This is a genomic window from Acidocella sp. MX-AZ03 (assembly GCF_027626035.1).
Taxonomy (GTDB): Bacteria; Pseudomonadota; Alphaproteobacteria; order Acetobacterales; family Acetobacteraceae; genus Acidocella; species Acidocella facilis.
Genome location: NZ_CP110774.1, coordinates 1,443,541 through 1,898,017 on the forward strand (window position 1 = coordinate 1,443,541; position 454,477 = coordinate 1,898,017).

Sequence of the window (454,477 nt, forward strand, 5' to 3'; positions counted from 1 at the left end):
ATGGCTCTGTGCTCCGCGCGATAAAAAACCGCCTTCGTGGCCTGGTGGCGCCTGCTATTTTTCTGGCGCTCACCTATTATTTTGGATGGAACGCCATCCACGGCAAAAGCGGGCTGGAGGCGCAGGCCGCGCAGCGCGCGCAGCTGGCCGCCGTGCAGAAGCAGGCGGATGCCACCCATCAGCGCCTGGTGCTCTGGCAGACCAAGGTGGCCGACCTCAATGGCCAGGCGATTCAGCCCGACATGCTGAACGAGGAAGCCCGCAACGTGCTGAGCCTCGCCGACCCGAACGACCTCGTCGTCGAGCTGCCGCCGCACAAATCCGCCGAATGATGATTTCGTTTTAGAGCCTCACCCTAAGCAGCGGCGCCTTTCGGCGCCGTTTTTTTTGAAATTTTATGAGCCGCCTTCTACCTACCCCGGGCTTCGGATGCATGAATTAACTACTTTTTGGTTAATTTAATTTGTTGCAACTGCGAAGAAGAGTTTTTACAGAGCTTTCTCTTGCGCGGCGCACCAACATTGGCATAGCTGCGAGCGGACGATCAAAACCCGGGAGCCAAGAGACATGGCCGTTAGCCCTGACAAATCGAGAAAATCCGCAAAGAAGCCCGCCGAGGTGATGAGCAAGGACGAATTGCTCAAGGCCTATGAGAGCATGCTGCTGATCCGCCGCTTCGAGGAGAAGGCGGGCCAGCTTTACGGCATGGGCCTCATCGCCGGCTTCTGCCATCTTTATATCGGCCAGGAGGCCGTGGTGGTCGGCATGCAGCATTGCCTCAAGGAAGGCGATCAGGTCATCACCTCCTACCGCGACCACGGCCATATGCTGGCCTGCGACATGGACCCCAAGGGCGTGATGGCGGAGCTGACCGGGCGCATCGGCGGCTACTCCAAGGGCAAGGGCGGCTCCATGCACATGTTCAGCAAGGAGAAAGGCTTCTTCGGTGGGCATGGCATCGTCGGCGCCCAGGTCTCGCTGGGGGCGGGCCTCGCCTTCGCCAACTGGTATCGCGAGAACGACAATGTCTGCCTCACCTATTATGGCGAAGGTGCCTCCAACCAGGGGCAGGTCTATGAGAGCTACAACCTCGCGGCGCTGATGAAGCTGCCGGTGGTGTTCATCATCGAGAATAACCGTTACGCCATGGGCACCTCGGTCGAGCGCGCCTCCGCCTCGCGCGATCTCTCGCTGAACGCCGCCGCCTGGGGCATGCCCAGCCTGGCCGTGGACGGCATGGATGTGCTGGCGGTGAAGGAAGCCGGTGAGCAGGCGGTGGCGCATTGCCGCGCCGGCAAGGGCCCGTTCCTGCTGGAGATGAAGACCTATCGCTATCGCGGCCACTCAATGTCCGACCCGGCGAAGTACCGCACCCGCGAAGAGGTGCAGAAAATGCGCGCCGAGCATGACTGCCTGGATTCCGCCCGCAAGAAGCTGGAGGAGGCCGGCATCGCCGAGGCCGATCTGAAGAAGCTGGATGAGGCGATCAAGGCCCGGGTGCAGGAGGCGGCTGATTTCTCGCAAAGCTCGCCCGAGCCCGATCCGTCCGAACTTTACACTGACGTGCTGCTGGAGGGCTAAGACACCATGACCGACATTCTGATGCCCGCCCTCTCCCCCACCATGACCGAGGGCAAGCTCGCCAAATGGCTCAAGAAAGTGGGCGATGAGGTGAAGTCCGGCGATGTTCTGGCCGAGATCGAGACCGACAAGGCGACCATGGAGGTGGAAGCCGTCGATGAAGGCACGCTGACCGCCATTCTGGTCGAGGAAGGCACTGAGGGTGTCGCCGTGAACGCGGTGATCGCCCAGCTCAATGGCGGCTCGGACGCCGCCAAGCCCGCCCCGGCCCCAGCACCCAAGGCCGAGGCTGCGGCCCCGAAGGCCGAAGCCCCGAAAAAAGCGCCCACCACGCCGCAGGAGCCGGTCGAGAAGGAATGGGGCCCGACCAAGACCATGACCGTGCGCGAAGCCTTGCGCGAAGCCATGGCCGTCGAAATGCGCGCCGATAAGGACGTGTTCCTGATGGGCGAGGAAGTCGCCCAGTATCAGGGCGCCTATAAGGTCAGCCAAGGCCTGCTGGACGAATTCGGTGCGCGCCGCGTCATCGACACCCCGATCACCGAGCATGGCTTCACCGGCATGGCCGTGGGTGCGGCGATGAACGGGCTGAAGCCGATCCTGGAGTTCATGACCTTCAACTTCGCCATGCAGGCGATCGACCAGATCATCAACTCCGCCGCCAAGACGCTCTATATGTCCGGCGGCCAGATGGGCGCGCAGATCGTCTTCCGCGGCCCCAACGGTGCCGCCGCCCGTGTCGGCGCCCAGCACAGCCAGTGCTACGCCTCCTGGTACGCGCATTGCCCGGGCCTGAAGGTCGTCGCCCCCTGGTCCGCCGCCGATGCCAAGGGCCTGCTGCGCGCCGCCATCCGTGACCCCAACCCGGTCGTGTTCCTGGAAAACGAGATCCTGTACGGCCACTCCTTCGAGGTGCCGGAAGATGAGGATTTCATCCTGCCGATCGGCAAGGCCAAGATCGAGCGCGAAGGCAGCGATGTCACCATCATCGCCTTCTCGATCATGGTGGATACGGCGCTGAAGGCGGCTGAGACGCTGGCCGAGCAGGGCATCTCCGCCGAGGTCATCAATCTGCGCACCATCCGCCCGCTGGATACCGAGACCATCGCCGCCTCGGTGAAAAAGACCTCGCGCGTGGTGAGCCTGGAGGAAGGCTGGCCCTTCGCCGGTATCGGCTCCGAGATCATCGCCACCGTCACCGAGCATTGCTTCGACTGGCTGGATGCCCCGCCGGCGCGCGTGGCCGGCGTTGACGTGCCGATGCCCTATGCGGCCAACCTTGAAAAACTGGCGCTGCCCCAGCCCGACTGGGTGGTGGATGCCGTCAAGAAACTGTTCTGATCCGGGAGGCGTTCAACATGGCCATTAACATCCTGATGCCGGCCCTCTCACCGACCATGACCGAGGGCAAGCTCGCGAAATGGGCGAAGAAGGAAGGCGATGAGATCAAGTCTGGCGACGTGATCGCCGAGATCGAGACCGACAAGGCGACCATGGAAGTGGAAGCCGTCGATGAAGGCTTCCTCGGCAAGATCCTGGTGCCGGAAGGCACTGAGGGGGTTGCGGTGAATGCGGTGATCGGGCTGATCACCGCCTCCAAGGACGAGAAGGTGGACGGCCCTGCCCCCGCCGCCGCGCCCAAGGCGGAAGCGCCGAAGGAAGAGGCCAAGGCTGAGGCGCCAAAGGCCGCCCCAGCAGCAGCTCCCGCCGCCTCGCATGGTGAGCGGATCTTCGTCTCGCCCTTGGCCAAGCGCATCGCCAAGCAGTCCGGCATCGATCTGGCCACCATCAAGGGCTCCGGCCCGAATGGGCGGATCGTGAAGGCGGATCTGGACGGCAAATCCGCCACCGCGCCGAAGGCCGAAGCCGCGCCGGCTGCTGCCCCGGCCGCCGCCGCGCCGAAGCCGGCCGCCCCGGCCCCGGTCATCACCGCGCCGCATAAGAAGATCCCCAACTCCACCATGCGCAAGGTCATCGCCAAGCGCCTGACGGAATCCAAGCAGACCGTCCCGCATTTCTACCTCACGGTGGATATCGAGCTGGACAAATTGCTGGCGCTGCGCGGCGAGCTGAACGGCAAGTCGCCGAAGGACGGCCCGGGCGCCTTCAAGCTCTCGGTGAATGATCTCGTCATCAAGGCCTGCGGCGTCGCCCTGGCCCGGCACCCGGCGGTGAATGCCTCCTGGACCGATGAGGCGATCATTCAGTACGACAATGTCGACATCTCCGTCGCCGTTGCCGTCCCGGATGGTCTGATCACCCCGATCGTCAAGAACGCCGACAAGCTCGGCCTGGCCGGCATTTCCAACGCGATGAAGGATCTCGCGGGCCGTGCCAAGGCCGGCAAGCTGAAGCCCGAGGAATTCCAGGGCGGCGGCTTCTCCATCTCCAATCTGGGCATGTATGGCATCAAGGATTTCTGCGCCATCGTGAACCCGCCGCAGGCCGCCATTCTGGCTGTCGGTGCGGGGGAGAAGCGGGCCGTGGTGAAGGGCGATGAGATCAGGATCGCCACGGTGATGAGCGTCACCCTGTCCACCGACCACCGCGTGGTCGATGGCGCGCTGGGCGCTGAATTCCTGCAGACCCTGAAGGGCCTGATCGAAGAGCCGCTGAGCCTGATGCTCTAACCCCGCTGGGCCGAGGGCTTTGGCTGCGCCACGCCCCCGGCCCAGGTTGCAAAAGTTTTTTGCGCCGCTTTTTTTCAAAAAAGCGGCATAAAAAGGAACTCCAAAATGGCTGACAAATTCGACGTTATCGTGGTCGGCGGTGGCCCGGGCGGCTATGTCGCCGCCATTCGCGCCGCGCAGCTGAAGCTGAAAGTGGCACTGGTCGAGGCCAAGCATCTGGGCGGCATCTGCCTGAACTGGGGCTGCATCCCGACCAAGGCGCTGCTGCGCTCGGCCGAGGTGAAGCATCTGATCGACCATTCCGAAGCGTTCGGCATCACCGTTGGCGATGTGAAGGTGGATCTGGCCAAGGTGGTGGCGCGCTCACGCGCTGTCTCCAAGCAGCTCTCGGGCGGCATCGGCCATCTGATGAAGAAGAACAAGGTCACCGTCTATGACGGCTATGGCAAGCTCGCAGGCTCGGGCAAGCTCTCCGTGACCAAGGACGGCAAGCCGCTCGCCGAGCTGGAAGCCCCGCACATCATCCTGGCCACCGGTGCCCGTCCCCGCCAGATCCCGGCCTTGAGGTCGATGGCAAGCAGATCATCTCCTATTTCGAGGCGATGGTGCCGGAAACCCTGCCGAAATCCCTGCTGATCATGGGCTCTGGTGCCATCGGCATCGAATTCGCCAGCTTCTACAACACGCTGGGCGTGGATGTGACCGTGGTGGAGATGGTCGACCGCATCATGCCGGTGGAAGACGCCGAAATCTCAGCCATCGCCCGCAAGCAGTTCGAGAAGCAGGGGATCAAGATCCTGACCTCCGCCGTGGTCAAAAAGGCCGAGAAGGGGGCGAAATCCGTCAAGGTGACGGTCGAGGCCGGCGGCAAGGAACAGATCTTCGAGGTCGAGAAAGTGATCTCGGCGGTCGGCATTGTCGGCAATGTCGAAAATATCGGTCTGGAAGGCACCAAAGCGAAGGTCGATCGCACCCATGTGGTGGTGGATGGCTATGGCAATACCGGCGAGCCGGGCGTCTATGCCATTGGCGATCTGGCCGGCCCGCCCTGGCTGGCGCACAAGGCGAGCCACGAGGCGATCGTCTGCGTCGAGAAAATCGCCGGGCTCAACCCGCACCCGTTCGAGACCGGCAACATCCCCGGCTGCACCTATGCGCACCCGCAGGTGGCCAGTGTCGGCCTCACCGAGGCCAAGGCCAAGGAAGCCGGGCATGAGGTCAAGGTTGGCCGCTTCCCGCTGATCGGCAATGGCAAGGCGATTGCCCTGGGCGAACCGGACGGGCTGGTGAAAACCATCTTCGACGCCAAGACCGGCGAATTGCTCGGCGCCCATATGGTCGGGCCGGAAGTGACGGAGATGATCCAGGGCTATGTCATCGCCCGCCAGCTGGAAAGCACCGAGGCCGAGCTGATGGAAACGGTGTTCCCGCACCCCACCGTCTCGGAAGCCATGCACGAATCCGTGCTTGACGCTTACGGCCGGGTCATCCACTTCTAGACCAGCGCGGCGCTCCCGCAATGTGATAAAGCGAGCCGGATGGAGACATCCGGCTCTCGGTAGCGCCCCCTTTGCAGGGGGCGTTTCTTTTAGGGATAAGTGGAATCATGGCCACACGTATCGAGATCGACCACCGGGTCCGGCATCCGGAAAAGCAGCACCGGAAAGACAATCCGATCGCCCGCAAGCCGGACTGGATCCGCGTCAAGGCGCCGACCCACCCGGTCTATCACGAGACCCGCGCCTTGATGCGCGACAAGAAGCTGACCACCGTGTGCGAGGAAGCGGCCTGCCCGAATATCGGCGAATGCTGGTCCCAGCGCCACGCCACGATGATGATCATGGGCGAGATCTGCACCCGCGCCTGCTCCTTCTGCAATGTCTCCACCGGCCTGCCGAACGCGCTGGATGCGGATGAGCCGCGCCGCGTCGCCGAGGCCGTGGCCCAGCTCGGGCTGCGCCATGTGGTGATCACCTCGGTCGATCGTGACGATGTGCCCGATGGCGGGGCGGCGCATTTCGCCGCCGTCATCGCCGCCGTGCGCGACGCCGCCCCCGCCACCACCATCGAAATCCTCACCCCGGATTTCCTGCGCAAGCCCGGCGCCATCGCAATGGTCACCGCCGCCAGGCCGGACGTGTTCAACCATAATTTCGAGACCGTGCCCCGCCTCTACCCGACCATCCGGCCCGGCGCGCGCTATTATCAATCCATCCGCCTGCTCGACCAGGTGAAGCAGCTCGATCCGTCGATCTTCACCAAATCCGGCCTCATGGTTGGCCTGGGCGAGAGCAAGTCCGAGATTTCCCAGGTGATGGATGATCTGCGCATCGCCGATGTGGATTTCCTCACCATCGGGCAATATCTGCAGCCCACGGTGAAGCATGCCGCGGTGGAGAAATTCTGGACGCCCGAGGAGTTCGAGGAGCTGGCCGGCATGGCCCGCGCCAAGGGCTTCCTGCAGGTCTCAGCCACCCCCCTCACCCGCTCCTCCTATCATGCCGATGCGGATTTCGAGCAGCTGCGCGCCGCCCGGGCCAAGCAGCTGGCGGGCTGAGCACGCCCCCGCATGACCAAGTTCGCGCAGCAGAAAATCGTCCCCTATACGCCCCAGCAGCTCTACGCGCTGGTGGCGGATGTGGCCAAATATCCGAAATTCCTGCCCTGGTGCGTGGGGGCGCGGATCCGCAGCCATGTGAACAACCTGATGATCGCGGATCTGACCATCGGCTTCGGCCCGTTCCGGGAGAGCTTCACCTCCCGCGTCACGCTGCTGCCCGGCTCGGGCGAGGGCCCCTGTGCCATCCGCGTGGAATATGAGAACGGCCCGTTCAAATATCTGCATAATCGCTGGGATTTCGCCCCGCACCCGGAGGGCTGCGCGGTGGATTTCTTCGTCGATTTCGAATTCCGCAACATCATCCTGCAGAAGGCCATCGGCGCGGTGTTCACCGAGGCGGTGCAGATGATGGTCAACGCCTTCCTCAAACGCGCCGCCAGCGTCTATGGCGAGCCGCCCAGACCAGCCCCCGCCCCCACCGGCCAGCCCGCCCCGCAGGTGAAGTGAGCGGCGTTTGCGTCCCGCACGGGAACTGCGTCAAGCGGCCGGCTGATATCCAAGCGCGGCCCCCAGATCGCGGAAATGGGCCAGCAGGCTGTCATAATGGCCCAACGCCACCGCTTCGGACGCATCCGGGTAGGTTCGCGCATAAAATAGCGGATCGAAATTTTGTATCACATGCTCCCGGCGCGCGCCGATGGCCAGATAATGCGCCAGAGCCGTGCCGCGCCCCTCCCGCACATCCAGCGCCGCATCCGCATTGCGCGCCAGATAGCGCGTGCCGTCGAAATCCTTGAGCTCGATCCGGCTTGGCTTGCGTTTCTCCAGCCGGGCGAGCATGTCGCGCAATTCCTGCGCCGTGGCAAACCGCGCCTGCGCGCCGAGCAGATCCTGCATTTGCCAAAACCGCGCGGGATTGGCCTGCAGCCCAACCGCCGTAACCGGCGGCAGCAAGACATAGCGAAACGCCGGCTCCTCCAGGGGCAGATAAAGCTGCCCCACCTGCAAGACCGGGCTGAACATGCCACCGACCGGCACATAGGTGCGCTGCGCCTCGCTCAACCAGGCCGCCAGCCAGGAGAATGTCGAAATGCTCAGCGCCAGATTGGCGGACCGGCGCAGCACCTCGAAATCATAACCGGGACTGGTACCGGCAACGAACTGCGCCCGCGGAAAGGCGGCGCGCAAGCCGGCACTATAAGAGTCCTCGCCAAGCTGCCCGTAAAACACCAGCTCCAGGCCGCTCTCTTCCTGTAATTTCGCGTAATACGCCGGAGGCAGCGGAAAATAGCCAGGATACTCGCCGTTCAGGATCTCGTTCGCGCGCACGCTGCAGACCAGCTGGCCGGGGCCAAATCCCTGCACGGCCTCCTGCCCCGGAACAGGCGGCAGCAAGGCCCGGCAGGTCGCGCGCGACGGGTAATGTGAGACATGAAAACAATACCCCTCCAGACAGATCGCATCCACCTCATCACGATCCAGGCACGCCGCCAGCCCGGCCACGTCCAGATGATAATCGTCTCCCGTGCCCGCACTTTCACGGGCGGGCGGGCGGGGCGCCGGCGCCTCGCGCTGCCACATCGGCAGCTGGATATTGGTCACAACCGCCCCAGCCACACGCCGCGCGATTCCCTCAGCGGTGAGATATTGCAGCGCCCTGTTGCCAATATTTCCATGCGGGTGGATCCAGACCTGTTTGCGCCCGCGCCAGCCCGGCACCGGCACCGCCCGCAACACCCCATCGCGCGCTTGCAGCTCCAGCGTGGCCAGGTCCTGTTGAAGTGGCAGCGGCAACTGGCCGGGCAACTCCACCACATGTTCGCCGAAAAACAGATTGAAGGCGCAAAACCCCGCCTTGACCGGCGAACCGCCATTCACCGACCAGTATTGCGCCACGATCCGGTGGATCAGCTCAACATCGCGCGCCGGCACCGGCAGAAAATGCTCCCATTCCTTGGCTGCAGCGGAGAGAAAGCTCAGCTCGCCATCCGGCCGGGCCACGAGAAAAAGTTCATCAGCATGAAACAGCAGACTGCCTTGGTAATGCCCCTCCTGAATGGCGAGGGTCGAAGGCAGGTTGGGGAGGGTGGCCCGCTCGGCATGCGCCACGGAAAGAATGGCGCCGGTCGGGGTTGGCTCCAGCCCCAGCACGATATGCTGGGGTTCCAGTGCGTCCGGTGCCCGGTGCACCAGTGAGGATGAGCCTGTGTCCAGACATATCAGCGTGCCGAACCAGGTGAACATCGCAATGCGGGGTAAGGGCGGCAAGGGCGCAAGAGCTTTTTGCATGCGCACCAAAGGTTAAGCCAACGAAACAGATGCGTCCATCGCTTCAATCCACCCAGACCAAATTATGATGGTCAAAAATGCGCGGCATATCCGGCTTGATGATCTGGAAAAACGGCGAGATGTCGAAATCACGCGGCGTGAACAGGCCGGTATCGTGGATATGATAGATCTCCCGCACCTTCGCCGCTGCCGCCCCGGGGGCACTGAGGACGGGATCTCGGGCAGGATCGGATAATGCGCCGCCTGAAACGCCTCAGCCACCAGGGTTGAGCAGATCGCCCGGCTGGGATCGGCGGAGCCGACCGCGATCGCCCGCCGCCGCCAGGCGCGCGGCACCGGCAGCGGCACCATATAGCGCGCCAGATCCGCCACATGCTTCAGGTCATATTGCGCGCCCAGCCTGGCCTGCGCGTGGGCAACGACGATATCCGCATCCGCCTCGGTCAGGCTGATCGGCCGGCAGACGCGCAGATGGTAAGGCGCCAGCTCCGAGAGCGGAAAGCGCCGCACGCCCTGCAGCACATCCGCCTCGATGCACATGCCCCCGCCCGCATACAGCACCGCATGCGACCAGCTGGACTGGGTGAGATATTTGATCACCGCGCTGATGCGCAGATTACCCTCGACCAGGATCACATCGGCCTTGCGCAGCAACGCCTGCAGCGCGACCAGATCCACCGGCAGGGCCGGGGCGGCCTCGACCTCCTGGGTCAGGAAGCTCGCCAGCCAGCCCCGACGATGCGGCGGAGCCGGTTCACCGCGTCAGGCCTTCTTGCGCGTCTTCACAGGCTTGGCCGGCGCCAGCAACGGGGCGAGGAAGCGGCCCGTATAGCTGCCTTCACTCGCGGCGATATCCTCCGGCGTGCCGGTGGCGATGACGCGGCCACCGCCCGCGCCGCCCTCCGGCCCGATATCGATAATATGATCGGCGGTTTTGATCACTTCGAGATTATGCTCGATGACGATGATGGTGTTGCCGGCATCCACCAGCGCGTGCAGCACCTCCAGCAGCTTGCGGATATCCTCGAAATGCAGCCCGGTGGTCGGCTCATCGAGAATATAGAGCGTGCGCCCGGTGGCCCGGCGCGCCAGCTCCTTGGCCAGCTTGATACGCTGCGCCTCGCCGCCTGAAAGTGTGGTCGCCTGCTGGCCGAGCTTGATATAGCCGAGCCCGACGCGCGCCAGGATCGAGAGCCGGTCATGGATCTTCGGCACCGCGGAGAAGAACACCAACGCCTCGTCCACCGACATATCCAGCACATCGGCGATGGATTTGCCGCGGAACTTCACCTCCAGCGTCTCGCGGTTATAGCGCTTGCCCTTGCAGGTATCGCAGGTGACGAACACGTCCGGCAGGAAGTGCATCTCGATCTTCAGCACGCCATCGCCCTGGCAGGCCTCACAGCGCCCACCTTTCACGTTGAAGCTGAAGCGGCCGGGCTTATAGCCGCGCGCGCGCGCCTCCGGCATCTCGGCGAACCAGTCGCGGATCGGCGCGAACAGATCCGTATAGGTGGCGGGGTTGGAGCGCGGGGTGCGGCCGATCGGCGACTGGTCGATATCGATGATCTTATCGAGCTGCTCCATGCCTTCGATCTTCTCGAACGGCGCCGGCACCTCGCCCGAGCCCATCAGCCGGCGCGAGAGCGCCTTGTAGAGCGTGTCGATCACCAGCGTCGATTTGCCGCCGCCGGAAACGCCGGTGACACAGGTAAACAGCCCGAGCGGGAAGGTCGCGGTGACATCCTTCAGATTATTGCCGCGCGCACCGACGAGCTTGATGGTGCGGTTCTTTTGCACCGGGCGGCGCGGCGGCACCGGGATCGAGCGCCGGCCGGAGAGATAATCCCCGGTGACGGATTTCGGGTTGGCCGCGACCTCCGCCGGCGTGCCCTGCGCCACCACATGCCCGCCCTTCACCCCGGCTTCCGGCCCCATATCCACCAGATGATCGGCGGCGCGGATCGCATCCTCGTCATGCTCCACCACCAGCACGGTATTGCCGAGGCGCTTGAGCCGCTCCAGCGTGCCCAGCAGCCGCTCATTATCGCGCTGATGCAGGCCGATGGAGGGCTCATCCAGCACATAGAGCACGCCGGTAAGCCCGGAGCCGATCTGCGAGGCGAGGCGGATGCGCTGGCTCTCCCCGCCCGAGAGCGTCGCGGAAGAGCGCGCCAGGGTGAGATAATTCAGCCCGACATCGAGCAGGAATTGCAGCCGCTCCTCGATCTCCTTGAGGATGCGCCGGGCGATTTCCAGGCGCTGCGGGGTGAGGGTTTCCGCGACGCCGCCAAACCAGTCCCGCGCCTTGTCGATGGACAGCTCCGCCACCTCGGCCAGGTTTTTTTCCGCCACCTTCACCGCCAGCGCCTCCGGGCGCAGCCGCGCGCCGTTACAGGCCGCACAGGGGCGCTCGGCATGGTAGCGGGAAAGCTCCTCACGCACCCAGGCGGAATCGGTTTCCTTGTAGCGCCGGTCGAGATTCTTGATGATCCCCTCGAACGGCTTCACGACATTATAGGCGCGCGCGCTGTCCTTGTAGGTGAATTTGATCTCCTCCTTGCCGGAGCCGAACAGGAACACCTCGCGCACCTCCTCGGGCACATCCTCCCAGGCGGTGCCCAGTCTCACCCCGTAATGCTTGGCGATGGCGGCGATGGTCTGATCGTAATAGGGCGATTGCGCGTTGGCCCAGGGGGCGATGGCATTGTCATCCAGCGCCCGGCGCTCATCGGGCACCACCAGATGCGGGTCGAAATAGATCTCATGCCCCAGCCCATCGCATTCCGGGCAGGCGCCATGCGGCGAGTTGAAGGAGAATAGCCGCGGCTCGATCTCCTCGATGGTGAAGCCGGACACCGGACAGGCGAAGCGCGAGGAAAACACCGTGCGCTCCTGATTGTCGTGATTTTCGGCATAGACGATGCCATCCGCCAGCCCGAGCGCGGTCTCGAAACTATCCGCCAGGCGCTGCTCCAGCCCGGGCTTGACCACCAACCGGTCGACGACGATCTCGATATCGTGTTTCAGCGTCTTTTTCAGCGCCGGCGCCTCGGCGATTTCATAGACGGTGCCGTCGATCTTGGCACGGGTGAAGCCCTTGCGCTGATACTCCGCTAGCTCCTTCCTGTATTCGCCCTTGCGGCCCCGGATCACCGGGGCCAGCAGCAGCAGCCGCGTGCCCTCCGGCATCGCCATCACCCGGTCCACCATCTGGCTCACCGTCTGCGCCTCGATCGGCAGGCCGGTGGCGGGCGAATAGGGCACCCCGGCGCGCGCCCAGAGCAGGCGCATATAATCATGGATTTCGGTGACGGTGCCGACGGTGGAGCGCGGGTTCTTCGAGGTCGTTTTCTGCTCGATGGAGATGGCCGGGGAGAGCCCCTCGATGCTGTCCACATCCGGCTTGCCCATCAGCTCCAGGAACTGCCGGGCATAGGCGGAGAGGCTCTCCACATAGCGCCGCTGCCCCTCGGCATAGATGGTATCGAACGCCAGGGAGGATTTGCCGGAGCCGGACAGGCCGGTGATGACCGTCAGCTGCTCGCGCGGAATCTGGATGTCGATATTTTTCAGGTTATGTTCGCGCGCGCCGCGAACAGTAATGAAGCCGGCACCCTTCTGTTCCGCCATGATCGATCCTGGATGTTCGTGATACGTTCTTGTAAGATAGGGTCTCGCCGCGTATAAAGCAACGCTGGCCACCGCGTGGCGGATGCGCTATCCTGGAAGACAATTTTGAGTTGTAGAGGGCGACATGGCTGGTAGTGTGAACAAGGTGATTCTGGTGGGCAATCTCGGGCGCGACCCGGAGATCCGCAACACCCAGTCCGGCATGAAGGTCGTCAACCTGGCCGTCGCCACCTCCGAGAGCTGGAACGACAAGGCCAGCGGCGAGCGCAAGGAGCTGACCGAGTGGCACCGCGTGGTCATCATGAATGACCGTCTGGCGGATGTGGCCGAGAAATACCTGAAGAAGGGCTCCAAGCTCTATCTGGAAGGCAAGCTGCAGACCCGCAAATGGACCGACCAGTCCGGCCAGGAGCGCTATACCGCCGAGATCATGATCGGCCGCTTCAACGGCGAGCTGGTGCTGCTGGACCGTGCCGGCGGTGGTGGCGGCGGCATGGGTATGGGCGGTGGCATGAGTGGTGGCATGGGCGGTGGCGACGAGTACGCGCCGCGCGCCGCCTCCGCCCCGGCCGCGAAATCCCCCGCCCGCGCTGTCGGCGGCTGGGATACGCGGCCGAGCACTGGCGATCTGGACGACGAAATCCCGTTCTAACCCCCGCCTGACCTCGGCGGCTTGCCGCAAACCGCGCCTTTCCGGCGCGGTTTTTTTATGGTGAACAATCCGGCCGCCCACGTCTTTATCGTTACGAATCCAGCATATATGTGCTAAATCGCACCTAATTTAAAAAACGGTATCATCATAGCTTATTATAACGTCCGCGCGTCGATTCAAAAAAACATCAACCCTAACGTGCCACGGCGTCGCGGCCAGATCCGGTCAAATCTCTTTTAAAGCAATCAAAAAATGCTGTTAAATTCAATAGCCTTTTCTGACAGCCTACTTTTCTGTCGAAAAGATTAAAGCCACTTCATTTTCTGCGCTCAGCCTACCGACGCGATTCATTTTGCTTGAAGTTGATGCGAAATCATTACTATCGATACATGCAAAGATAGCTTCACAAACATCCTTTCACTAAACGTTCGCCTTGGGCACCAGATCAGAATGAAGCCGACCTTCCGCGCCTTTGCCGCATGGCTGGCCGCTTTGGCAGGGCAGAAACGCGCGAGCACTGCACTGCTCACCGCCTCAAGCACGCCCCGCTTCAGTGACCCGAGGTGATCCGCCGCGCCAAAGCCTGCGTAGACAGATTTTAACCCGGAAGGACCGATCCATGCGCGGATGGCTGCTCATTCCCTTGCTGCTGCTGATCTCAGGCTGTGCCGGAACCCCCGCGCCCGTCATCGCGCCGCAACCGCAGAAACCGGTTGAGATGTCGCGCCTGTTTACCGGCACCTGGTACGAAATCGGCCGCATCCCGATGCAGCTGACCGATGGCTGCGTCGCCGGCACCACAAGCTATTTCGCCAACGCCCAGGGCCAATTGATGGAGCGCGATGCCTGCCGCATGCACACGCCGGCGGGCAGGGAAAAATCCTTCCAGGGCACCGTCGCGATTCTGGCGCCCGGGGCCAACAACAAATTTCTCGTGCGCTACCGGCTCTGGCACCTGTTCACCATCCCCTACACCTACTGGGTCCTCGATCACGCCGCCGATTATAGCTGGTTCATCGTCGCCAACCCGCAAATGACGCTGCTTTCCTTCTTCACCCGCACACCCGATCCCTCCCCGGCGCTGGTGGAAAAGCTGACGGCGCGTGTCCGTGCGCTGGGCTATGAAGGCAAGCTGGAATATCCCGCCCGCTTCCCGCCGACCGGCCAACCGGGTAAATGACGCGGATAACGGGAGACATTCCATGCGGCTCTGGGCCATCGCCTTCATTCTCTGCGCCGCCGCCAACGCCGCCTTGGCCGATGAGGCCAGCCAGTGCCAGGCGCGGCAAGGCCAGTACCTAACCGGCACCATCGCCCATGGCCCGTTCTTCGTCCGCGCCCGGGCGTATCGCGACGGGGTGGCGCTTTCCCACAGCAAGATCCTGCTGCGCGGCGATGATGGCCAGATCTATGATATTCGCGCGGATAACGTCTTCGCGGCCGGCTACGATGCGGCCCCCGGGGCGGTGCCGGCGCCACTTTCAGCGCTGCATCCCGGCATGCGGCTGGCGCTGTGCGGCAAACTCTACAGGCTGCGCAACGGACGAATGGGAATGGACTGGGTGCATACCAATTGCGACGACACCCCGCGCCCCAGCGCCCCGGATGGGTTTCTGAAACAGCTCGGCCCGGACGCAACGCCCGGGCCGAACCTTGAAAATGCCCGCGAATATTGCCGGCTTTGGTAAAGCCCGGCGCGCGTCTGAATCTAACCCGCCATTTGTCAGCCTTTAGGTAGCCGGCACGAGGCTGGACGCGCTCTTGCGCGCCATCACATAATAGACCGGGCTGATCACGCAGAGCCCAACGATCCAGGAGAGATCCACCCCATCCAGCGCCTTCGCCACCGGGCCGGTATAGAGATCGTTCGAGACAAACGGCAGCTGAATGAGAATCCCCAATATATAGCAGAAGATCGCGGATTTATTGAAGCGCCCATAGATGCCGCCCTCGGCGGTGAAAAACGCCCCGACATCATAATCCCCATGCCGCACCAGGTAGAAATCCACCAGATTGATCGCCGTCCAGGGCACCAGCACATAGAGCAGCAACAGGATGAAGTTGGTGTAGTTGGTCAGGAAGGCCCCCGCCGCGAACAAGGCGATGGCGAGACCAACTAACGTGATCGCGATGGCGGTGGTGGTGCGCGCCGCCGCCCCCGGCTTCCAGCCCGGCGCGAATGTATGCACCAGCGTGATGGTGGAGAGCACGCCGCAATAAAGGTTCATCGCATTGGTGCCGGCGATGCCGATGGAAAAAATGACCACAACCGGCACCGCGACCGCCCCGGTAAAGCTGGTGAGCCCCGCGACCGGATCACCATTCGCCGCAACCAGACCCAGCATCGCCCCCAGGATCATCGGGAAAATCGAGCCGAGCGTGCAGCCCCAGTAGGAGGCCCAGAACGCATCCTTGGCACCCGTATCATGCGGCATGTAGCGGCTATAATCCGAAACATAGGGCGCGTAGGCGATCTGCCAGAGCGCGCCGACCGAGACCATGCTGCAGAACCCGGCCAGGTTGAAATGGTTCATCGCCATGAAGTTGCCCGGCAGCCCATGCACCAGCACGATCCAGGCGAAGCTGACCAGCAGTGCCAGACCGGATGCCCAGGTGATCACCCGCGCGTAGGCGTGAATGAGGTCGTGCCCGAAAATCGTCGCGATCACGCTGATCACCGCGATCAGCACGATCAGCCAGCGCTGATCGATTCCCGCCGCGATCGTGTGCAAGGATTGTCCCGCGAGCACGATATTGGACGCCAGAAACCCGACATACATGACAATGACGATGGCCACCACCAGCACCGCGCCGATGGTCCCGAACTGCCCGCGCGTCTGCACCATCTGCGGCACGCCAAGCCGCGCGCCCTGCGCCGAGTGCAGCGCCATGAAAATCGCGCCGACCAGATTGCCGATGATGATCGAAAGGCAGGAGCTGGCGAAATCCAGCTTGAACACGGCTGATGCCAGCGAGCCGGTGATGATCGTCAGCATCATGATGTTCGAGCCGAACCAGATGGTGAACAGATCCCGCCAGGTACCGTGGCGCTGATCGAGAGGGATTTGGTAGATCGTATGTTGCTCGACTTTGCCAGGAGCTTCCGTGGCCATGTTGCTGTCCTTAGGGCTGGGGTGGTACGCCGCGGCGGCGCGGAGATCAGGCCGAAATCGCATCGCGCCATGCCGGCAAATATTGCCGGAGGTCGCGGCGCAAGCAGCTTGCGGGCGAGACAGAACGGTCACGCGGTGCACTCCATTATTTAATCTTAGCCACAGCTTACACGAATCGAGCAGGCTTCCGCATTGAATTAACCGAACCAAGAGCCTCCCTTTTTCTGTGCATCAGGATGTTTTTTGGGCATTCCCACGCCGACCGCGCCCGCCACGCAGGCAGATCCCAGACTTCACCTCTCCCTCTCCCCACGCTAGGAGTAGGGCATGACCCGCACCACCGCGCATCTTGCCAGCCTCACCGCCTTCCCCAGCATCAGCGCCGATCCGAACGAGGACCTCATCCGCTGGAGTGCCGGGATCGTCACCGCGGCTGGTGGGCGGGTTCATGTTTTGGCAGGTGCAAAGCCAGGAAAACTTAATATGCTGGCGAGCTTCGGGCCACAGACCGGGGCCGGCATCGTGTTGTCCGGCCATAGCGATGTCGTACCCGTAGCCGGCCAGGACTGGCATACCGACCCGTTCGCGCTGACCGCGAAGGACGGCAAACTGCTAGGCCGTGGCAGCAGCGACATGAAAGGCTTCCTCGCCGCCTGCCTCAGCGCCGCCGAACGCGCCGACAAAACCCGCCTCACCCGGCCGCTGCATCTGGCATTTTCCTATGATGAAGAAGTCGGCTGCCTTGGCGTGCGGGATTTGTTGGAGCGGCTGCAGGCGGAAAATTTCCAGGCCGAAGGCTGCATCATTGGCGAGCCAACAGCGCAGCAGGTCGGCTTTGGGCATAAGGGTAAGATTTTCGGCTGCTTTTGCTGTCATGGCCAGCCCGCCCATTCCGCCAACCCGGCGCTGGGCTGCAACGCCATCGGCCTCGCCGCGGAAATGGTCGGCGCGGCGGAAACACTTCAGGCCGAGCTCCTCGCCACCGGCACGCGCGATGCCGCCTACCCGTTTCCGGTCACCTCCGTGCATGTCGGCACCATCAAGGGCGGCAGCGCGCTGAACATCGTGCCTGAGCGCTGCGACGTGGAATTCGAAATCCGCAATATCGCCGGGGATGATCCGCATGCGCTGGTTGCCCAGCTGCGCGCCCGGGCGGCGGAGATCATCGCCCGGCGCGGGCAGGGCCGGATCGAAATCGAGATCGCCAACGAATATCCAGGGTTGGAGACCGCGCCCGAAGATCCGTTCGCGGCAAAGATCCTGGCCGCAGCCGGCACCAGCCCCTGCAAGATCGGCTTCGGCACGGAAGGCGGGTTGTTCCAGTCGCGGCTTGGCCTACCTGTCGTGGTCTGCGGGCCGGGCAACATCGACCGCGCCCACAAGCCAGACGAATATATCACCCAGGACGAGCTCGATCAGTGCGATGCGTTCCTGGACCGCGTGATCGCCTCCCTGAGCGCCTGAAATCGCCTCAGCGCGTGCCTGGCAGTTTCTGATTCAGCAGCAGCTCCCGGCATAATTCGATGAAGGCGTCGGCCGTCGGGGTGCGACGCAGCCCTTTCAACGTCGCAATCCCATAGATCAGAGGCCGCAACTTATCTTCCAAACTCAGGTAGGCGAGCTTGTGCCCGTCCAGCGTCGAGAGGTTTTTCGGCTGCGCATTGGCCAGCCCATACCCTTCGCCCCGCGCCACCAGGCTGCGAATGATGTCGATATAAGCATAGCGCCCGGCAATGCGCGGCGCGATGCCAACCTCACGGAACAAGGACAAGAAATAATCGCGGCTCATCGGCAGATCGAGCAACAGAAAATCCTCGCCCTCCAGCTCCTTCAAACTAACCGAGCGCCGCCGTGCAAAGCGATGCGACCCGCCGACAAACGCGTAGGGCGGCAGCGGCGCCATCGGCATGAAGTCGAAATCCGGTGGGATGTTCATATCGTAGGTCAGCAATAGGGCGATGCGGCCATGGCGCAGGCTTTCGAACAATTCCGCCTGGTTGCCGTCCAGCGCATTCACCCGCGCCGCCTCGTAGCGCTTGCGAAATACCGAGAGCATCTCCGGCACCGCCAGCGGAAACAGCGTCGAGAGACAGCCAATTTCCAGCGGTCCGCCAATCTTCGCTGAAATCATCGACGCGGCCGCCTGCACCTCTTCCGCCTGCAGCAGCAACGCCTTCGCTTCACGCAGAAAACGCTGCCCCTCGGCGGTCAGTGACAACCCTTGCGCGTGGTGACGGATGAAAAGCTGGATGCCAAACTCTTCCTCCAGCGCCGTGATCGCCGAGGAAATCGAAGGCTGCGAGATATTCACCCGCTCGGAGGCCTGGGTGATGCTGCCGGTCTCCGCCGTCGCGACGAAATAGCCAATCTGTTTCAGCGTGAAGCGCATGTTCCCGCCCTCAAGAAATTTGAATCAACATATCAGAAGATTATATTTTACAAAACCAGCAACAACGTGGAAACCGGATGCGACCGTTCAGGAGTTTCGCATGACCTTCTCCCTCGTCGCGCGCTGCCCACGTTCAGGCCAGTTTGCCGTTGCCGTCACCTCCTCATCGCCCGCCGTCGCGGCACGCTGCGCCTTTGCCCGTGCGGGTGTCGGTGCCGCAACAACCCAGAACGTGACCGACCCGCGGCTGGCACCGCAACTTCTGGATGCGCTGGAATCTGGCCTCACCGCCGCTGCGGCGATCGAAAAAATTGCAGGCAGCGCAAGCTTCCCCGAGTTCCGGCAACTGACCCTCATCGATACCCATGGAAAAACTGCAGTATTTTCCGGCGCCCGGACGCTTGGTGTCACCGGCGAGGCGCGCGGAAGCAACGCGGCCGCCGCCGGCAATCTGCTGGCCGATAACGGCGTTCCGCAGGCTGTGATCGACGCGTTTGTGGCCAGCGATCCGAACCTGGAACTTGGCGCGCGTGTGATCGAAGCGATGCTGGCGGGGCTTGCCGCCGGCGGCGAAGCCGGGCCGATCAAATCCGCCGGCCTCATCGTGGTCGACAAACAAGCCTGGCCGCTGGCGGATCTGCGGGTCGATTGGCACGACGCGCCGCTGCACGAACTCGCCCGGCTCTGGGAGATTTGGCAACCGCAAATGCATGACTACGTCACCCGCGCGCTGAACCCGACCGCCGCCCCCGCCTACGGCGTGCCGGGCGATGAGTGACGCCAGCCTCTAATTCAGATAATCCTGATCCAGCCGGCGGCGCATCTGCGCGAAATGCGCTTCGGCGAATTCCGGCTCGCTGTCCCAGGCTTGCGCGGTCTTCTCCGCCACCTCGTCATTCAGCACGCTGAGCGTCTGCCCGGTCGCGTAGGCCAGCATCAAGGTTCGGGCCCCGCGCTCGAAATGATAGAAGGCATCGAAGGCTTCGGCGGCAGTTTCGCCCGTGGCCAGCAGCCCGTGATTGCCCATCATCAGGATCTTCTTCTCGCCCAGAATCTTCGCCAAGCGCTCACCCTCGGCCTGGTTATCAGCCATCCCCGCATAGGCGCCATCCACCGCGACGCGGTTGAAGAACCGCGCACAGGTCTGATCCACCGGATATAATGTAGGGTCTTTCAGGCAGGCGAGCGCCGTGGCGTAGGCCGGGTGCAGATGCACCACACAGCGCGCCCGGGGCACCAGCCGATGGATCGCGCCATGGATCGCCCAAGCGGTGCTGTCCACATCTTCCGGCAATGCATTGGCCGCCCCATCCAGCAGCGCCAGTTCCGAGGCTTTCAGCGTCGCGAAATCACGCCAGCGGCGATTGATGAGGAATTGCGTGCCGTCATCGGACACTGCCAGCGAGATATGGTTGGCGGTCGCCTCCTGCCAATCCAGCATGGCGGAGAGCCTACATAAAGCCGCGAGCTCGCCGCGCAGCTTCATCTCACGTTGCTTCAAGTCGCTCATCACAATCCTCCAACAGCTCAGGGCAGTTCAGCGATCACGTCGATCTCGACCAGCCATTCCGGCCGCGCCAAAGCCACGATAACCAGCCCGGTGAACACCGGATAGACCCCCTTCAGCCAGCGTCCCGCGGTGCGATACACCGCCTCGCGATGCCGGATATCGGTGATATAGACGGTCACCTTGCAGATATGCTCCAGCGTCGCGCCGCATTCGCGCAGCAGCAGATCGATATTCTGCATCACCTTCTCGGTCTGCGCCGCCGGATCGCCAACGCCGACATTCTCGCGCGTGTCCAGATCCTGCGGCACCTGCCCGCGCAGATAGATCATCTTGCCCGTCACCACCGCCTGGCAGAGATCATTGTCGAGATTCTGCTCCGGATAGGTCTCCTTGGTGTTGAAGGGGCGAATACGCTTGTGAATCATCTCGAAAACTCCGCAGCCTACCCTACCATAGGCCGCCCGCCCCCTTTGTTAAACCTGATACTGCAAAGCCGTTGCATAAATTAAGCCGAACCAGTTGCCGGATTTTTCAGCAACAGACCTATAACGAGGGTAGGTTGAGGCCAAACTCCCGGGCGCAGTCCTTGGCGATGTCATAGCCCGCATCGGCATGGCGCATCACGCCGGTGGCCGGGTCGTTCCACAGCACCCGCTCCAGCCGCCTCGCCGCATCCTCAGTGCCATCCGCGCAAATCACCATGCCGGAATGCTGCGAAAACCCCATCCCGACCCCGCCGCCATGATGCAGCGAAACCCAGGTGGCGCCCGAGGCGCAATTCAGCAGCGCATTCAGCAACGGCCAGTCGGACACCGCATCCGAGCCATCCGCCATCGCCTCCGTTTCGCGATTGGGCGAAGCGACGGAGCCGCTATCCAGATGGTCACGCCCGATCACGATCGGCGCCTTCAGCTCGCCCTTCGCCACCATCTCGTTGAAGGCGAGCCCCAGCCGATGCCGGTCCCCCAGCCCGACCCAGCAGATGCGCGCCGGCAGGCCCTGGAAGGCAATGCGCTCCTTCGCCATGTCCAGCCAGTGATGCAGATGCTTGTCGTCAGGCAGCAGCTCCTTCACCTTCGCGTCGGTCTTGTAGATATCCTCAGGATCGCCCGAAAGCGCCGCCCAGCGGAACGGGCCGATGCCCCGGCAAAACAGGGGACGAATATAGGCCGGCACGAAACCGGGGAAGGTGAAGGCATTCTCAACCCCTTCCTCCTTCGCACGCTGGCGCAGATTATTGCCGTAATCGAAAGTCGGCACGCCCAATTTCACAAATTCCAGCATCGCCTCGACATGTTTGGCCATCGAGGCGCGCGCCGCCGCTTCCACCGCCTGCGGCGCGCTCTCGCGCCTGGCCTCCCACTCAGCAACGCTCCAGCCGGCGGGCAGATAGCCGTTCACCGGATCATGGGCGGAGGTCTGGTCGGTCAGCATGTCCGGCTTGATGCCGCGCTTGAGCATTTCCGGCAGAATTTCAGCGGCATTGCCCAGCAAGCCTACGGACACCGGCTTTTTCTCGGCAATGGATGTTTCGATGATCGCCATCGCCTCATCCAGCGTATCGGCGCGGACATCGACATAGCGTGTCTTCAACCGCATCTCGATCCGGCTCGCCTGGCATTCGATGGCAAGGCAGCTCATCCCCGCCATGGTCGCGGCGAGAGGCTGCGCGCCGCCCATGCCGCCCAGCCCGGCGGTGAGCACCCATTTACCGGCGACATCGCCGTTATAATGGCGCCGCCCCGCTCCCACAAAGGTTTCGTAAGTGCCCTGAACAATGCCCTGGGTGCCGATATAGATCCAGCTGCCCGCCGTCATCTGGCCATACATCATCAAGCCCTTGCGATCGAGCTCGTTGAAATGCGCCCAGTTCGCCCAGTTCGGCACCAGATTCGAGTTGGCGATGAGCACGCGCGGCGCATCCTTATGGGTGCGGAACACGCCCACCGGCTTGCCGGACTGGACCAGCAGGGTTTCATCATCGCCCAGGCTTTTCAGCGCACTGACGATCCGATCGAAGCTCTCCCAATCCCGCGCCGCCCGGCCGATACCGCCATACACCACCAGCTCTTCCGGCCGCTCGGCCACCATCGGGTCGAGATTATTCATCAGCATCCGCAACGGCGCTTCGGTCAGCCAGCTTTTCGCGGATAATATGCTGCCATGGTCGGCACGGATGATGCGGGCATTATCAAGGCGGGTCATGCGCTTAAACCTTTCAGAATGGTCTCAGGCACCGGCGGCACCGGCGCGGCGTGTTGTCCAAATCACAGGCGAGGCAAAATCTCAGGCAACCCCGGCAGATCAAACCCAGCCAAGGCGCCCTCACCCAGCAGCGCGATGGCCATCTCGATATCCGGGGCGAAATGCCGGTCCTCTTCCAGCTTCGGCACCGCCGCGCGCAATCTTGCACGCGCCGCCTCCAACAAAGCCGAGGAGGTCAGCGTATGAAAATCGCAGCCCTGCGCCGCCGCCAGCCATTCGATGGCGATGATCGCGCGCAGATTCTCATTCATCCGCAGCAACCTCCGCGCGCCATGGGCGGCCATCGACACATGATCCTCCTGGTTGGCGGAGGTGGGAATGGAATCCACCGAAGCCGGGTAGGCGTTCTGCTTGTTCTCGGAGACCAAAGCCGCCGCCGTCACCTGCGGAATCATGAAACCGGAATTCAATCCGGGTTTCGGCGTCAGGAAGGCCGGCAGGCCGGAGAGCACCGGGTCGACCAGCAGCGAAATCCGCCGCTCGGTCAGCGAGCCGATTTCGCACACCGCCATCGCGATCATATCCGCCGCGAAGGCCACCGGCTCGGCATGGAAATTCCCGCCGGAGAGGGCGACCGCCGGGCCGGTGAAGATCAGCGGATTATCCGTCACGCCATTGGCTTCCGTCTCCAACGTCGCCGCCGCCTGGCGCAGCAGATCCAACACTGCCCCCATCACCTGTGGCTGGCAGCGTAGGCAATACGGGTCCTGCACCCGCTCATCGCCTTTCAGATGCGAGGCGCGAATGGCCGACCCCGCCATCAGCCCGCGCAGCGCCTCCGCCACCTCCGCCTGGCCGCGATGCCGGCGCACCGCATGGATGCGCGGATCAAACGGCGCATCGGAGCCCTTCGCGGCATCGGTGGAAAGCGCGCCCGTCACCAGCGCCGCGCGGAAATTCGCCTCCGCCTCGAACAGCCCGGCCAGGGCGTTGGCGGTGGAAAATTGCGTGCCGTTGAGCAGCGCCAGCCCTTCCTTGGGCCCCAGCACCAAAGGCGCCAACCCGGCTTCCGCCAAGGCCAGCTCTGCATCCTTCGCCACACCACCGACGAAAATCGCGCCGACTCCCATCATCGCCGCGGTCATATGCGCCAGCGGCGCCAGATCGCCCGAGGCGCCGACGGAACCCTGCGCCGGCACCACCGGGATCAGATCCTTCGCCAGCATCGCCTCCAGCATGCGCACGGTTTCCACCCGCACGCCCGAGGCGCCCTGGCCGAGCGAGCCCATCTTCAAGGCCAGCATCAGCCGCGCCACCGCGACGGGCATCGGCGCGCCCACCCCCGCCGCGTGCGAGAGCACGAGATTGCGTTGCAACGTTGCCAGATCCGCATCCGCGATGCGCACCGAGGCCAGCTTGCCGAAGCCGGTATTGATGCCATAGACCGGCTCGCCCCGGCCCAGAATCTCTGCCACCGCATCCGCCCCGGCCTGAACAGCCGGAAGCGCCGCTTCGTCAAGTTCGACGACAGCGCCTTGATAGATATCGCGCCATTGGGCGAGGCTCATCGCCCCGGGGGTGAGTTTCATGCGGCACTCCAGATACGTTGATGTAGCGGGTTGAACCCGATGCGATAGACCAGCTCCGCCGGGCGCTCGATGTCCCAGATCGCGAGATGGCATTTGGCCCCTGGCTTCAGCACGCCTACATCCGACCGCCCAAGTGCGGCGGCGGCATGGCGGGTGACGCCGAGCAGGCATTCCTCAACCGTGAGGCGAAACTGCGTGGCGGCCATGTTCATTGCCAGCAGCAAGGAGAAAAGCGGCGAGGTGCCGGGGTTGAGATCGGTGGAAACCGCCATGCGCACCCCATGGGTTCGAAACGAAGCAACCGGCGGCAGCCTGGTTTCGCGCAGCGTGTAGAAGGCGCCGGGCAGCAGCACGGCAACACTGCCCGCCCGCGCCATCGCCGCTGCGCCATCCTCGCTGGTATATTCAAGATGATCCGCCGAGAGCGCGCCAAACCTTGCCGCCAGCGCCGCGCCGCCAAGGTCCGAAAGCTGGTCCGCATGCAGTTTCACCGCCAGCCCGCAACGCGTCGCCGCCTCGAACACCTGCGCCATCTCCTCAGGCGAAAAGGCGATGCCCTCGCAAAACCCATCCACCGCGTCGGCCAGTCTGTGTCGCGCGACATGCGGGATCATCTCCTCGCAGAGCAACCGCAGATAATCCTCACGCGCCATCTCCGGCGGAAATCCATGCGCGCCCAGGAAGCTGGTGACAACATCCACGGCGCCGCCAAGCGACTTTGCTACCTCAAGACATTTATATTCCGCCTCCGGCGCCAACCCATAGCCGGATTTGATCTCGATGGTCGTCACCCCTTCGGCGAGCAGCGCTTCCAACCGCAATTCCGCTGCGCGGCGCAACTCATCGAAGCTGGCCGCGCGTGTGGCGCGCATCGTGCCCATGATGCCGCCGCCCGCCCGGGCGATCTCCTCATAGCTTGCCCCAGCCAGCCGCGCCTCGAATTCCCCCGCCCGGCTGCCGGCATAAACCAGGTGCGTATGGCAATCGATCAGCCCGGGCGTGATCCAGCGGCCCTCGCAATCCACCATTTCCTCGGCCTGCATCGCGCGCATCGGCCCGGCATAGAGAATGCGCCCGTGCGCCTCTGCCACCATGCCCGGCTCCACCAGCCCCAGGCCCGGCAGATCCGGGTCCATCGTCGCCAGCCTCGCATTGGTAAAAATCCGCTCTGCCCGCATGTTCTGAACCTTGGCGTTGAGGGAAAAGTTGTATATACAATATGCACGTCCGGGAGAGCTGTCCAGTGTCCGATCGCATCATTTTCCGCCACGCGTTGCTCCCCCAGGGTTGGGCCGCGAATGTCGCCATCTCCTTCGCGGCCGGGCGGATCACGCAAATTGAAACCGGCATCGAAGGCGGTGCCGGCATCGCTTTGCCGGGCATGCCCAATCTGCACAGCCATAGCTTCCAGCGCGCCATGGCCGGCCGGGCCGAGCATCGCGGCGCCGGAACCGACAGTTTTTGGACCTGGCGCGAGCTGATGTACAAGCTCGCCTGGTCGCTGGACCCGGAGGATGTGCAGGCCATCGCCACCCTCGCCTTCACCGAAATGCTGGAAGCCGGCTTCACCGCGGTCGCGGAGTTTCATTATCTCCACCACGCGCCGGACGGCACGCCCTATGCCGACATCGCGGAAATGGCCACGCGCATCGCCGCCGCCGCCGCCGCCGCCGGGATCGATCTGCTGCTGCTGCCGGTGTTCTACGCCCATTCCGGCTTTGGCGGGCAGGCGCCGGCTGAAGGCCAGCGCCGCTTCATCAATTCGCTGGACAGCTACGCGCGGCTGCATGAACGTTGCCAGGCGTTGGCCGCCACCGGCTGCGCCCCGCATTCGCTGCGCGCCGCCACGCGTGAGGAAATCACCGCGCTGAATCATCTGAACGGCGCCGCGCCGTTTCACATCCACATCGCCGAGCAGACCGCCGAGGTGGAGGCCTGCCTGGCCTTCTCCGGCGCCAGGCCGGTTGAATATCTGCTGGCAAATGCCCCGGTTTCGGCAAATTGGTGCCTGGTCCACGCCACCCATATCACCCCCCAGGAAGCCGCCGGTATTGCAAACGCCCAGGCGGTGGCGGGGCTCTGCCCGATCACCGAGGCCAATCTCGGTGACGGTATTTTCCCCGCCCAGCATTTCACCGGCGCCTTCGGCATCGGCTCGGACTCCAACATCCTCATCGATGCCGCGCGCGAGCTGCAGATGCTCGAATATTCCCAGCGCCTGGCGCAGCGCCAGCGCAATGTCATGGCCACGGACACGACCCGCTCGACCGCCACCGCGCTCTACCAAAACGCGCTGGCCGGCGGGGCGCAGGCCATTGGGCTGCCGGCCGGCCTTGTCATCGGCGCCCCGGCCAGCTTCGTCACCATCGCCGGCGAAACGCCGGAGGATGCGCTGGCCGACGCCCTCTTCACCGCCCGCGCGCCCGCGCTGCGCGATGTCTGGGTGCGCGGCAAACGGCTGGTGGAAGCCGGACAACATATCCACGCCCGGCCCGCCCGCGCCGCGTTCGAGGCAATTTTGCGCAAGCGGCTGTGACCGCCATGCCGTCTCCCCGCCCCGCCAAACTCTATGAGCAGGTCAAAGCCTATCTGCGGGAGGGCATCGCCAGCGGCATCTGGAAGGTGGGCGAGAAAATCCCCTCCGAGTTCGAGCTGATGGAGCGCCTCGGCGCCTCGCGGATGACGGTGCATCGTGCCTTGCGCGAGCTTTCCGCCGAGGGGGTGCTGCTGCGCCTGCAGGGCGCGGGCAGCTTCGTGCAGGCTCCAGCCCCGCGCTCGCCCTTGCTGGAAATCCACGACATCGCCGAGGATATTGCCCGGCGTGGCCATGCCCATCGCGCGCAGGTGCTGGCGCTGGAAGCCCGCCCCGCGCCAGCGGACATCGCCGCCGAATTCGCCCTGCGCCCGCGCGCCAGGCTGTTCTATTCCGAGATCCTGCATTTCGAGGATGAAATCCCGGTGCAGCTGGAGCAGCGCTATGTCTCGCCCGGCTTCGCCCCAGATTATCTGGCGCAGGATTTCACCCGCCAGACCCCGAACCGCTATCTGCAGACCATCTCCCCGCCGAGCGAGGTGGAGCATGTCATCCACGCCACCCTGGCCGATGCCAAGCTGCAAGCGCTGCTGCGCCTGGACCCCCAGGACGCCTGCCTCTGCCTGCTGCGCCGCACCTGGACCCCGGCCGGCCCCGCCACGCGCTCACTGCTTACCCATCCTGGCAGCCGCTACAGCCTGGGCAGCCGCTACAAGCTGGCGGATTTCCACGCCCGGCCAGGCTAATTCTTTAAAATCAAAAGTTTTTTGGGCCGCTTTTTTTCAAAAAAGCGGCGAACAACGTTTGGGTGTGGGCGACACAGGCGCCCCCGCCCCGCTTTTCAAACCGCCGCCGGACGCGTAAATTTCCAGGGAGCCGCGTTGGAGGCGGAGCCGTTTGGATCAAGACACGCTGTATCTCAGCGCCGGGCTGGGGGTTCTGGGCCTCGGCATACTGGCGCTCTGTATCGACCTCCTGGCCGGCCGCCGCCGGCAGACGGCCCCGGCCAGCGGCCCGCAGGATGATCTGCACGCCTTCCTGCGCGCCGCGCCGCCGATGAAGGTGGAGGCCACGCCGCGCCTCGTGCCACCGGCTGAGCCCGCCGCACCCGAACCCGAATCCCAGCCCGCCCCGGAAACCGGCTTCGCCTTCCGCCGCCACGCCACCCGCGCGGCCATGGCCCCCCAAGCTGCCACCGCGCCGCGCCTGGCAGGAATGGACCTCACCTCCATCCAGAACGAAATCCGCGCCGCGCTCGATTCGCTGGTCGCCTTGCCGCCACCCTCCCCCGTCACGCAAGGGGCGCAGCTGGTCTGGGCCGAGCCGGGGCGTCTGGCCGTGCTCTCCCTCGGCCAGGCCGAGCCAGAGGACGGGCTGGCGCTGCTGCGCGAGGCCGGCATCGTCGCCCTCATCGCGGCGCAGGGCCATCCTTTCACCGCCCCCGGCGCGCTGGAAATCCTCACCTTGCCCGCCAGCGCGGACGCCGCCGCCCCGCTCGCCGCCACCCTTCGCAGCCGCCTCGCCGCGGGCGAAAAACTGGCTTTCTTTACCGATGAAACCGGGCTGAGCGGGGCCGCCGCCACGCTCGCGGCGCGGCTCTCCAGCCGGCGGGCAAGTTAAGAACATGGGAGAACTTTGACCCCCCAATAAACATTTGCGAACCTAAAGCCCCAGCCGGCGCAGGAATTCAGGCACGCCGGCGCTAGCCGGCGCTTCGATCACATGGTCGAAATAACGCCCCCCGGTCGGCGCCGGGTTGATCTCATACAGCACGCAGCCGCGCCCGTTTCGCCGCGCCTCAGCCGCGAACCCGGCCGCCGGATACACCACCCCGACGTGCCGATCGCGCAGAATACATCCGCCCGCGCCAGCGCCTCCAGAATCTCATCCATGAAATACGGGATCTCCCCGAACCAGACGATATCCGGGCGCATCGCCGCCGCGTCGCAGGCCGGGCAGATCGTCTCCACCCCGGACTCATTCAGCCACGGCCCCGCCGCACCGCATTCCGCGCAAAGCAGCCGGCGCAACTGGCCATGCATATGCAGCACATTCCGGCTGCCGGCCCGCTCATGCAGATCATCCACATTCTGCGTCACCAGCAGAAACTCACCCCGCCCGCGCCAGCCCTGTTCCAGCGCCGCCAGCGCCAGATGCCCCTCATTCGGCGCCACCTGGTTCAGCTGGGCCCGGCGCAGATTATAAAAGCGATGCACCAGCGCCGGATCCCGCAAGAACCCTTCCGGCGAGGCCACATCCTCGATGCTGTGATTTTCCCACAGCCCGTCCGCCGCGCGAAACGTGGCAATGCCTGAGTCCGCCGAGATCCCCGCCCCTGTCAGCACCACGATATTCACCGCCTGCCTCCTCGTCTGCGTCCTTTCACGCTATCAGGGCCGCAGCCTCATGCAAACCGCTTCCGCCCCGGCCGCGCATCCGATAAGAAGCTCTTGAAACCCGCCGAAACCATAAGCCCAATCAGCCAGCCGGGGCGCCGCAGAGCCGCCTTGCAAAGAACATCTACCTTCCTGACGTTTTTTCCTGTTTGCAGGGGATAATGCCCAAGCCGGACGAACTCCTCTTTGCCCTGAAGACCTTCACGGGCGCCATGCTCGCCTTCTTCATCTCCTGCTGGCTGGGGCTGGACAACCCGTACTGGTCGATGGCCACCGCCTTCATCGTCGCCAACCCCTATGCCGGGGCGATGCGCTCCAAGGCCGTCTATCGCTTCTTCGGCACGCTGATCGGCGGCACCGCGGCGGTGGTGCTGGTGCCCAACCTGGTCAACGCGCCGGTGCTGCTCTGCATCGCCATGGCGCTCTGGGTGGCGATGTGCCTCTATATCGCGCTGATGGACCGCAGCCCGCGCGCCTATACCTTCATGCTCTCGGGCTACACCGCCGGCATCATCGGCTTCCCCTCGGTCACCGATCCCAGCCATGTCTTCCAGACGGCGCTGACCCGCTGCGAGGAGATCACCCTCGGCATTGTCTGCACCACCATCATCGGCACCATCATCCTGCCGCGCTCGATCGGCCCGGTGCTGGCGCGGCGCATCAGCTCCTGGGTCAAGCCGGGGGTGGACTGGGCCAGCGCCGCGCTGGCGGGCGACGGTGAATCCCAGGCCGCGCGCGAGGCCCGCCGTCGTCTGGCCTTCGAGGCGACCGACACCGCGATGATGGTCTCCCAGCTCGCCTATGACGTCTCCAACATGCAATCGGCGGTGCGGCAGGTGACGAGGCTGCGCATGTATGTGATCAGCCTGATGCCGATCCTCAGCTCCATCGGCCAGCGCGTCGCCGAGCTGCGCCGGCTGGACGCGCTGACCCCGAAGCTGAAAACCGTGCTCGCCGCCACCGATCAATGGGTGCAGAGCGGCAAGGCGGATGGCGCCGATGCGCTGCTGCACGACATCCAGACGCTGGACCATGACACGCCGGACTGGGGCGGGCTGCTGCGCGCCAGCCTGGCGCTGCGGCTGGAGGAGCTGGTGCGCATCTCCAGCCATTCCCGGCAATTGCGCCGTTTCGTCACCGAAGGCGCACCGCCGCCCCCGGCCAGCCCGGCGCTGGATGCCGAATATATCGCCATCACCAAGCAGAACCGCGACCATAAGCTGGCCTTCCTCTCCGCCACCTCCGCCGCCGGCGCGGTGCTGCTGGTCTGCGCGCTCTGGATCGCCACCGGCTGGGCCTACGGCGCCGGGGCGGCGATCATGGTCGCCGTCGCCTGCTCCTTCTTCGCCGCGCAGGACGATCCCGCCCCGGCGATCGCGCAGATGCTGCGCAACGCCGTCATCGTCATCATCGGCATCTTCGTCTACAGCTTCGCCATCCTGCCCCGCGTGGTGGGGTTCGACGAGCTTTACCTGGTGCTGCTCCCCGCCGGGCTGATGACGGGCGTGCTGGTCTCGCGCCCCGCCACGTTCGGCACCGGCATGGTCATCGGCGCGGTCGGCGCGACCCAGCTTGGCCTTGGCAATGGCTATCACACCAGCTTCGTGCCGTTCGCGGACAGCTCCTTCAGCCTGATCGTCGGGCTGGGGTCGGCGCTGATCCTCACCCGCATCGTGCGCTCGGTCGGTGCCGCCTGGAGTGCGGAGCGGCTGATGCGCGCCAACTGGCGCGATGTCGCCGCCGCCGCGCAGGCCGCCCTCCCGCATGACCGCGCCGCCCTGACCGGCATCATGATGGACCGTCTGGGGCTGATGATGCCGCGCCTCGCCGCCGTGGCCAGCGGCGCCGATAGTGCCGCCTCCGGCGTGCTGGTGGATTTGCGCGTCGGCCTCAACATCATCGCCCTGCACCGCGAGCAATGGCGGCTGCCGCCCGAGGCACGGCGCTGCTGTGAACTGATCTTCGATGGCATCGCGGCGCATTATCAGGGCAATGCCCGCCAGCCCGCGCCGGACGCGCTGATGCACGCGCTGGACAGCGCGATGGCGGCGCTGATGCATGATGCCTTGGCCCACCGGGCCGCGCTGATGGTGCTCTCGGGCCTGCGCAGCGTGCTGTTTCCCGAGGCGGCACCTCCCATTTTCCAGACCCACAGCCAGGCATTGGTGGCAGAATGATCGGTGAAATCAACATTTACGGCGTGCTGTTTCCCCCGCTGCTGATCTGGATCGGCATCGCGCTGCTGCTCTCCGTGGCGCTGCGCCGCGGGCTTTCCGCCATCGGCGCCTACCGTTTCGTCTGGCATCGCCCGCTCTTCGATCTCTGCCTCCTGGTGCTGCTCACCGGGCTGGTCTGGCTGTTGACCTCGCATTTCCTTTCATCCCCCGGAGCCCCATGAAATCCGCAAATTTCGTCAGCCGTTTTCTCGTCACCCTGGTGGTTGTGGTGCTGGCCGGGCTCGTCGGCTGGCAGCTCTGGATCTATTATATGGACGATCCCTGGACGCGCGATGGCCGCGTGCGCGCGGATGTCGTCTCTCTCGCCCCTGACGTGACCGGCCCGGTGGTGCAGGTGTTCGTGCATGATAATGATTTCGTGCATACTGGCGAGCCTTTGTTCCAGATCGACCCGTCGCGTTTCAACCTGGCGATGGCGCAGGCCAAAGCCGCCCTCGCCCAGGCCCAGGCGGCGCAGGACAAAGCCAAGGCGACGATGCAGAACGCCCAGCAGAACGCCGCGCGCTACGCCGCCCTCTCCAACAACGCGGCCTCCGCGATCTCGCGCGACGACGCCAGCACCCAGTCCCGCGCGGCCGAAGCCGCCTACGCGCAAGCGCAGGCCGCCACCGCGGCGGCGCAGGCCAATCTCGATGTCGCCCAGCTCAACCTCACCCGCAGCACGGTGCGCGCGACGGTGAATGGGCGGGTGACGAATTTCTCGATGAGGCCCGGCGATTACGTCGCCGCCGGCAAGCCGGTGATCGCCATCGTCGATACGGACAGCTTCTATGTCGATGGCTATTTCGAGGAAACCAAGCTGCATCACATCCAGGTCGGCGACAAAGCCAGCGTCGAGCTGCTGCAGGGCGGCCCGCCGATCCTGGGCCATGTGCAAGGCTTCGCCTCCGGCATCACCGATAATGAACGTGTCGCCGCGCCCACATTGCTGGCGGATGTGAACCCCACCTTCACCTGGGTGCGGCTGGCGGCGCGTATTCCGGTACGCATCGCCATCGACAAGGTGCCGGCCGGCCTCCATCTCGTCGCCGGGCTGACCGCGACGGTGAGCGTGCAGCCGGAGAAACGCAAAAACTAGTTAAGATATGGGGGCTTTTTGAAAAAAGCCCCCATACCCCAAAAACTTTTGCTCACTTAATTCTGGGCGTAGAGCACGCGCAGCACGACGAACCAGTTGTCCTTGTTGCCTTGCAGCCGGCCTTGCGCGTCAATGTGCAGATGCTCCAGCGTCACCGCGTCATCCACATTCCCCCGATCACATCCACCTCCCCGCCGCCACGCCGGTGACGATGCTGCAATGGGCGGGGAAATGATCCTTCGTGGGCAGATCATTATAAGTAAGGTCACGCGCGGCCCCGCGCGGAAAACACACCAGATCCCCCAGGCGCGGCGCATAATCCGCCGGGTTCTCCGCGATCAGCAACTTCCCCGGCCGATAAGGCCGCGCCGCATAATCTATATAAAAGGAGTGATCCGGCGCGTAGGGAAATTTCGGCCCCGCTCCGGCAATGCGCATCACATAAGAGATAAAGGCGGCCGACCACGCATAATCGCCATTCACCCGCACCGGGAAAACCCGCCCCTGGGCATCATGCTTGCCAGTCCAGCGCGCATCCGGCTCGCCGGCGTTCATCCCTTCCCACCAATATTCGCCGACGCGCTGCCACAGCCCCTGGGCGCGCTCGGGCATGGTGCCGGCCTGCTGCACATAGGGCACGTCGCCATCATCCACATGCTCGCCCCAGAGCCGCCATTCGCGCAGCGCGATGGCCACCGCGGCACTGCGCGAGAAGGCTTCATAAGGCTGGTTGGCAAAAGGCGGCGCATGGTTCTGCGGCGCGCAGGCGCCCAGCAGCGCCAGACTGAAAAAGGCGGCGAAACCGCCGCCTTTTTTTAAACCCATCCTCACGCGAGGTCGCTGAACATTCCGGTCAGCGCGCTCTCCGTCGCTTCGCACAACCCGCGCTCGGTGATCAGCCCGGTCACCAGCCGCGCCGGCGTCACATCGAAGGCCGGGTTGGCGGCGGGCTGGAGGTCGGCACGATGCGCACCGTGGCGATCGAGCCATCCATCGCGCGCCCGGTCATCGTCGTCACTTCGGAAGCGGCCCGCTCCTCAATCGGGATTTCGGAAACCCCGTCGCGGATCGTCCAATCGATCGTGGAGGACGGCAGCGCCACCCAGAACGGCACGTTATTATCATGCGCCGCCAGCGCCTTCAGATAGGTGCCGATCTTGTTGCAGACATCGCCCTGGCGGGTGACGCGGTCGGTGCCGACAATCACCAGATCCACCTCGCCATGCTGCATATAATGCCCGCCGGCATTATCGGCGATGACGGTGTGTTTGACCCCATGTTTGCCAAGCTCCCAGGCGGTCAGCGAGGCGCCCTGGTTGCGCGGGCGGGTCTCCTCCACCCAGACATGCACGTCGATCCCGGCATCATGCGCCATATAGATCGGCGCCAGCGCCGTGCCCCAATCCACCGTGGCGATCCAGCCGGCATTGCAATGCGTCAGGATATTCACCCGTTTTCCGGATTTCGCCTTCTCCTCGATCAGCGCCAGACCGTTGCGGCCGATCGCCTCGTTCACCGCGACATCCTCATCGCAGATCTTCGCCGCTTCCGCGTAGGCGGCGGCTTCGCGCTTCGCCGGCTCCACGCTCTGCAATGCCGCCCCCATGCGCCGCAGCGCCCAGCGCAGATTGATCGCGGTCGGCCGGGTCGCGCCCAGCACCTCCAGCGCCTGCGCCAGCGCCGCATCGGCGGCATCATGGCGCATCGCCAGCGCCACGCCGTAGGCGGCCGAGGCGCCGATCAGCGGCGCGCCGCGCACCAGCATCGCCTTGATCGCATGCGCCATTTCCTCAAGCGTCGTCAGCCGGACCAGATCCACATTCCAGGGCAGCTTGGTCTGATCGATGATGCGGACAGACCAGCCATCGGTCTCGTCGACCCAGATCGAGCGATAGGGTGTGCCGTCAATTTTCATGGCGTTAAAAAATCCTAAAGTTCTAAGTGCTACAATTTTTGGTGCAAAGCGCAGACCAGGGTGAATAAGCGCCGCGCGGTGGGAAAATCAATCACCACCTTGCCGCCCAGCCGTTCGATCATCAGCTCGGCCCCTTCATTATGCAGCCCGCGCCGGCCCATATCGATCGCCTGGATGCGCGCCTCGCGCCCCTCCGCCACCGCCATCGCATAGGAATCCAGCAACATCTGGTAATCGCGGATCAGCATCTTGAACGGCCCCAGCGCCAGCAGTACCGCCTGCACCGGCGCATCCTGCGCATCGCGTACATCGAACACCAGCCGGCCTTCCTGGATGGAGAGATGCAGAATGCTCTGCAAATCCGGATGCCCGGGCAGGTGGAATTCATTTTCCTGCGCCAGGTCACGCACCGCCTGTTCGCGATCCGCCTGCTGCAGGGCCGAGATGCGGTGCAGGGCCTCGCCCTCGAGAACCACCTTGGTCAGCCTGCCGGTTGCATCCGTGCCTTGTGCATCCACCATGTCACCTGCTCGCCCCTTGGAAAGATTACGCGCTTCGTCTCGCTCTCTTGTTCCGTCACGTCTTACGCTTCGTCACGTCTTATGCTTCGTCACGCCTCACCCGTCGCCCGCTCCGCCGGGCGCTGCCCTGATCCAGGCCGGGCCATACGCGCTTATCCGTCGGGACCGAGCATAGCGATTCCGCGCGGCAACGACAAATGCGATCGTCCCCTCAAAGCCGCGCCGACGCGCCACACCCCTCGCCAAGACGCCATTGCCCGCCCGCCAACATGCCACACGCTCCGGAACGGCGCCGGACTGATCCGGTTTTGATTGATATTTTCTAAATCTTTTCGAAGCACGCAGCGCCGACGATCGATGGCGAAACCAGGAACACGGCGTGGCAAAATTGCGGCGCTGGGCCTCCACACTGTGGATGTCTTGCACATTGCTGTAAAAAAATGCGTCAGGACAGAAGTTTAGTGCTGCTTTTTGTTGACAGGCGCAGCGCGGAAGCTGAATAGCGAATCTTGCGTGCATTGCGCGATTCGCATCGCGCACCATGTCTGAATTTCGCGGTCAAGGAAACCGCACGCGGAACCAAAGAAGGACGGCCTACCCAGCCGTAGAACAAGACGTTTCTGTGCCGGACCACGACCACCCGGAACTCAATGATAACCTTGAACGCTAAGGAGCATGACCAGTGACCATCGAAGACAAGACCACCACTGAGCGCGCGCAGCCGATGGCCGTGCGCGCCACCGCGAAGAAGACCGCCGCCGTGAAGAAGCCGGCCGCGAAGAAGACCGCCGCTGCCACGAAGAAACCGGCCGCGAAGAAGACCGCCGCTGCCGCCAAGAAGACGACCGCGAAGAAGACCGCCGCAGCCGCCAAGAAGACGACCGCGAAGAAGACCACCGCCGCCGCCAAGAAGACGACCGCGAAGAAGACCACCGCCGCCGCCAAGAAGCCGGCCGCGAAGAAGACCACCGCCGCCGCCAAGAAGCCGGCCGCGAAGAAGACCACCGCAGCCGCCAAGAAGACGACCGCCAAGAAGACCACCGCAGCCGCCAAGAAGCCGGCCGCGAAGAAGACCACCGCAGCCGCCAAGAAGACGACCGCGAAGAAGACCACCGCCGCCACCAAGAAGCCGGCCGTGAAGAAGACCACCGCCGCCGCCAAGAAGACGACCGCGAAGAAGACCACCGCCGCCGCCAAGAAGACGACCGCGAAGAAGACCACCGCCGCCGCCAAGAAGACGACCGCGAAGAAGACCACCGCCGCCACCAAGAAACCGGCCGCGAAGAAGACCACCGCAGCCGCCAAGAAGCCGGCCGTGAAGAAGACCACCGCAGCCGCCAAGAAGACGGCCGCGAAGAAGACCACCGCAGCCGCCAAGAAGCCGGCCGCGAAGAAGACCACCGCAGCCGCCAAGAAGCCGGCCGCCCCGCGCAAGCCGCGCGCCAAGGTAACGCCGCCGCCCGCGCCGGAAATGAATGATGTGTTCGCTGAAGAGACCATGGACATCGTGCCCTCGATCTCCGAGACCTTCGAGTAAGCCGCATCGGCCGACGCAATGCAAAACAGGCGCGCTCACCCGCGCCTGTTTTTTTATGCGCCCTTCGCCGCTACGCCCCCTGGGCCAGCCAATCCTCGATCAGCCGCCGCGCGATGGAATCATGCCCGGGCAGGCCAAAGCCCAAAGCCGCATGGTCGCGGATCTCCGCCCGGCTGAACCAGCGCGCATCGCGCATCTCATCCTCCTGCAGAACGATCTGTTCACTGATCGCCTCCGCCTGAAATCCCAGCATCAAGGAGGCCGGAAACGGCCAGGGCTGGCTGGAGTGATAAAACACCGCGCCGACGCGCACACCGGTTTCCTCGAACACTTCCCGGCGCACCGCATCTTCCAGGCTCTCGCCCGGCTCCACGAAGCCGGCGAGGGTGGAATACATATTCTTCTCCAGCGGAAACCGGTGCGACTGGCCAAGCAGCGCCTGGTCGCCGCGCGTCGCCAGCATGATCACAGCGGAATCCGTGCGCGGAAAATGCGCCGTGCCACAAGCCGCGCAAGCGAGCACCCAGCCGGCGCGCGCCGCCTGCATCGCGCCGCCACAGAGCGGACAGAATTTATGCGCACGGCGCCAGTTGAACATGCCACGCGCCGTCGCCAGCAAGGTGGCATCCAACTCTGGCAGCAACGCATTCACCCCGCGCAGCGGCACGAAATCCTCTTGCACCACCCCGTCCGGCAGTGCTTCGCCGGTCACGTCGCAGGCGAAATAGGCGATCCCCTCGGCCAGACCTAGGAACAGATCCGGCGTGCGGAACGGTGCGAGCAGCCGCGCACGCGGGGCCTCGTTGTCCTCCACCAGCACCTGGCCATCATGCAGCAGCACCACCCGGCTCGCCGCATCGGCCCCGGCGCGTTCCTGCCAGGCCGCGTCCTCGCGCAGCTGCGCGGCCCGGTCCAGCGCCCCGCCGCTATAATGATTCGGCTGATCTTTCATGGTAAAATCCATGCCTGCTCATGTGGCATGCCCCCTTTGCCCTGCCAAGCTTGCATCCAGACGCCGCACAGGCGATAATCGGCACGGGAGATCGGCGGCGGACATCGCGGCCCGCCAACCTGGTCAGGGCCGGAAGGCAGCAGCCACAACGGATTTCGCATGGGTCGTTGTCCGGTCTCCCACCTTCCTTTTGGCTACAAGGTCCGCGCCACACATGGGTATGTTCGACGACGATGCGCCAGACGCCCCGCCGCCGGGCCCCAACCTGTTCGGCGAGGAACCGGCGCAGGAAGCCCCCAGGCCGCCGCCTACCGGGTGCTGGCCCGCAAATACCGCCCCACGACCTTCGCGGATCTGATCGGCCAGGACGCGCTGGTGCGCACCTTGCGCAACGCCTTCGCGATGAACCGCATCGCCCATGCCTTCATGCTCACCGGCGTGCGCGGTGTCGGCAAAACCACCACCGCGCGCATCCTCGCCCGCGCCCTCAACTGCACCGGCGCGGACGGCACCGGCGGGCCCACCCCGGACCCGTGCGGCGTCTGCGAGAATTGCAAAGCCATCTTGGCGGACCGCCACCCGGACGTGGTGGAGATGGACGCCGCCTCCAATACCGGCGTGGACGATGTCCGCGAGATCATCGAGGCGACGCGCTTCAAGCCGCTTTCGGCGCGCGTGAAAGTCTTCATCATCGATGAGGTGCACATGCTCTCCAAGGCGGCGTTCAACGCGCTGCTGAAAACCCTGGAGGAGCCGCCGCCGCATATCAAATTCGTGCTGGCCACCACGGAAATCCGCAAGGTGCCGATCACCGTGCTCTCACGCTGCCAGCGTTACGACCTCAAGCGCGTGCCGGTGGAGGTGCTCGCCGCGCATTTCACCCGCATCGCCGGCATCGAAAACGTCTCGATCTCCGAGGCCGCGATCACCCTCGTCGCCCGCGCCGCCGATGGCTCGGTGCGCGATGGTCTCTCCCTGCTCGACCAGGCCATCGCCCGCGGTGCGGAGGATGCCAGCGAAATCTCCGGCCCGATGGTGGCCGACATGCTGGGCCTCGCCGATCGCGGCTTTGTGTTCGATCTGATGGATGCGGTGGTGCAAGGCGACATCCAGGCCGCCCTGCGCATCTCCGATGAAAGCTATGAGCGCGGCGCCGATCCCGGCGTGCTGCTCTCGGACCTGCTCGGCCTCGCCCATCTGCTCACCAGGATGAAATCCGTGCCGTCCCTGGCCAAGAGCGGCGCCCTGCCGGAGATGGAGCGCACCCGCGGCGCCGCTTTGGCGGAGATGCTCTCCATCCCGTTCCTCGGCCGGCTCTGGCAGATGCTGCTCAAGGGGCTGCAGGAGGTCGAGGCCGCGCCGGACCGGCGCGCCGGTGCGGAAATGATCCTGATCCGCCTCTGCCACGTGGCCGATCTGCCGCCGCCGGGCGAGCTGGTGAAGAAACTCACCGAAAATCCCGGCGCCGCGCTGGGCGGCGCACCGGCCGGTGGCGGTGGTGGCGGTGCCCGGGCCGTGGCCAACGGCAACGTGGTGATGCAGGCTTCTGCCGCGCCCCGCGCGCTGACCTTCCTGGATGTCGTCGGCCTCGCCCAGGCCAAGCGCGATGTGATGCTCTACGCGCATCTGCGCCAATCCGTGCATCTGGTCCGCTTCGCCCCGCCGGTGATCGAGATGCGCCTGGCCGATGATCCGCGTATCCCGCGCGACCTCGTCGCCAAAATCTCGCGCATGCTGGAGGAGGAAACCGGCCGCCGCTGGACCATCGCCCTCTCCAATGAACGCGGCGATCCGACCATCGACGAGCAGGAAGGGGTGGCCACCGCCCAGGCCCGGGACGAGGCGCTGGCGCATCCGCTGGTGCAGGCGATTCTGGCGCATTTCCCGGAACCAAGCTAGACACGCAAGACGCGCCGGAGCAGGAGCCGGAGCTGCCCGCCGACTGGGCCGCCCTGGTGCCGCCCGACGAACTCTATGAAGGAGACGAGTAAATGAAGAACCTTGCCGGCCTGATGAAGCAGGCCTCCCAGATGCAGCAGAAAATGGCCGACATGCAGGCCAAGCTGGAAGCCACCGAGATGGAAGGTGTCGCCGGCGCCGGCCTGGTGAAGGTCACCCTCTCCGGCAAGGGCGCGCTGAAGCGGGTGAAGATCGACCCGAAGCTGATCGACCCGGCCGAGGCCGAGATGCTGGAAGATCTGATCTCCGCCGCCCATGCCGATGCGAAATCCAAGATCGACGCGATCATGGAAGCCGAGACCAAGAGCGCCATGGGCGGTCTGCCGCTGCCGCCGGGCATGAAGCTGCCGTTCTAAACCGGTTACAGAATAGATGGGCGGCCCCGAACTCGAACAGCTGATCGGCCTGTTTTCACGCCTGCCGGGGCTGGGTCCGCGCAGCGCGCGGCGCATCGTGCTGAAATTGCTGCGCGACAAGGAAGGCGGCCTGGCCAGGCTGGCGGATGCCATGCAGGCCGCCGCCGCTGCGGTGCGCAGCTGCACGGTCTGCGGCAATCTTGATTCGTCCGACCCCTGCGCCATCTGCGCCGAGCCTTTGCGCGAGGCGCGGATCTGCGTGGTTGAGGGGGTGGCGGATCTCTGGGCGCTGGAGCGCGCCCATGTCTATCGCGGCCGCTACCATATTCTCGGCGGCACCCTCTCGGCGCTGGCCGGGCGCGGGCCGGAAGACCTCGCCATCGCCCCGCTGCTTGCCCGGCTGGAGGCGGCGCCGGTCGAGGAGATCATCCTGGCTTTGCCCGCGACCGTGGAGGGGGCGGCCACCGCGCATTACCTTACCGAGCGGCTGAAACGGTTTGGCATCCCGCTTTCCCGGCTGGCCCAGGGTGTTCCCATTGGCGGCGCGCTGGAGGTGCTGGATGAAGGTACGCTGGCGACGGCGCTGCGGGCACGCGGCGCAGCCAACTAACTGAAAAATTGCAAAAGTTTTTTAGTGCCGCTTTTTTACAAAAAAGCGGCGAAAACGTTTGGGGCGCTGGCAACGCCGCAGCCACCCCAAACCTTCGTGGGGACTTTTTGAAAAAACTCCCCACACCCCAAAAACTTTTGCAAATAAGAGCTCTGGAAAAATCTCCGCGCCCCGTTTAACAGGCCCCATGAGCACGCTCGACCCCACCGACTGGTCCTCCCTCCGCGCCCTCGGGCACCAGATGCTCGACGACATGCTGGACCATCTCTCCAGCATCCGCACCCAGCCGGTCTGGCAGAAGATGCCGGAGGAGGTGCGCCAGGGTTTCACCGCCCCTTGCCCACCACCGGCACCGCCCCGAAGCCCTCTATGAGCGTTTCCAGGCCGATATCCAGCCTTACGTCACCGGCAATCTGCATCCGCGCTTCATGGGCTGGGTGCATGGCGGCGGCAATCCGGTCTCGATGCTGGCGGAGCTGTTGGCCGGGGCGATGAACGCCAATTGCGGCGGGCGCGACCATGTCGGCATCGCGGTGGAGCGCCAGGTCATCGCCTGGGCGGCGGACATGCTGGGCATGCCCGCCGGCACCTCCGGCGTGCTGCTCACCGGCTCCTCGATGGCGAATTTCTGCGCCCTGCTCTGCGCCCGCCAGAAGGCGCTGGGCGAGGCCGGGCATGAGGCCGGCATCAGTGGGACCAACCTCGTCGCCTATGCCTCGGCAGGTGTGCATCGCTGCATCACCGGGGCGATGGACATGGCCGGGCTGGGCCGCTCTGCCCTGCGCAAAATCCCGCTGGACGCGCAGATGCGCATGGACATGGAAGCCCTGCGCGCCGCCATCGCGGCGGACAAGGCCGCCGGCCTCACCCCCTTTCTCATCGCTGGCACTGCCGGCAGCGTCGATACCGGCGCCTTTGACGATCTGATCGAGGCCCGGCGCATCGCCGACGAGCATGGGCTCTGGTTCCATGTCGACGGCGCCTTCGGCGCCCTGGCCGCGCTCTCCCCGGCCAAGCGGCATCTGGTGGCGGGGCTGGGGTCAGCGGATTCCATCGCCTTCGATTTCCATAAATGGGCGCAGGTGACCTATTCCTGCGGCTGCCTGCTGGTGCGCGACGCCACCATCCACAACGCCAGCTTCGCCCAGGCCACCAGCTACCTCGCCGCTGCCCCGCGCGGCCTCGCCGGCGGCTTTCCCTGGCCGTGCGATCTCGGGCCGGATCTCTCGCGCGGCTTCTCGGCGCTGAAAGTCTGGATGAGCCTCAGCGCCTACGGCACCGAGGGGCTGGCCGGCGTGGTGGAAACCAGCTGCGCCCTGGCCCAGCGCCTGGCTGCCCACGTGCTGGCAGCACCGCGCCTCACCCTGCTCAGCCCCCCGGCGCTCAACATCGTCTGCTTCGCCATCGAGGGCTATAGCGACCAGCAGCTCACGGATCTGGTCGCGGATCTACAGGAGGACGGCCTGTTCGCCCCCTCCACCACCAGCATCGCCGGCCGCACAGCCATACGCTGCGCCATCGTCAATCACCGTACCAACGAGGCGGATATCGACGCGCTGGTGGAGGAAATCCTGCGCCGCCTCAGCCTCGCAGCCGGTCGACCCACTGCCGCAGCGCCTCAGGTGCCAACCTTGCCTTGCGCAAAAACATGAACCCGCCCGGCTCCACCGCCTCCAGCGCGCTGATCTCGGTGAACACACGCGGCGGCTCCGGCGTGCTCCAATCCACATAGACCAGCCCGCGATCAATCCTGCCCAGCTGCTCGCCGAGGATGGTCTGGAAATAGGATTCATCGGGCGCATCGGCGAAGGCGAAGGATTCACGCAGCCACTCATCACTGTGCCAGCGCGCCAGGATGCGCTCGATGCTGGGCGCGGTCAGCGCCATCCATTGCGAACCGTACCAGAACACCGGCAAAGGCGCCTTGCCCCGCGCCATCAGCGCTTCGGCCCGTTTCACCCGGGCGATCAAACCTGGCGTCACCACGCGCTGCACGCCGGGGATCCAGCGCAGCTGCGTCGCCGGGCTGTCGAACAGAAAATACCCCTCATAACGCCCGCGATGCGCCTCGACCGGGCCGAAGGCGGCGAATTCCTCATCGCCCAGAAGGGCATTACGAATGAGGCTGAGGGATTGCAGCGGCACCGTATCGTCGGAGAGCAGCATATAGCGGGCATAAGGCCGCCGCGCGCGGGCCGCCTCGATCAGCGCGACCGTCGCCTCCACCATGGAAAAGCCGCGCCAGAATACCTCCAGCCGCGGTGAGATGAACTGCACCCAAGGCGCCTGGGCGCGAAACGGCGCCTCATCCACCTTCGCATCCACATGCGCGAACAGGTCGAACCCGCTATCTGCGAAAAACCGCGCCATGCCGCCCAGCCCCTCGGGGCGGCATGGCAGAGCAACAGAACGGCAATCTCATTGCCGTTCGCGCTCATTCCTGCTTCAGCCTCACCGCGATGCTCTGCGCATGTGCCGTCAGCCCTTCGGCCTTCGCCAGTGTTACCGCATGCGGCCCCAACGCCTTCAGTCCGGCCTCCGGCACCGCCGCGTAGGTGGTGCGCTTGAGGAAATCATAAACCGACAGCCCGGAGGCAAAACGCGCTGTGCCGGAGGTCGGCAGCACATGGTTCGGCCCGATGATGTAATCGCCCATCGCCTCCGGCGTATTGCGGCCCAGGAACACCGCCCCGGCATGGCGCACCTTGGCGAAAACCGGCCGCGGGTCCGCCAGCATCAGTTGCAGATGCTCCGGCGCGATGCGGTTGGAAATCTCCACCGCCTCGTCCCAGTCGCGCACCAGAATGATCGCGCCATGCCGCGCCCAGCTGGCGCTGGCGATGTCCCGGCGCGGCAGGCTCTCCAGCGCGGCCGCGACCTCGCGCTCCACCGCTGCCGCCAGCCCCGCATCGTCAGTGACCAGGATGGATTGCGCATCCTCATCATGCTCGGCCTGGGCCAGCAGGTCATAGGCCAGCTGCACCGGGTCGGCGCTGGCATCGGCCAGGATCAGCACCTCGGACGGGCCGGCGATGGAATCGATCCCCACCGCCCCGAACACCTGCCGCTTCGCTTCCGCCACATAAGCATTGCCGGGCCGACAATCCGGTCCACCCGGGCGATGCTGGCGGTGCCATAAGCCAGAGCCGCCACCGCCTGCGCCCCGCCGACGCGATAAATCTCGGTGATCCCCGCCGCATTCGCCGCCGCCAGCACATGCGGGTTCAACACCCCGCCAGGCGCCGGCACCACCATGGCGATGCGCTTCACCCCCGCCACCTTGGCCGGCATAGCATTCATCAGCACGGAGGAGGGATAGGCCGCCTTGCCGCCGGGCACATATAGCCCCACCGCATCCAGCGCCCCCCAGCGCATCCCGGCGGTAATGCCGAGATCGTCCGTGAACTCGATATCGCGCGGCATCTGCGCCTGATGGAAGGCCTCGATCCGCCGCGCCGCGATCTTCAACGCTTCGCGCAGTTCCTTCGGCGTCTGCGCCTCGGCCGCATCCAGCTCGGCCTGGCTCACCCGCAGGCCGGCCGCCTCCAGCACCTGCTTGTCGAAACGCGCAGTATAATCCAGCAGCGCCGCATCGCCCTCTTCGCGCACCCGCTCGATGATCGCCCGCACCACGCCGGAGAGATTCTCCTCCCCTTGCGGCCGCTCCAGCAGCGCGGTGAATCGGCGCTCGAAATCATCCTGCCCGGTTGAGAATATCTTCATGCCGCCAACGCCTTCCGAAACGCCTCGATCCAGGTGCCGATCTCATCCGGCCGCGTCTTCAGCGCCACCCGGTTGACGATCAGCTTCGAGGACACCTGCGCGATCACATCCGTCTCCACCAACCCGTTGGCCTTCAGCGTGCTGCCGGTCTGCACCAGATCGACGATCAGCCGCGACAGCCCCAGCCCCGGCGCCAGCTCCATCGAGCCGGACAGCTCGACGATCTCCGCCTGAATCCCCCGCCGGGCGAAATGCCGCTTGGCGGTGTTGGGATATTTGCTGGCCACGCGCAGGGCCGAGACGCGGGAGAGATCGGTCTGCCCGGCATCGTCCTTCGGCTCGGCCACCGAGATGCGGCATTTGCCGATGCCCAGATCCAAAGGCGCGTAAACCTCCGGGTAATCGAATTCCATCAGCACATCGCCGCCGCAAATGCCGATCTCCGCCGCCCCGAAGGCGACGAAGGTGGCGACATCGAAGGAGCGCACCCGGATCACATCCACATCCGGATGGCTGGTGGAAAACCGCAGCTTGCGGGAATTCTCATCCGTATATTCCGGCTCCGGCACCAGGCCGGCATGGGCCAGCATGGGGCCGGCCTCTTTCAGGATACGCCCCTTGGGCAATGCGAGCACGATGGACATGGCCGCGCCCATACCATCGCCCCCGCTTCGAGGCTAGCGCGCCCCTCAAAGCAAGGGGAAGAAACGCAAAAGGGCGGATCGGCGCCCCGCGCCCGATCCGCCCTCTCGATATTCAACCGCGCGGCGCCGCGCCTGGATCAATGTCCCTGGATCAATGCCCCTGGATCAATGCCCGCGGATCAATGCACCAGAGTCGGCAGCATGTCGTTCTGGATGATCGCCGCCGCCGCCAGCTGCGGATTATCGGCAATGGCAATCGGCGTGCCATCGGCAGCGTGAATGGCAAAGGCGGGCCCCTGTTCCGTCACCACCGGCTTCACGAAGGCAATCTCCTCCATCCCCAGCTGGGCCAGCTGGGCGGGCGAGATGTGATGAATGTCCAGGACCGTGCCTGGGACGAAATTGGTCGTGCCGTCATGGTTTTTGATGTTCATCTGTCATCCTTTCGGGCTCCCCGGCGGATTCTTTCGGCCCAGGGTTCCTGTATACGTCATAGTCTCGCGTCGGGATCAGCCCGGCGCCGTCAAATTTCCGTCACATCAACCGTGCTGACCTAAATACCGCGCTGACCTATCTCAGGCGCGCATTCGTCCTGCCGGCTCAGTCCCCATCCACCATGCGGGTCGGGCGGTCACCTTGCCCTGACCGCGCGCGATCGGGATGGTCTTCACCACCGGCTGCGGCACTGGGCGGATCAGATCCACATGCAGCAGGCCATTATCCAGCCAAGCGCCCTTCACCTCGATCCCTTCCGCGATCACGAAGGCCCGCTGGAACTGCCGCGCCGCGATGCCTCGATGCAGGAACACCCGCCCCTGGCCATCGTCAGTCTGGCGCCCGCGTATTACCAACTGGTTATCTTCCAGGGTAATTTGCAGGTCATCCATGGTAAATCCGGCCACCGCGAGGGTGATTCGCAGCGAAACCGGGCTGAGCTGCTCGATATTGTAAGGCGGATACCCGTCCGAGGAATTTTTCGCCGCCCGCTCAATCATCTGTTCCAGATGGTCGAAGCCGAGAAATAAAGGCGAGGTGAAAACGCGTGTCGTCATGGTCAAGGCTCCCCCAAATGAGCGAAGCGGTTAAGGACCCTCGTTCGAGGCATCCGGGGCTTCATGTTGGCACGGTTTCACAGCGATGCAAGAGGGCGCGTTGCAGCCCGCCGCGCGGGGGATTACATGCGTGGCATGTCAGAGACACAAACCGACGCGCCGCTGCTGCCGATCATGATCTATCCCGAATCCGTGCTGCGCAAGGTCGCCCGCGCGGTGCAGCCTGGCGATGCGGACGCGGTGCGCGCGTTGGTGCCCTCGATGTTCGCGACCATGTACAAGGCGCCCGGCATCGGCCTCGCCGCCAACCAGATCAATTCCTTGCTGCGGGTGATCGTGATCGACGTGGCGCCGAAGGACGAGCCCGCCCCGCTCGCTCTGATCAACCCGGAAATCATCGCCAAATCCGATGAGCTCGCCACGCAAGAGGAAGGCTGCCTCTCCATCCCGGACCTCTACGCCGAAATTACCCGCCCGGCGCGGGTGAAGGTGCGCTACCAGGATCTGCAAGGGGTAAAGCAGGAGATCGAGGCCGAGGGGCTGCTCTCCGCCTGCCTGCAGCATGAGATCGACCATCTCAACGGCGTGTTGTTCGTGGATTATCTCTCGGCGCTGAAGCGCAACATGCTGCTGCGCAAGCTGGCCAAACAGCAGAAAGCCAAAGGCTGAACGCGATGAAGCTGGCTTTCATGGGCTCGCCGGATTTCGCCGTGCCGGCGCTGCGCGCTCTGGTCGCCGCCGGGCATGAGGTGGCGGCGGTCTATGCCCAGCCGCCCAAACCCGCCGGGCGCGGCCAGCGCGAAACCCCCTGCCCCGTCCATGCCGCAGCACTTGAGCTCGGCCTGCCGGTGCGCACCCCGCCGAAACTGCGCCGCAACGAGGAAGAGCTGGCCGCTTTCCGCGCCCTTGATCTCGATGCCGCCATCGTCGCCGCCTATGGGCTGATCCTGCCGCAGGACTTCCTGGACGCGCCGAAGCGCGGCTGCCTCAACATCCACGGCTCGCTGCTGCCGCGCTGGCGCGGCGCCGCCCCCATCCAGGCCGCCATCGAAGCCGGGGATGACGAGACCGGCATCACCATCATGCAGATGGAAGCAGGCTTGGATACCGGCCCGATGCTGCGCAAGGGCGCGACGCCCATCGGCCCGCAGGACACCGCCGCCGATTTGCATGACCGCCTGGCCGAAATCGGCGCACGCCTGATTCTGGAAGAACTCGCCAGCCCCAGCACGCCCGAGATCCAGGACGAGGCTTTGGCCAACTACGCCCCCAAACTCTCCCGCGAGGATGCCAGGCTGGATTTCCGCCTGCCCGCCGCGCAGCTGGAACGGCGCATCCGCGCCTTCTTCCCCTGGCCCGGCGCGCTGGCGCTGATGGGCGACATGGTGCTGAAAATCCTCGCCGCCGAAGTGGTGGCGGGCGAAGGCATTCCCGGCACGATGCTGGATGACCACCTCACCATCGCCTGCGGCGAGGGCGCGCTGCGCATCACCCGCCTGCAACGCGCCGGCAAAAACGCCATGTCCACCGCCGATTTCCTGCGCGGCACCAAGCTCCCCGAAGGGGCGCGCTTCTATTGACCCTGTGGGCGCTGGAGATCGAGTATGACGGCACCCCCTTCATGGGCTGGCAGCGGCAGAAACACGGCCTCGCCATCCAGCAGGTGATCGAGGAAGCCGCGTCGCGCATCCGCGGCGGGGCGGAAATCACCGAAGCCATCTCCGCCGGCCGCACCGATGCCGGGGTGCATGCGCTGGCGATGATGGTGCAGATCGAGCTGCCGGATTTCACCCCCTACCGCATCCGCGAGGCGATGAATTTTCACTTGAAGCCGCACCCCATCGCGGTGCTGCGCTGCGGGGTGGCGCCGGCGGGCTGGAATGCCCGCTTCTCCGCCAAATCCCGCTCCTATCGCTATGTCATCCTCAACCGCCCGCAACCGCCGACGCTGGAGGTGAACCGCGTCTGGCATGTGAAAACCCGGCTGGACGAGCAGGCCATGCACCGCGCCGCGCAGCATCTGCTTGGCCATCATGATTTCTCCTCCTTCCGCGCCTCCGCCTGCCAGGCGAAAAGCCCAATGCGCACGCTGGATTACGTCTCGGTGCATCGCGAGGGCGAGAAGGTGATCATGGAAACCAGCGCACGGAGCTTCCTGCATCATCAGGTGCGCAACATGATCGGCTCTTTGAAAATGGTCGGCGAGGGCCATTGGCCCGAATCGCGCATGGCGGAAATCCTGGCCGCCCAATCCCGCCCCAAAGCCGGCCAGACCGCCCCGGCGGAAGGGCTGTATTTCACCGGGGTAGAATATGATCCGCCGCTTGAACTGGCCTGATCGCGCTGCTCAATTGATAATCGCCCGGTCCCTCCAATATTTCATCGACTTCATCTCGTCCGAGGACGCCATGAATACCTCAAACCCCTCACTTATAATGGCCTTATAAACCGGCTGGCGAAGCAGCCGTTGATATCGATTTGAGACTAAAATAAAATCAAATGAGAGACAAATCGCATGAGTTACGTTGCAAATTTGATGAAAGCCAAGTCTCTTATGGGCAAATCTGTCGGAGACGGACAATGCATCGCATTCGTTCACGCCGTGACGACGATTCCACCGACTCCTTTTTGGCGGAAAGGCGAACGCGTAAAGGGGCTAACCTCCCCATCGGCACCATTATCGCGACATTCGATGTGAATGGACGCTATGGAAATCATCTCGATGGTAGCAGCCATGGGGCTATCTATTTGGGACAGAACGCTCATGGCATCCTCGTCCTGGATCAATGGAAAGGTCATAGTACGACGCAACCGGTCCATGAGCGCTTGATCCGTTTCAAAAAAGGCACCGGCATCAAGGTGGATGATGGAGATCAATATTATGTCGTGGACTAGAGTGGCCGCCATTTCAGCACTCAGCCTCATGCTCGGCCAAGCCGCGTTTGCTGCCCCCTGGCGGTGCCCGGCATCATTAACGCCGCATGGCGACTCGCATCGCCTTAACAACGCCTCGCTGTTCGATGGCCCGCCCGGTGAAATGGCCGATCTCATCCCCATTCCATCCGGCGCCTATGACCGCTGGGATGTCCGCAACGCGGACCCCTATCTGGTCTGCAAATATGCCGGCACGGACAAGATCATCACCCTCCACGCCCAAGGCGCCGCACGCTGCCAGGCCGGCGGCCAGCCCTTCCAGGCGGTCTGCGAAAAATAACACAGTAGCCGCCCCCGGCCGGGGCGTGTAAATTCGCGCCATGCCCCACGCTGATTTCGTGCATCTTCGCGTCCATTCCGCCTACTCGCTCTCGGAAGGCGCGATCAAGCCCGACAAGCTGGCCAGCCTTGCCGCCGCCGACAACATGCCGGCGGTGGCGATCACCGACAGCTCCAACATGTTCGGTACGCTGGAATTCACCCAGTACTGCACCAAATCCGGCGTGCAGCCGATCATCGGCTGCCAGCTCGCCCTCACCCGCCTTGGCTTCAACCTGCCGCCGGACCCGGTGGTGGCGCTGGCGCAGACCGAGGCCGGCTACGCCAATCTGCAGAAACTCTCCTCCCTCTCCTTCCTCACCGGCGATGCGATCAAGCCGCAAATCACCCGTGAGCAGCTTTGCGACTTCAGCGAGGGCTGTTCCTGCTCACCGGCGGCGCGCTGGGGCCGATCGGCCGGCTGCTGGCGGAAGGCCAGATCGACGAGGCCCGCGCCTATCTCGCCGCGCTGCACGCGGCCTTCCCGGAGCGCCTCGCCATCGAGATCCAGCGCCATGGCGAGCCGGTGGAGCAAGCCACCGAACCCGGCTTCCTGCTCCTGGCGGAGGAATTCGCGCTGCCTCTCGTCGCCACCAATGAATGTTTCTTCGCCAAGCGCGAAATGTATGAGGCGCATGACGCGCTGCTCTGCATCGCCGAAGGCCGCGTATTGGCGGAGAAGGACCGCCGCCGTGTGACCCCCGAGCACTGGTTCAAACCCGCCGCGATGATGCGCGAACTCTTCGCGGATCTGCCAGATGCCTGCGACAACACGCTCGCCATCGCCCAGAGCTGCACGGTGATGACGAGCACGCGCAAACCGCTGCTGCCGCGCTGCCCGAAAGTCCGCGAAGGCGCCACCGAGGAAGAAACGCTGCGCGCCATGTCCGAGGAAGGGCTGCGCGCGCGCCTGGATTTCGAGAATATCGAAGGCGAGGCCCAGAAGGAATATTGGGACCGGCTGGAATTCGAGCTGACCATCATCGTGCAGATGGGCTTTCCCGGCTACTTCCTCATCGTCGCGGACTTCATCCAATGGGCGAAGGATCACCAGATCCCGGTCGGCCCCGGCCGCGGCTCGGGGCGGGCTCTCTGGTCGCCTGGGCGCTGCGCATTACCGACCTCAACCCGCTGCGTTACGCGCTGCTGTTCGAGCGCTTCCTCAACCCAGAGCGCGTCTCGATGCCGGATTTCGATATCGATTTCTGCCAGGAACGCCGCGACGAGGTGATCAAATACGTCGTCCGCGAATATGGCGCGGACCAGGTGGCGCAGATCATCACCTTCGGTAAGCTGCAGGCCCGCGCGGCGGTGCGCGATGTCGGCCGCGTGCTCGGCCTACCTTACGGCCAGGTCAACAAGGTGGCGGAGCTGATCCCCAACAACCCGGCCAAGCCCGTCACGCTGAAGGAAGCCATCGAAGGCGAGCCGAAACTTCAGGACATGCGTGATTCCGACGAGGCGCTGGCAAGGCTGATGGAAATCGCCCAGCAGATCGAAGGGCTCTATCGCCACGCCTCCACCCACGCCGCCGGCGTGGTCATCGGCGACCGCGAGCTGGTCAAGCTGGTGCCGCTTTATAAAGATCCGCGCTCGGATCTTCTCGTCACCCAATATTCGATGAAATATGTCGAGCAGGTCGGGCTGGTGAAGTTCGACTTCCTGGGCCTCACCACCCTCACCATCATCGATCGCTGCCTGAAATTCATGCGCCAGCAGGGTGTGGAGCTGGACATCTCCAAAATCCCGCTGGATGACAAGAAAACCTACGACATGATCAGCCGCGCCGACACCGCGGGCGTGTTCACGTTCGAGACCGCGGCCTTCCGCGGCGCGCTGGCGCAGATGCGCCCGGACCGGTTCGAGGATCTCGTCGCCATCCAGGCCCTCAACCGTCCCGGCCCGATGGCCAACATCCCTGATTATTGCGACCGCAAACGCGGCGCGCCCTGGGAAGCGCCCGATCCCTCCATCCATCACATCCTGGCCGAGACCAACGGCATCATCGTCTATCAGGAACAGGTGATGCAGATCGCCCAGGCGATGGCGGGCTACACGCTGGCGGGCGCGGACCTGCTGCGCCGCGCCATGGGCAAGAAGATCCGCGCCGAAATGGACACGCAGCGCGAAATCTTCCTGAAAGGCGCCACGGAGAAAGGCTTCACCCCCGAGAAGGCCAACGAGATTTTCGACCTGATGGCGAAATTCGCGGATTACGGCTTCAACAAATCCCACGCCGCCGCCTACGCTTTGGTCTCCTACCAGACCGCCTATCTGCGCGCCAACCATCCGGTTGCCTTCATCGCCGCCTGTATGTCCCTCTCCATCGCCAACACCGAGAAGGTGGCGCTGCTGCGCGCCGATGCGATGAAAAACGGCATCAAGGTCCTCCCGCCGGATGTGAACAAATCCGGCCCGGATTTCCAGGTGGAATTGCAGGAGGATGGCAGCTACGCCATCCGCTTCGCGCTCGGCGCCATCAAGCGCATCGGCATGGGGGCGATGGAGGAACTCGTCAAAGCCCGTGGCGACACGCCGTTCAAATCCATCGACGATTTCGCCGCCCGCATCGATCCCAAAACCCTCACCCGGGCGCAAATCGAAATCCTCGCCAAGGCCGGCGCCTTCGAGTGTCTGGATCAGAACCGCCAGCGCATCTTCGGCGCCGCGGAAATGATCATGCGCACCGCCCAGACCGGTGCGGCCGAGCGCGAAAGCGGGCAGATCGGCCTGTTCGGTGGCGGCGAGCCGGAGAAAATCCGCCTACCCCAAGGGCCGGACTGGCCGGAGAGCGAGCGCCTGGCTTTCGAGGCCGAAGCCATCGGCTTTCACATCTCCGCCCACCCGCTGGACATGTATGCGCGCGCGCTGAAGGCGCTGGACGTCACCCCCTCCGGCGCCATCCAGCGCAAGGCGGAAAACGGTACCGCGCGGGTGAAACTCGCCGGCACCGTGGGCGCCAAGAAAGAGCGCATCACCCGCACCGGCAGCCGGATGATGTGGCTCACCCTGTCGGACATGCAGGGCAGTTTCGAGGTCACGCTCTTCTCCGAAGTGCTCAACCGCTCCCGCGAAATGCTGCAGGAAGGCACCGCTTTGCTGGTCTCCGCCGAGGCCAAGCTGGACGGCGAATCGCTGCGCCTCACCGCCAACGACATCCAGCTGCTTGACAATGCCGCCCGCGATGCCGGGGCGGGGCTGAAAATCTGGCTGGACCGCGAGGACGCCGTGCCCTCGCTGAAAGCCCTGCTGGAGCGCGAGGGGCGCGGCAAGGGCCAAATCATCCTGCTGCCCAAAACCGGCACGCCGACGCGCCCGGAGCTGCGCCTGCCCGGCGGCTTCAACGTCTCCCCGCGCCTGGCCCAGGCAGTGAAACTTGTTGCGGGGGTGGAGCTGGTGGAGGATGCGTGAGGAGGGTCCTCCTTGCGCATCCCTTTTCACAGCCCCCTGAAACCGCCTTCACACTGAATTAACCCCGCCTCGTCATCTTTCCCCCTCCGCAAACGGCACAGAATCGCCTAAATGGAAGGCAGAAAAGGTGACAAAAAATGCGCAAAACGCCCAAAGACCAGGCGAATAAGTCCAGCACCACTCGCCCAACTGCCTCCAAGCCTTTGAAATCAAAGCTGCTGTTAGCCCCGCGCCCGGACCCGCGCATGGTCCATTCCGGCACACCGCTGATCTCCTATCTCATCGCCGCCGCGCTGTTCGTGGCGTTGATGCTTTGCGCGCGCCTCACCCATCAGCCGCCGGCCCCCGGCCAGCTGCTGGCCATGCCCGCCGGCGGCGCCGCCAGGGCCAGCGGCCACCAGCCGGCTTTGCCCAACCAGCTCACGGCCTATATCCTCACCGGCGCCCTGGCCGCCCCCGGCCAGGCCTGCACGATCTCCGAGGCCGCCTTGCGCCAGGGCGGCGGCAGCTTCTCCAGCCTCGCCATCCGGCCGGACGGTGTGGTGCTGGTCTGGGCCGGCGCCGCCACCGCCGCGAACGCGCCATGCCCCGCCGGCACGAATCTGCTGCTGACGCGCGATGCCTGGCAGACCCTGCAAAACTGGCCGCCCGCACCGGGTTATCGTCACTGAAACGACATGATGAGGTTTAAGGGTGACGCTTGACGCCACCCGCCGGCGCGCGATGATGCGCCAACAGACCATTCTGGAGCCGCCTATGCCTCGCCTTTCGCGCCGCGCGCTGCTCGCCGCCGGCACCGCCCTGGCATTGGCCGGCACCGCCCGGGCCGCCCGCCCTTACGTCACCCCGCGCCCCATCACGGTTGCCAACCAGCCGCTCCCCTTCCCTTCCCGCCCCTTCAGCGAAACGCTCTGGGCCAGCACGTCTCGGACCCGTATCGCTGGATGGAGGCAGAGGATGCGCAATGGCGCGCCTGCACCGCCTCCCAGGCCGCCTATGCCGAAGCGGTGCTCTCCCACATCCCGGCCGCGACAGCCTCGCCGCCGCCATTGCCGAAAATTCCAACGCCCTCACCCTCGTTGCCGGGCTGCAGACCGGCGGCAGGCTGATCTTCACCGAACGCCGCCCGCCAGAGGCGCAAACCACCCGCCTCTATGTCCGCGACGGGCAGAACGGCGCCGACCGGCTGCTGCTGGACCCGATGCGCTTCTCCACCCAATCCAGCCACGCCGCGCTGGATTGGTGGCAGGCCTCGCCGGCCGGCACGCATCTGGTCTTCGGCATCTCGCAAGGCGGCTCGGAACATTCCGTGCTGCGGCTGCTGGAGGTCGAAACCGGCCAGATCGCCCCGCTCGCCCTCACCCGCACGGATGATGCGAATCCCAGCTGGCTGCCCGATGGCGCCGGCTTCTTCTATACCCGCAACCAGGACGTCCCCATCGACGATCCGCGCTATGAGGAAAATTCAAGCGCCTGGCTGCATCTCCTGAATGGTGGCGAGGACCGTAGGCTGCTCGGGCCGGGCCTGTCCGCCAACATCGCGCTTAATCCAATCGACAGCCCCACCCTCATCGCCACGCCGGGCTCGGATCTGATCATCGCGCAGATCAACGAAGGCGTGCGCAATGAGATCGCGCTCTATCTCACCCGCCTGCCGGCTCTGCTGGCCGGCAGGCCGGACTGGCAGCCGATCTGCACACAAGCCGACCAGGTGACGGATTTCGCCGTGCGCGGCGACGAGATTTTCCTGCTCACCCACAAGCATGCCTCGCATTACCGGGTGGTGAAACTCACCGCCGCCGCCCCGCATTTCGCCGACGCGCAGGAAATGGTGCCCACCGGCCGGCCGGTCATCCGCGCCATCATGGCGGCGAAAAACGGGCTTTATCTGATCGACCGCGACGCTGGCCTGGCGGGGCTGCGCCATCTCGGCGATGACGGCAAACTCACAGCCCTGGCCTTGCCCTTTCCCGGCGCGCTCGACCCCGATCTGGCTTTTTCCATCCCCACCCAGGAAGGCCTATGGTTCCCGCTGGAAGGCTGGGTGCGCCCGTGCGTGTTCTGCCATGCCGGCGCCGATGGCCAGATCACTGAAACCGGCCTCGCCCCGCAGCCGGACATCGACGTCTCCGCCTATACCACCGAAACCCTGCTCGCCCCGGCGCGCGATGGCGTGCGCGTGCCGCTCTCGCTGCTCTACCGCAAGGGGCTGACGCGCGACGGCTCGGCGACGCTGCTGATGGAAGCCTACGGCGCTTACGGCATCGCGCTGGATCCGGCCTTCATGGGGCGCTGGCTGCCGTTTCTGGATCAGGGCGCGGTGTTCGCGGTGGCGCATGTGCGCGGCGGCGGCGAGCTGGGCGAGGATTGGCATCTGGCCGGGATGAAGGCGGAGAAATATCACAGCTGGCAGGATGCGGAGGATTGCGCGCTGCATCTCATCGACCAGGGCTATTGCGGCCATCGCACGCTGGGGGTGGTCGGCGGCTCGGCCGGGGGCATCACGGTCGGGCGGCTGCTGACCGAGCGGCCGGAGCTGGCGGCGGTGGCGATTTCCATGGTCGGCGTTTCGGACCCGTTGCGCGCCGAATTCTCCCCCAACGGCCCGCCCAACATCCCTGAATTCGGCAGCGTGAAAACCGAACGCGGCTTTCACGACCTGTTCGCCATGGATGCCTACCAGCATGTGCATGACGGGGTGGATTACCCCGCGGTGCTGCTCACCACCGGGCTGCATGACCCGCGCGTCTCGCCCTGGGAGGCGACGAAGATGGCCGCAAGGCTGCAGGCGGCCACCGCCTCGAAAAACCCGATCCTGCTGCGGGTGGAGGATGATGGCGGCCATGGCTTCGGCGCCACCCGCGCGCAACGCGATGCCGAGACGGCGGACATCATGGCCTTCACCCTCTGGCGGACGGGGCATCCAGGGTTTCAACCAGGGTAGCAAAAGTTTTTGGTGCCGCTTTTTTCAAAAAGCGGCAAAAACGGCCGGGCGTATGCAACGCCGTCGTCAAAACCCCAGGCCTCCTCGCCGCTTTTTTGTAAAAAAGCGGCACCAAAAAACTTTTATAACTCTTTTTCTTCAGCCTTATGCCCCGGCTCGCGCAGCGCCACCGGCATCGCCGTGCGGCGCGGCGGCATGAAGCCATGCGCCAGCTCATGATAAAGCGGGCGCGGACAGACCAGCTTCGACGTCCCCAGCCCCAGCATCGAGGCCAGCATCACCGCGATCACCGAACCGGTATTGCCGGTCATTTCCAGAATGATCACGAAGGCCGTCATCGGCGCCTGCACCACGCCGGAGAAATACCCCGCCATGCCCAGCAGCGCGCCGACACTCGCCGCCCGCCCGCCTTCGCCGGCAATCCACGCCCCAGCCCCGCCCCCACCGAGAGCGAGGGCGCGAAAATCCCGCCCGGAATGCCAGAAACAGCGGTGATCAGCGTCGCCAGGAATTTCGCCGGCCAGAAATACCAATGCGGCGTAACCCCCTCCACCGCCGCCTTGGCGGTGGCATAGCCGGTGCCGAAACTGCTCCCATGCGACAAAATCCCCAGAATCGCCACCAGCAGCCCGCACACCGCCGGATAAGCCAGCCCGCGCACCCGCGCATTCACCGCAATCCAGCTTTTCGCCCACAGCCCGATATCCATCATCAGCCGGCTGAACAGCCCGCCCAGCAGCCCCCTGCGCTGCCGCACAGCACCACCATGCCCCAACCGCCCAGCCCCTGGATGGCCGCGTTGGAGGTGCCGAAATAGGTATAATTCCCGGTCAGCCCGAGCGAGACCAGGCCGCCAATGATCACCGTGGTCAGCACGATGCCGTTGGTCTTCACCTCGAAGGAGCGGCTCATCTCCTCGATCGCGAACACCACCCCGGCCAGCGGCGCATTGAAGGCGGCGGCAATACCGGCGGCCGAGCCGGCCAGGATCAGCCCGCGCTCATTCTGCAAGCCGCGCAGCCGCGCCACTTGCAGCATGATCGCCGCCCCCACCTGCACCGTCGGCCCCTCGCGCCCCACCGAGGCGCCGCACATCAGCGCCACCACCGTCAGCCCGATCTTGGCAAAACACATCCGCACCGAAAGCAGCCTGCGCCTGGCCATGCCGCGCGGAATTTCCCGCGCCGCGATCGCCTGCGGAATGCCGCTGCCCTGCGAGCCCGGGAACACCCGCGCCGCCGCCCAGGCGCAAAACGCATAGCCCAAAGGTGTCACCAGCAACGGCGCCAGCCAGACTCGCGAGTCGTAGTGAAAAAACAAATGTTCGGCACCGTCGGCGGCCCGGGCGAACAGCACGCTCACCGCCCCCACCAACAAGGCGCCGCCCAGAAAGCCGCGCGCCGCCGCCAGAAACGCCCCGCCAGATGGGGCAAACGCCGCATTGGCGTTCCCAGCCTGTAATCCAACCTCTTGCCTCCTGTTCCCAACATCGCTAATAGCCCCTCCACGGATATGGGCACATAGCTCAGCGGTAGAGCACCACCTTGACATGGTGGGGGTCACAGGTTCAATCCCTGTTGTGCCCACCATATCCGGTTTTTTCCTGTAAAATCAGTATATTAACCTTGCGGCGCGGCGCCCTCATGCGGCCCCCACCAAACGGCCTGGCGCCTAAAAACCTTGACGCGGCAAGCGTTGGGGCCCATTTGGGCGCAGGATTTCCTGTTTTTCATCATCGAGGTGTGTTTGTCTAAAGAAGATATGATCGAATTCAGCGGCATGGTCACTGAATTGCTGCCGAATGCCATGTTCCGCGTGAAGCTGGATAATGACCACGAGATTCTGGCCCACACCAGCGGCAAGATGCGCAAGAACCGCATCCGCGTGCTGGCCGGCGATCGCGTGAATGTCGAAATGACGCCGTATGACCTGACCAAGGGCCGGATCACATTCCGCTTCAAGTAATTCTGGCTTCGGCCAGCCCGCGCCGCCTGGCGCTGCTGCGGCAGATCGGCATCGAACCAGCCCGCATCGCCGCCCCGGAGATCGACGAGACGCCCCAACCGGGCGAAACGCCCCGCGCTTTTGCGCGGCGCATGGCGTTAGAGAAGCTGCGTCCCGAGCCGGACGGCTTCGTCATCGCCGCCGACACCGTCGTCGCCGCCGGCCGGCGCATTCTGCATAAAACCGAGTCGCGTGAAGACGCCGCTGCCTATCTGGCCCTGCTCTCCGGGCGCCGGCACAAAGTGCATAGCGCGGTGGCCGTGCGGGCGCCGGATGGGCGAATCGCCTGCCGGGTGGTCGAGTCGGTGGTCGGCTTCGCCCGGCTCGATGCGCCGCAGATGAAGGATTATCTCGCCAGCGAGGAATGGCGCGGCAAGGCCGGCGGCTATGCCATCCAGGGGCTGGCGGCCAGCTTCATCGATTTCCTCTCCGGCTCCTATTCCGGCGTGGTCGGGCTGCCTTTGCACGAAACCGCCAAGCTGCTGCGCGGGCTGGGCTGGCGGTGATCGCGGCCTCGGTGCGCGGCGCGCTGGTGCGCATCGCCCGGCTGCGCGGGGATGAGCTGGTGGAGTTCTACCTCTGGAACCGCGACGCCCCGGATGGTGTCGGCGATGTCTATACAGCCCGGGTCGATGCCAAGGAGAAGGCGCTGGCCGGCTGTTTCCTGGCGCTTGGCGGCGAGCTGAGCGGCTTCATGCCCGACAGCGCCGGGGCCAAACACCTGAATATCGGTGACCATGTCAGCGTCGCCGTCACCCGTGCGGCGCAAGGCGGCAAAGGCCCCAGGCTGAAAGCCCTGTCCCGCCCGCCCGGCGAGATAATCGGCCTCGTCGAACGCGGCCCCGGCCCGCTCCTGGACCTCGCCGCGCGCTGCCCGGATGAGGCGGTCGTGCTCGACGATTACGCCCTGATTGCAACGCTACGACCTTTACTGGAAGGCCGTATGCGCCATGATTCAAAGGCATTTGATGCGGTTTTGGAAGACGAAATCGCAGCGCTCCATGAACCGGTGGCGGCATTGCCCCACGGCGCGAAGCTGCACATCACCCCCGCCCCCGCCGCGACCCTGCTGGATATCGACGCCAGCACCGCCAGCCAGATGCCGCCTTTGGCGCTGAATGAGGCGATCATTCCCGAAATCGCCCGGCAGATCGTGCTGCGCAATCTCTGCGGCGGCATTTTGATCGATTTCGCCGGGCTGAAGCCAGCCCAGCGCGAGCGGCTGATCGAACCGCTACGATTGGCGCTGCGGGCCGACCCGCTGCGGCCCCATCTGCTCGGCCTGTCGCATCTGGGCTTCGCCGAACTGTCGCGCCCGCGCATCCGCCCGCCTTTGCATGAGGTCCTGCCCCGATGAAATGCCCGATCTGCGGCAAACCCGCCACGCCGGAGCACAAGCCCTTCTGCTCCCGCCGCTGCGCCGAGATCGATCTCGGCCGCTGGCTGAATGACAGCTACGCCCTCCCGCCCCGCCGGAGCAAGAGGATGAGGAGCAGGAGTAGAGCATCAAGCCTTTAGCTTGATGCTCTAAGTTTTGTTTTAGCGAGCAATTTCATGTGTTTATCTTGACGCTGGCGCGTCAATCTAAACACATATTGCTCTAGGAAATGACGGGGACACCGGCCCCCGTCATTGTCGCGCCTGCTTACGCCGCCCTGGCACCCTGGTGGGTTTCCAGCAGCTTCAGCAAGGCCTTGTTGAAGGCGGGGAGATCGTCAGGGTTACGCGAGGTGACGAGCATACCGTCCACCACCACCTCCTGATCCACCCACTCCGCCCCGGCATTCTTCAGATCTGTGCGCAAGGAAGGCCAGGAGGTCAGCTTGCGCCCCTTCACCGCCCCGGCCTCGATCAGCGTCCACGGCCCATGGCAGATCGCCGCCACCGGTTTGCCGGCCTGCACGAACTGCCTGATGAAGGCCACAGCCTCCTTGTTAATGCGCAGGGAATCCGGGTTGGCCACGCCGCCCGGCAGCACCAGCGCGTCGAAATCCTTGGCATTGGCATGGTCCAGAACCTGCTCGACCTTCACCTTGTCGCCGGGCTTGTCATGTTTCATGCCCTGGATCTGCCCCTCATGCGGGGCGATCACCACCGGCCTGGCGCCGGCCTCGTGCAAGGCGCGCACCGGCTCGGTCAGCTCGGATTGCTCGAAACCGTCAGTGGCCAGCACCGCGATTTTCAGATGTTTCAGATTGCTCATAAAGTCCTCCTGTCTGGGCGGCGATGCCGCCTGTGGGGTGGACTACGCTAGCTGGGCAGCGCGCCTGGAAATCCAACCCAGGTGACGCCTTCCTCATCTCGCCGCCAGGAACGGCTTCTGGCCGGAGAGATAGATCATCCGCCGTGGCTGCGCGCCGCCGCCGGCTTCGATCACCGGGCGCAGGGCCGCTTCCAGCGTTGCGGCCTCCTCGGCGCTGTAATCGCGCTTGAGGATTTCCGCCAGGCAAGGCGCGAGCGGATGCGGCGAGCTTTGCAGAAAGGCCGCCCAATCCCGCGGCGGGGCTGGCTCGATATCGATATGCAATTCCAGATGCAGCGGCGAGAAGCCAGCCAGCCGGGCAATCCGCAGCAGATCGCGCTCATCGTAATTGGTCAGCGGGTTAGCGGCGATGGCCTCGGCATGATCCGGAAATTGCGCCGCCTTCCAGCGATGTAGCAGCGCCAGGGACGGTTCGGGCGCCGCCTCCAGCCGGGCGCGCATGGCGGCGGCGGCCAGCGCCTCCTCGCGAAACAGCGGCTCGGCGATGGAAAACCAGCCGCCGGGCTTCAGCACCCGGAAGATCGAGGCGAAGGCGGCCGGCTTGTCCGCCTCATAGGCCAGGGCGGAGCGGGCGGTGACGGCATCCTGGCTGGCATCCGCCACGCCCGCCAGGCTAGCCGCCGGCGTCTGCAGAAACTGGCAGCCTGTGGAGCCCTGCGCCGCCGCGCGGGTCTCGCAGAGGCGCAGCAAAGCGGCCGAGACATCCGTGAAACAGACCTCCAGCCCCGGCTCACGGGCCAGAGCGGTGAAGCCGACCAACCCTTCGCCGCTGCCGATATCCAGCAGCTTCATGCCCGGCCGCAGCGTCAGCGCCGCCAGCAGCCTGTCGGCGAAGGCCTGGGTCTGCGCGTCGATCCGGGCGCGAGCCTGCGCATCGCCGCCATCGCGTCCCGTGGCCAGCCAGCGCGACCAGCCATCCTGCATCTAGCGGCGCCTCTGCGCGATATAGACCGAGCTTAAAATCATCACCCCGCCGGCCAGCTCCGCCAGGGTCAGCGGTTCGGCCAGCAGCAGCCGCCCGCCCAGGGCGCTGAACACCGGCAGCAGATAGAGAAACCAGCTCGCCGTCTGCGCCCCCAGCTCGGCCACGCCCTTGTTCCAGGCGATCAGCGCCACCACCGAGCCGCCAATCGCCAGCCCCAGGGCAAAGGTCCAGTCCCAGCCGGTGAGCGCATGGACCATCGCCGGCAGCCCGGCGCCGCCGAGCAGCAGCAGCGGCATGGTGCCGAGAAACATCGTCACCGCCGAGGTTTGCAGCGCGCCATGCTTGCGGATTAGCGGCGGCACCAGCACGCAGTAGATCGCCCAGCCGCTGGCGGAGCCCAGCAGCAGCAGAATACCGCTGAGCGAGCCCTCGGCCGGGCCGGAAGAGGCCGCCAGCAGGGCGATGCCGGCCGCCCCCAGCAGCGCCGCGAAGATCGTCCGCAGGCCAGGGGCGCGCCTGGCGATCAGGCAGCCGAGCAGCAGGATCATCAGCGTTTCGGTGGAGTTCAGCAGCCCGGCCAGACCGGCGGAGACGCTGCGCGCCGCCTGACCGGCCAGCAGATTATAAACCGAGACCCCGGCGAAGCCGCACAGCGCCCCGCGCAGCCAGTCCCGCTTGCTCCAGGATCGCAGCGCTACGATAACACCCGGGGTGAAGCAGAACGCCGCGATGGCATAGCGCAGCGCCATATAGGAGGCGGCGGGGAAACCGAGATGGGTCGGCCCGATGAAATAGCGATTGCCGATGGGCGCGAAGCCCCACAGCGACACGGAGGCCAGCAGCAGCAGAAAGCCCCGCGCGCGCGGGGCCTGAAGCGACGGGGAGAGGGCCGACAGGCTCATGCGAGGCGCCTAGGGTGACAGAGGGTTTGTCCAACACGGCGGACGCAGCATGGGTAGGAAGATCGCGCCGCGCTGTCCATAAGCGCGCCGCGCCGGTCAATCATGCACAAATGCTTGACCGTAAAAAAACGTTTGGGGTGGTGGCAACAGCGTCGCCACCACCCCAAACGTTTGTGGGAACTTTTTGGAAAAAGTTCCCACACCCTCAAAAACTTTTGCAAATTCACAAGGGTTTTTTAAAATCCTCAGCCTAGGTTCGAAAACCCTTTGCTCAACGCTTCCACACCCGGCAGGATCTTCCCCTCCATCCATTCCAGGAAGGCACCGCCCGCCGAGGACAGATAGGTGAGGTCATGATGCACCCCCGCCAGCTTCAGCGCGGAGACGGTATCCCCCCACCGCCGACCGAGATCACCTTGCCCTCCTTGGTCGCCTGCGCGATGGCGGCGGCCAAAGTGTTGGTGCCGTGGTCGAACGGCTTGGTCTCGAAGGCGCCGAGCGGGCCGTTCCAGATGATGGTCCTGATGTGCGGCAGGCGTTCAATGAAAGCCTCCACCGTGGCGGGGCCGACATCCAGCGCCATCATATCGGCCGGAATCGCGTCGATGCTCACCACCTGGGTCGGCGCGTTGGCGGCGAAATTCTGCGCCACCACCACATCCTTCGGCAGGAAGATCTCGCAGCCCTTGGCGGCGGCGGCCTTCATGATTTCCAGCGCGGTGCCGTGCAGATCCTTCTCCTGCAGCGATTTGCCGACATCATGGCCCTGCGCCGCCAGGAAAGTGTTGGCCATGGCGCCGCCAATCACCAGAATATCCACCTTGGCGACCAGATTATTCAAAAGGTCGAGCTTGGTGGAGACCTTGGAGCCGGCAACGATGGCGGCAACCGGGCGCTGCGGGTTGCCCAGTGCGGCTTCCAGCGCGTGCAGCTCCGCCTGCATCAATCGCCCCGCGAAAGCGGGCAGATGCCGGGCCACGCCCTCGGTGGAGGCATGGGCGCGGTGGGCGGCGGAGAAGGCGTCGTTCACATAGATATCGCCCAGCTTCGCCAGGGCTTCGGAGAAGGCCGCGTCGTTCTTCTCCTCGCCTGCATGGAAGCGGGTGTTTTCCAGCACCAGCACATCGCCATTCTTGAGCTTGGCCACCGCCGCCTCGGCCACCGGGCCGATGCAATCCTCGGCGAAGGCGACGGGCTTATCCAGCACCCGGCCCAGCGCCTCGGCGATCGGCTTCAGCGACATTTCCGGCACCACCTTGCCTTTCGGCCGGTCGAAATGGCTGAGCACGATGACCTTCGCGCCCTTCTCGGTGAGTTCCTTGATGGTGGGCACGAGACGCTCAAGCCGCGTCGCGTCGGAGACCTTGCCGTTCTGCATCGGCACGTTCAGGTCGGCGCGGAGCAGCACACGCTGCCCCGCAACTTTGGCGTTATCCAACGTGTTGCTCACAGCGCGCCGAAATAGGCGGCGGTGTCGGACATGCGGTTGGAGAAGCCCCACTCATTATCGTACCAGGAGAGCACGCGGGTCAGGCCGCCATCGACGACGGTGGTCTGCGGCGCATCGAAGGTGGAGGAGGCCGGGACATGGTTGAAGTCGGCACTCACCAGCTTGTCGGTGGAATAGCCGAGAATGCCCTTCAGCTCGCCCTCGGAGGCCTTCTTCATCGCGGCGTTGATCTCTTCCACCGAGCCTTGCTTCTTGAGCACGACATCCAGCGAGATCAGCGACACGTTCGGGGTCGGAACGCGGATGGCGGTGCCGTCCAGCTTGCCCTTCAGCTCCGGCAGCACCAGCCCGACGGCCTTGGCGGCACCGGTGGAGGTCGGGATCATGGAGAGGGCAGCGGCGCGGGCGCGGTGCAGATCCTTGTGCAGCGTGTCCACGGTCTTCTGGTCGCCGGTGTAGGAGTGGATGGTGACCATATAGCCGCGCTCGATGCCGAAAGTCTCGTGCAGCACCTTGGCGACCGGCGCCAGGCAGTTGGTGGTGCAGGAGGCGTTGGAGATCACCTGCATCTCCTTGGTGAGCGACTTGTGGTTCACGCCGAAGACGATGGTGGCATCCACCCCATCCGCCGGGGCGGAGACGACCACCTTGCGGGCCCTGCGGCCAGCAGCTGGGCGGCGGCTTCGCGCTTGGTGAACAGGCCGGTGCACTCCATCGCCACATCGACGCCCTGCAGCGGCACCTTGGACGGGTCGCGCTCGGCGGTCACCTTGATCGGCGCATAGGTGCGGCCGTTATGGGTGATGACCAGGCTGTCGCCCTGCACCTCGACGGTGCCGGGGAAGCGGCCATGCACGGAATCGTAACGGAACATGTGGGCGTTGTCGGCAACGGAGCCGAGATCGTTGATCAGCACCGGCTCCACATCGGTACGCCCGCTCTCGATGAGCGCGCGCAGAACCAGACGGCCAATGCGGCCGAAGCCGTTAATCGCGATTTTTACAGCCACGTTCAGTTTCCTTCTTTCTTAACGGCGGCCACGATTGCCGCTTCCGTTATGCCGAAATGCTCGTACAGGATTTCCGCCGGGCGCTAGCGCCGAAGCCGGTCATGCCGATGAAAATTCCGTCAGCGCCGAGCCAGCGCTCCCAGCCGAAGCCGCTTGCCGCTTCCACGCCGATGCGCGGGGCATCGCCCAGCACCTCTTTCTGGTACTCGGCGCTTTGCTGGGCAAACAGCTCGAAGCAGGGAGCGGAGACCACCGCGACCTCGATGCCCTGCGCCGCCAGCGTCTTCTTCGCCGCGATGGCCAGCGAGACTTCGGTGCCGGTGGCGATGATGGTGGCGGCGCGCTTGCCATTGGCCTCGGCGATCACATAGGCGCCGCGGGCCGTCTTGTTGCCGTTGGCGGCGTCGCGCAAGGCGGGCACGGCCTGGCGGGAGAGCACCAGCAGGCTCGGCCCCTTGGCGTTCTTGATGGCGATTTCCCAGGCCTCGGCGGTTTCCATCGCATCGGCCGGGCGCAGCACCAGCACGTTCGGCATGGCGCGCAAGGAAGCCAGATGCTCGATCGGCTGGTGAGTCGGGCCGTCCTCGCCCAGCCCGATGGAATCATGCGTGAGCACATGGATGGCGCGGGTGTGCATCAATGCCGCGAGGCGGATGGCCGGGCGCATATAGTCGGAGAAGACGAAGAAGGTGCCGCCATAAGGGATCAGCCCGCCATGCAGCGCGATGCCGTTCATCGCCGCCGCCATGCCGAATTCGCGGATGCCATAATAGATATAGCGGCCGCCATATTCGCCGGGCAGCACATCGCCCATACCCTTGATCAGGGTCAGGTTGGAGCCGGTGAGATCGGCGGAGCCGCCGACCAGCTCCGGCAGCGCGTTCACCAGCACTTCCAGCGCCTTCTGGCTGGATTGGCGGGTGGCGAGCTTAGGCTTGCTCTCGGCCAGGCTGGCCTTGTAGGCGGACATGGCTTCGGCCCAGCCCTCGGGCAGCTTGCCGGCCATCACCCGCTCGAACTCGGCGCGCATCGGATGCTTGGCCAGGCGCTTCAGCCAGGCGCGGCGGGCAGCGCCGCCGCGCGCACCGGCCTCGCGCCAGGGTGTGTAGATCTCCTCGGGCACCACGAAGGGCAGATGGTTCCAGCCCAGCGCCTTCTTCGCCCCTTCCGCCTCGGCGCCGCCCAGGGCGGAACCATGCACGCCGGCGGTGCCGGCCTTGGTCGGGGCGCCGAAGCCGATGATGGTCTTGCAGGCGATGATGGTCGGCTTCGAGGATTTCTGCGCGAAGGCCAGGGCCGCCGTCAGCTCCTCGACATTATGGCCGTCGATGCGCTTGGTCGCCCAGCCATAGGCGGCAAAGCGCTTCAGCGTGTCCTCGGAGGTGGACATGCTGGTGGCGCCGTCGATGGAGATGGAATTATCGTCCCACAGCACGGTCAGCTTGTTCAGCTTCAGATGCCCGGCGAGCGCCGCGGCCTCGTGCGAGACGCCTTCCTGCAGGCAGCCATCGCCAGCGATCACCCAGGTGCGGTGATCGACCAGAGATTTGCCGAATTTGGCGGCGAGCATGCGCTCCGCCAGCGCCATGCCGACCGAAGTGGCGAAGCCCTGGCCGAGCGGGCCGGTGGTCATCTCGATGCCGGGATGCTCGCCATATTCCGGATGGCCAGCGGCGGGGAATGCAGCTGGCGGAAGGATTTGAGCTGCTCGATGCCCATGCCCTCATGGCCGGTGAGGTGCAGCAGCGCGTAGAGCAGCATGGAGCCGTGGCCGGCGGAGAGCACGAACCGGTCGCGGTCGAACCAGTCCGGCGCGGCGGCGTCGAATTTCAGGAATTTGCGGTAGAGCGCGGTGGCGGCGTCGGCCATGCCCATCGGCATGCCGGGATGGCCGGATTTGGCGGCTTCCACGGCGTCGATCGCCAGAGCGCGGATGGCGTTGGCCATCGCCCGGTCCTCGCCCGGCTCCTGCGCCAGCAGCGCCGCCTGGCGGGCCAGCGCCGCCTCGTTGCCCGAATTACCCGCAATGCTCGCCATACTCTGCCAATCCTCGATGATGGGCGCGTGCATAATACTTCACGTCCCCGGCAGCAACCCGGCGAGGGACGGGAAGAATAACGCGCCTGTTCCCAAACCGCCTGCTTTCGCCCCCGGCAGAGGGCTGATCAACGCGGCATGGCGGTCACGCGCGCCGGGCCTGCGCCATGCGGAGCATGCCATCGGCCAGACGGGCGAACGCCTCGGCCATTTTCGCGCGCAGGGCGGTGTCGGTCAACCGCGCCGCCAGCGCCTCATCCATCGCCGCCAGCCATTGCCGCGCGGTCTCCGGGGTGATGCCCATCGGCGCATGCCGGCTCATCACGCAGAAGCCGCCGCGCTGGGCCAGCCAGTCGCGCGGGCCGCCGAGCCAGAGGGTGAGAAAGCCGATGAAATCCTCGCAGACCGGCCCCAGATCCGGCGCGTGCATGTCGCGCAGTTTCTTGTAAGCGGGGTTGCTCTCCATCACCGCATAGAAATGTTCGACCAGGGCGCGCACCCCGTCAGCGCCCCCGGCGCGTTCGTAATAATCAAGCTGTGTTGCCTCGCTCATGCCCTGCCCACCCAAAAAGCACTGTGAGAGCAAATAAAATCCGCCTCTCCCTTGATCCAGATCATCGCGGGCAAAGAAAAACCCTCCCGGCTCGCGCCGGGAGGGCTGCTTTTACGCGGTAATCCAAGGCGGTTTAGCCGTGCTGGATGACCTCGCCATGCTGGGTGATATCCAGCCCCTCGATCTCGTCCTCCTTGGAGACGCGCAGACCCATGGTCAGGTCGATCAGCTTCAGGATGATGTAAGAGATGACGGCATCGTAGACGATGGTGACGATGATGCCCTCGGCCTGGATCAGGATCTGCTTCGGGTTGCCGTCGATCAGGCCGGAATGGCCGGTGCCGCCGACAGCCGCCACCGCGAACACGCCGGTGAGCAGCGCGCCGAGGATGCCGCCGAGGCCATGCACGCCCCAGACATCCAGCGCGTCGTCATAGCCGAACATGTTCTTGAAGCCGGTGACGCCCCAGAAGCAGACCACGCCAGCCGCCAGGCCGATGACCAGCGCGCCGCCGACCGGCACGAAGCCGCAGGCCGGGGTGATGGCGACGAGGCCGGCGACCGCGCCGGAGATGGCGCCCAGCAGGCTCGGCTTGCCCTTGACCATCCATTCCACGATGACCCAGGAGAGCACCGCGGCGGCGGTGGCGAGCTGGGTGTTGATCGCGGCCATGCCAGCCTGACCGCCAGCGGTGAGCGCGGAGCCGGCATTGAAGCCGAACCAGCCCACCCACAGCAGCGCGGCGCCGACCATCGCATAGCCCAGATTGGCAGGGGCCATGTTGTCGCGGCCATAGCCGGAGCGCTTGCCGACCATGATGGCGGCGATCAGGCCGGGGACGGCGCTGTCGATATGCACGACGGTACCGCCGGCGAAGTCGAGCACGCCGAGATTGCCGAGGAAGCCGCCGGGGCCCCAGACCATGTGGGCGATCGGGCAGTAGACCAGCAGCAGCCAGACGCCGACGAAGACCATGGAGGAAGAGAATTTCAGACGGTCAGCCGGGCCACCCAGCATCAGCGCCGGGGTGATGATGGCGAAGGTGCACTGGAAGAACGCGAACACGGTCTCAGGAATGGTGCCGGAGAGGCCGTTGAGCCCGGTGCCCTGCAGCATCACGCGGGAGAAGCCGCCAAACACGCCGGCGAGCGGGCCGGAGCCGGCGGTGAAGGCCAGGCTGTAGCCGACGATGCACCACAGAACGGTGACCAGAGCGGTGGTGAAGAACATCTGCATCAGCATCGCGAGCATGTTCTTCTTGCGCAGCAGGCCGGCATAATACAGCGCCAGGCCCGGGATGGTCATCATCAGCACGATGGCCGAAGAGGTCAGCATCCAGGCGGTGTCGCCCGAATTCAGGGTCGGGGTCGGAGCGGCCGTCTGCGCCAGGGCGGGGGCGCAGCCAAACGCTGCCAGGCCAAGGCCCGCGGGCACGCCCAAAAGAGATCTTTTCGTCATCAAGTCCTCGTTCCTCATGGCGCTACCTTGTGGCCTGGAGCCCAACAGGCCGGTAGCGCGTGATCATGACAGCTCAGTGCGATAGGCAAATCACTGCTGAGCAAGGAGCGTGCCAGACCAGGCGGCGCGGATATGGGGCCAGGGGCCGGGCAATTCATGGCGGCGGACGCTGTGCGAGGCGGCGGAGAGGCAATTGAGTGAAATGAGACTGCCTAATTTAGCGGCAATAATTTGTTCAAATTTTCTTCACTGCACGAAATGGATGAACGGCGCGTTATGTTGAGGCCGCAATATTTCCACCGGCGCGGCCGGTTTCCCGGCGCCGGATTTTCTGGCAAGATCGGGTCATGACGCAAACATGCGAGATCGCGGTCATTGGCGCCGGCCCGGTGGGCGGCACGCTGGCCCTGGCCTTGGCGGCACGGGGCCGCAAGGTGTTACTGGTCGATACGGCCGATCTGAAACCGATGGAGCACCCGGATTTCGATGGCCGGGCCTATGCCATCGCCCAGGGCTGCCGGCCCTTGCTGCAGGAGGCCGGGCTGTGGGACCGCCTGCCCTTCGCGCCCTGCCCGATCAAGGATATCGACGTGACGGACGGCAAGCCCGGCCGCGCCCCCTCCCCTTTGAAGCTGCATTTCGACCATCGCGCCGTGGGGGACGAACCGTTCGGCTGGATCGTCGAGGCGCGCTCGGTGCGGGTGGCGCTGAATGCGGCGCTGGCGGAGTCCGAGGTGATCGTCCGCGCCCCGGCGCAGGCGCGGGTGACCCGGCATGAGGAGGGGGTGGAGATCAGCGTCGGCGATGAGCATTTCACCGCGCGGCTGGTGGTGGCGGCGGAGGGGCGGCAATCGCCGCTGCGCCAGCAGGCCGGGATCAGCGTGACCCGGCTGCCTTATCATCAGACCGCCGTGGTGTTCGCGGTGGCGCATGAAAAGCCGCATGACAATGTGGCGCTGGAGCATTTCCTGCCGGCGGGGCCGCTGGCGGTGCTGCCGATGACCGGCACGGATGAGCACCCGAACGTCTCCGCCATCGTCTTCACCGAGAGCGACGCCAACGCCAAGCTGCTCTATGGCATGGAGGATGCGGCGCTGCTGGCGCAGGTGCGTGCGAGGCTGGGCAACCGGCTGGGGGCGCTGCGCCCGGCCGGGCGGCGCTGGCTCTATCCGCTCTATGCGATGTACGCCTCGCGCTATTACGATACAAGGCTGGCTTTGGTGGGGGATGCGGCGCATGGCGTACACCCGATCGCCGGCCAGGGGCTCAATCTCGGCCTGCGGGATGCGGCGGCACTGCTGGCGCTGGCTTCGGCGGCCCAGGATCCGGGGCTTCATCGGTGCTGCGCGCCTATCAGGCGAAGCAGCGGCCGGTGAACATGGCGATGCTGCTGGGCATGGATGCGCTGGACCGGCTGTTCTCGACCAATTTCCCGCCGGTGCGGCTGGCGCGCGACCTCGGCCTGGCGGCGGTGGAACGCCTGCCCCGGCTGAAGCAGCGCTTCATGCTGGCGGCGATGGGGCGATAGCTTAAGTTTCAAAAGTTTTTGGGGGTTCGCCGTTTTTTGGACTTACGAAGAGCGCGCCAAAAAGCGGCTTTTATTTTCCACGGCTTCGGTGCGCGTTCAGGTTCCGGACTGCCATTCGCTGGGTCGGGAGTTGGGGTCGAACCATTTATAATGATGCAGAGACCAGAGAAGGCTGATGGGAAAGTACAGGAAAACCGCCAAAACCCCGGCAACAGCGACGAAAGTCGCATTGTAGGGAACGGTATAGAGGAGGCTGAGCAGGACATCGACGAGAAAGTTGGCGATATAAAACCATGCGAGGCCGCGCGCTGCGATATTGAAGCGCCGCAAATTTTGCAGCGTGGCATTGGCCAACCAGCCACGCGGATATTTGACCAGCGGCCAGAATATGATCACCGTGGCCACTAGACCATAGGGAAACATATAATGATCCCAGTCTTTCTCAGAGACGACACCGAGCAGCGTTGAAGTGAAGGCAATTGAGGATAGAAGAGAAAAACCGAAGCCCGCGCCGATACGCTTGAGCGTCTTCGCGTCCGGATAGGTCCTGCGGTCACGCGGTTGATCTGGTTCTGTCGTACTCATTTGCCGCTCGGCCCTACTGCGATAACGCCAATTGAATATGACGTTATCGTGCCCGCCCGGACGCCACAAGCCAAAGCCTTCCTGAGCGTGAAAGCTAAATGCTTATAATGTTTGATTTTTAACACGCAGGCCGAGCTTTTCCTCTAAAGAACAGACGATGTTCACGACCCTGCTGATCCTGCTCGCCGCCATCGTCCTCGCCGTGCCGCTCTCGCGCTATGCGGGGCTGGGCAGCATTCTCGGCTATCTGGCCGCCGGCGTCATCATCGGCCCCTCGGTGCTTGGGCTGGTCTATAATGTCGATCAGATCAGCAATGTCTCCGAACTCGGCGTGACCATGCTGCTCTTCCTGATCGGGCTGGAGCTGCGCCCGCATCGGCTCTGGGTGCTGCGCAAGGCGGTGTTCGGGCTGGGCGCGGCGCAGATGCTGCCGACCTCCGCCGTGCTGGCCGGGGCGGCGATGGCCTTTGGCGTGCCGGCGCTGGATGCGCTGGTGCTCGGCATCGGCCTCGCCCTCTCCTCCACCGCCATCGCCCTGCCTTTGCTCTCCGAGCGCAATCTGCTGCCCACCATTCCCGGCCGCGACGCCTTCGCCGTGCTGCTGTTCCAGGATATGGCGGCGATTCCGGTGCTGGCCTTGCTGCCGATCCTGGCCGGCGGCGGCTCGGCGCATTTCTCCTGGATCGCGGTGGCGCGCGGGGCGGCGGCGGTGGCGGGGATTCTCGCCGGCGGCTATCTGCTGGTGCCCTATCTGTTCAGGATGGTCGCGTCCGCCAAGGTGCCGGAAGTGTTCACCGCCACCGCCTTGCTGCTGGTGGTGGGCACCGCGGCACTGGCGGAATGGGCCGGGCTTTCGGCCTCGCTCGGCGCGTTTCTGGCCGGGGTCGTGGTCTCTGATTCAGATTACCGGCATGAGTTGCAGGCGGATGTGGAACCGTTCGAGGGGCTGCTGCTGGGGTTCTTCTTCATGTCCGTCGGCATGTCGGCCGATCTCGGGCTGCTGCTGCATAAGCCGCTGGAGATTGCCGGGCTGGTGATCGGCCTGGTCGCGGTGAAAACCGGCATCGGTTACGGGGTGTCCTATCTGCGGCGCGGCATCAAGGGGGCGGCGCTGCGCTTTGCCACCGTGCTGCCGGAGGGCAGTGAGTTCGGCTTCGTGCTGTTCGCCGCCGCGGTGGCGCAGGGGACGCTGGCGAAGGAGCTGGCGGCGGAGGCCAATCTCGTCATCGCGCTCTCGATGCTGGCGGCGCCGATTCTGTTCACCCTCTCCGAGCGCTTCGTGCAGCCGAAGCTGGAAGCCAAGAAGGCGCGGCCTTACGACAAGCTGGAAGACATGCAGGCCTCGCCGGTGATCATTTGCGGGTTCGGGCGCGTCGGGCAGATTATCGGGCGCGTGCTGGCGATGCAGAAGATCCGCTACACCGCTTTGGATCGCAGCTCGACCCAGGTGGATTTCGTGCGGCGCTTCGGGGTGCGGGTGTTCTACGGCGACCCGACGCGTGAGGAGGTGATGCGCGCCGCCGGGGCGGAGAGCGCGAAAGTGCTGGTGATCGCTCTGGACGATATGGAAGCCAGCGTGCGGGTGGCGGAGATGGTGCGGCGGAAATTCCCGCAGCTGCGTGTCGTCGCCAGGGCGCGCAACCGCAACCATGTGCATGCGCTGATGGGCGCCGGGGTGGACCATTTCGTGCGTGAGACGTTCTTTTCCTCGCTGCGGCTGACCGAGATTGTGCTGGAGGCGCTGGATGTGCCGGAGGCGCAGGCGAAACGCGCGATTGAGCTGTTCCGGCGGCATGACGACCAGATTCTGCACGAGACCTACGCTTACGGGAATGACGAGGGCCGGCTGATCCAGACCGCGCAGGAGGCGGCGAAAGAGTTGCAGGATCTGTTCGAGACCGACCAGAGCGACATGGAGGAGGACGACGCCAAGCCGGCTTAAGGTTGCAAAAGTTTTTGAGGGTTTGGGAACTTTTTTCAAAAAGTTCCCAAGAACGTTTGGGGTGTTGGCAACGGTGTCACCAACACCCCAAACGTTTTCGCCGCTTTTTTGAAAAAAAGCGGCACCAAAAAACTTTTATAAAGCTCCCGCAATTTCCTTGAAAATCTCCGCCGGCAGCGTGCCGCCATAGAGCTTTTCCGCCGGGCTGTTATCATCATTGCCAAGCCAGACAGCGATAATGTCCCCCTTGGCGTAGCCAACAAACCAGCCATCGCGATAATCCTGGGTGGTGCCGGTTTTGCCCGCCGTATAAACGCCCAGGATGAACGCGGCGCGGCCGGTGCCGGAGAGCACGACCTGGCGCATCATCCCCGCCACCGCCTGCGCATCGCCCGCTGGCACCACCGGCACCGGCGCCTCGATATGCGCCGGCGCGCCATTGATGGCGGTGACACCATAAGGCGTGACACGCTCGCCGCCATTGAAAAACACCGCATAGGCGCTGGCGAGTTGCAGCACCCCGACCGCCCCGGTGCCCAGCGCCATCGTCGCGTCCTTGGGGAAATGATCATCCAGCCCGAGCAACCGCGCCACCGCGATCACCCGGCGCGGGCCGCCGGCGCGCATCAAGATGCGGATGGCGGCGGTGTTCATCGAATCCGCCAGGGCCTCAGTCAGGCTGACCTCGCCGTGATAGGCTTCATCATCATGCGGGCGGTAGCCATGGATGTTGAGCGGGCCGTCCAGCACCGTCTCGTTCGGCGACATCCCGGCCAGCAGCCCGGCCAGCCAGACCACCGGCTTGATCGCCGAGCCGGTCTGACGGCGGGCGAGCACGGCGCGGTTATAACCCTCCCGGTCCCCCACCCCGCCGACAAGCGCCCGCACCGCGCCGCTGCGCGCATCGAGCACGACGATGGCGCCCTGGGAGACGCGATATTTGGCCCCCTGTTCGGCGATGGTGGAATCCAGGGCCGCCTGCGCGGCGGTCTGCACGCCCGGAAACATGGTGGTGGTGAAGGCGATGTCCTCGCCTTCGGGGATCACATCGGCCTCGTGCTGCATGGTCCAGAGCGCGAACCAGGAGGTGCGCGAGATCGGCGAGGCGGCGTCCGCCAGCTGGGCGGCGGCCGCGTTTTCCTGCTCGGGCGAGAGCGCGCCGGTTGAGACCATCGCATCCAGCACCTGGGTGGCGCGGTTGGCGGCGGCCTGGGAATTGACCAGCGGGTTGAGGCTGGAGGGCGCCTTCGGCAGCCCGGCCAGGATGGCGGCCTGGGCGATGCTGAGCCGGCTGGCGGGCTCGTTGAAATAGAGCCGGGCGGCGGCGTCGATCCCGTAGGCGCCTTCGCCGAGATAGACGCGGTTGAGATAGATGCCGAGGATCTCCTGGCGGCTGTAATGGTGCCAGAGCCACAGCGCCAGCACCGCCTCCTGCACCTTGCGGCGCAGCGTGCGCTGGTTGCCGAGGAACAGGGTTTTCGCCACCTGCTGGGTCAGGGTCGAGCCGCCCTGCACCACGTGGCGGTGGACGATGTCAGAGACCAAAGCGCGGAAAATGCCCATGAAATCGAACGGGCCGTGCCTGGCGAAGCGCCGGTCCTCGATGGCGATGAAGGCGGCGGGGACATAAGGCGGGAGGGCGGCGGGGAGCACGACCTGGCCGGAGACATCGCCGAAGCGGGCCAGAAGATGGCCTTGCGGGTCGAGCAGACGGATGGCGGGGCGGCGGGTCTGGGTGACGGCGATGGCCGGATTCGGCAAATCCCAGGTGAACCAGAGCCCGACCAGGAAGCAGGCCAGCGCCCCCAGATGGCGAGGATGACCAGGATGCGAGTGGCCGCCCAGCCATGCCGGGCGCGCCGGAGCAGCTGCGGCGAGGGCCGCAGCGCGGGCTTCAGCGCCGGCTTCGCGGGCGCTTTGGAGCCCGGCTTGGGGCCCTGCTTGGGCGACGGCTTTGGCGGGGGCTTGGGCGGGCTGGGCATCCCGTCCCTGCTGCCAAGAGGAAGGGGGCGACGTCAACCACCGGGTTTGACCGCGCCGCCAGAACGGGTAAACAGGCGGCGTGCGGGCGTGGCGAAACTGGTAGACGCAACGGACTTAAAATCCGTTGGGAGCAATCCCGTGCCGGTTCGATTCCGGCCGTCCGTACCAGCCTGCGGAAACCTCATCACACTAATTTTTGTGGTTAATGAGTTGGCTTTAATATATTATAAAGTCAGTCAAGAAACCTTTTTTATACGCTGGTATGTTAATTTATAAATGAGCCGGTTTCCGAAACCATATCTGTCCGTGATGAGCGAGACTAAAGCAGCCACGGCTGTTGAATTCGCGTTGATCGGCAGCTTCATGATCCTTTTCACCATGGGGTTCATGATGATGGGAATATGCCAATTCTGGCAAATGAGTCTGGATGATGCCGTTCGAAACGCCGCCCGACAGCTTCTGCTTGGCAAAATCACCAACAGCACGCAATTCGTTTCCACAGTGTGCGGAGAATTCGGCGCGGTTGCTCCATGCGGCACAACATCACTTCAGGTTGAAGTTCAAGCCAACACCTCAACCCAGACTTTTTCAGGAATTACGGCGGCCTCGGTCAGCTCATCCGGACAGCTATCGCCCAGTGGCGATTTCCCCACCATTCCCAGTTCAGGCGGACCTTATCCCGTGCTCGTGCAAGTCGCCTATAAACTCCCCGCCTGGATCGATTTTCTTCCCTATCTGCCTTTCTCTGGGCAAACGATCCCCGCGCTTAACGTCTTGTTGACCGGCAATCCAACATCAGCTCTGATTTCCGCTCAAGCGGTCGCGGTAAATTGATGCCGGGATCCCAGCGCACCGTCCGCCGCCTTTGGCCTTGGCCTGACACACGCGGTACCGCCGCCGTCGAATTCGCCATCATCATGGCGTTTTTCTTGGTTGTGTTCATTGGCTCTTTCGAACTCCTGACATTGTTACGAACTTCGCAGAAACTGAACATTGTCGCCGCCACCGTGGCCCAGGCTGTGGCGTATCAGAGCCCGGATGGGTCGGCCATGTCTTCCAGTACGCCTCAGGATATATGTTATGGCGCGGTGAAGGGTCTGCAGCCCTTTAGCGCCAATGGCCTGACCATCGATATCGCGAGCGTGACGACCACGACACCGGGCAGTGCGGTGAATTATTGGGAACAGGATTTTAGTGGCGCCAGTTGTACACCGGTGACGTCCGCGGTGATCGGCGGCAATTCGGCTTGCGGCTTGGCCACCGCCAATGGCGCTGGCGGCATGCTGCCAAAAACCAACGGCGCCGTAGGCGACAACGCCATTATCGTCAGGGCGACGCTGACCTATCCTGGTATCGTCGGACTCTGGCTCAACACCTCCCCGACGCTGACCCAGCAGGTGCTGACAAGATGGGCGTACGCCTCGACGACCACCAGCCTCACGGTTACTGGCTTAACGCCTCAACCTCTTTCATGCAGCGGTTGACATGAAGCACGCACAGATAAGACTTTTCCACAAAGGCCTAAATATCCTCAGATTGCTGAAGGAGCGCAGAGCCGCCACAGCCTTGATGTGGGCGCTTATGCTGCCGACGATGATCCTCGCTGTTGGCGCGGGGGTAGATTTCGCCCGCATCTCGGCTTCACGCGCGCAGTTGCAAGCGGCGGCCGACCAGGCGGCGCTCGCGGGCGTCGGTGCCTATGCAAACGAGATCAACGCCAGCAACGGCAACGGCGTGGCGACAGCCGCCTTCAACGCTGCTTATGCCGGCATTTCAGGCGCCGTGAGTTTACAGAACGGCCCCAATATCTCAATCGGCTGCACTGGATCCGACGCCACCGTGTGCGGCAGCAGCGGCAGCTTCACCGAAAGTAAAACGGCCTGTTCGACGGGGACCTACTGCGTCACGGTTTCTGCCACCGCCAGGCAGACCAATTCCATCTTTCACATGCATCTGCCCTTTGAGGATATATCGGTATCCGCGACGGCACAGCTCGTCTCCGGAAATGCTGGATCCACGCCTGGACAAAGCAGCAATTTCGCCGATTTCGCTCAATCTTATTATTCCGGTGGATATGGCGGCAGCGAAATGCTTGGGTCGCACACATCCGGCATTGGGGCAGGATCGGCATACTCAGGCGGCAGCTCGTCAGGTAATGCGTATTTTCTAGACAGCCTCAACAATACCGCCCCGACCTCGCTTTCCTATAACGCCCTGCCTGGCCAGAATAATTACGGCTGCTCGTCGAGCGGCAATTTTTCGGCGGATATGAAGGGTGTCTATAATGTGCCCGCGAATAGCTCATATTGCGGCAGCATAACCTTCGGCACCGGCCAAACCGAGCAACTTTACAATATCAACGGAACGGCGAATTCTGGCAGCTGGATTGCGGTCAACAACAACCTCACAATTTCCCCTCGAACCGTCGTTTGCCCGGAAAATCTAGGCTATAGCAACTATACCGGTGCGCATGTGTCGATCTCCACGACCTGCGCGACAGGGAGCTACGCCAATGCAAACTACACGCCGATCTATCTCGGCGGTTCGCTGATTTTGAATTATTCCGTGAATGTGACGCCTTCCACCGCCAATAACGGAATGATCACCTTTGTGAACGACGAATATGACAACGTTCAGATGCTGGATAGCAACGCCAACACCCAGGAATATGCGGTCGTCTGCCCCGGCGGCGCGACAAGCTGCAGCAACCCATACGCCGGCAAAGCACTATATTTCTCTGGGCCTGGCACGCTAATCTCTCATGATACATACGTGACCACAATCACCGTGCAGAACGGTTATAACGTGGCGTGGACGGAACAGGAAACCTTCGCGGTCAAATTCACCCCTACTTGTTCCGGTTATGGTTGGCGGCAGCAATGCGGTTCGTCCAACACGAACTATTCCAATAACGACCAAGCCTATGAAGCGACGGAAATCGCCACTGTCGGCGGTGGCTACACGTCCTCACATAACGCCACCACCACGGTGAAATCGATCCCTTCTCCGACATCGAGCTATTCACCCTCCGTGCTGGCCCGGGATCCGAACTCTGACACCACCGGCATTGGCTCAACCAACGACGCTTACGGCCAACTCGATAAGGCCTGCGCCGCGGCGGCCAAGACCAACAGCATTGGCGGGAATCAATCCGTTGGCGGCACCATTGCGCCGCTGAAAAACATTACCGGACTGACGGACATCTTTGCGATGACAACAGACGCTCCGCCGAGCAACTCTCCCCCATCGCCTATAATTTCACCGCACCGAATTATGGCTACAGCTATGTGAACCCTGACGAGCAAGGCTCGGCCCTGGAGACCGAGACCGCATATTTTTGTGGAAATGGCTCGGACCTGTCGGTGTCCAACGGCTCCGCGTCCGGCCTGAGTGTCACGCCAACCTCCTCAACCGGCGCCGTTCTCACGAACTAAGCTTGGGTCAGGGGCTGGGTCCGCACTCACCGCGATCATTTCGTCCCATAGCGAGACAGTCTGTTCGCGTATTTTCACGCGAATGGACATGGCTCCATCGCCGCGCCATGACCCGCTTCGCATCGGAGCGGGTACATTCCTGAGACCGGGTGCCCACCCCGGCCGACCCTGTACCCCCTCCATGCTGGCTAATTTGCGGAGCGCTCGCGCCGTTAGGGCCTAAAATGTTCAGGAGGAAATAAATTGACGACCCGTATCAGATCCTTGCAACTGCGCCAGAAACTCATGTCCGTCGACGAGGCGGCGGCTCTGATTCCGCCCGGCTGTACGGTGGGGATGAGCGGTTTTACCGGGTCGGGCTATCCCAAGGCGGTCCCGCAGGCGCTGGCTAGGCGGATCGAGGCGGCGCGGGCCGGGGGCAATCCCTTCCGGGTGAAGATCTGGACCGGCGCCTCCACCGGGCCGGAGCTGGATGGCGCCCTGGCCAAGGCCGATGGCATCGAATTCCGGCTGCCGTTCAATTCCGACCCGATCGCGCGCGAGAAGATCAATAAGGGCGAGATGGAATATCTCGACATGCATCTCAGCCAGGTGGCGCCGATGGCCTGGCAGGGGTTTCTGGGCAAGCTGGATGTGGCGCTGATCGAGGTGGTCGGCATCACCGAGGATGGGTCGCTGATCCCCTCCTCCTCCGTCGGCAACTCCAAAACCTGGGTGGACCGGGCGGAGAAAATCATTCTGGAGGTCAATCACTGGCAGAATGAGGCGCTGGAAGGGGTGCATGACATTTATTACGGCACCGCTTTGCCGCCGAACCGGGTGCCGATTCCGCTGATCCGCCCGGATGACCGGATCGGCCAGACGACCTTGAAGTGCGACCCTTCGAAGGTCATCGCGGTGGTTGAGACCAATGCGCCGGACCGCAACCTGCCCTTCGCCAAGCCCGATGCCACCGCCAACGCGATTGCCGGGCATCTGATCGACTTCCTGGAGCATGAGGTGAAGATGGGCCGGCTGCCGGAGCATCTGCTGCCGCTGCAATCGGGGGTGGGCAATATCGCCAATGCGGTGCTGGCCGGGCTGAATGAATCGCGCTTCGAGAACCTCACCGCCTACACGGAAGTGATCCAGGACGGGATGCTGGACATGCTCGATAGCGGCAAGCTGCGCCTGGCCTCGGCCACCGCCTTCTCGCTCTCGCCGACGGCCGCGGAGCGGATGAATGACAATATGGCCGAGTATCGCAAACATATGATCCTGCGCCCGCAAGAGATTTCCAACCATCCGGAGCTGGTGCGCCGGCTTGGCTGCATCGCGATGAACGGGCTGATCGAGGCGGATATTTACGGCAATGTGAATTCCACCCAGATCATGGGCAGCCGGATCCAGACCGGCATCGGCGGCTCCGGAGATTTTGCCCGCAATGCCTACATCTCCATCTTCATGACCCCCTCCACCGCGAAGGACGGGGCGATTTCCTCGATCGTGCCGCTGGCGGCGCACGTGGACCATATCACCCAGGATGTGGCGGTGATCGTCACCGAGCAGGGGCTGGCGGATCTGCGCGGACTGTCGCCGAAGCAGCGGGCGAAGCTGGTGATGGAGAATTGCGCGCATCCGGATTACCGGCCGCTGCTGCAGGATTATTACCAGCGCGCCCGCCGGTTTTCCTATGGCCAGCAATCGCCTTGCCTGCCGGGGGAGGCGCTGTCCTGGCATCAGCGCTTCATCGAGACCGGCACGATGCGCCACTGAGCCACGCGAAGGCGCCCCTGCCTGGCAGAGGCGCCTTCATTGCATCGCTGGCATCATAAAAACCTTATAACTGGCACCATGAGCGCGCGCACCACACCCGATCAGCCGCCATTTCGCCTTGTATCAGCCGAAAATTCAGGCAATGCTGACGGCATGAGCGTGACACTCGGAGGTCTTTGCACAATGTTTAAACAAGCCTCCGTGAAAGCTTCCTATGGCCAAGACTGAGCGGGAATCGGTGTTCGCCCTGGGCGCGCGGTTGCCGCATGCGAGCGGGCTGACCACGATCATCGTACTGGCGGTGGCGCTCGCTTTGTGGGAGGCGGCCTCGCTGCTGCAACTTTTCCCGCCTGTCGCCCTGCCCTCGCCTGGCGCGGTCTGGCAGGCTTTCGTCATTCTCTTCAGCATCGGCTATGGCGGCCATACGATCTGGCTGGATATCGGCGCCAGCGCGCTGCGTGTGGCCATCGGCTTTCTTGGCGCGGTCGCCATCGGCGTGCCGCTGGGGTTGTTGATGGCGCGGGTGAATCTGGTGTTCCGCATCGTCGATCCGTTTCTGCAATTCATCCGCCCGGTGCCGCCTTTGGCCTATAACCCGCTGCTGGTGGTGTGGTTTGGCATTGGCGAGCTGCCGAAGGTGCTGCTGATCCTGGTCGGCACCATCCCGGTGATCATCATCGGCACCATTTCCGGGGTGAAGGCGACACCGCCTTTGCGCCTGGCGGTGGCGCGCACGCTGGGCGCCACACCACGGCAGATTTTCAATCTCGTCGTGCTGCCCTCGGCCTTGCCGGAAATCTTCACCGCGATGCGGGTGGGCATTGGCGTCGCCTGGTCCTGCCTGGTCGCGGCGGAGCTGATCGCGGCGGATCAGGGGCTCGGCTGGCTCGTGCAATATGCCGGCCAGGCCTTGCAGGTTGCGGTTGTCATCGCCGGCATCATCGTCATCGGCAGTCTCGGCTATGCGATGGAGCTGGTGATCCGGCTCGTCGAGGCGCGCATCGTGCCCTGGCGCGGGCGTGAGTGAAATTTCAAACAAGCAAGGGGGCATCATGGTGTTAGGAATCTTACGGGCGGCACTTCTGGGCGCGGCGGGCCTTGGCCTGGGCGCCCGAGCGGCGCTGGCCGCGAAGCCGGATGTGGTCATCGGCTATGAGAATAACGGCGCTGATCCCTATATGGTCAGCCAGGGCCAGGGACTTTTCCAGAAAGACCTCGATGCCAACGTGACGCTGAAATATTTCGATTCCGGACCGGCGGCGATGAGCGCGCTGGCCTCCAATTCGCTGCAATTCATGTGCGGGCTGGGTATGCCGCCTTTCGTCGCGGCACTGACGCAAGGCTTGCCGCTGGCGATCATCTATAACCAGGAGCGCTATACTTCGGCGGCCGGCATCGCCGTGCGGCCGGGAGCGGGGATCAATTCCATCGCCGACCTGAAGGGCAAGAAGATCGCCATCGTGCAAGGCTCGCAGGCGAGTTTTGAGCTGGCGACCTTCCTGGCGCAGGCCGGCATTCCCTTCAATGCCGTGCATCAGATCAACATGTCGCCGCCGGAAATGCGGGTCGCCTACACCACCAAGGCGATCGACGCGGCCATCGTCTGGGATCCGGTGTTCGATGCGTTGCAGGCGCAGGGCGCGAAAGTGCTGAAGACCGATGCGGACCTGCCGCGCGGCGCCTCCTCCTACAATATCTGCATCGCCAACACCAACTGGGTGAAGGCGCATCCGAACCTGACCGTGCAGTTCATCAAGGCGCTGGATGAGGGGGTGACCTACACCAAACAGAACCCGCAACAGGCGCTGGCGATCATGGCCCAGCAGGCCGGCATCGATGAGAAGACCGCCGCCACCGAGCTGAAAGGCTATGAGATCTTCTCGGCCAAGGACCAGGGCAGCGCGGATGTGATGGGCGGTGGCGCGTCCTCCGCCACCGGCAAGACGCTGTCGGCCACCTCCGACGTGCTGATGAAGATCGGCCGCATCATGACGCCGCTGAAAGACCCCGGCGCGGCGGTGGATGCCAGCTTCGCGGCGAAAGCGGCGCAGTAAAACATGCCGATCGAGATCGCGCACGTCACTAAAAGCTTCAAGGATGTACGCGCGCTGGATGAGATCTCGCTCACCGTCGAGGATGGCAGCTTCGTCACCATCCTCGGCGGCTCGGGCTGCGGCAAATCCACCCTGCTGAACATGCTGGCGGGGCTGGAGGCGCCGAGCACCGGGCGGATCACGCTCGATGGCCAGGAGATCACCGGCCCCGGCCCGGAGCGCGTGGTGGTGTTCCAGAAGGCCGGGCTCTATCCGTGGCTGAGCCTGCGCGACAATATCGCCTTCGGCTTAAGGCTGCGCGGGCGCTCCAACATCCCCTGGCGGGAGGTGGACCGGGTGATCGAGCTGATCGGGCTGAAGGGGTTTGAAAATCATCGCCCCTATGAGCTCTCCGGGGGCATGCAGCAGCGCGTCGCCATCGCCCGGGCGCTGGTGATGCATCCGCGGGTGCTGCTGATGGACGAGCCCTTCGGCGCGCTGGATGCGCAGACCCGCGAGACCATGCAGGCATTCCTCACCGAGCTGTGGGAGCGGATTCGCGCCACCGTGATCTTCGTCACCCATGATATCGACGAGGCGATCATGCTCGGCACCCGGCTGGTGGTGATGGGGGCGCGGCCCGGCCGGGTCTGCCTGGATGCGCCGGTGAAGCTGGGGCGCCCGCGCGGCTGGGACATGACGGCCAGCCCGGAATTTCTGGAGCTGAAACGCGCCGCCCGGCGGATTCTGGCCGGGCAGCCGCATTGAGCCCCCGCCCTTGCCTCCCAGCCCCGCTTTGGCTTAACCATGGGGCGCGCAAGCGGGTGTAGCTCAATGGTAGAGTCCCAGCCTTCCAAGCTGGCTGTGCGGGTTCGATTCCCGTCACCCGCTCCAAAGCGCGGATTTTAGCCCTCCGGGAGACCGGAACCGGTTTAAAATGCGCGACGGACAGGCCGGGGACTTGACATCCGGCGCTGCAAAGTGTGGAAGGCGCTTCCATGCTGGTACGGATAGGGGCGTAGCTCAATTGGCTAGAGCGCCGGTCTCCAAAACCGGAGGTTGAGAGTTCGAGACCCTCCGCCCCTGCCATCCCTATCCCAGCATTTTGCAGTTTTTGGAGAGTGGTCCGTCTTGGCGTTCAACGTGTTGAAATTCGCGCGCGAGGTTCGCACCGAGGCGAATCGTGTCACCTGGCCCTCCGGCAAGGAAACGGTGCAGCTCACCGGCCTCGTCCTGGCGATGGTGGTGATCATGGCCCTGCTGCTGCTCGGCGTCGATTCGCTGATCGGCTTTGGCATGCGCTCCCTCTTCGGCGCCTGAGATTAAGGAAGATTCGATGGCCAAGCGCTGGTACGTCCTGCACGTCTATTCCGGGTTCGAGAAAAAGATCGCCCAGCAGGTTAAAGAGCAGGCGGAGCTGAAGGGCTTTGCGGATCATATCGGCGACATCGTGGTGCCGACCGAGGAAGTGACCGAGGTTCGCCGCGCCCAGAAGGTGAATACCGAGCGCAAATTCTTCCCCGGCTATATCCTGATCAACATGGATATGACCGATGACACCTGGCATCTGGTCAAGGATATCCCGCGCGTCACCGGCTTTTTGGGCAGCAAGAACAAGCCGAGCCCGATCACCAATGCCGAAGCCGAGCGCATCATGAAGCAGCAGGAGGAAGGCACCGACCAGCGCCGTCCGGCTGTCATCTTCGAGGTGGGCGAGCAGGTACGCGTGGCCGATGGTCCCTTCACCAGCTTCAACGGCGTCGTCGAGGAAGTGGACGAGGAAAAGGGGCGCGTTAAGGTTTCTGTCTCGATTTTCGGCCGCTCCACCCCTGTCGATCTCGAATATGGGCAGGTTGAGAAGCTCTGATTCGGCAAGTCTGTCAGAATTTCTCACCATCTTGTAATTGCGGTTTAAGGCTCTATCTCTGGCTGCACATTTTGTGAGTCGGATGACGTGCCGGATACATCTTCTTCCTCTTCCCGGCGCCGCCTTCTGGTTGGCGCCGGTATTGTTGTCGTGCTGGTTGCCCTGGGCCTCTGGATCGTCAATTACCTGTTGGTCGGGCAATATATCGTCAGCACCGATGACGCCTATCTCGCCGCGGATTCCAGCCTGATCGCCGCCAAGGTCAGCGGCTATGTCGCGGACGTGGCGGTGAATGAGAACCAGGAGGTGACCAAGGGCCAGCTGCTGGCGCGCATCGACCCGCGCGATTACAGCAATGCGGTGCAGGGGGCGCAAGGCGCGCTGGCCGCCGCCGAGGCGGATGTGGCCAATGACCAGGCCCTGCTGACCCTGCAGCAATCCAAGATCGCCGCTGCCCAGGCCGCCCTGCAGGGCGATCAGGCCCGCCTCGCCTTCGCCACCCAGAATCAGCGCCGCTATAGCCGCCTCTCCAGCTCCGGCGCGGCGCCGGTGCAGACGATCGACCAGGCCGACACCTCGGTGCAGACCGCCCGGGCGGAGCTTGCCGCCGACAATGCCAGCCTGCAGGGCGCGCAGCGCCAGGTGGATGTGCTGAACGCCCAGCTCAAGCGCGCGCAGGCGGCGGTGACGCAGGCCCAGGCGCAGCTGGCCCAGGCCCAGCTCAATCTCGAACATACCGATATCCGCGCCCCCTTCGACGGGGTGATCGGCAACAAGACCGTGGCGGTGGGGATTATCTGCAGCCTGGCACGCAGATCATGGCGGTGGTGCCGCTGGATCAGGTCTATGTGACCGCGAATTACAAGGAAACCCAGATCACCCATGTGCATCCGGGGCAGGATGTGACCATCCATGTCGATGGCTTCCCCGGGCTGAAGGTGCGCGGCCATGTCAACAGCATCAACCCGGCCTCCGGCCAGGAATTCGCGCTGCTGCCGCCTGATAACGCCACCGGCAATTTCACCAAGATCGTCCAGCGCGTGCCGGTGAAGATCCTGATCGATCTGACCCCGCAGGAGATCGGCAAATTGCGGCCGGGCATGTCGGTGGAGACGGATATCGATACGCGCAGCGGCTCATGAACGCCGCCGCCGCCGAGACAGTCCCGCTGCGGGCGAAGATCGCGGTGATGGGGGCGCTGCTGGGCGCCTTCATGGCGGTGCTCAATATTCAGGTCACCAACACCTCGCTGCCGGATATTCAGGGCGGCATCGGCACCGGGCTGGATAATGGCGGCTGGATCTCCACCGCCTATCTGATCGGCGAGATCATCGTGATCCCGCTCTCCGGCTGGCTGGCCGGGGTCTTCTCGCTGAAGCGCTATCTCATCGCCAACGCGGTGCTGTTCCTGTTTTTCTCGGCCGCCTGCGGGCTGACCTCCAATTTCCCCGAGATGGTGGCGCTGCGCGCGCTGCAGGGGTTTTCCGGCGGGGTGCTGATCCCGCTGGCGCTGGTCTGCGTGCTGACATTGCTGCCCCCGCACGCCCGGCCGCTCGGGTTTTCGATGTTCGCGCTGACCGCGACCTTCGCGCCGGCGATCGGCCCGAGCATCGGCGGCTGGATCACCGATGCCTATGGCTGGCGCTATATCTTCTACCTCAATCTGGTGCCGGGCGCGATCATGCTGCCGGCGCTGATGTGGGGGCTCTCACCGGCGCCGATGCATCTGGACCGGCTCTGGAAGGGCGACTGGGTCGGCGTGTTCACCATGGCGATCGGGCTGGGCTGCCTGCAGACCGTGCTGGAGGAAGGCAACAAGGATGACTGGTTCAGTTCCGGCTTCATCACCAAGCTGTCGGTGATCTCCGCCGTGGCGCTGGTCTGGTTCCTGGTCCAGGAGCTGCGGCCGGGCAACGAAACGCCGCTGGTCAATCTGCGCCTGTTCGCGCGCTGGAATTTCGGCTTCTCCTCGATCGCCAATTTCATGCTGGGCTTCGTGCTCTATTCGGCGGTGTATCTGATCCCGCTTTATCTGGCCGTGGCGCATGGCTACAGCGCCGCCCAGTCCGGCGCGGTGATGGCCTGGATCGGCCTGCCGCAGCTGCTGATCATCCCCTGCATGCCCTTTCTGATGAAGCGGGTGGACCCGCGCCGGCTGCTGAGTTTGGGGTTTCTGCTCTTCTTCGTCAGCCTGCTCTGGAACCTCAATCTCGGGCCCAATGATAGCGGCCCGCAGCTTTTGATCCCGAATTTGATCCGCGCCGTCGGCCAGGCGATGGTGTTCCGCCGATCACCATGATCGCCACCGCCGGCATCGCGGCGCAGGATGCGGGCTCGGCCTCGGCTTTGTTCAACATGCTGCGCAATCTGGGCGGGGCCATCGGCGTGGCGGTGGTGGAGACCTTCGTCACCAACCGGGAAAAATTTCATTCTTTCATCATCAACCAGCATGTCAGCCTGCTGCAGCCAGCGACGCGCCAGACCATCGCCGCCATGCAGCATTATTTCGAGGCGCATGGCATGTCCGATCCGGCGGCGGCGCGGCATCAGGCGATCATTCTGCTGGGCGAGACGCTGAAGCAGCAAGCCAATTATTTCGCCTATGGCGATGCGTTCGGGCTGCTGGCCATCGGCATGCTGGTGGCGCTGCTGGCCTCCTTCTTCATCCGCCGGCCAAGCGGACCGGCGGCCCCGGGCGGGCACTGAGCCGAATCCGGTTTTTGCTGCATCGCAGCAAAAGATTTCAAAAGTTATGCGCCGCCTTGGAGCGGCGTTTCATGACAAAGCTCAATGCAGGGTGGTGTCAGGCCGGGCATTTGCGTCTTCTCGATAATCGATTAGGATTCGTAAAAAGAAGAGGAGGTCCATATGGCTCGAGTTGCATTGGTAACGGGTGGAACGCGCGGCATCGGTGCTGCGATCAGCATCGCGCTGCAGAAGGCGGGGCGGCTGGTGGTGGCGAGCTATGCCGGCAACACGGAAGCCGCTGAGGCCTTTCACAAGGAAACCGGGATCGAGGTGATCAAGTTCGATGCCGGGAATTACGATCAGAGCGTCGCCGCGGTGAATGAGATTGCCGCCAAGCATGGCGCCATCGAAATTCTGGTGAATAATGCCGGCATCACCCGCGATGCGGTGCTAAGCAAGCAGAGCCGCGAGATGTGGGATGCGGTGATCGACACCAATCTCGGCTCCTGCTTCAATCTCTGCAAGGCGACCTTCGATGGCATGAAGGCGGCGAAGTTCGGGCGGATCGTCAATATCGGCTCGATCAACGGCCAGGCCGGGCAATATGGCCAGGTGAATTATGCCGCCGCGAAATCCGGCATCCATGGTTTCACCAAGGCGCTGGCCCAGGAAGGGGCGCGCTATGGCGTGACCGTGAACGCGATCGCGCCGGGCTATGTGGATACGGACATGGTGCGCGCGGTGCCGCCGGATGTGCTGGAGAAGATCATCGCCAAGATCCCGCGCGGGCGGCTGGGCAAGGCGGATGATATCGCGCGGGGGTGTGCTTCCTGACCGCCGACGATGCGGATTTCGTCACCGGCTCGACACTCTCCATCAATGGCGGGCAGCATATGTATTGAAAGTTTTTGGGGTGCAGCCCTTTTTTCAAAAAGGGCTGCAAAACGTTTGGGCGTTGGCAATGTCGTTGCCAACGCCCCAAACGTTTCTGGGGTGTTTTTGAAAAAACACCCCAGACCCCGAAAAACTTTTACAACTCAGGTATCGAGATTGGCGACCTTGAGGGCGTTGTTGACGATGAATTCGCGGCGCGGCTCCACCACGTCGCCCATCAGCGTCGAGAAGATCAGGTCCGTGCCCTCGGCGTCCGCAATCTTCACCTGCAGCAGGCGGCGCGCCTGCGGGTCCAAAGTGGTCGCCCACAGCTCTTCCGGGTTCATCTCGCCCAGGCCTTTGAAGCGGCTGATCACCAGCCCCTTGCGGCCATGCGCCAGCAGCGAATCCCACATCGCCGCCGGGCCATACACCGGCTTCGCGGTGCCGCCATCGATGGACAGGGTGGCGTCGACATTGAACAATTCCGCCATGCGCTCGGCCCGCTCGGCCAGATAGCGCGCCTCGGCCGTGCGCAGCACCGCCGCATCCAGCGTGTAATGCTCGGCGACACCGCGCACGGTGCGGCCAATCTTCAGCCCATATTCGTCCGAGGTGGCGACCCAGCCGCGCTCATTGGGCAGGGAAATCGCGTTCAGCCGGGCAGCCAAAGCCGCATCCTTGCCGGCATCGTTCAGCGCCGAGAGCGACATCAGCCCGGAAATCGCGACCTGCTCCAGATAGGTCTGCGGCAGCGTGTTCTCCATGCCGCGCAGCCGGTGCACGAGCTGGCCGATCCACACCGCCGCCTCGCGCAGCTCATCGCCGGAAATATCCCGCCCGCCGCTATGCAGCACCGAATCGCCCAGAGCGCGTTCGAGCAGGAAGGCCTCCAGCGCCGCGTCATCCTTCAGATAACGCTGATCATTGCCGCGCTTGGCCCGATAGAGCGGCGGCTGCGCGATATAGAGATAGCCCTGCTCGATCAGCTGCGGCATCTGCCGGTAGAAGAAGGTGAGCAGCAGCGTGCGGATATGCGAACCGTCCACGTCGGCGTCGGTCATGATGACGATGCGGTGATAGCGCAGCTTGGCGGCGTCGAACCCGCCCTGGTCGCTCTCGCCCCGGCCGATGCCGGCCCCAAAGCGGTGATCAGCGTGCCAACCTCGGCGCTGCTCAGCATCTTGTCGAAGCGGGCGCGCTCGACATTGAGGATCTTGCCCTTCAGCGGCAAAATCGCCTGGTATTTCCGGTCCCGCCCCTGTTTCGCGGAGCCGCCGGCGCTGTCACCCTCGACCAGGAACAGCTCGGATTTCGCCGGGTCGCGCTCCTGGCAATCGGCCAGCTTGCCGGGCAGCGAGGAGATGTCCAGCACGCCCTTGCGGCGGGTCAGCTCGCGGGCCTTGCGCGCGGCCTCGCGGGCGGCGGCGGCGTCCATCACCTTCTGGACGATGTTCTTCGCTTCCTTCGGATGCGTCTCGAACCAATGGCTCAGCGCATCGGCCACCGCCGCCTGCACCACCGGCTGCACCTCTGAAGAGATCAGCTTGTCCTTGGTCTGGGAGGAGAATTTCGGGTCCGGCACCTTCACCGAGAGCACGGCGGTCAGGCCTTCGCGCATATCCTCGCCGGAGATGTCGGCATTATCCTTCTTCCCGGCCATGCTCTTGGCATAGTTGCTGACGACGCGGGTGAGCGCGCCACGGAAGCCGGCGAGATGGGTGCCGCCATCGCGCTGCGGAATGTTGTTGGTGAAGCAGAGCGTGGTCTCGTGGTAGGAATCGTTCCAGATGCAGGCGAATTCCACCTTGATGCCGTTCTCCTTCGCCTCGCTGGCGGCGGTGATCGGGGCGGGCAGCAGCGGGGTCTTGGCGCGGTCCAGCCAGAGGCAGAATTCCTTCACCCCGCCCTCATAATGGAACTGGTTTTCCTGGAAGGGCTGGTGGCGCTCATCGCGCAGCACGATGGCCAGTCCGGAATTCAGGAAGGCCAGCTCGCGCAGCCGGCGCTCGAAAATCGCGTAATCGAACTCGGTATGGGTGAAGGTGGCGGCGGAGGGCTTGAAGCTGACCTCGGTGCCGTTGGGATGGTCGGATGGCCCAACCACTTTCAAAGGCTGCACCGTGTTGCCGTTCTCGAAGCGGATGAAATGCTCCTGGCCGTTGCGCCAGATCCGCACCTCCATCCAGTCCGACAGCGCGTTGACCACCGCCGCGCCGACGCCGTGCAGGCCGCCGGAGACCTTGTAGCTGTTCTGGTTGAACTTGCCGCCGGCATGCAGCTTGGTCAGCACCACTTCGGCGGCGGAGACGCCTTCTTCGTGGTGGATATCGGTGGGGATGCCACGGCCATCGTCGCGAATGGTCATCGAGCCATCGCCGTTGAGCACCGCCTCGACCCGGCTGGCGAAGCCGGCCTGGGCCTCGTCCACCGCGTTATCGATGATCTCGAAGCCCATATGGTGCAGGCCCGAGCCATCATCCGTGTCGCCGATATACATGCCCGGCCGCTTGCGGACGGCATCCAGCCCCTTCAGAACACTGATCGACGCGGCGTCATAGGCATCGTCTTGCGGGGTCGGCTGCGGCGTATCGGACATAATCTGGGTCAGGCTCCGGACTCGGGATGGGAGCCAGTTTTATACAGGATTTCGCCACGAAAGCCTAATGCCGCCGGCGCCTTTCAGCCCGCCCGGCGGCAAGCGCTCTCAGGCCGCCTGTGCCGGAGCGAGGGTGGAGGGCAGAGCGATCTCCAGCGCCTTCGCCAGCGCCGCGATGCCGGCGCGATACGGCCCGCGCGGCCGCGCCGCCAGCGTGCCGGCGGTGGTCCTGCCCCCCACCTCGCGCGGCATATCCGGGATCAGCACGGCCAGGTTCTGACCCAGCCGGTCCTCGATATATGCCACCGGCAACCCGCCTGGCATGCCGGCCTTGTTGAGCAGCAGCAGCGGGCGGGGGGCCTGCGCGGAGCCGCCGGGCAGACTCATCCAGGCCTGGGCGTGGCGCAGCGAAATCTCCGTCGGGTCGAGCACGATGACGCGGCGCTGGGCATTGAACAGCAAGGCCCGCGACAAGGGCGAGAGCCGGGCACCGATATCCGCTACCATATAGTTATAGCGCGGGCGAATCGCCTCCAGCAGCTGCGCCACCGCCTCCGGCGTGGCCGGCGCCGCCCAATCCAGGGCTTCCTGGCCGGCGATCACGTCCAGCCGGTCCCCGGCGCGGAACACGCAGCGTTCGATCAGCAGCTGGTCCAACCGTTCCGGCGCTTCCAGCACCGCCGCCAGGCCGCGACTGGCCGGGATATCCAAATTCAATGCCAGCGTGCCGCAATTGACATCGCCATCCATCAGCACCGTGTGCCGGCGCAGGATCTCGGACATGTACCAGCCGAGATTGGCCGCCACCGTGCTGCACCCCACCCCGCCGCGGGCCGCGCACAGCGCGATCATCTCGCCGCCGCGCGGCTGGCTCACCGCGCCGTTGCGCTTATCGATCAGCGGCAGGAAATAGCGCGTCACCACCTCCTCGTTCAGCGGCTTGGCGAGATATTCGCTCACCCCCATCGTGCGCACGACGGTGCGGTAGAAATTCACATTCTGCACCTCGCCCACCGCCAGCACGATGGTGCCGGGATCGACCACATCCGCGAGATTCATCAAGGCGTTCATCGGCTGGTCCTCGCCGGAGAGATCGACCAGCACGATCTCGGGCGTGACAATGCCGGCGAGGATGGTGAGGGCCTGGTTAAAATCCGCCAGATGCACCTGATTGCTGTTGGGGATATGCCCGGCCAGGGCGGTGTGCAGCAAGGCGGCGCTCGGCTCGTCCCGCACAAAGCCGATGAAGGCCTCGCGCTTCACCGTCCGCCGCGGGGGCGCCGGGATCAGGCTGTTGCTGTAAAGCCCGGACTGGCTTTCCAAAAAGGCCGGCAACTTCACACGGGCGGGCGAAACATCCTGCATGGCACATCTCCTCAAGACTCAGAAGTTTTTTGCAGGACTTCGTTGCCGGGAGATTAATATCGGGAATGGGTTACGGCGGATTCATTTTCCCGCCCCGCAGCCCAGCCATGCGGTTGCGGTGAGTCGCGCGGCGCTCTATCAGCGCCGCTTCATTTTGGATTTTCACAGGACACGATGGCGCGCCAGAAAAAAGGCCGGAAACTCGACGGCTGGATCATTCTCGACAAACCGCAAGGCATCACCAGCACCCAGGCGCTGAACAAGGTGAAGCGGGCGATGGACGCGCAGAAAGCCGGGCATGGCGGCACGCTGGACCCGCTGGCCACCGGCATCCTGCCGCTGGCCTTCGGGGCCGCGACCAAGACTGTCCCTTATGTGATGGATAGTACCAAAATTTATCACTTCACGCTGAAATTCGGCGAGGCGCGGGATACTGACGATGCCGAGGGCCAGGTGATCGAGACCTCCGCCCATCGCCCGAGCGATGACGAGATCCGCGCCGCCCTGCCCGCATTCATCGGCAACATCATGCAGGTGCCGCCGATCTTCTCCGCGATCAAGGTGGAGGGCGAGCGCGCTTATGACCTCTCCCGCGACGGCCGGCCGCCGGAGCTGCCGCCCCGCCCGGCGCAGGTGGACCGTTTCGAGCTGATCGGCCGGCCGGATGCCGACCATGCGCAGTTCGAGGTGCAGTCCGGCAAGGGCGTCTATATGCGCTCATTGGCGCGGGATCTGGCGCGGGCCTGCGGCTCGGTGGGCCATATCGCGGTGCTGCGCCGGCTGCGCGTGGGGCCGTTCCTGGAGCGCATGGCGGTTCCTCTGGACTTTTTCCTCGATCCGGCGCAGAACCCCGCCACTCTTGCTGAAACTTTGCTGCCGCTCGAGACCGCGCTGGACGACATCCCGGCCCTGGCCCTGAACCAAGCAGAGTTTTTCGCCCTCTCCCAGGGCCAGGCGATCAGCCTGGTGGACCTGATGGGGCGCATTCCGGAGGCCGCCAATCCCGATAACGGGCTGGTGCGGGTGACGGCGGCGGGACGCGTGAAGGCGATGGCCCGACTCGGTGACGGGTGGCTGCAGCCGGAGCGCTTGTTCTAACTTCTTTTCAAGAGGATATCACGATGTCGATCTCTCCTGAGCGCCGCACCGCGCTGATCGCCGAATACGCCACCGCCGCCAATGACACCGGCTCCCCGGAAGTGCAGGTGGCCCTGCTCTCCGAGCGCATCACCAACCTGACCGAGCATCTGAAGACCCACGCGAAGGATTACCATTCCCGCCGCGGTCTGCTGGTTCTGGTCGGCCAGCGCCGCTCGCTGCTGGATTATCTGAAGCGCAAGAACGTCAAGCGCTACCAGGATCTGATCGCGCGCCTCAATCTGCGCCGCTGATCGCCTGACCGGCTGGTCACAAAGCCACGGCGCCTTCGGGCGCCGTTTTTGTTTGGGGGAATGATGAAGCAAAACGACCTGCGCAATGCCGCCCTGGTGGCGCTGCTGCTCAATCTCGGCTTCTTCTTTGTTGAATTCGGCGTGGCCCGGGCGATCGGCTCGGTCGCGCTGTTTGCCGACAGCGTTGATTTTCTTGAGGATTGCGGGGTCAATCTGCTGCTGGTGCTGGCGTTGCGCTGGGGGATGGCGGCGCGGGCACGGGCGGGCATGGTGATGGCGGGGCTGATCCTGCTGCCCAGCCTCGCCACGCTGGCGCAGGCCATCGCGAAATTCTGGCATCCCAGCGTTCCCAATCCGGCCTGGCTTTCCCTCACCGGGCTGGCGGCGATGGCGGTGAATGCGACGGCGGCGCTGGTTCTGGCCCGGCACCGCCATAGCGGCGGCAGCATCGCCCGCGCCGCCTTTCTCTCCGCCCGCAATGATGTGCTGGCCAATGCCGCGATCATCCTGGCCGGGGCGGTCAGCGCCTATCTCTGGCATAGTCTCTGGCCGGATCTGATCGCGGGGATCGCGATCGGGGCGATGAATCTGGATGCGGCCGGTGAGGTCTGGGCGGCGGCCCGCGCGGAGCGGACCGGCTGACCGGCACCCGGCTCTTAGCGCCTCAAGCTCTTAGCTTGAGGCGCTAAACACATATTGCTCTAGGAGCGATGTTTCGCCCGCCGCCCCGCGACATAAACCCATAGCTCATGCAGGGCATAGCACAGCCCGGCGAGGCTGGCGGGGGCCAGGAAATACAGCACCCGGAACAGCAGGATGGCGCCGAGCGCATCCGCCGCCGGCAGAAAGGCCGAGAACCCCAGCAGCAGCACCGAATCGAACACCCCCACCCCGCCCGGCAGGCCCGAGGCCGAGCCGGCCACGAAGGCGCCGACATAAAGGCTGAGCACGCGCGCGTAGGATAGGCCAGGGGCGGCCGGCAGCACCATGTCCAGTATGGCGCAGGCGCAGGCGATATCGACACAAGAGAGGATGATCTGCGCCAGCGCGATGCGCCCGCCCGGCAGCGCGATGCGCTTGCCGAAAATCGTCACCGCCTCGCGCCCGCGTGAACCAACCACATAGGCCACCGGCAGCGCCAGCAAGGCCAGCCCGAGCAGGCGCGCCAGCAGCCCGGCCAGATGCCCCGGCAGCGGCACGGCATGCGGGTCCCAGAGCAGCAGCCCGCCCAGCAGGCTGAGCACACCCAGCGAGAAATTGCTGGCCGACACCGCGACGATGCGCGCCAGCGCCGCCGGCGGCATCTCCCAATGGGCATAAAAGCGCAGACGGATGGCGGCGGCGGTGAGCGCGGTGGCGCCCAGCATATGGCTCAGCGCATAGGCGCAGAAGGAGGCCAGCCCGACATGGCGCAGCGCCAGCCTCCCGCACGCCCCGGCACGGCGGGCGAAAGCCACGCCGGGCAGGTCATAGGCGGCCATGATGCAGAACGAGACGCCAAGCAGCCCCAGCGCCCGGGCGATATCCGGCCAGGGCGTGGCGGCAAAGGCGGCCAACACCGCCCCACCCCCACCTTGCGCAGCACGCCATGCAGCCCGAAGCCGATGGCGCCGAGCAGGACGAGCCCTAGAACCGGCGGCAGACATCTCAGCAGCCGGCGCAAGGGCTCAGGCCGCTTCCGCCTCGCGGGCGAGTGCTGTTTCGATCAGCCGGATGGTCCGCTCGACGCTGTAAAGCGCGATGAACCCGCCAAAGCGCGGCCCGTCCTGGGTGCCGAGCAGCACCTGATACAGGCAGTCAAACCAGGCCTTCAGCGGCTTGAATTCCTGCTCCTTGCCGACGGCATAGACCAGGTTCTGCAGCCGCTCCGCCTCGCTCTCGCCGGGATATTCGGCCTGCCGGCCCGCGGTCAGGCGGGTTTTCAGATCCTCCAGCGCCGCGCGCTCGGCTTCGCTGGGCGCCCGGTAACGGCGCTGCGGGGCGACGAAATCGCGGTTATAGGCGATGGCGTAATGCACCAGCTCGGCCAGGAACGGATAGCTCTCGGCATTCACCTCCGGCATGTAGGCGCGGATGAAGCCCCAGAGCATCTCGGCACTGTCGGCATTGCTCACCGAGGCGAGGTTGAGCAGCATGGTGAAGCTGAACGGCGCCCCGGCATGGTTGGGCAGCACCCCGCCATGGATATGCCAGGCCGGGTTGTTATGCTTGTCCTGCGACTCCGGCAGCGCCTGCACGGCGGCGATGTAATCATCGGTCGAGCGCGGGATCACGTCGAAGAACAGCTTCTTGGCGCGCTGCGGGGCGTGATACATGAACTGCGCCAGGCTCTCCTTGGGTGCGTAGGTCAGCCATTGCTCGATGGAGAGGCCATTGCCCTTGGATTTCGAGATTTTCTGCCCCTTCTCGTCCAGGAACAGCTCATAGGTCAGGTTCAGCGGCGGCTCCTTGCCCAAAGCCCGGCAGATGGCGGAGGAGAGCTTGACGCTGTCAATCAGATCCTTGCCGGACATCTCGTAATCCACGTCCAGCGCGTACCAGCGCATCGCCCAGTCGGCCTTCCATTGCAGCTTGGCGTTGCCGCCAAGCACGGAGGTCTCGAATTTGATGCTGCTCTCCGGGTCGGTCCAGAACACGGTGCCGTGCGCGGCGTCCACCTGGTCGATGGGCACCTGCATCACCACGCCGGTACGCGGATGGATCGGCAAAATCGGCGAATAGGTGGCCTGACGCTCCTTGCCCAACGTGGGCAGGATGATGTCGACGATCTGCTGATGATGGCGCAGCACATGCAGCAGCGCGTCGTCGAAGCGGCCGGAGGCGTAATAATCGGAGGCGGAGGCGAACTCGAATTCAAACCCGAAAGCGCGCAGGAAGTCCTGCAGCATGTTGTTGTTATGGGCGCCGAAACTGTCGAACTTGCCGAACGGGTCGGGGATGCGGGTCAGCGGCTTGCCGAGATGCGCGCGCAGCATCTCCTTGTTCGGCACATTCTCCGGCACCTTGCGCAAGCCATCCATATCGTCCGAGAAGGCGAGCAGGCGCGAGGGCAGACCTGTGAGGTCGGTAAACGCCTTGCGCACCCAGCTGGTGCGCGCCACCTCGCCGAACGTGCCGATATGCGGCAGGCCGGACGGGCCGTAGCCGGTCTCGAACAGCGCCTCGCTCTTGCCTTTCTGTTTCAGCCGCTCGGCGATGCGTTCGGCTTCACGGAAGGGCCAGCTCGGCTGGGGAGAGGTGGGAGTATCGTTCATGGTACCGCCTGCTCTAGAACCGCAGCGGCGCATTTTCAATCACCAGCGCCGCGCAAACGTTACGGATCGTCGATCACCCGCGGCAGGCCGGGGCGCCAGGTGGCGTTATCCGGGCTGTTCATCGAATAGACATGGATGCGTTTGGCCGCCGCGGTCTGGATGATCGCGACAGGGTCCGGCGCGTCGATCGCGGCGGCATTTATAGCCGCACCCAGATCCGGCGGCAGATCCCCCACACGCTTCCAGGCCGCCAGCACCAGGCGCTGATAAGGCAGCCCGAGATCCGGCAAAGCCGAGTGATAATCCGCGATGGCGGCGTTCCAGGAGCCGGTGCGCGCCTTCAGCTGGGTGAGGTAGAGCCCGGCATAGGCGGCGTTTTTCGCAGGGTCGAAGGCATCGTCCAACGAAGCGAAGGCGGTGGGGTGGTAGGTCAGGCTGACCTGGAAGCAGCCGACATCGATATCCCGCGCGCCCGAGGCCTGGGCCAGGCGCACGAAGGCCTCGGCATCCTGCTTATTGGCAAAGTAACGCCCGGTGCCGTCGGCATTCACCGTCCAGGGCCAGGGCGCGGAACGGCCGCTCAACGGGTCGGACCGTCCGCTTTCCACCAGACCGATGGAGAGCAGCAGATTGGTCGGCAGCGTATCCGCCAGCTCCACCGCCCGCCCGGCGGCTGCGCAGGAAGCGCCATCCGGCACCTCCGCGAAGGCGGGCGCAGCGGCCAGGAAGGCGGCAGATATCAGCAGCCAGCGTGTCACATCTCGTCCTTGGCCAACGGGTCGCGGTGGCATCGCCCCTTTGCCGTCTCTAGCCGAAACAACGGCTTATGACGAGGCTTTAATAACACCTCCAGCCCTTTCGGCTTGGTATCCGCGGCCATGGCCCCAGCTTGTTTAAGGACGGCCCGAAAGGGTCAAACCCATTTTCCCAACGTGAGGAGAGAGCCATATGCGTTCCCTTTGGATGGCATCCGCCGCTTTGTTGATGACCGCCGGCATCGCCTGCGCCCAGACCACGCCGCAGGGCGCGACCAACGCCCCGAACGAGGTGCCGGATGGCGCCGCGGCCGGCAAGACGGCGCCGAATTCTGGCACCACCACCATGGCGCCGGGCAACGCCGCCCCGGCCCCGCAAGGCGCCATCAACGCGCCGATGGAAACCCCACCCGGCGCCGCCCCGGGCAAGACCGCCTCGGCGCCCATGAAGCAGCACAAGATGAAGCATCACTGGAAACACGATGAAGACGGCAAGATGAAGCCGCCTCATGGTGGCCCCGAGGCCTCGCTGAAATCCGCCAAGATGGCCATGGAACATCACGATTATGCCCGCGCGCAGTCCGATCTGTCCCATGCCGAGACGCTGCTGCTGACCCGCTCGGTCGATCAGGGAAGCGGCATGTCGCCGGATCAGTCCCCGGCGGTGCATTCCATCGAACAGGCCCGCAAGGCGCTGCGCGCGCATGACACGCAGGGTGCGATGAGCGCCACGGATGCCGCCATGCACGCGGCCCATAAGCATCACGGCCAGATGAGCCCGCAGGGCGGGATGGCGGCGGGCGGGGCCTCCAGCAACACGCTGGTGCCCAACCGCGATGAAAGCCAGAATTTCAATTATAATCAGGGCGCGCAGCATGCGGTACAGACCCCGACCAGCTCGCAGCCGAGCGACGCCAACGCGCCCTCCGTGCCGCAGACCGATGGCGCGTCGCATCAGCTGATCAACGGCCAGGCGCCGCAGAACGCGGTGACCGCGCCGACCACGGCCAACCCGCAGATGGCCCCCACCGCGCCGAACCAGAAGCCGATGGTGACCAACTAAAAGGACAAGGCTCTGAAAAACTTATAAAGTTTTTTGGATGCTGCTTTTTTTCAAAAAAGGCGGCGAAAACCTTGGGGTGGTGGCAGCGACGTTGCCACCACCCGAGCGTTCTTGGGAACTTTTTGGAAAAAAGTTCCCAAACCCTCAAAAACTTTTGCTCCTTTTTCCGGGCCTCCGGCCTGCCGCAAGGCCCCCATGTTGCAGACGGGACGTTTTAGCCCTCGCTTTTGCGGCGCAATATCGCTATGCGGGGCACAAATCAGTCCGAGCATCCCGGCCAGACCGAGGCGACATCACGCGCCCCGGCCCGGCCGGTTTGCTCATTTCGAAGGTAGTCTCGATGTCCGCGCCGAAAATTCGCAATATTGCCATCATCGCTCACGTTGACCATGGCAAGACGACTCTCACCGACCAGCTGCTGAAGCAGTCCGGCGCCTTCGCCGCCCACCAGGCCGTGGCCGAGCGCGCGCTCGACCGCAACGACCTCGAAAAAGAGCGCGGCATCACGATTCTGGCCAAGGTTGCCTCCGTGGTCTGGAACGATGTGCGCATCAACATCGTCGACACCCCTGGCCACGCCGATTTCGGCGGCGAGGTGGAGCGCATCCTGTCCATGGTGGATGGCGCCGTGATCCTGGTGGACGCCGCCGAAGGCGTGCTGCCGCAGACCAAGTTCGTGCTCGGCAAGGCGCTCAAGCGCGGCCTGAAGCCGATCGTCGTCGTCAACAAGATCGACCGTGGCGATGCCCGCCCGGACGATGTGCATAACGAGATGTTCGACCTGTTCGCCTCTTTGGACGCGAATGAGGAGCAGCTGGACTTCCCGATGCTGTTCGCCTCCGGCCGTCAGGGCTGGGCGGTGAAGGATCTGAACGATCCGCGCGAGAGCCTGACCCCGCTGTTCGACCTGATCCTGAGCCACGTCCCCGCCCCGGCGCTGGACACCGAGGCGCCGTTCGCGATGGTCGCCACCATTCTGGAGTCCGACACCTTCCTCGGCCGCGTGCTGACCGGGCGCGTCGAGCAGGGCAAGGCCTCCATCAACATGCCGGTGAAGGTGCTGGATCTGGACGGCAAGGTGGTCGAGACCGGCCGTCTGACCAAGCTGCTCTCCTTCCGTGGGCTGGAGCGCGTGCCGGTGGATGAGGTCGGCGCCGGTGACATCGTCGCCGTTGCGGGTCTCTCCGACACCACCATCCCGTACACGATCTGCGCGCCTGAGGTTTCGGCCCCGCTGCCCGCCACCCCGATCGACCCGCCGACCCTCTCCATGACCTTCCGCATCAATGACGGCCCGCTGGGTGGCCGCGAGGGCAAGAAGGTCACCTCCCGCCAGATCCGTGACCGGTTGATGGCCGAGACCGAAGGCAATGTCGCCATTCAGGTCGCCATCTCCACCGAGACCGACGCGTTCGAGGTTTCCGGCCGTGGCGAGCTTCAGCTCGGCGTGCTGATCGAGACCATGCGCCGCGAAGGCTTCGAGCTGACCATCGGCCGCCCGCGCGTGCTGACCCGCATCAACGAGGAGACCGGCGAGCGCGAGGAGCCGTATGAGGAAGTGCTGATCGACGTCGATGAGCCCTATTCCGGCGCGGTTGTCGAGAAGATGTCCCGCCGCAAGGGTGAGATGACCGACCTGCGCCCCTCCGGTGGCGACAAGCAGCGTTTGACCTTCAAGATCCCGTCGCGCGGCCTGATCGGCTATCACGGCGAGTTCCTGACCGACACGCGCGGCACCGGCGTGATGAACCGCCTGTTCGCCGGCTACGGCCCCTGGAAAGGCAAGATCGAAGGCCGCCGCAATGGCGCGCTGATCTCCTCCGAGGATGGCGAGGCCGTGCAGTACTCGCTGTTCTCCTTGCAGGATCGCGGCGTGCTGTTCGTGAACCCGGGCGACAAGGTTTATGTCGGCATGATCCTCGGCGAGCATTCGCGCGAGAATGATCTGGACGTGAACCCGATCAAGGAAAAGAAGCTCACCAACATCCGCGCCGCCGGCAAGGACGAGGCGCTGCTGCTCACCCCGCCGCGCCGCATGTCTCTGGAGCAGGCGATTGCCTACATCCAGGACGATGAGCTGGTGGAAGTGACGCCGTCGGCGGTGCGCATCCGCAAGCGCTACCTCAACCCGCATGACCGCAAGAAGGCCGAGCGCCGCAGCGACGACGCGGCATAAGACCCAAAACGCAAAAAAAGGCGCCTCCGGGCGCCTTTTTTTACGTTCCCGCCAGCGCTGACACGGACATCCTCGGTGTCGAACCAAAAAAATCTGACGCGGAGTCCAGCGACCTGACAGGCGCTAAAGGGCGTAGCGCTCTTCATTGACAGGCCGGCTCATTTTCATTCTAACTAACAAAAATCCTCAAATCGCTTATACTGAAAGATTTTAACTCAGGCTGATGTATAGATCGCCTAACACCCCGCGACCGGTGACGATTCGGTGCTCGATCAATTGATTTTGCGCGACCAGCTGGTGTCCATCCGCCGCAACATCATGATGATTCTGCCGATCAATAGCGGCATTTCCACCATCGTGTTTCTGATGGCGCTCTATTATGCGCATGGCCGCGCTGGTCTGATCTGGTTCATCGCCGCGATGACGATCAACATCATCCGCTTCGTGCAGAGCTGGTTGCCCGACACCGCGCCGCCGCTGCCGGTGCGCCAGAACAGCTTTCGCTGGCTGAGCCTCACCGCGCTGCTGTCTGGCCTGGTCTGGGCCACCCTGCCGGTGCTCAGCGATTACTGCACCAATCCGCAAACAGTGTTTTATCTCACCGTCACCTGCGGCACCACCGCCGGCGCCGTCACCCATGGCGGCCCTTATGCGCGGGTGCCGATCTGCTTTGTCGTGCCGCCGCTGCTCTCGGTCTTCGCCTGCCTGATCTTGCTGGATAATTTCGGCTCGGCCTGCCTGGCGGCGACAGTACTGCTCTATCTGGTGACCCTGCTGCGCCATGCCCAACGGGCGCAGGCCGAATTTCAGGAGACCAGCTTCCTGAAAAACCAGGCGGTCCAGCTGGCCAGCTCGATGGAGGAGACTAACAGCGCCTCGATGGTGGTGGCCGAGCAGATGAGCTACCGCGCCACCCATGACGATCTGACCGGCCTGCTCAACCGGCCGGGCTTCATGCGCCAGGCCGAGGCCGCGCTGGGCGAGACTGACGGCCCGTGCTGCCTGATGTTCATCGATCTGGACGGGTTCAAGCCGATCAATGAGGCCTTCGGCCACCATGCCGGCGACCGGGTGCTGGTGGAAGCCGCGCGCCGGCTGGCGCTGCCGCTGGGGCCGGATTGCATCCTCGGCCGCATGGGTGGCGATGAGTTCGCGCTGTTCTACCCCATCTGCTCGACCACCCGCCCCCGAGCAGCTCGGCCGGGAATTGATCGAGGCGCTGGCGCCGCCCTTTTTCAGCTTCGATGCGGGCCTGCTCGGCGCCTGCGTCGGGTTCCATGCCGGCCGGGAGGAAAGCGTCACCGCCCTGCTCTCCGGCGCTGACGAGGCGCTGCGCGCGGCCAAGGCGAAGGGGCGCAACCAGCTGCAGGCCTTCGATGAGCGGCTGCGCCAACGCCTGGCGATGCGCCGCGACATTGAGCGCGATCTGCGCCGGGCCTTGAGCGAGAAATGGGCCGAGGTCTGGTATCAGCCGGTATTCCGGGCGGATGGCTACACGCTGGTCGGCTTCGAGGGGCTGCTGCGCTGGCAGCATCCCCAGCACGGCTTCATCGCGCCGGACGAGCTGATCGCCGTCGCCGCCAAGACCGGGCTGGCCGAGCAGTTGCTGCGCTTCGTGCTCGATGATGTCTGCCAGATGATCGCGGCGCTGCGCGCGCGTGGCCTCGCCCATGTGCGGGTGGCGATGAATATTTCCCCGCGCGAGATCGCCCGGCTGCCGGTGGACGAGATCCTGCTGGCGGAACTGGCCCGGATGACCTGCCCGGCCGCCATGCTGGAGGTCGAGATCACCGAGGAATCCCTGCTGGACCTCGCTTCGGTGCAGACCAAGCTGCTGCGTCTGGCGGAGGCGGGGGTGCAGATCAGCATCGATGATTTCGGTGTCGGCTATTCCACCCTGGCAACGCTGCGCCAGCCTTATGTGAACAAGATCAAGATCGACCGCTCCTTCGTGAAGGATATCGCCAGCTCGCGCGACAACCAGGTGCTGGTCACCTCCATCCTGCAGCTTGGCCGCACGCTGGGGCTGCGGGTGGTGGCGGAAGGGGTGGAAACGCCGCAGGACCATGCGCTGCTCAAGCAGATCGGCTGCGATCTGGTGCAGGGCTATCTCTTCCGCACCCCCGCCCCACCAGCAGAGGTGTTGCGCTGGCTGGCCGGGGAGAATAGCTGACCCCTGGCCGGCCCGGGCATCGACAGGATTTTGCCCCCGGGCATGATATGCCGCAGACAGAGGGCAGACCGTGGACGCACCATCGCAGGTTGAATTCGACATCATCCGCCAGAGCGGCCTGTTCCTGTCCGACTGGTATCTGGCGGCGCATCCCGAGGCGGCGGCGCAGGGCGGCGATGGGTTGGCGCATTTCTGCACGCAAGGCTGGCGCGCCGGGGCGCGGCCCAACCCGTATTTTCATCCGCACTGGTATCTGGAGCGCTATCCGGATGTCGCCGCGAATGGCGGCAACCCGCTGCTGCATTACATCTCCGCCGGTGAGGCCGAGGGCCGCGACCCCTGCCCCTATTTCTTCACCGCCTGGTATCGCCGCACCTATGAGCTGACGCTGGAGACCTCCTGCCTCAACCATTTCCTGCACCGGCGCACGCTGGGCCAGGTCAACCCGCTGCCGGTCTTCGACGGCGCCTGGTATCTCGACCAGAATCGCGACGTGGCCGAGGGCGGGGCGGACCCGTTCGAGCATTTCCTGGCCTTCGGCGTGGCGGAGGAGCGTGACCCCTCGCCGGAATTCGACATCAAATTCTATCTCGGCCGCTATGGGAAATATCTGCAAGGGCAGAACCCGCTGCTGCATTATCTGGCCAACCAGGAAAGCGGCATTTTCCTGCCCCGGCGCCCGGAGCAGGAAGGGCTGATCCCCGCCGCCATCCGCCGCGCCACCCGCCCTGCCCCGTTTTTCGAGGAATTCAGCGCCGCCCCCGCCCATGCCGCGCGCAAAGCCAGGCTGCTGGCCTTCTATCTGCCGCAATTCCACCGTGTGGCGGAGAATGACAGCTGGTGGGGCAAGGGCTTTACCGACTGGACCAATCTCGGCCGCGCCATGCCGCGCTTCGTCGGCCATGTGCAGCCGCGCGTGCCGCGCGATCTCGGCCATTATTCGCTGGATGACCCGGCGACGCTGAAGCGCCAGGTGGAGATGGCCAAGGCCGCCGGGCTGTCGGGCTTCGTGTTCTATTATTACTGGTTCAACCGCCACCGGCTGCTGGAAAAGCCGCTGGAGCAATTTCTCTCAGACCCGTCGCTGGATTTTTCCTTCTGCGCGATGTGGGCGAACGAGAACTGGACCCGGCGCTGGGACGGGATGGAGCGCGAGGTGCTGATCGCGCAGGAATATCTGGAGGAGGATGACGAGGCGCTGGTGGCGAGCTTCGCGCGGCTCTTCGCCGATCCGCGCCATATCCGCATCGAGGGCCGGCCGCTTTTGATGATCTACCGCGCCAATCTGATCCCGGATGCGGTGGCGCGCATCCGCCGTTGGCGCCGGCTTTTCGAGGCCCATCACGGCGAGCGCCCGCTGCTGATCATGGCCCAGAGCCTGGGCGATGATTACGACCCCACACCGTACGGGCTGGACGGGGCGGTGGAGTTTCCGCCGCACAAGCTCAGCCAGGCCACCGCCCGGATCAATGAAAAACTCGACCTGCTGGACCCGGATTTCATCGCCACCGTGCATGATTACGCGGATCTGGCCCGCACCTCGCTGGCGCTGCCGGTGCCGGATTATCCGCTGATCAAGACCATCGTGCCCGGCTGGGATAATGACCCGCGCCGCGAAGGCAAGGGGCTGGCGCTGCATAACGCCACCCCGGCTCTGTACCAGGACTGGCTGGAGAAGCTGATCTCCTACGCCGCCGATCATTCTTTCTACGGCGAAAAACTGATCTGCGTGAATGCCTGGAATGAGTGGGCAGAGGGCGCGTTTCTGGAGCCGGACATCCATGCCGGTGCGGCCTTTCTGAACGCCACGGCGCGCGCCATCGTCGAGCGCGAGGCGGGCGACCTTGCCGCCGGCATCCTGCTGGTCGGGCATGATGCGCAGGCGCATGGCGCGCAATTGCTGCTGCTGCACATCGCTGGCCAGCTGAAGCGCCAATGGGGGCTGAAGGTGCATCTGCTGCTGCTGGGCGTCGGCCCGCTGCTGGCGCGCTATTACGAGGTGGCGGAGGTGACGGTCGCCTATGACAAGACCATCATCGGCCATCATCTGGACCAGTATCGGCGCATGGGGCTGCGCCATGCCATCGTCAATTCCGCCGCCGCGGCGCGGGTGGTGCCCTGGGCGGCGGCCCGCAATATCGAGAGCGTGCTGCTGATCCACGAACTGCCGCAGCTGCTGAAGGAATATAATCTGGAAATCCAGGCGCGGCTCGGCGGCGCGGCGGCGGCGCATCTGGTGTTCTCCTCCACCTTCGTCGCGGATAAAGTCCGCGCCGCGATCGGGCTGGATGGCACCAACGAGGCGGTGCTGGCGCAAGGCAATTACCAGAGCCTGCGCCCCGACCCGCAGGCCCGCGCCGAGATGCGCGCCGCACTGGGGCTGGGCGCGACGGATTTCCTGATCCTGGGGGCCGGCTTCGCGCATATCCGCAAAGGCTTCGATCTGTTCCTGCAGCTGGCCCGCAGGCTGGCGGCAAAACGCGCGGATCTGCGCTTCATCTGGGTCGGCGATATCGAGTTCAAGCTGAAAACCTATCTCGAACCCGAGATGGCGGCGCTGCAGGCGCAAGGCCGCTTCACCCATATCCCCTTCACCGACAAGGTGGCCCGCTATTTCGCCGCCGCCGACCTGCTGGCGCTGACCTCGCGCGAGGACCCGCTGCCGACGGTGGTGATGGAGGCGCTGGCCTGCGGGGTGCCCTGTGTCGCCTTCGATGAGAGCGGCGGCATTCCGGAGCTGCTGCGCGCGGAGGCGGCTGGTTATGTCGCCGCGGCCGGGGATCTGGAGGATTATCAGGCCGGGCTGGAGGGCCTGCTCGACCATAAGGCGCTGGCCGCGCTGCGCCCGCGCCTGGCGCAAATGGCGGCGCGCCGGTTCGATTTTCCGGCTTATGTGGACAGGCTGCTCGCCCTGGCCGCGCCGGGGCTCAAGCGCATCAGCGCCGTGGTGCTGAACTATAATTACGCCCGGCATCTGCCCGAGCGTCTCACCAGCATCTTCGAACAGACCTACCCGGTGCAGGAGATCCTGCTGCTGGACGATGCCTCGCGCGATGACAGCCTGGCGGTGGCGCGCGACTGCGCCACGGCGGCCGGGCGGGAGATGCGGGTGATCGCCAATGAAGCCAATTCCGGCTCGGTCTTCGCGCAATGGCGCAAGGCGGCGCAGGCGGCGCAAGGCGATTATGTCTGGCTCTGCGAGGCGGATGATGCCGCGCATCCAAGCTTCCTGGCGCAGCTGGCCGAGGCGCTGGCGCGCGATGAGGACACGCTGCTGGCCTTCACCGACAGCCGCGCCGTGGATGAAGCCGGTCAGGAAACCATGTCCAGCTATCAGGGCTATTATTTCCAGTCCGGCGAGCGCGGGCTGGCGGCATCGGGCAGCTGGAAAGCTGGAGAATTCGCGGCGAAATTCTTAAGCTTGCGTAACTTCATTCCCAATGTCAGCGCGGTTTTGTGGCGGCGTGAGGCGCTGTTGCGGGCGCTGGACGCGGTGCCGGATCTGGAAGGCTGGACCCTGGCCGGGGATTGGCGGCTCTATCTGGAGCTGCTGGCCGGCCAGGCCGGGCGCGTCGCCTTCATCGCCACGCCGTTGAATACCCACCGCCGGCACCAAAGCAGCGTCACCGCGAGGCTGGATCATGCCGCGCATCTGGCGGAAATCGAGCGGCTGCATGCGCTGGCGGCAGCCCGGCTGCAGCTGCCGGCGGACGTGCTGGCGGCGCAGGCGGCTTATCGCACCCAGCTCGCCGGGCAGTTCGCACGTGCGAAAAAGAAACCGGCGGCGCCTGTTGCCAGACGCAAGAAGGTCTGATTGTACTGCTTGCGGTTGATCATGAAACGATTGGAGTGCGTATGAAAATCCTGTTGACCGGCGGTTGTGGCTTCATCGGCTCCGCCGTCGTGCGCCGGGCGATCCGCCAGGAAGGGCACGAGATCGTCAATATCGACAAGATGACCTACGCCGCCTCGGAAGATGCGCTGGAGGATGCGGGAAGCAATCCGAATCATCTGCTGCTGAGACAGGATATCTGCGACGCCGCCGGCATCCGCGCCGCCTTCGCCGCGCACCAGCCGGACGCGGTGATGCATCTGGCCGCCGAAAGCCATGTGGACCGCTCCATCGACGGCCCGGCCGCCTTCGTGGAGACCAATGTCACCGGCACCTTCGTGATGCTGGAAGCGGCGCGTGAATATTTCGCCACACTTTCCGGCGAGAAGAAGGAGCGTTTCCGCTTCCATCACATCTCCACCGACGAGGTGTTCGGCGCGCTGGAAGATAACGACCCGCCCTTCAACGAGCACACGCCTTACGACCCGCGCAGCCCCTATTCCTCCTCCAAGGCCGCCTCCGACCATCTGGCCCGCGCCTGGATGCACACTTACGGCCTGCCGGTGATCGTCTCCAACACCACCAACAATTACGGCAAATGGCAGTTCCCGGAAAAGCTGATCCCGCTGGTCACGCTGAACGCCATCGAGGAGAAGCCGCTGCCGGTATACGGTGCGGGCCTGAACACCCGCGACTGGCTGTTCGTGGATGACCATGCCGAGGCGCTGCTGAAGGTCGTCACCACCGGCATTCCGGGCGCGACCTACTGCATCGGGGCACGCCAGCCGCGCAAGAATCTCGACGTGGTGAAGGCGATCTGCGCCGTGCTGGACAAGAAGCTGCCGAGCCCGAACGGGGCGCGCGAACGGCTGATCACCTATGTCACCGACCGCCCCGGCCATGATAACCGCTACGAGATCGACCCGAGCAGCGCCGAGACGGCGCTGAACTGGAAAGCCGCGCATGATTTCGAGCGCGGGCTGGAAGCCACCATCGGCTGGTATCTGGATAACCGCCCCTGGTGGGAAGGCATCCGCGCCAAAAAATATTCCGGCAAGCGCCTCGGCGCCGCCGCCTAACGCCCTTTTCTCTTTCAGCAGGCATTTCCCATGATCAAAAAGGGCATCATCCTCGCCGGCGGCTCCGGCACGCGGCTGCATCCGATCACCCAGGCCAGCTCCAAGCAGCTGCTGCCGGTGTTCGACAAGCCGATGATCTATTACCCGCTCTGCACGCTGATGCTGGCGGGCATCCAGGAGGTGCTGATCATCTCCACCCCGCAGGACCTGCCGCAATTCCAGCGCCTGTTCCATGACGGCGCGCATCTTGGCATCCGCATCGCCTATGCCGAGCAGCCGAGCCCCGATGGTCTGGCCCAGGCCTTCCTGATCGGCGAAAAATGGATCGATGGCGAGGCCTGCGCCCTGGCGCTGGGCGACAACCTCATCCATGGCGACCATCTCTCCACCTTGCTGCGCGCCGCCGGCGCCCGGCCGGAAGGGGCGACGGTGTTCGCCTATCAGGTCCGCGATCCGGAGCGTTACGGCGTCGTCAGCTTCGATTCCGATGGCAAGGCGATCAATATCGTCGAAAAACCGACCGCCCCTGAATCCAACTGGGCCGTCACCGGCCTCTATTTCTACGACAAGCGCGTCACCGAGCTGGCCAAGCAGGTGAAGCCCTCACCGCGCGGCGAGCTGGAGATCACCGATCTCAACAACATGTATCTGCAGGAAGGCACGCTGAAGGTGGACCGGCTCGGCCGTGGCACCGCCTGGCTGGATGCCGGCACGCCCGACAGCCTGCTGCAGGCCGCCACCTTCGTGCAGACCATCCAGGACCGCCAGGGCAATCTGGTCGGCAGCCCGGAGGAGGTCGCTTTCCGCATGGGCTTCATCAATGCCGAGCAGCTGCGCGAACAGGCCAAGAAGATCCATAAGACCGAGCTTGGCCGCATTCTCCTGAACATCGCCGACGGGGTGCATCACTGATGAAGATCGAATCGCTCGCCATTCCCGAGGTCAAGCTGATCACCCCGCCGAAATTCGGCGATAACCGGGGATTTTTCTCCGAAACCTGGAGCGCCGCCAAGCTCAAGGCCCAGGGCTTCGACGAACATTTCGTCCAGGATAATCAGAGCTTCTCCGCCCAGAAGGGCACGCTGCGCGGGCTGCATTGCCAGGCCCAGCCCTTCGTGCAGGGCAAGCTGGTGCGCGTCATTCGCGGCGCCATCTGGGATGTGGCGGTGGATATCCGCCAGGGCTCGCCGACCTACGGCAAATGGGTGGGGGCGGAGATCTCGGCCGAGAACTGGACCCAGATCTGGGTGCCCGGCGGCTTCCTGCACGGCTTCGTCACTTTGGTTGAGAATACCGAGGTGATCTACAAGGTCACCGGCGATTACGACAAAGCCTCCGAGCGCGCGGTGATCTGGAATGACCCGACCCTGGCGATCGACTGGCCGGTGCCGGCCGATGGCGTGGTGCTCTCCGACAAGGACAAGGTCGCGCCCGCCTTCAATCCAACGACACCTGGTTCACCTACGCATGATCCTGGTCACCGGCGCCTCCGGGCAGTTGGGCGATGCGCTGGCCAAGCGCCTCGCCGCGCGTGGCATCCCGTTCATGGCGGTGAAGCGGCCTGAATTCGATTTCGAGCAGCCCGCGACCATCGCGGCGGCGTTCGATGCGGCCAGGCCCAGCCTGGTCATCAACGCCGCCGCCTATACCGCGGTGGACAAGGCCGAGACCGACCAGGAGGCGGCCCGCGCCGGCAACCATACCGGCCCGCTGGCGCTGGCGCAGCTCTGCGCCAAGGCCGATATCCCCTTCATCCATGTCTCCACCGATTACGTCTTCGATGGCGACAAGGGCGCACCCTATGTCGAGACCGACCCGACCGGCCCGACCGGCGTATATGGCGCCACCAAGCGCGACGGCGAGGAGGCGATCCTCGCCACCGACGCCAAGGCGATCATTCTGCGCACCGCCTGGGTCTATTCCGCCCATGGCAAGAATTTCGCCCGCACCATGATCAATGCCGGGCGCAAGATGCCGGTGCTGCGTGTCGTCGCCGACCAGCGCGGCACCCCGACCGCCGCCGGCGATCTGGCGGATGCGATTCTGGCGATCGCCGACAAGATCGCAGCCACCGGCTGGCAGCCAGCCTATCGCGGCCTCTATCATGCCACCGGCGATGGCGAGACGACCTGGCACGGCTTCGCCAGCGCGATTTTCGGGGAAGCCGCCAAGCAGGGCTATCAGCCGCCGCAGGTGCAGCCCATCGCCACCGCCGACTGGCCGACACCCACCCGCCGCCCGCCCGATTCCCGGCTGGATAACACCAAGCTGGAGGCCGTGTTCGGGGTCCGGCTGCCGGACTGGCGCGCCACTTTGCCGGGTGTGGTCACGGACCTGCTGGCGCCGGAGGGTTAGAGCAATATGCGTTTAGGTTGACGCGGCAGCGTCCCCCTAAACGCATGAAATTGCTCGCCAAAACATGAGTACAGCGAGATGGGTTTATCCGGACGCGTCAGCGTCCAGATAAACCCATGAAACGGCTTGCCAAACTCAACATAGGGCCTCACCCCCGGCCGCTTGAGGCGCTGCTGAATACACGCTAGGATCGAAACGATTTTGAAACACACGCTGAGTATGCAAAGAGGCGTTGCGTTGCCGGCGCATAAATACGTATACTAACAATCAGGCGCGGCGTCTGACTCTCGTTGACCGCCGCCGCCACGTTACCCATTCGCGGGAATGGAAGGAAAGCTTGAGACATGACCCCTGCTTCGGTTAATGCTCCGGCGAGCGCGTTCCGCAATGCGGGTGTCGCCATTCTGCTCTCCACCTTCAACGGGGCGGCGTATCTGCCCGCACAGCTGAACAGCTTCCTCTCGCAGACCCATGAGCATTGGGTGCTGCATTGGCGCGACGATGGCTCAACCGACGAGACCGTCGCCATCATGCGGGCCTTCGCGGCGCGGGTCGGGGCCGAGCGCTGTATCGAATCCTCCTCCTCCGGCCCGCATCTCGGGGCGTTTTCCAGCTTCCTCACCTTGCTGCGGGAAAATCTCGGCGCGATGGCGCTGGCCTTTGCCGACCAGGATGATGTCTGGCTGCCCGAGAAGCTGCAGTGCGCGCTGGAAATCCTGTCCCAGGCGGAGGATGTCCCAGCACTTTATTGCGCCCGCCAATACCGGGTGGATGAATCGCTGCGCAACGCCAGCCTCTCCGCCTCACATACCGGCACGCCGGGCTTTCCTGCCTGCCTGACCCAGAATATCGCCAACGGCAACACGCTGGTGCTCAACGCCGCTGCCGCCGCCCTGGTTGCCACCGCCAGCGAACCGAACGGTACGGTGCATGATTGGTGGAGCTATATCGTCGTCTCCGCCTGTGGCGGGCGGATTCTGTTCGATGAGCGCCCGCAGGTGCTCTACCGGCTGCATAAGAGCAATCTGATCGGCCGGGCGCAGCCGCTGCATCAGCGCGCGCTGGCGGCGCTGCGGCGCGGGCCGGTCGTGTTCATGACCATGATGCAGCGCCATGCCGATGCGCTGGCCAAGCAGGAGGCCAAGCTGACGCCGATGGCCCGGCAGGATCTGGCGGTGCTGCGCGCCGGGCTGCATGGCGGGCTGGCACAGCGCCTCACCGCCTTGCGCTGCCCGCGCCTGCGCCGGCGCACAAGGCTGGAAAACCTGCTTTTCGCTGTCTGGTTCCTCACCTGCCGCCGCTTCCTGGCCGCCCCGCAGCCGCTGCTCGATTCCGTGCCGGCGAAACGCGCCGCCCCGGCCTTGCAGGAGAGCTGAACCCGCGCTGAACCCGCCCGGGGCCAAAAAAAACGCCCTTGCGGGCGTTTTCTTTCAGGCCTCGCGGATATCCTGCCACTCCTCGGTGAAGGGCTTCTTGCGGAAGGTCGCCCATAAGAAATTCATCGTATAGCGCAGCCCGATGGTGAACACCCCCTCCCCACCAGCCGCCGGCCGGAGGATTGCGCCGGCAGGCGGAAGGTGAATTTCACCGTGCCGACCTTGGAGAGGCGGTTGGCCATGTCGGTATCCTCGCCATAGAAGGAGAAGCGCAGATCCGGGTTGCCGAGCTTCAGCATCGCCTCGCGCTTGACCACGAAATTGCCACCCTGGAGCATGGCGCCGATATTCAGCACGTAATGATTGAACACATAGGCCAGCCAGGCCAGCCGGTAATAGCAGGCGACGACGACATTCACCTTGCGCGGCACGCCGTAATAGACATACGGGCCGGAGAGCCCGACCAGCGCCGCGGAGCGGCCGAACTGGCGCAGCACTTCCGCGAGCCAGCCTTCCGGGATCACGGTATCGGCGTCGATATTGGCGATCAGTTCGCCGGTGGAATTCTCGAACCCGCTCCAGCGCGCCTGCACCAGCCCCTTGCGCGGCTCGTCCACCACCCGCACCCCCTCCACCGCCAGCGCCACCGCGCGGGTATCGTCGGTGCTGGCATTGTTGACGACGATGATCTCCGCCTCCTCGCCCAGTTTCAGGCCGGCGCGCGCGATTTCCTCGCGGATCGCCAGCAGCGAGCGGCCCAGCAGGGCTTGCTCATTATAGGCCGGAACGACGAAACTGATCTTCATAGCGCATAAGCTCCTGAGACTCGGGGCGGGGCGGACCACCCTTAAACCCCCTATCAACAGGGAGAGCGCCCGGAAGGCGAATGACCTTTTGATGAAACCAGGAATAGCCGGCATTTTCCAGATTTTTCGTCGAGCCTCCGGCGGCGGCCGCGATGCGCGGCGGTCTTGCGGTTGACAGAGCGGCGCTGGCTTGGCATAGGGCGCCCCCAACTTGTTTCAATTTTTTAGCCGAGACCTCTGATGAAGATCCGCAATTCCCTCAAGTCCGCGAAGCTTCGCGATAAGAACTGCCGCGTTGTCCGCCGCCATGGCCGGGTTTACGTGATCAACAAGAAGAACCCGCGCATGAAGGCGCGCCAGGGCTAATCCCCCTCGGTTCTTTTCGAGATGGCAAAAAGCCCGGCAGCTTGCCGGGCTTTTTGCATGGGCGCCGCGCGGCTCAGCCTCGCCATAGCGGCCAGAACATGCCGGCGCGCATGCGATAGGCGGCGTAGGCGTCCGCCAGCGCGGAGTCGCCAAACCGGCGCTCCTCGCGCCGCGCCGCGATGACATAGAGCGCGCTGAGCAGAACCGGCACGACCCACCCCGCCAGCCCCCGCGCCGCCAGCGCCGTGCCCAGCCAGAACAGCATATAGGCCAGGTAGAACGGATGGCGGACGCGGCGATATGGCCCGTGCCGCACCAGGCAATGCGGCGCCTGCGGATCGAATGCCAGATGCAGCCGGGCGCCGCGGCTGGCCCGCACCGCGGCGCGGAACAGCGCCAGCGCGGCGGCGAACAGCCCCAGCGCGACCGACCAGGCGAATAAGGGGCAGGCCCAGAGCCGCCACCAGAAGATCGCCAGCCCCAGCAGGCTCAACAAGCTGACGCCCCGCATGCCGCGCCGCATCCCGCCCGCCGACTCGAAATGCCACCGCACCCCCCAGACGAAAGCCGCGAAACAGCCTGTGCCGGCAAAGAAGGTGAGCAGGGCCGCGATCATCGGCGGGATCCGGCGTCGGTCAGGGGCAAGTCTGGCATCCAGCCTTCTCTTTGACCCGAGGCTGGGCGCAGGGGCGACAAAAAACCGTTAACGCGCGGCGGAGTTGCGTTCACAATCTCGTTGGCAACATCGTGCCGCCCCTCGCCGCCGCATGATCGGGGCGTCGCGCGCGCTCCTGGACGCCGTTTTGGCACGCCATCTTTTGCACGCAGACCATGCGATGTCCCGACGAATGAACAGAGTGCGCTTTCTACCCGATATCTTAAATTCCGGACAGACAACGTTAGTATTTCTGACAGCGAACACCCACGAAAACGTGAGGAATTGCCGGGTAGATTGGCAATTTACAACCTCGCGGCGCAGCCATAAATTACTTTGGCGAAAAAATTCTGCCCTTTGCAAACCATCAATTAAAGATAGCGTTTTCTAAAAAAAGACTGTACGTAAAGTTGTGCGCGTCCGACGTGTCAATTCGTGTTTTTTGCGTCGCATGAAAGGCGAGCGTTTTTCCGAAGATGAGCGACTCGACCGAAGTTTTTCCAAAAACATTCTTGCTACCCGCATTTTTTCGACAGTTCGCGCGCAATGGCATGGCGGCTGTTAACTATATCCTGGGCACGCAACTCCCCGAGGACCTGCGCGAGCGGCTCATGCTCGATCAGGCCAAGGATTTCAGCTATGTGATCAGCGCCATCGCGGTGCTGGGGCTCAACACCATCGCGCTGATTTTCTTCGATTTCCTGCATGCGCCTTGGCTCGTGGGCCGCAGCGCCGCGATCCTCGGCGCGGGCTTTTGCTATATCGCCATTCTGTTCAATGCCCGCGCCTGGCTGCAACGCGAGCAGCCGACCCAGATGAGTGCCGACGCCTATATCGGCCGGATGGCGCGCCTGTTGTTCCTGCTGGGCTGTTTCTGGTCGGCGCTGCTGCTGGTGGTGGTGCGCGAGGCCGGGCCCTGGCAGCTTTGCCTGCTTTACGCGATCATGACCGGCTGCCTCGCCACCCCGGTGGTGGTCTCGCCGGCACTCTGCGCCTTCGCTTACTGGCTGCCGGTCTCCATCGGCGTCACCGCCACCATGATCGCCTCTCACCACGCCAATATATTCGCGGTGGTGGATCTCCTGGCCTTCGTCGCCCTCACCGGCTTCTGCATTTTTTTCCTCAATCGCCGCACGAATGAACGCGCCATCAGCGCCATCCGGCTGGAGGAGAATACCGAGGTCATCCGCCTGCTGTTGCGCGATTTCGAGGAAAGCGCCTCCGACTGGCTCTGGGAGACCAACGCCCAGATGGAGCTGCAGCAGGTGAGCCACCGCCTGGTTCAGGTGGCGCGCCGGCCGGCCGAGGCTCTGACCGGGCCGTTCCCCGAGGCGATCCTCGGCGAGGGCGCCTTGCGCGACGCCCCGCCCGGATCGTCGGTCGAGCGGCTGCGGCGCGCCATCGCCGAGCGCTCGCCCTTCCGCGACCTGGTGATCCCGGTGATGATCGAGAACGAGCTGCGCTACTGGTCGCTCACCGGCAAGCCGATTCTGGATAAGCATGGGCGCTTTGGCGGCTATCATGGCGTCGGCTCGGACATTACCGGCCAGCGCCGCCAGCAGGAGCATATCTCCTTCCTCGCCCGGCATGACAGCCTGACCAAGCTCGCCAACCGCATGCTGTTCTCCGAGGTGTTGCACCAATGCTGCGAGAATGCCGCCAATTCCGGCTTCGCGCTGCTCTGCCTCGATCTCGATAACTTCAAGATGATCAATGATTCGCTGGGCCATGCCACCGGCGATGCGGTGCTGGTGGCGGTGGCCGAGCGGCTGCGCGGCTGCATCCGGGATTTCGACATCGCGGCCCGGCTCGGCGGCGATGAATTCGCCATATTGGTGATGACCAGCGACGAAAACGAGGCGCAGTCGATCGCCAACCGCATCATCGAGCGGATCATGCGCCCGTTCCATTTCGACGGGCAGGCGCTGCAGATCGGCGTCTCCATCGGCATCGCCAATGCCCCGCGCGACGGCGACAACCCGACTGCGCTCATGAAAAGCGCCGATCTGGCACTCTACCGCGCCAAGTCAGACGGGCGGGGCATCGTGCGCATCTTCGACCAGGGCATGGACGACATGATCCGCGCCAAGCGGGCAATGCACATCGCGCTGCGCCAGGCGCTGGCGCGCCAGGAGCTGAGCGTCGCCTATCAGCCGATCGTGGATCTCAATAGCGGCCAGATCATCAGCGCCGAGGCGCTGGTGCGCTGGCAGCATGCCGAGCAAGGCGAAATTCCGCCCGGGCGTTTCATTCCGATTGCCGAAGAGTTCGGGCTGATCGAGGAAATCGGCGACTTCGTGCTGCGCCAGGCCTGCGCCGCCGTCGCCACCTGGCCGGCCCATATCAGCGTCGCGGTCAATCTTTCCCCCTCGCCCAGCGGGGCACAGCGCCTCGTCCAGAGCATTCTCGACGTGCTGGCCGAACATGAGCTGCCCCTGAACGGCTGGAGCTGGAGGTGGTGGAAAGCACGATCCTGGAAGTCGGCAGCCCGACCGAGCAGGCGCTCTGCCAGCTGCATGAGCATGGCGTGCGCATCGCGCTGGACGATTTCGGCACCGGCTATTCCTCACTCTCCTATCTGCGCCGCTTTCCGTTCAGCAAGCTGAAGATCGACGGCTCCTTCGTGCGCGATCTCGGCAACCCGCACCCTGGCCCCGGCCGGCCCGGTGAAACCGCGACCGAGAAGGCCGACAGCTCGATCATCCTGGCGATCATCGGGCTGGCGGAGAATATGAACATGGCGGTGACCGCCGAAGGGGTGGAAACCGCCGAGCAGGCGGAAATCCTGCGCAGCTATGGCTGCACCCAGGCGCAGGGCTACCTGTTCCACAAGCCGATGGATGCGGCACGCATCGCCGCCTTGCTGCGCGACGCGCCGCCGCCCCGGCGCGTCAGCCCGCCGCGCCACGCGATGTACTAGAGCAATATGTGTTTAGATTGACGCAGCAGCGTCAATCTAAACACATGAAATTGCTCGCCAATATCATGGCCGAAGGTCCGCTGCGCGCTCTTGGCTCTTGGCCTCAGCCCGCCAGGATGGCTAAATGCGCGTCCATGAAGGAAGCTACGGGTGCGTCGCCGGCGATGGCGCAATGGTTCGCCATCAAGGCACAGCACGAGGACTCCCTGCTGTTTTTCCGCATGGGGGATTTCTACGAGCTGTTCTTCGCCGACGCCCAGGCGGCGAGCGCGGCGCTGGACATCGCCCTGACCGCGCGCGGCCAGCATCAGGGCGAGCCGATCGCCATGTGCGGTGTGCCGGTGAGCCAGGCCGAGACCTATCTGGCCCGGCTGATCCGGCGCGGCTTTCGCGTCGCCATCGTCGAACAGCTGGAAGACCCGGCCGCGGCCAAGGCGCGCGGCGCCAAGGGGCCGCTCAAGCGCGGGGTGGTGCGCCTCGTCACCCCCGGCACCCTCACCGAAGAGGCGCTGCTGGAGGCCGGGCGGGCGAATTTCTGCGCCGCCATCGTCGCGCATGAGGGCGTTTTTGGCCTGGCCTGGGCGGATATTTCCACCGGCCAGTTCGAGACCGAGCAGAGCGGGCCAGACGGGCTGGCCGCCATCCTCGGGCGGCTGGACCCGGCGGAGATTCTGGCCGCCGAGGAAATTCCGCTCGGCGCCTATGCGGCGCGGCGGGTGGAAACCAGACGCATGGCGCTGCATCTGCCCGCCAATGCCGAGGCCGCGGCGCGCGACCTCGCCCAGCGCTTCGGCGCCGCCAGCCTGGATGCGTTCGGGGATTTCTCCGGCGCCGAGGCGCTCGCCGCCAGTTTCGTGCTGGCCTATATCGAGGCGACCCAGATGGGCGCCACACCGCGCCTCTCCCGCCCGGTCAGCGCCGGGCGCGCCGGGCAGCTGGCCATGGATGCCGCCACCCGCGCCAGCCTGGAGCTGGCCAGTGCGCGCGGCGGCAGCGAGGCCGGCAGCCTGCTCGGCGCCATCAAGCGCACCGTCAGCCCGGCCGGGGCGCGGCTGCTGGCGCATTGGCTCACCGCCCCGCTCTGCCGGCTGGATATCTTGCAGGAGCGCCAGCGCGGCTGGCTGGCCATCGCCGATTCGGGCCAGGCGGAGGCCATCCGCACCGCCTTGCGCGGCACCCCGGACATGGCCCGCGCTCTGGGCCGGATCACGCTGGGCCGGGCCAGCCCGCGCGACCTCGCCGCCATACGCGGCGGCCTCGCCGCCGCCGAAGCGCTGCGCTCGCTCCTGCCCGCCGGCGTGGCGCTGCTGGATGAGGCAGCGCACGCCCTCAACCCCGCGCCGGAATTGCTGGCCACGCTGCGCGCCGCCCTGGCCGAACCCGCCCCGCTGCGGCTGGATGAGGGCGCCGCGATCGCGCCCGGTTTCGATGGCGAGCTGGATGCCGAACGGGCGTTGCGCGACGATACCAGGCGGATCATCGCCGAATTCCAGAGCGAGCTGGCGCAGCGCTACAAGGTGGCGTCGCTGAAAATCAAGCATCACGCCCAGCTCGGCTATGTGCTGGAAGCCCCCGCCGGGGCGGTGGAAGGCCTGCGCGCCTATCCGGAATTGCAGCTGCGCCAGGGCATGGCCAATGGCGCGCGCTTCACCCATCCCGAGCTTTCGGACCTCGACCGGCGCATCACCGAGGCCGCGGCGCGGGCCGGGGCGCGCGAGCGGGTGGTGTTCAACTGGCTGGTGACACAGGTGCTGGCGGCGGCCGAGCCGCTCGCCGCCTGCGCCGCCGCTTTGGCTCTGGCCGATGTGCTGCAGGGCGCCGCCCAGCTTTACGAGGCCGGGCGGTTCTGCCGCCCCGCCCTCTCCGACGATGAAGCCTACAGCATCACCGCCGGGCGGCATCCGGTGGTGGAAGCCGCCTTGCCGCCGGGCACCAGCTTCATCCCCAATGGCTGCACCCTCGCCCCGCAGCGTCTGATGCTGCTCACCGGCCCCAACATGGCGGGTAAATCCACCTTCCTGCGCCAGAACGCGCTGCTGGTGATCCTGGCCCAGGCCGGGCTGCCGGTGCCGGCGGAGGCGATGCAGCTCGGCCTCGTCGACCGGCTATTCTCGCGCGTCGGCGCCTCGGACGATCTCGCCTCCGGGCGCTCCACCTTCATGGTGGAAATGACCGAGACCGCCGCCATCCTGCATCAGGCCGGGCCGAAGAGCTTTGTCATCGTGGATGAGATCGGCCGGGGCACGGGCACCCGCGATGGCCTGGCCATCGCCCAGGCGGTTTTGGAGAGCTTGCATAACCAGAATCGCTGCCGTGCCATATTTGCTTCACATTTCCATGAGTTAGTACAGCTTGCAGAGGCCTTGCCGCGCCTGGCGGCGCATACGATGCGGGTGAAGGAGTTTCGCGGCGAGGTGGTGTTTATGCACGAAGTGGTCGAAGGTGCTGCGCAGAAGAGCTGGGGTGTGCATGTGGCGAAGCTGGCCGGGGTGCCAGACCCCGTGCTACGCCGGGCGGATGCCTTGCTGAAGACCGCCGAACGCCAACAGAACGCAACCGCGCCTTTACCTTTATTCGCCAATCTGCCCGACTCCGCCCCTGCTCCGGCAGAGCCCCCGCGTCCGAGGCGCTGTTGGATAAACTAACCGCAATCGACCCCGATGCCCTCTCCCCGCGAGAAGCGCTCACCCTGCTCTACCGCCTGCGCGAGGATGTGCAGCAAATCCGCAACCGTTCCGCGGAAAATGCCGCCTGACCCGTGTCTCCTGAATTCCAACCAGCCGAGGTTTGTTCTAGCTTGTTCGACATGCCTGAAGCCAGGAAACAGCCTGATGTCGCCGCCGCCCTCGCCGCCCAGCTCGCGGCCGAGGCGCTGCCTCTGCGCGACGACGCCCTGGCCGCGCTGCGCCGCCAGCTCGCGCGCATCCAAACCCATGTGCAGACGCGCTTTGAAAATGAGGGGCTGAACGGGCTGCAGGCCTCGCGGCTGCACGCGCAGCTGATGGATCAGCTGGTCAGCGCCTTGTTCGCCTACACGCTGCGGATGCTCCCCCCGGCCCGAAGGACCGGCTGGCGATGGCGGCCACCGGCGGCTATGGCCGCGCCACCCTGGCGCCGTTCTCGGATATCGATCTGCTCTTCCTCACCGGCGGCACCCCCTCCGCCTCGGTGAACAAGGCGGTGGAATTCATCCTTTATATGCTGTGGGATCTGGGGCTGAAGGTCGGCCACGCCACCCGCACCGTCAGCGAATGCCTGGCCGAGGCGAAGGCCGATGTCACCATCCGCACCTCGATGCTGGATGCGCGCTGCCTGACCGGGGACCGCGCTTTGTTCGCGGATTTCCAGACCGCCTTTCGCGCCGATTGCCTGGCCGAGGGGCCGGGCGACTATATCCACGAGAAACAGGCCGAGCGCGCCGCCCGGCATAAACGCTTCGGCGACACCCCCTTCATGGTCGAGCCGAATGTGAAGGAAGGCAAAGGCGGGCTGCGCGATCTGCAGACGCTCTACTGGCTCTCGCGCTATGTTTTCAACACTTTCGCGATGTCGGAGCTGGTCGGCAAGGAGAGCCCTGGCGGCGGCATTCTCACCACCACCGAGGCGCGGGCCTGCAAGCGGGCCTGGGAATATCTCTGGACGGTGCGCTTTCACCTGCATTACGTCGCCGGCCGCGCCGAGGAGCGCCTGACCTTCGACCTGCAGCCGGTGGTCGGCGCCCGCATGGGCTATACCCGCCATGGCCGCCAGGATGGCGTCGAGCGCTTCATGCGGCATTATTTTCTGGTGGTGCGGGAAGTGGCCCGCGTCACCGGGGTGCTGGAGCCGGCCCTCATCCGCGCCGCGCTGGGCGCGCCGGCCATTGCGCCGACCACCGATGCCTCGCTGATCGCCAAGGGGTTCGTCCTCGCGGATGGGCAGATCCTGTTCGCCCCCGGCCATGACCCCGCCACCGACCCGACCTCGATCTTCCGCATCCTGATCGAGGCGCGCGACCGTGGGCTGGCCCTGCATCCGCTCGCCAAGCGCACCCTCATTCGCTATGCCGGCATCGGCGCGGAGCTGCGCGGCGACAAGAAGGCCGCCGGGCTGTTCCTCAACCTGCTCTGCGGCGGGGATGAGGAGCGCGAAAGCTGCGACTCCGCCGAATGGCTGACCATCCTCAATGAAAGCGGCATCCTCGGCCGCTTCATGCCGGATTGGCGGCGCATTGTCGGGCAGATGCAGTTCGACACCTACCACGTCTATACGGTGGATGTTCATACCGTGCAGGCGGTGCGCAACCTCAATAATCTGGAAAACGGCAAGCTCAAGGAGATCGCGCCGCTCTCCACCGAGCTGGTCAGCCAGATCCAGTCCCGCCGCGCGCTTTATGTCGCGGTGCTGCTGCACGACATCGCCAAGGGCCGCGGCGGCGACCATTCCGTGCTCGGCGCCGAGCTGGCGCTGACCATCTGCCCGGCTCTGGGGCTGGACCAGGAAGAGACCGAGATGGTCTCCTGGCTGGTGCTGCATCATCTGCTGCTGAGCCAGACCGCCTTCTCCCGCGATATCGACGACCCCAAGACCATCCTGGATCTGGCCGACACCATCCAGTCGCCCGAGCGGCTGCGGCTGCTGCAAATCCTCACCGTCTCGGACATCCGCGCGGTCTCGCCGAAGGTCTGGAATGGCTGGAAAGCCACCTTGCTGCGCGAGCTTTACGCCCGCGTCGCCGAGGTGCTGGAAGGCGGGCTCTCCACCACCGAGCGCGATACCCGAATCGCGCGGGTGAAAGAGGTGGTGGGCGCGCTGCTGGCGGATTGGCCGGCGGATGAGCGCGAGGAGTTTCTCTCGCTGGGCTATCCCAGCTACTGGCTGGGCTTCGACCCGGAAAGCATCGAGCGCCATGGCCGGATGATCCGCGACGCCAAGACCCGCAACGCCCCGCTGACGATCCAGACCGAGCCGCTGCCCGCCCGGGCGGTGACCGAGATCGTGGTCTATACCGCCGACCATGCCGGGCTGTTCTCGCGCATCGCCGGCGCGCTGGCGATTGCCGGCGCCTCGATCGTGGATGCGCGCATCCATACCCTGACCGACGGCATGGCGCTGGACACGTTCTGGATCCAGGACGCCAATGGCGGCCCGTTCGAAACGCCGAGCCGGCTGGCCCGCCTCTCCAGCGTCATCGAGCAGGCGCTGACCGGGCGGATCAAGCTGGCGGCGGAAATCCGCAAGGCGACCAAGAGCCTGATCCCCGGGCGGATGCGCGCCATCCATGTGCCGCCGCGCGTGGTGGTGGATAACCGCGCCTCCAACCGCCACACCGTGATCGAGGTGAATGGGCGCGACCGGCCCGGCCTGCTGCACGATGTCACCGCCGCGATTTCCGAGCAGGGGCTGCAGATCGCCTCCGCCCATGTCACCACCTACGGCGTGCGGGCGGTGGACGTGTTCTATGTGAAGGATGTGTTCGGCATGAAGGTGGAGAATGAGCGCAAGCTCTACCAGCTCCGCCAGGCGCTGCTGGAGGCGCTGAAAGCCAATCTGGACGAGCCGCCCCCGGCCGGGAAAACGCCGTCGCCGCAGACGGCAGCGGCCTAGGAGCGCGAAGAGGTGGGAACTTTTTGCAAAAAGTTCCCACACCCTCAAAAACTTTTGCTCCTGGTGCCTCGGCGCTGTCATTTGACATAAAGCGAATTTAATCCGATTCCTGGGGAATGGCGCGCAAGGTCTCCGCTTCCCGCATCGGCTTCATGCTGTGCTGCTTCCTGTTTCCGGGGCTGATCGGCAGTTTCGCGAGTTTCTCCATCCCCGCCCCGCTGGTGGATGTGATCCACCAGCAGGCGGCTTTGGACGCGGTGCTGGCGGCCCCCACACCGGCGGCACAGCAGGCCGCCCTGGCTTCATTGCCGCAGGCGGTGGATGAGGAGACCGCCGCCATCGCCACCCAGGGCAGCGCCCCGCTGCCCGCGCGCATCGCCGCCGCCACCACCCATATGCGCCAGCACGCCCTGGCCCAGTCCCGTGCATCCGCCTACCGCATCCGGCTGATGGTCATCACCATGACCGTGCTCGGCGCGATCTTCGCCCTTATGTTGATGGGACCAGACAGACATGAATGATCACATCGCCTCCTATTACGCCGCCAGCGCCAACCGCCAGGATGCGCGCCCGCCGCTGGAGGGCGCCATCGCGGCCGAGATCTGCATCATCGGCGGCGGCTTCACCGGGGTGAACGCCGCCCTGGAGTTGGCCCAGCGCGGCCGCCAGGTGGTGCTGCTGGAAGCGGTGCGGATCGGCTTTGGCGCCTCCGGGCGCAATGGCGGGCAGATCGTCAATGGCTATTCGCGGGATCTGGACGTGATCGCGCAGCGCTACGGCGTTGCCGCCGGCCGCAAGATCGCCGGCATGGCCCGCGAGGGCGGAGACATTATCCGCGAGCGCGTCGCGCGCTATCAGATCGATTGCGATTTGAAGCCGGGCGGGATTTTCGCCGCCCTCACCCAGTCCCAGCTGCGCGGGCTCGCGCATCATGTGAGAATCTGGGAGAGTTTCGGCTATCAGGACGGGTTCGAGCTGCTCGACCAGACCGGGCTGCAGACCCATCTGAAATCGCAGCGCTATGTTGGCGGGCTGATCGACCATCATGCCGGGCATCTGCACCCGCTGAACCTGGTGCAGGGCGAAGCGGCGGCGGCGGAAGCGCTGGGGCGGTGATCCATGAGGGCTCACCCGTGACCGGGGTGACATTCGGCGATGTGGTGCGGGTGAAGACCGCGCAGGGCGAGGTGACGGCAAAGACCGTGCTGGTCTGCGGCAATGCCTATCTGCAAGGCGTGCTGCCGGCGCTGGAGACGCGGATCATGCCGGTCTCCACCCAGGTTCTGGCCACCGAGCCGTTGGGCGAGACCGCCGCCGAATTGCTGCCCACCGATATGTGCGTGGAGGATTGCAACTACATCCTCGATTATTTCCGCCGCACCGCGGATAACCGCATTCTCTATGGCGGCGGCATCGTCTATGGCGGGCAGGACCCGGCCAGCGTGCGGGCGAAAATCCTGCCGCTGATGCACAAAACCTTCCCGACTCTGAAGGATGCGCGGGTGGATTTCGCCTGGAGCGGCAATTTCGCCCTCACCCTCACCCGCTTCCCGCAAATTGGCCGGCTGGCGCCGAATGTGTATTTCTCCCACGGCGATAGCGGCCATGGGGTGACGACGACGCATCTGCTGGCGCGCTTGCTGGCGGAGGCGGTCAGCGGTGAATCGCAGCGCTTCGATGTCTTCGCCGGACTGCCCTATTTCCCCTTCCCCGGCGGCCGGCATCTGCGGGTGCCGCTGACGGTCGCCGGCTCCTGGTGGTATCGCTTCCGGGACATGCTGGGGCTGTAACGCCCGGTTGCCGCCGCCTGTGAATTCCAGTACAGGCTGGCGCTGCGGGCCGGGTTAGCACAGTGGTAGTGCAGCGGTTTTGTAAACCGAAGGTCGGGGGTTCAAATCCCTCACCCGGCACCAGCCTGTTTGCTATTCCGCCGGCTCGTTCAGATATTCCAGCCCGATCGCCACACCGCGCGCCCAGCAGCGGCGCACCCGGCGCGGGGCACGGCCATCGATGCGCAGGGTCAGGTAATCCGGCACCGGCATCATCACCGCGGTTTCCACCTTGGCCCCGCCTTCGGAGAGGTCACGCACCATGCAATCCACCACCGCCTGGCTGGTCATGCCATAGACCAGCTTGGCCCGGCTCAGGGCCGGCTGACGGGCGCTGCGCCGGCGTTCGGTTGTATCCGTTCGGCTTTGAGACTCGCCCAAAATCGACATGATCTCCCCTCTCAGAGAAGCGGCGCACCCGCCCTGCCCCTCGGCTTTCGTTCAATGAAGCTGAAACTCCTACTCGCCACGCGACGCTTTTAGCTGTTCCACAACCCAGGCGCGAATCGTTGCGAGTCGATAAATAATTAACACATTCTTGTGAAAACGCACCGCAAAAATCTGCACGCCTCTCCGCGAAAAACTCATGAGCATACCAACTAATTTTCGGAATCGCGGAGGGGCCGGGGATGGCCCCGAAAAACTCATGCCTGAGCCCAGCAAGGCACGGGTTTTCTTGGATTTTCCTCTGGCTATGGTGGAAGCGGGCGCGGGGCGTGAGGCGTCTGGGCACAAGCATATCTGGACGGGGTGAATAAAAATGAGCGCGCGCAGCAAGATTTTGAGCATTGGCGGGATGGAGCGCCGGGTGGAAGAGGCACTGGCCCGCGATTTCGAGGTCTTCAGCAGCCATGACGAGTCGCTTGCCAAGCTGGTGGCGGCGCATGGCAAGGAGATCGAGGCCATCGTCACCTGGGGGCGTGAGAAGACCGACGCGGCGCTGATCGACGCCCTGCCGAAGCTGCGGCTCATCTCGAATTACGGGGTGGGCTATGATTCGGTGGATGCCCATGCCGCCGCTGCCCGGGGCGTCATCGTCACCCATACGCCGGATGTGCTGAATGACGAGGTGGCGGATTTCGCCGTGGCCCTGCTGCTGGCCACCATCCGGCAGCTGCCGCAGGCGGATGCCTATGTGCGCGGCGGGCAATGGGCAAGTGCACGGTTTCCGCTCAGCGCCTCGCTGCGCGACCGCTCGATCGGCATTGCAGGGCTGGGGCGGATCGGGCTGACCATCGCCAAGCGGCTGGAGGGGTTCGGCCGGCCGATCGCCTATCACACCCGCACGCCGCGCCCGGGCCTCGCCTATGCGTATCATCCCACGCTGGAAGGGTTGGCGGCGGCCGTGGATACGCTGATCCTGGTGATGCCGGGCGGCGCCTCCACCCATCATGCGGTGAATGCGAAGGTGCTGGAGGCGCTCGGGCCGCGCGGCATTCTGATCAATGTCGCCCGGGGTCGGTGGTGGACCAGGAGGCGCTGATCGCAGCGCTACGAAACCGGACCATTCTCAGCGCTGGGCTGGATGTGTTCGAAGGTGAGCCGAATGTGCCGCAGGCGCTGCGGGAGATGGCGCATATCGTGCTCGCCCCGCATATTGGCAGCGCCACCGAGATGACCCGCCGGCTGATGGCCGAGCTGGTGATCGATAATGTCCGCTCCTGGTTCGCGGGCGAAGGCCCGCTGACCCCGGTGCCGGAAACCCCTTGGCCCGCCAAGGAGTGAAACGCGCACGGGCATGCCGCGCCTCGCGTGCCCCTCATCCAACAGGAGCCAAAAGCATGGCCGAGTTCGTTTTCCCCCCGCCGGCGCCGGTCACCGTACCGGTGAGCGATGGCCGCGTCTTTCCGGTGCGCCGGATTTTCTGCGTGGGCCGCAACTATGCCGCCCATGCCCGCGAGATGGGCAACGACCCGACGCGCGAGCCGCCTTTCTTTTTCACCAAACCCGCCGATGCGCTGGTGACCGAGGGCAAGGACACCCCGTATCCGAGCGAGACGAAAAACCTGCATTACGAGATCGAGCTGGTGGTGGCCATCGGCAAGGGCGGGCGGAATATCGCGCCGGCGGAGGCGCTGGGCCATGTGTTCGGCTATTCCATCGGCGTGGATCTGACCCGGCGGGATTTGCAGGACGAGGCCAAGGGCATGCGCCGGCCGTGGGATCTGAGCAAGGGGTTTGATGCCTCGGCGCCGATTGGCAGCATCGTCCCGGCCAGCGAAATCGGCCACCCAGCGGCGGGGCGGATTTCGCTCAGCGTGAATGGCCAAGTGCGCCAGGACGGGGATCTGGCGGATCAGATCTGGCCGGTGCCGGATATCGTCGCCACCTTGTCCAAGTTTATGGCGCTGGCGCCGGGGGATCTGATCTTTACCGGCACGCCGGAGGGGGTGGGCGCCATCGTGCAGGGCGATGTGGTTGAGGGTGAGATTGCCGGGGTTGGCACGCTGAAAACAAAAATTATTTAAAAGTTTTTTGGTGCCGCTTTTTTACAAAAAAGCGGCGAAGAGGGTTGGGGCGTTGGTACAGCGTTGCCGCCACCCCGAACGTTTGTGGGACTTTTTGAAAAAAGTCCCCACACCCCCAAAAACTTTTGCGCCTTATCCCAGTTTCGTCGGGGTCGTTGCCTCGCCCGGCGGCTGGCTACGGCGCATGAAGATGCGCACATCCTGCTCGCGAATCAGCCAGTAAACCGCCCCCAACGATAAGGCGGCGGCGGAGAGGGCCAGCAATTCGGCCGGCGAGGTCGCCTGCAGATCCAGAATGATGAATTTCCGCGCCACCGCCAGCAGCGCGATCAGCATGATGGTGCGCCCACGCACCACCTCCTTGCGCTCCACGAAGGTCAGCCGCAGCGAGCTTTTGAACTCCAGCGCGATGATCACGGTGAAGATATTGCCGAATACATCCTGGAAGGCCGAAGTGCTGTTGGCGCTGAACTGGTCCTGCCAGACCAGCCCCCAGACATTCTGCACCAGCGAAACCGTCGCCACCGCCGTGATCACCATGATCAGCACGGTCAGCACCAGTATGATCATATGCTCGAAGCTCTCATAAGGCGAGGCCTCGCGGAACACCTGCCGCAGCCGGCTCCACTCGCGCGCGAACGGGTTGGCGCCTTTATGGTGATGGGGCTCAGACATGGCGCGCGCCCCTGGTCGGTCGAAATTCGCGCATCGTCACCTTTCCTGCTCGTGCCCAGGCGCCGTTTTACGCGCCAAGCCAGCGCGCAGGCAACAAGGTGCGCGCGATGTCACGAAATAACAGCGCGCCGGTTACAGCACCTGGGACAGGAAGGTCTTGGTGCGCTCATCCTGCGGGTTGCCGAAGAACTGCGCCGGGGGGCGTGTTCGACGATGACGCCGCGATCGGTGAAATAGACCTCGTTGGCGACTTCGCGGGCGAAATTCATCTCATGGGTCACCAGCACGCAGGTCATGCCCTCCTCGGCGAGCTGGCGGATGGTGATCAGCACCTCACCCACCGTCTCGGGATCAAGCGCCGCCGTCACCTCGTCGAACAGCATCAGATCCGGGCGCATGGCGAGCGAGCGGGCGATGGCGACACGCTGCTGCTGGCCGCCGGAAAGCTCTCCAGGATAGGCATGCGCCTTGTTTTCCAGCCGCACCTTCTTCAGCAGCGCGTGGGCTTCCGCCTCCACCTCGGCGCGCGGGCGCTTGAGAACCTGCATCGGCGCCATCATCACGTTCTGCAAGGCGGTGCGGTGCGGGAAGAGGTTATATTGCTGGAACACCATGCCGACATGCCGGCGCAGCTTCAGCTTATCCAGCTTCGGGTCGTTGACCTCAATGCCCAGCACCTTCACGCTGCCCTGCTCGAAGGGCACCAGCGCGTTGACGCAGCGGATCAGCGTGGATTTACCGGAGCCGGACGGGCCGATGATGCAAGCGACATCGCCCTTGGGCACCTGCAGGGACACGCCCTTGATGACTTCGACATCGCCGAAGCGCTTATGCAGGTTTTCGATGGTGAGAAGAGCGTCGGCCATGGGTCAGATCCGTACCTTGGTGCGGCGCTCCAGGCGCCGTGTCGCGATCGCGACCGGGTAAGTGTAGATGAAGAAGAGCAGCAGCACGTAGGCATAGACCGGCGCCAGCAGCCCAGGATTATTCCCCGCCGCCGCCAGCACCTGGCCGGCGCGGGTGACGACATCATTCACCCCGACGATGGAAGCCAGCGTCGTGTTGGTGGTGAGGATGGCGTAGAGATTCATCCAGGGCGGCAGCATGCGCTTGAAGGCCTGCGGCAGGATGATCGAGAAAAGCTGCTGGTTGCGGGTGAAGCCGAGGGATTCGGAGGCTTCCCACTGGCCGGGATGGATGGAGCGCACACCGCCGCGCACGATCTCAGCGACATTGGCCATCACCGGCAGGCCGAGCCCGATCACCGCCTTCAGCCAGTCCGGCAATGAGATATGCAGCCCGCCGATGCGCATATGGTAGGGCAGCAGATAGATCATGAAAAACAGCAGCGCCAGCCAGGGGGCGTTGCGGAAGAACTGGGTGAGCGCCCAGCTGGTCTGGCGCAACGGCTTGGTCTGCGCCACCAGCCCGAGGCCGAGCGCGATGCCGAGAATGGTGCCCATCGCCATCGACAGGAAGCTGATTTCGATATTCAGCAGGAAGCCGCGCAGCAGCAGCGGCGTCCACTGCACCAAGGTGGCGAGGATGCTCTTTTGCAGCGGCGCCGGATTGGCGGCCTGGGCGACGCTGGCGCAGATCAGCAACAAAGCGGTGAGGCCGAAGCCGTGCCAGATGGTCAGGCGCGGCAGGGTGAAGCTCAGGCCGGCGCGCGCGCGCGGGCGCAGCGCCGCGGGCAGTTTCGGGAAAACCGGAAGATCGCTCATGTGCCCAACCCGGACGGCGCAAGGACCGTTCCCACCAATGCATCAGCGCCACCAGAATGCCGACCAGGATGATGTAGATGATGAAGAGCAGGATCATCATTTCCGGCACATTTTCCGCGTCCGACCAGATCTGGTTGGAGACATAGAGCAGCTCGGGCACCGCGATGGCGTAGGCGAGCGTGGTGGTCTTGATCAGATTGACCAGATTATTGGTCAGCGCCGGCAGGCAGATGCGCAGGCCCAGCGGCAGGATCACGTTCAGATAGGTCTGCCGGCGGGTATAGCCCAGCGCCTCGGCCGCTTCGAGCATGGAATGCGGGATCGCCTCGATGCCGGAGCGGAAGATCTCGACATTGAAGGAGCCGGCATAGAGGGCGAGCGAAATGCTGGCCCAGGCGAACCCGCCGATCAAAGGCTGCGCCATGCCGAACCCGTTATGGGTATGCGGCAGCACCGCCGAGAGACCAAAGAAAAAGAAGTAGATCTGCACCAGAGGCGGGTGTTACGAAAGAGCTCGACATAGCTCCACGTCACCCCCGCACCCAGGCGGATTTCACCCCCTGCCCCCAGGCGCCGATGACCCCCACCAGCACCGAGGCGATGATGGTGACCACCGATAATTCAATCGTCACCCATAGACCGTGCACGAAGCGCGTGGCGTCGAACGGGTCGTAGAAGACGGTAAAATTGATGCCGGTGGTGGCGTTGAGATGCCTGAACCAGTCGGCAATGGGGGCGAGGGCGTTCAAAGTCTAGCGCTTACTTGGCGGCCTTGTGGGCATCCTCGGCGAACTTGGAATGCTGGATATGATACTTGGTTTCCAGCTGCAGCACGTAGCCGGTCTTGTTCCAGTCGCTCACGGTCTGGGAGAGGAATTTCTCGAAGGCCGGTTCACCCTGCTTGATCGCCATGCCCAGGGTTGCGCGTCCTGCGAGGGCAACGGCATGTCGTAGCCGCTCCAGTTCGGGTCCTGCAGCTTGCCTTCGATGGCGGTGTCGTCATACAGGAACGCGTCGCAGCGGCCCTGATGCAGAGCGGTCAGCGCCTCGGCCACGCCGGTGAAGGCGACCAGCTCGGCGCCGTATTTCTCCGCCACTTCCTTGTTGTAGAACGAGCCCTGAATGGCGCAGACCGGCACGCCCTTGACCTGCGACCAGCTATGCAGCGGCACGGTCTTGGCGACCATCAGATTGTAGCCGGAGGCGTAGTAATCCGGGTGGATGATGTCGACGATCTTGGCGCGCTCGGGCGTGTCGTTCATCGTCGCGATCAGCAGATCGATCTTGCCCTGCTGCAGGAACTGGATGCGGTTGGCGGCGACGACGTTGACATAGCGCACCTTCACGCCCAGGCGCTTGGCGATATCGGCCGCCATGTCCGGCTCGATGCCGATATTCTGGCCGGACGGGCTCAGATAGCCGAAGGGCGGGTAATCGGCCTTGACGCCGACAACCAGCACGCCCTTGGACTTGATGTCCTGCAACTCATCCGCGTGCGCCGGCGTGGCGTCATAGGCGGCGCCAAACCCGGCGACCAGACCGCTGAGCAAAAATGCTTTGAATTTCATGAAAACCCCCATTTGTTTATTGAAGCCAGGCCAGCCGGGCGCCAGAACATGTTGGAGGGTAACGAGATTTGCGCGCGACGCAAAGCCCTTATTCGGCGCGCTCCCCTCTCCCCGGGCTGAAGCTGCCCATTATCGCGGCACAGCGCCTGCAATCGCACCGCCAGTCTGGACAGTTGCAGGGCAAAAAGATTTTTGTGCGGCGCTGCAGCGGCAGAGAAGAAACCGCCTGCTGAATGAGCAAAAGTTTTTGGGGTGCAGCCCTTTTTTCAAAAAGGGCTGCGAAATGTTTGGGGTGGTGGCAACGTCGTTGCCGCCACCCAAACCTTTGTGGAGACTTTTTGAACAAAGTCCCCACCCCTCCAGCGCCATTCCATCGCTGCTGCTCAGCGATGGAACCTTGGGCGCCTCCGCCCCCAAAAACTTTTGCTCCTTACGCCGCGTCGCGCTGGCCGATGAACTGCCGCAACTCCGGCGTTTGCGGCGCGGTGAAGACCTGCTCGGGCGGGCCGCTCTCATGGATGCGGCCCTGATGCATGAACACCAGGCGGTGGCAGACCTCACGCGCGAAGCGCATCTCGTGTGTTACCATCACCAGCGTCATGCCCTGCGCGGCCAGGTCGCGCACCACCGCCAGCACCTCGTTCACCAGCTCCGGGTCGAGGGCGGAGGTGATTTCGTCGCAGAGCAGCGCCAGCGGCTGCATCGCCAAGGCGCGGGCGATGGCGACACGCTGCTGCTGGCCGCCGGAGAGCTGGCCGGGATAGGCGTCGAATTTCTGCCCGAGCCCGACGCGGGTGAGCATCTCCTTCGCCAGCGCCTCGGCCTCGGCCTTGCCGGTTTTCTTCACCACCATCGGCGCCAGCATCACATTGCGCCCGACGCTGAGATGCGGAAACAGGTTGAATTGCTGGAAGATCATGCCGACCTTCTGGCGCAGCAGCCGCAACTGCCCCGCACTCTCCAAGACGCTGGTGCCGGCGACGCGGATGCTGCCTTGCTGGTAGGTCTCCAGCCCGTTGATACAGCGCAGCAGCGTGGATTTGCCCGAGCCGCTCTTGCCGATGAGCGCGATCACCTCGCCCGGCTCGATATCCAGCGTGATGCCTTTCAGCACCTCATTCTGGCCGTAGCTTTTATGGATGTCAGTGAGCGAGATGAGCGGCATTGAGCCTCCGTTCGAGCCAGCCTCTGCACAACGCGATGGGATAGCAGAGGCAGAAATAAATGAGCGCCACCAGCCCATAGACCGTGAAGGGGTGGAAGGTGGCGTTGGTGATGGCGGTGCCGGCCTTTTCCAGCTCGACAAAGCCGATGATCGAGGTCAGCGCCGTGCCCTTGATCACCTGCACCATGAAGCCAAGGCTGGGGCGGCGGCGATGCGCAGCGCCTGCGGCAGGATGATATGGCGCAGCTGCTCGAGATAGGACATGCCGAGGCTGCCCCCGGCCTCCCACTGTCCGGCGGGCACGGCCTCGACGCTGCCGCGCCAGATTTCGGCGAGGAAGGCGCCGGTCCAGAGCGAGAGCGCGACCCAGGCCGCGGCCCAGGCCGGCACATCGAGCCCGAGCAAAGCCGGGGCGAAGAAGGCCAGGAAGAGCTGCATCAGCAGCGGCGTGCTCTGGAAGATTTCGATATAGATCCGCGCCACCCAGGCCAGGCGGCGATGGGGCTGCACCCGCAGCACCAGCACGATCAGCCCGGCCAGCACGCCGCCGACAAAAGCCCCGGCGGAGAGGGCCAGCGTCCAGCGCGTCGCCAGCAGCAGGCCGCGCAGAATATCCCAGGTGGTAAAGCCCATCATCGCGCCTGCACGCCCTTGAAGAGATGCCGCCCCGCCGCCAGCAGCGCCTGGCGCAGCGCCAGGGCCAGCACGAGATACAGCGCGGTAACGACGAAATAGGCTTCAAACGCCCGGAAGCTGCGGGACTGGATATAAGACGCGACGTAGGTGAGTTCCTGCACGCTGATCTGCGAGCAGACCGAGGAGCCCAGCATCACGATCACCACCTGGCTGGCCAGGGCCGGCCAGATCCGCGCCAGGGATGGGGCGAGCACGATATACCAGAAAATCTGCGGCTTGGAGAGACCAAGGCTGGCCCCGGCCTCGACCTGCCCGCGTGGCGTCGCGATCAGCCCGGCACGGACGATCTCGGTGCCGTAAGCGCCGAGATTGACGACCATGGCGAGAATCGAGGCATCCACCGCATCCAGGCGCAGGCCCAGCGCCGGCAGCCCGAAGAAGATGAAAAACAGCTGCACGATGAAGGGCGTGTTGCGGATCAGCTCGACATAGACCGTGACCGGCAGATTGAGCCAGAGCTTGCCGCTGGTGCGCGCCCAGCCGCCCAGCACCGCGACCGCGATGCCCAGCAGCGTGCCGAACAATGTCAGCTCCGCGGTGATGGCGATGCCGCGGAGCATCATCGGCCAGTAGCCGATGATGGCGCCGAAATCGAACTGATACGTCATTGCGCGGGGTCAGAAATCGGCGGGCAGCGGTTGCTTCAGCCAGGTCTCGCAATATTTGTTCAAGGTGCCATCGGCCTTGGCGGCGGCGATGATGGCATTCACCTTCGCCAGCAGCGCCGGCTGGTTCTTGTTGACCCCGACATAGCAGGGCGAGCTTTGCAGGATGAATTTCAGCAGCGGCGCGCGCGGCGGGTTCTGCGCCATGATCGTCGCGGTGGTCGAGCTGTCGGTGCAGATCAGCTGGGTCTGGCCGGAGATGAAGGCGGAGATGGTGGATTGGTTATCGCCATAGCGCATGATCTGCGCGCTCGGCGGGGCGAGCTTGCTCAACGCGATATCCTCGATATTGCCACGGGTGACGGCGATGCTCTTGCCGGCGAGATCGGCGGCGGTTTTGACATCGATCGTCGCCGGACCGAAGACGCCGCTGAAGAAGGGGGCGTATTTGTCGGAGAAATCGATCACCTTGGCGCGGGCGGGATTCTTGCCGAGGCTGGAGATGATCAGATCGACCTTGCCGGTCTGCAGATAGGGAATGCGGTTCTCCGAGGTGACCGGGGTCATCTGCAGCTTCACGCCCATTTTCGCGGCGATCAGCTTGGCCATGTCGATATCATAACCCTGCAGATTCATATCCGGCCCGACAAAGCCCCAGGGCGGCAGATCCTGCGGCACCGCGACGCGCAGGACGCCGGATTTGGTGATATCGTCCAGCGTATCAGCCAGGGCGCGGCCGGCGAGGGTGAGAGAGGCGACGCCCGCCGCCATGATCGTGGTGAAATGCCGTCTGGTGGTCATTTAATATCGTTCCTGCGTTCAGTACCGCGCCGGGGCGCAACCGCAGGGACCAATGCAAGAGCGATGCCACGATGGGGGGCGACAGGCTTGGCACCGCAAATGCCGGGGCCGCCTTGGAGACGACGGGGATTGTTGAACAATCAGCGTCGCAGACGCTAGGTTTTTCGCCAAATCCGCCTATAAAAGCGCCAATTGGCGCGGGGGATGGGGGGATGTCCGTTCCCCTTACGGTTTTCGCCGCTTTTTGCGCAAAAGCGGCGTGAAACAGTTTGGGCGTTCAGCCTTCATCCGCCCGCCCGGCGCCAGCTTGGCCGGCGCGGGCGGGAGCGGCGCCAGGCTCAGGCCGCGTGGGCCTTGGTCAGCCCCCAGGCGGCGAGGTTGCGGGCCAGATCCTCCTGCTGGCGCGGGGTCAGCGGCCAGGCGCCCGGCGGGCGCACCGCGCCGCAATCCTGCCCCATCAGCGCCAGCGCCGCCTTCACCACCGAGACATTGGTGCCGTTGCCTTCCTCCGCCCGCAGCGCCTCGAACGGCTCCATGGTGGCGATCATCGCGCGGGCCTTGGCGTAGTCCCCGGCTTCCAGGGCGGCGTGAATCGCGACCGAATGCGCCGGCCAGACATTGATGAGGCCGGAGGTGAAGCCGCGCGCCCCCACCGCGTAGAAGGCCGGCGCCCAGGTTTCGGCCAGCCCGCCGACCCAGACGATGGCGGGGTCGGCACGGCGGATCGCCTCGGCCAGGCGCAGCGGCGCCGGGGTCGCCCATTTCACCCCGACCACGTTGGGGATGGCGCAAAGATCCGCGATGGCGTCCAGGCCGATGCCGTCATTGCGCAGATAGATCACCACCGGCAGCCCCTGCCCGGCCTCGGCGATGCGCTTCACATATTCGACGACGCCGCGCGGGGCGACGAACGGGTCGGGCGGCTGGTGCACCATCAGCGCCGAAGCGCCGGCGGCGCGGGAGGCTTTGGTGAGGGCCAGCGCGTCATGGATCGAGCGGCCGATGCCGGCCAGCAGCGGCACCCGCCCGGCCACCGCCTCCGCCGCCGCATGCACCGCACGCTCCGCCTCGGCGGTGGTCAGGCCGTAGAATTCGCCGGTATTGCCGTTGGCGGTGAGGATATGCACGCCCGCCGCCGCCGCCCGCTCCGCGATCGCGGCAAGCGGTGCCGGGTCAATCTGGTCCTGCCGGTTGAACGGTGTCACGAGAATGCCCGAAATGCCCGTGAGCCGGGCACGAAACTCTTCAGCGGTGAAGCTCATCTTGCGATCCTTATCCCTTACCAAATCATGATCTTCGTTTGAAATCAGCGTGATGTCCGGAAGCGGCCAAAGCAGCGCCGCCACGGTCCGGACCGGTCGATTTACATATATTATAAACTTAATTGACAACTTTTTGTCAAGCGCGGCCTTGCCGCCTCCTGCATGCTGCGCTGTAACCGGCAAAGGAGGATCGCCAATGACCCGTTCGGACGCTGCAGAGCGCGACCAGCCTGACTCTTTACATCTGCGGCAAGGCCCGACCGAGCTGGCACTCTCGCCAGGCCAGGGCGGCGCCATCATCGGCTGGCACCATGGCGGCACCAGCCTGATGCGGACGGTGCAGCCCGGGCAGGATGGCACGGTGAGCGTGCGCCAGCTGGCCTCCTACCCGCTGATCCCGTTTTCCAACCGCATCGCCCATGGGCAATTCAGCTTTGAGGGCCAGAGCTATACCCTGCCCGGGACACGCGCGAGACGCGCCATGCGATGCATGGCAACGCGCTTCTCGCCCCCTGGGAGATTGACCGCGCCAGCCCTGCCGAGGCCTTGCTGCGCCTTGCCTCCTCACCGAACCGGCCGGATTTGCTCGCCTTCCCTTTGCCTATGAGGCCACCCAGCTTTACCGGGCGCTGGATGACGGGTTCGAGATCGAAATCAGCATCCGCAACCAGGACCGCCGGGCCATGCCGGCCGGGATGGGGCATCATCTTTATTTCCCGCGCCTGCCAGGGGTGAGGGTGCGCTTCGCGGCGGCCGCGATGTGGGAGAGCGACCAGGAGGCGCTGCCCGCCTTAAGGACGGATGCCTGGCGCAGCCGGCTGGAAGCCGGGCTGGGCGACCTCGATTCAGTCAATTTCGATAATTGCTTCGAGGGTTGGGCGGGCCAGGCCTGGCTGGATTATCCAGAACAGGGCTACAGGATCCGGATCGAGGCCTCGCCCTTGTTCGGCCATGCGGTGTTCTTCACCCCGCCGGGGAAGGATTTTTTCGCCTTCGAGCCGGTCTCGCATCTCAATAACGCGATCAACCAGCCCGACGGGCCGCAAGCCCATGGGCTGAAAATCCTCGAACCCGACGAGGCGGTCAGCGGGTGGATCAGGCTGATCCACGAGGCGCTGTAAGCGCCCCTCCCCTGGCGCGGCGCGCGCGGCTTGACAGCCGGCCGGGGGGCTTCCAGGCAAGAGACAGGCCAGCGCGCCTTCCCTGTCTCAACCCACCTTGGATGATCGCATGACCATAAGCCCGCCCCCTGCCCCCGCGCCGAACTCACGCTGCGCAGTGTTCTCATCGGCATCCTGATCACCTTCGTGTTCACCGCCGCCAATGTCTATTTCGGGTTGAAAGCCGGGCTGACCTTTTCCTCTTCGATCCCGGCGGCGGTGATCTCGATGGCAATTTTGCGCGCCGTGGGCGGCGCCAGCATCCAGGAAAACAATATCGTGCAGACGGTGGCCTCCGCCGCCGGCACGCTCTCCTCGATCATTTTCGTGCTGCCGGGGCTGGTGATCGTCGGTTATTGGAGCGGGTTTCCGTTCTGGCAGACCAGCCTGATCTGTGCCGCCGGCGGGATTCTGGGGGTGATGTACACGATCCCGCTGCGCCGGGCGCTGGTGACGGACTCTGATCTTCCCTACCCTGAAGGGGTGGCCTGCGCGGAGGTGCTGAAAGTCGGCACGCAAGGCGCGCCGGAGGCCGGCGGGGCCGGGCTGCGCACCGTGGTCTGGGGCGGCATCGTCTCGGCGGTGTTTTATTTCATCGTGCAGACGCAGATTTTCGCCGCCAGCATCGCCGGCTATGGGCGCTTTGGCGGGAAAAACGAGGATGCGACCGGATTCGAGTTCGATCTCTCTTTCGCGCTGTTCGCCATCGGCCATCTGGTCGGGCTGTGGGTGGGGCTGGCGATGGCGCTGGGGCGGCGATCGGCTGGCTCTGGGGGTGCCGCATTTCACCGCGCTGCATGCGATTCCCGGCAGCGCCGCCGCCGCCGCCTCGGCCGGGTGGAGCCATTATGTCCGCTTCGTCGGCGCCGGGGCGATCGCGGTGGCGGCGATCTGGTCGCTGGCCAAGCTGGCCGGGCCGCTGGCCCGGGGCCTGGGCGGGGCGATGCGCGCCGGCCGGGCCAGGCGCGAAGGCAGGCTGCAGGATCTGCCGCGCAGCGAGCATGACATGCCGATCGCCATGGTCGGGCTGATCGCGCTGCTCTGCCTGCTGCCGATCGCCTATCTGCTCTGGCATTTCGCCATCGCCAGCGGGCTGGGGGCGGCTACATTGCCGCTGGTGCTGGGCGGGGTGGTGTTCGTGCTGGTGCTCAGCCTCGTCGTCGCGGCGGTGTGCGGCTATATGGCCGGGCTGATCGGCTCCTCCAACAGCCCGCTCTCGGGGGTTGGGATTCTGGTGGTGCTGATGGCGGCCCTGCTGCTGGTGGTCGGGGTGAAGCCCTTGCTGCCGCCGGGGCGGCGCAGGCGCTGGTCGGGTTCGCCTTGTTCATCACCACCATCGTCTTCGCGGTGGCCACCATCTCCAACGATAATCTGCAGGATCTGAAAACCGGGCAGCTGGTGGACGCCACCCCGGCCTTGCAGCAATGGGCGCTGGTGATCGGCGTGCTGGCCGGGGCGGTGGTGATTCCGCCGGTGCTGAACCTGCTGCAGCATACTTACGGCTTCCTCGGCGCGCCGGGGGCCAATCCGGCGACGGCTCTGGCGGCCCCGCAGGCCGGGCTGATCTCGGCCTTGGCCAAGGGCGTCATCACCGGCTCGCTGCCCTGGGGGCTGATCGCGCTGGGGGCGGGCATCGGCGTCGCCATCATCATTCTGGACGAGCTGCTGGGGGCGGTGGCGAAGGGGCCGCGCCTGCCGCCGCTGGCGGTGGGGCTTGGCATCTATCTGCCGGTCTCGACGACGCTGATGATCATTCTGGGCGCCATCGCCGGGGCAGTGTTCGACCGCAAAGCCGGCAAGAGCCGCAATCCGCAGATGGCGCGCCAGCTCGGCGTGCTGCTGGCCTCGGGGTTGATCGTGGGCGAGAGCCTGCTGGCGGTGCTGTTTGCCGGGCTGGTGGCGTTCAGCGGCAATCAGGCGCCGGTGGCGCTGGTGGGGGCCGGGTTTGCGACGCCGGCACTCTGGCTGGGCGGGATCGTTTTCGCCGGCGCGCTGTTCTGGCTCTATCGCTGGGTGCTGCGCCAGGCGTGACCACAAAAAAGCCCGGGCACTGCCCGGGCTTTTGCGGTTTCAGGCCTGACGCGCTGACTCAGGTCTGCGGCGCTTGCTTAGGCCTGCGGCGCTGGCGCCAGCCTCTCCTGGCGCGCCCGCCTGGCACTCCAAAAGCCCGCCAGCAGCGAGCCGGAGATATTGTGCCAGACCGAGAAGATCGCCCCGGGCAGCGCCGCCAGCGGGGTGAAATAGAGCTTGCCCAATGTCGCCGCGAGGCCGGAATTCTGCATCCCCACCTCGAAGGCCAAGGTGCGGCAGACGCTCTCATCGAAGCCCAGCAGCCGCCCGCCCCAATAGCCGCCGAGATAGCCGGTGCCGTTATGCAGCACCACCGCCAGCAGCACGATCGGCCCGACCGCGGCGATGGCATGCGCGGTGCCCGCCACCACGGCGGCGATGATCAGCAGGATGGCAACCATGGAAAACAGCGGCAGCACCGGCTCCACCCGCCGCACCAGCCGATGCGCCAGCACGTTGACGGCCACACCCAGCGCCACCGGCACCAGCACGATTTTCACGATGCTGATCAGCAGCCCCATCACATTCACCTGGATGCCATGGGTGGCGTAGAGCTGCACCAGCAGCGGCGTGGCGACGACGCCGACCAGGGTGGAGACGGCGCTGATCGTCACCGAAAGCGCGACATCGCCGCCGGCGAGATAGACCATCACGGTGGAGGAGGTACCGCTGGCGACCGAGCCGACCAGGATCATGCCGATGGCGAGTTGCGGCGGCAGCCCGAGCAGCTTGGCGATGATGAAGGCGGCCAGCGGCATGATGAGGTAATGCAGCCCGAGCCCGGCCAGCACCGGCCCGGGCTTCTGCGCCACGCGGCGGAAATCCGCCGGGGTCAGCGTCACGCCCATGGCGAACATAATCAGCCCGAGCAGCAGCGTCACCCAAGGCAGGATCGGGGTGAAGGAGGACGGAGCCAGGAAGGCGGCGGCGGCGATCAGGATCGCCCAAAGCGGAAACAGGCGGGTGACGGCACGCATCGGACTCTCCAACCAAGACCCGCGAAGGCAGGGTTTACAAAATGACACAAGACAGAAAATGTCGCTTAGCTGGATCAGCTTGAACGGAAAACAGGAAAAAGGCGCGTCTGCTGACCATTTCCGTCATAACGGCGCGTTAATGTGGCGGGCGGGACGAGCGCCGGCCGGGGCCCGCCGCCGCCCGGCCCGCGTGACAGGCCACGCCGCAGCGGCTAAATTGGCGGGCGCTCCGCCCTCAAGCCCCCTCAAACCATGGATCTCAGCCTTGCGCCGTCTGATATCGAAGTCCCGTCTTCTGCCCGGCCTCATCCTGTTGCCCCTCGCCGGGTGCCATCAGAGCTACTCCCCCAATACCTATGCCGCCGCCGCCGCCCAGCAGGAGGCGCAGGTGCAGCGCGGGGTGATCATCGGGGTGCGGCAGGTGGTGATTTCGCCCGACGGCACGGTGGGGGCCACCGCCGGTGCCGCCGCCGGTGGGGTCGCGGGAACGCAATTCAGCAACTCGGCCGGGCTGAACGCGCTGGGCGCCATCGGCGGCGCGCTGGTCGGCGGGGTTGGCGGCGCCGCGGCGCAGCAGGCGGTGCAGGCCACCAAAGGCTGGGAATATATCGTCCAGGAGACCAATAACGCGCTGGTGTCGGTCACCCAGACCAGCAAGACGGCGCTGGCCATCGGGCAGCACGTGCTGGTGATCAATGGCAGCAAGCAGGCGCGCATCGTGCCGGATTATACCGTGCCGGTGCCCAGCCCCGCCCCGGCAAAACCCGCCGCCACCCCGCCGAAACCCGCCACCATCACCGCCACGCCGCTCCCCGCGCTCCCGGCAGCGCCCACGCCAGCAGCCACGTCAGCACCCGTGCCAGCAACGGCAGCCAGCCCGGCGCAGGCCACCGGCACGGCCAGCACCGCCACCCCGACACCCGCCGGTACTTCCTCCACCGGCACCAGCCCGGCCAGCGCCACGCCGACCAGCGCCACGCCCGCAAGTGCGACAGCGGCGAACATGGCGGCAGGTGGCGCGGCGGCAACGGGCAGCGCCAGCTCCCCTAAGCCCGTCCCTCAGCCCAGCAATAATGGTGCGGTGACAACCTCAAGCTCGGCGCTGCCCGATGCGACGAGCCCAACCCAGCCCGCCCCGGCCAGCAGCACGGCGACACCAAGCAGAAGCGCCACCGCGCCGGCCGCCAGCACCGGCACGGGCAGTTCCAGCTCCAGCGCTACCACCAGCAGCGCCCCAGCACCGGCGCGGCCAGCAGCAACGCCGCCACGCCCTGAACCGGACGACCAGCCCCGCCACGCCACCTCACGCCGCCTGGGGCCCTGGAGCCTGGGCGTTGGCCGTCGCGCACGCTAATCACGCCCAGGGCGTCAATGGCGCGGGCGCTGTGTTCCGGGTCTATTCCGGGGTGAAACGGGCGGCCTGAGGCGCCAGACTGGCGCCGACATGCGCCGCGCCACGCGCCTGCGCCAAGGCTTCCTGATGGTGCCGCTCACGATAGCGGGCGCGCTGGGCGTCACTGCGTTCGGCATGGCAATGCGGGCAGCTCACCCCTGATTCGAACAGCGGCGAGGCCTGGTCCGCCGCGCTCACCGGGCGGCGGCAGGCATGGCAGAGGCCAAAGCGCCCCGGCGCCAGCCCATGGCCGACCGCCACGCGCTGGTCGAACACGAAACATTCGCCTTCCCACAGACTATCCTGCGCGCGCACCTCTTCCAGATATTTCAGAATCCCGCCCTGCAGATGAAACACCGCCTCCACGCCTTCCTGTTTCAGGAAGGCGGTGGATTTCTCGCAGCGTATACCGCCGGTGCAGAACATCGCGACTTTCGGCGTCCGCCCCTCGCCCAGCAGCCGGTCGCGCTGCGCCCGGAACCAGGCGGGGAAATCGCTGAAGCTGCGGGTGCGCGGATTGATCGCGCCTTTGAAGCTGCCGATCTCGACCTCGTAATCATTGCGGGTGTCGATCAAGATGACATCCGGCTCGGAAATCAGCGCGTTCCAGTCCGCCGGCGCGACATAGCGGCCGACGCTGGCGCGCGGATCGATCCCCTTCTCGCCCATGGTGACGATTTCACGCTTGATCCGCACCTTCATCCGGTGAAAGGGCATGGTGGCGGCGCGCGCGAACTTCACCTCCATCTCCGCGCAGCCCGGCAAGGCCCGCAACGCGGCCACGGCCTGGGCCAGCGCCGCATCCTCACCGGCGATGGTGCCGTTGATCCCCTCCGGCGCGAGGATGAGCGTGCCCTTGATACCCAGCGCCAGGCAGCGCGCCAGCACTTCATCGCGGATGGACGCGCAATCCTCGAACGGCGCGAATTTATACAAGGCCGCGACGCTGACAGGCAGGTCAGTACCGGCGGGCGGGACGGGGTGGGGCTGAACCATATCTGCCATCCGCCGCCCCTAGCACGCCAGGCCGCCCCCGTCATGAGGGCGGCCGGTCATCGTCTCAGGCGGCGGCGCCGAGTTGCGCCGAACCCAGATCCAGCCGCACCAGCGTCTGGTTGAGCAGGATATAGGCGATCTCCCCGAACGTCACCGGGCCGATGAAGCCGCCCGTGGTGCGCCCCTGCAACGCCGCATATTGATAATTCAGGATGCAGTTGAAGGAGAGCGCCTTGCCGGCGCCCTGCGCATGCAGGCCGGTGCAATAGCTGCCATAAGCCTCGGCATAATCCCCGACCGGCGCGGCCAGCCGGTAGGCCCGCCCCGCCACCACCGGCGCGTAGAACTCCACCTGATCGGGCAACAGCGCCTGGAAGGAGACATTGATCATCGCCCCGGCATAGGAGGAGACCAGCGGCAGGCTGGTATCGACCTCCTGCTCGCGCAGCCAGCTGGCGAAATCCACGCGCTTGCCATCCACCTCGCACTGCGAAGCGGAAAAGCCGGTTTCGGGAAACACGATGTCCGGGCCAGAGCCTTGCGTGAACAGATTGACGATATCCGCCTCGGCGAAGGCATCCTGGCTCAGCCCGACATGCATGACCAGCCCGGCATCCTCATGGATTTGACCGGTGGCGCCATCGACGACCGAGGGGCGGACCTTGCCCAGCTCGGTCAGCTCCACCCCTGTCACCCAGCCGACCAGCGGCTGCTCATAGAGCTTCGGCAGCCCCGGCGCCTCCAGCGCGAAGCGTTTATGCACGCCGGTGAAGGCCGGGATCAGCACATAGGAAAAGCTGGATGGCAGCCGGTCCCTGACAATCGCCTGCAGATCATCCTCGCGCACCACGGCGATGCGCATATCCTGCGCGCCCTCCACCACCGTGCAGAAGACATGCTCGTGATCCACCATGCCGCCATCGGGGTCATGAAATACGGGGTCGACCCGCCGATCCAACGGCCCTTGGGCAGGCTGGCCAGCGCCTGGCCGCTGCCGGCCACGAACAGGACGGCGCCGCTTTCGATCAGCCGGCCCGCCTGCGCGGTTGAGATGAATTGATTCAACATCGGCTTGATTCCTTAAAGATTCACGAGATCGCGCGCCGCGAAGGCGTTGTTGGCGAAAAATTCATGGAGTTCCGCGGCCGCGCGGCCGATACCGGAGGGATTGTGCCGCACCTCCTCGCGAAGCCGCGACAGCAGCAATTTGGTGGCGAGCGAATTGACCTTCGGCTCGGCCCCCGTCAGCGCGCTCCGCCATTTCGGATCGGAGATTGCCGGTATGGACATCGATGAATTCCTCCCTCGGTAAAGACTGAGAGGGTTCTAAGCCTGGCCGGTTAAGTGCGGTTTAAGGCTGGCGGCGGCAAGCCGGGTGGCTTCATGGCGGAGCAGATAGGCTTTCGCCTCCAGCCCGCCGGCGAAGCCTGTCAGGCTGCCATTGGCGCCGATGACACGATGACAGGCGGCGATGATCGAAACCGGGTTGCGGCCATTCGCCGCCCCCACCGCCCGCACCGCCGCGGGCGCGCCGATGGCGCGGGCGATGTCTCCATAGCTGCGGGTCTCGCCAAAGGGGATGCGGGTCAGCGCGGTCCAGACCCGCAGCTGAAACGGCGTACCGACGAAATCCAAGGGAATGTCGAATATGGTGCGGCGTCCTTGAAAATATTCGTTCAGCTGCACCGCCGCGCGGCATAGCAGCGGATGCGTTGCGTCCTGCCGCGCGGCGTGCAGATGCGGCACCCGCGCCGGCAGCTCCCGCGCCCACAGCACGCCCGCCAGCCCCGCCGCGCTGCCGACGAGCCGCAACGCCCCGACCGGTGAGTCGATCACGCTGAACAGATAGCCCATCTCTCCTGCCCTTTCCTGCATCACGCCGCCTTCCTACCGCCCCAGGCGCGATCAGGCTGGCCATTTTCGGACATCGTGGCGGGGGCCGGCGCGATGTCCGAAAATGGCTAGCGGCCGGCGCTTGGCGCGCTATGCTTCCCGCTCAAGCCAATCCGGGTGGAGAGGATGATCGAAAACCAGGCGGCCTACCAGGCGCTGACCACGCGCGACCCACGCTTCGACGGCATCTTCTATGTCGGCGTCACCTCCACGCGCATCTATTGCCGGCCGATCTGCCCGGCCAAAACCCCAACCGCGCGCAATTGCCGCTTTTTCCAAACCGCCGGGCAGGCGGAAAAAGCCGGTTTCCGGCCTTGCCTGCGCTGCCGCCCGGAGCTGGCGCCGGGGCGGCGCCGGTGGATGACGCGCAGCGCATCGCGCATCTGATCGCGCAGAGGATCGAAACCGGCGATATCGGGCTTGGTACAAATTTGGCGCAGATTGCCGCGCAATTCGAGCTCAGCCCGCGCCAGATCAGGCGGATCATGCAGGCCCAGCTCGGCCTCTCGCCGATGGAGTTGCTGCAGAGCAAGCGCCTGCTGCTGGCCAAGCAATTGCTGACGGAAACCAGCCTGCCGGTGACCCAGATCGCCTTCGCCAGCGGCTTTTCCTCATTGCGGCGCTTCAACGATGCGTTCAGCCGGCATTATCGCATGCCGCCCTCGCGCCTGCGCCGGGAGGCTGCCACGCCCTCCCCCGGCATCGCGGCGCAGGCCTGCGCGCGGCTGCGCCTCGCCTACCGGCCGCCTTATGATTGGCACGGCGTGCTCGCCTTCCTCGCCGGGCGGATGATCAAGGGGTGGAGCATGTCACCCCGGATTTTTATGCCCGCACCGTGCGGCTTGGCGGCTCTGTCGGCTGGGTCAAGGTGACGCAGCGCGCGCCAAGCGATGAGCTGCTGGTCGAATTCCCGCACAGCCTCACCCCCGTGCTGCCGGCCCTGCTCGGGCGGTTGCGGGATCTGTTCGACCTCGATGCGCGGCCGGACATCATTTCCGGCCAGTTGCTGCGCGATGCGCGGCTGGCGCTGATCGTGGCGCGCAATCCCGGCCTGCGCGTGCCCGGCGCCTTCGATGGCCATGAGATGGCGCTGCGCGCGATCCTCGGCCAGCAGATCACCGTGAAAGCCGCGACCACCCTGGCCGGCCGCCTGGCGGCGCGCTTCGGCACGCCACTCGCCACCCCGTTCGAGGCACTGAATTTGCTGGCGCCGACGCCACAGACCCTGGGCGACGCGACGATCGATGACATCGCAGCACTCGGCATCATCCGCAACCGCGCCGCCGGCCTGATCGCGCTCTCACGCGCGATCGCCGCTGGCGGGCTCGATCTGCGATCCGGCCTGCCGGCTGAAAAAACCATCGCCGCCTTGAGCGCCCTGCCCGGCATCGGCCCCTGGACGGCGCAATATATCGCGATGCGCGCGCTGCATTGGCCGGACGCGTTTCCGCACGAGGATATCGCGATCCGCAATCAATTCGGCCGGCAACCCTGGAAACAGATCGAAGCGGCGGCGGCGGGCTGGCGGCCCTGGCGCAGCTACGCGACGCTGCATATCTGGTCGCATCCCGAGGCGATCGCGCTTTGTCAGCCGTAGCGCGCCACCTCGTAATCGGCGGCGTCCAGATCCGTCTTGCCGTTGCCGACCAGCTGGGCGATGTGGCGGGCGGAGCCGCAGCTCATCGTCCAGCCCAGCGTGCCATGGCCGGTATTCAGATACAGCCCCTCGATCCTGGTCTTGCCGATCACCGGCGTGCCATCCGGCGTCATCGGCCGCAGCCCGGTCCAGAATTGCGCCCGCGACAGATCGCCGCCGGGGAACAGATCGGTGACTGAGAGCTCCAGCGTGCGCCGGCGCGCTTCCGGCAGGTCCGTGGTGTAGCCGGAAATCTCCGCCATGCCGCCGACACGGATCCGCTCGCCCAGCCTCGTGATCGCGATCTTGTAGGTTTCATCGAGCACGGTTGAAACCGGCGCGCGGCTTTCATCGATGATGGGGATGGTCAGCGAATAGCCCTTCACCGGATAGACCGGCAGCTTGATGCCGAAGCGCTTGACCATGAAGGGCGAGAAGCTGCCCATGCACATCACCACGCTGTCGGCCTTCTGGGCGCCGGCGCCGGTGAGCACGCCGGTAATCTTGCCAGCTTCCGTCAGCACATCCTTGATTTCGGTGTTATACTGGAACACCACGCCCAGCGCCTCGGCCTGCTTGGCCAGCGCGTTGGTGAATTTGAAGCAATCGCCGGTTTCGTCATTCGGGGTGAGCAGCCCGCCTTTGATCTTGTGGCGCACGGCCGCCAGCGCCGGCTCCACCCGCGCGCAGCCTTCGGCATCGAGAATCTCGAAGGCGACGCCATCGGCTTTCAGCGCCTTCACATCCTTGGCCGAGGCTTCCATCTGCTCATCGGTGCGAAAAAGCTGCACGGTGCCGCGCATGCGTGCATCGTAATCAATGCCGGTTTCGGCGCGCACCTGCGCCAGCGCCTCGCGGCTGAGATCGGCCAGGCGCAGCATGCGGCCTTTATTCACGGCGTAGCGGCCGGTGGAGCAATTGGCCAGCATCTGCACCAGCCAGGAGAGCATGGCCGGGTCCGCCTTCGGCCGCAGGATCAGCGGGGCATGTTCCTGGAACAGCCATTTCAGCGCCTTCAGCGGAATCCCTGGCGCCGCCCAGGGGCCGCAATAGCCGAAGGAGACCTGGCCGGCATTGGCATGGCTGGTTTCCAGAGCCGGGCCGGGCTGGCGGTCGATGACCGTGACCTCATGGCCGGATTTCGCCAGCTGGTAGGCGGTGGTGACGCCGACAACGCCGGCGCCGAGAACAGTGATCTTCATGCCGTTCTTCCGTTTCGCGATTCAGAGATAGACCCGGCGATAACGCTGGCCGAGGCTGGTGAGGATTTCATAAGAGATGGTGCCGGCATCGGCGGCGAGCTGCTCCAGGCTTTGATGGGGGCCGATCATCTCGACCAGATCGCCAGGGGCGAGCGCGCCCTCGGGCAGGTGGGTGATATCGACGATCAGGCTATCCATCGAGAGCCGTCCGACCATCGGCAGCCGGATCCCGCCATAATAGGCGGCGCCGCGCCCGCTCAAGGCACGCGGCAAGCCATCGGCATAGCCGGCGGCGAGCACGGCCAGGCGCATCGGCGCCGCCGCGCGGTAGGTGGCGCTATAGCCGATCAAGGCGCCCTCTGGCACCTCGCGGATCTGCGCGACAGAAAGCGAGAGCCCGACCACCGGCGCCATCGGCCCCACCCGCCCGGCATGCGGGGCGCCGCCATAGAGCGCGATGCCGGGGCGCACCAGCGCGCCATGGAAATCCGCCCCCATCAGCACCCCGCCGGAATTGCCGAAACAGACCGGCAGCGGCGCGAACTCGGCGGCGATTTTCAGCATCTCGGCGCGCTGGCTGGCATTTTGCGCGGCATCCGGCTCATCCGCCGAGGCGAGATGGCTCATCACATACAGCGCCTCAATCTCCGGCGCCGCCGCCAGCGCGGCACGGAACGAAGCCCGCGCCTGCGGTGCCACGCCGAAGCGCGACATGCCGGTATCGAACTGCAAGATCGCCGGCAGCCGCCGCCCGCAGGCGCGGGCCTGGGCCTGCCAGGCTTCGAGCTGCTCCGGCGCGTTCAGCACCGGGATGAGATTGTGCGCGGCAAAAATGGAGGCGGTGCCCGGCAGCAGCCCGTTCAGCACGTACAGGCGCGCCGCCTCGGGCAAAAGCGGGCGCAGCGCCAGCGCCTCGCCCAGCTGGGCGACGAAGAACTGCCGGCATCCGGCCGCCAGCAGCGTGCGCGCCACCGGCGCCACCCCCAGCCCGTAAGCATTGGCCTTCACCACCGCCGCCACCTCGGCCGGGGCCGCCAGCGCGCAAAGCTGCTCATAATTCCGGCGCAGGGCGCCAAGATCGATCGTCAACAGACCGGGATATCCGGTCGCGTCCGCCGCCTGGGCGCTGGTCCATCCGAGACTGTCCATCGTGCATCCGCCGAAAGGTTGGAATGAGCTGTGGAGCTTAACGCAACAATCATGCCGCTTCCCGCCATATTGCGCCGGAATATTTTGCGATTTGCGAATTTTTGATAGAATCGACGAAGAAATGGAAGGTTCTGCATGTCCACCCAAGACGCCATCGACCGCAATATCCTTCGCCTGCTGCGGGTGAATGCCCGCATCAGCAACGCCCAGCTGGCGCAGGAGGTCGGGCTCTCCGCCTCCGCCTGCCTGCGCCGGGTGAAGCTGCTGGAGGCGGCGGGGGTCATTCGCGGCTATACCGCGCTGGTCGAGCCCGGGGCCGCCCATCAGGGCATCGCGGTGCTGATCAATATCACGCTGGAGCGCCAGACCGAGGATTATCTCAACCGCTTCGAGGCGGCGGTGCGCAAACATCCCGAAATCCAGGAATGCTATCTGATGACCGGCGGCTCGGATTATTTCCTGCGGGTCGAGGTCGCCAATGCCGGCGAGTTCGAGCGGATCCATAAAGAGATTCTCTCCACCCTGCCGGGGTGCTGCGCATCCATTCCAGCTTTTCGATCAAGAACGTCCTGGCTACCCGTCCAAAGGGCCGGCGCTGACATTGCTCCCGTTGCGCCATGTCGCGGCGAAGCGGGCAAATTGCATCGGAATTAACTTATCGAAACGCTATATTTCCAAGCTTCATGAACATCAGTATGACTTACCTTTGTGCGCAGAAACGTCACGCGGCCGCCGGTTCAGCAGCATGAGTCACGCTTAACCCTTCAGGTGGAGACCACGCCGAGCATGCCTTCCTCCGATCACGCCGCCATGCCGGCCGGCCTGGCCAAGACACGGACCGGCATTTCCGGGTTCGACGAGATCACGCTGGGCGGCTTGCCGACGGGACGGCCGAGCCTGGTCTGCGGCGCCGCCGGCTGCGGCAAGACGCTCTTCGCCACCACCTTTCTGGTCAATGGCGCCACGAGGTTCGACGAGCCGGGCGTGTTTGTCAGCTTCGAGGAGCGCGCGGAGGATCTCGCCGCCAATGTCGCCTCGCTCGGCTATGAGCTGGAGACGCTGATCGAGGAGGGCAAGCTCGCCATCGACCATATCCGGGTCGACCCCAGCGAGATCGAGGAAAACGGCGAATACGACCTGGAAGGGCTGTTCCTGCGCATCGGCTTCGCGGTGGAGTCCATCGGCGCCAAGCGGGTGGTGCTGGATACGATCGAGACGCTGTTTTCCGGCTTTACCGACCAGGCCCTGCTGCGCGCCGAGCTACGCCGGCTGTTTGGCTGGCTGAAGGAGCGCGGGCTGACCGCCATCATCACCGGCGAGCGCGGCGATGGCCAGCTCACCCGCCAGGGTCTGGAGGAATATGTCTCCGACTGCGTGGTGCTGCTGGATAACCGGGTGGTCGATCAGATCACCACCCGCCGGCTGCGTGTGGTCAAATATCGCGGCTCCGCGCATGGCACCAATGAATATCCATTCCTGATCGATACTGGCGGGATCAGCGTGCTGCCGGTCACCTCCTCGGGCCTGCACCGCCCGGCCTCGGATGAAATCGCCTCCTCCGGCGTGCCCGGGCTGGATGCGATGCTGGGCAAGAATGGGTTTTACCGTGGCTCCAGCGTGCTGGTCTCGGGCGTCGCCGGCACCGGCAAAACCGCCTTTTCCGCGCATTTCGCCGCCGCCGCCTGCGCGCGCGGCGAGCGCTGCCTGTATTTCGCCTTCGAGGAAAGTGCTGACGAGATCCTGCGCAATGCCCGCTCCTACGGGCTGGAGCTGGGCCAGCATGTGCAATCGGGGCTGCTGCGCTTCGAGGCTTCCCGCCCCAGCCTGTTCGGGCTGGAGATGCATCTGGCGCGGATGAACCGGGATTTGCAGCAATTCGACCCGCATGTCGTCATCATCGACCCGATCAGCGCCTTTCGCGGCCCCCTCGCCGAAGTGCACGCGACGCTGCTGCGGATGATCGATCTGCTCAAGAGCCGCGGCATCACCGGGCTATTCACCACGCTGCGCAGCGATGGCGGGATGATGGATGATACCGAAACCGGCCTCTCCTCGCTGATGGATGCCTGGGTCAAGCTCGAAAATGACGAGGCGAATGGCGAGCTGAACCGCACGCTCTACGTGATCAAGGCGCGCGGCATGGGCCATTCCAACCAGGTGCGCGAATATCAGATCAGCCATGCTGGCATCGCGCTGATCGAACCCTATGTCGGTCCTGAAGGTGTAATGACCGGCACCGCGCGGATCACCCAGGTGGCGCGCGAGGCCGCCGCCAAGCTGCGCCGCGAGCAGGAGACCGAGCAGCGCCGCCGCGAGGTGGTCCGAAGGCGGGCCGCGCTGGAGAGCCAGATCGAGGAATTGCGCGCGGCCCTGGAGAGCGAGGAGCTGGAGGAGACCATCCGGCTCTCCGAAGCCGATGCGCGCGAGGACAAGCTGCGGCTGGACCGCGAAATTCAAGCCCATATGCGTGGATATTCGTAATGGAACATGACGACGAGACCAACCCGATGCTGGACGATCCGGAACATTATCATCTGCGGCTTTACGTCGCCGGGCAGACCAGCAAATCCCTGACCGCGCTCTCCAACCTGAAAAAGGTGTGCGAGGAGCATCTGTCCGGGCGCTATGAGATCGAGGTGATCGATCTGATCCAGAATCCGCGCCTGGCGGCGGGGGACCAGATCCTCGCCATCCCCACGCTGGTCAGGAAGCTGCCGGCGCCGCTGAAGCGCATCATCGGCGATCTGTCGAACACGGATAAGGTTCTGGTTGGGTTGGATGTAAGGCCGAAGAGCGCTGGTTGATGACAGGCGCGCCCCCCGCTCACGAGCCGGCCCATGCCGCTCTCACCGCGCGCATCCGGGCGTTGGAAGCGAGGCTGCAGGAGAGCGAGGAGACGCTCGATGCGATCCGTCGCGGCGAGATCGATGCCTTCGTCATGGCCAATGCAAGCAAGGGGCATGAGGTCTACACCATCGGCGCCGCCGACCGGCCCTATCGGGTATTGATCGAGGAGATCCAGGAAGGCGCGCTCACCCTCGACGAGACCGGCACCATTCTCTATTGCAACCGCCGCCTGGCGGACATGCTGGCGGCGGACCAGCAGGCGCTGATCGGCCGCAATCTGGCGACGCTGGTGCCGCTGGCGGCCGATGCCGCTTTGTTTCCCGCCCTGCTGGGTGAGGCGCTGCGCCAGGGGGCGCGGCGCGAACTGACCATCGCGGTCCGCCCCGAGCAGCCTGTCCCCGTGGCCTTGTCGCTGAGCCCCTTGCCCAGCGATGGCGGCTTCAACCTGCTCTGCGGCGTGGTCACGGACCTGACCCAGCACAAGCAGCATATCGAGGCGCTGGCGGAGGCCAATCGCCGGTTGCGCGCCGAGATCCAGGAACGCGAGCGTGTCGAGGAAGCGCTGCGGCAGAGCCAGAAGATGGAAGCGGTCGGCCAGCTCACCGGCGGGCTCGCACATGATTTCAACAATCTGCTCACCGGCATCACCGCCGGGCTGGAGATGCTGCAGACCAGGCTGCGCCAGGGGCGGCTGCAGGGTGTGGACCGCTATGTCGGCATCGCCCAGGACGCGGCACGGCGCGCCGCCGCCCTCACCCACCGGCTGCTGGCCTTCTCCCGCCGCCAGACCCTGGCGCCGAAACCGACCGACCTCGCCGATCTGGTCGGCGACATGATGGATCTGATCCAGCGCACGGTCGGCCCCGAAATCACCCTGCACACCAACGCCGCCCGGGCGGGCCGCTGGTGCTGATCGACCCCGGGCAGATGGAAAACGCCCTGCTCAATCTCTGCATCAATGCCCGCGATGCGATGCCCAGGGGCGGCGAGATCCTGATCGATATCTCCAGCCTGGTCCTGGAGGAGGACGCGGCGAAGGCGAAATCGCTCTCCCCTGGGGCCTATATCGTGCTGCGTGTCGCGGATACCGGCTCTGGCATTCCCGAGGATCTTCTCTGCCGGGTGTTCGACCCGTTTTTCACCACCAAGCCGCAAGGCTCGGGCACCGGGCTGGGGCTTTCGATGGTCTATGGCTTCGTGCAGCAATCCGGCGGCCAGGTGGACATCGCCTCCGAACTCGGGCGCGGCACCTCGCTGTTCATCTATCTGCCGGTGCATGAAGGGCACGCGCTGCCGTCTGAGAACGCCCCCCCGGCCGAGGACAGCCCGACCGCCGGCGCCGGCCAGACCGTGCTGGTGGTGGATGATGAGCCCTCGGTGCGCATCCTGGTCGCCGAGGTGCTGAACGATCTCGGTTACAAGGCGCTGGAGGCGAGCGATGGGGTGAGCGCCCTGGCGATGCTCAGCTCCGATCTGAAAATCAATCTGCTGATCACCGATGTCGGGCTGCCGGGCGGCATCAATGGCCGCCAGCTGGTGGATGCCGCGCGCGCCTTCCGGCCGACGCTGAAGGCCTTGTTCATCACCGGCTATGCGGAGCAATCCGTGCTGAACAGCAGCCTGGAAAACGCCATCGAAATCCTCAGCAAGCCGTTCAGTCTGGAAGAGCTGTCACGCCGGATCGGCGATATTCTCAGCCAGCCCGCCGCGCGGTAGGGCCTCTCAGGCGGCGATGACCTCGATGCGCAGCGGGGCCGCGCCCTGCGCCAGCGCCAGCAGCCGGTCGATATTCGGATGCGCGCCGGGGCGCTGGCGGGCATCCTCGGTATGTTCGGCAAACACCGCCAGCCCGTGCGCCGCCGCCTTGGCATCCAGCGCCCCGAATAGCTGCCGCAGATAGAGATAGACGGCCAGGGAGCCCTGCTTGCCCGGCTGGTTCTCGATGCTGCCCACCAGCGCCCCGGCGGCATCGAACAGCTCGATGCGCTTCACCCCCTCGATGCCGGGCAATTGCGCCAAATTGCTCTTGAAGGAGGCCGCCGGTTGGATCATCGCCTGCATAAATCTTCATCCCGTTCGAATGCGCGGCGGCCTGTATCACGCTTCGCCAGGGAGAGCCACCTCAAGCGAAGCAGCCGCGAACGCGCATGGGACTACAGATGTCAGCGCGTCACATTTCATGCCCTGGCTTTAATCCGAATGCGGCAGATCGATCAGCGCCAGACCGCTCTCAGGATCATGTGTCTTGCGCAGATGCGCGGGGCTTTCGGTCAGCACGATTTCCAGTGTCGGCCGCACGGTGCCAGAGAGCAGATGCCCGGCCTTGGTGCTGCCATCGCGCCGCGCCAGCACGCAATGCAGATGCAGAACCGGTGCCCCCTCCTCGCCCAACGCCACGTCGCCCAGCAAAGCCGCGACCTCGACCTGCTCATCCACGGGCAATTTCAAATAAGATTTCGAGGCCCAGTCATAATAGCCGAGCATCGCGGCGCTGAACGCGCCGATGGCGGTGATCTGCGCCGCCGCCACCTGTTCCTCGCGCACGAACGCATTCAGCGCCTCCATGATGTCCTCGCCCGTCTTCAGAACGATTGAGAAAACCCGCAAACCATTTGCCTCGTGCAGCAATTTCGCTGGCATGGACATCTCCTTTTAATTGAACTTGATCGCCGCCTGCACAGCGGCGGGCTTTTACGAAGATGGTGTGTTGCGGCAGCCGCCACACCGGGGCATGGGCGAAAGCCGCAAAAATGGCCGGATGTTAACGGCCGCGTCTATTTTCTCACGCCTCCTCGGCGCCATATCCCTGGACCATTTCCAAGCCGGAGGCCGGATGAAACCGCCCGTCCCAAGCAAGCGCCATACACCCGCTGTCCTCGCCGCCAAACGTCTCAACCGTGGCGCGGCGATGCTGGCAACTTCCGTGCTGCTGGACAGCGCGGTCGAGCATTATCGCGGGGCGTTTCACAATCCGGCGATGCTGACGCCGATCGCGACCTCGCTGGCGGCGCTGGCGGGATCGCTGCATGGCCATGGCGATGACAAACAGCAGCGCCATGCCAAGCGGGAAGCGATTTTCGCGCTCACCGCCGCCACCGGCCTCGCCGGCACCGGCTTTCACATTTACAACGCGATGAAAAAGCCTGGCGGGCTGAGCTGGCAAAATCTGTTCTATTCCGGCCCGGTCGGCGCGCCGGCGGCGATCTTGCTCTCCGGCCTGTTCGGTCTGCTGGGTGAGCGTGTGCGCGATGCGGACCCAGGGACCACGCCGAAAATCTGTGGGCTGAATGCCGGGCGGGTGGCGTCTCTGGTCACCTCCATCGGCCTGCTTGGCACCAGCGGCGAGGCCGGGTTGCTGCATTTTCGCGGCGCCTTCCAAAACCCCGCAATGCTGCTGCCGGTGACGATGCCGCCGGCCGCCGCCGCGATGATGGCCAATGCTGCCCTCGGCGATGGCCGCAAGAATCGCTGGTTTTCGCGGCTCTGGCTGCGGATGACCGCTTTGCTCGGCATCGCCGGCGTCGGGTTTCACATTTACGGCGTCTCGCGCGCCATGGGCGGCTGGCGCAACTGGCGGCAGAACGCGGTTGATGGCCCGCCCATCCCCGCCCCGCCCAGCTTCACCGGCCTGGCCCTGGCGGGCCTCGCCGCTTTGGCGCTGCTGCGCGACCATCCCGAGGATTGATCGGAGTTTTGCAATGAGCATGAATGTATCTGAATTCGTCTGGAAGCGCCTCTCCGAATGGGGGCTGAACCGGGTCTATGGCTATCCGGGGGACGGCGTCGGCGGGTTGGATATCGCGCTCGAAAAAGCCCTCCCCTACATGGATTATGTGCAGGTGCGGCATGAGGAAATGGCCGCCTTCATGGCCTCGGCGCATGCGAAATTCACCGGCCAGGTCGGGCTTTGCTACGCCACGTCCGGCCCGGGGGCGGTGCATCTGCTCAACGGGCTCTATGATGCCAGGCTGGACCATACGCCGGTGGTCGCCATCGTCGGCCAACAGGCGCGCACGGCGCTGGGGGCGCATTATCAGCAGGAGATCGACCTGCAAAATCTGTTCAAGGATGTGGCCGGCGAATTCGTGATGACGGCAAGCGTGCCCGAGCAGGTCCGGCATCTGATCGACCGGGCGGTGCGCATCGCGCATGAGAAGCGCACCGTGACCTGCGTGATCCTGCCGAATGATCTGCAGGAGCTGCCTTACAGCGACCCGCCGATGGCGCATGGCGCCACCCATACCGGCATCGGCTTCGCCACCCCGGCGTGCACGCCGGAGGCTGATGGCTTGCAGAAAGCCGCCGCCGTGCTGAATGAGGGCAAGAAAGTCGCGATCCTGGTCGGCGCCGGGGCGCTGCATGCGACCGATGAGGTGATCGAGATCGCCAACCGGCTCGGCGCCGGGGTGGCGAAGGCGCTGCTCGGCAAGGCGGCGCTGCCGGATGAGCTGTCTTTCGTCACCGGCGGCATCGGGCTGCTCGGCACCAAGCCGACCTGGGACATGATGAAAGGCTGCGACACGCTGCTGATGGTCGGCTCCGCCTTTCCCTACTCGGAATTCCTGCCCGAACCCGGCAAAGCGCGCGGCGTGCAGATCGACATCGACGGCGCCAATCTCAGCCTGCGCTATCCGATGGAGGTCAATCTGATCGGCGACAGCGCCGCCACGCTGCGCGCCTTGCTGCCGCTGTTGACGCAGAAGCAGGATCTTGGCTGGCGCAACAGCATTGAGAAAAGCGTCGCGTCCTGGTGGAAGCTGATGGAAGACCGCGCCATGCAGCCGGCCAGCCCGATCAACCCGCAGCGCGTATTCTGGGAGCTTTCCCCGCGTTTGCCTGAAAACGCGATCATGACCGGGGATTCCGGCTCCGTCGCCAATTGGTATGCGCGCGATATCAAGATGCGCCGGGGCATGAAGGGCTCGCTCTCCGGCGGGCTGGCCTCGCTGGGGGCTGGCGTGCCCTACGCGATCGCGGCGAAATTCGCCTTTCCGGAGCGCAGCGTCATCGCCTTCATGGGCGATGGGGCGATGCAGATGAACGGCATCTGCGAGATGATCACCGTGAAGAAATATTGGCGGCAATGGAAAACCCCGCATTTCATCGTGATGGTGCTCAACAACCAGGATCTCAACCAAGTCACCTGGGAGGAGCGCGTGCAGCTGGGCGAGGCGAAGACGCTCTCCACCCAGTCCATCCCGGATTTCCCCTACGCCAAATATGCCGAGCTGCTTGGGCTGAAAGGCATTTATGTCGATCAGCCCGAGCAGATCGGCCCGGCCTGGGACGAGGCGCTGGCGGCGGACCGGCCGGTGATATTGGAAATGCGCACCGACCCGAATGTGCCGCCGCTGCCGCCGCATATCACCGCCAAGGATGCGCGGAATTTCCTCGCCTCGCTCTGGCACGAGCCGGAACGGGCTTCGGTGGTGAAGAACTCCACCCGGCAGATGCTGGCCTCCGTGCTGCCGAACGGGAAATAGGCGCATGAATGAGCGCTTCCCCGGCTATGATGTGCTGAACAAACGCGCCGGCCTGTCCTGGAACAATGCCACCCGCGCCGCCGTGGATGCGCGGCTGGCGGTCTCCCGGGAGCCTGGCTTTTTCGATGCGCCCAGCTTCGCGGTGCTGGAGCGGCTTTGCGCGCGCATCATCCCGCAGCCGAAAGATCGCCCGCCAGTGGCGGTTGCCGCGCTGATCGACGCGAAAATGCGGCGCGCCGGCGAGATCGGCACCCGGGTCGAGCCGATGCCCTGGGATGGCGAGGCCTGGACGCGCGCCCTGGCGGCGTTGGACCAGGAGGCGCACAACCGCCACGGGGCCGGCTTTGCCGCGCTCAACGACATCTCCGCCGATGCGCTGCTGCACGCGATGCAGGACGGCACCTGCGACGGCCCGCATTGGACGCGCGTGCCGCCGAAGCTATTCTTCGCCAAGCGGCTGCTGCCGGACATTGTCGAGGCCTATTACAGCCACCCCACCGCCTGGAGCGAGATCGGCTTTGGCGGCCCGGCCAGCCCGCGCGGCTATGTGCGCATGGAGGCCGACCGGAAAGACCCGTGGGAGGCGGCGGAAGCCAAGCCCGGCGAGGAGGCGCGCGCCTTGCGCCATAACCGCCATGTCGCCTGAGGGGCTGCGCGCCACCGGCGGGCGGGCGCCGGATGTGTTCCGCGAGGGCGGCTGGATTCCGATGCGCCAGTACGGGCTGGATGAGGAGGTGGATTTCCTCATCATCGGCACCGGGGCCGGCGGTGGCACGCTGGCGGGAAAGCTGGCCGAGCACGGTTTTTCCGTGGTGGCCATGGATGCCGGCCCGTATTTCCGCCCGCTGGAGGATTTCGCCTCGGATGAGACCGAGCAGGGCAAGCTCTATTGGCAGGATAAGCGCATCTGCACCGGCGAAAACCCGCTGCAGATGGGCGGCAAGAATAGCGGCAAGGCGGTCGGCGGCTCGATGGTGCATTTCGCCATGGTCTCGCTGCGCTTCCGCCCGGAATGGTTCAAGAGCCGCAGCCTGCTCGGCTATGGCGCGGATTGGCCGCTCGATTGGCGGGAGATGTGGGGCTATTACCGCCAGGCCGAGCAGGCGCTGAGCATCTCCGGCCCCGTAACCTACCCCTGGGGGCCAAAGCGCCCGCGCTACCCCTACCGCGCCCATGAAATCAACGCCGCCGGCAAGCTGTTGGCAAAAGGCGCGGAGGCGCTGGGGATCAAATGGACGGAGACGCCGCTGGCCACCGTTTCCGCCCCGCGCGGCGAGGCGCCGCCTTGCGTCTATCGCGGCTTCTGCCGGTTTGGCTGCTCCACCAACGCCAAGCAAAGCACGCTGAACACCTGGATCCCCCGCGCGATCAAGGCCGGCGCGGAGATCCGCGATCTTGCGATGGCCGGGCGGATCGAGGTCGACGCGGCCGACCGCGTCACCGGCGTGCAATTTTACCGTGACGGCGCCTGGCATTTCCAGACGGCGCGGAATGTGGTGGTGGCCGGCTATGCGGTGGAGACGCCGCGTCTGCTGCTCAACTCCGCCACCCAGCGCCACCCACAGGGGCTGGCCAACAGCTCCGGTCTGGTCGGCAAATATCTGATGAGCCAGAGCAACCAGGCGGTGTTCGGGCGCATGCAGGAAGAGGTGCGCTGGTACAAGGGCCCGCCCTCCCTCACCCTCACCGAACATTGGAATTACGAGGACAAAAAAGATTTCTTCGGCGGCTATTGCTGGATGGCGCAAGGGCCGCTGCCGATCGAATGGGCTTTCATCCAGACCGGCGCGCGCGGGATCTGGGGCGAGGCGCTGCGCCAGGAGATGATGCAGTATAACCATCAGGTCGGGCTGAAAATGGTCGGCGAGACGCTGCCGGATGCGCGCAATACGGTGACCCTGGCGGAAGAGACCGACCAATATGGCCTGAAAATCCCGCGCATCAGCTTCTCCTGGGCGAGAATGACAAGGCGCTGATCCAGCACGCCATCGGCCAGATGACACGCAGCATGGAGGCCATCGGCGCGGAGGACATCTTCGCCCAGACCGAGGATGCCAACCATCTCGCCGGCACCGCCCGCATGGGCTTCACCCCGCAGGACAGCGTGGTGAATGCCGATTGCCGGAGCTGGGACATTCCCAATCTCTGGATCTGCGACGGCTCGGTGTTTCCCACCACCGGCGGGGTCAATCCGTCACTGACCATCCAGGCCATCGCGCTGCGCACCGCGGACCGGATCAAGGCCATGGCGCAAAGGGGGAGCTGTGAAGATCGAGCTTGTCGAAGATGCCCGCGCCACCATCGGCGAATCGCCACTCTGGGTGCCGGAGGAAGAGACGCTGTACTGGGCGGATATCAAGGCGCCTGCCTTGTTCGCCCGCAAGCTGACGGATGACAGCCAGCGCCGCTGGGATCTGCCTGCCGATATCGGCGGCTTCGCGCTGGATGGGCGGGGGCGCGCCTTGGTGGCGCTGCGCACCGGGCTGCATTGGCTGAGCCTGGAGACCGGCCGCCTCACCCTCGCCGCCCCTGCCCCGTTCGACCCGCAACTGATCCGCTTCAATGAAAGCGGCTGTGAGTCCACCGGGCGCTTCTGGGTCGGGGTGATGACGGACCCGCTGGGCGGGCGCCAGAGCGACCGCAAAGGCGCGCTCTATAGCTACATGAAAGAAGAAGGGCTGCGCGCCTACCCGGACTTCGCCGAGATCACCAACAGCATGGCCTGGAGCGCAGACGAGAAGAGCATGTATCTCTCCCATAGCGAGGAGCGGGTGATCTACCGCTACCTCTATGACCGCGAGATCGGCGCGCTGGGCGAACGGCAGATGTTCGCGCGCCAGCCCGGCCCCGGTATACCTGATGGCGCGGCGATGGATGAGGAGGGGTATCTCTGGTGCGCCAATCATGGCGGCGGCTGCCTGCACCGCTACGCGCCGGATGGCGCGCTGGTGGCGACCATCGCGCTGCCGGTGAGCCAGCCGACCAAATGCTGCTTCGCCGGCAAGGCGCTGGACTGGCTCTATATCACCAGCGCCCGGGACGGGCTGGACGATGACGCCCTGGCCCGGGAGCCGCATGCCGGCGGGCTGTTCCGCCTGCGCCCCGGCCCGCGCGGGCTGGAGCGCCATTGGCGGGTGCGTTAAGCCTTCAACAATTTGTCCAGTACCTGGCGGGGTGACTGGCCTTGCGGATGCAACGCCTCCACGCTCCAATCCTGGCGGCGGTCGAGCAGCTCGATGATCGCCGCCATCTCCTGGTCGCGTTGATGGCCAAGGGCGGCAACCACTTTGCCGTCACGGACATAATAGGCGATGAAGCCATCGCCTTGCAGATCCCCGCGCACGCTTAAACGATCATCGCCGCGGCCCAGCCCGGCATAGTCGAAACGCTGGCCATATTGGATGGTCCAGAAAAACGGCGTCTGCGCGAAGCGGGCCGGGCGCTGCAGCATGTTCAAGGCGGCAATCCGCCCCTGCTGTTCGGCGACACGCCAATGTTCCACCCGCACGCGCTCACCCTGGCCCCAGAGCGGGAAGGCGGCGATGTCACCGCCGGCGAACACGCCATCGGCGACGCGCAGGCTGGAGTCCACGGGCACGCCGCCATCCTTCTGGGTGAAGGCCCCATCGAGAAACGCGGTGGATGGGCGCGTGCCGAGGCCGAGTATGACCAGATCCGCCGGCAGATGCCCGCCGCTTTTCAGCCTGACCAGATTGACCGCTTTTTCGCCCGAAAAGCCCGCCACCTCCTCGCCGGATTTGAACACCACGCCCTTGGATTCATGCAGCTTCTGGATCACCGCGCCGATTTCACGGCCCAGATGCGCCTCGAACGGCACCGCTTCCGGGCTGACCAAAGTCACCGCAAGGTCACGCTGGCGCAGCGCCGCGGCCACCTCCATGCCGATGAAGCTGGAGCCGACGATCACCACCTGTTTGGCGCTGCTGGCCGCCTGCTTGATCGCCTCGGCATCGTCGGCGCTGCGCAGCGTATAAATCCCGGCCAGATCGGCGCCTGGCACATCCAGCGTCTTTGCCTGGCCGCCGGTGGCGATGAAGATCGCGTCGAAACGCTGCGCCGTGCCGCCACGCAGGCGGATTGTCCGCTGCTCGACATCCAACGCTTCGACAAGGCCGCTCTGCCGCTCGATGGCCTGTTGGTCATAGAAGGCTTCATCGCGCAGGGTCGGCGGATGCGCGCCCTCCGGCTTTGCCAGAAACGTCTTGCTGAGCGCGGTCCGGTCGTAAGGCAGACGCCCTGGCGCGTCGATCATCACGATCCGGCCGGAAAACCCTTCGGCACGCAAGGTCTGCGCCGCGGAAAACCCGGCGGCGCCGGCGCCGATGATTGCGAAAGATTGGGTGCTGTCCGGCTGGATGCGCTGTGGCGCAGGCACGGGCAGCGCCTGGACATGAATGATGCCATCCCGCACCTCCACCGCGTAGCGCTGCAAATCATCGATCGCCGGCGGTGCCAGGCATTTGCCTGAACCCAGCGAAAACGCTGCCTTATGCCAGGGACAGATGATTTTATCACCGGCCCGCACGCCCTTTTTCAACGGCGCGCCGTTATGCGGGCAATGGCCGGAGAGGGCTTTGATCCCGCCAGCGGTTTTGGCCAGCAGCAGCGTCTCGCCATTCAGCTCGATCTCTTTCAGGCCATTTTCCGGGAACTCATCGATAGGGCCAAACTGGCCGGCGCTGGCGTCCATGCGCATCTCCTTTTGCTTTTGCCCCGAGAGGCAGGCTTTATTCACTGCGCTTGAGATGCGACATGATCCGAAGAATCAAAGGGCGGGCCTGGTATATTCGAGATGAGATCAGGGTCATGAACCGGGCTAGGGCCTCAGCCGCCGCCGCGCTGGTAGGTGCCGCCGCTCAGCCCCAGCGCCGCATTGATGAAGGCCAGATGCGACAAGGCCTGCGGGTAATTGCCATAAAGCCTTTGCCTGGGAACATGATATTCCTCGGCCAGCAGCCCGACGTCATTGGCGATATCGGCCACGCGCTGCATCATCGCGCGGGCTTCCTGATGACGATTCTGCATTTCCATGCAACTCGCCAGCCAGCAGGCGCAGGCGATGAAACAGCCTTCCTCGCCGCCGAACAGCGGTGCGCGCTTGCGCCGCACCAGCCCGCCTTGCACCAGCACACGCTCAATCTCGGCGATGGTGGCGCTGATGCGCGGATCCTCCACCGGCAGAAACCCAACCAACGGCAAAAGCAGCAACTCCGCCTGAACCCGCCTGGTGCCGTAATAGGCAGTGAAATGCCCGGATTTCGGCGCCACGCCACGCGCGCAGATCTCCGCGTGCATCGCCGCACGCAAGCGCTCCAGCCGCGTGCGCAAAGCCGGATCGCTCTGCGCGGCACTGGCTTTCAGCTTCAGGAACCGGTCCACCGCCACCCAGGCCATCACCTTGGAATAGACATAATGGCGCGGCCGCCCGCGCGACTCCCAGAAGCCCTGATCCGGAGTCCGCCAGCTTTTCTCGACATGCTCGACCAGCCGGCGCTCGATCTCCATCTCCCAGCCATTGCGGTCAAGCCCGGCTTGCTCGGCGAGGTGGGAGCTATCAACAATTTCCCCGAAAATATCGAGCTGCCGCTGCCCCGCGGCCTGGTTGCCGATACGCACCGGCAACGCCCCTTCAAATCCCGGTAGCCATTTCGCCCACCTTTCCTGCATATGCCGCCCGCCATCCACCCGGTAGGCAATGCGGATATGCTCCGGCGAATTACCGATGGCGCGCAGCAGCCATTGCAGCCAGGCCTTGGCCTCGCCGTCGAAGCCCGCATTGAGAAAGGCGGTGAGTGTGAAGGTGGAATCACGCAGCCAGCAATAGCGATAATCCCAGTTCATCCGTCCGCCCGGCTTTTCCGGCAGCCCGGCGGTGCCGGCGGCGAGGATGCCGCCGCTTGGCATGTAGGTGAGCGCTTTCAGCGTGATCAGCGAGCGGCGAACCAGATCCGGCCAGGGTGTTTCGCGTGTGAAGGCTGAAATCCAGTCCAGCCACCAGCTCTTGGTCTGGCGCAGCAGCGCGTGCGCATCCAGGGCTGGGGGCAAGGAAGCGGTGGAATCGCCATGCTGCATGCAGAACACGACCTGTTGCCCAGCGGCGAGAGGAAACGCGGCACTGATCGTACCATCCTCTTCCCGCAGCGGGATATCGGCGCGCACCACCAGCAGATCCGGCCCGATCCGCCCGACCAGAACGCCTTCCTCACGGCTATACCAGGGCGCCACCCGGCCATAATCGAAACGGGCGCGCAGCGTCGTGCGCATCTCCACCACTCCCGACAAGCCGGAGACGATGCGGACCAGGCTTGAATGTTTGCCCTCGCGGATCGGCATGAAATCCGTCACCAGGCAGGCCCCGCCCTCCGTGCGGAATTCGGTTTCCAGCACCAACGTATCGCCGGCATAGCGCCGGCGCGTCTCTTCTGCCGGCACCTGCGGGCAAAGCTCCCAGCTGCCATGCTCCGGCCGGCCGAGGAGGGCGGCAAAACAGGCATCGCTATCGAAGCGTGGCAGGCAGAGCCAGTCGATGGCGCCGTTCAAGCCGACCAGCGCCAGGCTCTGGCCGTCGCCGATCATCGCGTAATCCTCGATGCGTTTGGCCATGAACAGCGCCTCCCTACATCATCCTGGCGCGCAGATTGAACAGCACCACCAGCGTGCCGCCCACCATCAACGCGATGATCAAGCTCGAGAACAGCACCAGCATCAGATCGGCCCGGGCCGAGCGCTGAAGGCTGAGATGCAGGAAACAGCGCATATGCACGATGATCTGCGCCAGCCCCAGCACCAGGATGATCGCGAAGATCGTCTGCGGCGCGGCCAGGCGGAAATAGACCAGCGCGAAGGCGGTGAAGGTCAGCGCCAGGGCCAGGGCATAGCCCAGCGCGTAGGTGAGAAGATCGCCGAGGACCGGGCGCAAACGGTTCATGCCAGCAGCCCCCGCAGATAGACGATGGTGAAAATCGCCACCCAGACGACATCGAGGAAATGCCAGAACAGGCCGAGCCGGATCAGATTGATCTTGACCCGTTCATCGATACCGTGAATGGCGAGCTGCACCGCCATGATGACAATCCAGATCAACCCGCAGGTGACATGCAGCCCATGCGTGCCGACCAGCACGAAGAAAGACGAGAGCGCGCCGCTCGCCTGCGCGGTTTCGCCATGCGCGACCATGTCGGTGAAATCGCCGATTTCCAGGCGTAGAAACCAGGCGCCGAGCAGGAAGGTGACGCCAAGCCAGCCCCATATCCAGCGTCGGGAGGCGCCGAGTTTCAGATTCAGCGACACCATGCCGTAGGCAAAGCTGCTGCTGAGCAGCGCCAAGGTTTCCAGAAAACAGGAGCTGAATTTGAAGTCCGTATGCGGTGCCGGCACGCCAGCCGTCGCATCCAGCATGGTGCCGTAGATGGCAAAGAGCAGCGCGAACAAGATCGCATCGCTCATCAGGAACACCCAGAAGCCGAACACGTCGCTTTCCACCTGCGCCTGTTTTTCCGGCGGATGGTTTGCAAGATTCAGCCCGGCATGCAGCAATTCCGGTTCATTCACTCCGGCCATATCGCGCGCCCCTCATTGCTCGGTGTTTCCTCAAGATGGCGCGACACCGGCGTCGCCGCGGCGGCGATGGCCAGCCAATGGCGATCCTGCGCCTCGATCTCAGCGGCGGGAATGATCTTGTGCAGATCACGCTGGAAGCTTCTCACCAGGCCGGCGGCGATACTGAGCAGCCCGAAAAGGATGGCCATCCACCAGATATGCCAGACCAACCCGAAGAAGCACACCGCCATGCCAAGGCCAAAGATCAGCCCCCAGCCGGTATTTTTCGGCATCTCGATGTCGCGGTAATGATCCGCCGGCTTGTAGGCGCCGTGATTGCGCTTGCGCCAATAAAACGCATCGCGATGGCCAACCTGCGGGATGGAGACGAAATTATATTCAGGCGGCGGCGCGCTGATCGACCATTCCAGCCCGCGCGCATCCCAGGGATCGCCGACGGGCACCGCCAGCATATCGCGTTTTTTCACGCTCACCCAAACCTGAATGAACAGGCTGGCGAGACCGGCCAGGATCAGGAACCCGCCGCACATCGCCAACAGCAGCCAGGGCTGAAAGGCCGGATTGCTGAATTCCACCGTGCGCCGGGTGGCGCCATCCGCCCCCAGAACATAAAGCGGCATGAAGGCCATATAGAAGCCGACCACCCAGAAAAACACCGCCCGCTTGCCCCATTTTTCTTCCAGCCGGAAACCGAAGGCTTTCGGGAACCAATATTGGCAGCCGGCGATCATGCCAAACAACGTGCCTGGGATCAGCATGTTATGAAAATGCGCGACCAGGAACAGGGTGTTGTGCATCATGTAGTCGAGCGGCGGCGTGGCGAGGATGATGCCGCTCAACCCGCCAATGACGAAGGTGATCAGAAAGGCCAGCGTGAACAGCATCGGCGCGGTATAGCGCACGCGGCCGCGAAACATCGTCCAGGTCCAGTTATAAAGTTTCACCCCTGTGGGAATGCCGATCAACATCGTGGCGATGCCGAAAAACGCGTTCACATTCGCACTCTGGCCCATGGTGAAGAAATGATGCAGCCAGACGGTAAAGGACAGGACCGCGATCGCCATCGTCGCGATCACCAGGGACACATAGCCGTAAAGCTCTTTCGACGAGTAGGCCGAGACCACTTCGGAATAGACGCCGAACGGAGGCAGAATGAGAATATACACCTCCGGATGGCCGAACAGCCAAAACAGATTGACGTAATTCATCATGTTGCCGCCGAGATCATTGGTGAAGAAATGCATGCCCAGATAGCGGTCGGCGGCGAGCAGCAAGGTGGCGACGGTCAGCGGCGGCATCGCGAAGATCATCAGAATGGCGGTGCACAAGGCGGTCCAGCTGAACAGCGGCAGGCGCATCCAGCTCATGCCCGGCGCGCGTAGCTTGTAGATGGTGACAGCGAAATTCAGCCCTGTCAGCATCGCGCTGAGGGAACTCATCGTCACCGCCCAGATCCAGTAATCCGGCCCGACCCCGCCATTGAAAGCCAGCTCCGTGTAGGGCGGATAGCCGCTCCAGCCGCCGGTGGAAAACTCGCCGATGACCAGCGAGACCATCACCAGCACCGCGCCGCCGACCGACAGCCACAGCCCGACCGAGTTGAGGAACGGAAACGCGACATCCCTTGCGCCGATCTGCAAGGGCATGGCGAAATTCACCAGGCCGGAGATCAACGGCATCACCACGAAGAAAATCATGATGGTGCCATGGGTGCTGAAGAATTGCGCGAAATGATCCGGGGCGAGGATACCCGGCGCGTTCACCGCAAGGTCCTGCTGAACGCGCATCAAAACCCCTTCGATGACGCCGCGCACGATCATCACCACCGCGAGGCAGACATACATGATGCCGATGCGCTTATGATCGAGGCTGGTGAACCATTCGCTCCAGAGATAGCGCCATTTGCGCAGCCAGGTGACCAGCCCGAGCCCCGCCAGCGCGCCGAACACGGCGATCATCGCAGCCGCGCCGGCGATGATGTTGCTGATCGTCGGATCCTGCCAGGCCTTCACCACCGGCAGATCGATCCAGACGAAACGGCCGAAGAGACTATGCCAAACCATGCTATCCATGTGCGCCGGCCTCGTGATGCTGGGCGAGATATCCGGGCTGGATTTTCTGCGCCAAAATATCCTTGAACAGATCCGGGGCGAGCTGCCCAAAGACCAAGGGATGATCGACCAGCGATTGCCGGGAGAGATTTTGGTAGGCGGCCGCATCCATGCTCGTGCCGCTCGTCTGCGCCTGCGCCACCCAGCTGCTGAAATCCGGGGCCGTCATCGCCTGGATGGTGAATTTATCGGCATGAAATCCGTCGCCGTTATATTGGGTGTTTTCGCCGAAATAGCTGCCGGGCTTGTCGATTTCGAAATTCAACCTTGTGCGCATGCCGGCCATCGCGAAAATCTGCCCGGCCAGGCGCGGCATCAACAGCGATTGCATCACGGTGCCGCTGGTCAGCTGAAATTCCACCGGCGTGCCGGCGGGAACGACCAACTGATTGACCGTCGCGATATGCTGAGCCGGATACAGAAACAACCATTTCCAATCCAGCGCCACCACCTGCACCTGCAAAGCCGGCAAGGTGCTGGCCACGGGTTTGTAGGGATCAAGCCGGGTCGTGTAACGCACCAGCAGAACGGAAAGCGCCACCACCACCAAGGTGGGAGGAATCCAGATCAGCCCTTCGAGAATCCAGCTGAACCCCCATTGCGGGCGATAGGCGGCGCGTTCGTTGGAGATGCGATAATGCCAGGCGATCAACGGCACCAGAATGAAAACCGGAAGCCAGACCAGGACGAGAATGGCGCTGACAATCAGAAATTCATGATGCTCGAGATTGGCGATGCGCCCGGCCGCCCGCCGAGAAACCCTCCTGAGAGCGCGCCGCACCCGCTGAGCGGCAGCAGACAAAGCGTGAGGACAATGCCCGCAAGCCCGGGGCGAGCCTGCCGCGCTCCATGCAGCACCATCGCTTTTCCGCGAGAAAAAATGCCCAAATCCGCCATGCCGCATCCGTCCACAACCCTTTCGGAAATAAGCCCGGGGGCATGAAATGAACCTATGTGGCGGTTTCGTAATCCAATGTTGGGTTTTACGGTGCTGCAAACACCCCGCGCCGCTCACATCGGAATGCGCCCGATAGGTCAGATCATCGCCTCTTTTCATTTCAATATATATTGAGATATTGAACCGTTATGGATGAAGCCCACGCCCTCGCTGCCTTTGCCGCCCTCTCCCAGGAAACCCGCCTGCGCATCGTCAGGCTGCTGGTGAGCGCCGGCCCGGAGGGCATGGCCGCCGGGGCGATTGGGGAAGCGCTGGCGGCCAGCTCCTCCCGGCTCTCTTTCCATCTGTCGCAGCTGGAGCATGCGGGGCTGATTCAGTCCCAGCGGGAGGGCCGCTCGATCCGCTACAGCGCCCGCTATGAGTCGCTGTCCGGGCTGATCGCCTTCCTGATGCGCGATTGCTGCCAGGGGCGCCCGGAAGTCTGTGCCCCCGCCGTCAACGCCCTGGCCGCCTGCTGCCAAACCCCATGAGGAGCGCATAATGACCGTCACCATCTACCACAACCCGGCCTGCGGCACCTCCCGCAATGTGCTGGCGATGATCGAGAATAGCGGCGCGCGGCCGCGGATCATCGAATATCTGAAAACCCCGCCCAGCCGGGGGCGCTGGCCGGCCTCATCGCCCGCATGGGCATCCCGGTGCGCGCCCTGTTGCGCGAGAAAGGCACGCCCTATCACGAGCTTGGCCTGGATGACCCGGGGCTCAGCGATGACGCGTTGCTGGATGCGATGATGGCGCACCCGATCCTGATCAACCGCCCCATCGTGGTGACGGAGCTGGGCGTGAAGCTATGCCGCCCCTCGGAGCTGGTGCTCGAGATTCTGCCCGCCCCGCAGCGCGCCGCCTTCGCCAAGGAGGATGGCGAGGTGGTGATCGACGCAACTGGTCAGCGCGTCGGCAAGCCCGGCCATGCGTAAGCCGGCGCGCATGGGCGTGTTTGAACGCTATCTCACCCTCTGGGTGGCGCTGTGCATCCTCGCCGGCATCCTTCTGGGGCAGCTCATCCCAGCGCTGTTCCAGACTCTTGGCGCGGCGACGCTGGCGCAGGTGAATCTGCCGGTCGCCCTGCTGGTCTGGCTGATGATCGTACCGATGCTGTTGAAAATCGACCTCGCGGCGTTGCGCCAGGTCGGCCGGCATTGGCGCGGCATCGCCACCACTGTCGGGGTGAACTGGCTGGTGAAGCCGTTTTCCATGGCGCTGCTGGGCTGGCTGTTCATTGGCCATCTCTTCCGCGCCTGGCTGCCGGCGGCGCAGATCGACGGCTACATGGCCGGGCTGATCCTGCTCGCCGCCGCCCCTGCACGGCGATGGTCTTCGTCTGGTCCAACCTGGTCGAGGGCGAGCCGCATTTCACCCTCTCGCAGGTGGCGCTGAATGACAGCATCATGATCGTGGCCTTCGCCCCCTCGTCGCGCTGCTGCTAGGGCTGTCCTCGATCATCGTGCCCTGGAACACGCTCATCATCTCCGTGCTGCTCTATATCGTGGTGCCGGTGGTGGCGGCCCAGCTCTGGCGCCGGGCGCTGCTGAAAGCGGGCGGGCAAGCCGCGCTGGCGGCGACGCTGCGCGGGCTGGGGCCGCTCTCGCTGCTGGCGCTGCTGCTCACGCTGGTGCTGCTGTTCGGGCTGCAGGGCCATCAGATCGTCAGACAGCCCGCCGTGATCCTGCTGCTGGCGGTGCCGATCCTGATCCAGGTCTATTTCAATGCCGGGCTGGCTTATTGGGTGAACCGGCGGCTCGGCGTTGAATGGTGCGTGGCCGGGCCCTCGGCGCTGATCGGCGCCAGCAATTTCTTCGAGCTGGCGGTGGCCACGGCAATCGCGCTGTTTGGCTTTCAGTCCGGCGCGGCGCTGGCCACGGTGGTCGGCGTGCTGGTCGAGGTGCCGGTGATGCTCTCGGTGGTGCAGATCGTCCGGCGCTCGCGCGGCTGGTATGAGCGGGGGCAGGCATGAGCCTGCGCCGCCGCAATGACCGTGCGTAATGGACACGCGGAAAGGGCAGCATGATCACTCCTCACAGAACCGCTGTCCGCCGCTTCGTTGCGCCGTTGCCCTCAACGCCCATCGGTTGTGACGATAAAAACTACTCCAACCGCTTAGAGCAATATGTGTTTAGGTTGACGCGGTAGCGTCAAGATAAGCACATAAAATTGCTCGAAAAAACAAAAGCTAGAGCATCAAGCTAAAAGCTTGATGCTCTAGCGATCGCCCGCATCCACACCACCACGGCGCTCGCCCCCGCATCTGGAATGCCGATCGCCCGCGCGCCGATATAGCTGGCGCGGCCCAGGCGCGGTGTCATCTGTGCGGTCGCCGCGGTGCCGGCCTCGGCCGCCTCCAGCGCGGCGCGCCAGGCGCTGGCGCCATCCTTGCCGGCCTCGATCGCCTGGGCAAACGCATCCGCCGCCGGGCGCAGCGCGTCGAACATGGTGCGGTCTCCCGGTTTGGCGCCGCCGAGTTCACTCACGCTGGCAACCGCGATCAGGAAGGCCTGCGCCCAGTCTTGCAGCGCGGGCTCAGCGGCGCCGCCCAAATAGCGCGCGGCGCGCAGCAAGGCGGTGGCGTAGAACGGGCCGGAACTCCCCGCGATCGCCCGGCGCAGCGCGCCGCTCATCGCGCTCAGCGCCACGCCCGGCGCGGCAAAGGCCGCCTCTGGCAAGGCCCGCAGCGCCGCCGCGCCGCGTACGAAGCTGATGCCGAGATCGCCGTCGCCCGCGGCGCTATCCAACTCAGTCAGCCGCTCCTCTTCCGCCTCGAACGCGGCGGCGATGGCCAGCACCGCCTCACGCAAGGCCGGTTGGGCGCGGCGATCAGCGTCCAACGCATGGGCATCCGGCTCTGACGGCACGGGCACGATCACGCGCGGCGCCACCACGCCGGAGCCTGGCCAGGCCGGGGCGTCCGTCGCCGCATCCAGCGCCTGCAGCAGCTCATCGTCCAGAGCCAGCACCGAGAGCGAGCAGCCGGGCATTTCCAGCGCCGTCAGCAGATTGCCGCTCCAGGCGCGCGCAACCTGCAGCCCGCGTTCGCGCAGCAGCGCGAAGGCCTTGCGCGCCACCACGGCCAGCTCCATCGGCGTGGTGCCGCCCAGCCCGTTCACCAGCAGCGCCACATGCGCGCCCGGCTGCAGCCCGGCATCGTCCAGGATACTGTCCAGAATGGCGGTGACGAACGCATCGGCAGATGCCATCGGCACGCGGCGCACCCCGCGCTCGCCATGGATGCCCAGCCCCAGCTCGGCCTCGCTCTCCTCCAGCGTGAAGCCGGGGCGCCCGGCCGCCGGAACCGTGCACGCCCCCAGCGCCACCCCCATGCTGCCAACCCCATCGGCGGCGGCGCGGGCCAGGCTGGCCACCTCCGCCAGCTCCTTGCCCGCAGCGGCGGCGGCGCCGGCGACCTTATGCACCAGCACGGTGCCGGCAATGCCGCGCCGGCGGGCCGGCTCCACCGTGTCGCGCAGCGAGACATCATCCGCCACCACCACGATCTCCACCGGCAGCCCCTCGGCGCGGGCAAGCTCCGCCGCCAGGCCGAAATTCAGCCGGTCGCCGGTATAATTCTTCACGATCAGCAAGGCGCCCTTCGGCCCGCAGACGGCGCGAATGGCGGCCAGCACCGCATCAGCGCTGGGCGAGGTGAACACATCCCCGCACACCGCCGCATGCAGCATGCCATGCCCGACATAGCCGGCATGGGCCGGCTCATGGCCGCTGCCGCCACCGGAGATCACCGCCACCTCGTGACGTTGCAAAAAGCCGGGCAGGTCGGCGCGGACGATCACATCCTCGCCCTCGAGCAAGGCCTGGCCGGGATGCAGATCGACCAGCCCTTCCAGCATTTCACGGACCACCGCACGCGGATCATTGATGAGCTTCTTCATGGTGTTTCCTTTTTGATGGCCGCCTTGTTCTGGCGGATTGTCGTTCAGATGTAACCAAGCTGCGCCGAGATCGAGGAGGCCGCTTCTATCACGAAGGGGCGGCGGGCCTCCAGCCTGATCTCATTCATGCCTCTGGCGGGGCAGCTGACACTGGCCGTCTTGAATATATGCCCCCACCGGGACCGTTATGCCGCCCTCAACGCCACCCGCCAGCTGCAGCGGGCTCATCGTCATCCGCTCGCAGGGGAAGGTGGCGTTGATCATCGCCATCCTGCTGCGTGAGCGCATTTGCACGACGCGATGAAGGCGACAGGATCATGGCCTCGATGATTGTCATTAAAACTGCATGCCCCTGTCATTCGCCTGCCATGGATGGCCACTAGATACCCCGGCGACTCAACAGGGATATTGAAATGATCAAGTCGCGTCTGCTGCTCGGCACCGCCTGCAGCTTCATTGCCTTCGCCGCCGCCGCGCAGACCGCCACCACTTCAACCTCAATCGAGGCGATCAGCAAAACCGCCGGCGGCACCAGCGCCGCCGCGAAGGCGCCCGTGAAAGTGCCGCTTAAATCAACCTACTCCGCCAGCGTGATCTCCAAAAAAACCGTCGAAACCGCATCCCCGGCGGCGACGGCGCAGGATATTCTGCGGCGTGAACCGTCGATCTTTGTGACCAATAACGGCCCGGGCGGCGTCAACCAGCAGGTGACGTTTCGCGCCTTCAATTCCTCGCAATTCTCGGAAACCTATGATGGTGTCGGCCTCAATGACGCCTTTAACGGCGCCGTCACCGCGCAAGCGGATAATGACAATAATACGCTGATCACGACGAACGATTTCGAAAGCGTTCAGCTTTTCCGCGGCATCAATAATCCGGCCAATAACAGCTACGATTCGCTGGGCGGCACCATCAACTACGTCCCCCGCAAACCAAGCAACGAGGCTAATGCCGAAATCGGCGGTGGTTATGGCTCGTTCGATACCGCCAATTGGCACGCCACCCTGAACACCGGCCTGTATCACGGTGTAAAGCAGATTTTCTCCTTTGCCCGCCAGACCAGCAATGGCTGGACGCAGATGGACAAGAACAGCGGCTCCAACGTCTATTATGGGGTGGACGCGCCGTTGAATGGCGGCAACACCAATCTCTATGGCTCGTTCATTTTCAACCAGGCCACCGGCCTGGTGAATCAGTATCAGCCGGTGGCGCTGCTGCACCAATATGGCGACAATTTTCAGCTGCCCAGTTCAGATTATTTCAAGCAGAACAACTCAACCAATTTCGCCGGCATTGCCGGGATCACCCAGCAGATCACGCCGTATCTGAGCGCTGACCTGAAGGGATTTTTCTCCACCGATGATTATAACCGCAACTCCTTCTGCAACAAGAGCTTCGCGGCAAGCTATCTGTATCCCGTTAGCGATTGCAGCCATCGCCCCTATCATCTTTACGCTTATACGGCGCAGACCTTCGGCGTGCAGCCCAGCGCGACGCTGGATCTCCCCTTCAATACCGTCAAGTTTGGTGGCAATCTGACCATCTCGCATCTGCATTCGCGGGAATATTTCTCAGCCACCTCGCCGGTCGTGCCCGATCCGCAACCCGATGGCAGCGGCAATGATTTCTGGAACGAGCATGATTACCGCTCGCTCTTCTCGATCTATACCCAGGACGAGATCAGCCTGCTCAATGATAAGCTCAAGATCACGCCCGGCGTGAAATATCTCCTGGCCAACACCAAGGACACCGACCAGGCGGCTTATTACTACTCCACCGGCGGCAGCGTCTCCAACACTGAGCATTATCTGGCGCCAACCCTGGGGCTCAGCTACGAAGTGCTGCCTGGCCTCGACGCCTACGCCGCCTACGGCCAGAACGTAAAATTTCCAGAGATCACCGCTTATTATGGAAATATCGATACCGGTGCGAATTTCAACACTATCGTGCAGCCGCATACCTTGCCCGAGTATGTTCAGGATTATGAGGCGGGTCTGCGCTATGAGCGCGGCAGCCTGACCGTGGAAGGCAATTATTATCGCGAATATTTCACCAATACCTTCCAGACCTACACTGACAGCGCCTCCGGCAATTCCTACACCACCAATGGCGGCAACTCGGTGTTCGAGGGCGAGGAGTTGCAGCTGGGTGACGATTTTGGCGGGCTGCGGGGCGTCCCCGGTGACTTCGCCGGCTATCTCAACTACGCCCATAATACCGCGACCTATACGCAAAACTACTACACGAATGGCGCGCTCGAATTCAGCAAGGGCGAAGGTGTGGGCGGCGTGCCGGCCAATCTGATCAGTGCCGGTGTGAACTGGACGAAGGGTGGATTTTACGCCGCGCTCGACGCCAATTATGTCGGCAGCCAGGAGATTTTCTATGACAGCCACGCCTCCTCCACCGGTGCGGCGAATATCCCTTCGGGTACCCGCGCGGGCGGCTATGTGCTGACCAACCTTACCCTGCGCGACAGCGTGCCGGTTCATGCGGGGCTTATGAAGGCGCTGGTGCTGTCATTGCATATCGATAATCTGTTCGGCGTGCGCTATTATGCGCAGTCGCAGATCAACCAGGATGCCAACGGCAATTATTATAAGGAAGCCATCATGGGCGCGCCCCGCGCGGTCTATGGTGATGTCACGGTCAAGTTCTGAAGTGCGGGCTGCGGCGCGCCTGGCGGTGGTCATCCCGTCCAGGCGCGCTTTGCGATGAAAAGGATAATGGAACGATTTTGAAGGACCAAGCTTTCATCAGCGTGCCCGGGCCGGACCGGTTTGGCCGCGCCCTGCTGATCAGCTTCCTGCTGGAAGCCCTGGCCATTGGCGGTTTCGTGCTGGTGCCGCCGGCGCCGAAGCCGGTGGCTGCGGTGGTTGTGCGGGTGAAGATCGACGCGCCCCCGGCGCCCAAGCCGGTGGTGCAGCCGCCCCCGCCAAAACCGGCTCCGCCCCCGCCGCCAATGCCCCCGCCGCCGGTCCCGGTGCCAGCCCAACTGCCTCCGCCGCCCGCTCCCCATCCCAGCCATCGGGTGATCCGGCACGTTGCGCATATTCCGCCGCCGCCTGCCCGGCCTGTATCCCCATGCCGACGCCGCCGGCTCCGCCCACCCCGGCCCCGCCGCACCACCTCCCGCGCCGATCGCCTCGCCCACGGTGATGGCGCGATATGCCAGCGAGGTCCGCGCTGACGTGCTGGCACAGCTGACGGTGCCGCAAATACTGATCGATGCCGGATTGTCAGGCGATTGTGTGCTGGAATTCACGGTGGCGCCGGATGGCACGCTGCTCTCTGCCAGCCTGTTGACCAAGAGTGGCCTGAGCGCCGTCAATCAGGCGGCGCTGGCGGCGCTGCGCGCCGCGCGCTTGCCGGCTTTCCTGCCGGGCATGCCGGCCGGGCCACACCGCTTCACCTTGCCCGTTCACGTTGCCGGCAACAGCTAGCATCGCAGATATGATTTGTCGCTTTGGTTTGCCTCCCTCGCGAGCGTAATAGGCGTTGAGGTTGACGCGACAACGTGACCCTGAATGCATGAAATTGCTGGCCAAAACATGCGTCGAGCGAGGGGTGTAAACCCATCTCGCTCTACTCATGATTTAGAGGCGGATTCAGACATAAGATGCTATCGCGCAGCGATTCCATCTTATGTCATCCAGCTCTGGAGAATCGACAATCTCGCCTGGCGCCGTCCTATACTCCTTCACGCGCACGGATCATCTCCATCAGCGGCCGCAACCCTGGTTCATTCTGCCGCCTGCTGGCGAAATAGGCGTAGAATCCTGGGCCCGTGGAAGCCCATTCCGGCAGCACAACCTCCAGCGCGCCGCGTTCGATCTCGTCTTTCACCCGCCGTTCCAGCACATAGGCCAAACCAAGCCCATCAATGGCAGCGGCGATGGTCGTCTCGGTATTATTGACCTGCAATGGGCCGGCTACATCCAACCGGAGCTGACGCTCACCATCGCCCAATTCCCATTTATAGGAGGTATTATTCCCCAGCCGAACGCCGATGCATGGCAGGCGCGCCAGCGCCCGCGGCGTTTCTGGCCGCCCATGCCTGGACAGAAAGCCTGGCGCTCCCACCACCACCCAGCGCAGCGGGCGGGTCAGTGGCACGGCCACCATATCCTGCGGCACGGTACCGCCATAACGTATGCCGGCGTCAAATCCCTCGGCGATGATATCAACGGGCCTGTCCTCCACGCTCAGGACGAGTGCCACTTGCGGATAATGCGAGGCGAATTCCGCCAGCACGGGCGAGAGCAGCAAGCGCGCGGCGTCCAGCGGCACATTGACACGCAACAGCCCTGAGGGGTTCTGGCGGTAGCTCTCTATGCCCGAAAGCGCCGCGCCGATGAGGTCGAACCCCTGCTCCAGGCGTTGCGCGAGCTGCTCCCCTGGCGCCGTGGGCATGACCGTGCGGCTGGTGCGGTGCAGAAGCCGCACCCCCATCCTCATCTCCAGTTTGCGCATCGCGTGGCTGAGCGCGGAGGTGGTCACCCCCAGCTCTATGGCCGCGCGCTTGAAGCTGCGATGCCGCACGATGGTGGCGAAGATTTGCAAATCGGGCAGGTCGAAGCGGTTCAACATGGCGTTTCCAACGTTGAATTGAGATCAAACCTGCCTTGAGTCAATCTCAACCCCTTGACATGGCGCAACCGGCCCCGCCCCCTATGAAAAACGCTCTCACGCCAAAATGCAGAGGAACACGACATGCAGAGCACCGGCTATCATTTCTTCGATCTGGCTGAAATCAAATCCCGGTTTCCCGCCACGGCGGAATCGATGATCATGGATGCCTACCTCTCAGACCACGATTCCGCCAGCGCCCGGCTTTTCCGGCTCTATCATCCGCTGCCGCGCCATTATCATCTCACCTGCGATGAGCATCTTCTGCTGCTGGAGGGTGAGGTGGAGTTCGTGATCGCCGATGAAGCACCGAAGCGGTTGCACGCGGGCCAGATGGTAACCTTCCTGCGCGAGACGGTGCATGCGATCATGCCCGTTCCCGGTGCTCCGGCGATTTTCCTTGCCGTCGACACCCCCCGCCGCTTTCCGCAGGATGTATATTTCGTGGATCCGCTGTCCACCCCCGCCCGGGCCTTCGTCACTCACCTCTCGGATTACGGCGCGCAGTCTGGCTGACACCCGGCCATTCAACGCCTCGTTGAACCAGGTTCAACCAAACCCGGTGGAAGATCCTGCATGGGGGTCTATCTTGTGGGCTGGACCCCATCGCAGTGCCGGTGGTGCCAGAGCGCCCGGACTGAATCTGACAGGAGTGAGACATGGAAACCATCACCATCGGCAAGAGTGCCGTCGTCACCTCGCGCATCGGGCTCGGCACCTGGGCCATTGGCGGCTGGATGTGGGGCGGCACGGATGAGGCGGAGTCCATCGCCACCATCCAGAGCGCTGTGGCGCGCGGGATCACCTTGATCGACACGGCGCCCGTCTATGGCTTCGGTCGGTCGGAGGAGATTGTCGGCAAGGCCATTGCGGAGGGCGGGCTGCGGGATAAGGTGCAGATCGCCACCAAGCTCGGCCTGGCCTGGAAGGACGGCAAGGTGTTCCGCGATGGGCGCCGGGCGCGTATCCGCCAGGAAATCGAGGACTCCCTGCGCCGCCTGCGCACCGACCGGATCGACCTCTACCAGGTGCATTGGCCGGACCTGGAAACGCCGCTTGAGGAAACCGCCGAAACGCTGGAGACATTGCGCCGCGAGGGTAAGATCCTGTCCATCGGCGTCAGCAATTTCTCGCCCGCGCAGATGGACGCGTTCCGTACCGCCGCACAGCTCGACGCGATGCAACCACCCTATAATCTGTTCGAGCGTGGGATTGAGGCGGCTGAGTTACCATATGCCGCCAATACCGGCCTGACCGTGCTGAGTTATGGCGCGCTGTGCCGCGGCCTGCTGAGCGGGCGGATGAAAGCGGATACCGTGTTCGAAGGCGACGATCTGCGCCGTAACGACCCGAAATTCAATGGCGAGCGTTTCACCCAATATCTCCAGGCGGTGGAGGAACTCCGCGAGCTGGCGCAAAGGCGTTACGGCAAATCCGTGCTGGCGCTGGCCCTCCGCTGGGTGCTGGACCAGGGGCCGACCATCGCGCTCTGGGGCGCGCGCAATCCCAGCCAACTCGACCCCGCGAAGGATGCCATGGCTGGACTTTGGATGCCGAAGGCAAGACGGAGATCGAAGCCATTCTCGCGCGCTGCATCAAGTCTCCGGTAGGCCCGGAATTCATGGCGCCGCCGCGCAAGCGTCCGGAACAGGTTTAGCGCTTCAAGCTTTTAGCTTGATGCCCCAACTTTTATTTCGGCGAGAAATTTCATGTGTTTTATCTTGAGGCTGCCGCGTCAAGATAAACACATATTGGTCCAAGTGACGCCATTCATTCAGTTCGAGGAGAGGGAAGATGGAATATCGCGTGCTGGGCCATTCCGGCCTGAAAGTTTCAACGCTCATTCTGGGTACGATGACCTTCGGCGGCCAGGGCAATTTCTCCAAGGTCGGAAATGCCGGCCTCGAACAGGCGCGCCGCCAAATTGACATGAGCCTGGAGGCGGGGGTGAACATGCTGGACACGGCCGATATCTACTCCAACGGCGTCTCGGAGGAGATCATCGGTCAAGCCATCGCCGGGCGGCGCAACAAATTGCTGCTCGCCACCAAAGCGCGGTTTCCGATGCGTGAGAAAGGGCCGAATGACCGTGGCCTTTCCCGCCAGCATCTCATCCGCGCCTGCGAGGACAGTCTGAAGCGGCTGAAAACCGACCATATCGACCTCTATTGGTGCCATGAATGGGATGGGCAGACGCCGGTGGAAGAGATATTGCGCGCGCTGGACGATCTGACCCGCGCAGGCAAGATCGGCTATGTAGGCGTTTCCAATTTCTCCGGCTGGCATGTGATGAAGATGCTGGGCGCCGCCAAGACGGAGGGGCTGGTACGGCCGATTGCGCAACAGATTTATTACAGCCTGCAAGCGCGCGATGCGGAATATGAGCTGCTGCCGATCGCGGTGGACCAGGGGGTGGGCGCGATCATCTGGTCACCTCTCGCCGGCGGGCTGCTCTCGGGCAAATATCGTCGCGGCAAGCCGGAGCCCGACGGCACGCGCCGTGCCGCGCAATGGCAGGAGCCGCCTGTGCGCGATGTTGAGGCGCTCTACGATATCATTGAGAAAATCGTGGAGATTGCCGCAAAGCGGGGCGTGACTTCGGCGCAGGTGGCATTGGCCTGGCTGCTGACGCGCCCTGGTGTCTCGAGTGTGATCGTCGGTGCACGCACCGAGGCGCAGCTGGAGGATAATCTTCAAGCCGCCGCGCTGGTTCTGGAACCGGGCGAGATCGCGGCGTTGGAGGCCGTCAGCCGGCCGCCATTGCTCTATCCGTACTGGCACCAGAAGGCCACCGCGTCCGACCGGCTTTCACCGGCCGATCTGGTGCTGATCGGCCCGCATCTGGACGCGTAGATTCGAAATGAAAGCCTAGCATCCGGTGCGCATCTCCGCAGGCTGCACGAGACGATTATTCGTGTTGCCCGCGGCCATTCCCGATGCAGGCTGTCCTTCCTTTGGAGAGCTCGTCACCGGATTTAGAGTCTCTTTCCTCTCACTTGAATCGTTTTTGGGATTCCGGCGCGGGCTGATTTCTGATTCAAGCTGACTGCTGGGTTGGAGGTCAGCTTGGAATGGGTCGGCATTATTCGAACGATCTAAGGGAACGAGTGGCGGCGGCGGTTTTATCTGGCCGTTCGTGCCGTGAGGTTGCGGCGCTGTTTTCTGTAAGTCCGGCAAGTGCGGTGAAGTGGTCGCAGCGGCTGCGGGAGACGGGTAGTGCTGCGGCCAAACCGCAAGGCCGGCGGCCGCCTCGGGCTTTGGCGCCGCATTTGAGCTGGATACTGGCCCGGCTGGACGAGAAGCCGGATTTGACGATGCGCGCCTTGGCGCTGGAACTTGGCGCGCGCGGCGTTGCCACAAGTGAGGTTTCGGTGTGGCGCCTGGTGCGTGACGCCCGGCTCAGTTTCAAAAAAAAACGCTGTTCGCCGCCGAGCAAGATCGTCCCGACGTGGCGCGCAAACGCCGGTTCTGGAAGAAGCATCAGGCAAAACTGGCGCCTGAGCGGCTGGTTTTTCTGGACGAAACCTGGGCCAAGACGAATATGACGCGCCTGCGCGGCTGGTCACCGCGCGGTCAGCCCCTACAGGCAAAGGTGCCACATGGTCACTGGAAAACCTTGACCTTCCTGGCCGCCTTGCGCTCAGATCGCATCGACGCCCCCTTCGTTCTGGACGGGCCAATCAACGGCAAAACATTCACCGCCTATGTCCGCCAGATGCTAGTGCCGACTTTGTCCCCCGGAGACATCGTCATCATGGACAATCTCGGCAGCCATAAAGGCCCCGCCGTGCGCAAGGCCATTCGAGACGCAGGTGCCAAACTCCTCTTCCTGCCGCCCTACAGCCCCGATCTCAACCCCATCGAGCAGGTCTTCGCCAAACTCAAAACCCTGCTCCGAAAAGCCGCAGAAAGAACCGTCGAAGCCACATGGAAGCGCATTGGAATATTGCTCAACGAGTTCAAGCCCAACGAATGCGCAAACTACCTCAGAAACTCAGGGTATGCGTCAAATTAAGTGAAAGAGACTCTAGCAGTTTGCTGAAAAACTCCTGGCGGCCGGGATTATGATGTGATTCACTTTGGCTGGCAGGTTTTGTGAGGCGTGGGGTGCGGGGTTCTTTTCGAGATCAGGGCGGGATGTTTTCGTATGTTTCACCAGAAACACGGGTTCCGGCGACCCATCCGTTGCGAGCGATCCGTGCTTTGGTGCGGGATGTTCTGCATGAGATGAGCCGCAGCTTTGCCTGGCTGTATTCCAGGGAAGGCCGGCCCTCGGTGCCGCCTGAACAATTGCTGAGCGCGCTGCTGATCCAGGTGCTGTACGGGATTCGCTCGGAACGGCAGTTGATGGAGCAACTGGATTATAATCTCCTGTACCGCTGGTTTGTGGGCTTATCCCCGGATGATCCGGTCTGGAACCCGACCACGTTTAGCAAGAACCGCGAGCGCCTGCAGAACGGCGATATATTCCAGAAATTCATGAGCCGGCTGCTGAACCACCCGCGGGTGACGCCGCTACTATCGGATGAGCATTTCTCGGTGGACGGCACGCTGATCGAGGCGTGGGCGTCGCAGAAGAGCTTCCGGCCGAAGGATGGCAGCGACGATGATGGTTCGGATTTCCACGGTCAGAAGCGTAAGAACGATACCCATGCCAGCACCACCGACCCGGAAAGCCGGCTGTACCGCAAGGCCGCTGGGCGGGAGGCAAAGCTTTCGTATATGGGGCACGCGCTGATGGACAACCGGCACGGCTTGGCGGTGGGTGGCCGAGTGACCCAGGCCACAGGCACGGCTGAGCGTGAAGCCTCGGAAGCGATGTTGAAAGCCAAAGCCAAGTCGGCCGCCGGGCGGATCACCGTAGGCGAAGACAAGGCTTACGATACCGCCGATCATGTCGCCAATCTGCGCGACGCCGGCGTGACACCGCATGTCACACAAAACAACGGTGAGACCAAAACCGGCAGGCACCGCCGCAGCGCGATTGACGGACGCACCACGCGCCATCCCGGTTATGCGATGTCGCAGACCCGCCGGGCGATGATCGAGTGCATATTCGGCTGGGGCAAGCAGCACGGCACGATGCGCAAGACCAAGCTGCGCGGCGTTGCGCGGGTCGCCGGCACCTTCATGCTCAACCTGATCGCCTATAATCTGGTACGCATTCCAAAAATGGTGGCAATATAAGGGACGAGTCTGTCCGCTGGACGAAAAAAGTCCAGAAACCGGCAAGAAACTTCAATCACTTGAACCAAAATCCAGGCCCCAAAGCTAAATCAGAAAAAATAAAACCAAGTTTCGGGGTTTTTCAGCAAACTGCTAGAGCAATATGTGTTTAGGTTGATGCGCCAGTGTCAAGATAAACACATGAAATTGCTCGCTAAAACAAAACTTAGAGCATCAAGCTAAAAGCTTGATGCTCTAGCCGGGCCTGTGGGAATCATCCCGCCGGTTGGTAGCAAGACATGTGAGTGATCGAGCTTGCGGCCGCACCGGCCCACACAATTGCCAACCTTCGAAAATCACCAAAATCAATCAATGAGTTGGACAAGGCGACCCTGAGATCTTGAGGTCCCGTTTTGACGGTCATGCTGCGCCTGCTTCGGGTTCAGTCACGTGGTCGAGAATATCAAAGTTACGACACCATCATTCTGCGATTATTGTTCGTCGTAAATGATTGGGTCAATCTAACTCCATTGCCTTGCTTAGTTGAAAAATCCGTGCCGCGGCCTGCCATTTGCTGCCTTCGGGCGCGTCAGGTAATGCCCTCTGGAATGCCCACATCAGCTTTTCCCACTCCTGGACGCGCGGGTTGTCAACCTCCATCGCGGCCATGTGCGCGAAGCTGAAATCCGGCCCTGTTTCCAGCAGCATCACCAGCCGGTCGCCATAACGCCAGATCGTCATGTCCTCCACCCCAGCTTCATGTATGTGGGCCAGCACCTCCGGCCATACCTGCCGGTGGTGCGCGTCGTACCGCGCAATCAACGCGGGATCATCCTTCAGATCCGGGACCAGGCAATGGCGTGTCGTCATGGAAGATCATCCAGCGCGCGGTCGAGATGCAGATAGCCGCCATCCACGCTCAGCCATTGGCCAGTGGTATGCCCGGCGCGCGATGAGAGCAGAAACACCACCGTATCCGCGATCTCTTGCGGCACCGTCATCCGCCGGCCGAGCGGTATATGCCGATTGATCTGCGCCAGCCTAGCCGCTGGATCGGGAAAGCGCGCCAGCCATCGCTCATAGAGAGGGGTCATCACCTCGGCTGGCAGAACGGCATTGACACGGATGCCATCTGCCGCGAGATCCGCGGCCCACTCACGCGTCAACGCCAGTACCCCGCCTTTGGCGGCGGTGTAGCCGCTGGTATGGCCCTGCCCGGTCAACGCTGTCTTGGAGGCGATGTTCACCACCGCGCCTTTCGTGGCGCGCAGATGTGGCAAGGCATGATGCGTCATACCATAGACGTGCAACAGATTCCGGCGCAGTGAGCCTGCAAACGCCTCGACGCCGGCCTCCAATCCAACGCCGTCATTCACCCCGGCATTATTCACCAGCCCGTCCAGCCTCCCATGGCGCGCCACCACACGGCCAATCGCGGCGGCGCAGGCGGCGTCATCATCCAGCTCCAACTGCTCGGCGCCATATTGCGCCAGCGTCGCGACCAATGCGGCGGGCGGTGCGACGCGGTCGAAAATCACTGGTACAGCGCCCTCTGCCGCAAGACATTGGCTGATCGCCGCACCGATGCCGGAACTCCCTCCGGTCACGATGAAAACCTTATTCGCGAGCTGCAAATCCATGGTCAAATTCCCCGGCCATCATAACAACTTTAGATTATAGACCTTGGCGGCATTGCCGCCGAACATTGCCGCGCGCTCCGGCGCGCTGTACGCAGCCATTGCTTCCGCCGCAAGCGAAACGACCTCCTGATATTCAGCCGCCAACGTGCAAACAGGCCAGTCACTGCCGAACAGTACGCGGGCTGGGCCGAATAATTCGATGACCGCACGGGCATAACGCAACAGATTCTGCCCACGCCAATTCTTCCAATCAGCCTCCGTCACCAGGCCAGACAGCTTACAGACGACATGCGGTAAGGCCGCCAGCCGTGCGAGATTGTCATGCCATGTCCACCACTCCCCTTCCGGGATCGCCGGCTTGGCGCAATGATCGACAATAATCCAGTGCGCATCGTGCCTGGCACAGAATTGGGCTGATCCTGAAAGCTGATGGGATTTCAGCAGAAGATCGAAGCTCTTACCCTGCCGCTGCAAGCGCTCCATGCCTTCATTGAAGGTCGCATCCGCCATGACCGCGGCTGGATCGGGCATCGCTTGCAAAACCGGCCGTAAGCCGCAAAAGCCCGGGTCTTCCGCCCAGCCCTCTAAACGCATGGAAAAATCCGGTGCGGTGAAATCCGCCCAGCCAACCACGCCCGCGACAGACGGATTGTCTCTCGCCAAGGCCAGTAGCCAATCGGTTTCTTCCGGCCGCGTGCGCGCCTGCACCGCGACGCTCGCATCAATCTCCGCCCCGCGCCGTAAAGTCTCCAATTCGGATGGCAGGAAATCCCGCTGCAAAACGCTCATACCACGCTCGATCCATGGCAGCTCCTGCGGATTGTAGCGCCAGAAATGCTGATGCGAGTCGATACGCTTCGCTCTTTCCACGGTAACCTCCAGAGACACGGATCCCAACCTATCCGCCCACCGCGGCGCCAGACGGTACAAAGCCTTCCAGCGACACATCGACGATGGCACCCCGTTTTGCCACCACCTGCCTCGCCAATTCATGGCCCCAGGAAAGGCAGGTGCTCGCATCCGCGCCCAAAATTACACCGGCCAGATAAGCGCCGTTGAAACTATCCCCTGCCGCCGTGGAATCCAACACCTGTCCGGCCGGGGCGAAACGCGGCAGCGCAATGGCTACGTCTTCCACGGCAAACGGCCCAGCTGCGGCGCGTTTCAGTGCGCCTTGCCGGCAACCGCAACGCCGCAGCCGAGCCAAAATCGCGTCCTCATCGACATCGCCGAACAATGCCATTTCGTCATCAATAGAAGGCAGCGCGATGTCCGTCAGATGCCATGCCTGGTCGATGGCCGCTTGCGCCGTCTTCAAATCCGCCCATAAAAGCGGCCGGTAATTGGAATCAAAGGCGACCTTGATCCCATGCGTGTGGCGCAGTCTGGCCACATGGCTGAGAAAGCGCCCGCGTACCGGCTCGGACATAATCGCCAGGCTGATGGCTGAGAAATAAAGGATTTTGCACTGGCCTAGCGGTTCAAATTCAGCTTCTGCCTGAAACAGCCTGCGCGCCGCCGAGTCCGCCCGCCAATAATAAAATGATCTCTCCCCGGCAGGATCGGTCTGCACCGCATAGATGCCGATATTGCGCTCAGGGTCGCGGCCAATGGTCTCGCAATTCAACCCTTCTGCTTGGGCGAGCCGAAAAAATCCGTCGGAGAGCGGGTCTTTGCCTATTCGCGTAAGATAACCCACCGCCCTGGGCGCATTAAGCACACGGCTGCAATAGATCGCAGTGTTGAAACTGTCTCCGGCGAAACCAACGGCGAAATCCGCTGCATCCTGACGGAGTTCAGCCATCGCCTCGCCCACGCAAAGAAGCTGCATCGTCCTCCGCGCCGCTTCATCAAACTCACCAAAGCGGCGCGTCATGCCCGCCATCTCTCCCGAATTGCAACCGCTGCAATTATGTATATTATGATTATGTACATTATGAGGCTGTTGCGTCTATGTCAATCACGCCTATTCTGCAATTCGGCACCAGCCGGTTTCTGCAGGCCCACGCGGATTTGTTTATATCGGAGGCGTTGGCCCACGGGCAGGCGCTTGGGCCGGTCAGCGTCGTGCAATCCAGCGGCAACCCCGACCGCGCAGAGCGGTTGTCGGCGCTCGCCAACGGGTATGTTGTGCGGATTCAAGGGGTGCGGAACGGCGCTCAGGTTTCGCACGAAACCCACGTGAACGCGATCACCCGGGCATTGGACACGCGTACGCAGTGGCCGGAAATCTGCGCCATTGCGGCGCAGGAGGCGCAGATCATCCTTTCAAATACAGGCGATTCCGGTTGGGTGCCGAAACCGGAGGACGATGCGCCCGGGTTTCATCAAGCCATGTCTTACCCCGCCAAATTAACGCATTTGCTCAATGCCCGCTTCCAGGCCGGCGGTCAGCGGCTGCAGATAATGCCAACCGAGCTGATCACCCGGAACGGCGAGCGCCTGCGCGAACATGTACTGGCACGAGCCGAACGTCTTTCAGCATCCTTCGCGGCATGGGTGGCGTCGGAGGTTTTGTTCGTGAACTCCCTGGTGGACAGAATCGTCTCCGCGCCGCTGGAGCCAGCCGGTGCGGTTGCTGAGCCCTACGCATTATGGGCAATCGAAGAATGTGACGGGTTGATCCTGCCCTGCACCCACCCAGCGATCCAGCTGGTGGACAGCCTTGCACGGATCGAGAAGCTCAAGCTGCATATCCTTAATCTCGGCCATAGCTACATGGCGGCCGGCTGGCTGGCCCGCGGCGGCGGCACAGAGGAAACCGTGCGTGACGTGATGGAGAATGAGGTTTTGCGCGCGGATATAGCTGACCTTTATGCGCGCGAGGTACTACCGGTGTTCGCCGCCGCTGGCTACCGTGAAGAGGCTGAACCCTACGCAGCCGCGACGCTGGAGCGCTTTGCCAACCCGTTTCTGGCCCACCGGCTCTCGGATATAGCCACTCATCACACCGAAAAACTGCAACGCCGAATCGGCGCGTTTCTAGATTGGGCGGCGTCATTGCAAACCAACATCGCGCAGCCGCGCCTGCGCACGGCGATGGCGGGCATAAAATGCAATTGACATCGGGGCGAAGTGACGACAAAAATGATTTTAATTATATCATACAATATATGACACAGGCGGCTGGTAAAGCCACGCCCTCGCCGGTCCGCATGGGCTGGCGCGACACGGGAAACACGTAATGAACGACAAGACCTTCCTCATGCAGCGCGGCGTCTGCGTCGAGCCGCACCGATTTGAATTATGGCCCTCGCCACTCCCGCTATCGGCGCCCGCGGGCTGGGCGCTCGTGGATATCGCGGCAATGGGCGTGTGCGGCACGGATTATCATATCTTCGAGGGGAAGCATCCTTATCTGGAATATCCGCGCGTGATCGGCCACGAGTTGAGCGGGAGGCTCGTGGAGGGGTGTGGCGGCATGGCCAAGGGCACGCTGGTGGTGGTCAACCCGTATCTCGCCTGCGGCGAGTGCCGCGCCTGCCGCAACAACAAACCAAATTGCTGCACACGGATCGAGGTTCTCGGCGTTCACCGCGATGGCGGGCTGTGCGCGCGAATCGCCGTACCGCAAGGCAATCTCTATCCAGCCGATGGCCTCACCGAGACCCAGGCGGCGATGGTGGAGTTTCTGGCCATTGGCGCGCATGCGGTCGCCCGCGCCGGGGATATTTTCGGCAGCCGGACGTTGATCACCGGCGCAGGACCTATCGGGCTTGGCGCCGCCTTGTTTGCCCGGCTTGCCGGGGCCGACGTGCATCTGCTCGATATCAGCGCCAAGAGGCTGCAAAAGGTAGGCGAGACATTCGGCTTTACGCATCTGCATCATGGGGCCACCCATCTCCTCCAAGGAGAGCGCGCGGATGGGTTCGACGTAATCTTCGATGCTACTGGCAATGCGCAAGCCATCGAGGCAGGCTTCGCGTTCTTGGCGCATGGCGGCACTTATGTGCTGATCAGCGTCGTCAAGGACCGGATCAGTTTTAACGACCCTGAGTTTCACAAGCGCGAAGCGCGGCTTATCGGCAGCCGCAATGCGCTGAAGGAGGATTTCATGCGCGTCATAGCGGCTATCCGTGCCGGACAGATCGATACCTCTGCATTACTCTCGGAGGAATTGCATATCAACGAGCTTGCCGCGCGGCTACCGCTATTAGCCAAGGACCGCGAAGACTTGATCAAGGCGATCGTATACCCATGAGCGCGCGCAAGGAGAAAATTCTACGCCTGCATCCGCGGGATAATATCGGCATCGCCTTGGCAGACTTGCGGCTCGGAGAAGAACTGGCCACTCAACCCGTGCCACGCGGCCACAAGATCGCCCTGGACCCCATCAAGCAGGGCGAAGTCGTGATCAAATATGGGCAGATCATCGGCAGCGCCACGGCAGATATCCCCGTTGGTTCGCATGTCCACACGCATAATCTCGGCATGGCGCAGGACCGCAATCAGGCTGGCCAGCCCCCCTCCCCGCCCGCCATCGCGCACGCCGGCACTGACACCTTCAACGGCTATGTCCGCCCTGATGGCCGCGTGGGAACGCGCAATTATGTTGGCGTCATGACCACGGTCAATTGCTCCGGCTCGGTCGCCCGATTCATCGCAGAAGATGCGCGCGGCTGCGGCCTGCTTGACGAATTCACCCATATCGACGGCATCGTGCCGATCACCCATAATACCGGTTGCGGTATGGCCGGGCGGGGTGAGGGTTACGACATGCTGCTGCGTACCCTGGCCGGATATCTGCGCCATCCCAATTTCGGCGCCATTCTGCTGGTGGGGCTCGGCTGCGAGGTGATGCAACTATCGGCGCTGACGGATATGCCGAACCTGCGTGACCCGACCTCCTTCCGATTCCTAACCATTCAGCAGAGCGGCGGCACCAGAGCAACGATCGAGGCCGCGCGCCCCATTCTGCGTGAACTCGCTGGTCTGGCGAATACGGCGAGGCGGCAACCCGTCTCCGCCGCTCATCTGACGATTGGCCTGCAATGCGGCGGCTCGGACGGGCTTTCGGGTATCACCGCCAACCCCGCGCTGGGCATTGCCTCAGACCTTTTGGTCGCACAGGGGGGCACCTCCATTCTTTCGGAGACACCAGAGATTTACGGTGCTGAACATCTGCTGCTGAACCGCGCCACCTCGCCGGACATTGCCGAGGCACTGAAGAGCCGGCTGGCCTGGTGGTCGGATTATTGCGCGCGCAATGGTGGCGAGATGGATAATAATCCGTCGCCCGGCAATAAGCGCGGCGGGCTGACGACAATTTTGGAAAAGTCCCTCGGCGCAGTGGCCAAGGCGGGCAGTGCCCCCCTGAGCGGCGTGTATCGTTATGCGGAACCTATCACCACGAAGGGCTTCGTGTTCATGGACAGTCCGGGCTATGATCCTTGCTCTGTAACCGGGCAGGTTGCTTCTGGGGCTAACCTGATCTTGTTTACCACCGGGCGCGGCTCGGTATCTGGCTACAAGCCAGTACCAGGCATCAAGCTCAGCACAAACAACGATTTATGGGCGCGCATGTCCGAGGATATCGACATAAATTGCGGCGACATCATCGATGGCGTGCCATTGGAGCAAAAAGGGGCGGAGATCTACCAGATGCTGCTCTCGATAGCTTCCGGTCAAAAAACAAAAAGTGAAAATCTTGGATTTGGTCTGGTGGAGTTCGTACCCTGGCAGATCGGCGCGACCATGTAAGCGCGCCGATCTTCAGATTATTTACTGCATTTTTTGCAGGTGGCGCGGCTCCCAGCTATCCGGCAGGGACCCTTTGATGATCAGGCTCAGCACGTCGTCCTTGTTCACATGCTCGATCTTATAGGTTCCAGCGTTGCAACCGCGATTCATCACCACCACTCTGTCACAGAGATTGAACACGTCATGCATGTCGTGGCTGACCAGGAGAATACCGATCCCCTCCTGGCGCAGTTGCTGGATGAGTGTGGCGACCATCGCTGTTTCCGAGGGGCCGAGCGCTGCTGTGGGCTCATCCATGATCAGAATTTTAACGTCGAAATAGATCGCCCGGGCAATCGCGATCACTTGGCGCTGCCCGCCTGAAAGCCTGACCACCGGGTCGCGCAGATTCTGGAAATTGGGGTTCAGCCGCGCCAGAATTTTTTTCGCCTCATTCAGCATCCGCTTGTCGTCGAGGTTACCCCAGCGCGTCTTTAGTTCCCTCCCAAGAAACAGATTAGCCGGGTATCAAGATGATTTGCCAGCGCCAGCGTTTGATAGATCGTCTCGATTCTGTAATGGCGTGCATCTTGGGGAGAATGAATCTCCACCTCCTTCCCTCCAATGCGTATGCTGCCGCCACTTGGCTTCATCGCACCTGATAGGATTTTCATCAGGCAGGATTTGCCCGCGCCATTATGCCCGAGCACACCAACAACCTCACCGGGATACAAATCGAGCGAGACATTGTTGACGGCGCGCACGCCTCCGAAATGCTTTTCGATGTCGATCATTTCCACTATGGGCGTCATCGCCTTCAACCTTGTTTAGCTAAAGCAAAATATCGGATGGTGGCACATGCCGCCATCCGTCCTAGAAGCCTCAGTATAGAACGCTTTTAGCCTCGGGTGAATCGATGTTCGCCTTGGTAACCTTGACCACGCCGGTATCGACATATGAAGGTACTTTTTTTCCCGCAAGCAGGTCCATGATTGCCTTCATACCCTTTTCTCCCATCTGATAAGAACCTTGCACGAAGATGGCATCAAGCGTGCCATCCTTGATGAAGTTCTGCTCGTCCTCATTGCCATCAAAACCGATCGCCACGATTTGCCCGCTCTTGCCGGCCTGCTTGATCGCCCGCGCCATGCCCACCACCGTCGGCTCGTTGGCGCCGAAAATACCTTTCAGATCCGGGTTGGCGGCGAGTACATCGGTGGTCTGGTTCAGTGCCGTCGCCATCTGCGACTGCGAATAATAAGGACCAACAATACTGAGGCTCGAGTTGGCCTTTATATATTTTTCAAAACACCCTACCCGGCCGATCTCAGAACCAACACCGGGGACATAAGACATCACCGCGATCTTACCCTGCTTGCCGGCCAGGCTGATCATCTCTTGCGCTGCCATTTTTCCGGCGGCACAATTATCCGTGGAGAAAAAAGACTGATAATCGCCAGCCGCGGCTTTGCTCAGCTCGGAATCAATAATCACCACCGGAATACCGGAATCATAGGCCTGCTTGACCGCCGGCACGAGTGCGCTCGGATCAGACGGCGCCAGGATAATGCCCGCCACCTTCCGGTTGATTGCTGCATCAACCATGTTCACCTCGTCGGCCACGGCAGACTCCGAAGCTGGGCCTTCAAAGGTCATTTTGTATTTCGACTGTCCGGCTATGGCAGCTTCCGCTCCCTTGCGTACATTCTGCCAGTAATTTGAATTGGTCGTCTTGACGATGACCGCAATCTCCTGTGCCATCGCGAGCGCGGGTAAGGCACCGAGTGCGCATCCCAGCATGAGCGCCTTTAATGATTTTTTCATATCCCCTCCATTTTTACTGTTTTTAAAGATACTTTCCTAACCTGCGTTGCGACTTCTAAGCTGGTCGATATAGACCGCCATGATCACCACGAAGCCGATGATGATCTGCTGAATAAAGGAGGATATGCCCGCCATGTTCAGCCCGTTGCGTAAGATGCCGATGATGAAGGCGCCGATCATGGTGCCGGAAATGCCGCCCACGCCTCCCATCAGGGAAGCACCGCCAATGACGGCTGCGGCGATCGCGTCTAGCTCCGCCGCAACACCCTCATTCGGCTGCGCGGTAACGAGGCGCGACATCAGCACGATGCCAGCCACCCCCGCCAACGCGCCCGAGATCGCGTAGGTAATGATCTTGGTCCGGTCGACTTCCACCCCTGAGAGCCGCGCCGCTTCTTCGCTGGAGCCCACGGCGAAAATATGCCGGCCAAGCGAACGCCGGCGCAAGATATAAGCCCCGAGGAGTGCAACAGCGAGCAACAGCAGCGCGGGATAGGGTATTCCGGGAAAAATCAGACGCGGCAGGCCGTTTGCGCCACGTCCCAGAATGCGGAACAAAGCCCCGTTACCAAGAACGCCGAACGCGCTGCTCAGCCCGGAAACCGGTGCGGCGCCAGTCAGTTGCAGCGCCAGCCCGCGCGCGATCAACATCATGCCAAGTGTGGCGACAAAAGGCGTGATCCGCATCTTGGTGATGACGATGCCATTGCAGACACCGCACAGAGCACCAACGGCAACACCCACCAGCATGCCCGGCAGTACCGGCACGCCAGCCTTCACCGCCAGTCCCGCGACGGTACCGGACAAAGCCAGCACCGAGCCGACACTCAGGTCGATGCCACCAGTGATGATGACCATTGTCATGCCGATGCTGAGAAGCCCCAGCTGTGAGGTTTCCAGCAACAGCGTCATGCCATTCCCGACCGAGAAGAAGGCGGCATTTCCTAAGGAGAAGATAATAATCAGTGCGGCTAAAGTGCAGATGGCGGACAGCTTGTGGAACGCCTCGCCCGAGAGCCTTGAACGCAAATGCGCCACTGGCTTCCCGGCCATAAGAGCGAACATCAATTCCTCCGTTCTGTGTTCTATTATTAAATACCTTTATTGATGGAGATGGGATGCTGTCAAATGTTTTAATTCTTGGCGCTTTAAAAAACGAAGTCTAATAAAGCGCTTGATAGCAAGACGGGAGTTGATATGGCGCGGTCGGATGAACGGTTCAGAATTACATTTAACGCCGTACTTGACTTTGCCGCGACATTGCCCGCCGGGAGCAAGCTCCCCTCCGAACTCGCTTTGTCGGACCGATACGGCGTCAGCCGGACCGTCATCCGCTCCGTTCTGGCCCGGCTTGACGCGGAAGGACTAATCGATTGGTCCGGACGACAGAAGATACTGCGCCGCGTCCCCTCGGCTGCCGACCGTCTGGCGGTCCAGGCGGACCAGATCGTCGCCAGCGACCTCGAGCGGCAATTCCTCAATTGGATTTTGCGTTTCGACATTCCTCCTGGCGCACCGATCAACAGCGCCGAGTTGGCACGCAAATTTCACGTCACCGCGCATGGGCTGCAGGAATTCCTCGCCTCGCTCAGCCAGTTTGGGCTGGTCAGGCGGCGCGAGAAGGGCGGCTGGGAGATGGTGGGTTTTACTTTGGAATATGCGCTGGAGCTATCGGAATTCCGCACCATGCTGGAGTTGAACGCAATTGCCAAATTGCTCGAACTACCCTCAACTCATTCCATCTGGACGGCGCTGCGCGGGCTGAAGGCTGAGCATCTCTCGCTTAAGCGCGAGATCAGGACGCGTTTCCATGACTTCTCCCTGCTGGATGAGAAATTTCATACCGCCATCGGCGGTGTCGTACGCAACCGTTTTGTCGCATCCTTCCAGAAAGTCATCGCGCTGATTTTCCATTACCATTTTCAGTGGGATAAGCGTGATGAAAAGAGCCGCAATCTCGCCGCGATCAACGAGCATCTGCGCATCATCCGGGCGTTGGAACAGAGGGACGAGGCTGCCGCCCTGGAAGCGATGCGAAGCCATCTGAAGACCTCGGAGCTGACATTGGCCATGTCGATGCGCGATCATTCCTTCGTCTGAAATTATCAGAACCGCGCAACCTCGCCGCCCGATTTGACGCGCGCCACGGCGAGATCAGCCATCGTTGATGGCCGCGGTGAATGTGCATTTCACCGCGGCTCTGCAACATAATCAGGGAATGCAATCTTACTCTGTCATAAACTTCGATATTTGAAACTTTGTCGGCGGCATAGGCAACGTGGCAGGGTGCGGGCGATAGCGCGGCCGATGGCGATACGGACGGAAGTGATTGAGTTTTTGATGTGGCGCTCAGGCCGGATTGGAAGATCCGCGAGATCGATAATTTTGGGGAATGGAATGTTTTTCGACGCGAGGGGTATTATTTGGTCCCGAGGGGAAGTCGCCTCCCTCTCGGAGATCAGGAATCCGTAGGCTGCAATGCAGAGTGTGGCGTGATGATGGAATCCGCGCCAGCCTCGGCCTTCATAATGGCCAAGACCGAGTTCCTGCTTGAGGCCATGGTAATCGCTCTCGATGCGCCAGCGGGTAATCCCCCTGAAATTAAGGGGCTTGATAAGTAGAATTTTCTCGGCAGATTACACGAGGAGATTTTCATGAAGACGTCGAGATATAGCGAGCCCCAGATCCTTGCGATTTTGCGCCAGGCGGAGGGCGGTGTTCCGGTTTCGGAACTGTGCCGCGAACTTGGGATGAGCGATGCCTCCTTTTACAAATGGCGTGCCAAATATGGCGGGATGGCTGCCTCGATGGTGTCGCAGATGAAGGCGATTGAGGACGAGAACCGGCGTTTGAAGAAGATGTTTGCGGAATTGAGCATGCAGAATGAGCTGCTCAAGGAGGCTTTGGGAAAAAAATAGCGCGGCCATCTAAACGCCGCGAGATGGCCGAGGTGGCGGTGGCGAGGCGGGGGGTGAGCATCGCGCTGGCCTGCCGGACGTTTGGCGTGAGCGAGACCTGTTATCGCTATGCGCCAAAACTGGTTGGCGAGAACGAGGAGATCGCTGATCTGCTCGTGGGGTTAACGAATGCCAAGCGCAATTGGGGTTTTGACCTGTGCTTTTTGTATTTACGCAATGTGCAGGGCCGGCCATGGAACCATAAACGCGTCTATCGCATCTACCGGGAGCTGGAGCTGAACCTGCGGATCAAGCCTCGCAAACGGCTGCACCGGGACAAGCCTGATGCATTGGCTGTGCCTGAGGCGCCGAACGTCTCATGGTCGATGGATTTCATGGCGGATCGCTTGGAGGATGGCCGCGCATTCCGGCTGTTGAACGTGCTCGACGACTTCAATCGTGAAGGTTTAGGCATAGAAGTTGATTTCTCGTTGCCGGCTGAGCGTGTAATCCGCAGCCTGAACCGGATCATCGAATGGCGCGGCAAGCCTGGGAGCATTCGTGTTGATAACGGCCCCAGGCCCAACGCAGCGATAGGCCTGTCGGTGTCCCGCGAGTCTCGGAGTAATTCATGGCCGATCGGTTGCAATGCGGTTGCAACGCCCGCGAGGCACTGAGGCTGAACACCTATGGACTCAGAAAGTCCTTGAAATGATAGAGAAAATTGGCGGACCCGGCGCGATTCGAACGCGCGACCTTTGCCTTCTGAGGGCAAGAGTGGAGGTTTTGGGGGGTTTTAGTGTTCTTTTTGTATTTCCTATTTGATTGATTTTACTTATATTATTCTTGTATTTCGTTATATCGACTTTAACGCGGTTTAACGGCGTCTGGAACCTATATGGAACCTGCCTGGAACCTACGATTTGACCCTGAAGAGGTAGCCCAGATGAAAACCAGGAACAGGCTGACCAAGGCAGATATAGAGGCGTTGCCCGTTGGAGGCATGATTTTCTGCACCTCGGCCACTGGGTTCGGGGTACGTCGGCAGGGGGCGGGCGCTCCGGTCTTTTTCCTTCAATACCGCAATGCGGACGGCGTTCGCCGCAAGATGACCATAGGCCGCTTTGGTGATCCGTGGACCCTTGATGAAGCCCGGAAGCGTGCAATGGCTCTTCTGGCTGAGGTGCATGTAAACAAGCGCGACGTGGCGGCGGAAAAACGCGCGCGGCGGGCAGCGCCTACGGTGGCAGACCTCTGCAATGAGTACCTGACGGCGGCAGAGAAGGGCGACGTTCTGAAGCGCGGCGGCAAGGCCAAGAAGGCCTCAACCATCGCCACGGATAGGAGCCGGATTGAGGCGCATATTAAGCCACTGCTGGGCAAGGAAAAGGTGCAGGGCGTCACCAGCAAGGATGTTCAAAAGTTCTTGCGCGAGGTCGCGGCGGGGAAGACGGCCAAGCGCGAGAAGGGGGATAAACCCCGCGTCCTGCATAACATCCGTGGCGGGAAGGGTGCGGCCTCGCGCACTGTCGGCTTGCTTGGGGCCATTTTCGAGTATGCGGTGAAGGAGGGGATGCGAGCGGACAACCCGGTGCGCGGGTAACACGCTATGCAGATAATAAGAAGAAACGCCGCCTCTCGGATGAGGAGTACGCCGCACTTGGGGCGGCCCTGGTGGTGTTGAGCAATGAGATGTGGCCCCCTGCCCTGGCGGCAATAAAATTCCTGGCCTTCACGGGCTGGCGTTCCGGTGAGGCCGTCAATCTGCGCCGTGGTGATATGCACCAGGATGGCCGTCTGGCGATTATCGACACGAAAACGGATGCCAGCGCTCGCCCCTGGCCAGAGTGGCTGCGGACATATTGCGTGCCCAGAGTAAAGGTAAAGCCGATGAGCTTTTCTTCCCGCCCACGCGCGGCGGCGGGGTAATGAGTGGTTTCCGTTCCTTTTTCCAGTGCGCCGTGGACAAGGCCGGGCTGGATAAGAGCGTGACACCGCACGTCCTCCGGCATTCCTTCATCTCTGTTGCGGCGGATATGGGGCGCACGGAATCGACCATCGGCGCGCTCGTGGGGCATAAGCAGCACTCCGTAACTGGTCGGTACACTCACCACGCGGATGATGTGCTGCTTGCGGCTGCGGATGAAGTGGCACTGGAGATCGCCCGGCGTATGGGGTTGGTGCCGATGGCTGAGGAAGGTAACATCATCCCCTTTCCAAGTGCGGAAATTGTCGCGTGAAGGCCGAATAGGAAATCCGAAGCGTTTTTCTTTGAAAAATCGTACTCAATAGGATTTCGAGGTATTTCTTTTAGCTGCCTTTATATGTTTATACTCGCTTCCCTTTTTATTACAGGAGCGAGCCTTATGCCTTCTCCCGCGCCGGATCATCCCCGCCTTCTCAAACGCAAGGTGTTGGCGGAATCGCTGACGGAGAAGGGATATCCTATCAAACCCTCAACCCTGGCCGTATTTGCCTGCCGTGGCGACGGGCCGCCTTTCACGAAATGGGGTGCGACGGTGCTGTATGATTGGGACGACGCGCTCGAATGGGCGCGGGGGCGCCTCTCGAAGAAGGTCCGCTCCACGGCGGAACTGCCCAAGCGCGGTGTGAACGACAATTCCGCGTCCGTCGGCGATACTATGGAGATCGAACCGCAGTCCGGTTCATAAAACGGGGGCGTTCGGGCAGCATTATGTCTTCGCTGCACGGGCGCAAATAATTCTGTTTACACCCGTCCAAGCGGGGAGAGAAAAATATCTCCAAAAAAAAAATTTTACGATCTTTTGGCTTATGCTCTACAATCTTCTGAGACTGTATCCGTGAGTCTCACATGCTCAGTCTCACGGCTGAATCCCATCGGGCGCGTGAGACTCTGACGCATTACCATTCCTTTTATGGAATATGTTGAATGCTTCATGTCCTGAATATGCGGACATGGCGAGGCTTTTTATGTCCTCATTTTGCGGACATCGAGCAATGGCTTTGAATACGAGAAACCCGCCCCCTACCGCAATGTCCAGATGTGATGAAGGCCCCATATTCCTCCAAATAGGAAAGCGAATTGTGCAACCAATCCGGCGGCGTTCACCGCTTTATTGAGGTACGGCAAGACGCGAACCTCCAGCGGTGAAAACGCCCCGTGCGGGAGGGTAACACCATGGCCCATGCCTTCAAGGAGATGGTTCGCGCGGCGGGCAGTTTCTTCTGCCTCGTGCAAGGCTTGCTTCGAACGCAGGGAGAGTGTGACGCCGCTGGCTATAAGGCCGATGAAGAATAAGGCCATCGGCCCGATGGTCGCGGGTAATTCCGCCGCGAGGGGTGCGCCCGTTTTGCCTGCCAGAACATCTGCTATGCCAAGGCACGCTGCAATACCTCCGGCATTCGCAAATGTAACGTATTGGATATAGGTGTCTTCGAGGGTTAAGCTGCGCGCCTGTGCGGCCTTTGCTTGCATCAATTCCTCGGCGATATGTTTCAGCCGAGGATCATCCGCGTGAATCGGTGGCTTCTGTTCCTGGGTTCCTAAGGCTGTCTGGGCGCTGGGTTGTTCATCAGGTTCCATAGGTGCGATCCTTCAAGTCGCCCCAATCGGGGATTGCATTTGGTCACGCCTCCTCCTTCACCCGGCGTTTACGTTTGGCGGGTGCGGCAGCGCGGGTGGCGCGGATGCGGGCGAGGAGGGTTTCCGCCGGTTCGTCTTCTGGGTCTTGCGGCACAAGCTCGCCCTTGAAGGCTTGCGCCAGGATGGCGGATTCCAGCCTGTCCAACAGGGTTTTGGCCCGCGCGGCTTCGGCTTCTAAGCGGTTGGTGCGGGCGAAGGCCAACTCTATTTCCTCAAGTAGCGTTTCTTGAACATTCGCGGGAGGGACGGGAATTACAAAGCTGGCGAGACCAGCCTTGCCGATATGAATGATGTTCACGCCCTGCGTATTCTTAATGAATTTACCTGTTAGCGCTATGTAGAGCAGGCAATACTGAAGCAGCTTCGGATTGTAACTGTGGGGGCGGATACGCAAAATCGTGTTTTGAAAGCATATGTCTTTTATCTCACCATTCCATACGGCGGGCTTCCCAACCTCCTTTGCGCTCCCCGAACCCTCATTGAGTAGGACATCACCCGCTTCAAGTTTGTATGTCTCAAACTCTGAAGGGCTAAAATTCATTTCCTTTACGTCCGTTAAATCCACGCCATTCCAGGTGATATTTGCCGCACGTAGATATGGACGCATATTAGGGCCTTGATGGTCCCTGGGTGATCTCTGGCGGCCAAGCTGAACGGTGCCGATCTGGTCAATGCGCTTTGCATCCCATGGCTTAGCCCCATCGGAACGGAAGTCATCAAGCCGGAAAACTGCTCGAAGTGTCTCTATCCTCAAACGTTCTGCGAGGAGCGGCACCCGCTCCAATTCCGCACGGGCGCGGGTGATGCGGACGGTCAGCGCGTCCAGTTTTTTGACGATGCGCCGCTGCTCTGCGAAAGGAGGAAGGGGAAGTGATAAGGCGCCTAATTTTGAGCCGTTGAAATTCGGCTGTCCAGTGCCCTTCGCGCCCTCCAGTATTTGATCCCAATATACTGGTGAACGAAAAAACCACGCCGCGAACCCAGGCAATAGGATTTCCTTGTTACACCTTACTTTGATGAGGTACGACGCAAAGGCAGCACGATAGGGAAGTTCAGGGAGAAGGAATGATTTGCCAACCGTTGCACCAGTTCGTGCAAATAAGATGTCGTCCTTTGAAACCTCATAGGCTTCAGCCTTGCTCGCATCTTCATTTGCAAAGGGTACGTTATCCCATTGGATTTTATTGTCCTGAATGTCCGTAATTCTGATGTAACGATGTCCAGAGCCATCGGCGTTGGAGGTGCATGTCAGTCCATATTGAATGGCTTCGACGCACTCACTGAGGCGCGTGTCTAGCCACCCCTCGACAGCGTCATTCCACGACCTCCGCCGCCACGTCCTCCACGGCATCGGCAGAAAACTCCTCCATCAGCGCGCGGATTTCCTCCAATGCGGTAGAGAGGTGCCCTTCAATCGCGGCGCAAATATCCGCCGGGTCGGACAATCCCTCTTCGGCATCCGCGCTCGAATCCTTGAGCCAGGAAATATCCAGATTATCGCCGCGCGTAAGAATCTCCTCGCGCGTAAAACGGCGGAAGCGGCCGGTCTCGCCTTCATCCCGGCGCTTGGCCTTGCCGTTCGGGTCTTTGCCATAGGCGGCGCAAAAAGCGTCAAAATCCTCCGCCCGGAGCGGGTTGGTCTTGCCGTAGGAAGGGGCGTTGGCGCGGAGGTCGTAGATCCACACCGCCTTGGTGGCATCCTTCACCGGCGCGTCATCGGTTGAGCGGGTGAAGAACAGCACATTGGTTTTCACCCCCTGGGCGTAGAAAATGCCGGTGGGCAGGCGCAAGATGGTATGCAGGTCGCAGCGGTTCATCAGCATCTGGCGCAGTTGCTTGCCGCGCCCGTCATCGAACAGCACATTATCCGGCACCACAATGGCGGCGCGCCCGCCGGGTGCTAAGGCGCGGATGCAATGCTCCACGAAAGGAAGCTGATAGGAAGAAACGCGGTCGGTGATGGTAAAATCATCCCGCGTCGGCGGCCCGCCCGCAGGGCCAAAGGGCGGGTTGGTGAGGATGAGGTGCGCGGCCTTGAATTTTGGCGCGGCACCGGCGGGGGAGAGCGTATCCGCCAGCTCGAAATTCTCCGGCTCGATGGAATGCAAATGCAAATTCATCAGCAGCAGGCGGAACGTGTCCGGCACATTCTCCACCCCGCGCAGGGCGGATTTGAACTGGAAATCCTGCTCCTTGCGCGAGAGGTCGAAATAATCATCGCTTTGCTCGCGCATAAAACGGTCAGCGGCGATGATAAACCCGCCCGTCCCGGCGGCAGGGTCTTGGATGATCTCGCCCGGCTGCGGCTGGGTCAGCCTCACCATCACGTCAATCAGCACGCGTGGGGTAAAATACTGCCCGGCGCCGCGCTTGGTCTCCTCGGCCATTTTCTGCAACAGGCCCTCATAGGTGTCACCGAAGGCATCACGCTCCTCAGTGAACCAGTGCAGCGCGTCGATGGCGTCAATCAGCTTGCGGAGATTGGCAGGCTCGCGGACGATGGTGGAAGCGTTCTGGAATATGGCGACAACCGCGCCGTTTTTGGTCTCGGCCGGGTTGCCAAGTGCGGTGAGAAGCTGACGGTAGGTTTGCAGCACCTCCGTCTCCGCAGCCGCCTTCAGCGCGCCCCAGCGGTATTTGGCCGGAATGCTCAGCTCGATTTTCTTACCCTGGGCGTCCGTCTTCTCGGCGGCCATTTTCAGGAAGAGCAGATAGGTCAGCTCGGTCACATATTGCTGGTAGGTCACGCCGTCCTTGCGGAGCAGGGCGCACAGGCGCCAGAGACGGTTCACAAGCTCAGGTGACGGATTCATAGGCTCTCCAGGTTACGCGGCGTGGCTATCCCAGATGGCGGTGTTCAGGTCTTTGAGCACGGCGTCAAGCTCATGGCCGAAATCCCGGTCGATCACCGCAAACCCGCCATCGCGCGGGAAGACGCCCTCGTTGAACAATTCCGGGTCGCCTACCGGCTGGGATTTCAAGGCTTTCCCGATACGGTTGAGCCACTGGCGCTGTTTTTGTGTCCAGTCCCGGCTGGCGAGGATGCGCCGCACGCCGTTATCCACACGGGTGGCGTAAGGCACCAGCGGATCGCCAATGGCGGCCTGGCGCACGAAGCCGATAATATGCGCGGCAATATCCGCATTGCGGGCGCGGCCATAGGCCTGGCGCAGAGCGGCTTCGGAAAAACCATTCTCATCCAGCAGCCGGGCGAGGGATTTCAGCGCCTCGCGGGTAAGCTCACGCGGGCGCTGCGTGGCGGCGATGAGCGCGGGGGTGGTGTTCATATTGTCACGAATGAAATGCTCGAAAGCGTCGATATAATCCGCCGGGCTGGCTGTGGCGCCGTAATCATCCTCCACGGAGAGCAACTCATCCTCATGCTCGGAGATGAACACACCATTGCCCCGCCCCTCCGGGCGCACGGCATCCAACGTCGCGGCCAGAGTGGGGTGCTGGCCGAAGAAGGCGAGGGTTTCCGCCGGGGCGGCATCTTTCAACCGGTCGGGCAGCTCATCCAGATTGCCCAGAACAGTTTCCAGCGCCTCCCGCCGCGCGCCCTCCAGGCGGCGGAGTTTCAGGCGCAGCTTCACCACGATCTGATCGCGCACGAAGGCGCGGTCTTCCTCGGAGGGCGCGCGTTCGAGGTCCGCCAGCAGGGTGGTAAAGGTAAGCCCCGGGTCCGCCACCACGGGGCGCATGTCCGTGAAGTCTTGAAGATTGGTGTAGATGTCAACCGCATCAAAAATGCGGAAATATTCCTTGCCGATTTCGTCGCAGCGGCGGGTGGCGCGGCCAATCATCTGGTCATAGAGGATGCGGCTGTTCACCCGGCGCACGAAAACGAGGTTGGTGATGGCGGGAACGTCGATGCCGGTGGTGAGCAGGTCCACGGTGACGACGTATTTGGGGCGCGGGTCGTTCTTGAAGGCTTTGATCCGGTCCAGGGGCTTGTCCACCGTGCCCGTGATTTTTTCCACAAGGTCGTGGGGCTGCGGGCCGTATTCCTGCTCCAGGGCGTATTCAAGTGCTTTCACCAGAGTATCCGCATGGTCATTCCGGGCGGCAAAAATCAGGGTTTTACCGCGCTCGGTAGGCGGGCATTCCAGGGCAATGGCCTCGGCCACGGCACGGTTGAAAGGCTCCGTGTAAACCTTCTTGTTGAACTCCGCGACCTCGAAGCCAACCTCATCGGGGAGGTTGAACAGGTCCACCTGCCCGGTGCGCGGGTCGATGATGCTCACCTCCTCGTCTTTATTAAAGGTGATGCCGGTTTGGCTCAGCGCGGTCGTGATGCGCCGGGGCGGGCGGTGGTCGATCAGGTAGCCGTCGATAACCGCCTGGCGATAGCTGTAGCGATAGACCGGGTTTCCGAAAATCTCGCGTGTGTGGAGTGCCGGGGTGGCGGTGAGGGCAATTCGAGTCGCGTCAAAATATTCCAGCACGCGCTTATAGGCGGAAAGGTAGTCTTCCAGATTACGGAAGCCGAGATCATCCTCCCGCAACTCGGCATCCAGCGTGTAACCGCGATGCGCCTCATCCACGATGATGAGATCATAGGTGCCGGGGTGGGGCGCTGCACGGTGGGGTCATCGAAGGCGCGGCGGGTCATGGCCTGCACCGTTGCCACCTGCACACGGTCGGTCGCCTCGGGGAATTTCCTGTCCAGGTCCGCTATGGGGAATATCTGGTCGAATTTGAGGAAGCCGGATGCCTCGGTGGTGCTCATCGCATCCAGCGTCTGGCGGCCCAGCGCGTTGCGATCCACCAGGAAGAGGATACGGCGGAACTGCTTGCGCCGGAGCAATTCATACATCAGCGCGATGGCGAGGCGCGTCTTGCCGGTGCCGGTAGCCATGGCGAGCAAAATGCTGGTCTGCCCGCGCGCCACGGCGGCCTCAACAGCGGCGATGGCCTCGTTCTGGTAGGGGCGTAGGCCCTGGATGCCAAGCTCGCGGTCAGCCTCCGCCGCCGGGTTGGTTCGGGTCTGCTCTAGGCGCTCGGTAAGGTCTCGGGGGGAGAACCATTCCACCAGGGCGCGCGGCGGGCCACCACCGGGCCGGGCATCCCAGAACCAGATGCCGGATTTGGTCTCCAACTGCTTCACATAAGGGCGGCCATTCGTGGCGAAGGTGAAGGGGACGCGGAACCGCTCCGTGTCATGGGTCCAAGGGCTGGCGGGCAGCGTCTCGTCCGGGGTGAGGGTGATGTCCCGCGCATAGCGTTTGGCCTGGCCGAGACGTCCGGGACATCCGTGATGCCCCGTTTGGCCTCGATGACACCGACACAGCGGCCTTCGATGAACAGGGCATAATCCACCGGGCCGCTGGCGGTGGGCCATTCCGCGATGGCGATGGCCTGGCCGGGTGCGGGGCGCGTGCCGTTGGCGTGGCGGAACAAGGCGGTGTCCACCGTCCAGCCCGCCGCGCGGAGTTGGTCATCAATGAGGATGCGGGTGGTGGCCTCATCCAGCTCAATCTTGTCCGCCTGCTGCTGGCCAAGCTGGGTGAATAGGGCGAGTTGCGGCGCGGGGGTAGCCTGGGCCGCAGCCTGGGCGGCCTTAAGGGCGGCTTCGGCCTGCTTCAGCCCGGCTTCCGTCTCCGTGGCGTATTGCTCCCAGAAGGTGCGGTCCTCCTGCGCGGCGTGGGTTTCCGCCATGGCGTTGAGGTGGGCTTCCCGCGCTTCTTCCGCCGCCAGCCGGGCCTTTGCCTCGCGGTCGGTGCTGGCCTGGACCTCGGCACGCAGCTTCTCCACCTCCTCCCGGAGTGCGGCGGAAGCATCCAGCGGCGGCGCGGGCGGGATGAACGGGCCGGGCTTGAAGTTGGGGGTATTGTTGTAGGTCTGGTGAAACCACACCGCCGCGAGCCGTGCGATTTTCAGGGCTTGCAGTGCCTGGCCCTGGGTTCCGGTATCCTCATGGGCCGCCGCGTTGCCCAGTTGCTTCAGGTGAAAGAACAAATCCGCCACCTGGCGGGGCAGCACTGACCGGGTGCGGAGGGCGCGCAGCGTGTCATCAAAGCTGGCGCCGGTGGCGGGCAGCAGCCCATGGCGCGCGGCAATGTCCTTGGCGATGAACTCACCCATCTGCCGGAGCTTGATTAGCGCCCCGGGCGCGTCATCGAAAAAATACCGCTCGGCCAATGCCCCAAGCCGGGCAAGGCGCTCATCCGCCGTCGCTAGAAAGCTGAAATTGCCCGAAGCCTCCATAGGGAGGAGCCTAGTCGATTTTGGTACGGATTCAATATACTGTGGGAAGGAAGGCCCTTGGGCCGAATGCTAACGAAAATCGGGGAGACGAAAAAATGGATATTGAGTCAGGCTGTTGGGTCCGGCTGATCGATGCGGCGGCATTCGCCTTGAGGCTTCATGCGGAGCAACGCCGCAAGGGCAGCGACACACCTTACATCGCGCATCTGCTCGGCGTAGCGAGCCTCGTGCTGGAGTTTAACGGTGACGAGGATCAGGCGATTGCCGGTCTGCTGCATGACGCTATCGAGGATCAGGGCATCGAGCAGGAGCCTGTCATCAAGGCAAAATACGGTCTGCGTGTGGCCACCATCGTGCGCGGCTGCACCGACGCAGAGACACTTCCAAAGCCGCCCTGGCGTGCGCGCAAGGAAGCCTACATCGCGCACCTTGAAGAAGCCGGGCCGGATGTTTGGCTCGTGTCATGTGCAGACAAGCTCTACAACGCCCGCGCCATCGTTACCGATTTACGCACCCTTGGCGAGGAAATGTTCTCACGGTTCACCGGCGGCAAGGAAGGTACGCTGTGGTATTACCAAAATCTGGCCACGGCTTTCGCACGCATCATGCCGGGGAGTCTGTCTTCGGAACTTGGCGTGGCTGTGGATGAGATGAGGCGGCTGGCCGGGTGATCCGCCGCCGCGCGCCAATCCTATCCGCGCCCGCCAATGGTTAAAGATAAAGATTCAATATTGAAAACAAAAGAAGAATCAGAGTTTTTAAGGAGAATCACTAATTACAAGTTCTTCTCTAATCCGAACTTCCCAAGCGGAGAGGGTTCCGGTTGCTGCCACAGTTCGCCTAGCCAGACCCCGAAGCCGGGACGTCTGGTTAGACTGCGACAGCGGAGGCACTTCCCGAAGGGAGCCGGGCCCCATAGCTGCAAGCATCCGGCAACGCGCGCCGTATCTCAGGTCTACCCGGCCGGATAAGAAGGGCGCTTGGCGTGACAAGTCTGCCCGTCTTCGTGCGTTCCGTGTTGCGCCCCGGTAAACCGGCGGACGACCCGCCCAGTCACTAGGCCCGGCTACGCAACAGTTCCCCCACGGTTGCCGGGTTGTTCCTCCGATGCGGCGCCGCCAGTACTACCAGACCACGGCATCGGCTTTCTCACCCGTCAGCAGTTTCATCGTGTGGCACTGCTGAAGAGCGACCCGGACGAAACACACCATCCCGGCCTGTGAAAGCTGCCGTCACGACTTGTTTAGGAGAAAAACTTACGTGGTTGATGGGGGGAACCCTACCTTGTGCTCAGCGCACCCTCGGGGCAGGCAGAATGAGTGATCCGACACGACATTCTATTGCATCCTCAGAGTAAGACACACGACCGTGTTCACGGCGTGCACGGCCCTACTCTGCCTTGCTACCTCTAATCCGGCGTCGGGAGCGGATTTCCCGGACAATCGCCGCAAAACAAGGGCGAACGGCCGAAGAATCTGGAGCCCTTCGCTCGACCCCTCGGACCATGAAGTGCACACGTGCCATTTCTTGGTAATAATCAATAAAAGCATAGTTGAGCGCCCCTCCAGCAGCGGCGCCCGCTATCGGAACGGCTTGTGTCATAATTTTCTCAGAGACCACCACGCCAAATCTGGCCGCAACGGTTTTGATAACTAGTTCGATGCCTGCGTGGCTCAGGCCGGTTCGCGCGGCCCAATAGCCAAGATCGGCTTCATCATCTTCTGACAGAGGGCTGCCAACCGCGAAAACTTCGATACAAGCCCGCTTTGTTTCATCACTTTTGATGTCCTCCCCTGGGAACGAACGAGCAATGTCCGCGACAGAACGCATGATATTGGCGGTTGTAATCGGCAAATCCCAGAGCAGCCCAGGAAGGCCAAAGAAACCACCAGAAAGACCACTCGCTACAACAACGGCCTTATGGAGCCACTCCCAACGATCACCAATACCGTCTGCATCGAGTCCGGTCATCGCCCCAGACTGGAAGTTCCAAAGAAAATCCTGTGTGATCTCTTGGACCTTCTCAGAGACATCCAGGCCGAATTTATCCTTCAGTACATCTTGTACCCGCTCACCGACCCATGAAGTTGCATCACCCAGCGATTCGACGATTTTCATCACGATATTGCGAGCATCGAGCATCTTTGTGGCTGCTTGCCATAGCTGTTCACAATCGTCCTTACTTATGCCAACGCAGGCATTTGTGCGACCGAAGATAGACTCGTCCATGCGTTCCTCACTCGATAAATATTGCGAACAAGCAAAGCTTTCCCAATATTTATCCAAAACCGATAAGGCAAGAGAAGAAATACGGTATTCGCCGAAGCGGTGATTAACCAAGACGGCCCTGATAAAACACGCCATTCGGCCAGCAAAAGAGGAAACCTTATGCGGTGGCGCGGAGGTGATTGATGGCGACTTCAATATGAAGCAGCGTAAAAACTCGCACCTTACGCTCAGCCGCGCCTTCAGGCCCCGGCCAACGGGCAATGGCATCGGCCATCACATCAATAGCCAGGGGAACGCCTGATTCATGGTTCAGCCAATCAACCGTTGCCAGCAGTTCCAACCCATGGGAGATTGGAAGCCGTCGATGATATTGGCAGCCTCATCAAGCGCGGGCCGATAGGGGCTGGCATCCGGTGAGGTCAGGTAGGCGCTGATTTGATCCTGACGGTCATGCCGGAAGTGGAGCGGATCGAACGGGCGCGCGTCTGCCACCCGCCGTTCGCAGGTGATGTAGCTGCCATCAAGGCTATCGAGCAGATGCCGGACTTTATCCGAGTAGGGCCATAGCGATTGGCCGTAAAATCATCAGCGATCAGAACCGGCAATTTGAGGCGCTGGGTTGCCCGGTGCAGGAACCACGCCAGCTTCTGGGCTTCAAGCATCGAACAGTCGAAGCCCAGCACCTCGTAGCGCCGGATCATCTCCGCCATCGCCGCGCGGGCGGGCGTCAACTTTTCGACGCCATTGCGCTTAACGACGTTTTGGTAGGTTTTGGTCGGTTCAAAAACGATGATCTCGCAGTCGTGACCGGCAAGCGACTCGGCGATCAAGTGTTTCACCCTGGCCCAATCCAGGCCGCCATTGCCCGCACCGAGCGGCGGGATGGCAATCGAGCGGATGCCGCGCGCCTCGATTTCTTGCCCGAGCGCAGCGAGGCCGTGTTCAATCCATTCAAGGCGGGAGGGATTCCGCCAATGCTGCTTGGTGGCAAAATTGATGATGTAACGCGGGCCAAGCATGTCATGGCGTTCGGTAATGAACAGGCCGCCGGGTTCAAGCTGCCCGGCCTTGCAGGCGGCTTCATAGGCCCGGAAATTATCCGGGTAGGCTTCCTTGAACATCAGGGCAATGCCCTTGCCGCTGATTCCTACCGTGTTGACGGTATTCACGAGCGCCTCGGCCCTGGATTCCAGAAGGTTGCCTTGGGTATAGCGGAGCATCAGAAATACCACCCTGGGCGGACGAATACCTTAACCGCGCTTGCCGCAGCCGCGACGGCTGCTTCCACAATGGGCTTGGCGCTCCCCGACGCGCAGGCGACACCGAGCAGCGCGCCCGGAGGGACGTGACGGTGGGCCAGGGCTTCGGCTTGATAGCGTTCCATCTTGTCTAAATAGCTATCATCGCGGGCGAAGTCATGTCGACGCAGAATATCCCAGTCGATTATCTCTCCCAGGCGGCTCTGGTCGGTGGTCCACTCGGCTGTTGCAACATAAGCATGGCGATCCGTGAACAGGAGGGTGACGCCATTCTGGGTCATGCTTTGGCAAGATGAGACTAAAATAACGATCTTATCGTTATCGAGCTGGGCAATCCCGCCGCGCCCCGTCTTGATGTTGAGGAGCATCGGCGATTTTGGGGTGAAGTAGAACGGAACATAATCCGCCAGCGTCCCGCCGGGGTGCAGCGGCACCGTTCGGTGGGTACGCTTGCCGATCAGCTCAGGATTGCCGATGGCCACGAAATCAGGATCAACCACGGCACTGTTGGCACAATGAAGGCCATTCGCCAGCAACCAGGGCAGGTTGGCAATGTGGGTGATGCGGAACAGCAGGCCGCGTTCGGGGTGAGATTAATCGGCATGTAGCCGGTGACTATCCCGTGACGCCGCGTTTACCACAAGTCCGCATTGGCAGGGCGTTCTCCGGACAAGAAGATTTTGTGTCTGGAACCTATGTGGAACCTGCGGCAAAATCCAGGTCGCCAATATTTGGCATAACTTATTGAAAACCCTGGCGGACCCGGCGCGATTCGAACGCGCGACCTTTGCCTTCGGAGGGCAACGCTCTATCCAGCTGAGCTACGGGTCCGGCTTGGAAGCCCTTCTAGCGGTATCAGCCTGCCGGGGCAACTGTCGGGGCGGCCAGGGCGGCGGCCTTGGCGAGGCGCTGCGTCTGGCCGCCGGAGAGTGGGGCCGGCACTCCAAAATCCTTGCACGTTCAGGCCATGGGTTTGGGCGCTGAAGGGGGCATGTAAGGCGCTGTGAAGAGGGAGCCGTGATAGGCGCCGCGGGCGGTGCGCAGGGCGACGATGCTCCAGAGCGCGGTGAAAATGCCGGTCAGCACATGCCCGGCCAAAATAAAGGCCGCCAGCCCCGTCTGCGCCCCCAGCGCGTTGGTCGCCAGGATGAACACGCCGAGCGGAAAGGTGAAGCCCCACCAGCCCATGTTGAAGGGCAGACGATGCGGGCGCTGCACCAGAACCATCGCCACCGCCAGCGCCAGCCACCAGGCGCCATAGGCCCAGATCACCAGCCCGCCAATCACCCCCAGCCCCTGCGCCACCGGGCCGATAAAGGCGAGATGCCCGCCCGCGAACGCCCCCGGCGCCGCCTGGCCCAGCAACAGCAGCCCCAGCGCCCCCGTCCCCAGCGGCCCCAGAGCCAGCCAGGAAGAGACCGCCAGCTCCGGCGCCGGCAGCGAATGCAGCACCAGCCGCAGGAACAGAATGGTGAGAATACCCAGCGCCAGCGGCACCGAAAGCGCCCACAGCCCATACCCGGCCAGCACCAGATTGGCCGCCACGTCCTGCGGCAGATGCGGCGCCAGCAGCGCCCCGCTGGCCGCCGCCACCTCGCAGGCGACGATCGGCAGCAGCCAGACGCCGGTCATCGATTCCAGCATATGTTTCTGCGTCACCACCATGGCGAGCGGCACGCCCAGCCCGGTGAGCACCGAGAGCAGCGCATCCACCTCCCATAGCCGCAAGGCCAGCTGCGGGTCATGCCCGAAGGCCAGGGTGCCGTTGGTGATGGTCGCCAGCCCCATCGGGATCGCGCCCAGGAACATCGGCATCACCGGATGGCTGAAAATCTTCGCCGCCTGGCGCGGATACAGCGCCCAATGCGCCAGATAAGCCAGGGAAAACACCGAAAACAGCACGATATTCGCCCGCCAGATCTCCGCCGCCAGCCCCGGCAGCCAGGCCGGGCCGGGCAGCTGGTTGAGCAGCAGCGCGAACACGCCGGTGCCCATGGTGACGGTGAACCAGTTGGGCGTGAAATGGCGCACCAGCTCGAGCGGATGCGCATGATGGGTAAAGGGTCGAGCGAACATTTGTGACCTGCCTTTCGCCCGCTGATCTAGGCCGCGCGAAACAATCTTAAAAACTGATAGTTTTTGTTCGATTGATAAAATTGGTTTATGTATTTCGCATGACCCTCGAACAGCTCCGCATTTTCGCCGCCGTGGCCGAGCGCCAGCATATCACCCGCGCCGCCGCCGCCCTCAATCTCACCCAGGCGGCGGTCTCGGCCTCCATCGCGGCGCTGGAGACGCAGCATGACGTGAAATTGTTCGATCGGGTGGGGCGCAATATCGCGCTCACCGAAACCGGGCGGCTGTTTCTGGAGGAGGCGCGGGGCGTGCTGGCGCGGGCGGCGGCGGCGGAGACGGCGCTGCGCGACTATGCCGGGCTGCGCCATGGCCAGCTTGCCGTGCATGCCAGCCAGACCATCGCCAGCTATTACCTGCCGCGGCTGATCACCGCCTTCAAAGCCCAACATCCGGGCTTCACCATCAATCTCGCCATCGGCAACACCGCCCAGGTGGCGCGCGCGGTGACGCTGGGCGCGGCGGAGCTGGGCTTCGTGGAAGGGCCGCTGGACGATCCGGGGCTGCTGGTGGAGCCGGTGGCGGCGGAGCGGATGGCCATCGTCACCCCGCCCGGCCATGACTGGGCCAGGGGCGGCGAACTCACCAATGCGGATCTGCGCCGCGCCGCCTGGGTGTTCCGGGAAGAGGGCTCGGGCACGCGCGAGGCGTTTCTGGCGCACCTGGCCGAACGCGGCATCGCGCTGGAGGCGCTGAACATCACCCTCACTTTGCCTTCCAACGAGGCGGTGCGCGAGGCGGTGGCGGAGGGCGCCGGGGTGGCCTGCCTCTCGCCCTTGGTCTGTGCCCGGGCGCTGAGCGCCGGGGCGTTGCGGCGGGCCAATCTGCTGCTGCCGCCGCGGCCCTTCCAGGCGGTGCGGCATAAGCAGCGCTACGTGCCGAAAGCCGCCGGCGCCTTTCTGGCGCTGGCGGCGAAAATGCCGCCTTTTATCCCCTGAGAACGGGCAAGCCCGCCTGCATCCAGGCGGAGATGCCGCCTTCCAGATGCCCCGCCACCGGCATGCCGGCCTGCGCGCATAAATTCGCCGCCATGCGCGAGCGCTTGCCGACACCGCAGAGCAGCACCACCTCGCCGGAGGGCAGCGCCGAGGGGTCGAAGCTGGAAAGCGGCAGGTTCATCGCGCCCTCGATTCGCGCCGCCTCGCATTCCTGCGGCTCACGCACATCGACGAGGATGATGCTGTTGGCCGCCAGCGCGTCTTTCAGCGCGAACGGGTCATACAAAGTGAAGGGGCGGGAGGCGGAGCCGGTGCTGGTCATATTGGACGTGTCCTGTCACGGGATCGAGATTGCGGCGGGTTTAGGCGCGCTGGCGGGGGGCCGCAAGCACGGGCCGGTTACAACGCCTTAAGCCTCAATCAGGGTGACCAGCCGGGGGGCGCCAGCTCGAACCCCGCGAACTCGAAGGCCGGGGCAACGACGCAGGAGACCAGGCTCCAGGGCCCGCGCGCGCGGGCCGCCTGCCAGGCCGCCTTCGGCACCACCGCCTGCAACGCCTCGCCGGCGGCGAGGTTCGGGCCAAGCCGCAATGTCTCTCTGCCGATGCCAAGTTCCAAAGCCGCGCCGCCTTGCCAGAGCCAGAGCTCGGCGGCATCGACCCGGTGCCAGTGCGAACGCTCGCCCGCTTCCAGCAGGAACAGGATGGAGCTGGCGGCCCCTCGCCCGCCTTCGGCCGGGCTGTCGCGCCAAAGCTCGCGGTAATGCCCGCCTTCGGGATGCGGGCGCAGGGCCAGGGCTTCTTTCACCGCTTCGGCGGCAAGGGTGGGGTCGCGCAGATCGATGCTCATGTCACGGACCTACATTGCGCCCGCCCGCGTTGCCAGAGTGCGAGGGGCCCGCCTACTCTGGCAAAAATGCCCCCTGCCCCGCCCGCGCCGCGTCCGCGCCTCACCCATGCCCAGCTGTTCAGCGGATTTTTCATGGCCGGGATCATGGGGTTCGGCGGCGTGCTGCCGATCATCCGGCGGATGATCGTCGATGAGCGCGGCTGGCTGAGCCAGCAGGAATTCAGCGAGCTGTTCTCGCTCTGCCAATCGCTCCCCGGCGCCAATGTGGTAAATCTCAGCTTCGCCTTCGGGGCGCGGGAGGCCGGGGTGAGCGGCGCGGCGGCGGCGATGTGCGGGTTGATGAGCGCGCCGGTTGCCATCGTGCTGGGCTTGGGCGGGCTTTATACGCGCTATGGCGGGCTGGCCCCGGTGCGCCACGCGCTGCTCGGGCTGGCGGCGACCGCGGCGGGGCTGGTGCTGGGAACGTCGCTGCGCATCGCGGTGCCGATCGTGAAAAGCTGGCGCAATGCGGCGCTGGCGCTGGCGGTGTTCGGGCTGGCGGTGGGGCTGCATGTCTCGCTGCCTTATATCGTGCTGATCGTGCTGCCGCTTTCGGTCTATCTCTCCTGGCGGGCGGTGACGTGAACATTCTGGGCGAGATCGCGCTGCTGTTCGGCAAGCTCTCGCTGCTGGCGGTGGGCGGGGCGAATTCCACCGTGCCGGAGCTGGCGCAGGTTGTCGTGAACCAGAAACATTGGCTCACCGCCTCGCAATTCGCGCAGCTCTACGCGATCGCCAACACCGCGCCGGGGCCGAATGTGATCCTGGTCACCGTCATTGGCGCGCATGTGGCCGGGGTGGTGGGCGGGCTGCTGGCGACGCTCTGCATGGTGCTGCCGGCGGGGATCGTCGCGGCGATGGTCGCGGCCTTGTTCAACAAGCACCGGCAGGCGCGCTGGCGGCGGGTGGCGCAGGCCTCGCTGCTGCCGCTCACCGCCGGGCTGGTGCTCGCCACCTCCTATGTGCTGGTCCGCCAGTCCGACACCGGCTGGCTCACCGCTTTGCTCACCGCCGCCACCACGCTGCTGGCCTGGCGGACCAGGCTGCATCCGCTCTGGATGTTCGGGGCGGGGGCGCTGCTCGGGCTGGTATTTCTGAATTAAATTTGGGGCTGTCCCAGATAAATTTCGAGCTCAGGCCTTCAACGCCTTGAAGGATCAGCATTATTTCGATCATTGCAGGGTTTCGCCTTTTGCCCGTGGCGTCAAGGGGTTGACTCGCCTTCGGCGACGCGCGGCGAAGCCGCGCGCCCTTGACGCCACGGGCAAAAGGCGAAGAGACTCGGGATCGACATAATGGCCAGATGAATGAAGATCTGGGACAGCCTCTTAAATTTTGGTCGGACCAATTCCGGCTTGCCGGACCTGCCGCGCGGCGGCAAAGCTGGGGCAGTTTTTAAAGAAAAGGAAACCGGTCCGGCCAATGGCAAATAGCTCGCTCTCCACCCGGCTTGAGGGGCTGATCCGCGAGGCGGGCCTGCGCCCTGGCGACAGGCTGCCGGCGGAGCGGGTGCTGGCGGCGCGGCTTGGCGTCTCGCGCGCCAGCCTGCGCGAGGCGCTGCACGGGCTGGCGCAATCCGGCCGGGTGCAGGCGCGGCCGGGCAGCGGACATTATCTGCAGGCGCCGCAACTGGACGAGATCGTCGCCCCTTTGGCCGGGCTGATGCGCCAGAACCCGTCTTACTGGCGCGATGTGATGGAGATCCGCCGGGTGCTGGAGGCGCAGGCGGCCGAGCTGGCCGCGATGCGCGCCACCGAGGCGGACAAGGCCCGGCTCGCGGCGCAGATCGAGCGGCTGGAGGAGATCCATGAGGCGGGCAGCGCGCATGAGGATGCGCAGGGCGATGCGGCGCTGCATCTGCTGATCGCCGAAGCCTCGCACAACCTCGTGCTGCTGCACATGATGCGCGGGCTGTTCGAGCTGCTGGCCGCCAGCATCTCCCACAGCCTGGAAAAACTCTATACCCGCCCGCAGACCTTCCGCATGCTCGCGCGCCAGCATCGCGCCCTGGTTGGCGCCATCACCGCCGGCCAGCCGGAGCAGGCGCGCCGGGCGGCATTGCTGCATCTCGATTTCGTCGCCGCGACGCTGCGGCGGGTCGAGGATGACGAGGCCAGAATGCTGCGCCTCTCCCCTTCCCTGCAACCAGCGAGCGACCCTGCATGATCATCTCCTCGACCACCGATTTCCGCGAAGCCGCCCGCCGGCGCCTGCCGCCCTTCCTGTTCCATTATGCCGATGGCGGCGCCTATGCGGAACAGACGCTGCGGCGCAATATCTCGGATCTGGCCGATCTGGCGCTGCGCCAGCGTGTGTTGAAGAATGTCGCGGATGTCTCGCTGGCCACCACTGTGCTGGGGCAGGAGATGGCGATGCCGGTGGCCATCGCCCCGGTCGGGCTGGCGGGCATGTATGCAAGGCGTGGCGAGGTGCAGGCGGCGAGGGCGGCGGAGAAGGCGGGGATTCCCTTCACCCTCTCCACCGTCTCGGTCTGCCCGATCGAGGAGGTGCAGAACGCGCTCGCCAAGCCGATCTGGTTCCAGCTTTATGTGCTGAAGGATCGCGGCTTCATGCGCAACGCGCTGGAGCGGGCCTGGGCGGCGGGGATCACCACGCTGATCTTCACCGTGGATATGCCGGTGCCGGGCGCGCGCTACCGGGACCTGCATGCCGGCATGTCCGGCCCCAGCGGCCCCTGGCGGCGGGTGTTGCAGGCGATGCTGCATCCCGGCTGGGCCTTCGATGTCGGGCTGAATGGGCGCCCGCATGATCTCGGCAATATCTCCGCCTATCGCGGCCAGCCGACCAAGCTGGAGGATTACATCGCCTGGCTCGGCAATAATTTCGACCCGGCGATCGCCTGGGATGATCTGCAATGGCTGCGGGAGTTCTGGAAGGGCAAGATCGTCATCAAGGGCATTCTCGACCCCGAGGATGCGCGCGAGGCGGTGAAATTCGGCGCCGATGGCATCATCGTCTCCAACCATGGCGGCCGCCAGCTCGATGGCGTGCTCTCCAGCGCCCGGGCGCTGCCGCGCATCGTCGAGGCGGTTAAGGGCGAGCTGACCATCTTTGCCGATGGCGGGGTGCGCTCTGGGCTGGATGTGGTGCGGATGCTGGCTTTGGGCGCGGATGCGGTGCTGCTGGGCCGGGCTTACGTGTATGCGCTGGCCACCGGCGGCGAGGCCGGGGTGACCAAGCTGCTGGAACTGATCGCCAAGGAGATGCGGGTGGCGATGGCGCTGACCGGGGTGACGCGGATTGCGCAGATCAATGGGGAGATTCTGGACCGGGGGTGAGCCCCCGGACAGGACAGGGTTTCGTCCGTAACTGTTGCACCGCAGCAGAAGCCTGACTATGCTGGGATCATTCGTCAGGACCCGGTGAAAATCCGGGTGGCTCTTCCGGCCGCCGATCCGCCGGACAACGCGGGCAACGGGCTTTGCCCCGCCCCTCGCTGAAATTCATTCAAAGATCCCATGACCAAACAATCCTCCTTTTACCGGGACTGGCTTGCCCAGCCTCGCGTCGATTTCCTGTCCGGCCTCGTTGTGGGGCTGGCGCTGATCCCCGAGGCGATCGGGTTTTCCGTGGTGGCCGGGGTGCCGCCGGAAGTCGGGCTTTACGCCTCTGTCGTCATCGCCACCATCATCGCCTTCACCGGCGGGCGGGTGGCGATGGTCTCCGCCGCCACCGCCGCCACCGCCGTGCTGATGGGGCCGATCGTGCATAGAAACGGGCTCGGCTATCTGCTCGCCGCCACCGTGCTGATGGGCGTGTTTCAGATCATCGCCGGCATCTTCAAGCTGGGACGGCTGATGCGCTTCGTCTCGCAATCGGTGATGACCGGCTTCGTCAATGCGCTGGCGATCTTGATTTTCATGGCGCAGCTGCCGCAGCTGATCGGCGTGCCCTACGCGGTGTACGGGTTGATCGCGCTCGGGCTTTTGGTGATTTACGGCTTTCCCTACATCACCAAGGCGTTCCCCGCGCCGCTTGTGGCGATCATCGTCGTCACCTTTGTGAGCTATGTCCTGCATCTGCCGGTGAAGCATGTGGCGGAGCTGGGCGCGCTGCCCACCGGCCTGCCGCATTTTAGCATTCCGCATGTGCCGCTCACCCTCGGCACCTTCCAGCTGCTGGCGCCGCTGGCCCTGGCGCTGGCCGCGGTCGGGCTGCTGGAGACGATGCTGACCGCGCAGATCCTCGACGACATGACCGACACGCCCAGCAATAAAAGCCGGGAATGTATCGGCCAGGGCATCGCCAATATCGGCTCGGCGCTGTTCGGCGGCATGGGCGGCTGCGCGATGATCGGGCAGTCGGTCATCAATGTCACCTCCGGCGGGCGGGGGCGGCTCTCCACGCTGGTGGCGGGAATTTTCCTGCTGGTGCTGCTGGTGCTGCTGCACGGGCTGCTGGCGATCGTGCCGGTGGCGGCGCTGACGGCGGTGATGATCATGGTCTCGATCAATACCTTCTCCTGGCGCTCGATCCCGCAGCTGCGCACCAATCCCTGGCCCTCCTCCATCGTGATGGTGGCGACGGTGCTAACGGTGGTGTTCACCGGCGATCTCTCAAAGGGGTTGCCGTCGGTGTGCTGCTCTCGGGCATCTTCTTCGCCGGCAAGGTCTCGCGGCTGGTGCGTGTCTCCTCGCGTCTGTCCGAGGATGGCGGGACGCGGCGCTATCTGGTCGAGGGGCAGGTTTTCTTCGCCTCCGCCGGGCTGCTGGGCGAGGCGGTGGATGTGCAGGAGACAGCGGTGAAGCGGCTGGAGATCGACGTCTCCCGGGCGCATTTCTGGGACATCTCGGCCGTCGGCGCGCTGGACCGGATTGTGATGAAGGCCAGGCGGCATGGGCTGGAGGTGGAGATCACCGGCCTCAACCAGGCGAGCGAGACGATGGTGGAGCGCTTCGCCGCGCACCGCAATGGCGAGGCGCTGCCCTCGGCGCATTGACCAAGACAACCCCGGGCTGGCCCCGGGTTTTTTATGGGCCGCAGACCAGGGCGGCGCAGCCCATGCCAGCGCTGACGGCGCGGCTGGCATCATCCGCGCGGATGGCGACGCGCACGGCGCCGGGCGGTGGGAGATCGCCGGGGCGCAGCAGGAGCAGCCGCATCGCATCCGGGGCGGCGGCGATGAAGGGGCCGGGCACGCCGACGCCGTCATTGCCAAAGGGCAGCGCCACCACTGCCCCCGGCCAGGCGGCGGCGAGATGCGCGGCGCGGCCCTGGGGCTGCATGGTCAGCGGCGAGGCCATCAGCCCGAAACTGGCCAGAGCGCCCAGCCCCAGCCACAGCGCCAGCAGCGGACGGGGCAAGGCGGGGGCGATGGCGAGCGCCACCCAGGGCAGGGCAAAGGCCAGATAGCGGATCTCGATCGGGGTATTGTGGAATATGACGCCCAGCGCCAGCAATCCGCATGGCGCGGCGGCGGCGAAGGCCAGGAACAGCCGGCCATCGGGACGGCGGGCGGCGAGTCCCGCCCCGGCCAGGGCCAGCAGCGCCAGCAGCAGCGTGACCGCCAGCCGCAGCCCGCCGGCATAAAGCGGCAAGCCCCCGAACAAGGCGGCACCGCCATCGCGTGCCAGCGCCGCCAGCGCGGGCGACCAGGCGAAGGCCGCGAACTGCCCGCCGCGCGAGCCGTGCTGGGCGAGGAAAAACCAGAAACAGGCGGCGAGGAAGGGCAGCATCGCGCCCACCAGCAAGGCGGCGCGGCGCGGGGCGCGGGCGGCCAGCCAGAGCAGCGCCGGGCCGGCGGTGAACACCGCCAGATAATCGGTGAAGGCGGCGGCGCCGAAACAAAGACCGGCCAGGAGCGCCCCGCGCGCATCGCCGCGCAGCAGCGCATAGACACCCCAGATATCCAGCGCCTGCGCCAGCGCGAAGGGCCGCGCCAGGATGCCGGTAAAGAGAAACCCGTAGGAGAGCAGCGCCAGCATCAGCACCGGCGCCACCGCCACGCCGCGCCAGCTGGCGAGCCGCGCCAGCCCCGCCAGCCCCGCCAGGGTGAAGCCGACGGAGAGCAGCCGGGCGGTGAACCACCCCGCCCCGGCGACGCGGCGCCAGCCTTCCAGCAGCCAGAAATAAAGCGGCGGATGCACATCGCCCTGGCGCAGATCATGCGCGATCTGCCCCAAATTGCCGTGCGGGGCGTAGAGCCAGCGCACGCTCCCGGCGGTGAACACGGCTTGCGGCCAGTCCGGCCTGGCATGGCCGGCGGTTAAAAAGATCGAATAGGCCTCGTCATATTCCGGGCCGCGCAGCCAGGCCGCCAGGACAAGCAGAAGGCCCGCCAGCGCCAGCAGGATCAGCTCAGAGCGGCGGCCGTTGCGCGCCACGCTGGTCCAGATCCAGGTCGATGCAGGCCCAGGCGGGAGCCTGGGCGTGGCCCGTGGAGAATGGCGGCACGTTCGGCCTGGCGGTGCCCCCCACACAAGCCGCGCGCCTCTGGATGCGTGCCATCAGCTTCCGAATTCCTGCTCGATGCGTGGATCATATTGCCGGGCCAAAGCGAGATCCGCCTTGGCGGCGTCCTGATCGCCGGCGTCCTGCTCGGCCAGGCCACGGCCATAGAGGGAGCTGGCCAGATGCGGGTCGAGCTTCAGCGCCTGGTCGTAGGCGGCGATGGCCCTCTTGGCGTCCTTCAGCTTCAGATAGACATAGCCGGTGGAATCCTGCGTCGCCGCGTCGCTGTCATTCAGGCTCAGCGCCTGCTGGCAATAGCTCAGCGCCTCGCTGAACTTGCCGTCCAGCGCCAGGAACCAGCAGCGATTATTCAGATCCGGCGCGGATTTCGGGCGCAGCTTTAACAGCTCCCCCTCATCGGCGGCGGCCTCGGCATATTTATGCGCGTTGCCATAGGCGATGGCGCGGTCCTCATAGGCGGGCTGATAGCGGGGATCGAGGCTGATCGCCTTGCTGTCATCGGCGATCTCGGCCGTGGTCTGGCCGCCCGCCTGCTCCAGCATGGCCCGGGCGGCATAGGCTTGCGGGGCCTTGGCATCGAGGGCGATGGCGCGGGTGACATCCTGCAAGGCCATATCCGGCTGGTGCATCTGGCTATAGGTGCCGGCGCGCAGCAGCAGCACATGGTAGAGCAGCTTCGGATCGCCACCGGCCTTGTCCACCGCCTGGGACAGATCCTTGATCTCGGCCTCCGGCTGCTTGAGCTGGTCCTCCACCCCGGCGCGCTGGAGGTAGAGCCGCGCATCGTCCGGCGCGAAGGCGATGGCGCTGGCAAGATCCGCCAGCGCCGGTTGCGGCTGATGCGCGGCCAGCTCGATCAGCGCGCGTTTTTCATAGAAGCCGGGAGTGGAGGGGGAGAGGCTGATCGCATGGCTTTCATCCGCCAGGGCCGCCGTCAGATCGTTCTTCTGCAACGCGGCGGTGGCGCGGGCATCGAAGCCGATGGCGTTGCCGGGGTCCAGCGTCACCGCCTGGTTGGCGTCCGCCAGGGCTGCGTCCGGCCGTTCGAGCGCGGCTTCGGCCAGGGATTTGTCGGTGAAGGCGGCGGCGTCGCGCGGGTTGAGCTGGGCGGCCTTCTGCGCATCCGCCAGCGCGGCGGGGAAATCGCGCATCTGCAGCTCGGTGAAGGCGCGGTCCACATACGGGCCGGATGCGGACGGGGTGAGGGCGATGGCGCGGCTGGCATCGGCCAGGGCGGCGGGGAACTGGCCGAGCCGCGCCTCCACCTCGGAGCGCGCCGCCAGCCCCAGCGCATCATCGGGGCTCGCCTGCAGCAGGGCATTATCCTCGCGCAGCGCCTCCTCGCTGTGGCCGGCGGCGGCGGCGGCGATGCCGCGAACCAGATGCACGCGCGGATCGGTGCTGCCCAGGGTCGCGGCCTGGTTGGCATCCGCCAGGGCGGTTGCCATGTCGCCAGTCGCCAGCTCGGCCATGGCGCGGTCGATCAAGGCGGTATCGTCATCGGGGCGAGGGCGAGGGCGGCGTTCTGGTCGGCCAGGGCGGCGCGCCAATCATTGCCGGAGAGTTCGATCTCGCCGCGCAGAACCAGCGGCGCCGGGCTGTTGGGGATCAAGGCCTGGGCCTGGTTCACCGCCGCCAGCGCCTCGGGCAGCTGGTGCAAGGCGAGATAGGCGCGCGCCAGCGTGACATGGATGCCGCCATTCTCGGGTTGAGAGCGATGCCGGCCAAGGCGTCCGCCAGCGCCGGCTGGGGCTGGTGCAGTTCCAGCTCGGCCAGAGCCCGGTTGTTACGGGCCTCGAAATCATAGGCCTCCATGTCCTGCCCGGCATCGAGGACGGCGCCGCAGCCTTGCAGGGCGGCGGTGGGGTCATGGCTCTCGCACGCCGCCAGGGCGGGCGGCGCATCGGAGAATGCCGGCGCGGCGGCAAGGAAGGCGAGGCTGGACAGGAGGCAGAGACGCCGCATCATTCATCCTTCAAGGCGCGGCCCATCAGCGCCGCCATGGTCTGCGTCACATTCATTTCACCGGACAGAAGATTTGTCACGGCCTGCGTGATCGGCATCTCAACCTTGGCGCGCGCGGCGCGGGCGAGCAAGGCCGGGGCGGTGAGCACGCCTTCCGTCACCGCCGCGCGCGCGCCCAAAATCTCCGCCAGCGCGCGCCCCTGCCCCAGCCCGAAGCCCAGCGAATAATTGCGGCTGCTGGCGCCGGTGCAGGTGAGCAGCAGATCGCCCAGCCCGGAGAGGCCGGCGATGGTCTCGGGCTTGCCGCCCAACGCCTCGGCCAGCCGGGCGATTTCGGCGAGGCCACGGGTGATCAAGCCAGCGCGGGCATTCTCGCCCAGCCCCGCCCCCATCACCACCCCGGCGGCGATGGCGATGACATTCTTCGCCGCCCCGCCCAGGGCCGCGCCGATGATGTCCGCCGCGCCATAGAGGCGAAAGCTCGGCGTGTGCAGGGCGGCGATGAGATCGGCCCGCAAGGCCGCATCCGGCGTCGCCAGTACCGCGGCGGCGGGCAGGAAGGCGGCGATTTCATGCGCGAAATTCGGACCGGTGAGGATGGCGCAGGGGCGCGGCGCGACAATCTCCGGCGGCAGCGCCAGGCTGCCCGTCTCCAGCCCCTTGCAGCACAGCACCAGAGGCGGTCCGGGCGGCAGGCTGGGCAGGATGGCGCGCAGATGCTGCATCGGCACCGCCAGCAGCAGGATGTCGGCTGTTGGCATTTTGGCGGTGACGCGCAGCGCATCCGGAAAGCGCGCCCCCGGCAGGCGGGGATTTTCCCGTGCTGCCTGCATCTGCTCGGCTTTCTGCGCATCGCGGGCCCAGAGCGTGACATCCTTGCCGGTCTGGGCGAGCAGGATGGCCAGGGCCGTGCCCCAGGCCCCGGCGCCGATCACCGCGATGGATTTACTCATTGATGATGCGCTCCAGCGCGACGCTCGCCCCGGCCTCGCCGAACGCGTCGCGACAGGCTTCGAGAATCGGCAGCGCCTCGGTTTCGAAGCCGAACGGCGGGTTGATGATGGCAAGCCCGGCGCCGTTGAGGCGGGTGGGGTCGGTATCGGGCCGGCGCAGCAGCTCGGCGGCGACGAGATCCTTCACCCCCGCCAATCGCAGCGCTTCGAAAAAGCCGCGCACCGGGGCGCGATGCTTGATCGGGTACCAGACGACATAGACGCCGGAAGGGAATTTCCGCCAGGCGGCGGCGAGGGTCTTGGCGAGATGGGCGAATTCGTCGGTGCGTTCGAAAGGCGGGTCGATCAGCACCAGAGCGCGCTTCTCCGGCGGCGGCAGAAAGGCGCCCAGGGCTTCATAGCCGTCGCGCTCATGCGCGGCGGCGTTGGCATAAGGGCGCAGAGTGCGGCGCAGGATCTGGGCGTCTTCCGGGTGCAGCTCGCAGGCGATCAGCCGGTCCGTGGATCGCAGCGCTGCGATGGTGAAGAGCGGCGAGCCGGGATAGAGGCCAAGGCGGCGGATGGTTTCGACATAATCCGCCAAAGCCGGCGGCGGGGCATCGAGCAGGCGGCCAATGCCGTCGCGCCATTCCCCGGTTTTCTCTGCCTGTTCGCTGGTGACATCATAGGCGCCGAGCCCGGCATGGGTGTCCAGCACCAGGAAGGGCTTGGGCTTGCGCTGCAGGCCGGCGAGCAGGCGCAGCAGCAAGGCGTGTTTCATCACATCGGCGAAATTGCCGGCATGGTAGATATGGCGGTAATTCATAGCGTATCCAGCGGCCAGCGGGGCTTGCAGGGAGTGTCGAGGGGCGAGACTTCGCCCTGGCGCAGCCGCTCGATCGCGGCCCAGGCGACCATCACCGCATTATCCGTGCACAGGCGCAAAGGCGGGGCGATAAGCGGTTTGCCGGCCTGCGCCGCGACCTCGCCGAGGCGCGCGCGAATGGCCTGGTTGGCGGCCACCCCGCCGGCGACGATCACGGCGCTGGCCTGCGGCAGCATGGCCAGGGCATGGCGCAGCCGGTCACCGAGAATATCCGTAATACAGGCCTGGAAGCTGGCGGCGATGTCCGCCGCGCGGGCGCGGGGCAGCGCGCCGGGCGGCTCCACAGCGAGCAGCTGGGCGATGGCGGTTTTCAGGCCGGAGAAAGAGAAATCACAGCCTTCGCGGCCGAGCAACGGGCGGGGCAGCTTCACCGCTTTCGCATCGCCCTCGCGGGCCAGCGCCTCCAGCGCCGGGCCGCCGGGATAAGGCAGGCCGAGCAGCTTGGCGGTTTTGTCGAAGGCCTCGCCCACCGCGTCATCCAGCGTCGAGCCGAGCAGGCGATAGCGTCCCACCCCTTCCACCGCGACGCATTGGCTATGGCCGCCGGAGAGCAGCAGCAGCAGATACGGAAACGCCACCGGCGCGCTGGCCTGGCCGGGCAGCCGCGCGGTGAGGGCGTGGGCCTCCAGATGATTGATGGCGAGATACGGCACGCCGGCCGCCAGCGCCGCGCCCTTGGCGTAGCCGGTGCCCACCAGGAGCCCGCCGATCAGCCCCGGCCCCGCCGTGGCGGCGATGCAGGCGAGGTCGGCGAAGCCCAGTCCGGCCTCGCGCAAAGCCTGGCGCACCATGGCGTCGAGCGCCGCCAGATGGGCCCGCGCGGCGATCTCCGGCACCACCCCGCCAAAGGCCGCGTGATCCTCGATCTGGCTCAGCACCAGCTCGGCGAGAATCCGGCCATCCGGGGCCAGAATCGCGGCCGCGGTCTCGTCGCAGGAGCTTTCAATGCCCAAAATCGGCGCATCGTCTTTTCTTTCCATGCCCTACGATCTAGACCACGCGCGTGAAAACCGAAACGCCCCCCGCCCCCGCCGTGCAGCCGCATAAGCGCAACCTGCCTTTGAAGGTCGGCACCCGGGGCTCACCGCTGGCGCGCCAGCAGACAGAGCATTTCCTACAGCGCATCACCAGCTTCTGCCCGGTGCTGCGCGGGATGAGCGTGTTCGAGGAGCATATCATCGTCACCACCGGCGATGCGGTGCAGCACCGGCCGTTGGCGGAGATTGGCGGCAAGGGGCTGTTCGCCAAGGAAATCCATGAGCAGCTGCTGGCCGGCAGCATCGATTTCGCGGTGCATAGCCTGAAGGATCTGGAGACGACGCTGCCGGATGGCATCGCGCTCGCCTGCACGCTCAAGCGCGAGGATGCCCGGGATGCGCTGATCTTGCCGCCGGGCACGCAGATCGACCCTGCGGACCCGTTCGGGGCGCTGAAGCAAGGGCGCTGGTCGGCTCGGCCAGCGTGCGCCGGCAATCGCAGCTGAAATATGCAAGGCCAGATCTGAATTTCACCCTGCTGCGCGGCAATGTCGGCACGCGCCTGGGCAAGGTGGAGGGCGGCGAGTTGGATGCGACGCTGCTGGCCTATGCCGGGCTGCGCCGGCTGGGGCTGGCGGAGAAGGCGAGCGTGCTGCTGAGCCCGGAGCAGATGGTGCCAGCCGCCTGCCAGGGTATTGTCGGCATCACCGTGCGCAGCGCGGATGAGGAATTGCTCGCACTGCTGGCCGGCATCGAGGATGCCGAGGCGCGGGCGGTGAGCCGGGCGGAGCGGGCCTTGCTGGCGGCGCTGGATGGCTCCTGCCGGACGCCGATCGGCGGGTATGCGCGGCTGCTGGAGGATGGCAGCCTGCATCTGACCGGGCTGGTGGCGCGCGCCGATGGCAGCTTCCTGCTCAAGCGCAGCCTGACCGGCGCGGTGGCGGATGCCGAGGCGCTGGGGCGGAGCTCGGCGACTCGCTGAAGGCCGACAGCCCCGAGGATATTTTCGCGCCGTGAGGCTGCTGGTCACCCGGCCTGAGCCCGGGGCCAGCGCCACCGTCCAGAGGCTGGCGGGGATGGGGCATGAGCCCACCGCCCTGCCCTGCCTTGCCATCACCCAACGCCCCGCCCGGCTGCCGCCGCACCCGGCGGCGCTGATCGTCACCTCCGGCCAGGCGGTGCCGTCATTGCCCGCGCGGCTGCACGGGGTGCCGGTATTCTGTGTGGGCGACGCGACGGCGGCGAAGCTGCGCGAGGCGGGTTTCACCCGGGTGGAGAGCGCGCAAGGCGATGCCGAGGCGCTGGCGACGCTGGTGATCGCGCGGCAGGTGCAGGGGCTGCATGTGCTCACCGTCGGCGAGCGGCACGGGCAGAAGTTGGCGGCGGAGCTGCGCGCGGCGGGGCTCTCGGTGCTGCGCCGGCGGGTTTACACGGTCTCGCCCTTGCGGGTGATGCCGGCGGCGATCCGCGCCGCGCTGAGCACCGGCCATTTCGAGGGAGCATTGTTTTACTCCGCCGAGACGGCGCGGGCTTTCGCGCGTTTGCAGCCGGATGGCACAGCGGGGATGCGGGCCTATGCGCTGAGCCAAAACGTCGCCAAGGGGTTGCAGGGACTGCCCTGGGCCGCCATTCTGATAGCAAGAGCACCGACGGAGGCGGATTTAATGGCGTTGCTGGCATGAGCGAAACGGGACCGACCAGCCCTGAGACCGGCAAGCAGACGCCAGCCCCCCTGGCGCTGCCCGCGCCTGAGCCCACGCCAGAACCCGCGCCTGTGCCCCCTCGCCCGCCATGCCGCCCGCCAAAGCCCGCCGCAGCGCCTGGCCGCTCTGGTTCGGCGCCGGCTTCGTGATTCTGGCGGCGGGCGAGGGCTATCTCTTCGTCCAGCAGCAGGCGCATCAGGCCGACAAGACCAATCTCGCCGTGCTGCAAAGCCAGGTCGCGGATATGCGCGCGGCGGCGGCGAAGACCTCGCCGGTGGCGGATCTGATCAACGCGCAGGCGCAGATCGCGCAGAAGCAGGCGGCTTTGGCGGCACAGGTGAATGCGATGCAGGGCCAGATGTCCGCCGACCATGGCGCACTGGCGGCCTTGCAGGCGAATGCGCAGGATCTCGGCAAGCTGACGGCGCGGATGGCGCAGCTGAATGATGTCGCCGCGGCGCGGATGGCGCTGGAGACCGGCCAGCCGCTCGGCGTGGTGCGCAACGCGCCGCCGGCCTTGGGCGTGTTCGCGGACACCGCCCCGCCGACCATGGCGCAGCTGCGCGAAAGCTTCCCCGCCGCCGCGCGCAATGCCGAGGCGGCGAGCCTGGCGAATAATGGCCAGGCCGGGTTCTGGGCGCAGGTGAAGCTGCGGCTGGAAGGGCTGATTACGATTTCCAACGGGGACCATGTGATCTTCGGGCCACCGGCGGCGGCGGCGCTGAACAAGGCCAAGGCGGCGCTGGCGAATGACGATCTGGCCCAGGCGGTGGCGGCGCTGGACCGGCTGAGCCCGCCCACCCAGGCGGCGATGGCGAGCTGGCTGACCCCGGCGCGGCAATTGCTGGCCGCCCGCCAGGCTCTGGCGCAGATGGCCCAGCAGGGGCAATAGCGCATGTGGAAGGCGCTGAAATTCTGCATCGTCGCGGCGGTTATTCTGGTTTTCGCCTGGTGGGTGGCGAGCCTGCCCGGCGTGTTCAGCGCCGATATCGGCAGCTACCGGATCGACAGCTCCGCCCCGGTGGCGCTGCTGCTGCTGCTGCTGCTGGTGGCGATTTTGGTGATGCTGGTGCGCGTACTGGGCGGGCTGCGCCGCGCACCGGGCCGGGTTGCCGGCTGGCGCGGGGCGCGGCGGCAGCGTGCGGGCGAAGTGGCGTTGCAGCGCGGGCTGGTGGCGGTGGCGGCCGGCGATGGCAGCGGGGCGCGCGCGGCGGCGGTGAAAGCGCGCGCGGCGCTGGGCGATACCGGTTTCGTGCAATGGCTGCAGGCCGAGGCGGCACGGCTCTCCGGCCAGGCGGAGCCGGCGCGGCAGGCTTATGAAAAGCTGACCCGCAGCGCCGAGATGAAATTCCTCGGCCATCAGGGGCTGTTGCGTGAGAGCCTGAAGGCCGGGCGGCTCGAGGAGGCGGCGCAGCAGGCGGCGGCGGCGGAGGCGGCCTATCCCGGTGGCAGCTGGACGCGTGAGCAGCGTCTGGCCTTGGCGGTGCGGGAGCAGAATTACAGCGCCGCCTTGCGCCTGAGCCAGAGCCCGCAGGCCCGCGCGGCGCTGGCGGTGGCGGCCTCCAAACAGGCGCAGACGCCGAAGCTGGCGCTGGACTTCGCCAAGCAGGCGGTGAAGGCCGACCCTGGCTCGCCGGTGGCGCTGGCCAGGCTGGCGGTGACGTTGCGGTCGATGGGCAAAGAGCGGGCGGCGCGCAAGACGCTGCAGAAAGGCTGGCAGGCGGCACCGCACCGGCTGCTGGCGGCGGCCTGGCTGGAGCCGGGCGCCACGGCGCTGGAGCAGGCGCAGGACGCGGCGCGGCTGGCGGCGGCCAATCCCGGGCATGTCGAGTCCGAGCTGTTTCTCGGCCAGACCGCTTTGGCCGCACAGCTGACCGGCGAGGCCAAGCGCCATGCCGAGGCCGCGCTGAAAGCCGGCAATGAGGATGGGCGCGCGGCGGCGATTTTGGCCGCGCTGGAGAACCGCCCTGCCCCGCCCGTGCGGCCGGCCTGGCGCTGCACATCCTGCCGGACGCAAAGCGAGAGCTGGTATTGCGCTTGCCCCTCTTGCGGGCAGATTGGCAGTTTTGTGGATAATGCTTCGGGGAAAGCGGTGATTAAGCTCTGAGGGCGAGGCCGCCAGCATGCTTCGATTTTGGATCGTCCGCGTATTTTCCCTGTTCGGTGAAGGGCGCGTGCCCGCGGCACGCCTCGCCTTCAGCGAATGCCCTCCTGACCGAACAGGAAAATACGAGGGGCTCGGGATCGAAGATAGGGCTGGGTCTATGCTGATCCAGGGACGTTAAGCCAAAGCCCGGCCTGTTGGAGAGCCGGGCTTTTTCTTTATGAGATGATCTTATTGTCGCGCAGAGCGGTGCGCTCTGTTTCGGAAAGCGCCAGCACCGAGGCCAGGACTTCGTCTGTGTCAGCGCCCAGATGCGGCGGTGGGCGGTCATCCGCGACCTCTGACCGCGAGAAGCGCATCGGGCTCGCGACACCGCGCAGGCCCGGCCCAGCGTTTTGAAAATACCGCGCGCCTGCACCTGCGGATCGGCGTCGATATCGGCGAATTCGTTGATCGGGCCGCCGGGAATGCCGAACGCTTCCAAAGCTTCCGTCCAATCCTTGGTGGTGCGCGCGGCGAGCAGCGCCTCCAGCAGCGGCACCAGAATGGCGCGATGTTTCACCCGCGCCGGGTTGGTGGCGAAGCGCTCATCCTGGGAAAGCTCAGGCGCGCCGGCCAAAGTGACGAAGCGGGCGAATTGCTCGTCATTGCCGATGGCGAGGATCAGATGCCCGTCCAATGTCGGGAAGACCTGATAGGGCACGATGGAGGGATGCGCGTTACCCAGGCGCGGCGGCTGCGCGCCGGAGACCAGATAGGAGGAAATCTGGTTGGCCATGGCGGCGATCTGCACATCGAACAGAGCGAGATCGATATGCTGGCCGAGGCCGGAGCGCTCGCGCTCCAGCAAGGCCGCCATCACCGCATTGCTGGCATAGAGCCCGGTGAAGACATCGACGACGGCAACACCAGCCTTCATCGGCTCGCCCTCCGGCGCGCCAGTGACGCTCATCAGCCCGCCCATGCCCTGCATCAGGAAGTCGTAGCCAGCACGGTTGCGGTAGGGGCCGGTCTGGCCGAAGCCGGTGATCGAGCAATAGACCAGACGCGGGTTGAGCGTGAGCAAATCCTCAGGCCCCAGGCCCAATTTCGCCAAGCCGCCGAATTTGAAATTCTCCAGCACCACATCGGCTTTTTCGGCCAGCCTACGGATCAGCGCCTGGCCTTGCGGCTTGGAGATGTCGATCGCCACCGATTTCTTGCCGCGATTGGCGGCGCAGAAATAGGCGGAGATGCCGCTCTCCTCGACGAAAGGCGGCCCCAGGCGCGGGTATCATCGCCCTTGCCGGGGCGCTCGATCTTGATCACCTCGGCGCCGAGATCCGCGAAGATCTGCGACGCCCAGGGGCCGGCCAGAACCCGGCTGAGATCGAGAATCTTGTAGCCCGAAAGCGGGCCCATCAGAAGGCGGCGAGGCCGGTCTGGGCGCGTCCCAGGATCAGCGCGTGCACGTCATGCGCGCCCTCGTAGGTGTTCACCGTTTCCAGATTCACCATGTGGCGGATGACGTGATATTCGTCGGCGATGCCGTTGCCGCCCAGCATGTCACGCGCCTGACGGGCGACATCGAGCGCCTTGCCGCAATTATTGCGCTTGAGCAGGGAGATCATCTCCGGTGCGGCTTCGCCCGCATCCATCAGCCGTCCCAGCCGCAGCACGGCATGCAGGCCGATGGTGATCTCGGTTTGCATGTCGGCGAGTTTTTTCTGAATCAGCTGGGTGGCGGCGAGCGGGCGGCCGAACATTTTGCGGTTGAGCGTGTAATCCCGCGCCTGGTGCCAGCAGAATTCGGCCGCCCCCAGCGCGCCCCAGGCGATGCCGTAGCGGGCATTATTGAGGCAGGAGAACGGGCCGCGCAGGCCTTTCACGTTCAGCATCGCCTCGTCCGGCACGAACACTTCATCCAGCATGATCATGCCGGTGATGGAGGCGCGCAAGCTGACCTTGCCTTCGATCTTCGGCGTGCTCAGCCCCTTGGCACCGCGCTCGACGATGAAGCCGCGAATATCCCCGGCCTCGTCCTTGGCCCAGACCACGCAGACATCCGCGATCGGGGAATTGCTGATCCAGGTTTTCGAGCCGGAGAGCAGATAGCCGCCATCGACTTTCTTGGCGGTGGTGCGCATCGAGGCGGGGTCGGAGCCGGCATCGGGCTCGGTGAGGCCAAAGCAGCCGACCCATTCGCCGGTGCGCAGCTTCGGCAGATATTTATTCTTCTGCGCGTCCGAACCGAAGGCGTAGATCGGGTACATCACCAGCGAGGATTGCACCGAGTAGGCGGAGCGATAGCCGCTATCCACGCGCTCGATCTCGCGCGCGATCAGCCCGTAGGCGACGTAGGAGACATCCGCGCAGTCATGGCTGGAAAGGGTGGCGCCGAGCAGGCCGAGCTCGCCCAGCTCATTCATGATCTCGCGGTCGAAGCGCTCCTCGCGGAAGGCCATCAGCACGCGCGGCTGCAGCTTTTCCTGGGCGTAGGCGTGGGCGGTGTCGCGGATTGCCCGCTCCTCCTCGCTCAGCTCCGCCTCCAGACGCAGCGGGTCGGCCCAATCGAACGAAGCCATCTTGCCTTTGGCCATGGCGCTTTCTCCCTAATCTTGGCGTGGCGGGAGAGTGCCGCGCTGGCGCCGGACGGGCAAGCGCATTAAAGCGATAATTATGATGCGAAAATCGGATTAAACATGGAATTGCGGGAATTGCGCTGTTTCGAGGTCCTGGCGGAGGAGCTGCATTTCGCCCGGGCGGCGGAGAGGCTGGGGCTGGCGCAGTCCGGCGTCTCGCGGCTGCTGGCCGGGCTGGAGACGGATCTGGGCGCGAAATTGTTCAATCGCGGCAAGCGCAGCCAGGTGGCGCTGACCACCACGGGGGCGCTGTTTCTGCCGGAGGCGCAGGCGATCCTGCGCCAGGCGGCGCGGGCCGAGGCGCTGGGGCGGCGCGCGGCGCGCGGTGAGATCGGGCGGCTGGAGATCGGCTTCGTCGCCTCGGCCGCCTGGGACGGCACCGCCTCCGCACTGGTGCGGCGCTATCATGAGGCGGCGCCGGGTGTTGAGATCCATCTGCATGAGATGGAAACGCCGCGCCAGCTGCAGGAGATCGCGGCCGGGCGGCTGGATATCGGGCTGCTGCGGGCCCGGGCGGATTATCCGCCAGAGGTCAGCGTGCGGGCGCTGAAGCATGACACGCTGCTGCTGGCCCTGGCCGCCGGCAGCGCATTGGCAAAGGCTCCGAAGCTGACGCCGGAAATGTTGAAGGGGGAGAAATTCATCCTGCCGCATTTTGGCGAGGAGGCGGGGTTTCTGGCGCGGCTGCGGGCGCTGGGGCAGGCGGGCGGGTTCACGCCGGAATTCCTCACCCCGGTGCGCGATTTCATCACCGTGCTCACCGCCGTGGCCGCCGGGCTGGCGCTGGGGCTGCTGCCGGAGCCGGCGAAGAGCCTGGGCATGCCCGGCATCGCGCTGCGCGAGATTGACGGGTTGCGGTTGGATTCGACCCTGATGCTGGCCAGCCGCAGGGCCGAGCACTCCCCGCCGTGCGGCAGTTTCTGGCCCTGGCCAGGGCAAAGAGCTAGGACAGCCGCCATGCGAGATCTGTATGACGCGATCATCATCGGGGCCGGCGCGGCGGGGCTGTTTTGCGCCGGCAGCGCTGGCCTGGCCGGCCAGCGCGTGCTGGTGCTGGAGCACGGGCCGGAGCCGGGCCGGAAGATTTTAATCTCCGGCGGCGGGCGCTGCAATTTCACCAATCTGGATGTCAGCGCCAGGAATTTCCTCAGCGCCAATCCGCATTTCGCCAAATCCGCGCTGGCCGGTTTCACCGCGAAGGATTTCCTGGCGCTGATGGATGCGGCCGGCATCGCCTGGCATGAGAAGACGCTGGGGCAACTATTTTGCGACGGCTCGGCCCGGCAGATCGTGGCGCTGCTGCTGGCGCGGCTGCAGGGGCTGAGCTGCGCACCGGCTGCGGCGTGGACTCGGTGAGGCATGACGGCGTGTTTCAGGTTGAAACCACGCAAGGCCGGTTCAGCGCCGCCAATCTGGTGATCGCCACCGGCGGGCTATCGATCCCCAAACTCGGGGCGAGCGATTTCGCCTACCGGCTGGCGCGCCAGTTCGGGCATGAGGTGGTCGCGCCCCGCCCGGCTCTGGTGCCGCTGCTTTGCGACGAGCCCTGGATTGGCGCGCTGGCCGGGGTGTCCGCGCCGGTGCTGGCGCGGGCGGGTAAAATGACGTTCCGGGAGAATCTGCTGTTCACCCATCGCGGCCTGTCCGGCCCGGCGGTGCTGCAGGCCTCGTCCTATCTGGCGCCGGAGGGGCGGCTGGAGGTGGATTTCGCGCCGGGGCAAAATCTGGAGGAGGCGCTGCCCGCCGCCAAGCGCAGCCGCGCCAAGGCCGGGCTGAAGGCGGTGCTGGGGGAGATTCTGCCGGCGCGGCTGGCGGCGCATCTGGCAGCACCCTACCCGGGCAATCTCGCCGATCTGCCCGACAAGGCCCTGCGCGCGCTGGGGGCCGGGCTGCATCAATTCGCCTTTCAGCCCAGCGGCACCGAAGGCTTCGCCAAGGCGGAAGTGACCGCCGGCGGAGTGGCGACGAGCGGCTTGAACTCGCGCGATTGCGGCAGCAAGCTGGTGCCGGGCCTGTATTTCATCGGCGAGGCGGTGGATGTCACCGGCTGGCTGGGCGGCTATAATTTCCAATGGGCCTGGGCCAGCGGCCATGCCGCGGCCAGGGGCTTAAGCACCAGACATATCAGCGAGGGCGCGGCGCATGGCGAATGAGACGCAGAAAACCTATTGGAACCAGGTGGGCGGGCCGAAATGGGTGAGTCTGGGCGGCGCGATGGAGGCGCGGCTGGCGCCGGTGAGTGCGGCGGTGATCGCGGCGGCGGCGCTGCGGCCGGGGGAAAATGTGCTGGATATCGGCTGCGGTGCCGGGCTGACCAGCCTGGAGGCGGCACAAGCCGTCGGGCCGGCGGGCGGGTGATCGGCATCGATATATCCGCGCCGATGATCGAGACCGCGCGGGGGCACGCCCGGGCGAGGCATATCGAAAATGTCAGCTTCCGGCTCGGCGATGCGCAGACGGAACATTTCGCCCCGGCGCCGGAGGTGCTGCTGTCGCGCTTCGGGGTGATGTTTTTCGATGATCCTGTCGCCGCCTTTGCGAATTTGCGGGCGGGCGCGGCGCCGGGGGCGCGGCTGGCCTGTGCCGCCTGGGCGCCGCTGGCGCGCAATGAGCATTGGCGCAGGCCACTTGAGCTGGTGGAGGCACTGCTCGGCCCGGGCGCGCCACGGCAACCGCATGCCAGCGGGCCGCTCGCCTTCGATGACGCTGATTATGTGACGGCGATTCTCACCCAGGCCGGGTGGCAGGCGCCACGGGTCGAGGCGATGGAAATCGCGCTGCACGGCGTCTCGCTGGAGGAGGAAGCGGCGATCGCCTGCTTCATGGGGCCGAGCGGGGCGTTGCTGGATGAAAAACAGGCCTCGCCCGCGCAGCGTGAGACGATCCGCGCCGCCATCCGTGCTGCCCTACCGGCCTATACCAGCCCGGCCGCCAATGGCGGCGTGCGGGTGCCGGCGGTGATCCATATGATCACGGCGCGGGCGGCGTGAAGGGGATAGGCTGTTCGGTAAAAAGCGGGTTGATGTGAAGCTGCGCGAACAAAGGCAGCAGGCCATCCACCTGCCCCAGCCCGGGGCCGTCGCGCATCATCTCGTTATAGGCGGCCTCTCCCTCTTTCATATGCACCAAAAGATGCCAGCCCAGGCCTTTGAAGTCAGCCAAAGCCGCGGGGTCGTCCACATCGACGAAATGGCGCAGTTTTTCCTTGCTGGCCTTGATCTGTTCGTCCCAGGGCTTGTGATGGAAATGCACAAAGACCAGAGGCGTTTCCAGCAGCCCGTTGTCACGCCCGGATATGTCCTGGTGTGACCCGTGGCATAAGGTGCCGATGCTGCGTCCCGAAAAGAACACTTTCTGATACGGCAGCACCCAATAGCGACCGGGCTGTCCTAGAATATTCAGCAGGTTCTGCTTGATCTCCAACGTCTCTTGCCGGCCGATGCAGGAGGCCAGGCAGTTCAGGATCTCATCGCGCGCGCAGGTAAAGCTGCCATCCTCCCGGCGTATGGCCAGGAATTCATCGCAATCGATGGGCAGCAGAAAATCATATTCGTCACGGGCGTTCATTTCGCGCATCGCCGCGGTCATGAATTCACCTTGCAGGTGAAAATCCGCATCTTCCGGCAGGCGGATGACCCTCACCCCCTCCGCCTCGTACCAGAGCAGCGTGTTCAACACCTTCGGGTGGGTCGAGCCGTGATCGATGACGCAGAGATTTTCCATGCCGAAGAGATGCGCGTGGTAGAGCAGCCAGGGCTCCAGCGCATTGACCTCATTGCGCTGCATCAGCACGCATCCCACCCGCATTCGCGCCCCCCGGTCCTTGTCATTTCAAATCTATCGCAGGGGGAGAGAGGCGCCAAGCCAGGGGCAGGTTGAAGCCGCCCCGGCTGCAACTATACCCTGGGCAACCGCGTTTAGTAGGATCGCCGATGGCCGCTTATCAATATGTGTATGTGATGAAGGATCTCACCAAGGCCTATCCGGGCGGGCGTGAGGTGTTCAAGGGCATCACCCTCTCCTTCCTCCCTGGCGTGAAGATCGGCGTGCTCGGCGTCAACGGCGCCGGTAAATCGACCCTGCTGAAGATCATGGCCGGCATTGAGACCGAATATGGCGGCGAGGCCTGGGCGGCCGAGGGCGTGAAAGTGGGCTATCTGGCCCAGGAGCCGCAGCTCGATGCGACCAAGACCGTCGGCGAGAACGTCGCCGAGGCGTTCCAGGAGGTCCGCGCGGCGCTGAAGCGCTTCAACGAGATCTCCGAAGCCTTCATGGAGCCGATGGACGACGACAAGATGAACGACCTGCTGGCCGAACAGGCCCGCTTGCAGGAAATCATCGACACCAAGGATGGCTGGGATCTGGACCGGCAGATCGAGATCGCGCTCGACGCGCTGCGCTGCCCGCCCTCCGACTCCCCGGTGGACAAGCTCTCCGGCGGTGAGAAGCGCCGCGTGGCACTGTGCCGCCTGCTGCTGGAAAAGCCGGACATTTTGCTGCTCGATGAGCCAACCAACCATCTGGACGCGGAATCGGTGGCCTGGCTGGAGCGGACGCTGGAGAATTATACCGGCACGGTCATTCTCATCACCCATGATCGCTACTTCCTGGATAACGTCACCAACTGGATCCTGGAAATCGAGCGTGGCCGCGGCTACCCGTATGAAGGCAACTACTCCTCCTGGCTGGAACAGAAGCAGAAGCGCCTGGCCCAGGAAGAGAAGGAAGAATCCTCCCGCCAGCGTGCGCTGGCCGAGGAGCGGGAATGGATCAACGCCTCCGCCAAGGCCCGCCAGACCAAGTCCCGCGCGCGTATCCAGCGCTATGAGGAAATGCTGGCCAAGTCCCAGGAGCTGGCCGGCGGCGTCGCGGAAATCGTCATCCCGCCCGGCCCGCGCCTGGGCGGCACCGTCATCGAGGCGCAGGATCTCTGCAAGGGCTTCGGCGACCGCGAGCTGATCAACGGGCTGAATTTCAAGCTGCCGCCGGGCGGCATCGTCGGCGTCATCGGCCCGAACGGAGCGGGCAAATCCACCCTGTTCAAGATGATCACCGGCGCCGAACAGCCGGATTCCGGGGCGCTGAAGATCGGCGAGACGGTGAAGCTCGGCTATGTCGACCAGTCCCGCGACAGCCTGGATGACAACAAGAATGTCTGGGAGGAAATCTCCGGCGGCACCGATGTCATCTATCTCGGCAAGCGCACCATCGCCTCGCGCGCTTATGTCGGCGCCTTCAACTTCAAGGGCGCGGACCAGCAGAAGAAGGTCGGCATCCTCTCCGGCGGTGAGCGCAACCGCGTGCATCTGGCCAAGATGCTGAAATCCGAAGCCAATGTCATCCTGCTCGATGAGCCGACCAACGATCTCGACGTCGATACGCTGCGCGCCCTCGAAGAGGCGCTGATGGAATTCGCCGGCTGCGCCGTGGTCATCTCCCATGATCGCTGGTTCCTCGATCGCCTCGCCACCCATATCCTGGCCTTCGAGGGCGACAGCCATGTCGAATGGTTCGAAGGCAACTTCCAGGCCTACGAAGAAGACAAGCGCCGCCGCCTTGGCCAGGACGCCGCCGAGCCGCACCGTATCAAATACCGGCCGCTGACGCGGTAATTCCGGCTCCGTGCTGGGACGCAGGCCTGCCAAAGGGGGACGCTGTCCCCTTCGATCCCCTGCAAAGGGCCGAGAGGCCCTTTGCTCCCATTCTATTCGGGTCTTGGGAGGGAGGGCGCGCGCCTTTGCCTCTCACCCCCCTTGCCTGCGCGCGCCCTCCCTCCCAAGACCCGGGTGGGTTCCAAGGACCTTCCGGCCCTTGGCGGGGGGCGTCACGCCGCAGGCGTGCCTTCGGCACGACGGGGGCAGCGCCCCCCTTGGTATGCCCGCGTACGATCAAGGTGCACCGGCATGACCGTGACATCGGCCTGGTGTGTTGAGACGGCGCGGTTGCGGATGGCGCCGGTGGGGTATTGGGATTTGCCGGATTTGATCCGGCTGAAGGGGGATCCGCGGGCTTATGCGCTGATGCTGGGCGGGGTGCGCTCGCGGTTGCAGGTGGCGGCGGAGTTGGCGCAGGATATTCAGGATTGGGGCCGGCATGGGTATGGCATGTGGGCGGTACGGGCGCGGCGCGGCAAGTTCGTGGGCATCACGGCGCTGATGCATCGGCCGGACGGGCGCGGCGTGGCGTTGCGCTTTGCGTTCTATCCGGAGGCGCGCGGGATTGGGCTGGCGCGGGAGGCGGCGGCGGCGGCGTTGGTCTATGCGCATGATCTCGCCAGGCTGCCGGTGGTGATCGCGGTGGCGCGGGAGGATAATCATGGCTCGCGGCAGGTGTTGAATTCCATCGGCATGTCACGAAGCGGCGAATTTCAGCGGGATGGACATTTAATGATTATATACCAATCAGTTAATCAATCTGAGCCGGGGTGAATTCGGCGTAACGCCGCGCATTTCCCCTTGCCCGCGCGGCGGGTTTTGAAGCTAAAACGGGGCGTGACACGGCAAGAGCATAAATCGATCCTGGAGTTTCTGGAGGAGACGCTCAACCGCTCTGTGGAGCCGTTGGATGTCGAAGCCGATGCGATCATCCGGGCCTATTTCAAGCGCCATCCGGACGCCGCCTATCATATCACCAAGCTGGCCATGAACTTGTCGGCGCCGCTGCCGGTGGATGAGCCGAAGCGGCGCGGCTGGTTCTCTGCGCTGCGCGCCCGGCACGGTTGAAACGCCGGCGGCTTGCCCGCCACGCCGCGCCGCCGCATAGATTTCGATTCATGACCGAATATGCCGCACGAATTGGCCGCACCGCGCTGGCCGCCACCTTTGCCATGGCCGCCCGGGCCCGTGCCTTGCGGGCGGAGGGCAAGGATGTGATCTCGCTCTCGCTTGGCGAGCCGGATTTTCCCACCCCCGCCCCTGTGGTCGAGGCCGCCCATGCGGCGGCGCTGCGGGGCGAGACCAAATATCCGCCGCTGGGCGGGATCGAGCCGTTGCGCGCGGCGATCGCGGAAAAATTCACCCGTGAGCATGGGCTGCCGGTGCGCGCGCAGGATGTGCTGGTCACCAATGGCGGCAAGCAGGGGATTTTCAACATTGTGATGGCGTTGATCGGCGCCGGAGATGAGGTGATCATTCCGGCTCCGGCCTGGGCGGGCTATGAGCAGACGGTAAAATTCGCCGGCGGCGTGCCGGTATTCGTGCCCTGTCCGCAGGCGCAGGGCTTTGTGTTGCAGCCCGAGGCGCTGGCCCGGGCGATTACCGGGCGCACCAAGCTGCTGCTGCTGAATTATCCCAGCAACCCGTCCGGGGCGACGATTTCGCGCGAGGGGCTGGCGGCTTTGGCCGAGGTGCTGCGGCATTATCCGCATGTCTGGGTGCTCTCGGACGATATTTATGAGCATCTGCTGTTTGGCGGCGCGCAGCACCACACGTTGCTGGGGGTGGCGCCGGATTTGCAGGACCGGGTGGTGACCTTGTCCGGCGTCTCCAAGACCTATGCGATGACCGGCTGGCGGATCGGCTGGTGCATCGGCCCGGCGGAGATGATCAGGGCGGCGACCGTGGTGCAGGCGACGGCGACCTCGGGCGTATCCTCCGTCGGCCAGGCGGCGGCGCTGGCGGCGCTGACCGGGCCGCAGGAATTTCTGGCCGAGCGCGTGGCCTCTTACGAGGAACGGCGCGATGCGGTGGTCGCGGCGCTCAACCAGATCCCTGGCCTCTCCTGCCATCGGCCGGAGGGGGCGTTTTATGTGTTTCCGAGCATTGCCGGGTGCCTGGGCAAGACCACGCCGGCGGGCCGGGTGATCGGCTCGGACGATGATTTCGCCATGGCTTTGCTGGAAGAGGCGCAGGTCGCGGTGGTGCAGGGCTCGGCCTTCGCGCTCAGCCCGCATATCCGCATTTCCACCGCCACCGCCCTGCCCCGGCTGCTGGAGGCCTGCCAGCGCATTTCGGGCTTCTGCAACGCGCTGCGGTAACGCGCGGCGCCAACACTGGCCTTGCGCCACGGCGCGGCGACGCCACATGCAGGGAACCTAAAAAAGAGGAGACCTGCATGAGCGTTAAGGAAGTTCTCTATAAGGCCCATGGCCACGCCACCGGCGGACGCGCCGGCAAGGGCGCCACCGATGATAACAAGGTGAATGTCACGCTGAGCGTGCCGAAGGGGCTGGGCGGGGATGATGGGCCGGGCACGAATCCGGAACAGCTTTTCTCCGTGGGCTATTCCGCCTGCTTCCTGGGGGCGCTGAAGGTCGTCGCCGGCAAGGAGAAGGTGAAGCTGCCGGAGGATACCAAGGTTTCCGCTGAAATCGGCATCGGCCCGCGTGAGGATGGCGAGGGGTTTGGGATCACCGCGGCGCTGACCATTTCCGCCAATGGGGTGGATAAGGCGCAGCTGGAGGATCTGGTGCAGAAGGCGCATATCGTCTGCCCCTATTCCAACGCCATTCATAAAAGCGTGGATGTGAAGCTCAGCGTCGCCTGAGGCTGAATCGGCGTCGCGGAGCACGGCTTCGCGGCGCCAAAAACCCGTGTAGTTTAAATAGATGCAAAGGGGGAATGGTGGAGCTAAGCGGAATCGAACCGCTGACCTTCTGCATGCCATGCAGACGCTCTACCAATTGAGCTATAGCCCCATACCGTTTCCGGGAGAAGATCGCCCGTACCGTTTGGTGGAGCGGCGTATAAACCGGACCGGCGGAGGCTGGCAAGTGGGCGGGAGAAGAAAATTTTCACGCCTTGAGACCGCGCCGGTTTGCCTTCCCCTGAGGCCGAAAACGGGCTAACCCCGGCTGATGGTCAAAGTTCGCTTCGCCCCCAGCCCCACCGGCTATCTGCATGTCGGCAATGCCCGCGCCGCCTTGGTGAATTTCATGTTTGCCCGGCGCGAGGGCGGGCAATTTCTGTTGCGCCTCGATGATACCGATACCGAGCGCGGCCGGCCGGAATATGAGCAGGGCATTTATGAGGATCTGCGCTGGCTCGGCATTGAATGGGACGCGTTCGCCAAACAGTCCGAGCGGAGCGCGCGCTATGAGGAGGTCGCGGAAGCGTTGAAGGCCTCCGGGCGGCTTTATCCCTGCTTCGAGAATGAGGATGAGCTGGCGGCCAAGCGCGCCGCATTGATCAAGCGCAAGCTGCCGCCGGTTTATGACCGCCACGCGCTGAGCATGACGCCCGCCCAGCGCGCCGCCGCCGAGGCCAATGGCAAGCGGCCTTACTGGCGCTTCAAGCTCTCCGATGAGGCGGTGTCATGGAATGACCTGGTACTGGGGGCGCGCAATATCAAATTGCCGACCGTGTCCGACCCGGTGCTGATCCGCGCCGATGGCTCGCCGCTTTATACCTTCACCTCGGTGGTGGACGATTCGGATATGGGCATCACCCATATTATTCGCGGCGAGGATCACGTCTCCAACACCGCCGTGCAGATCGATCTGTTCCGCGCCATCGCCCGCAAACCGGTGCCGCGCTTCGCGCATCTGCCGCTGATCTCGGGCGGGGATGGGGAGAAGCTCTCCAAGCGCATCGGCTCGATCTCGCTGCGGTCGCTGCGCAAGGATGGCATCGAGCCAGGGGCGATCACCGCCTATCTGGCGCGGCTGGGGACCAGCAAGGATGCGGTGGCGCTGCCGCTGACCGAGCTGACCGCGCAATTCTCGCTGAATGATTTCTCCCGTTCGCCGCCGCGTTTCGATGCCGGGCAGATGCTCGGGCTGAACCGCAAGCTGTTGCATCATCTGCCCTTCGAGGCGGTGCGGGAGCGGCTGCCCGAGGGCGCCGGGCCGGAATTCTGGGAGGCGATCAAGGGCAATCTGGATCTGCTGCGCGAGGCGCGGCGCTGGTGGGCGGTGGTCGCGGGGGAGATCGTCACGCCGGAACTGCCGGATGAGGCGGTGGCGGTGATTGCGAAGGCGGCCGAGACCTTACCGGATGAGCTGAATGCCGCGACGTGGAAAGGCTGGACCGCGGCGATTGCCGCCGCCACCGGTGCCAAGGGCAAGGCGCTGTACCAGCCGCTGCGCCTGGCCTTGACCGGCGAGGAGCACGGGCCGGAGATGGCGCCGCTGCTGGCGCTGATGGGCCGGGAGCGCGCGGCCAGGCGGCTTGGCGCCTGCGTTGCCGCGAACGTCCGCCCCGGCTAAGACAAACCGGCAAAGGGGAAAGAGCCGCGTGGTCGATATTTTTGATGAAGTCTCGGAAGATCTGCGCCAGGAGCGCGCTCTGCGCCTGGCCAAGCGCTATGGCGGGCTGCTGATCCTCGCCGCCCTGCTGGTTCTGGGTGGCATCGCCGGGCAGGAATTCTGGCAAAATCATCAGAAACACCAGGCTGAGCTGGCGGCGAGCAAATATCTCGCGCTGACCGCCCAGGTCGATCAGCCTGACGGGCAGCTGACGCAGGACCAGGCGACGAAAACCGCGCAGGCGCTGGTCGCCTTCGCCGATACCGCGCCGGAGACCTACAAAACCCTGGCCCGGCTGCGCGCCGCCGGGCTCTATGCGAACATGAATGACGACAAGGATGCCGCACCGCTCTGGACGCGGGTGGGCGCGGATGAAGCCGCCCCGACGCTGCTGCGCGATGCCGCCAACCTGCTCTGGGCGCAGCATGAGATCGGCACCGCCAGCGACAGCGACATTCTGGCGCGCATCCAGCCGATGGTGCAGGCGCAGAACCCCTATCACGGGCTGGCGCGCGAGGTGCAGGCGCTGGTTTATCTGCACCAGGGGAACATGGCGATGGCCAAATCCCTGTTTGCCCAGGTTCAGGCCGATCCCGCTGCGCCGGAAGGTGCCCGCAACCGCGCCCAAGCCATGCTTGCCAAGTTGAACGGATGAGACAGCCCATGATTCGTCGCCGCACCGCCTCTGTCGGCCTGCTTGCCATGCTCGCCGCCTGCTCCTCGCCCAAGAAAACCCCGATTCTGGGTGTGCAGATCCCGGTTCTGCCGGATCAGTCCGGCATGGATGTGGCGGCCGACGCCCCCGCCGTGACGCTCCCCGCCCCGAGCGCGCTGAATGCCTGGCCGCAGCCTTTCGCCAATGCCAGCCACGCGCCGGGCAATGTCGCCGGGCCGGTGAATTTCGCCCAGCGCTGGCAGGTTGGAATCGGCGCGCCCGGCGGCTATCGCCAGCCGCTGATGGCCAGCCCCCTGGTTTCCGGTTCCAGCGTTTTCGTGATGGATGCGGATGCGCATGTGCGCGCCCTCTCGCTCACCGACGGGGCGACGATCTGGCACGTGGATACCCGCCCGAAGCACGTGACCACGCTGAATATCGGCGGTGGCATCGCGTATGATTCGGGGCGGATCTATGCCAGCACCGGCTATGGCGAGGCGCTGGCGCTGGATGCGGAATCGGGCAAGATCTTGTGGCGTCAGAAGCTTGAATTCGCGGCGCGTTCGGCGCCGCTGGTGGCGGCCGGGCTGGTGGCCATCGTCACCCAGAACGACCAGCTGCTGACCTTCGAGGCCAAGTCCGGCACGCCGAGCTGGCGCTTCTCCGGTGTCGTCGGCACGCCGCCGCAGGCGGCGGCGGGTGTCACCGGCGCCCCGGCCTTCGCGGATGGCAATATCGTCGCGGGGTTTTCGACCGGGCTGCTGGCGGCGGTGGATGCCAGCTCCGGCACGCCGGTCTGGGAGCAGAGCCTCGCCGCCGGCTTCGGCCAGGCCAGCACGCTGGATATGTCCGACATCGTGGCGACCCCGGTGATCGCGGGCGGCGTGGTTTATGCGCTGAACATGGATGGCAGCTTCATGGCGGTGGATCTGCATTCCGGCGCCAAGGTGTGGACGCATCAGGCCTCCGGCAACCAGACCCCGGCGGCCTCCGGCGGGTTCATCTTCCTGCTCGATGCCAGCGAGACGCTGTTCGCCGTGCATGCCGATGACGGGCTGGTGAGCTGGGCGACCCAGCTGCAGCCCTTCAAGAACATGAAGAAGAAGAAAAACCCGATCAACTGGGCGGGCCCGGCGCTGATCAACGGCATGCTGGTCTGCGTCAATGATCATGGCGAGGCCGCCATCGTGGACGCCGCCAGCGGCAAGCAGATGCAGAGCGTGAAGCTGGCCGGCCCGGCGGACCTTGCCCCCATCGCGGTGGGCGGGATGATGCTGCAGCTGACCCGCGATGGGCGTTTGACCGCCTATGGTTGAGCTGCCGCGAATCGTCATTGCCGGGCGGCCGAATGTCGGCAAATCGACCTTGTTCAACCGTCTCGTCGGCAGCCGTCTGGCGCTGGTGGCCGACACGCCGGGCGTGACCCGCGACCGCAAGGAAGCGGTATGCGAGATGGATGGCCGCAAGGTGGTGATGGTGGATACGGCCGGGCTGGAGGAAGCGCCGCCGGACACGTTGCCGGGGCGCATGCGCGCCTCCACCTCCACGGCGGTGGATCAGGCCGATCTGGTGCTGTTCGTGTTCGACGCCAAGGCCGGGCTGCTCCCGGAGGACCGGCATTTCGGCACCTGGCTGCGCCGCAAGGACCGGCCGGTGCTGGTGATCGCCAACAAGGCCGAGGGCAAGGGCGGTGCCGCCAATGCCATGGAGGCTTATGAGCTGGGCTTTGGCGAGCCGGTGGCGGTTTCGGCCGAGCATAATGAGGGCATTTACGACCTGATGAGCGAGATCGCCGCGCGCCTGCCCGAGCCGCAGGCGCTGGGCGAGGATGGCGAGGAACTGCCGCTGCATCTGGCCATTGTCGGGCGCCCGAATGCCGGCAAATCGACGCTGCTGAATTACCTGCTCGGCGAGGAGCGGATGATCACCGGGCCGGAACCCGGTCTGACCCGCGATGCGGTTTCCGCCGATTTCGAGGGGCCGGATGGCAAGCTCTACCGGGTGGTGGACACTGCCGGTTTGCGCAAGCGCGCCAAGGTGGATGAGGGTTTGGAGAAAATGTCCACCTCCTCCTCGATCGAGGCGCTGAAGCGGGCCGAGATGGCGGTGCTGGCGATCGACGCCGTGCAGGGCGTGCAGGAGCAGGATCTGCAGATCGCCCGGCTGATCGAACGCGAAGGCCGGGCCTGCGTGATCGCGCTGACCAAATGGGATGCGGTGGAGGACCGGCCGGATGCGAAGAAGGCGGCTTTGGACCGGATCTCGATCTCGCTGAGCCAGATGAAGGGCATCACCGTGGTGCCGCTCTCGGCGGAGACCGGCGAGGGGGTGAAGAAGCTCTTCCCCGCCATCCGCGACACCTACGAGAAATGGAATACCCGTTTCCCGACCAGCCAGCTCAATCGCTGGTTCGAATCCGCGCTGGAGCGGTTTCCGCCGCCGCTGGTGGATGGGCGCCGGCTCAAGCTGCGCTATATCACCCAGATCAAGGCGCGGCCGCCGACCTTCGCGCTGTTCGGCACCCGCGCCGAGCAGGTGCCGGAGACCTATCAGCGCTATCTGGTGAACAGCCTGCGCGAGGTGTTCGAGATGCCGGGGGTGCCGATCCGCATCTATCTGCGCGGCACCAAGAACCCGTTCGAAGGCAAGGACTGAGCGCAACATGGCGCAGGGCGGGATGGATGGCGCCTTCACCGCGCTTGCCCGCCGCCTGCGCTCGCCTGAATGGACGGACGATCTGTTCGGCCCGCCCCGGATTGTCGGGCCGGAATTCGACGACCTGGCCCTGCAGACCGGGCCCGCGGATTGGAGCCCGGCGCAGGCCGCCTTGTTCGAGCGGCTGCAGAGGATCAAGCCCCGGCACAAGCTCGCCGCCGTGGTCTCCGCCTGCAATGACGCGCTGATTCTGCCGGAATGGATCACGCATCATCTGGCCATCGGCGTCGAGAAGATCTTCGTCTACACCAACGACAACCAGGACAAGACCGAAGAATTGCTGCGCTGGTTCGCGCAACATGCCCCGGTGACGCTGCTGCCGACGCGGCTGGGCCGGCCGGTGGATGTGCAGATCAAGAATTTCCATCACGCCCTCTTCATGCTGCCGGAATTGCGGCTTTATGAGTGGGTGGCGTTCCTCGACAGCGACGAATTCCTGCTCCCCGCCGCGCGCTTCGAGCATTCGCTGCCAAAGATGCTGGATGCAGCCCCCGCCGATGCGGCCGCCCTGCTCTTTCCCTGGCATTGGCGGCTATGGCGCTTCGAGCTGACGCGGCCAGAGGGGCTGCTGGCGACGCATTACCCGCACGCCACCCCGCATTATCTGGCCAAATCCGTCACCAGGCTGGATCAGGTCGCTTCCTTCCACCAGAAGCATTTCCCGGAATTCGCCACCCCGAAGCGGCTTTATGACACGGCGTTTCGCCCGATCGAGCGGGGCACGAACTGGCATCTCGATATGAAAACCGGCGAGGGCGGCTGGACGGAGCATTTCTGGGGCGCTCTTTCGCCGAATTCGTCGTCAAGAAGCGGCGGGGGGAGGCTCTGGGGCTGACGGAGTCGCATTTTCTGCGCGATTTCGAGACCTATTTCAGCTGGACCTCGCCGCCGACCGCCGAAAATTACCACCCCTGGCCGCCGGCGCTGCTGGAGACGCTCCAGAGCCGGCTGGCGGGGTTTGGCAAGGACCCGTATTTCGCGGCGCTGCGCGCGCAGATCCAGACTTCGTTCGCGGCCCAAGGCGCGGCGCTGCGCCAGGATGCGGCACTTTACGGGCTGTTCGAGGACATGAGCCGGCGCTTTGCGCCGGCCGGCTGAGGGCTCAGCCCTCCTTCAGCATCTCCAGCTCCAGCCAGCGCTCCTCGGCTGCCTGCAACCTGGTGTGCAGCGCCGCCAGGGACGCGCTGGCGGCGGCGAATTTTTTCGGGTCTTTCGTGTAAAGATCCGGCAAGGCGAGGGTTTCATTGAGCTTGCCGAGCTGCAGCTGCATCTTCGCCATCTCGTCATTGAGCTGCTTCAGCTCGTGCTGCTCCTTGAAGGACATTTTCGCCTTCGCGGGCGGGGAAGCGGGGGCGGCTTGTTTGGGCGCGGCTTTCTTGTCGATTTTCCCGGCCTTGGCCGCCGCGGTGACGCCTTCCCCGCGCTGGGCCAGCATATCCGCATAGCCGCCGGCATATTCCAGCCAGCGCCCCTGCCCTTCGGACATCAGCACCGAGGTGCAGACGCGGTCGAGAAAATCACGGTCATGCGAGACGACGATGACGGTGCCGGGATACTCGCCGAGCATCTCCTGCAGCAGATCCAGCGTTTCCAGGTCGAGATCGTTGGTCGGCTCGTCCAGCACCAAGAGATTAGAGGGCTTGGTCAGCGCCAGCGCCAGCAACAGCCGCCCGCGCTCGCCGCCCGAGAGCGTGCCGACCGGCGTGCGCGCCTGTTCGGGCTTGAACAGGAAATCCTTCATATAGCCGATCACATGCCGGGCCTGGCCGCCGACCACCACCTGGTCGCTATTGCCACCGGTCAGCGTATCGGCCAGCGAGGCGTTGGGGTTCAGCGTGGCGCGCTGCTGGTCGAGGGTCACCACCTCCAGCGCCGTGCCCAGCTTCACCGCCCCGTCATCGGGCGCCAGCTGCCCGAGAATGAGCTTCAGCAGGGTCGATTTACCGGCCCCGTTCGGCCCGACAATGCCGAGCCGGTCGCCGCGCAGGACGCGGAAGGTGAGATCGCGCACGATCTGGCGCGCGCCGAAGCTCTTGGAGATGGCGTCGGCATCGACGACGATCTTGCCCGAGGTCGCGGCATCCAGGCTCGCCAGCTTCGCGGTGCCGAGCTTATGGGTGAAATTGCGCCGCTCCGCGCGCAGGCTGTGCAGCCCGGCGAGGCGTTTGACATTGCGTTTGCGCCGCGCGGTGACGCCGTAGCGCAGCCAGTCTTCCTCACGGGCGATCTTGCGGCCGAGCTTGTGGAATTCCTGCTCCTCCTGCTCCAGCACCTCGTCGCGCCATGCCTCGAAATGGGCGAAGCTGCGGTCCAGCCGCCGGGTCTGGCCGCGATCCAGCCAGACCATCGAGCGCGAGAGATTTTCCAGGAAGCGCCGGTCATGCGAGATCAGCACCAGCCCGCTGGAGAGGGATTTCAGCTCGCCTTCCAGCCATTCAATGGCCGGCAGATCGAGATGGTTGGTCGGCTCGTCGAGCAGCAGCAGATCCGGCGCGGGGGCCAGGGTGCGGGCCAGGGCGGCGCGGCGCGCCTCACCGCCGGAGAGGCGTGAGGGGGCCTCATCGCCGCTGAGCCCGAGTTCGCCCAGCAGATAGCGGACGCGATATTCATCGTCATTCGGGCCCAGCCCGGCCAGGACATAATCCATGACGGTCTGATACGCCGAGAGGTCCGGCTCCTGCGGGAGGTAGCGCATGGTCGTCCCCGGCTGGAGAAAGCGCGTGCCGGAATCGAGCGCCACCTCGCCGGAGGCGATTTTCAGCAAGGTGGATTTGCCGGAGCCGTTGCGCCCGACCAGGCAGATGCGCTCCCCGGCGCCAACGGACAGGCCCGCCCCCTGCAGAAGCGGCACGGAGCCGAGGGTGATGGAGATATCGGTGAGCAGAAGCAAGGGAGGCGCCATGCGCGCTGTTTGGCGCATGCGCTGCCCAGGTTCAAGCCGGGCTCAGGGCGAGAGCGGTTTCGCCGGGCCGGCGGAGGTGTAGCCGGCCGAGCGCGGCAGCGGTGGAATCGGCGCCAAGGCGGGCGCGGTTTGGGTCGGAGGGCAGGTTACAGAGCTGGGCTGCGGCGGCTGGGTGTCCGCTTGGGCCGGGGCTGGCGGAAGAGCGCCGCTGGCATCCGCCGGCTGATCCGGCTGGGCGGCCGCGGATGCTGGCTGGGGTTGCGGGTGTTTTCGTTCATAGCGCCGGCCCGCCTCGAACCCTTCATCATAGGCGGCCTGCTTGACATGCGCCAGCTCGGCCGGGGTCATCGTGATGGTGTCCATCGCCGGGGAAGGCTGCGCCTGCCGCTCCGGCTTCGCCGCGCAGCCGGACAACATTCCCACGAGACCAACGCCGAGCACCAGGTACCGTAAGCTGAAAGCGGGCATCATCATTACAAGCTGAATAGCCCAGAGCCATCTTGCCGTCACCTGATGACCCCATTCATTCCGCCTGCGCAGCGCGCGCCAGGATGCGCGCTGGTCTGGCGCCTGTGCTCCACGGTCAAATGCGCGCCGACCGAAGCTGACTAGAGTGAGATGCCTCGCTTGGCCCGCGCCTTGCTTAACAATCTGGAGGAGCTGTTATGACGAGGCTGGGCTTGAAGCGCTTGAATGTGATCCGGGTGGCAGGGCTAATAAACGCCTTCAAGGCGCGGCATTGATTGTAAAAGGCGAGAAATTGTGAAACCATTCAATGCAATAGCCAAAAATCCAGCGAAAGGGTTGCCGGTTTGAAGCGTAATCGACGAGGCCGCTTTATAATTCTGGCCGACAGCCTTGCCGCTGACGGCGGAATTTTCGGCTGGGCACCGCCCGCCGCAATGTCCCGGGATTTAAAAAAGCGCCTGTTTTTTCAGCGCTCCGGCATCTCCCAGCCGCTTAATCCATCAGGCGATGTGTCGCCCATCCCCGCCCCCTCGCCGGAGCCTCCGCATGATCCCCGCGCCATCGACCCGCCATGATGTCAGGCTGGAAAATGTCATCAAGCAATTTGGCGGCTGGACGGCTGTCGACAATATCTCCCTGAGCATCGAAGGGGGGGAGTTTTTCTCGCTTCTGGGGCCGTCGGGATGCGGCAAATCGACGACCTTGTCGATGATCGGCGGCTTTGAGTCGCCGAGCGCCGGGGCGATCTATCTCGATGGCGAGGATGTCAGCCGCCAGCCCTCTTATAAGCGCGACGTGAACACCGTGTTCCAGTCCTATGCGCTGTTTCCGCATCTGACGATTTTCGAGAATGTCGCTTTCGGGCTGCGCCGCAAGGGGTGAAGAGCGACGAGGTGACCCGGCGCACCAATGATATGCTGGAGCTGGTCGATCTCGCCGGCTTCGCCAAGCGCAAGCCCGGCCAGCTCTCCGGCGGCCAGGCGCAACGCGTCGCCCTGGCCCGCGCGCTGGTCAACAAACCCAAATTATTGTTGCTGGACGAGCCGCTCGGCGCGCTGGATCTGAAGCTGCGCAAACAGATGCAGATCGAGCTCAAACGCATCCAGAGCGAGGTGGGCATCACCTTCCTGTTCGTCACCCATGACCAGGAAGAGGCGATGGCGATGTCCGACCGGCTGGCGGTGATGTCCAAGGGGCGGATCGAACAAATCGGCACGCCGGCCGATGTCTATGACCATCCCGCGACGGAATTCGTCGCCTCCTTCCTCGGCGCCTCCAACCTGCTGCCCGGCACCATCACCGCCCAGAACGGGGCGCAGGCGCAGGTGACGCTGGAGGATGGCGCGATCATCACCGTGCCGCGCGCGGTGCTGGCGCAGATCGCCGGGGACAAGGTGAAAATCGGCGTCAGGCCGGAGAAATTCCATGTTCTGCAGCCCGGCGAGCCACGCCCCGACGGGTGGAACGAGATCGAGGCGATTGCCGGCGTTTCGGTCTATCTCGGGGTCAGCCGGCAATATGAAATGGAGAGCAAGACCGGGCGGGCGCTGAGCGTCTATGCCCAGAATTCCGGCCGCCAGGAGGATATTCCCCCGGCAGCGCCGTCCGCCTCACCTGGAATCCGGCCCACACATTCGCGGTCACCGGCACTTAAATCCAATCTGAAGGAGAGTAGCATGAGCCAAGACGATCAAAGCGGCGATAAATCGATGCAGGCCTTCTATCGCGGCATGACGCAGCCGCGGCTGAGCCGGCAGAATTTCATGCGCGGCGCCGGGGCGGCGATGATGGCGGCCCTGGCCCCGCAGTTCGCCCGCGCCGAGACGGTGAAGGACTGGAAGGCCTGGTGGGCCAGCCAGAAGCCGACCAAGGAGTTCGTCTTCGCCAACTGGCCGCTCTATATCGACACCTCGACCGACGGCAAGGACCGCCCCTCGATCGACGCGTTCGAGAAGCAGACCGGGATCAATGTCACCTATAAAGAGGTGATCCAGGAGGATGCGCCGTTCTACGCGCAGATCGCCCCGGTGCTGAAATCCGGCCAGCCGAGCGGCTACGACATGATCGTGATGACCGATGGCTGGTATCTCACCGAGCTGCTGATGCAGAAATTCCTGGTGCCGATCTGGCGTGAGAAAGTGCCGAATTTCGACAAATACGCCGCCCCCAGCGTGAAGAACCCGCCTTACGATCCCGGCAACAAGCATACGATGGTGTGGCAGTCCGGCCTGACCGGCATCGCCTATAACCCGAAAATGACCAAGCGCGAGATCACCAGCTATGAGGATCTCTGGGACCCGGCCTTCGCCGGCCATGTCGGCATGTTCTCCGACGTGCAGGAGCTGGGCTGTGCCGGCCTGCTGAAGCTGGGCATAAACCCGACCACCTCGACCCCGGCGGAATGGGAAAAGGCGGCGGCGACGCTGAAGGAGCAGAAGGCCAAGGGGCTGGTGCGCCAATATTACGACCAGAGCTACATCAACGCGCTGGAGAATGGTGATATCTGGATCACCATGGCCTGGTCCGGCGACATCTATCAGGCCAATTCCAAGGGCTATAAGGATCTGAAATTCGTCGTGCCGAAGCAGGGCGCGGTGATCTGGCACGATAATATGTGCATCCCGGTCGGCGCCAAGAACCCGCTCTCGGCGCTGGAATGGATGAATTATTACTACACGCCGGAAGTGGCCGGCATGGTCGAGGATTATGTGAATTATATCTGCCCGGTGCCGGCGGCGAAGGATTACATCCTCAACGTCATCAAGGACCCGGCGGTGGCGAATTCGCCGCTGGTCTTCCCGCCGCAATCCGAGCTGGCGCGCGTGCATGAATATTACGCGTTCAAGAATTATGCCGACTACATGAAGTGGAACAACATCTTCAACCCGATCGTCCAGAGCTGAACGGAGAGACCCATGCGGCAGGCGCGCGGATTTTTGGCACCTTATCTCCTCAGCCTGCCGAGCTGGGTCTATCTGCTGGCGTTTTTTCTGATCCCGCTCGCCTCGATGTTGGGCATGGCGCTGGCCGTCGGCGATCCGATTTCCGGCTACACCATGTCCGACAATTACCAGGAGGTGATCGGCGCGTTCACTGGCTATGAGAGCTCCTTCGTCAGGTCGTTCTGGTACGGTACGGCCTCGACCGTGATCACGCTGGCGATCTCCTATCCGGTGGCCTACTGGATCGCCTTCTATGCCGGGCGGCATAAGAGCACCTACCTGTTCATCATCATGCTGCCCTTCTTCGTCTCCTTCGTGATCCGCGTGCTGGCCTGGGAATTCATCCTGTCCGACCAGGGCTTCCTGCTCGGGCCGTTGAAGGCGCTCGGCGTTCTGCCGGAGAGCTTTCGCATTCTCTCGACCAAATGGGCGGTGATCGGCGGGCTGGTCTATAACAGCTTCGCCTATTACGTGCTGCCGCTTTATGTCGTGCTGGAAAAGATCGACCGGCGGCTGGTGCGCGCCGCCAATGATCTCTACGCCGCCCCCGCGACCGCCTTCATCAAGATCATCCTGCCGCTCTCGGCGCCGGGCATCTTCGCCGGGTTCCTGCTGGTCTTCGTCACCAATGTCGGCGATTATGTGAATGCGGCACTGCTCGGTGGTCCGGGCACCTACATGGTCGGCAACGTGATCCAGGACGCCTTCTTCCAGAGCCAGGATTATCCGCTGGCCGCCTCGCTCTCCTCGATCCTGATGCTGATGCTGATGATCGCCATTCTGCTCTATTCGAAAGCCTTCGGCACCGACGCGATCCAGGAGTATGCGGCGTGAGCACGATAACAGCCCGGATGCCCTCCGCCCACAAACCCAGCCGCCTCGGCGAGCGCATCCTCGCCTGCTTCACCTGGGCGATGATCATCTACACCATGCTGCCGATCGTGGTGATGGTGGTGTTCAGCTTCAATTTCGCGCCGGGCGGGCGCATCGCGCTCAACTGGCAGCATTTCACCCTGGCCAATTACGGCGATGCCTTCGCCATTCAGGATCTGACCGGGGCGCTGCTGCACTCGCTGGAAGTGGCGATCGGCAGCGCGCTGATCTCGGCGATCCTCGGCACGCCGCTGGCGCTGGCGCTGGCGCGGCATAAATTCTGGGGCAAGACGGCGACGGATATCGTCATTTTCGCCGACATCGCCGCACCGGCGGTGGTGGTCGGCGCCTCGCTGCTGTCGCTGTTCCTGGCGCTCAACCTGCCGCGCGGCTTGTTGACGATTCTCATCGCGCATGTCGCCTTCAACCTGGCCTTCGCGGTGGTGGTGATCCGCGCCCGAGTCTCCGGGCTGGACCGCGCGCTGGACCGCGCCGCCGCGGATCTGGGGGCAACGCCCTGGGTGGCGTTCTGGACGGTGACCTTTCCGCTGATCCTGCCCGGGATCGTCGGCGCCTGCATGCTCTGCTTCATGCTCTCCATCGACGATCTGATCATCACCACCTTCGTCGCCGGGCAGACCCTCACCTTCCCGCTCTGGGTCTATGGCGCGGTGAAGGTCGGCATTCCGCCGCAGGTCTTTGTCCTGTCCACCTTCATCTTCGCGGGCGGGGTGGTGCTGGCGGTCATCAACTCCGCCATCGCGCATCGCAAATCGGCGGCGTAGATCGTCTTCGCCGTAGGGTTTTCCGGATCGTTTGGACACATAAACTGCCGTAAAATGCGCCACCTGGCCGTTCCGGGCTGGCGCATTTTTCACTTGCAAACCTATCTGCCCGCTCTTACCACACATCATGGAGAGAAGGGCTGAAGCTCGAAAGGTGCATAAGTACCTAAATATAATAAGATTAGACGGGATAGGAATGCGACCCCATCATGCAACCTTTTCGCCTCGCGTCGACTGAGAAGCCATCCTCCCCCAACGCCTCCGGATTGGGGGTTGACCCGGGAGATATTAGCCGCTCCTGGCAGCGTTGCCGAACCGCCGGGCTGACCCCGGAGCAGAACCGGACCGATTTTCCGCATCTCTCATCCTCGGAACGGCGGATCGCCTCCGAACGCCATGCCGCGCTGATCACCCAGGCGCGGCCGGTGATGGATTATTTTTTCAGCCAGATCAAAGATTCCGGCTGTATCATGCTGCTCTCCGACGAAACCGGCTATGTGCTCGAATCCGCTGGGATCTCGATTTCTGCACCCGCGCCTCGAAGGTGGCGCTCACCCAGGGGCGTGCTGGGCGGAGGATGCGCGCGGTACCAACGCCATCGGCACCGCGCTGATCGAAGGCAAGCCGATCGTCGTCAACGGCACTGAGCATTATCTGCGCCATAACAGCTTCCTGGCCTGTGCCGCCGCGCCGCTGACCGAGCCGGGTGGCCATCTGCTCGGGGTGATCGATATTTCCTGCGATTCCCGGCGCTATCATCCGCATACGTTCGGGCTGGTCCGGGCGGCGGCGCAGATGATCGAAAACCGGATTTTCGAAATCTCCTTCATCAACCATACCAAGCTGCGCTTCCATTATTCCTCCGAATGCCTCGGCAGCATGATGGAAGGGGCGATCGCCATCGACGAGGAAGGGGTGATTCTCGGCGCCAACCGCTCCGGCTTCGCGCTGCTGGGATTGCGCCCGGAGGATATCGGCACCCAGGAATTCAGCCGCTATCTCGGCCTGACCCTGCGCGACCTCATTCAGCTGGACCGGCGCACCCATGGCGGGCCACTGATGGTGCATCCGCGCCGGGGCGAGACGCTGTTTCTCGCCGTCGATCAGATGCGCGCCCCGCTGATCCGCCGGCCCGCCGCGACGCAGCAGCCGGAAGTGCCGAAGACCGACGCGCTGGATGCGCTGGATACCGGCGATGCGCGGGTGACCAAGGCGATCAGCCAGTTGCGGCGGGTGCTGGGGCGCAAGGTGCCGGTGCTGCTGCAAGGTGAGACCGGGGCCGGCAAGGATTATTTCGCCCGCGCCATCCATGAGGCGGGACCGCGCGCCAGCGGCCCCTTCGTGGCGGTGAACTGCGCGGCATTGCCGGAAACCTTGATCGAGGCCGAGCTGTTTGGCCATGCGCCGGGCGCCTTCACGGGCGCGCGCAAGGATGGCGCGCCGGGGCGCATCCGCGAGGCGCATGGCGGCACGCTGTTCCTGGATGAAATCGGCGACATGCCGCTTTCCATGCAGACGCGGCTGTTGCGGGTGCTGGAAGAGGGCGTCGTCACCCCGATCGGCGGCAAGCCGGTGGCGGTGGATTTCCTGCTGGTCAGCGCCACCCATGCGGATTTCTCGACCCGGATCGCCGAGAAGAGCTTCCGCGAGGATCTCTATTACCGGCTCAACGGGTTGGCGATTTCGCTGCCGCCCTTGCGCGAGCGGACGGATCTGCCGGCCTTGATCGCGCGGATCCTGGAGCGGGAATCGCAGGGTCGGCGCGGCGGTGCCCCCGCCCTGGCGCCGGAACTGGCCGCGGCCTTCGCGCGTTATCGCTGGCCGGGCAATCTGCGCCAGCTTGCCGGCATGCTGCGCACCGCCTGCCTGATGCTCGACGAAGATGAGACCGAGATGACGCTGAATCATCTGAGCGAGGAGGCGATGCTGGAGCTGACCAGCCAGCAGCCCAGCACACCGAGCCTGGGGGCGGAGCCGCAGAACGGCACGCTGCGCGCCCAGTCCGATGCGGTGATTGCCGGTGCCGTGGCTGAGGCGGGCGGCAATATCGCCGCGGCCGCGCGGGCTCTGGGGATCAGCCGCAATACGCTCTACCGCCGCCTGGCGGCGATGCGCCCGCACTGAATTTAGAGCGAGATGGGTTTACACCCACTCGCTCTACTTATGTTTTGGCGAGCAATTTCATGCGTTGAGGGTGACGCTGCCGCGTCAACCGCAACGCATATTGCTCTAACCGCCGGGCGGCGCCAGTGTGCGCCCGGCCTCCGGCTTCCGGCAATGCTGTCTGCGGCTGGGCTGGTTTGACACGAATCAAGGGCTGAAACGCCGCCAGGAGGATATCCTGGCGGCGTTTTACATGAGAGGCCCCAATGATCGTCGCGGATGTCATGACCAGGGATGTTGTCGCCATCGATCCCCAAACCAGCCTTGCCACCGCCGCCGGGTGGATGGTGAGCCATCAAATCAGCGGGCTGCCTGTGCTGGACCAGGCCGGGCGGCTGGTGGGCATACTGAGCGAGGGCGATTTGCTGCACCGGCCCGAGCTTGGCACCTGCGGCAAGCAGGCTGGCTGGATGCGCGGCATCATGCGCGCGGAGATTCTGGCGGCGGATTATGCGCATACTCATGGCCGGCAGGTGGGCGATGTGATGACGCGCAACCCGAGTTTCGTGCGCCCGGACCTGCCGCTGGCCAAGGCCGCCGATCTGATGCGGCAGAAACAGGTGAAACGCCTGCCGGTGCTGCAGGGCGAGACGCTGGTCGGAATGCTGTGCCGGTTCGATATTCTGCGCGCCCTGGCGCCGTTGCTGGATGAAGCGCCGCAAGAGGCGGCGGATGAGCAGATCCGCGCCGCGATCGCGCAGGCAATGGCGGCGGAGCCCTGGGCGCCGCGGCAGGGTATTTCCTTTGAGGTCCGCAACGGCGCGGTGCGCTTCGCCGGCCATGTCGGCTCGCCGCAGGAAGCCCGGGCGCTGTGCATTCTGGCGGCCAATATCGCCGGGGTGGTCAGTGTCGAGGATCAGCTGGTGGTGTCGCGGAGCGTGATGAATTTCGCTGCGGAGCCAGAATAAAATCAGGGCTTGATCTGGATCAAGGACGTTACGCGCGCAACCGCGCATAAGATCTTTATCCCAAAGCGGATACACTCCCCAAACTTGGCCCTGTCATGAAGCTCATGGCAGGGTCTTTTCTTCCCGATCATCGGCAGCGGGCTCATTGGGGATGGTTCAGCTGGGGAAGCCAGGCCTCAGCGCGGCACCACCAGGCTGCGCATGGCGGCGATATGCGCCTCTTCCTCTTCCAAAATCAGCCGCAGCAAGGCGGCGCTGCCTTTGTCGCGCGGGCCAGGAAGCGGATCGCGGCGCGGTAGAGTTTCACCATGTCCCGCTTGGCCAGAAGGCTGCTGACGACGACCGGCAAGGTATCGCCGGCCTCGCGGGCGATCAGCTCGCCGGCGGGCGGCGGGCTGCTGCCGAGTGCCTCCAGCCGCTGGGCCAGCTGCGCGGCGTGCCGGCGCTCCATCGCCTCGCGCCGGGAGAGGGTTTCGCGCAGAATCTCGGAGGGGATCTGTTCCGGGCGGGCCAGCAGCAGCTCATAGCGCCGCGCCGCCAGCAGCTCGACCTGATGCAGCAGTTTCAGCAAGGCGAGGCCGGTATCGGCGGGGATCGGGCGGATGCGGATCAACCGCCCCGCCTCCTCGCGCAAGGCGGCGATCTGTGCGGCGAATGAGAGAGGCGGCGGCTCAGACGGCACGGGCGTGGCGGGCTGCGGCTGGCTGGCATCGCGGGTCAGGTAACGGTCGAACAAGGCGGCGATATTACGCACGAACAGCCGGCCCGGTTCCGTCACCCGCAAGGACCGGCCATTCCATTCGACCAGCCCATCGGCGGCGAAGCCAGATAGAGGCTGCGAATCCGCCAGCAGCGGCGCCGGGTCCGCCCCGAACGAAGCCGCGACGGCCGGCAGATCCACCGCCAGATCGCACATGATGCGTTCGATCACGGCGCGGCGCAGCCGGTCATCGGGCTGCAGAGCGAAGCCGCGTACGATCGGCAGGCGGCCGTTGAAGACGGCTTCCTCGTAAGCGGGAATGCGCGGCTGGGTCTGCACATAGCCCCAGGTAGCGCACCAATGGCGCTGGCGCCAAGCCCGAGCAGGACCGGCGCGGCATCGACCATATATCCCTGGAAGCCGCGTTGCAGCGCGCCGGCCCGCAAGGCCTTGGCCATCTCGTCCTCGGGCCGGGCGTAATGATCGAGGCCGATGGGCAGCAGCCCACCCTCCTGTTCGAGCACGTGCCGGATCGCGGTTTCCTGGTGCAAGCGCGCGACCGCGTCAGGCAAGGCGGCCTCGGGATCAGCGCCTGGTGCTTCTTCATCCAGGGCACATGCGCATAGCCGAACACCGCGACGCGGTCCGGCGAGAGCGCCAGCGCCAGGCGGGCGGTGCGCGCCACCGAGGCTTCGGTTTGCAGCGGCAGGCCGTAGATCAGATCGAGATTGAGCGAGGTGACGCCGAGGGCGCGCAGCCCTTGTGCGGCGTCCTGCGTTTGCGCGAAGCTTTGCGGCCGGCCGATCGCGGCCTGCACCGCCTCGTCGAAATCCTGCACCCCGAGGCTGGCGCGGTTGATCCCCATCCGGCCCAGCGTGGCGAGCTTGTCCGGTGACAGAGCCACAGGGTCGATCTCGATGGCGATTTCCGCGTCCGCGGCGACATCGAAGCGCGTGCGCAGCAGCGCCATCAGGCTGGTCAGGCAGTCATCCGGCAGCGCGGTCGGCGTACCGCCGCCCCAATGGATCTGGCTGACCCGCGCGCGCCGGCCCAGGATGTCGGCCAGCAGGCCGATCTCGCGCGCCAGCGCCTCCGCATAGATGCGTTTCGGGCGTTCATGCCGGGCGACGCTGGTATGGCAGCCGCAATAGAGGCAGAGCCGGTCGCAGAAGGGTACGTGCAGATAGAGCGAGAGCGGTGAGGCTTCCGGCAATGCTGCGAGCCAGCGCTGATAATGCGCCGCGCCGATTTCAGCGGAGAAATGCGGGGCGGTGGGGTAGCTGGTATAGCGCGGCACGCGGCCATCATAGCGGGCGATCAGATCGGCATGGGTCATGGCCGGAGCCATGACATGCTGACCTGCCGCCCGCCTTGAGGAAGGTCAATCCGGCAGGAAATCCGGGACGGAGAGATAGCGCTCGCCGGTATCGTAATTGAAGCCGAGAATGCGCGCGCCTTCCGGCAGCTCGGGAAGCTTTTGGGCGATGGCCGCCAGCGTGGCGCCGGAGGAGATGCCGACCAGCAGCCCCTCCTTGGTCGCGGACTGGCGGGCGAAGTCCTTGGCGTCATCGCCCTGGACGGTGATGACGCCATCGATGGCGCCGGCATGGAAATTCTCCGGCACGAAACCGGCGCCGATGCCCTGGATCGGGTGCGGGGCGGGCGCGCCGCCGGAGAGCACCGGCGAGGCCGCTGGCTCCACGGCGAAGACCTTCAACTGCGGCCAATGCTGTTTCAGCGTCTCGGCGACGCCGGTGATATGCCCGCCCGTGCCGACCCCGGTGATGATCACATCCAGCCCCTCCGGGAAATCAGCCAGGATTTCCTGGGCGGTGGTGCGGGTGTGCGCCTCGATATTCGCCGGATTTTCGAATTGCTGGGGGATGAAGGCCTCGGGATGCTCGGCCTTCAGCTCCAAGGCGCGGGCGATGGCGCCTTTCATGCCCTTTTCCTTGGGCGTGAGATCGAAGCTGGCGCCGTAGGCGCGCATCAGCCGGCGGCGCTCCAGCGACATGCTCTCCGGCATCACCAGGATCAGCCGGTAGCCCTTCACCGCCGCGACCAGGGCGAGCCCGACGCCGGTATTGCCGGAGGTCGGCTCGATGATCAGCCCGCCCGGCTTGAGCAGCCCGTCACGCTCGGCGGCTTCGATCATCGCCAGGGCGATGCGGTCCTTGATCGACCCGCCCGGATTGCCGCGCTCGGATTTCACCCAGACCTGCGCGGCGGGAAACAGGCGCGAGAGGCGGATATGCGGGGTTTTGCCAATGGTCTCCAGGACGGATTGAACAGGCATCTGGCGGTCTCCGGGTTATGGCCAGCAGCGCCCTGCATGGCCTTGGGTTTTGCCGAAATTGGCGATCAAGCCGCCAACATGCAAGGGCGCAGGGGTCAGACCGGCTCCAGCGCGCGGCCCAGGGTCCGGCGCAGCAATTGCCCGGGCTGGTGCGGCGCCGCCAGCGCCGCCGCGAACTGCGCCGGGCCATGGGTTGCCGGCGTCTCGAAGCTGGTGAAGCCGCAGGCGATCAGGAAGCCGAACTGTTCCGGCAGGAAATGCCCGGTGGCGCGGATATCGCCGGCATAGCCGTAATGCTGGCGCAGTGACCGGGCGATGGTGAAGCCGCGCCCGTCCGGAATTTCGGGAAGGTGATGGCGACCACGGCCAAAGCCGGCAGATGCGGCGCCAGCAGCGCCAAATCCGCATCCGGCGACAGGATGACGCCCGACGGGCCGGACAAGGAGGCGGGGAGGTCCGCGGCGGGATAGAGGGTCAGGCCCTGCGGGTCGGCGATTTCAGCCGCCTTGCGGTCAATGAGTGGCATAGATGGCGTCCTTGAAAGGCGCGGCGCCCAGGCGCCGGTAGGTGTCGATAAAGCGTTCGCCAGGCGCGCGGACGGCGAGATAGGCATCCATCAGCGCCGCGATGGCGTCGGGCACATGCGCGGTGGGCACGGCGGGGCCGATGATCTTGCCGATGGCCGCCTTTTCGTCGGCGGCACCGCCGAGGGTGATCTGATAGACCTCCTCGCCATTCTTATCGACGCCGAGCAGCCCGATATGGCCGACATGGTGATGGCCGCAGGCATTGATGCAGCCAGAGATATTCACATGCAGCGTGCCGATTTCATGCTGGCGGGGCGCCAGACGCTCGGCGATGCGCTGGGCGACGGGGATGGAGCGGGCTGTCGCCAGCGCGCAGTAATCCATGCCCGGGCAGGCGATGATATCGGTGACCAGGCCGATATTATCCTCGGCCAGCCCAGCCGCGACAAGATCCTTGAACAGAGCCGGCACATCATCCTTGGCGACATGCGGCAGCACCAGGTTCTGCACATGCGAGACGCGGATTTCGCCCAGCGAATATTTATCCGCGAGATCGGCGACGATATCCATCTCATCCGCGCTGGCATCGCCGGCAATGCCGCCGACCGGCTTCAGCGAGATCACCGCCGAGACATAGCCGGGGCCTTGTGCGGGTGGGTGTTCTGCTTCACCCAGCGTGCCAAGGCGCGGTCATCCAGCATCGCCGCCTTCAGCACGCCGCCATCCTGGCGGGGCAGGTCGGGTGCCGGGAAGCGCGCCGCCACCGCCTGCACCAGCTCGTCGGTGAGCAGGCAGTAATCGGCCGGCAGGGCGGCGTATTCGTCCTCGACCATCTTGATGAAGGCTTCCGGCTTCATCTCGCGGATCAGGATCTTGATGCGCGCCTTGTAAATATTGTCGCGCCGGCCAAGGGCGTTGTAGACGCGCAGGATCGCCTCGCAATAGCGCAGCAATTCCGGCACCGGCAGATCCTCGCGCAGCTTCACCGCGACATAAGGGGTGCGGCCCAGCCCGCCGCCGGCGAAAATGCGGAACACCGGCGCGCCCTGGGCGTTACGGTAAGCCTCGATGCCGATATCATGCACCCGCACCGCCGCGCGGTCATGCCCGGCGCCGACGATGGCGATTTTGAATTTGCGCGGCAGGTAGGTGAATTCCGGATGGTCGGTGGACCATTGGCGGATGATTTCCGCATAGAGGCGCGGATCGACGATTTCATCGGCGGCGGCGCCGGCGAATTCGTCGGTGGTGGTGTTGCGGATGCAGTTGCCGCTGGTCTGGATGCCGTGAATATTGGCCTCGGCCAGCGCCGCCAGGGCGGCGGGCACATCCTCCAGCCGCAGCCAGTTGAACTGGATATTCTGGCGGGTGGTGAAATGGCCGTAGCCGCGATCATAATGCCGGGCCACGTAGGCGAGCTGGCGCAGCTGGGTGGCGCTGAGCACGCCGTAAGGGATGGCGATGCGCAGCATATAAGCGTGCAGCTGCAGATAGACGCCGTTCATCAGCCGCAGCGGCTTGAATTCCTCTTCCGAGAGCTCGCCCTTGCGGCGGCGCTCGACCATGGCGCCGAATTCGCGGGCGCGCTGGCGCAGGAAGTCGCGGTCATATTCGTCATAGCGATAGATCCCCGCGAAGGGCGAGGAGGAGTGCGCGGTGGGCAGCGGCGGCAAAGGCGCGGCCGGGTCACGCCAAACGCCAGCCGGCAGATCGGCGCGCACCGAGGGGCCGCGGGCGCGGATCTGTTCGCGGTGGGCGACGGGCATCAGCGTGCCATTTTCCCGCACCACTTCGACGGCGCGGATTTCCACCACTTGCAACTCGGCATCCGGCGGCATCGCCTGGGCCAGCGCCGCCTCGATCTCCGGCGCGGCATAGGCGCAGGCCTGCTCGACATGTTCCGCCCAGCCCTCAGCCCCCGCAAACCAAACGGAAACGCCATCCGCCAACCGGTTCCCCGTGATCACTTGCAACGCCATATCCGAACCCGCTTCTCATCCACAAATGCGCGCCAGAGCACCCGAACGCGACGGCGGCGCAACCCATCGCAAGAAAAATATTTCTAACACACCCAAGAATGAATGAAAAATCAGAGACGGATTTGCCATAGCAGGCCCATTGGCGGCGAAAGCCTCCTGCGGCAAGCCGGAAGGCTGAAACATCCTCCCGATTCGGCCGGAACCAGAAGCTGGCGGGCGGGCGCGGTTTACAGGCCCCTGCCAGGGTTCTAGCATCCCCCGTCACACGCCAATTGCACCGGGGCCTGCCAATGGGCATCGACGACCAGACACCAAACATCACCAGCGCGGCGCAGACCAACGCTTCAAATCTCGCGGCCATCGTCGCCGGGCTGCGGCATTCGCGGGAGGTGACGCACAAGATCCGTTATCGCGGCCATGTGCGTGAACTGCCCTCCGCGAGGCCTTGATGCGGATCCGCGACGGGCTGTTCGCGGCGCTGTTCCCGAGCCATTATGGCTGCCCGGACCTGACCGATGAGACCATCGATTATTTCGTCGGCCTGACCCTGACCCGGACCCTGGCGGCGCTGACCGAGCAGGTGCGGCGCGGGCTGCTGTTTCTGGCGCCGGAGAACAAGGCGCGGTTTGAAGAGGCGGAGTGCGCGGCCTGTGACATTGTCCGCGATTTCGCCGCGCAATTGCCGGGATCCGCTCGGCCCTGGTCGGGGATCTGCAGGCGGCCTATGCCGGCGATCCGGCGGCGACCTCGCTGGCTGAAATCCTGCTCTGCTATCCGGGCATCCGGGCGGTCATTCATCATCGTCTCGCCCACGCTCTCTACCGGCTGGGGGCGCCGCTGGTGCCGCGCCTGCTGGCCAGCATCGCACAGACCGAAACCGCCATCGACATCCATCCCGAGGCGCAGATCGGCCAGCATTTTTTCATCGATCACGGCATCGGCGTGGTCATCGGCCAGACGGCGGTGATCGGCGAGAATGTCCGCCTGTATCAGCATGTCACGTTGGGCGCGAAGAGTTTCACCGAGGACGAGACCGGCGCGCTGGTGAAAGGCGAGCCGCGCCATCCGGTGATCGAGGATGATGTGGTGATCTATGCCGGGGCGACGATTCTGGGCCGTGTGGTGGTCGGCAAGGGCTCGGTGATCGGCGGCAATGTCTGGCTCACCCGCTCGGTGCCGCCCGGCAGCTTCGTCTCCCAGGCGCAGAACCGCCTCGCCGACGGCGCGTGATGTGAGCGTTTAGAGCAATATGTGTTTAGGTTGACGCGCAAGCGTCAAGATAAACACATGAAATTGCTCGCTAAAACAAAACTTAGAGCATCAAGCGCTGATCCTGGCCGCCGCGCTTGGTGGCGCGCGCAGCATGTCGGCCACCTGCGCGGCGAGGTTGGACATGGCGAAGGGCTTGGCGAACAGCGCCATGCCCTCTTCCAGCGCCGTTGTGCCGAGGGCGGCCTGCTCGGCATAGCCGGTGATGAACAGGATTTTCAGGCCAGGCATGAGCTGGCGCGCCGCATCCGCGACCTGGCGGCCGTTCAACCCGCCGGGCAGGCCGACATCGGTGATCAATAATTGCAGCTGCGGGGTGTTGCGCAACAGGGTCAGGCCGCTCGCCCCATCCTCGGCCTCGACCACCTTATAGCCGGCCTCTTGCAGCATCGCGACGATCGGGGCGCGGACCACGGCCTCATCGTCGATGACCAGGACACCCGCCCCCTTCCCCGCCTCCAGCACCGGATCAGCGGCGCCGGCGGGCTCGGCGATCTCCTCGCCATGATGGCATGGCAGGTAGAGCAGCACCATCGTGCCCAGCCCAGACGTGGAGTGGATTTCCACATGCCCGCCCGACTGGCGGACGAAGCCATGCACCATCGAAAGCCCCAGGCCGGTACCCTGGCCGATGGCTTGGTGGTGAAAAACGGATCGAAGACCCGGCCGAGCAGCTCTTTCGGAATGCCGCTGCCGGTATCCGACACGCAGATCGCCAGATATTCGCCGGACGCGATCTCGGCCCCGCAGGCGTTACGGCCATCGAGCCAACGTGTGGTGACCTCGATGGTCAGGCGCCCGCCGTCCGGCATCGCATCGCGCCCATTGATGGCGAGGTTGAGCAGCGCGCTTTCCAGCTGCGCCTTGTCCACGGTGGCGCGCAGCGGCGTGGCCGGGGCCAGCACCTCAAGCCGGATCGACGGGCCGACGGCGCGCTGGATCAGATCGGCGAGGCCCGCGACCAGCTGGCCGACATCGACCGGGCGCGGATCCAGGGTCTGGCGGCGCGAGAAGGCGAGCAGACGCTGCGTCAAGGCGGCCGCGCGTTGCGCCGCCGCCTGCGCGCCGTGCAGAAACCGTTCCAGCCCGCTCGTCCGCCCTTGCGCCAGACGGCGTTCGAGCATTTCCAGGCTGCCGCTGATGCCCTGCAGCAGATTGTTGAAATCATGCGCGATGCCGCCGGTGAGCTGGCCGACCGCTTCCATCTTCTGAGCCTGGCGCAGCGCCTCATGCGCTTCCATCAATTCCCGCGTCCGTTCGGCGACGCGCTGCTCCAGCGTTTCATTCGCATCGCTGACACGCTGGATCAAGCGGGCATTCTCGATCGCGATCGCGGCCTGGCCGGCGAGGCCGCGCGTCAGCGCTTCGTGCCGGGGGCTGAACCTGGCGCGCTCCGGATGACCGAGCAGGATCGTACCGATCGCCCCGCCTTCGCGCGAGGCGACCGGCACCGCCATATAGCTTGCAACCGGCAGATGCCCGCGCGGCATGCCGCTATGCGGGGCGTTATGGCCGTAGCGCGGATCGGCGGCGATATCATCGATCCGGATGATCTCGGTGCTCTCGAAGGTCGCGGTCAGCAGGGCTGTCCGGCGCGGCATGGGGAAATGCGAAAAGGCTTCGCGCGGGGCGCCGGAGAGGGTGTAGAGCATCATCCGCTCCCCGGCTTCATTTGTGATATGGTAGAAAAACGCGCCAAACGCCGCGCCGGTCAGCTCCACCCCCGCATCGGTCACCAGCTGCACGATGGTCTCGGGATTTTTCTCGACGATGGTCGCCGCGGCAATCCGGCTTAGAATATCCAGAGCGTGGCGCTCATCCTCCAGGGCCTGGGCGCTGAATTCCTGGCCCTGCTCAAAGATGCCCGCCACGCCGCCGCACTCGTCATGGAGTGGAGAGAGACGATATTGCCACAGCGCGCTCTGCCCCTCCCGTCCCGGCACCTCATGCAGCTGCTCGAAATCGACATGGTCCTGTTGGTCCAGCTTCAGGACATGGCTTTGAATCCGCCCCCAGCCCTCGCCCCAGACCATGGCGGCGGGCAAGCCGTGCAGGCTGTCACGATCAACATTATGGAGGGCCGCCCATTTATCGTTGAACAGCATCAGCTGCGCCGGGCCCCAGTAAATCGCCGTCGGCAGGGGGGATGAAAAACATTGCCGCGCGGCAAGGCGCAGCCCGTATGGCCAGGCCGCCTGCGGCCCCAAAGGCGAGCCGGGCTGGCTTTGCGCGGCCCGCAAGGCTTCGCTCTGGTCCAAACGGCTCAAGCGTCCCCCGAAAATTTCCACAATTTTTTCACCCCATCACGTAGGCTGGCACGGCGGTGCCGGCCTCGTTCCCCATGAAATTGTTAAGGCTTTTCCGGAAATGAGCGCAATTTAATTTTTATCTTGACACGATCTGACCCGGACAAAAACAAAAAAAGCGCCGATAACGGCGCTTTTTCATGGCGTTATAACTTAAAATGTTAGCGTTCGACCTGACTGACATCCCTGACGGCGCCCCGGGAGGCGTTCGTCGTCATCGCGGCATAGGCCCGCAGCGCCGGGGAGACATGACGCTTGCGCGCCTCCGCCGGCTTCCAGCCCTTGGCATCCTGGGCGGCGCGGCGGGCGGCGATCACCTCATCCGGCACATCCAGCGTGATGCCGCGATTCGGAATGTCGATCAGGATGCGATCGCCGGTTTCCACCAGCCCGATCAGCCCGCCTTCCGCCGCTTCCGGCGAAACATGGCCGATGGACAGGCCCGAGGTGCCGCCGGAGAAGCGGCCATCAGTGATCAAGGCGCAGGCCTTGCCCAGCCCTTTCGATTTCAGATAGCTGGTCGGGTAGAGCATCTCCTGCATGCCCGGCCCGCCTTTCGGGCCCTCATAGCGGATCACCACCACCTCGCCGGCTTTCACCACGCCCGAGAGAATGGCGGAGACCGAGGCATCCTGGCTCTCGAACACCCGCGCCGTGCCGGTGAAGGTGAGGATGCTCTCATCCACGCCGGCGGTTTTCACGATGCAGCCTTCCGGCGCCAGGTTGCCGAACAGCACCGCCAGCCCGCCATCCTTGGAGAAAGGATGGTCGGCGCTGCGGATCACGCCGGTCTGGCGGTCCGTGTCCAGATCATCCCAACGGGCGGACTGGCTGAAGGCGACCTGGGTGGGCACGCCGCCCGGCGCGGCCTTGAAGAAGTTTTTCACCTCCTCGGAATTGGTGCGGGTGATGTCCCAGCGGTTCAACGCCTCACCCAGGGTCTTCGCATGCACGGTCGGCAGCGAGGCGTCGATCAGCCCGGCTTTTTCCAGCTCGCCCAGGATGGACATGATGCCACCGGCGCGGTGGACATCTTCCATATGCACATCGCTCTTCGCCGGGGCGACCTTGCACAAGCAGGGCACGCGGCGGGAGAGCCGGTCGATATCCGCCATGGTGAAATCCACCTCGCCTTCCTGCGCGGCGGCGAGCAGATGCAGCACCGTGTTGGTGGAGCCGCCCATGGCGATATCCAGGCTCATCGCATTCTCGAACGCCTTGAAGCTGGCGATGCCGCGCGGCAGCGCCGTGGCGTCGTCCTGCTCATACCAGCGCTTGGCGAGATCGACGATGAGATGCCCGGCCTCGCGGAACAGCTTCTCGCGGTCGGCATGGGTGGCGAGCGTTGAGCCGTTGCCGGGCAAAGACAGGCCCAGCGCCTCGGTCAGGCAGTTCATCGAATTGGCGGTGAACATGCCGGAGCAGGAGCCGCAGGTCGGGCAGGCGGAGCGCTCGATCGTCTGCACCTCCTCGTCCGAATAGCTGTCATCAGCGGCGACGACCATGGCATCGACCAGATCCAGCGCGCGGGACTTGCCCTTCACCACCACCTTGCCAGCCTCCATCGGCCCGCCGGAGACGAAGATGGTGGGGATGTTCAGGCGCAAGGACGCCATCAGCATGCCCGGGGTGATCTTGTCGCAATTGGAGATGCAGACCAGCGCATCGGCGCAATGGGCGTTGACCATATATTCGACCGCATCGGCAATCAGCTCGCGCGAGGGCAGCGAATAGAGCATGCCGTCATGGCCCATGGCGATGCCGTCATCCACCGCGATGGTGTTGAATTCCTTGGCGACACCGCCGGCGGTCTCGATCTCGCGGGCGACCAGCTGGCCGAGATCCTTCAGATGCACATGGCCGGGCACGAACTGGGTGAAGCTGTTGGCAATCGCGATGATCGGCTTGCCGAAATCCCCATCCTTCATGCCGGTGGCGCGCCAGAGCCCGCGGGCGCCGGCCATGTTGCGGCCATGGGTGGTGGTGCGGGAACGATAGGCGGGCATGGTTATCTCCGGGTTTCGCGTTTCCTGCCCCATTAGACCCGTTCCCAGCGGAGGTAAAATATATTATTTCAACCAGACTAGGTCGTAGGACATATCAGTAAATGGACGTCCGGCAATTGCGGCAATTTCTGGCGGTGGCGGAGACGCTGCATTTCGGGCGGGCGGCGCGGCGGCTGAACATGACCCAGCCGCCGCTGAGCCAATCCATCCGCGCCCTGGAAGGCGAGCTGGGGGCGCCGCTGTTCATCCGCACCAAGCGCAGCGTGGCGTTGAGCGCCTTCGGCGCCGCCTGGCTCGGGCATGTGCGGCAGGCCATCAGCGGCATCGACGCGCTGGGTGAGATCGCGCAGCAGCTCATTCTCGGCACCAAGGGCCGGCTGTCCCTGAGCTTCGTTTCAACCGCCGATTATTCCGTGCTGCCCTCGCTGGTCCGGCGGTTTTCAGCGCTTTACCCGGATATCGACATCGCCCTGACGGAGGCGACGAGCAATGTTCAGATCGCCCTGCTGCAGGACGGCAAGGCGCAGGCGGGGATCATCATCGCCCCGCAACATGGCGGCCTTCCGGCGTCCCTCACCTATAGGCGGCTGTTGCGCGAGCCCTTGCTGGTGGCGCTGCCGGAGGACTGGATCGCCTCCGGCCGGGTGCGGCTTCAGGGGGACGGCCTGCCGCCGGCGCGGATTCTGGATGCGCCGTTGGTGATTTTCCCGCAGCCGATGGCGCCGTCCTTCTACGAGCTGGTGTTCGGCTTCTACCGCGCCCACGGCGTTGAGCCGCGCGTGGTCCAGTTCGCGACGCAAATGCAGACCATCATCAGCCTGGTTTCGGCCGGGCTGGGCATCGCCTTGGTGCCGGCCTCACTGCGGCATCTTGCCCGTACCGGCGTGCTCTATTGCCCGTTGCAGGGCGATGCGCCGGTGCTGGAGACCGGGCTGGCATGGCGGACGGATGACGATGCGCCGAGTCTCCGGCATTTCCTGCAGCTGGCCGAGGCGATCGCCGACGATCCAAACTGAGCCCGCGCCGGGATGGATTTTATTTGCGCCGGACGGTTATCTGCAAATTCAGTTTTCTACGCTCCGACCTTAAAATATTCGGCCGGATTGCCGCATCACCTGCCCGAATTTCGATTCGACAAGAGGCTGATGCCATGCAAAAGCCTCATTCTTGACCAACAACAAACGCATGGAAATGAACGCCCCCACGCCTCGCGCCCCAACCGGTTTCGCCCGGCTGCGCCTTGCGCCTGTTAGCGCCATGATCCTGGGGGCCGGGCTGCTCTCGGCCTGCGCCACCCCGGCCCCGCCGGCCGCAGCGCCGCAAGTCAGCGTCGCGCAGCCGCCGCCAGTGCTGCCGCCGCGCGCGCCGCAGCTGGTGGATGCCGGCCCGGAACTGACCGGCACGGCCTCCTGGTACAAGCCGGGCCCGGGGCTACGCCGGACCTGCACCGGTGAAGTGTTCCGCAAGGATGGCATGACCGCCGCCTCCCCCAGCATTCCCGTGGGGACGCGGGTGCGCGTCTCGCTGGCGGATGATGGCCAGGATGACCGCTCGATCATCGTGCGGGTGAATGACTGCATGCCGCAAGGCCATCGTATCCTCGACCTTTCCGAAGGGGCCGCGGCGCAGCTTGGTTTGGTCAATCTGGGCGTTGCCCAGGTGAACGTGACCCCGGTGATGCTGGTGGATAACCGCTAAATTTTACGGCTAGAGCATCAAGCTTTTAGCTTGATGCTCTAAGTTTTGTTTTAGCGAACAATTTCATGTGTTTATCTTGACGCTGGCGCGTTAAGATAAACACATATTGCTCTCGCCTCAGGCCTTACGCAGCAGAAACAGCCCCTGCTCGCCGAACAGATTGGCCAGACGCGCCGAGCGGCGCCACGGGGTCCGGCGCCCTTCCTCATCCGCTGCCTGCCAATCCTCGACGACATACCCATCCGCATCGCACAAATCGAAGAAATCCCGGATCGTGCAGGGGTGGATGTTGGGCGTCTCGAACCACATCCGGTTCCAGTTGGCCGTCATCGGCATGCGGCCGCGCAGCAGCAGCTGCAACCGCAGATTCCAATGGCCGAAATTCGGGAAGGAGACGATGGCGTGGGTTGAGATGCGCAGCATCTGCCGCAGCACCTCACGCGGCTGCTCGACGGCCTGCAGTGTGCGGGAGAGAATGACGTAATCGAAGGCGTGATCGGGGTAGGTCACCAGTTCCGTATCGGCATCGCCCTGCATCACCGGCAGCCCGTGCGAGATGGCGCGCTGCACCTCCTGCATGTCGATCTCGATGCCGCGCGCGTCGCATTGCTTGGCGCGGATCAGATGCTCGATGAGCTGGCCTTCCGCGCAGCCGACATCAAGCACGCGCGAGCCGGGCTGCACCATGGCCGCGATCAAGGCCAGATCCACGCGCATTTTCTTGGCCCCACTCATGCCAGCCCCGCATGTTCGGCGCAGCCGACGAGAAAGCCGCGCAGCGTGGCGTGGAAATCCGGCTCATCCAGCAGAAACGCGTCATGCCCCTTGTCGGACTGGACTTCCACGAAGGACACGTTGGCGGCGGCATGGTTCAGCGCCCGCGCGATGGTGCGGCTCTGCGCGGTGGGAAACAGCCAGTCCGAGGAGAAGGAGACCAGCAGGAAGCGCGCGCTGGCGCCGCGAAAGGCCTGCGACAGCCCGCCTTCATGATCGCCGGCGAGGTCGAACAGATCCATGGCGCGGGTGATCGAGAGATAGGAATTGGCGTCGAATCGGGTGACGAAGCTCGACCCCTGATATTGCAGATAGCTTTCCACCGCGAATTGCTCGCCCAAAGCCGACAGACCTTCGGCATTTTGCAGCTTGCGGCCGAATTTCCGGGTCAAGGCCTCTTCCGAGACGTAGGTGATATGCGCCGTCATCCGCGCCACCGCGAGGCCGCGCTCGGGCCGCACGCCCTGGGCCCAGTAATGGCCGTTGCAGAAGGCCGGATCCGCGAAAATCGCCTGCCGGCCGATTTCGTGAAAGGCGATGTTCTGGGCGGAATGGTAATAGGCCGCCGCGATCGGCACGGCAGCGTAGAGCATCTCCGGATATTGCACCGCCCAGGACAAAGCCTGCATGCCGCCCATCGAGCCGCCGATGACCGCGAACAATTTGCGGATGCCGAAATGCTCGACCAGCCGCTTCTGCACCCGCACCATGTCATGGATGGTGATGACCGGAAAATCCCGCCCCCAGAGCTCGCCGGGCGCCTCGCCGCGCGGCGAGCGCGGGCCGGTGGAGCCCATGCAGCCGCCCAGGACGTTAGAGCAGATTACGAAATATTTGTCGGTATCGATCGGCGCGCCGGGGCCGACGACGCGCTCCCACCAGCCGGGCCGGCCCGTCTCTGGGTTCTGCTCGGCGACATATTGATCGCCGGTGAGCGCATGGCAGATCATGATCGCGTTGCTCTTCGCAGCATTGAGCGTGCCATAGGTGCGATAGGCCACGGTCACGCTGGGCAAGGCGCGACCGCAATCGAGCATGACTCCCTCGGGAAGGTCACGCATTGATGCGGGAAATCGGTAGAGGCCGGCGTCTGGTCCATTCTGCCAATCGCATATGCGCTGGCCCTCCCCAAGGCGCAATCCCCATCCTGACATGGAAGAACAACTGCCGGATATGGCTTGGCGGGGTTGGGCTGGTTGGGGTATCTACACGCGTGATGAACGACCTGCCCTCTCCAGCCTCGCGCCTGGCCGAATTGCGCGCTGAACTCGACGCGATCGATGATCAGATCCATGATCTGCTGATGCAGCGGGCCCGCGTGGTCGAGAATGTCGCCAGCCAGGGCGGCAAAAAGGGCACCAAGATCCGCCCCGGGCGGGAAGCCGTCATTCTGCGGCGGCTGCTGGCGCGCCATCAGGGCGCCTGGCCGGCACAGGCCATCGTGCGGATCTGGCGGGAAATGTTCGGTGCCGCATTGATCATCGAGGGCGGCCAGACCATGGCGGTTTGCGACGGCGAAGGCGGCGAGGCCCGCCTGGCCCTGGCGCGGGAGCATTTCGGCCCGCTGACGCCGGTGCGCCGGCATCACAACCCCGCCCAGACCCTATCCGACCTCACCCGCGAGGGCGGCGCGCAGCTGGGCGTGCTGCCGCCGCTGGGCGAAGGCGACGATGCGCAAGGCGGCTGGTGGCAGCTCCTGGCCTCGAACGGAACCCCGATTTATGTCATCGCCAAGCTCCCGTTCTGGACGCATCGCGCCGAAGGCTTGCCGCTGGGCGAGGCGTTGGTGGCGGCGACCGTGCCCCCCGACCCGAGCGGCTCTGATCGCGGCTTGCTGCTGCTGCGCTTCGGCGCCGAGGCCTCGCGGGCCCGACTGATCGAGCTGGTCAAGGCCGCCGGCTTCGACCCGACGGCGCTCTGGGTCAAACGGCTGGCGGGCGATACCGGCGTGCTGGCGCTGCTGGAAGTGACCGGGCTGATCGCTGACAGCGACCCGCGCCTTTCGGCCATTGCCGGGCTGGAGACGCCGCCGCGCGTTGTCGGCGGCTATGCGTTGCCGCTGGAAGAGACCGCCTGATCATGAGCAGCCCTGTCGCGCGGCCGGAGATTTTCTCCGTGGCGTCCTATGTCGGTGGTGAATCCAAGCTCGCGGGCTTCGAGCATCCGGTCAAGCTGTCATCCAACGAGGGCGCGTTCGGGCCGCCGCCAGGGGCGCTGAAAGCAATGGCGGAGGCCGCCTCCGGCATGCATCGCTACCCCGATGGGAGCAGCGGCAAGTTGCGCGCGGCGATTGGCGCCAAATTCGGGCTGGACCCGGACCGCATCGTCTGCGGCAATGGCTCGGACGAGGTGCTGACCCTGCTGATCCAGTCTTATGGCGGACCGGGGACCGAGCTGATCATGAGCGAGCACGGATTCTCGATCTATGAGATTTCCGGCAAGCTGGCGGGCTGCACGGTCATCAAGGCGCCGGAGCGTGAGCTGACCACCGATGTCGATGCCATACTGAGCCTGGTGACCCCAGCGACTCGCATGGTGTTCATCGCCAACCCCAACAACCCGACCGGAACGATGCTGGCGCAAGGCGAGGTGGAGCGGCTGCGCGCCGGGCTGCGGGCGGATATTCTGCTGGTGCTGGATGCCGCCTATGCCGAATATGTCGAGCGCGAGGATTACGATGCCGGGGTGAAGCTGGTGGATGCCGGCGACAACACGGTGATGACCCGGACCTTCTCAAAGATTTTCGGCATGGGCGGGGCGCGGCTGGGCTGGTGCTACGCGCCGGCGGCGGTGATCGACGTGCTCAACCGCACCCGCCCGCCCTTCAACATCAATGTGTTCGCCGCCGCCGCCGGGATGGCGGCGCTGCGTGAGGAGGGCTGGCTGGAGCATAGCCGGGCGCATAACGGCATCGAACGCCGCCGCCTGAGCGAGCGCCTGACCCAGAGCGGCCTCAAGGTCATCCCGTCCGAGGCCAATTTCATCCTGGTCGATTTCGTCACCGTCGAGCGGGCTTCGGCCGCGGATGCCTATCTGCGCCAGCGCGGCTATATCGTCCGGCAGGTGAAATCCTACGGCCTGCCGCATTGCCTGCGGATCACCATCGGCACATCGGCGGAATGCAGCCGGGTGGCGGAAATTCTGACCGAGTTCTGTCATGACTGAGCCTTTATTCAACCGTCTGGCGCTGATCGGCATTGGCCATATCGGCGCCTCCATCGCCGGGGCGCTGAAGCTGCATCCTGGCACGGTCGGGCAGCTGGTGATCGCGGATGCCAATCCGGCGCATCTGCAGCGTGCCGAGGAGCTGGGGCTTGGCGATGTCTATTGCGCCGATGCCGCCATGGCGGTCAGCGGCGCCGATGGGGTCATCCTCTGCACGCCGGTCGGCAGCTTCGCTGGGCTGGCGGCGGCGATCGCGCCGCATCTGCAGCCGGGCTGCATCCTCTCGGATGTCGGCTCGACCAAGCAATCGGCGATCCGCGATGTGCTGCCCTTCGTGCCGGCGGGGGTTGCCTTCGTGCCGGCGCATCCGATGGCGGGCACCGAGTTTTCCGGCCCGGATGCGGGCCTGGCCAATCTGTTCGAGGGGCGCTGGTGCCTGCTGACGCCGATCGAAGGCATGGACGAGGCGGCGGCGCAAAAGATCGAGGCCTTGTGGCGGGTGCTGGGCGCGCGCACGGCGCGGATGGGGGCGGCGCATCATGACCGGGTGCTGGCCATTGTCTCGCATCTGCCGCATCTGCTCGCCTTCACCATCTGCGGCACCGCGGATGATCTGGCGGACGAGACTCGCGAGGAAGTGCTGCAATTCGCGGCCACCGGGTTTCGCGATTTCACCCGCATCGCCGCCTCCGATCCGGTGATGTGGCGCGACATTTTCACCAACAACAAGGACGCGCTGCTGGAGATGTTCTCGCGCTTTTCCGAGGACGCGCAGGCGATGGCCCGCGCCGTGCGCTGGGGCGATACCGACTATATCGAGGATAAGATCAACCGGGGCCGCAAGATCCGGAAAAGCCTGATCGATATCAAACAAGCCTGAGGACCCCAGAGATGATCGTGGATATCCGCACCTATAAGTTCCAGCCCGGCAAGATGGGCGCCTGGCTGAAACTCTATGAGGAGCTGGCCTGGCCGCTGCAGAAAAAGCATCTGGGCGAATGCCTGGGGTTCTACACGACGATCGAGGGCGAGCTGCATCAGGTGGTGCATATCTGGCGCTATCAGAGCCAGGCTGACCGCGAGGCGCGGCGCAACGCCATGGCAAAGGAATCCGGATGGGCGCAGTTCCTGGCGGAAACGGCGAAGCTGGACGGCTTCCTCTCGATGGAGAACAAGCTGGCGCGGGAAACGCCGTTTTTCGCCGCCAAATGAGCATGCAGAGCACCGCCATCATCATCGCCGCCGGACTTGGCACGAGGATGAAATCCAGCCTGCCGAAAGCCGCGCACAAGATCGCCGGGCAGCCGATGCTGGTGCATCTCATCCGCGCCGCGGAGCAGGTGTTCGACCGGATCGTCGTGGTGATCGGGCCGGACATGCCGGCCCTGGCGGCGCTGGCGGCCCCGCATCAGGTGGCCATCCAGGCCGAGCGGCTGGGCACCGCCCATGCCGCACGGCAGGCGGAACCCTATTTCGGCGACGGGCCGGTGGCGATTTTCTATGCCGACAACCCGCTGGTCTCGGCCGAGACCATGCGCGCCCTGCTGGCCCGCCTGCGGGAGGGTGATGCCGGCCTCGCGCTGCTGGGCATGACCCCGCCGGATGCGGCGAAATATGGGCGGCTGGTGATGGAGGGCGGCTATCTCGCCCGCATCGTCGAATATAATGACGCCACCCCGCAAGAGCGCGCGATCACCTTCTGCAATGCCGGCGGCATGGCGGCTTCGGGCCCGGATATGAGACGCTGGCTCGCGCGGGTGGGCAACGACAATACGAAAGGCGAGTTCTATCTCACCGACATCGTCGCACTGGCCCGCCAGGAGGGCGTCAATGTCGCGGCCTTGGACGCGGCGCATGATGAATGTCTCGGGGTGAATTCGCGCGCCGAGCTGGCGCTGGCGGAGGCGGCCTTTCAGAGCCGCGCCAGGAGCCGCTTCATGCGCGACGGCGTGACATTGCAGGCCCCGGATACGGTGTTTTTCGCAGGCGATACGCAAATCGGCGCCGATACGGTGATCGGCCCGCATGTCGTCTTCGGCCCTGGCGTCGCCATCGAGGGGGGCGTGGAGATCAAAGCGTTCTCGCATCTCGAAGGGTGCAGCGTGAAGACCGGCGCCGTGATCGGCCCCTATGCGAGGCTGCGCCCGGGGGCGGAGGTCGGCGAGGACGCGCATGTTGGGAATTTCGTCGAGCTGAAAGCGGCGAAGCTCGGCAAGGGCGCGAAGGCCAATCATCTGACCTATCTCGGCGATGCGGAGATCGGCCCTGGCAGCAATATCGGCGCGGGCACGATCACCTGCAATTACGACGGCAAGGCCAAGCACAAGACCATCATCGGCGCGAAAGCCTTCATCGGCTCGAACAGCGCGCTGGTGGCGCCGGTGCGCATCGGCGATGAAGCGCTGATCGCGGCCGGGTCGGTGATCACGCAAGATGTGCCAGAACAGGCCGTGGCGTTCGGCCGCGCCCGCCAGGTGACGAAGCCGCGCAAGGGCTGAAGCTATGATCGGCGCCGAAACGGCGCCGATGCCTCAGCGCAGATGCAGAGCCTGGAACAGCCTGGCGCTGGCCGGGATGAGGCGGATCAATAGATGCCGCTCGGCCACCGCCAGAGCGATCACCAGCAGCAGGACCAGCAAGACGATCAGCAGCGGGCTGGCTGCCTGTTTGGCCTGGCGTGCGGCCGGGGCTCATCCTGATCGACGTCCTGGCTGCGCGCCGCCCGCACCAAGCTGGCGAAGCGGTCCGCAACCCCCTCCGGGATCTCGGCCTTGCTGGTATCGGGCTCGGTGTGGCGCGCAGGCGGCACAGCGGCTGCGGCAGCATGGGGGGCCGAGGCCTCCTGACGAAGGGCCGCCTGCATCTCGGCGGCGGCTTCAGGATCGGCCGGCTGACCGAAGCGGCGAGTCGCAGCCTCGCTGGCCGGCATGTCGGGGGTCGGCGCGGCGTCCGGTGGGGCCTCAGGCGATGGGGCTGGCGCAAACGCCCAGCCATGCCCGCATTGTTCGCAGCGCAGGCGGCGCACGCTCTCGCCGAGCAGATTGTCGGGAACGTCATAAAGCGTCTGGCAATTGGGGCAGGCGATCCGCATTGCGTTGCAATGGATGGCATTTTTAGCCTAGCGCCGCAATAACACCTTCAGCCCACAAAGCATTTTGTCGAAAATAAACGCCCCGCAGACCTTGCTGGCCCCCGCCTTGTCGCGGCACTAGTAACGCCATGAGAGGACTGACCTGATGATCAGGTTCGACGATGTCTGGCTGCGTTACCATCATGCGGCGCGGGACGGTGAAGCGGAGGCCCTGCGTGCCGTCAGCTTCGAAATCGAGGAAGGCGGGTTTCGCTGGCTCACCGGCCCCTCCGGGCCGGAAAGACGAGCCTGTTGAAGCTCATCTATCTGGCCGAGCATCCCGCGCGGGGCCGCATCGAGATCCTTAACACCAGGGCCAACCGGCTGACCCGGCGCGACGCCGCCCTGCTGCGCCGGCGGATCGGCGTGGTGTACCAGGATTTCCGCCTGCTGCCGCAGCTCGATGCCTATGATAACGTGGCGTTGCCGATGCGCCTGGCGCGCCGTGGCGAGGCCCAGGTGAAGGCGGATGTGACGGAGATTTTGCGCTGGGTGGGGCTGGCGCATCGCATGCATGCCCGGCCTGACGAGCTCTCCGGCGGCGAGCAGCAGCGCATTGCCATCGCCAGGGCCGTGGTGGCCCGGCCGCGGCTGCTGGTTGCCGATGAACCGACGGGAAATCTCGATGACGAACAGGCACAACGCCTGATGCTGCTGATCACCGCGCTCAACAAGCTGGGCACGACCGTGGTTGTGGCCACGCATAATGCCGCCCTGGTGGAGCATTATCCGTTTCCCCGCCTGAGCCTGGAAAATGGCCGCCTGGTGCATGATGGCTAGGCATCGCGGAGATCTGCTGGGGCTGCGCTCGGCCTTGTCGGACCGGCTGCTGCCGGTGCTGGTCGGGGCGATGAGCTTTCTCGCCGCGCTGGCGCTCGGCGGCGCGCTCGCCTGCGCGAATTTGGCGCAAAGCTGGCAAGGCGATACCGCCGCCGCCCTGACCATCCAGATCCCGCAGCCGGCCGATCCGGATGCCGGCAACGATGGCACGCGCCTCGCCGCTGTGCAGCGCGCGCTGGCGGCCAACCATGATGTTCAGGATGCGACGGTCCTGACCACGGCGGAGATGAACCGGCTGATCGCGCCCTGGATCGGCGGCGATGCCGCCTCACTCGGGCTGGCCCTGCCCGCGATCATCACCGCGCAATGGGCCGGCAGCGGCAGCAGCGATGCGCTCGCGGCGCAGTTGCAGCAGCTCAGCCCGGGCACGGTGATCCGCACCGGCGCGATCTGGGCGCAGCGCGTCGCCACCTTGACGACCAGCCTGCAAGGCTGCGCCTTGGCGGTGCTGCTGATCGTCGCCCTGGTGGCCGCCGCCGTGGTCGCGGTGGCGACACGCTCCGGCTTGGCGCAATTGCGCGACACGATCGAGATCGTGCACGGGCTGGGCGCGTTGGAGGCGGATATCGCGACACGTTTCGCCGGCCGGGCGACATGGCTGGCCCTGGCCGGCGCGCTGGGCGGGACCGTGCTCGCCGCCCCCGTGCTGGCCTGGCTGGCCTGGCTGGCCAGCCCGTTCACCGGGCCGGCGCATCCGGCAAGCCTGTTCAACCTGCCGCCGGCCCTGCTGGCCCTGCTCCCGCTCCTGCCCGCCTGCGCGGCGCTGATTGGCTGGAGCACAGCCCAGATCACGGTTCGGGGCTGGCTGCGGCGGCTGCCGTGAGCTTGCGCCAGCGCCCGCGCCGCCGCCGCTGGTCGCTCACCCGGCTGCTTTCCCGGGTGATATTGCTGGTGCTCGGCGCCTGGTCGGCCGGATTTCTGGTCTATCTGGGCCTCGTCTTCACGGCCACGCCGCCCAACCCCTTGCCGCCGGCGGATGGCATCGTCGCGCTGACGGGCGGCGATGACCGGATCAGCGCCGCGCTGGCGCTGCTTGCCGAGCATGAGGCGCCGCTGCTGTTGATCTCCGGCGCCGGCAAGGGCACCTATCTCGGCGATTTCACCCAGGATGATCGCAGCGCCGCGACCCGGTATGCCGATGCGATCACGTTGGGGCATATGGCGGCAACCACCCATGATAATGGCGCCGAGACCGCCGCCTGGGCCAAGGCGCACCATATGCGCTCGCTGATCGTGGTCACCGCGGATTACCATATGCCGCGGGCGTTGCTGGAAATTCAGCGCGCCCTGCCCGGCGTGGCGCTGATCCCCGATCCGGTGCGGCCGCCGGCGATGCGCGACCGCTTGACGCTGCCGACAGTTCGATTACTGGCCATCGAATATAGCAAATATCTGGTGGTGCGTGCCGGGCTGGGCGGCCTGTTCAGCACCAACGACGCTGGAGATTATTGACGAACGATGCACCATGTCCGGTCTTTTGCCTTCAACGCCGTTCTCTGGGGCGCGGGCGCGGTGCTCAGCATCTGGTGCACCCTCTTCGGGCGGCATTTCAGGAATGGCATTCTGCGCACCGCACAGCTCTGGACGCGGATCAGCCTGTGGGCGCTGCGATCTTTCTGCGGCGTCAGCCTCGAGGTTCGCGGCCTGGAAAATCTCCCCGCGGGGGGCTGTGTCATCGCCGCGCAGCATCAATCGGCGCTGGACATCCTGCTGTGGATCAGCCTGCTGCCCGCCCCGGCCTTCGTGTTCAAGAAAGAGCTCAAGCGCATCCCGCTATTCGGCGCGCTGCTTGAGCCGAGCGGCATGATTTCGGTTGACCGGAGCGGTGGTCGCAAGGCGTTGCGCGACATGGTCGAGCGTGCGCATCAGGCGGTCGCGGCGGGGCGGCAGGTGGTGATCTTTCCGGAAGGGACACGGGTGGCGCCAGGCGTGCGCGGCGAGCTGCGCCATGGCATCGCCGCCATGGCGCAGGGGCTCTCCGCCCCGTTGCTGCCGGCGACGACCGATTCCGGCCTCCGGTGGGGCCGCAAATCCTTCCAGAAATCCCCGGGGCCGGTACATATCACCATCCACCCGGCGATTTTGCCGGGCCTGAGCCGGGAGGAGCTGCTCGCGACCCTGACGGCGCTGTTTTACGGATGAGCCACGCTTCTTGAGGCGAACAAAGTGAGGCCGAGCAGGATCGCATCCAGGCCGAACGCGCTCTCCAGCCCGAACCGGTTGGAGACGAAGCCGATCATCACCGGCCCGCTGAGAAACCCGGCATAGCCGATGCCGACCACCACCGGCATGGCGTGCTGCACGGACATGCCGGGCACATGCGACGCCGCACTGAACAGCAGCGGCGCCATGTTGCCGGTGCCAAACCCGACCAGGCCGAAACCGATCACCCCCACCCAGCCGATGGGCACGAAAATCGCCAGGGCAAACCCCAGCAGGCTGACCAGCGCGCCCAGCCGCATGATGGAGGTCTGGCCAAACCGCATCGCCAGATGGTCGCCGGTCAGCCGGGCCAGGGACATCATCACGGCAAAGGCGGCAAAGCCCAGCGTCGCCTCATCGATCGGCATATGCCGGGAAAACCGCAGATAGATGGCACTCCAGTCGGTGCAGGCGCCTTCCGTCATGAAGGCGGCGTAGCAGCACAGCCCCAATATCACCGCCCGCCGGTTCGGCCAGACGAACTGGCGCGCAGCCGGCTGAGCATCGGCTGATTTTGGCAGCAGCCGGAAGGATTGTGTCAGCCCGGCCAGCACCATCGCGGCGCTCACCAGGCAAATCACCAAAACCGGCGTGCCCAATTTCAGAAAGACGCTGTCGGCCAGAGCGATCAGCAGCGTGCCGATGCTGTAGCAGGCATGGAAACCCGACATCAGCAGCCGGCCCGATTGCGCCTCGATGGCGGCCCCTTGCGCGTTCATCGCCACATCCAGGAGGCCGAAATTTACGCCATAGGCGAAGAGCAGAAGGGTGAAGATTGCGGGCGATGGCGCCATGCCGAGCAAAGGCAGCATCAGGCCCATCACCAGCCCGCAGGCGATGATACAGCTGCGGCTGCCCCAGCGTTGGATCGCCAGCCCCGCCAGCGGCATGGCGGCGACGCCGCCGGTGCCGCCGGCCAGAAGAATGCCGCCCAGCGTGGCGTCATCCAGCTGAAATCTGATCTTCGTATAGGGAATGAGAAAGGCCCAGACCGAGATCCCGAAACCCGCCACACCGAAGACGAGTTTTACCGTCCAGACCCGCGCTTTCATGGCCGAAACCTATCCCCTCCCCGGACAGCGGACAAGCGCGGGCCCGCCCACAAAAAAGGGGCCGCGCGGCCCCTTTTAAGTCAAATTGGCGGGTATTTATAACGCTCGGCGTCCGGCGATGGCGTGATAGATGACCAGGACAACCACCGCCCCGACAACGGCCACGAACAGCGACCAGAGATTAAATCCTGTCACCGGGACAGCACCTAAAGCCGCGAAAATCCAGCCGCCGACCAGGGCGCCGACAATGCCGAGCACGATATCCAGGACCGGACCGCGGCCGCCATTATCGACAATCAGGCTGGCGATCCAGCCGGCGATCAACCCCAAAACGATCCAACCGACGATTGACATGGTTATGACTCCGGAAAAGTTACTTCATCACCGAAATGGGCGGCGCCCCGCCCTCACACAACCATTGCGTCCAGAACTTCATCCGGCGTTCATATTGAGTTTCAGCTTCCGCGCCTCCAGCCCTTGCCAGACGATCAACACCGGCACCGCGATCACGAAATCCCGCGCGCGGCGCAGCAGCGACAGCGACAAGGCAATGTCCGGCGGAATGCCGAACAATCCGCCCAGCAAGGTATAGGCCACTTCCTGGATGCCAACGCGGCCCGGAATGAAGAAGGCCAGCGCCATGATCGCGTGCAGCATCGCTTCAATACAGACCGCATCGATCCAGGATAAATCCACCCCCAGCGCGTGAAACCCGATATAGGACGCCGTCCCGGTGCCAATCCAGCACAGGAAATGCACGAAGGCCGCCCAGGCGAGACGGTGATGCTGGGTGTACATGCCGTTCAACGAGCTTTGCAGCTTTTCCGCGTGGTCGGCCGCGCTCTGCCCGGTTGTTCCGGCGATGCGGGTTGCGAGGGCCTTAAATAATTTGGTCCCGGAGCCGCGCTGCGCCACGATCAGCCCGACACCCAAAAACATCGCGACGGCCAAGCCGATGGACACCGGCATCAATAATTCCGAGCCCGGCACCTTGTTCGAGAGAATGACCAGCCCCACCCCGACGAACACCAGCTGCGCCAGGAATTCCGTGGTGATGTCGCCCAGCGTCGAGGCCACGGCGTCGGCCGTCGCCACCCCGCCCAGCGTCATCACGCGCGCGCCCAGAACATATCCGCCAACCTGGGAGAAGGGCAGGAACTCGCCGGTCGCGTCGCGCACGGCGCGGCCCCATACGCAGAGCCAGTAAGAGCCTTTCTGCCGTGAGCGCAGCAGGATCCGCCAGCTTCCCCTAGCCCGAGCAGAATGACCAGCTGGGCCAGCACGAATTCAGCGGTGCCCAGCGCACTGACCGATGCCAGCGCCCGCAACACGTCCGCCGCACCGAAATAGACGATGAGCCCGGTGATGACCGCCAGCCCGGCCAGCGTCAGCACCGCTGGGATAAGTTTGCTTTTTACCGACAAATATTTTCTCAACGTCTCTGAATACGTGATTTCAGTCGCAGGACGGACAGGCCTAGTCGCCCCAGAAACGGCATCGTGCCGGGGCGCTTCAGGCGTGCATCATACCCTGCCATGCGCCTTTTATCCTCTTCCAGGCAGATTTCCAAAAGCTTGGGAAGGTCCATCTCGTCGCTGATCGCCGATGAGCCGTTCATGGTGAAATTGGCATCCGCCCCCTCCAGACCATCCACATCCTTGGCCAAGCCGATCCGCTCATAGAGCAGATAGGCCCACACCGCCCAGATTTTCGCTTCGAACCAGGGCCGGAGATACCATCGCAGATTCGCCCGCCGCCACGCCAACCAGTTGGAGAAAAACAGAATATGTCGGCCTTCCTCCTGCACGACAGGCTCGAATGTCTCAACCAGCTTGGCAGGAAAATAGCCCGAGCGCTTGGCCAGCTCGAACAGCCCGTAAGCGAAAAAACTATCGATACATTCCGAAAACCCGGTGACCAGCCAGCCCCATTCGGCATCGTTGGGCAGCGCATAATCGGGTTCGGGCCGCATCGGGATGCCATAGGCCGCGACCAGCCGGGAGAGCACCTCGCGGTGGCGCGCCTCCTCACCGGACATATGCAGCAACGCCGCGCGCAATGCAGGGTGCGGTACGGTCTGCGCATAAAAGGCGATTCGGGCGGCCGCCTTGATTTCCGTCTGCACGGCGATGTCCCAGATCGGCAGGGCGGTGATCCGGCGTAATGTCTCCGGCTCCAGCATTGGCCAGTCCAGCACCGCCGGTTTGTAGGGATTATAGGTGGCGGCGAGCAGGCTGGTGAACATCCGAAAATGCGCGTCCGACCCGGCCTTGATCGGGCCGGCCTCCGGGAATTGCCAATGCCGTGCCTGGTGATCGGCCGAAACCACCTCATCTTCCGTCGCGGCGGCTTTTGTCGGGATCACACGAATCTCGTTCATCTTCATCCTCGGTGTTGCGCCAAAGGCTGCAATGGGTTCTACAGCCAGTGTCCTGTACGGTATATGGCGCCGGCCGGATGACTGCACAGCACGAGGAAGACGAATTGGCACAGGGTGATCTGGTGCTGGTGACCGGGGCGACCGGCTTTGTCGGGGCCGCCGTCGCCAAGGCGGCGCGCGCGGCGGGGTATCGCGTGCGGGTGACGGCGCGCCAAAGCTCGGACCGGCGCAATCTTGCCGGTCTTGAGGAGCAGGCTGTCTATCTGGATCTCGCCGAGCCCGACAGTTTCCCCGCGGCGCTCAAGGATTGCCGGTATCTCCTGCATGTGGCGGCCGACTACCGGCTCTGGGTGCCCAACGAGGCCGCGATGCGCAAGGTCAATATCGATGGCAGCATCGCCTTGCTGCGGGCCGCGCAGCGCGCCGGGGTGGAGCGCAGCATCTATACCAGCTCGGTCGCGGCCCTTGGGCTCACGGATGACGGCTCACCGGCGGACGAGACCACCCTCATCCTCCCGGCCCACCATGTCGGCGCCTATAAGCGCAGCAAATATGATGCCGAGCAGGAAGTACGCCGCCTGGCGCAGGAGCAGGATATCGTGATCGTGAATCCCTCCACCCCAATCGGCCCGGGCGATGTCAAACCCACACCGACCGGCCAGATGGTGCTGGATGCGGCACGGGGGAAGATGCCCGCCTTTGTCGATACCGGCCTGAATGTCGCGCATGTGGACGATGTCGCGGCCGGACATCTGCTGGCCCTGACCCAGGGCCGCTCCGGCGAGGGCTATATTCTCGGCGGCGAGGATTTGATGCTGCGCGATCTGCTGGCGCTCGTGGCCGAACTCAGCGGCCGCGCCGCGCCAAAACTGCGCCTGCCGCTGGCGCCGCTGATGCCACTCGCCTGGGCGATGGAGCGCATCGCCGAGCGCACTGGCAAGACCCCGCTGATGACACCGGATATTCTTCGCATGGCCAAGAAAAAAATGTTCTTTTCCACGCATAAAGCCCGGACAGAGCTGGGCTACGCCCGCGCCCGGCGCGCCAGGCGGTAGAGGATGCGCTGATCTGGTTCCGCAAGGAAGGGCGCCTGACATGATCCTGCTGCTGGCCTTCGCGATCTGGCTCTATCTGGCCTTCTTGCATGGGCGGTTCTGGGATTCCGCGCCGGAGCTGCCGGCGGCGGTGCCGTTGGAGACGCCGCAGGTCGACATCATCATTCCCGCGCGCGATGAGGTGGAGACGATCGGTCCGGTCATCGCCTCGCTGCTGGCGCAGGATTATGCCGGGCCGTTTCGCGTCATTCTGGTTGACGACAACTCCACGGACGGCACCGCGGCGGCGGCCGGCGCGGATCCGCGCCTGACCATTCTGACCGGCGCGCCCAAGCCCGCCGGGTGGTCGGGCAAGCTGTGGGCGCTCTCCCAGGGTGTGGCGGCCAGCGAGGCGCCGGTGATCCTGTTCGCGGATGCGGACATCACCCATGACCCACGGCATCTGGCCAGTCTGGTGGCCAAGATGACCAGCGACAGGCTGGACATGGTCTCCGAAATGGTGCGGCTGAACTGCGCCTCCCGGGCGGAAAAATTCCTGATCCCGGCCTTCATCTATTTTTTCCAGATGCTCTATCCTTTCGCGAGGGTGAACGATCCGCGCTCGCGCGTGGCCGCCGCGGCGGGGGAACCGTGCTGATCAAGCGCGCCGCGCTTGCGCGCATTGGCGGGCTGGAGGCGATGCGCGAGGCGCTGATTGACGACGTGACGCTGGCGGGCAAGGTGAAACAAGCCGGGCCGATCTATCTCGGCCATTCCGGTCTCGCGACCTCGATCCGCCCCTACCCCGCGGCCCGCGATATCTGGGACATGATCGCGCGGACGGCCTTCACCCAGCTGCGCTATTCGGCCCTGCTGCTCGCCGGCACCATCATCGGGCTGGCTCTGGTCTGGCTGGTCTTCCCCTTCGCCGCGCTCTGCACCGGGTTTGGCTGGCGCGCGGCGCTGGGGCTGGCCATCTGGGCGATCGCCGCCCTCACCTATTTCCCCACCCTGGACCGCTATAGGGTGCACCGGGCCTATGCCATCGCCTTGCCCGCCATTGCCCTGTTCTACATGGCCGCCACCATCGGCTCCGCCTGCAACCATTGGCTCGGGCGCGGCGCCAAATGGAAGAGCCGCGCCTATGCCGGGGATAAAGCATGATCGCCAATGACAACACCGCGCCGCGCCTCGCCAGCAAAGATGACAGCGTCGAATCCTGGTCCGGCAAGGATAAGAGCGATGAGAATTTTCCCGTCGCCTCGCTGCTGATCGCCAAACCGCTCCGCGCGCGGGTGCATGCCTATTACGATTTCGCCCGCAATGCCGATGATATTTCCGACAGCGCGACCCTGCCGGCGGCCGACAAGCTCACCAGGCTGGACGCGATGGAAGCGGTGCTGACCGGCGCCACGGATGAAGGCAGCCCCAGCGCCAGGGCGCTGCGCCAGTCTTTGGCGGAGTCCGGCGTGACGGCTGACCATGCCCGCGAATTGCTGGTGGCATTCCGGCGGGACGTGACCAAGCTGCGCTATGAAAGCTGGGAGGAGTTGCTGGATTATTGCCGCTACTCGGCCGCCCCGGTCGGGCGTTATGTGCTCGATGTGCATGGCGAATCCCGGGATACATGGGCGCCGTCGGATGCGCTCTGCGCCAGTTTGCAGGTGCTCAACCATCTGCAGGATTGCGCCAAGGATCTGCGCGCGCTGGACCGTTGTTATGTGCCGCAGGCCTGGTTGCGCGAACAGGGCCTGACCACGGATGACATCGCCCGGCCAGAGACAAGCCCGGCCTTGCGGGCGGTCTTCGACAGGATGCTGGATGCCACGGAGGCGCTGAACCGCGATGCCGCCGCCCTGCCCGGACGGGTCAGATCCCGCCGGCTGCGGATTGAAACCGCGATCATCTGCGCGCTGGCGCGGCGGCTGACATCGTTGTTGCGCGCTGGCGATCCGCTGGCCACGCGGGTCAAGCTGTCCAAATTCGACATTCTCAACGCCAGCCTGAAAGGGCTCAGATACGCGTTATGATCCGCCCCGACGATATCGCCTTCATCACCGCGCTGGTGAAGGCGTCCGGCACCTCATTCTATCACGGCATGAAAATCCTCGCCCCCGAGCGCCGGGATGGGATGTATGCGATCTATGCGTTCTGCCGCATTGTCGATGACATCGCCGATGAGGAGGGGCGGGATTTTCCGACCAAGCAAGCGGAGTTGCAGGGCTGGCGCGAGCGGATTTCCGCGCTGTACGAGCAGGGGATCGCGGACTGTGCCGTCACCCGCGCCTTGCTGAGCGTGATCCAGGATTATCAGCCCCGCCAGGAGGATTTCATCGCCATCATCGATGGCATGGAGATGGATGCGGGGGCGCCGATCATCGCGCCGGATCTGGCGTTTCTTGATCTCTATTGCGACCGTGTCGCCTCCGCCGTCGGGCGGCTCTCGGTGCGGGTGTTTGGCGACGCCTCCCCGGCGGCGGACGACGTCGCCCATGCGCTCGGCCGTGGGCTGCAGCTGACGAATATTCTGCGCGACGTGGCCGAGGACGCGGAACGCGGACGCATTTACCTGCCCGCGGAACATCTTGCCGCGGCCGGGGTGCCGGCCGATCCGGCGCGGATCCTCGATGCCCCCGGCCTGGCGCGGGCCTGCGGCGCGGTTGCGGCCATGGCCGAGCTGAATTTCCGCCGCGCCCATGACGCGATGGCACGCTGCGATGCCAAGGCGATGCGGCCGGCGCGCATGATGGCGGCCAGCTATCGCCCCTTGCTGGCGGAACTCCGGCGGCGACATTTCGACTATCGCCGGGGCCGGGTGAGCCTGCCGAAATGGCGCAAGCTCTGGCTGGCCGCACAGCTTCTGGTGGGCTGAATGAAAATCCAAATCATCGGCGCCGGGCTGGCCGGGCTTTCAGCCGCCTGCGCCCTCACGGAGGCGGGCCATCAGATTATGCTGTCCGAGGCGGCGCCGCAGGCTGGCGGGCGCGCCCGCTCCTATTTCGACAAGCAGCTCGGCTGCCGTATCGATAACGGCAACCATTTGCTGCTGTCCGGCAATAAGGATGCGTTGCGGTATCTACGCCGGATCGGCGCCGAGCACACACTCACCGGGCCGGACGAGGCAAATTTTCCGTTTCACGACCTAAAAACCAATCGCGGCTGGACGCTGAGGCTGAATCACGGCCGGATTCCCTGGTGGATCGCCGCGCCGAGCCGGCGCGTGCCGGGCACACGCCTCGCGGATTATCTTGCCTTGAAGAGATTGCTGCAGGCGCGCCCTGGTGATCTGGTCGAGCCACTGGTCGGGCACGGGCCGCTTTATGAACGCCTGCTGGAGCCGCTGGCCATCGCCGCCCTCAACACCATGCCGGACATCGCCGCCGCCCAGCCTTTGGGCGCGGTGCTGGCGGAAACCGTGGAGCGCGGCGGTTTTGCCGCCTTGCCACGCTGGGCCAGGCTGGGGCTTTCAGAAAGCTTCGTGGACCCGGCCTTGGCCTGGCTGCAGCAGCGCGGCGCTGAATTGCGGTTTGGCGAGCGCGTCACCCACCTCCCCCGAACCAGCCGACAATCCTGGCGGTTCCGCCCTGGGTTGCGAAAGAGCTGATGCCGGAGCTGGACGTGCCCGATGCGTTCGAATCGATCTGCAACCTGCATTTCAAAACGCCGCGCGGGCCGGCGGAGGCGACGTTCCATGGCGTCATTGGCGGGCTGACGGAATGGATCTTCCTGCGCGAGACTGTGATTTCCGTCACCATCTCGGCCGCCAACCGCCATGCGCATCTGGGGCAGGAGGCCATCGCGGCACAGGTCTGGCAGGAGGTCTGCCAGGTTCTGGGCCAAACCCTGAAGCTGCCGCCGTATCGGGTGCTGTGGGAAAAGCGCGCCACATTCGCCTGCACCCCGCGCAGCTGGCCAAGCGGCCAGGACCGCGCAGCCCCGCCCCTTGGTTGCGCTGGCCGGGGATTGGACCGACACGGGCCTGCCGGCGACGATTGAAGGCGCCATCCGCTCGGGCGAGGCCGCGGCAAAGGCCCTGCTGAGCCAGATCTAATCTCAGCCATGCTCGCATAGGCACTGGAAAACCGCGAAAAAAACTGCCAAAGCCGCTCCGATGAACGCCATTCTGGACGATGCGATTGAACAGGCCCGCGCCTCCCTGCGCACAGAGCAGCGCGCCGATGGGCATTATTGCTACGAGCTGGAAGCCGACGCCACGATTCCCGCCGAATATGTGCTGCTCGAGCATTATCTCGACCGCATCGATGACGGGCTGCAAGCCAAGATCGGCGTCTATCTGCGCCGGATCCAGGGCGACTATCCCGGTTGTGACGGCGGCTGGCCGTTGTTTCACGGCGGCAAAATGGATCTCTCCTGTTCGGTGAAGGCGTATTTCGCGCTGAAGGCGATCGGCGACAGCCCCGAGGCGCCGCATATGCGCCGCGCCAGAGCCGCGATACGGGCGGCCGGCGGCGCCGAGCGCAGCAATGTTTTCACCCGCTTTCAGATGGCGCTGTTTGGTGCCGTGCCCTGGACGGCCTGCCCCGTCATCCCGGTGGAAGCGGTATTGATGCCGGACTGGTTCCCCTTCACGATGCGCAAGGTATCCTACTGGTCGCGCACCGTGATGGTGCCACTGATGGTCTTGGCCGCGGTGAAGCCACGAGCGCGCAATCCCCGCCAGGTCCGCATCGACGAGCTGTTCGTCACCCCGCCCGATCAGGTGAAGGACTGGATCCGCGGCCCCTACAAATCCGCCTGGGGCCCAGCCTTCAAGATATTGGACGATGTGCTGCGGATCGCCGAACCGGCCTTCCCGACCCGCACCCGCGAAAAGGCCGTGCGCAAGGCGATCGATTGGAGCATTGAGCGGCTCAACGGTGAGGATGGGCTCGGCGCCATCTATCCGGCAATGGCCAATGCCACGATGATGTTCGACCATTTCGGCGATGCCGCGCATTTTGACATCGCCTGGAACGCGGTTCGCAAGCTGCTCGTGGTCGGCGAGACCGAAGCCTATTGCCAGCCTTGCCTGTCACCCATTTGGGATACGGCGCTCGCCGGACACGCCTTGGCGGAAGCCGGAGACAAGGACGCGCTTGCCGCCGCCTGCGATTGGCTGATCCCGCGCCAGGAACTGGAGCTTGTCGGTGACTGGGCCGATAACACGCCAGGCACACGCCCCGGCGGATGGGCTTTCCAGTACAACAACCCGCATTACCCCGATGTTGATGACACCGCCGTGGTCGCGATGCTGCTGCACCGCGCCGGCGATCCGAAATATGCCGAAAGCATTGCCCGCGCGCGGGAATGGATCATCGGCATGCAATCGACCAACGGCGCCTGGGGCGCCTTCGATATCAACAACGACCGGCAATATCTCAACCATATCCCGTTTGCGGATCATGGCGCGCTGCTCGACCCGCCGACCGAGGATGTCTCCGCGCGCTGCATCTCTTTTCTCGCGCAGCTTGGCCACGCCGAGGACCAGCCCGCGATCCAGCGCGGGATTGCCTACCTGAGAGAAACGCAGAAGCCTGACGGCTCCTGGTTTGGGCGCTGGGGCACGAATTATATCTACGGCACCTGGTCGGTGCTGTGCGCCTTGAATGCCGCCAGAATTCCGCATGACGATCCGATGATGGAAAAGGCGGCGGCGTGGCTTATTTCCAAACAGCGCCAAGATGGCGGATGGGGTGAGGATTGCGAGACCTACGCAGACGCGCCTTCGGGGAATTCCACGGCGTTGCCGCCCAGAGCCTACCGAGCCAGACGGCCTGGGCGCTGCTCGGCCTGATGGCGGCAGGATTGGTGGAGCATGAAGCCGTGCACCGTGGCATCCAATATCTGCAATCGACACAAGGCAGCGATGGAAGCTGGAGCGAAGCACCTTATAATGCCGTCGGGTTTCCGCGCGTCTTCTATCTGAAATATCACGGCTATCCGCGTTTCTTCCCGGTTCTGGCGCTCAGCCGCTATCAAAGGCTGATTGCGCGAAATGATCGCCATGTCGAATTTGGCTTCTGACAACGGAAAAGAGAGCAACAGGACAAACACACCAAAATCGTCTTGATTTTTAAACAGAATCTCGCCTAACGTAACGTAACTTTCTCTTCACGTTGTTTGTTTTGGCGGTTACGCTCGATTTCATGGATGATATTCGACTCGCTTCGATTTTCCGGCCTGAAAACCAATTCAAAGCTTGGACGAACATCATCTCCATCGACGAAACCGCGATTACGCTCGAAGCTCTTTTTCAGAGAGAGCAGGCTCTTCCCGGGGTCATCATCGAGGAAAACAACCAAAGCCGTATCCTGTTAAGCCGCCGGGTTTTTCTCGCGGTGATCAGCCGGCCATTTGGGCGGGAAGTTTTTTTAAAACGCCCCTTACGGGAGTTGATCGTATCGGCGAAGCCGGAAACGCTCATTTTAAGCGAGGATACACCGCTTTCCGTAGCGTGCCGCGCAGCCCTGGCGAGATGCGATTCAAACCGGTTCGAGCCTTTCATAATGATGAGCGGCGCGTCAGCGTTTATTATCGAGTTGGCGGATCTACTGTTAGCGCAAGCCGACGCGTTGGAAAAAACCGTTTTTGAAAAGAGCCTACTTGCGGAAACGGCAACGCAGACGGCGAGCGACTTAAAGCAAGCGCTGCAGGAACAGCATCAACTGGCCGAAGAACTCGAGCGGGCCAGGACACTCGCCGAGTATGATGCAACGCACGACTCCCTGACAGGGTTGCTGAACCGCAAAGGCTTCTTTGCAGAAATGCGGGCCGCGATGGCGGCGAAGGCGAGCGGCCGCGGTCCGGATTACGGCCTGCTGTTTCTTGACCTTGATCGCTTCAAACTCATCAATGACAGTTTGGGGCATCATAGAGGCAACGAACTTCTGATCCAGGTGGCTGAAAGATTGTCAGCCCTGGCCACACGGTGCAATCCCTCAGCACGCCAGGACGCGTCCTCACAGGATAAATGCATTGTCGGCCGGCATTCCGGTGATGAATTCGTTTTGCTGCAGAGCATAGACGAGGATCCTGATGCGATTTTAAAAACAGCACAGACCTTGCTGGCGTCTCTTACCGCCCCCTACATGCTGGGCGGCAAGCCTTATACAGTCGGCGTCAGCATCGGGCTCGTCAGCGCCCTCAGCCATTACCAGGACCACGAGCCCGCGCTGCGCGACGCCGATATCGCCATGTATGAGGCGAAGCGGCATAAGGAACAGCCGATTGTTCGCTTCGAATCGCCAATGCACAAGACGGTCGAGCGGCGCGTTGAGCTTGAAGCCGAACTCAGGGAGGCTGTTCAACGCAACGAGCTTGTGCTGCATTATCAACCCATCATCGATACGTTCACCGGCGACGTCTTTGCCTATGAGGGGTTATTGCGCTGGCAAAGAGAGCGGGACATCGTTCCGCCGAGCGAATTCATTTCCGTGGCCGAGGAGACCGGGCTGATCAACGAAATTGGCCTGCATGTCATGAGATCCGCATGCCACTGGATGAAAAGCCACACGCAAAAAGGTGGCAATGCAAATAGCCTGGTCAGTTTGAATATCTCTGCGGTGCAGTTGGCGAACACCGAACTCCCCGCTCAACTCGAAGCGATCTGCTTGAACGAAGCCGTGCCGACAAGCCGGTTTATTCTTGAAGTCACGGAACAATCCGCGATGTCCTATCCCGAACGTTCCCTGAACATTCTTGAGGATTTGAAGCAGCGCGGCTTCCGCCTGGCTCTCGACGATTTCGGAACCGGATATTCTTCATTAAGCTGGCTGCATAAATACCCCTTCGATCTTTTAAAAGTCGATCGCTCGCTGATTGCTGGGGTCGGTCAAACCGCCAACTCAGAGAAAATGGCGGCCGGTATTTTGCATCTTTCTAAAATTCTTGGCTTGCACGTGATTGCGGAAGGGGTGGAGCGGCTTTCGCAAAAGCAGACTCTCAACGAGACGGGGTTTCAATTGATGCAGGGCTACCATTTCGGCCGCCCTGCGCCATCTTGGCCGATCGAAGCCAGCCAGTTTTAAAAGCTTCCGTTATTCAACCGGCCGGCACGCGGATAGTTTTTGAAAAACGTGAGGCGCCAATTCTTTCTTACAGATCAGCAGGTCCGGCAGATAAGGATCGGCGTTGTTATAGACCAGATCAGTTCCGTCCACGCGTGAGGCATGCAGTCCAGCCGCCAAAGCAACAGCTGCCGGGGCGCAATTATCCCATTCATACTGCCCTCCCGTGTGGAGATAGATATCGGCATCACCACGCAGAACCGCCATCGCCTTGGCGCCCGCAGAGCCCATCGGCACCAACTCAGCCCCCAGAGCCTCGGCGACATCAAGCGCTTCCTTGGCCGGCCGCGACCGGCTGACCAGCATTCGCAATTTTTCAGGGCTCTGCTTTACGTCCTGAGGTTCGGAGAGCATGACCACACCGCTTGCGGGAAGAGCGACCGCGCCAATTTTGGCCACGCCATTGATCGCGAGGCCGACATGAACCGCCCAATCATCGCGGCCTTCGGCATATTCGCGCGTACCATCCAACGGATCGACGATCCAGACACGCTCCGCCTGCAGCCGGGAGGGATTGTCTCTTTCCTCTTCAGAGAGCACAGCATCATCAGGACGATTTTCCGCAAGCGCCTCCATGATGAAGGCATTCGCGACGCGATCCCCGGCCTTTCCCAACGCCTTGCCGGAGAACAAGTTCGTCCCCCGCAGCTCAAGCAACAATTTCCCCGCCGCCTCCGCGATGGCCTTGGCCAATTCAAGATCTGTCACGGAATCAGCCTTTCCACGATCATATCCGCGGCTTCTTCAGGCGTCATCCTGGACGTATCGATACGAATCTCTGGATCGAGCGGCGCCTCATAGGGGCTGTCGATCCCGGTGAAATTCTTCAATTCGCCGGATCGCGCCTTCTTATACAGCCCTTTTACATCCCGCCGTTCCGCCTCTTCCAAGGCCGTATCAACAAACACTTCGACGAACTCATTCGGCGCCATCATCTGCCGCACCATGTCGCGCTCCGAGCGGAACGGCGAAATGAAGGCGGTGATGACGATCAACCCGGCATCCGTCATCAGCTTCGCGACCTCACCGACGCGGCGAATATTTTCGATACGGTCCGCCTGGGTGAAGCCAAGATTCTTGTTCAAGCCATGACGAACATTGTCACCATCGAGCAGGAATGTATGCCGGTTCATCCGGACCAGCTTTTTCTCGACCAGATTGGCAATCGTGCTCTTCCCTGCCCCGGAAAGCCCCGTGAACCAAAGCACCACTGGCTTTTGATTTTTCAGGCTGGCGCGAACATCCCGCGACACATCCAGCGCTTGCCAATGCACATTTTGAGACCGCCTGAGAGAGAAATGCAGCATCCCGGCAGCAACAGTCGCGTTCGTCATCTTTTCGATGATGATGAAGCCACCCAGCGTTCGGTTGGTCTCGTAGGCTTCGAACGGGATCGCGCGATCGGTGGTGATATTCGCGACGCCGATCGCGTTCAACTCAAGCGTCTTGACCGCCGTCCGCTCCAGCGTATTGACGTTGATCTGATATTTGGGCGCCTGGATTGAAGCCGAAACAATCTGTGTTCCGATCTTCATCCAATAGGACCGGCCAGGCGTCATCATCTCGTCGGCCATCCAGACGATCGTCGCTTCAAATTGGTCGGCAACCTGCACCGGTTCATCGGCCGAGGTGATCACATCGCCGCGCGAGCAATCGATTTCGTCGGTCAGGCACAGCGTCACGGACTGGCCGGCGACAGCCTGCTCGAGATCCCCGTCGAATGTCACGATCCGATCGATCGAAGAGGTCTTTCCGGACGGCAGGACACGGATGGCATCACCGCGCTTGACGAGGCCCGTCGCGACGAGACCGGAGAAGCCGCGGAAATCCAAATTCGGCCGGTTCACCCATTGCACCGGCATGCGAAACGCCTTGCCCTGGTCCGCCGTCACATCCAGTTCAACATTTTCCAGAAGCTCGACCAGAGGCACGCCCGTATACCAGGGCGTGTTCTTGGAGCGCTCGGTGATATTGTCGCCCACATATCCGGAGATCGGCATGGGGGTGAATGACTTGATCCCTATGCTTTGCGAAAAGCTTTTATATTCTTCGACGATGCGATCATATGTCTGCTGATCATATCCGATCAGATCCATCTTGTTCACCGCCAGCACGAGGTGGCGGATGCCGATGAGATGGGCCAGATAAGAGTGGCGGCGGGTCTGGGTCAAAATGCCCTTGCGCGCATCCACGAGAATGATGGCAAGATCAGCCGTGGAGGCGCCCGTCACCATGTTTCGCGTATATTGCTCGTGACCTGGCGTGTCGGCGACGATGAATTTCCGCTTTTCGGTCGCAAAGAACCGATAGGCGACGTCGATGGTGATCCCTTGTTCGCGTTCGGCCGCGAGGCCATCAACCAGCAATGCAAAATCGATATTCTGCCCTTGCGTACCGATTTTTTTGGAATCGGACTCAAGCGCCGCCAGCTGATCCTCGAAGATCATTTTTGAATCATACAGCAGGCGCCCGATCAGAGTCGATTTTCCGTCATCGACGGAACCGCAGGTGATGAAGCGCAGCAGGGATTTATGCTGATGCTGCAGGAGATAAGCGTCAATATCCTCGGCGATCAGCGCATCGACCTTATAGGAGCCGGTCTGAATTTCGGGCATCAGAAATATCCCTCCTGCTTCTTCTTTTCCATGCTGGCACCACCTGCATCCTTGTCGATCACACGCCCCTGCCGTTCGGAGGTGGTGGTGAGCAGGGTTTCCTGGATCACTTCACTGATGGACTGAGCCTTGCTTTCAACCGCACCCGACAGAGGATAGCAGCCGAGCGTGCGAAACCGGACGGATTTCATAACCGGCGTTTCACCATCGCGCAGGCGAAACCGGTCATCATCGACCATGATCAACAACCCGTCACGCTCCACGACAGGGCGTTCAGCCGCGAAATAAAGCGGCACGATCGGGATGCGCTCCAGCTGGATATATTGCCAGATATCCAGCTCGGTCCAGTTGGATATGGGAAAAACGCGAATGCTTTCGCCCTTGTTTTTCTTGGCGTTATAGAGATTCCACAATTCCGGCCGCTGCGCCTTCGGGTCCCAGCGATGGTTGGCTGACCGGAAAGAGAAAATCCGCTCTTTCGCGCGGCTCTTCTCCTCGTCCCGGCGCGCGCCGCCGAAGGCCGCGTCAAACCCGTATTTGTCGAGCGCCTGCTTCAGCCCCTCGGTCTTCCACATATCCGTGTGCAAGGGGCCGTGATCGAAAGGATTGATGCCTTTCTCTTTCGCTTCCGGATTTTGATAGACGAGCAGCTCCATGCCGCTCTCTTTGGCCATGCGGTCCCGCAGCTCATACATGGCCTTGAACTTCCAGGTCGTATCGACATGGAGAAGCGGAAATGGCGGGGGCGAGGGGTAGAATGCCTTGCGGGCGAGATGCAGCATCACCGCGCTGTCTTTGCCCACGGAGTACAGCATGACGGGGTTTTCACTCTCCGCCACCACCTCACGCATGATATGAATCGCCTCGGCTTCCAGGCGCTGCAAATGCGTCAAAATTTGCGGCGCGGCCGTCGCGGGCAGATCAGGTGTCTTCAACAAAGCGCACTCCTGGGAAGCTGGCATTCGATCAATTTAGGCCTTCATACAGGCTGCGCAATGCACCGGCTGAACCGCTCTGGCAAGCCCAAACACGAATTCCCTACAGGATTCAGGAGCTTATTGCCGACCGGCGACATCTCGTGCGATTTTTTTGCCCCACGCGCCGCAACAAGGGGCGTTTTTTCTGGACCAATATCACCCGCCAGCCGGGGCTTGGGTTTACCGGGCGGCTCGTCTATTTCCCTCAGGGCAGTTATCGGTCGAAGAGGGAACATCATGGAAGGCGTCTTGGTTACCGGAGGCGGGCGGCGGCTGGGCGGCATCATCGCGCGGCATCTGGGCACAAGCGAACGCCATGTCTTCGTGCATTACCACAAGGCCGCCGAGGGAGCTGACCAGGTTGTCCGCGACATTATCGCCGCCGGTGGACATGCCAGCGCGGTCGGCGCCGATCTGGGCGATGCGGAACAGGTCGAGGCGGCCTTCCGCCAATGTGACAGCATCTGCCCCATCGGCCTGCTGATCAACAGCGCCTCCGGCTTTGACTATGACAGCGCGGTTTCGGTGACGCCGGCGGGGCTGGACGCGCATATGCGGGTCAATCTCTTCGCCCCGGCGCTGCTCACCCAATTTATGTATAAATCCCTGGTCAGCCGGAATCGGGCCGGCGTTGCGATCAGCATCGTCGATAACAAGGTGTTTGGCCTCAACCCGGATTACTTTTCCTATAGCCTGTCGAAAATCGCGCTGCATGGCATGATCCAGATGCACGCCATGGCCTTGGCGCCAACGCTGCGCGTCGCCGGCATTGCACCCGGCCTGACCCTGATCAGCAAATTGCAGTCGGAAGCGGAGTTCGAGCGCAGCCATCGCAATAACCTGATGGGCCAGGGCTGTACGCCGGATCAGATTTTGAACGCGATCGATTTTATTCTCGCCAGCCCCGCCTTCCATGGCCAGACGCTGGTGATCGATGGCGGGCAGGTGCTGCAGCGCCAGGGGCGGGATGTCGTCTTCCTGGAAAACCCGTCTTTGGCCGTACCGTGAGGCTGGCGTTGCGAGTCATGGCGTTCACGGCTAAGCAAACCGGGTCACGTGTCTCAAGGGTCAATTAACTTGCAGAACCGCCTTCGCGCCTTCGGCGCCCTCGCCGCCCTTTCCCTGCTCACCGGCTGCGGTGTCGGCCACTCTCTCGGACATGAGTTGCTCGGCTTGAATGACGGCAGCCCGACCTCCGGAACGGTGCCCTCCCAGTTCGGTTACGCCGTGGCCGATGCGCCCGAGGCGGCGGTGATTGGGCGTGATATCCTGAACCGTGGCGGCAATGCGGTTGACGCGGCGGCGGCTGAAGGCTTCGCCCAGGCGGTGACCCTGCCCTCCCGCAGCGGGCTCGGCGGCGGCGGTGCCTGCATCATCAAGATGCCCGGCCCGGATGGGAAAATGCAGAAGCCGGTCATGCTGAGCTTCCCTGCTGGGCTTCCAGCACAGACGAGCGGCGACCGCCCGGCCGCCGTGCCGCTGCTGGCGCGCGGACTCCTGGCGATGCAGGTGCGCTATGGCCAATTGCCGCTATCTTCCGTGATTGTCCCGGCCGAACGGCTGGCCGGGGGGCCCCGGTCTCGCAGGCCCTGGAGAGTGATCTCCAGGTGGTGGGCAACGCCCTGCTGGCAGACCCGCAGGCTGCGGCGGTGTTCGCCCCGGCGGCACCTTGCTGGCGGCGGGCGCCAATTTGCAGCAGCCCGACCTCGCCGCGACGCTGGAGAGCCTGCGTGTGAACGGCGTCAACGGGCTCTATGCGGGCATGGGGGCGGCGCAATTCGCAAAGGCCGCCGACCAGGCCGGCGGCGGCCTGACCACAGGCGATCTTGTGAATGCGACACCGCACTATGGCGCGCCGGACATAACGCAGCAGGGGGGATATCAGGTCGCCAGCCTGCCCGTATCGCCTGACGCTGCCGGACGGGCGCTGCCCGCCTCGGCCAGCTTCATGGCTTTGGACAAAAAGGGCGGCGCGGTGATTTGCGTGACCTCGATGAATAATCTCTTTGGCACGGGGCGGATTGCGCCGGGCACCGGCATCTTGCTGGCCGCCTCGCCCAGGACCGCCCCAACGCCGGATCTGGCTGCCGAGATGGCCTATACCGGCGGCAATGATGCCTTCCGGGCGGCGGCCACCGGCACCGGGCAGAACGCCGCGGCGGCGGCCGCGCGCATTGGTCTGGACAATGCGTTGACCGGCCAAAACGCCCCCATCCCCGCCCCTGGCCGCGCCAACATCATCTCCTGCCCGAACAATGTCCCGGGTGGCGAGGCCAGCTGCCGCGCCAGCACGGCGCCGGGCGCCAACGGACTGGCCATCGGCGGGCGCTGAATTGGCCCTGAAAATCGGCGCGGGACGGCTCGTCCCGCCCTTTCAGGTGATGGATGTCATCCTCGCCGCCAACCAGCGCGCGGCAAGCCTGCAAGCCGGTGAGGCGAAGATTTTACGCATGGAGGTCGGTCAACCGGGGACCGGCCTGCCCAGCGGGGCGCGTGAGGCCGTTGAGGCCGCGCTGCGGAGCGGCGCCGCCTTGGGCTATACTGACGGGCTGGGCCTGCCATCGCTGAAAGCCCGGATCGCCCGGCATATCGCCGAATGGTACGGCATAGAGGTGCCGCCCAACCGCATCGCGGTGACCGTCGGCGCCTCGGGCGGATTTCCCCTGGCCTTTCTGTCCAGCTTCGATGTTGGCGACGTGGTCGCGCTCGCGGCCCCCTACTACCCGCCTTATTACAATATTTTACTGGCACTTGGGCTGCGGCCGCTGGTCCTGCCCTGCGGCATCGAGACAGGGTTTCAGCCGACGGTGGAAATGCTCGACGCCCTGCCCCGCAAGCCTGATGGGCTGATCGTCGCCAGCCCGGCGAACCCCACCGGCTCGATGCTCCCGGCGGACAAGCTGGCAGCGCTTTGCCATTATTGCGATGCGGCCGGGATTCGCCTGATCTCGGACGAGATCTATCACGGCCTCACTTACGGCAAGCCGCAGGCCTCAGCCGCCCAGTTTTCTGCGAGTGCTATCGTCATCAACTCGTTTTCCAAGTATTTTTCCATGACCGGCTGGCGGATCGGCTGGATGGTGCTGCCCGAGGACATGGTGCGCATCACCGAGCGCCTCGCCCAGAATATGTTCATCTGCCCGCCCCATATCGCGCAGGTGGCGGCCGAGGCCGCCATGGATTGCCGGGTGGAACTGGAAGCGAATCGCGCCGGCTACGCCCATGCCCGGGAGCTGCTGATGGCGGGGTTGCGGGAGGCCGGCTTCTCCACATTCTCCCCGCCCGATGGGGCCTTCTACCTTTACGCCGACATCGAAGGCCGGGCGCAGGACAGTGCCACCTTCTGCGCGCGCTTGCTGGCGGCGCAGAATATCGCCGCGACGCCGGGGCTGGATTTCGACGCGCAACGCGGCGGCCGGTATTTCCGCCTCAGCTATTGCGGGCCTTTGGAGGATGTCAAAGAGGCCATCACCAGGCTGAAACAGCTCGGCTGAGTTTATTTACTCGCGAGTAAATAAAGGCTATCCAAAGCGTCGGGCATCGCATATCAAGGATGACCCTTCGAGGGACAGTTCAGAGGTATCAAAATGAAATTGCTGGTCGCCGTGAAGCGGGTGGTCGACTATAACGTCAAGGTTCGCGTCAAATCCGATGGGTCTGGCGTGGAAACCGCCGGCGTGAAAATGTCGATGAACCCCTTCGATGAAATCGCCGTGGAAGAAGCCGTTCGCCTGAAGGAAAAGGGCATCGCGTCTGAGATCATCGCGGTCTCGATCGGCGTGACCCAGGCCCAGGAAACCATCCGGACCGCGCTGGCCATGGGCGCTGACCGGGGCATTCTGGTGGAAACCGAAACTGCCGTTGAACCTTTGGCCGTCGCCAAGATCCTGAAGGAAGTGGCGCTGAAGGAAGATGTTGAGGCGGTGATCCTCGGCAAACAGGCGATCGACGATGACATGAACGCAACCGGGCAGATGCTCGCCGCCCTGCTCGACTGGCCGCAGGCGACATTCGCCTCCAAGGTTGAGATCGCCGATGGCGCCGCGACCGTGACCCGCGAAATCGACGGCGGCCTGGAGACGGTGAAACTGACCCTGCCGGCCGTCATCACCGCGGATTTGCGGCTGAATGAGCCGCGCTACGCGTCGCTGCCGAACATCATGAAAGCCCGCAAAAAAACCATCGATACGCTCAAGCCGGCCGATCTTAACGTGGATATCACGCCACGTTTGACCTTGATCAATGTCAGCGAGCCACCGACGCGCAAAGCTGGCATCAAGGTGCCGGACGTGGCCAGCCTGGTCGAGAAACTCCGCAACGAAGCAAAGGTGATCTGATCATGACGTCTTTGGTGATCCTTGATTTTGACGCCGCCGGCATCAAGCAGCCGTCACGCTCGGCCATTGCCGCGGCGGCCCGGCTTGGCGATGTGCATGTCCTCCTCGCGGGCGAAAATGTTAGCAACATCGCGGAACAGGCCGCGAAACTCGCTGGCGTGTCCAAGGTGCTGGTGGCGGATGACGCGGCTTATGCGCATCACCTCGCTGAACCGATGGCCGCGGTGATCATGTCGGTTGCTGGAAATTACAGCCATATTCTGCAGGCTGCCACCGCGTCCGGAAAAAACGTCCTGCCCCGTGTCGCGGCGCTGCTGGACGTGCAGCCTATTTCCGATATCTCGGATGTCGTCGATGCCGATACCTTCGTCCGGCCGATCTATGCCGGCAACGCCATGGCGACCGTCAAATCCGCTGACAAGGTGAAAATCATCACCGTGCGCGCGGCGTCCTTTGATCCGGTCGCTACGGAAGGCGGCGCGGCGCCGGTTGAGGCGGTTTCCGCGGCCCGCCCCGCGGAAAAATCCGCCTATGTCGGCGAGGAGATTTCCAAGTCCGAGCGGCCGGAACTCACCGCCGCCCGCATCATCATCTCGGGCGGCCGCGGCATGCAGGCGGGCGATAATTTCGCCAAGCTGATCGAGCCGATCGCCGACAAGCTTGGCGCCGCTGTTGGCGCGTCACGCGCCGCCGTGGATGCGGGCTTCGTGCCCAATGATTATCAGGTCGGCCAGACCGGTAAAATCGTCGCCCCCGAACTTTACATCGCGGTTGGCATTTCGGGCGCCATTCAGCATCTGGCCGGCATGAAGGACTCCAAGGTCATCGTCGCCATCAACAAGGATGAGGACGCGCCGATCTTTCAGGTGGCCGATTACGGACTTGTCGGCGACCTGTTCACGATTCTGCCCGAACTAGAGAAGGCCCTTTAATCATGAGCATCCGCAAAATCGGTATCATCGGCGCGGGTTTGATGGGAAACGGCATCGCTCACGCGGCGCTGATATCCGGTTTTGACGTGGTGCTCGTGGACGCGTTCGCGGCGGCTTTGGATAAAGGCCTTGCCACGATCCATAAAAACATGGAACGGCAGGTTTCCAAGGCGACGATAACGGAAGCCGACAAAGCCAGCGCGCTTGCGCGCCTGATCAGCTCGACCGATTATCACGCCTTGGCCGGAACCGATATCGTCATCGAAGCCGTTCCGGAATCCCTGCAGATCAAAGAGGCGATCTACGCGGAACTCAAGGATGTTCTGGCGCCAGAGACGATATTGGCCTCCAATACATCCTCGATTTCCATTACCGCTCTGGCCGCGTTGTCCGGCCGGCCGGATAAATTCATCGGGCTGCATTTCTTCAATCCCGTCCCGATGATGAAGCTGGTCGAGATCATCCGTGGGTTGGCCACCTCGGAACAAACCTACGAACTGGCGACAAAACTTGCCGCGCAACTCAACAAGACGGCCGCGGTTGCGCAGGATGCCCCGGGTTTTATCGTCAATCGCCTGCTTTGCCCGATGCTGAATGAAGCCATCTTCATGCTGGCGGAAGGCGTTGCGGACGCGAATTCGATCGACAACGCGATGAAGCTCGGCGCCAATCATCCGATGGGACCACTGGCACTTGCCGACTTTATCGGACTGGACACGCTGCTTTCGATCATGCGCGTGCTTCATGCGGAACTGGGCGAAGACAAATACCGCCCTGCCCGCTGCTTGTGAAATATGTGAATGCCGGATGGATGGGGCGCAAATCCGGGCGCGGATTTTACAATTACGAAAGTGCTGCGAAAGCCTAGCTGCCTGGTTGCGGGACATCATTGGCGTAATAGAGGCTTTTATCGACCTTGGGCGGCAGGTCATCGCTATCTGCGGGCTTGGAGTTTGGGTTTGCCATAAGATAGCGCGGCGGCGATCAACAAGGGCTAATCTTCTGGGGCGCAAAGGCGCGTGATCTGCCCCTCGGTCTGTCCGTTCGAGCATGGCGAGACGATTGCGTTGCCCAGGCATGTTTCCGGCAGATCGAGGGGTGTGGCGCCTATGGATTTCCCGATCGCCATGCGGCGAGTTTCGCCAAGCTGCTCTAAGTCTCCGCCTGGGGCAAATACTGGAGCCACTCCTTTCAGATCAAGGCTTTTGTCGGCTATTGGCGCGGCACCGCGCGGCCTGGCTGCCTGAACAGGCTGGGTCATCAGAGCACCGCCAGGCGGGGCGAAGAATGAAGGTCCACGATCCGGACACTTCATCCCAGCGGTTCTGGAAGAGGCCACGAGCCGACAGCATACTGGGAACACCATCCATTTGCGCCGCCAAATATGCCGCGCGGGACCACCACACGGAGCTTATCTTTGATCATCGACCCCGCTTCACTCAGCGCCGAGCAATCCTACAAGCTTCTCACCGGCATGATCGTGCCGCGCCCGATTGCCTGGGTGACGTCCCTGTCCGAGGCCGGAATTATCAATCTCGCCCCCTTCAGCGCCTTCACCTTTCTGGCGCCCAAGCCGCCGATGCTGGGGATCAGCATCGGTCACAAAGCCGGGGTGTACAAGGATACTTCACGCAATATCCTGACGCGCGAGGAGTTTGTCGTGCATGTCGCGGATGTTTCACAGATCGATGCCGTGCATCAAAGCGCCATCGAATATCCAAGCGACATCAGCGAGGTTGACGAGATCGGGCTGGAAACCACCGCCTCTGAGGAGATCAGCGTCCCTCGGCTGGTGGTGGCCCCCGTGGCGATGGAATGCCGTTTTCGTACCTGCTTGGAATTCGGCGAAACCCGAAGCAGGCTGATCGTCGGCGAGGTGATCAAATTCCATATCCGCCCTGGGCTTCTGCGCGATGGCAAAATCGACACACATATGCTCAATCCGATCGCGCGGGTGGCAGGTCCGGTCTATGCGTCGCTGGGAGAAATGATCGTCAAGCCGGCGATCAAGCAAACACCAAAGCAGTGAGCCGGGCTCCGGGCCACCACCCTTTATAAATCAAGATAAGACTGGAAATCGTTTTTCGATTTTTTCGAAAGAGGCGGCGAGCAAGACACTTGGTTTTTGCAAAATGCCTCGATAAACCAAGACCTTTATAAACTCTTCCCAAGCTCGCCTTGAAACCATCGTGAGAGCAATATGTGTTTAGATTGACGCGCCACCGGCAAAATACCCCCCCAATTGCTCGCTAAACCGAAAGCCTGAGGCGCTAAGAGGCCTCCGGCAAGATCGCGATGAATTCTGCCTCCACGAGCTTTTCGCCCCCCAGCACGCGGCTCATTGTCGCGCGCGCCGGGCGAGATGCCTCGTCCGGGAACATCGCCAGCCATCCAGGATTGATCGCCTCGCGGGCATTGCGGTCGTTCATCCAGACGGTGACCTTCAGAATATCCTCAAGCCCGCCGCCCGCTGCCTCGATGATCCGGCGCATATGCGTGTACATATTGGCCGCCTGTTCGGGCAGGCTGGGCGGCAGCGCGCCGGTCTGCGGGTCCGCGCCGATCACCAGCCCTGAGACCAGCACGCGGTCGATGACACAGGCGGCGGGGATCGGGTTCACATGCTTGAACCCGTCGATATAGATGCTAGTGCGACGAGACGCCATGATCAGACCCTTTTCAATAGCCGGACGGACGGGGAGTAGGGGCGGCGCTGCCCTTGAAGCGGGCGGCGAGATCATCGACACCGCGCGCCAGCAGCCCGACATCCGTGCCCACCGCGACGAAGCCGAATCCTTCGGCCAGGCAGTCGCGGGCGAAGGCGTCGTCGGTCGCCAGAATGCCGGCGGGTTTGCCGAGCCGGCGCAGCCGTGCGACGGCATCGCTGATCATCCTGCGCTGGTCGGGATGCTGCGGCTGGCCGAGATGGCCGTAGGAGGCGGCGAGGTCCGATGGGCCGATGAAGACGCCGTCTATGCCGGGCACGCTGGCGATGGCCTCGAGATTTTCCATGCCGGTGACGGTCTCGATCTGCACCAGCAGGCAAATCTCCTCGGCAGCGCCGGTGAGATAGCCGCCGGCACGGCCCCAGCGCGAGGCCCGGCCCAAGGCCGCTCCGACACCGCGCACACCCTCCGGCGGGTAGCGCGTGGCTGCAACCAGCGCCTGCGCCTGCGCGGCGGTTTCCACCATCGGGATCAGCAGCGTCTGCGCGCCGATATCGAGATAGCGCTTGATGAGAACGGTATCGCCAATCGGCGGGCGCACCACCGGCTGCGCCGCGTAAGGGGCAATGGCCTGCAACTGCGCCAGCGTGCTCGCTACGCCGTTGGGCGCGTGCTCGCAATCCACCAGCAGCCAGTCAAACGCGCTGACGGCACAAAGTTCCGCCGTGTAGGCGGAGACGAGGCCGAGCCAGAGCCCAGTCAACGGCTCCCCGGCGGCGAGGCGTCGCTTAAACAGATTAGGCGGGTTTTCCATGGCGTTTCCTCATACGAACCGGCAGAAGATGCTGCCAAGCCGACCGAAATCGGCATGCACCTGATCCCCGGCGCGCATATCCAGCGCGCGGGTGAAGGCGCCCGCCAGCACGACCTCGCCGGCCTCCAGCGTCACCCCATGCGCCGCCAGCTTGTTCGCCAGCCAGGCGATGCCAGTGGCGGGATGCCCAAGCACACCCGCCGCCAGCCCGGTTTCCTCGATGGTGCCGTTCACATGCAGAAGAGCCCCGCTCCAGCGCAGATCGATCTGAGCCGGCCGCACCGGCGAACCGCCCAGGATCAAAGCGGCGTTGCCGGCATTATCCGCGATATTATCGATGATGGTCTTGCCCATGCCGGTCTCGGGATCGACGCGCGGGGTGCGGCTATCGATGATCTCCAGCGCCGGGACGATGTATTCGGTGGCGCGTAGCACATCGAACAGCGTACAGCCCGGCCCTTTCAGCGGGCTGCGCAGCAGGAAGGCCAGCTCCACCTCCAGTTTCGGCGCGATGAAGCGCGCGCGCGGGATGGCGGCACCGGGCTCCAGGAACATGTCATCCAGCAGCACGCCGTAATCCGGCTCATCAATGCCAGCAGCGTCTGCATGGCACGCGAGGTCAAGCCGATCTTGTGGCCTTTGACGATGGCCCCGGCAGCGCACTTCGCCTGGACCCAATGCTCCTGGATCGCGTAGGCTTCGGCCAGGCTCAAATCCGGCATGGATTTGGAGAGCTGGCGCATCGGCGTGCGGGTGCGCTCGGCCTGGTCCAGCGCCTCGGCGATCCGAGCGATATCTGCGGCATCACGCATGCTCACGCCTCCTCCGCCACCTGGTTGCGCAGCGTGCCGATGGCGGGGCAGCTCACCTCCACCACATCCCGGCCTTGAGGAAGCGCGGCGGGGTGAAACGCACCCCCGCCCCGGTCGGCGTGCCGGTGACAATGATGTCCCCGGGATTGAGCGTCATGAACGAGGTGATGTAGGCCAGCAGATCCGCGAAGGGGAATATCAGCCGGGAGGTATCGTCGCTCTGCCGGACTTGGCCATTCACTTTGGTCTGCAAGGCCAAAGGTTGCGTGAAATCGATCGCATCGGCGCTGACAATCCAGGGGCCAAGGCTGCCCGAGCGGTCGAAATTCTTGCCCTGGGTGACGTTGAATTTGCCATGATGCAGCCAGTCGCGAATGGTGCCCTCATTGCACAAGGTCAGACCAAATATATAAGAATGCGCGTCCTCGCGCGAAATCTTGGTGGCGGTCTTGCCGATCACCAGGGCGATCTCGCCTTCATAATCGAGCTGCTCTGAAACGCGCGGGCGGATCAGGGGCTCACCGCTGCCAACGAAGGATGTCGGAGCGCGAAAAAACAGGCTCGGATATTTCGGCACTGGCTTATCGTCCTTATATTCCTCGTTGCGATCTGCATAATTCACGCCGACACACAGGATTTTCTCTGGCGCGGGAATCGGTGGCAGCAGCCACAACGCCGCCAGCTGATGATCCGGCGCGGCCCGCATCACGCTGGTAAGATCGTGATCGGCGCTTGCGATGAAGTCACGCAGCGTCGGGCAATGCACGCCGAAGTGGGATTTGAGGTCGATCACCCCGTCCCCGCGGACGATGCCGTAGGAGGCGCCCTGGGCGGTTTCGTAGCTGACAAATTTCATAGGGCTGATCACGCTCCATTCTTCGCGGTGACGGTCGTCTGGCCGTAGGTCTCGGCGGTCATCGCGGCATCGCGGGTTTTGCGCGGCGCAGTTTCCGGCAGCATGAAGCCGATGAGCAGGAACAAGGCAGCCGAAGGCAGCGCGATCATCATGCCCAGAAACAGCGAGCCACCCGCCGCGGCGGCCACCAGCGGCACCACCACCGGGCCAGGCTGCCAATGGCGCGGCCCATCATATAGATGCTCGATGTCGCGGTGGAGCGCATGCCGACGGGAAACAGCTCCGAGATCCACGGTCCGGAGACGCCGAGCGAAGCATTGCCGATGACGAAGAGCAGATAGCTCCAGAACATCGGCCAGGCGACAAGCGACCCCGCATAAGGCTGGGTGGAGAAAAACGCCATGAGCGCCAGGCTGATGACCCAGATGCTACCGGGGATGACCGCGCCGATGCGCCGGCCCTGGCGGTCATTCAGCCAGCCAAACACCAGGTAGGCGCCACAGGAAATCGGCGTTCCGATCAGCACGATGCTGCGCACCTCCGCCGGCGGCACCGCCATATCCTTGATCCACAAGGTCGGCAGGAACACCAGAATGGCGTAGAAGGTGAACATATAGCTCATGATCCAGGCGATGCCGCCCAGAAAACGCAGCCGATAGGTCGGCAGCAGCAGGTCCAGCCATTCCGGCCGGACCCGACGCGCGGCCGGCGCGCTGGCGAGACTATGTTGATGCGCCTGCCAGAGTTTTGATTCCGGTATGGCGAAGCGAACAAAGATCATCAGCAGAATCGGCGCGCCGCCGGTCAGCAGCGCCACCCGCCAGCCCAGCTCCGGGCCATATTGCTTCAGCGCCCAGATGCCAACCACCGAGGCCACCGCGGTGCCCAGTACGGCGCTGCCCTGCACGCAGGCGCTGCCAATGCCCCGCCGGCGGGCGTTCCAGACCTCGTTGAACAACACCATCCCCGCCCCCCATTCGCCGCCGAGGCCAATGCCGGTGATGAAGCGCAGCCCGAAGAGCATCTCAAAGCTGTTGGAAAAGGCTGACAGAATCGCACCGATGGAGAACATCGCGAGTGCCCACTGCAAAGCGGTCTTGCGGCCATAGCGGTCGCCGACCAGCCCGAAGGCCGCGCCGCCAATCACCGAGCCCACCAGCGTCGCGGTGGCGATCAGCCCGGCCTGGCCGAGACTCAGATGCATAGAGGCGCGAATGGCACCGAGCACGAAGGTCAAGATCAGGACGTTATACATATCCAGGCCGAAGCCGAGTATCGCCGAAACGATAATCGCCAGCTTCTGGCCGCTGCTATAGGCGCTCAACGCGGCTTGGGCGTCGTTCATGCGTTCCCCCTCATTGCTGCCGGGCTTTATTGGTGCCGCCGGCATGCTTGCTGCTTTCCTGCGCTCCCCGGCCGGGCAGGACAATTGCGGGGGCTTGGATTTGTCCGTATCGTGGACATCTAATTCAAAACCAGAAGGGCCGCGCGGGCTGGCCAAGGGGCGGAAATGGACGATGACGCGAGCGGCAAGGCCGAGGGCGCGCAAAGCATCCGGCGGGCGGTGGCGATCTTGTCCGTGCTGGCCGCCGGCCAGGAGGCCGGGGTGCGACTGACCGATGTCACCGAGCGCACCGGGCTCAGCCGGCCGACCTGCCATCGGATTCTGAAGGTGCTGATTGAAGAGAATATCGTCGAGCAAAATCCGTCGACGCGCCGCTACGCGATCGGCGAGCAAATCCCGATGCTGGCGCTGGCGCGGGTCGGGCGCACGCCCTTCCTGCGCGCGGCGGAGACAGAGCTGCGGCGGATCTCGGCCGAGATCGGCGATACCATGTTCCTCACCGTGCGCACCGGGCTGGATACGCTCTGCGTCGCGCGCCGGCTGGGCGTGTTCCCGATCCAGGTGCTGATGGTCGATGTCGGCCAGCGCCGGCCTCTGGGCATGAGCAGCGCCGGGCTGGCGATGCTGGCACGGCTGCAGGAGGGGGAGCGCGAGGAGATTCTGGCCCAGAACGAGGTACGGCTGCGCCGTCTCGGCCTCAGCCTGCCGCGGGTGCGCGAGCTGGTGGCGACAACGCAGCGGCGCGGCCATGTCATCCGCGAGCATGGGCTGATTCCCGGGACCAAGGTGGTTTCCGTGGCGCTTGAGGCGCCAGGCGGCAAATCACTGGCCGCCTTCACCGCCGCAGGCATCGACCGGCGCATGTCTCAGCAGCGTACGGCGGAAATCGCGGCGCGTTTGAAGGAGAGCGTGGCGAGGATTGAGACGATGCTGCCGCGTTGAGACACACATGAAAGATGTGGGATGTTTTGAAAAACACCCCACATCCGCAAAGATCTTTAAAACGAGTCTACGTTAGAATCCGAACAGCTGCGCGGGTTGTCGACGAGGATGCTGTGTCGCTCCGCTTCGTCCGGCACGCAGCGGAACAGAAACTCCATCAGCTCCGCATCATTCGGCGGCGGCTTTACCGAGATCGGGTGCGGCCAGTCACTGCCCCACACACAGCGCTGCGGCGCGGTCTCGATATAGCGCCGTGCAATCGGCATCACATCATCCCAAGGCGGCCCCTGGCGCGAGGTTTTTTCAGTCAAGGACAGCATCACCCAGAAATTGCCGCGCTTGAGCAGCTCAGTCATTTTCAGCAGATTGGCATCCGTCTCCCCGGCGTCCGGGTCTGGGCGGGCCATATGGTCGATCAGGACCGGAATGTCGAGATTTTCGTAGAATTCGACACCTTCGATGATGCCGGTCTTCTCCGGCTGGATTTTCGCATACCAGCCTAACTCGCGCATCACCGCGACGGCACGGTCGAATTCGGCGCGCGAGAGTTTCACCCCCAGCTCCTGGCGAAAGGAAAAACGCGCCCCGCGTATGCCGGCCTCATGCAGCGCCGCCAGCTCCTTATCCGTGGCGGTGGCGAATAGAATGGCGTTGGCGCAGCCTCGATAATTCGGCCCTGCCCGCTTCAGCCCATCCAGCACCACGCTATGGTCGGCGCCGTAGGTGGTGGTCTGCACGATAACGCCACGAGTGATGCCCAGAATCTTGTGCATCGCCAAGGCGCGCTCGATGGTCGCGGAGGGCATTTCATAATGCGCGCCCGGCCGGGCGGGTAGCGCGCCGGGTCGCCCAGAACATGGAACTGCGCGTCGCAGGTCAGAGGCGGCGGCAGCTGGGCTGGGGGCGCGGGGCGGGATGGAACGGAAAATAATGGGTCATGGCAGTGCTGCCGAAAGCTCCAGCCGTCGCATTCTAACAAGACGCGACACGCAAATCTTCTGGAAGCTTCCTGCTTGTCCTCCTTATTGCTGGTCCACGGCCCTATGACACTGGCCGCACCCCTGCATCTGCCGGCCGACGGGCGCCACCTTCAACACGAAACGCCGCATCACGTCCGTATTATGGACAATCCATGGACACCGCCGAGAAGAGCAGCACCGCCGCTGCCACCGGCTTCGCGCGCAACCGTCCATCACTTATATAATGTAAAATTCAACGATATCATTGAATTTCCTCGATCTCGCCAATGCCGTCGAGGGCTTTTTTCAATTGTACAATTAGCGCCACGACCAGCATCGGCGGTGCGGCACTCGGCGGCAGCAGCACGTTGAACTGAAACGGCACCGTCGGCGCCAGCGGGCGGATCACCGCGCGATCGGCAAAATCCCGCGCGGTGATGGCATCCACCACCGTCACCCCGGCGCCATGCACCGCCAGCTCACAGGCCGCGAAGGCATTCTGGGTTTCCACATCCAGCACGCGGATGACATTTTCCGAATCGAACAGCGCGTCCACCAGATGTCGCATGCGGTAGGTGCGGCCAAGAGAGATAAAGCTCTCGCCTTGAAAATCCGCCGGGTTTAGGCTTTTCCGCGCGGCCAAGCGGTGGCCCGGCGCCAGGACCGCCACCGCCGGCACGCGAATGGTCCAGCCATGGCGCAGCGGCGCCTGGTCCGGCAGAGGCAGCACGAAACCGACATCCGCTGTCCGGTTCAGCAGACTTTCCCGGACCTCGCGCGAGCTTTCCAGCGTGAATGAAATTTTTAAACCCGGATGCGCGCAGCGCAATTGCGAGACCAGACGCGGCAGAAAGCTCAATCCCAGAATCGGCAGGGCGGCGATGCTGAGCTCGCCATGGCCGGAGACGCGGATTTCCTGCACCAGCTCTTCGATCCTGCGGGCACCGACGAAAAACCGCGCGACTTCCTCATGCAACCGCAGCGCCTCGATCGTCGGCGCCAGCCGGCGGCGGGCGCGTTCGAACAGCCGCAGACCGATCCCGTGTTCCAGCGAACTCAGCAGCTTGCTGACGGCGGGTTGCGACATTCCCAGCGTTTCCGCCGCCCGCGTGACCGAACCGCAGCGCAGCACGGCATCGAAGGCTTCCAGCTCCCGCAATCTGGTCGGTGTCATCGCGCTCCCGTTTCATAACTAAGAGGAATGAAAACATATAAAACGAATATTTGACGGAATGAAGTGGTCAATGCAATCGTTGAAATGATGATTTGGCACGCAAATGCCTTGATTTGAGCCTCAACCTACCAATGGGAGACTAAAATCTGTGCGTAAACAATTTTTCCTGCTCGCTTTAGGCGCAGCCACCCTTCCCGCTGCGGCCCACGCCGACAACACGCTGTATGTTGCCGCTTATGGCGGCTCATTTCAGACCATCATGCAGAGCGCGGTGTTTCCGGCCTTCGAGAAGGCGCACCATGTGCATATTCAATATATCGCCGGCAATTCCTCTGATACGCTCGCCAAGCTGCAAGCGGAAAAGGCGCATCCGGACATCGATCTCGCGATCATGGATGACGGGCCGATGTATCAGGCCTTGTCGCTGCATTTCTGCGCGCCGCTGAAGCCGGGGCCGAATTATCAGAATGTCTATTCCATCGCCAAAATCAGCCCCGATGCGGTCGGCACCGGACTGGTGGCGGTGGGCATTGCGTATAATGCCGACGCCTTCAAGAAGAATGGCTGGGCGCCGCCGAGCAGCTGGGCGGATCTGGCGGACCCGAAATATAAAGGCCGCATCGCCATGCCCGGGCTCGACAATACCTACGGGCTCGACGCGCTGCTGATGTACGCGAAAATACACGGCGGCGGCGGCGATAATATCCAGCCGGGCTTCGATTACATGGCCGCGAAGATCGCCCCCAACATGGATGCGTTCGAAAGCTCACCGGGCGCGATGTCCCAGCTTTTCCAGAGCGGCGAGATCGTCGCCTCGATCTGGGGCACCAGCCGCACCTTCTCCGTAGCGCAGACCGGCTTTCCGCTGCGCTTCGCCTACCCGAAAGAGGGCGCGCCAGAGCTGATGGATACCGCCTGCGTGGTGAATGGCGCGCATGACAACAAGGATGCGCAGGCATTGATCGAGTATCTGCTCTCGCCCGACGTGCAGAAGATCTTCGCGCTGAAATCCGGCACCGGCCCGGTGAACAAGACCGTGAAGCTGACACCGACGCAAGCGCAGAACATTCCCTACGGGCCGAATGTGATGTCCACCCTCGTCTCTTTCGATTGGAACAGGGTGAACGCCGCCCGGCCGGCCTGGCAGGCGCAATGGAACCGGCAGATCGAGAAATAAGAGAATGAGCTTTCTCGAGATCCGCGGTCTGGTCCGCCGCTACGGTGCCGTCACGGCGGTCGATGGCGTGGATCTCGACGTGAAGGAGGGAGAGTTCGTCTCCCTCCTCGGCCCCTCGGGCTGTGGCAAGACGACGACGCTGCAGATGGTCGCCGGCTTCGCGCCACCGGATGCGGGCAGCATTCGGCTGGACGGGCAGGATCTGACCCGGGTGGCGCCGAACCGCCGGCAGATCGGCGTGGTGTTTCAATCCTACGCCTTGTTTCCGCATATGACGGTGGCGCGAAATGTCGCCTTCGGGCTGGAGATGCGCCGCGTGCCCAAGGCGGAGCGCGAGACGCGCGTGAGGCGCGCGCTGGAGCAAGTGCATCTGAGCCAATTCATCGATCGCTATCCACGGCAAATGTCCGGCGGCCAGCAGCAGCGTGTGGCGCTGGCGCGGGCGCTGGTGATCCAGCCGCGCCTGCTGCTGCTCGATGAGCCGATGTCCAATCTCGATGCCAAGCTGAAAGAGGATATGCAGCTGGAAATCCGCCGGCTGCAGCGCGATCTCGGCGTCACCACGATTCTTGTGACGCATGACCAGAACGAGGCGATGGCGCTGAGCGACCGGGTGGCGGTGATGCGGGCCGGGCGGATCATGCGCATCGACGCGCCACAGGCCGCCTATGAGCAGCCGGGCAGCCATTTCACCTCGAATTTTCTGGGCAAGAGCAACAGCGTGCCGGCGCGGCGCCATGGCGCCGGTGTGCTGCTGGGCGAGGCGCTGACATTGGATGACGCGCCGTCGCCAGAGCTTGGCGAGACGTTCATCTGCTCGCTGCGGCCGGAGAAGCTGAGCCTGTGCGCGGCGGGCGCCGGGCGCCTGGATGCGACCGTGAAGTCCCGGATCTTCCTGGGCAATCATTGGCTGTTTCAGCTGGAGAGCGGGCTGGGCGAGCTGCTGGTGTTCCAGCAGAATGCCGGGATCGACGTGCCCACCGAAGGCAGCCTTGTCGGGCTGGACTGGGCGGCGCAAAGCGTGGTGTTCCTGCCGCGCGAGGCCGCGCATGGCTGAGACCGCGCCGCGTCCGCGCGCCGCCACGCCGTATTGGCTCTGCGCGCCCGCGCTGGTGCTGCTGGCGGTGCTGCTGGCGGTGCCGATGCTGATGACCTTCCTGCTCAGCTTCAACGCCTATAGCGACACGGCGGGCATCATTCACAGCTGGTCGCTGACGAATTACCAAAAAATCCTGAGCGATCCTTATTTTGCCTCGATTTTTCTGCGTACGCTGCGGCTGGCGCTGGTCACCACCATCGCCAGCGCGCTGATCGGCGTGCCGGAGGCCTATATCATCTCGCGGCTGCAGCCGCGCTGGCGCAGCTTGTGTCTGGTCGTCGTGCTGGGGCCGCTGCTGGTCTCGGTGGTAGTGCGCACGCTGGGCTGGCAGATTCTGCTGGCGCGGACGGGCTTGATCAATCAGGTCCTGGTCGGGCTTGGCATTCTGCCGCACCCGGTCGATCTGCTGTTCACCGAAACCGGCATGGATATCGCGATGACGCATGTCATGGTGCCCTACATGGTGCTGGCGGTTTGGACCTCGATCCGGCAGATTGATCCGCGGACCGCGCAGGCCGCGCAATCGCTGGGGCGAGCGGCTTCACCTGCTTTCGCCGCATCGTGCTGCCGCAGATCGTGCCGGGGATTCTCTCTGGCAGCATCATCGTGTTTTCACTGACCGCGAGTTCCTTCGCGACACCGGAACTGATCGGCGGGCGGCGCGAGAAGGTGGCGGCGACGACGATCTATGACCAGTTCCTGACCACGCTGAACTGGCCGGAAGGGGCGGCCATCGCCTGCCTGCTGATCGTGGCGATCATGGTCATCGTCTTCGCCTGGAACCGGCTGCTGGAGCGTCGCTACGCGGCGGTGACGGCATGAACCGCGTCTCGATCTTGGAACGGCTGTTCCATGCCGCCTTCCTGGTCTTCATGCTGGCGCCGCTGGTGGTGGTGGCCCTCGTCGCCTTCACCCCGGCCGGTTATATCTCGTTTCCAGTGCATGGCGTGTCCCTGCGCTGGTTCTATGAAATCCTCAACCACCCGGATTTCATCTCCAGCTTCGAGTTAAGCATCGAGCTTGGTTTGCTCGCGGCGACTCTAGCGACGATGTTGATGCTGCCGCTGGCTTTGGCGATCGGGCGCTACTGGTTTCCCGGCCGGGATGCGATCCTCGCCTTCGCGATGTCGCCGCTGACCATCCCGCCGATCGTGCTCGGCGTGGCGCTGCTGCGCTTCTTTGCGCTGTTCCAGATCCAGGGTTCGTTTCTCGGGCTGGTGCTGGCGCATATGGTGGTGGTGATGCCCTATGTGCTGCGGATGCTGCTGGCCGGCGTGGCGGGGCTGGACCGCACGGTGGAGCGCGCTGCGATCTCGTTGGGGGCGAGCGCCTTCACCACCTTTTGGCGGGTGACGATGCCGATGCTGCTGGCCGGGCTGGCTGGCGGGTTCATCCTGGCCTTCACCGCTTCGTTCGACGAGCTGACGGTGACCATCTTCGTCTCCTCGCCCCAGAACACGCCGCTTTCGGTGGCGTTGTTCAACTATATCTCGCAGACGGTGGACCCGCTGGTCGCCTCAATCTCGGTCATCATCATGGCGATCACCACGGCCCTGCTGATTCTGCTCGACAGGCTCTATGGCGTCGATCGCCTATTCGGAGGAAGCAAGTGAAATCCTATGATCTTGCCGTCATTGGCGGGGGGCTGGTCGGCAGCGCCATCGCCTGGGGGCGGCGAAAGGCGGCGCGCGGGTCGCGCTGCTGGATGAGGGGGACAGCGCCTTGCGCGCGGCACGCGGTAATTTCGGCCTGGTATGGATCCAGGGCAAAGGAGCGGGCATGCCCGCCTACGCCGCCTGGTCGCAGCTTTCGGCCAATCTCTGGCCGGCCTTGCGCGACGCGCTGGAAGGCGAAACCAACCTGCATCTTGGGCTGCAGCAGCCGGGCGGGTTTTATTTCTGCCTCAGCGAGGCAGAGCTGGAGACGCGCGCCGCGCTGATCCACCGGATGAGCAATGAGAGCGGCGATATCGGCACCCGCGTGGTCGGCCGGGCAGAGGCACGGGCGATGGTGCCGGGGCTGGGCGACGAGGTTGTCGGCGCCACCTATTGTCCGATGGATGGTCACGCCAACCCGCTCTATCTGCTGCGCGGGCTGCAGGCCGGGCTGCGCGCGGCCGGCGGGGACTATCTCCCCAACCGCCATGTCACGCTGATCACCCCGCAGCCGGACGGCTTTCGTATCGCCTGCGGCACGGCGCTGATCTCCTGCCAGAAGCTGGTGCTGGCTGCCGGGCTCGGCAGCCGGGAACTGGCGCCGATGGTCGGGCTGCAGATGCCGGTGCAACCCTTGCGCGGGCAGATCCTGGTGACCGAGCGGATGCGAAGCTTCCTGGATTATCCCACCCATAATGTTCGCCAGACCCAGGAGGGCACGGTGATGCTGGGCGACAGCCATGAGGATGTCGGCTTCGATACCGGCACGAAAATCTCCGTGCAGCAGCAGATCGCGGCGCGCAATATGCGCATCTTCCCGGCCCTGCGCGATGCCACGCTGATCCGCAGCTGGTCGGCGCTGCGGGTGATGAGCCCGGATGGTCATCCGATCTATGAGCAATCCGCCGCGCATCCGGGGGCGTTTTCCGCCGCCTGCCATAGCGGCGTCACCCTCGCCGGGGCGCATGCGCTCGCTTACGCGCCGGCCATTCTCGCGGGCGAACTGCCCGAACAGCTTCTCCCTTTTTCCAGCCAGAGGTTCCATGTTCAAGCGCATTGAGACGCTGACGGCGCCGGTCCGTTTCACCTTCGAGGGCCAGGCCATCGAGGCCAGGCCGGGCGAGAGCATCGCCGCCGCGCTGCTGGCGGCGGGTGTCGCCGCCCTGCGCGACACCCCGGTGAGCGGCGCCCCGCGCGCGCCCTATTGCATGATGGGTGTATGTTTCGACTGTCTGGTCGAGATCAACGGCATGCCCAACCAGCAGGCCTGCCTGACCGCCGCCACGCCAGGGCTGGTGGTGCGCCGCCAGCGCGGGGCGCGGCAATTCGACCTCGGCACCGCGGAGGACGGGCAATGAGCGCTGTGATGCATGACGCGCTGGTCATCGGCGCCGGCCCGGCGGGGCTGCAAGCCGCCGCCACCCTGGCCGGGCACGGCGCCGATGTGGTGCTGCTGGACGAGCAGGCGGCCCCGGGCGGGCAGATCTATCGCGGCATTGAGAGCTGCTCCCCTGCCCTGCGGCAGATGCTGGGGCCCGATTACACCCACGGCGCAGCCCTGGCCGCCTCGTTCCGGGCCTCCGGCGCCACCTATCTGCCGGAGACCGCGATCTGGCAGGTAACACCCGAGGGCGAGGTTTGGACCAAGCGCCAGGGCCGGGTGGCGATGCTGCAGGCTCGGCAGATCATCATCGCCACCGGCGCGCTGGAGCGCCCGGTGCCGCTGCCGGGCTGGACTCTGCCCGGGGTGATGACCGCCGGGGCGGTGCAGATTTTGCTGAAAAGCGCCGGGCTGGTGCCGGATGGCCTGGTGCTGGCTGGCAGCGGGCCACTGCTTTATCTGCTGGCGGCGCAATGCATCGCCGCCGGGGCAGCCCCCGCTGCTCTGGTGGACACCACCAGCCGCGCGCATGAACGCGCCGCGCTGCCGCATCTGACCGCACTGATCCACGCCCCGGCACGGCAGATGCTGCGCAAGGGGCTGGCGCTGAAGGCCGCCATCCGCGATGCCGGGGTCAAGCTCTACCGCCATGCGAAAGGGCTGCGTATCGAAGGCGAAAGCGAAGCGCAGGCTTTGAGCTTCACCGCCGCCGGCCAGCGCCACCGGCTGGAGACGCGGCTGATCGCCTTGCATGAAGGGGTGATCCCGCACCAGCAGATGACCCGCGCGATCGGCTGCGCGCATGAATGGAACGCTGTGCAGCATTGCTTCCAGCCGGTGCTGGATGAATGGGGCCAGAGCAGCGTTGATAACATCCTGGTCGCCGGCGATGCCGGGGGATTGGCGGTGCGCTCGTCGCCGAAACGGCGGGGCATCTCGCGGCCCTGGCGGCGCTGTACCGGCTGGGGCGGATCAGCGCCGCGGCGCGCGATGCGCAAGCCTCCCCCTTCTCGGCGCACGGCGCAAGCAGCTGGCGCTGCGGCCGTTCCTGGATGCGCTTTATGCGCCGCGCCAGGAGATCCTCACCCCACCGGACGAGGTGATGATCTGCCGTTGCGAGGAAGTCACCGCCGGCATGGTCCGCGATGCCGCCCGCCAAGGGGCGCAGGGCCGAACCAGGTGAAGTCCTTCCTGCGCGCCGGCATGGGGCCCTGCCAGGGGCGGGTCTGCGGACCGCTGGTGAATTTCATCCTGGCCAAGGAACTAGGCCAGACGCCGGAGGCGACCGGCTATTACCGCATCCGCCCGCCGCTGAAGCCGATTACCATCGGTGAGCTGGCGGACATGGACCAAGGGTGATGGCGCGCCCGGCCGATGCGCTGGTGATCGGCGGCGGCATCCAAGGCTGCTCCACCGCCTTGCAGCTGGCGCGGCGTGGCCTGCGCGTGGTGCTGCTGGAGAAGGATCATGTCGCCCGCCATGCCTCGGGGGTGAATGCCGGCGGGGTCAGGCGGCTGCGCCGCCACGAGGCGGAGATCCCGCTCGCCATCGCCGCGATGGAGATGTGGTATGACATTGAGACGCTGCTGGAGGGCCGGCAGACGGGGTTTCACGTCACCGGCCAGGTGGCGGTGGCCGAGACCCAGGCCGATCTGGCCTGGGCCACGCAACGCGCCGCGCGGCTGCGGGCGCTGGGCTATACGCATGAGGAGCTGCTGAGCCCCGCCGAGCTGTATGAGATGATGCCGGAGCTGGCGCCGGGCATGGAAGGCGGGCTGATCGCCCGCGGCGACGGCGCCGCCAGCCCGTATCACACCACCATGGCCTTTCGCGACACCGCCCTGCAGGCCGGGGTGGTGATCGAAGAGGGGATCGCGGTGCGCCGGCTGGCACGCGCCGACGGACTCTGGCGGGCGCAGACGGATGCCGGCACCTATCAGGCCCCCTGCGTGGTGAATTGCGCCGGTGCCTGGGCCGGGGCACTGGCGGCGCAGTGCGGCGAAGCCGTGCCGCTGCAGCCCATCGCGCCGATGATGATGGTCACTTCCCGCCTGCCCGCCTTTCTCAAGCCGGTGGTGTTGGGCATCGGCCGGCCGCTCTCCTTCAAACAGATGCCCAACGGCACCATGATGATCGGCGGCGGCCATCTCGGCAGCGCCGACCTGCGGACCAATACCATCAGGCTGGATTTCGCCAAACTCACCCGCAGCGCGCGTACCGCCACCGAACTTTTTCCGTTGATGCGCGCGGCGACGTTGGTTCGGGCCTGGGGGGCATCGAATCCCGCCTGCCGGACGATATTCCGGTGATCGGCCCGAGCAGCACCGAACCCGGCCTGTTTCACGCCTTCGGCTTTTCCGCGCATGGCTTTCAGCTGGGCCCGGTCATCGGCGAAATCATGGCGCAGTTGGTCACCCAGGGGGCGACGCAGCACCCGATCGCGCCCTTCGCCATCACCCGCTTTCACTAGAGCATCAAGCTTTTAGCTTGATCCTCTAGGTTTTGTTTTAGCGAGCAATTTCATGTGTTTAGTTTGACGCTGGCGCGTCAACCTAAACACATATTGCTCTAACAGTTTGCTGAAAAACCCCGAAACTTGGTTTTATTTTTTCTGATTTAGCTTTGGGGCCTGGATTTTGGTTCAAGTGATTGAAGTTTCTTGCCGGTTTCTGGACTTTTTTCGTCCAGCGGACAGACTCGTCCCTTATATTGCCACCATTTTTGGAATGCGTACCAGATTATAGGCGATCAGGTTGAGCATGAAGGTGCCGGCGACCCGCGCAACGCCGCGCAGCTTGGTCTTGCGCATCGTGCCGTGCTGCTTGCCCCAGCCGAATATGCACTCGATCATCGCCCGGCGGGTCTGCGACATCGCATAACCGGGATGGCGCGTGGTGCGTCCGTCAATCGCGCTGCGGCGGTGCCTGCCGGTTTTGGTCTCACCGTTGTTTTGTGTGACATGCGGTGTCACGCCGGCGTCGCGCAGATTGGCGACATGATCGGCGGTATCGTAAGCCTTGTCTTCGCCTACGGTGATCCGCCCGGCGGCCGACTTGGCTTTGGCTTTCAACATCGCTTCCGAGGCTTCACGCTCAGCCGTGCCTGTGGCCTGGGTCACTCGGCCACCCACCGCCAAGCCGTGCCGGTTGTCCATCAGCGCGTGCCCCATATACGAAAGCTTTGCCTCCCGCCCAGCGGCCTTGCGGTACAGCCGGCTTTCCGGGTCGGTGGTGCTGGCATGGGTATCGTTCTTACGCTTCTGACCGTGGAAATCCGAACCATCATCGTCGCTGCCATCCTTCGGCCGGAAGCTCTTCTGCGACGCCCACGCCTCGATCAGCGTGCCGTCCACCGAGAAATGCTCATCCGATAGTAGCGGCGTCACCCGCGGGTGGTTCAGCAGCCGGCTCATGAATTTCTGGAATATATCGCCGTTCTGCAGGCGCTCGCGGTTCTTGCTAAACGTGGTCGGGTTCCAGACCGGATCATCCGGGGATAAGCCCACAAACCAGCGGTACAGGAGATTATAATCCAGTTGCTCCATCAACTGCCGTTCCGAGCGAATCCCGTACAGCACCTGGATCAGCAGCGCGCTCAGCAATTGTTCAGGCGGCACCGAGGGCCGGCCTTCCCTGGAATACAGCCAGGCAAAGCTGCGGCTCATCTCATGCAGAACATCCCGCACCAAAGCACGGATCGCTCGCAACGGATGGGTCGCCGGAACCCGTGTTTCTGGTGAAACATACGAAAACATCCCGCCCTGATCTCGAAAAGAACCCCGCACCCCACGCCTCACAAAACCTGCCAGCCAAAGTGAATCACATCATAATCCCGGCCGCCAGGAGTTTTTCAGCAAACTGCTAACGTTCAAACAGGAGATCATTATGACGATTGAACGCCAAATCCGCTCGCCCATCATGCACCGGGTCGTCACCCATGGCGAAACGCTCTATTTCGGCGGCATGGTGGCAGAGGACCGTACTGTCGGCATGGCCGGGCAGACTCAACAGATCCTGGCGCGCATGGAGGCGATGCTGACGGAATGCGGCAGCGATAAGAGCAAGGTGCTATCAGCCACGATCTTCGCCACCGATCTCGGGCTGAAGACGGAAATGGACGCGGTATGGACAGGGTTTTTCGGCGATGCGCTGCCGGCTCGCGCCACCGTCGGGGTGGCCAATCTCGGCACGCCGGAGACGCTGATCGAAGTGACCTGTGTCGCCACCAAATAACATCTAACAGGCCGCTGCAAAACGCCAGGGGATAGCGTCCTTTTCTCTGTTTAAGCCCGTGGTTTGTTGGCGCTGGTCAGCCTGAGGCTTGGTTTTGTTCTGTTCCGAGGATCAGGCGGGCTGTTGGCTGATCTCGTAGCCTGGATGGCGCGTGGTGCGGCCGTCAATGGCGCTTTTGTGCGGTGTGCCTGTTTTATAGACCGTGCCGTTGACAGCGATATGCGGGATCACCCTGCAGGCGCGCAGTTCACCGATGAAATCGCCAACATCGTAGGCTTTATCGGCCCCCGGCGTGATGCGCCTGTTGCCTTTGCGGCGGTCCAGCATGGTCAGCGTGACCGCGCGCTCGGCGGTGCCGGTGGCGGGCTGAGGGTACGTTCCCCCACCAGGCCTTTACGGTTCTCTATCAGCACATGATCTTGCTGATTAGCTCGTCTTTCGGCTGACATCGCTGGCCGTCGCGTCCGGCAGCAACCTGCAGAGCAGGCCGCCAAAGACCAAGATCGCCGCTAACGCATAGATGCCAGCACTGGTCGTTCCGGTCAGCGTGGTAAGCCAGCCTACGAGCAGGGGACCGATAAAGCCGCCAAGATTTCCGAGCCCGTTGATGATCCCGCGCGCGCCGCCGGCCACACCAGGCGGGAAAATCAGACCCGGAATCGACCAGTACGGGCCGGAAAGAGCTTTCGAAAGCAGACCCGTTATCACAATCAACGCGAACGATATCCATTTGTAGTGGGGAATGAAAGCCGCGACCCCGAAAGCGAAGCCGAAACCACACAAAGTGATCGCGCACCATCCGCGCCGATTCCCCTTGCGGTCGGACAGGGCGCTGGAGACATCTCGAGCCTGGCTCGCCAAACGCCCGTCGATATCGATTGTTGCCCGTGACCGGGGCGGCGGATATGGCGAGGCGATTGCAAAAGGGCTGCCTGAAGCCCGGCAGGTTGCCGATCGTTGGCATCTCATGGAGAATTCGAGCCGAGCGTTTCTGGACGCCGTAGCCAAGTCCATGCGGCAGATCAGGCAGTCGGTTGGCAGCAACGACATCGATCCCAAGCTTCTCACCTACGCCGAGAAGCTGCAATACGAAGGCTACCAACGACGGCAGGAAACAAACGAAGCGATCTTGAAACTCGCGAACATAGGGACCTCCATCAGGCAAATTGTCCGGCAAACAGGTCATAGCCGAAAGCTCGTTCGCGACGTTTCGCGCGGACAGCGACTGGACGTTTTCCGTACCCAGCCAAGCTCTCTGGATAGCTGGTTGCCGTGGTTGAACAGTAGATGGGAAAGCGGCGCCCGCAATGCTTTGGCGCTCTGGCGTGAGATGCGCGCGGAAGGCTTTGCCGGTCAGAGCGGTGTCGTCTCGCAATGGGCACAGCGCCGGCGCCTCGCTGAAAAGGCCAATCAAAGTGGATTTGCACGCACGCCCTCCGCCAAGGTCATTGCCCGCCTGATGACCTCGGCACGGGACGAGCTTGCTAAATCTGAAACGATTCTGGTGGCGGTTATCGAGGCAAGCGTCCCTGAATTGGTCGCGGCGCGCAAAGCGATTGGGGACTTCCAATCCATGATCCGCTCAAAGTCAGCGGCAAAGCTCGATGAATGGCTGGAGATTGCCAAAGGCAGCCTCATCGGGTCATTCGCCAATGGCGCCGAAAAGGACCATACGGCTGTCAGAAACGCGATCGTCTCGCCATGGTCGAACGGACAGACTGAGGGGCAGATCACGCGCCTCAAACTTATCAAGCGACAGATGTATGGGCGCGCGAAACTTGACCTGCTGCAGGCGCGCGTAGTCGGCGCATGAGCGTCGCCAGCAGCAAATGTGAGTCAGAGCCAATTCTCGGTGGAAAAATCCGGCCTTCCAGGGTCAGATCTCAGCGGAAATCAACATTGCCCGCCTGGATCCCGGCGTTTTGGGTCGCAACCCGGCGGGCGGCCGCCAACATCAGCGCCATTGTCAGCTCAGCAATCGACTGCCCGTTACCTGCCGGTGCGATCAGGACCGGGACGCCACGTTCAGTCGCGGTCGCTATATCGACATTATCAAAGCCAACGCCATGGCGGGAAATCAGCTTGAGGCTCGATCCGGCCGCGGCGAAGGCCTGGGCGTCGAACGGCAAGGTGCGGGAAATCACCCCGTCCACGGCCTCGCGGCGCAGATGCTGGAGCATTTCCTCGGTGCCGCCCTGCCTGCTGGTGAAGATCACCCGGCACCCTTCGGCACGGAGAACCTCCTGCCCGGCTTCCGCTAGCGTTGGCGCACTAACCAAGATCGTTGCCGACATTTCCACCTTTTTGATCGTTTCGGCGGTCACCATTGCGCAGGGATTGGTTGAGCTCTAGTTTCTAATTTTCACCAAAAGCAAACTTTCACGAAACGGTCTTATGGATATTCGCGACCTCGCCTATTTCGAGGCCATCGCAAGGCTGGAAAGCCTCACCCGCGCCGCTGCCGAGGTGGGGCGCACAAAGCCGGCGCTGAGCAAATGCATCCGTCGTCTCGAAGATCGCGTCGAAGGTGCATTATTCGAACGACGCGGCCGGCGTTTGGTGTTGACCGCAGCGGGGCAGACGCTGCTGTCTCATGCGGTGAGGATGCGCGCCGCGATGGCCGACGCGCTCAGAGACGTTGCGGAAATGGCCGGGGCAATAAAGGGCATGTCAGGCTGGGACTTGGCACCTCAATCGTCGAAACCCTCTTGCCTATCATCGCCGACTGGCATCGCGCCGAGGCCGGCCGGACCACGCTAAAATTGCAGATCGGCTTAAACGATTCGCTGCGGCGAGAGCTTGTCGATGATCATCTGGACGGGATTGTGACCACCGTTCAGGCGAGAGATGAGTCCAATCTAGCCCGGGAAAACTGGGGGAGGATGATGTTGTCGTCGTCGGAAGAAAAGGCCACCCGCTTGATCGCCGTCGAGCCGCGACGATCAGCGAGCTTTCTGCATTCCAGTGGGTTCTGGCCTCCCGCTTCGTCGCCAGCCGGGACTGGTTGGACAATGTTTTCATTGCCCGTGGATTTGACCCGCCAAGCGTGCAAGTCGAGATCGGGTCGGCCCAACTCGTGGCCGCCTTCATAGACGGAACCGACCTGCTCGGATTTGTGCCACGGCAGATTTTACGGAGCGACCACGCGCGCAAAACCCTGGTCGAAATTACCAGTGCCGATATTAAAATGCATAGAAGCCTGGGGTTCATCACGCGCAAAGCAGGCTACGTCCCGCCTGCGTTGATGCGGCTTAACCGAAGACTGAAGACGGCCATCGAAGCGGAGGGGAAGGACGCACCTAGGCGAAAAGCCACACGAAATGTTGTCAGCATTTCAAACATCGACCATGAATTCAATGGCCTGCAAATCTTCTCCGAGGTGGAAATGCAGGATTGGCCGAAAGGAGCGAAAATGTTTGCCGGAAAAGTCGTTTTGATCACAGGTGCCACGGCGGGAATAGGGAAGGCAACCGCGCAGCTATTCGCCGAACGGGGCGCTACCCTGTTGCTGACCGGACGCAACACAGACGCCGGTAACGCGTTGGCTGCTGAATACGGAGCCCAGTTTCTGGCGGCGGATATCGCCACCCCGGAAACGCCGGCAAAACTCATCGCCTGGGCCGAGCAGAGCCATGGCCGGCTGGACGTCGTTGTGAATAATGCCGGCATTCTGTTCCAAGGCGATGCGCAGGCCTGCAGCGATGAGCAATGGGACTTGACCTTGGCGGTTAACGTCACCGCCGCTTTCCGCCTCTCCCGCGCCGCCGTGCCCCTCATGGCGCGGCAGGGGGAGGCGCGATCGTCAATGTTTCCTCGGATTGGGGCCTGGTCGCCGCAAAGCAGGCCGTGGCTTATGGCACCAGCAAAGGCGCGATCGTCCAGCTCACCCGCAGCATGGCGATCGACCATGCACGCCAGAAGATACGCGTGAACGCGGTCTGTCCCGGGGACACCGACACCGCGATGCTGCGCAGCGAAGCCTCCAGCGAGGCCCACTTGCGCGATATGGCGGAGGCGATTCCCCTCGGTCGCCTCGGTCACCCTCGCGATGTCGCCGCGGCGATCGCGTTTCTCGCATCCGACGATGCCAGCTTCATCACCGGCGCGATGCTGCCTGTCGATGGTGGAAACTCCGCGATGTGAATGCGAGACCCGAACTGGATGCGCCCTTGGTTGAGCCGGCTTTGTATCGTTCAAGCTCCGCTGGCGTTCGGGACGGGCCGCATGTTGGCTGAGTCTCAGGAAACAGGCGCACGGCGAATGCGGAAGGGCGGGCTGCGGGAGAAAGGGTGCCTGCCACATCCTGCGGAGAGCGTTTCACACACTCCCCAACGGGTTCGAAATCAGTAACCGCCAGCTTCCATCGGCACCGTCCGCTTCAGATCAGGTCATTGAAATTGCCCGTGAACAAAAAGCCAGCGTGTTTTTCATCAAATGAAAAACACCCTACGTGCCGCAAAAGGTTCGATAGATGCCCTCGCCCGGCGCTGGCGGCTCGGCATAGGCGGCAAAGGCGGCTTGGTCGTCATAAGGGGCGGCCAGGATCGCGAGCAATGTTTCAAAGCCGGAGACATCGTTCTTTTCAACGGCCTGTTCGAGCGCGGCCTCGACGCGATGATTGCGCGGGATGAAGGCCGGGTTGGCGCGGCGCATCGCGGCACGGCGGGCCTGCGGGGCAAGATCCTCCTGCGCCAGCCGTGCCCGCCAGCGCGCTGCCCAGCCGGCAAAGCCACTGAACAGTGCCGTATCTGCTTCGGGATTTACGGCGGCGTCGCATAGCCGCCGGAAGGTGAGCGTGAAATCGGCGCCGTGTGCCGCCATCAGATCGAGCAGCTCTTGCGCCAGCGCGGCATCGCCCTCTTGCGCCGTGGCCAGCCCCAGCTTGCGCCGCAGCCCGTCCAGATGCGCCGCGGCGAATATCTCGCGGAAGCGCTCCAACGCCGCGCTGGCCAGGGCCAGAGCGGTTTCCTCATCAGGGCTGATCATCTTCAGCAGACATTCCGCCAGACGGCAAAGATTCCACAGCGCGATGTCCGGCTGGCGGCCATAGGCATAGCGGCCGCCCGCATCGATGGAGCTGAACACCGTGGCGGGATTATAGGCGTCCATGAAGGCGCAGGGGCCGTAATCGATGGTTTCGCCGGAAATCGACATATTGTCGGTATTCATCACCCCATGGATGAACCCGACCAGCAGCCATTGCGCCACCAGCGCGGCCTGGCGGGCAATGACGCCCTCCAGCAGCGCGAGATAGGGCGCAGGAGCGGACGCCGCCTCGGGATAATGCCGGGCGATGGCGTAGTCGGCCAGGCGGCGCAGACTTGCCTCGTCACCGCGCGCGGCAAAGAACTGGAAGGTGCCGATGCGGATATGGCTCGCGGCGACGCGGGTGAGGATGGCGCCGGGTAGCGCCCTGTCGCGCCACACGGTCTCGCCGGAGACCAAGGCGGCGAGGGCGCGCGTGGTGGGGACGCCGAGCGCCGCCATGGCCTCGCTCACCAGATATTCGCGCAGCACCGGGCCCAGCGCGGCGCGCCCATCGCCACGCCGGGAGAAAGGCGTGGGCCCGCGCCTTTCAGCTGGACGTCACGCCTTGTGCCGTTCTGGTCAAGCACCTCCCCAGCAGGATCGCCCGCCCGTCGCCCAAACGCGGCACGAACTGGCCGAACTGGTGACCGGCATAGGCCATGGCCAGGGGCGCGGCCCTTGAGGGATGCGAACACCGGCGAAAATCTCCGCCCCCTCCGGCGTGGCCAGGCGCTCAGGGTCCAGCCCCAACTCACGCGCCAGCCCGTGATTGAGCTTGATGAGGCGCGGGGCCGCGACCTTGGTTGGCAGAACGGGGGCAAAAAACCCTTCGGGCAGCCGCGCATAGGAATTATCGAAAGCAATGTGCGGCGTCATCGGTGGGGAACCTCCTGCGGGCCGTGGACTTGAACAAGAGGATTCGCCTTGAAATACGCCCGTATGGCTTTGACGAAAACAGCGACGTTGGCAGACGCAATGCGCCGCGCCTGGTAGGCCACACTGACCGGCAACGGCGGCGGCGCGAACTCTTGCAGAATGAGGGTGAGGTGCCCGGCCCGCACGGCGTCCGAGACCTGGTAGGAGAGCGTTCGTGCGATGCCAACGCCGGCCTGCGCGGCCGCGATCGCCGCGTCGGCACCGTTGACGATGAGGCGAGGCTCCACACGCATTGTTTTGCGATCGGCGCCGAAGGGCCATTCATTGGTGGCGCCAATGCCTTCGAACAGGATGATATCATGCGCTGAAAGCGCCGCCGGTGAGGCCGGCGCGGGGCGCGTTTGCAGATAGGCCGGACTGGCGACGAGGACCGGGGTGGCGAGGCCCAGCGTGACCGCGATCATGCTGCTATCGGCAAGCTCGCCGACGCGAACGGCAACGTCCACACCGTCTTCAAACAGGCTGACATTCCGGTCGGATAATGTCAGATGGATCGAGAGCGCGGGATGTTCGTGCAATAGCGCATTCACGATCGGCAACACGTATAAGCGTCCGAACAGAACCGGCGCGGTGACGCGCAAGGTCCCGCGGGGGTTCGCATCCTCGCCACGGACCCGCCGCTCCGCCATCTCGAAATCGTCCAGGATGCGTTTGCAATCCTCGAGATAGATCTGGCCGCGTTCGGTCAATTGCACAGATCGGGTCGTGCGGTTGAGCAGCATAACTCCGAGCCGCGCCTCGATCTGCGCGACGGATCGCGTCACCACGGAGGGTGAAAGCCGCAGGCGCCGCGCCGCCTCCGTAAAGCTGCCCTGGGCGGCAACGGCGGCGAAAATGCGCATGGCTTCGAGATTATCCATATATAATTGCTGAAACAGCAATAAACTTTTGTCAACGCGGCGGATTATCGTGCCCGCATTCGGCGTTTACATCACGCTTCACACCGCAAATGGCGGTTCACTCCAGGAGAAACCCATGTCCCGCATTACCGTTCCCACCTTTGAAACCGCCCCTGCCGCCTCCCAGACCATGCTGGAGGCCGTGCAGAAGCAACTCGGCGTCATCCCCAACAGCTTTCGCGTCCTGGCGCTGAGCCCTGCCGCCTTGCAGGGGCTGCTCGGCCTGAATGGCGCCTTGGGCAAGGCGCTCGACCTTAAAACCCGCGAGCGCATCGCCATTGCCATCGCGCAGAGCAATGATTGTGACTATTGCCTTTCAGCGCACAGCTATATCGCTCTGAACCTCGCCAAGATCGATGCCGGTGAAATCGCCTTGGCGCGCAAAGGTCGTTCGGCCGAGCCTCGGGCCGATGCCACCCTCAACTTTGCCCTCAAAATTAACGAGCGACGCGGCAAGGTGAGCGATGCCGATGTGCAGACGCTCAAGGCAGCCGGCTTCAGCGATGCCCAGGTCGTGGAAATCATTGCCGTGGTGGCCGAGAATATTTTCACCAACCTGCTCAACATCGCGGTAGGCACTGAGATCGACTTTCCGCTCGTGTTGGCGGCCGAAGCCGCGTAACCTCTCAGCGGCCCGCGCGTCAATGTAAATGCAAGGGGCTCCGGATTTGTCCGCAATCGATTAGAGCCTCAAGCTTTTAGCGCGAGGCTCTAACTTTTGTATTCGCGAGCAATTTCGCGTTTTTTCTTGACCCTGACGCGTCAATCTAAACATCTGATTTTCTACCGGCTTCACAATAGCAAAGGTCACGGCGGCAAGGCACGGAATAAGCCGAGGCGGAAACCCCCTGAAAATATCACGAAAATGTCTTGCTTTTGGACGGCGCGAGCGACAGGAACGTGCCGAACGCATCGATGTCAAGCGGCGGACTGAAGAAATAACCTTGATAATTCAGGCAGCCGACCTCGCGTAGGCGATTGAGCTGCTCGCGCGTTTCAACCCCCTCTGCGATCACCTGCAGGTTCAGCTTGCCGGCAAGTTCGATGATGGCTTGGGTGACGACCATGTTCCGCGCGTTGGTGAGCATGTCCCGGACGAAGGATTTGTCGATCTTGATCTGGCCGAGTGGAAAGCGGTTGAGAACGCTCAAGGACGAATAGCCCGTGCCAAAATCATCCAGCGACCAGCTAATGCCGATCGCCTTCAATGCGATCATCTTGGCAACCGTTGCATCGACATTGTCGATGAACATGCTTTCCGTGAGTTCCAGCTTGAGTTTCGAAGGGGTGACGCCGCTGAGGCGGATAATTTCCGATACAGTCTGGACGAAATCGGGCTGGCGGAATTGCGAGGCGCTGACATTGACCGCCATGGTCAGATGCTGCGTGTGCTGCTGGGCTTCCCACTGCGCAAGCTGGGCACAAGCAGAACGCAGAACCCAGTTTCCGATGGGAACGATGAGGCCTGTTTCCTCGGCAAGCGGGATGAATTTTACCGGCGGCACATTGCCCATCTTGGCGTGCCGCCAACGGATGAGAACTTCGGCACCAACCACCCTTCCCGCCTCGTTGATCTGAGGCTGATAGTGAAGCTGGAAATCACCATTCGCGATGGCTTTGCGCATTTCGACGTCCATCGTGCGACGTACCGAAAGATCCGCGTTCATGATGACAACAATGAAAATCAGCTCACCCATCGCAATCAACGTATTGGTCCAGGCGCCGATCTCCGCGGCACTGGCGGGAATGACCAATTTCGGGTCGTGAAAGCTGATCGAGGTATTAGAAAAGACAACAAATCCAATCAGGCAGCATGCCGGCATGACATATTTCATGTAGACGCTGCCGTCGCGGAATACAAAATAGCCGCCGAGGGCAACCGCGAGAAAATGTAAATGTGTGGCGCGGTACACGCCAACCGGCACAGTGTCGAAGAGGCAGGCAACGGCGATGAAAAAGGGCAAAAGATGCCCGCGAGCGAAGCCGCCGCAGCCAATCGTCCCTGATAGGCAAACCAGACCAGTGTGATTCCGAAGACGACCAGGTCAGCATTCAGCGCCGCCAGGACCGGCCGGTCAAAATGAATGAAAGCCGCACTCCAGCCAAGGCCAACCAAGATGGTTATCAGGCCAGAGCCAAGTAAATTGGCCATCACTCGTCGTTTGTGAGCATTACCTTTCATAACGATTAATGCTTTTAACATTAAATTACGTGCACGTACAACATGCCAAAAACAGGCCTCCGGATCGGTCCTCCCGGAACATGCGCCGGTCACGATGGCGACGTCTCGACCAATGGCATCCCCTGACGCTCTTACATTCGTGCGTGACAAGGCGCCAGGGATGAGCACCGAGACAGGATCTGCGTATTGATTTCCGCTGCCCGTCCATGACAGACGTCGGCCGGCGAGACATTGCTCAGGCTCTCACGGTATCTGCGGTTATTGTAACGCTCGATGAAGGCGCCGATCTGGCGTTCGAGGTCGTCGGGCAGGTAATCGCTTTCGAGCAGGATGCGATTTTTCAAGGTCTGATGCCGGCATTCAATTTTGCCTTGAGTTTGTGGGTGGCTAGGTGCAGCTTGGATATGTTCGATATTTCGCCGTCACAGCCATTTGGCAAGGTCGCCTGCGATATCACACGGCCCGTTATCGGAGAGCAGGCGCGGCTTGTGCTGGACCTTGGCTGGAGCACAGCCCGAGGCTTCGAGAGCGAGGTTCAACATATCGGTAACATGCTCGGCCTGCATGGTGGTACACAGCTTCCAGGCAATAACGAAACGTGAATAATCGTCGAGGATGGTTGAGAGATACATCCACCCCGAGCCGATGAGTTTCAAATATGTAAGGTCTGTCTGCCAAACTTCGTTGGAGACAGCGGTTTTGACTTTGAATTCATAGCCGCGTTAACGATGACGAAGGCCGGCGAGGCAATCAGATCATGCGCCTTGAGCAGGCGATAGGCGGATGCCTCGGAGACAAAACAGCTGTTTTTGTCGGTAAACGTCACGACCAGTTCACGTGCCTTCGCGGGCGTTAACAGACTTCTGCTGATTTCGTCAAACCTCAACTGGGGCCGCATGCGGCATCACCAAGCCGTGATTGAAGCCGCAAAGTCGGCTGTCCAAATTAAAAAGACGATAGGTGCGGCCGCCGACGGTAAAATTTCATTGGCCGCGCGCGCAGATTATGCGGCGGCCGCAGCAGTGGCACTGACAATGAGCGAGGCGCCGGCCAGCTTTGAGTTGGCCGGTGATACCGCCTGGACCTTATCGGTTCTTGCCGCAGAAATATCGAGGCAAGTTGGCAAAACAATTGATTATGCGGACATGACCGAGATCGATTTCAAAACCGCTCTTATCGCAGCAGGCTTGCCGGATGATCTCGCTGACCTCCTGGCCGATGCAGATGCAAAAGCAGCCAATGGTGCGCTCTTCGATGAGAGCGGCGCGCTCAGCCGCCTGATCGGTCGGCCGACAACGCCTGTGGCGCAAACGGTCCACGAAGCGCTGAACGCCTAAGCTGCCGGTTTCGTAGGCAAATCGCGCGGGAGGTCGGCTTACATATCCCGCCGGCAAGCACCCGACCTCCCGAAACAACTTCAAACTAAACTAAAAAGACAAGCTTCTGCATGCACATCATCAGATCGCGATTTTGTGCGGCCGGCTCATCTGCAGGCCGAGTTGTTTCATGTGCCGCGGGTCGCGGAAACTCGCACAGGCCTATGACAAGGACGCCCTTTGCGCAGCCTCTCGCGCATAACGCGCAGGAGACACACCCTCGCGCTGCGAAAAAGCCACACTGAAGGAACTGGCTGACTGATAGCCCACCTGTGCCGCGACCGCCGCCACCCTGCCGCCATTTCGTAACAGAGTTTTTGCCAACGCCATCCGCCAGGTCAGCAAATATTCCATCGGCGCCAGCCCCACCTCGCGGCTAAAACGCTCGAAAAACGCCGAGCGGGACAAAGCGGCTTCCTTTGCTAGATCCGCTGCACTCCAAGCCCGTTCTGGCGCTTCGTGCATTCGCCTGATCGCGACTGCCAGCCTTTCATCCGCCAGGCCGCGCAGCAGCCCGGGTGACGCCCCAATTTCGGCGGCTGATCTCAAGGCTTCGATCAGCACCACCTCCAGCAGATGCGCCAACACGACCTGCTGCCCCGGCTTATTTGCACGATCCTCCTCCCCGACCAGCGCCACAAGCGTTGCCAGGTTTGATTGGCCCCGAACATGCATCAATTCCGGCAGGAGCGAGACCAGCAGCGCCGCATCCGGCGAAGAAAATTCACAATGCCCGATCAAATTCCGTACATTGACCGGCCCATCCAGATCTCCCAACCTGAACTCACCGGACGGCAAACGTACCGGCTCAGAGAAGGGCGTCTCTTCCGCCTCAGGATGCAGGCTCATCATGATGCAATCCACCGCGGCGGGAATCAGCACGAAATCATTCACGCCCAGTGTCAACGCCTCGCGCCCTTCCACTTGCAGCCGGCAACTCCCTTCCACCACGGCACCATAGAAAAGATGGCCATCCCCTCTTTACGCAGCCGCCACGGCCCTGCGCCGCTGGCCACTTTGGAAAACTTCATCCGGGGCCGGAGCAACGCGACGATTTCAGCGAGAGGATCAGTCATCTGGACTCATTCAAATGAAATACGGACTTCTTATTATATACCGTCCTGGCATGCCGATCTATCTTCTTTCGGTACTCACCGCAGGACACATCATGAAATCCATCCTCATCACCGGTTGCTCTTCGGGCTTTGGCCTGGAGACCGCGAAATATTTTCTCGAACGTGGCTGGCGGGTCATCGCCACCATGCGCACCCCGGATGACAACGTTATTCCCCTACCTCCAACCTGCAACTGTTGAAGCTCGATGTGGCAGACCAGAGCAGCATCGCGCAGGCCATCGCCGATGCTGGCGATATCGACGTGCTCGTGAACAATGCAGGTATCGGTTGGCTGAACGCACTCGAAGGCACGCCGATCGATATCATCCGACGTATCTTCGAGACCAACACCTTCGGCACCATGGCGATGATTCAAGCTGTTTTGCCGCAATTCCGGGCGCGCAAGTCCGGCACCATCATCAACGTCACCTCGACCGTGACTTTACGCCCGCTGCCGCTGCTCTCGGTCTATACGGCCAGCAAGGCGGCAGTGAACGCTTTTACCGAGTCCTTTGCGCTGGAGCTTGAGCCTTTCAACATCAAGGTGAAACTCGTTCTCCCTGGCCTTGCTCCAGAGACCCGCTTCGGCGAGAATGCCCGCGCCCTCAGCCCAGGTGCGCTGGAGTTTCCAGAACCCTACGCCCCGCTGGGCCAGGCCGTCATTGCGGGCCTGATGGGCGCGCATGAGGAATTTACCCGACCTTTGGACGTCGCGGAGGCGATCTGGCGAGCCGCCACGGATGATGCCGTCCCAACGCGCCTTCCGGCCGGGGCTGACGCCGTCACATGGTCAAAACAAGTCTAATGTTCTGAGCAAATCTGACGAGCCACAATAGCGCCGTCTCGCCGTACCGCCGGCCTTAGACAGGAACCAGTGTCATCGCGGGTCAAATCGCTAGACAACCACACGCTCCTTGAGATTGGCTAGTCTCCGGCATAAGGCCGTCTGACGACTGCGGAATTGCATGCGCCTCGGTCGGAAAACATGTGTTTTCCGACCGAGGCTTCAAATGATGTACAAACATAGTACGTTCAAATTTCTCTAAATTCGACGAGTTCAGCTTCAATATCTTTGGAGAGCACCACCGGGAGGTATTTATATTACAATTTGCGGTATCAGATCTTTCAGCGCAACGGAGACATTCACGCATTTTTCTTTCGTATCTCGGGAATCCCTTGCTTTTCTCATCGAATTATAAATGTTTTAGCTAAAGACAAATGAACGCCTATTGACTGATGAAACTTCGTTTAAGACCTTAGCGTATGACCAATGGAAATTACGCGGACCTCAGGGCGCTACGCTGCATCATTGATAATGGCAGCTTTGTTGGAGCGGCACGGGAATTGCGGGTGTCCCGCTCCGCCCTCAGCGAAACAATCCGCCGCCTCGAGCAAAAGCTCGGCACACAGTTACTTAACAGAACCACGCGCAGTGTCAGCTCAACCCCGGCTGGCGCCCGGCTTTCCTCCAGATTCAGCGAGGCCTCGGCGGAGATCGAAGCGGCAATCGCTGAGGCCAGGGCTGCGAGCGGCGAAGCGGCTGGGCACGTTCGTGTGCATGCGCAACGGCTGGGTTATGACTTGTTTCTACGCCCGTTTCTGGCCGGCTTTGCTAAGCGCTTTCCAAAAATCACTTTGGATATCCAAATTGACGATGCTGCAATTGATATTGCCTCAAGTGGATTCGATGCTGCGATACGGCTGGGAGAATTGGTCGAACGGGATGTCATCGCCTTTCCTCTGCACTCTGAACTGCGGCAAATAGCCGTTGCAGCGCCTGGCTATCTTGCAAAGCATGGGGTTCCGCAACATCCAAGGGATCTTCGCGAGCATCTCTGCATTTGTTTCCGTTGGCCAGGACACGCCACATTGTATAGCTGGGAGTTCTATGAGCGTGGAAGCTGGTTTTCCGTGCCTGTATCCGGCCCGTTGGTAATCAACGATCAGCGGGCAACGATCGACGCCGTAGCCGCCGGGGCGGGCATTGCTTTCTGGGTTGAGAGCGAAATTCAACCCTATCTGAATGATGGTCGCCTCGTGGCGCTGCTGACCGATTACGCCGCCGGCTTCCCTGGATTTATGCTTTATTATCTGCCCCAGCGCCATCGCTCCGCGGCGGCCACCGCCTTCATCGCCGCTGTACGGGAGAGCGTAAAGCCTCGCTGATTATACCCTCTTTTCCGTACAACCCATTCGGAAGGTTCAGTATTAACCTGATGATGCAGGCACTTTAAATAGCCCTTTGCAAATCAAAGGAGCTTTTGATGGAACAGACCTTCAACATTTCTGAATTTACCGGCAAGGTTGCGATCGTTACCGGCGCCGCCAGTGGCATTGGCCGGGCCACGGTGGAACTGCTGCACGCTCGTGGCGCCCGCGTCATCGCCGAGGATCGTGACGAGAAGGTTAACGAACTTGCCCGGGACGGGATCGTGCCGCTTATTGCCGACGTGACGGAAGAAACAGCTGCGCAACAGGCCGTTGAACTAGCCATCGGCCAGTTCGGAAAGCTGGATATCCTTATCAATAATGCCGGCATTATCATCAACAAGCTGGTTATGGAGATGACGCTAGAGGACTGGGACCGGATATTTGCGGTCAATATCCGAGCTGCCTGGGGCGAAAGACCCGCCAGCCAGCTCTCCCGCACCAGCATGAGCCTCTGCGGCTGCGCCAACTCCTGCGGCGTGCACGGCCATAATCACGCCCCGCGTGGGGAGCCAGCCTGCCGGTAGGGGATCTCAAATCCTTCTGGGGCGCACTGGGTTGCGCCTGCTGGGCTGTGTAACCCCATGCCCGCCTCGCTCACGCCGCGGTTCATCCAATCCATCCTCGCCGCCCCGCTGCTCTGGCCCGTCGCACGGCTGGCGCTGGTCTCAGCCTATCTGCTTGGCGGCGTGACCAAGCTGCTGAATTTCCCGGGCGCGGTGCAGGAGCAGGCGCATTTTGGTCTGCATCCGGCCTGGCTCTGGGCCGTCATGGCCATCATCGTTGAGCTGGGCGGCTCGGCGCTCGTGCTGGCCTACCGGACGGTCTGGCTGGGGCGGGCGGGCTTGGCTGCCTGACCTTCGTCGCCATGCTAACCGCCGACCGTTTCTGGGCCCTGCAAGGGGCCGCGCAAATCATGGCCCTCAACACGTTCTTCGAACATCTCGGGCTCATCGCGGGCCTCGTGCTGGTCACAATGGCACCGTACCTCTCCCGCGCCAGCCTCCGGGCTTGAAGCCCGGCCCAAAACTCAAGGAACCTTAGAATGCGTCAGTTTCACGCCTTGTCCCTGGCCGCCGCCCTGGCGTTGGCCCTGCCGGCGGGGTCTGCCTTTGCTCAGGCAACGGACCTCTCCGTCGGCCCGCAATATGACACCACCCATGTCTACGTGCCGCCGCAGGATTTCGACCGATTCGTCGCCAGCGTCGTCGCCACGTTCGGGGTCACACCTCGCACCAGGGCGTGTTTCAGGTCACGCCTACGCCGAGCCGGACCATCTCCCAGCTCGTGTTGACGCCGGTCGGCACAATCTCGGTTTTCGGCTTCAAAACCCCATTCCCTACCCGTTCGGCGATGAACGCACAGGCTATCTGGTGACGGATATGGATGCAGCCGTGGAATCCGCCCGCCAGAATGGGGCTGCCGTCACCGTCTCCATTTTCCCCGACCCCATCGGCCGGGATGCTGTCATTCAATGGCCGGGCGGGTGAATATGCAACTCTACTGGCATGTGAGGGCCCCGCATTACGGCGCGCTACAAACCGTGCCGGAAAACCGCGTCGATGTCTCGCCCGACAAGGCGGACGAATTCGTACACAGCTTCACCGCCTTCTCCCACGGCAAAATCGTCTCGGACAATCTCAACGCTCCAGGCGAAGAGATCGGCGAGCCTGGAGGGCATTTCCGGTTGGTGCGCATCGAATCCGGCTTCGGCCGCATCGCCGTTTATGTGACGGACGGGCATCTGCCCTACCCGTATGGGCGGGAAATGACCGGTTATGAGGTAAAAGACCTGCACGCCACACTTGCCAAGGCGCAGGCGGCAGGGGTGAAGCTGCTGGTGCCGCCCGTCACCGCCGGCGGCCGGGAGAGCGCAATGCTGCGGTTCCCCGGCGGCTATATCGCCGAAATCCATCAGCTTCTCGGCCAGTAACGGTCTCTCATGGCGCGTCAAGATCTTTTAACGAGTGGCCTGCTGGTGCTGGCGGCCTGCTGCGGCGGAACGGCTCACGCTCAAACACAGGCCCAGCCGGCCACGCCCGCTCGGCCTGCGATCATGTTTAACCGCTGGCAGGAGGATTGGTCGGCTCTGGCGGATAAGCGCATCCCTCCCGCCCCGCTCGACGGGCTGAAATATATCCCGCTCGCGCCACAAGACCCTAATACCTACCTCTCCTTCGGTCTGAATATCCGCGAGCGGTTCGAGAGCAACAACGCCGTGAATTTCGGCGTGAAGAATTACCCGGCACAAAATTACCTACTGAGCCGCACAGAGTTGCATGGCGATCTGCACATAGCCCGCCAGCTACAGGTGTTCGTACAGCTGCAAAGCGATTTCGCGCCCGGCAAAACGCGCCTGACGCCGGTGGATAAGAACCAGCTCGATGTCGAGCAAGCCTTCGCCGCCCTGACCGAGCCCGTGGCCGGCGGGCTCTTGCGCCTGCGCCTGGGCCGCCAGCAATTTGCGTTCGATCTGCAGCGCTTCATCTCCGTGCGCGACGGGCCCAATATCCGGCAATCCTACGATGCGGCCTGGGCGGATTACGAAACCGGCCCCTGGCGCCTCATCAGCTTCTACAGCCGCCCCGTGCAAGACCGGGATCAGGAGGTGTTCGACGATTACAGCTCAACCCGCCTCACCCTCTACGGCTTCCGTGTGGAGCGCCAACTTAGCGCCACCAACAGCCTGGCCGCCTATTACACCCATTACACCCAAGCAGGAGCCCATTATCTCTCCGTCTCCGGCAATGAGCGGCGGGAAAATTTCGACGTCCATATGTCCGGCAGCTCCGGCCCGGTCGATTGGGATGCCGAAACCATGATCCAAATCGGCCAGGTCGGACCTGACAGCGTCTTTGCCTGGGCCGTTGGCGCGGTCATTGGCTATAGTTTTCAGCAGGCGCCCTTAAAGCCCCGGCTCGGCCTGCAGATCGACGCCGCTTCCGGCAATTCCAATCCGCACAGCCACACTCTGCGCACCTTCAACCCCATGTTCCCCAACGGCGCCTACCTCACCCTGGCGGGCTATTCGGGCTATGTGAATTTCGTGCAGATCAAGCCCTCCATCACCCTGCACCCCACCCGCACGCTCAAGCTGATGCTGGCCATCGCACCGCAATGGCGGCAGACCACGGCGGATGCCGTCTATACCCAGCCCAACATCGCCGTGGCCGGCACGGCCGGGCAACCTGGCGCGTATACTGGTACATACGGCCAAATACGGCTGGACTGGGCCATCTCCCACTCAACCGCCTTCGCCATTGAAGCCGTACATTTTCAGGTTAGCAACGTCATCCGCCGCGCCGGCGGGCATAATGGCGATTATGTCGGGGTGCAGATCTCCTACGGCCTCTGAGCGGCGGGCTGGCTCTGCCGGCACGCCCGCATCTATTTAGTACACTGATTTAATTTGGCGTTTGCTACCCTCCGCGCCGAATATAGCTTCAAATAATTTTTGAGGTACAGTTGTTTAGCCGCTCCCTCCCGCCAATAGGAATATGTCTCAGAGATAAAACTTTACAAGCCAGATCTCTCCCGGCAGAGAAAGGGCATGGCGTATTCCCGCTTGCCTTTGCAACTGATTTCTGCCCGCACCGTCCTCACCCTGTCCGCACATCTTCCGTGGCGGCGCAAAGCGGTATGGCGTGAATGAAACAGGACCAAGCCGCCCCTCTCCCTGCCCTGGTCCCGATGAAGCGTGACAGCCTGGGCTGTAATCTAAGAAAGCTGATCTGCGATCAGAGCCTCGATAGCCAATATGTGCGCTTTTACCACAAGGTCAGCACCAGCATCCGCCTCGGCCAGATAGAAACGCCGCCTGCGGACCGGGGTTATCTCATCGGCGCCTCGATGACATCTGGCCATGAGCGGAAAATTTTCCAAAAGGGCCAATCAAATCTTCACCATTTTAATAAAGACGCGATCTATATCCGCGACTTTGAAGATTGTTACAAAGCCGATATCACGGGAGATTTTGATTTCGTTCTTATGGAACTCCCCAGCGCCGCTTTTCAGCAGTTGCGGGCCGACTTTGATCTGAAAACCACGGGTCGCCTGAATGATGTGCAGGCCAGCAGCGACCCGGTAATCGGCAATTTGCTGCGTGCGATGCTGCCGATGTTCGAACGTCCTGCGGAATACAGCCCCCTGGTACTGGACCAGCTCTGCCTTACCATCGCCGCGCATCTCTTCCAGCGCTATACTTTGGAACCGCAATCTTCCGGCGTGCGCGCGAGCTTCTTGTCCAAACGCCAGGAATCCTTGGCGAAGGAAATGCTCCGCAACAATCTGAACGGCAACCTCTCAGTTGCCGAGATCGCCAAGGCTTGCGGCGTCTCCGCCGGTCATTTCAACCGATCCTTTCGCGCCTCCACCGGGCATTCCCCGTATCAATGGCTGACCTGGAGACGCCTCGAAAAAGCCCGCGCGCTCCTACATGAAACCGCACTCTCCTTAGCGGAAATTTCAGTTGATTGCGGCTTCACCGACCAAAGCCATTTCACTCGCGTATTTTCTAGAGCCTTCGGCATGCCGCCTGGCCGCTGGCGGCGCGATGCATGAGCCTGAATCAATTGAAAGCTCTCTGTTGTCCAATCTATTTATGAGATATTGAATCGTTTGAACCACCTATATAATTATAATTATTTCTAGAACAGCTAGAAATTTTCTTTGGTTATTTCATTAATGTTGGCTAACATTAAATTTTTTTGTTTTGAAAATTAATAAATTAAGCGCCATCTTTGTCAAAGATGGGCGGGATAGTCACGTGGCTGCGGCCGCGCGGTCTGATTGCAATATCACAACAAAAATAAACAGGTCTCAGACGGTTTGGCGAATTGCATTGACCAGAGGCAGGAGTATTTATATCTTGCTAGATTTTTTGTGTCAGAGCGCTTGAGATAGCTCGATCATGCGGCATATTCGGGATTGATAATATTTTGCTGAATGGTTTAGGATGCCGTCAATCTCGAACCAACATGTTAAGTGTCCTTTCACCAAGTTCTATCCTTTTCTTCCAAGAGTTATCGTTTGATATGTCGATAGGATAATACGACACTGATGGTCGTGATCGGGTATGCATGGACAATGAGGATATACCGGCAAAGCCTGGCCCAATCGGGAAACTAGCCTTGAATGATGCGAGTAGGTTAGTAGGATAGTGGAATTCGGCTAGTCAGACTTGAGACTGGGTAAAGTGAACGCATCATCGGGAGACACAACATGCAGGCAAGCGCGGCTTCTTATATGGCGGCAACCCTGGCAGCGGCGGGGGTGCGGCGGGTTTATGGCGTGGTGGGGGATTCCCTGAACGGCTTTACCGATTCGCTGCGCGAACAGGGGCGCATCGAATGGAAACATATGCGCCATGAGGAAGGGGCGGCCTTCGCCGCCGGAGCAGAGGCGCAGCTCACCGGCCAGCTGGCGGTGTGCGCGGGCAGTTGCGGGCCGGGCAATCTGCATCTCATCAACGGGCTGTTTGACGCGCACCGTTCGCAGGCGCCGGTGCTGGCCATTGCCGCGCATATTCCCAGCACCGAGATCGGGATCGATTATTTCCAGGCCACGCACCCGGAAATTCTGTTCAAGGAATGCAGCCATTATTGCGAGCTGGTCTCCAACCCCCGTCAGCTGCCGCAGATTCTGGAACGCGCCATCCGCACTGCCTTTACCCGCAAGGGGTGGCGGTGGTGATCATCCCCGGCGACGTGGCGCTGGAGGAGCTGAAGGCCCAGGTGCCTTCATTCCTGCTGCCGGAGCCGCCGGTGGTTCGCCCGTCCGACACGGCTTTGGACGAAACCGCCGCGCTGCTGAACGGCGCCAGCCGCACCGCCATTCTCTGCGGCGCGGGGTGTGAGGGCGCCCATGACGAGGTGATCGCCCTGGCCGCGAAGCTGCAGGCGCCGATTGTGCACGCGCTGCGCGGCAAAGAGCATGTGGAGTACGATAATCCCTACGACGTTGGCATGACCGGCTTCATCGGCTTCGCCTCCGGCTATAAGGCGCTGAAAAGCTGCGACACGCTGGTGATGCTGGGCACGGGCTTTCCCTACCGGCAATTCTACCCGGAAGCGGCGAAGGTGGTGCAGATCGACATCCGGCCGGAGGCGCTGGGTAATCGCTGCTCCCTTACCAAGGGGTTGGTGGGCGATGTGAAGGAGACGCTGAAGGCCCTTCTGCCGCGCCTGGCGCAGCAGAAGGATGAGCGTTTTCTGCGTGTGGCGGTGGCTGACTACCATGCCGCCCGGGCGGAGCTGGACGAACTTGCCAGCATCACCCCGCCGGCAAGCATGTACATCCCCAGCAGCTCAACCGGCTGGTCAGCGAGCTGGCGGCGCCCGATGCTATTTTCACCTGCGATGTCGGCACCCCCACCGTCTGGGCGGCGCGCTATTTGAAGCTGGGCGGCGGGCGGCGGCTGCTGGGTTCCTTCAACCACGGCTCCATGGCCAATGCGCTGCTCCAGGCCATCGGCGCGCAGGCGGCGTTTCCCGGGCGGCAGGTGGTTTCTCTCTCGGGCGATGGCGGGTTTGCGATGATGTTGGGGGATTTTATTACCCTCTCGCAGTTGAAGCTGCCGGTGAAGGTGATCGTGCTGAATAACGGCACGCTCGGCTTCGTGGAGCTGGAGATGAAGGCCAATGGCTTTCTGGACACCGGCACGGACCTGCAGAACCCGGATTTCGCCGCCATGGCCCGGGCGATGGGGTTAAGGGCGTGCGGGTGGAAACACCGCATGATCTGGAGGCCGGGGTGCGGGAGGTGCTGGCCCATCCCGGCCCGGCGCTGCTGGATGTGGTCTCCGCCCGGCAAGAGCTGGTGATGCCGCCTAAAACCACCGCGAAGGATGTGAAGGGCTTCGGCCTGTTCCTGCTGAAGGCCGTGATGGACGGGCGTGCCAGCCAAGTGGTGGATCTGACCAAAGTCAATCTGTTCCGTTAAAACGTCAGAAGATTTGAAGCTATCTCAGAAGGCTATAGTCGGCTAGAGTCTCTTTCATCTAATTTGACGCGTACCCTGAGTTTCTGAGGTAGTTTGCGCATTCCTGGGGTTTGAACTCGTTGAGCAACCTGCCGATGCGTTTCCAGGTTGCTTCAACGGTGCGTTCGGCGGCCTTACGGAGCAGGGTTTTGAGTTTGGCGAAGACCTGCTCGATGGGATTGAGGTCTGGGCTGTAGGGCGGCAGGAACAGGAGCTTGGCGCCTGCCTCACGAATAGCCTTGCCTACGGCAGGGCTTTTATGGCTGCCGAGATTGTCCATGATGACGATGTCGCCTGGCGACAATGTCGGCACCAGCATCTGCTTGATGTACGCGGCAAAGCTTTTGCCGTTGATGGGGCCGTCCAGGACGAATGGCGCATCGATCCGGTCTGACCGCAGAGCCGCCAGAAAGGTGAGGTTTTCCAATGGCCATGCGGAACTTGGGCTCGCAGTGCTTTGCCACGCGGCGACCAGCCACGTGTCCGGGTCATATTTGTCTTGGCCCAGGTCTCATCCAGAAAAACCAGCCGCTCAGGTGCAAGCCTGCCCTGATACGTCTTCCAAAACCGGTGCTTGCGGGCCACGTCGGGGCGATCCTGCTCGGCGGCGAACAGCGTTTTTTTTGAAGCTGAGCCTGGCGTCACGCACCAGGCGCCAGACCGAGACCTCGCTGGTGACAATGCCGCGGGCACCAAGCTCAATCGCCAAGGCCCGCATCGTCAAATCCTTCTCCTCCTCAAGTCGGCTAAGAATCCAAGCCTGATGCGGCGCCAGAGCGCGAGCCTGCTGACGGCCTTGCGGTTTGGCCGCCGCACTGCCCGTCTGCCGCAGCCGTTGCGACCACTTCACAGCGCTCGCAACGCTCACAGAAAACAACGCCGCTACCTCTCGGCAGTAAGCGCTGTGTCAGCCTGTGAATTTCGACTGGGCTTATGAAGCATGGCGCCTGAGAACCTGACTCTGAATGGTAGTGCGCCTAACCTTTTCGTGTGATTTTTCTTGTGAGCAGGCGAATATGGGCGAGCAGGAGCCATGCGGTAGCACTGGCGATTGTAGCTTCGAAATCTTTGGCGAGGCGGCGGCACCGGCCGAGCCAGGCGAAAGTTCTCTCGACACCCTCCAGCAGCCTTCCACCGGCTTACGCCGGCGGAACCTTTGCTGCTTCCGCCCAACGGCGGGGCAGGAGTTCAAATCCTTCTGCTGTGTCGGAGCGTTTTACGATTTGGATGGTCCATTTCCCGATCTTTTCGAGGCGTCCTTGCAGTTTAGGTCCGGCATAGCCGCCATCGGCGAAAACATGCCTCAGCAAAGGATATTTCTTGCGAATGGATTTGAGCACGCCGGGCGCACCATCGCGATCTTGAACATTGGCGGGTGGATAACAAGCCCGACGAGGTTCCCGAGCGTATCGGTGACGATATGCCGTTTGCGCCCCTTGATCTTCTTACCCGCATCGAACCCCCGCGGCCCGCCCGCCTCGGTCGTTTTCACTGATTGGCTGTCGATCACGCCCGCGGTTGGCGATGCCGTGCGTCCGGCCAGCTCCCGCGCCTGCGCGACCAGCGCCTGGTTGATGCGTACCAGAGTGCCATCACGGCTGAAACGGTAAAAATATGCTTGCACCGTCGTGAAGGGCGCGAATTCCCTGGGCAGTTGCCGCCATTGGCAGCCAGTGGATAGAATGTAGAGAATCGCTTCAACAATCACGCGCAGCGAGACAGAGCGCGGCCGCCCCAACCGCGCCGGTGCTGGCATGAACGGCACGATCAAAGCCCATTCGGCATCAGTGAGATTGCTTGCATAGCGCAAGCCGGCCCGGCAGTATCGCCGTCGAGCGGTTTCAGTCCAAGTCATCGTGATTCCGTCAGTTGTTGCAAACCAACAGAATCACAACTAACTGAAATCGCTCAACTATCATTTTCGTTCAGATTCTGAGGTGCTTTACGCGGTGTTTTTGGTAGGCTGTGATTTCCCGGGCGAGCGGCAACCTCGGGTCGAAGCGCAGGTGGGTAATGGAGACGTGGACGGCCTTCTCGTTAGCCGGGATTTCCAGGCGGCACATAATGCCGCCTTCATCTCCGGCATAATTGGCGGCGGTGATGGTGGCCGTTGCGCTGGCGTCGGCGGTGATGTTTTGCGTTTTCAGCATTGCGGCGAGTTCCGGCGTAACGCGGGCGGGCAAGGGCAGTGTGCCTTGCAGTCGCGCCAGCAGACGCTGCATCTGGATCGGGTTGTCGATCACGCCGCTGCCGGTAATTCGGCCATGCCGGTGGGGCGCCAGTTCCATGGCAACAGAGCCTCGATCTCGGTGATCTTCGTCCGGCCTGCAACGATGCGCTCCAGCACGTCGGTCAGATAGGCGAACGGATTGAGGCCATTCAGCTTGGCCGAGGCGATCAGGCTCGCGCAAATGGCCCAGTGCTCAGCCCCGGAATCATTGCCCGCGAACAAGGCGTTCTTGCGCCCGAGGGTAATCGGACGGATTTCGCGCTCGACCGTATTGGTGTCGAGTTCCAGCCTGCCATCGTCGAGGAACCGGATCAGCCCTTCCCAGTGGCGCAAGGCGTAGCGGATGGCTTCGGCAAGTTTCGTTGCTTTCGAGATGCGCGGCAGTTGCTGGTCCAGCCAGTCGTGCAGCGCCTCGACAAGCGGCCGTGAACGCGCCTGCCGCACGGCCTGGCGATGCGTGGCCGGCTGGTTGCGGATTTCAGCCTCGATCTCATACAGTGCCGCGATCCGCGCCAGAGCTTCCGCCGCAATCGGCGATTTGGTCGAGGCATGCACTTCAAAAAAACCGCGCCGCGCATGGACCCAGCAAAAGGCCAGTTTGACCGAAGCATCGGCACGCGCCTTCACCACCTGCCCGAACCCGGCATAACCATCAACCTGCACAATGCCGCGGAAGTTGGCGAGATGCGCGGTGGGTCGCATTCCTTTGCGGTCCTCGGCATAGACATAGGCCGCCGCCGGCGGCGCCGGGCCGCACCATGGCCGGTCATCGACGGCGTAGCACCAGAACCGGCCCGTCTTGGTCCGCCCCGACCGGGGTCGAGCACCGGCAAACCGGTGTCATCGGCAAAAATCTTCTCCGCCGCCATGATGTGGCCCACCAGACGATCATAAACCGGGCGCAACCACCAACAGGCCCGGCCGATCCAATCGCCAAGGGTCGAGCGATCGAGCGTGATGCCCTGGCGTTCAAAAATCTGCGCCTGGCGGTAGAGCGGCAGGTGGTCGGCAAATTTACTGACCAGAACATGGGAGATCAGCGCCTCGGTCGCCATGCCGCCATCGATGGGGCGTGGCGGTGCCGGGCCTGAACAATCGGCGTATCGCACGCCTGGCAGATATAGCGCGGCCGGCAGATGACCTTCACCCGCAATTGCGCCGGCAGAATATCCAGCATCTCGGCGCGGCTTTCGCCAACGCGCTGCAACTCACCCCGGCAGCAGGGACAGCTCGTGTCCGCAAGATCGATCACCACCTCGTAGCGCGGCAGCTCAGCCGGCAGTTGGCCGAGATTGCGCTGACGGCGCACAGGCTTGGTGCTGGACTTCTGCCCGGTTTGCATCTCAGCTTCAGCCCGGGCTTCGCCCGCCGCGGCACCAGCCCCCATGGTCTGCTCAAGATCCTCCATGACCAGCTGCATCTGCGCAGCATCCAGCTGCTCGGAACGCTTGCCGAACCGGTGCCGCTGCAAGCCCTTGATCATGATGTGAAGCTTGTCGATCTCGGCGCGCAATCCGGCATTCTCAAGCGCGGCATTGGTGACCAATTCGCGCAATGTGCCAGCATCGTCGGGCAGATTTTCAAGGTCGATGGCCACGGCTGAGTCTGGCAAAAACCCTGGTGTCGTGTCAATCAATCTTGTGGAGGTGGCTGTTTAACCGGCCAGCTCCGGGCGCAGACTGCGCACCGGTGCGCGCCACTCGCAACCCTCAAGCAATGTCGCCAGCTGACCCGGCGAGAGGGCAACCAAAGCCGCACCTGTCTGTGGCCAGGCAAACCCGCCGCGCTCCAGCCGCTTGCTCAAAAGGCATAGCCCGACACCGTCATGCCACAGCAGTTTCACCAGCCCGGCGCGCCGGCCGCGGAACGCAAACACCGCACCTCCAAAAGGGTCCTCGGCAAAGCCGCGCTGCACCAGCATCGCCAACCCGTCCATGCCCTTTCTCATGTCGGTCGGCCCGCAGGCAAGGTAGACGCGAACCCCAGAACCCGGCGCGATCATGCGCTCTTCAACGCCGCCAACACGCGCCCCAATGCCGCCTGATCAACATCCGAACCCACCCGCACGACCATGCCGTTTGGCAGCGCAATCTCAATCAGTTCGCAGTCCTTCGCCGCGCCGCGCGGCTTTTGCCGGCGCGATGACGTGGCAGCCTGGTCGGGCATCGCCGGAAGCTCGCCCGGGGCTGCCAACGCTTGTGACGGCGCAACCACCGCCTGAGCAAAATTCAGAGCCGGCGGCAGAGGATCGCCAAGCCTGCCTTCCCGGAATTGCTGACGCCATACACTCAATTGCCCGCTACCGATGTCGTGCTGCCGGCAGATCGCTGAAGGCAAAACTCCAGGCGTCAAGCTAGCCAAAACAATCTCACGCTTCTCGTCAGGCCGCCAGCTCCGCCGCGCACCACGCGTGATAACCTCAACCCGCTGCGGCGGAGCACTCGTATGAGCGCTCGTACGAGCACTTCTTAAAATCTCGGCATCATCCTTGACGCCAAAATCCGCCATCCCAATAAAAATTCACAGGGGGCCAGGGACACAGCGCTTACTCTCGGCAGGAACGGCCAGACAAAACAGCCGCCGCTACCCGCTCCCTCAAATCATTCGAATAATGCCGACCCATCTCATGCTGACCTCCAATCCAGCATCAAGCCTGAATCAGATTTTCGCCCGCGCCGGAATCCCAAAACGATTCAGATCGTCAGAAAGAGACTCTAGCAGTTTGCTGAAAAACTCCTGGCGGCCGGGATTATGATGTGATTCACTTTGGCTGGCAGGTTTTGTGAGGCGTGGGGTGCGGGGTTCTTTTCGAGATCAGGGCGGGATGTTTTCGTATGTTTCACCAGAAACACGGGTTCCGGCGACCCATCCGTTGCGAGCGATCCGTGCTTTGGTGCGGGATGTTCTGCATGAGATGAGCCGCAGCTTTGCCTGGCTGTATTCCAGGGAAGGCCGGCCCTCGGTGCCGCCTGAACAATTGCTGAGCGCGCTGCTGATCCAGGTGCTGTACGGGATTCGCTCGGAACGGCAGTTGATGGAGCAACTGGATTATAATCTCCTGTACCGCTGGTTTGTGGGCTTATCCCCGGATGATCCGGTCTGGAACCCGACCACGTTTAGCAAGAACCGCGAGCGCCTGCAGAACGGCGATATATTCCAGAAATTCATGAGCCGGCTGCTGAACCACCCGCGGGTGACGCCGCTACTATCGGATGAGCATTTCTCGGTGGACGGCACGCTGATCGAGGCGTGGGCGTCGCAGAAGAGCTTCCGGCCGAAGGATGGCAGCGACGATGATGGTTCGGATTTCCACGGTCAGAAGCGTAAGAACGATACCCATGCCAGCACCACCGACCCGGAAAGCCGGCTGTACCGCAAGGCCGCTGGGCGGGAGGCAAAGCTTTCGTATATGGGGCACGCGCTGATGGACAACCGGCACGGCTTGGCGGTGGGTGGCCGAGTGACCCAGGCCACAGGCACGGCTGAGCGTGAAGCCTCGGAAGCGATGTTGAAAGCCAAAGCCAAGTCGGCCGCCGGGCGGATCACCGTAGGCGAAGACAAGGCTTACGATACCGCCGATCATGTCGCCAATCTGCGCGACGCCGGCGTGACACCGCATGTCACACAAAACAACGGTGAGACCAAAACCGGCAGGCACCGCCGCAGCGCGATTGACGGACGCACCACGCGCCATCCCGGTTATGCGATGTCGCAGACCCGCCGGGCGATGATCGAGTGCATATTCGGCTGGGGCAAGCAGCACGGCACGATGCGCAAGACCAAGCTGCGCGGCGTTGCGCGGGTCGCCGGCACCTTCATGCTCAACCTGATCGCCTATAATCTGGTACGCATTCCAAAAATGGTGGCAATATAAGGGACGAGTCTGTCCGCTGGACGAAAAAAGTCCAGAAACCGGCAAGAAACTTCAATCACTTGAACCAAAATCCAGGCCCCAAAGCTAAATCAGAAAAAATAAAACCAAGTTTCGGGGTTTTTCAGCAAACTGCTAGTGTTGAAATCTATTACAAGGTTTGGATCAGTGGTCGGATTCAAGTTGGAATGCATGGCCGGCTTCGTCGGAATCAGCAACGTAAAGGAGGACAAAACTAAGATCGCGTCTACTCCTCGATGATCTGAGAAGTATCAGCGATCAAAGCGATTTGAGCTGGAAGAGCTAAAGTCCCCAGGACGAATCGACATTCAGTGCATCCAGATCATGGATGAGGCGAGTTGGGCGGTTGCCATGAAGTACGCGGCTCTTCGGTCGTAACGGGTTGCCACCCGGCGGAGGTGTTTGAGCTTATTGAAGAACCTTTCGATACGATTTCTGAGCTTATAGGCTTGGATATCGTGTGGGATTTTGAGTTTCCGGTTTCGCTTAGATAGGATGATAGCCTCGATATTGGCGTCGTCGATCATTTCACTGAGTTCACTGCTGTAATATGCCTTGTCTGCAACAACACCACCAGCGGTTTGCCCCTCCAGCAAGTCGGCAGCGGTTGTGATATCATGCCAATTCGAGGCACGCGATCTCACGCCGGGATAGCGATGGCTTTGGCTTTGCATCTCGATAGCCGGAAATCTCTACAATCCGATCATGCATATAATGCGTGATCATCTGGAATTCTCTTTTATACGAAACTCGCCGCTCCTCTCACTCGGGCACCGACATGTTCGCGGTAATCGTGAACAATGTCCGCTCGCCCCCAGCCCCGCGCACGGGCCAGGTCATGCCCTGCCAGCCGACTGCAAACCGGTCAGCTTCCGCGAAAAAATCCCGGGCAACATCATTATCGCGGTCAAGATGCGCCCAATCCAGCGGCAGGAAGCCTTTGGTTCCAGAAACAACCACCGGATCAATTTTGAAGTAATCGTTGTTTTTATAGCGCTCGATCCATTCAGACTCATAAGTCAGAACCAAGATCGGGTTGAAAATTTGAGCGCCTGGAAGATAAACCGCGTGATACGCGATATTGGCGAGATGATACGCTCTGCATATACCAGCGGCCACATCTTGCATTTGCGCGAGACTATTCGCCGCTCCAATCTGCGTTACGATCTCTTCGTAGCGATCATCGTCACCGGCAATCATAATAAACCTCCCGGTCAAGCGGAAACGACGCGAAATTGCATTACCGCGCTACAAATGGTCGCGTAAATTGAAACATCTGTAATGTTAAAGGAGCCTGGGCAGAATGCACATTGGCCGTGAAATCGCGTTGCCTAACCCCTGCCATCTTACCGCACCCGCATGCGCTAGCATTCCTTGGTCTGTTGTAGCCGCATAAGATACTACCACACGGGACCTACGAGATTAGAGATCAGGATTGAGCTTGGGAATGAGATTAGAATTGAGCTCAGTTATGAAATCAGGAACAGGCATAGGAATCAGCACAGGAAAAGGCTCGGGATTGGGCTGAGAGATAAGATTCGCGTTTGTCAAGATTCCGATTCGGAAGATTGCGCGCTTAGTCAAAAATAGTGAAACTCCATGCCGCTATTTTTGAAAGCCCGTGTTCATGTCGCGCAAACGCATTCACACCGAGGCCGAGATCGAAAGCTTGGCGGAAATGCTCCGCCCGCTCTGGCGACAGAGCGATGTCGTGCGGCCCTGGCTGCGCCAACATTACGGCATGTTGTTGGAGCTTGTGCATGGCGACTGGTCCTGGGCTGCAATCGCACGCGCGATGACGCTGGCTGGCATCACCTACAGCACCGGCAAAGCGTGGGATGCCGACTGGCTGCAAAGCGAGGTCTATCGCGCCCGCCGCCCCTGAAAGGCTACCAGCGCAAGACCGCCACCGGACCGCCGCAGAGGACGGCGCAGCAGGCAGAGACGGCGTTTGCGGCGCCGGCACCGGCGCCGGTGCCGGAAGCGGTACCGGTCGGGGCCGGGACAGCCAATCAGATCCGCCCGATGCTTCAGACACCGTCGAATTTCAGCCGGCGCGCTTTATCGATTGGGACACCAGGCCCGCAGAATTTGATGCGCCGCCACCGGCTGAACCGGCAAAGCCCCTCATCCGGCCGCCCCTCTCAACCTATGACGAGGTCATGGCGCGCCTGCTCGGTAAAAAATCGCCGCCATAAGCCCCAGCCATCCTTTCCCCAGAATGGAGCCAAACGATGCCTGAACCCAAAGACAACACGCCGGAATTGCTGCGCTTTCCCAATGCGACGGGCGGACGTGCACCCACCTCAGGTACCACACCGCCGGAATTTACCTTCAGGCCGGATGAAGACGCCGCCCCACCGGAGATGGAGTTGGGCACCGCTGCCAGCCCGGCGGTACCCGCTGCCAGCCCAACGCCTTTGACCGGCATCGATTTAAGCGGGCGGCACAAAGTCATTTTCTGGGTGGGGCGAGGCAAAACCGGCAAGACCACCGGCATACGCTGGCTGGCCGAGAAAACCCTGATGAACGGCACGCCTCTGCTAATGGCGGATCTGGACACGACCAACGACACCTTCTCCCGCTATATCGACAAAGTGGCCCGCCCCCCGGAGACCGCCGACCCCAGCCTGTCCCTGAAATGGCTGGATCGCCTGTTACAGCATAGCCTGGCTCAGAAAATATCGGCGCTGGTCGATCTGGGCGGCGGCGATACCACGCTGCGCCGCCTCGCTGTCGAATTACCCGACCTGGTCGCCTTGTTCGAAGCCCAGAGCTTCGCGGTGGTGCTGTTCCATACGGTGGGGCCGCAAGAAGAGGATTTATCACCCTTGGCCACCTTGCAGCGGCTGGGGTTCAAGCCGACTGCCTCGTCCATCATTTTGAACGAGGCCATGATGGATGTCGGCGAGACCCGCGATACAGGCTTCGCGCGCATTTTGCGGCATAGCGTCGTCCGTCAGGCGATTGGTGAGGGGGCCGTGCCGGTATTCATGCCGAAACTCTTCGCCGCCCAACAGGTGGAAATCCGCCGGCTGAAATTCCATGATGCCGTCGCGGGTAAGACCGGCCGGGCCGACACGCCGCTCGGGCCGTTCGACCGGGCCCGGGTCAGGCTATGGCTGGAGGCCATGGACAGCAATTTTGCGGGGATCAGCTCATGGCTGCCATGAACGAGCCCCGGGAAGAGTTCGACCTGCGGCGCTACAGCGAAATCCTTGGCCGCGAGATCGCCCAGATGCAGGAGGAGCTGGAGCGGCTCATTCAGGTCACCGGGCTCAAAAACGACCCGTTATTGCCGCTGATTAAGGTCCTGTCCTCCTCGCTGCGCTTGCAATGGCGCCTGCATAACCAGGCCGTGCGCTATTTCCACGATGCCAGCGACCGGCTGGACCGCGAATACCATGACACCCTCAAGAAGACGGCGCTGGCCGTCCAGCAAGCCGAGGCGGTGTTGCAAACCAAACAGGCCGGCATTGTCGAGCAGCTGACGCCCAAGCTCGCGGATAATGTGCGCTATGCCGTGTATCAGCACGGCAAGACTTTGAAATACAAAACCCTCGGGATCTGGGCGGTCGCGGTGCTGGCGCTGGGTGCCATCCCCTGCCTCTTCACCTACGCTGCCGGGCTGAATGCCGGGCGGTTTCAGGGGGAGGTCGCCTCACATCTGATCTCGGTTGCCATGAAGGCCGGGCCGGCCGAGGCCATCGCCTGGGGCCAGCTGATGCAGGATAATGACGGTGCCGTCGCCATGGCGACCTGCCGCAAGAGCCTTCAGCAGGATGCCGACGGGCGGCATTATTGTTTCATGCCGGTCTGGACAGATCCGAACCCTACCGCCCTACCCATGGCGTCCGGCCAATAGCGTGGACGGAACCATCCAGGCTACGCCGAGAGAAAGGAAACCACCCTGGCCTATTTCACTGATCGGCGAACACGGCGCGGATGGTCTCAATCGGCATCATCAGCACCTTCTCGCCCAACGGCGAGGCCAAAAAGCCGTGCCGCCGATAGAACGCCATGGCGGTCTCATCGATCGCGTGGGTGACCACCGCCCTGACGCCCGCCACCTCGGACACGGCGAGGCAACGCTTCAATGCATCCGCCAATAAGTCGGTGCCCAGGCCAATGCCATGGTAACGCTGGTCCACCGCCAAGCGGCCGATTAGCATCAGCGGTATCTGCTCGGGCATTCCGCGCCGCAGCTTGGCGCTGGGCAGGGACAAGCGCTGCTCCATGGCCGTGGTGATCGCATAATAGCCGACGACGAGATGTGGCGGCTCGCCAGCGCGTACAACATAGGTTCTCGCTGATAGCCCCTCACTGACCAATGCCCGGTCCCGCAGCCATTCGTCCAAGGACGGGTGGCGGCCATTCTGGAAGCCTGAGACATCGTGTGCTGCGGTCAGGCGTTCCGGCGGCAACAACCGACGTCTCACTGGCTTGGCCTCAACTGCCCTCTTCCCGCCAGTTTTGGCCATTAACGGTCCCAGACTGGCGGCTTGGTCAGCCGCGCCCGCAGTTCCGCCACGTCCTGTGCCGGCGCATCCAGCATCGCCAGAAACGCCTCATGCGCATCGGGCGCCAGGAAGAACACACGCTGATCCAGGATCGTGTCCTCGGCCTGGCGGCGGGCGCTGTCCAGCATGAATTCCGACAGCTTCTGCCCCCGCAGCGCCGCGGCGCGGGTCAGGATTGCCTTGGTCTCAGCCGAGGCTCGGATCTGAATGACATCGTCCTTACGGGCCGGACCGGCAGGGGCTGGCTGGGCCATATCTTATCTCTATTGCAGGCGTGGACAATCGCACAACGTACATACAACGTCAATACATTTTATCTAACTGTCCCCAGCTAAACGGCGCGGTCTTCGGAAAGAGGCTTTGGCCGGCAAGAGCAAGACTTAACCAAATGAGAGGGGGGTATGTTGCCCGCTGCCAAGCCTGACGCCGATCTTGGCAGCCCAATGCGCATCGCTCAAACTTCCCGCATGGTCCCTTTCAAGCCGATCCCTGGCGATGAACCTGCGCTGGCGTATGCGCCGATCCTCAAGGCGGCGCTGCTGACCTTCGACTATGTCGACCAGCACGGCCCAATCGGCTTGACGCCCGCCAAAGCCCTGAAACGATATTTTGTGCAATGGGCGGCCGAAGCTTTCGCATGGCCACGTTACACCGCGAAGGAACTCTACGTCGTCAACAAGGTCTTGAACGAGGCGGACTTTCCGCCTCTGACCGTGTTGCATGACGTCTTGCTCGCCGCCAGGCTCGCGAGGCACGACAATGGCACTTTGCGACTGACGGCCAATGCCAAGCGCTTACGGGACAAACCCGGCGAATTATGGGGATGCTTGGCCACCACGCTGCTCTATGGTCTCGATCATCGCCAATATACCCGCTTCGGTGATGTCATGATCGGCAACTGGGACGTCTTCCTGAATGTCATTAATATCGAGGCGGACCATGCGGTGAGCGAGGAGCGGCTGTTTACCGTGCTGTTCGGTGGCACGGAAACCGATATTTGGACCGCACATTACCGGCTGGCTTCCACCTTCTATCTTCATGTCCTGCGGCCCTTATGCTGGGCCGGCTTGTTGGCCGAGCATGAGGTTGGCGAAGGCTTCGCGAAACGATCGGTCTTCACCAAAACGCCCTTATGGGCAGTTGCCTTCACGCTGGAAACGGACCGGCATTTGCAGCCACCTACACGGCATTGAGCTCGGCGGCGGAAGTAATCAACCGGCTGTTTGTGGGCATGATGGGGCCGGGAACGGAATGGCGGTTTTGGGATAAAATGAGGGAAGCGGACGTCAAACAAAAAAACCCTGTCACATTTTTCGGGGCTGCCTCGTCTTATCTGCGCAACCGCAAATAGGAGTGATACTATGGAATCCCGCATCGATTACTATGCAGCCGCGCCCGAGGTCATGAAAGCAATGCTGGCACTGGAGAAGGCCGTGACGACCTCTGGCCTGGAGAAGAGCTTGATCGAGCTGGTCAAGACCCGCGCGTCCCAGATCAATGGTTGCGCCTTTTGCATCGACATGCACACAAGGGATGCCATGAAGGGCGGCGAAACGGCGACCCGCCTGCTTCTGCTCGACGCCTGGCGCGAGGCGCCGTTTTACAGCTCGCGTGAACGGGCGGCACTGGCCTGGACTGAGGCGCTGACGCTCATTTCCGAAACTCATGCGCCGGATGAGGATTGGGCCGCCTTGAAAGCTGAATTCTCCGAGGGGGAGATCGTGAAACTGTCTTTGCTGATCGCGACCATCAATGCCTGGAACCGGCTGGCCATCGGCTTTCGTTCGGTGCCCGTGGGCAAATAGCAGATGGATGCGGCGGCGAGCTTTCTTCCGCATCGGGCGGCTCTGGTCGGTCTCGCCTATCGGATGACGGGCTCGCACGCCACGGCTGAGGATATAGCGCAGGAGGTTTTCCTGCGCTGGGAAGGGGCGGTACGAGCCGAAATCTCGCACCCCCGTGCATGGCTGATGAAGGCGGCGGCGCGGCTGGCCCTTGATCACTTGAAATCGGCTCAGGTCCGGCGGGAAGCCTATGTTGGCCCCTGGCTGCCCGAGCCCGTGCTGGAAGACCAGGCCGCGCCGCAGGAGGAAGCTTGGGCGCGGGCCGAGAGCGTGTCACTTGCCTTTCTTCTCACCCTTGAGCGGCTCTCGCCGCCGGAGCGCGCCATTTTTATCCTGCACGATCTGTTCGACATGTCGTTCAACGAGCTAGCCCCTCTTCTCCACAAATCCGAGGCGGCATGCCGGCAAGTGGCGGTACGTGCCCGTCAACGCCTTGGCGAGTCAAAGTCGCGCCATGAGGTTTCGGAGGCGGACGGCACGCGGTTGGCGAAAGCCTTTCTGGCTGCCACCCAGACCGGCGATGAGGTGGCCCTGCGCGATCTGCTGGCCGAGGATGTGGTCCTGCATACCGACGGGGGCGGCAGTCGCCCGGCGGCTCTCAATCTCATCCATGGCGCCGAGAAAACAGCGCGCATGCTCGCAAGGCTTGCGTTGAAGAAGGTGCGCGCGCCGGTCTCGTTATATTACGGCCTCATCAACGGCATGCCCGGGTTCGTCACGAAGGAACCGGACGGCTTGCCCCAAGTGACTGTCCTGGAGATGGAGGACCAGCGTATCGCAGCGGTCTACATCATTCGAAATCCCGAAAAGCTAGGCGCGATCGCCGCGGTGCTTGGTCTCTGATAGGCGAGAGCCAGGCAAAATGAGATAGCAGCTAGCCAAACAGTGGTTGTTTGCCCTGGCAGATGACGATCCAATCTTGATATTGCCGCCGATGTGCAGCCGACATTGCGTTGACCAGCTCGATCGGCAACACTGGAGGGGCTCTATCAACCCTGAATTATGAGATGCGGCTTCATGAGCGTACCAGGTTATGAGATTTCTTCCGAGCCAGCCAAAATCGACATTGAGGTCGTATATCGATTTTTGACTGAAAAATCCTATTGGTCCCCGGGAATCCCCGAGATGTCGTGGAGAAAGCGATAAAAAACTCGCTTTGCTTTGGTGTTTATTCGGAAGGTTCCCAGGTAGGCTTTGCACGGATTGTAACCGATAAGGCTACATTTGCTCTCGTCGCAGACGTGTTCGTTTTAGAGGGCCATCGCGGAAAAGGTTTGTCCAAATGGTTGATGCGTGAGGTAATGGAACATGCGGACTTGAAAGGTCTTCGCAGGTTGTTGCTTCTGACGTCAGATGCCCATGCCCTCTACGCCCAATTCGGGTTTACTGAAATCGGCAATCCGTGGCGATTTATGGAAGTGCTTCGTTCAGATATTTACACCAAACCCGCGTAACAGCGCATTGCCTTCGTCTCATAAAGATAAACCACGATCCACGTGTTCCAAAGTCCCCGCAGCTGATGTCAGCTTTTGCAGATCTGGATTCGGAAGCTGCTATGCCGCCTTCCCCCCCCCTCCAGGCCATTCGGCGGCATATCATCCGTCTAATATTTTGGGCAAAAGGGCCATAAGCGGCTGGTCCGCATTGGCAATGAGCTACCAAGAGAGCGGATATGTCTCCCTTATTTGCCGGCAAGGTCTGCACCATTGGGTTCATCCTTCAGAAGGTCGATAAATGCCCGAAGCGTCGCCGGAATATAGCGGTTTCCCGGATAATACAGCGCCAACCCGAGCGATGGCGGGCACCAGTCCGGCAGGAGCCGGACCAGCCGGCCGGAAGCCAACCCTGCATGGGCAAATGATTCTGGCACATAGGCAATACCAAGTCCGGCCATTGCCGCCTGAACCAGGAGATCATTATCGTCCAGCGTCAGAGCGCCCGGCGGGTCGAGTACGAATTCCTCGCCGAGCCGGCTGAATTCCCAGCGATAACGCTTTCCACTGGGGAGTCTCTGGCGGATGCAGGTGTGATGGGTGAGATCATCCGGCGTCGTCACCGGCAGGCGCCCTTGCAGATAGTCCGTGGAGGCGGTTGCGATGAAACGAACATCACCGCCAAAGCGGACTGCAATCATGTCCGCGGGCACCGCGTCGTAAAGCCGCACCCCCGCATCAAAATTCTCCGCGACAATATCCACAAGGCGTCCCTCCGAAACGAGGTCCAATTCCACCCGGGATGGCGGGCCAAGAAACGGGGGACGACAGCGCCGAGGAGAAGCTGTGCGGCCCGTTTATTGGCGTTGATCCTCAACAAGCCGCTCGGCTCGCCGCGCGCTTCGGCCAGCCCGTCGAGGGCGGCATCCAAGCCTCTCAATATCGGCGTCAGACGCTCGAGCAACCGCAAGCCGGCATCGGTTGGCGCGACGCTGCGTGTCGTCCGGTTGAGCAGGCGGACCCCGAGGCGCCTCTCGAGGCCGATTACCGTGTGACTGAGCGCGGAACGTGAGAGGCCCAACGCATCGGCCGCTTTTTGAAAGCTCAGATGGCGGGCCACGGCTGCGAAAGCTTCCAGCTCATTGAGAGTTGGTCTCGTCATTGGTGCAAAATCCACACTATGTTAGTCAAATTATAAGATCTTATACCACCAATCGGCCGCGTCTAGATGGAACCGGACGAATTGCGAAAGGTAGAGTCCATGACAAAGACCTGGTTTATTTCCGGGGCCTCCTCCGGCCTCGGACGGGAGATGGCCCAGCAGCTTCTCGCGCGCGGCGATATTGTCGCGGGAACCTCGCGTCGTGACGGCGCGCTCGCGGATTTGAAGCGGAAATATGGGGACAATCTCCATGTGCTGAAGCTTGAACTGACCGACGTCAAAAGCATTCGCGTGGCGCTGGATGCGGCGTTCGCGGCGCTTGGGCGCATCGATGTCGTGGTCAGCAATGCCGGCTATGGTCTCGTCGGCGCGGCCGAGGAACTCTCAGATGCTCAAATCGATCAGCAGATCGCCACCAATCTGATCGGCAGCATACAGCTCATCCGCGCCGCCTTGCCGTATCTGCGGGCGCAAGGCGGCGGACGCATTGTTCAGATCTCATCGGAAGGCGGGCAAATCGCTTACCCGAATTTTAGTCTTTATCACGCCAGCAAATGGGGAATCGAGGGCTTCATCGAAGCGGTCGCTCAGGAGGTGGCGCCCTTCGGCATTGATTTCGTGATGGCCGAACCGGGCCCAACGGCAACCGGATTTCGGGAGGGCTTGGTCCACGCTGAAAGGATGGCGATATATGACGATACCCCGGCCGGCGAGGTTCGGCGCGCAATCCAGACTGGCAGCTTCGTCCTGAAGGGCGATGCGGCCCGAACCGTCGCGGCCATCATTTCAGCAGCTGACCGCGAGAAAGCAGAGCTGCGGCTTGCTTTGGGAAGCACAGCTTATCAATCCATTTCGAAAGCACTGGCCGCTCGACTGTTGTCTATCGAAGGTCAGCATGATGTCGCTTTCGCTGCCGATCGACCTGATATCTAAACGCAGCGGGCCCGTCCGTGACGATGTCCGCTTCCGACGCGCCGGCAAGGGTCGATGAACGGCGAACAGGGGCGCAGCCCTGCCGACCTTATAGTAGCCGTGCCGCCGCCTCGATCCCGAATGGCGTCAGTTCGAGGCGCCAGTGGCAATGAAGCGCGCCATGCGAAAGTATGACCGGCTCATGGATGTATCCTACCGCTAATGCGGAAGCAACCACTGCCCGCCAGTCGTTAAGTGTTATGCAACTCCCAGCTTTGGCCACGAGAATATCTATCCCAGCATCCGCATCTGGCGCAATGATTGGCTGCCGGAGCAACAGCTTCAACATCACGTCGACGAAGGCAGAAATCTCACAATCCTGTGTCACGCATTTGTACCTCTTCGAGACGGCAGCTGACCGCCGCGAAGCGCACGGCCATACTCACGGTTTTTGCTCACGGCCGCATTGAAAGACAGATTGGTCGGAACATCAATGGAACGATGAGCTTCTGCTGCGATCCCGGGGCGACACCGGCGCACCTTACTCCCAGCCAGTCCATTTTGCCCCCTCCGGCCGCTGAACCGCTTTCTGACAGACGCCTCTCCAAGCGGCGTCATCCTCCATCGCCTGACCTCGGTCCCCCAAAAGCGCCAAACAGCTTAGCGAATGCCTGCTGCATCTGATCGGGTGCCATCGGCATCCATGCCCGCAGGAGCGCCTCGGGTGTAGTGGCGTCGATGGCAGCCTCCATGCGCTGCTGGAGTTTCTCGATAATAGCCTGCTGCATCGGGACGACATCCGGCAGGCCGGCAAATCGCCTAGCCTCATCAGGCGTGCAGTCAATCTCGACGGTGATTTTCATGATGACGTTCCTGTTGTTGATGTACTTCTGGCCAGGTAGGCCAAAGGTACCGAAACCGGAAAGCCTCCGCCAGGCAAGCGTATCGGCACCGCATGTTCGAAAAGCTCTTATAAATCAGAAGTTTTTGGTGCCGCTTTTTCCCAAAAAGCGGCGAAGGAGGCTGCGCGTAGCCTCACCATGCCCCGGACCACGGAACTCACGCCCCCTCCCCTTTTACGCACGAACGCTCCCCGCCCGGCATCGCCGGGCGGGGTTTGCTGCGGGATTTAATCGCCGCTGGGCTTGCGGCTGCGAGACCAGATCAGGCTGTAGCCGTCACCGCCCTCATCATCGAACAGATTGGCGTAGATCGGCGCGCTGAAGCTGGGGTCATCCAGCTTGACCGAGATATAATACCGCCCCTCGTTGGAGCGCTTCGTCCACCCGGCTCCGATCTCAGCCTTATGCAGTGCGCCACATAAGGCGGATTATGCGGAGTGAGGTGTTATGCGGAGTGGCGTGTCGGAAGCCGAGCATTTCCGCGGGTTTGGCTGTGTCCGTGCTCCGCATAATTCCAGGGGTGAGAAGGTGCGGCGCCTCGCGGGTGGTGAGGCGCCGCGGGTCGGTCAGCGGGACCAGATGAGGCGGTGCTCGCCGTTCTCGCCGGCGACCAGGGTCGCGTAGACGGGGGCCGTGAAGGAGGGATCGTCGAGCTTGACCGAGACGTATTCGGCGCCGGTGTCCTTGGCCTGCTTGCCCCAGCCTGCGCCCAGCTCGACGCCGTTGGCGGCGACCCGGTAGTCGGGGGAGCGCTCGCCCTCCTTGGCGACGGGGCGGATGGTCGCCTTGGTGTTGATGTTGAGGGTGCGGATCTGGCCGGTGAAGCTGCCGTCGTCGCTGCGGGTGAAGGTGCCGATCTGAGCCATTGTCGTATCTCCTGACTGTTCCTCGAAGCCGCACCACGCGGCCTCGATGGTGGTCGCTGAGGCGGCGGTTCGGCCGGCTTGCACCCGCAGGGCCGCAGCGGAGCGGAGGACGGCGGCAGCCGAGCTTCTTGCCTCGCGAGGAATGCGGCTCAGCCGCAGGGGAAGAAGGTCGGCGAAGCCGTTGCTGGCCATAGGCCGGACGACGCCAGACCCCCATCAGGAGAGGCCGCTTGGCGCGGCTGCGGGCAGTCACCCCGCAAGAGAACGACGCGGATCGGCCCCACGCCCAGCGGGGTGCGCATCCCGCCAGCCCCGCTCCCCATGAGCAGCACCGCGATCTCGCCTACGACACAGGGGCGCAGCGCCGCCGATCACACCGCTGAGAGTGTCTCGATCAGCGGGCAGGCGGCATCGGCTCCAGCATCGCAACGTCTCACCGCATCGATCAGCGCGCGTTCCATCGCGCGCAGGTCTGCGATCCGCTTACGAACGTCCTTCAAGTGCGAGGCAGCGAGCTCACGCACTTCACCGCAGGCGTCTGCGCCGAGGCCCGACAGGCGCAACAGCGCCCGCACTTCATCCAGCGTAAATCCGAGCTCGCGAGCGCGGCGAACGAACACCAGTCGCGCGACGTCATCAGCCTCGTAGAGCCGATAGCGGCCTCGCCGGCGGGGCTTCGGCAGGATGCCGATCTTCTCGTAGAACCGGATTGTCTCGATCGCGCAGCCGGTTCGGGCCGAGAACGCGCCGATCGGCATGTCGTGTTGCATCGCGGTCGCTCCACGATAGGGGCTTGAGTCTGTAGTCACTACAGACGCTAGGGTGCAGCCGACGCCCACGCAAGGAGATCGACGTATGCCGCCAGAGCCCACGCAACCAAGAACGGTTACACGTTCCGTTCGCGACACGGGCGCGACCGTGCTGACCTTGAGCGGGGTCGCGGCCGCCTTTGGTGTCGCCTCGTGCTGCGGTCTGCCGTTCCTGCTGGCGACGCTGGGGCTCAGCTCGGCTTGGCTGGTCGGTATCGCCACGATCGCCGCACCGCACCGGCCCTTGCTGCTCGTCCTGGGCGCGGTCTGCCTGCTGGCGGGTGGGGTGTTGCTGTGGCGACGCCGTCCGACTGTTCCCGACGCGACCGGCGCAGTCTGCTCCAAGCCCGCGGTGCGCGGAATGACCCTCGTCGCTCTCATCGCCGGCCTTGGCCTGCTGACCATCGGCTACCTCTATGCTTGAACTGCCTATGATCCTGGAGTCGATGATCACCTGCCCGCAGTGCGGATTTCAGGCCCTCGAGACGATGCCGACGAACGCCTGCCAGTACTTCTACGACTGCAAGGGCTGTGGCGCGCTCCTGAAGCCGAACGCCGGCGATTGCTGCGTCTTCTGCTCCTTCGGCACCGTCCCTTGCCCGCCCATCCAGGCGGATGGCGGGCAAGGGGGATGCTGTTCATCGGCCTGAGGCGCCTTCGGACAGCGACGCGATCAGCGCATCGGGCGCCCTGAACCGGCCTCGGCGCAGGCCGGGTGGAACGACCGCTTCGACCGCCTCCAGCTTCTCGCTAGGATCCATTCGGAGGTAGACCTCGGTCGTGCGGACGTCGGCATGGCCGAGCCAGAGCGCGACCTTGCGGATGTCGCGCGTGGCCTGGAGCATGATCACCGCGCAGCTGTGCCGAAGCTGGTGCGGCGAGATCGACCGCGCGCGAAGCGTTGCACAGCTCTCGCCCGCTCGCCGGACGTGTTGGTCGAGCACGTATTCGAAGCCGGCGCGCGTCATGGCCGTGCCCTCGGCGTTGACGAACAGCTCCGGCGCACGAACGTCGCCTCGGACCGCGAGCCAGGCTCGCAAGTCCTGCGCGGTCTCCTTCCAAAGCGGGAGGCAGCGCTCGCGTCGCCCCTTGCCCCGGACCATCACGCTCGGCGTGCGGCCGAGTGAGACGTTCTCCAGGAGAACGCCGACCAGTTCGGAGACGCGCAAGGCTCCGGTGAAGCACAGGTGCAGCATCGCCCGGTCGCGCAAGCCCGAGCGTGCCGTGGGGTCTGGCGCGTTCAGGATCGCGCGCATCTCGTCCATGCTGAGGTGTCGAACGAGCTTCTGCTCGTGCCGCTTCACCGGGATGGCGTCGATCTGGGCCACCTGGGCCATCGCCGAGGGCACTTGGTGCTCGACGTAGCGCATCAACGCGCGGACCGCAGCCAGGCGCACGTTGCGCGTGGCGGCACTGTTCCGGCGCTCGCGCTCGATATGGGCCAGGAAGTCGACGATGAGCGATGCGTCGAGTTGCTCGATGAACAACCTGGATGGCCGCGTGCCGAGCCTGTCCGCCGCATACACCAGCAACAGCTTCAAGCTCACCGCGTAGGTGTCGCAGGTCTCGGGGCTACAGCCGCGTTGATTCGGCATGTACTCGCGCAGGAAGCGCGTCACGATAGGGGCGAGCGGGGTCATGCGACCGCGCTCCCGACCAGCATCTCCGCTGCGGCGGCGATGTCGGTCATCATTTCGGGCGTGGCTTGCAGATACCAGTAGGTGTGCCGGATATCGGCGTGCCCGAGATAGGTCGAGAGCGCGACGAAGTGACGGGCCACCTCGCCACGGCTCCCGCCGCATCGCTCGAGGGCCCGCGTCGCGAAGGTATGGCGCAGATCGTGGATGCGGGGTCGGCGGGCACGCCCTGGCGCGATGTTCGCCTGCTTTAGCAGGATCCGGAACGTATAGTTCACCGTCGAGGGACAGAGCTGTCGGAGCTCGACGGACGGGAAGAGGTATTCGCAGCTTCCGGCTACGCGCTTGCGCGTGGCGAGGTATCGTTCCAGTGCGGCGACGACGGTAGCGTGCAGCGGAACGAGCCGGCTCTTGCCGAACTTGGTCGCACGGATGTGCAGCACACCGTCCGGCCGCAGGTCTTCCATCCGCAGCGCGAGCACCTCCGAGATACGCAGGCCGGTCGCGGCGATCAGCCCGAACAGCGTCCCGTAAAGCTCGCGCCTTAGCGGATTCGGCTGCTGTCGGCGGAGCCGACCGGCCTCTTCAAGGATGCGGGCGATCTCGTCGGGCGTGTAGATGTAGGGCATCGGCCGGCGCTTCGGGGCGGCGAAGATGTCCACCGGCGGCAACTCGTGCCGCGCATCCTCGGCGTGCAGGAAGCGGGCGAAGCCCGCGAGCGCGCGGTAGCGTTCGCGCCGGGCCTCGCGTGTGCGGCCTGCAGCCGTGACCCACGCCAGCACCGGCGCGGCGCGGAGATACCCGTCGCAGCGCTCGTCATGGTGGCGAGCATAGGAGCGCAGATGGCGCTCGGTTTTCACGAGCTTGTATCCGAGCGTCCGGCGTAGAGCGATGTAGCGATCGACCTCGGCGCTCAGCATGGCGCCCTCCCGCCCCAAGGCTGCGCGATCTCCGCGAGCAAGCCGAAGTCGACCTTGGCGTAATGCGCCGTCATCGATGGCGACCGATGCCGCAACACCGCGCCGACGCCGGCAAGGCTGGCGCCGCCCGCGAGCATCGCGGTCGCGGCCGAGTGACGGAGCACATGCGCGCCCCGGTGCGGACCCTCCACGCCGGCGCGGTCGAGCGCCCGCCGCACGAGGCACTTGATCGCCACGCGGCTCAGAGGAACGACGGGCGCGATGTCGGTCAGGAACAGGCGGTCCGAGGCCGCCCGCGGCCGCGCGCGCTCGATGTAGGCGAGGAGCGCGTCACCGACGTCCTGCGGTAATGGCAGGCGCTCCTCGCGCTTCGCTTTTCCGCTCACGGTGAGCGTCGCGCCGGTCCAGTCGATCTGTGCGAAGCGGAGGTGGGCCGCCTCGCTCGCCCGCAAGCCGAGCTTGGCGAGGAGCAAGACGATCGCGCGATCACGAAGGCGTTCTTCACCGTCGCAGGCGTCGAGCACGCGCGCGAGGTCCGGCCCTGGGAGGAAGCGCGGCGTCGCCGCAAGCTGCCAGTTCGCGAAGCCGGGGACGGCATGGACCAGGCCGAGCGAGCACTGCCCCGTCGCGACGAGGTAGCGCAGGAACGAGCGCGTGGTGCTCGCGACGGCCTGCGCACGCCCGCGCCCATGCGGCGCAGTTCGCTCCAGTACGAAGTCGCGCACGGCTCCAGCCGTATAGGCGGCCGGATCATCGCCCAGCGCCTCCAGAAGGTTGGTGATGACGGGTTGGCGCAGAGCGAGCGTGGACTCGGCGAGGCCACGCTGCTCGCGCATCCACCGGCCATACGACGCCAGGAGCGGCCAGGTCTCCTCGGGCGAAGGCGGGCGGGTCTCGGAAGGCAGGACGCCTCCCGCCCGAAGCCAGGCAATGAACAGCTTCGCCGCACCATGCGGCGCTCTTGCAGTCCTGCAGCCCCGGAACACGGTCGCCGAGGCGCCCAAGCCCGCCTCTAGACTGGTAAGATCGAACCCGGCTGCATTGGCCCATTCGGCCCAGATCGAGAGTAGCCGGACGATCTCAACGATGGTGACGGCGCGATATCCTCGCCTCGCCAGCCAGGGGCGGAAGCCGTCGACGTGCGGCGCCAGCCAGCGAAGTCGGTCGGCAACGATGGGCGGTCTCTCGTAAATTCCTGTCGGCATGGGTCTTCCTTCGGTCGTGGTTGCGCCGGAGTTGGCGTGACCTGACCAAGCCGAAGTTCTCGGCTCCTGCCCGTGTTTTGTTGCTTCCACTTTCTGCTGCGCGCCGGTTCGAGGCCGGCGGTGTGATCGGCGGCGCTGCGCCCCTGTGTCGTAGGCGAGATCGCGGTGCTGCTCATGGGGAGCGGGGCTGGCGGGATGCGCACCCCGCTGGGCGTGGGGCCGATCCGCGTCGTTCTCTTGCGGGGTGACTGCCCGCAGCCGCGCCAAGCGGCCTCTCCTGATGGGGTCTGGCGTCGTCCGGCCTATGGCCAGCAACGGCTTCGCCGACCTTCTTCCCCTGCGGCTGAGCCGCATTCCTCGCGAGGCAAGAAGCTCGGCTGCCGCCGTCCTCCGCTCCGCTGCGGCCCTGCGGGTGCAAGCCGGCCGAACCGCCGCCTCAGCGACCACCATCGAGGCCGCGTGGTGCGGCTTCGAGGAACAGTCAGGAGATACGACAATGGCTCAGATCGGCACCTTCACCCGCAGCGACGACGGCAGCTTCACCGGCCAGATCCGCACCCTCAACATCAACACCAAGGCGACCATCCGCCCCGTCGCCAAGGAGGGCGAGCGCTCCCCCGACTACCGGGTCGCCGCCAACGGCGTCGAGCTGGGCGCAGGCTGGGGCAAGCAGGCCAAGGACACCGGCGCCGAATACGTCTCGGTCAAGCTCGACGATCCCTCCTTCACGGCCCCGTCTACGCGACCCTGGTCGCCGGCGAGAACGGCGAGCACCGCCTCATCTGGTCCCGCTGACCGACCCGCGGCGCCTCGCCACCCGCGAGGCGCCGCACCTTCTCACCCCTGGAATTATGCGGAGCACGGACACAGCCAAACCCGCGGAAATGCTCGGCTTCCGACACGCCACTCCGCATAACACCTCACTCCGCATAATCGGCGCGGCCTACATAGATGCGGTGGCTGGGGGCATTGTCATTGGCCCGGTTGGCTTCCGGCACGATGCGCACATTCTTCGCTTGCACGCTCAGGGTCACGATCTCGCCCTGGATTTCGTTGCCGGCTTTCTTGAAAGTTCCGATGGTCGCCATGTCAAATCTCCTTGCTGTTACGAGCCCGCGCCCATCGCGGTCTCGATGGCGATCAGTGACCGGGGGCAGATCGACCTGCACCGTGTGCGGCCGTAGCGCAGCGAAGGATGGCGGGGCCCGGCTTTTTTGGAGCGCAGCGCCCGCGAGGAGACAGCGCAGCTGTCGGGGAAAAAAGCCGGGCCCCGCCATTGCAGGAAGGCGATCGGCTTTCGGTCAGATCCGCCCTCGAGAGACCGGGTGGCGCGGTCCCGCACCGGCCAGGAGCAATATGGGGGCCTCTCAACGTTCGGGTCAGATCTCAGCGGAAATCAACAACAACTCTCACTTTAGAGCCCGATCGAAGGAATGAAGCCGGCGCAGCAACCGGCGGCAACGCGCCCTTTATGGTCATTCCCTGGGTCTAATTGGATGCTCTGAAGCAGACCTTCCAAAGGTGTAAATGTTTTCTGCTGATAGCGTGGCATGGCGACATTTTGGGTCGTTTGCGTTCGCGAGGCCGGCTTTCCAGGCGTGGCCACCAGGAGACGGTGCTTCGCGTGGCAAACACGTCTTCGCCATCCAGCAATTGAGCTGCTGCCGGTTTGGTGGACAGCGAGTTAAGCTAGCACGGCCTTGGCCTCGAACTCCATGGGGCTGAGATAGCCCAATTTCGAATGCCTGCGTCGTGGGTTATAGAAACGCTCGATATAGTCGAACACATCGGCCCGGGCCTGGTCACGGGTGCGGTAGGTTTTGGCAGCCGTGCGCTCGGTTTTGAGTGAAGAGAAGAAGCTCTCCATTGCCGAGTTGTCCCAGACATTGCCGGCCCGGCTCATTGAGCAGGTAATGCCATTATCAGCCAGCAAGCGTTGGAATTGCTCGCTGGTATATTGCGAGCCCTGATCTGAATGATGAAGTAGCGCGTCGGCCTTGCCGCGGCGCCAGACGGCCATCATCAACGCATCCATGACCAGCGCCGCATCGCGTTCCGCCTTCATCGACCAGCCGACGATGCGCCGGGAGAAGAGGTCAAGAACCACGGCCACATACAGCCAGCCTTCGGCGGTCCAGATATAGGTGAAGTCAGCCAGCCATTTCTGGTTTGGCCGGGCGGCGGCAAACTTCCGATCAAGGATATTATCGGCGATCACCGCACGCTCGCCCTCGTCCTTCGGCTTGGCCCGGCGCTTCGGGCGCGCCCGGAAGCCGTTCTCGCGCATCAGCCGCTCAACCCGGTGCAAGCCGCAGGCCAGGCCTTCTTCGAGCACATCATGCCACACGCGGCGCGCACCATAGGTTCTGTCACTGGCCTTGAAGCTCGTGTCGATCGCCAACGCCAGCTTCCCATCGTACACAGCCCGGTCACAGGCAGGCCGTTTGAGCCAGGCATGGAAGCCGGAACGCGACACCTCAAGAGCCGCACACAGCCAGCTCACCGGCCAGATATGCCGGTGCTTCGCGATGAAGGCAAACTTCACGTCGACTCTCTCGCGAAGAATGCCGCGGCCTTTTTTAGGATGTCACGCTCCGCCTTGAGCTTGGCGACCTCCTTCTTGAGGGCCGCAATCTCAGCCAGATCGGCCCGTTGCTGGCCATGGCCAGGGAACGCCGTCGCAGGCGCCGCCGCCAATTCACGCATCCAGCGCCGCAACACGCTCTCCGCCAGATCCAGGTCACGCGCCGCCTGAGCAACTGATACGCCCCGCTCCGTAACCAGCTTTACAGCCTCGGTTTTGAATTCAGCTCCAAACTTTCGTCTCGCCATATTCGTCCTCCGGTTCATGGGTCACGATCTTATCCTCGTGTCCACCAAACCGGCAGCAGCTCAAATGTCGCGCAAACCCTAAAATCTGCGACGTCGCTTAAGGCGCTTTTGGCGAGCGCATACCGTCAGACAGTGACCTCTTGGCCCGAGTGTTACCGCGCCGGCTTGCCACCTCCATAAGGCGTTTAAAGGTCGGACACTCCATATGGGATGGAGCTGAACAATCCGCGACATGGCGCAACGTGTCGCGGAGAGCGATTAGTTCGCGAATTTGACGGTCGAGACTGTCGGCCTTCTCATGCAACACGGCGCGTGGCAGGTCGGGTGCGCCATGCTTGCCGAACATCCCGGAAATCTCTTCAAGCGAAAAGCCGGCTAATTTCCCCATGGTGATTAGTTTAATCTGTAGCAGCACTTCGGGCGGAAACTGGCGACGCAGGCCATGGCGGAAGATTGAGGAAATCAACCCAACCTCTTCGTAATATCGCAGCGCTGATGGACGTATCCCGGTCTTTGCGGATACCTCGCCAATATCCAGAAATCTCATGCTTGACCTCAAGTCAACTTGAATTCGTAGACTGCCCTCTAGCAGCGTTTTAGGCAAGAGGGGCAAGGGCATGGAACAAGTAGGATCACGCACACCGAACAGGACAAATCGCAGGATCATGGCGACGCTGGCGCTTTCGATGCTGCTTTCGTCTCTCGGAACCAGCATTGCCAACATTGCCTTGCCGGCGCTGACCGATGCGTTCTCCGCGCCATTCCACCATGTCCAATGGGTCGTCATTGCCTATCTTGCGGCCCTGACGGCCTCGGTCGTTTTCGTTGGTCGGTTTGGCGATATCTATGGGCTGAGGCGCATGTACCTTGCCGGCCTTGGACTGTTTTCCATAGCCTCGATGTGCTGCGGTCTCGCGCCAAGTCTTTGGACTTTGATCGGAGCAAGAGCGCTTCAGGGTGTTGGTGCCGCCTTCCTGATGACCTTGACCATAGCGCTTGTGCGCGAAACCGCGAGCGAAGAGCGCATGGGGCGGGCTATGGGACTCCTTGGCACAGTGTCAGCGCTCGGAACGGCCCTTGGTCCCTCACTCGGAGGCTTGTTGGTTTCTGTAACCGGCTGGCGAGGAATTTTTCTAGTGCAGGTTCCCCTTGCGGTGCTGACACTGATCCTTGCCTTTGCGTCGCTGCCGCATGAGGCTGGCAGGACGGAGGAGCGGCATCCTGCCAGCCTTCGCACGGTCCGGGTTACGACGCTGTTGCCCAATCTTCTCGTCAATCTTCTTGTCGCTGCCATCATGATGACGACGCTCGTGGTTGGCCCGTTTTATCTCGGTTTTGGTCTAGGTTTGAGAGAGACACTGGTCGGCTTAGTCATGTCGGTCGGCCCGATGATCTCGATTTTCAGCGGCGTCCCCTCAGGACGGGCAGTTGACGCTTGGGGGGCGCAGCGTGTTCTCGGTGTCGGTCTGACCATGCTCGCCGCCGGAGCGTTCTTGCTATCGATCCTGCCGGAAAGTTTCGGTGCCGTTGGATATGTCCTGGCCATTATAGTTCTGACGCCGGGCTATCAGCTCTTTCAGGCCGCCAATAACACCGCTGTCATGGCGGACATTCCAAAAGATCGGCGTGGTCTGATCTCCGCGCTGCTGAGCCTTTCGAGAAACACCGGCCTAATCCTGGGCGCGTCCGCAATGGGGCTGTCTTTGCCTTTGGTGTCGGGACAGGCGATTTCAAACAGGCATCTCCGATGGCGGTCGCGGGCGGAATGCGGCTGACATTCCATCTTGCTGGCGGTCTGATGCTTATCGCGCTCGGGGTGGCTTTCTGGCCTTCCAAAAGGGATGCATAACCTAATTGCTTCAGTATGTGGATATGAGCTGCTTGTCGCGTAACTTGTAAATTACGCGACAGCCAAGGCTAAGTTTTTTCGTGGAACCCAACCTGCGGAACCAGCTGCAGATCGGCAGTATACCCAGCCGTGAGTTTCTTTTTCGCCGACGAGAACTTGACCCACCTGGCACGTGAGTTCGATAGCCGTGTACTCTTCCTTAGCAAAAGGGCCCACCTCCCCCTGGCAGACCAGGCTGTCTAGTATCCAACCCTCCAAACCATTAGCAGACCGGGCCCATAACCAAATATGGCCATCCCAATTGTCCTGGCGGCCTGTGAGATAAATCGACTCACCAGCAGCCAGACGAATTGGATCTGTGTAAGTAGCCTTCCAATTCTCGATGACAATGAAGTTCATACACTCGTGGTAGCACGATCAGCTTTGTCGCGTAATTTGTCGCAGAAATCCTTGAACTCGCGACAAAGACACGCGACAAAGAAAACCCATACAAACCGGCAGGAGGGAGGGCTGTCGCGTAATTTACAAGTTATGCGACAACCTCTATCTCACAAGGGCCGATTGCGGAAGGGCGGCTATCGTGGACAAGAGGCGAACTACAGCGGATGCTGGATGCGCACCCGCCATTTCAGTGTCCGCGACCATTTCGCAGAACAGGGATTTGGCGACCGAATAGGGCAGGCCCTTCGCAACTTAGCGGAATGGCGAGTCATGGGGCGCAATCGGCGTCAGATGCAGCCCCTATTCTTCCGTTGGCGCTCGTCTCTTACCGTCATCCATTTCTCAAATTCGTGGACGGTTTTGGCACAAACCAACAGTACCCCGACACCAAGGCCAGCGAGTTTTAGAAACTTTTCCAAATCCATCTCTCAGTCCTCTTTCTTCACCGACGATCCGCGTAGCGCATCAAGCTCTGCCATCATTTTCAACATTATCGTTTGGTGGTCCTGAGTCGCGTTCCTTGTTGCTTTGTCGCGCCACTCGCGGAAGCTGGACACGAAGCGTTCGACATTGGATTCCAATTCCTCTAGGAAGCCTTTCTCCCTCGTGCCGAAACTCAAGGTTTCCCGCCCCAGCAACTCAGCCTCCATCCATGCCAGCGGCGACGATGCCGGCGACATTACTTCGGACGTGTCGAGGTTTGAGTTCAGTTTGTGCCAGCCGGTTTGCAACACTTGGCAGTCGATGAAAGTCTCAGCGAGCAGTGCGGGCGTGATAGGTTCAAAGCGAGCGTGTGAACGTAGCCGATACGGCCAAGTATTGCCGTCAGTGCCAGGCGGCATTTCAACTGTCGCCCCCTCCACCAGACGGAAGCGGCCTTTCTCGAATCTGCCCTCATGTGGGACCTTATCGATGGTCCCGAAATCGACCCACGGCGCTTCAGGGTGCCAAGCCAGGGGGCGCACGGCTAGGCACGGCCAGAATTCCATGTAGCCGACAATCTTGTCCGCCAGGTCCCAGCCGAGGGTAAGACAGGCCTCCTCGGCGCCAATCACTTCTCCGTTCACTTCTCTGTCTGCGCCCTCAAACAGCAAGCGTGCGGACGCGGAGGACCGGATAATCGTGGTCAGGCACACAGTAGGCCAATGAGAGGTCGATCGGTCCCCGAATTCCTCCTGCTGCCACCCCGTAATATTCCTGGTCAAGTCGTATCCATGCACAGCGGACAGTTCCTGCGCGGAACGGAAGAATTCTCGTAGCCGATACTTTGGGCTTTCGACCAAAACGGCCAGTTTGGCTCTCAGCAGTTGCCATACCGCTTCAGCTGGCGTGAATTTCACCATGTCGATCTCCGAGCGTCCGCTGAACGCGTTGGAGCCCTCAGTCAGCATCATGATGGCCTTGTGTCTCGGCCATCCCGCAAGCTCGGCTGCCGAGAGTGCCAGCTTCAGGTAGTTGAGCGGGTGGGCATGGAGGCGAGCCTTGGCTTTCCGCTTACTCTTATACTCAGGCAACAGGCAGTAGCTGTTAAGTGCATTGACGGCGCCAGCGTCTGACGTGCCGGGACGCACACCAGCTTTGATGACAATATCTCCTTTCTTGAAATTTTTCTTTTCGGCCTTGGCGCGACCTATGATTTCCGCCAAGTTTCTCGCAAGCGTGTTGCGCTCGTACTGTGGCAACACCCCTTTGTAGGCCAGAATTTGCTCATTGACGAGGCGGGCAAGATAGATGTTCGCCGAGCGCGTCTCGCTCACCGGGTCGCCGCCGGTCTGTTTTTCGTCAGCCATGTTGTTTTTCACTCAGAAACGGCGGCGATAGCGGCGGCCGTCGCGCCCGGAATTCCAGATGACGGCACAAGTCCTCACAACGCCATCGTCGGTAACCACAGCAACCAGGCGTCCGATCTTGCGGCACCAATCTTTCGACACACCCTGATGGGCCATCTCGCGCAGCGCGCTCTGGCTGGCCGTGATCGCCACATCGCTACTGCCGACCGGAACCTCCGTATCCCCCCATGCAAGCAGGGCCCCAACATGGCGTCTGGCACACCACGCTGGCGCATGCGAGCCTCGCAATGTTTTGAATGTCTTATCATCGCTGCACCTCTTTGTTGGTGGAGGCAGTATCGCGGGGAAAAATAGGGACTTCTCTATGATCTGTCGAGAATTGGCATTCAAATCTGCATAGATTTGATTTCTTGTACTGCATAGATTTTTTTAGCAGAACGACGACGCCTTGTTGGACCTACCCCAACACTCCTTCATTCCACGCCAGGGCCGAGTCCGGGCACGTCTAGGAGAGGCGCACTATCACTCCGTCTGCGACGCCGTTGGCAGGTGATGTTCCACTGTGCTCCTACTTGGATGGTGCGCAGGCGGAAGCGGTTGGTTATGGCCCGTCAAAGACGGCTCGCTGAATCAGGCCAGGTCCGCTATCCGGAATCGGCCTTGACCTATGGAAGGAACGACCGGCACGGGCGCAAACCTTTTGTCGCACAACTTAGGATTTACGCGACAAGCCAGCGAAGGCAATGCATTGATAAACATACACATCTGACTATTCGCACGTGGAGCGGTGTGGGTACAATCCCGACAAGGGCAGTCAGGCAGGGGCAGGTTTTTGCCAGTGCCTGCTCCAAACCCGCCAGTCCGTTATCGGCCCGTCTTACCCGTAAGCGACTCCGCATGTCTATATTATTAGACGCGCGACCTGCTTAAGGATTGGGTATCACCCGCTTGTGGCCGAGGCTAGTGCCGGACGTTCCGGTCATGGCAAAGTCGGGCCGTAAGCGGAAAGTCCGCTCACAGATTAAACCTCTCGAAAGCGGATATCCGTCAAACTCAGAATACAATGTAACGGCCCCTTGTTGACACTTGCCGTCAACTGTTTTATCTACACATCACATGACGGCAAGTGATGGCGGGCAGTGGACCGCAAGTGTAAACGTATTATCGATGGAAAAACTTACAACACCGAGACAGCGACTAAGCTGGGCGGTTGGATGGATGACGAGTACGGGTTCGAGCAAGGAGAATATCTGTATCAAAGCCGGTTGGGAGCTTTCTTTCTTTACTGCTTCTCAGACGATGGTCCAGAAGGACCAGAGCAGGAAATAAAGCCTTGTGCACCAGATCAGGCGCAAAGATTCCTTGAACGACATGAGAGCTACAGCGTCGACCTCATTGAGTCACTTTTTGGCGAGGCACCAGAGGTTGGATCTGGAGAAATTAAATTCACTCTGAGACTCCCCGAAAGCCTGCGGGACCGTTTGGCAACGCTGGCAAAGGAAAACAATCAATCTCTCAACGCTTGGATGGTTCGTTGTCTAGAAAGAGGGAGCGAGGTCGTGGCTGACATTGAAGTACCCGTAACGATGGCTCTGTTGCAGATGGGGGGAAAATGCCCAAATTGCGGAGAGCTGCAATGTATTATGTATGCAAGAAAATTGTCCAGCTTGCAGGCATCTAATTGTGTCGTCGAGTGTTGTAATTGCAGAAAGAGAATGCGCCTTTCCGATTGGATGGGAGGGGGAAAACCCGAGACAAAAATTTCGAACTAAGCCTATCGGCACTTCACTACCAACGCAGTGCCACCCTCTCACATAATCCCTGCCGTTTAAGGATCAAAAACAATGAAATTTGTTGTTCGAGCCTATTTCAACGATTTTGGAAATCACGAACCGGCAATAATTGTCGGTCAAGTGAGGCGCCTTGCCGATGAGCTGGGTTATCACGGCATAGTGGCTAAGCGGCGCCAGACAAATGAACGAATTCTTCAAAGAGGGTATTTGCGTATCGTTCTACCCACGCGGCGTCTTGCGAGACGTTACCAGGAACTTGTGGCGGAGTTTTGGGGGCATCTTGTGACGACAAAGCGCTTCCGGAAACGGATGGACGATTGATCGGCTTGACGCCGTCAGGCTGAGCTCTTGGCAGTGGTAGTCATTTGATTGGAAGGCTTTTCCGAAAGTCTTGAGTTTTGGCAATCTCTCTCTCGGAACGGCGGCTATCGGGTCATGGGCACGAGGCTGGGAACGACCGCCGTGGGCTCTGAGCTGCCGGCTCAATCCGGCTTCCCCTCCTGGTATATCCAATGCCCCAATTCGTTTCCCACATCGGCCTTATTCGCTCTGCGTAGAAACGATTGTGAGCGTTTAAATCCGGTTGCCCCGTGTTGAGGATAGGAAACTTTTTCTGAGGGCCGCCTACGAGGGGTTATCTTCTCCGAATTCCGGCGCGTGATGCTCATTTCGGCATAAAATTAACGCCGCCATCCGCCTGAAACACGACACCTGCTGCTTCGAGGGCCAATTTAATGGCGTTCAGGTTCGCTTTATTAATCGGCGGAACATCGTCGGCCTTCTCTGCTTTAATTACGGTGACCCGCCCCAGGCACGCCAAATCCGCCAGTTCAGCTGACGTAATTTTGGCAAAGGCCCGCCCCGCCCTGATCTGCGCACCGGTAATCATCTGCTTCATCCAAGTTTGTTTTCACCAAAGATCTTATAGCATAAAATAGACCAAAAACATAACATACATTTTTGGATTCTTTTTTGAATCTTTTCTATTGTTTTGTATTTAAACTATGTTATACAATCCTGGTGAGTTCGTAACTCTGCCGGCATTTCGGGGGGATGATTACGGGCTCATGCGGCCTGGCCGCGTGTTGACGCACGCGACCAAGCCTGACTCAACCCAAGTGGAGATACACATGGATCAAGCTAATAACGACTATACCGCCGATTCCGCTCATGCGCCTACCCCAAAGGCCGAGCTTCAGGAGAGCACCATCCCGACGGTGACGGCACCGATGCATCTGCCCCCTCAGCGCCAGACGACGCAACCTACACTGAGAGTTTTGTGCGCCTCTGCGCCCAGCATGCTGCCAACAGGCAAGCCGTGATGGACAGTCCTCTCGACCCGGAAGATAGCCCGAACTGGCCCGCCTATACAGCCACGCATGATGCAATCTCAGGTGCACGCCCCGAAACCTTCCGGAATTGGCCGCCAAAGCCCGTGCCGCCAAAGCCGAGACATTTATAGAGCTTGGCAAGGAAGATCCGACCAACGGCGCTGCTCTCGATTGGGCCTGGCAGCTTGTAAATGACCTGATCCGGCTTGGTGGAGAGGCTGTTTGAGCGCCGGAGGCCATCTGGCAGCGACAGAAGCTGCACTCTTGCGCGCACTTGATCTCTCCCGCGCCCTGGGGTTCATCGTGACGGCAGAAACGGAATACACTGGCAGCGTGTTCTGTACGTCGATTGAGTCAGTAAATGCATGTCTGCGGGAGTCGATTCAGACCGCGATCAACCATACAGCTCAATTGATACAAGCCCCCGGCTGTAGAGACCTGATTCAGACGCGCCGACCTAAGCGGCACCCTCGATCGGTTACGGATCGGCGGCCTCCTATACGTGGGATTTTCATCCTGGTAGTATGGAGGCCGCCCATTATCAACGCACCTAAAGTATAGCCGTCACCGCCGCTCGTCTGGCTTCAAGAGCTCGATCGGGGTGACGCCTAGCGCCTCCGCCAGCTCATACAAAGTGATGACGGTTGGGTTGCGCCTTCCGTTCTCCAACCCACTCAAATATTGCTGGCTAAAGCCAGATCTGGCTTCGACCTGCTCTTGGGTTAGCCCCTTTTCCTGCCTAAGACGGGCAAAATTCTGTCCTACCAAATTACGCATATCCATCCGATACGGATATGCCTTTACATACTATAAGTTTATAAACTATAGTATGTATATGATATCCGAATCACCGTCGCGGGGACTGTGTAGACGCTCCCGGTAGCTAGAAGCCCAATTCAGGCACCAACGCGCTGTCTCGTGTCCAAGCCTCCCGCCAATTGATGGTTGTCGCAGCCCGCCTGCTTCTGTCGTGACGACTGCCCGTTGATTGACGTCCCCTCACCTGCCCTCAGGGTAAATCACATGCGCCCGGACCTCCGTAGTATTCTGTTTGAACGTTATCGAAAATTGTTCGTAACCGATGCGAGTCCGCCACCTCGCGGCGCGGTTTGATTTACTGGACAGTATGCCCCTGAATTTGTGTGGGGCGATATTGTGGATAATGACGGTCCTAAAGCCAGACATCAGCACAGTCATGAGGACAATGGCTACCATCGTGTTGAGCTGATCACCGGGCGGCGTCGGCGGCGGGATTGGACGCGGGAGGAGAAGGCGGAGATTCTTGCCGCGAGTGCTGCGCCTGGTGCCGTGGTTACGCAGGTTGCGCGCCGTTATGGGGTGAGCCGGGGCTTACTTTGGACATGGCGTCGCCAGGCGATGAATGATTTGGCGATGGCGGGGGATTTTGTTCCGTTGCGCATTGTGGATGATGTGGCTGGTTGCCCTATGGCTGAACCGGCTGGACCGCCCTCGGCCCGGGATCAAGCCGTGGGATCGATTGAGATAGAGATCGGGCGTACCCGGATCCGGGTGGAAGGCGCGGTTGACCAGGCTGTTTTGCGGCAGGTGCTTGGTCTGATCGGGCCAGCCCGATGATCCTGGGCATTCCGGCCCGGCCGGGGTTAAGGGTGATGGTGGCGTCCAAGCCGGTCGACTTTCGTAAAGGCATGGATGGTCTTGTTGCCCTGGTGGCGCAAGTTTTGGCGGCCGATCCATTTGCGGGCGATGTCTTCGTGTTCCGGGCCAAGCGCGCGGACCGGCTTAAACTGCTGCTTTGGGATGGCACGGGGCTTTGCCTGGTGACCAAACGATTGGAGGCAGGCGGATTTACCTGGCCGCCGGTGCAGGACGGGGCCGTCACACTGAGCCCCGCGCAGATACGCCTGCTGTTTGCTGGCATGGATTGGACGCAGATTGCAGCACGCTCTCCGGCGCTGGTGAGGCCCTCGATCCCGGCGGAAAATTCGCAGAAATTGCTGTAATTTGCTGGCGGCACAGCGGGCCTGTTTGGTAGCTTGCGTGCATGTCGGATGACCAACATTCCCCGCATGATCCAGCGCATCTGCTGGCATTGAATACAGCCCTGCGGGCGGAGAACGAGAACCTCCGGGCCGTTGTGGCGGCTTTGAAGCGGGCCTTGTTTGGTGCACGATCCGAGAAACAAGTTGAGCCCGAGGCCCAGTTACCGCTCGCTTTGGATGACCTTTCCGGCACGCCGGTGGAACTCGCCAAACCGCCAACGCCGGCGAACGCAAACCGGCCGCCGCAGCGAAAGGCGGCGCGCAATATTGGCGGGCTGCCGGTGCATCTGCCGCGGGTGGACATCACGATCGAGCCGGAGCGCAAGGCTTGCCCTTGCTGTCAGGGCAAGCTGCATGTGATCGGCGAGGATGTCAGCGAAATGCTCGACGTGGTTCCGGCAGTGTTACGCGTAAAACGCATTCACCGGCCGCGCTATGGCTGCCGCTCTTGTGAAGGGGCAGTGGTGCAGGCCAAGGCGCCGCCGCGACCGGTCGATGGCGGGCTGCCGACCCCGGCGCTGCTCGTGCATGTGGCGGTGATGAAATTCGCCTGGCACATGCCGCTGAACCGGCAGGCGCAGATGCTGGCCGGCCAGGGGATCATGCTCGACCGCTCGACTTTGGTGCATTGGGTCGCCCGGCTGGCTTGGTGGTGCAAGCCATTGCATGAATTGCTGAGCGCCATCGTTTTGAGCGCGCCAAAACTATTCTGCGATGACACGCCCTTGCCGGTTCAGGATCGCACCCGCAAACGAACGCGCATCGCAAGGATCTGGGCCTATGCGATCGATGACCGCCCCTGGGGCGGAGCACTGCCGCCGGCGGTGGTGTATTTATATGCAGAGGATCGCAAAGGTCAGCATGTCGAGGAACATCTCGCGGGCAAAGCTTGCGTGCTGCAGGTTGACGGCTATGCCGGATATAATCGGTTGACCCGGCGCGGCCGTGCCGGCGGCCCTGTGACGCTGGCTTTTTGCCTGGCACATGCACGGCGAAAGTTTTTTGAGGTGCATAAGGCAACGGATTGTCCGGTCGCCGCCGAAGCGTTGCTGCGCATTGCTGAAATCTACCGCATCGAGAAGCGTATCCGCGGCACCAGCCCCGAAGCACGCGTGGCCGTGCGCCAGGCGGAAACCCTGCCGCTGTTCGAGACGTTCAAGCCTTGGCTGCTCGACAGGCTGGCGGAAACTTCGGCCAAATCCACGCTGGCCAAGGCGATCCGCTACACGCTGGGTCATTGGGCCGGGCTGTGCGTGTTCCTGAACGATGGCCGGGTGGAGGTGGACAGCAACATCGTTGAGCGCAGCATCAGGCCCATTGCCTTGGGCAGAAAAAATTCTCTCTTCGCCGGCAGCGCCGGCGGCGGTGAGAGCTGGGCGATATTGGCCTCTCTCATCAACACGGCAAAATTGCACGATCTCGATCCGCAGACCTATCTCACCGATGTGCTGGAGCGGATGGTCTCGGGCACGACGAAGGCAAATGCGTTGGGCGAATTATTGCCGTGGAACTGGAAGGCGGCGCAGACCCAAAAGGCCATTGCGGCATGAGGCAGGCTGGCACCCGAACCGCGCAGGCTGACAGTGCGATGGATATGGAAATGCTCGACGCCTGGCTGGAGAAACAGAACCGCGTCATCGATGGCGTCTCGATGCTCGACGGCTATCTCGCCGCCATTGTCGTTGGTCCCTCCTCGATCTCCCCAGATGAATGGTTCTTTGATCTGCTTGGACCCAAGGGCAATATCGCCACCGCGCATAGCAAAACACTCAAGGCCATTATGGCGATCGTCGCCAGGCATAACGCCATCAGCGAAACCCTCTCGACCGCGCCACAAACATACGCACCAATCTTCCAACGCACCGACGCCGGCGTCGTATTCGCCGGACCATGGTGCCTGGGATTTGCCCATGCCATGAAGCTGCGATGGAGCGCCTGGGCGCCGCTGCGCGAGGCACGCGGTATCGAATGCGGCCTCATGTTACCGATCATGCTCTATTGTGCCGACCAGATCGGCGCGCCAATCAACCCACCGCCAAACGGCATCAATACAAAAGACTACCTCAAAACCGCCTACCACGACATCCCGCTCGTTATCCCCGCAATCAGAGAATTCTGGATGCCACAGCGCGTCGCCGAAGCCTCACGGTAGATCACAGCATAGCCCGTGGGGGCTCACATCGGTTACAATTGTTCTGCGTAGAGGACAACAACAGGCCAGCCGTGACGCAACGCCCGCCGATCGAGATTGGAGATGGCTGGTTCGCACTTGTGGATGCGCTTTGCTCAACTTTGCAATTCATCGATCCCGCTACAAAAAACATCCATGTCAGGACGCGCTCCACATGCCTCCGTTTTCGTTGTTGGCCGACCAACCAAACAACCTATGGCGCAATTCATACAGCACAGGCCTTATCTATGCGCATCTGCGAAGCTACCGGTTCTGTCTTGCCCAATCTGCCCGACATCTCCCAGGGTAAGAAAGGCTCGCCGGGATCTTTCATAGGAGACGACGTCAATACGCCATCGCCTGCATTGCCGCCAGGCCTCTTCATTCTGCTCGATGTTGGATTCCGATTTATCAGTAAACGAAGCGCCCTGAGATCGGACTTTCCCACGATTGAAATTGAAACGTGTCACTGGGATAATGCAAGAGGATTGGTTCTCACCCCGTCCACCGCATCTATCCACGCCGCGACCATAGCCCAAATCGAACGGGCGACCATGTACAGATCACGTCGCGGGCACAAAGGACGGATAGATAAGCACATCGAAAAAATGGTCGCCCGAACAAATGCGGCGGGGGTTTTGATTAATGAGATCTCGAAGCGAATGGATAAGACCGACGGACACTTGAGAACTATCGACGATTTTTGCTGTCTCATGCGTACCCGAGATTGGTAAAATCATCCAATTTCGTGCCACATTTTACTCATCATTTTTATGGTTTTTTGGGCTTTAAACATGTCCCCTTTTTATCAAGTCGAGAAACAAATCGGTCTAGGATTTTCACTATTTATTGGTCTTGGATAGGGCACTGAACCTGGCGATCAAAAACCATTTTTGATGGTTAGAATCCGGTTTCAAACTTCCAAAGTCACGGCGGCGACAGCAGACATAGTTATAGTATGATTTTCAGAATCAGATTTAAGGCTGTCCCAAATTATGCTTTTTTGATAGCCCGTTTATTACCTCCACTTTTAGTTAAGCAAACACTCTCCAAAAGGTAACGGAATTGTATCACTTTGATTCAGTTTTCAGATCGAACTCGACATGATACAATTTCGTTACTTTTACAGAGATTTTTGTTATCTCGATCTTTGAAAATACGAGGATTCATGTGGTTTTACATGTCTAAACACATGCGTTTAAACATGCCAAAAAGCATGTTTTTACACATGCGATTTTGCATGTTTTTCGACCTGTTTTTTGACAAGTATTTTGCCATGGCAAAGATCCTGCGTTTTCGCATACAGATGCTCGACAGGAGGTCTCCTAATTATTCCTGAAAATTCAATTGAAGACCTCTCCCCGTATGGAGGCGGTAAACACTCAGCAAAAAAACGAGTTCAACGCAAAGGAGTTTTGCGATTGCTTAATAGTTCGTCCGATATGTTTACCGGATGGCAATCAGATCGATCTGCTCTAGCGAGCTTCAAAACGATCCTGCCCCATTAATTGGTTCGGCAATTTTTGGGCAGGATATTCCTCATGCCCGAACTGTTGGGCCCGAGCAACTAAGGGATTTTTCCCGGCGCCTTGCCCGTCAGGTCGCCCGTGAACTCTTTAATATAGCGCATCAAGAGGCGACCACCATGTAATAGCCCATCTCATAAATCCAAACTGAACAAACGGGATCCCCCCGCCAACTCTAATCCATGCGATGAAAGATCAAGACAATGCGCATCGCCGTCTACGCTCGTTATTCAAGTGAAAATCAAAGAGACGCGTCGATAGAAGACCAGATCCGGTTATGCCGCGCGCGGATCGACGCAACCCTGGCTGGGAGCTCGAGCAAGTCTATCGTGACGCAGCGATATCTGGTGCCAGCGCCAACCGACTAGGCTATCAAGCAATGGTCGCTGCCGCACGTGATGGCGGTTTCGACATCATCCTGGCTGAGGCCCTCGACCGCCTTAGCAGGGACCAGGAGGATATCGCCGGCCTATATAAGAGACTCAAATTCGCAGGCATTACCCTGTTCACGTTGGCCGAAGGCGAGATTACAGAGCTGCACATTGGCCTCAAAGGCACGATGAACGCGCTGTTCCTTAAAGACCTCGCGGAGAAGACCCGCCGCGGCCAAATGGGCCGGATTGCCGCCGGCAAATCCGCTGGCGGCTTATGTTATGGCTACAAGCCAGCTCCAAAGCTTATCGGCAAGGGCCAGATTGAGCGGGGCGACCGACGGATTGACGATTTCGAAGCACCGATCGTTAAACAGATTTTCAGAAGCTTCGCCGAAGGCCTCTCCCCCTGGCCATAGCCAAGCAGCTGAATCAGGCAGCCATCCCAGGTCCAGAAGGGCGTCCCTGGCTGGATACGACTATCCGTGGCCATGCCACACGCGGCACGGGAATTTTAAGGAACGAACTCTATATCGGGCGCATGGTCTGGAACCGTATGCGTTATCTGAAAGACCCAGCTACCGGTAAACGCGTTTCGCGCATGAACCCAAAGAAGAATGGTCGACGATGGAGGTGCCGAGCTTGAGGATCGTAGACCAAGAGCTATGGGACCAGGTCCAAGGCCGCCTAGCAAATATCCGCGATGCTTCCGGTGCCAATAAGCCCGATCGGCCCAAATTCTGGGAGAAGCGGCGCGCGAAGCATCTCCTGACCAACAAAGTGTTTTGCGCCTGTTGCGGCCATGTCCTGAGCGCCTTTGGCGGCGATTACCTCGCATGCGGCCCGGCCCGTCGGCGCGGCACTTGCTCCAACAGGACCAGCCTCAAGCGGGCCCGATTGGAGAGTGCTGTCATTGAGGCGCTCCGGCACAATCTAATGGATCCAGAGGCTGTCGGTGCCTTCGTGACTGAGTTCACCGCCGAGTGGAATCGTCTGGCTGCCGAGAGCAATGCCAACCGTGTTCAGGAGCAAAACCGCCTTAACGTGATCCAGCGCAAGCTCGATAAAATCGTCGAGGCCATCATGGATGGGTTCCGCAGCGACGAGCTTAAACAGCAATTGGACGATCTTTCCCAACAGAAGGCGTCGTTGCAGGAGCGCCTCGCCGCCCCAGCAGCACCAGCGCCTGCGATCCACCCGAACCTGGCTGGGCTGTATCGGCAACGGGTTGCCGCATTACACACCGAACTCGCTGCGGCCAACGGCAGCAATAACGCTTCCCTGGAAGCCATGCGCGATCTGATTGAGCGGATAGAGGTCGGTCCAGCTCCCAAAGATGGCGAGCCGCAAATCATCCTGACCGGCGCACTGGCCTCGATGGTTCGTCTCGGCCTACCTCCCACCCCAACAAAAACAACGCCCTCTGCGCGTAGCACTGAGGGCGTTCCTGACTTGTTCATGAGTTCGGTATTGGTGGTTGCGGGACCTGGATTTGAACCAGGGACCTTCAGGTTATGAGCCGAACAGCCTGCTTTATATCTAGCTGATAAACACATGGAAAATGGTGCATATCTCCTATTACCCTAATAAATACCCTAGAAAACCGCCCTCATCTGCTGTTTTTTACCAGAAATGCCCTAATCGGGTAACTTGGCTTTACGTAGCCTTGAATCGACGCGGCCAATTCTGCGCGCCATGGAGCAGGCACAGAATCACAACGGCATCTTGTTCCCCTCGATAGGCGAGAATGTACGGCGTGTCCGATACCACCAACTTGTGGATCGGCGCCGAAGTGGGGTGACAGCAAAAACCTAAACCAACTCATTGATTCAAAAAGAAGAATTGGTGTTTAGCGGGGTCCCAAGCGGCGCCGATTGGGACCCCGCTTAGGCTGAGCTTCTGGCTTAATATCAATGGCTTTAAGCGATTTTTGGAGGGGTCCCACTTCAATCCTGATTCACAGCGGAACAGCATCCAGGCATCAGCCTGGCGGCCGTTACCCTAGTGAGCCCGGGCGGCGCGGCGCTGTTGGCGCGCGCCAGACGTTAGAGTGAACCTCCGGCGCGGCTGAGCAAACCGCGCGCGATGGTATCGGCGAGATGGGCCAGCAGGCCGCTCATTTCTCGAGCCTGCGCGGCAGGGCTCTTCCCGCAGGGTAATGCGCGACTGAAGCGGCCTTGCGCCAGCAGCCCGCCTGCCTGCGGCGCGGTCACGAACCAATCTGCTTGTAGTGCTACACTGCCCGCGCCATCCGGCATGAACTCTTGCATCGAGACATGCACGGAAGCAGCGCCGTTTGGCGGTACCGGATCGCCAGGCATCAGCACTTTGGCCTCTGGCAGGCGTGCCGCCAAGTCTTGCGCCAGCACAATCCGCGCCATCGGCCCAGCGGGCCGGCCCACTCGATCTTGCCGCTCACATGCAATGTGCCCGCTGCCGTGGCAGCGGTAAACTGCCGGCGGCCGATCGCCGGCGGAATGTCAACGGAGCCGACGGCTAGCGCCGGGAGCCCCCCGGCAGAGTGTGGCTGCACCGGGCTAATAGGCGCGAGGGCCAGATAGGTCGTCGGCTTGCCGGCGCATCCCGCCAGGCTGAGCAAGGCCAGCAAAAACAGTGCGCGCCACATGGTCAGTCCCCCGCCCGGCGATGAGAGCGCCGGGATGGCTGTTGAGGTAATCCGCCAGCGCCCGCAAAGAAGCAGCGGCTTGGCTCAGCTCGTAGAGCGTATGCGGCAGGCCAGCCTCGTCCGTACTGGCATTGGCCGGGCCTTGCGGACTCAGCATGCCCCGTGCCGAGGCCAGCGCCGCCTGCGCCTGTGCCGCCGTCTGGCGCAGGGAGGCCAGGATCGCGGGAAGCTGCGCCTTGGCCTGGCGGGTGATATCATCCACGTGCGCCATTGCGCGGTCGAGATGAAGCAACGTCTGTTTCGTCTGCCGTGATTTGGCCAAAGCAGCGAGGCGTGACGTCGCGCTGTGGATATTCACCGCGATTTTATCCAACGGCATGGCGTTGATGCTGGCGAGAATGTCATTCACCTGGGCGATCACCTGTCCCACATCGCCACCGCCGCTACCGAATACCGGCAACTCAGGCGGGTTGCCGGGCTGCAAGGCGGCGGGGGGCGCGTCCTTCACCAGATCCAGCTGGATTGTCTTGCCGCCCACCACCGGCACGCTGCTGCCCAGCTCCGCCCGCAGGCCTTGGGCGATCAGCGTAGCCAGCATCGCGTTCATCTGCGGCGCGGGGTCGGCGAGATTCCACGTGCCGTTGGCGAGGTTGATGCGCTGCGGCTGCAACGCCAACGTCACCAATGTCTCCAGGCGCTTGGCGGTGGCATCGTAGCGCATGGTCACAGCCGTTACGCTGCCCACCGGCGAGCCTTCCAGCTGCACCGGGGCCCCAACGGCGAGCCCGTGCGGGCCGCCCGCGAACAGCGCCTGGTAGAGCACGGCGCCGCTGCCTGGCGCGTTCTCGGCCTGGGCCTTGCTGTCGTAGAGCGTGTAGTTTGCTTCGTTTTCAGCGGATGCCGCATTGCCCTTCGGCGTTTCAAAGGCCACCGCCCCAAGCAGCAAAGCCGGCACGGATTCCAACTGCACGCCCGGCCCGCCAGCGGTGGACACACGCACCGCACCGGCATACCAGAACCGAGAATCCGCCTTCACCAAATTCTGCCACTGGGCTTTAACGAAGATGCGGATGGTGAATTGCTTTCCGTCCGGCGCCATCGCCACGTCCAGCACCTGCCCCACCTTGTAACCCTTGTAGAAAACCGGCGAGCCGGAAGAAATATGCGAGAGCTCGGGTGTCACCAGCGCCAGTTGCAGTCCCGGCTCGGCGGATTTAAGCACCGGCGCCTCGCCCAGACCTTGCGCCTTGCCCACGGTTTTGCCTGGGCGCGGGTCAACGCCGATCACTGGACCGGAGATCACCTCCTTGATATCGGACAGATTGCTGAGGCTGAAATTCGCGCCCTCGATCCAATAGCGCGTGCCGGGTCCAAGATGTCCCGCCATCGAGGAGTCGAAGTCGATCTGCACCTTCATCTGATTCAATGATTTCGAGATCGTGACGTCTCCGACATGACCGACATTAAAGCCTTGATACTGCACCTTGGTGGTGCCGGGTTTCAGCCCGCCGGTGACTGGAAACCATACCTCCACCGAAGGGCCACTATGTGTGAGAGCACTGATGCCAAGCCAGGCGATGATCGCCACCGCCGCCAGCGGTACTGCCCAGATCAAACCAGGCCAACGCGAGGGTTTGAACACGGCTTCTTCCGGCGGATTCTCCTCGGGGATGTTTCGGTCGTCCCCGCTCATGCCCGCCGCTCCGCCGCCAGCCACAATGCCCGGGGGTCGAAGAAGGAGGTGGCCGCCATGGTGATGACCACAACCGCCAGAAACGCCGGCAGCGCCTTACCAACCACGATGGACAGCAGCCCGTTGAGCTGCATCAATGGCAGGAAGACGGAGACGGTGAACACGTCGATATGCGACCAGCGGCCGATGGTGTCGATGAGCCGATAGAGCTTGGTCTTCAGACGCAATCTGGCTGCCGAGCGGCGATGGATGGACATGCCGAACCACGCGAAGGCAAACAGCTTAAGCAGCGGAATCGCGACACTGGCGATAAACACGACGGCGGCGAAAAACCATAGATCCGCCTGCACCAGCTTCAGCACGCCGGTCATGATCGAGTAGCCGTGCAGATCATCCAGTACATCGCTCGATTCCATCGGATAGATATAGGCGATGGGGTAGAAGGCGAAGGCGGCCAGCGTAAGCGCCAAGGCGCGCATGGCCGCGTAAGGACGACAATGCCAGACGCGCGCGTGACAGCGCGGGCAACGTTTACCCTCCTGCGTAGCGGGCAAGGGATAATCGCAGCTTGTGCAGCAGATCATCTTTTCCTCGCGTTGCGTCGCGGCCGGGCCGATGAGACGCCAGATCTCTCGCCGCTCCAAGGCAGCGCGGGTGACAAGGGAGAAGAACGCCGCGCAGATGGCACAATACCCGCCTGCCAGTATCTGGACGGGCATGGCATGTACCACCCGCGCATAGCCGATAAGCCCGCCGAACAGAAACACGTCGATCATCGCCCATTGGTCCAGATACTCCGCCCAGCGGAAAGCGGGGCCAAGCCAACGGGCGCGCTGGCCTGCCCACAACATGCCGAGCACGGCGCTGAGCAGCCCGAAGCGTAGAAACGGCAGCACAACAATTTCCAGCCCGACCACAATGGCAGCCACCGGCCAGCCTTGCGTCCAGATGCCAAACACGCCGGAACCGATAAAGCTGATATTCGTTGCCGCCAGAATGTTCACCTGTAAAATAGGCAGCAGGTTGGCGGGGAAAAGCAGCAGGAGTGTCGCGAGTGCACAGCCCAGCCCGCCCAGCAGGCTGCGCCCGTTCATCCGCTCCAGCGTACGGCCGCAGCGCCCGCAACGCCGCGCACCCCGGGCAGCGCCTGTGGAGATCGCCTGGATCGCGCCGCAATCCGGGCAGCCGACGATTTCCTGTCCGGCATTATTGGCAAAGCTTGACAAAGCGGGCCCCGGGTTGATGAGGTTCGATATGGTTCCCCCATCCCGGGCCTAAAGGGCAAGAATGCTATGCGACCATGGATTTTCCCATACTTTTTCTTAAGCCACCGGCGTTCCATCGCGCCGATGCAGCGATTGTTTATGCGGCTCGGAGTCTAAGGACCATGCCCTGCTTCCATCTGGAGATAGTTGAGTATGCTTATACTTGTCGCCTATGACGTGAGCACAACCACATCGGCTGGACGGCGCGTTTACCCGGGGTAGCGCGCGCCTGCCTAGCTTACGGCCAGCGCGTGCAGAATTTTGTGTTCAAATAAGAGGTAGACCGGCCCAATGGGTTACATCGCGCGGTAGGATCGCGCGGTGGCTCGCGCAAATGCGCAGAATGACGTAGCAAATATGCTGCGATATGGTGGCACGTCCTCCGTGCGGGGCCGTGGACCCAGACAATACCGCGACGGCTTTGACTCAATCCCAGCCTGTCGCCCCCATCGTGGATGAACTGGATCGAAACCGCCCTCAGTCATGGCAGGTACCCCGACGGAATTACAAAATTTTATGCTGAAACTCAGTTGGTCAAAGCAGCCGGCGACGTCGGCGAGATTCCGCCCCAGCCGGTCGATCGCCTCGGTCACCACCACATCAAGGCCCCGGACATCGCCGCGCATCAACCGCTGGAAACCGACGCGGGTGAGAGCACTAGCGCCGCTGACGGCATCTTCGTAATGGGTCGTCAGAACCCAGCCTTGCCGCCCGATAGCGGCGGCACAGCTCGATCTGATCAATGATCGAGGCGGCGCTGCTGATCAGACGAATTACGGGCGTAATAACAGCGCGCATGGGCGGGGGAGCTCTCTAGTGATCTGGGCGAATATAGGGTCGCCAGCGTGCAGGCAACCAAAAGCTCGGCCAAGTCCAAAAATGGTGCCCGCCCCCGCGATCCCGCCCAAAACGCCAAACGCACGCCAGCAAAAGCTGTCGGGGCGAGAGGCTAGGAGGGGCGCGGCCGAGGCACTTGCCGTGGCATCGTCTGTTCGATGGCGTTAAACAACGCTTTGGCCTGCAGGTTGATCTGCTCCATCGTCGTCTGAAGAAACCAACCGACTCAGGAAGATCAAAGTCGAGACAGGATCAGTATTGACCGCTCCAGCCTAGGGTTCATGGGTCACGATCTTATCCTCGTGTTCACCAGACCAGCAGATCGGTATGACGCCTGCATTATCGGAGAGACCTCAGTGGCCATATAATCCGACCGAATCTATACGGTAAACTATAAAGACGATCAGCTTGGCCATGTAGGGATTGGCAGACTACGAAAGCCCGGCTTTGCGAAAAGATAGCCTTGCATTAAAGTGATCCCCAGGTCGTTTAAGACTGAGTATTCATTGATCGTTTCGATGCCTTCGGCAACGACGGAGATCCCCATTTCCCGACACATCGCTGCGCAATGGGCGACGATACTTCTGCGCCTTTTATCCGCCTCAATACCTCGAATAAGTTCCATGTCGAGCTTCACCAGATGCGGGACAAATTTTGCGAGGAGATTAAGGTTTGAATATCCCGATCCAAAATCATCAACCGCTGTACGGAAGCCCATAGCTGCGTATTCCATAACGATTTTAGCTAAATGATCGGGCGAGCTCAATAACTCTCTCTCACTGATTTCAAAGATGAGTTTTTGGGTAGGAAAGCTGGTCCGAGCGGCGGCCTCTAGCGTGGTACGAATACAAGCCCGTGGTTCATAGACTGCATTGGGCAGGAAATTAATAGAGAGGTCGCAGGAACTGTCGCCTAGACTAAGAGCGGCCGCGGTTTCAATCGCCGTTACCCGACATGCTTGGTCAAAGGCATAGAGTTCCGACTGACCAATGGTTTGCAATATGCTCCCCGCTGACTCTCCAGCGGGGCCACGCACTAAGGCCTCATAGGCGAACACTGATCGTGCTTCGACATCGACGATCGGCTGGAACGCCATAGTCAGCGGCTTGTCGAATTTTCCCCCTCGACAGCCGTTACATGGTTTAGTTTCTTCGGGATTCCCTTTTATTAACCCCATTATCGAGTCGCCACCTCTGATACGCCCTTAGCCACAATCTACCAAATACTGAACAGACACAAGTAAAGTGGCAAAAGCATGCACCCAACTATTTAACGATCAACTAAAACTTATTGCGCGCCCTTGTCGTTGTTGATTTTTCCTTTGATATCGAGGGTCTAGACCGGGCCTTCACTCCCGGAACCGGCAACCCGGAGATTGGCGACCTGATTCGCATGCAGAAGATTGAGCAAAGCAGGCAGCTTCATCGGGCGGGCTAAGAAATAGCCCTGTACATAAGGGCAGCCGAGGCGGGTGACGTAATCGAGCTGGGTTTGGGTCTCGACCGCCTCTACAGTGACTGGAATTTTAAGAGCGCCGGCCATCGCGATTATTGCCTCGAAGATCGGCTGGGAGTCATCGGCGCGGTGGATATTGGTAAGGAATGATTTGTCGATCTTAATAAAATCGAATCGAAAATTGTCCAGATAGGCGAGTGATGAGTAGTGAACCGAAATCGTCCAGCACGAGGGTCACCCCATGTTCTCGTAAGGCGGTCACCTTACTAATATTTTTAGATATTTTCTGCATTAGAACCGTTTCAGTAACCTCGAGTTTGAGGCGTTGTGGAGCGAGTCCGGACTCAGCTAAGGTAGACGAAGGCGGCGGCGGCGGCGGCAACAAACCCGCCGGCAACGCTAGGCAGATAGAGCACCGGGGTGGTGGTGGCGGGATCCCGTCCCCCCTGCCACAGCAGCCCGGTACGCCAGATTCCGAAGCCGGCGGTGAAGGCTGCGCCCGTCAGGAACAAGAGGAAGGCGATGGAACGCGCGTAGGGCAGAACGGCTAGCGCGATCAGCATTGTCGACACCCCGCCCAGTCCGATGAAGCAGCATTGCACAGGGTGTAGCGCCTCGGCGAGCGCCTCCTGACGCCGGAATACCCATTTTAGCGCGTAAAGCACGGCAAGAATGGCCCAGACGATGGTCGCCAGGCCCATTAGAACTTCGCCGATGATGGCCGGCAGATGCCAGGCGGCGGTCGCGGCGCGCCAGGCATTGCCAAGCCCCGCAAGACCCAGCACCATGTCAAAGAACGCGGCCGGGACGGCGGGCAGCCGTAGCGCGGTCCTCGCCGGCGGTGACGCTGTGGGGGAGTGACAGCAACAGAGGGAAGGGAAGATACGTTCATGACGGTGCTCCTTGCTTCGGACCCACGGACTCTACGCGGAACCCCTGATTTTCCTCTTATCCGGGCCGCGCGATCACCACGCCGCGCGGATCAATTCGCGTAGCGGTGAGAATATGAAGGAAGCTGAAATCTTCGCTGCTCTTACGCCGCTGCTGCGTGTACGGCCCGAATTGCAGAATATCTGCCGCTTCGGTGCGCAATGGGCGGCAGCTCACGCACCGGAGCCGGAAGGCTGGGCGCCGTTTCATATCGTCACCGTAGGCACATGCCTGCTGGAAACGCCTGATTCAGCCCCGTTGACATTGCGCGCGGGCGATATCGCCGTACTACCGCATGGCGGCCCGCACACCGTACGGGCACTGCGGGAGGCAACCGGGCAGGCCATGCATATGCGCCTGCTGCAGCGCAGCTACGATGCAATCGCCGTCAAAACGAATGTGACGGATGCCGGCGATACCGGGCTGCTGTGCGGGCGGTTTCATTTCGAACAGGCTAGTCATAACACGGTGCTGGCTGCCCTGCCGCACGTCATAGTGGTGCCCTTTTCCGGTGGCGGCGATGCGGAGCGTATCTCCGGTATGATTGCTCTAACAGTTTGCTGAAAAACTCCTGGCGGCCGGGATTATGATGTGATTCACTTTGGCTGGCAGGTTTTGTGAGGCGTGGGGTGCGGGGTTCTTTTCGAGATCAGGGCGGGATGTTTTCGTATGTTTCACCAGAAACACGGGTTCCGGCGACCCATCCGTTGCGAGCGATCCGTGCTTTGGTGCGGGATGTTCTGCATGAGATGAGCCGCAGCTTTGCCTGGCTGTATTCCAGGGAAGGCCGGCCCTCGGTGCCGCCTGAACAATTGCTGAGCGCGCTGCTGATCCAGGTGCTGTACGGGATTCGCTCGGAACGGCAGTTGATGGAGCAACTGGATTATAATCTCCTGTACCGCTGGTTTGTGGGCTTATCCCCGGATGATCCGGTCTGGAACCCGACCACGTTTAGCAAGAACCGCGAGCGCCTGCAGAACGGCGATATATTCCAGAAATTCATGAGCCGGCTGCTGAACCACCCGCGGGTGACGCCGCTACTATCGGATGAGCATTTCTCGGTGGACGGCACGCTGATCGAGGCGTGGGCGTCGCAGAAGAGCTTCCGGCCGAAGGATGGCAGCGACGATGATGGTTCGGATTTCCACGGTCAGAAGCGTAAGAACGATACCCATGCCAGCACCACCGACCCGGAAAGCCGGCTGTACCGCAAGGCCGCTGGGCGGGAGGCAAAGCTTTCGTATATGGGGCACGCGCTGATGGACAACCGGCACGGCTTGGCGGTGGGTGGCCGAGTGACCCAGGCCACAGGCACGGCTGAGCGTGAAGCCTCGGAAGCGATGTTGAAAGCCAAAGCCAAGTCGGCCGCCGGGCGGATCACCGTAGGCGAAGACAAGGCTTACGATACCGCCGATCATGTCGCCAATCTGCGCGACGCCGGCGTGACACCGCATGTCACACAAAACAACGGTGAGACCAAAACCGGCAGGCACCGCCGCAGCGCGATTGACGGACGCACCACGCGCCATCCCGGTTATGCGATGTCGCAGACCCGCCGGGCGATGATCGAGTGCATATTCGGCTGGGGCAAGCAGCACGGCACGATGCGCAAGACCAAGCTGCGCGGCGTTGCGCGGGTCGCCGGCACCTTCATGCTCAACCTGATCGCCTATAATCTGGTACGCATTCCAAAAATGGTGGCAATATAAGGGACGAGTCTGTCCGCTGGACGAAAAAAGTCCAGAAACCGGCAAGAAACTTCAATCACTTGAACCAAAATCCAGGCCCCAAAGCTAAATCAGAAAAAATAAAACCAAGTTTCGGGTTTTTCAGCAAACTGCTAATGCAAAATGAGCTTGAGGAGGATCGGCCAGGTGCTGCCGCTGTGGCGAGTTCGCTCGCACTGGCCGTCATGGTCATCGTGTTGCGCACACATCTGGCCGCCGCTGCGCCTCGGCATGGCGTGCTGGCGCTGCTAACGCGACAGCAACCCGCAAAGGCGCTTATCAGTATGCTGAACAACCCTGCCCGGCCCTGGTCGTTGGACGAGCTGGCCTCTTGTGCCAATACGTCCCGCGCCACGCTGGTCCGGCAATTTCAGGCGGCCGTTAACATGGCGCCAGCCGCTTACCTTGCGGAGTTGCGACTTACCATCGCCAGGGGCCGTATCCGCGCGAGCCGTGCGCCGCTCGCGGTCATTGCTGAAGATGTCGGTTACCAATCTGAAACAGCATTCACCCGCGCCTATCAGCGGCAGTTCGGCGTCACGCCAAGCGGAGACCGTTCAACCGCTTGACGTTTAGGCCTCGTCACGGTTTAGCCAATAGCCGTTTTGCTTTAAAAACCACAAAAAGCAGCCAGTCTGCTCACAGCACCAATTGTCCCAAATATTGGACGGAAAGAAGCGCCCTGTTTAGTCATTCCCGGGCTCGAATTGGATGCTCGGAAGCAGGCATTCCAGACGTGAAAATGTTTTCTGTTGATAACGTGGCATGGCGGCTTTGTTGGGTCTTTTCGTTCGCGAGGCCAGCTTCCATGAGTGGCCACCAGGAGACGGTGCTCCGCGTGGCAAACCCGTCCTCGCCATCCAGCAATCTCGCGTAAATCCTAAATTATGCGCCATCCGGCTGAATAAGCCTGAATCTTTAGATCTAGCACTGCAAGGAATGGTGGCGGCTCATCGCGAGAAGGCCTCTTCTCCTGGAGAAGACACAATCCGTAAATACGTTATGTCTTACGGCGGAGAAATTAATATTATGTTTGTGAAGATGCATTAGATCGCATAAAATGCAACAAATACTGGCAGGCGTGCGCGTTATGGCGCTCAAGAATCCGCTAGAGAACGGTCCATGTCGATAATCGCCTGGGCATGGATTTTGTTAGCGATCGCGATCGGTTTCGGTTCTTGTCTCTGCGCCGCATTTCTCGTTGCGCGGGCAAGAACCAAAGGAGCGGGGAAATGCTCGTTCTGGCTCGGCTTAGCCGTGTTGATCTTTGGAAGTGGAGTCTGGACGACCCACTTTGTCGCCATGATGGCCCAAGAGCCGGATATGGAAATGGGCTATGCCCTTCTACCGACAGTGTTGTCAGCAGCCTGCGCAATTTTTGGAGCAGCGCCCGCGTTTGCGCTCGTATTGGCGCCTAACCCGGTCATATTTCGTCGGGTTGCTTCGGGGGCAATTCTGGGGGCAGCGTGGCGGCAATGCATTTTACCGGCATGGCAGCGATGCGGTTCGACGGACGCTTGGACTATCAACCTGGTTGCGTGATCCTGGCCATAACGCTTGGTATGATACTGAGCACACTAGCTTGGCGGCGAGTGGACGCATTATCGTGTGCTGGCGCGGTGGTGGAAACGGGGATTTTTCTGGTCCTCGGAATTGCGGCTATACATTTCATCGCCATGGCCGGCACTCGCTATTTGCCTGGCACGGAACCAGCGGTTGGTGGAATTCTGATTGGCAGAAACGCCACTCTTACTTCAGCCGCCGCGTGTGCAATGGTGATCGGATTGGCGTCGGTTATTGCTGTTTTCGATCAACGCTGGCGCTGGGTCCGACAAGAAGCGGCGCGACTGCGCGAGGTGGCGGACTGCACGATCGAGGGTCTGCTCATTCACGCTGATGGTGTAATCTTGTGGGCAAACAACGTGCTGTGCCACATGCTCGAATCCAGCGCGGAGGGACTTGCGGGACGCGACGTGGCCGAGATCGTGGCGCCCAAGTGCCGCAATACCCTACGTCCACATCTTTTCGCTGAGGTGCACTCGATCGACGAGATTGAAATCGCTGTTGAAAGTAGCAGGATATTATGTGTCGAAATCGCAAGTCGAGCGATCCGCTATGAAGGAAAACCAGCGGGCGTGATTGCACTCCGTGACATCACTGAGCGACGAAAGGCGGAAGCACGGATCGAACACCTCGCATTTAACGATGCGCTCACTGGCCTTTCTAATCGTGTTAGATTTGACGAAGTACTGGCCAAAACGATCCAATCCACCGTTACAGCACGGCCGGCATATTTGTTGATGATTGATCTGGACCGATTTAAGGCTGTGAATGACCTGCATGGCCATCCAATAGGTGACCGGGTGCTGCAGCACGTGGCATCACGATTACAACGATTGGTTCGACAAGAAGATCTGGTAGCGCGATTAGGTGGTGACGAATTCGCAATTTTACTGCCCAACACAACTGCGGAGGCTGCTATAGGGCTGGCAGAGCGAATTATTGAAACACTGAGCCGGCCCGTCGAAGTAAATGGCTTAATTCTCATGATTGGTGCCTCGGTTGGTCTTGCATCGGCGCCAATTAACGCTAGCAGATCGGCTTCTCTGATGCAGGCATCAGATTTCGCGCTTGGTCGAGCAAAACGCGAAGGACGAAATCGGTATTGCTTCTTTGAGGTGGGAATGGATGTTCGTTTCCGCGAACGCCAGGCGATCGAACAGGATCTACGGCATGCAATTGAGGCGCGCACGCTCGACGTTCATTATCAGCCTCTTGTGGATTGCGTTACGCGGAGGATCGTCGGTTATGAGGCTTTGGTGCGTTGGCACCATTTGGAGCGAGGTTGGATTTCACCCGCGGAGTTCATCCCGATTGCAGAAGACTCAGGGTTGATCATGCCACTTGGCCAAATGGTGCTTGAGTGTTCAGTAGCAACGGCACGTGACTGGCCGAAAGACGTCGTCCTTGCAGTCAATCTCTCACCCCGCCAGTTCTGTAACCCGAACCTGCCTGAAGATATTATCGCGACAATCACCCGCCTTGGGCTGCCGGCTGAACAACTCGAGCTCGAAATAACCGAGAGTGTGTTGATAGATGATTCTTCACGCGCACTCGCGATGTTGAGACAACTAAAGGCGCATGGTATCCGCATCGCTCTCGATGACTTTGGTACTGGCTATTCTTCTCTTGGCACACTTCGCCAATTTCCGTTTGATAAAATGAAGATTGATCGTTCCTTCGTGCAAAATCTTGGTATTGACGCGGACGCTACAAGTATGGTGCACGCGATCCTGGCGATGGGCAACAGCCTGCACCTCGCGGTCACCGCTGAAGGCGTAGAGACTCAAATTCAGTTAGATGCCCTTTACGCAGCAGGATGCAGCGTCGTTCAAGGTTTCCTTCTAGGACGACCGGCACCGTCGCCTCTACCCTTCGTCAGCGCGAATGAACTTCTACCAAGCCGGCATTCCTAAGTTACTTACTAGTCAGTAGTACGGCCACGGTTTTGTAGTTCTTGTTCGCTGACCGGAGCAAGCAATCGATCCACGTTGCCAATACCCGGCCGAAATTCTCATGATTCGTTCGCTCTCATCAGAGGGTGGGCTTGGCGTGGGAGTGTTGCCTACTGTGGCATAACTTGTACAGACCGTGTGAAAACCCATCTTGGTTTGCAGCTTGGGTGGTTACGTGCGTCACGTCGGGCGAGTCAGCTTTCTCGTTCGTGGTGGCGATGATCTCTGCAGTCGGCGGTGCAAAGCCCGCGCTTTACCTCATCATGCCGCTACTGCGGTGATTAATCTCGGCACGCCGACCAGGGTGATGCCTCTTCTTATGTTGTAGGCCAGTGCGGTGAGGCTGAACTCCCCACGGACATTCTCCAACTTACGCATACGGAACGCGCCCTGGTTCATCCACTGCTTGATGCTGCCGAACGGATGCTCGACCGTTTCGCGTCTCCGGTCCATCATCTACGGTCGGGCGGCGAGCCGGGTCGCCATGCGGTCCATGACCGCCTCGTTGTCGAGCCGGAACACGCGGCGATAGCTGTTGGTCGTGCAGCGCGGCTTGAGCGCACAGTCCCGGCAAGCTTGGCGGTTGCAATAATCAACCTTACGGTTGTCCCGCAGCTTGCCTTCATAGAGCGGCACCAGTGTTGCCCCGCCTGGGCAGACATAGACATGCTGGTCCGGGTCATAGCGGAATACCTCCTTGGGGAAGAGTCCGTCGCGGGCAGCTGTGCCCTTGATCGGCTTGGGCACATAGGCGGTGATGGCCGCCGCTTCACAGGCGGCGATGTCCTCGATCTTGTAATAGCCCCGGTCGGCCACGGCTTCGATTGTCGCCACACCCAGCGTCTCCATGGCGGCGGTCACAGTGGGCGCCAGCAGGCCCATGTCGAGTACTTGGTTGTTGACCGCCTGTTCGGCGATGAGCCCGTGCTTGGCATCCACGGCCAGCTGGACGTTGTCACCCACCCCCACCTTGGTCATGCGGGCCATGGCGCGGGCGTCTGGATCGGTAAGCGAAATCTGGTCAGCGCCGCTGCGCTCCAGCTCATCCAGCAGCGCTTGGTGGCGTTCGCGCCGGCCGCGGATCGCCACGATCTTCTCCGCCAGTCTGGTCTTGCCGCCGCCGCCGGCCCGGTCCTCTTCCGCATCGCCCTCGTCCAGCCGGGTCAGATATTTGGCCAGCTTCTCGTCAGCCTCGCGGATGAAGGTCGCCAACGCGGCGCCAGTGAAGTTGCGATTCTTGTTGTTCACCGCCTTGATGCGCGTGCCGTCCACGGCCAGCAGCTCCCGCCCAAACAGGTCAAGCTCCGGGCACAGGATGACGAACCGGCGGAACACCGGCATGAAGGCGGCTCGGTTCTCACGCCGGAATCCGCAATGGTCTAGAAGTCCGGCTTGAGGTGCCGCAACAGCCAAATGACCTCGATGTTGCGCCGTGCCTCCGCCTCAAGTCGCCTGCTTGAACGCACGCGGTTGAGACAGCCGTAGATGTAGAGCTTCAGTAGATCCGCAGGTTGGTATCCCGGGCGGCCCGTCGCCTTGGCCGTGGCCCGGGCAAAGCCCAGACTCTGCAGGTCAAGCTCGTCAACAAACGCTTCAATGAAGCGGGCCGGATTCTCCGGCCCCACATAGTCGTCCACCGCCTCGGGTAAAAGCAGAAGCTGCGAACGCGCCGTCCCCGTCATGTGCGCCATGGCCAAACCTATCACCAGCTGGGGATCAGGCGAATCGATGACCTACAGTTTTCATACGGTCTTCGTAAATTAAGCGACAATCTGATTCAGGTAAAAGCGGCTCTGACTCACATTTGCTGCTGGCGATGCTCATGCGCCGACTACGCGCGCCTGAAGCAGGTCAAGTTTCGCGCGCCCATACATCTGTCGCTTGATAAGTTTGAGGCGCGTGATCTGCCCCTCAGTCTGTCCGTTCGACCATGGCGAGACGATCGCGTTTCTGGCAGCCGTGTGGTCCTTTTCGACGCCATTGGCGAATGACCCGATAAGGCTGCCTTTGGCAATCTCCAGCCATTCATCGAGCTTTGCCGCTGACTTTGGGCGGATCATGGATTGGAAGTCCCCAATCGCTTTGCGCGCCGCGACCAATTCAGGGACGCTTGCCTCGATAACTGCCACCAGAATCGCTTCGGATTTAGCAAGCTCATCCCGTGCCGAGGTCATCAGGCGGGCAATAACCCTGGCGGAGGGCGTGCGTGCAAATCTACTTTGATTGGCCTTCTCAGCGAGGCGCCGGCGCTGTGCCCATTGCGAGATGACACCGCTCTGACCAATAAAGCCTTCGGTGCGCATCTCACGCCAAAGTGCCTGAGCATTGCGGGCGCCGCTTTCCCATCTACTGTTCAACCACGGCAACCAGCTATCCAGAGAGCTTGGCCAGGTACGGAAAACGTCCAGTCGCTGTCCGCGCAAAACGTCGCGAACGAGCTTTCGGCTATGACCTGTTTGCCGGACAATCTGCCTGATGGAGGTCCGTTGTTCGCCAGTTCCCGGATCGCTTCGTTTGCTTCCTTCCGACGTCGGTAGCCTTCATATTGCAGCTTCTCGGCATAGGTGAGAAACTTGGGATCAATGTCATTGTTGCCGACCGACCGTCTGATCTGCCGCATGGACTTGCTGACGGCGTCCAGAAACGCTCGACTTGAATTCTCCGTGAGATGCCAACGATCGGCAACCTGCTGAGCTTCAGGCAGCCCTTTTGCGATTACCTCGCCATATCCGCCGCCCCGGTCACGGGCAACAATCGATATCAACAGGCGGTTGGCAAGCCAGGCTCGAGACGTCTCCAGCGCTCGGTCCGGCAATAGGGTAACAGGCTTCCGGCGCTCCAGATCGCAAATGATCGCCCCCATAGCTCTGGCGCCGCCGGAAAGCGAAATCGTCAATGCCTATGACATGAAGCTCGTCAGTCTGATCAACCGCATGCCGGCGCACCGACCGGGGCGCCATGATCGCAAGAAAGGCGCGGTGGCCATCCAGAGGAAGGTCCAATGGTCGACGGACATATCGGCTCTGAACCCGGCGACTTAGCCGCCCGCAATCGGGACACGCCCCAGAGCCATACCGTGAACGCAGCAGGATTTGGACATCCTCGCCGATGCTCTCTGTACTGAGACAACAACGAAGCCTTCCGGTGCAAGGTTTGCGCGCTGAAATCGAGCGTGCATGGCAGATAATCCCATCGACGCGGCCAAACGATGTCATCTAAACAGCAGCCAAAGTGAGCCAGAGCAAATCTCGGTGGAATTCCCGGTTCGCGTGTGGAACGGCCCTGGATTCAAGAGCGAGATTACAAGAAATTTGGCAGCGGCACGAATGCGGTCATGTGTACGGCTTTTGTGGCGCAGGGCCATGGCTGCCTGCCCAGATGGGTTCCGCGAATGGCATCCAGACACTTCTACGGCATTGATGTGCCGTTGACCCGGACTGGATTGCTACCATTCGTCGGTTCGACCGATCGCCATCTTTTTCTATCGCCTTTGCCTCCTCGACACCGGCTCGTGGCTAGGCTACTGTCGGCTCCCGCCGGTACACCTCACCACGTGCCATCACTGCCCAGATCACTCCGGCGATCTTGTTGGCCGGCGCAGCCGCCGCGATCTTGCGCGGCCGGCGTTCCAGTAATTGCACTAGCCACGCACTTGCCCATTTCTCCTATGTTGGATTGCCGAAGGCTGGTTCCAGGTGGCGTGGTTCGTGATCTCTTCTCCCGGCGTATCGTCGACTGGTCGATAAATGCGGAGCGCGATGCGGCGCTGTTATGGATGCCCTGATGATGGCAATGTGGCGCCGGGGCAAAGCCGACGCGCTAGTTTATCATTCAGATCAGGGCTCACAATATACCAGCGAGCAATTCCAACGCTTGCTGGTCAGCATCAGTATCACTCGTAAGCGGAGCCGGTATTGTCAGGGACAATTCAGAAATGGAGGGCATCTTCTCCTTGTTCAAAACTGAACGCACAGCAGCCAAAACATATCGTACCTGTGATCAAGCAAGGGCAGACGTATTCGGATACATCGAGTGTTTCTATAATCAACGGCGCAGGCATTCAAAGCTGAACTATCTCAACCCTATGGAGTTCAGGACAAGGCGTTGCTAGCTTATCTTGCCGTCCACCAAACCGGCAGTAGCTCAGTTGGATGAATTTTTCGGTTGAAATTAAGGGCCGACGCAATTCCAGATTATAGCAGATCCGTTCTACTCGCCACATAACATATGACGCAACCATCGTGACGGTAAAATCAAGCTAGACTACACAGGCTGTAATGAGACAGTCCGACTTCCGCGGTTGCCGCAACCTCCCGCTGCTCGTTCTGGTGGCAATTATCGCCGGCTGCGCCGCAAGACCCTGCCCCCCTTATCTTCCCCGCCAGAGATAACGTCCGCCGACCTCGGGATGGCGACGCGGATTGCCTTTCAGCAGGGTGCTATCGCCGGCCGCCTCTACCAGCGGAGGGCCGATGCGAGGCGGCACGCGCGCTATGATCGTAACCGATGTGAGCCCCCCACGGGCTATGCTGTGATCTACCGTGAGGCTTCGGCGACGCGCTGTGGCATCCAGAATTCTCTGATTGCGGGGATAACGAGCGGGATGTCGTGGTAGGCGGTTTTGAGGTAGTCTTTTGTATTGATGCCGTTTGGCGGTGGGTTGATTGGCGCGCCGATCTGGTCGGCACAATAGAGCATGATCGGTAACATGAGGCCGCATTCGATACCGCGTGCCTCGCGCAGCGGCGCCCAGGCGCTCCATCGCAGCTTCATGGCATGGGCAAATCCCAGGCACCATGGTCCGGCGAATACGACGCCGGCGTCGGTGCGTTGGAAGATTGGTGCGTATGTTTGTGGCGCGGTCGAGAGGGTTTCGCTGATGGCGTTATGCCTGGCGACGATCGCCATAATGGCCTTGAGTGTTTTGCTATGCGCGGTGGCGATATTGCCCTTGGGTCCAAGCAGATCAAAGAACCATTCATCTGGGGAGATCGAGGAGGGACCAACGACAATGGCGGCGAGATAGCCGTCGAGCATCGAGACGCCATCGATGACGCGGTTCTGTTTCTCCAGCCAGGCGTCGAGCATTTCCATATCCATCGCACTGTCAGCCTGCGCGGTTCGGGTGCCAGCCTGCCTCATGCCGCAATGGCCTTTTGGGTCTGCGCCGCCTTCCAGTTCCACGGCAATAATTCGCCCAACGCATTTGCCTTCGTCGTGCCCGAGACCATCCGCTCCAGCACATCGGTGAGATAGGTCTGCGGATCGAGATCGTGCAATTTTGCCGTGTTGATGAGAGAGGCCAATATCGCCCAGCTCTCACCGCCGCCGGCGCTGCCGGCGAAGAGAGAATTTTTTCTGCCCAAGGCAATGGGCCTGATGCTGCGCTCAACGATGTTGCTGTCCACCTCCACCCGGCCATCGTTCAGGAACACGCACAGCCCGGCCCAATGACCCAGCGTGTAGCGGATCGCCTTGGCCAGCGTGGATTTGGCCGAAGTTTCCGCCAGCCTGTCGAGCAGCCAAGGCTTGAACGTCTCGAACAGCGGCAGGGTTTCCGCCTGGCGCACGGCCACGCGTGCTTCGGGGCTGGTGCCGCGGATACGCTTCTCGATGCGGTAGATTTCAGCAATGCGCAGCAACGCTTCGGCGGCGACCGGACAATCCGTTGCCTTATGCACCTCAAAAAACTTTCGCCGTGCATGTGCCAGGCAAAAAGCCAGCGTCACAGGGCCGCCGGCACGGCCGCGCCGGGTCAACCGATTATATCCGGCATAGCCGTCAACCTGCAGCACGCAAGCTTTGCCCGCGAGATGTTCCTCGACATGCTGACCTTTGCGATCCTCTGCATATAAATACACCACCGCCGGCGGCAGTGCTCCGCCCCAGGGGCGGTCATCGATCGCATAGGCCCAGATCCTTGCGATGCGCGTTCGTTTGCGGGTGCGATCCTGAACCGGCAAGGGCGTGTCATCGCAGAATAGTTTTGGCGCGCTCAAAACGATGGCGCTCAGCAATTCATGCAATGGCTTGCACCACCAAGCCAGCCGGGCGACCCAATGCACCAAAGTCGAGCGGTCGAGCATGATCCCCTGGCCGGCCAGCATCTGCGCCTGCCGGTTCAGCGGCATGTGCCAGGCGAATTTCATCACCGCCACATGCACGAGCAGCGCCGGGGTCGGCAGCCCGCCATCGACCGGTCGCGGCGGCGCCTTGGCCTGCACCACTGCCCCTTCACAAGAGCGGCAGCCATAGCGCGGCCGGTGAATGCGTTTTACGCGTAACACTGCCGGAACCACGTCGAGCATTTCGCTGACATCCTCGCCGATCACATGCAGCTTGCCCTGACAGCAAGGGCAAGCCTTGCGCTCCGGCTCGATCGTGATGTCCACCCGCGGCAGATGCACCGGCAGCCCGCCAATATTGCGCGCCGCCTTTCGCTGCGGCGGCCGGTTTGCGTTCGCCGGCGTTGGCGGTTTGGCGAGTTCCACCGGCGTGCCGGAAAGGTCATCCAAAGCGAGCGGTAACTGGGCCTCGGGCTCAACTTGTTTCTCGGATCGTGCACCAAACAAGGCCCGCTTCAAAGCCGCCACAACGGCCCGGAGGTTCTCGTTCTCCGCCCGCAGGGCTGTATTCAATGCCAGCAGATGCGCTGGATCATGCGGGGAATGTTGGTCATCCGACATGCACGCAAGCTACCAAACAGGCCCGCTGTGCCGCCAGCAAATTACAGCAATTTCTGCGAATTTTCCGCCGGGATCGAGGGCCTCACCAGCGCCGGAGAGCGTGCTGCAATCTGCGTCCAATCCATGCCAGCAAACAGCAGGCGTATCTGCGCGGGGCTCAGTGTGACGGCCCCGTCCTGCACCGGCGGCCAGGTAAATCCGCCTGCCTCCAATCGTTTGGTCACCAGGCAAAGCCCCGTGCCATCCCAAAGCAGCAGTTTAAGCCGGTCCGCGCGCTTGGCCCGGAACACGAAGACATCGCCCGCAAATGGATCGGCCGCCAAAACTTGCGCCACCAGGGCAACAAGACCATCCATGCCTTTACGAAAGTCGACCGGCTTGGACGCCACCATCACCCTTAACCCCGGCCGGGCCGGAATGCCCAGGATCATCGGGCTGGCCCGATCAGACCAAGCACCTGCCGCAAAACAGCCTGGTCAACCGCGCCTTCCACCCGGATCCGGGTACGCCCGATCTCTATCTCAATCGATCCCACGGCTTGATCCCGGGCCGAGGGCGGTCCAGCCGGTTCAGCCATAGGGCAACCAGCCACATCATCCACAATGCGCAACGGAACAAAATCCCCCGCCATCGCCAAATCATTCATCGCCTGGCGACGCCATGTCCAAAGTAAGCCCCGGCTCACCCCATAACGGCGCGCAACCTGCGTAACCACGGCACCAGGCGCAGCACTCGCGGCAAGAATCTCCGCCTTCTCCTCCCGCGTCCAATCCCGCCGCCGACGCCGCCCGGTGATCAGCTCAACACGATGGTAGCCATTGTCCTCATGACTGTGCTGATGTCTGGCTTTAGGACCGTCATTATCCACAATATCGCCCCACACAAATTCAGGGGCATACTGTCCAGTAAATCAAACCGCGCCGCGAGGTGGCGGACTCGCATCGGTTACCTATGATCTACCCCTAGCGAATCTCGCCGTCCATCTCGGCTCTCAACCTCCCCCCCTACCAACCGCTAATAACACGCCGATGTCCCTGCAACCAAAGGCAGCGACGCTGGAGCCTTCCACCAACGACACTGTCTCAGGTCCGGCGCAACCCTTACGGTAAATCCGGGTAACTTTGGCTATTCAAGGAGGCGATCAGAAAAGAACAAGCGTCCCACCCACATCTGCAGTGGAACAGGCTTCAACGTGGTTCGGTAACGCACTCTGCTACGAGGGTTGAAGTGCGGTCACCCGATCTAATGACTCGTCTCCCTTGTCTGAGGGACGAAAATAAGCTTCGAGGAGAAGCTGGTTCGCCCGAAGTAAACCTGCGGCTTCAAAATTCTCTGCCGCCTGAAGCTCCGCAATCGCCTTTGGCATGAACGATATTATTTTCGAGACTATATTTTCTTTAGCCATAAGCCCCAGCCCATTTTTCAATAAGTGTTGATATTCAATATGCCCTATATTTCCGAAAAGTAAACTTCTAGTTGAATTTTTTTAATATAATCGCTTCGATGGGCACTATACTGCCTATCGCAGTCGCAAGGGGCTCGTTTTACCAAATTAGCAGCCTGTCGGTTAACAACCGACCAGAGCCAAGAGAACTGGATCGATTTGACGCGATCGGGCCGCACTCTCGAAGATGTGCTCAACACAGCCTAACCACCTACAGCCACTGGAAGACAGGGTTGTCAGGTAAAACTTTATCGTTCGCAACTTCGCTGAAGCTCTCGAGTATTCTCGGAATTTCAACCGCAGGTCGCGCCTTCGAAAACATAAAGCCTTGAAGGTTATCGCAACCGATCCGGGTTAGGCCATCGCGCTGCTGCTGCGTTTCCACGCCCTCAGCGGTGACCCTTAGCCCCTTAGTATGAGCAAGATCAACGATCGCCCGAACGATCGCCTCATCACCGTGTTGATCTCCGAAGCCACTGATGAAGCTCCGGTCTATCTTAACGCGGTCTACGGTGATATGATTGAGCCGTGCGAGGGACGAAAAGCCGACTCCAAAGTCATCGATGGCAATTCGAACGCCAAGTGCCCGTAACGATAAAAGATTGTCTGCTGCGGCCCCCACATGACTGTCTGCGGCAGTTTCGGTGAGCTCGATTTCGAGACGTGATGCCGGTAAGCCGGTCATGCGTAGGATAGTTGCAACTTTCGTTGCGTAGAGAGGATTCGAAAGTTCGACGCCAGAAGCGTTGACCGCAACTGTTCGGTGTGGCCAATTGAGCGCCGCCTGACATGCCTCTCGGAGGACCCATTCGCCGAGCGTCTCGATTAAGCCGCTTGCCTCGGCAATTGGGATAAACACTTCTGGCGAAATCCAACCATGCTTGGCGTGACGCCAGCGCAGGAGAGCCTCAAATCCTGTGATTGCATAGCCGTTTGCCGAGTAGATCGGTTGATAATGCAGAACGATCTCACCTTCGACTTGAAGAGCAGCGCGTAAATCCATCTCGATTTCTTGCCGGAAAGTAATGGCATCGTCCATACTCGCGTCAAAAAATGTATAGCGCCCCCGCCCAGCGGATTTGGCACTGTAGAGCGCTATGTCAGCCTTTCGAAGCAATTCAATGCGACTATTTCCGTCTTGGGGAGCAATCGCCACGCCGATGCTCAGACCAACAAACATTCGATTACCGTCAAGGTCGAATGGTCTGCGAACCGACTCTACAATGCGCGTACACAGCGGCTCGACCTCTTCCCTGCTACAGACATTGACTAGCATGATAGTGAATTCGTCGCCGCCAATGCGGGCGACAACGTCTCCATCTCGAACCAAGGCGCGGAGGCGTGTGGCAAATTCTTTAATTAGCGCATCGCCGGCTGGATGGCCCAATGAGTCATTGACCTCTTTGAAACGGTCAAGATCAAGGTAGAGCAGCGCGATAGAAGCACCCCCGCGTTCATCGAGGGCCTCATCTACACACTCGTTGAAAAACATGCGGTTTGGCAGACTCGTCAGCGGATCGTGAAACGCCAGATGGCGCATCCGAACCTCACTTGCCCGTAGCATAAGTGAGCGACTACGGACAGCCGCCACGAAGCCCATGACAGTAATTAGCGCCAGGAAAAGAAGCGCCTCGAGTATAGGCATGGCTTTTGCCAGCATAGTGGTACCAGGTCGCTCTGGGCGCCAGATGAAATAACCAACCAGCCTGCCTGCATTATTATCAATTGGATAAGCTGCCTCGGTCGGGCTATGCATAGGAAGCCAGGCGAAATGTAGTCCGTCGAACAAGTATTCGCTTGTCAACTGTTGGACGAATGAGCCATCGAGGAAGCGAACTGCGACATGTAAATACTCGGTGCCGGCGACCTGCTTGATACTTCCTGAATCCGACACGATTGGTTTAACGCTGACAATCGCTGGGTGGCCGCAGATCACCATGATATCGGCGACGCCTGGCGAAAGTGTGTCCCCGGACATCATGGTACCGACGCCATCACGCATGTTATGTCGTAGGATTCGAACGAGCGGTGCAACCTGCGCGCCGATCGCGTCATAGGCCAAGGGAGCAGTTATTGTACCATTAGCGAAGGCATAAATCGGGATGTTTTGAGAATTCAGTACATAGGCACCATCAAAACCAAAATAGGAGTGCATCCAAGTGCCCAAATTGTTATCCATCCATTCTGTATCATCTGCTCGGGTCTTTTGGATCGCGGTGTCCCAAACGGTCGAGCTTTCCTGGTCGTGTGCGATCTGGGCACGCATTTGAGAGACGATATGAACGACTACTTCTTCTTGCCGTAGGACAGAAATCTGATCAGTCTGCTTCGCAGACCAAGTGAGGAGCAGAATTGCCAAAGCGCCAACTGCTCCCGTTAAAAGCAAAGCAGGAAATGCGCGTGTCAGCGTGAAGGCGACGTTTGCTTGATAAGTATTACGCCGTGCCACAATGCACTCCATCCCGCATGATGAGGTAATCAAATGCCAGGGGTTTGTTAAGATTCCATTTAGCAAAGATGACGTAGACTTAGTCAATTCAGAAACTTAAGCGTCAGCGTATTTAAGGTGGCCATCTAGCAATCGATCCACCGGCCATATCCTAACCTACATATACCGCGATGCCCGTTGTCCCTTTAAGCTTCATCGATCGTGGAAAGCCGCTGAGTTATTTCTCCATGAACTGATTCTGGTTGACATTTGACTTGTGCTTCGCCTCTCCCTGGCTGGTTTGACGGAGGTTTTCAGATGTGATCGCCATGGACTTAATCAGCGTGATCGGTCGTTGGCATATTCGTCAAAGATCCCTCTTAGCGGAATTAATCGGTGGACGGGGCTTATCGAGAATACCATCAGCAAATATTTGGGCCATAAGGTTTTGGCGCCAGAATTTACGCTCCCAGATCTGCGGAGTAAGTTGACTCGTTTGTTTATAGTCTTAGGCAATTTGACCTGAACCAATTCTACAAGAGCGATTCACTCTGCCATCGGATCGAAGATTTTAACAAAATTCATAAGAGTAAATTAGTAATTAGACCTTCATTTACGTTTTGTATGCAAGGGTAAAAAACATCCAAACGGTAGGATCGCAGTCAAGGGAAAAGAACATGTTCGGGAAGCTCAAAGAGGATAGGAACTTAGACGCGTGGCGCGACGAGGCATTCCTGACTCTGGAAGCGCTGAACCGATCACAGGTCGGGATCTCGTTTACATCAGACGGTCATGTCATAGAAGCAAATGCCAATTTCCTATCCGTATTCGGCTACACCCGGGCCGAAGTGGTGGGTAAACATCATCGCACTTTTGTGGAGCCAGTTTATGCAGGGTCGCAAGAATACCATGATTTCTGGCAAAAGCTAAAGTCGGGTGGGGCGGTTTCCGGACGTTTCAAATGTCGCGGCAAAGATGACAAAGTTGTCTGGGTGCGGGCCGCCTATGATCCGGTGCTCGATCGCTCGAAGCGCGTTATGAAAGTGATTGCATTCGCTCAGAACATTACTGCTAACATCGAGGCCGAAGAAACCCAGGCCCGTGAGAAGGCAAAGGCGGATCAAGAGTTGATGCAGGTCACCACTGCGCTCGCCGCGCATTTGCAGCGCCTTGCGGCCGGCGATCTGACCTCGACTATGACCGAGGAGGTGGCCGACGGTTACAAGCAACTCAGAGACAATTATAACCGCGCTCGTGAGACCCTGCGCCTGTCTTTGCTGACCGTGGTCAATGCTAGCGAAGCCATCCACCTCGGATCCAGCGAAATTTCATCGGCTTCCGATTTGATGGCTCGTCGTGCAGAACAGCAAGCCGCGTCGTTGGAGGAAACGGCTGCAGCTCTCAATCAAATCAGTACCACGTTAAAACGAGGTTCTGAAGGGGCCCAGGCTGTTGCCGTCTCCATGAACGCAGCCAAGGAGGAGGCCGTCAAGTCAGGGCAGACGGTCCTGAATGCCGTCGATGCCATGGCGAAGATCGCCACGTCTTCCAAGAAAATTGTACAGATTGTCGGCGTCATCGATGAGATAGCCTTTCAAACGAATCTTCTCGCGCTGAACGCTGGTGTAGAAGCGGCGCGAGCCGGTGATGCAGGTCGCGGATTTGCCGTAGTCGCCTCCGAGGTCCGGGTACTAGCGCAGCGCTGTTCAGCCGCCGCGAAGGAAATCAAGGGACTGATAACCGCGAGTTCTGGGATGTCGATGCAGGCGTGAAGTTGGTCGGCGACGCCGGCACAGCGCTCACTGGCATTGTTACGAACATTACGAACCTCGACCAACTGATGGCAGATATCGCTTCCTCAGCTAGAGAGCAAGCTACCGGGCTCGCCGAGGTGAACGCAGCGGTAAACCAGATGGACCAAGTCACGCAGCAAAATGCGTCCATGATTGAAGAGACGAATGCCGCCGCTTCCAATCTTCAGAAAGAAGTGATGGCGATGGACGAGCTCGTTCGTCGCTTTGAATTGGGGCGGGATAGGCGAAGTCAAGCTGCGGTGAGCAGCGTTCAAGGCTTTCCCGCTGTCCGTAAAGCCGCGAAACAAAAATCATGCCTGGGCGCCAACGTAACTACTGGCACCAGGTTGGTCGCCACGAGCGACGAGAATTGGGACGAGTTTTGAGACGTCCTCTCGATGGCATGGTCCATGGATTATTTTGCGCTCCGTCCATTTCGGCCCAAGAATTTAGCGCTTTAGAAGCACGGTTACCCCTGACTTTTGTAATAATAGGCGATTGAGGCGACAATATACGTGGCCCCTTGGAAGATATGGGCGCGCTGCGGTTGGCATTGGACGCCTCGAGCGTTCATTCTTAAGACCAACTCCGGGGTCGGCCTATGTCCAACCGGACCCCATGCCGCCTGTCGCCAATGGCCGCTTACTTTATTTTCCGCTCCACACCAGACAGGCCGCTATCGTCCGTTCTTTACCAAACTCGGAAGTTTTTCTCTGAACGTTTCGTTTCGACATTAAGAGAGGTGGCTTAATCGCAGTCAGAGACATACACCCTACATTGGCGACTTATTAAGCGGGGCCGAGCCTCTGATTGCGCACCCGCCGGGTGAGCGCTCTCTGGCAATCCGCCAGGCGGATCGCTTTTGTTAGGCCATAGGCTTCCTCAGACCAGTGTAGCATTACTCGTTATTCTCCGCAGTCATCACCCCGGACGCCTCAAGACGTGACTCGATTGCCGTGCCTCGGGCTCACGTGGGATAGCGGCGTTACCTGGCGTTTTTTCTTTCCTCATCCGCCTGTACCAGATCAGCCACGGTAACTTCGAGCACCTGCGCCAATTCATACAACGTGATCACGGTCGGATTCCTCTGCCCCCGCTCTAGGCCGGTCAAATATTGCTGCCTCACCCCTGACGGCACCTCGACTTCTTCTTACGTAAGGCCCATGACCTTGCGCAGCCGGGCAAAATTCCGTCCCACTAATTGCCGCATGTCGATGCGGCATGCGTCGCCCGCTTACACATTTTAAGTTTGTAAACTATAATGTGTATTGTACCTCGAGAGTGATATGGCGGATGCTGGGCAGAGCTTGCCAGGACCACAAAAGACATCACACTTTCTTGAGTTCGTCGGTTTTTGGGCCGCACACACTCGCCATGGCCTAGTTGGGACGATACGGATGTCAAACGGAGGCCATGCGGACATAAACATATGCACGATATAGAGCAGTCACCCTGGGATGACAGACAGCGTTGGGAGATGGCTGTCCAGGCCACGACGGGCTTGCTCAAAATTTTCTCCTTTCCGGAATTCTTTGCCGCTGCCGCCGAGAGCCTAGCCGGCCTCTTGGGCGCTGATGGCGTTGCCCTAATCGTCTACGATGGCCCTGAGCAATTGCGCTATAAACTGTTCCATGGGCTGGAGCAGCTCAACCAAACCCCCATAGTCAAATTTAGCTTTTCCGCCAGTGAAGGCACAGTCGGGCGCGCGCTCGTATCGGGTCAGGCACTGTTTACACCGGATTACCCCCATAGCGCGGATTCCATGCCTGATTTTGTCGCGGCGGGGCTGCGTGCCAATTTAGTTGTGCCGCTGCCTGGCCCCGCCGGTTTCAACGGCGCCATCGCTGTCGCCTGGCTGCACCATGAGCCTGCCCCCCCCCAAGCGCCACAAGTCTCGCCATTGCCGAAATGTTCGCCGCCCTCACCGGCTCCGCTATCTACCGTGAGGCCCTGGAGACTCGGCTTGAGAACCTGTCCCTCACCGATCCCCTGACGAGCTTGCCCAACCGGCGAACCTTTATGCTCCGCCTTGTCGACGCCCAAAAACGCGCCTGCCGGACTCAGTCATTGATGGCCCTCGCCGTGATCGATCTTGACGGCTTTAAGCAGATCAACGATGAGCTAGGCCACGCCGCCGGCGACCAGCGCTTGCTTCTCGTGGCCCATGCCATTCAAAGCGCCATACGCGATATCGACATGGTCGCGCGGTTTGGTGGCGACGAATTCGTTGTCATCCTCGAAGCTCTGCGTTCAACCCAGGAAGCTCTGTCGATCCTCAACCGCATCGTCATTGCCATCAGCATTAACTGCAATCGGTGGGATGATCAGCATAAAATCACCGCTAGCCTTGGCGCCACCCTCTATCCGTTGGATTTTTCCGAACCGGAAATTTTGCTCAGACACGCAGATGAGGCGATGTATCTGTCAAAGCGCCAGGGAGGTAATCAGGTTACGCTATTCCCCTAGCATCTTATTCCCCACCGCCATGATTTTTATTGAAGCTGTAGGGACCAAACAGTTAATCGGGCCGAGCCCCTGATTGCGCACCCGCAAGGGGTGCGTTTTTTGCTCGATCCGCCAAGCGGCTCGCTGTCTGGCCGGGCCCACGCCCGTCCCCAACCGGCAGAGCCTGCGCTACCCATTAGTTTCCTCTGTCAGCGCCCCTGGCGCCAGATCCGTATCCGTGACCCGCAACTCGGCCTCTCGGGCCTCAGGTACAGTCGTTTCCCCTCGCCTCGCCTTACCAATTGCCTTACCGCCCCTGCCCTTCCCATTTGTCACGGCTTTCGCCTGCTTCTCCGCCTGCCTGGCCGCCTTCGGCCGCATCACATTGATGGCGGCGGCATCGAGGGTGTTCTTGATGTGTGCTGCATAATGCTTCTCGATCATCTCGACCGAGGTCCGGCAGTTCTTCGCGATCTGATAAATATCCGCCCCTTCCATTAGCCGCAGGCAGATGTAAGTATGACGCAGACTGTAAGCCGTACGCGGCTTGCCATCCCGATCGGCCTTCAGCTTAGCCTTGTCCAAAATCCGGTTGAACAGCTTCAACTGCCCGCCCTGCGGGAACACCTTGTCCGTCGGCTCCGGCAATTCCACCGGCAGCTTCTCATTCGGGTTCGTCTTTGAGCAATTCCGCTTCTGCAGTCCCCGCGTTGGCTTCGGCCGGTTCAGCAGCCGCTCATAAGGCCGCACCGCCCCCGGCGTGCTCTTACAGAACCCCACCCCACGCTTACCCCGCACCTCGATCTCCAGGATCCTCTGCCCCGTGGCATGATCCGTCACGATCGCCACATCCCGGTGCTCCAGGTTCCCCGCCTCATCCGGGCGCAACCCGGTATTGTCCATGAACAGGATGTAGTCGTGCATCTGCTCAGCATTTTCCACCGGTATTGCGGCTGCGGCGGATTGCGCGCCCACTCCCGCGAGGCGGTATAAAGCTGCTTGTATTGGCAAACATAAGCGCCATGCTTGGTGCGTCCATACCAACGGTCGCCCTCAGAATGATAGATACCCGACTTAGTATTCAACCAAACCACCGTATCCTTGAAGGAATGCTGTTGGGCGGCGCTCTGCGCTTGATAGACAGTCTGCGCCTCTGTTAGGAGCGGAAGGGCTAGTAACGTCAAAAAGCTCAGCCTCCAAAAAAAGGCAGCCGACAATGTAACCCCGGGTTGTTTGGCAATTGAACCATTGCGGCAGATTTGCGACAAGCAACTTTTACAATCCAGCGAACCGGCTCCGACCATCTGGGGCGCAAACTCGAGTTAGGTCAGGTTCGCCTGACGCCCAGCCAGAAAATACGGACGGCGATCTATGACGGTTAACTTCTGTACAGATATCATCTATCGCCCGAGGATTAGAAATCGCCAACGCAAGAACCAAACCAGAAGGCTTAGCAACATTAAGAAGGAGGCACCCTCCTGCCGCGCTATCTGTTAGCAAAATGAATTAGTTAATTGGAATATATATGCAATATCAAGTCCTCTCCCGGATTTATAGCTCGCGAATCTACCATAGGTTGCACTATTGATATGCGGCATAGGTACGCTCACTAAGCATTCTCGGCTTGCAAAATTAGAGGTTTAATTAAATTCGGTTAACAATCACCTGTTAATAATTAGGACGCCAGTTTGTCTTCGCAAGCAGAACCTTATGAAGTTTGGGTGGGACTGCCGATACGGCTTGAAAAGGAAGCGCGCTATGTTTGTGATGGATAAGACGATCTCTTTTCACCCGACCCACGGTAACGCAGTAGATAAAAGAATTGATTCCACGCAAGGCGAACTGGAATGCTTTTTAACCGCTTTGGCGGTGGAAATGGCAAACAAGCTGGATGTTGATTACGTTTCGGCCTCGTTTTTTCCGAACGCTTTGCACCTCACGGATGGTATTCACGTCGGGGACAGCGAATTGCTTACTGGCGACATTTGCAGTTCTATCTTGAAACACTCGGGAGCCGCTCATATAAAGCCTCTTAATCGCATCGTAAAATATGCAAACGATCCGGTTTTCTCCTCATTTCCGTTCATCAAATCAGTCATTGGAACCACCATTATCGGCAGAAAAAAAGAAACCGTTGGGATGCTTTGCGCGTTTAGCTCCTCAGTCTCTCATTTTTCAGACAAAAGCACTGCCGTTATAAGCCATTATGCCCTCCGCGCCGCAGCGACACTCGAGATTATAAATCTAGCCGAAACAATGAAGTCCATAACCACTATCAGAGATGCGTCGAAAGCGTTGGATCAACTGATTATCCACGGATACGAAGAGGCCGCGAACCATGTTGCTACGGCGATCTATAACAGCAGAAATCTGCCCAGTTCCGTGACCCATATGACGTGAACCGTGTCGCGGCTTACCATTTACTGAATACTAACAAGTTCTTCGTATTATTGCAGCAGTTGGCGGCCTAAAGTTTTCGGAGGCAACCCACATCAAGGACCTTTTCTCGCTTCTGCGTTGGGCAGAAAACCCTCGCGATCGGGAGGCGGGATTCAGAATCATGCAACTTCTTGCGGGAATTGACGATTATGCGGTGGGGCGTGCCATCGTTGGCATTTGCTCTGAAGGACGCAAGGTCGATCCCCAGGGTGACAAACATCCGCAACACATTCTCTCCGCATTGGCACCGCTGGCTTGAGCCCGCCCATCGGTGCGGTGTTCCGTTCACCAGCTTGACCGAAAATGAGCGCCTAGTGGACGGGACGAGCGCGCCGATTTGATTTGCCCTGGATGAGAGCCGGCCGCTCGCCTGCATTGCCCGCATCTGCACATGCTGGACCTCCGTGAGGAAACTCAAGGTAGGCGAGGTCGCAGCCGACCTCTTTCGGTTCCTGACGAAGGGGTGAATAAGGGTATCCCCCGGTGAGTGCCGTCTTCTGAGGTTTTGGATTGGTGTCCATAAGTACGTCCTTAAGGTCGTCATTATGGACGGGACGGATGGAGATTATTACGGGTGTTGAACGCCGGCGGCGTTGGCGTGATGAAGAGAAGCTACGGATTGTGGCTGAGTTGGATGCGCCTGGGGTTGTGATTGCGGATGTGGCGCGGCGGCATGGCGTGGCACGCAGCCAGATTTTTGATTGGCGCCGCAAGGCTCGGTCGGGCGAGTTGGGCGTGATCTCGGTTTTACCGGAATTTTTACCGCTGCGGGCGCGTGAATCTGTTGAGCCGGCTTTATCTTCCTTGAACGCCGATTTGGCACCAGCACCGGCGCGATTTGGCACTGGGCAGTTGGAACTGAGTTTTCCCGGCGGCGTTGTCCTGCGCCTCTATGGCAAAGCTGACGCCGCAACACTGCGGGCGGTGATTGCGGTAGCGAAGGGATGATCCCTGTTCCGTCTGGCGTCCGGGTCTGGCTGGCCAGCGGTGTGACCGACATGCGCCGGGGCATGAACGGCTTGGCGCTGCAAGTGCAGCAGGCATTGGGCCGTGACCCCTATGCTGGCGACCTGTATGTATTCCGCGGCAAGCGCGGTGATTTGGTAAAAATCCTTTGGCATGACGGGCTGGGCATGTCGCTCTACGCCAAGCGGCTGGAGAAGGGCCGCTTTGTATGGCCGACGCCTGTTGATGGCAGCGTGGTCATTTCTCCTGCACAGCTCGGCTATATGCTTTAAGGCATAGATTGGCGGAACCCGCAGCAGACCTGGCGGCCCAGCGTGGTGGGATAAAACTTTTCGGCGTTGCCTGCATTTTTGGGGGTCCCAAACGCGCCAATCCATGATTCACTCGTGCTATGGAAGTGCTGCCTGACATCTTGCCGGAGGATCCCGCCGCCCTGCGTGCGGCGTTGCTCGCCGAGCGGACGGCACGGTTAGAAGCAGAGCAAAAGCTTTCAGGTGCGGCGGCGACAATTGCGCATCTGGAGTTGATGATCGCCAAGCTGCGCCAGGATAAATTCGGCGCCTCATCCGAGCGCAGCAAAAAACTGCTCGACCAGATGGAACTGCAGCTCGAGGAACTTCAGGCCACACAATCGGAGGAGGTCAGCGCCTCCGAGATCGCGCGGCCGGCCCCAGTGTCACGGCGCAAACCCGTGCGAGGCCCGCTCCCCGAACATCTGCCGCGTGAGCGCGTGGTCATTGCGGCACCCGGAGCCTGTCCCTGCTGTGGCGGCACCCGCCTGGCCAAGCTCGGTGAGAGTGTCACCGAGACGCTGGAGGTCATTCCCCGGCAGTGGAAGGTGGTGCAGACGGTGCGGGAAAAATTCTCCTGCCGCGATTGCGAGACCATCATTCAGCCGCCGGCGCCATTCCATCCCATTGCGCGTGGCCGCGCCGGACCGAACCTGCTGGCCACCATTCTGGAGCAGAAATTTGGCCAACATTTGCCGCTCAACCGATTGAGTGAAAGATTTGCCCTCGAGGGCATCGAGCTCGATACCTCCACTCTTGCTGATTGGGTTGGCGCCTGCACCGCGACATTGGCCCCACTGAGCGACATGATCCGCGCCCATGTCCTGGCAGCTGAACGTCTGCACGGCGATGACACCACCGTGCCCGTACTGGCCAAGAGCAAAACCACCACCGGCCGGTTATGGACCTATGTCCGTGACGACCGTCCCTTTGGCGGGCCGGCGCCGCCGGCTGCGGCAGATCGATACCATCTTTGACCTGGAGCGCGATATTAACGGCCAAAGCGTCGAGGCGCGTCAAGCCGTGCGCCAAGCGCAAATCAAGCCACCGGTCGAGGCTTTTGAGACCTGGATGCGCGCCCAGCGGCCCAATCTGTCGCGCCATGCCGAGATCGCCAAGGCCATGGACTACATGCTCAAACGCTGGCCAAGCTTCACGCGGTTCCTGGATGATGGAAGAATTTGTCTGACCAATAACGCCGCCGAGCGAGCGCTGCGCGGCATCGCTATGGGCCGCAAAGCCTGGCTGTTCGCCGGATCAGACCGCGGAGGCGAACGCGCCGCCGCAATCTATTCCCTGATCGTCACCGCAAAGCTCAACAATGTCGATCCGCAAGCCTGGCTCGCCGATACCCTCCGCCAGATCAACGATCATCCGGTACGCCAACTCAACCAACTCCTCCCTTAGAACTGGAAGCCGTAATCCAAATCAGCGACGCGTCACTCACCGGATGGGTACGAATAAGGAGGCGGCCATCGTCAAGCTCTTGTTTCTGTTCTTAGAGGACGTTCCGGCCGATAATCAATAAAATGCCTCTTTAAGTCAAACTTCAGGGGTTGCCAATTTGGACTAATGCGACGTAATTGACTTGGGATTCACCTTTCCTAAAAAGTTGGACGGCAGAAGTTATGATCAGTGATACCGAGTGGCTACAGATGCTACGGGACAGTGCGCAACAGCAAACCGTTATATTCGAAGGTCAGCCTCTGCCAAGTTTCCCCGGAGATGAGCTACAGCTGAACACCGTAGGCAAGTCTGGAGTTCATGCTGTGAACGAGGCGTTTGCCTTCTATAGTCGGTGCAAAGAATACTTCGAAGCGATGGGAAAATCACTCCAGAAAGGCTCATCATTGCTGGACTTTGGAACAGGATGGGGACGTATCGCTCGTTGCTTTATTCGAGATCTCGGGCTACGCGAGGTATTCGGTACGGATGTCACCGAAGAGTTCGTTCAGATATGCCAAAGATCGTTCAGAACAAATAACTTCATTGTGAACAACCCGTATCCGCCTACACCGATACCCGACGAACGATTTGATTTCGTTGTAGCTTACTCAGTGTTTTCTCACTTATCCGAGGATGCAGCTGCTGCCTGGATCAACGAGTTTTGGCGAGTGCTTGTCCCGGGTGGAGTCATTGCGGTGACCACGCGAAGCCGTGATTTTTTTACCGTTTGCGAAGAATTAAAGGGCCTACAATTATCCGGGTATAGCATGGCTCTCTCGGAGCTATTTCAAGATTTCAACCAAGCTCGGCAAGATTACGATTCTGGAAAATTCGTACATTCTAATATTCCAGGCGTCGGTGGCGGCGGTCGCATGAACTCAAGTTTTTATGGAGAGAGTTTCATACCCGAAGCGTACGCCCGTCATAAATATCTTCCCCGCTTCGAGTTGGAATATTTCGTCCCAGGCGACGCTTACCTCGAGCAAACATCTTTGTTTTTTAGAAAGGTCACATAAGTCGACTAACTGCTAGCTTGTAAATGCTGTCGAGGGATACACGAGCCACTGCATTAAACAGAAATAGCAGTTTTTAAACCCCGCCCGGCTAATTGATGGCTGGCTCAGCGCGCTACTGACGTGATGGGTTTAAGCATTAAGCGTCGTGTGTAGCCGCAATATCTCCAAATGTGTTCAGACATAAATTGGCCCATTATAAACCAGCACTTAGATTTGGACCGGATACGGATAAGGCGTGGCAGGGAGCTTCGAGCGGCTTACGTGAAGCACTCAATTGTGCTTTTTGAATGCGTGAAAGAGTGATTTTCGTCTGACTAGCGCATCGGAAATTAGACAAGCTTTCGACAGAACGGCGTGTCGCAACGTAGCGAGCGCAGAAACAGACGTTCCGACCTCGGTGGTGCTCAGTCGCCTCCGAAGAGGGTATTATCATACCCCTCCCAGTCCGCTGATTTTGAGGTTGTCTTTGTAAGGAATGTCAGCTTAGACTGCTAACTTACTAATAAAAACAACTCCGCATTTTTGGGTCTAAATTCGTGCGCTCGGTCTAGCAGTTTGCTGAAAAACCCCGAAACTTGGTTTTATTTTTTCTGATTTAGCTTTGGGGCCTGGATTTTGGTTCAAGTGATTGAAGTTTCTTGCCGGTTTCTGGACTTTTTTCGTCCAGCGGACAGACTCGTCCCTTATATTGCCACCATTTTTGGAATGCGTACCAGATTATAGGCGATCAGGTTGAGCATGAAGGTGCCGGCGACCCGCGCAACGCCGCGCAGCTTGGTCTTGCGCATCGTGCCGTGCTGCTTGCCCCAGCCGAATATGCACTCGATCATCGCCCGGCGGGTCTGCGACATCGCATAACCGGGATGGCGCGTGGTGCGTCCGTCAATCGCGCTGCGGCGGTGCCTGCCGGTTTTGGTCTCACCGTTGTTTTGTGTGACATGCGGTGTCACGCCGGCGTCGCGCAGATTGGCGACATGATCGGCGGTATCGTAAGCCTTGTCTTCGCCTACGGTGATCCGCCCGGCGGCCGACTTGGCTTTGGCTTTCAACATCGCTTCCGAGGCTTCACGCTCAGCCGTGCCTGTGGCCTGGGTCACTCGGCCACCCACCGCCAAGCCGTGCCGGTTGTCCATCAGCGCGTGCCCCATATACGAAAGCTTTGCCTCCCGCCCAGCGGCCTTGCGGTACAGCCGGCTTTCCGGGTCGGTGGTGCTGGCATGGGTATCGTTCTTACGCTTCTGACCGTGGAAATCCGAACCATCATCGTCGCTGCCATCCTTCGGCCGGAAGCTCTTCTGCGACGCCCACGCCTCGATCAGCGTGCCGTCCACCGAGAAATGCTCATCCGATAGTAGCGGCGTCACCCGCGGGTGGTTCAGCAGCCGGCTCATGAATTTCTGGAATATATCGCCGTTCTGCAGGCGCTCGCGGTTCTTGCTAAACGTGGTCGGGTTCCAGACCGGATCATCCGGGGATAAGCCCACAAACCAGCGGTACAGGAGATTATAATCCAGTTGCTCCATCAACTGCCGTTCCGAGCGAATCCCGTACAGCACCTGGATCAGCAGCGCGCTCAGCAATTGTTCAGGCGGCACCGAGGGCCGGCCTTCCCTGGAATACAGCCAGGCAAAGCTGCGGCTCATCTCATGCAGAACATCCCGCACCAAAGCACGGATCGCTCGCAACGGATGGGTCGCCGGAACCCGTGTTTCTGGTGAAACATACGAAAACATCCCGCCCTGATCTCGAAAAGAACCCCGCACCCCACGCCTCACAAAACCTGCCAGCCAAAGTGAATCACATCATAATCCCGGCCGCCAGGAGTTTTTCAGCAAACTGCTAGAGCAAGTGAAGCTCATAAGGCACAGCTGCACCGCGTACCAGGGGCCAACGGCCGAACATCTTAATTATTCCGCAATAAATCTGCTGATCCGCATTTCATTATGCGTGCTGTGAACTACTTCATTCCGGCGGTAAAAAGTAAAAAGCTTAGTAATCTAATCCGCGATTCGTGTACCGAACCTTAACCAATAAGCATTTACACTATCAACTTAGCGTGAGTTCAACAGGTCGCAAAATGCCACCTCCGAAACTTGGAGACCGCAGGTGGCGCCAACATTTAGCAGTGTTACGACTATTTCTGGAACCGTAACTTCCGCAACCGTTGCTTGGGGAGGCACACTGAACGTAGTCGCCGGCGGGGAGCTAGTGTCCACATCACTACAAGAAGACGGGGAGGGAGCCAGTGATCCGATTGTCAATGTATCCTCGGGCGGGAGCGCGATTGACACTGTAGTCCGGTCAGGAGGGGTTTGATTGTGCTGCCCGGCGGGACGATCTCTGACTCTCTTGTCGACTATAATGGCGTAATCTCTGTTGGTAGTGGTGGAATAGCTACACAATCTACAATTACGGCTGGGGGCGCGGAGCTCGTAGAATCCGGTGGAATATCGACCGGTGCAACGATAACTGGCGGGCTGGGACAAGGGACCACGGTCAATTTACTGGGTTTTTCAGAGGGCAGCCAGATGGTAATCTCCGGTGGCGCAGTGGACGACTCATTTGTCGGGCCTGCTGGAATATTGGACGTCTATGCTGGTGGCAGCTCGTCAAATACAACGATCTCAACGTCCGGAACCTCTATCATATACGCAGGAGGTGTCTCCAATAATCTCCAAATTCAAAGCGGTGGAGAAGCAGTTGTAGAAGCCGATGGAACGTTGCATGGGGCAACAGTCGCATCCCATGGCACGCTTCTAGCTCTTCCAGGGTCTGTGATCGATGGAATTTCTGGTTCTGGGACAATCATTGCTCAAGGAGTCGCGAAGGGTATTTTCCCCGCAGGTGGCGCCCCCATAATTACAAATTATGGCGCCGTTTTGAACGGAGGGACGCTTTCAGGAACCGCCACCGACTACGCGCTTGTCGGCGGGACAATCAACGCTCTGACGGTGCTTAATCACGGAACAGCCATTGCCTATTCCGGAGCTTCGCTTAACGCTGATATTATTCAGAACCTTGGAACAGTAATCACAGATGGAGGAACTGCAAACAATCTAACTATCGCAAGCAATGGTATGGGGATAATTGATGCCAACAGTACCAACTATGATACTCACATTCAGTCTGGCGGAATGCAAATCGTACTTTCTGCCGGAACGGCAACTAACACAATAATTCAGCAGGGTGGAAGCCAGTATTTGGCATCTGGTGGGACTGCGCAACACAGCACCATCGGGCTCGGCGGTATAGAGATTGTTCACCAGGGGGCAACGTCCTTTGATCCTCATATCAATGCCGGTGGAATTGAAATTGTGAACACTGGCGGCACAGTTTTCGACCCAGTAGTAGAAAATGGCGGGTTCTTGATTAACTTGACCGGAGGCAACGTCGTCGGCGGAAGCGCTACAAATCTGCAGAACGCCTTAATTGACATAAATAAATTGACCGGTAATTTCACGGAGACTAGTAATTCTGCGGATATCTCGATTGCAAGCGGGCATGTTGCGGTAATCGAAGGTTCTTTAGCGGCTCTTCAAAATATTACCGTCACCAGTGGTGGAACACTCGATGTTGCGGCAGGTTCTACGCTAAACTCTATTGAACTAGATGGTGGTGCGCTGAGTGTTGCGCCCGACGCTCATATTGGCAGTGTCACCATCGATATAGGCGTGCCAGGTCAATTTACCAACGCGGCGAACACAGATATTTCGACACTTTTGAATAGTGAACTTAGAGCCATTCCTACCGGAACCTCCATCACGGTAATCTTCAATCCGGGCGACTATGGGGCAAGCAGTCCAATCCTCCTCGGAAACAATACAAGTGTTCTTGGAAACGGGGCCACTCTAGGCGCTTTAGCTAATTTCAACGGCAATGAGTTAATTGGCAATTTCGATCAGCAAGTTAACGGGTACACATGGACCATCAACAATATTGACGGAAGTACTACGGTGGTTGATGGAGGTGTCGACGGGGGAGCTTTGTCAAATGTGGCTACCACGACAAACGACATCGGTACAAACCCCTCAACGTCTCTGCAAGCCGAACTTCCAGTATTGAATACTGAATACGCTCAAGCAGATAACTCAACGCCAATCGTTGATACAAATATTACTGTCCGAGGCATGACGCTGGTCGAAGGAGGATCGATATCGGGGCAAAGCACAATGGGTTTAGGCTATGGTTCAGTCGGTCGCGGTATCTGGTTAAACGACTCGTCGAATGTTTCGATCTCCGACAATGTTCTGATTTCCGGGTATTCAGGCATGTCGCTAGTAGACGATAGTAATATCGTTGTCGCGAATAACATTATAATCGGCTCCGTTGTACCAATAGACGCGTGGAGCGGAGCCTCCAATTTCGTTGCCGAAAATAACCTTTTGTGGGAGTATTCTAGTACTTGGTCATCTGGTTCGACCGGAGCCATACAGTTAAACGCGAGTGCTAATGCGTATCCATCGAGCCCGGGCTTGAACAATAATGGAACGACCACAAACGATGGACTAATTGGGAACAGCATATCCGGGATAGGCTCGCCTACTTGGGGTATTGCAGCCGATCCATTGTACCCTTATGGCTCGACAAGCGAATCAAATATTACAGAGCAGGGGAATATAGATAACGCTTTGGGAAATAACATGGGCGGCTATTACTCTGTAAACGTCAAAAACATGACGCTAACAGATAATGTTTATGCCGGTGGATCGCAGAACGTGGTAAACTCTGATGCAGCGGCCGGAGCAGTTCAAACATCGATTACCACCGCAAATGGTGTCGTTTCAGGAAACGTGGTCCTGGATAACTCTGGAACGACCACCTCATCGGCCATTACCAATAATAATATCAATCCTACCACAGTCGACAATTCCGTTTTCGCCGCTTCTTCGGTGACTGCCGGATCGATTTCGACTTGGGGTTCACAGGTACGAGCACGACCGCCGGCAATTTTGTTACTGGTTCGAACTCTATTGCTGGAGCAAGCGTCGAGCCCCCAATCTTTATATCAACCGTTCCTTACATTCAAATAACTACTCAAACGATTGAACTAACAGGTTCTCTAGCACCTGAGATTCTTGATTTGAGTAGCAACAGTGATGTCTCAGTTACGCTCTCTTCAATATTTGGGACCATTTCTTCCGGTGCAAATTTTGGAACTGAGTTTCACACAATTGTGAATCAACACGACGCGCTGATCATTCAGGGATCTCTAGGAGAGGTCAATCAGGACCTAGCGTCATTACAATATGTCGCAAGCTTTGTGGGTACTGACGACGCACTAGAGATCAGCGTGAGCGATACAGGCGGACATTCCATGACGCATTATGTTCCGATATTGTGGAACAGTGATGCCGGAACAAACGCCTCGCTACCAGAGACACTTGCTGCGGGACTCTTTGCATCTTTGACCACAGGAACAAATCTGACCGGCGAGGTTATAATTGCCACCACCGATAGCGTTATCAATATGGGCACTACGGTAAGTGCTGTGTTTGCCAGTGCGGGAAATAATACCGTAAATTCCGGAATCGGGCCGGAATATGTCTCAACTGGTCAAGGTACGGCGGTGGTAAATCTCGGCTCCTCCGGAGATATCACAATTGCCGGTGGTGCCGGTGCACTAATAGTTAACGGTACTGCAGCCGGTTCTTCGAGCCACTCTCTCATCGAATCGGGACAGTCCGCTGCGTCGATTACAGGCGGGGACGGAGCAATCTCAGTAGTGGGTGGACAAGGGAATTTGGTGTTCCAAGGTGGGGCTGGGTCTACTTTTTTGACGACTGCTCCAGAAGGCGGCGGCAATTTATCAGCAAATCTCGGAGCAGGGAACTCCACAGTTTTCGCTTTATCTGGTGATTCGATCATTAGAACTCAGAACGGCACAAGCAATACGATTGTTGAAGGGTACGGGAACAGCCATGTATTTTCCAATGGCCTGGATACGATCACCGGCGGCTCGGGCTCGATGTGGGTACAGACCGGCCAGGCTGACACAACCATCACCGGCGGCGCCGGAGCGGCCACGGTAACCGGGGGCAGGGCAATCTCTCCTACCAGGGTGGGTCGGGCACAACCTTGCTGACGTCGGCCGCGACAAATGGCGGTAGCATGACGCTGCGCCTTGGAACCGGCAACTCCACCATCAACGCGCTATCGGGCAATGACTACATCCAGACCCAGGCTAATACCGAAAACAGCCTGTCGGCCGGCAGCGGCAACGATACGGTGATTTCCAACGGCCTGGATACGATCACCGGCGGCTCGGGCTCAATGTGGGTACAGACCGGCCAGGCTGACACAACCATCACCGGCGGCGCCGGAGCGGCCACGGTAACCGGGGGCAGGGCAATCTCTCCTACCAGGGTGGGTCGGGCACAACCTTGCTGACGTCGGCCGCGACAAATGGCGGTAGCATGACGCTGCGCCTTGGAACCGGCAACTCCACCATCAACGCGCTATCGGGCAATGACTACATCCAGACCCAGGCTAATACCGAAAACAGCCTGTCGGCCGGCAGCGGCAACGATACGGTGATTTCCAACGGCCTGGATACGATCACCGGCGGCTCGGGCTCGATGTGGGTACAGACCGGCCAGGCTGACACAACCATCACCGGCGGCGCCGGAGCGGCCACGGTAACCGGGGGCAGGGCAATCTCTCCTACCAGGGTGGGTCGGGCACAACCTTGCTGACGTCGGCCGCGACAAATGGCGGTAGCATGACGCTGCGCCTTGGAACCGGCAACTCCACCATCAACGCGCTATCGGGCAATGACTACATCCAGACCCAGGCTAATACCGAAAACAGCCTGTCGGCCGGCAGCGGCAACGATACGGTGATTTCCAACGGCCTGGATACGATCACCGGCGGCTCGGGCTCAATGTGGGTACAGACCGGCCAGGCTGACACAACCATCACCGGCGGCGCCGGAGCGGCCACGGTAACCGGAGGGCAGGGCAATCTCTCCTACCAGGGTGGGTCGGGCACAACCTTGCTGACGTCGGCCGCGACAAATGGCGGTAGCATGACGCTGCGCCTTGGAACCGGCAACTCCACCATCAACGCGCTATCGGGCAATGACTACATCCAGACCCAGGCTAATACCGAAAACAGCCTGTCGGCCGGCAGCGGCAACGATACGGTGATTTCCAATGGCCTGGATACGATCACCGGCGGCTCGGGCTCGATGTGGGTACAGACCGGCCAGGCTGACACAACCATCACCGGCGGCGCCGGAGCGGCCACGGTAACCGGGGGGCAGGGCAATCTCTCCTACCAGGGTGGGTCGGGCACAACCTTGCTGACGTCGGCCGCGACAAATGGCGGTAGCATGACGCTGCGCCTTGGAACCGGCAACTCCACCATCAACGCGCTATCGGGCAATGACTACATCCAGACCCAGGCTAATACCGAAAATGAGATATCCCTAGGATCTGGATTTGCCACCGTGGTATCGGGAGGCAGCGACCTAATCCACGCAGGTCCTGGTTCCCTACTTGTCGAATCCACTATGAACGCACAAGATACCGTCATCTCCGGTAGCGGAAAAATTATAGCCGAGAACATCGGTCAAAACTCTAATTTAAGCATCAATGTCGCCTCGAACGGCGCCACAATTAACCTTGGAAAGGGTGACGCTGTAACCATCGGTAGTAGCGACAATACAGTTGCTGCAGCCAATAATATTTTAGTAAACAACATACTCTTTTCAGAGACAAATGGAGGAAACGTCATAAATTTAGGCTCCAATGACTTCTTTAGCTCAAACGAAAGATCTAGCGGTGCTGGCAACGTGTTGAATGTCATTGGAAGCAACAACTCGGGTTTTATTTCTCCTCAGGACATTAGCAATATCAGCCTTGCAGGGGCTGGAAACCTCTTTGTACTTGGTGGAGCAAGTCATCAGGCAGGAGCTGCTGCCATCGTAAATGGCTCCGACACGCTTTCCGTATTGACCAGTGCCAACAGCATCAATGCTGATAACGGTGCTACGCTATTTGTGACGTCGGATGATAACACTATTGCCGGCAGTAACGCCAAGCTTACTCTTCAAGGCCAGGGCAACATCATAACACTGATAGGTAATGCGACCGTTTCTGACGCCAACCCCTGGACCCATGCAACTCAACAGACTCCCATATCGCCACAGAATGAGTTTACCGTCCAGGGCGGGCAGTTTAATCTTGGCGGTCTCGACACACTGTTGCAAACAAACTCAGCCGCAGCCATAACATTAGCCGGCGGAAATAGTGTTATGCTCGACGGCAACAATGACAGCGTTGTTGCGAACGATCAAGTTTATGGCGGGAACCAAATCGTTATAAATGGCTCCAACGACAGCGTAAATGTCCAAAATATCTCCGATGGTACAGCAACGATTGATGCAAATATTAATGCTTTTGTGAACGTTACGGACTCACATGGCCCGAAGATTGGTGGAGTGAATAATAACAACAATGAACATTTGTTATTCATTGGCGGATCAGGTAGCTCCAGCACTGTGTTGGCAGCAAACAGTAATACCGAGGTCACAGTATTCGGCGGCGCCAGCGGGAATAATATCGTTTCTGGTGGTAAGATTGGAAATAACTACCTCAACGGCGGTAGCGGTAGCGGTGATCTTTTCAGAGCGGGAGGAACTAATGACTTATTGATCGGCGGATCACATGGATCCAATACCTTGGTGTCAGCAATGGGAAATGAGACGTTGACCGGCGCAGGGCTTGGCAACGATTTGTTTTCTATAACTGGCGGAGGTGGCACCGACGTGATTGGTGACTTCACAGGACATTTGATCGTGGCCTCAAACCTCTCGGTCACAAACGAGGCGGTCATCGGCGGCTCGTTAAACGTCGTACTTAGTGATGGTACGCATGTAGTATTTCAAAGCCTTACCAATGTCAATCAACAAGCAAATATTTTCAGTTCCATGCGCCAAGTGTGGCTTGGACACAGCTAACAGCGGCCGTTATGCCAGCATACTACAACCCAAAAACTAGCATGCCGCTGCAGGTGCCCCCTGTCACCAGCAATGCCTCCGCCTGAATGTTGAAGCTAACGTGATCGAGGCAGCGATGTCAAAATGACGATGTCTGTGCAGCGAGACTAGAACCATACCCGATTTCCTAATCTCTTTTTTAATGGTGCATTTTTTATTAGACAGGTATCGGGTAACGACGCCTTCAGTAATTGGGCAATTGAGCTTGTATATTACCCATAAAAATTGCCATTTTCAATTTTTTCAGCGACCCGTTTAATCGCCAGGGATAAGCGCCATTAACCCGGTCTGAATTCAACTTTCATCAGTCTCGACGAAAAAAAAAGAAACCTCTACCTTGAGTAGCTGAGCTACTTCAAAGAGTCGGGAGGCGCTTATTCGATTTTTACCGTTTTCATATTTTTGTAACTGTTGATACGTAATGTTAAGGTTTTTTGCCAAACTTTCTAGGCTTATCCGATGAAATGCTCGCCTCAATCGAATCTTGCTACCTATTAGCTTATCGAGATCGCCAGGCGATCTTGGCGTAATAAACGTTTCCGTTTGCATAGTGCGATGTTCCCTGTGTACCACAACTAGATACGCAATTTCTAACGAGTGATACATCACAACTTTTGCGTACGATCACTCCGCTAGCAACTCTAGCAGAGTAAGTAATGTATCTCAAGAAACGCGGTCTTATTAAGTTATGATATGATAACATTCACAATGGAACGTGGATCGAGGCGTCATGAATATGGAGTCCGAAGCTTTAATGTTATGGACAAGATTCGTCAAATGACGCCCCTAAAGGTGCTCTGATCTGATCATCAACTTCCGGGTACCCACCTTGTTATAATGGAGTGGCGCTACGGCGCGCTTAGACAACATTTCGGCGGTACTTTACGAAGCAGCATTAAGTATTTCATTGAGGAGGTAGCTAGCAACTTTAGTGCAAGCCCATCTAAAAGGAGTAAACTAGCACCGCGTTCAGCATGTTCTCAGTCGATATTGACATCACTGTCCGAAATTCAAACGTGACAAGAGGGCTGATCAATAGCGAACCCCCGGCAAATATTGCATCGACGTCAGGTTAAGCCCTGGGATATCTTCAAAATGTTAACATACCATTATGAGCATGACGTAAGGGTTTTAAATAACTCTCTTACGTGAGGTGGTAACCATTTCCAATCTCAAGGTCGTCTGCAAGTTTCGTCAGTCCGCAATCTCAGCTCGTATATTATCTGGCGGGCTACTGCAGGGAGAGATTGACAAGGTGCTTTTGGATTTGATGCATTTATATTTCCAACGAAGTCAAATTCGTCGTAGAGCTGATAAATCTCCGCTTCAACTTAAAACAGATCCTTTTAGTGCATATAAAGTTCTGCTGTAGACAATGGAGCATGCTAGGCAGAGGCGAAGACCTTACCAAAATACGTTTGAATCCATAGACCCCTTCCGGGGCCTACAAAAGAGTAATGTTACGAGATGTAAACCATACGAATCCGATCCACTAACAAATCGGCGACTGGCCACGACCAATCAGGATTCAACCGTATGGCCTCAACGACCATCAATGTAGCCCAAGGCGGAAACTTTCTCTGGGACGCTGGATCAAAAACGGTACCAGCAAAAATCAAAGAAAGATCCTAAAAGGGCAAGGAATATTATCGGTCGCGCCCACCTAATGCATATCGTATTGACGTACCCGTGGCCAACGAACTTAGATTCAGGCACGAAGACCAGCATGGCTTAAATTCTCTAATTTTACCGAGTAACACATGGCTGCACTGGATTTCGGCACAGAGAATAAGATGAAACACCAGCTACGAGAAAAAGCCTCATTTGAAGCCGAGAAACGGACAGCAGCGCTGCGTTTGCGTGGAAAAGTTGTGATCTAAACGCGCCGGCGTCACGAGTCTATGAGCTAGTCATCGTTAATTGTTCCAAAGTCCCATTGCAGCAACTGATGCGCGAGAACATAACGTTCACATTCGCTCTGATCAATTTGGCCCGAAATAAATAGGCCGACGACCTTGGCCAGAGTCGGAAATTTCGGGTCATACGATTCATACTTAAGCCATCCCCATTCAGCTGCGATCAGGCGCCTGCGTTCGTGTTCTTGATGACTGACGAGATCCACTGGGTGGGCGTCGCGGAATTGTTCTTCAAAATACGAATCGTTGCCTGGGAGACAGTCAAGAGTGAACGAGGTATCGGTAGCCTCCAGATACCCCTCCTCCGTCAAGGTCACAAACCCATTAATAACGTCAACTGTGATCCAACCAAACCACATACATGCGTGTTGACCAATTGCTGCGTCCTGGCTCGTCCAAGGACCGTGAGCGAATCTCTGGTATATATGTAACCGATATGTCCCTCCCCCGCGCTTATACCAAGTAGATTGATCATCACTCGGACAAACCGCTTTGCTGAGGATTCGTGGCGATAAATATTAACCATAGCGTCTTGAACATCCTGGAAGGCTGAACGCAATTTCTAACAGTTCGACTAAACACTAGCTAGTCTAGAAAGGACACAACGTACCCATGCCTCGGCAAGTAACTACTTTTGCAGGACGTCTGCGGAGCCTCTCCACAAACTGGGCCAAATCAGCAAAAACTATGTGTTCAGTCTTGAGAGTGAAAATTAAATCGCAGTCCATAACGCACCTAACAGTCTAACCAAATTACTTTTTAGAAACTTTTTTAATCTTGCTAATAGCCGGCGGCTGCGTTTGTAATGAACAAAATGTGATAGCTACATCTTGGTTAGGCGTTGCTTTAAAAAACTGTTTAAGTTCAAATGATTAAAGAAAACAATCGGAGGGTTGGACTGCCAGCGGCGATCGCACGGCCCATGGCGCTGCACAATCTTAAGTAATTTAAGCGAAGGCATTATAGACAACCTGAGGTTTATAATTAAAATACAGATAGGTTAAGGCTTTTTTGGAGGTTCGAAAATGGTGCCCTGGGACATCCCGTCATATGTTTGAGTTAACTGATTTGAACCAGATGCTCGATCAGTTGGATCAGTTTCAAGCTAACCTTTCGCAGGCCAACCTTTTAACACACGCTGCTGTCGTCCAAGCTGTAAGCAGTCTCATTTCAAGGTACTTTCAGCTTAATCGTGTGCAAGCCGACGAAATTACGTCCCAGTTAATTCACCCAGGCCCGGACAAGAAGCAACTCAAAAGGAATTTATCGAAAAATATGTCTCGCCCCCCTCAGAATGTTCCCCAATCGTAAATAAAATCAAATCGCACGGCCTGAAGTAAAATGCACTTTGGTTGTGAAATCGCGTTGCCTGATCTATGTCATACTACTGCACCCGCATGCGCTAGCATTCCTTGGTCTGTTGTAGCCGCATAACCCGATACCACACCAAACGGACGAGATTAGAGATAGCTTTTGCGCCAGCCATTAAGCAGGCTAATCAGATAGCCATTGCGATAGCGATTGAGCCAGCCAAAGAGCTGTTGATTGCGCCAGCGATTGTGCAATCCAGCTTCTCTACTTCCGATTCGGAAGATTGCGCGCGGGGTCAAAAATCGTGAAACTCCCCACCGCTATTTTTGAAAGGCGCTGGTCATGTCACTCAAGCGCAGACCCACTGATGCCGACATCGACGCCCTGGCTGAAATCTTCCGCCCGCTCTGGCGGCAAGGCGACATTATGCGCCCGTGGCTACGCCAGCACCATGAGCTGCTGCGCTCGCTCGTGCATGGCGAATGGTCATGGGCCGCGGTCGGCGCGGCCCTGACCAAGGTTGGCATCACCTATCGTACCGGCAAACCCTGGACCGACAAGCGACTGCGCAGTGAGCTGTCGCGCGCATTGATGCCACTCAAAGGCTACCGGCGACGCACGCCGCCGGATCTGGCTCAGGCCCCGACGGCAACAGCCCCGCCGCCCGGCGCGGCCGCCCTAGTGGCACCAACGCCGGCAACGCCAATGGTGCCGGCACCACCTATATCCGCCACGTCATTCCCGCTCACCACTGCCGATACTCCCCGCTTCAAACCTGCCTCCTTCCGCGTCCCGCAAGGGCTGCCCACCACGAGCGGGCCGCCCCTTCATCAATTCCGCCCACGCCGCGCCCGCCAATTGGTCCAACTGAACAGCAGGAGCCCAGCTGATGCCCGAAGACAACCCACAAACACCCCTTCTGCCGCCCAAGTCCCCGGCGCCACGCCCTACCGCCCCGGTCCGGCGAAATTCACTGGCCTGCGCGCGGACATCGTCAACTTGGCGCCACCCCAGCAACCCGAACCGGAAATCGAGCACGGCCTCGACCTCACGGGCCAAACCAAAATCATCTTCGCCGCCGGGCGGGGCAAAACTGGCAAAACCACCCTGCTCCGCTGGCTGACCGAAACCTCCATCCGCAAGGGCGGCACGCCAATTCTCGCTGATGTGGACCCGAGTAACGCCACCTTCTCCGCCTATTTCGCCGATGTCGCGCGGCCAGAGACCGATAATCCCGCCGGGGTCACCGCTTGGCTGCAAGAGTTGATCGAGTATTGCATCAATGAGCGCCAATCCGCCCTCGTCGATCTCGGCGGCGGTGACACCACCCTGCGCTCGCTTGCCGCCGAGATGCCAGGCTTGGCCGCGCATATCGAGGCCGCCGGCATGGCGCCGGTGATGTTCCATCTAACCGGCCCGCAGCCCGAGGATTTGCTCCCTGCCCTCACCCTGGCTGCACGCGGGTTCACACCAGTGGCGCAAGCCTTGGTGTTCAACGAATACAGCATCGAGCCAGGTGCCACCCGTGAGCGGGCCTTTGCCCGACTGACCGCATCCGACACCTATGTCCGTCTAATGGCAGACTGTGTGAGGCTCTGGATGCCCCGCTTGCACGCCGCCGAGGCCGTGGAAAGCCGCCAATGCAGTTTCGCCGCCGCGCGCGACGGCACTATCAATCCGCCGCTCGGCCTGTTCGACGCCGCCCGGGTGCGCGTCTGGCTGACTGCCATGGATCGCCGCTTCGCGGGGGTAAAATCATGGATCCCATAAACCCCAAAGCCCGCCGTGAGGCGCTGCATGAGCAGATTTCCGAAGCCCAGATGATCCTGCGCCGTGCTGCCGCTGCCGCCGCTTTGAAAGGCGACCCTCTGGCAGAGCAACTCCAAGCCCTGGCGCTATGCGTCGGCGCATTGAGCGACCTCTACCAGGCCAGCGAGGCCACACAGATCGACATCGCCAACACGCTGAAAACCCAGACCGGCGCCATCGCCAATGAAGCCATCGCCCAGGTGCACGCGTCCGGCATGGACATCGTCAACAAGCTCGGCCCGCAGCTGGCCAATGCGGCGGAACGCACCATGCGCATGAAGATCACCACCCTGCGTATCCGCAGTATCGTGGCCCTGGGTCTGGCGCTGTCCCTGTCCATCCTGGTGCCCAGCCTGTTCACCTACGCCGCCGGGCTGAATGACGGCCGCTTCCAGGCGGAGGTGGCAGCTCACCTGATCCCCGCCGCCATGAAAGCCAGCCCGGCCGAGGCCCTCGCCTGGGGCCAGCTTATGCAGGATAATGACGGCGCCACCGCCATGGCCGCCTGCCGAAAATCCATCCAGCAAGATGCAGATGGGCGGCATTATTGCTTTATGCCGGTCTGGACCGATCCGATATCGCCAGCCGTGCCTTCAGCCACAGCGCAATAACGGTCGTCGCACCGCCGCGATCACAAACATAGTTCGCCCGACACTTGGTATTCCAGCGGTAATCGCTCAATCTTCGCCATGATCCGCTTTCAGCCTATTGCCGATAATGAACCTGCATTGAGTAACGCGCCCATTTTGAAGGCTGCCATGCTCACCTTCGACTACATCGAAGCCAATGGTCCTATTGGCTTGACGCCATCCAAAGCTCTCAAACGATATTTCGTACATTGGGCTGCAGAAGCATTGCTTGGCCGGGCTACACAGCCGAGGATTAATTTATCGTGAACAAGGTGTTGAACGAGTCAGATTTTCTACCGGCTGGCCTCTACTTTCTTCATTCATGTCCTGCGGACTCTATGCTGGTTGGGCGTGTTGCACGAGTAACGCGTTAGTAAAGGATTTTCCAAGGAAGTGTTGGTTTCAAAGACCACTCTGTGGCCGTTAGCGCTTTCATTGGAAACGAACCAAAATTTGCAAGCGCCGACGAAGCACTGAAGGGAAATTATAGATTTGATTGGATGTAAACACATCGGACTTCCGACGCGGGTGGCCTGGTGCGAATAATTCCCCTGGGACTTATAATTCAAAACAGACCGCTAGTTACAACGTCCGACGCGTTCCTGCCGGCCCGGCGACAATGAGCTGGTCGAGATTCGCAAGAAATGTCTTTAGTACGGGTGAAGAATTGTCTGACCGATAGCCTATGGCCAAATCTATAGTAAGCAGCTCGCCCTTAAGAGGCCGGCTCACTACAGACCACGGGAGCAGTGCCTCAACATAAGTGGGCATGAGTGCAACGCCGCGCAGCGATGCGACGAGCGACAGGACCGTCGAAAAAGTCTCGGCACGGTGGCTTGGTGTGAGCGCGATCCCCTTTGCCAAAAAATAGCCTTCAACCACCTGCCGTAACACGCTCGCGATATCCGAGAATCCGACGAGGATTTCGCCCTCAAGTGATTTTGGATCAATTTCTTTTTCTGCAGACAGAATATGGTCGCTTGGAAGAATGACAACGATCGGCTCTTTCGCGATTACGTCGTAGGTCACATTCGGCTTTGGCTCGACGCGCAGAAAGCCGAGATCGATCTCGCCGTTCTGCAGCGCTTCAGCCAGATCGGGCGAGTACATGCTCGTTACCTTGAACTCGATCTTCGGCAGTTCGATTCTGAGAATGCGCGTGACGTGGGGAAGCCAATCGACCTCCTGTCCAGTTAGGAAGCCGACGGAAAAGACCGCTTTCGCCGGACGAGCTGCGCGACGAGCGGCTCGGACTGCTTCGGCAGCCTCACTGACAGCGATACGCGCGTGGGGCAGAAAGGCGCGCCCGGCATCGGTCAGCTCCACCCCGCGGGCGCCGCGTGTGAATAGCTGCGCGCCGATCTCGATTTCCAAATCACGAAGCTGGCGGCTGAGAGAGGGCTGCGCTGTATGCAGCCGCTTCTCAGCCGCGACAGTAACGCTCCTCTCCTCAGCCACAGCAATAAAGTAGCGAAGATGCCTGAGCTCCATATCTGACCCATACCTCCTGGATATGGGACGTGACCTTACAAAGTCTTTCTCACAGGCGCAACCACAACCTAATTAGACACCCATCGAGACGGGTTATCAACGGATTTGGGCACGAACGAAAACCCCGCTCCGCGAATAAAAAATTTTGAATCTATCGGGTTTTGGAGAGTTTAGACATGAGAGACCAGGTCATTTTGATCACGGGCGCACTCGCGGGTATCGGCCGCGCCACCGCGTTGGCTGCGGTAAACGCAGGGCACAAAGTCGTTGTTTCCGGCCGCAATTTTCAGACTGGCGAGGCATTGGAAGCCGAGCTTCACGCGCTCGGCGCAGAGGCAATCTTCATCAAAGCGGATGTTCGCGATGAGAGCGAAGTCCGAGGGTTAATCGATGGGGCGGTCACCCGCTTCGGCCGGATCGATGTCGCGGTCAACAACGCCGGGACAGAAGGAAATCCTGGCCCCATTCTAGACCAGACCCTGGCGGCCTATGCCGCAACCTTCGAGACCAATGTGTTGGGTGTGCTTTTGTGCATGAAGCACGAGTTTCGCGTCATGCAGTCACAAGGATTTGGCAGCGTTGTCAACATTTCCTCGACCATGGGTAGCCGTGGCGCTGCGAACGCGTCGCTTTACGTCGCCAGCAAGCATGCGGTTGAAGGGCTGACCAAATCCGGCGCGCTGGAAGCTGCCACTTTCGGTGTCCGCGTCAACGCAGTGGCGCCTGGGCCGGTAGAGACCGGGATGCTCGACCGCTTTACCGGCTCGCAGGATCGCAAGGCGGGACTGCTCGCGTCGATTCCACTTCGCCGGGCTGGCAAGCCCGAAGAACTCGCCGACGCGATCCTGTTCCTGGCGTCGGACAAGGCGTCCTTCGTTACCGGCCAGATCATCAACGTTAACGGCGGCCGCACGGCTAACTGATCGTCAATCCAAACAAAGGAGTTTCGCCATGACCACCTATACACACGACACGGTCCCGACCCAATTTATCGAGGCCGACGGCATCCGCTTCGCCTATCGCCGCTTCGGCAAAACAGGCGGCGTGCCGATCGTCATGAATGTGCATTTTCGCGGCACAATGGACCACTGGGATCCGACCATTACCGACGGGTTGGCGCAGCAGCGCGAGGTCATCTTGTTTGACAATGCCGGCATCGGCGCCAGCTCGGGCGAGACGCCGGCAACCGTCTCCGGCATGGCCGCGAACGCCGTCACCTTCATCAAGGCACTCGGAATCAGTAAAACCGACATGCTGGGTTATTCGATCGGCGGCAAAGTCGCCCAGGAAATCGCGGTGCAAGCGCCAAGCCTGGTGCGCAAACTCCTCCTGGTGGGTACCGGCCCGCGTGGCGCTGATACGGCCGCCAGCAAATCTGCGGATATTTTTTCAGCTACCTACGATCCACCGGAGCATCTTTGGATCGCCGCACATTTCTTGCACAACGCGGCGGGTCGCGCCGCCGGAATGAAGTATCTTGAGCGTAAATTCCGCCGTCAGGATCGCGGCCCGGAAGTCAGCGAAGCGTCTGCCGCCGCGCAGTACGCCGCGATCGTTAAATCCAACGAGAAAACCGATGGCGTATGGGATTATCTAGCGGACATCCATCATCCGGTGCTCGTGGTCGAAGGCAGCAACGACCTGATCATCCCGACGGTCAACGGCTTCACGTTGCAGCAGCACCTGCCGAACGCGCATCTCATCATCTATCCGGATTCCAGCCACGCGTCTTTCTACCAATATCCGGAGCTGTTCCTGGCTCACACCGCTTTGTTCCTGGACGCGTGATGCAACCCGAAATCATCCAACCGATCGGCCGCCCCCGGTGTTTTCGATCAATACCCCTCCCGTCTTTTAAAGGAAAATCAAAATGACACCCTGCAACGGAAAGACCGCGCTTGTCACCGGCGCCTCGCGCGGCATCGGGCGCGCCACCGCCCTGGCAGTTGCCAAAGCTGGCGCACAAGTTCTTGTCCACTACGGTCGCAACGCTGCCGAAGCACGGTCGGTCGTCGACCAGATTAAAGCTGCGGGCGGCCGCGCCGAAGCCGTTGGCGTCGACCTGTCCTCTCCAGATGGGCCGCATAGGCTCGCAGCGAAAGTACGAGAGATCGTCGGCGACCGGCTGGATATTCTCGTCGCCAACGCAGGCATCTCGAAGGCTGCCACAATCGAAGAGACAACGATTGAGGATTTTGACACGCAATTCGCCGTTAACGTCCGCGCCCCGTACTTCCTGGTGCAACAATTGCTGCCGATCCTCAAGGAAGGCTCAAGCGTGGTGTTCACGTCGTCGCTTGCAGCACATGCCGCGGTCGGAAACCTGTCGGCCTATGCCGCGACCAAGGGCGCAGTCGACACCCTGGTCAAGCATTTTGCCCTGATCCTTGGAGCCAAGGGCGTGCGGGTGAATGCCGTCGCACCTGGGGTGGTCGAGACTGACATGTCGAGTTTCGCCAAAACTGCCGCCGGCCACGACTTCACTCTGAGCATGCAAGCGTTGAAGCGTGTGGCACAGCCAGACGACATCGCCGGCGCGATCGCCTTCCTTGTCTCTGACGCCGCGCGCTGGGTGTCGGGCGACACGCTGCGCGTAGACGGCGGCTCGAAGCTTTAACAGCCCGCCATTCAACAGGAGACCATCATGACTGAACGCACCATCAAGATCCCCAACGTTGACCACCCGATCACCATTGCGGCAAACAAAAGCCGCGTGATTGTTACTGTGGGCGGGCGCGTGATTGCCGATACCAGCGACGCGCTCACCCTGCGTGAGGCGAACTATCCGCCTGTCCACTACATCCCTCGAAAGGATGTCGATTTGGCGGCTTTGGTCCGCTCCGACACGACGACCTACTGCCCGTACAAAGGCGAAGCCGCCTATTTCAGCATCCCTGCTGGAGGCGAGCGGTCAGTCGATGCGATCTGGACCTACGAGGCACCCTACGGCGCCGTGGCCGAGATCAAAGACCACCTCGCTTTCTACCCCGACCGCATTGACGCGGTCGAGCAACGCGACGCCTGACGGGCGTCTTCAAAGGAGCTATTTCACCATGTCCAAACTCACCGGCAAAGTCGCCATCGTTACCGGCGCCTCCAAAGGCATCGGCGCAGCCATCGCCAAAACGCTCGCCGCGCAAGGCGCTGCTATCGTGGTCAATTATTCATCCAGCAAGGCTGGCGCCGAACAGGTGGTCGAGGCTATCACCGGCACCGGTGGAAAGGCCGTCGCGGTTCAAGGCGATGTGTCAAAGGCGGCCGACACGAAGGCCATCGTCGACGCTGCCATTTCCAATTTTGGCCGACTGGATATTCTGGTCAATAATTCTGGCGTCTATGAATTCGGCGCTCTGGAAACGGTCACCGAAACACAATTCCACAAGATGTTCGACATCAACGTGTTGGGCTTGCTTTTGGTCACACAAGCAGCGGCACCGCACCTGGGCGAAGGGGCCAGCATCATCAATATCGGTTCTGGCGTTACCGTCATCACGCCGCCGCAGACGGCGGTCTACACCGCTTCGAAAGGTGCGGTTGACGCCATCACCGGCGTGCTGGCCAGAGAACTCGGGCCCAGGAAGATCCGCGTCAACACGGTGAGCCCGAGCCTTACCGAAACAGAAGGCACCCACTCGGCAGGGATGATCGCGTCGGAATTTGAGGCTGGCATTATTGCGCAGACGCCGCTTGGGCGTCTTGGTCAGCCGCAGGACATCGCCGACGTTGTAGCGTTTATCGCATCGGACGACGCACGCTGGCTTACGGGGGAACGGATTCTTGCCGGGGGTGGTCTGCGCTAATATTGCGTATACGAACAGAGCATGCGGCCAACCAAGTATGACTGGGGCGCAACGCTGATTTTGATTGTTCGGGTGCAGGTCGAAAGACGATTCGTTAACGAAATGGCAAATCAAAGGTATTTAATGGCAGATATTGGTAGCATATCTGGCTTTACGGGGTCATCACGAATGGCTGGAATGTTTTCAGTATATACTGGACCTCAGTATTCGCAAATTAAATCGATAGAAAAGCCCCACAACGGTCGGCTTGTTTTGACCAATTAAGAAGTTTTTGGTGCAGCTTTTTTCAAAAATCTGCGTGCTCTCTATCGTAATTTTTTAGCTGATACTGACGTTTCACAGAAGCTCTCGTCAACTTTCAAAATACTTCCCCGCCCGGAATCGCCGGGCGGGGTTTGTTGCAATTCTTACTCCCCGTTTTGCTTGCGGCTACGAGACCAAATGAGGGTGTAGCCGTCGCCGCCTTCATCGTCGAAGAGATTGGCGTAAATCGGCGCGCTGAAGCTGGGGTCATCCAGCTTGACCGAGATATAATCGCGCCCCTCGGCGGAACGTTTGGACCAGCCAGCACCCAACTCAGCCCGTCCACAGAATATGCGATGGCTGGGCGCGTTGTCGTTGCTGCGGTTGGCTTCAGGCACGATGCGCACATTCTTCGTCTGCACGCTCAAGGTAACTATCTCGCCGTGGATTTCATTGCCGGCTTTTTTGAAGGTTCCGATGGTAGCCATGTCAAATCTCCTTTGCTGTTTCGAGCCCGCGACCATCGCAGCCTCGATGGCGATCAATTGACCGGGGGCACGATCGGCCTGCACCGTGTTCGGCCGTAGCGTTAGCGTAGGATGGCGGGGTCTGGCTTTTTTGGAGCGCAGCGTCCGCGAGGAGGCAGCTTCGCTGCCGGGGAAAAAAGTTAGAGGCCGCCATTGCAGGAAGGCGATCGTCCTTCGGTCAGATCAGCCACGGAGAGGCCGCGTGGCGCGGCTTGGGGCAGGCATTTAGGAGATTTGGCGACACTTGGGGCTTCAAAAAATCAGCATCATCCATGGTGGACGAACGAGACCGACCCTGCAGACGTAGCTGCGCTATCATGCCGTTTATAAACAGTTGCTTCGACGCCACCCCTGCCCTCGCATCAATGGACAAGCGGATTGGTCGGCACATGGTCATGCGTTTTGCCGTGGAGCGATCATTCCGACCAAGCGATGAGTCGAGATGCGCGCCTGACCCTGCCAACCCACGACAATGTCACGCGAGGCAAACAATTTTCATATCTGATCCAGTAAGCAAGCGGGACACAAGCCGCGATGAATCCCGCCCGGTGATGCCGGGAGGGGCGTTGGCGGGGACTGGTCTGGTGAACAAAGCCGACGTTGCTGAACGGTTTTGTTCTATGGGTGGGATACGGCATGCGTGGAACTGGGATTTTGGAGCTATGCGCCCCCACTTCCGAAGCACCACACCGGAATGCCAAGCTTCTTGGCCTTGTCGGCGAGGTTCTCCTGGATGCCGGTGCCGGGAAACACCATCACGCCGATTGGTGAGGCATCCAGCATGGCGTCATTACGCCGGAACGGTGCAGCCTTGGCGTGCCTTGTCCAGTCGGGGCGATAGGCAATCTGCGTGACCTTGCGCGCATCGGCCCAGGCGGCGGCGATCCGCTCGGCCCCCTTTGGGCTGCCGCCATGCAGCAGCACCATGTCCGGGTGCTTGGCATGCACTTTGTCGAGTTTGTCCCAGATCAGGATGTGGTCATTGCATTCCATCCCGCCGGTGAAGGCGATTTTCGGGCCGCAGGGCAGCAGCGGTGCCATCTGCGCCTGGCGCTTGGCGGCGATAAAATCCCGGCTATCGATGAGGGACGCGGTCAGCGCCCGGTGGTTGACCATCGAGCCTGAGCGTGGGCGCCAGGCAGTGCGTGTATGGCGTTCAAACTGCTCGGCGGCCTGGTCACGGAAGAATTCCAGGCAGTCCCGGCGCTCCAGCAATGTCTGCCCTTCCGCCGTCAGCCGTTCCAGTTCGACCGAGCGGATTTCTGAGCCATCCTGCTCCTTCTGGCTGCGTTTCTGCGCCTGCTCGTTATCGTCGAGCTGCCGCTCGATCCGCCCGGCGGCGCGGTGGAACAAATTGACCGTGGCCCAGAGCAATTCCTCCAGGTCAGGCTCCAGGCGGGTGTCACTCAAGGTGGCGACGAAGGCATCGAAAATATCCGCAACCGCGCCGGCAATAAGATGTGCTTCGGGCAAGGGCCGCGGGTCGGGCTCGTCCTGGCCGGGATGGTAGCCATAGAGCTGGAGTTCGTTGAGAATATGCGCGGTGGGTGATGATGCGTGCGGTGGCTCATAGCCGGTATCGTCATAATCGCGGGTCATAGGATGCTCCTGTTTGCCGGAAGCCCGCGCCGATCGCGGCCTTCCATGGCGATCCTGGCCGTGGGCGGCGGCGGCCCGCACCCACCCGGGGTCCCCATTGCGCCTGCGCAATGGGGTGGGCCTTTAAGGCCGTAGCGCAGCGGAGGATGGCGGCGGGGCCGCTATTTTGCTTCGCGATGCAAAGCCCCGGCATTGCTCAGCACGATCAGTGTTACCGATCATTCCTCGGGGCGGCGGAAAATAGCGGCTCCGCCGCCATTGCGGGCCGCCGCCGCCCACGGCACAGAGCGCCCTCTCGGAAGGCCGCTGGCGCGGCCACCCGGCGGGAAGGGGCATATAGTGCCCGGCGATGACGATAATCCCGGCGTTGGCAGGCTCTCATCCAATCATCCGCCACGCAAAACTCAGCCGGGCACCATGAAGCGTACGGCATCCTCCGGCGCCAATTGCACCCGCAAGTTTGCCCGCAATTCCGCGAGGCCAAATTCGCGGAGATCATCGTTGAAATCGCCAAGGCGGGGCGAGAGCGTGATTGCTTCGATCCCTGCGGCAATTGCGCGTCCGGTCAAACTTGCCACGGCGCGATCGCCGGCCACATCGGCATCACGGGCGATATAAAGCCGGCGTAGCCCCTCGGGGAGCAGGAGGGTGGCCAGATGCCCAGCCGAGAGTGCGGCCACCATTGGCATGGCGGGCATCACGCAGCGCAGCGACAGCACGGTCTCGATGCCCTCGCCTGCCACAAGCAAGCCATGCGCCAGTTCGTTGTCCAACTCTGCCGTGGTGCCAAACCGCACCGCATGACCAAGCAGCAGACCCAGCGCCCGGCGTGGAGTTACCAATGGCGCCTTGCTCAGCCGGATGGGATGGAGGGGATTAAACCCGTCTGGATCAAGCCAGGTGCGCTGGATGCCGGTGATACGGCCTTCGAGGTCCGTGACCGCTGCGATCAGTGCTGGCCAAGGTTCCGGCTGCGCATCCGGTGTCGCGCGGTAGAAACAACGCGGATGGAACCGCAAGGCATCGATTCCGGTAAGTGCCTCTGGCGTGATCCCACGCCGGTGCAAATAGGTTTCAGCAAGGGTGCCTGGGAGGGGCTGCGCCATGCCGAACAACCGCCTAGCGGCGCGTTGGGCCTGGGCGGCATCAGGAGCGGGATCACTGCCATCATCCGCCTGGGACCCGGGGATAGCACAAGTACCAAGTGAACTCGCCATATGCCCCACAGGGTGGCTGCGGCGTTCGCGAGCCGCAGCATGATCATCCCCTTTCAGCCCCAAAAACCGCCTTGCCTCCTCAGCCACATCCCGAAACTCAGTCAGGCCGCAGCTTTCCCGGATCAAATCCAGCAAATCGCCATGCGTGCCCTCGGCGGCATCTTGCTTATGTGCAGTTACACATAAGCAGGAATATGTTGCTTAGCGTGTTATGTTGCGGAATTCCGGACCATGCCTTTTGGCCTGACATGACCTCAGATCGCCGCAACATAATCTCCTGCGTCACAAGGATTTGAGGAAGGCCATGAGGTCTTTATCGTTTTTCCATGACCGGCCGAGTTGAGGCTGCCCCACCTCGCAGAGTGCCACAGCTTGGGCTTTGAGTGTTATGTCGATCTCTGCATAGATATTGGTGGTGCTGATCGAGACATGGCCGAGCCAGGCGCGGACGGTATTGATGTCGACGCCGGCAAGGACGAGGTGGCAGGCTGTCGTATGCCGGATCACATGCGGGGTTATCGTTCTACCAGCTAACGCCGGCACCCGGGCGGCACAACGTTCGATCAGCCGATAGACGCCAAAGCGCGTGAAAGGCGTTCCAAGCCTGCTCACGAAGACCGCATTTTCGGCCGCGCGGCCGAGCACTCGTTGGGCCAGCACGGCTTTTGTCTCCGGCCAAAGCGGGCACTGGCGTGTCTTGCCACCTTTTCCATGCAAGGTGACCAGATCATGCCCCCTGTTGCCGTGCTCAAGCTGTAGATCACGCACCTTCAATTGCGTGGCCTCGGAGACGCGCGCCCCGGTATTGTAAAGAAAGAGCAGCAGCGCATATTCGTCACGCCCCCTCGGCGTCTTCCGGTCAGGCACGGCGAGCATGGCCTCCATTTCTGGCCTAGCCAACCAGCCGACCGGCTGCTGCATGGATTTTTTGGATGCGATGGCCCGGATATGGCCGCACCATTCGATATGGGCTGGGTCCCGGCTGCCGATGAAACGGGCAAACGCCCTGATGGCGGCAAGGCGCTGGTTACGGGTCCGGGCGGAACATCCCCGGTCCTCCTCCAGATGTGCCAGGAACTGCAGCACATGCTGGGTTGAGAGATCGCGCACAGCCAGCCGGTCCACGGGCTTGCGCAATTTGCGGCTGATGAACGGTAGCAGCAAAGAGAATGTATCCCGATAGCTGGAGCGCGTGTTCCGCGCCAGGTTGCGCTCGGTGACGATATGTTCGGACAGGAAGCGCCGCAGCCATGGGCCGAGGGTTACGAGATCATGCATCCTGGCCTCCATGCGCATAGCATGCAAATCGCAATGATGCCTGCTGCAGCAGCTCCGGTGTCATCGTCAGGTAGATTTTGGTGCCTTCTAGATCGGCATGGCCGAGATAGGTGGACAGTACGGGCAGCAATCTCTGCACATCCGCGCCCTGTCGATACCATGCTGTGAGGCTGTGGACCGCGAAACTGTGCCGGAAATCATGCAGCCTGGGGAACAGCCGGCCACCCGCTCTGCCATGGACACCGGTGATGCGCCGTAAGGCATCGAATGCCGCCTGAACGGTGCTGCTTGCAAGCCGCGTTCCGTCCCGATTTGCGAGCAGGAAGGATTCCTCATCTGACGCTGCCACGCCAGGGCGGCGCAGAGACATATAATCCGCCAATATTGACGCCAGGTGTGGTCCGAGCGGAACCAGCCGGCTTTTATAAAACTTGGTGGCACGTATTGTCAGGACGGCTGCTGGCAGTTCGACATCCGCCAGCGTGAGACTCATCGCTTCGCCGGCGCGCAACCCGGCGCCATACAACAGCAGCAAAAGCATCCGGAATGTATCGGCATCCAGCTGCACTGCACCCGCGCGGCTGGCTTCTATGGTGTCGCGGTCGAACAGCCTCCGCAGTTCGTCACGCGCATAAATATGCGGCGGCGTCCGGGTTGGCGGCCTCGGCTCGTTGTCCGGCATTGGTGAGGCGCTTGCATGGCCGCGGCCGATCGCATGACGCCAAAATCCGGCCAGCGCGTGATATTTGTTCTCACGCAGCCGCGTCAGCTGCCCATTGCCAGTCAAAAAAGAAAGGATATGCGCCGTGGTGACAGCATCGCATGCGGCATCGCCGTCGGCATATCTCAGAAAGCGACGCAGGATGCTTGCGCTGCCGATGAACTTCGCACCATGCGCCTGCCGGAGGGCAATGTATTGTTCGATGGCTTCTCGCAGTGTCATGCCAACCCCTCCAAATCGAGAGCCGCCACCTCGCGTAGCGCAGCGAGGTTGACCTTGGCGTAAATTGCCGTGGAGGATGGATCCCGGTGCCCCAGAAAATCCCCGATTACCTTCATCGATATGCCCTGGTCTAGGAGATGCTGGGCTGCGGCGTGCCGCAGCGCATGGGGCCTCGCCGCCCGGCGATAATGCCAATATTTGCGAGGCGACTGGCGACGATCCCGCTCAGGGATTTTCTGTCGAGCGGCCGTATCGGCGCACATGATGTGAAGAAGAGGCTGCGCCCGAAGCCGGTTGGCCGGGCATTCCGCACGTAGCTCAGAATGGCCTGGCCGACGCTTTGCGTCAGCGGCCACAAATGGGTCCGGCCAGGCTTCGGGCAGCGCACACGGAGCCGCTCATTCTCCCAATCCAGATCGTCCAGTTGCAGGCCGGCGACTTCTCCCGCCCTCAGTCCGTAAGCGATAAACAGCATCAGAACCGCGCGGTCGCGTTTGTCGACCGGACGGTCGCCCTGGACCGAAGCCAGCAGACGCAAGACATCCTCGCGCGGCAAACCCTTCGGTATCGTCTCATCGGCCATGAACCCCGGTACCATGATGCCCGCGGCTAATCCCGACCGACACCAGCCGCGCGCTTCGGCAAATATAAAGAATGCCTTCAGACGCTGGGCGTAATCATGTATCGTCCGGCGGTTCCAACATCCGCGTTTGCGCTCCGCCATAATGGCGGCATCTACGTCCACCATCCGAAGGATGCTCAGCGTGATGCCGCGCTCCGCCAGCCAGATAAAGAAATGATCGGCGGCCCGGCGGTAGCTTTGAATTGTTGCCTCGGACAAACCGCGTTCTGCGCGCAGCCACCCTTCAAAAATGGTAGCTTCGGCATGGTGCGGGTGGCAGGAGGTCACGGGTTCATCGAGCCATCCCAGGAAACGGAGCCACTGTATCCCGAAGCTTACGAACCGCTCGTACACTTTGAGCGAGGCCGCCCGCTTACATCTACGTTCCTTCGGCCGTGCCCAGATTGCGGCTGCAGCCTCGACTTGCAGAACGGTCACCGTGCTGCCTTCCTGCAGATCCAACAGCCGGATCAGGCTCAGTTGAGCATTGGCAGCCCTGCGCAAGGTGCTCCGGCGAGCCCCGAGCCTTTGGAGACATCGCAGATAATGGGCTCGCTGCTCGGCGAGCGGCGCCGTCTGATATTTTTTGACGAATGCCGGAATGACAAAGAGTTCTTCAAACATGGTCGTGTCTCCTTGATGGTGGAGACGCAATCATGCCGATCTGGCGCCGTTGGGAAATTATGTTGACTGCCGGTTAGCCAGTTGGCGGGCCGGCTACCAATGACGGGCACTCCGCAACATAATACGCTAAGCAACATATTCCTGCCAGCGCCCCGCCGCCCCCTTGCCCGTGCCACCGCCGCTGAGCCGCACAAACAAAGACCGCCCCGGCGTGTTATGAACATCCCCCACCAGCCAATAACGCCCCTCACGCCGCCCGGCGGGCAGATAATGCCGGCACACCGCCTCGGCCTGCCGCGCCAGCATCTGCGCCAGCTCGGCCGCCGGCATGGAAAAATCAGGCTTGGGCATGATTGCCCCTCCATCGCTACAGATTGCTACCAATCCGGCCCACCCTCGGCGTTAGGCCGAACAGCACAGCCTATCGCTCGGCCCGGCCCACGCGCTATCTTCCGAATCGCAAATGCACCCACGCCGTCTCACCGGCACGGGCGACAAGTGGCCGGTGGCCTCGGTTCCCCGCGAGACTGCGGAAATTTCTTCTATTCGGCGTCCGCAGAACACCGCCCCACGCAAAATGGGCCGTCCCGCTTCCGGGTCCGGCCCATCCGCATTGGTCGTGGTTCTCAACTTTTCGTGGATCGTCCCGAGCATAGGGCTACCCGTCCTCCTGCCCGGCGATGTCGGCACGACAATCCGAGAGAAACTCCGTGGTCGAGCAGGCTTTGATGGCATCGGCGGTGATGAACAGCGCCATGCCGCCAAACCCGTCGGCGCGCATTTTTGAACAGGTGAACGCCGTCGTCACGGTGATATAGCGCAGCTTGACGGAACGCCGCACGATATCTTGGAGAATCACCTCCCAGGACATGCCGCTCATATCCAGTGCAATGGTGTCATCATCCGATGTGGCGGATTTGAGTTTCTCCTCCACATAGAAATGCACTTGGCTGTTGCTGTCGCGGGCCGCATCCAGCGCCATTGTGAGCTCAGCGCGATTGATCCAGATCAGATCCGATGGCCCTTGCCAGGAATGGAAATAGGTTCCATCGCCGTCCGAGTCCGCATCGAACATATGCGAGAGCAACAACAGCTCCAGCTTCGTCATGACCGCGTTCGGGATGATCTCCGGGATCACTGTCGGTGAATAATAATTCGCCATATTGGCCTCCAAAAATGCAAAACCCGGCACGGGGCCGGGTTCTGGGTTGAAAGAGATGGATGGTGAAAGCCGGTGCTCAGGCGGCATCGGCTTCAAAAGGATCGAGCAGTCTATGCAGCGCCATGGCCCGGCCCATCCAGGGTTCGGGCCGGATGGCTTGGATCCAATCTGCGAAGCCCGGTATGAAGCCGAGATCCTCACGAACATGCTGCTCGCCGATCAGACGCACAGGTACGACGCGCCCCGTCGAGATCGTCAATATATGGCCGAAAAATCTCTCCGCCATAAAAATACCCTCAGCGTGATGGCGAAGTGCCCGATGCCGAAAATCCGATGAGATCATCTTGCTCTCATCAAACCAAGAATGCAGGCTCAAAAAATCTTCCGGCGTTCCGCCCCATTTTTTCGCGGAGGACAAAGCGTGATGATAGGGATGCGCCATATTCGCCTCCTCAAAATTCATGGGAATAATTTTCGGAGGCGGTATAACGCTCATTATAATCGAGCGTGATGCTGCCCGCCGTTACGTCGAAGGTAAAATCGCCATAGGCACCATCATTGTTCTCCCAGTCGCAATGCGTCTGTGCCAGAAAATCATAGGACAGCGCCTCGATGGCTTCGCGCACCGTATGGGTCTGGCGTTCGATGTCCGGGCTATCCCAGGCTGCACAGAAAATCTCGATCCGCTCATCGGGCAAGTCAACGATACCATCGTCGTTCTGGGCCGTGATGTCCTCGATCTGGCCGCTATCGCCATAGCCGTCGAAATTCACGATCACGGCGGTGATGCCATGCTCCACCAGAATGGCGAACAGCACCTTCTTGTTGCCCTCGAGTAGGGCACTCGCACGCGCGCGATACGCGCGTTCTTTTTGTTCCCACGAGGCTAAAAACGCATCGGGACTGGCAAGCGGTTGCTGACCAGGTGCTGAGTTGTGATTGTCTGACATGATCTGTCTCCAGAAATGCAAAACCCGGCACAGGGCCGGGTTGGAATTGAGGTTGGATGAGGGAGTAGACTCGAGGTGGCTTTTTGGCCGCCTCGGGGTTCTGGGATTACTCCGCCGCGATCTCATGCGGCTCGAGCTGTTCATGGTCTTCGGTGGATGGACTATCGGCTACCTCAACCTCCTCGCCGGCCACATCCGCGCTGGCGTCGACGGCGGCACTATGCGTGACCTCTGCTGCGGAATCGGCCGGCATCGTCATGGTCTCCACGCCCTTCGTCCGCAGCACCTCGGGCAGCCAGCCGGAACCCGCCAGCATTTGCGCGGCGGCCTCGGCCATGTCGCCTTTCTTCAACCCCTCCAGACGTTGCGCCGCCTGCTCGCCCTTGGCCTCGCACACGGATTGAAGAATGCGCGCCTTCGTCACCCGGCCGAGGTAATTGTCCACATTCGGCGACCAACCCGCAGCGGTCAGATCAAGTGCCAGAATTTCCGCCAGCCGCCCTGCATGCGCCAGCGACCGGGGCCGCCGGTTATAGGCGTCATGTGTGGCGTTCAGCGTCAGCGCCACGCAATGCGCAAACAAGGCCTCGCGGCTGTCGCTGTCGAAGCCGGACAACGCATCCCATAGCTCGGCACTATCTTCCGGCAATTGCGCTGCCCAGCCCTCGTGCCGCGCATCAACCCGTGCCGCCAAGGGCGTGTCAGCCAGGCCCGGCGCCTGCGCGCCGAACATCACGCTCTTCGCCTCGATCTCCAGACAGGATTCGGCACCGTAGCGATAGAACAGCCGCAGGCACAGCTCGTGCAGCAAAACGAGGTAGGCAATGCCGGGCTCGTTGCCTAACACCTCGCGCAGCGCCAGCGTGCGATAGGCGCTCAGCTCGGTCAGCAGCCGGTCAGGCAGCGGCTTCAGCCCGTCTTCCTCCTCGGACTCGGCCTCATGTTCCGCTCCGCCACCAATATGGGCGGTGATGATTCTGGAATCCGCGCGGCCGGGATCGGTGCCATCGGCGGCATTGTGCCCGTCCTGCCCCTGCGCATCGCCCTCACCCGCCAACGCGGCCTCATCGACGTCCTCGACCACCGGCGGCTCATCCTCGGGCCGAACATAGCCGCGTTCCACCCGCAGCGTGCCATTGCCGTCGATGCTGACAAACACCCCGCCATGGCGATTTCGGCAGGGTCGTACACCGGCGGGCGCTGGGTCAGCGCATCGATCTCCACCTCAATCTCACCCAAGCGCGCATCGGCATCATCCGAGACTTCATCCGCCGCGGCAGCTTCCTCCTCGAGTAGCTCCGCCTCGGCCCGCAGCGCCTCAACCTGGGCGATGTCTTCATCGGTGAGCGGGCGGCGCGTGCCCGGAATGCGCCGCAAACCATAGCTATGGCCGTACGGAAACTCAGGGGCCATTTCGACCCATTTCCAGCCCTCGGCGCGGATCGCATCGGCATCGCGCTCCAGCCTTTCCGCCACCACCCGCGCCAGCAGCCCAGCATCCTGCAGCCAGCCGCCATCATCCTGCTGGAACAGATCGCGCATCACCGCCCCACCGGCCGCGATATAATCCTCACCGGCATATTGCGCCCGCTTGTCACTTGCCCGCACCGCCCCTTCTGTCAGCATCCGGCGGATCTGGTGTGGCTCTTTGTTGTAGGAGCGCTGCATCGCCTCCCATACCTGCTCCTGGCGCTCATGGTCGGGACTGACCGAGAACGCCATCAGCTGGTCGAGGTTCATCTCATCCTCGGCATAGACCTCCAGCAGCCGGGGCGAAACGGCGGCCAGGCGCAGCCGCTGCTTCACCACCGAGACCGCGACAAAAAACACCGCCGCAATCTCCTCCTCGCTCTGCCCCTTCTCGCGCAGTGCCTGAAACGCCCGAAACTGATCCAGCGGATGCAAAGGTGCGCGCTGCACATTCTCCGCCAGACTGTCTTCCTCGGCGATGCCTTCGGTGCGCACCACGCACGGGATAAGCACATTCTTGGCGAGGCGCTTTTGCCGCACCAGCAATTCCAGCGCCCGGTAGCGCCGCCCACCAGCGGGGATTTCGAACATGCCGGTCTCCGCCCCCGCCTCATCTAGCACCGGCCGCACCGTGATGCTCTGCAACAGCGTGCGCCGTGCAATATCCGCCGCCAGTTCCTCAATCGAGACGCCCGCCTTCACCCGCCGTACATTCGATTGTGACAGCACCAGCCGGTCAAACGGGATATCGCGCGAGGCACTCAGCGTGATTTTCTGAACAGTTTTATTGGTTGTTTTACCCATGAGACAAACTCCATGACGGGCGGCCCGGAGCCACTCTCCTGACCTGCAAACCCATCACAGATTTTTCCGCCGCCCTCTCACTCTGACCGCGACATACCCCAGGCCACGCCCGCATAAAAAATGCCGTGGACCGATAACGGCCCACGGCAGAACGAACATCACAGTAAAGCAGCTATCGCGTGATTAAACGATCAATCGACCAGACGATCAGCTCACCCGTTCAAGCAGCAGCTTGGCCTTGCCCTCAAGCTCCAGCCGGGAATCCTGGTGCGGGCGCGAGCGCGCCAGTGCGGTGATGCCCTGCACGAAATCAAACACGCTCTCTGGCGGGTGGCCTTCCTCCTCCAGCACGGAGGAAATAATCTTCGCCGTCTCGCCTTTGCTGAAACCGCGCTTGCGCAGAAAACCCTCGCGCTCATCATCCTGGCGTGCCACGATCTGCTCCCGCGCCGCCTTGATGCCAGCGACGAATGGCGCCGGCGATGAGTTGGCAAACCGCCGCAGTGCCGGTGCCGCCTCATGCGCAAAGCGCTGGGTGGCGAATTTACTATGCCGGATGCTGATCTCCTGGAAATCCTCAGCGCCCCAGATATTCCTGTTGGCGCATACCGCCCGCAAATAAAACGAGGCGATGCCCAACGTCTTCGAGCCCACTTCGGAATTCCAGCAATAAAAGCCGCGGAAGAACAAATCCGGCTCGCCGTTCGGCAACCGCCCCGCCTCAATCGGGTGCGTGTCATCGACCAGGAACAAAAACACGTCCCTGTCACTGGCATAGAGTGTGGTCGTCTCCTTCGTCGCATCCACATACGGGTTGTGCGTCATACTCGCCCAATCCAGCACGCCGGGCACCTTCCAATTGGTATCCCCCGTGCCGTTACCCGCAATGCGCATCACCGCCGAAACCAGCTCATGGTCCCAGATGCGCCCGTAATCCGGCCCGGTGACGGCGCGCAGCTCTACCCGCCCATCTTCGGTCTCCAGGGTTTTGACCAGCTCAGCGCGGTGGTTGAGCAGCCCGTGTTGCAGATTGATCCCGGCCAGCGGCGCTGGCAGATCCCGCAAATACCCCGCCGGCGCGCCCACCAGCCCGCAGAGCTGGCCAAAACTCCAATGCGTCGGCGCCACCGGCCGTTCCTGCCCTGGCACAATCAACGCCAGGGCCTCACCATCATCGCGCCGGGCCTCTACGCGGATCGCCCGGCTCTCCACAGTTCGCGCCTCTGCCCGGTCGGCCCGCGCGCGCACCGCGCCATACAATTCTGGCAGAGACAAAAACCGCTCGTCATCAGGCCGCGAAAACCATTCCGACGACACCCGCCCCAGCCGCTCCCCCGGCTGACATCCACCTTAAAACCCCCTTCCCAGCCTGACCAGCATTGGACCCAACAACCGCAACCGCGGCAGACGCATTGATGCTCATAACAAATCTCCACGACGGGCACCGGAAGACACTCTCCCGAACCAAAACCCATCATGAAAATCACAGCCAAGCTCTGACTCTCAAGCCTGCATCGGCGCCGTGGCTGTCTGCTTGCCCCTTCCAGACGATCAAAATTGTTTTAAGACGTTCTGTTTTCGGCAAGTTTGGGCCGGGAGCAGCTGGTCCGCTATGGATTTCAAAATGCAGATAGCGGACATTTGGCTTAGGAACCGCCCGCGCAGCAAAAGCCATTAAAATGATGAGATGAAGTCGGTCTAGGTGATTGTTTTCACCGTTTCGGTCATATCTTTCGTAAGCCGCAACATATTGAAATTATTGATTCGAATTCAACTTGCAGAAGTCTTGAGTTTCGCAATGCCAATAAAAAAACTTGACCATGCGAAGCTTGTTAGATACCAGAGATCGCATGATTTCGAATAGCGCACGACTTCGATTTATCTGATCGGCCTTCTGCGGAAGATCGGGTTTAGTCCTTGTTTTGTTTCGCCATTCGGACCTCTAAAAAATGAATAATCCTGATAATACCGCACATGAACGTGCGGTCATCGACCAGTTTACACGCCAAGCCCAAGGTTTTGCCGGCAGCGCAGAATTACATGTGCATGAAGTCTTACAACTGATAATCGATGCTGCCACCCTAAGTCCCAATCATCGCGTAATCGACCTCGCCTGTGGTCCCGGTTCCGTTGCCTGTGCAGTCGCCAAGCACGCAGCGCACGTCATTGGTCTGGATGCAACCCCCGCAATGCTGGACCAAGCGTCTGAACTAGCCAGAGGAATGAAACTCGCAAATGTTGAATGGAAGGAGGGCAGCATTTATGCAGCGCCCTATGCGGACGGTTCGTTCGATGCTGTCACCTGCCGCTTTGCCTTTCACCATCTTAAAGATCCACCAAGAGCTTTTGCGGAGATGGTACGTTTGACGGCAACCGGCGGTCGCGTTGTGCTATGCGATGGCATTGCTTCGGACGAACCAGAAAAAGCCCGGGCGTTTAACCAGATGGAGCGGTGGCGCGATCCGTCAACGGTCGAGTTCAGGACTTTCGGTTATCTGCACAAACTATTCGTCGAGATGGGATTAGGCGAACCTTACGCCCGAAGTTTTCACGTCCCTTATTTGGCTACCGACCTCGTCAAAGCATCCTTCCCGGCAGGCGATGACCGCTCCGGACTGCTTGCCCTAATTGAGAATAGCATTGAAGACGACACACTCGGAATGGGAGCCCGCATGTCTGCCGAAGGCGTGCGGATTGCATTCCGCTCGGTGGTGCTAAGCGCGGTCAAACTCGGTTAGCACCCTTTTCTACGCTGTCCCTGTCGTTGCGAAATCCTTGCAGTCCGTGTGAAAACTCGGCCACGGAGAGTCGGAACGCAATGTGTCGTCTATACTGCGGACTTTTACGCAATAGAATGCAGCTGCCTTGATTTACGATATCATAAGATTGCGCGCTGCTATAGCGTCCAAGAGTTTTCACACGGTCTGCTTGAGTTTTGCAATGTTTGCCGCTTGTGGGTGCGGTATGAATTGCTGCTGACGGTGCACGTTCCGGCAGATCGCGATCACTGATTCCGTTTGATCGCGACGGGCAAGCGATGATATACTATTGGATATGCTTTGGAGGGCCGCAAATGCCGTTTCCGCCGAACGTGCATCCAATTCGCGTCGTGTCGCCCAAGGCTAGATTGAAATATCCACACGCGATCTATGCGGGAAGCGCATGGTCCCTGGCTGTCGGCTTATGGGACGGTGACCGGGCGTTGCTTATCCGCTGGAATGACGATCCCGATAAGCCGCTTGGGAACCCTGTCTCACACAGTCAGCCAACATGGTTCGTCTTGCCTAAAACCTTGCACGCCACGGCATTAAATGAGGCCGCAAACGCAGACCTTAAAAGAGCGGAGAAAGCGCGCGAGTGGCTGGAAGGCCATGGGCCGGATGAGTGGCCCTATGATCCTGACGAGTTCCCAGAGGCTCAGTCGCATCAAAATCCTTGAATTCTGAAAACCGCTCCTGTTGGAACGAAAGCCATGGGCATTAAAATGGGCGAACCCTGGTACCTCGCCCAGCGACGCCCCGAGTGCAAGGCAGTGGAATGGCGTTCCAGCAATTACGCGCTTTATGGCGATATGAGCCGGCGCATGTACGAGGTTCTGGCCGCTCGCGTGTCACCGGCGGGATGAAACTGACCCGGCCGGCGGCTTGAATCTGACCCACCTGCATCGGCATCGGCCCCACCAAGACCATCGCCAAGCTCGCCAACCGCATCGCCAAGGACAATGCTTTGTTAGACGGCGTATGTGATTTGCGCGACGAGGCGCGCCGCGCCAGTTACTACGCCAACCAAACCGTCAGCATGGTCTGGGGCATCGGCGGCAAAACCGTTGAGAGACTGAACCGGCTGGGTGTTGTCAGCATCGCTGATTTCATGAGGATGACGCATGAAAAAGTGCGCGAGCTTCTCACCGTTACAGGTGCCCGCGTGCAGGCCGAACTGCACGGCCAAAGCTGCCTGCCCCTCAACCTTATGCCCCCGCCGCGCCAGGGTATCGCGGTTGCCCGCACATTCGGGCAAATGGCGAGCACTTGGACGGCATTGCGCGAAGCGGTCGCCGCCTTCGCCACCCGGGCGGCTGAGAAGCTGCGCGCCGAGGGCCTGGAAGCCGGCCACAGTTATTTCAAGGCCGGTGTGATGCTGGCCAACCTCACTCCGGCCCGCCAGCAGGGGCAAATGTTCACCGCGCGAGACACGGTCAAATCCGCCCGCGCCATGGCAGCGATTGATGCGGTCAATGCCCGCTTCGGCCGTGGCATGTTACGTCCGGCCGCAACCGGCACAACGATGACTTGGGCCAGCCGCCAGGCCCGCCACTCCCGCGCTACACGACCCGCGCCGAGGAGATGCTGGTGGCGAAGGCGTTTTGAGAATGCTGATGAGCAGCTGACGATATTTTAGCGGGGCCAAGCCCCAGATTGCGCACCCGCAAGGGGTGCGCTTTTGGGCGATCCGCCAAGCGGATCGCTTTTCAGCCAAGCCTGCGCCCGGCTTTCAAAAAGCGGAGTCATATGCAGCATTTTTTGCGACGGTTCGACCGCCTCTAATCGGCATCCTCACCGAGCACCTCGGCTCTACCCATACCGCTATCACGCGTACTCTTTCCGACAGTGGCTTTCGGCCTTCCCTTCGCGGTCTTCTTGCGCACGACGTTGATGGCGGCGGCATCGAGCGTGTTCTTCAGGTGGATGGCATAATGCTTCTCGATCATCTCGACGCTGGTGCGGCAATTTTTCGCCACCTGATAAATGTCGGCACCCTCCATCAGCCGCATGCAGATATGGGTATGGCGCAAACTGTAAGCCGTGCGAGCCTTACCATCGCGGTCGATTTTCAGCCCGGCGCGCTCCAGAAGATTATTGAACAGCTTGATGTGATTACCGGGGAACACGAGATCCGTCGGCTTTGGATATTCAGGCTCCAACACCACAGGTACCGCACCGCCGGCTTTGCGCCGTAACTGCCGTTCGCGGCGTGACTCACTATGCACGGGCTTGGCCCGCGCCAACAACCGCTCATACACTCGCACGGCGCCCGGCATGCTTTTGCAATGCCCCACACCACGCTTACCGCGCACCTCAATTTCCAGAATATCCGTCTTACCCGCTTCATCATTCGCAATCGTCACATCCCGGTGCTGCAGATTAAACGCTTCATCCGGCCGCAGCCCGGTATTGGCCATGAACAGCACAAAATCGTAGACCTGTTCGGCATTCCACCGGTAATGCGCCCGCTCTGGCGCTTTCGCATTGGCCCGCGCCGCTTCGTACAGCTGCTTGTATTCCTCAGGGCTGAACCAGGGCCGATGCGTGATTTTACCCTGCGTGCGATAGGGCGGGGTTAGGTCCGGTAAATGCTCCAGCCAGCCATGGCGGATGGCAGTTTTCAGGACCATGCGCAGGGTTACCACCTCATCATGGAGGGTGCTGCGCGCCGGCGGCTTGGCCTTCGGCCTGTGCTGGCTCTTCGATTGCGGGTTCGGTGCGGCATAGGTCGTCATCCGGTGCACCCGGTATTCCTGAACCTTGCCGGGCGAGACCTTGTCGAGCGGCAAGGCACCAAAGAACGGCACCAGATGCACCCGCAACCGAATGCCGTGGCTCTCGGTCCATTTCTGGGACCGCTCACCCTCGGTGATTATCCCGTATTCCTTGAGGAATTGATCCGCCGCCTTCTTGAAGGTCGGGCGGTCATTCAGCACACCGGCCTGGCTCTGGCCGTGCAGCTTGAAGTACCAGCTCTCGGCGGCTTTGGCCGCCAGATCCTGGACTTCCTGTTTGGTGGAGAACTGGCGCTGCTTACCACCCACCGAGGCTCTGGCCTGCCAGAACCGGCTATTGCCGCGCTGATAAATCTGGACCTTTCCGCCCAGCAGATCGACCGTCGACATGACGCCCCCTTTGCGCGGATTGCGCTTTGGTTGAGGATCAATGGCTCGATATCGACCATAGGCTATCAGGTTCAGGATTTCGAGTTAAATTACCCTAACACTGCCCTAGGGCGCCACAACACATTAAAGCCGCCTTTCGGCGGCTTTAATGTGTTGATTTAGTTTAAAATTCTGGTTGCGGGACCTGGATTTGAACCAGGGACCTTCAGGTTATGAGCCTGACGAGCTAATTAGTAAACTATTGTTCTATATATACTATAGCAAGATATTTTGGTTTATGTGATAAATAACGCGCTAAAATCGGCGAAATCGTTACGGTAAATTCTGAAAAATGTGCTAGCCGGCGCGCTGCTCGTCTATACCAGCCAGTCTTCAGACCTTACCCCCAAAACACGCTGGAACTCCCCCAGATTACCTGTGACGATAATCAAGCCTTTGCTGCGTGCATGACCGGCGATCATCAGATCGTAGGGGCCGATGACATTGCCTCGCCGTTTAAGATCGCCGCATATCTCAGCTGTATGGGCCGCCGCCTCACTGTCGAAAGGCAGCACTGTCAGGCGCCCCGCAAAATGCTCGACCTCGCGACGGATGCGTGGTGGATCGTTCGAACGCTCAGCGCCATAAAGCAATTCATAGAGAACCACATCCGAAAGGCATAAGGCTTCGGCATTAGCATTGAAGCGTGCCCTCACCCCCTGCGGACGATCCCTGAGCACACGGATGCAGAGGTTGGTATCGAGCATGTAACGCAACATCAGAAATGCTCACGCTCCTGCGCCATTGGCTGGACACGCTCGCCAAGATCAATCCCCGGCGCGTCAAAGAAATCATCCCAAGCCGCTTCGGCGGGCGCGATGATCCGGCGCGGGCCGTCGGGAACGATGACCACCTCGCGCACCCCCTCGGAAAATGCCACCGCCTTGGGCAACCGCACAGCCTGCGAGCGGTTGGAGAGAAAGAGTGATGTTCGCGCGAGCATGAGAACCTCATATATATCCAAGACGGATATACAACATCAGCTCACCTCATTTCAATCGTTTTTGAAAGCTCACTGCCCCTCAGTCCACCAGGCTCCAGAACGAGCTCTTGCGGCCATGCTCGCGACGCAGTCGCGTCACGTAAGCATCGTGCGGTTCCAGGCGCCCAAACGTCTTGATCCCGGCGGACAGGCTGGCGCAGCTCAGCAAATGCCGGGCGGCGTGCTTATAGCGGCTGGACCGGTTCTGGATGAGCGCGAAGTCGATCATCGCCCGCAGCACCAGCACGGCCGCCAGATCATGTTTACCCGCCAGCGCCTCGGCGGCGGGGGTGAGAACTTCATAATAATCGCCATCAAGCTCTCTGGCGCGGTCCAGCACCATCGCCGCCGCGCGGTTCAGGTCCGGCCATGAGATCAGGAAGCCAAGCGCCCGCGGAAAATGATCGTGTTTCTTGACCAGATCGAGTGCCTTCTGCTCCGCCTCGACATCGTCGAAATCAGCCAGACGCTTCAGATAGTCCCGCAAATGCGAGGGCGATAGTGCGCGCTCAAAGCAGCGCCAGCGTGCGTCCTGGGCCTCGATGGCGCGGCCCATCGCCTCCAGAACCGCGATGCGGGCATCCTCCCACTCGACCTCCAGCCGATCCTCCCGTGCGTGCGGGCGGGGTACGGCTGCCTCGATGGCGCTCCAGGCCTCCTCCAACCGCCCTGCCGCCAGCAGGCGCTGGGCGATCTTGGCGGCGATGACCGGCACCTTGCGGGTTTTAACATCGTACTGCGTGATGAAAGCGTCAACGTCTCCTTGGGCGTCGGCAATTTCCTGGAGGGCCAGCTTTACCGTGCTGACGCGGGAGCTTTCTTCCATCTCATCCTGATAAATTGGCCCGGAGGCGCCGTAGCCGATCCTGATCCGGTCTTTCGCCGCTGGTGTCTCCACCGGGCGGTTCGACAGATCAGTCATGAGCTGTTTCAGATGATCCAGCCCCGCCTGTCCCAGCGCCTGGGCCAGAGCCGCGATAAGCCCATCATACTGGCCATGATTATTGGCCAGAAGCGCCGTGAAGCTCTGCTCCGCCAGCGCCTGGGGCGAAGGCTTGGCCAGCACGGCGATGGAGCCGAGATCCTCACAGGCCTGGTGAAAAATCGGGCTGATATGACCATTGCTGTCATCGCAACGCGAAAAGACCGGATTCGCCAGCTCCATGAAGCGCCAGAGCAGGTCGAGCGCTTCCGCCGGGTCACGCTGGGCGATAGCGCCGGCAATGGCAGCGCGCTGGGCTTCGAGATCAGCCGCCAGGGGCTTGATGGCGTGCCAATCGACGAAACTCCGCGCCCGGCCTATGGCGGCAAGGCGCTTGCGGACCTCCTTGCCCAGTTCGGCCGGGCTTTGCGCCCCCGCCAGCTCCATCCGCAACCTGCGTTTCGCAACGGCATCGCCAGCGCTGATCTCAATCAGCAGCGCGGCGAGACGTTCGGCCCCGAGCGCTTCCAGGTTTTTGGCGTTCAGCGTTGTCGTCTTGGCCATGCGGTGTCCATCCAATGTCATAAGCAACATTACTTTGAACCGAATCGCAAGATACGATTCAGATTCATCGACCTTCCAATTTCAAAAGCCTCGCGACCTCAGCCAGCTCCCATTGCAGACGGGCCTCGTCAGGTGCTTCGAACATGATATGGCCATAGACATGGTGGAACAAGCGCTCGAGATCCTGCGGCGCTACCCGCCGGGCGCTCGTGATGGCCAGAGCCTCTGGGTCAGACCAGCCGGGGGCCCGATCCGGAAAGGTAAGCGCCGCGGCCTGTCGAAGCTGCCTTCGGATTGGCGGGGGCAAATGCTATTCAGATCCGGCCTGCCGCTGGACATGAAGGTGCCGCTGATGATCGCCGCGATCACCGGCCTGCGTCCGTCAGAACTGGCCAGAAGCGTCCTTGTCGACGCCGGACCGGACCAGATTCGCATATCCATCCAGGGCGCCAAGGTCACCGAGACCTCCGGCCAACCGCTACGCCGGCTGAGTTTCGACGCCGGCACCAGGATCGCCAAGGTGCTGCATATACTGGCGAGCAACCGAGGCGGACAATTCCAGGTGGCCATTCCTGATCCCCGCGCCTTCTCCGACACGGTCAGGCGGCTTTCCCGCCGGCTATTTCCCGCGGCCGGCTATGTCGCCAGCCCCTACAGCTTCCGGCACGCCTTCGCCGCAGATCGTAAGGCGGAAGGGACGAGCCGAGACGAGCTTGCGCAGATGCTCGGCCACGTCTCAGAGCGCTCCCAGCAGGCATATGGAGTGGCTAGGCAGGGGCGTATGCCGTTGGCGCCGGTTCAGGCTGTAGCGGCCAGCCGGGCAGTTGTTCAGCGGGTAGAGCTGAAGCGCTGGGCCGCCGCTAAACAGCTGGATCAGCCGGCGCCGCCTCCTGGGCCAACAAGTGACGGTTTCTGTCCGCCTCCAAATGCGCCGTGATCGCATCATGCAGTTTCTGCGTCGCAGCCTGCTTATCCACCCACCAGTCGGTGGACCAAACCCGTAGCAGCGTCCAGCCCAGCCCTTCCAGAATGGCCTGGCGAACCTTGTCGCGGTCACGCGCTGTGGCTGCGCTATGATAGGCTGCGCCATCGCACTCCACGCCCACCAGATAATCACCCGGCCGATCAGGATGCACCACCGCCAGATCGATCCGGAAGCGCGAAACGCCAATCTGCGTCACGATCTCCCAGCCTTTGCGGGTTAAGGCCTCCGCCACCGCCGCCTCGAAGGGCGAGTCAAAGCCGCCCAGCGAGCCCTGCACCGCCTCCACCAGCGCCACCGGCCCGCGCTCGGCAAACTCGATGAAATGTTTCAAATCGCGCACCGCCCTGGCACTGGTCCGGTTAAGATCAACCATCGAGGCATCGAAGGAGGTGAAAAGCACCATCTCGCCCCGGGCGCGGGTCAGCGCCACATTCAGCCGGCGCCAACCGCCCTCGCGGTTCAGCGGCCCGAAATTCATTGACATGGTCGGTGCCCCCGCTTCGGTCGGGCCATAGCCGACACCAAGCAGGATCACGTCTCGCTCATCACCTTGCACGGTTTCCAGATTTTTCACGAACACCGGCTCCAGTACGCCATCGCCGAAAAACGCTTCCAGCTCCGGGTTTGCCTGGCGGGCTTTGTCCAGCAAGTCCTCAACCAGCCGCTGCTGCTCGGCATTCAGCACGATGATCCCCAGCGTCTTGTCGCTGCGCGCAGGATCGCTGAGACGCGCCACTGTCTCCGCCACCAGCGCCTCGCCCTCCGCCTGGTTTGTCCGGCCGTTTCCCTTGGCATAAACACCCGCCACCCGCCGCCAGGACACCGCACTGGCCCGCGTCACTGCAGCCGGGAAGGTGATGAGGCGGTTATCGTAATATCGGCTGTTCGAGAACGCGATCAGGCTTTCATGGCGGCTGCGATAATGCCATTCCAACGTATGCTGCGGGAGGCCGGCGGCCAGGCATTCCTCCAAAATGCTCTCGGCATCACGCTCATCGTCGCTGACCTCGTCATCATCCTGGCTGCGGCCGAAGAAGTTTGTCGGCGGCATCTGCCGTGGATCCCCGGCCACCACTACCTGCCGCCCTCTGGCCATCGCGCCGATCGCATCCCAAGGCGCGATCTGGGATGCCTCGTCGAAAATCACCAAATCGAACAGCGGCTGCTCCGGCGGCAGATATTGCGCGATGGAAAGCGGGCTCATCAGCATGCACGGGGCGAGCCTGGTGAACGCCTCGCCCATCTCGGAGGTCAGCTGGCGGATAGGCTTATGCCGCTTCTGCAACTGTAGCTGATGCTTCAGAATACCATAGCCGTCCTTCTTGCCGACATCGTTCTTGTCCGGAATCTGGCCGCATATGCGCGCCCGTGTGTAGCGCACAGCCAGCGACGCCAGCCTGTCCTCCAGCGCGCGGAAGCGGCCAATATCACTACCATGCACATCCGGCACGAATTCCCGCAGCCGCGGCTGCGCATCGATCAGCCTTGCCGCAAACCAACGCGCATACGCCGTCTCGAACAATTCCGACAAATCAGCAGCATGATGCTCCCTGCTCACCGAGACCAACGCCGCGAGCCCGGCCTGCCGTGCCTCTGCCTCTACCCGCAGCCAATTGCACCACGGGTTCAGACGGGTGGGATGCGCCAGCAACGCCGCCGCCATCAACCCAAGCTCGTTCAGCCCAGCCCCAGCCTCCATATCCGCCAGCATGGAGAGCTTCGTCACCAGCGCCTGCATCCGGCCTAAGGCGGCGACACAGACGCCAAGCGCACGGGCAATCCGACCTTCGGGAGCCAGCAGCTCATTGGCTTCGACCACCAGCATGCGAATTTTCTGCCGGCGCTCCGCCAGCGCGTCCGGGTCCAGCGCGCCGACGGCTATCGCACCGCGCAGCCTGTCAGCCAGTGTCAAAGATGCTTCAATCTTGCCGATATCGCTACGCAGCCCTGCCCAGCCGGGCACGGCATGCAGGCCGTGCGGCAAAGCAGCGAGGTCGGCTGCGAGCGCCTGCAGGCGCCGTAGCTTGGGCAAGTCGTCCGCCGGCGCCGGCGTTCCTGCTGCTTCTCCAAAGGCCGCAAGCTTTGCCGCAACCTGTTTCTTCGCACCGCCTGCGAACAAGAAGAATTTCTTCATGGCCGCTTGCCATTCCAGTTCCAGCACCGCCACGGGCACAGCCGCCACGTTGGCGAACGGTGTCGAGAGCTGAGCTTCCGCCGTCTGATATGCGCCAAGCAACCGCCCCAACTCTGCCGCCGCCGGCGCCAGCGCGGCATAGTCCGACGCGAAGGCAAAGCCGAGCTCATGGCCGTGCGCCTGCAGCAACCTCTCAACCAGCTCGCATAGGGCGGCAATGCCCGGCAGATCATGCGCCGGCCCAAGCTTCACCGCCTCCTGTAGCCCATCGCGCGCCGCCAGCAGCTCAGCCAGGCAAGTCGGGAAAGCCTGCGCCGCCTCCAGCATCTCTGCCTGCCAGCTGTTTGACCACTCCATCCGTCGCACGGCGGAAAACGCCGCGGGCAGACCAGCCACCTGCGCCGCACCGATTTGCAGGCGCCTGACGATATCTCGCAGCCGCGCCAGATCCGCCTCGTCATGCACCACGCTCTCCGGCCAGGAAAGACGCGGCGCCGCTACCCCCTCATTTTTTACCGCCAGACCGATCGCCCGGTGCAGCGTCATGCCGTTCTCCTGAACGCGATGCAGCAGCCCCACGAACTCGTTCAGCCTGTCGCGCATCACCCGCAACTGCCCGGCCTCGCGCGCCCACATCTCAGGAGAAAACCCGTCACGCTCATCCCAGGCGCGTTCGAGCTGTTTCAGCACCTCCAGCTTGTTCGCCTTGTTGGAATGCAGCTGCAGACAAAATACCCCCAGCCCTTTCTCCTCCAGCCGGCGATGCACCACGTTCAACGCCGCAATCTTCTCCGCCACAAACAGCACCCGCCGGCCCAAGGCGAGATTATGCGCGATCATGTTGGCGATGGTCTGGGACTTGCCGGTGCCTGGCGGCCCGTCCAGCACGAAATCGCAGCCATTCGCGGAGGCCACGGTCGCGGAAATCTGCGAAGAATCCGCCGGCAACGGTAGGAAAAGCTGGGCCGGGTCGAGCTTGCGGTCCAGCTCCTCGGGCTGCGGATAACTGCCGCGCGACTGATAACGTTCCTGCCCGCGCTCGATCAGATGCTTCACCACCGGACTTTCGCTCAGCATCGCGGCGCGGTCAGCCATGTCCTTCCACATCAGATATTTGGCAAAGGAAAAGCTGCCGAGCATCACCTGTTCGGTGACCTCAAACCCGGCCATGTCACGCACGGACCGGCGCACCAGGTTGAAAACCGCCCTTACATCCACGCCCTGCCCCGTCGCCGGCACCGGCAACGCGCCAGAGAGCCCAGGAATCTCAAGATTGAAGTCATGCCGCAGCAATTCGAGCAGTGTGAGGTTGAAGCGCGGCTCATCCTCATGCGCCGTCATCACCACGCCGGAGAGCGCGTTTTTGCGCTCCAGCCGAACCGGCAGCAGCAGCAGCGGCGCCCGGTAAGCACGCGCATCACCCGCAACCTTGCGCCATTTCAGGAAGCCAAGCGCCAGGAACAAGGTATTGGCGCCGCCCTCTTGCAGATCACTGCGCGCGCCGCGGTAGAGGTCCACCAGCTGCGCCTCCAATTTCGCCTTGTCGAGCTCGCAGAGGAGCGTGTTCTTCTCCTCCAGCGCCATCTCGGCCATCTGCTCTTTCAAATTTTCCTGGTTCTGCGCCACGAACAACGCCTCATCCCGGCCGGCGACGGTCACCAACGGCATCGCCGCGAAATGGATCTTCTCGCCGGCGGCGAGCTTCTCCTCCAGTCGAAAGGGATGCTGGCAAAGCGGCCGCACGGCCTTGGCCGTGTCTGAAACATGCAGCAACCGGTTGCGCGTCGTCAGGTCGAGCAGCTTGCGCTGCCAGTGCGCCAGCCGCCCCTCCGGCGTATTCGGGACAAACCGCTCCTCATCCATCGCCGAGGACACAAAATCCGGCGGCGGCAGATCCAGCCCGATCGAGACTGTCTTCACTTCGGGCACAGCCCGCGCAATAACCTCGTCCCCGCTCAGAGGACGGATGCGCATCATCCGCGTCCGCCTGATATCCAAGGCGGCCTCAAATTTTCTATCCTGAGCCTCCTCGATCTGCTGGTTTCCCCGGGCGATCGCGGCCCGAAAACTTGCCGGCGGCTGGTGCGTGATCATCGTGGTTTCGAAGACGACCAGATCCCCCAGGGCGACATGCTTACGAAGCCGCTCGGCGTCGTCCGCGGACATGTCCGGCAAAGTCATTCGCCGCAGCCAGACACCACAAAAAGCATGGCCCTGGGTTAAAATGATCAGCGGGTGGAGATTGGCCTGTTCCAGACAGGCCGCGAACAGCATCGAGGTATCAAGGCATGTCCCGATGCGCCCATCGACCAGGCTGCTCGGCGAGCGGATCTTCTGACCCGCCGCCTCGAAACCGGCCGGCGGCAAGGCATAGCTCAGGGCAAGCCGTGCAATCGCCGTCCAGATGGCCGAGGCGAGGAGCCAAACCTCCTCTGGGGTGCGGTCATAGCCATTGATCGCATCGGGCTTGCCATCTGTCCGCAGGATCTCGGATGCCGCGCTCAAAATCCGGTCGACCGCCGGGTCATTCGGCATGCAATAGGCCGCCAGCAGCCCCAGCGCCCCCATGCCGCCCCAATGCATCCGCGGCAGACACTCCACCTCATACCGCGCCGTGGCGATTTCGTTGTCTCCGGCGGTGAGCGAAAACCGCAGATCGCCGCGCACACCTTCATTGAGCCCCGCGAGCATGCCCCCGTCCAGCTCGACCTGCCGATCGGCAACATGTATCAGCGCGCCAGGCACCAGCCTCTCAAACCGCCAGCTACGCGAAGAAATAAAACCGGGGCTGGCCGTGAGCGTCAGAACTACTCCTTCGATGGCCGCCTCGCCTGAATTTTCAATTTGCAAGTCGAGAATCAGGGGAACAGCATTCTGATGCGATGCAAAGCCGATTTTCGGCTGCACCACGGCCTTGATTACGCTCATATATCCCTCGCCCTGCATCAAGAGCGTTGAGCGTAACAAACCCTGTCCTTTTTACGCAACCCTGGATGACCTTGCCTATGGTTCTACCAGTCGTGATGGGCGTCTTCGTCCCGTTTCGGCTGCCACCGTCCCGTTCTGCATAGTGAGTAAATTGTGAGGTAACCGATGTGAGCCCCCCACGGGCTATGCTGTGATCTACCGTGAGGCTTCGGCGACGCGCTGTGGCATCCAGAATTCTCTGATTGCGGGGATAACGAGCGGGATGTCGTGGTAGGCGGTTTTGAGGTAGTCTTTTGTATTGATGCCGTTTGGCGGTGGGTTGATTGGCGCGCCGATCTGGTCGGCACAATAGAGCATGATCGGTAACATGAGGCCGCATTCGATACCGCGTGCCTCGCGCAGCGGCGCCCAGGCGCTCCATCGCAGCTTCATGGCATGGGCAAATCCCAGGCACCATGGTCCGGCGAATACGACGCCGGCGTCGGTGCGTTGGAAGATTGGTGCGTATGTTTGTGGCGCGGTCGAGAGGGTTTCGCTGATGGCGTTATGCCTGGCGACGATCGCCATAATGGCCTTGAGTGTTTTGCTATGCGCGGTGGCGATATTGCCCTTGGGTCCAAGCAGATCAAAGAACCATTCATCTGGGGAGATCGAGGAGGGACCAACGACAATGGCGGCGAGATAGCCGTCGAGCATCGAGACGCCATCGATGACGCGGTTCTGTTTCTCCAGCCAGGCGTCGAGCATTTCCATATCCATCGCACTGTCAGCCTGCGCGGTTCGGGTGCCAGCCTGCCTCATGCCGCAATGGCCTTTTGGGTCTGCGCCGCCTTCCAGTTCCACGGCAATAATTCGCCCAACGCATTTGCCTTCGTCGTGCCCGAGACCATCCGCTCCAGCACATCGGTGAGATAGGTCTGCGGATCGAGATCGTGCAATTTTGCCGTGTTGATGAGAGAGGCCAATATCGCCCAGCTCTCACCGCCGCCGGCGCTGCCGGCGAAGAGAGAATTTTTTCTGCCCAAGGCAATGGGCCTGATGCTGCGCTCAACGATGTTGCTGTCCACCTCCACCCGGCCATCGTTCAGGAACACGCACAGCCCGGCCCAATGACCCAGCGTGTAGCGGATCGCCTTGGCCAGCGTGGATTTGGCCGAAGTTTCCGCCAGCCTGTCGAGCAGCCAAGGCTTGAACGTCTCGAACAGCGGCAGGGTTTCCGCCTGGCGCACGGCCACGCGTGCTTCGGGGCTGGTGCCGCGGATACGCTTCTCGATGCGGTAGATTTCAGCAATGCGCA

General features: G+C 62.3%; 418 protein-coding genes, 7 tRNA genes, 1 other RNA gene, 54 pseudogenes and 1 other annotated feature (1 of these 481 cut by a window edge). Of the genes and pseudogenes, 264 read left to right on the top strand and 216 right to left on the bottom strand.

Annotation, left to right across the window (positions count from 1 at the left end):
- The first annotated feature begins 44 nt into the window (after window positions 1–44).
- The 7 genes and pseudogenes from GT370_RS08200 to GT370_RS08230 all read left to right on the top strand — a co-directional run bounded on the left by GT370_RS08200 (window position 45) and on the right by GT370_RS08230 (window position 7,278).
- On the top strand, window positions 45–332 hold the full coding sequence (locus GT370_RS08200; RefSeq protein WP_162173902.1) for an FtsB family cell division protein: 288 nt from the start codon (window positions 45–47) through the stop codon (window positions 330–332).
- A 289-nt stretch (window positions 333–621) separates the two neighbouring features.
- A complete protein-coding gene (pdhA, locus tag GT370_RS08205) occupies window positions 622–1,581 on the top strand; it encodes a pyruvate dehydrogenase (acetyl-transferring) E1 component subunit alpha (protein WP_008492269.1) in 960 nt (319 codons plus the stop codon).
- Between the two features lie 6 nt (window positions 1,582–1,587).
- Window positions 1,588–2,922: a pyruvate dehydrogenase complex E1 component subunit beta gene (locus GT370_RS08210; protein ID WP_270184209.1), complete on the top strand. Its 1,335-nt coding sequence runs from the start codon at window positions 1,588–1,590 to the stop codon at window positions 2,920–2,922.
- 17 nt (window positions 2,923–2,939) lie between these two features.
- Entirely contained in the window at window positions 2,940–4,211 is a 1,272-nt protein-coding gene (locus GT370_RS08215) for a pyruvate dehydrogenase complex dihydrolipoamide acetyltransferase (RefSeq protein WP_008492266.1), read from the top strand.
- 105 nt (window positions 4,212–4,316) lie between these two features.
- A pseudogene (gene lpdA, locus GT370_RS08220) lies at window positions 4,317–5,710 on the top strand (dihydrolipoyl dehydrogenase).
- Between the two features lie 107 nt (window positions 5,711–5,817).
- Window positions 5,818–6,768, top strand: coding sequence for a lipoyl synthase (gene lipA, locus GT370_RS08225; protein WP_008492263.1), 951 nt, complete (start codon window positions 5,818–5,820; stop codon window positions 6,766–6,768).
- Between the two features lie 12 nt (window positions 6,769–6,780).
- Entirely contained in the window at window positions 6,781–7,278 is a 498-nt protein-coding gene (locus GT370_RS08230; protein WP_008492262.1) for a type II toxin-antitoxin system RatA family toxin, read from the top strand.
- Between the two features lie 30 nt (window positions 7,279–7,308).
- Here GT370_RS08230 and GT370_RS08235 read toward each other — a convergent pair whose 3' ends face one another.
- From GT370_RS08235 to uvrA, 3 genes are all read right to left on the bottom strand, one after another.
- A complete protein-coding gene (locus GT370_RS08235) occupies window positions 7,309–9,060 on the bottom strand; it encodes a hypothetical protein (protein ID WP_144052609.1) in 1,752 nt (583 codons plus the stop codon).
- Window positions 9,061–9,072: 12 nt separating this feature from the next.
- Window positions 9,073–9,738 carry a hypothetical protein gene (locus GT370_RS08240; protein ID WP_270184210.1) on the bottom strand — a complete coding sequence of 222 codons (666 nt, stop codon included), beginning with the start codon at window positions 9,736–9,738 and terminating at the stop codon, window positions 9,073–9,075.
- 84 nt (window positions 9,739–9,822) lie between these two features.
- Complete coding sequence (gene uvrA, locus GT370_RS08245) at window positions 9,823–12,693, bottom strand: excinuclease ABC subunit UvrA (RefSeq protein ID WP_008492259.1); 2,871 nt, start codon at window positions 12,691–12,693, stop codon at window positions 9,823–9,825.
- Between the two features lie 124 nt (window positions 12,694–12,817).
- Here uvrA and ssb point away from each other — a divergent pair, with 124 nt between their 5' ends.
- From ssb to GT370_RS08260, 3 genes are all read left to right on the top strand, one after another.
- Complete coding sequence (gene ssb, locus GT370_RS08250) at window positions 12,818–13,345, top strand: single-stranded DNA-binding protein (protein WP_039884652.1); 528 nt, start codon at window positions 12,818–12,820, stop codon at window positions 13,343–13,345.
- Window positions 13,346–13,964: 619 nt separating this feature from the next.
- The gene (locus GT370_RS08255; protein WP_008492255.1) at window positions 13,965–14,525 is read left to right on the top strand and encodes a lipocalin family protein; all 561 of its coding nucleotides are present in this window, start codon (window positions 13,965–13,967) and stop codon (window positions 14,523–14,525) included.
- 22 nt (window positions 14,526–14,547) lie between these two features.
- A complete protein-coding gene (locus GT370_RS08260; RefSeq protein ID WP_008492254.1) occupies window positions 14,548–15,033 on the top strand; it encodes a hypothetical protein in 486 nt (161 codons plus the stop codon).
- Window positions 15,034–15,075: 42 nt separating this feature from the next.
- On the opposite strand, the gene GT370_RS08265 is transcribed toward GT370_RS08260, so the two are convergent.
- Window positions 15,076–16,458 carry a purine-cytosine permease family protein gene (locus GT370_RS08265; RefSeq protein WP_039884861.1) on the bottom strand — a complete coding sequence of 461 codons (1,383 nt, stop codon included), beginning with the start codon at window positions 16,456–16,458 and terminating at the stop codon, window positions 15,076–15,078.
- A 327-nt stretch (window positions 16,459–16,785) separates the two neighbouring features.
- On the opposite strand from GT370_RS08265, the gene argE reads away from it, so the two are divergent.
- Window positions 16,786–17,922, top strand: coding sequence for an acetylornithine deacetylase (argE, locus tag GT370_RS08270; RefSeq protein ID WP_008492252.1), 1,137 nt, complete (start codon window positions 16,786–16,788; stop codon window positions 17,920–17,922).
- A 7-nt stretch (window positions 17,923–17,929) separates the two neighbouring features.
- Here argE and GT370_RS08275 read toward each other — a convergent pair whose 3' ends face one another.
- Window positions 17,930–18,847 (bottom strand): LysR family transcriptional regulator, encoded by a 918-nt coding sequence (locus GT370_RS08275; protein WP_008492251.1) that lies wholly within the window; start codon window positions 18,845–18,847, stop codon window positions 17,930–17,932.
- 100 nt (window positions 18,848–18,947) lie between these two features.
- On the opposite strand from GT370_RS08275, the gene GT370_RS08280 reads away from it, so the two are divergent.
- A complete protein-coding gene (locus GT370_RS08280) occupies window positions 18,948–19,625 on the top strand; it encodes a DUF1028 domain-containing protein (protein ID WP_008492250.1) in 678 nt (225 codons plus the stop codon).
- 9 nt (window positions 19,626–19,634) lie between these two features.
- Here the strand turns inward: GT370_RS08280 and GT370_RS08285 are convergent, their stop codons facing one another.
- The 5 genes from GT370_RS08285 to hutI form a co-directional block, all read right to left on the bottom strand.
- The gene (locus GT370_RS08285) at window positions 19,635–20,357 is read right to left on the bottom strand and encodes a class II aldolase/adducin family protein (protein WP_008492249.1); all 723 of its coding nucleotides are present in this window, start codon (window positions 20,355–20,357) and stop codon (window positions 19,635–19,637) included.
- A 17-nt stretch (window positions 20,358–20,374) separates the two neighbouring features.
- Window positions 20,375–20,782, bottom strand: coding sequence for a RidA family protein (locus GT370_RS08290; protein WP_008492248.1), 408 nt, complete (start codon window positions 20,780–20,782; stop codon window positions 20,375–20,377).
- A gap of 118 nt (window positions 20,783–20,900) precedes the next feature.
- Window positions 20,901–22,562: a urocanate hydratase gene (gene hutU / locus GT370_RS08295; protein ID WP_008492247.1), complete on the bottom strand. Its 1,662-nt coding sequence runs from the start codon at window positions 22,560–22,562 to the stop codon at window positions 20,901–20,903.
- A gap of 62 nt (window positions 22,563–22,624) precedes the next feature.
- On the bottom strand, window positions 22,625–24,151 hold the full coding sequence (gene hutH, locus GT370_RS08300) for a histidine ammonia-lyase (protein ID WP_270184212.1): 1,527 nt from the start codon (window positions 24,149–24,151) through the stop codon (window positions 22,625–22,627).
- A complete protein-coding gene (hutI, locus tag GT370_RS08305; RefSeq protein ID WP_039884651.1) occupies window positions 24,148–25,329 on the bottom strand; it encodes an imidazolonepropionase in 1,182 nt (393 codons plus the stop codon). The genes hutH and hutI overlap by 4 nt, the downstream gene beginning before the upstream one ends.
- Window positions 25,330–25,394: 65 nt before the next feature.
- Between hutI and GT370_RS08310 the strand changes: the two genes are divergently transcribed.
- From GT370_RS08310 to GT370_RS08320, 3 genes are all read left to right on the top strand, one after another.
- A complete protein-coding gene (locus tag GT370_RS08310; protein WP_008492243.1) occupies window positions 25,395–26,687 on the top strand; it encodes a formimidoylglutamate deiminase in 1,293 nt (430 codons plus the stop codon).
- Window positions 26,688–26,692: 5 nt separating this feature from the next.
- Window positions 26,693–27,430, top strand: a complete 738-nt coding sequence (hutC, locus tag GT370_RS08315) for a histidine utilization repressor (RefSeq protein ID WP_270184369.1) — start codon at window positions 26,693–26,695, stop codon at window positions 27,428–27,430.
- A 151-nt stretch (window positions 27,431–27,581) separates the two neighbouring features.
- Window positions 27,582–28,304: a hypothetical protein gene (locus GT370_RS08320; protein WP_008492239.1), complete on the top strand. Its 723-nt coding sequence runs from the start codon at window positions 27,582–27,584 to the stop codon at window positions 28,302–28,304.
- Window positions 28,305–28,402: 98 nt separating this feature from the next.
- On the opposite strand, the gene GT370_RS08325 is transcribed toward GT370_RS08320, so the two are convergent.
- Window positions 28,403–29,041: an NAD-dependent deacylase gene (locus GT370_RS08325; protein ID WP_333490039.1), complete on the bottom strand. Its 639-nt coding sequence runs from the start codon at window positions 29,039–29,041 to the stop codon at window positions 28,403–28,405.
- A gap of 200 nt (window positions 29,042–29,241) precedes the next feature.
- On the opposite strand from GT370_RS08325, the gene GT370_RS08330 reads away from it, so the two are divergent.
- Genes GT370_RS08330 through GT370_RS08340 form a run of 3 tightly spaced genes read left to right on the top strand, consistent with a single transcriptional unit; the run spans window position 29,242 to window position 32,395 of the window.
- The gene (locus GT370_RS08330; RefSeq protein WP_008492237.1) at window positions 29,242–31,257 is read left to right on the top strand and encodes an FUSC family protein; all 2,016 of its coding nucleotides are present in this window, start codon (window positions 29,242–29,244) and stop codon (window positions 31,255–31,257) included.
- The gene (locus GT370_RS08335; RefSeq protein WP_008492236.1) at window positions 31,254–31,478 is read left to right on the top strand and encodes a DUF1656 domain-containing protein; all 225 of its coding nucleotides are present in this window, start codon (window positions 31,254–31,256) and stop codon (window positions 31,476–31,478) included. The genes GT370_RS08330 and GT370_RS08335 overlap by 4 nt, the downstream gene beginning before the upstream one ends.
- Entirely contained in the window at window positions 31,475–32,395 is a 921-nt protein-coding gene (locus GT370_RS08340) for an efflux RND transporter periplasmic adaptor subunit (RefSeq protein WP_008492235.1), read from the top strand. The genes GT370_RS08335 and GT370_RS08340 overlap by 4 nt, the downstream gene beginning before the upstream one ends.
- A 177-nt stretch (window positions 32,396–32,572) precedes the next feature.
- Here GT370_RS08340 and GT370_RS08345 read toward each other — a convergent pair whose 3' ends face one another.
- From GT370_RS08345 to GT370_RS08355, 3 genes and pseudogenes are all read right to left on the bottom strand, one after another.
- Window positions 32,573–33,220, bottom strand: coding sequence for a DUF2272 domain-containing protein (locus GT370_RS08345; protein WP_270184213.1), 648 nt, complete (start codon window positions 33,218–33,220; stop codon window positions 32,573–32,575).
- Window positions 33,221–33,222: 2 nt separating this feature from the next.
- Window positions 33,223–34,310, bottom strand: a pseudogene (gene mtnA / locus GT370_RS08350) (S-methyl-5-thioribose-1-phosphate isomerase).
- 29 nt (window positions 34,311–34,339) lie between these two features.
- Window positions 34,340–34,831, bottom strand: a complete 492-nt coding sequence (locus GT370_RS08355; RefSeq protein ID WP_008492231.1) for a UPF0262 family protein — start codon at window positions 34,829–34,831, stop codon at window positions 34,340–34,342.
- Between the two features lie 682 nt (window positions 34,832–35,513).
- Here GT370_RS08355 and GT370_RS08360 point away from each other — a divergent pair.
- Window positions 35,514–36,368, top strand: coding sequence for a hypothetical protein (locus GT370_RS08360; protein WP_270184214.1), 855 nt, complete (start codon window positions 35,514–35,516; stop codon window positions 36,366–36,368).
- Window positions 36,369–36,438: 70 nt separating this feature from the next.
- Here the strand turns inward: GT370_RS08360 and nudC are convergent, their stop codons facing one another.
- Window positions 36,439–37,320, bottom strand: coding sequence for an NAD(+) diphosphatase (gene nudC, locus GT370_RS08365; protein WP_039884857.1), 882 nt, complete (start codon window positions 37,318–37,320; stop codon window positions 36,439–36,441).
- A gap of 85 nt (window positions 37,321–37,405) precedes the next feature.
- On the opposite strand from nudC, the gene ffs reads away from it, so the two are divergent.
- The 5 genes and pseudogenes from ffs to GT370_RS08390 all read left to right on the top strand — a co-directional run bounded on the left by ffs (window position 37,406) and on the right by GT370_RS08390 (window position 41,897).
- Window positions 37,406–37,504: signal recognition particle sRNA small type (gene ffs / locus GT370_RS08370), an RNA gene on the top strand.
- A gap of 131 nt (window positions 37,505–37,635) precedes the next feature.
- Window positions 37,636–39,219, top strand: coding sequence for a DNA polymerase III subunit gamma/tau (locus GT370_RS08375; protein WP_270184215.1), 1,584 nt, complete (start codon window positions 37,636–37,638; stop codon window positions 39,217–39,219).
- Window positions 39,220–39,311: 92 nt separating this feature from the next.
- On the top strand, window positions 39,312–39,635 hold the full coding sequence (locus GT370_RS08380; protein ID WP_008492227.1) for a YbaB/EbfC family nucleoid-associated protein: 324 nt from the start codon (window positions 39,312–39,314) through the stop codon (window positions 39,633–39,635).
- Between the two features lie 16 nt (window positions 39,636–39,651).
- Entirely contained in the window at window positions 39,652–40,245 is a 594-nt protein-coding gene (recR, locus tag GT370_RS08385; protein ID WP_008492225.1) for a recombination mediator RecR, read from the top strand.
- A gap of 187 nt (window positions 40,246–40,432) precedes the next feature.
- A pseudogene (locus tag GT370_RS08390) lies at window positions 40,433–41,897 on the top strand (pyridoxal phosphate-dependent decarboxylase family protein).
- Here the strand turns inward: GT370_RS08390 and GT370_RS08395 are convergent.
- The 5 genes and pseudogenes from GT370_RS08395 to GT370_RS08415 form a co-directional block, all read right to left on the bottom strand.
- A complete protein-coding gene (locus GT370_RS08395) occupies window positions 41,827–42,615 on the bottom strand; it encodes a beta-1,6-N-acetylglucosaminyltransferase (RefSeq protein ID WP_270184216.1) in 789 nt (262 codons plus the stop codon). The pseudogene GT370_RS08390 and the gene GT370_RS08395 sit on opposite strands and share 71 nt — an antisense overlap.
- Before the next feature lie 64 nt (window positions 42,616–42,679).
- Window positions 42,680–43,968: pseudogene (gene hisD / locus GT370_RS08400) on the bottom strand (histidinol dehydrogenase).
- A complete protein-coding gene (gene hisG / locus GT370_RS08405) occupies window positions 43,965–44,612 on the bottom strand; it encodes an ATP phosphoribosyltransferase (protein ID WP_240376484.1) in 648 nt (215 codons plus the stop codon). Before hisG ends, hisD begins: the two are co-directional and overlap by 4 nt.
- Before the next feature lie 179 nt (window positions 44,613–44,791).
- Window positions 44,792–45,046, bottom strand: a complete 255-nt coding sequence (locus GT370_RS08410; RefSeq protein WP_008492219.1) for a DUF1150 family protein — start codon at window positions 45,044–45,046, stop codon at window positions 44,792–44,794.
- Window positions 45,047–45,187: 141 nt separating this feature from the next.
- Window positions 45,188–45,664: an Hsp20 family protein gene (locus GT370_RS08415; protein WP_270184217.1), complete on the bottom strand. Its 477-nt coding sequence runs from the start codon at window positions 45,662–45,664 to the stop codon at window positions 45,188–45,190.
- A gap of 135 nt (window positions 45,665–45,799) precedes the next feature.
- On the opposite strand from GT370_RS08415, the gene def reads away from it, so the two are divergent.
- The 8 genes and pseudogenes from def to GT370_RS08455 all read left to right on the top strand — a co-directional run bounded on the left by def (window position 45,800) and on the right by GT370_RS08455 (window position 55,271).
- Window positions 45,800–46,333: a peptide deformylase gene (def, locus tag GT370_RS08420; RefSeq protein ID WP_008492217.1), complete on the top strand. Its 534-nt coding sequence runs from the start codon at window positions 45,800–45,802 to the stop codon at window positions 46,331–46,333.
- Between the two features lie 5 nt (window positions 46,334–46,338).
- A complete protein-coding gene (fmt, locus tag GT370_RS08425) occupies window positions 46,339–47,244 on the top strand; it encodes a methionyl-tRNA formyltransferase (protein ID WP_008492216.1) in 906 nt (301 codons plus the stop codon).
- A complete protein-coding gene (truA, locus tag GT370_RS08430) occupies window positions 47,241–48,002 on the top strand; it encodes a tRNA pseudouridine(38-40) synthase TruA (RefSeq protein WP_008492215.1) in 762 nt (253 codons plus the stop codon). The genes fmt and truA overlap by 4 nt, the downstream gene beginning before the upstream one ends.
- 242 nt (window positions 48,003–48,244) lie before the next feature.
- Complete coding sequence (locus GT370_RS08435) at window positions 48,245–48,559, top strand: BPSL0067 family protein (RefSeq protein ID WP_270184218.1); 315 nt, start codon at window positions 48,245–48,247, stop codon at window positions 48,557–48,559.
- Window positions 48,546–48,878 carry an STY0301 family protein gene (locus GT370_RS08440; protein WP_270184219.1) on the top strand — a complete coding sequence of 111 codons (333 nt, stop codon included), beginning with the start codon at window positions 48,546–48,548 and terminating at the stop codon, window positions 48,876–48,878. Before GT370_RS08435 ends, GT370_RS08440 begins: the two co-directional genes overlap by 14 nt.
- 40 nt (window positions 48,879–48,918) lie before the next feature.
- A pseudogene (dnaE, locus tag GT370_RS08445) lies at window positions 48,919–52,327 on the top strand (DNA polymerase III subunit alpha).
- Window positions 52,328–52,572: 245 nt separating this feature from the next.
- Window positions 52,573–52,998, top strand: a complete 426-nt coding sequence (locus tag GT370_RS08450; protein ID WP_144052607.1) for a hypothetical protein — start codon at window positions 52,573–52,575, stop codon at window positions 52,996–52,998.
- Window positions 52,999–53,291: 293 nt separating this feature from the next.
- Window positions 53,292–55,271 (top strand): prolyl oligopeptidase family serine peptidase, encoded by a 1,980-nt coding sequence (locus GT370_RS08455; protein WP_270184220.1) that lies wholly within the window; start codon window positions 53,292–53,294, stop codon window positions 55,269–55,271.
- A 122-nt stretch (window positions 55,272–55,393) separates the two neighbouring features.
- On the opposite strand, the gene GT370_RS08460 is transcribed toward GT370_RS08455, so the two are convergent.
- Entirely contained in the window at window positions 55,394–55,645 is a 252-nt protein-coding gene (locus tag GT370_RS08460; protein ID WP_270184221.1) for a chloride channel protein, read from the bottom strand.
- Window positions 55,606–56,822 (bottom strand): annotated as a pseudogene (locus GT370_RS21365) (chloride channel protein). The gene GT370_RS08460 and the pseudogene GT370_RS21365 overlap by 40 nt, the downstream one beginning before the upstream one ends.
- Between GT370_RS21365 and GT370_RS08475 the strand changes: the two are divergent.
- The 5 genes from GT370_RS08475 to yacG all read left to right on the top strand — a co-directional run bounded on the left by GT370_RS08475 (window position 56,786) and on the right by yacG (window position 58,793).
- Window positions 56,786–56,860, top strand: a tRNA-Val gene (locus GT370_RS08475). The pseudogene GT370_RS21365 and the gene GT370_RS08475 sit on opposite strands and share 37 nt — an antisense overlap.
- A gap of 157 nt (window positions 56,861–57,017) precedes the next feature.
- Complete coding sequence (infA, locus tag GT370_RS08480) at window positions 57,018–57,236, top strand: translation initiation factor IF-1 (RefSeq protein ID WP_008492208.1); 219 nt, start codon at window positions 57,018–57,020, stop codon at window positions 57,234–57,236.
- Window positions 57,221–57,781 (top strand): Maf family protein, encoded by a 561-nt coding sequence (locus GT370_RS08485; protein WP_039884649.1) that lies wholly within the window; start codon window positions 57,221–57,223, stop codon window positions 57,779–57,781. The genes infA and GT370_RS08485 overlap by 16 nt, the downstream gene beginning before the upstream one ends.
- Window positions 57,778–58,632: a ribonuclease E/G gene (locus tag GT370_RS08490; RefSeq protein ID WP_008492206.1), complete on the top strand. Its 855-nt coding sequence runs from the start codon at window positions 57,778–57,780 to the stop codon at window positions 58,630–58,632. The genes GT370_RS08485 and GT370_RS08490 overlap by 4 nt, the downstream gene beginning before the upstream one ends.
- Window positions 58,629–58,793, top strand: a complete 165-nt coding sequence (gene yacG, locus GT370_RS08495; protein ID WP_270184224.1) for a DNA gyrase inhibitor YacG — start codon at window positions 58,629–58,631, stop codon at window positions 58,791–58,793. The genes GT370_RS08490 and yacG overlap by 4 nt, the downstream gene beginning before the upstream one ends.
- Before the next feature lie 127 nt (window positions 58,794–58,920).
- Here the strand turns inward: yacG and GT370_RS08500 are convergent, their stop codons facing one another.
- The 8 genes and pseudogenes from GT370_RS08500 to GT370_RS08535 all read right to left on the bottom strand — a co-directional run bounded on the left by GT370_RS08500 (window position 58,921) and on the right by GT370_RS08535 (window position 67,873).
- Window positions 58,921–59,478: a type 1 glutamine amidotransferase domain-containing protein gene (locus GT370_RS08500; RefSeq protein WP_008492204.1), complete on the bottom strand. Its 558-nt coding sequence runs from the start codon at window positions 59,476–59,478 to the stop codon at window positions 58,921–58,923.
- 93 nt (window positions 59,479–59,571) lie between these two features.
- On the bottom strand, window positions 59,572–60,462 hold the full coding sequence (locus tag GT370_RS08505; RefSeq protein ID WP_008492202.1) for a class I SAM-dependent methyltransferase: 891 nt from the start codon (window positions 60,460–60,462) through the stop codon (window positions 59,572–59,574).
- A complete protein-coding gene (locus tag GT370_RS08510; RefSeq protein WP_008492201.1) occupies window positions 60,463–61,365 on the bottom strand; it encodes a DMT family transporter in 903 nt (300 codons plus the stop codon).
- 245 nt (window positions 61,366–61,610) lie between these two features.
- Window positions 61,611–62,743, bottom strand: a pseudogene (locus tag GT370_RS08515) (phosphoglycerate kinase).
- Between the two features lie 68 nt (window positions 62,744–62,811).
- A pseudogene (gap, locus tag GT370_RS08520) lies at window positions 62,812–63,824 on the bottom strand (type I glyceraldehyde-3-phosphate dehydrogenase).
- 2 nt (window positions 63,825–63,826) lie between these two features.
- Window positions 63,827–65,894 (bottom strand): annotated as a pseudogene (tkt, locus tag GT370_RS08525) (transketolase).
- Window positions 65,895–66,006: 112 nt separating this feature from the next.
- Window positions 66,007–66,414, bottom strand: coding sequence for a group II truncated hemoglobin (locus GT370_RS08530; protein ID WP_008492197.1), 408 nt, complete (start codon window positions 66,412–66,414; stop codon window positions 66,007–66,009).
- 133 nt (window positions 66,415–66,547) lie between these two features.
- The gene (locus GT370_RS08535) at window positions 66,548–67,873 is read right to left on the bottom strand and encodes an ammonium transporter (RefSeq protein ID WP_051060135.1); all 1,326 of its coding nucleotides are present in this window, start codon (window positions 67,871–67,873) and stop codon (window positions 66,548–66,550) included.
- Between the two features lie 347 nt (window positions 67,874–68,220).
- On the opposite strand from GT370_RS08535, the pseudogene GT370_RS08540 reads away from it, so the two are divergent.
- Window positions 68,221–69,401 (top strand): annotated as a pseudogene (locus GT370_RS08540) (UbiH/UbiF/VisC/COQ6 family ubiquinone biosynthesis hydroxylase).
- 96 nt (window positions 69,402–69,497) lie between these two features.
- Here the strand turns inward: GT370_RS08540 and GT370_RS08550 are convergent.
- On the bottom strand, window positions 69,498–69,986 hold the full coding sequence (locus GT370_RS08550; protein ID WP_144052606.1) for a hypothetical protein: 489 nt from the start codon (window positions 69,984–69,986) through the stop codon (window positions 69,498–69,500).
- A 157-nt stretch (window positions 69,987–70,143) separates the two neighbouring features.
- Between GT370_RS08550 and GT370_RS08555 the strand changes: the two genes are divergently transcribed.
- On the top strand, window positions 70,144–71,928 hold the full coding sequence (locus tag GT370_RS08555) for a monovalent cation:proton antiporter-2 (CPA2) family protein (protein WP_008492192.1): 1,785 nt from the start codon (window positions 70,144–70,146) through the stop codon (window positions 71,926–71,928).
- 135 nt (window positions 71,929–72,063) lie between these two features.
- Here the strand turns inward: GT370_RS08555 and GT370_RS08560 are convergent, their stop codons facing one another.
- On the bottom strand, window positions 72,064–73,689 hold the full coding sequence (locus GT370_RS08560) for a transglycosylase domain-containing protein (protein WP_270184227.1): 1,626 nt from the start codon (window positions 73,687–73,689) through the stop codon (window positions 72,064–72,066).
- A 303-nt stretch (window positions 73,690–73,992) separates the two neighbouring features.
- Here GT370_RS08560 and GT370_RS08565 point away from each other — a divergent pair.
- The 17 genes and pseudogenes from GT370_RS08565 to phbB all read left to right on the top strand — a co-directional run bounded on the left by GT370_RS08565 (window position 73,993) and on the right by phbB (window position 86,590).
- Window positions 73,993–74,079 (top strand) — tRNA-Leu (locus GT370_RS08565).
- 141 nt (window positions 74,080–74,220) lie between these two features.
- Window positions 74,221–74,745 (top strand): TadE family protein, encoded by a 525-nt coding sequence (locus GT370_RS08570; RefSeq protein ID WP_008492190.1) that lies wholly within the window; start codon window positions 74,221–74,223, stop codon window positions 74,743–74,745.
- Window positions 74,745–75,395 carry a TadE/TadG family type IV pilus assembly protein gene (locus GT370_RS08575; protein WP_008492189.1) on the top strand — a complete coding sequence of 217 codons (651 nt, stop codon included), beginning with the start codon at window positions 74,745–74,747 and terminating at the stop codon, window positions 75,393–75,395. The genes GT370_RS08570 and GT370_RS08575 overlap by 1 nt, the downstream gene beginning before the upstream one ends.
- A 1-nt stretch (window position 75,396) precedes the next feature.
- Entirely contained in the window at window positions 75,397–77,202 is a 1,806-nt protein-coding gene (locus GT370_RS08580) for a TadE/TadG family type IV pilus assembly protein (RefSeq protein WP_270184228.1), read from the top strand.
- A 386-nt stretch (window positions 77,203–77,588) separates the two neighbouring features.
- Complete coding sequence (locus tag GT370_RS08585) at window positions 77,589–79,100, top strand: acetyl-CoA hydrolase/transferase family protein (protein ID WP_008492186.1); 1,512 nt, start codon at window positions 77,589–77,591, stop codon at window positions 79,098–79,100.
- A gap of 214 nt (window positions 79,101–79,314) precedes the next feature.
- Window positions 79,315–80,127, top strand: a complete 813-nt coding sequence (locus tag GT370_RS08590; protein ID WP_008492185.1) for an ABC transporter permease — start codon at window positions 79,315–79,317, stop codon at window positions 80,125–80,127.
- A 25-nt stretch (window positions 80,128–80,152) separates the two neighbouring features.
- On the top strand, window positions 80,153–81,154 hold the full coding sequence (locus GT370_RS08595) for a taurine ABC transporter substrate-binding protein (RefSeq protein WP_008492184.1): 1,002 nt from the start codon (window positions 80,153–80,155) through the stop codon (window positions 81,152–81,154).
- Between the two features lie 3 nt (window positions 81,155–81,157).
- Entirely contained in the window at window positions 81,158–81,901 is a 744-nt protein-coding gene (locus GT370_RS08600) for an ABC transporter ATP-binding protein (RefSeq protein ID WP_008492183.1), read from the top strand.
- 52 nt (window positions 81,902–81,953) lie between these two features.
- Window positions 81,954–82,027 (top strand) — tRNA-Gly (locus GT370_RS08605).
- 118 nt (window positions 82,028–82,145) lie between these two features.
- Window positions 82,146–82,222 (top strand) — tRNA-Trp (locus tag GT370_RS08610).
- Between the two features lie 54 nt (window positions 82,223–82,276).
- Window positions 82,277–82,453: a preprotein translocase subunit SecE gene (secE, locus tag GT370_RS08615; protein WP_234731477.1), complete on the top strand. Its 177-nt coding sequence runs from the start codon at window positions 82,277–82,279 to the stop codon at window positions 82,451–82,453.
- Window positions 82,454–82,469: 16 nt separating this feature from the next.
- The gene (gene nusG / locus GT370_RS08620) at window positions 82,470–83,000 is read left to right on the top strand and encodes a transcription termination/antitermination protein NusG (protein ID WP_008492181.1); all 531 of its coding nucleotides are present in this window, start codon (window positions 82,470–82,472) and stop codon (window positions 82,998–83,000) included.
- 150 nt (window positions 83,001–83,150) lie between these two features.
- Window positions 83,151–83,852, top strand: coding sequence for an HlyD family secretion protein (locus GT370_RS08625; RefSeq protein WP_270184229.1), 702 nt, complete (start codon window positions 83,151–83,153; stop codon window positions 83,850–83,852).
- The gene (locus GT370_RS08630; RefSeq protein WP_270184230.1) at window positions 83,819–84,142 is read left to right on the top strand and encodes an HlyD family secretion protein; all 324 of its coding nucleotides are present in this window, start codon (window positions 83,819–83,821) and stop codon (window positions 84,140–84,142) included. Before GT370_RS08625 ends, GT370_RS08630 begins: the two co-directional genes overlap by 34 nt.
- A complete protein-coding gene (locus tag GT370_RS08635; protein ID WP_270184231.1) occupies window positions 84,139–85,299 on the top strand; it encodes a DHA2 family efflux MFS transporter permease subunit in 1,161 nt (386 codons plus the stop codon). The genes GT370_RS08630 and GT370_RS08635 overlap by 4 nt, the downstream gene beginning before the upstream one ends.
- A complete protein-coding gene (locus GT370_RS08640) occupies window positions 85,296–85,706 on the top strand; it encodes a hypothetical protein (RefSeq protein WP_270184232.1) in 411 nt (136 codons plus the stop codon). Before GT370_RS08635 ends, GT370_RS08640 begins: the two co-directional genes overlap by 4 nt.
- Window positions 85,707–85,868: 162 nt before the next feature.
- Window positions 85,869–86,590, top strand: a pseudogene (gene phbB, locus GT370_RS08645) (acetoacetyl-CoA reductase).
- Between the two features lie 135 nt (window positions 86,591–86,725).
- Here phbB and gyrB read toward each other — a convergent pair.
- Window positions 86,726–89,160: pseudogene (gene gyrB, locus GT370_RS08650) on the bottom strand (DNA topoisomerase (ATP-hydrolyzing) subunit B).
- A gap of 108 nt (window positions 89,161–89,268) precedes the next feature.
- Entirely contained in the window at window positions 89,269–90,525 is a 1,257-nt protein-coding gene (locus GT370_RS08655) for an AAA family ATPase (RefSeq protein ID WP_008492175.1), read from the bottom strand.
- A gap of 174 nt (window positions 90,526–90,699) precedes the next feature.
- Here GT370_RS08655 and truB point away from each other — a divergent pair, with 174 nt between their 5' ends.
- From truB to GT370_RS08670, 3 genes are all read left to right on the top strand, one after another.
- Window positions 90,700–91,623, top strand: a complete 924-nt coding sequence (gene truB / locus GT370_RS08660; RefSeq protein WP_008492174.1) for a tRNA pseudouridine(55) synthase TruB — start codon at window positions 90,700–90,702, stop codon at window positions 91,621–91,623.
- Between the two features lie 23 nt (window positions 91,624–91,646).
- Entirely contained in the window at window positions 91,647–91,916 is a 270-nt protein-coding gene (rpsO, locus tag GT370_RS08665; RefSeq protein ID WP_008492173.1) for a 30S ribosomal protein S15, read from the top strand.
- Between the two features lie 63 nt (window positions 91,917–91,979).
- Window positions 91,980–92,558, top strand: a complete 579-nt coding sequence (locus tag GT370_RS08670) for a cation transporter (protein ID WP_008492172.1) — start codon at window positions 91,980–91,982, stop codon at window positions 92,556–92,558.
- A 59-nt stretch (window positions 92,559–92,617) separates the two neighbouring features.
- On the opposite strand, the gene GT370_RS08675 is transcribed toward GT370_RS08670, so the two are convergent.
- The 3 genes from GT370_RS08675 to GT370_RS08685 all read right to left on the bottom strand — a co-directional run bounded on the left by GT370_RS08675 (window position 92,618) and on the right by GT370_RS08685 (window position 95,928).
- Window positions 92,618–93,475 carry a hypothetical protein gene (locus GT370_RS08675; RefSeq protein ID WP_270184233.1) on the bottom strand — a complete coding sequence of 286 codons (858 nt, stop codon included), beginning with the start codon at window positions 93,473–93,475 and terminating at the stop codon, window positions 92,618–92,620.
- Window positions 93,476–93,583: 108 nt separating this feature from the next.
- The gene (locus GT370_RS08680; protein ID WP_008492169.1) at window positions 93,584–95,170 is read right to left on the bottom strand and encodes a lysine--tRNA ligase; all 1,587 of its coding nucleotides are present in this window, start codon (window positions 95,168–95,170) and stop codon (window positions 93,584–93,586) included.
- A 59-nt stretch (window positions 95,171–95,229) separates the two neighbouring features.
- The gene (locus tag GT370_RS08685; RefSeq protein ID WP_008492168.1) at window positions 95,230–95,928 is read right to left on the bottom strand and encodes a soluble lytic murein transglycosylase; all 699 of its coding nucleotides are present in this window, start codon (window positions 95,926–95,928) and stop codon (window positions 95,230–95,232) included.
- 190 nt (window positions 95,929–96,118) lie between these two features.
- On the opposite strand from GT370_RS08685, the gene GT370_RS08690 reads away from it, so the two are divergent.
- The 10 genes and pseudogenes from GT370_RS08690 to GT370_RS08735 all read left to right on the top strand — a co-directional run bounded on the left by GT370_RS08690 (window position 96,119) and on the right by GT370_RS08735 (window position 109,979).
- Entirely contained in the window at window positions 96,119–96,988 is an 870-nt protein-coding gene (locus GT370_RS08690) for a hypothetical protein (RefSeq protein ID WP_144052604.1), read from the top strand.
- A gap of 340 nt (window positions 96,989–97,328) precedes the next feature.
- The gene (gene typA / locus GT370_RS08695) at window positions 97,329–99,164 is read left to right on the top strand and encodes a translational GTPase TypA (protein WP_008492166.1); all 1,836 of its coding nucleotides are present in this window, start codon (window positions 97,329–97,331) and stop codon (window positions 99,162–99,164) included.
- 264 nt (window positions 99,165–99,428) lie between these two features.
- Window positions 99,429–100,487, top strand: a complete 1,059-nt coding sequence (locus GT370_RS08700; protein ID WP_270184234.1) for a GGDEF domain-containing protein — start codon at window positions 99,429–99,431, stop codon at window positions 100,485–100,487.
- On the top strand, window positions 100,372–101,337 hold the full coding sequence (locus GT370_RS08705; protein ID WP_270184235.1) for a putative bifunctional diguanylate cyclase/phosphodiesterase: 966 nt from the start codon (window positions 100,372–100,374) through the stop codon (window positions 101,335–101,337). The genes GT370_RS08700 and GT370_RS08705 overlap by 116 nt, the downstream gene beginning before the upstream one ends.
- A gap of 70 nt (window positions 101,338–101,407) precedes the next feature.
- A complete protein-coding gene (locus GT370_RS08710; protein WP_008492164.1) occupies window positions 101,408–105,151 on the top strand; it encodes a glycoside hydrolase family 99-like domain-containing protein in 3,744 nt (1,247 codons plus the stop codon).
- 41 nt (window positions 105,152–105,192) lie between these two features.
- The gene (gene rfbB, locus GT370_RS08715; protein WP_008492163.1) at window positions 105,193–106,248 is read left to right on the top strand and encodes a dTDP-glucose 4,6-dehydratase; all 1,056 of its coding nucleotides are present in this window, start codon (window positions 105,193–105,195) and stop codon (window positions 106,246–106,248) included.
- Between the two features lie 30 nt (window positions 106,249–106,278).
- Window positions 106,279–107,160 (top strand): glucose-1-phosphate thymidylyltransferase RfbA, encoded by an 882-nt coding sequence (gene rfbA / locus GT370_RS08720; protein WP_008492162.1) that lies wholly within the window; start codon window positions 106,279–106,281, stop codon window positions 107,158–107,160.
- Window positions 107,160–107,719: pseudogene (gene rfbC, locus GT370_RS08725) on the top strand (dTDP-4-dehydrorhamnose 3,5-epimerase). Before rfbA ends, rfbC begins: the two are co-directional and overlap by 1 nt.
- A complete protein-coding gene (gene rfbD / locus GT370_RS08730; RefSeq protein WP_008492160.1) occupies window positions 107,716–108,603 on the top strand; it encodes a dTDP-4-dehydrorhamnose reductase in 888 nt (295 codons plus the stop codon). The pseudogene rfbC and the gene rfbD overlap by 4 nt, the downstream one beginning before the upstream one ends.
- Window positions 108,604–108,947: 344 nt before the next feature.
- Complete coding sequence (locus GT370_RS08735) at window positions 108,948–109,979, top strand: glycosyltransferase (protein ID WP_008492159.1); 1,032 nt, start codon at window positions 108,948–108,950, stop codon at window positions 109,977–109,979.
- Between the two features lie 122 nt (window positions 109,980–110,101).
- Here GT370_RS08735 and GT370_RS08740 read toward each other — a convergent pair whose 3' ends face one another.
- On the bottom strand, window positions 110,102–110,785 hold the full coding sequence (locus GT370_RS08740) for a glycosyltransferase family 2 protein (protein WP_270184237.1): 684 nt from the start codon (window positions 110,783–110,785) through the stop codon (window positions 110,102–110,104).
- 240 nt (window positions 110,786–111,025) lie between these two features.
- Here GT370_RS08740 and ykgO point away from each other — a divergent pair, with 240 nt between their 5' ends.
- Window positions 111,026–111,151 carry a type B 50S ribosomal protein L36 gene (gene ykgO / locus GT370_RS08745; protein WP_008492157.1) on the top strand — a complete coding sequence of 42 codons (126 nt, stop codon included), beginning with the start codon at window positions 111,026–111,028 and terminating at the stop codon, window positions 111,149–111,151.
- Window positions 111,152–111,224: 73 nt separating this feature from the next.
- On the opposite strand, the gene GT370_RS08750 is transcribed toward ykgO, so the two are convergent.
- Entirely contained in the window at window positions 111,225–111,767 is a 543-nt protein-coding gene (locus tag GT370_RS08750; protein ID WP_008492156.1) for a methyltransferase family protein, read from the bottom strand.
- 1,481 nt (window positions 111,768–113,248) lie between these two features.
- Between GT370_RS08750 and GT370_RS08755 the strand changes: the two are divergent.
- From GT370_RS08755 to GT370_RS08785, 7 genes and pseudogenes are all read left to right on the top strand, one after another.
- Window positions 113,249–114,726: pseudogene (locus GT370_RS08755) on the top strand (putative bifunctional diguanylate cyclase/phosphodiesterase).
- A gap of 134 nt (window positions 114,727–114,860) precedes the next feature.
- Complete coding sequence (mutS, locus tag GT370_RS08765) at window positions 114,861–117,371, top strand: DNA mismatch repair protein MutS (protein WP_442865509.1); 2,511 nt, start codon at window positions 114,861–114,863, stop codon at window positions 117,369–117,371.
- Window positions 117,359–117,481 (top strand): hypothetical protein, encoded by a 123-nt coding sequence (locus GT370_RS21370; RefSeq protein ID WP_442865510.1) that lies wholly within the window; start codon window positions 117,359–117,361, stop codon window positions 117,479–117,481. Before mutS ends, GT370_RS21370 begins: the two co-directional genes overlap by 13 nt.
- 51 nt (window positions 117,482–117,532) lie before the next feature.
- Window positions 117,533–120,312 (top strand): annotated as a pseudogene (locus GT370_RS08770) ([protein-PII] uridylyltransferase).
- Between the two features lie 116 nt (window positions 120,313–120,428).
- On the top strand, window positions 120,429–120,833 hold the full coding sequence (locus tag GT370_RS08775) for a hypothetical protein (protein WP_008492151.1): 405 nt from the start codon (window positions 120,429–120,431) through the stop codon (window positions 120,831–120,833).
- Window positions 120,826–122,102 (top strand): annotated as a pseudogene (locus GT370_RS08780) (NAD(P)/FAD-dependent oxidoreductase). The gene GT370_RS08775 and the pseudogene GT370_RS08780 overlap by 8 nt, the downstream one beginning before the upstream one ends.
- 48 nt (window positions 122,103–122,150) lie before the next feature.
- Window positions 122,151–122,225 (top strand) — tRNA-Thr (locus tag GT370_RS08785).
- A gap of 9 nt (window positions 122,226–122,234) precedes the next feature.
- Here GT370_RS08785 and GT370_RS08790 read toward each other — a convergent pair.
- A complete protein-coding gene (locus GT370_RS08790; RefSeq protein WP_008492149.1) occupies window positions 122,235–122,531 on the bottom strand; it encodes a PilZ domain-containing protein in 297 nt (98 codons plus the stop codon).
- Window positions 122,532–122,937: 406 nt separating this feature from the next.
- Here GT370_RS08790 and GT370_RS08795 point away from each other — a divergent pair.
- Window positions 122,938–123,866: pseudogene (locus tag GT370_RS08795) on the top strand (2-hydroxyacid dehydrogenase).
- 56 nt (window positions 123,867–123,922) lie between these two features.
- Window positions 123,923–124,609 carry a fumarylacetoacetate hydrolase family protein gene (locus tag GT370_RS08800; protein WP_008492146.1) on the top strand — a complete coding sequence of 229 codons (687 nt, stop codon included), beginning with the start codon at window positions 123,923–123,925 and terminating at the stop codon, window positions 124,607–124,609.
- Window positions 124,610–124,741: 132 nt separating this feature from the next.
- Here the strand turns inward: GT370_RS08800 and GT370_RS08805 are convergent, their stop codons facing one another.
- From GT370_RS08805 to GT370_RS08860, 13 genes and pseudogenes are all read right to left on the bottom strand, one after another.
- Entirely contained in the window at window positions 124,742–125,284 is a 543-nt protein-coding gene (locus GT370_RS08805) for a phosphate-starvation-inducible PsiE family protein (RefSeq protein WP_008492145.1), read from the bottom strand.
- A 110-nt stretch (window positions 125,285–125,394) separates the two neighbouring features.
- Window positions 125,395–126,150 carry an amino acid ABC transporter ATP-binding protein gene (locus GT370_RS08810; RefSeq protein WP_333490040.1) on the bottom strand — a complete coding sequence of 252 codons (756 nt, stop codon included), beginning with the start codon at window positions 126,148–126,150 and terminating at the stop codon, window positions 125,395–125,397.
- A 3-nt stretch (window positions 126,151–126,153) separates the two neighbouring features.
- The gene (locus tag GT370_RS08815; protein ID WP_008492143.1) at window positions 126,154–127,008 is read right to left on the bottom strand and encodes an amino acid ABC transporter permease; all 855 of its coding nucleotides are present in this window, start codon (window positions 127,006–127,008) and stop codon (window positions 126,154–126,156) included.
- Between the two features lie 76 nt (window positions 127,009–127,084).
- Window positions 127,085–127,498 (bottom strand): annotated as a pseudogene (locus tag GT370_RS08820) (ABC transporter permease subunit); the annotation flags it as partial.
- 40 nt (window positions 127,499–127,538) lie between these two features.
- On the bottom strand, window positions 127,539–127,757 hold the full coding sequence (locus tag GT370_RS08825) for a hypothetical protein (RefSeq protein ID WP_270184239.1): 219 nt from the start codon (window positions 127,755–127,757) through the stop codon (window positions 127,539–127,541).
- Window positions 127,758–127,767: 10 nt separating this feature from the next.
- A complete protein-coding gene (locus GT370_RS08830) occupies window positions 127,768–127,920 on the bottom strand; it encodes a hypothetical protein (protein WP_270184240.1) in 153 nt (50 codons plus the stop codon).
- Window positions 127,866–128,576, bottom strand: a complete 711-nt coding sequence (locus GT370_RS08835; RefSeq protein ID WP_270184241.1) for a transporter substrate-binding domain-containing protein — start codon at window positions 128,574–128,576, stop codon at window positions 127,866–127,868. The genes GT370_RS08830 and GT370_RS08835 overlap by 55 nt, the downstream gene beginning before the upstream one ends.
- A 430-nt stretch (window positions 128,577–129,006) precedes the next feature.
- Entirely contained in the window at window positions 129,007–129,741 is a 735-nt protein-coding gene (locus GT370_RS08840) for an amino acid ABC transporter ATP-binding protein (protein ID WP_008492140.1), read from the bottom strand.
- Window positions 129,719–129,928: a hypothetical protein gene (locus GT370_RS20815; protein WP_333490041.1), complete on the bottom strand. Its 210-nt coding sequence runs from the start codon at window positions 129,926–129,928 to the stop codon at window positions 129,719–129,721. Before GT370_RS20815 ends, GT370_RS08840 begins: the two co-directional genes overlap by 23 nt.
- Window positions 129,916–130,377 carry an ABC transporter permease subunit gene (locus GT370_RS08845; protein ID WP_333490042.1) on the bottom strand — a complete coding sequence of 154 codons (462 nt, stop codon included), beginning with the start codon at window positions 130,375–130,377 and terminating at the stop codon, window positions 129,916–129,918. Before GT370_RS08845 ends, GT370_RS20815 begins: the two co-directional genes overlap by 13 nt.
- The gene (locus GT370_RS08850) at window positions 130,374–131,045 is read right to left on the bottom strand and encodes an amino acid ABC transporter permease (RefSeq protein WP_008492138.1); all 672 of its coding nucleotides are present in this window, start codon (window positions 131,043–131,045) and stop codon (window positions 130,374–130,376) included. The genes GT370_RS08845 and GT370_RS08850 overlap by 4 nt, the downstream gene beginning before the upstream one ends.
- 9 nt (window positions 131,046–131,054) lie before the next feature.
- A complete protein-coding gene (locus GT370_RS08855) occupies window positions 131,055–131,843 on the bottom strand; it encodes a transporter substrate-binding domain-containing protein (protein ID WP_008492136.1) in 789 nt (262 codons plus the stop codon).
- A gap of 338 nt (window positions 131,844–132,181) precedes the next feature.
- Window positions 132,182–133,105 (bottom strand): dihydrodipicolinate synthase family protein, encoded by a 924-nt coding sequence (locus GT370_RS08860; RefSeq protein WP_270184242.1) that lies wholly within the window; start codon window positions 133,103–133,105, stop codon window positions 132,182–132,184.
- A gap of 196 nt (window positions 133,106–133,301) precedes the next feature.
- Between GT370_RS08860 and GT370_RS08865 the strand changes: the two genes are divergently transcribed.
- From GT370_RS08865 to GT370_RS08885, 5 genes and pseudogenes are all read left to right on the top strand, one after another.
- A complete protein-coding gene (locus tag GT370_RS08865) occupies window positions 133,302–133,712 on the top strand; it encodes a hypothetical protein (protein ID WP_270184243.1) in 411 nt (136 codons plus the stop codon).
- A 22-nt stretch (window positions 133,713–133,734) separates the two neighbouring features.
- Window positions 133,735–134,226 carry an aldose epimerase family protein gene (locus tag GT370_RS08870; protein ID WP_270184370.1) on the top strand — a complete coding sequence of 164 codons (492 nt, stop codon included), beginning with the start codon at window positions 133,735–133,737 and terminating at the stop codon, window positions 134,224–134,226.
- 150 nt (window positions 134,227–134,376) lie between these two features.
- Window positions 134,377–135,009 (top strand): annotated as a pseudogene (locus GT370_RS08875) (OPT family oligopeptide transporter); the annotation flags it as partial.
- A complete protein-coding gene (locus GT370_RS08880; protein WP_270184244.1) occupies window positions 134,927–135,649 on the top strand; it encodes an OPT/YSL family transporter in 723 nt (240 codons plus the stop codon). The pseudogene GT370_RS08875 and the gene GT370_RS08880, both read left to right, overlap by 83 nt.
- Window positions 135,586–136,296, top strand: a complete 711-nt coding sequence (locus GT370_RS08885; protein ID WP_270184245.1) for an OPT family oligopeptide transporter — start codon at window positions 135,586–135,588, stop codon at window positions 136,294–136,296. The genes GT370_RS08880 and GT370_RS08885 overlap by 64 nt, the downstream gene beginning before the upstream one ends.
- Before the next feature lie 77 nt (window positions 136,297–136,373).
- Here GT370_RS08885 and panS read toward each other — a convergent pair whose 3' ends face one another.
- A complete protein-coding gene (gene panS, locus GT370_RS08890; protein WP_008492131.1) occupies window positions 136,374–137,312 on the bottom strand; it encodes a ketopantoate/pantoate/pantothenate transporter PanS in 939 nt (312 codons plus the stop codon).
- 265 nt (window positions 137,313–137,577) lie between these two features.
- Between panS and GT370_RS08895 the strand changes: the two genes are divergently transcribed.
- Entirely contained in the window at window positions 137,578–138,666 is a 1,089-nt protein-coding gene (locus GT370_RS08895) for a hypothetical protein (RefSeq protein ID WP_270184246.1), read from the top strand.
- Between the two features lie 42 nt (window positions 138,667–138,708).
- Here the strand turns inward: GT370_RS08895 and trhO are convergent, their stop codons facing one another.
- From trhO to GT370_RS08915, 4 genes and pseudogenes are all read right to left on the bottom strand, one after another.
- Window positions 138,709–139,710 (bottom strand): oxygen-dependent tRNA uridine(34) hydroxylase TrhO, encoded by a 1,002-nt coding sequence (gene trhO, locus GT370_RS08900; protein WP_039884639.1) that lies wholly within the window; start codon window positions 139,708–139,710, stop codon window positions 138,709–138,711.
- Window positions 139,711–139,765: 55 nt separating this feature from the next.
- Window positions 139,766–140,769, bottom strand: a pseudogene (locus GT370_RS08905) (DUF6976 family protein).
- Between the two features lie 12 nt (window positions 140,770–140,781).
- Complete coding sequence (locus GT370_RS08910; RefSeq protein ID WP_008492126.1) at window positions 140,782–140,991, bottom strand: hypothetical protein; 210 nt, start codon at window positions 140,989–140,991, stop codon at window positions 140,782–140,784.
- 36 nt (window positions 140,992–141,027) lie between these two features.
- On the bottom strand, window positions 141,028–141,576 hold the full coding sequence (locus tag GT370_RS08915) for a methylated-DNA--[protein]-cysteine S-methyltransferase (protein WP_270184248.1): 549 nt from the start codon (window positions 141,574–141,576) through the stop codon (window positions 141,028–141,030).
- Between the two features lie 144 nt (window positions 141,577–141,720).
- On the opposite strand from GT370_RS08915, the gene GT370_RS08920 reads away from it, so the two are divergent.
- Together GT370_RS08920 and GT370_RS21375 are read left to right on the top strand one after the other, a co-directional pair.
- Complete coding sequence (locus GT370_RS08920; protein ID WP_270184249.1) at window positions 141,721–141,981, top strand: Ada metal-binding domain-containing protein; 261 nt, start codon at window positions 141,721–141,723, stop codon at window positions 141,979–141,981.
- Window positions 141,982–142,045: 64 nt separating this feature from the next.
- A pseudogene (locus tag GT370_RS21375) lies at window positions 142,046–143,188 on the top strand (helix-turn-helix domain-containing protein); the annotation flags it as partial.
- On the opposite strand, the gene GT370_RS08935 reads toward GT370_RS21375, so the two are convergent.
- Both GT370_RS08935 and alr read right to left on the bottom strand, forming a co-directional pair.
- On the bottom strand, window positions 143,182–144,432 hold the full coding sequence (locus GT370_RS08935) for a D-amino acid dehydrogenase (RefSeq protein WP_008492123.1): 1,251 nt from the start codon (window positions 144,430–144,432) through the stop codon (window positions 143,182–143,184). The pseudogene GT370_RS21375 and the gene GT370_RS08935 overlap by 7 nt on opposite strands.
- 21 nt (window positions 144,433–144,453) lie before the next feature.
- Window positions 144,454–145,581 (bottom strand): alanine racemase, encoded by a 1,128-nt coding sequence (gene alr, locus GT370_RS08940; RefSeq protein WP_008492122.1) that lies wholly within the window; start codon window positions 145,579–145,581, stop codon window positions 144,454–144,456.
- 135 nt (window positions 145,582–145,716) lie between these two features.
- On the opposite strand from alr, the gene GT370_RS08945 reads away from it, so the two are divergent.
- From GT370_RS08945 to GT370_RS08965, 5 genes are all read left to right on the top strand, one after another.
- Window positions 145,717–146,235, top strand: a complete 519-nt coding sequence (locus GT370_RS08945) for an Lrp/AsnC family transcriptional regulator (RefSeq protein ID WP_333490043.1) — start codon at window positions 145,717–145,719, stop codon at window positions 146,233–146,235.
- Between the two features lie 132 nt (window positions 146,236–146,367).
- Window positions 146,368–148,062 carry a circadian clock protein KaiC gene (kaiC, locus tag GT370_RS08950; protein WP_008492119.1) on the top strand — a complete coding sequence of 565 codons (1,695 nt, stop codon included), beginning with the start codon at window positions 146,368–146,370 and terminating at the stop codon, window positions 148,060–148,062.
- The gene (locus tag GT370_RS08955; RefSeq protein ID WP_008492118.1) at window positions 148,062–148,385 is read left to right on the top strand and encodes a circadian clock KaiB family protein; all 324 of its coding nucleotides are present in this window, start codon (window positions 148,062–148,064) and stop codon (window positions 148,383–148,385) included. The genes kaiC and GT370_RS08955 overlap by 1 nt, the downstream gene beginning before the upstream one ends.
- The gene (locus GT370_RS08960; RefSeq protein ID WP_270184250.1) at window positions 148,385–149,341 is read left to right on the top strand and encodes a PAS domain-containing protein; all 957 of its coding nucleotides are present in this window, start codon (window positions 148,385–148,387) and stop codon (window positions 149,339–149,341) included. Before GT370_RS08955 ends, GT370_RS08960 begins: the two co-directional genes overlap by 1 nt.
- Window positions 149,335–150,144, top strand: a complete 810-nt coding sequence (locus GT370_RS08965) for an ATP-binding protein (protein ID WP_270184251.1) — start codon at window positions 149,335–149,337, stop codon at window positions 150,142–150,144. The genes GT370_RS08960 and GT370_RS08965 overlap by 7 nt, the downstream gene beginning before the upstream one ends.
- 6 nt (window positions 150,145–150,150) lie before the next feature.
- On the opposite strand, the gene GT370_RS08970 is transcribed toward GT370_RS08965, so the two are convergent.
- Complete coding sequence (locus GT370_RS08970; protein ID WP_008492116.1) at window positions 150,151–150,480, bottom strand: DUF2322 family protein; 330 nt, start codon at window positions 150,478–150,480, stop codon at window positions 150,151–150,153.
- A gap of 138 nt (window positions 150,481–150,618) precedes the next feature.
- Window positions 150,619–151,068, bottom strand: a complete 450-nt coding sequence (locus GT370_RS08975) for a PPC domain-containing DNA-binding protein (protein ID WP_008492115.1) — start codon at window positions 151,066–151,068, stop codon at window positions 150,619–150,621.
- A gap of 193 nt (window positions 151,069–151,261) precedes the next feature.
- On the opposite strand from GT370_RS08975, the gene GT370_RS08980 reads away from it, so the two are divergent.
- The 6 genes from GT370_RS08980 to GT370_RS09005 are packed head-to-tail and all read left to right on the top strand — an operon-like array spanning window position 151,262 to window position 157,054.
- A complete protein-coding gene (locus GT370_RS08980; RefSeq protein ID WP_008492114.1) occupies window positions 151,262–152,113 on the top strand; it encodes a hypothetical protein in 852 nt (283 codons plus the stop codon).
- A gap of 19 nt (window positions 152,114–152,132) precedes the next feature.
- Window positions 152,133–153,911, top strand: coding sequence for a thiamine pyrophosphate-requiring protein (locus tag GT370_RS08985; RefSeq protein WP_039884838.1), 1,779 nt, complete (start codon window positions 152,133–152,135; stop codon window positions 153,909–153,911).
- A 4-nt stretch (window positions 153,912–153,915) separates the two neighbouring features.
- On the top strand, window positions 153,916–154,557 hold the full coding sequence (locus GT370_RS08990; protein WP_008492111.1) for a gluconate 2-dehydrogenase subunit 3 family protein: 642 nt from the start codon (window positions 153,916–153,918) through the stop codon (window positions 154,555–154,557).
- On the top strand, window positions 154,547–155,887 hold the full coding sequence (locus tag GT370_RS08995) for a GMC family oxidoreductase N-terminal domain-containing protein (RefSeq protein WP_270184252.1): 1,341 nt from the start codon (window positions 154,547–154,549) through the stop codon (window positions 155,885–155,887). The genes GT370_RS08990 and GT370_RS08995 overlap by 11 nt, the downstream gene beginning before the upstream one ends.
- A 20-nt stretch (window positions 155,888–155,907) precedes the next feature.
- Entirely contained in the window at window positions 155,908–156,306 is a 399-nt protein-coding gene (locus tag GT370_RS09000) for a GMC family oxidoreductase (protein WP_270184253.1), read from the top strand.
- A complete protein-coding gene (locus tag GT370_RS09005; RefSeq protein WP_270184372.1) occupies window positions 156,233–157,054 on the top strand; it encodes an SMP-30/gluconolactonase/LRE family protein in 822 nt (273 codons plus the stop codon). The genes GT370_RS09000 and GT370_RS09005 overlap by 74 nt, the downstream gene beginning before the upstream one ends.
- Here the strand turns inward: GT370_RS09005 and GT370_RS09010 are convergent.
- From GT370_RS09010 to GT370_RS09035, 6 genes are all read right to left on the bottom strand, one after another.
- Window positions 157,051–158,622 carry an FAD-dependent oxidoreductase gene (locus GT370_RS09010; protein WP_008492107.1) on the bottom strand — a complete coding sequence of 524 codons (1,572 nt, stop codon included), beginning with the start codon at window positions 158,620–158,622 and terminating at the stop codon, window positions 157,051–157,053. The genes GT370_RS09005 and GT370_RS09010 overlap by 4 nt on opposite strands.
- A 134-nt stretch (window positions 158,623–158,756) precedes the next feature.
- The gene (locus tag GT370_RS09015) at window positions 158,757–160,535 is read right to left on the bottom strand and encodes a glycoside hydrolase family 15 protein (RefSeq protein ID WP_008492106.1); all 1,779 of its coding nucleotides are present in this window, start codon (window positions 160,533–160,535) and stop codon (window positions 158,757–158,759) included.
- Window positions 160,536–160,548: 13 nt separating this feature from the next.
- Window positions 160,549–160,860: a cytochrome o ubiquinol oxidase subunit IV gene (locus tag GT370_RS09020; RefSeq protein ID WP_008492105.1), complete on the bottom strand. Its 312-nt coding sequence runs from the start codon at window positions 160,858–160,860 to the stop codon at window positions 160,549–160,551.
- A complete protein-coding gene (locus tag GT370_RS09025; protein ID WP_008492104.1) occupies window positions 160,857–161,492 on the bottom strand; it encodes a cytochrome c oxidase subunit 3 in 636 nt (211 codons plus the stop codon). The genes GT370_RS09020 and GT370_RS09025 overlap by 4 nt, the downstream gene beginning before the upstream one ends.
- On the bottom strand, window positions 161,480–163,564 hold the full coding sequence (locus GT370_RS09030; RefSeq protein WP_008492103.1) for a cbb3-type cytochrome c oxidase subunit I: 2,085 nt from the start codon (window positions 163,562–163,564) through the stop codon (window positions 161,480–161,482). Before GT370_RS09030 ends, GT370_RS09025 begins: the two co-directional genes overlap by 13 nt.
- The gene (locus GT370_RS09035) at window positions 163,557–164,384 is read right to left on the bottom strand and encodes a cytochrome ubiquinol oxidase subunit II (RefSeq protein WP_270184254.1); all 828 of its coding nucleotides are present in this window, start codon (window positions 164,382–164,384) and stop codon (window positions 163,557–163,559) included. Before GT370_RS09035 ends, GT370_RS09030 begins: the two co-directional genes overlap by 8 nt.
- A gap of 305 nt (window positions 164,385–164,689) precedes the next feature.
- Here GT370_RS09035 and GT370_RS09040 point away from each other — a divergent pair, with 305 nt between their 5' ends.
- From GT370_RS09040 to GT370_RS21385, 4 genes and pseudogenes are all read left to right on the top strand, one after another.
- Complete coding sequence (locus GT370_RS09040) at window positions 164,690–165,031, top strand: ArsR/SmtB family transcription factor (RefSeq protein WP_008492101.1); 342 nt, start codon at window positions 164,690–164,692, stop codon at window positions 165,029–165,031.
- Between the two features lie 10 nt (window positions 165,032–165,041).
- Window positions 165,042–165,478 (top strand): annotated as a pseudogene (gene arsC / locus GT370_RS09045) (arsenate reductase (glutaredoxin)).
- Entirely contained in the window at window positions 165,471–165,938 is a 468-nt protein-coding gene (locus tag GT370_RS21380) for an arsenic resistance protein (RefSeq protein ID WP_442865511.1), read from the top strand. Before arsC ends, GT370_RS21380 begins: the two are co-directional and overlap by 8 nt.
- A 67-nt stretch (window positions 165,939–166,005) precedes the next feature.
- Window positions 166,006–166,515 (top strand): arsenic resistance protein, encoded by a 510-nt coding sequence (locus GT370_RS21385; RefSeq protein ID WP_442865512.1) that lies wholly within the window; start codon window positions 166,006–166,008, stop codon window positions 166,513–166,515.
- 229 nt (window positions 166,516–166,744) lie between these two features.
- Here the strand turns inward: GT370_RS21385 and GT370_RS09055 are convergent, their stop codons facing one another.
- Window positions 166,745–168,442, bottom strand: coding sequence for a dihydroxyacetone kinase family protein (locus tag GT370_RS09055; protein ID WP_008492097.1), 1,698 nt, complete (start codon window positions 168,440–168,442; stop codon window positions 166,745–166,747).
- A gap of 413 nt (window positions 168,443–168,855) precedes the next feature.
- On the opposite strand from GT370_RS09055, the gene GT370_RS09060 reads away from it, so the two are divergent.
- Window positions 168,856–171,102, top strand: a complete 2,247-nt coding sequence (locus GT370_RS09060) for a TonB-dependent receptor domain-containing protein (protein WP_008492096.1) — start codon at window positions 168,856–168,858, stop codon at window positions 171,100–171,102.
- Between the two features lie 384 nt (window positions 171,103–171,486).
- The gene (locus GT370_RS09065) at window positions 171,487–171,885 is read left to right on the top strand and encodes a TonB family protein (protein WP_270184255.1); all 399 of its coding nucleotides are present in this window, start codon (window positions 171,487–171,489) and stop codon (window positions 171,883–171,885) included.
- A gap of 247 nt (window positions 171,886–172,132) precedes the next feature.
- Here the strand turns inward: GT370_RS09065 and GT370_RS09070 are convergent, their stop codons facing one another.
- Window positions 172,133–173,032: a LysR substrate-binding domain-containing protein gene (locus tag GT370_RS09070; RefSeq protein WP_008492094.1), complete on the bottom strand. Its 900-nt coding sequence runs from the start codon at window positions 173,030–173,032 to the stop codon at window positions 172,133–172,135.
- Between the two features lie 123 nt (window positions 173,033–173,155).
- On the opposite strand from GT370_RS09070, the gene GT370_RS09075 reads away from it, so the two are divergent.
- From GT370_RS09075 to GT370_RS09095, 5 genes and pseudogenes are all read left to right on the top strand, one after another.
- Window positions 173,156–173,587, top strand: a complete 432-nt coding sequence (locus GT370_RS09075; protein ID WP_008492092.1) for a cupin domain-containing protein — start codon at window positions 173,156–173,158, stop codon at window positions 173,585–173,587.
- Between the two features lie 143 nt (window positions 173,588–173,730).
- Window positions 173,731–174,728: pseudogene (locus GT370_RS09080) on the top strand (aldo/keto reductase).
- Window positions 174,729–174,865: 137 nt separating this feature from the next.
- Window positions 174,866–175,924, top strand: coding sequence for an aldo/keto reductase (locus GT370_RS09085; protein ID WP_008492089.1), 1,059 nt, complete (start codon window positions 174,866–174,868; stop codon window positions 175,922–175,924).
- A 218-nt stretch (window positions 175,925–176,142) separates the two neighbouring features.
- Window positions 176,143–177,086, top strand: a protein-coding gene (locus tag GT370_RS09090; RefSeq protein WP_270184005.1) for an IS630 family transposase whose coding sequence is annotated in 2 segments (ribosomal slippage) — window positions 176,143–176,478 and window positions 176,481–177,086 — 942 coding nt in all. Because the reading frame shifts where the segments join, the coding sequence is not laid out codon by codon here.
- Between the two features lie 92 nt (window positions 177,087–177,178).
- Window positions 177,179–178,258 (top strand): IS5 family transposase, encoded by a 1,080-nt coding sequence (locus GT370_RS09095; RefSeq protein ID WP_083878918.1) that lies wholly within the window; start codon window positions 177,179–177,181, stop codon window positions 178,256–178,258.
- A gap of 495 nt (window positions 178,259–178,753) precedes the next feature.
- On the opposite strand, the gene GT370_RS09100 is transcribed toward GT370_RS09095, so the two are convergent.
- The 4 genes from GT370_RS09100 to GT370_RS09115 are packed head-to-tail and all read right to left on the bottom strand — an operon-like array spanning window position 178,754 to window position 181,762.
- Complete coding sequence (locus GT370_RS09100) at window positions 178,754–179,107, bottom strand: L-rhamnose mutarotase (protein WP_008492088.1); 354 nt, start codon at window positions 179,105–179,107, stop codon at window positions 178,754–178,756.
- Window positions 179,104–179,877 carry an SDR family oxidoreductase gene (locus GT370_RS09105; protein WP_008492087.1) on the bottom strand — a complete coding sequence of 258 codons (774 nt, stop codon included), beginning with the start codon at window positions 179,875–179,877 and terminating at the stop codon, window positions 179,104–179,106. Before GT370_RS09105 ends, GT370_RS09100 begins: the two co-directional genes overlap by 4 nt.
- Before the next feature lie 18 nt (window positions 179,878–179,895).
- A complete protein-coding gene (locus tag GT370_RS09110) occupies window positions 179,896–180,747 on the bottom strand; it encodes an amidohydrolase family protein (RefSeq protein WP_051060237.1) in 852 nt (283 codons plus the stop codon).
- Window positions 180,748–180,775: 28 nt separating this feature from the next.
- A complete protein-coding gene (locus GT370_RS09115; RefSeq protein ID WP_270184256.1) occupies window positions 180,776–181,762 on the bottom strand; it encodes a sugar kinase in 987 nt (328 codons plus the stop codon).
- A gap of 68 nt (window positions 181,763–181,830) precedes the next feature.
- Between GT370_RS09115 and GT370_RS09120 the strand changes: the two genes are divergently transcribed.
- From GT370_RS09120 to GT370_RS09130, 3 genes are all read left to right on the top strand, one after another.
- A complete protein-coding gene (locus GT370_RS09120) occupies window positions 181,831–182,940 on the top strand; it encodes a D-mannonate oxidoreductase (protein WP_008492082.1) in 1,110 nt (369 codons plus the stop codon).
- A gap of 121 nt (window positions 182,941–183,061) precedes the next feature.
- Window positions 183,062–184,078, top strand: coding sequence for a zinc-binding alcohol dehydrogenase family protein (locus GT370_RS09125; protein WP_008492081.1), 1,017 nt, complete (start codon window positions 183,062–183,064; stop codon window positions 184,076–184,078).
- Entirely contained in the window at window positions 184,075–185,577 is a 1,503-nt protein-coding gene (locus GT370_RS09130; protein ID WP_008492080.1) for a UxaA family hydrolase, read from the top strand. The genes GT370_RS09125 and GT370_RS09130 overlap by 4 nt, the downstream gene beginning before the upstream one ends.
- 21 nt (window positions 185,578–185,598) lie before the next feature.
- Here GT370_RS09130 and GT370_RS09135 read toward each other — a convergent pair whose 3' ends face one another.
- From GT370_RS09135 to GT370_RS09150, 4 genes are all read right to left on the bottom strand, one after another.
- Complete coding sequence (locus GT370_RS09135; RefSeq protein ID WP_270184257.1) at window positions 185,599–186,018, bottom strand: ATP-binding cassette domain-containing protein; 420 nt, start codon at window positions 186,016–186,018, stop codon at window positions 185,599–185,601.
- Between the two features lie 32 nt (window positions 186,019–186,050).
- A complete protein-coding gene (locus GT370_RS09140; RefSeq protein ID WP_270184373.1) occupies window positions 186,051–186,350 on the bottom strand; it encodes an ATP-binding cassette domain-containing protein in 300 nt (99 codons plus the stop codon).
- Between the two features lie 88 nt (window positions 186,351–186,438).
- Window positions 186,439–187,380: an ABC transporter substrate-binding protein gene (locus GT370_RS09145; RefSeq protein ID WP_008492078.1), complete on the bottom strand. Its 942-nt coding sequence runs from the start codon at window positions 187,378–187,380 to the stop codon at window positions 186,439–186,441.
- A 36-nt stretch (window positions 187,381–187,416) separates the two neighbouring features.
- The gene (locus tag GT370_RS09150) at window positions 187,417–188,445 is read right to left on the bottom strand and encodes an ABC transporter permease (RefSeq protein WP_144052596.1); all 1,029 of its coding nucleotides are present in this window, start codon (window positions 188,443–188,445) and stop codon (window positions 187,417–187,419) included.
- 132 nt (window positions 188,446–188,577) lie between these two features.
- Between GT370_RS09150 and GT370_RS09155 the strand changes: the two genes are divergently transcribed.
- Window positions 188,578–189,480 carry a GntR family transcriptional regulator gene (locus GT370_RS09155; protein WP_039884632.1) on the top strand — a complete coding sequence of 301 codons (903 nt, stop codon included), beginning with the start codon at window positions 188,578–188,580 and terminating at the stop codon, window positions 189,478–189,480.
- Window positions 189,481–189,729: 249 nt separating this feature from the next.
- On the opposite strand, the pseudogene GT370_RS09160 reads toward GT370_RS09155, so the two are convergent.
- Window positions 189,730–189,965: pseudogene (locus GT370_RS09160) on the bottom strand (IS701 family transposase); the annotation flags it as partial.
- A 69-nt stretch (window positions 189,966–190,034) separates the two neighbouring features.
- Between GT370_RS09160 and GT370_RS09165 the strand changes: the two are divergent.
- From GT370_RS09165 to GT370_RS09180, 4 genes and pseudogenes are all read left to right on the top strand, one after another.
- Window positions 190,035–190,855 (top strand): annotated as a pseudogene (locus GT370_RS09165) (IS3 family transposase); the annotation flags it as partial.
- 320 nt (window positions 190,856–191,175) lie between these two features.
- A complete protein-coding gene (locus GT370_RS09170; RefSeq protein WP_270184258.1) occupies window positions 191,176–191,880 on the top strand; it encodes an integrase arm-type DNA-binding domain-containing protein in 705 nt (234 codons plus the stop codon).
- 244 nt (window positions 191,881–192,124) lie between these two features.
- Entirely contained in the window at window positions 192,125–192,517 is a 393-nt protein-coding gene (locus tag GT370_RS09175; protein ID WP_270184259.1) for a tyrosine-type recombinase/integrase, read from the top strand.
- A gap of 126 nt (window positions 192,518–192,643) precedes the next feature.
- Window positions 192,644–192,949 (top strand): hypothetical protein, encoded by a 306-nt coding sequence (locus GT370_RS09180; RefSeq protein ID WP_008492072.1) that lies wholly within the window; start codon window positions 192,644–192,646, stop codon window positions 192,947–192,949.
- Window positions 192,950–193,284: 335 nt separating this feature from the next.
- Here the strand turns inward: GT370_RS09180 and GT370_RS09185 are convergent, their stop codons facing one another.
- From GT370_RS09185 to GT370_RS09210, 6 genes and pseudogenes are all read right to left on the bottom strand, one after another.
- Window positions 193,285–193,842, bottom strand: coding sequence for a hypothetical protein (locus GT370_RS09185; protein ID WP_008492071.1), 558 nt, complete (start codon window positions 193,840–193,842; stop codon window positions 193,285–193,287).
- Window positions 193,843–193,885: 43 nt separating this feature from the next.
- Window positions 193,886–195,253 (bottom strand): restriction endonuclease subunit S, encoded by a 1,368-nt coding sequence (locus GT370_RS09190; protein ID WP_270184260.1) that lies wholly within the window; start codon window positions 195,251–195,253, stop codon window positions 193,886–193,888.
- Window positions 195,216–196,715, bottom strand: coding sequence for a class I SAM-dependent DNA methyltransferase (locus GT370_RS09195; protein ID WP_008492069.1), 1,500 nt, complete (start codon window positions 196,713–196,715; stop codon window positions 195,216–195,218). Before GT370_RS09195 ends, GT370_RS09190 begins: the two co-directional genes overlap by 38 nt.
- A 12-nt stretch (window positions 196,716–196,727) precedes the next feature.
- The gene (gene hsdR, locus GT370_RS09200) at window positions 196,728–198,446 is read right to left on the bottom strand and encodes a type I restriction-modification system endonuclease (RefSeq protein WP_270184261.1); all 1,719 of its coding nucleotides are present in this window, start codon (window positions 198,444–198,446) and stop codon (window positions 196,728–196,730) included.
- 113 nt (window positions 198,447–198,559) lie between these two features.
- A pseudogene (locus GT370_RS09205) lies at window positions 198,560–199,009 on the bottom strand (DEAD/DEAH box helicase family protein); the annotation flags it as partial.
- The gene (locus GT370_RS09210; protein WP_270184262.1) at window positions 199,006–200,109 is read right to left on the bottom strand and encodes a DUF4145 domain-containing protein; all 1,104 of its coding nucleotides are present in this window, start codon (window positions 200,107–200,109) and stop codon (window positions 199,006–199,008) included. The gene GT370_RS09210 and the pseudogene GT370_RS09205, both read right to left, overlap by 4 nt.
- A 95-nt stretch (window positions 200,110–200,204) precedes the next feature.
- Between GT370_RS09210 and GT370_RS09215 the strand changes: the two genes are divergently transcribed.
- Window positions 200,205–200,780, top strand: a complete 576-nt coding sequence (locus tag GT370_RS09215) for an HD domain-containing protein (RefSeq protein ID WP_008492067.1) — start codon at window positions 200,205–200,207, stop codon at window positions 200,778–200,780.
- Window positions 200,781–201,498: 718 nt separating this feature from the next.
- On the opposite strand, the gene GT370_RS09220 is transcribed toward GT370_RS09215, so the two are convergent.
- From GT370_RS09220 to GT370_RS09245, 6 genes are all read right to left on the bottom strand, one after another.
- Window positions 201,499–202,473: an EcsC family protein gene (locus GT370_RS09220; RefSeq protein WP_168118366.1), complete on the bottom strand. Its 975-nt coding sequence runs from the start codon at window positions 202,471–202,473 to the stop codon at window positions 201,499–201,501.
- Between the two features lie 22 nt (window positions 202,474–202,495).
- The gene (locus tag GT370_RS09225) at window positions 202,496–202,678 is read right to left on the bottom strand and encodes a hypothetical protein (RefSeq protein ID WP_270184263.1); all 183 of its coding nucleotides are present in this window, start codon (window positions 202,676–202,678) and stop codon (window positions 202,496–202,498) included.
- A 79-nt stretch (window positions 202,679–202,757) separates the two neighbouring features.
- Window positions 202,758–203,558, bottom strand: coding sequence for a type II toxin-antitoxin system antitoxin DNA ADP-ribosyl glycohydrolase DarG (gene darG / locus GT370_RS09230; protein WP_270184264.1), 801 nt, complete (start codon window positions 203,556–203,558; stop codon window positions 202,758–202,760).
- Window positions 203,558–204,172 carry a type II toxin-antitoxin system toxin DNA ADP-ribosyl transferase DarT gene (darT, locus tag GT370_RS09235; protein WP_333490067.1) on the bottom strand — a complete coding sequence of 205 codons (615 nt, stop codon included), beginning with the start codon at window positions 204,170–204,172 and terminating at the stop codon, window positions 203,558–203,560. The genes darG and darT overlap by 1 nt, the downstream gene beginning before the upstream one ends.
- Before the next feature lie 179 nt (window positions 204,173–204,351).
- Window positions 204,352–204,428, bottom strand: a tRNA-Arg gene (locus GT370_RS09240).
- Between the two features lie 129 nt (window positions 204,429–204,557).
- The gene (locus GT370_RS09245; protein ID WP_008492062.1) at window positions 204,558–205,673 is read right to left on the bottom strand and encodes a TDT family transporter; all 1,116 of its coding nucleotides are present in this window, start codon (window positions 205,671–205,673) and stop codon (window positions 204,558–204,560) included.
- Window positions 205,674–205,771: 98 nt separating this feature from the next.
- On the opposite strand from GT370_RS09245, the gene GT370_RS09250 reads away from it, so the two are divergent.
- Window positions 205,772–206,668 (top strand): LysR family transcriptional regulator, encoded by an 897-nt coding sequence (locus GT370_RS09250; RefSeq protein ID WP_008492061.1) that lies wholly within the window; start codon window positions 205,772–205,774, stop codon window positions 206,666–206,668.
- On the opposite strand, the gene GT370_RS09255 is transcribed toward GT370_RS09250, so the two are convergent.
- A complete protein-coding gene (locus GT370_RS09255) occupies window positions 206,658–206,990 on the bottom strand; it encodes a rhodanese-like domain-containing protein (RefSeq protein ID WP_008492060.1) in 333 nt (110 codons plus the stop codon). The two genes, GT370_RS09250 and GT370_RS09255, sit on opposite strands and share 11 nt — an antisense overlap.
- Before the next feature lie 98 nt (window positions 206,991–207,088).
- Window positions 207,089–207,517, bottom strand: coding sequence for a cupin domain-containing protein (locus GT370_RS09260; protein ID WP_008492059.1), 429 nt, complete (start codon window positions 207,515–207,517; stop codon window positions 207,089–207,091).
- Window positions 207,518–207,583: 66 nt separating this feature from the next.
- On the opposite strand from GT370_RS09260, the gene GT370_RS09265 reads away from it, so the two are divergent.
- The 6 genes and pseudogenes from GT370_RS09265 (at window position 207,584) to GT370_RS09290 (ending at window position 212,516) form a co-directional block, all read left to right on the top strand.
- Window positions 207,584–208,141: a chromate transporter gene (locus GT370_RS09265; RefSeq protein ID WP_008492058.1), complete on the top strand. Its 558-nt coding sequence runs from the start codon at window positions 207,584–207,586 to the stop codon at window positions 208,139–208,141.
- Window positions 208,138–208,659: a chromate transporter gene (locus GT370_RS09270; RefSeq protein ID WP_008492057.1), complete on the top strand. Its 522-nt coding sequence runs from the start codon at window positions 208,138–208,140 to the stop codon at window positions 208,657–208,659. Before GT370_RS09265 ends, GT370_RS09270 begins: the two co-directional genes overlap by 4 nt.
- Before the next feature lie 204 nt (window positions 208,660–208,863).
- Window positions 208,864–208,989 (top strand): hypothetical protein, encoded by a 126-nt coding sequence (locus tag GT370_RS09275; RefSeq protein WP_256378772.1) that lies wholly within the window; start codon window positions 208,864–208,866, stop codon window positions 208,987–208,989.
- On the top strand, window positions 208,979–209,722 hold the full coding sequence (locus tag GT370_RS09280) for an FCD domain-containing protein (RefSeq protein WP_008492056.1): 744 nt from the start codon (window positions 208,979–208,981) through the stop codon (window positions 209,720–209,722). The genes GT370_RS09275 and GT370_RS09280 overlap by 11 nt, the downstream gene beginning before the upstream one ends.
- On the top strand, window positions 209,719–210,855 hold the full coding sequence (gene lldD, locus GT370_RS09285; protein ID WP_008492054.1) for an FMN-dependent L-lactate dehydrogenase LldD: 1,137 nt from the start codon (window positions 209,719–209,721) through the stop codon (window positions 210,853–210,855). The genes GT370_RS09280 and lldD overlap by 4 nt, the downstream gene beginning before the upstream one ends.
- A gap of 74 nt (window positions 210,856–210,929) precedes the next feature.
- Window positions 210,930–210,985, top strand: a sequence feature (sul1 is cis-regulatory element that is thought to sense ions involved in sulfur or methionine metabolism; They are found in Alphaproteobacteria).
- 50 nt (window positions 210,986–211,035) lie between these two features.
- Window positions 211,036–212,516, top strand: a pseudogene (locus tag GT370_RS09290) (SulP family inorganic anion transporter).
- A gap of 31 nt (window positions 212,517–212,547) precedes the next feature.
- Here the strand turns inward: GT370_RS09290 and GT370_RS09295 are convergent.
- The 8 genes from GT370_RS09295 to tsaD are packed head-to-tail and all read right to left on the bottom strand — an operon-like array spanning window position 212,548 to window position 218,751.
- The gene (locus tag GT370_RS09295) at window positions 212,548–213,900 is read right to left on the bottom strand and encodes a hypothetical protein (RefSeq protein ID WP_270184265.1); all 1,353 of its coding nucleotides are present in this window, start codon (window positions 213,898–213,900) and stop codon (window positions 212,548–212,550) included.
- The gene (locus tag GT370_RS09300; RefSeq protein WP_270184266.1) at window positions 213,875–214,024 is read right to left on the bottom strand and encodes a hypothetical protein; all 150 of its coding nucleotides are present in this window, start codon (window positions 214,022–214,024) and stop codon (window positions 213,875–213,877) included. Before GT370_RS09300 ends, GT370_RS09295 begins: the two co-directional genes overlap by 26 nt.
- Window positions 214,024–215,475, bottom strand: a complete 1,452-nt coding sequence (locus GT370_RS09305) for a tetratricopeptide repeat protein (RefSeq protein WP_270184267.1) — start codon at window positions 215,473–215,475, stop codon at window positions 214,024–214,026. Before GT370_RS09305 ends, GT370_RS09300 begins: the two co-directional genes overlap by 1 nt.
- Complete coding sequence (locus GT370_RS09310; protein ID WP_442865513.1) at window positions 215,472–215,648, bottom strand: hypothetical protein; 177 nt, start codon at window positions 215,646–215,648, stop codon at window positions 215,472–215,474. The genes GT370_RS09305 and GT370_RS09310 overlap by 4 nt, the downstream gene beginning before the upstream one ends.
- Entirely contained in the window at window positions 215,615–215,956 is a 342-nt protein-coding gene (locus GT370_RS09315; RefSeq protein WP_270184269.1) for a hypothetical protein, read from the bottom strand. The genes GT370_RS09310 and GT370_RS09315 overlap by 34 nt, the downstream gene beginning before the upstream one ends.
- Complete coding sequence (locus tag GT370_RS09320) at window positions 215,953–216,906, bottom strand: NAD(P)H-dependent glycerol-3-phosphate dehydrogenase (protein WP_008492048.1); 954 nt, start codon at window positions 216,904–216,906, stop codon at window positions 215,953–215,955. Before GT370_RS09320 ends, GT370_RS09315 begins: the two co-directional genes overlap by 4 nt.
- The gene (locus GT370_RS09325; protein WP_008492046.1) at window positions 216,899–217,711 is read right to left on the bottom strand and encodes a 23S rRNA (adenine(2030)-N(6))-methyltransferase RlmJ; all 813 of its coding nucleotides are present in this window, start codon (window positions 217,709–217,711) and stop codon (window positions 216,899–216,901) included. Before GT370_RS09325 ends, GT370_RS09320 begins: the two co-directional genes overlap by 8 nt.
- Window positions 217,708–218,751: a tRNA (adenosine(37)-N6)-threonylcarbamoyltransferase complex transferase subunit TsaD gene (gene tsaD / locus GT370_RS09330; RefSeq protein ID WP_008492044.1), complete on the bottom strand. Its 1,044-nt coding sequence runs from the start codon at window positions 218,749–218,751 to the stop codon at window positions 217,708–217,710. The genes GT370_RS09325 and tsaD overlap by 4 nt, the downstream gene beginning before the upstream one ends.
- A gap of 23 nt (window positions 218,752–218,774) precedes the next feature.
- Between tsaD and hemC the strand changes: the two are divergent.
- From hemC to GT370_RS09350, 4 genes and pseudogenes are all read left to right on the top strand, one after another.
- A pseudogene (gene hemC / locus GT370_RS09335) lies at window positions 218,775–219,765 on the top strand (hydroxymethylbilane synthase).
- Window positions 219,762–220,430, top strand: coding sequence for a uroporphyrinogen-III synthase (locus GT370_RS09340; RefSeq protein ID WP_008492042.1), 669 nt, complete (start codon window positions 219,762–219,764; stop codon window positions 220,428–220,430). The pseudogene hemC and the gene GT370_RS09340 overlap by 4 nt, the downstream one beginning before the upstream one ends.
- Before the next feature lie 109 nt (window positions 220,431–220,539).
- Complete coding sequence (locus tag GT370_RS09345) at window positions 220,540–221,343, top strand: hypothetical protein (protein WP_270184270.1); 804 nt, start codon at window positions 220,540–220,542, stop codon at window positions 221,341–221,343.
- Window positions 221,344–221,346: 3 nt separating this feature from the next.
- A complete protein-coding gene (locus GT370_RS09350) occupies window positions 221,347–222,558 on the top strand; it encodes a heme biosynthesis HemY N-terminal domain-containing protein (RefSeq protein WP_270184271.1) in 1,212 nt (403 codons plus the stop codon).
- Here GT370_RS09350 and GT370_RS09355 read toward each other — a convergent pair.
- The 3 genes from GT370_RS09355 to GT370_RS09360 are packed head-to-tail and all read right to left on the bottom strand — an operon-like array spanning window position 222,548 to window position 225,134.
- Complete coding sequence (locus GT370_RS09355; RefSeq protein ID WP_442865514.1) at window positions 222,548–223,747, bottom strand: CaiB/BaiF CoA transferase family protein; 1,200 nt, start codon at window positions 223,745–223,747, stop codon at window positions 222,548–222,550. The genes GT370_RS09350 and GT370_RS09355 overlap by 11 nt on opposite strands.
- A complete protein-coding gene (locus GT370_RS21390; protein WP_442865515.1) occupies window positions 223,708–223,956 on the bottom strand; it encodes a CoA transferase in 249 nt (82 codons plus the stop codon). Before GT370_RS21390 ends, GT370_RS09355 begins: the two co-directional genes overlap by 40 nt.
- Entirely contained in the window at window positions 223,956–225,134 is a 1,179-nt protein-coding gene (locus GT370_RS09360) for an acyl-CoA dehydrogenase (protein WP_008492038.1), read from the bottom strand. Before GT370_RS09360 ends, GT370_RS21390 begins: the two co-directional genes overlap by 1 nt.
- Window positions 225,135–225,236: 102 nt before the next feature.
- On the opposite strand from GT370_RS09360, the pseudogene GT370_RS09365 reads away from it, so the two are divergent.
- From GT370_RS09365 to GT370_RS09380, 4 genes and pseudogenes are all read left to right on the top strand, one after another.
- Window positions 225,237–226,088, top strand: a pseudogene (locus GT370_RS09365) (LysR family transcriptional regulator); the annotation flags it as partial.
- 45 nt (window positions 226,089–226,133) lie between these two features.
- Window positions 226,134–227,329: pseudogene (locus tag GT370_RS09370) on the top strand (NAD(P)/FAD-dependent oxidoreductase).
- A complete protein-coding gene (locus GT370_RS09375; RefSeq protein WP_270184272.1) occupies window positions 227,319–227,534 on the top strand; it encodes a class I SAM-dependent methyltransferase in 216 nt (71 codons plus the stop codon). The pseudogene GT370_RS09370 and the gene GT370_RS09375 overlap by 11 nt, the downstream one beginning before the upstream one ends.
- Entirely contained in the window at window positions 227,531–228,166 is a 636-nt protein-coding gene (locus tag GT370_RS09380; RefSeq protein ID WP_270184273.1) for a class I SAM-dependent methyltransferase, read from the top strand. The genes GT370_RS09375 and GT370_RS09380 overlap by 4 nt, the downstream gene beginning before the upstream one ends.
- Here GT370_RS09380 and GT370_RS09385 read toward each other — a convergent pair.
- Window positions 228,147–228,962: a glycosyltransferase family 2 protein gene (locus GT370_RS09385; RefSeq protein ID WP_168118364.1), complete on the bottom strand. Its 816-nt coding sequence runs from the start codon at window positions 228,960–228,962 to the stop codon at window positions 228,147–228,149. The two genes, GT370_RS09380 and GT370_RS09385, sit on opposite strands and share 20 nt — an antisense overlap.
- Before the next feature lie 146 nt (window positions 228,963–229,108).
- Here GT370_RS09385 and ettA point away from each other — a divergent pair, with 146 nt between their 5' ends.
- From ettA to GT370_RS09410, 5 genes are all read left to right on the top strand, one after another.
- Window positions 229,109–230,788: an energy-dependent translational throttle protein EttA gene (ettA, locus tag GT370_RS09390; RefSeq protein WP_008492032.1), complete on the top strand. Its 1,680-nt coding sequence runs from the start codon at window positions 229,109–229,111 to the stop codon at window positions 230,786–230,788.
- Window positions 230,789–231,079: 291 nt separating this feature from the next.
- Window positions 231,080–231,604: a GNAT family N-acetyltransferase gene (locus tag GT370_RS09395; RefSeq protein WP_026440350.1), complete on the top strand. Its 525-nt coding sequence runs from the start codon at window positions 231,080–231,082 to the stop codon at window positions 231,602–231,604.
- 63 nt (window positions 231,605–231,667) lie between these two features.
- A complete protein-coding gene (locus tag GT370_RS09400; RefSeq protein ID WP_008492030.1) occupies window positions 231,668–231,898 on the top strand; it encodes a hypothetical protein in 231 nt (76 codons plus the stop codon).
- 50 nt (window positions 231,899–231,948) lie between these two features.
- Window positions 231,949–233,151: a pyridoxal phosphate-dependent aminotransferase gene (locus GT370_RS09405; RefSeq protein ID WP_008492029.1), complete on the top strand. Its 1,203-nt coding sequence runs from the start codon at window positions 231,949–231,951 to the stop codon at window positions 233,149–233,151.
- A gap of 77 nt (window positions 233,152–233,228) precedes the next feature.
- Window positions 233,229–233,660, top strand: a complete 432-nt coding sequence (locus GT370_RS09410) for an organic hydroperoxide resistance protein (RefSeq protein WP_008492028.1) — start codon at window positions 233,229–233,231, stop codon at window positions 233,658–233,660.
- Between the two features lie 75 nt (window positions 233,661–233,735).
- Here GT370_RS09410 and GT370_RS09415 read toward each other — a convergent pair.
- Window positions 233,736–233,811, bottom strand: a tRNA-Ala gene (locus tag GT370_RS09415).
- A 159-nt stretch (window positions 233,812–233,970) separates the two neighbouring features.
- Here GT370_RS09415 and gltX point away from each other — a divergent pair.
- The 5 genes from gltX to GT370_RS09440 are packed head-to-tail and all read left to right on the top strand — an operon-like array spanning window position 233,971 to window position 239,564.
- Complete coding sequence (gltX, locus tag GT370_RS09420) at window positions 233,971–235,320, top strand: glutamate--tRNA ligase (protein ID WP_008492027.1); 1,350 nt, start codon at window positions 233,971–233,973, stop codon at window positions 235,318–235,320.
- 28 nt (window positions 235,321–235,348) lie between these two features.
- Window positions 235,349–236,014, top strand: a complete 666-nt coding sequence (locus tag GT370_RS09425; protein WP_008492025.1) for a tetratricopeptide repeat protein — start codon at window positions 235,349–235,351, stop codon at window positions 236,012–236,014.
- 8 nt (window positions 236,015–236,022) lie between these two features.
- Window positions 236,023–237,330, top strand: coding sequence for an outer membrane protein assembly factor BamB family protein (locus GT370_RS09430; protein ID WP_008492024.1), 1,308 nt, complete (start codon window positions 236,023–236,025; stop codon window positions 237,328–237,330).
- Window positions 237,323–238,669 (top strand): ribosome biogenesis GTPase Der, encoded by a 1,347-nt coding sequence (gene der / locus GT370_RS09435; protein ID WP_008492023.1) that lies wholly within the window; start codon window positions 237,323–237,325, stop codon window positions 238,667–238,669. The genes GT370_RS09430 and der overlap by 8 nt, the downstream gene beginning before the upstream one ends.
- A gap of 7 nt (window positions 238,670–238,676) precedes the next feature.
- The gene (locus GT370_RS09440; protein ID WP_270184274.1) at window positions 238,677–239,564 is read left to right on the top strand and encodes a glycosyltransferase family 2 protein; all 888 of its coding nucleotides are present in this window, start codon (window positions 238,677–238,679) and stop codon (window positions 239,562–239,564) included.
- A 267-nt stretch (window positions 239,565–239,831) separates the two neighbouring features.
- Here the strand turns inward: GT370_RS09440 and GT370_RS09445 are convergent, their stop codons facing one another.
- Complete coding sequence (locus GT370_RS09445) at window positions 239,832–241,631, bottom strand: ABC-F family ATP-binding cassette domain-containing protein (protein ID WP_008492021.1); 1,800 nt, start codon at window positions 241,629–241,631, stop codon at window positions 239,832–239,834.
- Between the two features lie 42 nt (window positions 241,632–241,673).
- A complete protein-coding gene (locus GT370_RS09450; protein WP_144052592.1) occupies window positions 241,674–242,054 on the bottom strand; it encodes a hypothetical protein in 381 nt (126 codons plus the stop codon).
- Window positions 242,055–242,645: 591 nt separating this feature from the next.
- Here GT370_RS09450 and GT370_RS09455 point away from each other — a divergent pair.
- The 6 genes from GT370_RS09455 (at window position 242,646) to GT370_RS09480 (ending at window position 249,770) form a co-directional block, all read left to right on the top strand.
- Window positions 242,646–242,981 carry an ABC transporter ATP-binding protein gene (locus tag GT370_RS09455; protein WP_270184275.1) on the top strand — a complete coding sequence of 112 codons (336 nt, stop codon included), beginning with the start codon at window positions 242,646–242,648 and terminating at the stop codon, window positions 242,979–242,981.
- Window positions 242,978–245,002, top strand: a complete 2,025-nt coding sequence (locus GT370_RS09460) for an extracellular solute-binding protein (RefSeq protein WP_270184276.1) — start codon at window positions 242,978–242,980, stop codon at window positions 245,000–245,002. Before GT370_RS09455 ends, GT370_RS09460 begins: the two co-directional genes overlap by 4 nt.
- A 12-nt stretch (window positions 245,003–245,014) precedes the next feature.
- Window positions 245,015–245,875, top strand: a complete 861-nt coding sequence (locus tag GT370_RS09465) for an ABC transporter permease (protein ID WP_008492016.1) — start codon at window positions 245,015–245,017, stop codon at window positions 245,873–245,875.
- Window positions 245,872–246,699, top strand: coding sequence for an ABC transporter permease (locus GT370_RS09470; RefSeq protein ID WP_205619710.1), 828 nt, complete (start codon window positions 245,872–245,874; stop codon window positions 246,697–246,699). The genes GT370_RS09465 and GT370_RS09470 overlap by 4 nt, the downstream gene beginning before the upstream one ends.
- A gap of 495 nt (window positions 246,700–247,194) precedes the next feature.
- A complete protein-coding gene (locus GT370_RS09475; protein ID WP_270184277.1) occupies window positions 247,195–248,823 on the top strand; it encodes a sigma-54-dependent Fis family transcriptional regulator in 1,629 nt (542 codons plus the stop codon).
- A 245-nt stretch (window positions 248,824–249,068) separates the two neighbouring features.
- Window positions 249,069–249,770, top strand: coding sequence for a CBS domain-containing protein (locus GT370_RS09480; RefSeq protein WP_008492012.1), 702 nt, complete (start codon window positions 249,069–249,071; stop codon window positions 249,768–249,770).
- A gap of 235 nt (window positions 249,771–250,005) precedes the next feature.
- Here GT370_RS09480 and GT370_RS09485 read toward each other — a convergent pair whose 3' ends face one another.
- The 6 genes and pseudogenes from GT370_RS09485 to GT370_RS09510 all read right to left on the bottom strand — a co-directional run bounded on the left by GT370_RS09485 (window position 250,006) and on the right by GT370_RS09510 (window position 255,272).
- Window positions 250,006–250,809, bottom strand: coding sequence for a hypothetical protein (locus tag GT370_RS09485; RefSeq protein WP_270184278.1), 804 nt, complete (start codon window positions 250,807–250,809; stop codon window positions 250,006–250,008).
- Window positions 250,718–251,806, bottom strand: coding sequence for a radical SAM protein (locus tag GT370_RS09490; protein ID WP_270184279.1), 1,089 nt, complete (start codon window positions 251,804–251,806; stop codon window positions 250,718–250,720). Before GT370_RS09490 ends, GT370_RS09485 begins: the two co-directional genes overlap by 92 nt.
- Before the next feature lie 45 nt (window positions 251,807–251,851).
- Window positions 251,852–252,766, bottom strand: coding sequence for a cysteine synthase A (cysK, locus tag GT370_RS09495; RefSeq protein WP_008492009.1), 915 nt, complete (start codon window positions 252,764–252,766; stop codon window positions 251,852–251,854).
- Window positions 252,767–252,861: 95 nt separating this feature from the next.
- A complete protein-coding gene (locus GT370_RS09500; RefSeq protein ID WP_333490068.1) occupies window positions 252,862–253,107 on the bottom strand; it encodes a DUF934 domain-containing protein in 246 nt (81 codons plus the stop codon).
- A complete protein-coding gene (locus tag GT370_RS09505; RefSeq protein ID WP_270184280.1) occupies window positions 252,996–253,292 on the bottom strand; it encodes a hypothetical protein in 297 nt (98 codons plus the stop codon). Before GT370_RS09505 ends, GT370_RS09500 begins: the two co-directional genes overlap by 112 nt.
- Window positions 253,279–255,272: pseudogene (locus GT370_RS09510) on the bottom strand (DUF2849 domain-containing protein). Before GT370_RS09510 ends, GT370_RS09505 begins: the two are co-directional and overlap by 14 nt.
- 290 nt (window positions 255,273–255,562) lie before the next feature.
- Between GT370_RS09510 and GT370_RS09515 the strand changes: the two are divergent.
- Together GT370_RS09515 and GT370_RS09520 are read left to right on the top strand one after the other, a co-directional pair.
- Window positions 255,563–255,721, top strand: coding sequence for a hypothetical protein (locus tag GT370_RS09515; RefSeq protein WP_270184281.1), 159 nt, complete (start codon window positions 255,563–255,565; stop codon window positions 255,719–255,721).
- A 313-nt stretch (window positions 255,722–256,034) separates the two neighbouring features.
- Window positions 256,035–256,502: a serine O-acetyltransferase gene (locus tag GT370_RS09520; protein WP_333490069.1), complete on the top strand. Its 468-nt coding sequence runs from the start codon at window positions 256,035–256,037 to the stop codon at window positions 256,500–256,502.
- A gap of 90 nt (window positions 256,503–256,592) precedes the next feature.
- Here the strand turns inward: GT370_RS09520 and GT370_RS09525 are convergent, their stop codons facing one another.
- The 3 genes from GT370_RS09525 to ilvD all read right to left on the bottom strand — a co-directional run bounded on the left by GT370_RS09525 (window position 256,593) and on the right by ilvD (window position 260,853).
- A complete protein-coding gene (locus tag GT370_RS09525) occupies window positions 256,593–256,931 on the bottom strand; it encodes a response regulator (RefSeq protein ID WP_270184283.1) in 339 nt (112 codons plus the stop codon).
- Window positions 256,874–258,808: a GAF domain-containing hybrid sensor histidine kinase/response regulator gene (locus GT370_RS09530; protein ID WP_270184284.1), complete on the bottom strand. Its 1,935-nt coding sequence runs from the start codon at window positions 258,806–258,808 to the stop codon at window positions 256,874–256,876. The genes GT370_RS09525 and GT370_RS09530 overlap by 58 nt, the downstream gene beginning before the upstream one ends.
- A gap of 200 nt (window positions 258,809–259,008) precedes the next feature.
- The gene (gene ilvD, locus GT370_RS09535) at window positions 259,009–260,853 is read right to left on the bottom strand and encodes a dihydroxy-acid dehydratase (RefSeq protein ID WP_008492003.1); all 1,845 of its coding nucleotides are present in this window, start codon (window positions 260,851–260,853) and stop codon (window positions 259,009–259,011) included.
- Window positions 260,854–260,954: 101 nt separating this feature from the next.
- On the opposite strand from ilvD, the gene GT370_RS09540 reads away from it, so the two are divergent.
- Both GT370_RS09540 and GT370_RS09545 read left to right on the top strand, forming a co-directional pair.
- Entirely contained in the window at window positions 260,955–261,869 is a 915-nt protein-coding gene (locus GT370_RS09540; protein WP_008492002.1) for a LysR family transcriptional regulator, read from the top strand.
- Between the two features lie 151 nt (window positions 261,870–262,020).
- Entirely contained in the window at window positions 262,021–262,551 is a 531-nt protein-coding gene (locus GT370_RS09545; RefSeq protein WP_211248727.1) for a septal ring lytic transglycosylase RlpA family protein, read from the top strand.
- A gap of 117 nt (window positions 262,552–262,668) precedes the next feature.
- On the opposite strand, the gene metW is transcribed toward GT370_RS09545, so the two are convergent.
- Window positions 262,669–263,268 (bottom strand): methionine biosynthesis protein MetW, encoded by a 600-nt coding sequence (metW, locus tag GT370_RS09550; protein ID WP_026440331.1) that lies wholly within the window; start codon window positions 263,266–263,268, stop codon window positions 262,669–262,671.
- A 14-nt stretch (window positions 263,269–263,282) separates the two neighbouring features.
- Entirely contained in the window at window positions 263,283–264,362 is a 1,080-nt protein-coding gene (gene metX / locus GT370_RS09555; RefSeq protein ID WP_008491998.1) for a homoserine O-acetyltransferase MetX, read from the bottom strand.
- 179 nt (window positions 264,363–264,541) lie between these two features.
- Between metX and GT370_RS09560 the strand changes: the two genes are divergently transcribed.
- The 5 genes from GT370_RS09560 to glmU are packed head-to-tail and all read left to right on the top strand — an operon-like array spanning window position 264,542 to window position 268,988.
- The gene (locus GT370_RS09560) at window positions 264,542–265,402 is read left to right on the top strand and encodes a chorismate mutase (RefSeq protein WP_008491997.1); all 861 of its coding nucleotides are present in this window, start codon (window positions 264,542–264,544) and stop codon (window positions 265,400–265,402) included.
- A complete protein-coding gene (gene hisC / locus GT370_RS09565) occupies window positions 265,402–266,490 on the top strand; it encodes a histidinol-phosphate transaminase (protein WP_144052589.1) in 1,089 nt (362 codons plus the stop codon). The genes GT370_RS09560 and hisC overlap by 1 nt, the downstream gene beginning before the upstream one ends.
- A complete protein-coding gene (locus GT370_RS09570) occupies window positions 266,483–267,370 on the top strand; it encodes a prephenate/arogenate dehydrogenase family protein (protein ID WP_008491994.1) in 888 nt (295 codons plus the stop codon). Before hisC ends, GT370_RS09570 begins: the two co-directional genes overlap by 8 nt.
- Before the next feature lie 11 nt (window positions 267,371–267,381).
- The gene (locus tag GT370_RS09575; RefSeq protein ID WP_008491993.1) at window positions 267,382–267,702 is read left to right on the top strand and encodes an NIPSNAP family protein; all 321 of its coding nucleotides are present in this window, start codon (window positions 267,382–267,384) and stop codon (window positions 267,700–267,702) included.
- Window positions 267,703–267,704: 2 nt separating this feature from the next.
- Window positions 267,705–268,988 (top strand): bifunctional UDP-N-acetylglucosamine diphosphorylase/glucosamine-1-phosphate N-acetyltransferase GlmU, encoded by a 1,284-nt coding sequence (glmU, locus tag GT370_RS09580; protein WP_270184286.1) that lies wholly within the window; start codon window positions 267,705–267,707, stop codon window positions 268,986–268,988.
- A 146-nt stretch (window positions 268,989–269,134) separates the two neighbouring features.
- Here glmU and GT370_RS09585 read toward each other — a convergent pair whose 3' ends face one another.
- A complete protein-coding gene (locus GT370_RS09585) occupies window positions 269,135–269,581 on the bottom strand; it encodes a zinc-ribbon domain-containing protein (protein ID WP_270184287.1) in 447 nt (148 codons plus the stop codon).
- Between the two features lie 145 nt (window positions 269,582–269,726).
- Between GT370_RS09585 and ftsE the strand changes: the two are divergent.
- From ftsE to GT370_RS09605, 4 genes and pseudogenes are all read left to right on the top strand, one after another.
- Window positions 269,727–270,400 (top strand): annotated as a pseudogene (gene ftsE, locus GT370_RS09590) (cell division ATP-binding protein FtsE).
- Window positions 270,390–271,283, top strand: a complete 894-nt coding sequence (locus GT370_RS09595; protein WP_008491988.1) for a cell division protein FtsX — start codon at window positions 270,390–270,392, stop codon at window positions 271,281–271,283. Before ftsE ends, GT370_RS09595 begins: the two are co-directional and overlap by 11 nt.
- Window positions 271,280–271,912 (top strand): YdcF family protein, encoded by a 633-nt coding sequence (locus GT370_RS09600; protein ID WP_008491987.1) that lies wholly within the window; start codon window positions 271,280–271,282, stop codon window positions 271,910–271,912. The genes GT370_RS09595 and GT370_RS09600 overlap by 4 nt, the downstream gene beginning before the upstream one ends.
- Window positions 271,913–271,972: 60 nt before the next feature.
- Window positions 271,973–272,602, top strand: coding sequence for a lysophospholipid acyltransferase family protein (locus tag GT370_RS09605; RefSeq protein ID WP_205619707.1), 630 nt, complete (start codon window positions 271,973–271,975; stop codon window positions 272,600–272,602).
- Here GT370_RS09605 and GT370_RS09610 read toward each other — a convergent pair.
- From GT370_RS09610 to GT370_RS09625, 4 genes are all read right to left on the bottom strand, one after another.
- Window positions 272,593–273,714 (bottom strand): MFS transporter, encoded by a 1,122-nt coding sequence (locus tag GT370_RS09610; protein ID WP_008491984.1) that lies wholly within the window; start codon window positions 273,712–273,714, stop codon window positions 272,593–272,595. The genes GT370_RS09605 and GT370_RS09610 overlap by 10 nt on opposite strands.
- 96 nt (window positions 273,715–273,810) lie before the next feature.
- On the bottom strand, window positions 273,811–274,068 hold the full coding sequence (locus GT370_RS09615) for a GlsB/YeaQ/YmgE family stress response membrane protein (protein ID WP_008491983.1): 258 nt from the start codon (window positions 274,066–274,068) through the stop codon (window positions 273,811–273,813).
- Between the two features lie 78 nt (window positions 274,069–274,146).
- Entirely contained in the window at window positions 274,147–275,001 is an 855-nt protein-coding gene (locus GT370_RS09620) for a lysylphosphatidylglycerol synthase domain-containing protein (RefSeq protein WP_333490070.1), read from the bottom strand.
- 145 nt (window positions 275,002–275,146) lie between these two features.
- Window positions 275,147–276,094 carry a ferritin-like domain-containing protein gene (locus tag GT370_RS09625; RefSeq protein ID WP_008491981.1) on the bottom strand — a complete coding sequence of 316 codons (948 nt, stop codon included), beginning with the start codon at window positions 276,092–276,094 and terminating at the stop codon, window positions 275,147–275,149.
- A gap of 77 nt (window positions 276,095–276,171) precedes the next feature.
- Here GT370_RS09625 and hpnA point away from each other — a divergent pair.
- The 9 genes and pseudogenes from hpnA to GT370_RS09660 all read left to right on the top strand — a co-directional run bounded on the left by hpnA (window position 276,172) and on the right by GT370_RS09660 (window position 285,155).
- Window positions 276,172–277,193 (top strand): annotated as a pseudogene (hpnA, locus tag GT370_RS09630) (hopanoid-associated sugar epimerase).
- Window positions 277,190–278,292: pseudogene (locus GT370_RS09635) on the top strand (glycosyltransferase). The pseudogenes hpnA and GT370_RS09635 overlap by 4 nt, the downstream one beginning before the upstream one ends.
- The gene (hpnC, locus tag GT370_RS09640; RefSeq protein WP_008491978.1) at window positions 278,289–279,158 is read left to right on the top strand and encodes a squalene synthase HpnC; all 870 of its coding nucleotides are present in this window, start codon (window positions 278,289–278,291) and stop codon (window positions 279,156–279,158) included. Before GT370_RS09635 ends, hpnC begins: the two are co-directional and overlap by 4 nt.
- Entirely contained in the window at window positions 279,155–280,000 is an 846-nt protein-coding gene (gene hpnD / locus GT370_RS09645; RefSeq protein WP_008491976.1) for a presqualene diphosphate synthase HpnD, read from the top strand. The genes hpnC and hpnD overlap by 4 nt, the downstream gene beginning before the upstream one ends.
- Window positions 280,001–280,732 (top strand): hydroxysqualene dehydroxylase, encoded by a 732-nt coding sequence (locus GT370_RS20825; protein ID WP_333490046.1) that lies wholly within the window; start codon window positions 280,001–280,003, stop codon window positions 280,730–280,732. It abuts the gene before it with no gap.
- The gene (locus GT370_RS20830; RefSeq protein WP_333490047.1) at window positions 280,732–281,124 is read left to right on the top strand and encodes a hypothetical protein; all 393 of its coding nucleotides are present in this window, start codon (window positions 280,732–280,734) and stop codon (window positions 281,122–281,124) included. Before GT370_RS20825 ends, GT370_RS20830 begins: the two co-directional genes overlap by 1 nt.
- Window positions 281,081–281,179, top strand: coding sequence for an FAD-dependent oxidoreductase (locus tag GT370_RS20835; RefSeq protein WP_333490071.1), 99 nt, complete (start codon window positions 281,081–281,083; stop codon window positions 281,177–281,179). Before GT370_RS20830 ends, GT370_RS20835 begins: the two co-directional genes overlap by 44 nt.
- Before the next feature lie 60 nt (window positions 281,180–281,239).
- Window positions 281,240–283,152 (top strand): annotated as a pseudogene (gene shc, locus GT370_RS09655) (squalene--hopene cyclase).
- A gap of 122 nt (window positions 283,153–283,274) precedes the next feature.
- On the top strand, window positions 283,275–285,155 hold the full coding sequence (locus GT370_RS09660) for a putative bifunctional diguanylate cyclase/phosphodiesterase (protein WP_144052587.1): 1,881 nt from the start codon (window positions 283,275–283,277) through the stop codon (window positions 285,153–285,155).
- Window positions 285,156–285,164: 9 nt separating this feature from the next.
- Here GT370_RS09660 and GT370_RS09665 read toward each other — a convergent pair whose 3' ends face one another.
- Genes GT370_RS09665 through cysD form a run of 3 tightly spaced genes read right to left on the bottom strand, consistent with a single transcriptional unit; the run spans window position 285,165 to window position 288,771 of the window.
- Window positions 285,165–285,902 carry a 3'(2'),5'-bisphosphate nucleotidase CysQ gene (locus GT370_RS09665; protein ID WP_008491972.1) on the bottom strand — a complete coding sequence of 246 codons (738 nt, stop codon included), beginning with the start codon at window positions 285,900–285,902 and terminating at the stop codon, window positions 285,165–285,167.
- Window positions 285,899–287,809: a sulfate adenylyltransferase subunit CysN gene (cysN, locus tag GT370_RS09670; protein ID WP_008491970.1), complete on the bottom strand. Its 1,911-nt coding sequence runs from the start codon at window positions 287,807–287,809 to the stop codon at window positions 285,899–285,901. The genes GT370_RS09665 and cysN overlap by 4 nt, the downstream gene beginning before the upstream one ends.
- Window positions 287,809–288,771, bottom strand: a complete 963-nt coding sequence (gene cysD / locus GT370_RS09675) for a sulfate adenylyltransferase subunit CysD (RefSeq protein WP_081822251.1) — start codon at window positions 288,769–288,771, stop codon at window positions 287,809–287,811. Before cysD ends, cysN begins: the two co-directional genes overlap by 1 nt.
- 252 nt (window positions 288,772–289,023) lie before the next feature.
- Here cysD and GT370_RS09680 point away from each other — a divergent pair, with 252 nt between their 5' ends.
- The 8 genes and pseudogenes from GT370_RS09680 to GT370_RS09715 all read left to right on the top strand — a co-directional run bounded on the left by GT370_RS09680 (window position 289,024) and on the right by GT370_RS09715 (window position 296,084).
- The gene (locus tag GT370_RS09680; RefSeq protein WP_008491967.1) at window positions 289,024–289,794 is read left to right on the top strand and encodes an SDR family NAD(P)-dependent oxidoreductase; all 771 of its coding nucleotides are present in this window, start codon (window positions 289,024–289,026) and stop codon (window positions 289,792–289,794) included.
- A 243-nt stretch (window positions 289,795–290,037) separates the two neighbouring features.
- Window positions 290,038–290,292: pseudogene (locus GT370_RS21395) on the top strand (gamma-glutamyltransferase); the annotation flags it as partial.
- A 163-nt stretch (window positions 290,293–290,455) separates the two neighbouring features.
- The gene (locus GT370_RS09690) at window positions 290,456–291,118 is read left to right on the top strand and encodes a gamma-glutamyltransferase (RefSeq protein ID WP_270184289.1); all 663 of its coding nucleotides are present in this window, start codon (window positions 290,456–290,458) and stop codon (window positions 291,116–291,118) included.
- A 1-nt stretch (window position 291,119) separates the two neighbouring features.
- On the top strand, window positions 291,120–292,280 hold the full coding sequence (locus GT370_RS09695; RefSeq protein WP_008491965.1) for a pyridoxal phosphate-dependent aminotransferase: 1,161 nt from the start codon (window positions 291,120–291,122) through the stop codon (window positions 292,278–292,280).
- Window positions 292,281–292,373: 93 nt separating this feature from the next.
- Window positions 292,374–293,123 (top strand): electron transfer flavoprotein subunit beta/FixA family protein, encoded by a 750-nt coding sequence (locus tag GT370_RS09700; protein ID WP_008491964.1) that lies wholly within the window; start codon window positions 292,374–292,376, stop codon window positions 293,121–293,123.
- Between the two features lie 2 nt (window positions 293,124–293,125).
- Complete coding sequence (locus tag GT370_RS09705) at window positions 293,126–294,055, top strand: electron transfer flavoprotein subunit alpha/FixB family protein (RefSeq protein WP_008491962.1); 930 nt, start codon at window positions 293,126–293,128, stop codon at window positions 294,053–294,055.
- Window positions 294,056–294,096: 41 nt separating this feature from the next.
- Window positions 294,097–294,923: pseudogene (locus GT370_RS09710) on the top strand (3-hydroxyacyl-CoA dehydrogenase NAD-binding domain-containing protein).
- Between the two features lie 549 nt (window positions 294,924–295,472).
- Window positions 295,473–296,084, top strand: a complete 612-nt coding sequence (locus GT370_RS09715) for a flavin reductase family protein (RefSeq protein ID WP_008491959.1) — start codon at window positions 295,473–295,475, stop codon at window positions 296,082–296,084.
- A gap of 241 nt (window positions 296,085–296,325) precedes the next feature.
- Here the strand turns inward: GT370_RS09715 and GT370_RS09720 are convergent, their stop codons facing one another.
- From GT370_RS09720 to GT370_RS09750, 7 genes are read right to left on the bottom strand one after another with little or no spacing between them, the layout of a single operon-like run.
- Complete coding sequence (locus tag GT370_RS09720) at window positions 296,326–296,721, bottom strand: RidA family protein (protein WP_008491958.1); 396 nt, start codon at window positions 296,719–296,721, stop codon at window positions 296,326–296,328.
- Window positions 296,722–296,734: 13 nt separating this feature from the next.
- Window positions 296,735–297,484, bottom strand: a complete 750-nt coding sequence (locus GT370_RS09725; protein ID WP_270184290.1) for an aldolase/citrate lyase family protein — start codon at window positions 297,482–297,484, stop codon at window positions 296,735–296,737.
- Window positions 297,485–297,544: 60 nt separating this feature from the next.
- Window positions 297,545–298,105, bottom strand: coding sequence for a fumarylacetoacetate hydrolase family protein (locus GT370_RS09730; protein ID WP_270184291.1), 561 nt, complete (start codon window positions 298,103–298,105; stop codon window positions 297,545–297,547).
- Window positions 297,997–298,347, bottom strand: a complete 351-nt coding sequence (locus GT370_RS09735; RefSeq protein ID WP_270184292.1) for a hypothetical protein — start codon at window positions 298,345–298,347, stop codon at window positions 297,997–297,999. The genes GT370_RS09730 and GT370_RS09735 overlap by 109 nt, the downstream gene beginning before the upstream one ends.
- A gap of 52 nt (window positions 298,348–298,399) precedes the next feature.
- Entirely contained in the window at window positions 298,400–299,203 is an 804-nt protein-coding gene (locus tag GT370_RS09740) for a fumarylacetoacetate hydrolase family protein (protein ID WP_270184293.1), read from the bottom strand.
- Window positions 299,204–299,211: 8 nt separating this feature from the next.
- Window positions 299,212–299,391 (bottom strand): hypothetical protein, encoded by a 180-nt coding sequence (locus GT370_RS09745; RefSeq protein WP_270184294.1) that lies wholly within the window; start codon window positions 299,389–299,391, stop codon window positions 299,212–299,214.
- Window positions 299,352–300,548, bottom strand: coding sequence for an MFS transporter (locus tag GT370_RS09750; RefSeq protein WP_270184295.1), 1,197 nt, complete (start codon window positions 300,546–300,548; stop codon window positions 299,352–299,354). Before GT370_RS09750 ends, GT370_RS09745 begins: the two co-directional genes overlap by 40 nt.
- Before the next feature lie 165 nt (window positions 300,549–300,713).
- Between GT370_RS09750 and GT370_RS09755 the strand changes: the two genes are divergently transcribed.
- Entirely contained in the window at window positions 300,714–301,490 is a 777-nt protein-coding gene (locus tag GT370_RS09755) for an IclR family transcriptional regulator (RefSeq protein ID WP_008491951.1), read from the top strand.
- Window positions 301,491–301,546: 56 nt separating this feature from the next.
- Here GT370_RS09755 and GT370_RS09760 read toward each other — a convergent pair whose 3' ends face one another.
- Window positions 301,547–302,296 carry an amidohydrolase family protein gene (locus tag GT370_RS09760; protein WP_270184296.1) on the bottom strand — a complete coding sequence of 250 codons (750 nt, stop codon included), beginning with the start codon at window positions 302,294–302,296 and terminating at the stop codon, window positions 301,547–301,549.
- Window positions 302,297–302,711: 415 nt separating this feature from the next.
- On the bottom strand, window positions 302,712–303,623 hold the full coding sequence (locus GT370_RS09765; RefSeq protein ID WP_008491949.1) for a LysR substrate-binding domain-containing protein: 912 nt from the start codon (window positions 303,621–303,623) through the stop codon (window positions 302,712–302,714).
- A 148-nt stretch (window positions 303,624–303,771) separates the two neighbouring features.
- Here GT370_RS09765 and GT370_RS09770 point away from each other — a divergent pair, with 148 nt between their 5' ends.
- From GT370_RS09770 to GT370_RS09810, 9 genes and pseudogenes are all read left to right on the top strand, one after another.
- Window positions 303,772–304,800, top strand: a complete 1,029-nt coding sequence (locus tag GT370_RS09770) for an ABC transporter substrate-binding protein (RefSeq protein WP_008491948.1) — start codon at window positions 303,772–303,774, stop codon at window positions 304,798–304,800.
- Between the two features lie 4 nt (window positions 304,801–304,804).
- Entirely contained in the window at window positions 304,805–305,857 is a 1,053-nt protein-coding gene (locus GT370_RS09775; protein ID WP_008491947.1) for an ABC transporter ATP-binding protein, read from the top strand.
- Window positions 305,850–306,518, top strand: a complete 669-nt coding sequence (locus tag GT370_RS09780; RefSeq protein WP_270184297.1) for an ABC transporter permease — start codon at window positions 305,850–305,852, stop codon at window positions 306,516–306,518. The genes GT370_RS09775 and GT370_RS09780 overlap by 8 nt, the downstream gene beginning before the upstream one ends.
- Complete coding sequence (locus GT370_RS09785; protein ID WP_270184377.1) at window positions 306,476–306,721, top strand: hypothetical protein; 246 nt, start codon at window positions 306,476–306,478, stop codon at window positions 306,719–306,721. Before GT370_RS09780 ends, GT370_RS09785 begins: the two co-directional genes overlap by 43 nt.
- The gene (locus GT370_RS09790; protein WP_008491945.1) at window positions 306,718–307,512 is read left to right on the top strand and encodes an ABC transporter permease; all 795 of its coding nucleotides are present in this window, start codon (window positions 306,718–306,720) and stop codon (window positions 307,510–307,512) included. The genes GT370_RS09785 and GT370_RS09790 overlap by 4 nt, the downstream gene beginning before the upstream one ends.
- Before the next feature lie 109 nt (window positions 307,513–307,621).
- The gene (locus tag GT370_RS09795; RefSeq protein WP_270184298.1) at window positions 307,622–308,614 is read left to right on the top strand and encodes an NAD(P)/FAD-dependent oxidoreductase; all 993 of its coding nucleotides are present in this window, start codon (window positions 307,622–307,624) and stop codon (window positions 308,612–308,614) included.
- Window positions 308,598–308,912 carry a (2Fe-2S)-binding protein gene (locus tag GT370_RS09800; RefSeq protein ID WP_008491942.1) on the top strand — a complete coding sequence of 105 codons (315 nt, stop codon included), beginning with the start codon at window positions 308,598–308,600 and terminating at the stop codon, window positions 308,910–308,912. Before GT370_RS09795 ends, GT370_RS09800 begins: the two co-directional genes overlap by 17 nt.
- Window positions 308,909–310,294, top strand: coding sequence for an NAD(P)/FAD-dependent oxidoreductase (locus GT370_RS09805; RefSeq protein WP_270184299.1), 1,386 nt, complete (start codon window positions 308,909–308,911; stop codon window positions 310,292–310,294). Before GT370_RS09800 ends, GT370_RS09805 begins: the two co-directional genes overlap by 4 nt.
- Window positions 310,294–311,405: pseudogene (locus GT370_RS09810) on the top strand (NAD(P)/FAD-dependent oxidoreductase). The gene GT370_RS09805 and the pseudogene GT370_RS09810 overlap by 1 nt, the downstream one beginning before the upstream one ends.
- A gap of 234 nt (window positions 311,406–311,639) precedes the next feature.
- Here GT370_RS09810 and GT370_RS09815 read toward each other — a convergent pair.
- Entirely contained in the window at window positions 311,640–312,719 is a 1,080-nt protein-coding gene (locus GT370_RS09815; RefSeq protein WP_083878918.1) for an IS5 family transposase, read from the bottom strand.
- Between the two features lie 100 nt (window positions 312,720–312,819).
- Here GT370_RS09815 and GT370_RS09820 point away from each other — a divergent pair, with 100 nt between their 5' ends.
- Complete coding sequence (locus tag GT370_RS09820) at window positions 312,820–313,167, top strand: RidA family protein (RefSeq protein WP_039884623.1); 348 nt, start codon at window positions 312,820–312,822, stop codon at window positions 313,165–313,167.
- A 111-nt stretch (window positions 313,168–313,278) separates the two neighbouring features.
- Here GT370_RS09820 and GT370_RS09825 read toward each other — a convergent pair whose 3' ends face one another.
- Together GT370_RS09825 and GT370_RS09830 are read right to left on the bottom strand one after the other, a co-directional pair.
- Window positions 313,279–313,494: a hypothetical protein gene (locus tag GT370_RS09825; RefSeq protein WP_442865516.1), complete on the bottom strand. Its 216-nt coding sequence runs from the start codon at window positions 313,492–313,494 to the stop codon at window positions 313,279–313,281.
- Between the two features lie 99 nt (window positions 313,495–313,593).
- Window positions 313,594–314,028: an MFS transporter gene (locus GT370_RS09830; RefSeq protein ID WP_008491937.1), complete on the bottom strand. Its 435-nt coding sequence runs from the start codon at window positions 314,026–314,028 to the stop codon at window positions 313,594–313,596.
- Between GT370_RS09830 and GT370_RS09835 the strand changes: the two genes are divergently transcribed.
- A complete protein-coding gene (locus GT370_RS09835) occupies window positions 313,910–314,980 on the top strand; it encodes a transposase (RefSeq protein ID WP_205619705.1) in 1,071 nt (356 codons plus the stop codon). The two genes, GT370_RS09830 and GT370_RS09835, sit on opposite strands and share 119 nt — an antisense overlap.
- 70 nt (window positions 314,981–315,050) lie before the next feature.
- Here the strand turns inward: GT370_RS09835 and GT370_RS09840 are convergent, their stop codons facing one another.
- Window positions 315,051–315,494: a D-isomer specific 2-hydroxyacid dehydrogenase gene (locus GT370_RS09840; RefSeq protein WP_008491934.1), complete on the bottom strand. Its 444-nt coding sequence runs from the start codon at window positions 315,492–315,494 to the stop codon at window positions 315,051–315,053.
- Between the two features lie 67 nt (window positions 315,495–315,561).
- Here GT370_RS09840 and GT370_RS09845 point away from each other — a divergent pair, with 67 nt between their 5' ends.
- The 3 genes and pseudogenes from GT370_RS09845 (at window position 315,562) to GT370_RS09855 (ending at window position 317,310) form a co-directional block, all read left to right on the top strand.
- Window positions 315,562–315,927 (top strand): LysR family transcriptional regulator, encoded by a 366-nt coding sequence (locus GT370_RS09845; RefSeq protein WP_270184300.1) that lies wholly within the window; start codon window positions 315,562–315,564, stop codon window positions 315,925–315,927.
- Between the two features lie 112 nt (window positions 315,928–316,039).
- Window positions 316,040–316,363 (top strand): annotated as a pseudogene (locus GT370_RS09850) (LysR substrate-binding domain-containing protein); the annotation flags it as partial.
- A 216-nt stretch (window positions 316,364–316,579) separates the two neighbouring features.
- Window positions 316,580–317,310 (top strand): annotated as a pseudogene (locus GT370_RS09855) (SDR family NAD(P)-dependent oxidoreductase).
- Between the two features lie 303 nt (window positions 317,311–317,613).
- On the opposite strand, the pseudogene GT370_RS09860 reads toward GT370_RS09855, so the two are convergent.
- Window positions 317,614–319,071: pseudogene (locus GT370_RS09860) on the bottom strand (protein adenylyltransferase SelO).
- Window positions 319,068–319,991, bottom strand: a complete 924-nt coding sequence (locus tag GT370_RS09865; RefSeq protein WP_039884799.1) for a LysR family transcriptional regulator — start codon at window positions 319,989–319,991, stop codon at window positions 319,068–319,070. The pseudogene GT370_RS09860 and the gene GT370_RS09865 overlap by 4 nt, the downstream one beginning before the upstream one ends.
- A 115-nt stretch (window positions 319,992–320,106) precedes the next feature.
- Between GT370_RS09865 and GT370_RS09870 the strand changes: the two genes are divergently transcribed.
- Complete coding sequence (locus GT370_RS09870; RefSeq protein WP_008491929.1) at window positions 320,107–320,652, top strand: carboxymuconolactone decarboxylase family protein; 546 nt, start codon at window positions 320,107–320,109, stop codon at window positions 320,650–320,652.
- A 235-nt stretch (window positions 320,653–320,887) separates the two neighbouring features.
- Here GT370_RS09870 and GT370_RS09875 read toward each other — a convergent pair whose 3' ends face one another.
- Window positions 320,888–321,994, bottom strand: coding sequence for a putative bifunctional diguanylate cyclase/phosphodiesterase (locus GT370_RS09875; RefSeq protein WP_270184301.1), 1,107 nt, complete (start codon window positions 321,992–321,994; stop codon window positions 320,888–320,890).
- 397 nt (window positions 321,995–322,391) lie between these two features.
- Window positions 322,392–323,083, bottom strand: a pseudogene (locus tag GT370_RS09880) (transposase); the annotation flags it as partial.
- Between GT370_RS09880 and GT370_RS09885 the strand changes: the two are divergent.
- Window positions 323,022–323,549 carry a hypothetical protein gene (locus GT370_RS09885; RefSeq protein WP_144052582.1) on the top strand — a complete coding sequence of 176 codons (528 nt, stop codon included), beginning with the start codon at window positions 323,022–323,024 and terminating at the stop codon, window positions 323,547–323,549. The pseudogene GT370_RS09880 and the gene GT370_RS09885 overlap by 62 nt on opposite strands.
- Window positions 323,550–323,750: 201 nt before the next feature.
- Here GT370_RS09885 and GT370_RS09890 read toward each other — a convergent pair whose 3' ends face one another.
- Entirely contained in the window at window positions 323,751–324,539 is a 789-nt protein-coding gene (locus GT370_RS09890) for an AraC family transcriptional regulator (protein WP_333490050.1), read from the bottom strand.
- Between the two features lie 175 nt (window positions 324,540–324,714).
- Between GT370_RS09890 and GT370_RS09895 the strand changes: the two genes are divergently transcribed.
- The 5 genes from GT370_RS09895 to GT370_RS09915 all read left to right on the top strand — a co-directional run bounded on the left by GT370_RS09895 (window position 324,715) and on the right by GT370_RS09915 (window position 327,768).
- Complete coding sequence (locus GT370_RS09895) at window positions 324,715–324,903, top strand: SDR family NAD(P)-dependent oxidoreductase (RefSeq protein WP_270184302.1); 189 nt, start codon at window positions 324,715–324,717, stop codon at window positions 324,901–324,903.
- Window positions 324,900–325,508 (top strand): SDR family NAD(P)-dependent oxidoreductase, encoded by a 609-nt coding sequence (locus GT370_RS09900; protein ID WP_270184303.1) that lies wholly within the window; start codon window positions 324,900–324,902, stop codon window positions 325,506–325,508. The genes GT370_RS09895 and GT370_RS09900 overlap by 4 nt, the downstream gene beginning before the upstream one ends.
- 458 nt (window positions 325,509–325,966) lie before the next feature.
- Window positions 325,967–326,869 (top strand): LysR family transcriptional regulator, encoded by a 903-nt coding sequence (locus tag GT370_RS09905; RefSeq protein ID WP_039884620.1) that lies wholly within the window; start codon window positions 325,967–325,969, stop codon window positions 326,867–326,869.
- A 98-nt stretch (window positions 326,870–326,967) separates the two neighbouring features.
- Window positions 326,968–327,438, top strand: coding sequence for an SDR family NAD(P)-dependent oxidoreductase (locus tag GT370_RS09910; RefSeq protein ID WP_270184304.1), 471 nt, complete (start codon window positions 326,968–326,970; stop codon window positions 327,436–327,438).
- A gap of 57 nt (window positions 327,439–327,495) precedes the next feature.
- Window positions 327,496–327,768, top strand: coding sequence for a DoxX family protein (locus GT370_RS09915; RefSeq protein ID WP_270184305.1), 273 nt, complete (start codon window positions 327,496–327,498; stop codon window positions 327,766–327,768).
- A gap of 390 nt (window positions 327,769–328,158) precedes the next feature.
- On the opposite strand, the gene GT370_RS09920 is transcribed toward GT370_RS09915, so the two are convergent.
- Entirely contained in the window at window positions 328,159–328,386 is a 228-nt protein-coding gene (locus tag GT370_RS09920; RefSeq protein ID WP_270184306.1) for a hypothetical protein, read from the bottom strand.
- An 11-nt stretch (window positions 328,387–328,397) separates the two neighbouring features.
- On the opposite strand from GT370_RS09920, the gene GT370_RS09925 reads away from it, so the two are divergent.
- From GT370_RS09925 to GT370_RS09950, 6 genes are all read left to right on the top strand, one after another.
- Complete coding sequence (locus GT370_RS09925; protein WP_270184307.1) at window positions 328,398–328,844, top strand: VOC family protein; 447 nt, start codon at window positions 328,398–328,400, stop codon at window positions 328,842–328,844.
- A gap of 123 nt (window positions 328,845–328,967) precedes the next feature.
- Window positions 328,968–330,266, top strand: coding sequence for an alginate export family protein (locus GT370_RS09930; RefSeq protein ID WP_008491916.1), 1,299 nt, complete (start codon window positions 328,968–328,970; stop codon window positions 330,264–330,266).
- A 293-nt stretch (window positions 330,267–330,559) separates the two neighbouring features.
- The gene (locus GT370_RS09935; RefSeq protein ID WP_008491915.1) at window positions 330,560–331,471 is read left to right on the top strand and encodes a helix-turn-helix domain-containing protein; all 912 of its coding nucleotides are present in this window, start codon (window positions 330,560–330,562) and stop codon (window positions 331,469–331,471) included.
- 660 nt (window positions 331,472–332,131) lie between these two features.
- Entirely contained in the window at window positions 332,132–332,602 is a 471-nt protein-coding gene (locus GT370_RS09940; RefSeq protein ID WP_270184308.1) for a thiamine pyrophosphate-binding protein, read from the top strand.
- Complete coding sequence (locus GT370_RS09945) at window positions 332,599–333,306, top strand: hypothetical protein (protein WP_270184309.1); 708 nt, start codon at window positions 332,599–332,601, stop codon at window positions 333,304–333,306. Before GT370_RS09940 ends, GT370_RS09945 begins: the two co-directional genes overlap by 4 nt.
- Window positions 333,303–333,731 (top strand): thiamine pyrophosphate-dependent enzyme, encoded by a 429-nt coding sequence (locus GT370_RS09950; protein ID WP_270184310.1) that lies wholly within the window; start codon window positions 333,303–333,305, stop codon window positions 333,729–333,731. Before GT370_RS09945 ends, GT370_RS09950 begins: the two co-directional genes overlap by 4 nt.
- A gap of 177 nt (window positions 333,732–333,908) precedes the next feature.
- On the opposite strand, the gene GT370_RS09955 is transcribed toward GT370_RS09950, so the two are convergent.
- The 6 genes and pseudogenes from GT370_RS09955 to tnpA (GT370_RS09980) all read right to left on the bottom strand — a co-directional run bounded on the left by GT370_RS09955 (window position 333,909) and on the right by tnpA (GT370_RS09980) (window position 338,627).
- Entirely contained in the window at window positions 333,909–334,316 is a 408-nt protein-coding gene (locus GT370_RS09955) for an IS630 family transposase (protein WP_008491912.1), read from the bottom strand.
- 550 nt (window positions 334,317–334,866) lie between these two features.
- A pseudogene (locus GT370_RS09960) lies at window positions 334,867–335,744 on the bottom strand (IS5 family transposase).
- 70 nt (window positions 335,745–335,814) lie between these two features.
- Window positions 335,815–336,177, bottom strand: a complete 363-nt coding sequence (locus GT370_RS09965; protein ID WP_008491909.1) for a hypothetical protein — start codon at window positions 336,175–336,177, stop codon at window positions 335,815–335,817.
- Window positions 336,129–337,716: pseudogene (gene tnpC / locus GT370_RS09970) on the bottom strand (IS66 family transposase). The gene GT370_RS09965 and the pseudogene tnpC (GT370_RS09970) overlap by 49 nt, the downstream one beginning before the upstream one ends.
- Window positions 337,717–337,773: 57 nt before the next feature.
- A complete protein-coding gene (gene tnpB, locus GT370_RS09975; protein ID WP_008491906.1) occupies window positions 337,774–338,121 on the bottom strand; it encodes an IS66 family insertion sequence element accessory protein TnpB in 348 nt (115 codons plus the stop codon).
- Complete coding sequence (gene tnpA / locus GT370_RS09980) at window positions 338,118–338,627, bottom strand: IS66-like element accessory protein TnpA (protein ID WP_039884618.1); 510 nt, start codon at window positions 338,625–338,627, stop codon at window positions 338,118–338,120. Before tnpA (GT370_RS09980) ends, tnpB (GT370_RS09975) begins: the two co-directional genes overlap by 4 nt.
- A 286-nt stretch (window positions 338,628–338,913) precedes the next feature.
- Between tnpA (GT370_RS09980) and GT370_RS09985 the strand changes: the two genes are divergently transcribed.
- Complete coding sequence (locus GT370_RS09985) at window positions 338,914–339,993, top strand: IS5 family transposase (protein WP_083878918.1); 1,080 nt, start codon at window positions 338,914–338,916, stop codon at window positions 339,991–339,993.
- A gap of 326 nt (window positions 339,994–340,319) precedes the next feature.
- On the opposite strand, the gene GT370_RS09990 is transcribed toward GT370_RS09985, so the two are convergent.
- Both GT370_RS09990 and GT370_RS09995 read right to left on the bottom strand, forming a co-directional pair.
- Entirely contained in the window at window positions 340,320–340,685 is a 366-nt protein-coding gene (locus tag GT370_RS09990; RefSeq protein WP_008495839.1) for an IS5/IS1182 family transposase, read from the bottom strand.
- Window positions 340,686–340,773: 88 nt separating this feature from the next.
- On the bottom strand, window positions 340,774–341,211 hold the full coding sequence (locus GT370_RS09995) for an autoinducer binding domain-containing protein (RefSeq protein ID WP_008495838.1): 438 nt from the start codon (window positions 341,209–341,211) through the stop codon (window positions 340,774–340,776).
- A 427-nt stretch (window positions 341,212–341,638) separates the two neighbouring features.
- On the opposite strand from GT370_RS09995, the gene GT370_RS10000 reads away from it, so the two are divergent.
- From GT370_RS10000 to GT370_RS10010, 3 genes are all read left to right on the top strand, one after another.
- Window positions 341,639–341,896: a hypothetical protein gene (locus GT370_RS10000; RefSeq protein ID WP_270183519.1), complete on the top strand. Its 258-nt coding sequence runs from the start codon at window positions 341,639–341,641 to the stop codon at window positions 341,894–341,896.
- Window positions 341,897–342,245: 349 nt separating this feature from the next.
- Window positions 342,246–343,184, top strand: a complete 939-nt coding sequence (locus GT370_RS10005; RefSeq protein WP_039885801.1) for a hypothetical protein — start codon at window positions 342,246–342,248, stop codon at window positions 343,182–343,184.
- Window positions 343,172–343,876 (top strand): hypothetical protein, encoded by a 705-nt coding sequence (locus GT370_RS10010; protein ID WP_270183534.1) that lies wholly within the window; start codon window positions 343,172–343,174, stop codon window positions 343,874–343,876. Before GT370_RS10005 ends, GT370_RS10010 begins: the two co-directional genes overlap by 13 nt.
- 55 nt (window positions 343,877–343,931) lie before the next feature.
- Here the strand turns inward: GT370_RS10010 and GT370_RS10015 are convergent, their stop codons facing one another.
- Both GT370_RS10015 and GT370_RS10020 read right to left on the bottom strand, forming a co-directional pair.
- The gene (locus GT370_RS10015) at window positions 343,932–344,450 is read right to left on the bottom strand and encodes a GNAT family N-acetyltransferase (protein WP_039885796.1); all 519 of its coding nucleotides are present in this window, start codon (window positions 344,448–344,450) and stop codon (window positions 343,932–343,934) included.
- A 41-nt stretch (window positions 344,451–344,491) separates the two neighbouring features.
- Window positions 344,492–344,785 (bottom strand): type II toxin-antitoxin system TacA family antitoxin, encoded by a 294-nt coding sequence (locus tag GT370_RS10020; protein ID WP_008495825.1) that lies wholly within the window; start codon window positions 344,783–344,785, stop codon window positions 344,492–344,494.
- Between the two features lie 213 nt (window positions 344,786–344,998).
- Here GT370_RS10020 and GT370_RS10025 point away from each other — a divergent pair, with 213 nt between their 5' ends.
- From GT370_RS10025 to GT370_RS10040, 4 genes are all read left to right on the top strand, one after another.
- Entirely contained in the window at window positions 344,999–345,724 is a 726-nt protein-coding gene (locus GT370_RS10025; RefSeq protein WP_039885795.1) for a hypothetical protein, read from the top strand.
- Between the two features lie 168 nt (window positions 345,725–345,892).
- Window positions 345,893–346,336: a carboxymuconolactone decarboxylase family protein gene (locus GT370_RS10030; RefSeq protein WP_008495634.1), complete on the top strand. Its 444-nt coding sequence runs from the start codon at window positions 345,893–345,895 to the stop codon at window positions 346,334–346,336.
- A 3-nt stretch (window positions 346,337–346,339) separates the two neighbouring features.
- Window positions 346,340–347,218 (top strand): RNA polymerase sigma factor SigJ, encoded by an 879-nt coding sequence (gene sigJ, locus GT370_RS10035; RefSeq protein ID WP_008495635.1) that lies wholly within the window; start codon window positions 346,340–346,342, stop codon window positions 347,216–347,218.
- A gap of 287 nt (window positions 347,219–347,505) precedes the next feature.
- Window positions 347,506–347,829: a GNAT family N-acetyltransferase gene (locus GT370_RS10040; protein WP_270184311.1), complete on the top strand. Its 324-nt coding sequence runs from the start codon at window positions 347,506–347,508 to the stop codon at window positions 347,827–347,829.
- A 227-nt stretch (window positions 347,830–348,056) separates the two neighbouring features.
- On the opposite strand, the gene GT370_RS20845 is transcribed toward GT370_RS10040, so the two are convergent.
- A complete protein-coding gene (locus GT370_RS20845; RefSeq protein ID WP_333490051.1) occupies window positions 348,057–348,572 on the bottom strand; it encodes a LysR substrate-binding domain-containing protein in 516 nt (171 codons plus the stop codon).
- Entirely contained in the window at window positions 348,506–348,970 is a 465-nt protein-coding gene (locus tag GT370_RS20850; protein WP_333490052.1) for a LysR family transcriptional regulator, read from the bottom strand. The genes GT370_RS20845 and GT370_RS20850 overlap by 67 nt, the downstream gene beginning before the upstream one ends.
- Before the next feature lie 99 nt (window positions 348,971–349,069).
- Here GT370_RS20850 and GT370_RS10050 point away from each other — a divergent pair, with 99 nt between their 5' ends.
- Window positions 349,070–349,903 (top strand): SDR family oxidoreductase, encoded by an 834-nt coding sequence (locus tag GT370_RS10050; protein WP_008495638.1) that lies wholly within the window; start codon window positions 349,070–349,072, stop codon window positions 349,901–349,903.
- Window positions 349,904–350,496: 593 nt separating this feature from the next.
- Here GT370_RS10050 and GT370_RS10055 read toward each other — a convergent pair.
- The 4 genes and pseudogenes from GT370_RS10055 to GT370_RS10070 all read right to left on the bottom strand — a co-directional run bounded on the left by GT370_RS10055 (window position 350,497) and on the right by GT370_RS10070 (window position 352,420).
- Window positions 350,497–350,745, bottom strand: a complete 249-nt coding sequence (locus tag GT370_RS10055) for a DUF6489 family protein (RefSeq protein WP_008495640.1) — start codon at window positions 350,743–350,745, stop codon at window positions 350,497–350,499.
- Window positions 350,746–351,011: 266 nt separating this feature from the next.
- A pseudogene (locus GT370_RS10060) lies at window positions 351,012–351,188 on the bottom strand (DUF736 domain-containing protein); the annotation flags it as partial.
- A gap of 162 nt (window positions 351,189–351,350) precedes the next feature.
- Window positions 351,351–351,842 carry a DUF736 domain-containing protein gene (locus tag GT370_RS21400; RefSeq protein WP_442865517.1) on the bottom strand — a complete coding sequence of 164 codons (492 nt, stop codon included), beginning with the start codon at window positions 351,840–351,842 and terminating at the stop codon, window positions 351,351–351,353.
- A gap of 179 nt (window positions 351,843–352,021) precedes the next feature.
- Window positions 352,022–352,420, bottom strand: a complete 399-nt coding sequence (locus tag GT370_RS10070; protein ID WP_008495643.1) for a MerR family transcriptional regulator — start codon at window positions 352,418–352,420, stop codon at window positions 352,022–352,024.
- Window positions 352,421–352,568: 148 nt separating this feature from the next.
- On the opposite strand from GT370_RS10070, the gene GT370_RS10075 reads away from it, so the two are divergent.
- On the top strand, window positions 352,569–352,883 hold the full coding sequence (locus GT370_RS10075) for a mercuric transporter MerT family protein (RefSeq protein ID WP_039885703.1): 315 nt from the start codon (window positions 352,569–352,571) through the stop codon (window positions 352,881–352,883).
- Window positions 352,876–353,109: a GDCCVxC domain-containing (seleno)protein gene (locus GT370_RS10080; protein WP_008495645.1), complete on the top strand. Its 234-nt coding sequence runs from the start codon at window positions 352,876–352,878 to the stop codon at window positions 353,107–353,109. Before GT370_RS10075 ends, GT370_RS10080 begins: the two co-directional genes overlap by 8 nt.
- Here GT370_RS10080 and GT370_RS10085 read toward each other — a convergent pair.
- From GT370_RS10085 to GT370_RS10095, 3 genes are read right to left on the bottom strand one after another with little or no spacing between them, the layout of a single operon-like run.
- The gene (locus GT370_RS10085) at window positions 353,098–354,099 is read right to left on the bottom strand and encodes a tyrosine-type recombinase/integrase (RefSeq protein WP_008495646.1); all 1,002 of its coding nucleotides are present in this window, start codon (window positions 354,097–354,099) and stop codon (window positions 353,098–353,100) included. The two genes, GT370_RS10080 and GT370_RS10085, sit on opposite strands and share 12 nt — an antisense overlap.
- Window positions 354,096–355,016 (bottom strand): tyrosine-type recombinase/integrase, encoded by a 921-nt coding sequence (locus tag GT370_RS10090; protein WP_039885714.1) that lies wholly within the window; start codon window positions 355,014–355,016, stop codon window positions 354,096–354,098. The genes GT370_RS10085 and GT370_RS10090 overlap by 4 nt, the downstream gene beginning before the upstream one ends.
- Window positions 355,010–356,221 carry a tyrosine-type recombinase/integrase gene (locus GT370_RS10095; protein WP_008495648.1) on the bottom strand — a complete coding sequence of 404 codons (1,212 nt, stop codon included), beginning with the start codon at window positions 356,219–356,221 and terminating at the stop codon, window positions 355,010–355,012. Before GT370_RS10095 ends, GT370_RS10090 begins: the two co-directional genes overlap by 7 nt.
- 304 nt (window positions 356,222–356,525) lie before the next feature.
- Between GT370_RS10095 and GT370_RS21405 the strand changes: the two genes are divergently transcribed.
- Window positions 356,526–357,137: a DUF736 domain-containing protein gene (locus GT370_RS21405; RefSeq protein ID WP_442865518.1), complete on the top strand. Its 612-nt coding sequence runs from the start codon at window positions 356,526–356,528 to the stop codon at window positions 357,135–357,137.
- A 16-nt stretch (window positions 357,138–357,153) separates the two neighbouring features.
- On the opposite strand, the pseudogene GT370_RS10105 reads toward GT370_RS21405, so the two are convergent.
- From GT370_RS10105 to GT370_RS10115, 3 genes and pseudogenes are all read right to left on the bottom strand, one after another.
- Window positions 357,154–357,309, bottom strand: a pseudogene (locus GT370_RS10105) (DUF736 family protein); the annotation flags it as partial.
- A 596-nt stretch (window positions 357,310–357,905) separates the two neighbouring features.
- Window positions 357,906–359,053, bottom strand: a protein-coding gene (locus GT370_RS10110) for an IS3 family transposase (RefSeq protein WP_270183331.1) whose coding sequence is annotated in 2 segments (ribosomal slippage) — window positions 357,906–358,804 and window positions 358,804–359,053 — 1,149 coding nt in all. Because the reading frame shifts where the segments join, the coding sequence is not laid out codon by codon here.
- A gap of 97 nt (window positions 359,054–359,150) precedes the next feature.
- Complete coding sequence (locus GT370_RS10115) at window positions 359,151–359,600, bottom strand: helix-turn-helix domain-containing protein (RefSeq protein WP_039885715.1); 450 nt, start codon at window positions 359,598–359,600, stop codon at window positions 359,151–359,153.
- A gap of 118 nt (window positions 359,601–359,718) precedes the next feature.
- On the opposite strand from GT370_RS10115, the gene GT370_RS10120 reads away from it, so the two are divergent.
- The gene (locus tag GT370_RS10120; RefSeq protein WP_270184312.1) at window positions 359,719–360,828 is read left to right on the top strand and encodes an MFS transporter; all 1,110 of its coding nucleotides are present in this window, start codon (window positions 359,719–359,721) and stop codon (window positions 360,826–360,828) included.
- Window positions 360,829–360,953: 125 nt separating this feature from the next.
- Here the strand turns inward: GT370_RS10120 and GT370_RS21410 are convergent, their stop codons facing one another.
- The 3 genes from GT370_RS21410 to GT370_RS10130 form a co-directional block, all read right to left on the bottom strand.
- Window positions 360,954–361,301: an SH3 domain-containing protein gene (locus GT370_RS21410; protein ID WP_008495651.1), complete on the bottom strand. Its 348-nt coding sequence runs from the start codon at window positions 361,299–361,301 to the stop codon at window positions 360,954–360,956.
- Between the two features lie 470 nt (window positions 361,302–361,771).
- The gene (locus tag GT370_RS10125; protein WP_008495653.1) at window positions 361,772–363,133 is read right to left on the bottom strand and encodes a hypothetical protein; all 1,362 of its coding nucleotides are present in this window, start codon (window positions 363,131–363,133) and stop codon (window positions 361,772–361,774) included.
- A 12-nt stretch (window positions 363,134–363,145) separates the two neighbouring features.
- A complete protein-coding gene (locus GT370_RS10130; protein WP_270184313.1) occupies window positions 363,146–363,325 on the bottom strand; it encodes a hypothetical protein in 180 nt (59 codons plus the stop codon).
- Between the two features lie 1,022 nt (window positions 363,326–364,347).
- On the opposite strand from GT370_RS10130, the gene GT370_RS10135 reads away from it, so the two are divergent.
- Together GT370_RS10135 and GT370_RS10140 are read left to right on the top strand one after the other, a co-directional pair.
- Entirely contained in the window at window positions 364,348–364,905 is a 558-nt protein-coding gene (locus GT370_RS10135; RefSeq protein ID WP_083878860.1) for a toxin-antitoxin system HicB family antitoxin, read from the top strand.
- Between the two features lie 72 nt (window positions 364,906–364,977).
- Window positions 364,978–365,247, top strand: a complete 270-nt coding sequence (locus GT370_RS10140) for a hypothetical protein (RefSeq protein ID WP_144052856.1) — start codon at window positions 364,978–364,980, stop codon at window positions 365,245–365,247.
- A 343-nt stretch (window positions 365,248–365,590) separates the two neighbouring features.
- Here the strand turns inward: GT370_RS10140 and GT370_RS10145 are convergent, their stop codons facing one another.
- On the bottom strand, window positions 365,591–365,824 hold the full coding sequence (locus GT370_RS10145) for a hypothetical protein (RefSeq protein ID WP_008495655.1): 234 nt from the start codon (window positions 365,822–365,824) through the stop codon (window positions 365,591–365,593).
- Between the two features lie 997 nt (window positions 365,825–366,821).
- Window positions 366,822–367,040 (bottom strand): helix-turn-helix domain-containing protein, encoded by a 219-nt coding sequence (locus GT370_RS10150; RefSeq protein ID WP_008495657.1) that lies wholly within the window; start codon window positions 367,038–367,040, stop codon window positions 366,822–366,824.
- 372 nt (window positions 367,041–367,412) lie between these two features.
- On the opposite strand from GT370_RS10150, the gene tnpA (GT370_RS10155) reads away from it, so the two are divergent.
- The 8 genes from tnpA (GT370_RS10155) to GT370_RS10190 all read left to right on the top strand — a co-directional run bounded on the left by tnpA (GT370_RS10155) (window position 367,413) and on the right by GT370_RS10190 (window position 373,863).
- The gene (gene tnpA, locus GT370_RS10155) at window positions 367,413–367,853 is read left to right on the top strand and encodes an IS66-like element accessory protein TnpA (RefSeq protein WP_083878915.1); all 441 of its coding nucleotides are present in this window, start codon (window positions 367,413–367,415) and stop codon (window positions 367,851–367,853) included.
- On the top strand, window positions 367,850–368,239 hold the full coding sequence (tnpB, locus tag GT370_RS10160; protein WP_144052888.1) for an IS66 family insertion sequence element accessory protein TnpB: 390 nt from the start codon (window positions 367,850–367,852) through the stop codon (window positions 368,237–368,239). The genes tnpA (GT370_RS10155) and tnpB (GT370_RS10160) overlap by 4 nt, the downstream gene beginning before the upstream one ends.
- Before the next feature lie 41 nt (window positions 368,240–368,280).
- Window positions 368,281–369,828 carry an IS66 family transposase gene (gene tnpC, locus GT370_RS10165; RefSeq protein WP_008495811.1) on the top strand — a complete coding sequence of 516 codons (1,548 nt, stop codon included), beginning with the start codon at window positions 368,281–368,283 and terminating at the stop codon, window positions 369,826–369,828.
- A complete protein-coding gene (locus GT370_RS10170) occupies window positions 369,783–370,430 on the top strand; it encodes a UPF0149 family protein (RefSeq protein ID WP_144052887.1) in 648 nt (215 codons plus the stop codon). The genes tnpC (GT370_RS10165) and GT370_RS10170 overlap by 46 nt, the downstream gene beginning before the upstream one ends.
- A 71-nt stretch (window positions 370,431–370,501) precedes the next feature.
- Window positions 370,502–371,182: a hypothetical protein gene (locus tag GT370_RS10175; protein ID WP_144052858.1), complete on the top strand. Its 681-nt coding sequence runs from the start codon at window positions 370,502–370,504 to the stop codon at window positions 371,180–371,182.
- 1,069 nt (window positions 371,183–372,251) lie between these two features.
- Complete coding sequence (locus GT370_RS10180) at window positions 372,252–372,764, top strand: recombinase family protein (protein ID WP_270184314.1); 513 nt, start codon at window positions 372,252–372,254, stop codon at window positions 372,762–372,764.
- Between the two features lie 50 nt (window positions 372,765–372,814).
- Window positions 372,815–372,991: a recombinase family protein gene (locus tag GT370_RS10185; protein ID WP_270184379.1), complete on the top strand. Its 177-nt coding sequence runs from the start codon at window positions 372,815–372,817 to the stop codon at window positions 372,989–372,991.
- The gene (locus GT370_RS10190; RefSeq protein WP_270184315.1) at window positions 372,973–373,863 is read left to right on the top strand and encodes a zinc ribbon domain-containing protein; all 891 of its coding nucleotides are present in this window, start codon (window positions 372,973–372,975) and stop codon (window positions 373,861–373,863) included. The genes GT370_RS10185 and GT370_RS10190 overlap by 19 nt, the downstream gene beginning before the upstream one ends.
- A gap of 527 nt (window positions 373,864–374,390) precedes the next feature.
- On the opposite strand, the gene GT370_RS10195 is transcribed toward GT370_RS10190, so the two are convergent.
- The 5 genes from GT370_RS10195 to GT370_RS10220 all read right to left on the bottom strand — a co-directional run bounded on the left by GT370_RS10195 (window position 374,391) and on the right by GT370_RS10220 (window position 379,862).
- On the bottom strand, window positions 374,391–374,747 hold the full coding sequence (locus GT370_RS10195) for a PqiC family protein (RefSeq protein ID WP_333490053.1): 357 nt from the start codon (window positions 374,745–374,747) through the stop codon (window positions 374,391–374,393).
- 135 nt (window positions 374,748–374,882) lie between these two features.
- On the bottom strand, window positions 374,883–376,664 hold the full coding sequence (locus tag GT370_RS10205) for a PqiB family protein (RefSeq protein WP_270184317.1): 1,782 nt from the start codon (window positions 376,662–376,664) through the stop codon (window positions 374,883–374,885).
- A complete protein-coding gene (locus GT370_RS10210; protein ID WP_008495661.1) occupies window positions 376,661–377,890 on the bottom strand; it encodes a paraquat-inducible protein A in 1,230 nt (409 codons plus the stop codon). The genes GT370_RS10205 and GT370_RS10210 overlap by 4 nt, the downstream gene beginning before the upstream one ends.
- A gap of 335 nt (window positions 377,891–378,225) precedes the next feature.
- Window positions 378,226–378,672: a recombinase family protein gene (locus GT370_RS21415; protein WP_083878863.1), complete on the bottom strand. Its 447-nt coding sequence runs from the start codon at window positions 378,670–378,672 to the stop codon at window positions 378,226–378,228.
- A gap of 497 nt (window positions 378,673–379,169) precedes the next feature.
- Complete coding sequence (locus GT370_RS10220) at window positions 379,170–379,862, bottom strand: EAL domain-containing protein (protein WP_008495663.1); 693 nt, start codon at window positions 379,860–379,862, stop codon at window positions 379,170–379,172.
- Window positions 379,863–380,056: 194 nt separating this feature from the next.
- On the opposite strand from GT370_RS10220, the gene GT370_RS21420 reads away from it, so the two are divergent.
- Entirely contained in the window at window positions 380,057–380,203 is a 147-nt protein-coding gene (locus GT370_RS21420) for an arginase family protein (RefSeq protein WP_008495664.1), read from the top strand.
- Here GT370_RS21420 and GT370_RS10225 read toward each other — a convergent pair.
- Window positions 380,204–380,440, bottom strand: a pseudogene (locus GT370_RS10225) (EAL domain-containing protein); the annotation flags it as partial.
- Window positions 380,441–380,565: 125 nt separating this feature from the next.
- A complete protein-coding gene (locus GT370_RS10230) occupies window positions 380,566–381,105 on the bottom strand; it encodes a potassium-tellurite ethidium and proflavin transporter (protein ID WP_333490072.1) in 540 nt (179 codons plus the stop codon).
- A gap of 121 nt (window positions 381,106–381,226) precedes the next feature.
- On the opposite strand from GT370_RS10230, the gene GT370_RS10235 reads away from it, so the two are divergent.
- The 6 genes from GT370_RS10235 (at window position 381,227) to GT370_RS10255 (ending at window position 386,354) form a co-directional block, all read left to right on the top strand.
- Window positions 381,227–381,715 carry a cupin domain-containing protein gene (locus GT370_RS10235; protein ID WP_051060410.1) on the top strand — a complete coding sequence of 163 codons (489 nt, stop codon included), beginning with the start codon at window positions 381,227–381,229 and terminating at the stop codon, window positions 381,713–381,715.
- Between the two features lie 65 nt (window positions 381,716–381,780).
- Window positions 381,781–382,860 (top strand): IS5 family transposase, encoded by a 1,080-nt coding sequence (locus tag GT370_RS10240; protein WP_083878918.1) that lies wholly within the window; start codon window positions 381,781–381,783, stop codon window positions 382,858–382,860.
- Window positions 382,861–382,919: 59 nt separating this feature from the next.
- Window positions 382,920–383,447 carry a helix-turn-helix domain-containing protein gene (locus GT370_RS10245; RefSeq protein WP_270184318.1) on the top strand — a complete coding sequence of 176 codons (528 nt, stop codon included), beginning with the start codon at window positions 382,920–382,922 and terminating at the stop codon, window positions 383,445–383,447.
- Between the two features lie 208 nt (window positions 383,448–383,655).
- On the top strand, window positions 383,656–383,928 hold the full coding sequence (locus GT370_RS10250) for a hypothetical protein (RefSeq protein WP_270184319.1): 273 nt from the start codon (window positions 383,656–383,658) through the stop codon (window positions 383,926–383,928).
- Between the two features lie 72 nt (window positions 383,929–384,000).
- Window positions 384,001–384,420, top strand: a complete 420-nt coding sequence (locus GT370_RS21425; RefSeq protein WP_442865519.1) for an MHYT domain-containing protein — start codon at window positions 384,001–384,003, stop codon at window positions 384,418–384,420.
- Window positions 384,345–386,354, top strand: a complete 2,010-nt coding sequence (locus GT370_RS10255; protein ID WP_270184320.1) for a putative bifunctional diguanylate cyclase/phosphodiesterase — start codon at window positions 384,345–384,347, stop codon at window positions 386,352–386,354. Before GT370_RS21425 ends, GT370_RS10255 begins: the two co-directional genes overlap by 76 nt.
- A 300-nt stretch (window positions 386,355–386,654) precedes the next feature.
- Here GT370_RS10255 and GT370_RS10260 read toward each other — a convergent pair whose 3' ends face one another.
- The 5 genes and pseudogenes from GT370_RS10260 to GT370_RS21430 all read right to left on the bottom strand — a co-directional run.
- A complete protein-coding gene (locus GT370_RS10260; protein ID WP_205619850.1) occupies window positions 386,655–386,849 on the bottom strand; it encodes a transposase in 195 nt (64 codons plus the stop codon).
- Window positions 386,850–387,734 carry a hypothetical protein gene (locus GT370_RS10265; protein WP_205619851.1) on the bottom strand — a complete coding sequence of 295 codons (885 nt, stop codon included), beginning with the start codon at window positions 387,732–387,734 and terminating at the stop codon, window positions 386,850–386,852. It abuts the gene before it with no gap.
- Window positions 387,735–387,772: 38 nt separating this feature from the next.
- Window positions 387,773–388,084, bottom strand: a complete 312-nt coding sequence (locus GT370_RS10270) for a transposase (protein ID WP_205619852.1) — start codon at window positions 388,082–388,084, stop codon at window positions 387,773–387,775.
- A gap of 129 nt (window positions 388,085–388,213) precedes the next feature.
- A pseudogene (locus GT370_RS10275) lies at window positions 388,214–389,571 on the bottom strand (ISL3 family transposase).
- 337 nt (window positions 389,572–389,908) lie between these two features.
- Window positions 389,909–390,055, bottom strand: a pseudogene (locus tag GT370_RS21430) (IS110 family transposase); the annotation flags it as partial.
- Between GT370_RS21430 and GT370_RS10280 the strand changes: the two are divergent.
- A pseudogene (locus tag GT370_RS10280) lies at window positions 390,053–390,504 on the top strand (transposase); the annotation flags it as partial. The pseudogenes GT370_RS21430 and GT370_RS10280 overlap by 3 nt on opposite strands.
- A 425-nt stretch (window positions 390,505–390,929) precedes the next feature.
- On the opposite strand, the gene GT370_RS10285 reads toward GT370_RS10280, so the two are convergent.
- The 5 genes from GT370_RS10285 to GT370_RS10305 all read right to left on the bottom strand — a co-directional run bounded on the left by GT370_RS10285 (window position 390,930) and on the right by GT370_RS10305 (window position 396,972).
- Window positions 390,930–391,577 carry a UPF0149 family protein gene (locus tag GT370_RS10285; protein WP_144052887.1) on the bottom strand — a complete coding sequence of 216 codons (648 nt, stop codon included), beginning with the start codon at window positions 391,575–391,577 and terminating at the stop codon, window positions 390,930–390,932.
- Window positions 391,532–393,079, bottom strand: coding sequence for an IS66 family transposase (gene tnpC / locus GT370_RS10290; RefSeq protein ID WP_008495811.1), 1,548 nt, complete (start codon window positions 393,077–393,079; stop codon window positions 391,532–391,534). The genes GT370_RS10285 and tnpC (GT370_RS10290) overlap by 46 nt, the downstream gene beginning before the upstream one ends.
- A 41-nt stretch (window positions 393,080–393,120) precedes the next feature.
- Window positions 393,121–393,510, bottom strand: a complete 390-nt coding sequence (gene tnpB / locus GT370_RS10295) for an IS66 family insertion sequence element accessory protein TnpB (protein ID WP_144052888.1) — start codon at window positions 393,508–393,510, stop codon at window positions 393,121–393,123.
- Window positions 393,507–393,947, bottom strand: coding sequence for an IS66-like element accessory protein TnpA (tnpA, locus tag GT370_RS10300; protein WP_083878915.1), 441 nt, complete (start codon window positions 393,945–393,947; stop codon window positions 393,507–393,509). The genes tnpB (GT370_RS10295) and tnpA (GT370_RS10300) overlap by 4 nt, the downstream gene beginning before the upstream one ends.
- Window positions 393,948–394,734: 787 nt before the next feature.
- Window positions 394,735–396,972, bottom strand: a complete 2,238-nt coding sequence (locus GT370_RS10305; RefSeq protein ID WP_051060414.1) for a bifunctional diguanylate cyclase/phosphodiesterase — start codon at window positions 396,970–396,972, stop codon at window positions 394,735–394,737.
- A gap of 656 nt (window positions 396,973–397,628) precedes the next feature.
- On the opposite strand from GT370_RS10305, the gene GT370_RS10310 reads away from it, so the two are divergent.
- Window positions 397,629–398,723: a methyl-accepting chemotaxis protein gene (locus tag GT370_RS10310; protein WP_270184321.1), complete on the top strand. Its 1,095-nt coding sequence runs from the start codon at window positions 397,629–397,631 to the stop codon at window positions 398,721–398,723.
- Window positions 398,720–399,130, top strand: coding sequence for a hypothetical protein (locus tag GT370_RS10315; RefSeq protein WP_270184322.1), 411 nt, complete (start codon window positions 398,720–398,722; stop codon window positions 399,128–399,130). The genes GT370_RS10310 and GT370_RS10315 overlap by 4 nt, the downstream gene beginning before the upstream one ends.
- A 599-nt stretch (window positions 399,131–399,729) precedes the next feature.
- On the opposite strand, the gene GT370_RS10320 is transcribed toward GT370_RS10315, so the two are convergent.
- Window positions 399,730–399,882, bottom strand: a complete 153-nt coding sequence (locus GT370_RS10320; protein ID WP_333490054.1) for a helix-turn-helix domain-containing protein — start codon at window positions 399,880–399,882, stop codon at window positions 399,730–399,732.
- 339 nt (window positions 399,883–400,221) lie between these two features.
- Here GT370_RS10320 and GT370_RS20855 point away from each other — a divergent pair, with 339 nt between their 5' ends.
- Both GT370_RS20855 and GT370_RS10325 read left to right on the top strand, forming a co-directional pair.
- The gene (locus tag GT370_RS20855; protein WP_333490055.1) at window positions 400,222–400,737 is read left to right on the top strand and encodes a GAF domain-containing protein; all 516 of its coding nucleotides are present in this window, start codon (window positions 400,222–400,224) and stop codon (window positions 400,735–400,737) included.
- A complete protein-coding gene (locus GT370_RS10325) occupies window positions 400,653–401,210 on the top strand; it encodes a GGDEF domain-containing protein (protein ID WP_270184323.1) in 558 nt (185 codons plus the stop codon). Before GT370_RS20855 ends, GT370_RS10325 begins: the two co-directional genes overlap by 85 nt.
- 168 nt (window positions 401,211–401,378) lie before the next feature.
- Here the strand turns inward: GT370_RS10325 and GT370_RS10330 are convergent, their stop codons facing one another.
- Window positions 401,379–402,131 (bottom strand): site-specific integrase, encoded by a 753-nt coding sequence (locus GT370_RS10330; protein ID WP_270184324.1) that lies wholly within the window; start codon window positions 402,129–402,131, stop codon window positions 401,379–401,381.
- Window positions 402,132–402,947: 816 nt separating this feature from the next.
- Between GT370_RS10330 and GT370_RS10335 the strand changes: the two genes are divergently transcribed.
- The 5 genes and pseudogenes from GT370_RS10335 (at window position 402,948) to GT370_RS10355 (ending at window position 407,346) form a co-directional block, all read left to right on the top strand.
- Window positions 402,948–403,589, top strand: coding sequence for a hypothetical protein (locus tag GT370_RS10335; protein WP_008495677.1), 642 nt, complete (start codon window positions 402,948–402,950; stop codon window positions 403,587–403,589).
- A 597-nt stretch (window positions 403,590–404,186) separates the two neighbouring features.
- Entirely contained in the window at window positions 404,187–404,576 is a 390-nt protein-coding gene (gene tnpA, locus GT370_RS10340; RefSeq protein WP_083878872.1) for an IS66-like element accessory protein TnpA, read from the top strand.
- The gene (tnpB, locus tag GT370_RS10345) at window positions 404,573–404,866 is read left to right on the top strand and encodes an IS66 family insertion sequence element accessory protein TnpB (protein ID WP_008495679.1); all 294 of its coding nucleotides are present in this window, start codon (window positions 404,573–404,575) and stop codon (window positions 404,864–404,866) included. Before tnpA (GT370_RS10340) ends, tnpB (GT370_RS10345) begins: the two co-directional genes overlap by 4 nt.
- Window positions 404,867–404,985: 119 nt before the next feature.
- Window positions 404,986–406,291 (top strand): annotated as a pseudogene (gene tnpC, locus GT370_RS10350) (IS66 family transposase).
- 221 nt (window positions 406,292–406,512) lie between these two features.
- The gene (locus GT370_RS10355; protein WP_083878875.1) at window positions 406,513–407,346 is read left to right on the top strand and encodes a class I SAM-dependent methyltransferase; all 834 of its coding nucleotides are present in this window, start codon (window positions 406,513–406,515) and stop codon (window positions 407,344–407,346) included.
- 683 nt (window positions 407,347–408,029) lie between these two features.
- Here GT370_RS10355 and GT370_RS10360 read toward each other — a convergent pair.
- On the bottom strand, window positions 408,030–409,109 hold the full coding sequence (locus GT370_RS10360; RefSeq protein WP_083878918.1) for an IS5 family transposase: 1,080 nt from the start codon (window positions 409,107–409,109) through the stop codon (window positions 408,030–408,032).
- A gap of 555 nt (window positions 409,110–409,664) precedes the next feature.
- Between GT370_RS10360 and GT370_RS10365 the strand changes: the two genes are divergently transcribed.
- Genes GT370_RS10365 through GT370_RS10385 form a run of 5 tightly spaced genes read left to right on the top strand, consistent with a single transcriptional unit; the run spans window position 409,665 to window position 416,305 of the window.
- Entirely contained in the window at window positions 409,665–412,376 is a 2,712-nt protein-coding gene (locus GT370_RS10365; protein WP_270184325.1) for a hypothetical protein, read from the top strand.
- Between the two features lie 50 nt (window positions 412,377–412,426).
- The gene (locus GT370_RS10370) at window positions 412,427–413,428 is read left to right on the top strand and encodes a hypothetical protein (RefSeq protein ID WP_270184326.1); all 1,002 of its coding nucleotides are present in this window, start codon (window positions 412,427–412,429) and stop codon (window positions 413,426–413,428) included.
- Entirely contained in the window at window positions 413,422–413,733 is a 312-nt protein-coding gene (locus tag GT370_RS10375) for a hypothetical protein (protein WP_270184327.1), read from the top strand. The genes GT370_RS10370 and GT370_RS10375 overlap by 7 nt, the downstream gene beginning before the upstream one ends.
- On the top strand, window positions 413,727–414,038 hold the full coding sequence (locus GT370_RS10380; RefSeq protein WP_270184327.1) for a hypothetical protein: 312 nt from the start codon (window positions 413,727–413,729) through the stop codon (window positions 414,036–414,038). The genes GT370_RS10375 and GT370_RS10380 overlap by 7 nt, the downstream gene beginning before the upstream one ends.
- 26 nt (window positions 414,039–414,064) lie before the next feature.
- The gene (locus tag GT370_RS10385) at window positions 414,065–416,305 is read left to right on the top strand and encodes a beta strand repeat-containing protein (protein ID WP_270184328.1); all 2,241 of its coding nucleotides are present in this window, start codon (window positions 414,065–414,067) and stop codon (window positions 416,303–416,305) included.
- 333 nt (window positions 416,306–416,638) lie between these two features.
- On the opposite strand, the gene GT370_RS21435 is transcribed toward GT370_RS10385, so the two are convergent.
- The gene (locus tag GT370_RS21435; protein WP_144052863.1) at window positions 416,639–416,950 is read right to left on the bottom strand and encodes a helix-turn-helix domain-containing protein; all 312 of its coding nucleotides are present in this window, start codon (window positions 416,948–416,950) and stop codon (window positions 416,639–416,641) included.
- A gap of 1,300 nt (window positions 416,951–418,250) precedes the next feature.
- Window positions 418,251–418,571, bottom strand: coding sequence for a hypothetical protein (locus GT370_RS10390; RefSeq protein WP_205619855.1), 321 nt, complete (start codon window positions 418,569–418,571; stop codon window positions 418,251–418,253).
- 1,342 nt (window positions 418,572–419,913) lie between these two features.
- Here GT370_RS10390 and GT370_RS10395 point away from each other — a divergent pair.
- The 3 genes from GT370_RS10395 to GT370_RS10405 all read left to right on the top strand — a co-directional run bounded on the left by GT370_RS10395 (window position 419,914) and on the right by GT370_RS10405 (window position 422,276).
- A complete protein-coding gene (locus GT370_RS10395; protein ID WP_270184329.1) occupies window positions 419,914–421,341 on the top strand; it encodes a hypothetical protein in 1,428 nt (475 codons plus the stop codon).
- Window positions 421,329–421,991, top strand: coding sequence for a hypothetical protein (locus GT370_RS10400; RefSeq protein WP_008495688.1), 663 nt, complete (start codon window positions 421,329–421,331; stop codon window positions 421,989–421,991). The genes GT370_RS10395 and GT370_RS10400 overlap by 13 nt, the downstream gene beginning before the upstream one ends.
- Before the next feature lie 78 nt (window positions 421,992–422,069).
- Entirely contained in the window at window positions 422,070–422,276 is a 207-nt protein-coding gene (locus GT370_RS10405; RefSeq protein WP_240376716.1) for a hypothetical protein, read from the top strand.
- Between the two features lie 315 nt (window positions 422,277–422,591).
- On the opposite strand, the gene GT370_RS10410 is transcribed toward GT370_RS10405, so the two are convergent.
- Complete coding sequence (locus GT370_RS10410) at window positions 422,592–423,500, bottom strand: LysR substrate-binding domain-containing protein (RefSeq protein ID WP_008495689.1); 909 nt, start codon at window positions 423,498–423,500, stop codon at window positions 422,592–422,594.
- Window positions 423,501–423,676: 176 nt separating this feature from the next.
- Here GT370_RS10410 and GT370_RS10415 point away from each other — a divergent pair, with 176 nt between their 5' ends.
- The 5 genes from GT370_RS10415 (at window position 423,677) to GT370_RS10435 (ending at window position 427,300) form a co-directional block, all read left to right on the top strand.
- Window positions 423,677–424,423, top strand: a complete 747-nt coding sequence (locus GT370_RS10415) for an SDR family NAD(P)-dependent oxidoreductase (protein ID WP_008495690.1) — start codon at window positions 423,677–423,679, stop codon at window positions 424,421–424,423.
- Window positions 424,424–424,451: 28 nt separating this feature from the next.
- On the top strand, window positions 424,452–425,288 hold the full coding sequence (locus GT370_RS10420; RefSeq protein WP_008495691.1) for an alpha/beta fold hydrolase: 837 nt from the start codon (window positions 424,452–424,454) through the stop codon (window positions 425,286–425,288).
- An 82-nt stretch (window positions 425,289–425,370) separates the two neighbouring features.
- Window positions 425,371–426,117 carry an SDR family NAD(P)-dependent oxidoreductase gene (locus tag GT370_RS10425; RefSeq protein ID WP_008495692.1) on the top strand — a complete coding sequence of 249 codons (747 nt, stop codon included), beginning with the start codon at window positions 425,371–425,373 and terminating at the stop codon, window positions 426,115–426,117.
- Window positions 426,118–426,144: 27 nt separating this feature from the next.
- Window positions 426,145–426,525: a DUF427 domain-containing protein gene (locus GT370_RS10430; RefSeq protein ID WP_008495693.1), complete on the top strand. Its 381-nt coding sequence runs from the start codon at window positions 426,145–426,147 to the stop codon at window positions 426,523–426,525.
- A gap of 28 nt (window positions 426,526–426,553) precedes the next feature.
- Entirely contained in the window at window positions 426,554–427,300 is a 747-nt protein-coding gene (locus GT370_RS10435; RefSeq protein WP_008495694.1) for a glucose 1-dehydrogenase, read from the top strand.
- A 407-nt stretch (window positions 427,301–427,707) separates the two neighbouring features.
- Here the strand turns inward: GT370_RS10435 and GT370_RS10440 are convergent, their stop codons facing one another.
- From GT370_RS10440 to GT370_RS10495, 13 genes and pseudogenes are all read right to left on the bottom strand, one after another.
- Window positions 427,708–428,031 (bottom strand): DUF736 domain-containing protein, encoded by a 324-nt coding sequence (locus GT370_RS10440; protein ID WP_008495696.1) that lies wholly within the window; start codon window positions 428,029–428,031, stop codon window positions 427,708–427,710.
- A 699-nt stretch (window positions 428,032–428,730) separates the two neighbouring features.
- Window positions 428,731–429,669 (bottom strand): DUF2493 domain-containing protein, encoded by a 939-nt coding sequence (locus tag GT370_RS10445; protein ID WP_008495697.1) that lies wholly within the window; start codon window positions 429,667–429,669, stop codon window positions 428,731–428,733.
- Window positions 429,670–430,073: 404 nt separating this feature from the next.
- Window positions 430,074–431,021, bottom strand: coding sequence for a DUF7146 domain-containing protein (locus tag GT370_RS10450; RefSeq protein WP_270183039.1), 948 nt, complete (start codon window positions 431,019–431,021; stop codon window positions 430,074–430,076).
- Window positions 431,022–431,168: 147 nt separating this feature from the next.
- Complete coding sequence (locus GT370_RS10455) at window positions 431,169–432,182, bottom strand: tyrosine-type recombinase/integrase (RefSeq protein WP_008495808.1); 1,014 nt, start codon at window positions 432,180–432,182, stop codon at window positions 431,169–431,171.
- Window positions 432,157–433,107: a tyrosine-type recombinase/integrase gene (locus GT370_RS10460; protein ID WP_008495807.1), complete on the bottom strand. Its 951-nt coding sequence runs from the start codon at window positions 433,105–433,107 to the stop codon at window positions 432,157–432,159. Before GT370_RS10460 ends, GT370_RS10455 begins: the two co-directional genes overlap by 26 nt.
- On the bottom strand, window positions 433,104–433,340 hold the full coding sequence (locus tag GT370_RS21440) for a tyrosine-type recombinase/integrase (RefSeq protein ID WP_442865538.1): 237 nt from the start codon (window positions 433,338–433,340) through the stop codon (window positions 433,104–433,106). Before GT370_RS21440 ends, GT370_RS10460 begins: the two co-directional genes overlap by 4 nt.
- On the bottom strand, window positions 433,238–434,353 hold the full coding sequence (locus GT370_RS10465) for a tyrosine-type recombinase/integrase (RefSeq protein ID WP_270183040.1): 1,116 nt from the start codon (window positions 434,351–434,353) through the stop codon (window positions 433,238–433,240). Before GT370_RS10465 ends, GT370_RS21440 begins: the two co-directional genes overlap by 103 nt.
- Window positions 434,354–434,491: 138 nt before the next feature.
- Window positions 434,492–434,704: pseudogene (locus tag GT370_RS10470) on the bottom strand (DNA primase); the annotation flags it as partial.
- A 307-nt stretch (window positions 434,705–435,011) separates the two neighbouring features.
- On the bottom strand, window positions 435,012–435,515 hold the full coding sequence (locus GT370_RS10475; RefSeq protein WP_008494685.1) for a hypothetical protein: 504 nt from the start codon (window positions 435,513–435,515) through the stop codon (window positions 435,012–435,014).
- Window positions 435,516–435,591: 76 nt separating this feature from the next.
- Window positions 435,592–435,957 (bottom strand): DUF6915 family protein, encoded by a 366-nt coding sequence (locus GT370_RS10480; protein WP_039885347.1) that lies wholly within the window; start codon window positions 435,955–435,957, stop codon window positions 435,592–435,594.
- Window positions 435,958–435,967: 10 nt separating this feature from the next.
- Window positions 435,968–436,465, bottom strand: coding sequence for a DUF6878 family protein (locus GT370_RS10485; protein ID WP_039885223.1), 498 nt, complete (start codon window positions 436,463–436,465; stop codon window positions 435,968–435,970).
- 106 nt (window positions 436,466–436,571) lie between these two features.
- Window positions 436,572–438,739, bottom strand: a pseudogene (locus GT370_RS10490) (ParB/RepB/Spo0J family partition protein).
- Between the two features lie 207 nt (window positions 438,740–438,946).
- Window positions 438,947–440,088, bottom strand: a pseudogene (locus GT370_RS10495) (DUF932 domain-containing protein).
- 600 nt (window positions 440,089–440,688) lie between these two features.
- Between GT370_RS10495 and GT370_RS10500 the strand changes: the two are divergent.
- The 3 genes from GT370_RS10500 (at window position 440,689) to GT370_RS10510 (ending at window position 443,137) form a co-directional block, all read left to right on the top strand.
- The gene (locus GT370_RS10500; RefSeq protein ID WP_083878705.1) at window positions 440,689–441,477 is read left to right on the top strand and encodes a class I SAM-dependent methyltransferase; all 789 of its coding nucleotides are present in this window, start codon (window positions 440,689–440,691) and stop codon (window positions 441,475–441,477) included.
- 335 nt (window positions 441,478–441,812) lie between these two features.
- Window positions 441,813–442,178, top strand: a complete 366-nt coding sequence (locus tag GT370_RS10505; RefSeq protein WP_144052762.1) for a hypothetical protein — start codon at window positions 441,813–441,815, stop codon at window positions 442,176–442,178.
- A gap of 308 nt (window positions 442,179–442,486) precedes the next feature.
- Entirely contained in the window at window positions 442,487–443,137 is a 651-nt protein-coding gene (locus GT370_RS10510) for a DUF4113 domain-containing protein (protein ID WP_270183042.1), read from the top strand.
- Window positions 443,138–443,279: 142 nt separating this feature from the next.
- Here the strand turns inward: GT370_RS10510 and GT370_RS10515 are convergent, their stop codons facing one another.
- The 4 genes from GT370_RS10515 to GT370_RS10530 form a co-directional block, all read right to left on the bottom strand.
- The gene (locus GT370_RS10515) at window positions 443,280–444,626 is read right to left on the bottom strand and encodes a tyrosine-type recombinase/integrase (protein WP_008494677.1); all 1,347 of its coding nucleotides are present in this window, start codon (window positions 444,624–444,626) and stop codon (window positions 443,280–443,282) included.
- A 356-nt stretch (window positions 444,627–444,982) separates the two neighbouring features.
- The gene (vapC, locus tag GT370_RS10520) at window positions 444,983–445,384 is read right to left on the bottom strand and encodes a tRNA(fMet)-specific endonuclease VapC (RefSeq protein ID WP_008494675.1); all 402 of its coding nucleotides are present in this window, start codon (window positions 445,382–445,384) and stop codon (window positions 444,983–444,985) included.
- Entirely contained in the window at window positions 445,384–445,608 is a 225-nt protein-coding gene (vapB, locus tag GT370_RS10525; RefSeq protein WP_039885345.1) for a type II toxin-antitoxin system VapB family antitoxin, read from the bottom strand. The genes vapC and vapB overlap by 1 nt, the downstream gene beginning before the upstream one ends.
- A 79-nt stretch (window positions 445,609–445,687) precedes the next feature.
- Complete coding sequence (locus GT370_RS10530) at window positions 445,688–447,133, bottom strand: DUF6880 family protein (protein ID WP_008494673.1); 1,446 nt, start codon at window positions 447,131–447,133, stop codon at window positions 445,688–445,690.
- Window positions 447,134–447,293: 160 nt separating this feature from the next.
- Here GT370_RS10530 and GT370_RS10535 point away from each other — a divergent pair, with 160 nt between their 5' ends.
- Entirely contained in the window at window positions 447,294–448,070 is a 777-nt protein-coding gene (locus tag GT370_RS10535; protein WP_270183043.1) for a site-specific integrase, read from the top strand.
- Here GT370_RS10535 and GT370_RS10540 read toward each other — a convergent pair.
- The 3 genes from GT370_RS10540 to tnpC (GT370_RS10550) form a co-directional block, all read right to left on the bottom strand.
- Window positions 447,994–452,943 carry a DUF4011 domain-containing protein gene (locus tag GT370_RS10540; protein WP_205619797.1) on the bottom strand — a complete coding sequence of 1,650 codons (4,950 nt, stop codon included), beginning with the start codon at window positions 452,941–452,943 and terminating at the stop codon, window positions 447,994–447,996. The two genes, GT370_RS10535 and GT370_RS10540, sit on opposite strands and share 77 nt — an antisense overlap.
- 432 nt (window positions 452,944–453,375) lie before the next feature.
- On the bottom strand, window positions 453,376–454,023 hold the full coding sequence (locus GT370_RS10545; protein ID WP_144052887.1) for a UPF0149 family protein: 648 nt from the start codon (window positions 454,021–454,023) through the stop codon (window positions 453,376–453,378).
- Window positions 453,978–454,477, bottom strand: partial view of an IS66 family transposase gene (gene tnpC, locus GT370_RS10550; protein WP_008495811.1) — the 3' portion only. The gene runs 1,048 nt beyond the window's last position; the window shows 500 of its 1,548 coding nt (coding positions 1,049–1,548); the start codon falls outside the window, past its right edge; it ends in the stop codon at window positions 453,978–453,980. The genes GT370_RS10545 and tnpC (GT370_RS10550) overlap by 46 nt, the downstream gene beginning before the upstream one ends.

Excerpts from the sequence above, each read along its gene's own strand:
- metX (WP_008491998.1), bottom strand. The coding sequence starts at position 264,362 with ATGCTCGATTGCGGTCGCGCCTTGCCCAGCGTGACCGTGGCCTATCGC.
- GT370_RS08855 (WP_008492136.1), bottom strand. The coding sequence starts at position 131,843 with ATGACCACCAGACGGCATTTCACCACGATCATGGCGGCGGGCGTCGCC.
- GT370_RS09190 (WP_270184260.1), bottom strand. The coding sequence starts at position 195,253 with ATGCCGTGGAGGACGTGGCGGCGGAGGTCGTGGAATGACGCTGTCGAG.
- GT370_RS10475 (WP_008494685.1), bottom strand. The coding sequence starts at position 435,515 with ATGGCGAATTATTATTCACCGACAGTGATCCCGGAGATCATCCCGAAC.
- uvrA (WP_008492259.1), bottom strand. The coding sequence starts at position 12,693 with ATGGCGGAACAGAAGGGTGCCGGCTTCATTACTGTTCGCGGCGCGCGC.
- GT370_RS09405 (WP_008492029.1), top strand. The coding sequence starts at position 231,949 with ATGACCGAATATGCCGCACGAATTGGCCGCACCGCGCTGGCCGCCACC.
- GT370_RS09360 (WP_008492038.1), bottom strand. The coding sequence starts at position 225,134 with ATGGCCAAAGGCAAGATGGCTTCGTTCGATTGGGCCGACCCGCTGCGT.
- GT370_RS08840 (WP_008492140.1), bottom strand. The coding sequence starts at position 129,741 with ATGCCGCTCATCTCGCTCACTGACATCCATAAAAGCTACGGCCAGAAT.
- GT370_RS21390 (WP_442865515.1), bottom strand. The coding sequence starts at position 223,956 with ATGGGCCCGCTTTCGGGCTACAAGATTCTCGATCTCAGCCGGGTTCTG.
- GT370_RS09820 (WP_039884623.1), top strand. The coding sequence starts at position 312,820 with ATGACGATTGAACGCCAAATCCGCTCGCCCATCATGCACCGGGTCGTC.
- GT370_RS08255 (WP_008492255.1), top strand. The coding sequence starts at position 13,965 with ATGCGCGGATGGCTGCTCATTCCCTTGCTGCTGCTGATCTCAGGCTGT.
- lipA (WP_008492263.1), top strand. The coding sequence starts at position 5,818 with ATGGCCACACGTATCGAGATCGACCACCGGGTCCGGCATCCGGAAAAG.
- GT370_RS09805 (WP_270184299.1), top strand. The coding sequence starts at position 308,909 with ATGAGCGCTGTGATGCATGACGCGCTGGTCATCGGCGCCGGCCCGGCG.
- GT370_RS09345 (WP_270184270.1), top strand. The coding sequence starts at position 220,540 with ATGCCGCCCGCCAAAGCCCGCCGCAGCGCCTGGCCGCTCTGGTTCGGC.
- GT370_RS09155 (WP_039884632.1), top strand. The coding sequence starts at position 188,578 with ATGGCGCGGTCGGATGAACGGTTCAGAATTACATTTAACGCCGTACTT.
- GT370_RS10260 (WP_205619850.1), bottom strand. The coding sequence starts at position 386,849 with ATGATGGACCGGAGACGCGAAACGGTCGAGCATCCGTTCGGCAGCATC.
- GT370_RS09350 (WP_270184271.1), top strand. The coding sequence starts at position 221,347 with ATGTGGAAGGCGCTGAAATTCTGCATCGTCGCGGCGGTTATTCTGGTT.
- GT370_RS08580 (WP_270184228.1), top strand. The coding sequence starts at position 75,397 with ATGAAGCACGCACAGATAAGACTTTTCCACAAAGGCCTAAATATCCTC.
- GT370_RS09455 (WP_270184275.1), top strand. The coding sequence starts at position 242,646 with ATGATCCCCGCGCCATCGACCCGCCATGATGTCAGGCTGGAAAATGTC.
- GT370_RS09325 (WP_008492046.1), bottom strand. The coding sequence starts at position 217,711 with ATGAATTACCGCCATATCTACCATGCCGGCAATTTCGCCGATGTGATG.
- typA (WP_008492166.1), top strand. The coding sequence starts at position 97,329 with ATGTCCGCGCCGAAAATTCGCAATATTGCCATCATCGCTCACGTTGAC.
- GT370_RS08215 (WP_008492266.1), top strand. The coding sequence starts at position 2,940 with ATGGCCATTAACATCCTGATGCCGGCCCTCTCACCGACCATGACCGAG.
- GT370_RS09660 (WP_144052587.1), top strand. The coding sequence starts at position 283,275 with ATGGATGATATTCGACTCGCTTCGATTTTCCGGCCTGAAAACCAATTC.
- GT370_RS08910 (WP_008492126.1), bottom strand. The coding sequence starts at position 140,991 with ATGTCCATACCGGCAATCTCCGATCCGAAATGGCGGAGCGCGCTGACG.
- GT370_RS08680 (WP_008492169.1), bottom strand. The coding sequence starts at position 95,170 with ATGAACGATACTCCCACCTCTCCCCAGCCGAGCTGGCCCTTCCGTGAA.
- GT370_RS10005 (WP_039885801.1), top strand. The coding sequence starts at position 342,246 with ATGCCTGAACCCAAAGACAACACGCCGGAATTGCTGCGCTTTCCCAAT.
- GT370_RS09055 (WP_008492097.1), bottom strand. The coding sequence starts at position 168,442 with ATGAAGAAGCTCATCAATGATCCGCGTGCGGTGGTCCGTGAAATGCTG.
- GT370_RS09560 (WP_008491997.1), top strand. The coding sequence starts at position 264,542 with ATGAACGACCTGCCCTCTCCAGCCTCGCGCCTGGCCGAATTGCGCGCT.
- GT370_RS10405 (WP_240376716.1), top strand. The coding sequence starts at position 422,070 with ATGATCCGCTTTCAGCCTATTGCCGATAATGAACCTGCATTGAGTAAC.
- GT370_RS10335 (WP_008495677.1), top strand. The coding sequence starts at position 402,948 with ATGTTTGTGATGGATAAGACGATCTCTTTTCACCCGACCCACGGTAAC.
- tnpB (WP_008491906.1), bottom strand. The coding sequence starts at position 338,121 with ATGATCGCGCCGGGTTCTGGGGTTCGCGTCTACCTTGCCTGCGGGCCG.
- GT370_RS08960 (WP_270184250.1), top strand. The coding sequence starts at position 148,385 with ATGACAGGCGCGCCCCCCGCTCACGAGCCGGCCCATGCCGCTCTCACC.
- GT370_RS09140 (WP_270184373.1), bottom strand. The coding sequence starts at position 186,350 with ATGATCGACATCGAAAAGCATTTCGGAGGCGTGCGCGCCGTCAACAAT.
- GT370_RS09265 (WP_008492058.1), top strand. The coding sequence starts at position 207,584 with ATGCCCCCTGCCCCGCCCGCGCCGCGTCCGCGCCTCACCCATGCCCAG.
- GT370_RS10465 (WP_270183040.1), bottom strand. The coding sequence starts at position 434,353 with ATGTTTGAAGAACTCTTTGTCATTCCGGCATTCGTCAAAAAATATCAG.
- GT370_RS10485 (WP_039885223.1), bottom strand. The coding sequence starts at position 436,465 with ATGTCAGACAATCACAACTCAGCACCTGGTCAGCAACCGCTTGCCAGT.
- GT370_RS10310 (WP_270184321.1), top strand. The coding sequence starts at position 397,629 with ATGTTCGGGAAGCTCAAAGAGGATAGGAACTTAGACGCGTGGCGCGAC.
- GT370_RS09245 (WP_008492062.1), bottom strand. The coding sequence starts at position 205,673 with ATGTTCGCTCGACCCTTTACCCATCATGCGCATCCGCTCGAGCTGGTG.
- GT370_RS08880 (WP_270184244.1), top strand. The coding sequence starts at position 134,927 with ATGCGACCGGATTCGAGTTCGATCTCTCTTTCGCGCTGTTCGCCATCG.
- GT370_RS09250 (WP_008492061.1), top strand. The coding sequence starts at position 205,772 with ATGACCCTCGAACAGCTCCGCATTTTCGCCGCCGTGGCCGAGCGCCAG.
- GT370_RS08595 (WP_008492184.1), top strand. The coding sequence starts at position 80,153 with ATGGTGTTAGGAATCTTACGGGCGGCACTTCTGGGCGCGGCGGGCCTT.
- GT370_RS09215 (WP_008492067.1), top strand. The coding sequence starts at position 200,205 with ATGGATATTGAGTCAGGCTGTTGGGTCCGGCTGATCGATGCGGCGGCA.
- GT370_RS08590 (WP_008492185.1), top strand. The coding sequence starts at position 79,315 with ATGGCCAAGACTGAGCGGGAATCGGTGTTCGCCCTGGGCGCGCGGTTG.
- GT370_RS10150 (WP_008495657.1), bottom strand. The coding sequence starts at position 367,040 with ATGGATATGCGTAATTTGGTAGGACAGAATTTTGCCCGTCTTAGGCAG.
- GT370_RS09025 (WP_008492104.1), bottom strand. The coding sequence starts at position 161,492 with ATGGCCGGAGTGAATGAACCGGAATTGCTGCATGCCGGGCTGAATCTT.
- GT370_RS09595 (WP_008491988.1), top strand. The coding sequence starts at position 270,390 with ATGATGGCTAGGCATCGCGGAGATCTGCTGGGGCTGCGCTCGGCCTTG.
- GT370_RS08850 (WP_008492138.1), bottom strand. The coding sequence starts at position 131,045 with ATGACGTATCAGTTCGATTTCGGCGCCATCATCGGCTACTGGCCGATG.
- panS (WP_008492131.1), bottom strand. The coding sequence starts at position 137,312 with ATGCGTGCCGTCACCCGCCTGTTTCCGCTTTGGGCGATCCTGATCGCC.
- GT370_RS09315 (WP_270184269.1), bottom strand. The coding sequence starts at position 215,956 with ATGATGCGGCGTCTCTGCCTCCTGTCCAGCCTCGCCTTCCTTGCCGCC.
- GT370_RS08530 (WP_008492197.1), bottom strand. The coding sequence starts at position 66,414 with ATGAGCGAGGCAACACAGCTTGATTATTACGAACGCGCCGGGGGCGCT.
- GT370_RS08845 (WP_333490042.1), bottom strand. The coding sequence starts at position 130,377 with ATGATGGGCTTTACCACCTGGGATATTCTGCGCGGCCTGCTGCTGGCG.
- GT370_RS08970 (WP_008492116.1), bottom strand. The coding sequence starts at position 150,480 with ATGATCCAACCGGCGGCCTCCTTCAAGAGCAATTTGGCGCAATTGCCC.
- GT370_RS10455 (WP_008495808.1), bottom strand. The coding sequence starts at position 432,182 with ATGCGCATGGAGGCCAGGATGCATGATCTCGTAACCCTCGGCCCATGG.
- glmU (WP_270184286.1), top strand. The coding sequence starts at position 267,705 with ATGCAGAGCACCGCCATCATCATCGCCGCCGGACTTGGCACGAGGATG.
- GT370_RS09075 (WP_008492092.1), top strand. The coding sequence starts at position 173,156 with ATGCAGAGCACCGGCTATCATTTCTTCGATCTGGCTGAAATCAAATCC.
- GT370_RS20815 (WP_333490041.1), bottom strand. The coding sequence starts at position 129,928 with ATGGTGCAGGTGATCAAGGGCACGGCGCTGACCTCGATCATCGGCTTT.
- GT370_RS08775 (WP_008492151.1), top strand. The coding sequence starts at position 120,429 with ATGGCGCGCAAGGTCTCCGCTTCCCGCATCGGCTTCATGCTGTGCTGC.
- GT370_RS09935 (WP_008491915.1), top strand. The coding sequence starts at position 330,560 with ATGAAACAGGACCAAGCCGCCCCTCTCCCTGCCCTGGTCCCGATGAAG.
- GT370_RS08460 (WP_270184221.1), bottom strand. The coding sequence starts at position 55,645 with ATGGCGGGGTATTTCTCCGGCGTGGTGCAGGCGCCGATGACGGCCTTC.
- GT370_RS10355 (WP_083878875.1), top strand. The coding sequence starts at position 406,513 with ATGATCAGTGATACCGAGTGGCTACAGATGCTACGGGACAGTGCGCAA.
- GT370_RS08985 (WP_039884838.1), top strand. The coding sequence starts at position 152,133 with ATGAATGTATCTGAATTCGTCTGGAAGCGCCTCTCCGAATGGGGGCTG.
- cysD (WP_081822251.1), bottom strand. The coding sequence starts at position 288,771 with ATGCCAGCTTCCCAGGAGTGCGCTTTGTTGAAGACACCTGATCTGCCC.
- der (WP_008492023.1), top strand. The coding sequence starts at position 237,323 with ATGGTTGAGCTGCCGCGAATCGTCATTGCCGGGCGGCCGAATGTCGGC.
- darG (WP_270184264.1), bottom strand. The coding sequence starts at position 203,558 with ATGCTCCGCTATACCCAAGGCAACCTTCTGGAATCCAGGGCCGAGGCG.
- GT370_RS09120 (WP_008492082.1), top strand. The coding sequence starts at position 181,831 with ATGTCAATCACGCCTATTCTGCAATTCGGCACCAGCCGGTTTCTGCAG.
- GT370_RS09570 (WP_008491994.1), top strand. The coding sequence starts at position 266,483 with ATGACTGAGCCTTTATTCAACCGTCTGGCGCTGATCGGCATTGGCCAT.
- GT370_RS08510 (WP_008492201.1), bottom strand. The coding sequence starts at position 61,365 with ATGAGCCTGTCGGCCCTCTCCCCGTCGCTTCAGGCCCCGCGCGCGCGG.
- GT370_RS09195 (WP_008492069.1), bottom strand. The coding sequence starts at position 196,715 with ATGAATCCGTCACCTGAGCTTGTGAACCGTCTCTGGCGCCTGTGCGCC.
- GT370_RS20850 (WP_333490052.1), bottom strand. The coding sequence starts at position 348,970 with ATGACGAGACCAACTCTCAATGAGCTGGAAGCTTTCGCAGCCGTGGCC.
- GT370_RS10270 (WP_205619852.1), bottom strand. The coding sequence starts at position 388,084 with ATGGCGCACATGACGGGGACGGCGCGTTCGCAGCTTCTGCTTTTACCC.
- GT370_RS08750 (WP_008492156.1), bottom strand. The coding sequence starts at position 111,767 with ATGATCGCGGCCCTGCTCACCTTCTTTGCCGGCACAGGCTGTTTCGCG.
- hutI (WP_039884651.1), bottom strand. The coding sequence starts at position 25,329 with ATGCGGGCAGAGCGGATTTTTACCAATGCGAGGCTGGCGACGATGGAC.
- GT370_RS09965 (WP_008491909.1), bottom strand. The coding sequence starts at position 336,177 with ATGGAACTGGCGCCCCACCGGCATGGCCGAATTACCGGCAGCGGCGTG.
- GT370_RS08355 (WP_008492231.1), bottom strand. The coding sequence starts at position 34,831 with ATGGTGGATGCACAAGGCACGGATGCAACCGGCAGGCTGACCAAGGTG.
- vapB (WP_039885345.1), bottom strand. The coding sequence starts at position 445,608 with ATGCTCGCGCGAACATCACTCTTTCTCTCCAACCGCTCGCAGGCTGTG.
- GT370_RS09105 (WP_008492087.1), bottom strand. The coding sequence starts at position 179,877 with ATGGATTTGCAGCTCGCGAATAAGGTTTTCATCGTGACCGGAGGGAGT.
- GT370_RS09070 (WP_008492094.1), bottom strand. The coding sequence starts at position 173,032 with ATGTTGAACCGCTTCGACCTGCCCGATTTGCAAATCTTCGCCACCATC.
- GT370_RS10460 (WP_008495807.1), bottom strand. The coding sequence starts at position 433,107 with ATGACACTGCGAGAAGCCATCGAACAATACATTGCCCTCCGGCAGGCG.
- GT370_RS20830 (WP_333490047.1), top strand. The coding sequence starts at position 280,732 with ATGCCGGAGCTGGACGTGCCCGATGCGTTCGAATCGATCTGCAACCTG.
- GT370_RS09115 (WP_270184256.1), bottom strand. The coding sequence starts at position 181,762 with ATGGCGGGCATGACGCGCCGCTTTGGTGAGTTTGATGAAGCGGCGCGG.
- GT370_RS09375 (WP_270184272.1), top strand. The coding sequence starts at position 227,319 with ATGGCGAATGAGACGCAGAAAACCTATTGGAACCAGGTGGGCGGGCCG.
- GT370_RS10505 (WP_144052762.1), top strand. The coding sequence starts at position 441,813 with ATGCCGTTTCCGCCGAACGTGCATCCAATTCGCGTCGTGTCGCCCAAG.
- tsaD (WP_008492044.1), bottom strand. The coding sequence starts at position 218,751 with ATGGAAAGAAAAGACGATGCGCCGATTTTGGGCATTGAAAGCTCCTGC.
- GT370_RS10515 (WP_008494677.1), bottom strand. The coding sequence starts at position 444,626 with ATGTCGACGGTCGATCTGCTGGGCGGAAAGGTCCAGATTTATCAGCGC.
- GT370_RS08435 (WP_270184218.1), top strand. The coding sequence starts at position 48,245 with ATGCATCGCATTCGTTCACGCCGTGACGACGATTCCACCGACTCCTTT.
- GT370_RS09940 (WP_270184308.1), top strand. The coding sequence starts at position 332,132 with ATGCAGGCAAGCGCGGCTTCTTATATGGCGGCAACCCTGGCAGCGGCG.
- GT370_RS08290 (WP_008492248.1), bottom strand. The coding sequence starts at position 20,782 with ATGATTCACAAGCGTATTCGCCCCTTCAACACCAAGGAGACCTATCCG.
- GT370_RS10395 (WP_270184329.1), top strand. The coding sequence starts at position 419,914 with ATGTCACTCAAGCGCAGACCCACTGATGCCGACATCGACGCCCTGGCT.
- GT370_RS09135 (WP_270184257.1), bottom strand. The coding sequence starts at position 186,018 with ATGCTGAATGAGGCGAAAAAAATTCTGGCGCGGCTGAACCCCAATTTC.
- GT370_RS08285 (WP_008492249.1), bottom strand. The coding sequence starts at position 20,357 with ATGAGCGACTTGAAGCAACGTGAGATGAAGCTGCGCGGCGAGCTCGCG.
- GT370_RS09700 (WP_008491964.1), top strand. The coding sequence starts at position 292,374 with ATGAAATTGCTGGTCGCCGTGAAGCGGGTGGTCGACTATAACGTCAAG.
- GT370_RS09020 (WP_008492105.1), bottom strand. The coding sequence starts at position 160,860 with ATGAACCGTTTGCGCCCGGTCCTCGGCGATCTTCTCACCTACGCGCTG.
- GT370_RS09030 (WP_008492103.1), bottom strand. The coding sequence starts at position 163,564 with ATGGATAGCATGGTTTGGCATAGTCTCTTCGGCCGTTTCGTCTGGATC.
- GT370_RS08935 (WP_008492123.1), bottom strand. The coding sequence starts at position 144,432 with ATGAAGATCACTGTTCTCGGCGCCGGCGTTGTCGGCGTCACCACCGCC.
- GT370_RS10145 (WP_008495655.1), bottom strand. The coding sequence starts at position 365,824 with ATGAAGCAGATGATTACCGGTGCGCAGATCAGGGCGGGGCGGGCCTTT.
- truB (WP_008492174.1), top strand. The coding sequence starts at position 90,700 with ATGGCGCGCCAGAAAAAAGGCCGGAAACTCGACGGCTGGATCATTCTC.
- GT370_RS10125 (WP_008495653.1), bottom strand. The coding sequence starts at position 363,133 with ATGGCTGACGAAAAACAGACCGGCGGCGACCCGGTGAGCGAGACGCGC.
- GT370_RS09990 (WP_008495839.1), bottom strand. The coding sequence starts at position 340,685 with ATGCAAAGCCAAAGCCATCGCTATCCCGGCGTGAGATCGCGTGCCTCG.
- GT370_RS10180 (WP_270184314.1), top strand. The coding sequence starts at position 372,252 with ATGCCGCGCGCGGATCGACGCAACCCTGGCTGGGAGCTCGAGCAAGTC.
- GT370_RS08600 (WP_008492183.1), top strand. The coding sequence starts at position 81,158 with ATGCCGATCGAGATCGCGCACGTCACTAAAAGCTTCAAGGATGTACGC.
- GT370_RS09740 (WP_270184293.1), bottom strand. The coding sequence starts at position 299,203 with ATGAAATTTGTCAGCTACGAAACCGCCCAGGGCGCCTCCTACGGCATC.
- GT370_RS09150 (WP_144052596.1), bottom strand. The coding sequence starts at position 188,445 with ATGTTCGCTCTTATGGCCGGGAAGCCAGTGGCGCATTTGCGTTCAAGG.
- trhO (WP_039884639.1), bottom strand. The coding sequence starts at position 139,710 with ATGGCAGATATGGTTCAGCCCCACCCCGTCCCGCCCGCCGGTACTGAC.
- GT370_RS10425 (WP_008495692.1), top strand. The coding sequence starts at position 425,371 with ATGACACCCTGCAACGGAAAGACCGCGCTTGTCACCGGCGCCTCGCGC.
- GT370_RS10500 (WP_083878705.1), top strand. The coding sequence starts at position 440,689 with ATGAATAATCCTGATAATACCGCACATGAACGTGCGGTCATCGACCAG.
- GT370_RS09915 (WP_270184305.1), top strand. The coding sequence starts at position 327,496 with ATGCCCGCCTCGCTCACGCCGCGGTTCATCCAATCCATCCTCGCCGCC.
- GT370_RS09000 (WP_270184253.1), top strand. The coding sequence starts at position 155,908 with ATGACACGCAGCATGGAGGCCATCGGCGCGGAGGACATCTTCGCCCAG.
- tnpB (WP_144052888.1), top strand. The coding sequence starts at position 367,850 with ATGATCCTGGGCATTCCGGCCCGGCCGGGGTTAAGGGTGATGGTGGCG.
- GT370_RS10325 (WP_270184323.1), top strand. The coding sequence starts at position 400,653 with ATGTTCGCCGCCCTCACCGGCTCCGCTATCTACCGTGAGGCCCTGGAG.
- GT370_RS09060 (WP_008492096.1), top strand. The coding sequence starts at position 168,856 with ATGATCAAGTCGCGTCTGCTGCTCGGCACCGCCTGCAGCTTCATTGCC.
- GT370_RS08555 (WP_008492192.1), top strand. The coding sequence starts at position 70,144 with ATGTTCACGACCCTGCTGATCCTGCTCGCCGCCATCGTCCTCGCCGTG.
- GT370_RS20855 (WP_333490055.1), top strand. The coding sequence starts at position 400,222 with ATGGCTGTCCAGGCCACGACGGGCTTGCTCAAAATTTTCTCCTTTCCG.
- GT370_RS09735 (WP_270184292.1), bottom strand. The coding sequence starts at position 298,347 with ATGCGTGATGCCGCAGATATCGCTCGGATCGCCGAGGCGCTGGACCAG.
- GT370_RS10445 (WP_008495697.1), bottom strand. The coding sequence starts at position 429,669 with ATGACCCGCGATTATGACGATACCGGCTATGAGCCACCGCACGCATCA.
- GT370_RS08945 (WP_333490043.1), top strand. The coding sequence starts at position 145,717 with ATGTCCACCCAAGACGCCATCGACCGCAATATCCTTCGCCTGCTGCGG.
- GT370_RS10410 (WP_008495689.1), bottom strand. The coding sequence starts at position 423,500 with ATGGAGCTCAGGCATCTTCGCTACTTTATTGCTGTGGCTGAGGAGAGG.
- GT370_RS09385 (WP_168118364.1), bottom strand. The coding sequence starts at position 228,962 with ATGCAGCGCAATGAGGTCAATGCGCTGGAGCCCTGGCTGCTCTACCAC.
- GT370_RS09085 (WP_008492089.1), top strand. The coding sequence starts at position 174,866 with ATGGAATATCGCGTGCTGGGCCATTCCGGCCTGAAAGTTTCAACGCTC.
- GT370_RS08915 (WP_270184248.1), bottom strand. The coding sequence starts at position 141,576 with ATGCAGGAAAGGGCAGGAGAGATGGGCTATCTGTTCAGCGTGATCGAC.
- GT370_RS08800 (WP_008492146.1), top strand. The coding sequence starts at position 123,923 with ATGGCCGAGTTCGTTTTCCCCCCGCCGGCGCCGGTCACCGTACCGGTG.
- GT370_RS08330 (WP_008492237.1), top strand. The coding sequence starts at position 29,242 with ATGCCCAAGCCGGACGAACTCCTCTTTGCCCTGAAGACCTTCACGGGC.
- GT370_RS10115 (WP_039885715.1), bottom strand. The coding sequence starts at position 359,600 with ATGAGATTTCTGGATATTGGCGAGGTATCCGCAAAGACCGGGATACGT.
- GT370_RS20825 (WP_333490046.1), top strand. The coding sequence starts at position 280,001 with ATGAAAATCCAAATCATCGGCGCCGGGCTGGCCGGGCTTTCAGCCGCC.
- GT370_RS21400 (WP_442865517.1), bottom strand. The coding sequence starts at position 351,842 with ATGGCCAGCAACGGCTTCGCCGACCTTCTTCCCCTGCGGCTGAGCCGC.
- GT370_RS09755 (WP_008491951.1), top strand. The coding sequence starts at position 300,714 with ATGGACGATGACGCGAGCGGCAAGGCCGAGGGCGCGCAAAGCATCCGG.
- GT370_RS10050 (WP_008495638.1), top strand. The coding sequence starts at position 349,070 with ATGACAAAGACCTGGTTTATTTCCGGGGCCTCCTCCGGCCTCGGACGG.
- ssb (WP_039884652.1), top strand. The coding sequence starts at position 12,818 with ATGGCTGGTAGTGTGAACAAGGTGATTCTGGTGGGCAATCTCGGGCGC.
- GT370_RS09625 (WP_008491981.1), bottom strand. The coding sequence starts at position 276,094 with ATGAACGAGATTCGTGTGATCCCGACAAAAGCCGCCGCGACGGAAGAT.
- tnpB (WP_144052888.1), bottom strand. The coding sequence starts at position 393,510 with ATGATCCTGGGCATTCCGGCCCGGCCGGGGTTAAGGGTGATGGTGGCG.
- GT370_RS09505 (WP_270184280.1), bottom strand. The coding sequence starts at position 253,292 with ATGCCACTCATTGACCGCAAGGCGGCTGAAATCGCCGACCCGCAGGGC.
- GT370_RS09220 (WP_168118366.1), bottom strand. The coding sequence starts at position 202,473 with ATGGCGTGTTTTATCAGGGCCGTCTTGGTTAATCACCGCTTCGGCGAA.
- GT370_RS08550 (WP_144052606.1), bottom strand. The coding sequence starts at position 69,986 with ATGAGTACGACAGAACCAGATCAACCGCGTGACCGCAGGACCTATCCG.
- GT370_RS09910 (WP_270184304.1), top strand. The coding sequence starts at position 326,968 with ATGGAACAGACCTTCAACATTTCTGAATTTACCGGCAAGGTTGCGATC.
- nudC (WP_039884857.1), bottom strand. The coding sequence starts at position 37,320 with ATGAAAGATCAGCCGAATCATTATAGCGGCGGGGCGCTGGACCGGGCC.
- recR (WP_008492225.1), top strand. The coding sequence starts at position 39,652 with ATGGGCGGCCCCGAACTCGAACAGCTGATCGGCCTGTTTTCACGCCTG.
- GT370_RS08860 (WP_270184242.1), bottom strand. The coding sequence starts at position 133,105 with ATGAGCTTCACCGCTGAAGAGTTTCGTGCCCGGCTCACGGGCATTTCG.
- rfbD (WP_008492160.1), top strand. The coding sequence starts at position 107,716 with ATGATCCTGGTCACCGGCGCCTCCGGGCAGTTGGGCGATGCGCTGGCC.
- GT370_RS10020 (WP_008495825.1), bottom strand. The coding sequence starts at position 344,785 with ATGGCCCAGCCAGCCCCTGCCGGTCCGGCCCGTAAGGACGATGTCATT.
- GT370_RS08415 (WP_270184217.1), bottom strand. The coding sequence starts at position 45,664 with ATGACGACACGCGTTTTCACCTCGCCTTTATTTCTCGGCTTCGACCAT.
- GT370_RS10480 (WP_039885347.1), bottom strand. The coding sequence starts at position 435,957 with ATGGCGCATCCCTATCATCACGCTTTGTCCTCCGCGAAAAAATGGGGC.
- GT370_RS08260 (WP_008492254.1), top strand. The coding sequence starts at position 14,548 with ATGCGGCTCTGGGCCATCGCCTTCATTCTCTGCGCCGCCGCCAACGCC.
- yacG (WP_270184224.1), top strand. The coding sequence starts at position 58,629 with ATGAAATGCCCGATCTGCGGCAAACCCGCCACGCCGGAGCACAAGCCC.
- GT370_RS10095 (WP_008495648.1), bottom strand. The coding sequence starts at position 356,221 with ATGCCGACAGGAATTTACGAGAGACCGCCCATCGTTGCCGACCGACTT.
- GT370_RS09320 (WP_008492048.1), bottom strand. The coding sequence starts at position 216,906 with ATGAGTAAATCCATCGCGGTGATCGGCGCCGGGGCCTGGGGCACGGCC.
- GT370_RS09840 (WP_008491934.1), bottom strand. The coding sequence starts at position 315,494 with ATGGTGACCGCCGAAACGATCAAAAAGGTGGAAATGTCGGCAACGATC.
- GT370_RS10070 (WP_008495643.1), bottom strand. The coding sequence starts at position 352,420 with ATGCAACACGACATGCCGATCGGCGCGTTCTCGGCCCGAACCGGCTGC.
- rfbA (WP_008492162.1), top strand. The coding sequence starts at position 106,279 with ATGATCAAAAAGGGCATCATCCTCGCCGGCGGCTCCGGCACGCGGCTG.
- GT370_RS09995 (WP_008495838.1), bottom strand. The coding sequence starts at position 341,211 with ATGATTGCCGGTGACGATGATCGCTACGAAGAGATCGTAACGCAGATT.
- GT370_RS08450 (WP_144052607.1), top strand. The coding sequence starts at position 52,573 with ATGGTCCATTCCGGCACACCGCTGATCTCCTATCTCATCGCCGCCGCG.
- GT370_RS10025 (WP_039885795.1), top strand. The coding sequence starts at position 344,999 with ATGGTCCCTTTCAAGCCGATCCCTGGCGATGAACCTGCGCTGGCGTAT.
- GT370_RS09210 (WP_270184262.1), bottom strand. The coding sequence starts at position 200,109 with ATGGAGGCTTCGGGCAATTTCAGCTTTCTAGCGACGGCGGATGAGCGC.
- tnpA (WP_083878872.1), top strand. The coding sequence starts at position 404,187 with ATGGAGATTATTACGGGTGTTGAACGCCGGCGGCGTTGGCGTGATGAA.
- GT370_RS21380 (WP_442865511.1), top strand. The coding sequence starts at position 165,471 with ATGCGTAAGCCGGCGCGCATGGGCGTGTTTGAACGCTATCTCACCCTC.
- GT370_RS08815 (WP_008492143.1), bottom strand. The coding sequence starts at position 127,008 with ATGAGCGATCTTCCGGTTTTCCCGAAACTGCCCGCGGCGCTGCGCCCG.
- GT370_RS10440 (WP_008495696.1), bottom strand. The coding sequence starts at position 428,031 with ATGGCTACCATCGGAACCTTCAAAAAAGCCGGCAATGAAATCCACGGC.
- mutS (WP_442865509.1), top strand. The coding sequence starts at position 114,861 with ATGAAGGAAGCTACGGGTGCGTCGCCGGCGATGGCGCAATGGTTCGCC.
- sigJ (WP_008495635.1), top strand. The coding sequence starts at position 346,340 with ATGGATGCGGCGGCGAGCTTTCTTCCGCATCGGGCGGCTCTGGTCGGT.
- GT370_RS10420 (WP_008495691.1), top strand. The coding sequence starts at position 424,452 with ATGACCACCTATACACACGACACGGTCCCGACCCAATTTATCGAGGCC.
- GT370_RS10190 (WP_270184315.1), top strand. The coding sequence starts at position 372,973 with ATGGAGGTGCCGAGCTTGAGGATCGTAGACCAAGAGCTATGGGACCAG.
- GT370_RS21405 (WP_442865518.1), top strand. The coding sequence starts at position 356,526 with ATGGCCAGCAACGGCTTCGCCGACCTTCTTCCCCTGCGGCTGAGCCGC.
- GT370_RS10235 (WP_051060410.1), top strand. The coding sequence starts at position 381,227 with ATGAAGGAAGCTGAAATCTTCGCTGCTCTTACGCCGCTGCTGCGTGTA.
- GT370_RS09930 (WP_008491916.1), top strand. The coding sequence starts at position 328,968 with ATGTTTAACCGCTGGCAGGAGGATTGGTCGGCTCTGGCGGATAAGCGC.
- GT370_RS10120 (WP_270184312.1), top strand. The coding sequence starts at position 359,719 with ATGGCGACGCTGGCGCTTTCGATGCTGCTTTCGTCTCTCGGAACCAGC.
- GT370_RS10140 (WP_144052856.1), top strand. The coding sequence starts at position 364,978 with ATGAAATTTGTTGTTCGAGCCTATTTCAACGATTTTGGAAATCACGAA.
- GT370_RS08690 (WP_144052604.1), top strand. The coding sequence starts at position 96,119 with ATGCGTTCCCTTTGGATGGCATCCGCCGCTTTGTTGATGACCGCCGGC.
- GT370_RS08235 (WP_144052609.1), bottom strand. The coding sequence starts at position 9,060 with ATGCAAAAAGCTCTTGCGCCCTTGCCGCCCTTACCCCGCATTGCGATG.
- lldD (WP_008492054.1), top strand. The coding sequence starts at position 209,719 with ATGATCATCTCCTCGACCACCGATTTCCGCGAAGCCGCCCGCCGGCGC.
- GT370_RS09010 (WP_008492107.1), bottom strand. The coding sequence starts at position 158,622 with ATGGACGCCAGCGCCGGCCAGTTTGGCCCTATCGATGAGTTCCCGGAA.
- GT370_RS10080 (WP_008495645.1), top strand. The coding sequence starts at position 352,876 with ATGCTTGAACTGCCTATGATCCTGGAGTCGATGATCACCTGCCCGCAG.
- hisG (WP_240376484.1), bottom strand. The coding sequence starts at position 44,612 with ATGTCCATCGTGCTCGCATTGCCCAAGGGGCGTATCCTGAAAGAGGCC.
- GT370_RS09280 (WP_008492056.1), top strand. The coding sequence starts at position 208,979 with ATGGCAAATAGCTCGCTCTCCACCCGGCTTGAGGGGCTGATCCGCGAG.
- vapC (WP_008494675.1), bottom strand. The coding sequence starts at position 445,384 with ATGTTGCGTTACATGCTCGATACCAACCTCTGCATCCGTGTGCTCAGG.
- GT370_RS08210 (WP_270184209.1), top strand. The coding sequence starts at position 1,588 with ATGACCGACATTCTGATGCCCGCCCTCTCCCCCACCATGACCGAGGGC.
- GT370_RS09750 (WP_270184295.1), bottom strand. The coding sequence starts at position 300,548 with ATGAACGACGCCCAAGCCGCGTTGAGCGCCTATAGCAGCGGCCAGAAG.
- fmt (WP_008492216.1), top strand. The coding sequence starts at position 46,339 with ATGAAGCTGGCTTTCATGGGCTCGCCGGATTTCGCCGTGCCGGCGCTG.
- GT370_RS08345 (WP_270184213.1), bottom strand. The coding sequence starts at position 33,220 with ATGGGTTTAAAAAAAGGCGGCGGTTTCGCCGCCTTTTTCAGTCTGGCG.
- gltX (WP_008492027.1), top strand. The coding sequence starts at position 233,971 with ATGGTCAAAGTTCGCTTCGCCCCCAGCCCCACCGGCTATCTGCATGTC.
- GT370_RS09720 (WP_008491958.1), bottom strand. The coding sequence starts at position 296,721 with ATGGCGTCTCGTCGCACTAGCATCTATATCGACGGGTTCAAGCATGTG.
- GT370_RS10265 (WP_205619851.1), bottom strand. The coding sequence starts at position 387,734 with ATGCCGGTGTTCCGCCGGTTCGTCATCCTGTGCCCGGAGCTTGACCTG.
- GT370_RS08275 (WP_008492251.1), bottom strand. The coding sequence starts at position 18,847 with ATGCGCTTCACGCTGAAACAGATTGGCTATTTCGTCGCGACGGCGGAG.
- GT370_RS08790 (WP_008492149.1), bottom strand. The coding sequence starts at position 122,531 with ATGTCGATTTTGGGCGAGTCTCAAAGCCGAACGGATACAACCGAACGC.
- GT370_RS08735 (WP_008492159.1), top strand. The coding sequence starts at position 108,948 with ATGACCCCTGCTTCGGTTAATGCTCCGGCGAGCGCGTTCCGCAATGCG.
- GT370_RS09300 (WP_270184266.1), bottom strand. The coding sequence starts at position 214,024 with ATGGCACGCATCCAGAGGCGCGCGGCTTGTGTGGGGGGCACCGCCAGG.
- GT370_RS08835 (WP_270184241.1), bottom strand. The coding sequence starts at position 128,576 with ATGAAATTCAAAGCATTTTTGCTCAGCGGTCTGGTCGCCGGGTTTGGC.
- GT370_RS10085 (WP_008495646.1), bottom strand. The coding sequence starts at position 354,099 with ATGACCCCGCTCGCCCCTATCGTGACGCGCTTCCTGCGCGAGTACATG.
- cysN (WP_008491970.1), bottom strand. The coding sequence starts at position 287,809 with ATGCCCGAAATTCAGACCGGCTCCTATAAGGTCGATGCGCTGATCGCC.
- GT370_RS08280 (WP_008492250.1), top strand. The coding sequence starts at position 18,948 with ATGACCTTCTCCCTCGTCGCGCGCTGCCCACGTTCAGGCCAGTTTGCC.
- GT370_RS09480 (WP_008492012.1), top strand. The coding sequence starts at position 249,069 with ATGATCGTCGCGGATGTCATGACCAGGGATGTTGTCGCCATCGATCCC.
- GT370_RS08455 (WP_270184220.1), top strand. The coding sequence starts at position 53,292 with ATGGCGCGCCTGCACCGCCTCCCAGGCCGCCTATGCCGAAGCGGTGCT.
- GT370_RS09905 (WP_039884620.1), top strand. The coding sequence starts at position 325,967 with ATGACCAATGGAAATTACGCGGACCTCAGGGCGCTACGCTGCATCATT.
- hpnD (WP_008491976.1), top strand. The coding sequence starts at position 279,155 with ATGATCCGCCCCGACGATATCGCCTTCATCACCGCGCTGGTGAAGGCG.
- GT370_RS09705 (WP_008491962.1), top strand. The coding sequence starts at position 293,126 with ATGACGTCTTTGGTGATCCTTGATTTTGACGCCGCCGGCATCAAGCAG.
- GT370_RS09775 (WP_008491947.1), top strand. The coding sequence starts at position 304,805 with ATGAGCTTTCTCGAGATCCGCGGTCTGGTCCGCCGCTACGGTGCCGTC.
- GT370_RS09395 (WP_026440350.1), top strand. The coding sequence starts at position 231,080 with ATGACCGTGACATCGGCCTGGTGTGTTGAGACGGCGCGGTTGCGGATG.
- tnpA (WP_039884618.1), bottom strand. The coding sequence starts at position 338,627 with ATGGCGGATTTTGGCGTCAAGGATGATGCCGAGATTTTAAGAAGTGCT.
- GT370_RS10055 (WP_008495640.1), bottom strand. The coding sequence starts at position 350,745 with ATGAAAATCACCGTCGAGATTGACTGCACGCCTGATGAGGCTAGGCGA.
- GT370_RS09100 (WP_008492088.1), bottom strand. The coding sequence starts at position 179,107 with ATGACGACACGCCATTGCCTGGTCCCGGATCTGAAGGATGATCCCGCG.
- GT370_RS08535 (WP_051060135.1), bottom strand. The coding sequence starts at position 67,873 with ATGACGAAAAGATCTCTTTTGGGCGTGCCCGCGGGCCTTGGCCTGGCA.
- GT370_RS08920 (WP_270184249.1), top strand. The coding sequence starts at position 141,721 with ATGATCGAAAACCAGGCGGCCTACCAGGCGCTGACCACGCGCGACCCA.
- GT370_RS10220 (WP_008495663.1), bottom strand. The coding sequence starts at position 379,862 with ATGGCGTTCCAGCCGATCGTCGATGTCGAAGCACGATCAGTGTTCGCC.
- GT370_RS21410 (WP_008495651.1), bottom strand. The coding sequence starts at position 361,301 with ATGAACTTCATTGTCATCGAGAATTGGAAGGCTACTTACACAGATCCA.
- rfbB (WP_008492163.1), top strand. The coding sequence starts at position 105,193 with ATGAAAATCCTGTTGACCGGCGGTTGTGGCTTCATCGGCTCCGCCGTC.
- GT370_RS09760 (WP_270184296.1), bottom strand. The coding sequence starts at position 302,296 with ATGCCCTCCGCGACCATCGAGCGCGCCTTGGCGATGCACAAGATTCTG.
- alr (WP_008492122.1), bottom strand. The coding sequence starts at position 145,581 with ATGGACAGTCTCGGATGGACCAGCGCCCAGGCGGCGGACGCGACCGGA.
- GT370_RS10400 (WP_008495688.1), top strand. The coding sequence starts at position 421,329 with ATGGATCCCATAAACCCCAAAGCCCGCCGTGAGGCGCTGCATGAGCAG.
- GT370_RS09585 (WP_270184287.1), bottom strand. The coding sequence starts at position 269,581 with ATGCGGATCGCCTGCCCCAATTGCCAGACGCTTTATGACGTTCCCGAC.
- GT370_RS10205 (WP_270184317.1), bottom strand. The coding sequence starts at position 376,664 with ATGAGCGGGGACGACCGAAACATCCCCGAGGAGAATCCGCCGGAAGAA.
- GT370_RS09790 (WP_008491945.1), top strand. The coding sequence starts at position 306,718 with ATGAACCGCGTCTCGATCTTGGAACGGCTGTTCCATGCCGCCTTCCTG.
- tnpC (WP_008495811.1), top strand. The coding sequence starts at position 368,281 with ATGTCGGATGACCAACATTCCCCGCATGATCCAGCGCATCTGCTGGCA.
- GT370_RS21425 (WP_442865519.1), top strand. The coding sequence starts at position 384,001 with ATGTCGATAATCGCCTGGGCATGGATTTTGTTAGCGATCGCGATCGGT.
- rpsO (WP_008492173.1), top strand. The coding sequence starts at position 91,647 with ATGTCGATCTCTCCTGAGCGCCGCACCGCGCTGATCGCCGAATACGCC.
- GT370_RS09440 (WP_270184274.1), top strand. The coding sequence starts at position 238,677 with ATGGCGCAGGGCGGGATGGATGGCGCCTTCACCGCGCTTGCCCGCCGC.
- GT370_RS08805 (WP_008492145.1), bottom strand. The coding sequence starts at position 125,284 with ATGTCTGAGCCCCATCACCATAAAGGCGCCAACCCGTTCGCGCGCGAG.
- GT370_RS08980 (WP_008492114.1), top strand. The coding sequence starts at position 151,262 with ATGAAACCGCCCGTCCCAAGCAAGCGCCATACACCCGCTGTCCTCGCC.
- GT370_RS09145 (WP_008492078.1), bottom strand. The coding sequence starts at position 187,380 with ATGAAAAAATCATTAAAGGCGCTCATGCTGGGATGCGCACTCGGTGCC.
- GT370_RS09410 (WP_008492028.1), top strand. The coding sequence starts at position 233,229 with ATGAGCGTTAAGGAAGTTCTCTATAAGGCCCATGGCCACGCCACCGGC.
- GT370_RS10030 (WP_008495634.1), top strand. The coding sequence starts at position 345,893 with ATGGAATCCCGCATCGATTACTATGCAGCCGCGCCCGAGGTCATGAAA.
- GT370_RS08230 (WP_008492262.1), top strand. The coding sequence starts at position 6,781 with ATGACCAAGTTCGCGCAGCAGAAAATCGTCCCCTATACGCCCCAGCAG.
- GT370_RS08340 (WP_008492235.1), top strand. The coding sequence starts at position 31,475 with ATGAAATCCGCAAATTTCGTCAGCCGTTTTCTCGTCACCCTGGTGGTT.
- pdhA (WP_008492269.1), top strand. The coding sequence starts at position 622 with ATGAGCAAGGACGAATTGCTCAAGGCCTATGAGAGCATGCTGCTGATC.
- GT370_RS09525 (WP_270184283.1), bottom strand. The coding sequence starts at position 256,931 with ATGCTGCAAGAGGCCGGCTATAAGGTGGTCGAGGCCGAGGATGGGGCG.
- GT370_RS10000 (WP_270183519.1), top strand. The coding sequence starts at position 341,639 with ATGTCGCGCAAACGCATTCACACCGAGGCCGAGATCGAAAGCTTGGCG.
- GT370_RS08335 (WP_008492236.1), top strand. The coding sequence starts at position 31,254 with ATGATCGGTGAAATCAACATTTACGGCGTGCTGTTTCCCCCGCTGCTG.
- GT370_RS09845 (WP_270184300.1), top strand. The coding sequence starts at position 315,562 with ATGGATATTCGCGACCTCGCCTATTTCGAGGCCATCGCAAGGCTGGAA.
- GT370_RS09615 (WP_008491983.1), bottom strand. The coding sequence starts at position 274,068 with ATGTCAATCGTCGGTTGGATCGTTTTGGGGTTGATCGCCGGCTGGATC.
- ettA (WP_008492032.1), top strand. The coding sequence starts at position 229,109 with ATGGCCGCTTATCAATATGTGTATGTGATGAAGGATCTCACCAAGGCC.
- GT370_RS08410 (WP_008492219.1), bottom strand. The coding sequence starts at position 45,046 with ATGAACATCAAAAACCATGACGGCACGACCAATTTCGTCCCAGGCACG.
- GT370_RS08975 (WP_008492115.1), bottom strand. The coding sequence starts at position 151,068 with ATGCCAGCGAAATTGCTGCACGAGGCAAATGGTTTGCGGGTTTTCTCA.
- hutH (WP_270184212.1), bottom strand. The coding sequence starts at position 24,151 with ATGAAACTCACCCCCGGGGCGATGAGCCTCGCCCAATGGCGCGATATC.
- GT370_RS09445 (WP_008492021.1), bottom strand. The coding sequence starts at position 241,631 with ATGGCGCCTCCCTTGCTTCTGCTCACCGATATCTCCATCACCCTCGGC.
- GT370_RS08265 (WP_039884861.1), bottom strand. The coding sequence starts at position 16,458 with ATGGCCACGGAAGCTCCTGGCAAAGTCGAGCAACATACGATCTACCAA.
- GT370_RS09130 (WP_008492080.1), top strand. The coding sequence starts at position 184,075 with ATGAGCGCGCGCAAGGAGAAAATTCTACGCCTGCATCCGCGGGATAAT.
- GT370_RS09260 (WP_008492059.1), bottom strand. The coding sequence starts at position 207,517 with ATGAGCATCGATCTGCGCGACCCCACCCTTGCCGCCGAAGCGGTGAAA.
- GT370_RS10385 (WP_270184328.1), top strand. The coding sequence starts at position 414,065 with ATGACGCTGCGCCTTGGAACCGGCAACTCCACCATCAACGCGCTATCG.
- GT370_RS09180 (WP_008492072.1), top strand. The coding sequence starts at position 192,644 with ATGCCTTCTCCCGCGCCGGATCATCCCCGCCTTCTCAAACGCAAGGTG.
- metW (WP_026440331.1), bottom strand. The coding sequence starts at position 263,268 with ATGCGCGTGGATCTGGCCTTGATCGCGGCCATGGTGCAGCCCGGCTCG.
- GT370_RS08395 (WP_270184216.1), bottom strand. The coding sequence starts at position 42,615 with ATGGCGCGGTTTTTCGCAGATAGCGGGTTCGACCTGTTCGCGCATGTG.
- GT370_RS09475 (WP_270184277.1), top strand. The coding sequence starts at position 247,195 with ATGTGCTCGAATCCGCTGGGATCTCGATTTCTGCACCCGCGCCTCGAA.
- GT370_RS09765 (WP_008491949.1), bottom strand. The coding sequence starts at position 303,623 with ATGACACCGACCAGATTGCGGGAGCTGGAAGCCTTCGATGCCGTGCTG.
- GT370_RS09780 (WP_270184297.1), top strand. The coding sequence starts at position 305,850 with ATGGCTGAGACCGCGCCGCGTCCGCGCGCCGCCACGCCGTATTGGCTC.
- GT370_RS09540 (WP_008492002.1), top strand. The coding sequence starts at position 260,955 with ATGGACGTCCGGCAATTGCGGCAATTTCTGGCGGTGGCGGAGACGCTG.
- GT370_RS09800 (WP_008491942.1), top strand. The coding sequence starts at position 308,598 with ATGTTCAAGCGCATTGAGACGCTGACGGCGCCGGTCCGTTTCACCTTC.
- nusG (WP_008492181.1), top strand. The coding sequence starts at position 82,470 with ATGGCCAAGCGCTGGTACGTCCTGCACGTCTATTCCGGGTTCGAGAAA.
- GT370_RS10415 (WP_008495690.1), top strand. The coding sequence starts at position 423,677 with ATGAGAGACCAGGTCATTTTGATCACGGGCGCACTCGCGGGTATCGGC.
- GT370_RS10010 (WP_270183534.1), top strand. The coding sequence starts at position 343,172 with ATGGCTGCCATGAACGAGCCCCGGGAAGAGTTCGACCTGCGGCGCTAC.
- GT370_RS09680 (WP_008491967.1), top strand. The coding sequence starts at position 289,024 with ATGGAAGGCGTCTTGGTTACCGGAGGCGGGCGGCGGCTGGGCGGCATC.
- GT370_RS09515 (WP_270184281.1), top strand. The coding sequence starts at position 255,563 with ATGGGCATCGACGACCAGACACCAAACATCACCAGCGCGGCGCAGACC.
- ilvD (WP_008492003.1), bottom strand. The coding sequence starts at position 260,853 with ATGCCCGCCTATCGTTCCCGCACCACCACCCATGGCCGCAACATGGCC.
- GT370_RS08810 (WP_333490040.1), bottom strand. The coding sequence starts at position 126,150 with ATGGCCGACGCTCTTCTCACCATCGAAAACCTGCATAAGCGCTTCGGC.
- GT370_RS08955 (WP_008492118.1), top strand. The coding sequence starts at position 148,062 with ATGGAACATGACGACGAGACCAACCCGATGCTGGACGATCCGGAACAT.
- ykgO (WP_008492157.1), top strand. The coding sequence starts at position 111,026 with ATGAAGATCCGCAATTCCCTCAAGTCCGCGAAGCTTCGCGATAAGAAC.
- GT370_RS08630 (WP_270184230.1), top strand. The coding sequence starts at position 83,819 with ATGGCGGTGGTGCCGCTGGATCAGGTCTATGTGACCGCGAATTACAAG.
- GT370_RS09865 (WP_039884799.1), bottom strand. The coding sequence starts at position 319,991 with ATGGATAATCTCGAAGCCATGCGCATTTTCGCCGCCGTTGCCGCCCAG.
- argE (WP_008492252.1), top strand. The coding sequence starts at position 16,786 with ATGACCCGCACCACCGCGCATCTTGCCAGCCTCACCGCCTTCCCCAGC.
- GT370_RS09870 (WP_008491929.1), top strand. The coding sequence starts at position 320,107 with ATGTCCCGCATTACCGTTCCCACCTTTGAAACCGCCCCTGCCGCCTCC.
- kaiC (WP_008492119.1), top strand. The coding sequence starts at position 146,368 with ATGCCTTCCTCCGATCACGCCGCCATGCCGGCCGGCCTGGCCAAGACA.
- GT370_RS09040 (WP_008492101.1), top strand. The coding sequence starts at position 164,690 with ATGGATGAAGCCCACGCCCTCGCTGCCTTTGCCGCCCTCTCCCAGGAA.
- GT370_RS08635 (WP_270184231.1), top strand. The coding sequence starts at position 84,139 with ATGAACGCCGCCGCCGCCGAGACAGTCCCGCTGCGGGCGAAGATCGCG.
- GT370_RS08990 (WP_008492111.1), top strand. The coding sequence starts at position 153,916 with ATGAATGAGCGCTTCCCCGGCTATGATGTGCTGAACAAACGCGCCGGC.
- GT370_RS08655 (WP_008492175.1), bottom strand. The coding sequence starts at position 90,525 with ATGCAGGATGTTTCGCCCGCCCGTGTGAAGTTGCCGGCCTTTTTGGAA.
- GT370_RS21435 (WP_144052863.1), bottom strand. The coding sequence starts at position 416,950 with ATGTATCACTCGTTAGAAATTGCGTATCTAGTTGTGGTACACAGGGAA.
- GT370_RS08500 (WP_008492204.1), bottom strand. The coding sequence starts at position 59,478 with ATGAGCAATCTGAAACATCTGAAAATCGCGGTGCTGGCCACTGACGGT.
- GT370_RS08380 (WP_008492227.1), top strand. The coding sequence starts at position 39,312 with ATGAAGAACCTTGCCGGCCTGATGAAGCAGGCCTCCCAGATGCAGCAG.
- GT370_RS08570 (WP_008492190.1), top strand. The coding sequence starts at position 74,221 with ATGAGCGAGACTAAAGCAGCCACGGCTGTTGAATTCGCGTTGATCGGC.
- GT370_RS09015 (WP_008492106.1), bottom strand. The coding sequence starts at position 160,535 with ATGGCCAAACGCATCGAGGATTACGCGATGATCGGCGACGGCCAGAGC.
- GT370_RS09170 (WP_270184258.1), top strand. The coding sequence starts at position 191,176 with ATGGAACCTGCCTGGAACCTACGATTTGACCCTGAAGAGGTAGCCCAG.
- tnpB (WP_008495679.1), top strand. The coding sequence starts at position 404,573 with ATGATCCCTGTTCCGTCTGGCGTCCGGGTCTGGCTGGCCAGCGGTGTG.
- hutC (WP_270184369.1), top strand. The coding sequence starts at position 26,693 with ATGCCGTCTCCCCGCCCCGCCAAACTCTATGAGCAGGTCAAAGCCTAT.
- hutU (WP_008492247.1), bottom strand. The coding sequence starts at position 22,562 with ATGACCCGCCTTGATAATGCCCGCATCATCCGTGCCGACCATGGCAGC.
- GT370_RS08740 (WP_270184237.1), bottom strand. The coding sequence starts at position 110,785 with ATGAAGATCAGTTTCGTCGTTCCGGCCTATAATGAGCAAGCCCTGCTG.
- GT370_RS08575 (WP_008492189.1), top strand. The coding sequence starts at position 74,745 with ATGCCGGGATCCCAGCGCACCGTCCGCCGCCTTTGGCCTTGGCCTGAC.
- cysK (WP_008492009.1), bottom strand. The coding sequence starts at position 252,766 with ATGCCTGTTCAATCCGTCCTGGAGACCATTGGCAAAACCCCGCATATC.
- GT370_RS09825 (WP_442865516.1), bottom strand. The coding sequence starts at position 313,494 with ATGCTGGACCGCCGCAAAGGCAACAGGCGCATCACGCCGGGGGCCGAT.
- tnpC (WP_008495811.1), bottom strand. The coding sequence starts at position 393,079 with ATGTCGGATGACCAACATTCCCCGCATGATCCAGCGCATCTGCTGGCA.
- GT370_RS10535 (WP_270183043.1), top strand. The coding sequence starts at position 447,294 with ATGGTGGAACAAGCGCTCGAGATCCTGCGGCGCTACCCGCCGGGCGCT.
- GT370_RS09610 (WP_008491984.1), bottom strand. The coding sequence starts at position 273,714 with ATGAAAGCGCGGGTCTGGACGGTAAAACTCGTCTTCGGTGTGGCGGGT.
- hpnC (WP_008491978.1), top strand. The coding sequence starts at position 278,289 with ATGATCGCCAATGACAACACCGCGCCGCGCCTCGCCAGCAAAGATGAC.
- GT370_RS10540 (WP_205619797.1), bottom strand. The coding sequence starts at position 452,943 with ATGCTCGCGGGGCTCAATGAAGGTGTGCGCGGCGATCTGCGGTTTTCG.
- GT370_RS08440 (WP_270184219.1), top strand. The coding sequence starts at position 48,546 with ATGTCGTGGACTAGAGTGGCCGCCATTTCAGCACTCAGCCTCATGCTC.
- GT370_RS08995 (WP_270184252.1), top strand. The coding sequence starts at position 154,547 with ATGTCGCCTGAGGGGCTGCGCGCCACCGGCGGGCGGGCGCCGGATGTG.
- GT370_RS08865 (WP_270184243.1), top strand. The coding sequence starts at position 133,302 with ATGACCCGTTCGGACGCTGCAGAGCGCGACCAGCCTGACTCTTTACAT.
- GT370_RS09895 (WP_270184302.1), top strand. The coding sequence starts at position 324,715 with ATGCCGATCTATCTTCTTTCGGTACTCACCGCAGGACACATCATGAAA.
- GT370_RS09255 (WP_008492060.1), bottom strand. The coding sequence starts at position 206,990 with ATGACCAGCACCGGCTCCGCCTCCCGCCCCTTCACTTTGTATGACCCG.
- GT370_RS09490 (WP_270184279.1), bottom strand. The coding sequence starts at position 251,806 with ATGACCCATGCCGATCTGATCGCCCGCTATGATGGCCGCGTGCCGCGC.
- def (WP_008492217.1), top strand. The coding sequence starts at position 45,800 with ATGTCAGAGACACAAACCGACGCGCCGCTGCTGCCGATCATGATCTAT.
- GT370_RS08830 (WP_270184240.1), bottom strand. The coding sequence starts at position 127,920 with ATGGCGATCAAGCAGGGTGAACCGGCCTTCGAGAAATTCCTCTCCCAG.
- GT370_RS08505 (WP_008492202.1), bottom strand. The coding sequence starts at position 60,462 with ATGCAGGATGGCTGGTCGCGCTGGCTGGCCACGGGACGCGATGGCGGC.
- GT370_RS08670 (WP_008492172.1), top strand. The coding sequence starts at position 91,980 with ATGAAGCAAAACGACCTGCGCAATGCCGCCCTGGTGGCGCTGCTGCTC.
- GT370_RS09125 (WP_008492081.1), top strand. The coding sequence starts at position 183,062 with ATGAACGACAAGACCTTCCTCATGCAGCGCGGCGTCTGCGTCGAGCCG.
- GT370_RS09430 (WP_008492024.1), top strand. The coding sequence starts at position 236,023 with ATGATTCGTCGCCGCACCGCCTCTGTCGGCCTGCTTGCCATGCTCGCC.
- GT370_RS09185 (WP_008492071.1), bottom strand. The coding sequence starts at position 193,842 with ATGGAACCTGATGAACAACCCAGCGCCCAGACAGCCTTAGGAACCCAG.
- GT370_RS10430 (WP_008495693.1), top strand. The coding sequence starts at position 426,145 with ATGACTGAACGCACCATCAAGATCCCCAACGTTGACCACCCGATCACC.
- GT370_RS10135 (WP_083878860.1), top strand. The coding sequence starts at position 364,348 with ATGGATGACGAGTACGGGTTCGAGCAAGGAGAATATCTGTATCAAAGC.
- GT370_RS10090 (WP_039885714.1), bottom strand. The coding sequence starts at position 355,016 with ATGCTGAGCGCCGAGGTCGATCGCTACATCGCTCTACGCCGGACGCTC.
- GT370_RS08640 (WP_270184232.1), top strand. The coding sequence starts at position 85,296 with ATGATCGCCACCGCCGGCATCGCGGCGCAGGATGCGGGCTCGGCCTCG.
- GT370_RS09275 (WP_256378772.1), top strand. The coding sequence starts at position 208,864 with ATGAAGATCTGGGACAGCCTCTTAAATTTTGGTCGGACCAATTCCGGC.
- GT370_RS09835 (WP_205619705.1), top strand. The coding sequence starts at position 313,910 with ATGAAAGCCGCGACCCCGAAAGCGAAGCCGAAACCACACAAAGTGATC.
- GT370_RS10435 (WP_008495694.1), top strand. The coding sequence starts at position 426,554 with ATGTCCAAACTCACCGGCAAAGTCGCCATCGTTACCGGCGCCTCCAAA.
- GT370_RS09465 (WP_008492016.1), top strand. The coding sequence starts at position 245,015 with ATGCGGCAGGCGCGCGGATTTTTGGCACCTTATCTCCTCAGCCTGCCG.
- GT370_RS10530 (WP_008494673.1), bottom strand. The coding sequence starts at position 447,133 with ATGGCCAAGACGACAACGCTGAACGCCAAAAACCTGGAAGCGCTCGGG.
- GT370_RS09575 (WP_008491993.1), top strand. The coding sequence starts at position 267,382 with ATGATCGTGGATATCCGCACCTATAAGTTCCAGCCCGGCAAGATGGGC.